The organism is Thalassotalea psychrophila, from assembly GCF_031583595.1.
Lineage (GTDB): Bacteria > Pseudomonadota > Gammaproteobacteria > Enterobacterales > Alteromonadaceae > Thalassotalea_A > Thalassotalea_A psychrophila.
Window position 1 is genome coordinate 2,421,802 of the sequence record NZ_CP134145.1, and the last position, 461,373, is coordinate 2,883,174.

The following is a 461,373-nucleotide window of genomic DNA, read 5'->3' on the forward strand; positions in this document are numbered from 1 at the left end:
TTGAAGATACCGGCCCATTAACTAAAAAGCGTATGGAAACTGTTGATGACGAGTTTTTAGCCGCGACTACTAAATTCATCGATAAAGCCCATAAAGCAGACAAGCCATTTTTTGTGTGGTTTAACTCTTCTCGTATGCACGTATGGACTCATTTAAGACCAGAGTCTGAAGGAATCTCAAAGCGCGGTGGCCTTTACGGCGATGGCATGATGGAGCATGATTATCAAGTAGGTGTTTTATTAGACAAACTTGATGAGCTTAATATTGCCGATAACACTATTGTTCTTTATTCAACTGATAATGGTGCAGAAACATTCTCATGGCCTGATGGTGGCTCAATTCCATTTAAAGGTGAGAAAAATACGACATGGGAAGGTGGCTTCCGAGTACCAGCAATGGTTAGATGGCCGAACAAAATTCCAGCAGGTCAATACAAAAACGAGATCGCATCTCATATGGATTGGGCTCCAACGTTCCTTGCAGCTGCTGGCGTAACTGACATTAAAGAAAAGCTGAAAAAAGGTACACAAATTAATGGTAAGCAGTACAAAGTACATTTAGATGGTTATAACATGCTTCCGTACCTTACAGGTGAAACAGATGAAGCACCACGTCCAAATTATATGTACTTTACTGATGGTGGTGACTTATCAGCAATTCGTGTTGGCGATATAAAACTACAATACTCTATGCAAGAGTGTCACGGTTTATCAGTTTGGATGTGTCCATTAACGCCACTACGTGCACCTTTGATTACAAACTTACGTCAAGACCCATATGAACGTGCTCGTGATGAAGCAGGTGGTTATGACAAATGGTATGCTGAGCATATGTTTGAAATTACACGTGGTATTTCTGAAACAGCAAAAGAAATGAGAACCTTTGTTGCTTTCCCTCCACGTCAAGTGCCACCAAGCTGGTCAGTAGATGGTATGGTAAAACAAATATTCAGTATGAATGAACCTCAGTATTAATCACATAATTTGATTCGTATTAAATAAATCCAACTAATATTTAGTTGGATTTTATAACAAAAAAGCACGGTTTGTTTAAGCCGTGCTTTTTTATGTTTAAATGCATTTGTCACTTAGGTACAAACCACAGCGGAAGGGCAGTTAAGTGCCAAATTCCGTCGCCAAAATTACTATACAAATTTTCAACTTCCTGAACTTAAACACTCCTTCCTGAACTTGTTTCAGGCTCTATCTTTTACACGAATTCCTCGGGGGGCATTGCTAATGCAAACAATCAAAGTATTAAATGCCAAGTCTTCTGAGTACTAAATTCACCCATAACGATCATTAACCCAGAATATAATTATTTAAACAACAACCTAAAGCTATTGAGATCATCGACATAGTTATTTTCCTGATAGCCATCAGCACAGTTGGCATGCAAAAAGCCGCCGTAATACATGCCAAGATATTCAAATGTCTCCTTAAAAGCACTGATAAAAGAGTTAGAAGCTTGGGTACTGGCTGAACTGCAAACTACAAAAGCAGTTTTCCCGCGTAGACGTCGACCTGAGTCTAATAAATGAGGAAGGTCTAATAAATCAGATATTCGGTCGAGAAACTTTTTCATTGTAGGTGTGACAGCATACCAATACACCGGTGATGCAAAGATGATTTTTTCATATGACAATATTTTTTCCATCAATGGCAAGAAGTCATCATCTTGGTTGTTATAGTTATAATCATATTCACTAAAACTGTACTTGGACAAATCAATTATATCGACATTGATGTTAGTATTAAGGGTAAAGCTGTTTAATAACTTTTCAGTATTTCCATGCGCTCTGGCACTTGAAAGTATGGCAACGGTATTATTCATATTGTTTATTCCTAGATTAAAATTGTGATTTCATAGCTAGGGTAATACCTCAGGTTAAGTTGAGGTCAAGCGGATGTAACGAATAAATTAAAAAAATATACTTAAGCGAGTAAGCCTATCAACTTAAAGGATAACTCGGCCACTCATAATTCAAATCCATTATTAATTCACAGATTACAAAATCTCACAAAACAACAACAAACAAACACATTATAAAAATATCACTGCTTTACACTAACTCTATTAACTTAATTGCAACAATCTATTAACTAGTGGGGTTAACCTATGTTTACTGAAATCATCTTACCTATTTTTATCATGGTGATTATGTTTGGTATGGGATTGACACTTAATGCAAAAGATTTTTCACGATTATTTTTTATGCCTAAGCCTATAATCATTGGCTTAATTTGCCAATTGATAGGTCTGCCTTTACTCGGGTTTATTATATGCATTGCATTTGATTTACCGCCAGTAATTTGCGTTGGTGTAATGATAATTGCTTCTTGTCCAGGTGGGGCATTTTCTAATGTGGTAAGCCAGTTAATTAAAGCAAACTTATCTTTATCTATTAGTCTTACCGGCTTAAGTACCATTATTGGTGTTATTTCAACGCCATTAATTATTGAGCTTTCCAATCGTTATTTTCTAGCGAGTGAATTGACTGAGTTTTCAATGTTAGGCACGAGTTTAGGTATTTTATTAATATCGGTAGTACCAGTACTATTTGGTATTTTCTTGAACGAAAAGAACACCGACCTAGCACAAAAAATTTCGCCTTACTTCGAAAAGCTATCAACTGTATTAGTAGTTATTATGATCGTAGGTGTATTGAATCAACAAAGTGGGGTCACTATTGTTGAAATAGAACGTCTAGTAGCATCGCTACTTAGTTTAAACATCTCTGCTATTTTATTAGGTAGTGGATTGGCCCTTTATTGGGGGTTATCAAAACAAGATGCCTTAACATTAGGCATCGAATCAGGTATTCAAAATGCATCTCTAGCCATTGTTATATCGTTGACTATGCTTGGTAATAGCGAATTTGCAGCAACCGCAATAGTTTATGGTTTATGCACGATTTCATTAACATTGATGATGTTTGCATGTAAAAAAATCGCAGGACACAAGGTTCTTGTTTTACAATAGGCCTGGCATATTAACTAATCTTCGGGCGCATAAAATCATAAAGTAAAAAAACACCTAAGCATGAATGCACTAGGTGTTTTAATCTGCATGGTAAGCGCAAACTGGATTATTGTAGATACAAGTTAATTGATGTTGCGTTCTTGATCTTGCCAGTAAACTTCACGTAATTCATTTTTCTGTATTTTACCGGCGCCAGTAATTGGGAACGGTTCATTTCTAAATTCAATCGATCTTGGTACTTTATATCCGGCGATATATTCGCGACAAAAATCGATAATATGCTTTTCTGTTACGATCGTATCTGGTTTTACACGAACAATAGCATGAACAGATTCTCCCCATTGCTCACTTGGAATACCAATTACTGCAACTTCGTGTACGTGAGGGTGCTTTGAAACGGCACTTTCGACTTCAGCCGAAAATACATTTTCACCACCTGAAACAATCATATCTTTTACTCTATCAACTAAGAAAATAAAGCCGTCTTCATCGATATAACCAGCATCACCAGTATGCAACCAGCCATTGGCTAATGCTTTACTCGTTTGCTCTGGGTTGTTCCAGTAACCCATCATTACATTTTCACCTTTTGCACAAATTTCTCCAACTTTGTGAACAGGAAGTTCGTTATCGTTTTCGTCCCTAATAGTAACATTTACACTTAAACAAGGTCGACCGGCAGAGCGAATTTTACCTGACAATGGACCTTCTAAGGTATGGTATTTAGCCGGAAGAATAGAACAAGCTGGCGATAGCTCTGTTTGACCGTAGGCTTGTACAAACCCAACATTTGGTAATTTTTCCATTGCATCGAGAAGTGTTCCTTCAGGCATTGGCGATGCACCGTAAATAATTTGATTTAGCGTGCTTAAATCTGCAGCAAGTAATGCTTTGTCAGCCAATAACATACTGATCATAGTAGGTACCAATAAACAATCGGTAACTTTATCCCTTTCTATGCACTCAATCACATCTTGTACATTAAATGCCGGTACAATAGTCATCGGCACTGCCGCGATAACACTACTCCAACACATCGCCCCAGCAGCTAAATGAAACATTGGTCCGGCTACCATCATCATTGAATGATTTTCACGGCCATAAAATTTCATTTCAGCCATTATTGCAATAGAGCTTACTGAAATATTCGTGTGAGAAAGCATTACACCTTTTGGAAAACCAGTAGTTCCACCAGTATAAAATATGCCAAGCATATCGCTAGGGTCGCTATCAAAAGCTTCTACAGCGACATTCTTTTCGATCATGTCTTCATAGTTTAGCATTCCCTCAGGAGTTTCTTTGTCGCCAAGGTAAACAAAGTTTTTAATTAATTCGCATTCGTTTTTAAGTTTTTTGCCTGTTTCATAAAATACATCATCAACAAACAACATTACTGAACCTGAATCATTTAACGCGTATTGATTTTCTTTTACCGACCAACGATTATTTAATGGCACAAGAACAGCTCCAGCCCAGGCTACAGCGTAATAATATTCTAGGTAACGATCTGAGTTTAATGCTAAAATTGCTACTCGCTCACCTGGTTTTACTCCCGCATTTTGCATCCCTGATGCAAGAGACGCTACTCTGTTTTTAAATTCTTTCCAGGTATGAGTTCTGTCTCCACATTTTACCGCGATTTGATCGCGAAATATTTGAGCGTTTCTTTGTATGGCTTGGGTAAAAATCATGCTGTTTTCTCTATCCGTTTTTATCTTTATTTTATTGCCCATTTAGGAATAAACTAGGCTTATATTATGATATTAAAGAGTTTAAGTTAGTTCTCAATGACAAAACAAAACCCTTTAATGAACATTTAATGCAATTATGAATGTTGATTGTCTTGCTTTATCATATCGGCTGCTTTTTCACCGATCATTATTGTAGATGCGTTAGTATTACCACTGACCAGAGTTGGCATAATAGAGGCGTCAACAACTCGAATACCTTCTAAACCGTGCACCTTTAACCTCTCATCGACAACGGCCATATCATCATTGCCCATTTTACAAGTACCTACAGGATGATAAGCGTGCGATCCATATTCACGTAAGTATTGTTCAATTTCATTGTCATCGCTGAAACGCTTTTGTGGATGCATTGGGCCTTGGATATGTTTGTTCATTAATGGCTGATCAACCATTTCCTGAGCTTTTTTTACTGCTTTAACTAACTCAGACATATCATCAGGATGATCTAATAGATTTAATTGAATATTAGGAGCTGATAGAGGGTTTGAATCTTTAAGAGTGACTTCACCACGGCTTTTAGGTCTTGATATATTAACTAATAAACTAAAGCCCCAATTGGTCATCAGTTTGTAATCACGAGCATGATCTCGATAAGCCATTGGAACCGAATGAATTTGAAAATTAGGGGTCGTCAAATGTTCATCTGTTTTGAAAAAGCCACCCACCGGAGTTACTGTATTTGCAAACCATCCTGTTTTATTCAGCAAATACTTTACTAAGGCGCTGCAACCTTTTGCGATGCCCTGAGGGTTCAATGCCAGCCCCGATTTAGTTTTACTTTTATATACCAGCATCACATCAGGATGCTCTTGTAGGTTTTTACCTACACCTGACAATTCATGGACTACATCAATAGCGTGTTTATCTAGTTCTGGTTTAGGGCCAACTCCTGACAATAGTAGAAGTTGTGGAGAGTTAAAACTGCCACCGCAAACCAGCACTTCTTTGTTTGCTTTAATGGTATAAGTTTTACCATTTGCAATATACTCAACACCAACTGCACGTTTTCCGTCAAAAATAATACGCTGCACTTGTGAATTTGTTTTGACAGTTAAATTTTCTCGCATCATTGCTGGTTCGATATAACATGCTTTTGTACTTGCTCGCACACCATTTTTAGTTGTAAATTGGTACACTCCGACACCTTCTTGACTAACGCCATTAAAATCAGAGTTATAAGGGTATCCTTGTGCGAGTATACTTTGCTTAAATGAGTCACAAATATCAAATTCAGTAACGCCATCACTTACATTTAATGGTCCATTAACATTATGAAATTCACACTCTCCACGTTCATTGTTTTCTGCTTTTTTAAAGTAAGGTAGAACTTGTTCATAGCCCCAGGTGGTATTGCCCAACTCAGACCATATTTCATAATCGGTTTTATCACCCCTAATATATACCATGCCATTAATGCTACTCGAACCACCTAGAACTTTACCTCTTGGCTGATATTGACTACGGTTGTTCATTGATTTATCTTTTTGAGTGTTAAACTTCCAGTTCCATTTATTAATTTTAAAATCTTGGATCAGTGCCGCCATACCTACTGGTACTGAAATCAGTGGGGATTTACCTTTTGATCCTGCCTCAAGTAAACATACGTCAATAGTGTTGTCTTCACTTAGCCGATTGGCTAGAACACCTCCGGCTGAGCCGCCACCAATAATTATATAGTCATGCATAAATTTTAACCTTTGTTGTAATATTTTTGTTTTTGGTTGTTATTGTTGTTGGATTGCTTTTAATGTTTAGCGCCTAGATCTTTAGTAAAAATTTAAGAACGGGTTTAATCAGGCTATTGTCATATGGTGGACTGGTCCATTTGCCGGGATAAAATTTTCCTCGAGTTAATACTGTTTTTGCTTTCGATAACGCCTTAAAACCTTCAGGTCCGTGATAATGACCAATCCCTGATTCACCAACTCCACCAAACGGTGCATCGTCACACATTGCATGGAATAACACTTCGTTAATGCTAACCCCTCCAGAATGAGTGTTATCGAGAAGATATTGCTGACTCTTTTTATTGAAAGTCATAATGTAAAGGCCAAGAGGGCTGGTTTTATTGTTAATGTATGAGGAAACTTCTTCTAAATTTTTATAAGTTTTAATTGGCAAAATAGGACCAAAAATCTCTTCCTGCATTAATTGCATGTCTTCAGTAACATTGGACACTAAGTGAGTCGCCATTAAGCGAGTCGAAGCATTACCTTCGATATTATTGGCAGAAGTAATTGTTGCGCCTTTTTGTTTCGCATCACTTAATAAATTTTGAAAGCGTTGGAAATGACGATCACTGTGAATACTGGTGTGATCTTTGTTGTTAGCAAAATCAGGAAATAGTTTTTGAAATTTCTTGCAATAGGCCTGTACGAATTCAGTTTCTTTATCCGCTGGACAAAAAATGTAATCCGGCGCTAAACAAATTTGACCAGAATTAAAGGCTTTACCAAATACGATGCGACTAACCGCATCATCAATATCTATGTCTTCACCAATAATAACTGGACATTTACCGCCAAGCTCAAGTGTTACTGGCGTTAAGTTTTTAGCTGCAGCGCTCATAACATGTTTTCCAACAGTGGTAGAGCCGGTAAAAACTAAATGATCAAATGGCAGTTGTGAGAATTCAGCTGAAACACTTGCTTCACCTTCAACCATAGATACTAAGTTTTGATCGAATGCTTGCTCAATAATTTTAGCGACAATCTGATTGGTATTAGGATTAAATTCAGACATTTTAATCATTGCATGATTGCCTGCTGATAGGGCGGTTACCAATGGAGCCAGAGTTACCGTAAGCGGGGCATTCCACGAACCTATGATCCCTACAACGCCTAGTGGTTGGTACATTACTTTTACTTTTGCACCACCTAATAATAACCCCGAATGACGCTTTTCTGCTTTCATCCAACCTTTAAGTTTTCTACATGAATAGTTGATGTAATTGATTGTAGGTAAAATATCCAGCAGTTGTGATTCAGTGGTGCTGCGTTGTCCAAAATCTTTATTCAAAGCAGCACACAAAGCATCCTGATGCTTGAGTAAAGCGTCTTTTAATGACTGTAAACGCTTAATTCTTTCTTGTCTTGATGGCATAGGTGACTTTAAAAAAGAGTCTTTATGTGCTTTTAATTGTGTTAATAACTTCATGATTTATATATTAATCCGTGGCATTGATGTTTTTATAATTGTTTTTTTATGGGATAAACTAGCAACTTGATTTAAATCGTTTTTACTAGGAATTGAGCTGATGTTACAATTTAATACATTTTCAAATGACTCTTGAGACGACATTCGACTACTCTTGACACGTCACCAATGTTATAGTGTTGTTATTACAATCAATATTTTAAGAAACAATGACATTTAATAAACAATTTAATTTTGAGCAATCAGCTGCCGTAGATGATGAAAACCTGATCTATGTATCTGCAACTTATTTGCTAATGATGTTGCCGTTGTTGGATGAATACGAGATTGATCAAATCAGCTACTTTGCTGATGAAGGCGTTGATGTTACTAAGCTAGGGGATATTGGCTATCAAATTCCAAATAAGGTTTCTTGCATCCTTTGGCAAAAGCTTTTCGATTTTACTCAAGATGAAAATATAGGCATTAAAGCCGGCCGCTTTGCCAGCCCTAAAATATTCAATATTCTTGGGCCTTCAATGGGATTAACACAAACTCCGCTGGAAGGGATGGAAACAATGTTTCGATTCTTTCGATTGTTTTCTAATGCTGCGCGCATGTATCTGGTAAGGATAAAAGCAGGTTATCGTTTACAAATTAATGTACTCACCAACCTTGAGGTACCTAAAGCTAATATAGATGCTTTTTTCTCTGCTTTTATTACCATATGTCGACAGCATTATGGCGATGATTTTTCGCCAATGTCGATGAAGGTTCCATACCCTGAAATTAAAGATAAAACCTATTTTCAGCGTTTTTTTCGCTGCCCAGTTGAGGTTTCAGCCAATAAATTGGAAATGGTGTTTGCTAAAGATATGCTTGAAAGGAAAGTCAGTAGTATGACTGGCTTTGGTTCCGGTTTATTACCGACCGTGTCAACCAAAGCATTAAAGGACGGATTGAAAAAAATTGATAAGTATCATTTGATTGATCAAGTTAAAATTTTGGTTAAACAAAATTTAGCTACCGATGAAGCGTCTATTACTAATATTGCTGCTCGATTGCATATGAGCGAAAGAACGCTGCAACGTCGCCTCGCCAGCCATGAATATAATTTTAGGAATTTGACCGAAGATTGCCGGCATGAATTAGCATTGGACTACGTACCTAATTCCGATTTGTCATTAACCGATATTAGCCATTTACTTGGCTTTTCAAACTACAATAATTTTGCCCGAGCATTTAAACGTTGGACTGGCTCGTCTCCCAAATCTTATCAATCATTTAATGGTTAACTCTGCTTTCCTATAAGAGGTAGAGTAAGTTTTGTTCATAGAATGGTGTTATTTTGTCATTGTAGTTAACGTTGTTCTCGCTTAATTTGTCGCCATTAATAAAATTAAGCGGATAGACAAACCCATGCCATTAAAGTCTCTTAAAGTACTCGATTTCTCAACGTTATTACCCGGCCCATTTGCGACTATGATGTTAGCTGACATGGGGGCAGAGGTTCTTAGAATTGAAGCACCTAACAGGCAGGACCTTACAAGAATATTGCCTCCTTTGGATGAACAAGGAGTGTCTTATATCCATCAAACCCTAAATCGCTCGAAACGTTCACTGGGTTTAAACTTGAAAAAACCGGATGCGGTTGAATTAGTTAAAAAGCTGGTTGCTGAATACGATATCGTAATAGAGCAGTTCCGTCCTGGGGTTATGCAACGTTTCGGCTTAGATTATCAAACCTTAAAACCAATAAACCCTAAATTAATTTATTGTTCTATTACTGGTTATGGCCAAACTGGTCCATATAAACATCGTGGTGGTCATGATATTAACTACTTAGCAATCGCTGGTGTGGCTAGTTATACCGGTACTAAAGAAACCGGTCCGATCCCAGTCGGCTTTCAAATTGCGGATGTAGCAGGTGGTTCAATGCATGCCGTTAACGGTATTCTTGCCGCAGTAATCGAACGTCAAATTAGTGGAGAAGGGCAATACATAGATATCAGTATGACTGACGCTGCGTTTGCTTTAAATGCTATGAGTGGCGCTGGTGCACTTGGTAGTGGTATCGCTCCTGGACTTGAACAAGAAACACTTAATGGTGCTTCTTTTTACAATCATTACGAAACTAACGATGGCCGTCATTTTTCTGTTGGCAGTATAGAGCCTGCGTTTATGCAGCAACTCTGTCAAACCATAGGCAGAGAAGATTTGATCAAAAATGGTTTTGACTACAGTGCTGAATCACAAGCACCGTTAATAGCTGCATTAAAAGTTGCGTTTAAACAACATGATTTTGATTATTGGCAAGACGTATTCGTCAAGCTTGACGCCTGTGTTGAACCTACTCTAACGGTAGTAGAAGCGGCAGAGCATCCACAAATGCAAGCTCGAAATATGGTTGTTGAAGTATCTACTGAAGATAACAACAAAATAAAGCAAATAGCTTCACCAATTAAATTTTCAAGAAACCAACCTAACTACACTTCTGCTGGTTGCAGCGTAGGTCATCATAATCAGGAAGTTTTAGCTGAGATGGGTTTCAGTAGTGAAGAGATTGAAACTATGCAAGTAAATGGCGTATTAGGATAATTAAAACCTGATATTTTATGGTTTCATGTTTATTCAAAGTATCACATTTTAGATATTTAGCTTAAATGGAATTCTCTAAATTGAGAATTCCATTAGTTTTAAGGTTTTTTTAGATGCACCAATTATTGGCCAACAGTTACAGTGGCACATTAAAATTTTTACAGCCTACGATTGAAAAGTATGGTGTTGATGTCGATTCAACATTGGTTGAAGCTGGCATTGATATGAACAAATTTAATTCTATCTACAAACGGATTCCATGCCATTTGAGTAGTAAATATGTGGATCTGATTGTAAAAAAATCATCACCTATTGTTGCCATTAAAGCCTGTGAACACTTGAATCCTGCGATATTTCAATCTTTTGGTACTGGTCTATTGTTTAGTAAGTCTTTAACTGACTTTTGCCATCGTTATGTTAATGGCTTTGCTTTTATTTCAAGCGCAATTAACGTTAACTTTATTCAGGACAGCTTTGAAAGCTATTTAACGTTTGATGAAAACACGTATTTAAATGAGGTCAATTCGAACTTTTATTCGGATATATTTGCGGCATTAACATTAAAGTTCATTAAATTAATGATTGGCGCTGACTTTAAAGCAAAAAAAGTGTGCTTATCTTGGACACCAGACGATTACATGTTGCAAGAGTACATAGATTATTTTGGTGAAAATATAGAATTTTCAGCCGATAAAACCAAGATTGTTTTTGACTACAATTCATTAGATGTTGAACTACCGTTTGCAAATGAAAAGCTTGCAAAACAATCAGATAAAATGGTTGTTGAATTTTTAAAGCGCAGTAGCGCTTTCAATTTCACCTCAAAAGTGAGCAATATAATTTTGAAGTTATTGCTTAACGGTAATTGTAGCAAACTTAATGTGGCAGAAATTTGTGGAATATCAGAGCGCACCCTTAACAACAAATTAAATGCAGAAGGGACTAACTTTAAAAGTATTGTTGAGAAAATAAGAAAGTCATATTCGATCTACTATTTACAAGAAGGCAACTTAACGCCAGAGCAATTAGCATTTAAATTGGGGTATTGTAACTACGGAAACTTTTCCAGAGCTTTTAAAGCTTGGTATGGTGTTTCACCATTACACTACAAAAACGATCATAAGAAAGGAATACTTTTAGCAAGTTAACGACTTGTTCTTAAATTGCAGATACGAAAAGCCCTTGTAGGGCTTTTTTTGATCTTTATTGCGTTTGCTGAGCATTGGTTGCGGGAGCCCTTAATTTGTAAAGTGTGAACTGACGACCTTCGGGTTATGCCTTTTAATTACCGCTGCAATGAATTTACCATACGTCAGAAACGAAAAAAGCCCGTTAGGGCTTCTTTTCGTAGTTTGATTGAGAATTGGTTGCGGGAGCCAGATTTGAACTGACGACCTTCGGGTTATGAGCCCGACGAGCTACCAGGCTGCTCCATCCCGCGTCCGTGGTTCTCTCAAACTAATTGTCATATTACATGCTTCTTTACTGGTAGATAAAGAATTGGTTGCGGGAGCCAGATTTGAACTGACGACCTTCGGGTTATGAGCCCGACGAGCTACCAGGCTGCTCCATCCCGCGCCTGTAATATGTTTGAATTCAGAAATTCTTTTTAGTTCCCTAAAGAAGAATTGGTTGCGGGAGCCAGATTTGAACTGACGACCTTCGGGTTATGAGCCCGACGAGCTACCAGGCTGCTCCATCCCGCGCCTGAATTCGAGGCGTACTATAAGGATTGCCTTATAGGATTGCAAGTAGATTTTACCATATTTATTAATTAAATTGATAATATGAATAATAATCAAACAACCGGTGTATTTTTGTTCTTAAATTGTATGAGAATTAGCTATCTCTGTAGAAGTGAGTGATTCAATATCCGAGATTAATTAGTTATTTAAAGTAATTGGCTAAGACAAATGATGGTAGGTCGTTTATAATCTGCGCCATCAAATGCTTTGGATCAACACATGAAACAATTTTTAGCTTTAACTTCTTTTGGCATAGAGTCACTATTAGCCGATGAAATAACCGCAATAGGCGGAAGTGAAGTAGTACAACGTCCCGAAGGCGTTCATTTTTCTGCATCTATGGAAACCGGTTATCTAGCTTGTTTAAAATCACGCTTAGCCAGTCGTATTCTTATTCGTATTGATGCACCGTCACCAGTAAAAGATAAAGACGCACTATATAAAGCTGCAAAAGATATTGATTGGACCGAGCATTTCACTAGCGAAGATTTTTTTGCAGTAGATTTTGTTGGTAAAAATGAGCACATACGTGATTCACAGTTTGGAGGTTTAATAGTAAAAGATGCTATTGTTGATTGTTTTAGAGACGCCGGTTTAGAAAGACCATCTGTTGAAAAAAACAATCCTGATATTCGAATTCAAGCCCGTCTACTTAGAAATGAAGTGACGCTTTATATTGATTTCTCTGGTCGTTCATTGTCTAAACGTGGTTACCGTGAAAATTCTGGTGCTGCACCTATTAAAGAAAACCTTGCCGCCGCGCTTGTAGTTCGCTCTGGTTGGTTAAATGATCCAAGCAAGCCGCTAGTTGATCCTATGTGTGGCTCTGGCACGTTATTGCTTGAAGCTGTTTCAATGGCTTCAGGCATGTATCCTGGCGTAGATAGAGCGCAGTGGGGCTTTAGTCGTTGGAAATTTCACGATGCAAGTTTATTCAGTCAACTTTTAGATACTGCCAAAGAAGAAACGGAGCAAGCATTAGCGAATAGTAAGGTTAAAGTGTTTGGCTTTGATATGGATGGCAGGGTAATGCAAACAGCGAAAGCGAATGCTCGCAGCGCAGGTCTTGGCCATATGATTGAATTCAAACAAGGGCGAGCTGAAGAACTTAAAAATCAATTCAATGAATCAGGTCATATTCTATTTAATCCACCTTATGGCGAACGTATTGGTTCATTACCAGAGCTTGTTTCGACATTTACCGAGCTTGGCAAAGTGTTCAAACAAGAATTTTTAGGTTGGAAAATAGGCCTTATAACCGCTAATGTTGAAATGCTTTCACTATTAAAGCTCTCAAGCTTTAAGCGTTATAAATTTAAAAATGGTCCGTTAGATTGCCAATTAGCATTATATAACATTGATGAAGGGCAATTAGACCGCACTCCAGTGCAATCTGATTTTTCTGGTCAGAATTCTGACTTTGCCAATCGCTTAAAGAAGAATGTTAAAGGTTTAAAATCTTGGCTTAAACAAAATGATGTTAATTGTTACCGTGTTTATGATGCTGACATTCCTGAGTTTAATGTTTCTATCGATATTTATGGTGATCATATTGTCCTGCACGAATATGCGCCGCCTAAAGACATAGATGAAGCTAAATCAGCACAACGTTTACAAGAAGCTATTTTTTGGGCTCCAAAAGTATTAAATATAGATCCCGATAAGGTTGCTTTAAAAGTAAGAAGTAAACAAAAAGGGAAAAACCAATACCAACAGTTAAGTAAAAGTAAAAAGTCGCTCGTAGTTAAAGAGTATGACGCTTTGCTAAAGGTTAACTTGTGGGATTATCTTGATACTGGTTTATTTTTGGATCACCGTAAAACCCGAAAGATCGTCGCGAAAAAATCTAAGGGTAAATCATTACTTAATCTTTTTGCTTATACCGGCTCTGTTTCATTACAAGCCGCTATTGCCGGTGCGGAGAAAGTAACTACGGTAGATATGTCTAAAACTTATTTAGACTGGGCACAAGATAACTTTGAATTAAATAAATTACGTGGTCATAAGTACGAGTTTATTCAAGCAGATTGTTTGCAGTGGTTAAAAGAAAATGCAAATAAATATGATGTTGTTTTTATTGATCCGCCAACTTTTTCAAATTCTAAACGTATGAACACCACGTTTGATGTACAGCGCGACCACATGGATTTAATTAAAACGGGAATGAAATCAGTGGCTGATAAAGGTGAATTAATTTTCACCAATAACAAGCGCGGCTTTAAAATGGACTTTGATGGTTTAAATCTTGTTGGCCTTAAAGCCGAATGCTTAACAGAAGTTACTCGTGATTTTGATTTTAAGCGTAACAAGCATATTCATAATAGCTGGTGTATTAGCCGTATGTGATACCAAGTTAATTACATATCTGCTCTTTTTTTATAGTTAAAACGAATAACTACTACGTTATAAAATCTATAAGTACGGAAGCATGGATGCTGCAGGTAGAGCGACGCAGGATGCCAAAGCCGAGAATAACTACTAACTAAATTTTATGCCTTGTATTTATCCGTTTATTCCTAATAAAAAAGTAGAACACATACATAATCAAATTGGTATAAAATGAAAACAACACAATATAATTTATATGGCACTGAAGGGTGTCATTTGTGCGAAATAGCTGAAGAAATATGCGTACAGCTTATTAGTAGAGATAATATTGAGTACGTAGATATTATTGAAGAACCTCGATTAGTCGAGTTATACGGCACAAGCATTCCCGTACTAGAACATTTAAACAGTCATATGGCCTTATATTGGCCATTTAATAAAGAACAATTACAAGAGTTTATCAGTGGAACTAATTAGAATTACTAACGCAGAACTAGCGTTCGGCGAAGATAAAATTCTCGCCAATACAGAATTTAGAATTCAAACAGGCGAACGTGTGTGTCTCGTTGGACGCAATGGCGCAGGTAAGTCGTCATTAATGAAAATCATTAATGGTATGCAAAACTTAGATGATGGCCAGATGGTTTTTACCAATAATATTAAAGTGGCCATGCTTGCACAAGATCCACCTAAATCAGAAGATACCACAGTTTTTGATTATGTGGCTCTTGGTTTAGAAATTAATGGCAAGCTTATTCGTCAGTATCACGAAATACTTAATGTTGTTGTTGAAGACCCTTCAGAGCAAAACTTGGAAAAAATGGCTAAAATCCAAGACAAGCTTGAACAAAATAATGCTTGGGAAGACGAGCAGCGTATCGAACAAGTATTAAGTAAGCTGCATTTAACACCTGATCAAAGTATCAAAGAGCTTTCTGGTGGTTGGTTAAGAAAAGTGGCATTAGCAAGAACTTTGGTAACGAACCCAGATGTATTATTGCTAGATGAACCGACTAACCATTTAGATATTACTAGTGTGCTGTGGTTAGAAAACTTCCTTAAGAACTATCACGGTACGATAATATTTATTAGTCATGATAGGGCATTTATTCGCTCGGTATCTTCTCGTATAGTTGATTTAGACCGTGGCATATTAACAAGTTACCCTGGTAACTATGATTTGTACCTTGAGCAAAAAGAAAATGACTTACAAGTTGAAGCTCAACAAAATCACTTGTTTGACAAAAAACTCGCTGAAGAAGAAGTATGGGTCCGCCAAGGCGTTAAAGCCCGTCGTACTCGTAATGAAGGTCGTGTTCGTGCTCTAGATAAGTTAAGAGATGAACGTAAAGCCCGTCGCGATGTTAAAAAACAAGACAATATGGTTCTTACTCAAGGTGACCGCTCTGGTAAATTAGTATTTGAATGTGAAAATTTAAATATGACCTTTACAGATAAAACCGTCATTAATAACCTCGACTTATTAATCACTCGTGGCGATCGTGTTGCCCTGATAGGTGGTAATGGTGTTGGTAAGTCAACATTATTAAAATTAATTACCGGTCAATACCAACAAACCTCTGGAAAAATGCGAAATGGCGTTAATTTAGAAATTGCTTATTTCGATCAGCATCGCGACCAACTAGATGTCAACATGACAGTACAAGATGCGGTATCAGAAGGTAAGCAAGAAGTGATGGTTAATGGTAAGCCGCGTCACGTACTTGGCTACTTACAAGATTTCTTATTTAGTCCTAAACGTGCGCGTACACCAGTTCGAGCCTTATCTGGTGGTGAAAGAAACCGTTTATTACTGGCTAAGCTATTTTTAAAGCCAAGTAATTTACTTATTCTCGATGAGCCAACCAATGATTTGGATATTGAAACCCTTGAATTATTAGAAATGGTAGTAGCAAATTACCCTGGCACCGTATTATTAGTAAGCCATGACCGTGATTTTGTAAATAATTGCGTAAATAGTTGTCTTTACTTTGACGGTAGCGGTGAAATAGGGCAAATTGTTGGTGGTTATAATGACGTTCAAGATTATTTATCTTACAAAGCGGAACAAAACGCAAAATTTACAATCAAAGACAAAACTAAAGAAAAAACACAGGCAAAAACAGTAGAAGCAAAAAAAGTTAAAAATAAGTTATCTTTTAAAGAAAAACATGAGTTAGAATCATTACCAGAATTATTGGAATCCCTTGAACAACAAGTGGATGTATATCAGTTACAAGTAAATGCAGCTGATTTTTACAACCAATCGTCAGATAAAACTCAAAAAGTATTAAAAGAATTACAAGAAGCTGAAGCCAAATATGAACAGGCTTTTGACCGTTGGCAAGAATTAGAAGAAATTCAAGAGAAAAGTAGTTAATGAAAACCTTGATAAAATCCGTTTTAGCGCTAAGCATTACCGGTGCTTTAATAGCACCTACAGCACATGCTGTAACATACACCATAGAAGATTTAGGTATTGTAACTCCGGTTGAGAATACCTACGGTATTGAACAAAATAATAATGGGCAAGTTTTACTGTCTGGTCAAACGACCTATAACTTCCCTGTCCAATTTCAATATTTTGATGAAGATGGCGACGACTTTGATGAAATAATCCGTTTAGCTAATAATACCCACGATCAGTTTTATGATTTATTTAGAATTGATGATGAGGCAGAAGATGCTCTACGTGCCGGTAACCCGGATGCTAATGCATTATCTTGGACTATTAGATGGTTGAGAGGTAAAGGTTCAACTTTCTATCAAAAGTACGGTGATGCACAAGTTTATATTTTTGAACCAAATACCGCCTCCGCAACTGAACTGCCTATTTTTGATGTTGCATTCGAAGACGCTTTTGAAGGTAATGAAAGCCTTACTCGTTCAACTATTGATGTAGCAAAAGGGATTACCGATGAAGGCTTGGTGTTTGGCCATTCATCTGCTCCTTTTTTACCATTACCTCCGTTCGATGATGGTGGTAGTGAGTTAGAAGTTCATTGGGTAAATGAATTTACCAGTCGAGGTTGGATTAAGAGTGTAGATGGCTCTATCAATTTCGAATTAACTCCTTTCACAGAGCTTGACCCTGAAACCAACCATTACGGTGGTTTGTCGGCTGTTAATGATATTGCATCGATCAATGGTAATACTATTGCAATTGGTACTTCAAGTGTTGGATTGAATCCAAATGCAGTAGAAGATCTTGAAGAAGAGGGTGACTATTGTGATGATCGTGAAGATGACCTCCCATTCGAAGCTTGTGTGCAAATAATTAGAGCAAATTTATATTACTCAAATGCCTTTAAATGGGAAGTTGATCCAACAGGTACTATTGTAACTACAACGGATTTAGGTCGCGGTGTTATCAATATCCATGAAGATGATAAACGCCCATTTACCAGTGCCGCGGTTAGTGTTAATGATAGTGGGATTATTGTTGGTTATTCTCACTTTTGGTGGGATGAAGATGAAACTACACCGAGCAGAGGAGAAAGCGTCGGTAGTTTTGCTGCGATCTTTAAAGACGATGAAATAATCGATTTTACTGACAGAGATGATTATTTTGAGTCAAGAGCATTAGATATTAATAACAATGGTATTTTTACCGGATACATGTACACATATGTAAATGGCAAAGCTAGGACGAAGTTTTATTACGCGAACGCTAATGAAGCTGAGATTACTCCAGTTTTTCCAATTGACTTTTTCAAGGGGTCATCTAGTTATCCGCATGGAATTAACAACAATGGCATGATCGTTGGTGAAGGTGAAGTGGAGGATTTCGTTGACAGCCCGAGTACTCCTCGACGCCGTCATGGTTTCTTATACAGTATAAATGATGATGCCTTTTATAATGTTAACCAATTTTTAAGCTGTGAAGATCAAGAAAAGTATGTAATTGTTGAAGCTAGGGATGTTAATGAAGAAAATGTGATACTTGGTACCGCATGGGTAAAAGCGCCTAAGTTAGATTCTAAAGGCGAACCTTTTTCAATTGATGGCGAAGTAATTCCTGATGCTGAGCAAGACGTATTAGTTGCTGTAAAATTAACGCCTACAGGAGAAGAGTTTCAAATAAACGATTGTTCTGAAGAACTTGGTGAGAAAACAGAACGAAGAGGGGCAAGCTTAGGTTTCTTATCAATACTTGCCGGTATGTCTTTATGGTTTAGAAGAAGAAAGTTTAATCATTAAACTTAGAAACACCAAAAAACAAAAAAGGAAGTCATATGACTTCCTTTTTCTTATCTGGTTCTAAATTATTTAGAACTGCGCAGCAGATCTATTAAAACTTAGATGTATCTTCAAATAAACCAACTTTTAAATCAGTTGCTTGATATATTACACGACCATCAACTTCTACAGTACCATCAGCTAAACCCATGAATAATTTACGCTTAATTACTCGTTTAAGGTCAATGCGGTACGTTACTTTTGAGGCTGTCGGTAATACTTGGCCAGTGAACTTAACTTCACCCACACCTAACGCTCTACCTAAACCTGGTCCACCTGACCATGCTAAGAAGAAGCCAACCAATTGCCACATTGCATCTAGACCCAAACAACCAGGCATTACCGGGTCGCCTTTAAAGTGACAATCGAAGAACCAAAGATCACGAGTGATATCTAGTTCGGCAATAATTTCACCTTTACCATATTTACCACCTTCATCAGTTATTTTAACGATGCGATCCATCATTAACATATTGTCGATAGGTAATTTGCTGTTTCCGGGACCAAATAATTCACCAGTACCTGCTTGAATTAGACCGGCTTTATCAAATGAGTTTTGTTTTGTCATGACTCTACTTTCTCAATTAAATGTGTAGATAAAGATAATTATCAGTCAATTACCTTTATCAAAAAAATCTGTTCGCTACTTTAGCGAACACTTGTACACTAAACAATAATTATTTGAAATAAATTGCAATTAGTTTGGTTATCCGTAACCATAGACATTATTTTTACAGAGGTAATGCCTATGACTAATAAGCCTAGCAAAAAAGCAGCATTAACCAATGCTGAGAAGCAAAAAAGATTTCGAGATAAGCAAAAAGACCATGGTAAAAAAGAGGTTAGAGGCTATTTAACCGCGGAAGCCATTGAATGTTATGCAAAAATTAGCGAACAAACTGATTGGAATGATAGTGTAATTTTATCAAATGCTATTAGAATAACTTATGCTGCTTATAAAAATGGTCAAATAGGTTTGCTTAATAACTGGCTTACTCAAAATAAACTTTAAATGAAAATATCACCGCAACACTATTTATGATATTTTTAAACTAATAAAAAAGAGCTATTAGCTCACAGTAGGGGAAATTAAGTGATCAAAGTATTATTAGTAGATGATCATGATTTAGTAAGAATGGGGATCAGACGTTTACTTGAAGATGCTTCAGGTATTGAAGTGGTTAGTGAAGTATCAACCGGTGAAGAAGCCGTACAGTACTGTCGCGCTAATGCTCCTGACGTTGTCCTTATGGATGTGAATATGCCTGGAATAGGGGGCTTAGAAGCAACTAAGAAAATTATTCGTTATAATCCAGATATAAAAGTTTTAATTTTAACTGTTCATGTAGAAGACCCTTTCCCAACTAAAGTCATGCAGATAGGAGCCTCTGGGTTTTTAACAAAAAATACTCCACCTCAAGAAATGATCCAGGCGATTAAAGCTGTTAAAAGTGGCCAACGCTACATTACCCCTGGGATAGCCCAACAAATGGCTCTGAGCCAGTTCAACAAACCGGATGAAAGCCCCTTTGCTTCTTTATCTGAACGTGAATTACAAATCATGATGATGATCACTCGCGGTGAGAAGGTGGTTGATATTTCGGATCAATTAAGTCTAAGCAGTAAAACTATCAACAGCTACCGTTATCGTATGTTTGATAAACTTTCTGTTAGTAATGATGTTGAACTAACACATTTAGCAATACGCTATGGCTTGCTAAATACAGAAATGTTGTAGGTTTTAATCCTAGAGAATTAGATTTAATAGTAAATTTGGTATATTGATGACAGAGCAAAGTAATGATTTTGACCATAAAGCTTTTTTATCAACGGTAACTGAGCAAAGCGGCGTATATCGCATGTATGATGGTGAACAAACTGTCATTTATGTAGGTAAAGCAAAAGATCTTAAAAACCGACTGAGTAGTTATTTTCGCAAAGACGTTGGCAATGTTAAAACCAGAGTTTTAGTCAGTCACATTAAAGCCATTGATGTCACCGTTACTCATACCGAGGGCGAAGCCCTTATTCTTGAAAATAATTATATTAAGAAATACCAGCCTAAATATAATGTTTTATTAAGAGATGACAAATCTTACCCTTATCTACTCATTAGCGCTCATAAGCATCCAAAACTTGGCTCTCACCGTGGCGGAAAGCGCACTAAAGGCGAGTACTTTGGTCCTTTTCCAACAGCGGGTGCTGTATGGGAAAGTCTTAGGTTAATGCAAAAACTGTTTCCAATCAGACAATGTGAGGACAGTTATTATCGTGCTCGTTCGAGACCTTGCTTACAATATCAATTGAAGCGTTGCTCTGCACCATGTGTTGGAAAAATATCCGATGAAGACTATCAGCAGCAAGTTAATTTAGCTCGATTATTCCTAAAAGGTAAAAATGACCAAGTTATAGGATCCCTGGTAAGTAATATGGAAGTAGCCAGTGAGCAATTGGACTTTGAAAGTGCAGCTAGATTTCGAGATCAAATTACGACACTAAGAAAAGTTCAACAGCAACAGTTTGTTAGTGGTACAACGGCAGAGTTGGATGTAATCGGTTTTTATCGATTAAAGAATCAAGCCTGTTTACATTTGTTATTTATACGCGACCAAAAAATTCTTGGCAGTAAAAGTTTCTTCCCAAATATCCCTGCCAATACAAGCGATGAAGAGGTTGTTGAAGCTTTTATAAGTCAGCACTATTTAGGTGAAGGTGTTGACCAAGATAACATTGCTAAAGAAATCATTTTGCCGCTTGCCTTTGAAACTCAAAAAGAAATAGCTGTGTTATTGTCACAGCAGGCTGAACGAGAAATTAAGTTGTCGGTTAATGTACGAACCGAGCGCTCGCGCTATTTAAAATTAGCTACGACAAATGCCGAAAATGCATTGAATGTAAAAAATAGCCATAAAGAGTCAATGCAAGCTCGCTTTAGAGATTTAAATAATGAATTTGAGTTATCTAAACCAATAGAGCGTCTCGAGTGTTTTGATATTAGTCATACTATGGGGCAACAAACGATTGCTTCTTGTGTGGTGTTTAATACAGATGGGCCACTAAAAAGTGACTATCGACGTTACAATGTCCATGGTATTACTCCAGGAGATGATTACGCCGCAATGTCTTTTGCCCTGAACAAACGTTACGGTAAAGTTACTGATGATGATAATTTACCCGATATCGTATTTATAGATGGCGGTAAAGGTCAATTAGCAAGAGCGGAAACGTTTTTTGCAGAACTTGATTTAACTAAAACTCCGATGCTTATTGGCGTAGCTAAAGGTGAGTCAAGAAAACCGGGTTTAGAAACCCTTATAATGGCCGGCTCTCACCAACTAATTTCTTTGCCAGCTATATCTCCAGCGTTACATTTAGTACAGCATATACGCGATGAGTCTCATCGATTTGCAATAGCAGGGCATAGAGCTAAAAGAGGCAAGGCAGCGACAAAGTCTACTTTAGAAGAAATTCCTGGTATTGGTGCTAAAAAGCGCCAAGCTCTGCTAAAGTATTTAGGTGGCTTACAAGAAGTCAAAAAGGCAACGGTAGAACAATTAATGAAAGTGCCCGGTATTAGTAAAGATTTAGCGACAAATATTTTCAATAGCTTGCATGATAATTGACATATACTAACTCTAATAATTAAATTAGCACCAGTTGAGATTAACTTGTTAGACTTGGTCTATACCCGTTACCATTCAAAGTGCGGGATTTCAGTGGGAGTTAAAAGCAATTTAGGCAAGGCATTTAATTGAGAGAATGGTTGTTCTCGGCTTTGGCATCCTGCGTCGCTCTACTTCCTGCATCCATGCAGTCACAGTTCAATTTAATAACGCTGCTTAAATTGCTTTTAAACCCATCAAAGAAGAGCTTGAGCAATTCCACTACTTCGTTGCAGCTATTTGTAAGGGAATAACCATTACTACATAACTGCGCCTTGTATTGGTATCGCTCAAGCTCTCTGAAACCTGCATCTTGATTGGTAACGGGTATATACATCATGTACAATGTATTCATAATAAAAAGCCAGTAGTAGATTTATGTGGACAATACCTAATCAAATAACCCTGTTTCGGATAATTTTAATCCCCGTCTTTGTTGTCGTGTTTTATATGCACGATATGATGCCTGATACATTTTCTAAAAATTGGTCTAATTTTGCATCGTTCGTAGTATTCTGGTTTGCTTCAGTAAGTGATGCTTTAGATGGTTACTTGGCACGTAAGTTAAAACAGTCTAGTAATTTTGGTGCATTTATAGATCCAGTGGCCGATAAACTCATGGTTACTATTGCTTTAGTTTTGATTGTTTCCGAATACCGTAACCTGTGGGTAACTGTTCCTGCATTAATCATGGTTGCTCGTGAAATTATCATTTCTGCACTAAGAGAGTTTATGGCTGATTTAGGTAAGCGTGGTAATGTTGCTGTATCTGAACTAGGTAAGTGGAAAACCGCAGCGCAAATGTTAGCTCTAATGGGATTAATTTGGAATCCTGATTACCCAATTCCACTAGGTTTATTTGATTTACCTGCCATTGTTATTAATTATGCCGCATGGGGCTTTTACTTTTTTGCTACAGTTTTTGCTTTTGTATCAATGTTTCAATATCTTAAAGCGGCATGGCCAGAGTTTTCAAAATAAATAATAAACATTTATTTACAATGCATGGTTAATAAAATTACAAAATTTAGCTAAAAAAACGACAGATTAGTCGTATTTTGAGCAAACAGAAAAAAATAGAAAAAAATTGAAAGTAAAGTGTTGACTCATCAAGAGAACGATGTAAAATGCGTTTCGTTGACAGGGAGTCAGCAATTGAAAGCGGCTGTAGCTCAGCTGGTAGAGCATCACGTTGCCAACGTGAATGTCACGAGTTCGAGTCTCGTTAGCCGCTCCAATTTTTCTAAGGAAGTACATCACCAACTAATTGATGAATATTGGCGGGTTGGCAGAGTGGCTATGCAGCGGATTGCAAATCCGTGGACCTCGATTCGACTTCGGGACCCGCCTCCACTTTTGCCCGGGTGGTGGAATTGGTAGACACACGGGATTTAAAATCCCGCGTCTTAACGGATGTGCCGGTTCAAGTCCGGCTCCGGGTACCATATTCTCCAATTATGTTGAATGTACAAAGAGTGTTTTATTTAAATTAAGCGGCTGTAGCTCAGCTGGTAGAGCATCACGTTGCCAACGTGAATGTCACGAGTTCGAGTCTCGTTAGCCGCTCCAATTTAAATGCAACACAAAATAGATTATATGAAGCGGCTGTAGCTCAGCTGGTAGAGCATCACGTTGCCAACGTGAATGTCACGAGTTCGAGTCTCGTTAGCCGCTCCAATCTAACAATTTGCTACTTAGTCATGTAGAAATGACAGGCATTATCCTTAATAGGAATACAATGCCCGGGTGGTGGAATTGGTAGACACACGGGATTTAAAATCCCGCGTCTTAACGGATGTGCCGGTTCAAGTCCGGCTCCGGGTACCATTTCTACAATGTATTAAGTAACAAGCTCTATATGAAGCGGCTGTAGCTCAGCTGGTAGAGCATCACGTTGCCAACGTGAATGTCACGAGTTCGAGTCTCGTTAGCCGCTCCAATTTCTCATTTATGACTCCATGTTTATACATTAAGTTGTGATTGACAGTAGGGAACCAATCTCTACTATAAAAAAGTCTTACCCAAATATAGTGCCCGGGTGGTGGAATTGGTAGACACACGGGATTTAAAATCCCGCGTCTTAACGGATGTGCCGGTTCAAGTCCGGCTCCGGGTACCATTTATTTAATTTCTTTAGATCTATATTTCAATTATATGTATTTGCTGAACTTGTTTCAGTATCTTAATTCTACATCGTTATTTAAATCCCGCGTGTTCTTAATACGTGCGATGCACCGGTTCAAGTCCGGCTCCGAGTACCATATACTTCTTCCTGAAGTGAATTTTTAAACAAAAAAATATAAAATCCAAACTATTAAACAAACGCCGTCATCCCATCACGAGCTCTAGCAAGATGTGAGACCTCCTGACGTATGCTGATATTTTTTAAAATCCATCATCACTCTCAAAAAGCGACGAACAAATAACCATTCTCGTATTCATTTAATTAAAAACTAAATAAATATACAATTTTGTATTATTCTTAGTACTATTAGACACATAGACTTTTATTGAGATGTATTTATGAAATTATCATATTTTAAATTAGCTGCTTTATTACTATTATTATCTGGTTGTGCCACAACTTATAACCCGGATATAGATTACAACCCGGAATATAACTTTAACCAGTTACAAACATTTGTTGTTTTAGATGATTTTGAAGCAAACCAGCAAGCGTCAAAAACTCTTAACCGTAATTTAAGCAGTTTAGACAATGATCGTTTAATTAAGGCGATAAGCAATACGCTAAAACAAAAAGGTATGATTGAAGCTGATAAAACTGACGCTGATATGCAAGTACGTTTCCAGTTAGTTACTAAGGATAAAACTCAACTTAGAACCTACAACACTGGCTTTTATCAATGTTGGCGCTGTAGAGGCCATTATGGATACGGTGGTATAGCTCCTGTACAACAGGTTGAAATTAAAGATTATGTTGAAGGTACCATTATTATTGATTTTGTCGATCCTGCAGAAGGAAAGTCAGTTTGGCGCTCTGTCGTGTCTAAAGCGATTAAGAAAACCAAGATACCTGTTGAAGAAAAACAAGCTAAAATACAAGAATTGGTTAATGCCATGCTAGTAAGTTTTAAAGCTCCTGTTTTGCCAGCCCAATAAAGGAATTGTAATGAATGAAGAAACCATATTTTCAAAAATAATTCGTCAAGAAATTCCAACACCTTTGTTGTATCAAGATGATTTGGTGACTGCTTTTCGTGATATTTCTCCAAAAGCTCCTAGTCATATTTTAATTATTCCTAACAAACTTATTCCAACGACTAATGATGTCGAAGAAGAAGATGAATTAACGCTTGGAAGAATGATCACCGTAGCTAAAAAACTAGCGCTTGAAGAGGGCATTAGTGAAGATGGTTATCGATTAATTATGAATTGCAATAATCATGGTGGGCAAGAGGTTTATCATATTCATATGCATTTGCTTGGCGGGAAACGATTAGGACCAATGCTATCGGTTTAAATTAATTTAATAGAACACTCTGTTAATAAGCCAGATATTTATCTGGCTTATGTGTTCTTGTAAGTAGATATCACAATATGTGTAGAGCAAAAGTTCAAATAATTATAGTTACAAGTATTTACAAAGTCTAAAAACTTGGTACTATTCGCACCGAGCCAGGGGGTGTTGTTATTTAATATGAATGACAACTGAGATGCACTTCACAATTAACTATTGTAAAAGCAAACCCTTTGAACCTGAACCGGATAATACCGGCGTAGGGATGGTTAAGAAAACAAGGGGCTTGTTTTTGTGTAGCTTCACAATTTTCTATATTTCCTTCTTTGTGCCGGATCTCCATTATAAAATTAATATGAGATCTGTAATGAATCTTCAAAACGCTTTTAAAGCTACTAAATCATCTTTAGCTACTGCTATTACATTGGCTTTAATTCCAACAACTGTACTTGCCCAAACAACGACTGAAGCTGAATTAGACAAAGACCTTGAAGTTATTCAAGTAGTCGGCGATTTTCGTGAACAAAACTTGCAAAAAACGGCATCGTCTTTATCAGTCGTTAATAATGATGATATAGCCCTGCGTAACGCGCAAAACCTTGAAGAAATTGTCCTAGCTACACCCAATGTGAATTTTTCCAGTGGTTCAAGTCGTGCCCGTTATTATCAAATTCGTGGTATAGGTGAACGTAGTCAGTTTAAAGAGCCAATTAACCCATCGGTTGGTGTCATAATTGATGAAGTAGATTTCACCGGAATTGGTAGTGCAACGTCATTATATGACGTTAAGCAAGTAGAAATTTTTAGGGGCCCTCAGGGAACTAAATTTGGCGCAAGTGCAATGGCTGGTGTCATTAATATTACTACCTTTGATCCGGCTCAAGACTTTGAAGGCTCTGTTAAAGTAATGGCGGGTAATTATAATTCTTCATCATTAGGTCTGATGTTATCAGGCCCTGCAACCGATAAACTTGGGTATCGCTTTGCTATAGAACAATTTCAAAGTGATGGATTTATTGAAAATACTTATTTGGATAAAGAAGATACCAATAATAAAGACGAATTAACTGTCCGAACTAAACTTCAATACAAACCAACAAACGATTTAATAATCGATATGTCATTATTCTATTTAGATTTTGATAATGGCTATGACGCGTTTTCTTTAGATAATAACCGCGAAACCTTATCTGATCAGCCAGGGTTCGATACTCAAGAGACCGTAGCTACGAGTGTAAAAGCTACTTATAGTGGTTTAAACACTTTCGATGTAGTCACAATAGTCAGTTATGCCGATTCAGATCTTGACTATGGTTATGATGAGGATTGGAGTAATGCTGAACTATGTCTAGAAAATGATTGCCCTTGGGGAGATTACTCTTCAACAGATCATTATTTTCGAGAAAAAACGACATCGACACAAGAGCTTAGATTAGTTTCAAAACCCGATCATCAAATACTTGCCAATACAACATCTTGGGTTGCTGGAATTTATCACAAAACTGAAGATGAAGATTTACTGCGTCAATATACCTACAATGATGGTGATTATTTATCAGAATTTGAAGCTACTACTATTGCTGGTTTTGTTCAGCTAGACAGTAAACTTTCAAATAATTTAACTTTAACAACCGGTATTCGTTTTGAAGACAGAGATGCTGATTATAGTAATTCAGAAGGTACGTCGTTTGAGCCTTCCGATTCTATGGTAGGCGGTAAAGTTGTTTTAGCTTATGAAGCAACAGATGATAGCTTAGTGTATGGCTCGGTTAACCGCGGATTTAAAGCCGGCGGGGTTAATTCAACGGGAAGTTTAAGCGATGAAAATCGTGAATTCGAACCTGAATATGTAATGAATTACGAATTAGGCTTAAAACAAAACTATCTAGATGGTGATGCTTACGCTCGTTTTGCAATATTTTATATGGATAGAACTGACATGCAAGTTAGCACCTATGCAGCCAACAAACGTCCAGACGGTAGTGAAGAATTTATTACTTACTTAGATAACGCGGCTGAAGGCACTAACCAAGGTATTGAAATTGATGCTGCTTGGAATATAAGCGACTCTTTTGAAGTGTATGGCGCGTTTGGTTTATTAGATTCTGAATACGTAGATTTTATTAATGGTAATGGTGATGACTTATCCGGTCGAGAACAAGCTCATGCGCCAAAATATCAATACAATGTAGGTGTTAATTACTATGTGAATGATCAATGGTTAGTGAATGTGAATGTAGATGGTAAAGATGAATATTTCTTTTCAGATACTCATGAAGAAAAATCTGATGCCATTGATTTAGTAAATGCATCAATCACCTATTTCCAAGACAGCTGGCAAGTTAAGCTGTGGGGCCGCAACATTACAGATAAAGATTATCAGACCCGTGGTTTTTATTTTGGTAATGATCCTCGCGATAGCTATACTGCAAAGGGATATTATCAGTTAGCTGCACCGGCTGAGTTTGGTGTTACATTAGATTATCAATTTTAATCTTAATAAGTTTAGCAGGGCGGTTATAATCGGTTAATCGTCTTCGTTTAATGAAGTAAGTTGCTTTAGCGCTTACTTCTTCACATTGAGAAAGTTATGCAAATATCCATAGAAATAAGCTTATATCCATTAGCTGAAGATAAATTTAAAGCAGAGATTTGGTCGTTTATACGTACACTACGACACGTTGATGGTTTGAAAGTAGTAACAAATGGTATGAGTACGCAAGTATTTGGTGAGTATGATCTTACTGTAGCTACGGTTATGAAAGAAATAAAACAAGTGCATGAAACAATTGGTAGTGCGGTATTTGTTTGCAAATTTATAAGTGGCGATCGTAGCGTGCCTGAAGCTGAAATATAACGATAAATTTATGGAAAATATTCTTAATTATTTTATCGGCTTACCTTTTTGGGAGTTATTGGCTGTAGGATTGTCAATCGCCTATGTGGTTTTAGTCGCTGTTAATAATAGTTGGTGTTGGCCCGCAGCATTTATCAGTACGTTGATATTTACCATCATATTTTATGATGTGTCGTTATTGATGGAGTCATTACTTAGCGTTTATTACATGGCAATGGCAGTATATGGTTGGTATCGCTGGCAAAATTCTGATGTGCTTACCGCAAACAATACGCTGCCAGTCTGTACGTGGTCATTAATAAAGCATATTAAATTGATCAGCATATTGGTTTTATTAAGCCTTGTATTAGGGTGGGGAATGGATAACTTTACCCATGCAGATTTCGCCTACCTTGATACATTTACCACGGTATTTGCTATCTCAACCACCTATTTAGTTACCATAAAGCTACTTGAAAACTGGTTGTATTGGTTTGTGATCAATAGCGTTTCATTATTTTTGTATTTGCAAAAAGGACTTGAGCCAACAGCAGTACTTGCCGCGTTTAATATTTTGATGTGTGTGGTTGGTTTTATTAATTGGTACAAATTATATAAAACTGAGCAGCTCAGTATCGCTGTTGTTATAGAGGACAACCGTGTTATCTCTAGATGATATTTTATCTACAAGTCTCTATTTGGATAGGCATGTTCAAGTCGTTAAACTTAGTAATGGTTTAAGTCATCAGTGTTTCAAAGTTACAAAACAGGGAGTTAACGTATTTCTTAAAGTTTTTTTGAAAAAAACTGACATCTCAGCAGAGCAATGGCAACTACAAATAGATGTACAAACTCAAGCAGCAAATATTGGCTTAGGTCCAAAAATAATTGAAAGCAGTTACGTAAAAGGCTACTTAATTACTGAATTTATTGATGGTAAGTCACTTAGATTAACTGATTTATCGTTACCACATAAATTGTCCCATGCTGCTAAAGTAATTTATCAATGCCAACAATTAAAAAGCTCGATGTCAGTATTCCAACCACAGAGCATTATTTCCCATCTTTTAACAAATGCTAAGCTTAGTGATGAAAAAGAACGACGTATTAAACATTTATCAGATAAACTTTTATCCACTTTATCGATAGACCATAACCGTCTTGTACTTAGCCATGGAGATGTTAATTTTGATAATATTATGGTTTATCAGCAACTACCCTGGTTAATTGATTGGGAGTACTGCGTACTTGCAGAGCCTGAGTTTGATTTAGGTATGTGCTTGGCAATTAACAATATTGATCACCACTGGCACCAGTCTTTGATTAGTCATTTCAATAGTCATTCTGCAGAAATTCAGCATACGGCTTACTCAGCAACTCCAACAAAAGTAACGCGGTACTATGAAATTAGCATTATAATCAATGCATTATGGTTTTACAGTCAAAAACATCAAGTTAGAAAAACCTCCTTAGGCAATCTACATCAACAGTCAATTTATGCCCTAGATGAGTTATTAAGCAAATAAATTTTGCGGCAAATAGCACTATAGTTACGATTAATTACAGTGTGTTTACACTATTATTCAGTAATAATGAAGTTATAGATTAAATTTGTTTTAACTGTAGAGTAATATTTTGAATTGGAAAGAGTTTATCGAAAATCGAAATCGTTTTTTCTGGTTGCTGCATATCGGCGGCTGGATAGGTTTTGCGTTGGTTCACTTTCTTGGGTCTTTGTTACATGATTTAAGAGATTTATTTACTTGGGTGATTTTTTTAAGTGCCTATGCAGGTGCAATCATTTCCATCCCGCTACGTTACATCTACCAAAAAGCCTGGAATCTCACTCCAATAAAGATAGCTTTAGTAATAATAAGTTCATCATTCATAACTGGTTTATTATGGCAAATAGTCAAGAATATTACCTATTGGGAAATATACAAGCATGGTTGGAAGCCAGATTCTATTTGGTATTATAGCCAAAACACTCTGTGGTCTTTCTATATCATCTTAAGTTGGAGTGGTTTGTATTTCGGTATTAAGTACTATCAAATGCTGCAACAAGAAAGACAAAAGGTATTAAGCGCTAATAATATGGCTAACCAGGCACAGCTTAAAATGTTGCGCTATCAGTTAAATCCACACTTTCTCTTTAATACGTTAAATGCCATTTCTACACTCGTTTTAATTAATGATAATAAAACCGCGAACGGTATGGTAACTAAGCTAAGTGACTTTTTACGCTATTCGTTAGATATGGATCCAATGAAAAAAGTAACCTTGTCGCAAGAAGTAAAAGCGGTAAATCTTTATCTAGAAATAGAAAAAGTACGTTTTGAAGAACGATTGAGAGTTACTTTTGAAGTTCAAAATAACTGTCAAAATGCCTTAGTGCCAAGTATGTTGTTTCAACCAATAGTAGAAAATGCAATCAAATACGCCATCGCTGTTAAAGAAAATGGTGGCACTATAGCGATTAAAGTATCAAGGTTTGCCAATGATCTGCAGTTAGAAATTGCTGATGATGGTCCCGGCACTGAGATTATCAATGGCAACTTGCACAGAGAGAATGGCGTAGGACTAGTTAACACTAAAGATCGTTTGTCAGCACTATATGATAATAATTATTCCATAGTAGTTAGTGACAATATCCCAACAGGCGTTAAAATAAACATACGTATTCCATTTCAACTTGAACATGACGAATGAATAAAACGCTAAAAACAATAATAGTTGATGACGAGCCTCTTGCAAGAAAAGGCTTAGCCGTTAGGCTAGGAGCTTTTGAAAATATCGACGTATGTGCATTATGCAGTAATGGCCGTGAGGCAATTCAGGAAATAACTAAGCAACAACCTGATTTAGTTTTTCTTGATATTCAAATGCCAGAAATAAATGGCTTTCAAGTAGTTCAAGCAATTGAAAGTATGCATGAAAAAATGCCTCTTATTGTTTTTGTCACTGCATTTGATCAATATGCAATTAAAGCCTTTGAAATACATGCTTTAGATTATTTACTTAAACCCGTTGATCATGACAGACTTGCTAGTGCTATTGATAAAGTGGTTAAAACCTTAGAACACGCTAAAGACGGTGAGCATAAAGATAAACTCGTACAATTAGTTAGTGACGTTACTGGTAATGACTGTGAGCAAATATTAGCTGAGCTTGCTGCTAATGCACCGGTAAGTGTAAGTCAGTATTCTGATGTGTTAGCGATTAAAGATGTTGGTGAAACAACGTTAGTACCGACCAAAGATATTCTTTGTATTGATGCCGCTGGTGATTATATGTGCGTCCATACACATAGTGGCACTCATATTTTAAGAAAAACAATGAAAGATCTAGAAGAGGTGCTCGACCCTAAAGTGTTTATTCGGATTCATCGCTCAAGCATTGTAAATAAAACCTATATTGATAAGTTTGGTAACCATGTTAGTGGCGAATACTACTTAATACTAACTAATGATAAAGAAATGAAAGTAAGTCGCAGCTACAAAGACAAAGTAAAGCAAGCAGTGTTAGGTTAAAGTTTATTTATCTTTGCCAACTCGGCAATGTCCAAAATAGAGTTTTGAGCCATTAACAAATCACCATTAACTTGTTTTTTGTGGCGAACAGCATACTTTATCTTAACTTCAACAATAGTCGCAGAAACTTCACCAATCATCACCATTGTTTTACCATTAATAATTGCATCTATGGCTGCGACACCCATTTTTGTCGCCATAATTCTATCTTTAGGTACAGGAGAGCCGCCTCGTTGGATATATCCTAAAATACATGGTGTACAAGTGATATTTGCGTAATTTTGTAGATCATTACACAGTTGATCAATACCTTGTGGCCATAGATTTTCAGCAGCAACAATTAAATAACTACTAGCCCCACGCTTTTCTTTGCAAAGTTTTATATGTTCAGCAATGTTTTGTAATTCAACACCCGGATTTTTAAAGTTTTCAAAGGTAATAACTTGCTCTGCACCGCTTGCAATACCAACATTTAAAGCTAAAAATCCACTATGTCGGCCCATAACCTCAATAACAAAAACACGTTCAAAAGCATCCGCGGTATCCCTGATCTTATCTATGGCATCAATTGCAGTATTTACAGCGGTGGCAAAACCTATGGTGTGATCTGTTCCATCCACATCATTGTCGATAGTTCCAGGCAAGGCGATTAATTGGCCTTTATAATGTTTATTAAGTGCTAACATGCCACAAAATGAGCCATCTCCACCAATAACAATCAACGCATCAATATTTAAATTATCTAAATGATCTGCCGCTAACTGTTGATTATTTTCATCTAAAAATTCTGGGCAGCGAGCACTTTTTAATATGGTGCCGCCACAATGAATTATATCTCTTACTTTCTGTTCTTCTAAAAGGATAAATTCATTGTTTATTAACCCTTTAAAGCCGTGCAAGAACCCAAATACTTTATGGCCATAGTGCAGGGCAGCTAGAGTACAACTACGTATTGCGGCATTCATCCCTGGAGCATCTCCTCCACTGGTCAGTATGGCGATATTTTTGAGTGGTTGGTTAGCGCTCATGGCTTTAGATCTTATTCATAAGTCATTAATAAATAAAGTATAACAGATCAATTTAAAGAGAAGTAAATTCTTCTAGAAACTATAAAGCCAGCTAAATTTAGCTGGCTTTATCAAAATAATGTTGAGGAATATTACTTTTTAACGGTTAATACTTTCATCGTATTAGATGCACCAACTGTTTCCATAGTATCACCATGGGTAAAGATAACTAAATCACCGTCGTTTAATTCAGATATATTAGTTGCCAATACAGCTTTTAACACATCTTTTGATAATTCACTGTCAGAAGAATTTGTTGAGTCAAATTGTACTGGGTAAACACCACGATAAATCGCTGATTTACTTAATGTCTTATCATGGCGAGATAACGAATAAATAGGTAAACCTGAAGTAATTCTCGACATGATTTTTGAAGTCATGCCCGATTCAGTTAACGAAACAATCGCCTTAACACCTTTTAAGTGATTCGCTGCGTACATAGCTGATAATGCAACAGTTTCAGATATACCTTCAAACATCATTTCAAGACGATGCCCTGAAATATTTACTGAACGTTGTTTTTCTGCACCGGTACACACTTGCGACATCGCTTTAACCGTTTCTACCGGGTATTTACCTGCAGCAGTTTCAGCACTTAACATTACCGCATCAGTACCATCAAGAACCGCATTGGCAACATCCATAACTTCTGCACGAGTAGGCATAGGCTGGGTGATCATTGTTTCCATCATTTGTGTCGCAGTAATAACTACGCGGTTCAACTGACGAGATCGAGCTATAATGTGTTTTTGTTTGCCAACAAGTTCAGCATCACCAATTTCCACACCCAAGTCACCACGGGCAACCATCACCACATCTGAGGCTAAAATAATTCCATCAAGTATATCATTGTCATTAACCGCTTCGGCACGTTCTATTTTTGATACTAAACGAGCGTTACACTTAGCCTCTTGCGCTAATAGACGAGCTTCACGCATATCTGCAGCATCACGTGGGAAAGAAACAGCTAAGAAATCTACATCTATCTTAGCGGCAAGTTTAATATCTTCTTTGTCTTTTGCTGTTAATGCCGCAGCTGTTAAACCGCCACCTTGACGGTTTATTCCTTTGTTATTTGAAAGAGGACCGCCTACAGTTGTGACAGTAAATACTTTATTACCTTCAATGCTTTCAACTTTTAGTTGTACACGACCATCATCTAACAACAGCACATCACCAGTAGAAACATCTTTAGGCAGTGCTTTATAATCGATACCTACGCTGTCTTTAGTGCCTTCTCCTTTACCTAAGTCAGCATCTAAAATAAATTTATCTCCAATGCTTAAGTTAATAGGACCATCTTTAAATGTAGAAACTCGTATTTTAGGGCCTTGTAAATCACCTAAAATACCTACATAAGTATTTAACTCTTTGGCAATAGCACGTACATTTTTAGCGCGAAGCATGTGATCTTCTGCAACACCATGTGAAAAGTTAAGGCGTACAACGTTAACTCCGGCTTTAATTACTTCTCTTAATACATTGATATCATCTGTAGCTGGCCCTAAGGTAGCAACAATTTTCGTTCTTCTAGGCATGGAAGGGAAACCTTATATTGTAAAATTTAATTATTCTTTACGCTCAAATCGTGAGCTACGTAAACTATCTTTAACTTTTTTCAAGTTATCTCGAAATTTTGATCCGCGGCGTAATGTAAAACCGGTGGCTAATATATCTATTAATGTAAGTTGTGCTATACGAGATGCCATTGGCATATATAAATCAGTATCTTCTGAAACTGTGGGAGATAAAACAATATTACATTCTTTAGCAAGTGGCGTATTTGCATCGGTTATTCCGATCACAATTGCATCGTTTTCACGAGCGATAGCAGCTACTTCAACTAGTGGTTTCGTTCGCCCGGTATGAGATATGACGACAACTACGTCACCTTGTGAGCTATTAATACTACTCATGCGTTGCATTAATACGTCATCAAAGTAAATAACCGGTACATTAAATCGGAAGAATTTGTTTTGAGCATCATGGGCTACAACTGCTGAAGCGCCAAGACCGAAAAATGATATTTTATTTGCTTGCGTTAAAACATCAACAGCACGATTGATCAAACTAGTGTCTAAACTTTTGCGTGCCATTTCAAGGTTTGCTAGGGTCGAATCGAAGATTTTTGTCGTATACTCTTCTGCAGAATCGTTTTCATCTACATGTCGATTAACGTAAGGAGTACCATTTGCTAAAGACTGGGCTAAATGTAGTTTGAAATCAGGATAACCTTTAGTGTCTAAACGGCGACAGAACCTATTAACTGTAGGTTCACTTATACTCGCTTGCTTAGCAAGTGCAGCTATACTTGCATGTATAACTGTTGCTGGCGAAGCTAATATTACTTCCGCGACTTTACGTTCTGATTTACTAAAAGAATCAAACTCGTTGGTGATTTTTTCTAATATATTCATTAACAGACCTCGATTGAATTGCTGTTACTGTAAATTATTTTTATGAAATAAAACAGCTTTTATGTAAATTTATTTCATATTTGTTGGTAAATACTACCTGAATTTCATACGTTATGAAACAAATTGACGGATTTATTTATCTAAAAGGCGCAAACGCTCGTTATATAAAGGATTGTTATGTGTAATTTAATTACAAAAAGTTCTTTACCTTAGCGTGATATAAGTTTAAATTAGTGTGAAATGTAATTTATTTTCATTATTTTGAGAGATTAATATTCATGTCTGAATCTTCATTATTATCAGCTAAACAAATCGTATTATTCGGTGCTGCAGGTGATTTATCTAAGCGTAAATTGTTTGCTGCTCTATATCAGCTATTTGTAGCAGACCTACTCGTAGATGAGGTTAAAATCATTGGCGTTGCTCGTATAGAGCTAGATGACGTCAGCTTCCAAGCTTTTGTAAAAGATAACCTGAACAATTTTGTAGCCGATCAAATTGAGGCCGATAAAGTTGAAGAATTTATTCAATTATTTTCTTATGTGCAATTGGATTTCTCTGATCAAGCTGGCTTTAAAACACTAGCTAAAGCACTTGATGCAAACGCTTATACATTACACTACTTGGCAACACCGCCTTCAATATACGGATTAATTGCCGATGGGTTAAAAGCTCACAAGTTAAATAATGACTTTGCTAGAGTTGTGATGGAAAAACCAATTGGTCATGATCTAGAAAGCTCGAAAGTAATAAACGATTTAGTCAGCCGACATTTTAAAGAATCACAAATCTACCGGATTGATCACTATCTTGGTAAAGAAACAGTATTAAACTTAATATCATTACGGTTCGCTAATTCACTATTCAGTACCAACTGGGATCATACCTGTATTGATCATGTGCAAATAACAGTAGCTGAAAGTGTGGGCATTGAAGGTCGTTGGGGCTTTTACGATGATACCGGTCAAATACGTGACATGGTACAAAACCATCTATTACAAATATTGTCTTTGCTCGCTATGGAGCCACCTACGGATTTATCCTCAGAAAACATTCGTGATGAAAAACTTAAAGTAATTAAAGCCTTAAGAAAAATTGACCGTACAAATGTTCATGAAAAAACGGTCCGAGGCCAATATACAAAAGGGCATATGAATGGCCAGCCTGTACCTGGTTATACAGAAGAGGAAGGGGCTGTTACTGACAGTACAACAGAAAGTTTTGTTGCAATTAAAGCTGAAATTGATAACTGGCGTTGGGCCGGTGTTCCGTTTTATATGAGAACAGGCAAACGCATGCCATGTAAGCATTCTGAAGTTGTGATCCATTTTAAACATCAACCACATAATATTTTTGATAATAGCTACTCACAACTTCCAGCAAATAAATTAACGATTCGTCTACAACCTGACGAAGGTGTTGAATTAACTGTGATGAATAAAGTTCCAGGTATTACTAAAGAACTACAAATTAAAGAGACAAAACTCGATTTAAGTTTTTCAGATATAAATGATGATTCACGAGTTGTAGATGCCTATGAGAGATTAATTTTAAGCGCTATAAACGGCAATGCCGGTTTATTTATACGCCGCGATGAAGTAGAAGCATCATGGGAGTGGATAGATAGTATTAAAGCTGCATGGGATGCATCAAATGAATTACCTAAAGGCTATGCTGCAGGCTCTTGGGGGCCTGTTTCTTCAATTGCTCTTATTGCAAGAGATGATAGAGATTGGGACGAATAATGATTATTAATAACACGTTTAAATCACGATCTCAGCTCGATCGTAAATTCGCTCAGCGTATTGCCAAACAGTTAACTACGGCTATTTCTGATAAAGGCTACGCTAGCATTGCTTTTTCAGGTGGTAGTACTCCTAAAGGTCTGTTTAACGAGCTTTCAAATAAAAATATAGATTGGTCTAACGTGACCATTACTTTAGTGGATGATCGTTGGGTAGATACTGCAAGCAAAGACTCTAATGATCGATTACTAAGAGAAAATTTATTACAAAACTATGCTGCCAAAGCAACATTCTTTTCTTTAAAACAAGCTGAAAACTTGTCTGAGCAATATTTAGCTAATATAACCGAGCAAGCTAGTAGGTTTACGCCTTTAGATGTGGTTATTTTAGGAATGGGCGAAGACGGTCATACGGCATCAATATTTCCTTGTAGTGCACAAGTTCATCAAGGACTCGATGAACTTGCAGATCCTGCGTTAATAAAGGTTGTACCAACTACGGCTCCCTATGAGCGGGTTACCTTTAACTATGCGGCGATAATTCAAGCTTCACATCTTTATTTACACGTTGTCGGTCAATCAAAACAAGATGTTATCTCGCAAGCACTTGCAGATGATGACGCGACAGCCATGCCAATTAGAGCATTTTTACAAAATAAAGATAAAACCTGCAATATTTTCTGGGCGGAATAACCAATGTCAAATATCAAAATGAATGCAAATATTACTGCGATCACTAATCGCATAATTGATAGAAGTAAAACTCAAAGAGCCGATTATCTAGCAAAAATAGACAATGCTAAGTCTTCAAAAGTTCATCGCTCTGCCTTATCTTGTGGCAACTTAGCCCATGGTTTTGCCGCTTGTGGTAAAGAAGATAAGTCTATTTTAAAACAGTTGAATCATAGTGACGTAGCTATTGTATCGGCTTATAACGATATGTTGTCAGCGCATCAGCCCTATGAAACTTATCCTGAAATTATTAAACAGGCTGTTCGAGATACTGGTGGTGTAGCACAATTTGCTGGTGGCGTACCGGCAATGTGTGATGGTGTGACTCAAGGCCAACCAGGTATGGATCTTAGCTTGATGAGCCGAGATGTTATTGCCATGTCTTCTGCTGTAGCGCTTTCTCATAATATGTTTGATGGCACGTTAATGCTTGGTATCTGTGACAAAATAGTTCCCGGTTTATTAATTGCTGCAATGACTTTTGGTCATTTACCAACCGTGTTTGTACCTGCAGGGCCAATGCCTTCTGGTATTCCAAATAAAGAAAAAGCCCGTGTTAGACAACAATTTGCTAAGGGTGAAGTCGGGGAAGATGAGTTATTAGAAGCTGAATCTTCGTCTTATCATGCCCCGGGTACTTGTACGTTCTTTGGTACAGCAAACTCAAATCAATTAGTGGTAGAAGTCATGGGCTTGCATTTACCTGGTGCTTCGTTTGTTGCTCCTAATACGGAGCTTAGAGAAGAGCTTACTAAAGCTGCAGCACGACAAGTGACACGTTTAACTCAACAATCGGGTAATTATGTGCCTGTTGGTAAAATGGTAGATGAAAAATCTATTGTTAACGCCATTGTTGCTTTACTAGCAACGGGCGGTTCAACAAATTTAACCATGCATATTATTGCGTTTGCTCGCGCAGCAGGGATTATTATTAATTGGGATGATTTTGCTGATTTATCTGATGCTGTACCGTTAATGACTCGTATTTATCCTAATGGTTTTGCTGACATCAACCAATTCCAAGAAGCAGGTGGTATGGCATTACTCTTTAGAGAGCTGATTGATGCTGGTTTACTTCATGAAGATGTAGATACTATTTGTGGTCAAGGTTTAGAGCGTTATACACAAGTTCCTACAATGCAAGATGGCAAACTTGTTTGGATTGATGGTCCAACTGAATCAGGCGACTTAGAGATTATTGCTAATCCTGGTTCTCCTTTCAAAGCTGATGGTGGTTTAAAATTACTTAAAGGTAATTTAGGTCGCTCTGTATTAAAAACCTCTTCATTGCGTCCTGGTCAAGAAGTGATTAAAGCACCGGCAGTTGTGTTTGAAGATCAGCATGAACTTGATGCAGCCTTCCAATCAGGTGCATTAGATAAAGATTTTGTTGCAGTAGTAAGGTTCCAGGGCCCTAAAGCCCGTGGTATGCCTGAATGTCATAAGTTAACGCCTCCACTTGGTGTACTGCAAGATAAAGGCTTTAACGTCGCCTTAGTTACCGACGGTCGAATGTCTGGTGCGTCAGGTAAAGTACCTGCTGCAATACATTTAGTACCAGAAGCACTTGATGGCGGTTTGATCGCTAAAGTTCAAACTGATGATATGATTTTGGTGGACGGCATAACGGGGGAATTAACATTATTAGTTGATGAAGCAGAGTTAGCAAAGCGTCCATTAGCTAAATTTGCTGCACACCATGAACATCAAGGTATGGGCCGAGAAATGTTTGGCTTTATGCGAAGTAATTTGAGTGGTGCTGAGCTTGGCGCATGTTCTTTGTTTTCTGAGGAATAAGTCTGATGACAGTAAATACTATTAACATTGTTGCTGACATTGGAGGGACCAACCTTCGTATCGCAATGATAGATGAATTAGGAAATACTCAGAATTTAAAGACTTATCAATGTTCTGAGTACCCAAGTTTGCGTAGTGTAATTGATGATTATTTTGAACTGTTTTCAATCAATGGCAGTAAACAAAACGTTAACGCATGTTTGGCTATTGCTTGTCCTGTTGATCAAGACTTAATTGATATGACCAACTTGCCATGGAGCTTTTCTAAGGCAAAGTTAAAAGCAGATTTAAGCTTCAATAAACTTTACATGATCAACGACTATACAGCTATTGCTTGGTCTATTAATAGTTTAGATGAATGGCAAAAATATAAAGTAGGTGGTGGTGAGGTTGTCAATCACAAACCTATCGCAATATGTGGTCCAGGTACTGGTTTAGGCGTTGCCAACGTAATTTGGGGTAATGACCAATGGATCAGTGTTGGCGGTGAAGGAGGTCACTCAGACTACGCTCCAATCAATGATGTTGAAGTTGCAATTTTAAACTACTTAAAAGAAAAGTATTCGCGCGTATCTTATGAACAGTTACTTTCCGGATTAGGTATTGAGCAAATATATCAAGCACTTTGTCACTATAGAGATGTTGATACTAACAACTTTGATGCAGCAGAAATATCAAACCGCGCAATCGAAAAAACTTGCGATATATGTTTAGAAACGATGGAACAGTTTTGTAAAACGTTAGGCAGTTTTGCGGGCAATTTAGCATTAACAACAGCCAGTTTTGGTGGAGTTTATATTGCTGGTGGTATTGTACCGAGATTTTTAGAATTTTTTGAAGAAAGCGGTTTCAGACGCCGTTTCGAAGCAAAAGGCAGATTTACGCATTTTAATGCGAAAATACCGACTTTTGTAATTACTGAATCACAACCTGGTTTAATAGGTGCTAGCGCCTTTTTAATTCAACAAAACAAAAATGAGGCCCTATGTCTTTAACAAATAAATGGCAAACTCAGCCAGAAGAAATCTTTGCATTGGGATCTATTGTTCCTGTATTAGTAATTGAAAATGTTGAGGATGCAGTACCCATTGCAAAAGCATTAATTGCTGGCGGTATCAATGTTCTTGAAGTGACTTTAAGAACAGCTAATGCATTAGCTGTGATCAAAGAAATTGCTACTAATGTTCCTGAAGCTATGATTGGCTCAGGTACAGTAATAAATCCAGAAACCTTACAGCAATCAATTGATGCGGGGGCAAAATTTGCTATAAGCCCGGGTTTAACCAAAGAGTTATTAGCGGCTTCGAAAGAGTCAGAAATACCACTGATCCCAGGAATTGCTTCAATATCAGAACTAATGACCGGTATTGATGCGGGTTTTGATCACTTTAAGTTTTTCCCTGCAGAAGCGGTTGGTGGCTCAAAATCAATTAAATCAATTTCAGGTCCATTTCCTAATATCCGTTTTTGTCCAACCGGTGGCATTAACCAAGATAACATGGGTAACTATTTAAGCTTAAACAATGTAAGTTGTATTGGTGGTTCATGGCTAGTGCCAAATGACGCGGTTGCTAATAAAGATTGGGCTAAAATTACTGAAATCACTAAAAACGCAGTAGCTGCAGCTAAGCAGTTTGCATAGTCTGTAACGTTTGATTTATAAGAATGAAGGCCGCATTAGCGGCCTTTTTTGTTTCTGTCAGCACCATGTAAACTTGCCCTTTTATTTCTTGCTTTATATAACCACAATTTAACTGGAGGAGGTCCCCGATGTCGCTTGAGCTCCTCGAGGATGACGTGGTTAAAGTTAACAAATACCGCTGACACTCAAAGATTCTAAATACCGAAAAAGTACCAAATTAAGCGCATTGTGAGTACTTTTTCTCTTCACAATGCGCCAAATGATTATGAAGGTGTTTTCTTTTTACTTAAACCTAGTTATACAAAAAAAGAACCTATAAAGGTTCTTTTTGTTAACTAACTAAATTCAAATAGCTAAATAAATTAGCTAGCTAAACGCTTTGGGATAACAGCTTCCTCATATGCAAACATATGTGCAGCTAAATCTAGGACTTTATTTGAGTAACCCATTTCATTGTCATACCATGATACAAGTTTTACGAATTTATCGGTCATAGCGATACCCGCTTTAGCATCAAATACACTTGTACATGATTCGCCAATAAAGTCATTTGAAACAACAGCGTCTTCGGTATAACCTAAAATGCCATTCATAGAACCTTCTGAAGCTTCTTTTACTACGGCACAAATGTCTTCATAACTTGCTGGAGTTTTAAGGTTAATAGTTAAATCGACTACTGAAACATCTGGAGTTGGTACTCTAAATGCCATTCCGGTAAGCTTTCCATTTAACTCTGGGATAACTCGGCCAACAGCTTTAGCTGCTCCGGTAGAAGAAGGAATAATGTTTTGACCAGCGCCACGGCCACCGCGCCAGTCTTTAGCACTCGGTGCATCAACTGTTTTTTGAGTAGCTGTTGCGGCATGAACGGTAGTCATTAATCCATTCTCAATACCAAAGTTATCATTGATAACTTTCGCTAGCGGCGCTAAACAGTTTGTAGTACAAGATGCGTTAGAAACAATATCTTCGCCTTGATACTCATCAAAGTTAACACCCGCAACAAACATTGGCGTTGCATCTTTAGAAGGGGCTGACATGATTACTTTTCTTGCACCAGCTGCAATGTGTTTACGAGCTGTTTCATCAGTTAAAAACAAACCTGTTGATTCTACAACAATCTCAGCGCCAACTTCATTCCACTTTAAATCTTCAGGATTACGTTCAGCAGTGATACGAACAGATTTTCCATTTACTATTAAAGCATTATCTACAACTTCAACGGTGCCTTTAAAACGGCCATGAGTTGAGTCATATTTAAGCATGTAAGCCATATAATCTATGTCAATCAAATCATTGATCGCAACTACTTCGACATCGTTTCGCTCAGCGGCAGCTCTAAATACTAATCGACCGATACGGCCAAAACCATTAATTGCAATTTTCTTCATGCTTAAAATCCTTATGGAAAATATTATGTTGTAAAATTACAACATTTGAGCGAAATATCAAGCTTTATTTGTGTTTACGTGTAGTTTTATTAGATTTTTGCTTAATTAGTTTGTAAACATTACAAAATGAAGCTATTTATGGCAAAATATATCAGTTAATAAAAAATCATTGAAAAAATGGATAATATTTTAAATGTCAAACAACACAAGTAAATGTGATATCGGCTTTGTCGGTCTTGGTGTTATGGGGAAAAACCTTGTACTAAATTTAGCCGACAATGGCTATAAAATTGCTGCTTTTGATTTAGATTCAGAAAAAGTTGCAGCAGCAATTCAGCAGGATGTATTAGAAACCAATAATCAAGCACCTAGAGTTATTGGCTGTTCATCATATACAGAATTACTTTCAAAATTAAAAGCACCACACTTAATCGTACTATCAGTACCTGCAGGCGAGATAGTTGACCAAGTTTGTCAAAACTTAATTGGAGCGGGTATACAACCTGATGACATTGTTATTGATACGGGCAACAGTTTATGGACTGATACAGTTAAAAGAGAATCAGTTTATAAAGATAACTTCATCTTTTTCTCATCAGCAGTGTCTGGTGGTGAAGTAGGTGCTAGATTTGGACCTGCTTTAATGCCAAGTGGGTCTGAATATGCATGGACTCGAGTGAAGCCTATTTGGAGTGCTATCGCTGCTAAAGTAGATGCTGTTACCGGTAAACCAATTGAGCGTACCGAACCAGGCCAAATTATCGAAGAAGGTGAGCCGTGTGCAGACTATATAGGTCCAGCAGGATCGGGCCATTATGTAAAGATGGTACATAATGGTATTGAATATGCAGATATGCAAATGATTTGTGAAGCCTATCATGTACTTCGTGAAGGCCTACAATATTCATGTGATGAAATAGCTGATATTTTCTCTCAGTGGAACGAAGGTGTTCTGGACAGCTACTTAATGGGTATATCTGTTGAAGTATTACGTCATAAAGACCCTGAAACAGGTTCGCACCTTGTTGATCTTATTCTTGATAAAGCCGGTCAAAAGGGCACTGGTTTATGGACGGCGGTAAGTTCATTAGAAGTTGGTTGTCCAGCACCGACAATTTCTCAAGCTGTTTACGCTCGTTCAATTTCTTCGTTTAAGGAATTACGCCAGCAAACTTCAAAAACGCTTTCAGCCCCACAAGTTGAGCGTTTTACTGAAGAGAAAAAGCTAGAAATGGTTACGCAATTACATGATGCTTTATATTGTGCAAAAATTTGTGCTTATGCTCAGGGTTTCCAATTAATGAAGCTTGCTAGTGTTGAACAAAATTGGAATTTAAATTTCGCTTCTATCGCTAAAATTTGGCGCTCAGGATGTATTATTCGTGCCGCATTTTTACAATCAATAACTGATGCATTTGAACGTGATTATAAACTTGAAAATTTATTACTTGATTCATTCTTTAGTGAACAGTTAAGTCAATATCAACAAAATTGGCGTTTTGCAGTAGCTAAAGCAACGATGATGGGAATTCCAATTGGCGCAATTTCTTCGTCTTTAAGTTACTATGATTCTATGCGCTGTGATGTTTTACCTGCTAACCTTTTACAAGGTCAGCGTGATTATTTTGGTGCACATACATTTAAACGTATTGATAAGCCCGTAACGCAAAAGTTTCACGTGCACTGGACAGAACCGGGTCGTCCGATAAAACAAGTTTAAAGGTGAGAATCAATGAGTTCAGATGATGATAAATTCAAAAAAACATTATCTGCTGACGCTTATCAAGTTTGTCGGTTAGGAGCCACTGAGTCACCTTTTTCAGGAAAGTACAACGAGCATTGGCAGCAGGGCAGTTACAATTGTGCTTGTTGCCAATGCTCTTTATTTTTAAGTACTAAAAAATTCCAATCTGGATGTGGATGGCCAAGTTTCTTTGAATCTATTACGAGCGCTATTTCTTATGTCGATGATAGTAGTCATGGCATGCAGCGCACTGAGATCAAGTGTAAGGGTTGTGAATCTCACCTTGGTCACGTTTTTAATGATGGACCCGCACCTACTTATAAACGATATTGTGTTAACTCACTAAGCCTCGATTTTGTGCCTGCAGATGGTACTAGTAAATAAGTTTTGTAAGTGGTGGAGAAAAGTTACAACATCAATTACAATACCCCCGAATTTTAATATTGCACCGGTTTTTTAATAAATTTACCGATGCAATTCCATTTTAGTTTTAACAGTTAAGGTTTATGTAATGACTTCTCAACATGAGGAAATGTACCAAAAGAGTTGGCAGGAACGCCAAGATTTCGCTGAAAGAATGCAACCGATTATTGGCCAATTATACCGTAACTTTGGTGTTGAGGTTTCAGTATATGGACGTCCATTAGTGAATGCCTCTGCTATTGATATTATCAAAGCACATAAATATGTTGGTACTCATGAAGAAACCAAATTACGTTTACGCGAAAGTTTCCCATTTGTAGAAGCGTTAAGCAAAATGGACTTACGTCCAGCAAGTATAGATGTTGGTAAATTAGCATATCGTTACTTGTTTCAAGGCGAAGCGAATGATTTAACTATTGAACAATACCTACAGAAAGAATTAGCACCATTAAAAGAGCAAGACGCTCCAGAGCCTAAAGATGTTGTACTATATGGCTTTGGTCGTATTGGTCGTATCTTAGCCCGATTACTTATCGAACGTACCGGACCAATGGCTAACTTACGTTTGCGTGCGATTGTTATTCGCCCAGGTAAAGGTGGTGATCTTGAAAAACGTGCTTCATTATTACGTCGTGATTCAATTCATGGTGCATTTAATGGCAGTATTTCAGTTGATGAAGACCAAGGTGCAATACGCGCAAATGGTGCTTACATTAAAGTTATCTACGCTAATTCACCTAGCGAGATAGATTACACCCAATACGGTATCAACGATGCCTTAGTTGTAGACAATACTGGTATTTGGTCTGATGAAGACGGTTTAGGTCAACATCTTCAATCTAAAGGTGTTGGTAAAGTGTTACTAACAGCACCAGGTAAAGGTGATATCAAAAACATCGTTTACGGTGTTAACCAAGATATGATCTTAGATGAAGATAAAATTGTATCAGCTGCAAGTTGTACTACTAACGCTATTACTCCTGTACTTAAAGCGCTGAACGATAAGTACGGTATTAAAAATGGCCACGTTGAAACAGTTCACTCATACACGAATGATCAAAACCTAATTGATAATTTCCATAAGTCAGAGCGTCGTGGCCGAAGTGCTCCTCTTAACATGGTTATTACTTCTACTGGTGCAGCAAAGGCTGTTGCTAAAGCATTACCAGAATTGAAAGGTTTATTAACGGGTAACGCAATTCGTGTTCCTACGCCAAACGTTTCAATGGCAATCATGAACTTAAATCTTAAAACGGGTACAAGTCGTGACGAATTAAACGATTATTTGCGTGGTATTTCGTTAGACTCGCCATTGCGTGAGCAAGTTGACTACACAGCATCTACTGAAATTGTTTCTACTGATTTAGTTGGCTCTCGTTTTGCTGGTGTTGTTGATTCACAAGCAACTATCGTTGAAGACGATCGCGCTGTATTATACGTATGGTACGATAACGAGTTTGGTTATAGCTGCCAGGTAGTTAAAGTTATGCATAAAATGGCTGGTGTTACGTTCCAGAATTTACCAAAAGCATAATTACTCATTTTTTTAGAATGAATACTAAGCCAGTGATGAGAGTCACTGGCTTATTTGTTTCTAAATATAGAAATAGATCTTATTCAATGATGGTCTACTAAATATGAAGGTTATTTTTAGGATTTTAAATTGAAAGGTTTTATTGCTCAGTTATTAATTATCGTACTTGTAGTCAACTTAGTATCAATGGTTAGAGAAACCAGTATGTTGTCTAGTTGGCATGAAGATACAGCGCCAAACTTTGAATTAACCACTCTTAGCGGCGAAAATGCATATATTTATCTTAGTAAACAAGGTCTCGAACATAACACCATAGTCTATTTTTTTGCCCCATGGTGCGCAATTTGTCGAGTAAGTATTCATAACTTACAAAATATTTATGAAAGAGATAATAATGTCAGTATTGTTGCTGTCGCATTAGATTTTGTAGATAAAGAAGAAGTCGCGGCTTTCTCAGAAGATTTAAACCTGTCTTTTCCAATTCTATTCGGAAATGAAGAGGTTAAACAGAGCTATCAGGTTTCTGCGTACCCAAGTTATTATGTACTAGATCAACTTGGTAAAATAGAGCATAGATCAATGGGTTACTCTACAGAGCTAGGTCTATTCCTTCGTAGTCGATAGTAAACAGATTCTATATTTCTCGTCAGTATTAATCTCTTTACAGTTATATGATTATAATATTGTAATATTTTTTCTCGTCTTGCTTTTTATCAAGCAAACACTTGTGTACACTTATTCAAATTTTTAAATAAGTAAAAGGTTTACTATGCAAATCTCTTCAAATTTTGATAGTGGTAATATTCGTGTCATTAAAGCTGATTCAGCTAACGATATACAACTTGAAATAAAACACGATAATCAATCTGATTATTATCAATGGTTTCATTTTAAATTACACAATAACGACCGTTGTGAACATACTTTAACTATCACCAATGCGGGTCAGTCGGCTTATGTTGAAGGTTGGAAGGATTATCAAGCAGTTGCTTCTTATGATCGTATTTCCTGGTTTAGAGTACCAACAGAATTTGATGGTCAAAATTTAACTATTACAGTAACACCTGAATTCGATTCAATGTATTTTGCTTATTTTGTGCCTTATAGTTATGAACGTCATCAAGATTTGATTCATCAGGCGCAGCTTGACGCAGACTGTAAACTTGAAGTGTTAGGGCAAACATTTGATGGCCGGGATATCAGCTTATTAAGAGTTGGTGAACCTGAAGAAGGAAAAATGAACATTTGGCTAACAGCTCGTCAACACCCCGGTGAAACGATGGCTGAGTGGTTTATGGAAGGTTTCATTGACCGTTTACTTGATGAAGACGACGGTACTGCCCGTGCTTTATTTAGTAAGGCCGTTTTTTACATGGTACCTAACATGAACCCTGATGGAGGGTATCGTGGTCACTTAAGAACTAATGCACTTGGGGTTAATTTAAACCGCGAGTGGCAAACACCGTCAATGGAAAAAAGCCCTGAAGTTTATCTTGTAACAGAAAAGATGAAGCAAGTTGGTGTTGATATGCATCTAGATATTCATGGTGATGAAGCGTTACCGGTTAATTTTGTTGCCGGTTGTGAAGGTATTCCTTCTTACAATGAACATATTAAAATGCTAGAAGAAAGATTTAAAAATGTTCTTTTAGCAATCACTCCTGAGTTTCAAGATAGTCGCGGCTATGACAAAGACGAACCTGGCAAGGCAAACTTAACTGTTGGCTCAAACTGGGTTGGTGAGCAGTTTAAGTGTTTGGCTTATACCGTAGAAATGCCATTTAAAGACAATGACTTATTACCTGATCCTGTTGTTGGTTGGAATGACAATCGTAGCAGCATCCTTGGTAGAGATACTTTGACTGCTATCTATCATGTTGTAGATGATCTAAGATAAGTCATATTAAGCTGAGTTCATAATTATGAACTCAGCATATACAAAAAATAACACCCACATACATATATGACAGTGGTGCGGGTTACATAACAATAAATAGAAATAATTTTTAGGGGTTTACTTTGCTAGAGTTTGTTAATTTTATAAATGGCATTATATGGAGTCCATTTTTAATATACCTTTGTTTAGGTACTGGTCTGTTTTTCTCATACAAAACTCGTTTTGTACAAGTTCGTTTCTTTCGAGAAATGTACCGTTTACTGTTATCAGGTAAAAGTTCAGATAAGGGTATTTCATCTTTTCAAGCTTTAGCCGTTTCATTATCTGGCCGTGTTGGTACAGGTAATATTGCTGGTGTTGCTGCTGCTATTGGTTTTGGTGGACCAGGTGCCGTATTTTGGATGTGGGTTGTTGCCTTTTTGGGTGCGTCGACAGCGTATGTTGAATCAACATTAGCGCAAATTTATAAAGAAGAAGATGATGGCGCTTATCGCGGTGGTCCAGCGTACTACATTGAAAAAGCGATGGGACAAAAATGGTATGCCTGGATATTTGCCATAGCAACAATTTTAGCCTGTGGCGTTATGCTGCCTATGGTGCAATCCAATGGTATTGGTGAAGCTGTAGAGCAAGCCTTTGGTACTGCAGGTACTCTTGATACTGCATTGGGCGTTATTAGTTATGCTAAAATTTATACTGCTACCGCAATTGTGTTATTACTCGGTTTTATCATTTTTGGTGGTGTTAAGCGTATTGCTCATTTCACTCAAATAGTAGTACCTTTTATGGCGCTTGCTTATATTTTAATTTCAATCGTTATCATTGGTTTAAACATCGACCAATTACCACATGTATTCATGTTAATTATTAACGATGCCTTTACACCTATGGCAGGTGTTGGCGCAGCAATTGGCTGGGGTGTTAAGCGCGGTGTTTATTCAAATGAAGCAGGTCAAGGAACTGGTCCACATGCAGCAGCTGCTGCTGAAGTAGATCATCCGGCTCAACAAGGTTTAGTACAAGCTTTTTCAGTTTATATTGATACGTTATTTGTTTGTTCTGCAACTGCATTTATGATCCTTATTACTGGCGCATACAATGTACATGGTGTTGGTGATGCGTTTATTATTCAAAATGTAGCTGCAGAAGTAGCCGCTAACAGTCCTGCATTTACTCAGATGGCAGTAGATAGCGTGTTTGTTGGTGTAGGAAAACCATTTATAGCCGTTGCATTATTCTTTTTCGCCTTTACTACAATATTGGCCTATTACTTTATTGCTGAAAATAATATCTATTGGATTAGACGCACATTTAAAGTACCAGCGTTAACTTTCATGTTAAAAGCAACAATAATGACTGCAACCTTTTACGGTACGGTAAAAGCTGCCGACGTAGCTTGGGGGATGGGCGACATTGGTGTAGGTCTTATGGCATGGTTAAATATAGTTGGCATCCTAATTATTTTCTTTATGTCAAAACCTGCGCTTAAAGCATTAAAAGATTATGAAGAGCAGCGTAAAGCAGGTGTTGAAAAATACACATTTGATCCTAAAAAACTTGGTATTAAGAATGCTGATATATGGGAAAAGAAGCTTTAACTTATTTTTTAGAAAAAAATTGAGTTAATTTGTAAAAAAACGTCCGCAAGGACGTTTTTTTTAGGTAAAATTAATCATACAAAATTGAGAGGTCTCTATGGCATTAATTAATTGTCCTAAATGTTCAAAACGAATATCATCTAAAGCTGCTGTATGTAATCATTGCCAGTGTATTTTAGGTGATTTAAATGAGGAACAACGAGTTAATATGCAACAGTTAACTCGTCTTGAAGTTTCGCAAAAATTAATGAATCAGTCTATGGTCGCCATGTTGTTATTTTGTGGTGGCTTTGGCTTTATGTTTTGGGGAGAGCCTTCTCCTGAGTCATGGCAATATAATATCGCTGCAGGAAGTGCCGTTTTAGGTTTTTCTTGGTATATCATAAATCGTGTTAGAATTTTAATGTTAAAGAAGAAGTAGAGTAGTCATGGATCTTTTTGAAGTTGTCGATAATATGTCGATTGAAATGTATGAACGTCTTAAACATGCGGCTGAAACTGGTAAATGGCCAGAAGGCACTCCTGTTGATAAAGCGCAAAGAGATTCGGCTCTTCAGCTTGCTATGGCTTATCAGTCAAGACATTTAAATAGTGATGATATTCTTACTATCGGCAGTGATGGTGGCATCGTTCATAAAACCAAAGCCCAGTTAAAAAAACAATTTAAACAAGCTGCAACAGCTGAAGCTTCAGATAGCAATGATGATATAGCCAGGTTCACAAACTTATGATATTTGACAAATTTTTCAAAGCAAAGTGGCAGCATAAAGATGCCAACGTTCGTATACAAGCAATTCAAGAATTCGATTTACTTGAGCAACGTAATGTAGAAATTATTAAGCAGTTGATAGAACATGACACTAGTGAATTAGTTTGCAGAGCTGCTCTGCTTAAACTAAATAATGTAGATCAATTTCTTAGCTGTGCTAATACACACAATAAATTAAATATTCGCCAGTTCGCTCATCAACGTCTGCAATTACAAATTTTAGAACCTGGAAATGTAATAACTGCATCTCAAAAAGTTAGTTATTTAAAACAGTGTGACAAAGCATCGTTTTTAGAAAGCTGGCTGATGATTGAACATGATCATGTACTATTACAGGCACTAATTACTAAAGTAAACAAACCTCATTCTCTAGCTCAATTCATGGTCAAAACCGACAATATTGATTTACAGCGTGAAATTTTATCAGATATTAATGAAATCAGCTTACTTGAGAAACTTGATAAAAAATTAAGTGATGGCGAATTTAAAACAGAGCTGGTTAATAAACTAACAAATTTACAAGAGCTTGCTGCTAAACCAGAAAAAATTAAAAAGCAATTACAGTTACTTTTATCAAAGTTACTTGCCTTAAAAGACCTGCAAGACTTTGCTGATATGCAAGAGCGTAAAGGTTCTTTAGAGGAAGAATGGCATACTGTTGTTGCAGATTTCGAAAATTTAAGTATCGAAGAAAAACAACAACACCTTGATAAATATGAACATATACAACAGCAATTGAAAAAACATTTTGCTCAACGAGAAGAAGTTTACTTACACGAGCAATTTATAAAAGATCAAAAAACTAAGCAGCAAGCCGAAAAACAAGCAATTAATACTGAAATAACGATAATTTCTCAGCAGATTAGTGAAGCAGTATTTGAAAATACTGAACTAGATGAATTTAAAGTCAGTCAACATTTAGACAACATAAATGTTCAAATTGAGTCATCTACAGTAGTCGATTCAGAGAAAGATAATTTATATAAACAAGTTAAAAGCTTACATAAGAAGCTGAACCAATTACCTGAAGTTGCAGAATGCGTAAGCAGTGCGACATCACTTATTTCTAAATTATCTACCTTAGCTATTCCTGCAACAATAGAGGAGCTAAATCTTCGCAAACCTGTTTTTGAACAGTGGCAACAACAATGGCAGCAAATAAATGATTTGGCTAATGATGTGTTACCACAATCTATTATTAGTGCCAGAGATGAATTGCAAAGTAGTTGGTCTAAAGCACTCAAACCGCTTGTGAAAGAACAACATTTAGCATTTGAGCATTTCCGCAAAAAAGTGTCTGAATTAAAACGTTTAATGGCAAATGGAAAATATAAATCAGCTTTTGGTCTGCATAAAAAACTAACTTATTTATTTAATGATTTGTCAGTAAGTCAGCAAGAACGATTAACTTCAGATTTTGAAACGGTTACCGGCAAAATTAATGAATTACATGAACTAGAAGCATTCGTTGTAACACCACGTAAACAAGAAATGTTAGCTGAAATCAAAGCTCTTGTAGAACAACCATTAGATAACCCTACAGCTCAAGCTGAGCAGGTAAAAACGTTCAGAAAACATTGGAATTCGTTAGGCCATGCAGATGAACTTTTAGATAAAGAGCTGAATGACCACTTTAACGAAGCTTGTGAACTTGCTTTTGCTCCATGTCGTGCTTTTTATGCAGAACAAGCAAATATTAGAGCAAATCATTTGCAACAAAAGTTGGAAATAATCGGCAAACTTGATGTTCTTTTGACAGAATCAAAAGCTGAACAAGTAAATTGGCGTGACATTGATAATCAACTACATAAACTATTAAAAGAATGGCGTGATTCTGGTGAAGTAGACCGTTCAGAATATGTAAAAATACAGCCTAAATTTAATAAATTAGTAGAACCACTTAAAAAGTCTATTAATGCATTCCACCATGATAACGCTGAAGCAAAACAGGCATTAATTGAGAAGGCAAAGCTGCAACTTGACAGTGAAGATGTATTTTCAGCGATTAATGAACTTAAATCTTTACAACATAAATGGCAAGATATAGGCCATGCAGGTCCGAATAAAGAAAATAGCCTATGGATGTCGTTTAGAAAAATTAATGATAAAGCTTTTGCCAAACGCAATGAAATTAAACAACAAGAGCAAGTACAATTAACTGCTCAAGCCGATGAATTTACATCACAATTAACTACATTAAATGACGCAGTAACTTCGGCTGTTGAATTAAAAGAACAACAAAAGCTACTTGCCGACATTGAAATGTTGATCAGTAACTTAAAAAGCACGAAACCTTTACTTAAAGCGTTATTGAATCAAGCGATAACTGCTGAAAATAATGTCAAGGCTAAGATTAAAGCATCTCAATCTGCAGCAAAACAGCAAGTATTCGTTAATTTATTTAGCGTTATGGCAGACATTACTAGTGAGTCTAATCTTGATCAAAACAGCTGTTACCTAGCTTTGCCAGCGAGTTGGCAAAAAACCGTTCAATTGGCTCTAGGTAAAGAAAGTAATAAAGAGCAGCGCGAACAGATCACTTTAGAACTTGAAATTCTTGCTAACATCGAATCACCAGCACAGTTTTCTGAACAAAGGTTGGCCGTTCAGGTTCAATTATTATCAGATAAGATGGTGCAGGGTGAAGAAATCAATGTTACAACGAAACTAAAGCAATGGTTAAATTGTGGAGCATTGTTAGAAGATGAGAAAGATTTACTTGCACGAGTAAAAGCGGTATTTGTTAAGTCGTAACGTGAAACTCTTTTAATCTACTAAAATTGTCACAAAATAAAAGCCTCAAATATGAGGCTTTTTTATTAGTTTATAAAACTGTAGTTTAGTTCACTTCACAAGCTAAGCAGAACGAGTACACACCTTTAGGATCATTTAATTGATTGATACTTTCAAACTCATTAATCATTGCCATAATGCGTTGTTTGAGGGTAGGGTTAGATAAGTTCATCATAGTAGATTCACTTTCAGGTAAAAATACTTGTGCTGATTCAAACATATTTCTTAAAAACATATCTTTTGCACTAAGCTCTTTTTCAACAACCCAAGTGTCATAAGTCTTTAAACCAGCTCTGTCTGCAGCAGCAATAACTGCATCATCAAGATTTCCTAGTTTATCAACTAATCCTAACTCTTGAGCTTTAGCTCCAGTCCAAACACGACCTTGAGCGATAGCATCAACTTGTTCGAGCGTCATACCACGATTTTCAGAAACTAGAGTTATAAACTCTTTGTATCCACGGTTAATGCTTGCTTGAATGATATTACCAATATCTTTATCTAATGGACGACTAACACCAAGGCCAGCCAATTCAGAAGTACCTATACCGTCAGTATGAATACCTAATTTATCAAGGGCACGGTCAAATGTAGGAAACATACCAAAAATACCAATTGAACCAGTGATGGTATTTGGTGATGCCCAAATTTCATTTGCTGATGCTGAAATCCAGTAACCTCCTGATGCAGCATAATTGGCCATTGAAGCAATAACTGGTTTGCCTTCTGCTTTTAATAATTCAACTTCTTGACGAATGATTTCTGAAGCATAAGCACTGCCTCCACCGCTATCTACTCTTAAAACAACCGCTTTTACTTTATCGTTTAAACGAGCTTTTCGTAAAAGTTTGGCAGTTGAATCTCCACCTATAGTACCTGGTTCTTGATCTCCATTTAAAATAGTTCCTTTGGCAACAATGATTGCAACTTTATCAGTCATAGGATTAACAACTGGGAAAGGGGCTTTATTTGCTTTTAAGTAATCTTTGTAAGAAATTTGACTAAAATGATCGCCACTTGTTGCTTTACCAACTTTTTCTATCATAGCAAGCCGAATTTGTTCACGAGTTCTAAGTTCATCAACTAAGCCACTTTGTAATGCATATAAAGCAAAGCTGCCTTCTGCTTTTTCAAGCTTTGCTAATAAGCCAACAGCGGTTTCATCAAAGTTAGCCATATCCAAATTACGGTTTTCAGCTATATCATACTTGTAACTTGTCCAAAGCTGATCAAGCCACTGTTTGTTTGCTTCTTTGGCTTTTTCTGACATATCGTCTCGTAGATATGGTTCAACAGCGGACTTATAAGTTCCAACTTTAAATACATGTGCAGTAACATTAAGTTTGTCTAACGCTGCTTTAAAGTAAGTTCTGTAACGGCCATAACCTTCTAGAACTATCGCACCTTCAGGGTTTATCCATACTTTATCTGCGTATGACGCTATATGATATTGGTCTTGGCTAAAATAATCTCCAAAAGCGACAACTTCTTTTCCTGACTGTTTAAAATCATTAATGGCTGCACCAATTTCTTGTAAATGATGTAAGCCTGCACGTTGCAAATTTTGAGGGTAAAGAACTAATGATTTGATTCGAACATCATTTTTAGCCGTTTTGATCACATCTTTAATCTCTGTGATCAACATTTCAGGATTCTCTTCTTTTTGATCAAATGCTTCTTGCATTATGGCATCAGCCGGATCAACAGTATGCTTTTGTTCAACAATGGTGCCATAAAAGTTAAGAACTAAAGCCGTTTTATCAGGAATTTTAACTTCATGGGAGTCGTCAGTTAATACACTGTATAAAAATATGATGAAGCCAAAAAAGACTAAATTTAAAAACACCTTTCTAGAGGTATTTAATATTACCCATAATTTATTGAATACTTTTTTAATAAAACTTGGTTTTTCAGACATATATCCTCACGTCTTGTTGAAAATTACTTCTTATATTCAATATACATCGCAATGAGTAAAAGATCTTTGTTAACTTCTCTATATTAAAAAATATTTACAATTAATCGTTAAATTACACATATTGTTTAAACAAAAAATGTATGAAATATAATTTGAACTACAATGTTCTTATTAGTTATTGAAATATAGAAATAAAATAAATACTAATTTAAGGACAAAAATGAATATCATAAATTTATATAACACGGTAGTTGATAAGTTGTTGAAGCTAGATGCTATACCTGCTTTATTAATAAGAATTTTTTTAGCGCCAGTATTTATTATCGCGGGCTATAACAAGATGCAATTAAGTAATAGTGAACTTGATCTGTTTGAACAAATTATGGTCAAACCTGAAATTGCTGAGTGGTTTGGGAATGCAGAGTGGGGGCTTGGATTACCATTTCCTGAAATTTTAGCCAATTTAGCCGCGTGGACTGAATTTTTTGGAGGTTGGTTAATTTTAATTGGCTTAGCAACACGTTTACTCAGTATTCCCTTAATGTTTACCATGATTGTGGCGGCAACAACTGTTCATTTAGATAATGGCTGGTTCGCTGTTACTCCTACGAATCCAGATACCAGTTCAGCTCAGGTGTTTTCTTGGGTTGGCTTTGAAAGTGCCGATAGCAGTCTACAAAATAGCGAAGAAGCAGGTACAAGACTAACTAAGATTAGAGAAATTGTAGATAAGAATGGTAATCCTGAATGGCTTTACGAAAAAGGTAATGTGGTATTACTAAATAATGGTATAGAATTCGCCTCCACTTATTTTATTATGTTATTAGCATTATTTTTTATTGGTGCGGGCCGATACGTAAGTTTAGATTACTGGCTTTTTAAACCTGAAGAAGATGATGTAAAACCAATTGAATAAATTTATTTTTGAAAAAATACCAAAAAGATCTGAAAATTATTTTTCAGGTCTGTTTTTATGTTAATTTAAATCATTCTCATTTATTAAAATTCAATTTATGTCCGCGATTAAATTTTTATTATCAAGACAATCAAATGGTTTCTTAGCTGAACCCGGCCCTTCACCTGAACAATTAAAATCCATTTTTGCTACCGCCATGGCAGTTCCTGATCATGCTGGATTAAACCCTTATAAATTTCATCAAATAGAAGGCGATGGTTTAACAAAGTTAACCAACATATATGTTGATGCAATTAAAGCGATAACAAACGACGAGTTTAAAATTGCTAAAGCCGAAAAAATGGCTTACCGGGCGCCATTACTCATTGTGGTATCAACAGATTATAAAAAGCACCCAAAGGTACCGGAACAAGAGCAATTAGTTACTGCTGGTTGTGCTGCCCATGCAGTACAGATGGCTAGCACTGCGTTAGGGTTTGGTTCTATGTGGCGTACAGGTGATGTAGCTTATAGCAATATAGTAAAAAAGGGGCTTGGTATATCAGCCAACAATGACATTGTTGGCTTCATATATATTGGCTCTAAGAGTAAAGAATTACCTAACAAAACAAGAAAAACTGCTGATGATTTTATTGAAATTTGGCAGTAATATACTTATTGGTACGCTATGACTCCTGCAATAAATCTCGCTATAAAATATCAAATTGATTTTGAGGTTCATCAATACATCCATGATGTAAATGCTGCTTCGTATGGTATAGAGGCCGCAGAGAAACTTAACATTGAAGCAAGTAGGGTATTTAAAACGTTAGTTGTCGTTAATGAGCAAAATAAACTTCTAGTGGCAATTGTACCTGTAGAGCAGCAATTAAATTTAAAGCTGTTTGCCAAAGCTAGTAAATCTAAAAGGGTGTCAATGGCAGAACCTAAAACTGTAGAGCGAAGCACTGGTTACGTATTAGGAGGAGTTAGTCCATTAGGGCAAAAACGATTATTAACTACTGTTATTGATCAAAGTGCAGAGCAGCATCAAACCATTTATGTGAGTGCTGGTAAACGTGGTTTAGAAATTGAACTCGCACCTAAAGATTTAAGTCAGGCCTTGAATGCTACATTTGTAACTATCACTTAATCTGTATGTTAAATTTAAATGTTTTAATTTTAAATACAAAAAAGGCGCTATGCGCCTTTTTTATTTTAATTATTATATAAATGCGCAGCAAATATATTAGTAATCAGCATTATTCGGTGTACGTGGGAAAGGGATCACGTCACGAACGTTTTGCATGCCTGTTGCATAAACAACTAAACGTTCAAAGCCTAAGCCAAAACCAGCATGAGGAACAGTGCCGTAACGACGTAAGTCGCGGTACCAACTGTAATCAGCCTTGTCTAAGCCCATTTCACCTAAACGCATATCAAGTACATCTAAACGTTCTTCACGTTGTGCGCCACCAATGATCTCACCGATACCTGGCGCAAGTACATCCATAGCAGCAACTGTTTTACCATCATCATTTAAACGCATGTAAAAAGCTTTAATGTCTTTCGGGTAATTCATTAATACCAGTGGACCTTTAACATGCTCTTCAGCAAGGTAACGTTCGTGTTCTGAATTTAAATCTACACCCCATTCAACTTTGTTTTCAAATTTCTTACCACATTTTTGTAAGATATCGATAGCATCGGTGTAATCCATACGCACAAAGTCTGAATCGACTACTGATTGCAAACGGTCAATAACGGTTTTATCAACTCGTTGTTGGAAGAAAGCCATGTCATCTGGGCGTTCTTTTAAAACAGCTTTAAATACATAACGTAACATTTCTTCAGCAAGTGTAGCTGCATCGCCTAAATCAGCAAAGGCAATTTCAGGCTCCATCATCCAAAACTCTGCTAAATGACGTGAAGTATTTGAATTTTCAGCACGGAATGTAGGACCAAAGGTATAAACCTTAGACATGGCACAGGCTAGCGTTTCAGCGTTAAGCTGACCAGATACCGTTAGGAATGTTTCTTTACCGAAAAAATCTTCGGTGTAATCAACTGCACCTTTATCATCACGAGGTAAGTTTTCTAAATCTAACGTACTTACACGGAACATTTCACCTGCACCTTCGGTATCAGACCCAGTAATTAGAGGCGTGCTGATCCAGAAGTAACCTTTTTCATGCATGAAGCGATGAATAGCTTGCGCTAAACAGTTACGAACGCGAGTTACGGCGCCGCCTATATTAGTGCGATTACGTAAATGAGCTTGTTCACGTAAAAATTCAATTGAATGACGTTTTGCCGCCATTGGGTAAGTATCTGGGTCTTCAACAAAACCAAGTACTTCAACATTCGTCGCTTGAATTTCAAACGATTGACCTTTACCCATAGACTCAACAAGCGTACCGGTTACAGAAACTGATGCCCCAGTAGTTAATTTTAAAACTTCTTCTTCATAATTATTCAAATCACTTGGCACAACTGCTTGAATAGGATCGAAACACGAACCATCGTGAATAGCTAAAAAGGAAATACCGGCTTTAGAGTCACGGCGGGTTCTGATCCAACCCTTTACTGTCACTGTTTCGCCAACAGCTGATTTACCCGCTAGGGCATCAGTAATTGCAGTAAATGTCATTATTGACCTCATTTTATTTGAATAATTAATAGATTAATAAACGCATTTTAAAAATATGCGCTTTTTGAATGGGTGTATTTTACCTAGGCTAAAATTAGACTCAAGCAATACTTACTTTAATACACCAATTAATACCAAATCCATTAAATAATTGCTCATTTAGCGAGAATTAAAAGGTTTATATACAAGGCATTGATTGCAGATAATGGTAATTCCCTTGTCAAAATTAATAACGCAGTAGATAAGCCTTTTAAACTCGCCCTTTGGGAACTTGTATTAGCAATGATAACTGCGCCAAATTTGTTTAATATAGAATAACTAAATCAAATAAATTTGGCTTGTTCTCCCTACTAATACATAGTTCTAAATTGATCAATTATTTAATGGAGTTGGTATAATACCTTAAACAGGCTTATTTTAACGTTTGTTTATTTTATTTATTAAAAAGATCATCACAATCAATGATTTTAGCCATTGCCGTGGTTAATTTATATAATTCGTCTCGGCTAATCACAAACGGTGGCATTATATAAATAAGCTTGCCGAAAGGTCTGATCCAAACACCAAGTTCAACAAATTTCTTTTGAATGTTTGCCATGTTCACCGAATACTTAGCTTCTATTACGCCAATAGCACCAAGCACTCGAACATTCTCAACATTTCTATTAGTAGCTAACGGTAAAAGTTCGGTTTTTAATTGTGCTTCAATATTACTTACTTGGCTTTGCCAGTCATTGTTAACAAGTAAATCTAAACTAGCATTTGCCGCGGCGCAGGCTAGTGGGTTGCCCATAAACGTAGGGCCATGCATAAACACACCAGCTTCTCCTTCACTGATGATTGTAGCCACATGTTCAGTACATAGTGTTGCTGCAAGTGTAAGATAACCTCCAGTTAATGCCTTACCCAAACATAAGATATCAGGGCTAATACCTGCATGCTCACAGGCAAATAATTTTCCGCTGCGACCAAATCCCGTAGCAATTTCATCGGCAATTAGTAAAACATCGTATTGATCGCACAATTCTCGGCAAGCTTTTAAAAATTCAGGGTGGTAAAAACGCATACCACCAGCACCTTGTACTATCGGTTCTAATATAAGTGCAGCAATATGTTGATGATTATCATTAAACTGTTGCTTTATACTATCCAACTCAGATTCGTGCCACGTTTGATTAAAACCAATTTGTGGAGCGTCTGCAAAGTAGTTTTCAGTAATAAATCCACTAAACAATTGATGCATACCATTAACAGGATCGCAAACAGACATAGCAGCAAACGTATCACCATGGTAACCATTTTTAATAGTCAGAAGCCTATTTTTAGCTGGTTTATTTTTACTATGTTGATATTGGATAGCCATTTTTATAGCAACTTCTACCGCTACAGAGCCGCTATCGGCAAGAAATACTTTATTTAAACCTGCAGGCGTTAAGTTGATTAGCTTTTCTGCTAAATCTACAGCCGGTTGATGAGTTAAACCGCCAAACATTACATGTGAGAACTTATCTATTTGTACTTTCATCGCATCATTTAACGCAGGGTGATTGTAACCATGGACAACAGACCACCAAGATGACATACCATCGATGATTTTTTCACCGCTGGATAAATGTAAATATACACCTTCAGCGTGTTCGACAAGGTAAGATGGCAGCGGCGTAGCCATTGAAGTGTATGGGTGCCAAAGATGTTCTTGGTCATACGTTAAGATTTCTGTATACTTTTTAACCATAGGTAAACAATTAGTCTTTTAGTTAGTTGACAGGCTGATTGAGAAAGCTAGACTACCCATTAAATGCAAAACATGCAATAACCCGTTATATAGCAGTTACATCTACAGAGAATCTTATGTCAATAAATGCCATTGTCCGAAACGACTGGACCGTATCTGAAGTACAAGCACTTTTTAATTTACCGTTTAACGATCTAATGTTTCAAGCACAAACTGTGCATCGAGCTAATTTTAATCCAAACGAAGTACAAGTGAGCACATTATTATCAATTAAAACTGGCGCTTGCCCGGAAGATTGTAAATATTGTTCACAAAGTGCCAGATACAGCACTGATGTTGATAAAGAAAAATTAATGGAAGTTGATAATGTGTTAGAAGCCGCTAAAAAGGCTAAAGCACAGGGTTCCACTCGTTTTTGTATGGGCGCAGGTTGGAGAAATCCAAAAGCTCGCGATATGCCCCATATTGTAAAAATGGTTGAGGGTGTAAGAGAGCTAGGCATGGAAACATGTATGACGCTTGGTATGTTATCAAAAGAGCAGGCAGATACACTTAGTGTCGCTGGTTTAGATTACTACAATCACAATTTAGATACGTCTCCTGAACATTATAACCAAATCATTACAACGCGTACCTATCAAGACAGATTAGACACCTTAGACAATGTTCGAGGTTCAGGCATGAAAGTGTGTAGTGGCGGTATTATGGGGCTTGGCGAAACTTCAGTTGATCGGGCATCATTATTAGTACAACTTGCCAACCTCGACAAACAACCTGAAAGTGTTCCTATTAACATGCTAGTTAAAATTGATGGTACGCCATTAGCTGAGGTTGCGGATTTAGATAACTTTGATTTTATTCGTTGTATCGCTGTGGCACGTTTAATGATGCCAAAATCACATGTTCGACTATCTGCAGGTCGTGATGCAATGAATGAACAAATGCAAGCAATGTGTTTCCTTGCCGGCGCTAATTCAATTTTCTATGGTTGTAAATTGCTTACTACAGATAACCCTGAAGCTGATGCCGATATGATGTTATTTAAAAAGTTAGGTATTAATACTGAACGATTAAATGCTCAAACAGAAGGGCAACAAGCAGACGAAGAATATGCACTAAGAACGGCTATTGTGAATAACGAAAATAAAGATTTGTTTTACGACGCCACTGTAGAATAGTACCAGTTAGCCAATGTCATTTTCGTTTATACAAGCACAGCTTGCTAAGCAACAAGCGTTAAATCTTTATCGAACTCGTAAAGTATTAGATAAAGGTACCGGGCGTTTGTTGATACATCAAGGTGTTAAATACATAAACTTTTCAAGTAATGATTACCTTGGGTTAAGTCAGCACCCAGATATAAAGTCGGCTTATATTAAAGGCATAGAACAATATGGTTGTGGCTCTGGCTCATCGAGTTTGGTAACTGGTTACAGTAAAGCCCATCAAGAGTTAGAAGAATTGATCGCTGATTGGCAACAAGCACCTAAGTGCTTGTTGTTTTCAACTGGCTTTAGCGCTAATTCCGGGGTGTTATCTACACTCGGGCAAAATACCAATACCGGTTTCTACCTAGATAAACTTAGTCATGCTTCTCTGATTGATGGTGCTTTTAACTCTAGAGCTAAAAGTAAGCGCTTTAAGCATAACGATATTAATCAGCTCAACGAGATGCTCAGCAATAGTAATTCTATTGACAAGTTAATCATTGCTGAAGGCGTTTACAGTATGGATGGCGATACGGGGAATTTATCTGGCCTTAATGATGCGGCTTTAAAACATCAGGCCAATTTATATATTGATGACGCCCATGGTGTTGGTGTACTTGGCAATAATGGCCAAGGTACATTTTCCCAACAAGGAATTGAAAAAGGCAGTCATCTAATTCAAATGATCACCTTTGGTAAGGCGCTAGCAACGCAAGGTGCTGCGGTTACTGGTAGCGAAGAGTTTATTGATTATTTAGTTAACCGTTGTCGTGATTATATTTATTCAACGGCTATGCCTGCTGCTAATGCGTTGGCAACAATTGCCAGCATTAAGCTTTGTCATTCTGAACGTTGGCGTAGAGAAAAAATAAGCAAACTTACAAATTTATTCAAATCTAAACTCGATGAATGTATCGAAATAACTGATTCAGAGTCATCAATAATTGGTATTTTAACCGGTAGTGAAGAAAGCGCATTGTTTTGCCAGCAGCAATTAAAAAACAATGGTTTTTGGCTAACCGCAATTCGTCCACCTACTGTTGAAAACGGCAAGTCAAGGTTACGCGTTACTATAACCTCTAACCATAACGACAATGATATCAGTGAGTTAGCTAATCGCATTAATGAGGTTATAGGCAAATGCCTTCAGAACAAATAAAACTACAAATTGCCAATACATTTGGTAATGCATCATCATCTTATGATGATTCTGCTAGATTACAGCGCTATTCTGGGGAATTATTGCTGTCGAAACTACCTAAAAACACCGACAGTGTAGTATTAGATTTGGGTAGTGGTACTGGTTACTTTGCTGAAGTTTTAGCAACTAAATTTAATACTGTAATAGGCTTAGATTTATCAAAAGAAATGCTAAACTTTTCAAAATTAAACCGTAACAAAAACATAAATTGGCTAAATGCCGACATGCACAATATACCATTGGCTGATAACAGTGTTGATATAGTATTTTCTAACCTTGCTATACAGTGGTGTAACCCATTAACAGATGCGTTTATTGAAATAAAGCGGATATTAAAACCTGACGGAGTACTGATTTTCTCAAGTTTATTAGATGGTACTTTAACTGAATTAAAGCAATCATGGCTTAGTGTTGACAATGATGACCATGTGATCGATTTTAATGAATTAATTGATATTGAAAACTCTTTACAAATTAGTGGTTTGAGCATAACTAAACTTGAGAAAAAACCGGTTGTACTTGATTATGATAATGTACGACACTTAGCAAAAGAGCTTAAAAATTTAGGTGCCAGTAAAGTTCCAAACAGAGCTCGTAAAGGGCTGTCAGGCAAAAACCGTTGGAAAAAAATGACACAAGCATATGACGGATATTTGACAAAACAGGGTGTTTACCCTGCAACCTATCAACTTTGTACCGGTATGGTGATGAATACTCATGAGTAGTTTTTTTATTACAGCAACAGATACAGATGCAGGAAAAACTTTAATTGCCACAGCATTAACGGCTAGCTTAGTAGCCAGTAATAAAAGTGTTGCTGTTTTTAAGCCTGTTTCTGCTGGATGTGATTTAGTTGACGACACCCTTGTAAATCAAGATGCCAAGCTTTTACAAGGCCAGGCGAATTGTCAGCAGTCAATTACAAATATTAACCCTATTGCTTTTGCTGAGCCGATAGCACCGCATATCGCAGCCTTGAACGATAATACTGAAATAACAACAGAACTGATCTGTGAACATTTTAACGAAGTTATGCAAATAAAATCGGATGTGATCATAACTGAAGGAGCGGGTGGCTGGCGCTTACCTTTAGGTAACGGAGAATTTCTCTCTGATTTTGTCAGACAACAACAACTGGATGTAATTTTAGTTGTAGGTATGAAATTAGGCTGTTTAAATCATGCCATTTTAACGTATGAAAGCATTATTAACGACGGCGTTAACATTGTTGGCTGGGTAGCAAATCATCCCGTTCATATGCCATACCTTGAAGAGAACATTGAATTACTTAAATCAACATTCAAAGCACCATTACTAGGCCGACTTGGATTTGTAAGTGATTTAGAGCAAGCAATTAATTCTATAGATATAAGGCACTTAATTAACTAAAGGCTTTTTATTTCAACTTCAAAAATTAAAAGCGCAGCTAACCTTGGTTAGCTGCGCTTTTTTTACAGTGTTCTAAACATCAATAGCTGCTTTGTCTTTATTCTAGTGACAAATTGATATCCATTTATCCGAATCGATTTAACTATCTTTTAATTCATTTATAGCAGCAGTAGCCAAAAAACCAGAACGAGTAGCATAGTTTGGATTTGATGAAACCCGCTCATCTATTTTCTTAATTAACAGTTCTGGTAGTGTCACATTAATTTTATGGCTTTTACCTAAAAATGGGGTGATGTCGATATCGACTACTGCCCACACACCCCCTCTAAATTCCATTTTACTAACATGAACTTCAAAAGTCGAAGCGCTTGGAATGTCCTCTGAGTATTCTGCTAACAAAGAAAGATGGCCTTCTATAACAGCAATAATTTCATTTAAAGCGATGTCCATTGTTTTAGCTCTACAGCTACAACCAGGCATGTCAGGAACGGTGACTTTGTAATCATTTGATTCTGGGTTAAACAACAAAACGATAGGGAAGCGCATAGCTAAATTCTCTCAATTAAATGCAATTATTTGATAACTCTAACAACCCTGAGAGATGAAATCAATAGGACTCTGATAACTCCGTACCAACTAAAGGCGATAACTCCGCTAACCCTTAATGATAATACATCACTAACCCTGCTAACTCTTAAATAAAGTATGTGAATATTCACCTACCGCGTAGTTATCTACAAGTATGGCTGCATTAGATGAGTCAGTGAATTCAAAGCACGTAAGTAAATTGGTGGTTATTTGATCACCGTGTTATCCACAGGGTATTGGTTAAAGTTTATGTTAGAGTTATTGGAGGCGAAGGTATTTTAAATAAAAGATTAGAATGACTAATGGAATAACGTAATTGTTATTGTATTCATAGTTTAATTTTACGTTTTAAAAAGGGTCTCTAACTGGAATGTTTTATATTTATATAGTCAATTGTTTTGGTTATATCTTCAAATAGCCATGCCTGATTAAATGTTGGCAAGGTATTATCGAGTTCGCTTATTGACGGGTATGGTTTAAAAACTGCAACGAGTTTGCCGGTAGGATTTATTAAAAACAAATGAACACCATGGCTAACATTAACTTGGGGAACATTGTTTATTATATTAGTTTCAACATTTGCTTTAATACCTAAAGTATCGGCAAAAGCATCTTTCATATTTGCTAATTTGTCTTGTGTTAAACCAATAAATTTATCATCAAAAAATCGTAAGTATTGTTTTATATTCTCAGGCCTATCTCTGTTTGAATCGACGCTGTAAAACACGTAATTAATAATATACGGTTTGTTTTGTAACTGCTCCTTAAGCTTCGTCAACAACAATAGGGTCGTTGGACAAACATCAGGACATTGCAAATAGCCATAACTGATTAAATGCCAATTACCGATTAAATTATCATTGTTAAATAGATGATTATTTTGATCGACAAGTGTAAATGGAGCTAATTCATAGGGTGTAATTAAAATTGTACCGCTAATTCGTGGAGGTACTATGTGAGAAGCATTGTTTGATGGGAATGTTAAATATATCAAGATGCTTATAGAGATAAATAAAATAAAACCAATCCCGGCAAAGAATAACTTGGATGGCGCATTCATTATTGTGGCCATTAACGAATAAAAATGAACCAATAATGATCAACTAAAAGAGCCATAAATAGACCTAATAGGTAATATATTGATACATAAAAGCATTTAATAGCACTGCTAGAATTTGGGAAGAATTTAAGTTTGACTGCTGAATACAGGAACCAAGCAGATAGCCCTGCGGTGAACATACTGTAAATATAACCGCTCATACCTGTAATAACCGGGATGTAACTGACTAATATGGTTAAAAGGGTATATACAATTACACAGTTTTTTGTATATGGAATACCTTTTACGACCGGTAGCATAGGCACTTTTGCTTTTTTATAATCTTCAATTCTATCTATCGCCAAAGCCCAAAAGTGCGCAGGAGTCCAAAAGAAGATTATCGCTAAAAGCACAATGCCATTAAGCGTTATTTCGTTTGTCATCGCTGTCCAACCTAATAATGGCGGTAAGGCTCCGGATAAGCCTCCTATAACAATATTTTGCGGCGTCGTGTGTTTTAAATAAAGGCTGTAGATGAATGCATAACCAATTAAACCAGCAAATGTTAATAGCGCCGTTAGTGCGTTTACATAAACAATGAGTAAGGTCATAGAAGTAAATGCTAAAACAGTCGCTAACAGTTTAGCAACATTGCTATTTACACTACCTACAACCATAGGGCGTTTATGGGTACGTACCATTTTACTATCAATATTTACATCAACTAAGTGATTAATAATGGCCGCTGCACTTGCTGCAAATCCTATCCCAATTAAAGCGATGAACATTATTGATAGCCGATTTATCGAGGTGTCTTGTGATAAATTAGGTGTTAATTGCATGCCAACAAAAGCAGTTATTAACAACATAAGTACAACTTTAGGCTTGCACATTTCAAAATATGCCCAAGCATGTAAACTAAATTTTTTTTGTAAACTAACTATTTGTTCAACCATTTTAAATGCCTGTTATTATTAGTTTTAAATTTGAACTATTGCCAAAACGTTAATCGGTTTAAATAAGTATAATCAGCCTCTATAGCCATCAGGATAATAAAAACAAGAATTGCTATAGGGGGCACAAATAGCAATAATTTTACTGAGTATTTCTCCCAACTAACATGCATGAATATACCTATAATCAATCCTGCTTTTAAAAACATGAACACAAGTATTAGGGTCCACCTAACGATTCCTTGCACTTGAAAATAGTCAACAAGATACGAAAGTGTACTTAGAACAAATAACAAGCACCATATTTTCAAATAAAGGCTAATTGGATGTTGTTCATCGCTAGATTGACTCATGATAATTCTCCATTAAACTAATATAGCCAGTAAGCTACCAAAGATAGAAAAAGGCGAAAATAAACACCCAAACTAAATCTACAAAATGCCAATACAAACCGGTGATCTCAACAATATGAAAACCTTTTTTGTCATAATCGCCTTTGCGCACTTTATTAGCGACTATCGCTAAATAAATAACGCCACAACTGACATGTAAACCATGAAAGCCAGTGATCATAAAAAATATAGAACCAAATTGAGCTGCACCTAGTGGATTAGCCCAAGGTCTGATTCCTTCATCAACAATTAACTTAGTCCACTCAAAGGCTTGCATACCAACAAAAGATGCACCTAATACTGCGGTTAAGATCATCAAATAAAATGTTTTAGATTTATCTCCCTTATAAGCAAAGTTAACTGCCATTGCCATGGTGCCACTGCTGGTTATCAAGATAAATGTCATAATCGCGATCAATACTAAAGGTATGTGGTTTCCTGCAATGGTTAGCGCAAAGACTTCACTTGAGCTAGGCCAATCGGCTGTCGTTGTCATCCTAACTTTCATATAACTGGTTAAGAAAATACTGAATATAAAAGTATCACTTAACAAGAATATCCACATCATCAACTTACCCCAAGGCATGTTGAACGTTTCTTTATCAGCAGACCAATCGCTTACAGCACTTTGCCAAGAGCTTGTTTGATCAGTGTGTTTGTTATTTGACATAAATCACCTAAAAGCCGCAAATTTGGGCTATTGTTTTAAATGTTTCAGTTGAGCTTGTTAATAAACCAAATAATGCAATCCATAATATGAGTAGGTAGTGCCAATAGGTTGTGGCTAGTTGTAAAGCTTGATCAAATTTCTTTGAATTATTGTTACGGTAAAATATATAGATAAGCCTAAATACAGCAAACAGCCCTCCCAGTAGATGCAGGGCGTGCATACCGGTAAGTAAATAGAAGAAACTATTAGCAGGGTTAGAGTTAACATAATAGCCGTTGCTGTTTAATAGTTGCCACACTTGCCATTGCCCAAATATAAATAGCAAACTTGTGGTCATTGCTACGGTGATCAAAGTAAATTTAACATTGGCCGAAACTTTTGTTCTAAATTGAACTGAAATTTGCAATAAAATACTCGCTAACAAAATTAAACCAGTATTTATCAGCAATTGATTACTGTTTTCTAACGGTAACCAGGGTTCGCCCGCTAACGCTTGAAAATCAGCAAATTGAGTGCGTGACAAGAAAGTAATTATAAAAAGGAAAAACAACATAGAAACAACAGTTAGAAAAAACTTGAGAGCTGTTTTACCTGGTGTGTAATTGTCTTCTACTATGTGTTCAAAACCAGTTCCTGTTGAACTTCCAATCCAAGGCTTTTCACTTAATGTATTAAAAACCTTCATGAGTCTTCTCCATGTTTTTCAGGGCTATGACCCTCATATATGGAATTGTCGAGCATCTTCACTTCGTTATCAGGAAGGTTTTGCGGTAGAAAATCATCAGTAGCGCCAGGTACACTAAAGTCATAAGCCCAGCGATGCACTACCGGTAATTTTTCTCCCCAATTGCCATGTTTGGGTGGGTGATCAGGTGTTTGCCACTCTAAACTTGTTGCTCCCCATGGATTTGGAGGTGACTTTTTGCCATATTTTAAACTATAGATGACATTGTATAAGAATATTAATTGCACCACGCCAACGATAATTGCAGACACGGTAATACTGGCATTTAATGATTCCGCAGACTCAGGAATAAAATTGGTTTCACCCATGGCAAAATACCGTCGAGGTACGCCTAAGAAGCCTAAATAATGCATCGGCAAGTATATTGCGTAGGTGCCTAAGAAAGTAAACCAAAAATGGATTTTACCTAAACCATTATGAAAATATCGTCCAGTAATTTTTGGATACCAGTGATAAATGGCAGCAAATAATACCATCACCGGTGATACCCCCATTACCATATGAAAATGTGCGACAACAAAATAGGTATCTGATAGTGGTAAATCAACTACAACATTACCTAACCAAAGGCCGGTTAAACCGCCATGAGTAAAGGTGAAAATAAAACCTATTGCAAATAACATTGGTACCGTTAAATGAATATTGCCTTTCCAAAGTGTTAATACCCAATTATAGACTTTGAGCGCAGTTGGCACGGCAATAATCAAGGTAGTCGTTGCAAAAAAGAATCCGAAATATGGGTTCATGCCACTTACATACATATGATGCGCCCAAACGATAAAACTTAAACCACCAATTGCAACAATGGCCCAAACCATCATTCGATAGCCAAATATATTTTTACGTGCATGAGTTGCAATAACATCTGATACCATGCCAAATGCAGGTAGGGCAACGATGTATACTTCAGGATGTCCGAAGAACCAAAACAAATGTTGAAATAGAATAGGGCTGCCATTGGTATATTGTAATGACTCGCCTAATGAAATTATCGCCGGCATAAAGAAGCTAGTACCTAATAATTTATCAAACAACATCATAATAGCGCTAACTAACAAAGCAGGAAATGCGAGTAGACCTAGAATTGTGGCAATAAAAATACCCCATATCGTTAATGGCATCCGCATTAATGTCATGCCTTTAGTTCTTGCTTGCAATACCGTAGTTACGTAGTTCAAACCTCCCATTGTGAAAGCCACAATAAATATTGCCAATGAAATTAACATTAAAATAATGCCTTTATCAGAGCCGGGGGTGCCTTGCAGTATTGCTTGGGGAGGATAAAGCGTCCAACCAGCTCCCGTTGGACCACCAGTGACAAAAAAACTACAAATAAGGACGATAACAGCTAATAAATAAGTCCAATAGCTCAGCATATTTAGATAAGGAAACACCATATCTTTTGCACCGACCATTAATGGAATTAAGTAGTTACCAAAGCCACCTAACAATAGTGCAGTTAATAAATAAATAACCATGATCATGCCATGCATAGTTACAAACTGAAGATATGAACTAGGATCGATAAAAGAAAAACTGTCTGGAAAGCCTAATTGAAGGCGCATCATCCCAGATAGTACCAATGCTATTAATCCTACGAAAATGGCAGTAATGGCGTATTGTATAGCAATTACTTTATGATCTTGGCTCCAAATATACTTACGAATAAAACCACTTGGTTCATGGTCCTCTTCTTCTATTTGATCGGCTATCGCAATGTGTGTCATAAAAAACCTTTAAAATTTGGTTACTTGTTATTCTAGTGATGCGGTTTTGAGTTGCTCGTTGTCAACAGGTTGTAGTTGATTGATATAAGCAATTACTTGATCAATTGCCTCATCGCTTTGCAATAGGCGCGACATAAGCACCATCTGTTTTCCATATAAGTCATTTTTATGTTTGCCGCGTATGTCATTTTTAAAGTTAAGTAATTGACGTTTTAAATACCAGTTATGTTGACCAGCAAGCCTAGGCGCATTTAAAGCGTAATTACCTTGGCCATTACTGCCATGACAGAAACTACAGTTACGATATAAAGCCTTACCTTTTTCAATATTTGCGCTGCTACTTTGTTTTATAATTACGTCAGGCAATGATTCTATATAAGCAGAAACATCATTAATGGCTTTGTCATCAGGCAAGGTAATTGACATTGCTGCCATTTGAGCGCCGAAAGTGTCTTCAGCTGTTGTTCCTCTTACTTTATGCTTAAAATATTGTAATTGTCTCTTAGTGTACCAAGCGGAAAGACCAGCAAGTCTTGGGGCATTCAATGCTTCGTTACCAACACCATCACTACCATGACACGCAACACATGCCTGATAATATTGTTGACCGGCAACAACATCACCTTTCGGGCGTTGTAGCGATTCTGCAAAGGTAGGGTAATTTTTTAGCCATTCCTTAAAGTCGTCTTCTGTTTGGACAACAACTTTGCCGCGCATTAAATAATGGGCGATACCACATAGCTCTTGGCAAAGAACATCAAAGGTACCTATTTTTGTTGGGGTAAACCAAAAGTAGCTTGTTAGACCTGGGACTAGGTCCATTTTTACTCTAAATTGCGGGATAGCAAAATTATGTAATACATCTTTTGATCGTTGTAACACTTTAACTGGTTGGTCTATTGGTAGATGTACTTCGTTTGAGTTAATTAATACATCATCTTGGCCATTAGGATCGTTTGGACTTATTCCAAATGGATTTTCAGCTGAAATTTGTGCGCTATCAATTTTACCCAGCAAGCCATCTTCACCTGGAAATCTATAATTCCAACTCCATTGTTGGCCAACAACTTCAAATTCTTTGGCATCTTCGGGTACATGAACAAATTCAGACCAAACCACAAGACCTGGGGCGAGCATTGCGGCAACGCCGATAGTGGTTAGAATTGTTAACCAAGTTTCAAGTTTTTTATTTTCTGGCTCATAATCAGCTTTTAGGCCTTTCTTATGTCGATACTTATATACAACGAAAGCAAGAAATAAGTTTACTAAGACAAATACAATACCGGTGATCCAAAGAGTAATGTCTATGGTGCCATCAATAGAGCTCCAATTAGAGGCGAGGGGAGTAAACCACCAAGGGCTTAAGAAATGAAAAATTACAGTCGCAAGTACGAGTATAAGAATAACAATCGAAATTGCCATACCAAATGAATCCTTTTAAATTATTATTACTGTTATCAATATTTACATTGGCAAAATCAGTGCTAATTATTTATTTAGGGTTTTCACTACAAACTACGAAAAGACCAAATAATTATGTATGTATTAAACATAGTCTATTTTTGGTATTTGACCACAAGTAATTGAAAGTTAGGTTATTAAAGGGATTGTGATAATTAGCAGAAGTAAAATTAAATAATCGAGATTGAATGAAACGTCCGAATAAATTCGGACGTTATATACTATTAAGGCATTGTTTTCATGAAATCATGATACTTATCCTGGCCTCTAACGATCCAAGATGGAGTAGCTTCGCCAAGTCCTTCAACAACTAAGTTAGGATGATGTTTCATTAATCTTTTTAATAGAGGTTCTTGCTCTGGTTCGGCATCAACGAAAAATATATGATTACCTTCGGCTAACATTTTTTGAAAGCGGACAAATTCAACATTGGGGCGTTGAATACCTATAAACCCACCTTCCCAAGTACAAAAACCTAATACCACCACAGCTAAGAATATAAATGGCATCCAACCCGCTGCGCCATTAGTCCATTCGAGTAAATATGCTGTAGTTAATACCAATACTGCACCTGCCAGCCCGACCAAAGCGCCAATCTCAGTCGAATGAACTACATCTTTTTTTAATACCGACTCCACTTCATGTAAATGATGTTTTTGTACTTCTGCATCGTTTTCACTTAACACGTGCATTTGTGGTGTTGTAAATCCCTCTTTTAAAAGCTCGTTTTCAACGTCTTCTAATTCGTCCAAATCATTGCTTAAATAATAATGGCGTACCATAAGGTTCTCCGCGTTGTTCTGTGTTGAATATTATTCATTAAACAAACAAGTGCGGTTTTGGAAGAGTGCACAACTTAGCATAAACATATTTAATGAATGCTTAAGATAAGTATAGCAGTTAAATAAAATAAGCAATTTAGCATTTAATTTGTTTATTTGGCTTGCTCAAGATAGAGACTATCATTGACATATCGGCAAATAACAGTTCCCAAGAATGTTCAACAACATGTTCAATTAGTTATAAATTCTTTGGAATATTAAATCAACAATCTATCTCTTGTTGGTTTAGTGCTAATCAATTAATAATACAAACGATTGAAAGAGGATTTCATGCTCAAAAGAATAATATTATTAACTGCTAACACTGTTTTATTTGTAGATGATTAGAAATTTAGAATAGGAACCTGAATGCATTCCTTCATCGTTGAAGTAATGAACAACCATTTTTATATGGCTGTTTATTATTTGGATTAGTGATGACTAGTTTAGATTACTTTTTTTCGTAACCCTTAAATTCTTCTCCCGGTTTTATATTTCTATATATAGCCATGCTTGTTTTAAGATCAACAATCTTTTTCATAATTGGTTCCATTACCCAACCGTGTACATACCCCTGATTTCCCCATAACTCATACGCTTCTTTTGGGTCATTTTTAATGTCAAAAAGTTGTGGAAAGGTAAATTTAGTTACCGCTACAGAGTGTGTTGATTCTGTAGCCATAAAATGCATTTTCATGTTTCTCCATTTAATGGCAAACAAATCATCTCCAACAAAAACGATAAAATGATCGCGGTTAGACTTTTCTTGTTTACCTAAGAAAAAATCTGTTTGATTTACACCATCAATAGGGCGATCTGCTGGTACTAATTTATCGCCACCAGCGAAACTTGCAATAGTAGTGTACATATCAATATCACCTACGATTTCATCTGACACTCGACCAGCTTTAATTTTATTTGGATACCTGATCATCGCAGGTGTTCGTAAGCCACCTTCGTATGCAGTACTCAATCCACCGCGCCAAGGGCCATTAGAACCACCACCTCCATCTTCACCAGCGGCAAGACCACCTGTTTGAGGGAAGTTTCCTGCGCCATTGTCACCGGTAAGAATTACAATAGTATTTTCAGAGATTCCGGCATCATCAATAGCTTTTAAAATTTGTCCGAAATTGTGATCAACTTCCATTTGAGTGTCAGCGTAAATTCCGGATTTAGATGCGTTTTTGAAATCAGGGTGTACGGTAAAGGGGGGGTGAAAATGTGTAAACGCAATATAACTATAAAAAGGTTTACCTGTTTTAGCCTGTGTTTTTATATTTTCAATCGCTCTTTGAGTTACTTCATTATCTAATGTTATCTTTGCATCTATATCGAACTTCTTAACTTTTTCAGCATCTTTACCTTTTACCCCTTCATAAATATAGGGGGTGGTTGCGACTGTAGGATCCCACTGTGGTGTAGATGTGTAACCTGCAGCATTCGTTCCTTCTTGTGTCCCCCAAAAATAATCATAACCTTGATAATTTGGTAATTTTTTTATATTTGCACCAACATGCCATTTTCCAAAAAGGGTTGTGTGATATCCCGCATCTGAAAGTAATTCTGGCAGTGTATATTCCCAATATGCCAAGCCATCAGGCTCCCCTGGAGCAGGGACTTTTTGATTACCACTTCTTATTGGTAAACGACCTGTGTGTAAAGCTGAACGAGTGGGAGTACATTGATTTTGCACGTTGAAATTAGTTAAGCGTAACCCTTCATTCGCAAACTTATCGATACTAGGCGTTTGTATTGTACTGCCCTGAATACTCAAGTCTCCCCAGCCCCAGTTATCAACCAAAACATAGACAATGTTTGGTTTGTCTTGTGCTGTCACACTTGATGAAAGTAAAAAGAGCGTGACAAAGAATGTTTGTTTTAAGTAATTCATTAGCAAATTTCCTATGTTTTTCACAATAACTGTAAAAAATATTTTATTTATTAAGTTTTAAGTTGGTTATTTTCAAATTAAATCTGACTTACTTATTTATATTAGGAGAGATTTTGAATATGTAAATATTAATCAACTAGTTACATTTCTCTAATGAATAAAGCGGCATCTCGGTTTTCCATAAATAATTGCATTTCTAGTAAATAAATGAAGTTTGTAAAGATTCTTAAATATCTGGTAATAGTCATATAATTTTAATGTGAGCTGAATTATCAAGCTAACTGAACTGTCAGTCATATAATTAAGTCATTATCAATTAATTTACAATTAATATGACCTCAAAGTATGTACTCATAATTGGTGCAAATAGTTGAATAGGGCTTGCTACATGTCTTCATTTAGCAAACTCGGACTACACTGCACAATTATTGCTGGACTTTATATAAGTTTAAGCACCTCAGATGATTTATTTGCTTAATCAAATACACCTGTTTTACCAATAGCGATAGACGTACAAGACCGTAATTATATTGAAAATGCATTTCAAGTGACTTCTGTTCTAGGAGAATATGGATTAACTGCAGTTATTAATTGTAATGGCATTGCTTTACTGATGCCATGTGAAACCATCACCACAAAAGAAGTTCAAGCGGTAATAAATACAAACTTAATCGGTACATTCTTAACTAGCCAAGAAAGTCTGCCCTTTTTGCGTTTGGCAAAGGGAACGCTAATAAATATTGCCTCCTATGGTGGTTATTTAACGATGCCATTTGGTTATGCTTATTGTGCTGGTAAGTTTGGAGTAGAAGCTCTGTCAAACAGTCTCCGTGTTGAAGTAAAACCTCAAGGCATAAACGTTGTTATAGGAGTATTTTACTTAAAAAATCTTAGTTAGGTGAATCTAGATAGAGCGTTTACAAACCAGAAATAGAATAAACATCTTAACTGTTAATCATCAGGTTTAAATCAGGTTTAAATCATATTTTTGATGCCGTAATAATACAATCATTAACTAATCTTACTTGTTGAGTCAAAATTAACAGGAGGATCTATGAGACTTACTCACTTCTTTACAGCATTAATAGCATTAACCACTACGTTGCAGGTCGCCGCTCAAGGTGATACTAAATTCAATTTTGTTGCACAAAACAACTCCATAAACACACAAATTTGCATAGCATCGGCAAACAATGAATTAATAAAGTTAAGACAGCTCATCATAATGGATAAACTCGGCACAAAAGACATTACTAAGAATCTTTTCTGTAATAATATAGATGTCACCCATTTTGCCGCTTTATATGGTGCAAACAAAACCACGAAATATCTAAACAGATATGCCCCAAAAAAGTTTAAAGCCAGTGTAGATGATATTAAAATAATTGAATTGGCGAACAACGACTCCTCACCAATAAATATTATTGTCGTCTCTAGCAAGTAAAATCTATTGCAACAGCAATCTACTTGCTGTTGCAAACATCAAACCTAAGTTAGGGATTTATGGGCAAATAACCTATTGCAACACGATATTGTTCTACATTATGGAGTTTTGAAATAAAACCTTAAAAGTATTTTCAGCTTTTAAAAATAATGGTAAAAGCCCTTTACGCTAGAGAAGAAGGGCAAGTAAACTGACGGCGTAATTCTTGTGTATTAGTTAAAGTGTTCATTGTTTTAGTCATTTTGGAGTACTTAATTTAATAAAATTTAGGAGTACTGCCAACATTACTACCAAGACTAAAAAATGAATAGAGAAGCAGTTGAATTAGCTAGTTGCCTTAAAAGCTATGTAGAACAAGCTAATTAAGGGTTCTAATTATAATAAAAAGAGCCATAAAGGCTTCTTAGTATAGAGAATTGGTCGGGATGACAAGATTCGAACTTGTGACCTCACGTCCCCCAGACGCACGCGCTACCAGGCTGCGCTACACCCCGACTGTTTCAATTTACAAATTTAAAGCCGTTCATGGCAATTTACATTCCTTATCTCTGAAGTGAGCCAACTTTATAACATTCTTGTTTAGTTGGCATTCCTTCATCCCTGAAGTGAGCCAACTTTATAACATCCATGTTTAGTTGGCATTCCTTCATCCCTGAAGTAAAAAAAGAGCCATATAAATGACTCTTCAATAGTAATTAAGTTTTTAACTAAAGCATAGTTAAAATTTAACTTAAGTGGTTGATTGTTTAATTATTAATCTGTTCTTTAGGTTTGTTTTGTAAACTAAATGAATTAATCAGTTTCACTCCATCTATTAACATTGGAAAATCAGAGTCTTCACTGATTAATGTATCTAATTGGGTAGAATAAGTTTCAAAATTTCCTTGAGAGTCAATAAATAGATTCTTATCTTTCTTAATCACCAACAATCCATCTTCAGTGGTATTAGCGAATAATCTATCATCTTTTACTCGATAAATATTATGGCCATTACTGTAGCTCTTATAATCTAAACGACAATTGAACCAATTTTTCATTAACGTGGTTTGCACATCCATAACACTGGTTAATTCATTAATTGTCTTACTTTGTCTTTCAGGAAAAATAAATAAGGCAGGTTTTGGTGTTAATGATGTTTTATCCGATGCATTACCCAAAGAGCTAAGCCATATAATGTCTTTGAACTCTTTTTGTTGTTGAGCAAGCAGTAGGGCATTTACAAACAGTTCATACTGATAATCTGTTTGACCTGAAAAATAAAAAACGTGTAAACCAGGTTTTAGGCCATTTAATTTATCAGCAAACAGGAAACTTGATATATCTTCGTACTGGCTTTGATTAGTAAATAATTTAGAAATCCACAGTGGCAAATCTGACGGTTGTTCTTTGTTAGCAAATACATTAATTGATGTATCGAGTTTTGTTGATTCAATTTGTTTAAACAGCATAGGTACCGACTGCTGACTCTTCATATCTTCTTGATAAATGGTAGGAAGACCATAAAGTAAATTGAACCAGGCATCATAGTTACTGGCATTATCAATGTAATTAACTAATTTGCTGCCTTTTACACTTGAGCTTAGGTTAAATTGTTTAATTTGATTATCAGTTAAAATCTTATCATTTAACACCAAAAAAGTAGAATGTTGCGGAGTAGTTACATTTTTACATTCTTGGCTAAGCTCTGGGTAATCTGGTGTCTTATTAGTAAATGAAAAAGGATTATTTTTTCGTTGCTCATAGTCTGCTCGATCAAATAGACCATATTTGGTGAGTAACGTTTTAGCCGTCGATGGATATGAGAATGGTAATACAGTGTCTTGCCTTAACACACTATAATCAAGCTTTGCATCAGCCCACACATGGATTAAATGTGACACAAAGAAAGAAAAAACAAAAACAGCAATAAAATATTTTGGTGCTTTCCTTTGCTGAAGTTCTTTAAGATGTTTCCAGCAATAATTACTCATTACCAATTGAAATAATAAAATGGCAATAAATATTATCCAATTAAAGGTGGTTAAAGATACCGTCCCAAATTGAAATTTTTCTTTTAATAATGCAAATATCTGTGAGCTTGAGTCTGTATTTAAATGATAACCAAGCTCAGCATAAGTAAAGCCATCAATAACTAATAAGCAAAGGACAAAGCTAAAGATAAATGATGCGGCGCCTCGAATAAACTGAGTTTTTGGAAATAACAGGGTTAGGGGAAACACTGTCAGTACAAAGGTAATAAACGTTAAAAAGGCCATATGACTAAGCCAATTGGTAAGCATATATACTTTACCTATTGCTTGTTCAGGAAGGCCTTCGGCATCCAAAAATATTATAGCGATTAATAATGCTGCACCAATATTAAAGAAGGTAAACCAATGTCCCCAACTAATAAGGTGCAATAGTTTTTTACTGTATGAACTATTTTCTGTAGTAACCATATAAATATTCTTGAAATTTTGTTATTTTATTGTTTTTGTTGATTGAGCTAGTGCGTTTGCAAAGTTTTTGGCAATAGCCTCTCTTTGTTTTTCGGGAACTTGATTGTTTATTATCGTTGATAATGTGTTACCAAGGCACATTAAGGCAAGATCCGTAGAGGCTTCTTCATTAACGAGTACATCAATTAAGTCTTGAACGATCTTTTCTACACGTTCATTAGAATATTTAGATACAATAGGCATTATTTTTTAAATTACATCCTTTTACAGGGGTTTTAGTTTAATAGCATTTAGTTTATCAAAACCTAACACAAGTTAACACTGACCAATTATTATGAGTTTAATTATAACCAATATCGATCTGCATTATCTAACTAAAGCAGAAAATAGCTCCGAAGTTAAAATAACTTCAAGTAAAGGGCTTATTGAAATCAATGAAAAAATTACAAATTTCATTGAATCTCTTCACAATACGTACAACAGCAAAGGTAGTAAAGCCTATGGTGCATTTAAAGATGAACCTAGCGAGGACGTATCACAACCGTTTAAAAAGTTGATGCAAGACTATTTAGACGATCAAGAGCAATTTATTCCATTTTCAAACCAAGCTTGTATCAGGTTAAAACAAGAGCTTGAAAAATATGACCTCGCAGAAACAGGTTATTTAGTAACTTGCCACTATGAAATGCTTGGTGGTCGTTATTTATTTGTTTGTTTATTACCGGTTACTGAACATTATTATGTCGATGGTGAGTTAAATATAGCTGCTGACCAACATATTGATAGCTCTAAAATGCAACTTGCTGCCCGTATAGACTTATTTGATTATGCTGACTCACCTGAAAAGGCTCGTTACATTTCATTTATTAAAGGGCGTGCAGGCCGTAAAGTATCTGATTTCTTTTTAGACTTTTTAGGCTGTGAAGAGGGCGTTAACCCTAAACAGCAGTCACAAGTATTAGTGCAAGCGGTTGAAGATTTTGTAAATGTGAACCAGTTAAACCCTGAAGAAAAGCAAAAGACTCGTAAAGAGCTACTTTCTTACTGTAAGGAACAACAACAAACTGGTAAAGAAGTAGACTTACAAGAGTTGTCACAAGTTATACCGCATGAAGATAATGGTGAAGAGTTCTTTAATTTCTGTAAAGAAAATGAATATGAAATAGAGAATAGCTTTCCACATGATCAAGCTGTTATTAACAAAGTAACAAAATATTCAGGTGTTGGTGCTGGTATCAGCGTTAGTTTTGAGCGTTCACACTTTGGAACAGACGTTACCTATAACCCATTAAAAGGTTCGTTAACAATACATAAAGTGCCACCGAATTTAAAAGAACAACTAATGAAACTACTTGCCGCTGCTGAAGATGAAAAGCTCAAGCAAGAAGCAAACCAAAATCAGCAAGAAACTTCAAATCAATTTTAGTTAATACATTTAATTAAAGTGTAATAAAGTGTTGATTTTATTGCCTTAAAAAGTAAGGCAAGCTAGGATTAGCAGCAATATTAATATATAAATTTGCTTACTTTTTTGTAAGCTGAATAAGTTGGAACTTATGACTACATTAACAATTACTCGTCCAGATGACTGGCATGTACATTTACGCGATGGTGATGTACTTAAAGATACCGTTAAAGACACTGGCCGATATTTTGGTCGCGCTATAATTATGCCTAACCTGGTTCCACCAGTGATGAATGCAGATCAGGCAAGAGATTACTTTGATAGAATTCAAGCGGTAAACGAATCAGAGCATTTTCAACCGTTAATGGTGTTATATCTAACGGATAATACAACCGCTGAAGACATTAAAGCATGTAAAGAAAGTGGCATTGTATATGCGGCTAAGCTATACCCTGCAGGCGCTACAACGAATTCAGCTTCTGGCGTAACTGATATTAAAAATATCTATCCAGTACTTGAAGCTATGCAAGCTGAAGATATGCCATTATTACTTCACGGTGAAGTGACTGATAACGATATTGATATTTTTGATCGTGAAAAAGCATATATAGACAGAATATTAACGCCTGTTGTTAATGACTTCCCTAAGTTAAGAATTGTGCTTGAGCATATTACTACAAAAGATGCGGTAGATTTTGTTAACAATGCTAGTGACAATGTAGCTGCAACTATAACGGCTCATCATTTATTGTTTAACCGCAACCATATGCTAGTTGGCGGTATTCGCCCTCATTACTTCTGTTTACCAGTACTTAAGCGCAACACTCATCAGCAAGCACTTGTAGAAGCTGCAACCAGTGGTAGCACGAAGTTCTTTTTGGGTACCGATTCCGCACCACACACACAAGCGAATAAAGAAAATGCTTGTGGCTGTGCAGGTTCATATACCGCACATGCCGCAATTGAGCTTTATGCTGAAGTATTTGAGCAAGAAAATGCTCTGGATAAACTTGAAGGTTTCGCTAGCTTCAACGGTCCAGATTTTTACAAGCTGCCACGCCATACAGACTCTATAACGTTAGTTAAAGAAAGCTGGGATGTTCCGGCGACTATGCCGTTTGGAAACGATGTTGTAGTACCAATTCGCGCGAATGAACAAATTTTATGGCAAGTTAAGTAGGTAGTTTCAGATGAAAAACATGCAGCTATTTGTTAATGATTTAACTGTTATCGATTTCTCGTACTTATGTAGTGATAGGGGAGTTGTAGGTGAAAGTTGGATAGTTGATGTACTGTTATCCGGTGATCTTAATGCTGAAAGTATGGTGTTAGATTTTGGCATTGTTAAAAAACAAATTAAAGCCATTATTGATGAAAGTGTTGATCACAAGTTAGTGTTGCCTACACTAAATACTGACATTTCAATTTCTAAATCTAGTCGAAGTGAGCATTTATATGTTGATTTCGATCTAAAAGATAACGGCTTGTTCTTACAATCTCCGAGTGAAGCGTTTGCACAAATAGAAACCGATTACATTAACGAAGTTAACGTAACGCGTTACCTTGAAACTGTTATAAAACAACAGCTTCCAGAAAACGTGCAAGGTATAAAATTAACCCTTCGCGCTGAGAATATCAATGGCGAATATTACCATTACACCCATGGTTTGAAAAAACATGATGGAAATTGCCAGCGAATAGCGCATGGTCATCGTTCTACAATTCATATTTATGAAAATGAAGCGCGCTCAACTGAACTTGAGGAAATGTGGTGTAAACGCTGGAAAGATATTTATCTGGCAACTAATTCTGATCAAATATTGTCAAGCCAAGTTGAATTGTCAGACCATGCAAAAGCTAATTTAAAACCCGATCATCAATACTTTTCTTACTATGCACCGCAAGGAAGGTTTGACATTGCGGTAAGAGCAGGCACACTGGAAATAGTTGATTGTGATTCTACAGTTGAACTATTAGCAGATTACATTGCCAGACAATTAAAAGCAGAAAACGACGCTAATAACTATAGAGTTGTTGCATTTGAAGGCGTAGGTAAAGGAGCAATAGCAAGTGCTTAAGAAATTTCCAATAAATAAAGTAGTTACTGGCTTATTATTTGTATGTTTAAGTCAATCAGTACAGGCAAAGGTATTACTTGAGCTTGATGGCGATATAACTCAAGGCGGTCTAGTCGTAGGTAGTACGAATCCTGGTAATGCGGTCTATTTAGACAAAGATCCATTGAAAGTATCTCGTCACGGTTTATTTACCTTAGGTTTTTCCCGAGATGATGACAAAACTCATGAGCTTAAAATAGTAAAAACTGATGGTGAAAAATTGCTGCAGTATTTAACCCCAACTAAGCGTAAATATAATGTTCAAAGCATTGAAGGCATTGATAAAAAAATTATGGAGCCAAGTGCTGAAGCATTAAAACAAATTGCCAAAGACAGTATACAAATTCGAGCGGCAAGGGCGATTTCATCAGATAATATAGATTTTGCCCATGGTTTTAAAGCTCCAGCTACAGGACGAATTACAGGTGTTTATGGTAGTCAACGGATTTACAATGGTGTACCTAAAAACCCTCATTACGGATTAGATTATGCAGGACCCAAAGGTACTGCGGTAAAATCTCCTGCGGCGGGTATTATCACGCTTTGGTCACCGAATATGTTTTATTCTGGCGGTACATTGATAATTGATCATGGTCACGGCATTACTTCTACATTTTTACATTTAAGCGCAAGCAAAGTTGAAGTTGGTGATAAAGTATTACAAGGCCAACCAATTGCTGAAATTGGTTCGACAGGGCGCTCAACTGGTCCTCATCTTGATTGGCGAGTAAATTGGCACAATGTAAGACTTGATCCAGCATTGGCATTAACATTGCCTAACTCTCATACATTTAAAGCAAAAAAGACTAAAGCGGCAGAGTAGCCGCAACAAAAAAGGGGTCAGTACCTTTTACTAGTTTAAACAGTAAAAGGTACTGACCCCTTTTTTACTATCTACTTTCAATAAGACGTTTCTTACCTGATTTGGCACGCTCTAAGTGATCAGACTGAACATAAACTCTATCTGTAGTTCCCATACTTGCATGACCAAGCTCATCAGCCATATGCTTTAATGGTCTTGAATCTATGTCCATTGAAGCACCAGTATGTCTAAGCCAATGAGTTGTTGCTTCTTTTAATGTTTGAGCTTCATTTTTAAAGCCTTCTCTAACCATTTGTTCGTAAGCAAAGTCGAAAACTTGCTGGACAATTCGGCGTAATTGCCTTGATGTCATTCCGCCAGAGCCTTTAAGTTTATGGATCAACGGATCTGTTTCACTAGATAACGGGTAACCCGATAAACCACGGCATTCTCGATAGCGTTCAAGGTAACCAATATAAGAGTCGGGCACTGATACATCTCGTTGCTTAGAGCCTTTACCAAATACTTTAAACCAGTGGTTTTTGTCTTTATCTTGCCAAAAATGGCCCATAACAGGTGCCCAATTACTGCGTTCAGATAGCTCTGAAATACGTAAATATAAGGTTTTTAAACTCGCAATGATAAATAGGCTGCGTTCATGATCTTCATTTTCATCTGCCATTTTAATCGCGCTTTCAAGGATATAATCCCATTGTAAGCTAGATAATCGCTTAACCTCAGTAAAAGAGCTGTCTTTGATTAAATACGGGCAATCTTTCTTGACTGAGGCAATGGCATTGCCAAACGCATAATCTTCAGTAACTAAGTAATCATAATAAACATTAAGCACTGAAAACGTAGCTTTAAGTGTATCTTGCGAGCATTTGTAATTTAGTTTTTTTTGTTTATGGTCAATATTATCTAGGCGTTGAGCTTTAGGAATTTTAATAGCAAACGGGCGCCAATCTGGATTAATATCACGAATGCCATTTCGATTATCAAAGCGACGATAAACATTATCTGAAATCCAGTAATGTGGTGGCTTGTTAATAAAATCAATGTAGGTTTCTAAATCGCGACGCTTTAATTGCACCACAGATTTTTTAGCGATGAGCCATGACCACAATAAAAACTTTTCAGTTTCGCCACGAAACAAATTATATGTAGCTTCATTACGGCGGCCTTTAGATTGAAGAAACTCTTTGGTGTAACGATAATCTTCTAAAGCATCAGGTACAGAGTTACAGACAAGTTCAACAAAAGATTTTACGTTTGGGTTATCATCACAAAATAATGTGTTTTTATGTATAAGTTGAAAATAGCGATGAGAATCAAATAATGGCTCAGCGTTGAAAACATCTGACATAGAAAAGTACCAAAGTTATTATTATTAAGTAGTAAGGTAAATATTTGCCAATTGTTACTTTTAATTAACCAACAGCAATAGAGCCTATGTTAAATACTTTAAAACCAAATGTCCACTAATTAACATTAACGGACATTTCAATGTAAGAAATAGCCCCTAGCGATTGGTTATCGGCATTTATGTACGTTTAAATAAACTAAATGCTTAATAAGTTAATAAATCAAACGCTACTGAAACTATTGGTTTATGTAATTTAAATGGAACTGTCGAATGCCAAATATATAATGGAAACAAAAATAGCTGCCCAGCTTAAGGTTTTATAAAATGATCGTGTGTAGTTTTTGTTACTATTAGATTTATTCGTTGAGAATTCATTGTAGATTTATTCGTTGAGAATTCATTGTAGATTTATACTGAGTCATGAACTTTACAATTTATGTTCATGACTCTCTTTGACCTTTTATTATTGTTTAAAGCTTGGCTTCCAGTTATGCCAGTTTTCTTCAGCTTCAGAATTTAATTCAAAAATGTGGCCATTATCGATAGCTGTGGCTTGATTATCTTCAGGTGTTGCAAATGCAATGCCTCCAGCTAAAATAGCATCAATCGATGTAGTGTCAACTTTTACCCCTGAAAATAAACCCGCATCTATTTTAATACCACTGGCATTATAAAACTTAGTTTTATTATTCACTAAATGTTTATGCTGTTCTTCTATATTTATATAAACATAAACGCCATCAGAATTATCGTTAAGGTTAACACCAAGAACTCGCCCAACCTTTACTTGACGATAATAAACTGGATTATCTATATTTATAGACCCCTTAACATCACTGGTGAGAACAATATTTACACCATTTGGCTTAGTTGTTGTTACAGGCTCGGTTATTAGCCCAACGAAATCAGTTTTATCTTCACCAACTGCAGGTAAAACACCAATGTAGTTTCCGGTAAAATAAGCCTTAGCATTAGCAACTCTTGCCACACTAACTTCGGGTTTCACTAACCAAAACTTAGAGCCAGAAGAGCTTAATTGTGGATGATCCTTACTTAATGTTAGCAATAACTTGGTTTTGGTTAAATCTTCATTAAGATTAACGGCCATAACATGCCCAACAATGTGGCCTGCATGTCGAACCGTAGCATTAACTTTAATATCTACCACTTCATTAAACACTAAGTTTACTTCTTTTCCTGATTGATTCATTGTGTCAACGTTTGGATGTAACACAAATTCGCTCATTTCAACGGCTAAGTCATCCAAGTTTGCACGTGTATTATCTAGGGCAATTCCACCTCTAATTATACTCTGCAAACTTTCAGTTTGAACGGTCATACCAGTCATATCTGCGTGTGCTCTAATACCGCTACTTTGATAAAATTGAGAACTTGTACTTACTAAGTGTCTATAATCATCTTCAATTGTAGCGGCTACTTCTATAGATTTTCCATCATCACTAAAGTTAACTGAATCGACTAAACCAATAACCATTTTCATGTAGGTTATTGGTGTACCTTTTTCAATTGAGCCTGCATTTTTTAACATTAACCTGACTTGTAAACCATCATCATCAGCTGACGATGGTGGTGCTTTATCTAATAATTCAAAACTATTTTTAAATTTAGTACTGTTACCAGGTTTAACTTGTATGAATGTACCTGTAAGTAACGCACTAAAGCCTGCTAAATTGCCACTGGAAAGTTTAGGCTCCACAATCCATATTTTTGAATTATCTTTAAATAAATTTTTATAATCGCGATGATAGCCAATCGTTAATATAGATGACTTTAAGTCTGAACTAGGTTTTATGTCTTTAACTGTACCTACTTGCTTATCAGCAAACATTAATTTGGTAATACCAGCAGTTAAATCATATTTATTATCTGCAATAATTGTTACTAATTCAGTATTTAACGCGTCTTCAAAATTTCTGTTTAAATCAAAAGACGTGCCATTTTCAACCACATCAGCATTATCAAAATCAATGGTATGAAAAGATACTCCGCCAATTAACATTGATTGTATTGGTGCCGTTTTTACGGTAAACCCCTTTAAAGAGCCTGAAACCTCAACACCACCTTGTTCAAAGAATACAGATGTTGAGTTAACTAAATGTACATATTCTTTTTCAATATGAATATGAACGTTAAAGAAGCGTTGATTATCGGACAACTTATGATCCTGAATGCTACCAACCTTTAAATTTTTATAAAATACTGGTGAGCCAAATGATAATGAATCTACACTGTCCGAGACTATATTTAGGTGTAATCCTTCTTCAGTGAATTTAAGAGCAGGCACTGAAGGTAAAACTTCAAATTCACGGCTAGGCTGACCATCTCCGAGTCTAAATGAAACATACGTACCACTAAGAAGCCTATCAATGTTAGAAACCCCAGCTAAGCTAATGTTCGGCTTAACAAGCCAAAACTCCATATTTTCTAGAAGATACGGTTCTAATCTAGGATCAAATAAAACACTCGCTGTTACGCCACCTTTGGCCTGGTTATAAACAAAATCTTCTATAGTTCCAACCTCAACGCCTTCAAAAATAACTTTAGTGATACCTGCTTTAATACCACTATTACGAGGAAAATTCATTTTAACAATGATTCCAGCTCTTGCTTCGTCAAATCCTTCAAAGAGAGGGTATTCAGTGAAGTTTTCTACTATTGTTTTTGTATCGCCTAATTCAGGAGTGTGAAAAGCTATACCACCGCCAATAATAGAAGAAAGAGACTGAGTTCTTAATTTAAAACCAGATAAGTCCCCTGCCATTTCAATACCGCTGGCATTCCAAAAACGCGAATTCAATTTAACTAAGTTTTTGTATTGCTCTTCGATTAACATATTAATTTTAATATGGCTTTTGTCTTCAGCAAAATCATAGCCATATACTTCACCAACCTTTATTTGCTTGTAAAAAACACTACTACCATGAGAAATAGAGCCAAGCTCTTTTGCATGAAGAGTTACATGTAGACCAGGTGCATCTTCAGATTTAGGTGGTGGTTGTTTTAATGCGGTAAACTCTTTTATAAATTCATTACCTACTTCAGGTAATATTTCAAAATAGTTTCCTGTTATTACAGTATCTAATCCTGACACACCTGATAGACTTATTTCTGGTTTAACCAACCAAAACAATGAGTTTTCAGAAAGGTATTGCTTTACACTATTGTTGACTTCGATAGAAACCAAAACTGTATTTAGATCTTCTAAATCTAAGTCATTTACTAATCCAACAGGAAAGCCCTTGTAGCGAACTTCAGTTTTTCCAATAACTATGCCTTCAGCACTATCTGTTTTTATTATGATATCAACACCAGCATCACTGAAAGATTTGAATAATAGCCATAAACCAATTAACGCTGCCAAAACAGGCAATAGCCATATAGAAGATATTGGTGACTTATTTGAGATTACAGCTTGTTCTTCATTCATCTTTATTTTTCTTCTTTAATTTGATTGGATAAATTAATATCATATTTTTTATCCCACAATAAACGTGGATCAAAACTGTTAGCAGCTAAAATGGTAATGATAACCATAATACCAAAAGCAGTGGCTCCTGGACCGGCTACTATTTCAACTACTGCACCAATTTCAACCAAGGCAACCAGCAAGGCGACTACAAAAACATCAAGCATTGACCATTTACCAAAAAACTCAATATAACGATACATTTTAGTTCTTTGCAGTTTTGTATATTTTGATCTATTTCTTAACGAGAATAACAAAACAAATAAACCAACTATTTTTGCTAAGGGAACAACAAAACTGGCAAAAAATATTATAGCTGCTATTGGGTAGATACCGAGTTTAATTAAAAGGAAAATACCAGAAAGTATAGTATCGGGCTGACCTTTTCCAAAATACAAAATTGTCATTATTGGGTATGCGTTTGCAGGTATAAAAGCGATAAGCGAACAAATAGTTAGTGCCCAGCAGCGTTGTAATGAATCATAAATTCTCAGATGTATTTTACTGTCACAGCGCGGACAATAATTATCTTTAGATTCCTCAATTTCAACTAATAAATTACAAACATGACATTGAGCCAATCCCTGAGACATTGCTGTTTGTATTTCTTCTGTCGACTTTATATTATCGCTCATAGTTGAGGTCATCCCAGATCATTTGTTTATCCAGGGTTATTTTTAACGATAACACACATAGCATTAGTGCTGAGAAACACAACAACCCCAGATTAAAAGACAAATCAGCCATATCTTTTAGCTTAATAATAGACACTAATATGCCAATTAAAAATACTTCTAACATTTCCCAACTATCAACGTGATGGTAAAACAATAATAATTGTTTATATATTGGATGTTGATGACGATTATGCTTAAAGCCAAAACAAACTAAAAATGCGGTTGTGAGTTTAATTAAAGGGGCTAAAGCACAAAAAGCAAATACTAAGGTGGCGACTAAATACAACTCTGTTTGCCAAAGCGCAGATATTCCAGACATTAAACTTGCCGAGCTTTCTACTGAAAGTAATTGCATCGACATTAATGGGAAAAATGTAGCAGGGATAAACAGTAAAAGACCGGTCCCACTAATTGCTAGTGTTCGATTTATTGAATCGTATTTTTTATCTAAAATATGATGATGGCATCTTGGGCAGCTAGCAACTTCCCCTTCATTAATAGAAGTGATTGTTATTAATGTATCGCACTCATAACAAGCAAATTGCTTTTGTTTCACTGTAAGTAACGCCTAAACAAGATATATTTGAAGTTCTATGTATATGATTGTTAGTAATAAATTGAATTAAGGCAAGCTTTATATACATATATTTTAATTAAACAATTTGATTTAGCTCAATAAATAACCGGCTTTGTAATCAGTCGTTTACAACTTTATGATTTTTATTAGAAAATTGTAATTTTTACTTATATTTTCTTGCATAGTTCGCATTTTAAACTAATACTTACTATCAAGAGGAATTAAGCAAATTCCCTTTTAAAAAAATAATTAGCCTTACCCTAGGTTTGTATTTGTCTTTAAGGATAATAAAATGAAAAAATTATTAGTTACGTCGCTATTATTAGCGTCTACTTCAGCTGTGGCTGGTTCAGGTGTTGCAGGTAGTGTTAGTGATGTACCAGACACTCCATCTGAAGCAACGTCAGGTTGGAATGCATCTGTTGGTCTAGGTGTTGTTAATGCTCCTACTTTTGCTGGTGTTGACGAAACTGAGTCGACCGCTGTACCGCTTATCAATGTTAATTATAACGATACCTTTTACTTTGAATACAACAAATTAGGTTGGTGGGCGTGGAAACCACAAGATACTGGTTTCCGTGTTGGTTTAGTTGCACAATCTCGTAAGGGTTACGATAAAGGTGACGGCCCTCTTGACCGTGAAATAGATGATACTGGTTTAGCAGGCTTACGCGTAAAATGGCAATCAGGTATGTTTGGCATTGATGCTTCTATACTCGGCTCTTCTGAAGAAGATAGTGGTGGTGAAATGCATATCACCGCAAAATATACCTTCCTTGCTTCAGCAAAAGGTACATTAACTGCGATGGTTAAAGCAGAGGCTCTTTCTGAAGATGCTGTAGACTACTTCTACTACTCAGGTGCTTTTGATTCAGATGCATTTACCCCAGACAGTGCAACAAATGTTTCAGTAGGTTTGGTAGGTACATACAATATTGCGCCAAAATGGACATTAATTGGTGCAGTTTTAGCAACATCCTATGGTGATTCAATTTCAGATGCACCTGGTGTAACTGAAGATTCAGGTACTACAGCATTACTTGGTGCTACATACAAATTCTAATAAATAATTAGTTATTTGATATAAAGGTCTCTTTTGAGGCCTTTTTTGTTTTTAGCCTGTGTCATCCTGAAATGAAAATACACTCCAAAGGTCATCCCTCTCCTTCGTATATGAGTATATCCCTAAACAAAAAAGAGCACCTAGGTGCCCTTCTCAAACAACAGGAATATTTAAGTTCTATTAATCTTCAAATATAATGTCATGAATGTTGGATAGATCGCTCTTTCCTTCAATAATTTCTTCTTTAGATAAACCTGATAATTCATGTGGGAAAACTAACCATTCATCTGAAGAATGTACAAAGTAATCTGGTACGATATCAACCTTTGAATTTTGCGGTTTATACCAAGGACACGCCACTCTAATATCTTTAGGTGTGTTTAAACGCATTTGTTCTTGAATTTTTTCGATTAAGGCCGCAACACTTCTTCCTGAATCAAAAACATCATCAACAATTAATAGTGAATCATCAGCGTTGGCATTTTCTATAAGATAATGTAAACCATGTACCTTAATTTCTTTTGCTTGCTGGTTTATGCCGTAATACGAAGAGGTACGAACGGCAATATGATCGGTTTCGATTTTTTTGTAATCAAAATATTCCTGCACTGCTATACCAATTGGTGCACCGCCACGCCAAATACCAATAATAAATTGCGGTTTAAAACCATCTTTATATACTTTATGTGCAACACGAAAAGAATCTTCAAGAAGTTCTTGCGCAGTGATAAATTTCTTATCCATACTATTATTTCCCATGGATTGAACAATTTTGACTTCTTAGAGCCGATAAACCGTTACTTAAATAAACAAAACATGATTATAACGTATATGGATCATTTTTGATGTTCAAATTGAAGTTTTTTGCGATAAGTTTTGATCTACTTCGAAGATAAGATTTTTAATACTTTCAAAGGCATTTGTATAAAAACCTAGATTAATGTTTTTAATAGTGTCGTTTGGCGAATGGTAGTTTTTATGATTTTCGCCAGTGATGAATAAATAAGGGATGCCAGCTTTATGGAATTCGTAATGATCACTAGCTTTATGTAGGTTAATAGTCGATCTTACTGATGAAATTTCACGATTATTGAGTCTATTCTTAAAAACAAAATTCACTGGTGATGTTTGATTTACATGTTCGACTAATGTTTTAAGTTCAGCTTTATTTCTGGAAGCAACAACATACAATGACTTATGTTTCTTTCCGTAGGAAATCATGTCTAAATTAATATTAAAAACGATGTCTTGCTTATTAATTTTTGAGTCTGTAAGAAACGCTTTAGCCCCCTTAAAGCCGTGTTCTTCAGCATCTGTAGCTAGTAGAACCAGAGAATAATGAGTATCAATAGATTCTAGCCAGGGTTTCAAACTTAACAATGCCGCCGTACCAGAAGCATTATCATCAGCACCGTAATAAACTTTCCCAGACTTTTTACCTAGATGATCGTAATGTGCTGAAATAATAATAAATTTATTTTTAAATAACTTACCTTGTTTAATAAAAAGGTGATTACGCCCTACTTTACTACTAAAACCATGTTCATACTGAAACTGTTCACTAAAAGATGTGCTGGTAGCGTCTGTTGTAGATAAATGCTGAACTATATACTTAGACGCTAGTGTGTGCCCATGACTGCCTGGGTATCGCCCTGAAAACGACTTTGAAGACAATTGTTTTAGGTGTTCGATTAACTGAAGATTATTACCTTGAAAAGCAAACAGATGAAAACTAATAAACACACAGATGAGCCCAGCAACTTGCACACGCAAACGTTTAAATATTATTGCCATTATAACCGTGATAATAAATTAAGTTTACTTTGATATTTGTCCTCAATATCTTTGAATCTTGCATAACGTTTAGCTTTTAACAAATAGTACTCAGATTGTTTATAGTTGCCTAATTTATAGTAAGATTTAGCTAATCCGAAATAAAATTCATGTTCTTTACCTAACATAGATTTAGCTTTTTTATAGTGGTTGATCGCTAATTTATATTCGCCATTATAAAATGCTTCATCACCTAATAAACCGTGATAATAAGGGTTTTCCATTCTGGCTTTATGAATATAACTATATATCTTCGTTGCTTCTTCATGTCTTTCTTGTTCTGTAACTAAGATCGCTAAATTATTCCAAGCATTATAATTTTTGTAATTATAATTAACAGATGCTAAATAAGATTGCTCAGCATAGTCTTGTAGACCAATTCGCTTATATAACAAGCCTAAATTTCCCCACACAGGACTGAAATCAGGTTCTTGTTTTATTGATGCTCTAAAATACGCATAGGCTAAATCAAATTCATTTCTAACCAAGGCTTGTGCACCCTTATTATTGTAGAACATTGCAGTAACACGATTTTTTGAAATTATATTTTTAGGAAAATGTTTTTTAACACTATAAGGGTCAAAATCAATAACAGTTTCTTTGCCATTCCATACAACTACAAAAGGTGACTTGGAATCACCAACAACTTTTAAATTAACATGCCCGGTTAACATGTTATAACTGCCCTCTCGTATCCAATACTCAGGAATCAATACTTCTTGAAACTTAATTGTTAAATCAGCTTCATTAGCTAAGGAATAGGCTAATATAGTTAAGGAAAGGCAATTAGCTGTATTTTGATGAAAAGCTTGAGTAGCGGTTAAATTGGCCCCATTTTGATACCTTAAGTCTTCAGGGGAGCGGTGAAATAGTTTTTTTAATAACAGACGAGCCCGTTTAGATGGATCTTGTTCATGCATAAGACTGCTATGCACAAAATCGTTCATTTCATTGTCTAAAGCATATATTTGTTTTTTAGTTTCTATGGGGTAATTCGTATAAGAGGGAAAAGCTTCATCATTAAGTAGTTTACTTGTATCAATATCAACAAGACCTGCATGTTTAGATGAGCAGGCGGTTAAAAAAACGCACAAACTAAAAAAATAAAATAATGTTAGCTTTTTAGTACTTATCGCCATAACGCCCTCAGGAATATAAGAGAAAATATTTGCTGATATATTAAGCATAACTAAAAATTGTAGGAATGACAGAAAAACTGCCGTATGGAAATACAAATTTACAATTTATTACCGGCAAAAAAAACTAATCTTTCGATTAGGTTTTTCTTTTAAATATGGCGGTGAGATAGAGATTTGAACTCTTAAATATGAGTTGGCTACAAACCCATGCCTTTTTTATGGATGAAAAAAAACCTAATCTTTCGATTAGGTTTTTCTTTAAAATATGGCGGTGAGATAGAGATTTGAACTCTAGATGGGCTACAAACCCATGCCGGTTTTCAAGACCGGTGCTTTCGACCACTCAGCCATCTCACCAATGACGCGAATATTAAAGATTGCTGACGCACTTGTAAAGGCCTAAATCTAAATTTTTTTAATTAATTTAATAAAATTTGACTGTTTGCAGAAAAAACCAACAAAGACTGTTTAAAAAGTGAAAACGTAAGTCAAAATTGTACTAAAAAATCTAATCGACTAAAATACTTGGTGTTCTTTTTGGCATTCTAGTTAAGGCTTCATAGCCAATGGTATCAGAATACTTCGCAATTTCATTGACAGGAAGTTCTGGTCCCCATAAGAACACATCATCGCCAATATCAACGTCTTTGATATCAGTAACGTCAATAGTGAGCATATCCATAGATACACGCCCCGCTAAAGGAGCTATTTGACCATTAATCAATGTAGGCGTTCCAGATTTTGCCCCCCTTGGATAGCCATCACCATAGCCAATAGCTACAGTGGCAATTTTGGTCGTTCGTGTAGCTGTCCAAGTTTGGTTATAGCCAACTGACTGCCCTGCTGCAATCTCTCGAATTGAAATAATTGCTGACATTAGAGTCATCACAGGCTTTAATCGTTTTGACGCTTCATTGTCTTTAGTCAAAGGTGAATTACCATAAAGCATAAAACCAACTCGGTTCCAATCTAATCGAGCTTCAGGGCAAGCAAGCAACCCGGCTGAATTGGACAAACTACAAGGTATAATTTCGCTATCAGCTAAAGATTTTTGTAGCAGTGTTTTAGTTTCATTAAAGATTTTAATTTGATTTTTCGTTTCCGAACTTTCATGATCATCAGCACTAGAGAAATGAGTTGCTAACACTATTTCTTCGCAAACATTAACACTGGCTTTTAATGCTAAATAAATATCATTTACCAGCTTAGGTTGAACCCCTAAACGGTGCATGCCAGTGTCAACTTTCAACCAAACGTTAACTGGCTGTGAAATATTAGCATTTAACACCCAATCAGCTTGCTGAGAGTTATCAACCATGATCCAAAAATTGTTCGTAACAGCTATTTCAACTTCATCGTTGCTAAATATACCCTCTAATAACAATATCGGCTTGCTTATCCCTCCGGCTCGAAGCTCAAGAGCTTCTTCAATGCAGGCAACACCGAATGCAGGTACTAGAGGCTCTAAAATAGATGCAATTACAACGGCACCATGGCCATAAGCATTTGCTTTTACCACGGCTAAATTATTAGAGTTAGGTGCTAATTCTTGCGCAACTTGATAATTGTGACATAGCGCACTTTGACTTATTAATGCTTTAGTAGGACGAGCCATTAGTAATTATATTTTCCTGAACTAAATAGTGATTGTGCTGCGAGCCAAACATCACCGATTTCACCGTTACCAACAGCTTTACCGTTAAGTTCTACTACAGGTGCGACTTCTTTGCTTGAACTAGTTAGCCAAATTTCATCAGCATTTTCAACTTCTTCCATAGTAACTATACGTTCCTCAACTTTCAATGAGCCATCTTTTGTAAGAATGTCGAGTAAAATCAAACGAGTAATACCAGGTAAAATTTGATTGTCTAAAGGTGGTGTAGCGATAACACCATCTTTAACAACATAAACATTACAAGCACTTGCCTCAGTTAGTTCGTTGTTTTCATTAAATAATAATGTTTCATTACAGCCTTGTTCAAAGCCATGTTGGTAATGCATTACATTACCTAATAGAGCGGTTGACTTTATGTGACAACGTTTCCAGCGTAAGTCTTCTGTTGAATTTACTTTATATGTTTTAGCAATAGCTTTATCTGCTACGTTTGCTGCTGGAATTTCAAAAGCGAAAGCATACACCGTAGGAGCTACATTATTTGGATATGCATGCGCGCGTTTAATATCGGCACCACGACTTACATGTAAGTAAATCCCTAGATTGCCACCACCATTTTTTTCAATGAGTGCATCAACAACTTCACGCCACTTGTCTTCTGTCCAATCGAGCTTTATACCTATTAAGTTCATTCCCTCTTGCATGCGAGCAATATGAGGACCAAAACCGACTAATTTTGTGTCATAGGTCGGGATAACTTCATAAATTCCGTCACCAAACAAAAAACCACGATCCATTGGGGAAATTTTTGCCTGCTGCATAGGCATAAACGAATCGTTTAAAAATACAATACTCATATTACTCTCTAATCTTAAATAAATTTGGTTAACTTGCGCAGGTTCAAAATAATCTCATCACCATACGATGGTGGAAAACTGTCTTCAGTTAAATTATTTTCTCGGGTAACACCATCCACGCTGCCTCTTGCCGATATGTATTTAAGGACAGCAGTTGGGTCTACCTTACCTAGCAAGTCAATATTTGACCACATACCTAATAACGCAAGGATCCCATAGGCCCCCCAATTGGAAACGTCGGCAATTAGCAGCTCATCACATGTTGTTACGGAAGGAGTGATATCTAAACCTGAAATTGCTTGTGTTATATTGCCCATCCCTATTTCATTGCCACCGTCGCCTATGGCAATTGTTGAACATGTTGCTTCATTTAAATAATGATCAAAACAGGCGCAATAAGCGCTTATATCTTCACCGCGCATATTAAAATAGCCACCGTGTTCAGCAAGACCTGGACGTTCAATAGATATAATTGCTTGCGGTTTAAGCTTAGCCAGCGTAGCTATTGCTTCTTCTTTTGCATGGGTGAAATCACCTTCTAACAGTTTATGTACTCGATACTCATCTTCAGTCAAACTTAAAAATGATTCTCCACCAACTAATATGGGATAAGCACCTAGTTCTTCTAGTGCGTTATATAGAGCAATAGCCCCTACTGGTCCATCTGTTTCAAATGTATCAGTTACAGGAAATCCTGTTCCGATTAAAATTGTTCCGGTTAAACCCTGTAGACGTTGGGCTGCTCGAAGATAATACCCAGGCTGTAGTGCGGTTTGTACATCTTTCATACCGCGTGGATTTCGAGCGACAAGTAAATCTTCAATTTGCTTACTTAGTTCAATATCTCTATGGTTTGATTGGTTTTTATTTAAATCAGTCAAAATTTCTCTCTTTAAATACTTAATTTAATAGAAGTTCAATAGGTTCTACTGGATTTAGTTCTATTAATGCCATTTCTATATGTAAAATGTTATGTGCTTGTTCAATTGAAATCTCTTCAAAAGTAACTGTAGCACCTGGTCCACATTGAGCTAATTTAGCTAAATCTATCGATAGAACAGATCCAATTTTGGGATAGCCACCAATAGTCTGCCTATCGTTCATTAACACAATGGGTTGGCCATCAGCAGGCACTTGTATAGCTCCTAAACAAATACCTTCAGATAAAATACCATCTATTGAAGGTTTAGTTTTAGGACCATTTAATCGATATCCCATCCGATCACAGCTTTGTGATACGGAATATTTACCAGAGAAGAAAATCCCTTTTTGAACTTGAGAGAATGCTTCATGTTGGTAGCCTAGTATTACTCTTAAACTAACTGCAGTATCATAAGTCGGAGGCTTATTTAACTTATTGTGATGAGCAGTATTGCTTGTAGTGTATGGTAATACTTGACCTTGTAATATTTTTCCGCCATCAAAGCCACCTACTCCTTCACGAACAACAGTGCTTACACTATTAAATGTTGGTTTGATATTGAACCCACCTGCAACAGCAAGATATGCATGCATTCCTTCGCTCACAAAGCCTAACTTTACGATATCGCCTTTATAGACAGATAAAGATTGCCATTGTGGTTTTGTTTGACCATTAATTGTAAGCGGTAATTTAGCACCTGTGACGCAAAAAGTTGTATCAAGTTGTACTTCTAATTCTAATCCACCAAAAGTAATCTCTAAACAGCTAGTATTGTCAGCATTTGCACACAATTTATTTGCCCATTTAAATGCACTCGAATCTAATGGACCGCCAATGGTTAAGCCAATACTGTGACAACCAAATCGACCTAAGTCTTGAATAAGAGTTAACATTCCAGGGTTAATTACTCTAAATCCTAAAGAAGTTGATTCGTTCATAACTTGCCACCTAAGGCGATAAATTCATCGCGAGTAATCGCCTTGAATTTTACCGTATCTCCAACAACTACCGGCATTGTTGGTGTTGCCATAAGATCAAACATTCGCACAGGACATGATCCTATAATATTCCAACCGCCAGGAGATTCAGCTGGGTAAACTGCTGTTTGTTTATCAGCAATAGCTACCGCTCCTCGAGGTACTTTAAGTCTAGGAGTAGTAAGCCTAGGCGCCGCGATACGCGCGTCTACTTCACCTAAATAGGCAAAACCAGGTGCGAAGCCAATAGCGTAAACCCGATATTCAGTTTTTTGATGGATCTCTATGACTTCATCTACAGATAAGTTTGCTAGCTCGGCTAAACGTTCTAAGTCTGCACCAGATTCTGACGAGTAATAAACGGGTAATGTCACCACTTTTCCTGTTGTCACATCGGCTGTTGAATTATTAGATAATGTACGTTTTATAGTTGCTTGCACATGAAAGTTATCAGTTAAGAACGCATCATATATAACCAGTAAAGATGCATAAGACGGAACGACGTCAATTAATACATCCGCAAGAGCATCTTGAAGTAGCATTGATGCTTGTTGTACTTGTGCTGATACTTCTGGTGATGCACTATCACCAAAATAAATGATTAACGAATTTTCACCCGCTAGCTCAATTTTCATTTAGAAATACGCTCTCTAATTTCTTCAATAGCATTAACGCCATCCATATTATCGCCATGCACACATAATGTGTCTGCATGAATCGCTAAAGTATTACCACTAACTGTTGTTACTGTGCCATGGCTACAAAGTTGTTCGACTTGCGCGATCATTTTTTCTTTATTGTGTACGGCGCCTACTTTACTACGGGCTAGCAGTTTGCCATCATCGTCATAACAACGATCGGCAAAGGCTTCAAACCATAGTTTTATGCCTAACTGCTTCGCTTCTTGTTGATGAATTTTAAAGGCTGGTGTTGCTTGCAGCATTAAGGTAATCGGGTATGGAAATTCAGCAATTGCTTCCATAATTGCCGCTCGCACATCAATATTTGCCATCATGTCATTATATAAAGCGCCATGAGGTTTTACATAGACTAACGTTAAACCTTGAGTTTGGGCCATGCCACTTATAGCAGACATTTGATAATGCATAAAAGCAACAATTTCTTGTTTTGAACATTTCATTGAACGACGTCCAAAACCAACCAAATCTGGATAGCCAGGATGTGCACCAACCATAACATTATGTGTTTTTGCTAATGATAGAGTGTTTTGTATAACTAAAGGGTCTCCAGCATGGAAACCACAAGCAATATTTGCTTGATCAATAAACGGCATTACCGCAGCATCTAGGCCCATAGTCCAAGAGCCATAGCTTTCACCTAAATCACAATTTAATAATAACGACATAATAATTCCCTTATTCGTTTATAAAACAGCTAATTTACTGTTTGGCAAATCGGTTACTAACATACAACCTGGGCTGTGAGTTATACAAAATGGCGGTTTCGCTTGTTCTAGTGCGACTTGAGGGGTCACACCACATGCCCAAAATACGGGTTGTTCACCATCAAAAATGGTTACCGCATCGCCATAGTCGGTAGAGTTTATATCATCGATACCAATCATGCTTGGGTCGCCAAAATGTACAGGTGCACCGTGAACCGATGGAAACCTAGTACATATTTGTATTGCTCGTATTGCATCACTCGGATTAAAAGGACGCATACTTACCACCATATTGCCTTTAAAAGGCCCCGCTGGTTTGCACTCAATGTTAGTTCGATACATAGGAACATTAACTTGCTCGCTAATATTGCGAACATCAAGGCCATCAGCGATTAAACTTTCTTCAAACGAGAATGAACAACCTAAGGCAAAGGTAACTAAATCATCACGCCAGTACTCAGTAATATCAGATACTTCTTCAGTCATTACACCATCTTTAAAAATTCGATAGCTAGGAATATCTGTTCTTAAATCTAAATCAACTGCAACATCATCTAAGTGTACATCACCGGGGTTCTCCGAAACACTAATTAACGGGCAAGGCTTCTGATTTAATTGACAAAACTTTAAAAAATCTGCAGCCCAATCTTTTGGCAACATCACTAAATTACATTGCACAAAACCATGGCAATATCCGGAAGTGTTAGAGTTATGCTCTCCACTTCGTATTTTTTGTCTCAACTGACTAGGGCTAATATTGGTACTCATGTTTATATGGACACTTTATTAATTATGACTATTAGTACTATTACTCTATATTGCTTTACAGAGTATGCATAGTCTAGGCGAAAGGTTTTTTATTATAGTCATTTAGATTAAAAATTGTATATTATTGAATAATTAATCAAATATAAAATAGAAAATGGCGTTTCTGATATATCAAATTAATTATTTTATTTTTGAAATTTATAAATGATATTGAAATTCACTATTTATTAAGGAAATCGCTATTAATAGATGCCATAACCTTTATCTATACCATTCAAAACTCTTGTGAATATTTATTAATGGCAAAGTCTTTTATTCTAAATGTATAAATTATGTTAACCAAAATCAAATGTTAGAGCAATGAAGGTGAAATCATGAACGAAGTTAAAAATGAAGATAACTATTCAATTTTAGACTTATTGAATAAATATTATTCCCCAAAAGTGATTGATGATAAATTTACCAAGCAAAAATTACAGGCAAAATATTACGATCGTTTGGAAGAGCCTGGCGAAGCCTTTGTTCTTGGATATAACTAACCCCCTTCCCTGAGTGGTTAAATGGATTTAGCCACATTTTAATAGCCTATCCCTCTGTATTCTTAGTATTCCTTATATCCTTTTCTATTCCTTACATCCCTGATGTAAAAGAATTTTTGCCATTAATGACAATTCTAAGTTAATTCATCCCTGAATTAAAAAACCGAGGACGCTTTCACATCCTCAATTCAGAAAATTGAATATTTATTTTTAGTTAAGGTTATTCAAAGATAAATTTACCGGCAAGCTTGTTAAGATATTGCTCATTCTCAATAACTACATTGCCATTAATAATAACGGCATCTACACCTTTAGAATATTCATTCCATTTGGCGAAGCTTGCTTGTGGAGCAAACTCATCTGCATCAAAAATAATAACATCGGCTTTAAAATCTAACTTCAATGAACCGCGCTGCTGCAAACCTAGAATTTTTGCTGTTTGACTAGAACTTCTAGAAATAAACTCTCCTATGGTAAGTAATTTTTTGTTGCGTACATATTCACTATATTTTTGTGGAAAGCTGGCAAACTTTCGTGGATGGCCGTTGGTACCATCAGAAGATGTAACTACCCAAGGTTTCAACATAAACGCTTCGACATCTGTTGGCGACATATTGAAAGATGCGACTCTTACATCGCCTTCTTGTACTAACTGCATTGCCGTAGCTACAGCAGTTAAATTACGTTGTTCAGCAATCTGCTTTAAATTTAAGCCGACTAAATTCTGTTCCTTAAAGGCAGTTACAAGTAACGAAGTTGGCCCGCCTCTACGTCTGATATTTTCTTTAATTTCTTGGTTAAGCTTTTCAGACAGTTTTGGATCATTTAAACGTTGATAAAAAGCCTCTTTTGAATCAGCCATAACCCATTTGGGCATTACGGCACTATGCAACTTGGTGCCAGATGCAAGCCATGGATATTGATCTGCAGATATACTAATACCGTTTTTTTGTGCTAATTCAATTTTTTCAATTGCTTGTTGGCTTTGCCCCCAAACGTCGACGCCTAAGGCTTTAATATGAGCCAAGTGTAAATGAATATTTGCTTGTTCAGCAACTTCGATTGCTTCATCAAGAGATGACAAAAAACCAATATTGAAGGTACTTTCATCACGCATATGTGTGTCATAGATGCCGTTATGTTTGCTGGCAATTTTAGCCAGTGCTATCACCTCTGCAGTATTTGCATAACTTCCGGGCACATAATATAAGCCACTTGATAAACCAAGTGCCCCATCTATCATTGCTTGTTCAACTAATGCGGACATCTCTGTAAGTTCAGCTTCTGTTGCAAAGCGCTGTTCTCGGCCCATTACCTGCTCACGGACGCTACCGTGACCTACAAATAATGCGACATTAGTGCCAATACCATTTTCTTCAAGTAGATTGGCGGTAGCGGCTATATCAACAGGACCTTCACCATCATTACCATTAACAACAGTCGTTACACCTTGAGTTAAATAATTTAAGTTATGATTTTTATCTGAGCTGCGTAACTCTGCCAAGCTATGTGTATGCGGATCAATAAAGCCTGGACTTACAACTTTACCTTTAGCATCAATGATTTTTTTAGCATCAACATTGTGCTCACCAGTTTGGTGTAAACCACAAATAACTTGTTCACAAATAGCAATATCCAAGGATTGAGGGGTTAAATTATCACCAGTATAAACAGTCCCGTTTATGATCAATAAATCAACATTATGAGCAACACTTACTAAACTATTATCAGGGGAGCACGAAGCCAACACAGTTAAACTGGTCGCTAGCATTATTAATTTATGTTTAAAATTTTTCATACGATAGTAAAAGTCCTATTCTTTATTGTGGTCTTTGTCTGACAACATATTTGCCATTAATAAATTGGAAGCATTAAAGGCGATATCTTTAATTTCTTGTCTATCAGTATCATCCCCCATTTCATAAGTAATGGCATGTACGCCAAACTTATCTGAAAAATACTGTTTAGCAACCGCCTGATCAGGGTTGTTACCGGGTTTTAATACCACTTCTACATCTGGCATTTTGCGATCTAAGTCGCCTAACCAATGGCGCACGAAATATGGATTTTCAACACCATAATCTACAGGCATGGTATAAAAGATATTTCTTCTTGTTGAATGAAAGTCGACTGCAAACTTAATTTTTTGCCCTTGGGAAACTAATTGATCTAAATAAGCATTTATTTGACGAGTTTCAACTTGATTGAAGTCTATCCAATCACGATTTAAATCGTATCCATTTGCATTATGACGCCAGTTACCTGCTTGGACACCATCGGGGTTGATGTTTGGAATGACTAATACATTGTATTTTTCACGAAACGAAGCGGCTAATTCACTGTTTGAAAGAATGGTTTCTACGAAAGGGAAAAGTGCGAGTGCGCCAGTCACTTCAGGCGGATGCATACGACCTAAAATTACTAACCATTCATTACTACTGCCTTTACTCTCAATTTTGTAGATCGGGCGGCCTTGAGTAGACTCGCCAAGTAAATCATAGCTTATAGACGTTTTTGTTAATAAATCCTTTGCCCAATCTTCATAATACTCATTGTTGATAATTTCTTGACCAGCAATATATACAGGATCAATAGATGCTTCTATATTCATTACTAAACGTTCACCATTGAGCTTATAAGGCTGTAGTTTCCAAGTTGTTCCGTTTTGGCTAATTTTTGGCGGGTATCTATGTTCGTCACCTTGTACCAGCATAGTAACCTTAATTGTTGTTGCTTGTTCTGCTTGTACTTTAAAGGCATACCAAGGACTGGAGTTAATCGGCGCATTTGTTTTATTTAGTTCTGGTATTAACGTAATTAAAAATTCGTTTTCTGCAACTTGTTTACAATTGTCCATACGACCGGTAGCAAAGTCAGTAGAAAACTTAACATTACCGATATTACACGCTTGCGCATTGTCACTTTCACTAGTGGTGCATGAGATAAGTGATAGGGTTGAAAATAATAATGAGCAAGTAAATAATAATTTTTTCATGATTTTATCTTTATAATTGAATGGAAGAAAAATATGGCCCGACTAGATTAACGAGTCGAGCCATATTAAATTAAATACTAATTTTAGTAACTAAAGTTTAGAAGCTATAACTTGCACTAGTGTAGAAGTATCTACCACGGCTTGAATGTAATGAACCGTCATAACCAAAGGTAGTATCTGCTAATGGTGGCTCTTCGTCACTTATATTGTTAATACCAAATGAAAGGTTCAAGTCTTCATATCCCATAAAGTCTTTACGCGTCAAATAAACATTTGCTCGTGTTTGTGACTCCATTTCATAGAATGTTGTAACATCATCAACGGTATTTGAAACGGCAGTATCTACTTCACCAACGTATTTAACAAATAAACCTGCAGCCCATAAGTTATCATTTGACTTCCATTTGATTGACGCCGTAGCTTGCCATTCTGGGATGCTGTTTGTTCCAACAATATCGCCAACGGCAGTACCTAAAACTTCTGGATCTGCTCCGGCATTAAGAATAGTTAAAGCATCACCACCAGCTTCTTGGTCAAACTTTAAAGTTCTAGCGCCATTTAACGATAGACCAAAATCACCAATTGATGTATCCAAGTCATAATTAACTGCAATATCGTAACCCGTAATTGTACGAGTGTTTAGGTTTTCGTAACTGCGATTGATTTGTACAATTTCACCTAACGGATTGTCCTCATCAATTTCTCCACGCACAACGTCTGGGTTTGATGAGCCTTCGCCTCTGGCAATAAGGTCAAGACGTGAAATATTTTCGTCTGAAAGTACACCAACGGTATCAGTAGTCTCAATTTCCCACCAATCATAAGTAAACGTTAAGTTATCCATTGGTTGTAATGTTAAGCCTAAACTAATATTTTCACTTTCCTCAGCTTTTAAGTCTTTGTTACCTGATGTTGATAAATTATAGTTACCATTACCAGAGCCACCATCAGCTAAAGTAGTTGAATTAACCACAACATTGCCATTGGCATCTAAAGAATTTTCAGCATAGTCATCAACACCCGTAGTAAGTGTAGCACCAGGAGAGTTTAGCTGAATTAAGTTAGGCGCTCTAAAACCTTTAGATATTGCCCCCCTAAATTGTAGCATTTCAATTGGGTACCAAGACAAGGCCATTTTCGGACGAGTAATATCACCAATATCGCTAAAGTCTTCATAACGCACAGCTAATTGTACATCTAAGCTGTGAACAGCAGGAAGATCAGCTAATAAAGGTACCGCTAGCTCTACGTAAGCAGAGAAAACTTCACGTTCACCATAAACATCAAGACGAACACTACTACCTTGTAAACTACTTAGGTTGACTGGATCTGCATTACCTTCAACAAATGGTTGTGAACCATCAAATATATCACTGTTGTTTTCATCTAATGTTTCTTCACGATATTCAAGACCCCACGCAATACCAACATCACCTGCAGGTAACTCAAATAAGAATGGGTTAGACGCTTTAAAATCGACCATTGTTAAGGTTGTTTTTGCACTACGTTGAGCTGTAGTTAAAAAGGGGTCAATACTAGATTGCGGATTAGGTGATGAATCTAAAATACTGGTAGGATCATCAGGATTAACACCAGTAAAAGGGTTATAAGCATCAGGAGTATCTAAACTTAATTGAGCTAATAGTAAAGGAGAGCTTATGCGGTTACTCATTTTATCATCAGTTTCTGCTTCACTGTATAATATGCCAGTATCCCAGTCCCAATCATTCCATGTACCGCGTAAACCATTTAAAAAACGATAGCTGGTACTTTCAACTTCAACTTGGCGTGGACCAACATCGGTAGGTCGAATTCGCAAATTATAAGCAAGGCCTTCAACAGGTACGTCTGCAGGATCTAAACCATCAATACGATTAGGGTTTACACGGCCATCGGCAAAGTTTACTGGGCCAAATGGGTTGTAATAACTGTGAGCTGGTACATCAAAAGTACCATTACTTAAAATAGCTGATTGTTCCCACTGACGTTCAGCTGTTGAGCTGTAATAAGTTGACTCATTATAAAACTCAATGCCGTTATCAAATTCATGGCTTAAATTAGTAAAAATATTTAACCTGTCAATATCTGGTACTAAAGTACGTTCTTCATTGCGGTTAGGACGTAATGCTCTGTTGTGACTGCCGGTTTGATCAAGACATACATCACCCATCACTCCACCACCATCAGGTAAAGCACCACCACCACAACTGCTTGCCGTTACTAAATCCCCATCATCATTGGTATAAGTGCTAGGACGAATAATATAATCATCGATACTGCTAGGTAAGCCAATATAGTGTAGATCGGCATGCGGTTCTAAAGTTGAACGGTTATCAAAACTGGTATTTTCGGCCCAGTCACCAGGAGCTCTCGAGCGTAAGTCTTGATTACTTGAAAAACCATTTTCTGATGCCATAACGCCTGATTTCTTAGCATAATTAGCACTGATCATGAAAAACGTTTGGCTATTGTTAAATTCAAATCCTTTGTTACCAGAAATAGTAAAATCATCACGGTCGGTACCTTCTTCAGCGCCATAACGCACTTTAAAGCTACCACCCTCAAAATCTTCTTTAGTAACGTAATTTACTACACCCGCTACAGCATCAGAGCCATACAATGCACCAGCACCATCGCGTAGTACTTCAACACGTGAAAGTCCAGAAACTGGTAAGGTATTTGAGTTAACTGAGGTTACTGGTACGCCAAAGTTTGTTTGCGTAATTGGGTGATTAACCATACGACGACCATTAAGTAAAACTAAGGTGTTACCTTCACCAATGCTACGTAAGTTTACTGAGCCAATATCACCACGTGCAGCATTAGTTCCTGTATTACCACCTCGAGTGCCAGTAAAGCCTACTGCGCCAATTTGTGGTATAGAGCGTAAAAGTTCATCTCCATCTAAAGCACCTGTTGCGGCAATATCTTCAGCATTCAATTCAGTTACAGGTAAAGCACTTGCCATAGTACTGCCTTTAATGTTTGAACCAACTACTATGATTCTTTCAACATCGGCTTCTTTTTCTTCTTGAGTTTGTTCTTGCGCTTGTACAAGTTGTGACGACATTGCTGCCAGTACACACAAACTCAAATGCTTTAGCTTAAAGTTTGACTTAATATTCGTATTCATTTTTCTCACCTTATTTCCCAGTTAATCGTTATTTTTTTAAATTTGTAAGTTAATACTAAATTTTGTGTTTCGATTTTAGATTTCATTTGGTTTACATTTATTTAACACCTAGTAACCATGAATAAAAAGCCGAACAAATACCAATGACTGTTGATTGTAAATCCATAACCTAAGGTTATACACTAAGGTGAAATAGCTAAAACACAAGATGTTAAATTGATGTTATCTTACTGAAAAAGTAGCACAAATAATGAAAATTGCCCAAAACCATAAAAATTAACAAACAATAAGTTTGCACTCTACAGATGATATGATTAACTTAACTATGATGACGTCCAAGCTATATTTTGAGCTTATATCGTCAGTTTTTGACCCATATTTAGAGATTTTTACTGTAGTGATAGTACTTAATTTACTAAAGAGAGAAATGAATGCGACTACGTCATATTGAAATATTTCATGCCATCTACACCACAGGCTCTATAACAAATGCAGCAAATATGTTGCATGTCTCACAACCATCAGTCAGTAAAGTTTTAGCCCATGCAGAACTTCAATTAGGTTTTAATTTATTTAAACGAATTAAGGGAAGATTGATCCCAACCGATGAAGCAGAAATGCTTTATACCGAAGTGGATAAAATATATAAACAAATTTTAGCCCTAAAAAATACAACGGATAATATCAAGAAGCTGGAGTATGGGCGGATAAACCTAGGGATCAGCCCTGCACTAGGTTTTGACGTTACCCCGATAAGTATTGCTAACTATCACAAGAAGTTTTCTAATGTAGAGTTTAATATCACCACCATTCATAACGACTCGGTACAACAAGCTTTGATGGAACACAAGTGCGACTTAGCAGTGTTATTTGCTCCTGAAGATATGCCTGGCGTTAAAGCAATCGATTTGACTACATCAGAATTAGTTATTGTTTATCCGAAAAAATTATTCCCACATTGTCCTGATAAACTTAAACTGAGTGAAGTTGCCGACGCTGAATTTATTGATATTACTAGTAGCGGTCCACTGGGAGATATTGCTTGGAAAAGATTACTAGAAGAAAGTGTTTCACCAAAATCTTTAATTAAAGTACAAACCTATTTTATTGCCGCGAGATTAGTTGCCCAAGGATTGGGAATATGTATTGTAGATAAATTTACCGCTGAAAATAACTTAACCGAAGATATTGCTATTGCTTCTTTTGATCCACCCTTAAATGTTTCGATTAAAGGCTTACATCTAGAAAATAAAGGCTTGCCTAAAGTTGTGCAAGAATTCATTCCTTATTTAACTGAAGTGTTTGCCAGTAAAAAATAAAGCTTGTTAGGTTGGGTAAAGAAAAACATAAAGGCAGTGATTAACTTTCACTGCCTTTATTTTTGTAATCTACTAATGTCTAACTAAGCAACGTGCGCATCTGTCTGTTGGCAAAATATAACTTGTCGATAGTAAGGACCCCTGCAACTTTTAGATCATCAATTACTCTTTCCACCCTACTTAAATCAGCTACCTTTGTATCTGCCCACTTATCTATAGCAACATCACAAGCAAACTTGTTATACCTTGTACTGATTTTTAGCACTAATTGCTCTCTTAACTCAAGTAAGTCGAGTAATAAAGAAAACAATGCCATTCTAGACCAATGATCTGTCGTTTCAACAATTTCCGTTTGTTCAATCAACCATGAAATACCAATTATTTGCGTTATTTTTTGGTAACTCACCAATACTTGTTCAACAGAAACTTTTAATTCTGCCGCCGTTTTAACAATGTCACAAAAAACCACACTTGAAACTTTTAGTTGATGAATTTTATCGACTATACTGCGACTATTTTCTCCCGCTTGTAACTGGTATAAGGATTTGCTTACAGGAGTAAACGGTAATATTACTTCGTCACTATTGAGCTGTTGCAATAAGTTGATTCCCGGACTGAATTTAGCAACAACACTATTTATGCTTGATTGATGGTCATCATGGTTTATAAACCAAATTGCCATTAACCTATAAAAACGTTGCACCTCAACTAACATCTTCACTTGAATTTCAGCAGAAACTATACCGTCTAAAGATTCTATTTCTTTCCATATGCTATCTAACTGGAATATCTCTTTAGTGATAATAAAGGCTTTTACAATCTGCTCGATACTTGCACCAGTTTGCTCTCTAACCGCGTGAATGCCGCCCCGATTAAAAATTTCATTAGCAACGGCAGTAGCTATAATTTGCTTGGCCAGAGGATGCTCTACAATTTCTTGTTGATATTTTTCCTGCAGTACAGGAGGAAATGCCGCCAATAAGTACTTTTCAAAGTACTCATCATCAAGCAAACTTGTTTGCTTTAATAAGGCATTATTTACATCCATTTTTGAGTAAGCCATTAATACCGCTAGTTCAGGACGTGTAAGGCCTTTTTTATTTAAGATACGTGTTTGTAATTCATCATCATCAGGCAGATATTCAAGTTCTCGATTGAGATCGACACTGTCGACAAGGTAATGGGTCAAACGAGTAAAACTGTCAAAGTGGGCATGGTTATTCGCTTCATCCAAACTCAACGCTTGTACTTGGTAAGTGTTGTTCTGCAACACCATTTTACTTACGTCAGTGGTCATTTGTTCAAGTAAAGAGTCTCGTTCACCCTTAATTAAATTCCCGTCAGATAATAAACGATTAAGCAAAATTTTGATGTTTACTTCATTGTCGGAACAATTCACACCTGCAGAATTATCCACGGCATCGGTATTTACTCTACCACCGGCTTTAGCAAACTCGATCCTTGCCAATTGCGTACAACCTAAGTTACCGCCTTCTCCAATGACTTTACATTGTAGTTGGGCAGCGTTAACTCTTAGGGGATCATTACCTTTGTCGCCAACGTCATTATTATTTTCTTCTGTTGCTTTCACGTAGGTGCCAATACCGCCAAACCAAAGTAAATCAGCATTTGCTTTGAGGATATAACTAATTAGTTGGTTGGGGGATAAAGTTTCTACATGGCCAGGAATCTTCAACAATTTCTTAATTTGTTCTGATGGAGTAATTCTTTTAAGGCTACGGCTAAATACCCCGCCACCCGCAGAAATCAGCTCAGCGCTGTAATCTACCCATGATGATCGCGGCAGATTGTACAGCCTTTGTCGCTCTTTAAAACTTGTTGAGGCCACAGGAGCAGGATCAATAAAAATATCACGATGATCAAACGCTGCCACAAGTTTAATAGTGTTTGAAGATAACATGCCATTGCCAAATACATCGCCAGACATATCACCAATACCAATGGCAGTGATCTCATCATGCTGAACATCTACGTCCATTTCTCGAAAGTGCCTTTGTACTGACACCCAAGCCCCCTTTGCGGTAATGCCCATTTTTTTATGGTCGTAACCCACACTACCACCCGAGGCAAACGCATCACCTAACCAAAAGTCATAATCATTAGCAAGTTCATTAGCAATATCTGAAAACGTTGCAGTTCCTTTATCAGCAGCAACCACCAGATAACTGTCATCTCCATCAAAACACACTACTTGCTGTGGTTTTATGATCCCTTGTTGAGTGTTGTTATCGGTAATATCAAGCAAGGATGATATAAATAATTTATAACATTCAATAGCTTCGCTAGTTATTTCGTCTCTACTACCGTCACTTGGGAGCTGCTTAGGCACAAAGCCACCTTTAGCGCCTTGTGGTACAATAACGACGTTTTTAACTTGCTGTGCTTTTACTAATCCTAAAATTTCGGTACGAAAATCTTCTTCTCTATCTGACCAACGTAGCCCCCCCCGAGAAACAGCACTAAAACGTAAGTGAACCCCTTCCACTCTTGGTGAGTAAACAAAGGTTTCTACATAAGGTCTAGGTTGAGGAGCATCTTCAATTTCTCCACTTAAGATCTTAAATGAGCAATATGATTTTTGCTGACCAGTATTTGATAATTGATAAAAATTGGTTCTTACTGTCGCTGAAATAGCAGCGATGAAATTACGCAGAATTCGATCATGATCTATCTTAGAAACTTTATTTAAACGACCAAACAGGCACTTAGCTATATCATTGGCTAATAACATGCGTTTAGAAATAGAACTGTTATTTAATGAAAAGCGCTGTTCAAATAATGCGACTAAATCGCCGACAATTTCTGGGTATGCAATTAATGCCTGCTGAAAATACTCTTCACTGTAACCAAGGCCAAGTTGACGCAAGTATTTACCATAAGCACGAATAATGACAATTTGCCTAATATTGATATTGGCAGTTAGTAATAATTTATTGTAGCCATCATTTTCAATTTCTTGCGCCCAGATGTCAGTTAAAGCTTGCTCTAAATTAGCTTTAACTTGTTTTAAATCGAGAGTTTTATCACTAGGACATTCAAGTGTATAGCTATACAAATCATTGCTTGAGTTATTATCAGCCAGCACTTTAAAACTAAATTCATCTAATGGTCGAAAACCAAGATTTTCCAAAATTGGAATTGAATCACTTAAAGCAATACCTTGTGCTTGAGAATAAATGTTTAAACGTAATAAATTATGTTGGTCTTGCTCATTACGATAAATTTGAAATTGATACTTTTGATCTTGGTTAAGCGTTTCAAAATACTCTATATCTTTAGCTGCGGCTAACGCTGAAAACTTCTCACGATAACTTTTGGAAAAACAATTACTGTATTTATTAATTAACTGTGTTGCTTGTGCATCATCCCAGCGCTCTTGAATAAGCGTACATAGACTTTCCATCCAACTTTTTGTTTTTTCTTCAATACGGTTAATTAAATCGGTAAGATTTACATTGCTTGATGCTTGTTCGCCTTTAACCAGAGTGAAATGCCATTGCGCCAGATAATTATCATTAAGCATTGAGCACCGAGATAATATTTTCCCACCATAAAATTCACACAATTGTGCTTCAATTTCATCGCGTAAATCAGTACAAAAAGCATCTTTAGAAACAAAGACCAGAGCCGATACCTGCTGGTTAAAGTTATTTTCACGAATAAATGTTCCACATTTACTTTGCGCATTAAGGTTATAAATGCCTTTAGCCAAAGAAAACAAGTTAGCAGCGTTGCTTTCAAAAATTTCACGCTTGGGCAAAGCTTTGAGAATATGCCTAAATTTTTTGTAATTATGACTTTCTTCTTTATAGTTAACGCGATCTAGAACCGCATTTAACTTAGCTTGTAAATAAGGTATTTTAATAGGATTTTGACTATTTACAGCCTGAGTAAATAAGCCGATAAATCGATGTATAGCAATCACATCACCCTGCGCAGAGTATTCTTTTATGCTTATCTGATCATAGTAATCGTTACGATGAATCTTTGCCTTTACGGTTGATTTTGAAATCAGCAAGGCTTGCTCTGAATCGATAAAATGTTGCAGCTCTTTGCTGTTAATTCTAAGTACTGATTTATCAAGTGTGAGCGGATCAATACTTTGCTTAAAAATTCCCAAACTTTCTATATGATTTTTTTGTTTATTGCGCTCATCGATAATAAATGGGTAATAACCTAGAAAAGTAAAATTATCCTGGCACAGCCAATGCAGAAAATCTTGCACTTGCTCACTATTATCTCCGTTGTTTGCGTGATTACTTTGAACGTCAGCTACAGCTTTTGCTTGTTTAAGCATTACCGGCCAGTCGTCGGTCACCATCTTAACTTCTATTAACAGAGTAAGAAGTTTTTCCTTTAACGAAGTACAGGCTTTGTCGTTTAATAAGCTACTTAGTTCAATATAAATAACGGATACATCGCTTTCTTGCTGTATATCAGTATCAATTGTTTCTTGCTCGTTATTAATAACCGGATGCAAGCAATTTTTGATTCTATATCCCTCAGCAAGCAATAAATTAGTTATTGAGTCAAAAATAAACGGCTTATCATCACTGATAATATGCAAAGTTGAGACGTTCGCGCCATCTTGCCTTAGTGTTTTTATAACAACTTTATTTTCTTGGCGTTGTCGTGTAGTAAAGCTCTCCCAAAGAGATAGAGCAAGATCAAAACGGCGCTCTAATGGCATCAGTTGAACTTCGTCATTTAAAGAGGATTCAAGTAACACTTGCGAAAACTCGGTAAAGGGCTGCACGTTAGCTTCACTGTAGTTGTTAGCAATATAACTGTTTAAGTTCTGAGTTATTGCTGTAGTCATAATAATCACCTTAATATGAAATTTAAATTCAACCAAAGCGCTGTTAGCATTAACTTTGGGATTCTAAAAATCATATCCAGTGTGCAGATCTGCGACAAATTCATTTCGAGAGTAAAGGTATAACCTTGTGTTGTAGGTAAATTTACATGCCATAACCAAAAGTTATACGTTAGCCAACACTTAGTAATATCGCTACATTTAACAGTCCTTTATCTTAAATGCATCAAATTTTTTACTAAAATTAAAATCTAGAGATGCCCAAATGATAAGAAAACAGCAGATAATACAAAAAGCTATTGCGGCTAATGTTATTGATAGTGACCTAACAGCTATTGGTATAATGGATTTCGACGGTTTACAAAAAACTGTTGCCGCAGCCTATGATGCTTTTCCAACAAACTTTTTTCATACCTTTGCAGTAAAAGCCAATGCACTGGTTGAGGTGTTAAAAGTATTACGCGAATACGGTATGGGCGCTGAAGTAGCAAGCCCAGGAGAATTGTTAATTGCTAAGAATGCTGGATTTAGTAACAAAGATATTATATTTGATTCACCTGCTAAAACGTTAAATGATTTACGCACATGCATTAAAAACGACATCTCATTAAACATAGATAACCTGCAAGAGCTTGCCCGTGTAGACAAATTAATGCTGGAATTCCCAAATACCAAATCAGTAATTGGATTTCGTATTAACCCACAAATTGGCGGTGGAGCGATAAGCTCAACCAGTACTGCTACAGCAACATCAAAATTTGGCTACCCATTAGCCGATGGTAGCAATAGACAAGAGCTAATTAATATATATCAACAACGCCCATGGCTCACTAGCTTACATACCCATAGTGGCTCTCAAGGGTGTGCATTAGAATTAATGGCCAAAGGTATTTTGGTTATCACTGAACTAGCCGAAGAAATTAATAACAACACTGGTACACAACAAATTGCTCGCTTAGATATTGGTGGCGGTTTACCCGTTAACTTTGCCTCAGAAGAAGTAACTCCTAGTTTTGCTGATTATGCACAAATACTAAAACAGACTGTTCCAGTTTTGTTTACTGATAAATATCAGGTTAAAACTGAATTTGGTCGAGCAATTGCAGCAAAAAATGGCGTTATTATTACACGAGTTGAATACACCAAAAATTCTGGTGGACGACATATTGCCACCACTCATGCGGGCGCACAGATAATGACCAGAACAGCATTTTTACCAACATCATGGCCGATACGCGTAACCGGTTATAGTGCGGTTGGCCTTGAAAAAACAGCTGAAGAATTTGAAATTGTTGCAACCGACGTGGCTGGCCCATGTTGTTTTGCTGGTGATCTGATTTGTGCAGATCAACAATTACCAAAACTTGTCCCTAACGATTACGTCATGGCTCATGATACTGGGGGCTATTATTTTAGTAATCACTTTGATTATAATAGCTTACCTCGGGTTGGCGTATTCTCAGTAAGCGGCAATGATGAAAATTTAAATTTCAACTGCATTCGAAAAGCTGACTCTCTTGACGATGTCGCTAATAATATGTAACTAAAGTCACCTTAATCTGACAACCTAAATTACTGAGAGAAAGTTAAATTATTCATAGTAAAATCAAAAAAAGTCATTCTTCTATTTAACAGTTGATGAAAAATAAATATAAAAATTAAGAGGTAAATACTCTCCCATGAATATTGATATTGGTATTATAGAAACATTATTAGTCGCATTATTGATCCTATTTGCAGGCTATTTTTGCAATAGTAAAATAAAATTTCTACGTAATAATAATATTCCAGAGCCAGTCGTTGGCGGTATAGTATTTTCTTTAATTGCAGCTTTTGCGTACAGCTATTTAGATATTCAATTTAACTTTGACATGAGCTTTAAAAAGCCATTTATGACGATATTTTTTACCACAGTAGGTTTAGGTGCCAGTTTTAAACTGTTACTTAAAGGTGGCCCTAAAGTAGTGTTGTTTTTAATCGTTACCTCTACATATTTAATTTTGCAAAATGCTGTAGGTGTAACTCTTGCGATGACAACTGGCATGGATCCTCTAATGGGTTTAATTGGTGGTTCGGTAACACTGTCAGGCGGACATGGTAACGGCGCAACGTATGCCGATTTGTTTATAACAGAATATAATATGGATGGTAGTGTTTTTGAGTTAGCGATGGCCGCGGCTACATTAGGCCTAGTGCTCGGCGGTTTAGTTGGCGGACCGGTCAGCAAACGCCTAATAAAGCGCAATAACTTAAAAGCTAATGAATTTCATGAAGAACTTGATGACACTGTAACATTTAATCCTGAAGATCATGATTTAGTTACTCCGAAAAAAATGATGGAAACGTTATTTGTTATCCTATTATGTATGGTTGTAGGTCACTTTGGACATGTTGCTTTAAAAGAAATGGGCGTTGTTTTACCCTCTTTTCTAATACCACTTTTATTTGGTGTATTAGCTACCAACATATGTGAATTTTCAAAAGCTTATACTATCAGTCGGCCCTGTATCGATTTATGGGGCACTATGTCTTTGTCAATATTTTTAGCGATGGCATTGATGTCGTTAAAAATTTGGGAATTAGCAAATCTTGCTGGCCCGATGATGTTTATAATTTTAATACAAACCGTAATACTAATGATGTTTGCATATTTTGTGACCTTTAGAATTATGGGAAAAAATTATGATGCGGCAATTATGGCTGGTGGACATTGTGGTTTTGGTCTAGGTGCAACACCGACGGCAGTAGCAAATATGGAAGCTTTAGTTGCTCGTCATGGCCCTTCTCCGCAAGCCTTCTTAGTAGTGCCTTTAGTTGGTGCTTTTTTTATCGATATTACAAATGCCTTGGTGATTCAGCTATATTTAAGTTTACCTTTCGTTGGAAACTAACCATAGAGATATTAAATGTTACGTAAGTTTATTTTTTTAATTAGCTTTATGTCGGCAGTATTACTGCCGAATAATGCAGTACTTGCAGAAACTGATAATGGTCAAGTATCCCAGCAACAAATATTACGCATAGGCACGATGCATTCGCCACCGTTTTCAATTAAGAATTCAGACAATAGTTGGTCTGGGATCAGTATTGAATTGTGGCGTGAAATTGCAATTGAATTGAATATTGAATACGTATTTGAAGAGAGTACCCTGCCAGAGTTACTTGATGGTGTTCAGCAAGGCGATTTAGATGCGGTTATTGCAGCAATAACCATTACTGAAGAACGTGAAGCGTTAATGGATTTCACCCATCCACACCATACAACCGGTTTTGCCATTGCTACAAAATCCGATCAAGAAAGTAATATCTGGGAATCTACTTTTTTCCAATTATTTTCTTGGCAATTTATTAAGGTTGTGGGTACTTTATTTTTATTGCTGTTTTTTGTTGGTTGGCTAATGTGGTTAGTTGAACATAAGCATAAATCTAAATGCGAAGACAGTCACACGATTCAACACGTAAACGAAGGGTTTTGGTGGGCAGCAGCAACCATGACAACCGTTGGTTACGGCGATAAAACTCCACTCACTAAGGTAGGTAGAGCTATTGGCGTAGTGTGGATGTTTACTGCATTGATGATAGTAGCAAGTTTTATCGCCGCATTCTCAAGTATCCTCACAGTACAAAAAATTAATACCAATATCCAAAGCTTACATGATCTTAATAAGATGCATATAGCTACACTAGACGGTTCTACCAGCGAAATATTTCTCAAAAATAACGGTTATATGGTCGTCAACTTTGCCAATATAAGTGATGGGCTGGAAGCGGTTGCACAAGGAAAAATGGATGCTATGGTATATGATGCACCATTATTACAGTACTTTATAGAAACCGAATTTAAAGGTGAAATTGAAATATCTCCTGCAACTTTTGAGCGCCAAGATTACGGCTTTGCCTTAACTCAAGGCAGTGAGTTAAGAGAGCCATTAAATCGTGTATTGTTGCGGATTGTACGCAACGAAAGTTGGCGAGAAAAACTGGAAAAATATTTAGGCAAGTAGTTATTTAATTAAGCTTCCAATATTTCGCGTTGTTCTGCCACTTCAATACGAATATCAAAATCACGTGGCCAGCCACCATTACCATAGTCAAACACTGTCGATTCTGATACTTTATTTACTTCTTTAGTCTCGTTTTGCTCTTCCATCATACTTTCCTTTTTTACATTTTATGTAGTATTTTTACACCTAAACAACAAAAATATCAAGTTAAACGTTCTCTAACCCATCATAATGTAATTTAATTACGTAAATATACAAATAAAAGTAACTCTTCATTGTTATAACTTAAATAGATATATGGCTATATTAGCTTTAATTGTTGTTCGACAACTATTGCCACAAAGCGGAAATGATTTTAAGGTCAGGTTTAGGCTCAGTAAGTTGAAGTGCTTACAAATTAAATATCATTTACTTAGTTCGCACTTGTCATTAGAAAAATTCAACATCTCGTTAATTTAATTCATGCAATCCTGACTTTGTTGTAATCTGAACTCAATATCCCCGCCAATAACTGAACTTATTTTTTACGCTGTAAATGCGATTGGAGTAATGTGTACTAACTGGTTTGAACATGAAAAATTAATATATTTATTTTTGATTCACAAAGCACCTAGTTAGATTTAATGCTTGATATAAAGAACATTAAATTTAGCAGAAACTAATGTGTCAATCCGAAAGGCTGGCAGTCGTAGAGTTAGGGAAGTCCTATACAGTTAGAATTGTATACCAATCAAATATTCGTTAGTTTCAAAATTGATGTACACACTTTATGTAGCCAGAGGTGTACTGGGCTATTTCGATTTGCAGATTTAATGCAAAAAGCGAAATTTAGTGGCATGTAGCAACTCCCTTCAAAGGTGAAATATTTTAACTCAGGTATTATAGCCACTTTTGGGATAAACATGCCCATGTCAGATTCTTTTATTAAACTTAGGCCGAGAGACAACTGGTCAACTGTTGCCGCATGACTCACTTCGATGCCGTTCGCTTTTAGTTTTTCTAAAAAATGATAGCGACTGTCATTCCAGCCTGATGTTTTAAGGATGATAGCTGAGTAACTTAATGCCTCGGTTAAGTTTTGTGCAGGATGATCTGCTTTTACCGCTAAGACCATTTCATCTTTTAGGATGGTTTTTTGATAGATGTGCTTTGGTTTTTCTTCGTTTAAGATATGAATTGCGGCAGTGATCTGTGAAGATTCAAGCTGTTGTTGAGTTTCGCCCGTCCATGTGTACAGCTGTATATGTGCGTTGGGAGCTAATGCTGAGAGTTTAGTAAAGATCTCAGAGCCAAAACGTTCCATCAGTCCCATTGAGCACGATAAAATAATCTCTTCTGTGTATCCATTGGCATCAAATTCCTTGCTGTTGATTAAGCTATTTTCAAGCGTTGTCTGTATAGCAATAAGGTCATTAATCATAGCCAACAAGCGTGGCGTAGGTTCAATGCCGCTTACGCTGGTAATGAAGAGAGGATCATCATAAAGCTCTCTTAGTCTTGATAGTATTTTACTGATTGCACTGGGAGTTTTACCTATTATACGTGCACATTGTTTTAAGCTCTTTTCCCTGTAAAGGCAAGTTAGTACTCGAATTTGCTTTAAGCTAATGTCTGTTTCCATTTTGTCACCTGCAAAGTTCCAAATGTTCATTTATTTATTAAGTATAGTGAGTGTATGGAATCATGAAGATGAATTCTTACAAATGAACAGTAAAGTGAATAAGGTCAAATTATGAACAAATTAATCGCAGCACTCTTAGTTACAGCCGTTGTATCTGGTACGGCAGCAGCAAGTGAAGGCCCTTCAGAAGCTCAGTTTCATGCTTACAAAGCCTACCATCACGGACAATACCTTGTGGTTACAGCTGAAAGTGCTGGTGGAACTAATAAACTGGTCCATACAACATCATTACCAACAGAGGGAACGGATCCAGTTGTGAGTCCTGCACTTGATCACCTATATAGTAAAGCTGTGGTTGATTTAACTAAAGGTCCTGTAGTGTTGACTTTGCCTAAGGTAGAAGATCGTTATTTTTCACTACATATTACCGATCAAGAACACTATACCATTTACGATGAAATCCGCCCTAGGGGGACATATGTGTTTGTCCGATACGATTATAAAGGTGAAGTTCCAGCAGGGACAGTTATAAAAAGTCGTGGTGATTACCCGCATGTATTCGTCCGTACACAAGCGTTTAATTCTTCTGAACTAGAAAATGTTAAAAAAATACAAGATAAAATCACACTAAAAGGTGTTGTTGGCTCAATCTCTGTTAAAAATGATGACTACCTTCAGTTCACGATTAATAGTCATGATGTGTATGATGAAAACTCAGGTCTACTAGAGTCTTTGTCACAGACCTATACTCAAGCAGACCATGCTAAAATTAGAGAGTATTTGTACGCTTGGTATGCAAAGAGTGGCTTGTTTAGTAACGAGGGGGCTTTTGGTCCAATTGACAGTAAAGAGAACCACTCTGACAACACAACGCTAAGAGCGGCTGGTATTATTGGTCATCTCGGCTTACCTGTTCATCATGCTTATTATGCCCCCATGTTTATTAACTGTGATAAAAAGCGCTTAAATGGCTCTAAAGATTATTCAATCACCGTTCCGTATAAAAACCCTGGTGTAGGTGAGTTTTGGTCAGTAACTCGTTATTCCCAGCTCACAGGTAATACAATTCCTGGTAAGAACGACTTGTTTAATGCTTACAACACTAAGCCTGATGCAAACGGCAATGTTACCATTACCTTTAGCGCGACTGAGCCAAACGATGGCACATACTGGATGCCTGTTAATAAAGATGAACCGTACTACTATGTAGAACGCTACTATGCTCCAGATGCGGACACGTTAGTAACATCAGCAGATGCATGTCCTCAAGGTTAATTGCTCTAGCGTAGAATAGTGGAGTTCGAAGATTGGACACTTCTTTTTATGTAACGTTGAAAGGATGATATTCAAAAGTAGGTGATATCATTTTTTCTGTATTTGAGATGCAAAATAATCCAATTATGGTTTGCTGTATTACGCTGAAGTCTCAGTAATATGGGTTAGCAAATATATGGGTGAATACAGGCTTAAGCACTTCCGGTTCGCGAACTACAAAATGCTACTGATTTACACGACACGTCAGCTTATCGCACAAAAGCCTGACCTTAAGATGATTTTCGCTTTAGTAGGTTAGTTGGCATTTATTGACGTAAGCCAAAGTTCAACAATTAACGCTAATAGAGCCAAATACATGTGCTTTGAAGATGAATTAACAGAATTTATGCCGTCCCTGGCATTTCTAAGTTAATTCATCCCTGAATTAAAAAAGAGTGACTACAACAATAGTCACTCCTTTAAAACAATCTTATATAATGACGAATAGTATCTAAAAAACTTTACTCAAAATATCTTCACTTGCCAAGGTTGGATGAATGTTCGTTTCTAAACTAGTCGACTGAAATTGTGATTTCATCGCGGTAACCCAGTTTTTGGCTCTGGGTGTTAGTTTGTCATTTTTCGTTTGCAAATGCCCTCTAACCAATAAAACTCCCATATCAGCACCTTTATAAATGTATTCTCCAGGGCCTAATATTCTCAGAAAGAATGCTTCATCCATACCAGAGACATTACTCCAATCGGCAGTGCGGCGAACTAGCTCAACGTCATTGTTTTGCGTTGTACGCCAAATACCAGAGCGTGGTACCTGTTTTAATAATCTAACATCGTCACCGGTATGTTTGAAAACAACTTGCGACCAGGTATCAAAATCACGCCAGCGTTTTTGGATCTCACGTATGTTAATGTCATAGTCAATGCCCATATGTTCCAACAAATGAAACATCAGCAATGGCACACCACCATATTTTTGTGTCAGCAAATTAGTGATTGGTGATGCACCGCTGATGCGTGGATTTAATTCACCCAGATACATACGGCCATCATTTTTATCAATCAAATAATCAATACAGAAAGTACCTTTATAACCTTCTTGATAAAGACGCTCACCAAACTTTTTAACCATACGTTCTAATTTAGTACGAGCATTTTTCTCAAGCACATTAACGAAACCTTCGTTACCACTCCAACCACCTTTGAATGGAGTGAGCTCTTTATGACCAACAAGCTCTGTTAAAATAGGCCCAACAATGGTGCCGTGTTTCGTCGCTACGGCTTCAACAGTGCCACAGCGTGGTTCAATGCGTTTCATTACTTTAATTTGTTGACCAATGATCAGCTTTTCATATTGTTGCCAATCTTTGTTAGAGGCAATAAAAAATGTGGTTTTACCCGAGTCACCATAGGGTGTTTGTACCACTAAGTCTTTACCTAACTTTCCTGATTTTGCTAACTCCATTAACTGCTCAAAAGATTCGGCCTCACCCAACACATTTGGAACACTAGCAACTCCAGCTTCATTTGCCATTTGTGTGGTGACAATTTTAGAGTCTAAATGGTTACGTAACTCGTGTGATGGCATTGCTAAATTAATGCCCATATCTTTAGCAAGCTGCTCTGTTTTTTCATCAAACATCACTGCTAGCATGTGTCCACCACCACCCTGTTTTGCCATATAGTCTTTGGTTTCGTTGTGCTCTAACAGATAATTAACCACATCTTCTAAACAAGTAAATTCTGGTGCACCACGACCTTTAGGGGTAAACACCCGATGATGCACACCATCAAAACAATCAAAATAGTTAACATACGTCAGAGAAGGTACTAATTGACCTAATCCTAAAATATTAAAAGGCGAAGCTGAAACAAAATATATCGGTTTTTTGTAGGTTCGAAAAAATTTGTATATTTCCGTTAAACCATTGAGTTTTTTCATAGCTGTATTCTCTTTTTAGTCTAATTAGTGACGTAACGTATTGTTATATGGGTTTTTATTAAATCCCCTTTAGTTATAAACCAAAGGGGTGAGTTGCATTAAAATAACTACCTGTTACTTTAATGCGGGTACTTTTTGTTTATGCTTAGCTGCTGTTCTGACTGACTTTGTCGTATCTTTAATCGACGTAATTGTTACCAATTCAGCGGTTGTGCTTTGTTCAAGTCGATTTAATGCTTGTTCAGTAAACACACTTAAACCTAACTCAGGGTTATAACCATGAATTTCTGTCACATCGAGTGCTTTCATGTATTCCAATATTTCTTGGCTGATCACTTGTCCAGGTACCAAAATAGGAAAACCAGGTGGATAAGGAATGATGAAAGTACTCGAGACAAGCTCTCTTCCCGACTGCATAGCCCTTTCGAGTTCACCATTATCTAAATTTATGTATTCATAATTTTGGCAATCATAAGATAAGAAATAAGCCTTTCGAATATCCCCTTCATCTGAACCAAGAGTTTTACCAGGACGAAAAGCACCATGAAAGCAACTAAAATCAGGTAAAGGAGGTAATTCTTTAGTTAATGAAGTAACTCGTTTTTGATGGATTGCACGTTCGGCCGGACTCATTTCTTCATCCCGAATTTCTAATTCATTAACAGTTTTGTATAAACAATTAAGTAGATACATAATTGAACTACGTGATGTACCAATATTGACCATAAACAGAATGGTATTTCTTGAGGTTTTATTAATTTGGATACCGTATTTATCCATCAAGTATTTATCTTTGAAAGTATTGCCATCAATCCCAGTCTTGCCTATATGCACAGTGATTCTGGTTGGATCTACGACAAACTCATCATTGGCCCAAGCTTCTTCCATCTGACTAAAACCGGAATCTACGTTAAAGTAAGTTTCAACACCTGATTGACGAAATTCTGTAGGAACTAAATCTTTGTTAACCAACACATCAAAGTATTTTTTTAAGCGTTCGCTCTGATACGCCGATTGACGCATGGTCATCGACAATTCAAGTTGTTTATTTACCATTTCATAGCCTTCAAGCTCAGCTTGTCGGCGACCAATATCAAGTGACGCTAATATTTGATAATTAGGCGAAGTCGAGGTATGCGTCATGTAAGCTTCATTAAATGTGCTTTCTACTTTTTGACGAAAATCCTGATCAAAAATATGGATCATCGAACCTTGGCGTAATGAGGTAAGTGTTTTGTGGGTTGATTGTGTTGTATAAGTACGAATTCTTGCCAAATCAGGATTGGGAACGAGCTTGTTCTCCAACATCCAAGCGGTCTGTTCTTCTGGTGCAACCTGAGCTAGTTGCTGTTGATACGCTTCATACTTTTTACGATACTTGGTACGTTTAAAACGTCTAGTTAACGAGGCTGCTGAAAACATTGCGGTTCGCGTTCGATAAATAGGATTAAAGCTAGCAAAAGCAAACCAAGCTTCATCCCATAAAAATACTAAATCGGGTTTGATCGCCAAACATTCTTCCATTACTTGGCGAACGTTATATACCACACCATCAAAGGTACAATTGGTCAGTAGTAACATTTTCACTCTATCGAGCTGGCCTAATTTTTTGTATTTTAATAAATTGCGTTTTATCTCTTTTAATGGAACGCCGCCATATATAGACAGATCATGAATTGGATATGAATCTAAATACTTTACATGAGCCCCTGAAAGTACCATTCCATAGTGATGTGATTTATGACAATCTCTATCAACCAAAATAATATCGCCTGGTTGCACTAACGCTTGTACGACGATTTTGTTGGCGGTTGATGTGCCATTGGTGACAAAATAAGAACTACGTGAACCATATGCTCTGGATGCATACTCTTGGGCCTTTTTCAGCGGTCCCTTTGGTTGTAGTAAAGAGTCTAAGCCTCCCGAGGTAGTGGAAGTTTCAGCAAGAAATATATTAGCTCCATAAAAGTCGAGCATATCGCCAATCCAGTTAGACTTTTCTATCGATTTTGCACGAGAAATTGGCAGCGCATGAAAGATACCAGTGGGCTTGCGACTATATTTTTTTAATGCTGAAAAAAATGGCGTATCAAAACGTTCAGCAATACCACCAAGGATACTATGGTGCATGTCTAAGTTAGAATTTTCACTATAAAATACTCGTTTAAAGTATCCATCATCATCTTGATTGCCGGTTTCCATGGCCATATCCGAGATCATGTATAAATCCAATTCTGGTCGTAAATAATTAATTAATCGACCCAGTTCACTGCCCTGATTTTTGCTGTTATAAACATATTTACGCAGCTTTTCATCGATTGCCGCAACCACATGAGTTATAAGCCCACTATTACGTTTTGATTTCATCGGGAAACTTGGTCGTAATATACATGCTTGAATATTAGGGTTAATTAGAACTGCAATAATGGCATCTTCAAATGTTGGTACCACAATCGTGTTATAGGTAAACTGATCATCGTGATGACGCATAGTTCGCATTGCGTTAAGTAATTGATTTTCTGCATCTATAAGTAAATCATCGACTATCAACACTTCAAAATAAGGTCTAGAGCGAGAGTTATTCGCCCCTTGAATACTATTGGGGTTTTCATCATCAGTTTCTAAATTAGCTTTTGATTCCGTTGTTGATAACGACAAATCAACGTCTTTACGACGATAGGTACCATTTTCCAAAAAATAATGAATTTGCGCGACTGAATGAGTTAAGCCAACATAGTCTTTCTGCTCAAATTGGATCCATAAATAACGAAAGTCTTCTTTCGATGGAAAAGCAGTATAATCCTCAATACTTTCCAATGACGTTAATGAAAGTTCGACCGCTTTCTTTAAACGATTATGACCTTTACTACTACGACTGCTGGTTGAAAGATGGAAAGTATACTTTTTTAATTTCACCCAGGTATCTTGTCGCTTATTATTAAGCTGATGATAAAACCCGATCATTTCTTGAGTTTTTTTATTTTCAACGTTACTCATATGTGGTTATCCAATGTTTGTTCGTACAATAATCAAGGTTTGCCATTAGCTTTATTTAAATAATTCGACGTTTATATTTCTTTAGTGATAACTAAAGAAATAATCTGAACATTAATAAGCAAGACGATTAAATCTAATGTCTTAATATACCTAGAAAAAATGTAAGCACAGCATTTTCAGCATTCCAATAATTGTGCATTTAATAACCTGAAGTTATAGAGTGTTAGGGACTGGATTTAAGTAATGATTTTTCATAAGCGTTTGAAATATATTGAATTGTTATTAACAACCTGCCGATAACATTATTTACAATTAACTTTGCGTTATGTACTAGCCATAAAACGATATAGCTTGGTGTTTCAAATTATCGATAAAGTTTGATAAATTTTGATGCAGAATAAAAATATAGCTTTTGATAATAATTTAACACTACTCACACAACGTTAGACGGTTAAGGATTAAAGGCTTTCCACATAATCATAGACAATTCAGGACACACTAATTATGACGCCATTTGGTATAGCTGGTATACAAATGAACTTGCAGCATGGTAGCAATGTAGACGCGATTGAAGATAAAATTAATGTACTGATGAGCTTGTACCCTTGGGTAGAGATGGTGATTATCAGTGAACTTGCAGCTCATGGACCTTTGGATAGTTATGCTGAACCCATGCCTGGGATCACTGAAGAGCGCTTTTGCGCTATGGCGCTAAAACATAACATATGGTTAGTGCCAGGATCATTTTTTGAGCTACGTAATGATGCTATTTTTAATACCGCACCAGTGATCAATCCTCAAGGGCAAGTGATTGCCCGCCATAGAAAACTGTTCCCTTTCTGCCCTTTTGAAGAAGGAGTAGAAGCCGGAGATGAATTCGTGGTGTTTGATGTGCCTGGTGCTGGCCGATTTGGCTTGTGCATTTGCTATGACATGTGGTTTCCAGAGGTGCTGAGAACCTTAACGTCTATGGGAGCTGAAGTTATTTTGCATCCGGTGCTAACTGGCACCAATGACCGTGAAATAGAGTTAAACTTGGCCCGTAGCAGTGCAGCTCTTTTTCAAAGCTATATTATTGATATTAATGGTTTAGGTGTGGGCGGTGTTGGCCAGTCTTGTTTTGTTGATCCTTCTGGGCGAGTGCTGCATCAAGCAGGTACAACCGATGAGTTTTTGGTTACCGAGCTTGATTTTGATGTGGTTCGCCGTCAGCGAGAAGTCGGTTTACGTAGCCTTGGACAGCCATTAAAAAGTTTTCGCGACAGCAACATAAACTTTACGGTCTATAACAAAGAACATCGGAAAAATGGTTACCTGGATAGCTTAGGACCTTTGCAAAAACCGACACGTGAAAGTAAACATAGTATGGCAACAGAGCCTGGGGTAAATGCTAAAAATGATATCGACACGACGAATTTTGCAGAGCCATTAATTACTCACATAATTGAAGAAGCAGGCCTTTACGGGGATGCTTCTGATCAGAACAATGTTGTTTTCGAACATGCTTTTGAGATCCCAGCAACCGCAGTTGAACAACAAGAGAAACTTAACTTAACCAATGCTGCCAAACAAACTATTGATTTATCAGCAATGACAAAGGTAGCTGAAAGTGTGAAGATGGAAATTGATAAAAACAGTAACAGCGCAGAAACTGTAAATGACAATCTAAAATGGTTAAAAGAAGCATCTGCACAGTTAAAACAATACATTAAATCATGATCGAACAAATTCCCCTGTTGGGGTTTTCTTCACAAAAAGAACACTTTCTTGGCGAAAAGCTGGCCTTAACTTACGCTCAAACTTGGCCAGCATACCATCGCTGGCTTAGCCGTGCCCCTGAGCGAGTGAGCGCTTTAGAAGGTCGTGAGAAAATACTGCATTTTATGCCAAAGTTACTCGCTACCTACGATGCTTTATGTATTGCCTTTGGCGCCGACGAGCAAACCTGTGCATTTTTATGTTTATATAAACCACCTATTTTTCGCTCTGGTTGTTCACAAGCCTGTAAAACAAGCCATGGTATCGAACTGGTACGAAATTATGATTTTCCATCACAATTGTGTGATCGTTTATTACTGCATACTAATTGGAATGGTACCCGGGTGATCGCAATGACGGACTGCCTATGGGGTGTCATTGATGGTATGAATGAACATGGGCTAGCTGTATCACTGGCCTACGGAGGTCGACAGGCACATGGTGATGGTTTTGCCATCACCATAGTATTGCGTTACATATTGGAGTTTTGTCGAACTACCGATGAAGCAGTTCAAGTATTGAAAGATGTACCTATTCATATGCCTTATAACGTCACAGTTGTAGACCTACAAGGCAACATCAAAACCGTTGTAATTTGTCCAGGTGAAAAAGTTCAAGTTAACTCTCTTGCCTTTGCTACGAACCATCAAGATGGTAGCGCTATTGAGAACATAGATGCCATTGCTGACAGTTACACTCGAGCACAGTTTTTATCAGCTAGGATAGCTGATCCTCGAGAGGCAAAAAGTTCGTTGGTTAATTTATTCTTACAGCCACCGTTATTAAGAAAGTCTAGTGATTGGCAAGGATGGGGAACATTATACACCGCTCGCTATCAGCCATTACTAGGTGTGGTAGAGATACACTGGCCGAATGGCCAAATATTACGTCAAAGTTTTGAGCATTTTATTGAAAGTGACATCAGAGTCAATTCACCTGCATATTTGTAATAATATTCAAGAATAGTTTACAAATCATGGGATATGATTTTATATCAATAAACGTTAACGTTAACGGTGAGTTGAGGGATACCCTCAACTCATAGCAACGTAGTTAATTTTTGATGATGATTGTTTTGTCGGTTGGGTGATTTAAGCCAATAAAGCTTGCCTGTTTTCGACCAATATTCAGAAGTTGTGGCTTCGAGGCAGATGAGAATGCACTTTGCCATTCGATTAAAGCAAAGTCGTCTAAATCAACTTGACCAGTACTACCATCAGCTAATACAAACTCAGCTAATATTCTGTAACTTTTATAGCCGACACGAGGCGAGTTAAAATCAACTTCAACTGCTTGCCATTGCTTATTTGCATTTAAGGTAATTGATTTGATGAGATTCTTTTTACCGTTGGCCAATGCATCGTTAGTGCTTTGCTTAGTCGAACGCCCCTGCCAATAAAAATTAACTTTTACTGACGTAGATGCTTTCAAGTTAGCCTTTATGGTCATTGGGCTACTTGCCTTATACACTCGTCTAAAACTTTGCATGCCAAAAATTGAAGGCTTATCTTTAGCTAAAGTTAACGCCATACTTTTTTGGCCACTTGCACCATAGTTATTAAGTTTAGAGTGTTCTCTATCAAGTACAAATCCACGCTCATTACTTGTAAATGTATTGAAGCTCTCAAAGTCGCTACCATTAATAAGGTTAACCCCTAAACGATAGCTTAATGTCGACTCTGGTAGATCGACTTTGTTTATATTGTTAGCCCAAGGAAGATGCGACAAACTTTGTACTCGAGTATTATTGGCAAAGTTTAGTGTAAATTCTGTGTTTGGACTTTCAACCACTTTATTCTCTGCCGTAATAACGCCATGACCGCCAGAAACACCAATATGGGTGCCTCTCTCATTTGATAAAGTAACTAAGCGTTTCATCGAATTAAAACGATGCATTCCAGTTGCTGGCGTTGGCATATATCCTTTTAAATAAAGAGGTACTATTTCAGCACGGTGAAAACTGTCACCATCCATCCATACATAAAGGATAAAACTGTGTGGCGTTGAGGTGAAATATTGGTCAAAAACAAAGTTCCCCATAGAATAAGCAATAAGTTTACCGTTATAAAGCTCAAGACCTTGAGTAACGTGTGGATGATGAGCTACGGCTAATGATGCACCTGAATCTATAGCTGACTTCAACCTTTGCTCGGTTACGCCTGTTGGACCTGTAGAATACTCTTGGCTGCCGTGGTATTGCACGAACGTAACTTTATCATTAGAAACTTCACGACTTACTGAATTAACAATATTAGTTAGCGATCCAAAAGCCGCTCCACCTTGATCTTCACTAGCGGTTTGTTTAGGCGTAATACGTCCTTCCCAACCGACGTAACCAAGCATTGCAAAGTCGTTATCGTTAATTTTGGTGTGATGAGCAGTTAATGCTTCAGATTCATTTAGGCCTGCACCAGAGAAATCAAGTTTGCTGTTGTTTAGATGTTCAAGAGTAGATTTAAGACCAGAGTCCATATAATCGTACGTATGGTTATTGCCTAGGGTTACATAATCTATGCCGGCCCACGCTAATGCTTCTAATATTTCTGGTTTAGAATAAAAAGTGACCGACTTAGGCGCTCTTTCCCCAGGGAGGGTTTCTGATACTTGAGTCTCTAAATTTACGGCGGCAAAATCGGCAAGGCTCATATATGGCTTAACATGCTCAACAATTGCTTTACTGTCACTTAATCGGTTTTCGTCAGATATCAACACGGCGTCACCAAATTTTGGTTGGTAATATCGGCGGCCCATCATTACATCACCACCAAAAGCAAACATAACCCGCTTTGCCTTTTTATCGACTAATGTAATATCTGCAATTGTCGCCTGATTATTCTCATTTGCACGTAACTCGTAATGACTAAAGCTTTGTACTGACTGGTATAAACCATCTTTAGAAAAAGTCATTTGATAAATATCAGCGTTCGGTAATTTAAGAGAGTATTGACCTTGCTGGTCAGTTAATACGGTTTTATTTGCTGAGTGTACTTCTACCCCATTGATTGGCTGATTATCTTCGGATAAAAGTCTACCCTCGATGGTGATTGATTCAGCTGCGTTAACAGCGAAACCAAATGACAAAAATAACAAAATCATTAAATAAAAGCGCATTCACATTCCTAAAATAATAAAAGAACCAGTGTAACTATTTAGCAGCCCCAAACTCATTCTAATTTACCATCTACCCATAACTTTAGGTTATATAGCTAAACAATAAACACTTGTCATAAAAATTTAATCTAAACTTAATTGTATCTTAAGTCCGGTTTCAATAAGATCAACAACAAGTTTAGTACATTGTTTAAAGTGGAAGATTGCATTGTTTACTATTTTTAAAACTTTTTTCTTACTAGGCTGGGTTAGTTTTGGTGGCCCAGCAGCTCACATTGGCTACTTTAGAAATACCTTTGTTGAAAAATTAAAATGGCTAGATGATCGAGAGTACGGTCAAATTGTCGCGTTAAGTCAATTCATTCCAGGCCCTGGTTCAAGCCAAGTTGGTTTTGCTATCGGCTATAAAAAGCATGGGCTCATGGGTGCATGTCTTGCATTTATTGGTTTTACCCTGCCTTCAGTTATATTAATGCTAATTCTTGCCATTTTAAGTAGCCAACTTAGCGAAGCAAGTATATTTCAACATATCATTCATGGTTTGAAATTATTAGCTGTTGTCGTTGTTGCCGATGCCTGTTGGGGCATGTATAAGAGTTTTTGCCAGCACACTATATCCGTATCTTTATGTTTCTTTACTGCCATCACCTTATGGTTAATTTCTGGCATAGTGCCGCAAATCATAGTATTGCTTATTGCCGCACTCGTTGGCCTAAAATATTTGTCTGGTAATACAGCACATATAACAGAAAAATCGAATATTTCACTATTACCATTTTTACTATTTATTGGTTTATTAATTGGGCTACCATTGTTATCGCAATATTCTAGTTCGATAAAAGTGTTTAGTGATTTTTACCAAGCAGGAAGCCTAGTCTTTGGTGGCGGCCATGTAGTGTTACCATTATTACAAAACATATTAGGTGATCAAATCACTCAAGATGTATTTCTTACCGGTTATGCTGCAGCGCAAGCAGTACCTGGCCCTATGTTTACTTTTGCAACGTATTTAGGCTTTCAATTATTACCTAGCGCACCAATAATTGGTGCTTTAATTGCTACCTTAGGGGTATTTCTCCCAGGCTTTTTATTGTTGTTAACAGTACTTAATAATTGGCACAAATTAGCCAGTCACCCTAAACTTTCTGGTGCTATAGCTGGAGTGAATGCTTCGGTTGTTGGGTTATTGTTTGCGGCTCTTTATAATCCAGTATTTACCAATGCTGTGTTTAATACCGTAGATATAGCTTTAGTAGGTGTTGGTTGGTATTTGTTTAAACATTTAAAAGTGTCAATAATCTGGTTAGTCACTTTTTATGTAATTACGGGGCTATGTTTATTCTTTATTGGCTAGCTCAGTTAATGTTACTTAGCGACATACACTTTAGTTAAATTTGTATACTATAAACCTCTTTGCCATTCTTGGCGCAAATGAGCATGTTCAGGGCTGGTTATTGCCTGTTTTACTTGTTGTAACATTCGCTCTTTATCTTTACCTAACACTCCTTTTAGTACGAGATAATTAGAGGCATGATCTGAACGAAAAATAGTTCTTTTTAATGATAAATTACTCAGTAGCACATCCATTTCTTGAAATAATTCTAACTGATTAAGTTGCCTAAATTTACCATTAAAGTTTTCACTAAATTTCAAATCGCCAAAAGGAAAGGATACTACTAGTGTGGATAAATAATCAGGTTGTGCAGAATTCATTAGCTTAGCAGAATTTAAAGCATGCTGGTGACTGTATTCTGGTCCTCCGAGGCCATTCAAAATCATCACCGAACTTTTCATACCGGCAGACTTAATTTTAGTTAACGCAGTTAAAGATGACTCATAAGACTCACCTTTATCGATAAAAGTTAAGACTTGATCATCGCCACTTTCACAACCAACGTACATTAACGTTAAACCTAACAGTTGTAGTTCAGTCAATTGTTCAATAGTTTTATTGGATAAATTACGTGGTAGACAATAGCTGGATATACGGTTTATTGAAGGAAAATAATGGTTTATCAGTTCTAAAATTTCTTTTAACCGTCTATAGGGCAATGTCATAGCATCACCGTCAGCTAAAAATACTCTATGAACGGGTAAGCCACTTGCTTTAATTTTCTTCAGCTCTTGTTCTATTTCTTCAACTTTTTTAGCTTTAAACTTTTTAGTTGGATCAGTATACATGTCGTAAGTATACCCCCTAGAAGAATACTATTTGCAACAGATAATTGAACACTACTTTATTAAACGTTGTTTCATATAGATTATATAAGCTTTAATTTTAGTATATAAATTATTATACCAACAATTCTAATATACTATTTAAAATAAAAAAGATCCAAATTCGATGCCTAACTGGCAATATGTGCTACATTGCCGACTGAAGCAGAAATTTTGTTACGGACAGGTATATGATCTTAAAGCGGACGCTCGATGGTTACAAGTTTACTTTCACCGCTAGAAGTTAATTATCGCGTCCGTTGCAAGCTCCGACTGTCTCTGAAGTGCCAATCTGAGACAGTCAGCATAGTTCAAATTTTGTTTGTCTTTCAATCGTTCTGACTTTTAAAGCACTTGTGACTTTTTACTTCAACTTCCCAACTAGAGTAGTTAAAGTTGTTTTTTACATTCATAAGCTAATAAGTCAATGTCAAAATCGGCGTTATAGGTAACGACCTTTGCCCCTTCACAAAAATTGATAAGTTGCTGAGCAATGTCTTGAAATTTTGGAGCCTCTGCCAAGTCGGTATCTTGAAGACCGTGACGCTTATAGGCTTCGTTGGTGATTTTTCGACCGCAAGGGTGAATTAACGAGTTGAATCGATGTTGGGTCAGAGTGCCTTTTACGACCTCGACGCAAGCTATTTCAATGACACGGCACCCCGTTTTGGTTGATAATCCGGTGGTCTCGACATTAATAATGACGGTTCGTTTTGATTTGCTCATTTTTATTGTCCTAGTAAAAGACAATACAAAAGCACGACTAGTGTAGGTTTTTGATTAAGTACGAATTCGCGTTTATTTAAAATCAATAACTTAGATAAGATGTTCCATTTAAGCAAAACGTACATTTCCGCTAGAAGCGCGAATTTTGATATGAATTTCCGTGGTAACCACGAACTTTAAATTCGTTATGTGCCGTGTGTAAAATCTAGAGTTTTACATATGGCAAAGAGTGACTAAATTTAAGGTGGGTGTGGATAAAGCATTTAAACTTAAATAGTTAGCTATACTAATTTCAACTAAGCATTTATTTACGAAAGTTTAATATTTAAATTTTACTTCTTAGGATTGAAAGACAAAACGCAGAAGGCTCCCGCCAATAAATCGAACAATACGGAAACTGGAATCTATTCGGCCAAAAGATCACAATAAAAGACTGCCAGAAAACCAACCCAATGCGTCATATGGAACGGTGAATGCTAGTTCTAATTGGGAAAACTTTAATCCAATATAATACTACGGTACACTGTAAAACAAACCGGAGGTCCTCTGTATGAGGAATAGCTTCATTAATCACCCAACACTTCTCCTTCACTATATAATTCGCTAGTTTTTGATTTTCGACCATATTAGACGCCGATGAAATTATTGCACCGCATACTGGGATCAGTCCGAACCGATTAAGGTTTGATTTAAACCACTCAAGCCTTCTACCTACTGTACTTCCATTACAAAATGCAGAGTAATTCCCTAATATTTTGTGATTTATTACAGAGTATTAATGAAAATTTAATTCCCTTTAATTATTGACTAATGGTTGGGAAATATCACGTTGCCTTGAAAATGATATATAATTATCACTTAAAGCTATTTAATATAATGACCTGTTGGGCAAAGGAATTCGCTATGACAAAACACAGAATCAAGGCGGACGATATAAAATGGCCCTGTGAATTGGAAGATGACTTTAAGCAAAAACTATTCTCTTTCTCAACCCCAATCGCGAAACTTACTAGCACTGAGCTGTCAATTAGGAATCCCTATTTTCAAGGGGTTTACTATATACATACCGGTGTATCATACATATGTTTAACGGATCTCGACCTAAAACCTTTGAATTGTGGAGTATTCGGTTCTCCAAGCTGGATAGGGGCAATGTTTATGTTGAATTTTCCTGAGTTACCACTACATGTTGGTGAAATCGAACCGTGTGAAATTTTATATTTCCCGAAGAAAAAAATACAATTACTTTGTAAAGAGACAGACCAAACCTATCGCTGGTTGTTTCATATTGCCAATATCAATGCCCTTAGCTTCTTCCAGGAAAAAAAGATCCCATACTACGAGAGTGAAACAAGGGTAATATATTATTTATTAGATTTGGCTAGGCTAATTAATAAATCAGATGGAACTTTACCTAGAATAAATATTACCCAGCAACTATTAAGTGAACTCTGTGGCGTTTCTCGTCCTAGTGTAAACCAGGTATTAAAAGGCCTTGAAGAGGCTAACTTAATTAAAGTCGGCCGTAGCAATATCAAATTAACTGATTTCCAAGGTTTACGTGATAAACTTGCTGATGTTAATTTAATTTTTAATGACCCTTTTCCGATACCTTTATGAATTTAAATAATCAACATACTTGGTTTCTTTAACTACATTGTTGTTCCATGTTCTGTAAGACTAAGGTTAAGCCAATTCTTAGCCTGAGTATCTAATGTATTGAGTCCATCAAGGAAAGTATCAATAATTTCGACCGCAAGAGTACTGTTTTTTGAAGACGAATGTAATTCGAGCGCAACAGCTTGTTCAGATAAACACTTGGCGGCAAGATATGTAATGCTGCCGTTAATTTTATGTGCTAGCTCCTTTACCTTGGCATTATCATTATTATGATAAGCCTTGAGCAATTTATCTTTATCATTGACAGAGTGGTGAAGGTAAATCTCTAATAGCTCTTGGGCAACTTTCTTATCGCCAGCACAAAACTCCAGAAGATTTTGTGGTAAAAATAGCGAAGGATTTAAAGTGTCTGAAACCTTAAACGCTATTTTATGGTCATTATCAGCACTATGGTTAACTTGTGATGGTAACAGCCATTTGCACAATTTCTCGCTTACGTCATCGCCTTTCACTGGCTTTGACAGATAATCATTCATTCCAGATCTAAGGCATTTATTCTTATCTCCCGACATAGCATTCGCAGTTAATGCGATGATCGGAACCTCCGAATAACGCTCACCCGCGACAGCGGCACGGATTTGACGACTTGTTTGGTAACCATCTAGTTCTGGCATCTGACAGTCCATAAATATTAACGTATAAGGGGCATTGTCAGGAGATTCTTTAAGACTGGCGATGGCTTCTAGGCCGTTACCGGCAATATCGCAACTAAGATTCATCCGTTTCAGCATACCTTTAAGAACCACTTGGTTTACCTGGTTGTCTTCAACTAGCAAGATTCTTGTTGTCGAAGGCCATGTATGCTTGACTGTGAAATCAGCTTTATCAAGCCGGATTTCTTCCCGAGAAAAAACCCCACTATTGATGCGTTTAAGCGGAAGCGCAAACTCAAAACAACTCCCTTTATCCAACTCGCTAGTTACATTTATATCCCCTTGCATCAATTGACAAAGGTTTTTACAAATAGCCAATCCCAAACCAGAACCACCAAATTTACGCGTGGTGGATGCATCCACCTGGATAAATGAGTTAAATAAACCTGAAAGAGATTCTTCTGGGATTCCTATCCCGGTATCTGTTATGGCGCACACAAGTTGTAAACTGTCATAATCTAGTTGCTTGAGTTTGACATCAATAACAACCTTGCCTACTGCGGTAAACTTAATAGCATTGCTAACCAAATTCAAAACAATCTGTCGCAATCTACTTGGATCACCTTTAACCAATTTAAGATCAGCGTTTCTAGCATTAAGCTCCAGCTCAAGCCCTTTATCATTTGTTTGTATTACTAATGTTTGCCTAATATCTTCGAATAGATTGTGCACATCGAACTCAAGTTCCTCAAGCTCTAACTTACCCGCCTCAACCTTGGAAAAGTCCAGAATATCATTGATCAGGTTGAGCAAGTTTTGACCGCTGTTTTGTGCGAGCCTGACGTGATTATGCTGCTCATCCGACATTTCACTGCTAGATAATAAGTCCAATAGACCTATAACGCCGTTCATTGGGGTGCGAATTTCATGGCTCATGCTAGCAACAAATTCGCTTTTGGCTATATTTGCGGCTTCAGCATGCCCAATTGCTCGCTGTAATTTTTCCTCGTAAAGCTTCCTTGCGCTGATGTCTGTTTTAATGGATATGTAGGCTGTAGGTTTGCCGTTTTCTTCTTTAAACCCTGTAATTGTGGTTTCGACCCAATAGATTTCACCACTTTTTTTACGATTGCACACCTCTTTGTGCCAAACGCCACCGGCTTTTATGGTGCGGAACATTTCCTTCCAAAAATCTTCACTGTGCTCGCCCGAATTGTGCATTCTGTGATTTCTACCGATTAACTCATTTATGGTATATCCGCTGAGATCGGCAAATTTCTGATTTGCACTCGTAATGGTTCCTTTCAGGTCGGTTACCGCGATCATGGCGTGTTGATCGAACACATGACGCTGTTCATTAAGTTCGAACAAAACCTGTTGTAGCTTTAACTCTGCTTGTTTGCGCTCGGTGATATCCAGTGCCACACCAATCAGCCCCTCATTACCCATAAAGGATACAGGGACTTTGGTAGTAAAATAGTCGCACATCAGACCATTCGCATCGGGCAATTGCTCTTCAAACCGACGGACCTTACCCCCTGCCATTACTTGGTTATCTTCTTCGAGAAACTTTTTTGCTATCTCAGGCTCAAAAAGTTGACTATCGGTCTTACCCAACACATATTCTCGGCTGAACCCAGTCGCTTGCTCGAACACCGTGTTGATTAGTTGGTAATGGTTCTGACTGTCTTTGAAATACACTGGCCCAGGAACATTATCTATTACCATTTGTAATCGAGTCTCGCTAAGTTTTACCTCAACCGTCCGCTGCTTAACCCTTTCTTCAAGTTGAGATTGAGCCTCAAGTAAGTGCCTATTCCCTCGACTATTTAACATCATAACCAACAGGCTTGAAATAATCGAAATGACAACAATAATAATTAGCGTTACTAACACCACAGTTTGAGCGCTTGAATAAGCTTCCATGGCCTCATCGAAATCTATCTCGACCGCGGTGCCCATGTCAAGAGACTCATCCCAGAACCATGCTCCCATGACTATTACTCCGCGGTAATCTCGATAGCCTTCTACATTAACACTTGAGAAACCAGCGGTAGCGTTTTTCGCCATTGTGGTAAGTGGTAGCCCATTTCTGGCTACGCTAGGTTGATAACCTGCTAGAAGATTCCCTCCGGGATTTCGCAGTTGTAGAGACAGAATACTTTGCTCTGTCGGTTGTAATAAACCGGTAGCCTTCAAATCATCATCAAAACGGCTATCTGAAAGCATTTTTCCGCCCCTGTTAAATGAATAGGTTTCACCGGTTCTACCTATTCTTCCTAACTGATGAAGGGCAGAAAAGGATCCGTGCGGATTATGGCGTTCGGAGAGAACAGCAATCACCTTATTTTGGGAGTCTACGATTGGGGATACAAAAAACATTGTCGCAGGAAATACATTGTCGGCAATAGCTGGAACACCTGACAGTCCAACGTCTGACTGAATGGGTGGTACCATGACTACCTCACCATTTAAGGCTCGGGATAATAAGTCGGGGCGCTGTTTCTTAATAAGGTTAACTTTGCCTAAAGTTGCATTATGCATCGAAAATATCGTAGTGCCATCCGGGGCAATAATGTCAAAATTATGGCGCTCTTCGCCTTGATTTAAGCTCAGAAATCGGTTTTTTAGTTCTTTAAATTCGTCGGTGTTTTTAACCTTACCCTCTAACTGGTATTTTTCTAGTTGCTGCCTTGTCTGGGCAATAATGTCAGCATTAATCGCGAAACCTTTTAGTTGCCTTTTTTGATTGTTACTCCACAGTTTCAACGCCTCCTGACTAGTGTTAAGTACTACGAGTAGAGAGTCCTGCATTTTTTGTTGTACTTTAAGTTTAATGTTATCTAAGGCCCACCAAGTTAATGCTAGGGCTATAACAATAAGCAGGCCATTCACTAACACTACCAGATATCTATTAGCCTCTGGGGAGGCTAACGGATCCTTCGACAGGAAACTATTTGAACTATTTAGCCAACGAAATAATAAAAGAATACAGGCTATTGTAAGAATAAAAACCAGCACTATTGTAAATAGCTTTGAGTCAAATAGACCCTTTGTGACTGGCTTCAACTCTCCATGATGATTCGACAGGTTTTGGAATTGATTTTTAATTGAAGAAATTCCACTCTCATGTTTGTAGATAAAATTCCCCCATTCTCCCTCATCAATGAAACCAGCATTTTGGTAAATGTTTGCCATATCGCTAAATCGGCGAGGGACTACGCTACCCAAGGGAATGTCATTAATCCGGATTAACTGCGCAGTCTTTTCTGCTTCGAAGGCTAACTTTGCGTAGCTAAGTTTAGAGTTATATTTATCTTGAATAAGCTTAATTATTTCTTCTTGATGATCCAACGCATACCGCCAGCCTTTAATGGTGGCGCGTATCATGGCATCAACTCTGGCAGGATGCTCGGCGATTTCACTTTCGGTGGTAAAGAAATTATCACCGTAGAAGTCGAGACCAAAATTGCGTGGTGTGATCTCATTGGTCTGCACGCCTAACTCTTTGAAATCATATGGCTGATTCGTAGAATAACCTACCACCGCGTCTGTTTTACCCGTAGTTAACGAGGCGATTCTATTGATTGGCGCCATCAGCTTTGTTCTATCTATTTCCCCTATGGTATCCGTTAACATGGCGAGTAAGGGAACATGGTTATCCTTATAGTCTAGCATTATCCGTTTGCCTTTCAGATTATAAGGACTGCTGATTTCAGAGTCTTTGAGAGTGATCAGTACTAGCGGAGAATGCTGAAAAATTTGCTTAAGCAAAACCACTGGCTCGCCTCTTAAGCGATGCAATATCAGGCCTGAACCGTCAACCCCATAACTTGCCGCCCCATCTAATACATGCTTCACGGAGCTCTTAGTATAGTCTGACTCTTGAAGCACAACTTCCAAGCCTTCTTCTGCATAGAAACCCATTTCCTTTGCCGCATAATAACCCGCAAACTGGAATTGATGTGACCACTTCAACTGAATCACAACTCGTTCTAACTGAGGGGCAGACTCGGCCGCCAGAGGCTTTATCGACAGGACTAGCATTAAGCCTACGGCTAAAAATAAACGGGCAAAATGAATAGAAATTCTATAAGGGATATTACTTTGAAAAAAAAACATTAAATATACTCGTTGTTCTGATTTTACAGCGGAGGATTTTTTAACCCATTTGCTGATTACATTCTCAATTGTCGAAGCTATCTATTTCAGCAATATACGAAATAATTTGTCCACAACTGCAAGTTAAGCGTCTAAATTGCAGCAGTTAAAAGGTTATTTAATTCGGCATGTTTATTTAGAAAATTATCAATTTCGTCACTAGCCAAAGGCTTTGAAAACAAATAACCTTGCAAAATATCACACCCAAGGGCACTTAAAAAACTTGCGTGTCTATGCTGCTCAACTCCTTCAGCAACTACTTTTAACTCAAGCTGTTTTGCCAGTGAAATAGTGGCCTTTACCGCTATCATATATTTTTTGTCTTCAAACATTTTTTTTACAAAGCTCATATCAATTTTTAACTCAGAAAAAGGGCTAGTGATCAATTGAATTAATGATGCGCTACCGGTACCAAAATCATCTATAGAAGTATTAATGCCTTTTAGACGTAACCGGCTTAAGGTATCTAAATATTTAGCCAAATCTTGGGTTATTTCTGATTCAACGACTTCAAGGCTTAAATATTTCGGTTCAAGATTGTAGGTTCCCAATAGTGAAAGTATATAATCAGGAAATGCCAAATTCATTAAATCTGACGGCGTGACATTAATCGAGATCGAAATAAAATGCCCATTATCATGCCATTTCTTACACTCTTTAATGGCGAGCCTGGTGATTAAATGGGTGAGATTTTCACATAATTCACGATCCACTATCTTATCTATAAAAATGTTTGGCGTTAAAATACCGTACTCAGGGTGATGCCATCGGAGCAGTGCCTCGGCGCCCGACACTACTCTTGATTTAGAATCGATTTGGGGTTGATAATAGGCGATTAATTGCCCACTAGACAATGCGAGTTTAATGTCATTCTCGGTAAAAACCAGATGCGGTTCGGTGGTTTTATTGCAAGTTGTAAAATCATTTTTAATATCGTTTAAAATACCATTGATCGCTTTTATACCCATAGGCTTTTGCAACATATGAACATTTTTCAATCCATAAACTTCAGACATAGTTTTAACCGAGGAAATAATATCACTTGCTTCAGCACTCATCAGCACTATGCTTGAATTGATATCTTTTTGTGCTATAGCACGGACCAATTCAACGCCGTCGATATTCGGCAAGTTAAGATCACAAAATATAATGTCAGGTTCATAACCGTTTAGTAAACTTAATGCTTCTTCACCATCGCCACTAAGCTGAACTTTACAATCTATTAAACTCATTAATTGCTTCTGCAATAAACTGCGTTGAAAAATATCATCTTCAATTAGTAGCACATTATATTGATTCATTTTACTTACCTTTTCATAACACTATTTTGAAACCTAGCCTTACATTATTTAAATTACTTACCATTCCCTATCTTATTTCCTACCTACAACATTCATTGGTGCCGGTTCCTTCACTGCTCTAATGATGTTAAATCCTTTTAATTATCGCAAACTCATAATTTGGTATCTGTTAGCTACTTAACAGACAATAAATTAAATAAAAATAGTTGAAAATATTCACCACACAAAAGGTTATGAAAACATCCTGCTTTATTTAAGAAGTTTGGTGACAAACCCAAGTCCCTTATCCGCACATATATAATTTGAGTTTCAACCTTCAGGATTAAATTTCAAATGAAACTGGAATCCACACATCACAACTTAAATCCCCTCAATATTTCATTGAAGTAATTGCTGCCTGTAAATACCGACAGTATGTCACATGCGTACTTATCTACAGTAGGCAGTGAAAACAAGCCTTCTGGTGTTGGGCAATTAACTCATATATTCCCCTTATATTACCTACAGACCTTGAGTTAAAAGAGTTCGTGGCCCGTGGAAAGAATTCGGCAAGAACTAGAACCTACACTATGGCTTTTGTCAAAATTAACCGCGAATGAGGTGGTTACTGACTTCGTGTAATTTTTATCGAAATTTGGACATGAAAAATGCGGCGCTAGGCCGCATTTTTGTGTTTGACACTTAGGAAAGCGTCATTCACTTGTGGGAATAAGATTCCAGTTGAGTGAACCAGCTTAACCTTGCAAGTAATTTATTAACTTGGATGTTCATTTATTTCCTGCCTTTCAATTTTTCCCATACGCTATTTCGAATCAATATCTTTCTTATGCCGTATGAGGTAAATATCATTCCCCAACTAGGGTGCGGCCACAAGTCAGTAGAGCCCTGAGTGAGTAGTTGGTATGTAGGATAAGCTATAAACAGAAGCCCTAATACTGCCATAATCATTTATATAAGATACCTATCCAATTGGTATTGTCAGCGGCTGGTACTCGCTCTTAGGAGACCTTAACCTTTTCAGATAGTTAACGTCAAATTTGTGCCATTCAGAGACGTTTGCTAGCAACCTTGTTCCTTGAGCCTGGGTTGCCACCTGTATAAAATATATAAAGTTATTAATAGCCCTATGGGTAAGGGGATAGAATGAATATCAAAATTATTACTAGCAAATTGAAAATACATAAAATCACCTAGCACCGATAAAGTGGCACCATAAATGAAATAGGTTTTCCCTTCAATAAAGCTCTTATCCAACTTAAGTAATATAAACAAACATATAGCAATAACAACAAACGATGTGAGTATAGATATACTGTGCATTGTGCCAAACACAGCTATTCTTTTAGGTACGAAAAGGTAGTTCTCTAGAAATGTGTATACAGGCATATCTACATACAGCCCTGTGTACGCAAGTGCTGCTGTTAAGGGATATAGAATAGCTAACCCAATTATCAAATATATCAACTTTCTCATAAATATCCTTATTAAAAATAGTTATTTTTGATGTCTCTTAATCGCTCTAAGCAGCCTGTGACGACCACTAAAAACTTGTGTAATTACAATAACATCATGTATGGTTAGTTTACAAACTTAGAAGGACTAAATACATAGTTTATAAATACTGTTTTAGTCTAAAGGCAAGCTTAAAATAAACCTGATCTTCGATCAGGTATTCAAATATATTTAGAGAGTGACTAGTGAAGCTAATTGATGACATTGTTGAAATTCTTAGTGCTGAAAATAGTAAATTAAGTGATGCTTTATTTAAAACAAAAGTGTTACTTCATAAAATTGGTCAAAAAGAGTTAGTACCTTGGGTTAACAGTGAGTTAAACGGTTACTCCTATAGGGACTCTGTTCCAGACTATCGCGTTTTACATGCACAGGTGTTAGTTAACGCATCCAATGGTGCATACCAAGCGACATCTCAGCATATTCCAATGGGTCACCTTAAAGATGATTACAGAAACACTCTTGAAACAGCTAAAATGGAACAGTCACTGGCTGTCTTAGAGAAGTTTGCTGAAAAAAATTCTGGCCACCTTCAAGCTCATATCCCAATGGAAGCTTATAGCCTTCTTGGCAAAGGGTTGGGCAATGGTTATCAAATAGAAAAAGCTTGGTCAGAAATTAGTCCAGATAGCGTACTACAAATACTGATTCAAGTTAGATCTCGCCTTCTTGATTTTGTATTAGAGCTAAAAGATCAATTCCCTAACGAACTTGATGACAGCCAAGTAAAAGATCGAATAGAAAATATCGATGCGGAAAATCTCTTTAAAAGTGCAATGTTTGGTGATAACACTACGATTATGGTTGGGAGCGGCAACACTCAAACGGTTACAAACAAAAAATTAGTGGGTGACTGTGCAGCCCTAGAAAACAACTTGAAACTAGTGGCATATCAAGTGCATCTGCTAGGGAACTAGCTCAAATTGTAGAATCAGAAAAGCCTACATCACCTATTGAACCGTTTGGAACTAGAGCAAAACAATGGCTTCTAGAAAACCTTAAAAAGGCAGAAGATGGAACTTGGAAGGTAGGTATTTCCGTAGCAACAGATGTTATTAAAGATGCTGTTAAGGCGTATTATGATTTGTAAACATTTAACAAGCAGCTAATCAATTGCGGCAAATAACAAAGTAGAGTAGATTGCTAATTATAAATCTCAGCAGTTAAGGACTGCTTCGAGCGAATCTATAGTCATTCAAGCCTTATCTAATTATTCTTTCATTTTACCGCATAGCTGCCGTTCTAGCTTTCTTCACTAACAGCAAATTTTCCGAATTAAAATTAAGAGTATTGTTGGTTGGTTGTAGTGCAGAATACATAGGTAAGCCTTTATCCTGACAGACAACTATGCCACCAAAGCGGTCATAGATACTTTAAATTTCACCACATTGTTGACAACATTTATTAGTCCATATCAAACTGAATAAGGCACTGATTCTTTTCTAAATCAGTGCCTGAAATAAACAGAGCTGTCGTATTAGTTGTTTACCATTCGAAGACTAATAAGCATTAATCTAACAACTTTAGCGTTTTACCCGTAAAATCAATCCATGAGTTAGTACCTAGTAGCTCAGCACCTTCAACGCTTGGATCTTCATATCGCATTACGAAGTTTTTAGGGCCATGTGCGTAAGCTACTACAAGTCCGTATTCAGAATCCAAGTAACCGCCATGTGGTACTAAGCCAGGATAACTAATGCGCCATGCTTGTCCACCAATGCTTACGTGACCTAATGTTAATTTACCAATAACATTGTCTGGTAGTAAGAAAAACCAAGTCCAAGGGCCACCAGAAACAATGGTCATAACCTCATCAATGCCAACGCCACTTTCCGAGCTATTTACATGAAGTTTGCCAAATTTATCTTGTAGAAATGCCATTACTTCTGGCGTCATTGCTTTCATGTCATAAACTTTTGGATACGGTGCTACGCCAACTTCAGAGGTTGATAAAAATCCACCGCGATGCATTTCTGGTTTACGGCCTGCTTTCTCTATTTGCTCAAGCAATTGTCCTCGGTGTAATGAGAAAAGAGAGATTAGCTTTTTACTTTCAGCTTCAGTAATTGCTCGTGTTTTTGACGCTTCAAGTATTGGAGTTGCTTTTTTTGGCAACGGTAAGGTGCTGACACGTACACCAGCAGATTTTAATACCGCATTTACTTTGTCTACGCCCGTTGTTGCTTTTCTGCCATCGCTATAGGAAAGCGTTAACTGACCTTCAGTTGAAATTGTATTTGCAACACTTTGGGTTGCCGCTACAGTGGATAACACTGTTATAAATGCTAGGTTAAGTAATTTTTTCATGACTCATTCTCCTCAGGTAGATTTCAATATCTTCATTTGTCTAAACTTGATTAACGAAGCTAAGTCTACGATACAAAGAATAGTTGAAAAACATCAACTCAGTGAACTTACTGTCTACTTTCAGTAAACAAAAAGACTAAAATCAAACCAAAAAACACTAAATAAGAAACATTTATATTAAGAGTGCTATCGCACTTGAACCAAGATCTTGGTCATCTACAGGTAATAGGCTAGTTAGATAGCTAGCCTAATACAAAAACAGTTCACTGTCAGTAGATTATAAAACCACTGAAGTGATGTTTATCCACCACATGAATGCAGATACATTTATCCCTCAAGAATATACCAAGCTCCTTTGTGAGCAATTCGATTACCAAAATATAAAGAAGGTTGCTTATGAAAAATTTAAGATACCATTTTCTATCATTACTGGTGACTCTCTTAGTTGCAGGTTCATTTTTATCATCGGCAAAATTGTCAGGTGTTATTAACCCATTTTCGTTGACACTATTAAGGTTTGCTATTGCAGCCTTGGTGTTGTTGCCCTTTGTTTTATTGAAGAATAAAAATAGAAAAGCGATTAGTAAAGCTTTGCCAAGAAGCCTGGTAATGAGCCTGTTCTTTTCCATCTTTTTTATCTGCATGTTTGAAGCGCTAAAAACAACAACTGCTCTAAACATTGGCACCTTATATACACTAGTGCCTTTTATGACAGCCGTATTTAGCCTTTTTGTTTTTAAAGAGAAGATCACAAAAAATATGTTTTTTATATACCTATTAGGTATCGCGGGAACATGCTTGGTAATATTTAGAGGAGATTTAAATGCGTTGTTCGCTTTTTCTCTAAATAGTGGCGACGCACTGTTTCTACTTGGCTGTGTTTCAATGGTTTGTTTCTCTATTTCAATGAAATTACTTTATCGCGGAGATAAAATGATTGTTGTTGTGTTTTGTACCTTGCTAGGCGGTGCATTTTGGATGTTGTTGGCACTCTTTGTTTTTGAACAACCACTTCAATGGCATTTACTGAACAAGAACTTATTATCTCACATGGCATATTTAGCTTTATTTGCGACTCTTGCTTCTACCTTTATCATTCAAAAAACCACGGTAATATTAGGGCCTGCTAGAGTTATGGCCTATATCTATTTAAGCCCTGTGTTTGTCGCTTTGTTAACAATGTTAATTGAGGAGAAAACTCTCCCCAACGCTACCTATGCTGGTATGTTTTTATCCATTGCAGCGACGATAATTTTACAGTTACATAATAGAGAAGTTAAAAGTTCACCTAAACCAATTTCAATAATAGCGCTAAAAAGCAAGAAAACTTTATAACTGCAATAGTGAGCTACAATTTAGTGCTAACTATTTTTTATTTTTTATCTTTTAATTTTAAATGCGTTTTAGGTACATGCTATGAAAGTTATTGCCTTTGCTGCAACGAATCATTCTAAATCTATTAATAAACAATTAGTTGATTATGCCGCTAGTTTATTAACTAAAGTAGACGTTGAAATAATAGACTTAAATGATTTTGAATTACCCTTATACGGGCAAGACAAAGAAGAAGAATTGGGCCATCCCAAACTAGCCAAAGCCTTCATTGAAGAAATAGCCAATAGTGATGGCATCATTATTTCTTTTGCTGAGCACAATGGCTCTTACACGGTAGTTTATAAAAATATTTTTTATTGGTGCTCGCGCATTGAACCAAAAGTTTACCAAAAAAAACCAATGGTATTATTAGCTACCTCTCCTGGCTCTATGGGCGCTTCAAGCGTTTTGGCTACTGCGGTTCAATCTGCTCCTTACTTCGATGGTGTGGTTAAAGCCAGTTTATCGATCCCCAGTTTTTTTGACAAATTTGATAGTGAAAAACAAAAACTCAAACACGAAGAACTAGATGAAAAATTAAGAGATGCGGTTAGCCACCTCGATCATTTGAAGTAATAAGGCTATCAAGATACCTAGCTAGTAATCTCTAGCTCACTTAGTAAAGTAATCGATTAGGAAATCAATAAACGTGCGCACCTTTTGAGATTGCTCTTTGTGAGAAGGATAAATGGCATAAAATGCATGCGTTTCTGCTTGCCACTCAGGTAATAAATTGACCAACTCTCCTGATTTTAATTCTTCATCAACGAAAATCTCAGGGGTGAGAGTGATGCCAAGTCCTGCAATAACGGCTTGTTTTAGTGCTAAGCCATTATTAACAACATAAGAGCCTGGTGCTAAGTCGATTGCTTTCTTTTCATCATATTGTCGAAATACCCAATGTCTAGGGGATGATGACAAGCTATAGATCAAGCAATTATGTTGGTTAAGATCATCTGGTGATGATAACTCAGAGGCTTGTTCAATATACTTCGGAGAAGCGCATAGAACACGTTTCATATCGAGTAGTTTTCGCGATTTAAGACTAGAGTTTTGTAACGCTCCTCCGCCACGAATGGCAACATCCAAACCTTGTTCAACGAGGTCTACGTAGTGATCATTCAATATCACTTCAATAGAAATTTCTGGATGTAATTGCATAAACTCGCATATTGCTGGGTTTAATTTCAAGATCCCCATAGACATAGGAACACTGACTTTTATTAAGCCGCTGAGTTGGTGTGAAGATTCAATAATAGATAAATCTGCATGTGATAACTCATCCAAGATGGTACGCACATGATCGTAATAGCGTTGCCCATTTTCAGTGATGTGCATCCTTCTGGTGGTACGATTGATTAAGGGGCTTTTAAGGTAGTCCTCTAATTCATTGATGTTTTTACTGATAGCTGCCTTTGATAATCCCATATCTTCAGCAGCCGCTTTAAAGCTACCCAATTCAATAACACGACGAAAAACAGTGATAGCTCTTAATTTGTCCATGCTTGCCTCATAACCACACAATAGTTTACTTATAGTAAATTATAATATCACTGAAGCAATGTTTATCCACTAAATAAAGTCAACTATAGTTAGTTCAAGTTAAAACAATTTGTAAATATTTCAAATGACAATAAATAAATTAGTGAGGTTGTTCCTATGGCTGTTTTAGATAAAGGGATATGGTATCCAAATAAAGACGTACATGAACTAACTGAAGAAGATAGCTTCCATCTTCCAGAGATTGCAGAAGCTGATAGATATCACTTATACATGTCATATGCATGCCCGTTTGCACACCGCCCTTATTTAGTGATTAATTTACTTGGCTTAGACCATGTGATTGCCACGTCATCTGTTGCAGCAAAGCGCTATGAAGATGGTTGGTTATTTGATGAAGAAAACGCAGATGAAATCAATGATACTCATAGCTTGGTGGAATTATATCAAAAAGCCAATTCGAACTACTCTGGCAGAGTCACTGTACCTGTGCTGTGGGACAAGAAGGAAAATACCATTGTTGGTGATGACTCATCTTCTATGGCGATGGATTTAGCTACAAATTGGCTACCTTTAGCGAAGAATCCAATTGAACTTGTGCCTGATAATCTAAAAGGTGAAATCACATCCCTAAGTGATTGGCTGCACCAACATGTTAATAGAAAAGTCTATCATGTGGGATTTGCAACTAACCAGTCTTCATATGATGCAGCCAGTGAAGTGCTATTTGAGGCACTGGAGCAATTGAACACGAGACTAGGAAAATCTCGATACCTACATGGTGAAAAGATCACCTTATCTGATTTATTTTTGTTACCAACATTAGTTCGTTTCGAAGCTATCTACGAAGTGCACTTTAAGGCAAACAAGAAGCAGCTAAAGTCTTTTGAACACCTATATAGATATATGTTGGATCAAGTCGCCATTCCCAAAATCAGAGAAACCATTGATTTGGAATACATGAAAGTGCATTACTATTTTTCGCATAAGCATATCAATCCCTATGGCATCGTTCCTTCAGGGCCAGAAATGTCTTGGTAAGTCCAAATATATCATTAATATTTAAACTAATTTGTTAGGAAAACCCTATGAAACATAAACTTAAAATTGACTTTTTTCACGATGTTATTTGCGGTTGGTGTTATGTATTGTCACCACGATTGCGCCAACTCGCTAAAGAAATGGATTTGGATATACATCATCATGCTTTTGCATTGTCAGCAAACAAAAACGAGATGATAGGAAAATTTGGGTCAATGAAAAAAGCGAAAAATATCATTCTAGGACATTGGCAACAATGTGCTCTGGCCGATGACCAAAAGCGTGTTAATGTCGAAGGTATGCGCGAAAAATCTTTCGAATACCCTACATCTACACCTGGTTTAATTGCTTGCAAAGCGGCACAGAAACAGGGGGGGCAGCAAGAGTATTGGGATTACTTTGATGCGGTGACACATGCACATATGAGTGAAAACCGTAATATAGCTGATTTGGGTGTCCTCGCAAATATTGCCGATGAAGTTGGACTAGATAAACAGCGATTTTTACAAGACTATTCATCCTCAGATAGAGTGCAAGAGATTAATCGAGACCGAAAGCTAGCGCGTAAATTTGACATTCAATCGACACCTTCATTGGTGGTAAATGATCAATGGTTGATATCAGGTGCACTACCATTAAGTGAATTACGCAGCCAACTAAGGCAAATACAGCAACAAGAAAATGCAGCCTAATCCGCTATAAATAAACGTAAGTTTGGCAATCAAGAAAAGAGATAATTATGAAATGTTATGTCATTACAAACTATAGTATCGACCCAACTAAACTAGAAGGTTATGCTGACTATCCTCAAAAAGCATCAGCAGTAACAACTAAATTTGGAGGCCGTTTACTTGTCGCTTCACTGGATAGCCAAATAGTTGAAGGTAACCCTGAAGAAGTAACTGTAATCATTGAATTTGAATCAAAAGAACAAGCACAAAAATGGTATGCTTCGAAAGAATATACCGCCATTAAAGGTTTACGTATAAACGCAACTAAGGCAGGCTGGCTAATATTTGCTGATCAATTTGAAGTTTCCTAGTTATTTTTGTACCAAGCAGTCCGATGGTGGCTGCTTTTTAGCACCTAGTAAAAGTATCCAAAGTTGCAAAATACTATACTAGGCTCGAAGTTAACGCCTAGTTATGGAAGCTCAACGACAGCTTTGAGCTGTGACCTCACTCACAAGCGATCATAAAATCTCGGTGAAATATTATCATGGCTTCACAAAAGTTTGGTGTACCCTTATGCTCAAAATTACTGTTATGGTCGCGAAGGTCAACGTCTGCTTAGCAGAACAAGTTTAAAATAAAGACGACTAACCGAATAGCTGAGATTGGCACAAATGCGACGGTCGCAATGAAAGAATTAAGTTCCCACGAAGACTAATTCTCGAAAAACAGCAACGGAGGTAGTGGCATTTCAAATTATAAATGTGCCTGTCTTTTCTGCCTTTTGCTGTCCGTAAAAATTATTGAGTGCTATTTAAATAATAATTTATACAGATAATATTTTTTCGATCGCTGTTATAAAACCAGCCTTAAATATTAAATTGCCATCTTCATCTTTAACCTTACCGCGCTTGTCTGTCGTCCATCCTTTTTTAATAAGCACTTTGGGATCAATTGCATGTAAAAGTGCTGTTCGCTCTTGTGTATATAAATAATGATGAGGTACAGATTGTTGTGAATTATCAGCCATTCCCCTATTTGCCACTACTGGTCTTAGATCAATATTTATACCTGCGTGTTCCTTCGCTAATTGAAGTTGTCCTTTTAATCGACTTTTTTCTGCAATTAAATCCCGTACCAGCCACATGATACGACGATCTGTTATTTCGTCAACCCAAGAGTCTTTCTCTTGAACTTTATTTGAAATGACCTTTAGCGGCTTTTTGAACACAGCCCAAGATTCAATTAATACACGGTATTTTTCACCAGTCTTATTTCTAATGGCCTGAGCTTTAGGTCCGTAAGCTGCTGCACTTAGACGGCCAATTGTGGCTATTGAAAAATCACTCCCCCCCCGTTCTGCCTGATCAGTGCAGACTTTATGAATTATGTCTAAAGACCTTGCTGTTCTGGAAGTTACGTCTTGTTTGAGCTTTTCACAAAGCTCATTAGGTTCATGGATCATACTTCCTCCAGTATGGGTTTGTTAAAGCCTAAATTATTCTGATTACCGAGTAAGATGTTCTTCACTTCATCCCGAAGTGGTGTGAGTTGATTTTCATCCTTTAAATCATCCAAAAATAAGTCTGCGTTCATCAGTTTTTCAACATTTCCCCATGACTTAAAACGGCTTAGTAGGAGTTCGCTCATTTGGTTGCCAACTGCTAATTGTTGTTCTGGCGAAAGCAGATACATTTTTGGTTCCATACCATTTTGTTTAGCCATTTTATCGATAAGCTGGGAACGTCTTGGGTTGGCGGTTGATGCGTCCGCAAGCGCATAAATAGTTGCGTTTTGACATACTGTACTTAGCTGATGGAACTCGCTATTTGTTTCTTCAAGGCTCCACCCCATACTGGAAGAGGCTGTATTGGTAACTAACATATTCTCGGTTGTTGAGTCATTCTTGATGGATTCATTTAAAAGGGCAATACATTGACTAACGAGTCTCGCAAGATATACCGTGTCAGTCGCGTACATACTGGTTTCTTTAGCGACCATTTCAAGGTTTGACTCAGCCTTTTCTAATTCAATTGATTTAGTGAATAGATTGTCACTTGTCTCGCAGTCATACCGCTCATCTTCTAGCTTTTCAATATGAATAAGAAGGTCGCTCTCTTTTTGTTTAACGCCATACTGCTTTAATGAAATTTCGTTGAAGACTGCGGTCAAACCGCCTAAAAATGCCGGGCTTGTAATAAAGAACCTACAACGGATACAGTTCTTTTCACCCAAATGTCCAGCAACTACCGGCAAGTATTTTTTATATTTAACATTGACTTTTTCAACGTCACCACCTTGTTCACATTTACCACCACCCATAGGACATATTCCAATATCAGTAAAAGAAAAGGCTGATGTAGGATGGTTACCGTGTAATTTGTTAAAGACTAACGAGTCGTTAGGAACTAATGACTCCCTTATTTCTTCAAATTTTTTATTGCGTATTTGTTGTTGGATTCGTGCAGGGGCAGTTGCCATAGCTCGTTTTTCTGCTTTATTGAGTTCATCGCGCATTTCAGCAATACCAATCTTGGTATAGTATATAGTCATCACTATTCTAGCATGGCCTACCAACTTTTGAACGATATGGATTGGCACTTTGGCATCAACGACAAATGCTGTAATCAAACTCACGCGCATCGCATGGGGTGTATATTCTGATTTGTAGGAGTTTAGGCTATTGTATTTATTTACCTTGGTTGTAAGTGGGTTATCACTCCGTTCAATTTGATGCAGCACATAAGATAGCGCTTTGCCAAAGATAGGTTGCTGGTGCGGATTGAAATCATTATGTTGTCTAAACAAAAAACAATTACGACCTCGTTGCTCCAACTTATTTGAGCCTATGGGGTTTGTAAGTTTTAGGTCAGTCCATTTTGTCGGCTCTGTAATGGGGTTATATTTTGATTGCCATTTACGAAGCTTTATCATCCAATACGGTAAGTTTTCAGGCGTCCAAGGAATATCGTAACCACCTTCACCAAAAGCAGTCTTATTTGTAGTGAAATGTAAGCCTAGTTCATTTTCTGAATACTCTTTCAAAAAGCCTTGTTTTTTTGTGAGTCCAGCCAAAGAACCTGTATTACTACACCACTTAATTTTACCGCCGACAAATTCAGGTACTTTTTTATCTGCTTCACCACTGTCACACCAGAGTATTTGTTGACCTCGCGCAGGCACACACAACAAAGTAAACAGAGCAAAAAATCTAGCTGGCGACCACATTTGGTAGACTCTCTCGTTATACGCTCCGATTAATTTCCCTGTGTGCTTACCCTCACGTCTATCTTTCTTTACATACCGATAGACGCAATCGGGGTCGTTTCTATCAATTAATGACAAGTCAACATCAAACCAATCGTTTTCTACAAGACCTTGTATGTTAGTTAAGTCGCTAAAGTTTTTGGCTGTCAAGGGAATAATCCATTCTCTTGCGGCAACCACATACGTATAAGCTAGAACAGGTTTGCAGGATTCGTCTAGTTTGTTTTGTTTTATTTCCAATAAAGTACTTTGAAAATTATTTAACGGATTACGGTAGCCAGGGTGAATATTTCTTTCGTGATCGTCATCAAGTGTACATAGTTCAACAAGGCAAGAATCAATAAACTCCAGGACAATGGTATGGAATGTCATCTTGGCTTTTTCACCAAAATAATTTAGAAAAGACTCATATTGTTGAATATTGATTCTTGTCGTTTTAAGCAGAAATTGTTCGGGTGATTCAGGAAGATTATTACCCATGATAAACTGGGCTATAAATACAATTAAAGTTCGTCTTTTGTGAACTAGTCCAGCCTGAATATTAGCAATATACGAATCATATATTTTTCCCCACTTTTCATACCTCAGTCCTATATCTTTACGAGTAAAAGGTTTCTTTATATCTAAAAATCCGTACCATGTGCCAAAATTCACCCAATTGTTTTGATAAACCCCATATGGAGAAGCAGGTAAGCGCGGGTCTTCTTTATAGCGCTTATTGTACTCAAAATGAGACTGGATGCCGAGGTTAATAGCGGCTTTCGAGGCCTCTTGGATGGTTTTGTACAAGTCAGGTTTTAAGTTGCCTAGATAGCCGTACCATTTGCCAAAGGCCTCCCAATCGTTTTGATAAGTACCGCTTGGAGTAGAAGTTAAGCGCGGGTCTTCATTATATCGATTTTTGTACTCAGGTGTTGACCGAATGCCGAGCTTAATAGCAGCTTGTGAGGCTTCTTGGATGGTTTTATAAAAGTCAGGTTTTTCCTTGCCTAGAAAGCCGTACCATGAGTCAAAGTTCTCCCAGTCATTTTGATAAAAATCGTCTGGAGAAGCAGTTAAACGCGGGTCTTCTTTATATCGATTTTGGTACTCAAGTATTGACTGAATGCCGAGCTTAATAGCAGATTGTGAGGCTTCTTGGATAGTTTTATAAAAGTCAGGTCTTTCCTTGCCTAGATAGCCGTACCATGTGCCAAAGGGCTCCCAATTTTTTTGATAAGTCTCACTTGGAGCAGAAGGTAAACGCGGGTCTTCTTTATAGCGCTTTTTGTACTTAAGTTGAGACTGAATACCGAGATTAATAGTAGCTTGCGAGGCTTCTTGGATGGTTTTGTATAAGTCAGATTTTTCCGTACCTAGATAGCCGTACCATGAGCCAAAGGCCTCCCAATCGTTTTGATAAAAACCATTGGGAGAAGCAGGTAAGCGGGGATCTTCTTTATAGCGCTTATTGTATTCAGATTGAGACTGAATGCCGAGCGTAATAGCAGATTGCGATGCTTCTTGGATGGTTTTGAATAAGTCAGGTTTTTCCTTGCCTAGATAGCAGTACCATTTGCCAAAGGCCTCCCAATCGTTTTCATAAATTTTGTTTGGACAAGCAGGTAAGCGCTTGTCTTCTTTATAGCGCTTTTTGTACTCAAGTATTGACTGAATATAGAGTTTAATAGCAGCTTGCGAGGCTTCTTGGATGGTACTGTATTTATTCATCGGTTTCATCCTTATGCTCAAAAGTTAAGGAGGTTCTTACATTCTTTTCTAAACGGCACAGTTCGGCTCGTATTTCTTTTGGCGATTTAGATTTATAGTCATCCTGAGACTTTGCCGACTTGTGGTGGGCGGCATTTGCTATGTAGAGTTGGCTAACGTTAGCTTCTTCTAAGCGATTTATGTAAGCGTATCTATGTCCATGTGGGGTTGTCCCTAAATCTTTATCAGCGACAAGGCCAATGCGTTTCACTGCGTTTCTGTGCTTTCTTTCAAAGGCGTCGATTGAGTATGGGTCGCCATTTTTGTTTGTAAAAGCAAAAGGGTGAGGTCTTTTTTTATTAGGTTTAACATATTGTTTTGCCAGATATAGCCTCCAATAAAACAAGAACTCTTTACCCGCTGATGGTTCAAACCAATGCACAACCATGAAATTGCCTTTCATCGAACTTAATTTATTATTTTTCCAGCCCGCATGTATCTTCTTGGAACTTTCATATTTAGTTCGGGGCTTCATGTTGAAATTCTTTGCAAGTGTTTCTTCGCGTATTTCAAGCCTCCCCTTTGTGTAAAAACAAGGAGAGTGGCCGATTTCTGGATGGAAGACTGTAACCAAGGCATCTTCAGGATCTTCTGGATGAGGAGTAACATCGTCAATCCAGAGATGAAAAGGCTCTGATCGTCTTAATCCGCCAAAGTGAATGAGAATTGTTATTAAAATATCTCTAAGTTCTAATCTGGTATAAGCTGGTCCGCATGGTAAGCTGCAAGGCTTAACGAAGCCCTTGAAAAGCAAATCATTGATGTGTTCATCAGGAAATCTTTTTGCTGCATAATCAATATCAGTCGCTCTGTCATCCTGTTTATAGCGAACATTTCTTGAGAGCTTGTTCATTTCTATAGCTGACTTGTGTGACCATGTATGACCTAGGAATGCATTTGAATGTTTATGTGAATAAGCAGCCCAATTCAACCGTTCTTCATGGTTCGTTGCTGCTCGCCACGGGTTAAGGTTCACATTATTATCCATGCCTTTATTCTTACAAAGCCAGTCAGAATATTGAGTAATATATGAAATAGTCTTATTAGCAGATTGAATACTCTTTTTTGACCAGCGCAGGCCCGTAGAGTCGACGCCATCTCTGTTAACGGTTCCTGTAAAAAGCTTATCCGCAAAAGCTTTGAAAAGATCAGAGGGATTTTTGTAATAAGCTTCATTGAATTCAACAAACTCAACAAGCAAGCAAACGGAACGCACACTCGCATCAAGCCAAGATTGACTCATGTGCATATTATAAATTGAGTAGTCTAGGTATGACTTTAAGATCCCTTGTTTAGTAAAGATAACAGGCAATCGAATTTGGGTATTTCCATCAATATGTACAGTAGTTCTAATGACCACTGGGTGGCTCATACTTCATCCTCCCATATAATATATAGTATATATTAGGGGGGAGCACGCTAATTATCAAGCGATGTTCATGATAAATTTAAAGAGATAAACTACTATTAGGGGAAAAATGGTATATTAAATATGGGGGTTATACTCGCAGAAAGTGCATTTATTCCAAGAGCAGCCATTGGTCACTTGTAGGATCAGACTTTTCCATTCACTTGGTGGACGAAATACAGGTTCAATATAATTTAGTGGATACATATATAATTATTTTCATTAAAATGGTTTAACAACATAGAAAATTTTAGACAAAGCTAAATCCATATAAACTAGCAAATGAATTACTTGCTATTGTACTCGTAATTTTTAAATAAAGCTGTCACTTGCGACATTTTTCTTAAGCCTTGCATACGCATGGTTGTCATAACTCCTCCCATTAGCGCACCGCCAACACCTGCAGTCATAATGTCAGCTCCGGTAAGAAAAAGATTGTTAATTGGAGTTTGCGGATGTAGGAAAGACTTGTTGAACCGCTCCACCTTATGATCCAAACCATAAATTTCACCCTCAACATTTCGTTGATAGAACTGAGTTGATAGAGGTGTTGATAATTCATAATAATCGAGCTTATCTCGTAATTGAGGCTCTCTTTCAAATAACTTATGTAATAGCTTTTGTGATAACACTTCTTTATAGGCAAGGTATTCATCACCACGTTTATTCCACTGCGTTTCTTTCCACTGTTCAAACCAATGACTATGTGTGATAGAAACAATTTCTACAGTAGATTTATTGGGAAAATGCGTTGACCATTGTGGATCTTTAGTTGATGGGAATGATATATATACTAAAGGTAGCTCTGCGTTGATGTCATCTTTGTTAGTATTTTGAAAACGCTCTACGTTACCCTCATGATCACTATTAGGGTATAACCATAAGTTAGTACTGTGTAAATTTAGCTCTTTGCTATCCCCTTTAAAACCTGCATACAAACAAATAGAACTACTAGAAACGCTAACGTCTTTCATCCAATTAGTAGTTCTATGCTGGTCTTGACTTGATTGTGGTAATAATTGCTGCATTGTTTGTACAAAACCAATATTACTTACAACTTTATCAGCTGTTATTTCAGTACCATCCGCGACACGAACACCATATGCAGTGTTATCTTTAACCAATATTTCATCTACTTGTGCATCAGTAAAAACACCCCCACCTGATTTAAGTATTGTTGGAATAATTTCACGGGCAATTGACGATGCACCGCCAACGGGATAAGCCGCACCGGCGAGGTAATGCTTAGCAAGCAAGGCATGCATTAAAAATGCAGACTCTTTTGGTACATGGCCATAGTCACCCCATTGCCCAGTTAGTACAGATATAAGTTGCTGGTTTGCGGTCAACCCTTCAAGTACTTCTCTGGTCGTTAAGAAAAACTCTTTTGAAACTAACCTAGGTCTAAAATAGTTATATATTTTTGCCATCCATAAAGGTAATGCCTGTCCTGCAAAGTATTTAGCACTTTCTTTGCTTATCTTTCTAATTAACTTAACGTATTGCTTAATTGCATTTTCGTCTTCAGGAAAGCGTTTGACGAGGTTTTCAATAAAATTATCTTTACCTGCAACAAAATCATACTCTTCGTCGCCTAATACAATTTTATCGTAAATAGGATCCATTTCGGCCCATTTTAGACGACTATCACTGATGACATCAAAAATACGTCGTAATGAAGAGTATTTTTTATGTACCTCTCCAATATAATGCACACCGACATCCCATTCATAACCTTTACGACGATATGCATGGGTAAAACCACCGGCAGTGTAATGCTGTTCAAGTACACAAACTTTTTTACCTAACAAGGACAATAAGGCGGCATTGGCTAAACCACCAATACCAGAGCCAACGACAATAACATCGTAATGTTCATCAACCAGAGATTTTCGAAAACGACGTCCATTTCGGACGGTTCCTTTTTTTTCGCTTTGCTTACTGTTAGTTTCTTGAGATGTTTCAGCTGTAGCTGCAGTCATAAATTCTCTTTTATATTATTATTTTTTGGCATTATTAGATGGCACAGTGTTGCATTTACAAGATACTTATATCAATAGTTTGAATAAAATAAACAGTAATACCTGAGTTTATATTTATAGTTGTATTGAAGGAGAATGGAAGAAAATTATACTGGCAACAGCCTAATCAGCATAACCACTTCCAATTGCACTTAACGGCAAGTCTAATTCAAGTTCAGGAACTTGCAGACCTATCCATGCCAAAAATGTATTACTATTAGGCCCAGGGAACACACTATACTCATTTGCCCAAGGGTAACGTTCTACTGCAGTTTTAATTTTAGGAATTAATTGCTCGGCTTGCTCTCCTTGAATGGAGAGTAATTTTTCTGGTTTAGATCCATACCAATAACGATCAGGAGTTTCGGTAAGATAGCTTCTTAATGCTGGTAACCCTCTTTTTACTCGCCACCCTATCACTTCATAAACGGTATATTCTGTCGCATTCGGTTCTTTAATTGCGATCCAAGGATGCACAGCAAACCAACCACGCCAACTAAAGGCATCTGCAGCATAGACTTCAATCACTGCTGTTTTATTCTCACTAGGTATAGGAGCAATTCCAGCAGATTCTCGACTTGCTGTACGCCAATTATTAGCACAACCACTAACAAAAATAGCAAGTATTAAGACCATAACACCATTTTTCATTCTTTATGTCCTTGGTTTAAGCTGCTCAGTTTAGAATTTTTATATAACAGATTTAATCCTTTCCAATACGTTAAGCCTAGCACCTGAATTTTTTAATAAAAAGGACGTTTAATGATAGATTTGTAAGTAGGTTTGTCTGAATGTAGGTACTACCATTAAGGTTTTCTTAATATGGGGAGGTTCTAGGAGGTTGAACTCTAAGTTGAATTAGCGCTACAAACCCATGCTCTATATTTGGGCAAAAAAAGCCCAACAGTTAGTTGGGCTTTTTCTTTTAATATGGCGGTGAGATAGAGATTTGAACTCTTAAATATGAGTTGGCTACAAACCCATGCCTTTTTTATGGATGAAAAAAAACCTAATCTTTCGATTAGGTTTTTCTTTAAAATATGGCGGAGTTATAGAAGACTGAACTCTAAGTTGGATTAACGCTACAAACCCTGCCCTAATTTTTTTGTAAAAAAAAGCCCAACAGTTAGCTGGGCTTTTTCTTTTAATATGGCGGTGAGATAGAGATTTGAACTCTTAAATATGAGTTGGCTACAAACCCATGCCTTTTTTATGGATGAAAAAAAACCTAATCTTTCGATTAGGTTTTTCTTTAAAATATGGCGGTGAGATAGAGATTTGAACTCTAGATGGGCTACAAACCCATGCCGGTTTTCAAGACCGGTGCTTTCGACCACTCAGCCATCTCACCTGAAGTCTTAAAACAATGTTTGCTTCAAGATGGGGCGCATATTAAAGACTCTCTTAATTGTTGTAAAGCATTAATTTAAAAAAAAGTTTGTTTGCAATTTTTTTCGCCAGTTCGTTGAATTTTTCTGCTAAATTAACAATATATGAACAATTTTTTGCACGCCATTAGGAAATTAAATGTCTAGCTCTGATGAAAAACCAATTTGCCGCTGTCCTTGGTTAGATAACTCTAAACCAGATTACGTTGAATATCATGATAACGAATGGGGAGTGCCAGTTAAAGATGATCAAACTATGTTTGAGTTTTTAACCTTAGAATCTGCACAAGCAGGGTTAAGTTGGTACACGGTTTTAAAAAAACGAGAAAATTATCGCCGACTGTTTGCCAATTTTGATGTTGAGCAAGTAGCTAAATTTGATGACAACAAAATTGAAGAGCTGTTATTAGATGCAGGAATTATCCGTAACCGTTTAAAAGTAAAGTCGGCAGTAAACAATGCAAAATTGTTTATTCAAATACAAAAAGAATTTGGTAGTTTTTGTAATTATATTTGGGCCTATGTAAATAATAAGCCCATTGTGAATGATTTAAATAGCCTTGATGACTACCCTGCTACCTCTGAAGTTTCAGACCTGTTAAGTAAAGACTTAAAGAAGCGAGGCTTCAAATTTGTTGGCTCTACAATTATCTACGCCCATATGCAGGCCTGCGGTATGGTAAATGATCACAGTAATGACTGTTACAGAAAGCAACAAATAATTAAGGCTTATTAGCCTCTTTATATAGCATTTTCTTAGCAATTAAATGTATCATATGCCATAATATGTCACGATTTATGTTTACCTATGTTGATGTTTACGATATAAAAGTAGGTAAAGGGATTGATTTAAAATCATTTGATCTAAAAATATTGAATTTTTTTAATTTAACCCCATCTAATAAATAGTGATTTAATAAGTAATTAAGTTTTCAAAGGAAATTTTATGCAATCTCAAATGGGTTTTAATACTGCTAGCCAAAGCTCAGCTATCGAAATCAATAAAGTTTTACGCAACACCTACATGTTATTAGGTATGACGTTAGCTTTTAGTGCGGTAACAGCGGGTATCTCAATGGCCATGGGCCTTTCTCACATAGCTGCATTAGTAATGACCTTAGCTGCTTTCGGTTTGTTATTTGTGGTTCACAAGAAAGCTGACCAAGCCAGCGGTATCTACTGGATTTTCGGCTTTACCGGTTTAATGGGCGCTTCTTTAGGGCCAATGTTAAACATGTATGCATCAATGCCTGGCGGCGGTGCATTAATCATGCAGGCCTTAGGTGGTACAGCATTAATTTTCTTCGGTTTATCAGCTTACGCATTAACCAGTAAAAAAGACTTCTCATTTATGGGTGGTTTCTTAATGGTAGGTTTGCTAGTTGCTGTTGTTGCTATAATTGCCAACATATTCCTTGCAATCCCTGCTCTTTCTCTTGCGATCAGTGCTGGCATCATCTTAATTATGTCAGGTTTAATCTTATTTGATACAAGTCGTATTATTCACGGCGGCGAAACTAACTACATTCGCGCTACAGTGTCGTTATACTTAAATATTTATAATATTTTTGTACATTTACTACACTTATTAGCGGTATTATCAGGTAATGATGATTAATAAATTATAAAAAATCATTTATAATCAAAGGCTCCGCTCTTAAAAAAGCGGAGCCTTTGCGCTTTTATGGTTTCAATATATTTAGGTTATTAACTTTTTACGTAAAAAATACATTTAACGTTAGGACAGACATTGAGTAGCTTTGCACTAGTAGTGACAACATCTCCTATTGATAATAAAACCAACACAGCGTTGGCTTTTGCTGAACAGTTGTTGGCTGATGGTCACATCTTAAAAGGGATATTTTTCTATCAAGATGGTGTGTTAAATGCTAACAAATATGTGCAAACACCTAGTGATGAGTTAAATTTGTTAACTGCTTGGGCTGAGTTTAATAAAAAAACCTCAACTCCATTGCATCTTTGTTACACGGCTGGAGAACGTCGAGGCCTTACCGATAGTGATGATGATCAGTTTAATCATAATATTCATCCTGCGTTTACTATATCCGGTTTAGGCGAGCTAGTAGTATTAACATGTGCTGCAAGTAAGGTTGTTCAACTATGATGCCCGATCAAATTAAAAGGTATGCTATTGTAAATACTAGCTCAACCTTTGATAAATTTAATGCTAAAGAAGCGCTCGATGCAGCATTAATATTGGCCAGCTATGAAATGGCTGTGTCTTTATTTTTTATTGGTGATGGCGTATACCAAACACAAGCCAGTCAAAATCCTGAACTTATTGATGGTAAAGATTTCATCTCATCTTTTAAAGCGCTCAGTTTTTACGATATAGAAGATATATATATTAGTGAGGCTTGTTTAGCTGAACGCCAATTAACAACTAACTTAGCTTTTAAAGATGCTAAATTAGTAAACAAAGATGAATTTTCAATTTTTCTTAATCAAGCAGACGTGATCTTAACTTTTTAATTTATGGCAATTTTACATATCGTGCGCAACAGCGCATTCGTTGATAATAAACTCAATCTTTGCTTAAGCGTAATAAGTAGTAAAGATACTCTCTTTTTAATGGATGACGGTGTTTATAATATCGCTCACCCTAAACTCATGACTAGAAACGATTCGTTAACTGTATATGCTTTAAATAATCATCTTCAAGCTCGAGGTATAGACATTGGTGATAGCACTATCACCCTTGCCACTCTAAAAGACCTTGTTTCATTATCTGACACAGCGACGAAAGTGATCACATGGCAATAATTTTTAATGATCAACAAATAGAAACCGATAAAGAAGGTTACCTATTAAATATCACCGACTGGAGTGAAGATCTCGCGGTGGTGATTGCGATAGGAGATAACATTGAATTATCTCAAGATCATTGGCAAGTGGTTATTTTTGTTCGTAATTTTTATTTGGAATATAAAACCTCTCCCGCTATTCGCGCCTTAATTAAAGCTCTAAAACAAGAGTTTGGTGAAGAAAAAGCTAATAGTCGTTATCTTTATCGACTATTTCCGAAAGGCCCAGCCAAACAAGCGACAAAAATAGCCGGTTTACCTAAACCGGCCCGCTGCATATAATACTAAGCAGTAAAAACCCAAAGCCTATTTTATGAGGCTTTTTCATTCCAGTTTAATGATTTATTAATCCCCTCATATTTTCTTACAATTTAAGAGCCATTATTGCATAGTGTTTATTTTCAAATTTAATGTATATTAATAAGTTATTAACTTATTTAGTACAAGAGAGCGACTATGAGTAAAACAATTAAAATTAATGGCGTAGACCAGCCAATAGACGTTGATGAAAACATGCCACTGCTGTGGTTTTTACGAGACAGATTAGAGTTTACGGGCACTAAATTTGGTTGTGGTAGTGGTTTATGTGGGGCTTGTACTGTACATGTAGACGGTGTTGCAACACGTTCGTGCATAATGCCAGTAAATGCCTTGGTTGGTAAATCAATTACCACCATAGAAGGTCTATCAAAAGATGGAAATCATCCTCTGCAGAAAGCTTGGTTAGAAAACAATGTACCACAATGTGGATATTGCCAAGCAGGCCAAATTATGAATGCGGCTAGCTTTTTAGCAACCAATGCTAAGCCAACAGATGATGAAATAGACAATGCCATGCAAGGCAATATATGCCGATGCGGAACCTATCAGCGGATCAAAAAAGCAATTAAGTCGGTTGCCTTTGATTTAGCCAAGGAGGTTTAAGATGAATAAACATGTTACAGATGCCCTTGCTGCATATTATCAAAGCAATGCTCAAGAAATTAGTGTTATCACTAAAATGAGCCGTCGAGGTTTTTTAAAAGCTACAGGAGTTACCGCTGGTGGTTTAGTCATTGGCATTTCAATTCCAAATATTACTGTCGCTAAATCGGCAACGAGCGAGTTTAACCCAAGTGCATTCATTCATTTAAGTGAAAATGGTGACTTATTACTGTTTTGTGGTCGTTGTGAAATGGGACAAGGTATTTCAACCGCCCTACCAGCCGCTGTAGCCGATGAAATGGAAGCTGACTGGTCAAGAGTCACCGTAGAGCAAGGTGAAGGCAATGAAAGCAAATATGGTAATCAGGCAACTGGTGGCTCTGCAAGTATTCGTAAAATGTTTGAGCCAATGCGTAAAGCTGGAGCTGCAGCAAAAGAAATGTTAATTATTGCTGCTGCAAAAGTATGGAATGTTAAAGCGAGTGATTGCTACGCTGAAAATCATTTTGTAATTAATAAATTAAATAATCAAAAACTAAGCTATGGAGAGCTTGCAAGCTTAGCAGCTAATGTAGAAGCTCCTAAAGATCCTACCTTAAAAACTAAAGAGCAATACAAATATATAGGTAAAGCGTTAGACCGACATGATCAAGGCAAAGTCGTTATTGGTAAACGTACCTATGGAGTAGATAGTAAATTACCTGGGATGAAATACGCAGCAGTAACTCATTGTCCAGTCCTTGGTGGTAAATTAAAGTCATTAGATAAAACTGCGGCACTTAAAGTGCCAGGTGTAGTTGATGTTGTTGAAATAACACCTATCAAACATCCATTTAGTTCTGTTGGTGCAGTTGCAGTTGTTGCCGACAACTCTTGGACTGCACAGCAAGCTGTTAAAAAATTAGTTGTTGAATGGGATCTTGGTCCTAATAAAGTTTATAACACCAAAGAATATAAAGCTGAGTTAGTTAAAAATGTTGAAAAGCCGGCTGAATTGGCTAATGAGCGTGGCGATTTAGATAATGCTTTTAAATCGGCTAGCAAAACAGTGAAAGCAACTTATACTGGTGGGCATTTATCTCATGCGCCTATGGAGCCAAATGCCAGCGTCGTGTCAGTAACAGACACAAGTTGTGAAGTTTGGGCATCTACTCAAAGTCCTGCAGACATTCAAAAAGTGTTAGCACAGTTGCTTAACCGTGAAGAAAAAGACATCTATGTAAATGTAATGATGGCAGGTGGAGCATTTGGTCGTAAATTTAAATGTGATTACGTACATGAAGCTGCGGTAATTTCAAAGCAAATTAAAGCACCAGTACAACTTATCTGGTCACGTGAAGAAGATATGCGTACAGGTTTCTATCACTCGATCAGCGCTCAACACATTGAAGCGTCTTTAGATAACAATGGTCAAGTTACCGGTTGGCTACACCGCGCCGCTTTTCCTTCAATAACTTCGTTGTTTCAAGCAGGTTTAGACAGAGCTCCTGCGAATACACTAGGCGAAGTTGATAAGCACCCTTTTGGCATTAAAAACTTTAGAAGTGAAACAGGCCTTGCGCCAGCTCATACCCGTATAGGTTGGTATCGCGCCGTTTATGCAATTTTTTATGGTTTTGCATTTGGTACCTTTGCTGATGAATTAGCCGTTGAAACAGGTAAAGACACGTTAACAATGCTTAACAGTATTTATGATGCCAATGATGATCCTAAACAAGCAGAACAAGTTGAACGCTCTAAAGCAACTCTTGCAATTGCTGCTAAGCATTCTGGTTTTGGTAAAAAATTACCAAAAGGTGAAGGCATTGGTATCGCTGTACATCACAGTTTTCATAGCTATGTAGCAATGGCTATACATGTGAAAGTTGATGGCGATAATATAAAGGTGTTAAATGTTGATTGTGCTATCGATTGTGGTCAAGTGTTAAATACTGACGGTGCAACAGCTCAAATGGAAGGAGCCGTTGTTATGGGGATGTCATTAGCACTTGCAACTGAAATTTCATTTAAAGACGGTGCTGTTGTTAACTCAAACTTTCACAATTACCCTGTTATGCGTATTTCAGATATGCCAAATGTTCGTGTGCATATTACCGATTCGGATGAAAAGCCAACAGGACTTGGTGAGCCGGGTGTGGCCCCTTTTGCTCCAGCATTAAGTAATGCAATATTTGCAGCATCGGGGAAACGTTATCGCGACTTGCCAATGAAACCCATGAATGTTTAATACGACGCTTCTGTAGAAGACCCTCCCTTGTTGCCATGATTTACATGGAAGTAAAGAATGCCGCGGTCACATTTTAACATGGACGTTTTATATTAGAGCAATGCAGGGAGCAATTGCCGGGGATGTGAATGAGCGGTCCATGGCCCGGGAGGATAAGCACATCTATGTACAAAAAAGGCTATATTTCTATAGCCTTTCTTTTTCATCTCTTTATTTACTATTGAAGCAAAATAATGCTTTTATCATTTAATTTGATTACTCTTCATTAAAATGATAAGCAAGGTGCTGATGGAAACGAACTGCTATTTCTTCATGCTCTGGCGACATTTCCAGGTCGGTAGCTAACAGTTTTAAAGCACTGTCTACTCGTTTAAGAAATTCACTATAGCCTTTATTTTCGATATCTTGTTCAGTTGCAGCAAAAACAATTTGCACATAATCAACTAAAGTATCGGTTTTCCAACTACTGTAAAATTCGTCATTAGGATTCTGCGGGTCAAAACCTAATAACTGTAATTCACCGACTTTTTGCTCGGGTACATTCGAACTATTACGAACGATCGGTGTTAAACCATTAGCTATAAATGCGCCTGTGGTTAAATTCTTTCTTTTACCTGCAGCACTACATGAATCGCTGATCATTTTATAGAATTGATCATAAGAGTCTTGTCCAACTAGCTTAACATTTGAATTTTTTAATAATTTTCTAGTGATAGGCAGGCTAGCAACAACGTAGCTAATCGTATCGTGTTTGGCAGGTAACGTTACATCAGATGCTTGATAACGATTTTTTATTAATCGTAAATTATGGCTGTTACCGCCCTCTACACCTTTATCTTTAGCAAATAAATCATAAGTTAAATGTTGATGGTCACGTAAGCGTACTTGCGATGCATCAACGCCTAGTTGGTTAATTAATTTATTAACTACCTTTCTAACTTTTGTATGATAACCAGCAGCACTTGTTCTAACTGAGCTTCCAGAAGCAAGAAATAATATTGATATTTTCTTTGCTCGTATCGCAGGATCAAAATGTGATTTGTAAAACTGATGATATTCAGGATTATAAAATATCAACATTTGTTGGTCTGTTTCCCAATGCCTAATTTCTTGGTTAAATCGTACTCTTGGTAACTTGTCATTAGCAATAAAATGAACATTATCAATCTCTTCATCTTCACATATAGTGAATAACTGCTCAGAAACGTTTTGATAAAATCCTTGCCAAGGTGTTAATTTATCGGCATTTTGCTCTGCATTTAAACGATCTAATAATTCATCAGTAATTTTAAACTCGGCAAGTAAATATTGATTGTAACGAGAGTTAGATGGCAAAAAAATTGTGTTTCCTTTACTTCTACTACGACGAACTGACATGGCTCTACCTTATTTAAAGTTGTATTTATTGATTTGAAATGATTATAACTTAAGACTTTTCTCTTAATGTTATTTTAGAACAAATTCTAGTACATTTCCGTAAACATTTCTTAATTTTTTTAGTTATGACAAAGGTTTACTAGCAAGTTAGGAAATTAAGAGAATTTAAGCCACCCTTGGCAATTCTAAGTTAATTCTTCCCTGAAGTTTACAAACTTATTGCCATGATTTACAGGATGTAATGAATGCCGTGAACGCATTATGACATGGAAGTAATATATTAGAGCAATGCATGGAGCAATTGCCGAGGGATGCGTAAGAAAGGTCCATGGCAGTTTTGGACATGGATGTCCTATATAACGTGAATACAGGAGTATAGAACGTATTGCATTCCCTCATCCCTGAAGTAAAAAAAAGCGCCGAAGCGCTTTTTATTAATATGTTTTTGCGTGTTTTTAACCTAACTTGGTTAACCCACCCATATATGGTTGTAATACTTCAGGTACTAATACAGAACCATCTGCTTGTTGGTAGTTTTCAAGAATTGCTACCAATGTACGGCCTACAGCTAAACCTGAACCGTTTAAAGTATGCAGTAATTCAGTCTTTTTAGTTTCTTTGTTTCTAAAACGTGCTTGCATACGACGAGCCTGGAAATCGCCCATATTTGAACATGAAGAAATTTCTCGGTAAGTATTTTGCGCAGGTAACCAAACCTCTATATCAAAGGTTTTCATTGCACTGAAACCTATATCACCAGTACACAGTGTAACGGTGCGATATGGTAACTCAAGAAGTTGCAAAACTTTTTCAGCATGGCCGGTTAATTCATCTAAAGCATCAAATGACGTTCCTGGCTTAACCAATTGAACTAATTCAACTTTATCAAACTGATGCTGACGAATTAAACCACGTATATCACGACCTGATGAACCTGCTTCACTACGGAAACAAGATGATAACGCCGTTAACTTGATAGGTAATTCATCTTCATCAATAATTTCATCGCGCACTAAGTTGGTTAGTGGCACTTCAGCGGTTGGAATTAATGAGAATTTTTTATTACCTAAATCAGTATGAAATAAATCTTCACCGAACTTTGGTAATTGACCAGTTCCATATAGCGAGTCATGGTTAACTAATAATGGCACGTTAGCTTCTGTATACCCATGAGTATCTGTGTGAAGATCAAGCATGAATTGACCTAAGGCACGGTTTAAACGAGCAACTTGGCCTTTTAATACTACAAAGCGAGTGCCACTTAATTTAGCACCAGCTTCAAAATCTAATCCTTTATTAAGGCCTGCACCTAAATCAACGTGGTCTTTAACGTCAAAATCAAATTCTTTTGGCGTGCCCCAACGACGAATTTCAACATTATCGTCTTCATCAGCACCTTGTGGTACTGATTCATCTGGAATATTTGGTACTGCTGAAACGATAGTATCTATCTTAGCTAACAATACGTTTAACTCTTCTTTAGCTAAATCTAATTTAGCACCTAATTGGCCTACTTCGGCTAATAAAGGTTGAATGTCTTCGCCACGAGCTTTCGCTTGGCCAATAGACTTTGAACGAGTATTACGTTGATTTTGTAGTTCTTGAGTACGAACTTGTAATTCTTTACGCTCATCTTCTAAAGCGTTAAAGGTTGCAGTATCAAAAACATAACCACGACCGGCTAATTTTGCTGCAATTGTTTCTAAGTCTGCTCTAAGCAGTTTTGAGTCAAGCATGATCTGTCACTGTATTATAAATTTATTTTGTAAAAAACATTCCTAAACCTGCTGCTAATACACATAGCACCACGTTTAAAAGAACGTTTAACATGGCTTTCATTATCTCACCTTGCTGCAATAACAACAACGTATCTAATGAAAACGTAGAAAAGGTCGTAAAAGCACCTAAAAATCCTATACCTACCAATGTTCGGTATAAGACGACTTCGATAGTACCTTGCTCAATTAATCCGTATAAAACACCCATTATGAGCGAGCCCGTTATATTAACGATCAAGGTCGCAAAAGGGAATCCTTTTCCGAGTAAATTTAACACTAATTGTGCAATAAAAAATCGTAAACAGGCACCGCCTGCGCCGCCAATGGCAACAAACAAATAAATCATCGCATTATTCATAACGTTTATTCCCTTCCATTTGGTCACGTTCACGTAAATATTTGATTTTTTCTTGTAGTTTTTTTTCTAAACCACGATCAGTTGGCTGATAAAAACTTGCATGGCTGATTAACTCAGGTAAGTATGTCTCTCCAGCAGCATACGCTCCTGGCTCATCATGAGCATAGCGATAGTTGGCGCCATGGCCTAATTCTTTGGTTAGTTTCGACGTGGCATTACGAAGATGCATTGGCACTTCTAAATGGCCAGTATCTTTGGCTAGCTCCCGAGCTTTATTAAATGCACTATAAACTGCATTACTTTTTGGCGCTAGTGCCATATAAACTGTTGCTTGCGCTATCGCCCTTTCACCTTCACTTGGTCCAACTCGATGATAAGTATCCCATGCATTTATGGCTAATTGCATTGCTCTAGGGTCAGCGTTGCCAATATCTTCACTAGCAATTGCCAATAAACGGCGGCCAACATATAAAGGGTCACCGCCACCTTCTAAAATTCGACAGTACCAATAAAGAGCAGCATCAGGATCTGAGCCGCGTACGGATTTATGAAAAGCACTGATTAAATCGTAAAAATGATCGCCACCTTTGTCGTACAAGGCTTGCTTTTCTCCAGCCACCATATTCACTACATCTAAGGTAATGATTACTTTAGTATCGACTTGTTCACTAATATCAAAACAGTTTTCTAGTAAGTTAAGTAACCGTCTTGCGTCACCATTAGCAAGAGCAAGTAATGACTCTTGCGCTTTTGGCTCCATTGTCACTTCATAATTACCATAGCCTTTTACTTTATCTCCAATGGCTCTGGCTAATACTGTATTTAAATCGTCATCTGAGAGTTTTTGTAATAAGTAAACTCGAGCTCTAGACAATAAAGCCTGATTCAATTCAAATGAAGGGTTTTCAGTGGTGGCACCGATAAAGGTAATGGTTCCGTCTTCAATAAACGGTAAAAACGCGTCTTGTTGTGATTTATTAAAGCGATGTACTTCATCGACAAATAAAATTGTGCGGCGATTTCTTGCTTGCGCGGTTAATTTCGCTTTTTCTATTGCTGCGCGAATCTCTTTAACACCTGATGTTACCGCAGAAATACGTTCAATTTCAGCATTGGCGTACGTGGCAATAAGTTCAGCTAATGTAGTTTTACCTGTTCCAGGCGGGCCCCAAAAAATTAAGGAATGACATAACCCTTGTTCTATGGCAATTTTTAATGGCTTACCATCTGATAATAAATGTTTTTGACCGATGTAATCGTCAAGCACTTCAGGCCGCATTCTTGCTGCTAGAGGTGCAAATGAAGCTTGATGATCGAACTCTAACGACAGACTACCATTATCGCTGGTCATCAAAATCTACACCATCCGGTAAGGTAAAGATAAACATCGAATCTTTTGGTAATGGCTCTGATACTACATTACTCAAGTTAAAATGGCTTAACTGCCCTGTCGCATCGGTAACCGTAAATTTAATTAAATCATTACCTGAAAATACTAAATGCAGAGTTTTAACTTGCGCGTCTTCATTTAATGAGGTGATGCGAAATTCGTTTTCAGTTGTCTTTGATACACCATAGTCTTGCCAAGCTTCATCATTTAACCCTGACAATAATAATATTGGCGTATTAGTTACTGCATTTGAAATATTAAATGCAGAAACTTGCTCAACAAATGGGTTATAAAACCATAAAGTTTTGCCATCACTAACCACTAATGTTTCGTCTGGCGCTTTGGTTTCCCAATAAATTAAATTCGGTCGTTTTACCGCGAGAGTACCTTTAGAGTTCTGTAATACATTGCCATCAGCATCTACTACATCTTGAGTAAACGATGAGCTAAAACCTTGCACTGTGTTGAGTTTATCTTTTAATACTTCTTTATAGTCAATTACTGCTGCATCACTGTTTGCGGCATTAGCAAAACTAAAAGATAAAGCCAGCAATGTTGCTGGCAATAATTTTGTAACGAATGTTAGTTTAGACATATCACTTCTTAATTTTTTACCGGTGGAGGTGCTATTACCTCTCTATTACCATTATGGCCAGGACTACTTACGACGCCATTGGCTTCCATTTGTTCAATAATTCTTGCAGCTCTATTGTAACCAATTCTGAATTTTCTTTGTACACCTGATATAGACGCACGACGAGATTCTGTTACATGCATTAATGCTTCATCATATAATGCATCACTTTCTTGGTCTTCACCTTCTGCAGCTTCACCTGGGAGCAAAGTATCTTCAGTGGTGTCCCCTGATAGTATTTCTTCAATATAGCGAGGCTTGCCACGAGCTTTCCAATCATTAACAACCGCATGTACTTCATGATCATCAACAAAAGCACCTTGGGCACGTGATGGGACACTGGTTCCTTGTGGTAAAAACAACATATCACCATTACCTAAAAGTTGTTCTGCCCCTTGCTGATCAAGGATAGTTCTAGAATCAATTCTAGATTGTACAGTAAGAGCCATACGCGTAGGAATATTGGCTTTAATCAAACCAGTGATAACATCTACAGATGGACGTTGAGTCGCCAGAATAAGATGAATGCCTGCGGCACGAGCTTTTTGTGCAATTCGAGCAATTAACTCTTCAACTTTTTTACCAACAATCATGATCATGTCAGCAAATTCATCCACTACTACAACGATGCTAGGTAATTTATCAAGCTCTGGAGCAGTTTCTTCCATACTATCGCCTGGCTTCCAAAGTGGATCGACAATAGCTTCACCTTTTTCTTTAGCGGCCATTATTTTTTGGTTGTAGCCCGTTAGATTACGCACACCAAGAGCCGACATTAATTTATAACGACGTTCCATTTCGCCAACACACCAACGCAATGCGTTCGCAGCATCTTTCATATCGGTGACTACTTCAGACAATAAATGCGGAATACCTTCATAGACAGAAAGCTCCAGCATTTTAGGGTCGATCATAATGAAGCGTACATCATCCGGTGTAGATTTATACAACATACTAACAATCATGACATTCACGACCACAGACTTACCAGAGCCTGTAGTACCAGCGACTAACAAGTGCGGCATTTTAGCTAAGTCAGCAATGATTGGGTCGCCAGCTATGTCTTTACCAAGTACCATAGTGAGTGAGGATTTTGAATTGACAAACACCTCGCTTTCTATAACTTCACTTAGGCGTACCATTTCACGATGCTTGTTCGGAATTTCAATACCGATAACAGATTTACCAGGTATAACTTCAACAACTCGAACACTAGCGGCAGATAATGCCCTCGCTAAATCTTTTGATAAGCCAGTAATTTTGCTGACTTTTACACCTGGCGCTAAATCAAGTTCAAAACGTGTTATTACTGGCCCTGGAAATACGTCTACAACTTGACAGATTACACCATAATCTAATAATTTAGCTTCAACTAGGCGGCTAACTTGATCAAGTTCTTCTTGTGAAATAGGGTTTTTTGTTCGATTAGGTTTATCAAGCAAATCAATTGTTGGCATGCCTTTATAACGTTCAAGCGGATTTTCATCAGCTTTTGCTGTTTTCTCTGCTGTAGATACTGATTTATTTTCGATAATATCGTCATCTTCAACATCAATTTTATCTACGGTTTTAAATGCAGCATCTAATTCATTTTCACCTATATTTTCATCTAGGTTGATGATCATAGGTTCATCAATTAAATCATCAATTTCAACAAAACCATCATCAGCAATCACAGGATCGGCTCTGTTGTCTTCATCAATTGAAATAGTTGGTGAGCTCTTCGCACTACCAAATAATTGCGCGGCTAAATCAGCTTGCGCACCAATGGTTTCATCAACATCAGCTTTTTGAACGTCTTTAGTCTTAGCTAGATCTGCATCTTCTTTAGCAACTGTCTTATTCTTTTGTTTGTCAGCGGTTACAGGAGTGGAATTAAAATGCTGTTTAAAACCAATAAGCAGAGATTTAATTAGTAAAGCTAACTTGATCACATGCTCGCCAATGAAATCAACTATGGTAAATAAAGATAAACCGGTTAATAACACAAACCCTGAACATGTTAATACAAGAAACAGTAGACTTGAGCCAATGAAGTTAAAATATGGCAATAATGAATAAGAGATATAATCTCCTACAATGCCACCCGCAGAAAAATCAAATACATCATCAAAATTCATACTGGCTATAGAGGTTAAACCTATATAAAACATCATAAAACCAATAAATTTTAACCCTAAGGTAAAAAAATCAATGTCTAGTAGATAATGAATGCGCTGGAATAATAACCAACCGATGATAGCAAAAACAAAAGGCAAGCTATAAGCAATGCTGCCAAAGGCGAATAAGAATATGTCTGATAGGTATGCACCAAAAGCACCACCAGCATTATTAACCGTGGCATGGTATGCCGTTTGCGACCAACCTGGATCAGCAGGGTCAAAACTTATAAGGGCAATGATTAAGTAAAGGGAGAATATACTGGTAAAGATCAGGCCCGCTTCTAATAAGCGTTGCGTACCAGTGAGTTTTAATGATTCTTTAGCTGCCAAAGTCGCATCCATGAATTTGTAATTATAATTGTTGTTATTTATACCTACCAAAATAGCAGATTATTACGCTAGATAAAATATCTAAACTAGGTAATTATGACTATCTATAGTTAATTGGTAGTTTATTACCCGATTTTACTTCTTCCATAACAACGTAAGTCTTGCTATCACTTACTGAAGGCAATGTTAGCAAGGTATCACCAAGTAAGTTTCGATATGCTTGCATATCTGACACTCGGGTTTTCAATAAAAAGTCGAAACTGCCTGAAACCAAATGACATTCTTGAATTACTTCAAGATCCATTACCGCTTTTGAAAACTCTTCAAACACATCTGGCCCTGTCCTGCTTAATGATATTTCTACGAACACTAGCAGTGCAGCATTAAGGACATTAGGGTTTAAATTTGCACTATAGCCCGTGATAACACCCTCTTGTTCAAGTTTTTTAACACGCTCTAGACATGGAGTTGGACTCAACCCTACTCGTTTAGATAATTCAACGTTAGATAAACGCCCATTATTTTGAAGTTCGACTAGAATGTTTTTATCTATTCGATCAAGTTTTTTATTTTCAGATAGCATCATATAGTTTTTAACTCTGTCAGATTTACATTAATCAACATTTAATCCTTCATACTAGCAAATAACGATATGTAATTCTTTAAATGCCTATATATACTAGCTTTAAATAAAACAAATAACAATTCGTAGCATATTCAACTATGAATTTAACATTACAACAAAGATAGCGAGACATTAATTATGATTATCGGTGTACCTAAAGAAATTAAAAACCATGAATACCGTGTAGGTATGGTCCCTGCAAGTGTTCGTGAACTAATTGCTCACGGCCATGAAGTATTTGTTGAAACTAATGCGGGTAATGGCATTGGCTTTTCTGACGCTGATTATGTTACTGCTGGTGCAACAATATTAACTACCGCAAGTGATGTTTTCGCTAAAGCTGAAATGATTGTTAAAGTAAAAGAACCGCAAGCTGTTGAACGTGCAATGTTACGTGAAGGCCAAATTTTATTCACTTACTTACATTTAGCCCCAGATCTTGCTCAAACAGAAGACTTGATCAAATCAAAAGCAGTTTGTATCGCTTATGAAACGGTTACTGATATTCACGGTGGTTTACCTCTTCTTGCTCCTATGTCTGAAGTTGCTGGCCGTATGTCTATTCAAGCCGGTGCACAAGCATTAGAAAAATCTAACGCTGGTCGCGGTATGCTACTTGGTGGCGTTCCTGGTGTTGAACCAGCTAAAGTTGTTGTTATTGGTGGCGGTATGGTTGGTAACAATGCTGCACAAATGGCTGTAGGTATGGGTGCTGAAGTTGTAATCCTTGACCGCAACATAAACGTATTACGTAAATTAGATGCGCAATTTGGAAACAAAATAAAAGCAATCTACTCTACTGCTGATGCTCTTGAAAAACATGTATTAGAAGCTGATTTAGTCATTGGTGGTGTTCTTATCCCAGGCGCTGCAGCTCCTAAACTTGTTACAAAAGAACATATCAAGAACATGAAGCCAGGTTCTGCCATTGTTGATGTTGCAATTGACCAAGGTGGTTGTATTGAAACTTCTTACGCTACAACTCACGCAGAACCGACATTCATCGTAGACGATGTTGTTCATTACTGTGTTGCTAACATGCCAGGTGCTGTACCACGTACATCTACTTTCGCATTAAATAATGCAACATTACCGTTTATTATTAATTTAGCAAACAAAGGCTATAAAGAAGCGTTATTATCAGATAACCATTTCTTAAATGGTCTTAACGTTATTAACGGTAAAGTAACTGTACGTGAAGTTGCGGAAAACCTAGGTTTTGAATTTGTTGAGCCTAAAGTTGCATTAAGCTAATTTCAGACGATAAATTTTGTGGCTTAGTACGGCTAAGTTTACAAATTAAAATAAAACGAAAAGCGTAGTTTTTAAAACTACGCTTTTTTTTATTGTTCCTATTGCATTTTTTGCCTATCATCCCAATCAATTAATAATATCGAATCAATAGCGTTATCGCTAATATCAAATACACTTGGAGTTTTTCATGAGTGATGTAAGACATTGCCCTCTTCTAATTTTAGGCTCAGGCCCTGCAGGTTATACTGCCGCGGTTTATGCAGCGCGTGCTAATTTAAATCCAGTAATGATCACTGGTATGCAACAAGGTGGTCAATTAACCACGACCACCGAAGTTGAAAACTGGCCAGGTGATGCCGATGACTTAACTGGTCCTGCATTAATGGAGCGTATGCAAAAACACGCTGAAAAATTTGATACAGAAATTATTTTTGATCACATTGATGATGTAGATTTTTCTGAAAAACCTTACAAATTAAAAGGCAGCTCAGGTGAATATACTTGTGATGCATTAATTATTTGTACTGGTGCTTCTGCTCAATACCTTGGTTTAGAGTCTGAAACAGCATTTATGGGTAAAGGTATCTCAGCTTGTGCAACTTGTGATGGTTTCTTTTATCGTAACCAAAAAGTTGCGGTTGTTGGTGGTGGCAATACGGCTGTTGAAGAAGCGCTGTACTTATCAAACATTGCCTCTGAAGTTCATTTGATTCACCGTCGTGATACGTTCCGTAGTGAGAAGATTTTAACCGCTCGTCTAATGGATAAAGTTGCTAACGGTAACATCGTACTACACACCGATCGTACTTTAGATGAGGTGTTAGGCGACAACATGGGTGTAACAGGTTTACGCTTAAAAGAGACTAATAGCGAAGTAACTGAAGAAATTGATGTAACTGGTTGTTTTATTGCTATTGGCCATAAACCTAATACAGATATTTTTGCGGGTCAGCTAGACATGAAAGATGGTTATTTAACTATTCAAAGTGGTACAGCAGGTAACGCTACTTTAACCAGTAAAGAAGGTGTTTTTGCCGCTGGTGACGTAGCCGATCATATTTATCGTCAAGCAATCACTTCAGCCGGCGCCGGTTGTATGGCGGCATTAGATGCTGAACGCTACTTAGATGCGTTACACTCAAACGTATAACGGATAAAACATTATGAGCCAGTATCTTTACACCTTAGATGATAAAGAGCTGGCTTTTCCTCCGCACCAATTTGCACTTAATGAACCCAATGGATTAATTGCCATGGGCGGTGATTTATCTCCACAACGATTAATTCAAGCTTACACTAACGGCATATTTCCCTGGTTTAATGATGGCGACCCTATTTTGTGGTGGTCCCCAGATCCTAGAGCAATAATTAAAGTTGCTGATTTAAAGGTAAATCGTACATTAAAAAAATTTATCAACAAGTCTTCCTATAAAGTCACACTAAATACATGTTTTAACCAAGTAATTGATATATGTGCAGACGCACCTTTTCGAAGCGATGACACTTGGATTTTGCCAGACATGCTCAACAGCTATAAACAACTTCACCATCAAGGCATTGCCCATTCAATAGAAGTTTGGCACGAAGATAAATTGGTTGGGGGCTTATATGGAGTAGCCATAAATGGCTTTTTTAGTGGTGAATCTATGTTTTATACTAAAACAAATGCCTCTAAAATTGCGCTTGTTGCCCTAATAAATTTGCTAAACTCTATAGGAGTAGAGTTTATTGATTGTCAAATTCAAAATCCATTCTTAGAAAGCATGGGCGCTATTGAAATAACTAGGGATGAGTTTTTACATTTAAAAAGCAATGAACTTAAAAAGGCTATCACAAATGGATTTTGGCTCAAAAGAGAACTAACGATTTGAATGAACCTAAAAAATATTTTCAGTTTGGCTTAACCAAAACATTTCCCTGCAATTATTTAATGACCGAAAAAGAAAGGTTAATTGTGGTTACAAATGTAGAAGAGTTAACTAGTGAAAACTATGAGCGACTTCTCATGTCTGGCTTTCGTCGTAGTGGCGAGCAAGTATATCGGCCCCATTGTGAAAATTGTAACAGTTGTGAGTCTATTCGCTTACCCGTTAATGAATTCTCCCCTTCTAAAAGCCAAAAACGCATTAGTGCAATTAATAAAGACTTAACCGCACGAGTGGTTAAGACACCTCGTCCAGAATACTTTAGCTTATATCAACGTTACATTGATAACGTTCATAAAGATGGTGCTATGTACCCTGCTAACTTTGAGCAATACGAAAACTTTATTTTTAGCTCACGTGTTGACCAGTTGTTTTTGGAGTTATATTTAGAAGAAGAACTTATATCAGTTGCTGTTTGTGATAATTTACCCTCAGCTTTGTCAGCCTTGTACACATTTTTTGATCCTAACTTGTCGAAAAGATCATTAGGTAAATTTTCTATATTGAAACAAATTGAATTAAGCAAAAAAATGCATAAAAAGTTTTTGTATTTAGGCTATCAAATTGATGAGTGCGCTAAAATGAACTACAAAAATCAATACTTCCCACATGAACGTCTCAAAGATGATAATTGGCAACGTACCACAAACAAACAAAATCTACCTTCTGATTTACAAAAACATCCAAATAAATAGTGGTTTATCTTTACAATCAGCTCACTTTTCGGCATTATCTCGGCAGCAAAATTTTATAGTACAATTTATAGAGGTTTAACGCCCAATGGCGAAAGAAGAAAATATTGAAATGCAAGGTACAGTGTTAGATACACTGCCTAATACTATGTTCCGTGTTGAATTAGAAAACGGTCACGTTGTTACAGCACACATCTCTGGAAAAATGCGTAAAAACTACATTCGTATTTTAACTGGTGATAAGGTTACTGTTGAATTAACGCCTTACGACTTATCAAAAGGTCGCATTATTTTCCGCGCCAGATAATAGTTACTTAAAAGGTGAACGGTTGTAAAAACTAATCGTCTTTTAAAAATCAAAAATTTTAAAGCCCAGCTAAATTAGCTGGGCTTTTTTGTTGCAGGTGCAGATGAATGGGGTCAGACCAAAACCTATTTATTTTAATAGGGTTTTGCTCTGACCCCAGTTCGATGTAACCGAAACTAGTTAAAGCTTGACTACGTCACTACGCACTAATAAATTCACGCTAACCAAACTCCTAAACCCGGTTGGTCCGAATTTATTCGGACGTCATCCCCGAAGGGCTATTTATTCGGACGTTAAACAAGAACTGCCCGCCTGCCCTTTGCAGAAAACCAAATGATCATCATTGGCGCAAACAACAGCATAAGTAATGCGATTTGTTCGCTAATTGTGATTGGCAGCATTTGCACCAAACCAACCAAGATAGCCGCACCACTCATTTGCATAAATCCGAGTAACGCAGAAGCTGTTCCTGCTTTGTCTCCAAACGATGCTAACGCTTGACCCGCACAAGTGCCCATAACAAGTGAAAAACCAATCGAACTTAACATTACAGGCAACATAAATGCCACAGGTGTATGTAAAGGTTGTAAAACTAACATTAATAAACCGCCACCAAATAAAGTTAACAAGCCAAGACTGATAGTTCTTGCCGCACCTTTTCTAATTAATATTTTAGGCGCGGTTACACACGCAATGATATTTATAACCGCATTTAGGCTAAACCAAAACACAAATTCATTTTGGCTCAATTTTAGCTCAACCATTAACCAAGCAGGAGAACTACTCACATAAGCGAGTATTACTCCCATAGCGATCATAACTACAAAGGCATGAAATAAAAAAACTTTGTGGCATATTATGCTTTTATAGCGAGACATTTTGAATGGGTTAATTAAACGCCTTTGATTAACGGGAGTTTGATTAGTTTCAATTAGATAATAAGCAATGAGTAAACCAGCAACCACAGCATATAAGATTAAAAATACGAAGTTACTTTGCCAATTAAAGGTTTGAGTTAACCAACTACCTAAAATTGGCGCTAACGCAGGTATACAGCAAATTAAACCATTTAAATAGCTATACATGATACCACTTTGAATGGCATCGAATTTATCCCTAACCACTGAGAATGCTGCAACAGCAACAGCGCATGTACCAAACCCCTGCAATAATCGTGATATAAGATGTAATTCAATCGTCGCAGCATAAACCGTTAATAATGAAGATAATGCATATATAACTATCCCTATAAGAGCTACTGGCTTACGGCCATATTTATCTGTTAAAGGGCCAGTAAACAGTTGTCCTAATCCCATACTTAGCATGAATATAGAAATACTCCACTGCATGGTTGGTAATGAAACAGAAAAATTATCCGCCATTAGTGGCAATGCAGGTAAAAAGATATCAATGGCTAAAGGGCTAAATATCACCATGAGCATTAATACCGGTAGCATTTTAAGTTTGTGCATTTGGGAACCAGGAAATTAAAAGGGGTCTATTATATAGTAAGAAAAAACAAATTGTCGACGAATGACCAACGTCTGACTCATGGTTAAATGTAATAGGCAGATTAATATGAAAGCATTACAAGACAGTTTACTGACTACAATAAAATCATGCTTATGCCCGCCTGGTGATGGTGTTTATACAGTAAATACCGCGAAAGAACGCAAACAACAATTACAACAATCTATTTATCAACAAACTGAACGAATAGATTTAGCTTGGCTAAAATCCCTCGAAACATTACCCCAAAGCAATAATGCTGTGATGTTAGGTATAGCCTCTGATTGTGGTGGCGGCATTTTAAGAGGAGCAAATTGGGGACCGTTATTTTTACGAGCTACATTACACGAACAGTCTCCAGAACTTAGCTATTTTGATATCGGCGACGTTAGAGTTAATCCGCATTTATTGCATGATAAGTACTTGAATGAATTAACCATCAGTAAATGTCGTGATGCATTTTATCAAGATAATAACGCCAAATACCCCGTTAGCCCTTTATCTATTACAGAATTAGTGGCCGATGAATTTTATGCTACCTACCCTGACAAAGGTTTGTTTGGTATTGGCGGCGATCACTCCATTAGCTACCCATTAACTAAAGCTTATCTTAAAGCTAAGTTGCAGCAAGACAAAAGAGTAGCAATTATTCATTTTGATGCACACACCGATTTGTTAGTTGATCGTCTTGGTATTGATTTATGTTTTGGCTCCTGGTGCACCCATATTTTAAAATACTTGCATAGCCCTACACACTTAATTCAAATTGGTATTCGCTCGAGCGGAAAACCGAAGGCTCACTGGGAAAGTAAGTTTGGTGTTACCCAACATTGGGCTAAAGAAGTACAAGAACTTGGCGTTGAGTATGTTATTGGAACAATTTTAAAACAACTGCAAGACGAAAAAATCGATGAGCTTTATGTGAGCTTTGACATAGATGCCATCGATTCTAGTTTTGTTTCAGCTACAGGAACACCTGAGCCTGACGGACTCACTCCCACTGAAGCGATGGATATTTTAAAAGCCTTGGCAGAGAAGTATCCGATAACAGGTGCAGATATGATGGAAATAGCGCCGTTTACCGATACTAGTGGAGAAGGCATTAAAAGTTCTCAGCAAACTTTAGCTGTTGCTGCAGAATTGTCGGCATTCCTTCTAACTAAAATGTCGGAAAATTAGCACTATCACTGAAGAAAATCATATCTCGTTGAATAAAGGGATATGATAAATTTTGCTGCACGAAAAGTTCATTTCCTGAACTTGTTTCAGGATCTTCAATTGATCTGGAAAGTGCCACTAACTGCCATACGACACTAGAAAAAACATACCGTCATCCCACTGTGCTTTTGAGTGGGATCTCGTCCAGTTTTAAGGTGACTTAATTCGGCAGCTTTGTGCCATTAAGAGACAGTCGAATTGATTAGGCCGAATAGAGTGATATTAATGAACAGCCCCATTCCCAGCAAAAACCATTGCCGTTAAAACAGTAACTGTGCCTAACACTATATCTACAGGCATTGAGACAAGTAACAAAGTTTGTGTTGGATAACTGTACCAGTTTCGATATCTATGTTCTAAAAAGAGTTGATCACCTTTTTTTGTAACATCGAATGTTATGAATTCATCATCTATAAGTACAGTTAAAATTCCTTGACTGGAATTAAGCCATTTAATTTGATTAGTATCAAATTCAATATTTTGTATTACCGAGCCATTCTCAGCCGACTGAAGGTTCGTAAAAGGTAAGTAGTCGCCACGAAACAACTTGTCCGATACGATAAGGTCTGAATCAGTTAGTGAAACTTTCTTACTACTTTCATGATCTACTGTAACTGTTCCATGTGTAGCTCTAGCGCCAATACTGGCTATGTGAGATGAAGAGACACAGCCAGATAGCCATAGAAAACAAATTATAAAAAATAAGAATCTCTTACCCATATTATATTCTTCTCTTACATTAAGCTTTCCAATCAATTAGTTCAATCTCCAGTTCAGGTATGTTTTTATTGATAAGTTCATAGAGCAAAATACGTCTTGGAGGGGCATCTTTATTGGAGGGCATTCTTGTTCTAATGGATTCCATTTCAGAACCGTTAATTTGAACAGTCCCGCTACATACTTCTACTGCATCTGACCAATAGTTATCTGATGTAATCAGTTCACACGAATAGTTATCTATTACACTAGCGGCTTCTTCTTGAGATGCACTCTCATTTTCAGCTTCTAATAAAAACCTTTCGCTTGTGCCTTCAACTAACCATTTGCTGTATACATCCAAATTATCTGTACCTGAATAATGTGAGCAACCACCAGAGCTTGTTAATTTGAGATTAGTTGCAATAACAACATTATCTGTATAATCATGATGAATGACTTCAATGCTCTTGCCATCAAGGCTGCTTAGTGAAATCGATGCAATTTTCTCATCCAATTTTTCAATTTCCCAAACTGCTAATTCCCCAATTCCTATTTCTAAAGGTGCTACACAAGAACCTCCACCACCATCTGAACCACCTCCATAGCAAGAAAAGAGGTTGGTAAAAAAAATTAGTATGAATATAAATTTTATTTTTTGCACAGCGTTAGATTCCATTCTACAAAGTAAAAGTATATGTTTGGTAAGCGTTCGAATAAGCCTGTGAGTCTTTGATTACATTACAAAACTAAATAACAGCCCTGCAAAAAGTAATTCCGTAAAGCTAATGAAAAGGTAAAGTAATAAATGACATCAAAACAATGAATATAATTAAAGCATAATGATGTGAATATGAATTGTTAATAAATGTTAAATGAAATGTAAGAACCATTATCTGGCTTATGTTAATTATTGTGGCGTTACTCAAGCTCAGCATCGAATTACTAATGGCCGCTTATCGCTCATTGCAGCCCGTGAGCTTTTGATTACATTACGTTAATTCATTGAACGGTTCAACTGTGCCACAAGCGAACATCTAACAATTATGTAAGTATCAATTGGGTGTATTGATATTGCTTTATTTAGACCGTTTTAGTAAATAAATTAATTTTTCTTTAAAGAGAAAGGCAATAATTGCCAATAAGATTAAGAGTCCAAGGAATATCTTTATACCGTACTCAGGCCAAATATATTGAGCAAGACCATATAAGGCTCCCATTGCAATAATGTATGCTATTTGTACAACTGCCATTTTCCAGCCTGATCCCCAAACTATCAAAGCGGCACAAATTATAAATCCAATGATTATTTCAAAGTCACCCATAGAATCTTCCTAATATTAAGAGAACTTTAAACACTTTTGATTTTGTTGAACCATTCTATGTCTGCTGATCGCTCTTAACAGACTATTTTAAAACGATTATTGAAGCAATTAAATAAAACAATAATGTTAATGATGTCATTCTGAGTAACAATCTTATCGGCTTGTTTAGCTTAAACGAACCAGCCACATGCCCTAAAAGTAGAACAAGTCCCAAAATAATATTAGGTAGATAATCGTGTTGCATTGAACCAATTAGCAATAATAAAATAGCTAGTAACATACCATATCCATAGTATGAGTTAGTTGCCATCCCCTTTGGCTCAGCACAAATAAAATCTAAAAATTTAAAATTCAATATCTTCACCATATAAACAAACTACTTATGTGAGTTCGCCAACTTCAGCTCATCGCTCAAAGTAGCCTTCCACAACCGCAACAACTTGTTGATTTACAATAACATCAAGTAAAGAGATGATACAAATAGAATCGTTGTTCAGTAGAATAATTGAGTGGAATAAATATTAACATTTTGTAGAACTGTAAAATATAAAAAGGGACCGATAAGGTCCCTTAATGAAATGCTAGAGCTTTGTAGTATTAAAATGACATTACTGAGAAACAAGTTCTTTTTTAGGTTCAACAATAACGTCTAAACTATCAGATTTTTTGTTTACACAAACTTTCGCAACACCACCTTGCATTAAATTACCAAATAGAAGTTCATTAGCAAGAGGCTTTTTCAATTTCTCTTGGATAAGTCTAGCCATAGGTCTCGCACCCATAGATTTGTCATAACCATGATTAGCCAGCCAAGTTCTAGCATCTTTAGACATTTCCAAAGAAACTCCCTTACCATCAAGTTGCACTTGCAATTCAACAATAAATTTATCTACAACCTGTTCTACTACTTCATTTTCTAAATGGTTAAACCAAATGATAGAGTCTAAGCGATTACGAAACTCAGGCGAAAATACGCGGTTAATTTCGCTCATTGCATCATGACTATGATCTTGTTGTCTAAAGCCAATAGATTTGCGCTGAGTTTCTTGTACACCTGCATTAGTTGTTAATACTAAGACTACATTTCTAAAATCGGCTTTACGACCATTATTATCAGTTAGGGTACCGTGATCCATAACTTGTAATAATATATTGTAAATATCGGAATGAGCTTTCTCAATTTCATCTAGCAACACAACAGAATGTGGATGTTTAATGACAGAATCAGTTAATAAACCACCTTGCTCAAAACCAACGTAACCAGGAGGCGCACCAATTAAGCGACTAACCGCATGTTTTTCCATGTACTCTGACATGTCAAAACGCAATAATTCAACACCTAATTGCTTGGCTAATTGTTGAGTCACTTCTGTTTTACCAACCCCAGTTGGACCTGAGAATAAAAATGAACCGATTGGCTTTTCTTCAGCACCAAGCCCTGCTCTGCTTAATCTGATCACCGATGTTAAGCCATCGATTGCTTCATCTTGACCAAACACTACCATTTTTAAGTTACGGTCAATATTCATCAAGTTATCTTTTTCAGTGGATGAAACAGACTTTTCAGGGATACGGGCGATACTGGCAACAATCGATTCGATATCACCGATATTGATCACTTTTTTACGTTTTGCTGCCGTAACAAGTTGCTGTTTAGCTCCAGCTTCATCAATAACATCTATAGCCTTGTCAGGTAAGAATCTGTCATTGATGTACTTTGCAGAAAGCTCTGCTGCAGCTCTTAAGGCTTTGTTTGAATATTTAACACTATGATGCTCTTCATATCTTTCCTTTAAGCCCATCAATATTTTTGTTGTTTCATCAATACTGGGTTCATGAATATCAATTTTTTGGAATCGACGAGCAAGTGCTCTGTCTTTTTCAAAAATTGTTTTAAATTCTTGGAATGTAGTTGAGCCCATACAACGCAATTTGCCTGAAGACAATAATGGTTTAATCAGATTAGAAGCATCCATCATGCCGCCAGAGGCAGCACCTGCGCCAATTATGGTATGAATTTCATCAATAAATAAAATAGCGTGTTTATCTTTTTGTAACTCTTTTAATAACGCTTTAAAGCGTTTTTCAAAATCACCACGATACTTAGTACCAGCAAGCAATGCGCCCATATCTAAAGAATAAATGGTTGCATCAGCTAATACTTCTGGGGCTTTATTTTCAACAATTAATTTGGCTAACCCTTCAGCAATTGCGGTTTTACCGACACCGGCCTCACCAACAAATAAGGGGTTATTTTTACGGCGACGACTTAAAACTTGTACAGCCCTGTTTAATTCATTCGCTCGACCAATCATAGGATCGATTTCGCCTCGAGCAGCTAATACATTTAAGTTATCAGCATACGCATCCAAATTTTTAGATTCATCTTCAGGCGTTACTGGTTGCTCTAAACTTGGACTAACTTCTTCTGGTTGCAGATTTTTCGCAATGCCATGCGAAATATAATTAACGATATCAAGTCGAGTAATATCAGATTTTTTAAGGAAATAGGCAGCTTGAGATTCTTGTTCACTAAAAATAGCGACTAAAACATTGGCACCATTAACCTCGGTTTTACCAGAAGATTGCACATGAAAAACTGCACGTTGCAAAACTCGTTGAAATCCTAATGTAGGCTGAGTTTCTCTATCATCATCACCTTGTGGAATAACTGGCGTTGTTTCTCCGATAAAGTTCAGAATTTCCATTTTTAACTTGTTGATGTCACCACCACAAGCATTTATAGCATCTACCGCTTCCGGGTTTTCTAATAGCGCTAACAACAAATGCTCTACCGTCATAAATTCATGGCGAGAATCCTTCGCCTGACGAAAAGCTAAATTTAACGAAATTTCCAAATCTTTATTCAACATAGGCACACTCCTGAGACTCTATACTTCTAAACTAGTACTAACACGGGGAAAAACCAATATATTTCTGAAACTTTTTTGTCCTTACTACACCTTTTCCATGGTGCACATCAATGGATGCTGATTTTCACGTGCATAACGGCACACTAAATCAACCTTAGTTTCTGCAACCTCGGCACTGAAAATGCCGCAACTTGCTTTACCTTTATAATGTATTGTCAGCATGATGTCAGTAGCTTGATCACTGTTCATGCCGAAAAACTTACTTAATATTTCCACAACAAAATCCATGGGCGTGTAATCATCATTTAATAAAATTACCCGATACATCGATGGACGCTTAAATTTTTCTTTTTCAATTTCCAGCGTCTGAAGATCACCCTCAAGCTCTTCTTTTCTCTTACCCATACTCAAATAATAGCCTTAACTTTGTGTTCTGTAGAATTCTTTTTGTAAAATAAATGTAAAAAAAACCAATGATTTAACTTGACTATTCTACAGAATTATCTAAATTTTTATAAGTGACTAATTTTTAGACACAAATTGTTCGTATTTATTGCAAAAAATTAATAACGAAGTATGAATTAAATTTAATCATGCTTAGGCCAGTAAATATAACAAATTACCGATTCATAAAGAAGGAAGTTAGTAATATGGCAAACGGTACAGTGAAATGGTTTAACAACGCAAAAGGTTTTGGTTTTATTTGTCCTGAAGAAGGTGGTGAAGATATATTTGCTCACTACTCTACAATTGTAATGGACGGTTACCGAACATTGAAGGCTGGTCAACACGTTGATTATGAACTCAACCAAGGTCCCAAGGGACATCATGCGGCAAGTATAAAACCAACAGACTGCGAATAACACATCAAAATGTGTTAAACAAAATAAACACCTAAGGGTGTTTTTTTGTTTCAGGGAAGGAATAAATTAGAATTTCCTGTGACTAACAGGTGCAGATATGTGGGGTCAGACTGGCCTCTAACTAGTTCCGGTTACATCGAATTGGGGTCAGAGCAAAACACTATTTAAAAAATAGGTTTGGTCTGACCCCCATATAGCTGCAACTGCAGTTATAGTTTGATTAAAATGCGCTTAAAGCTGCATTTAATGTTGCACTTGGACGCATTGCTTTTGAAGCTAGTTCAACATTTGCTTGGTAGTAACCATCAATGTTGTTCTCAACACCTTGAGCTGAGTTTAATTCTTCAACTATTTTAGCTTCGTTTTCAGTTAACGTTGCAGCAAGAGCAGTAAATTTAGCTTTAAGAGCAGCATCAGTATCTTGAGCAGCTAATTCTTGTGCCCAGTACATTGCAAGGTAGAAATGAGAACCACGGTTATCAATTTGCCCTACACGGCGTGCTGGCGATTTGTTCTCAGCTAAGAATGTTGCTGTAGCAGCATCTAATGTATCAGCAAGCACTTGTGCTTGAGGGTTATTAGCAAAACCACTAACGTGCTCTAGCGACGCAGCTAATGCCAAGAACTCACCAAGAGAATCCCAACGTAAATAGTTTTGTTGTTCAAACTGTTGAACATGCTTAGGAGCAGAGCCACCAGCACCAGTTTCAAATAAACCACCACCGTTCATTAATGGCACGATTGAAAGCATTTTAGCTGACGTACCTAATTCTAAAATTGGGAATAAGTCAGTTAAGTAATCACGTAACACATTACCTGTAACAGATATGGTATCTAAACCATCTTTAGCACGTTGAAGTGTTACTTTAGTTGCGTCAATTGGTGCTAAAATTTGAATATCTAAGCCAGTTGTATCGTGCTGTGGTAAATAAGCATTAACTTTTTTAATCATTTCAGCGTCGTGTGCACGGTTTTCATCTAACCAGAAAATTGCTGGTGTATTTGATAAACGAGAACGGTTTACTGCAAGCTTAACCCAATCTTGAATTGGTAAGTCTTTCGCTTGACACATACGGAAGATATCGCCAGATTCAACATTTTGCTCCATAAGAACAGTACCAGCTGCATCGATAACTTTAACCACACCATCAGATGCCATTTGGAATGTTTTATCGTGAGAACCATACTCTTCAGCTTTTTGCGCCATTAAACCAACGTTAGGTACAGTACCCATAGTTGTAACGTCAAATGCGCCATTTTCTTTACAGAAAGCAATTGTTTCAGAATATAACGTTGCATAACAACGATCAGGAATTACAGCTTTAGTATCTTGCTCTTCACCAGCAGTATTCCACATTTTACCACCGCCACGGATCATTGCAGGCATAGAAGCATCAATGATCACATCTGAAGGTACGTGTAAGTTAGTAATGCCTTTATCTGAATCAACCATAGCCATAGCTGGAGCATCAACATAAACAGCATCTAAATCAGCTTTGATTTCTGCTTGTAATGATTCATCTAAAGAACCAATTTTTGCGTAAACATCACCAATACCATTATTAACATCAACACCAAGGTCAGCAAATACTGTAGCGTGCTTATCGAAAACAGCTTTGTAAAATACTGATACACATTGGCCAAAAATGATTGGGTCAGAAACTTTCATCATCGTTGCTTTCATGTGTAAAGAGAATAAAACACCCTGTGCTTTAGCATCAGCAATTTGCTCAGCTAAGAACGCTTGTAATGCTTTTGAGTTCATTACCGATGAATCAATTATCTCACCAGCTAATAAAGGCGTAGAAGCTTTTAATACATTAACTGAACCGTCAGTAGCTGTGAATTCAATTTTAACATCAGTTGCTTCAGCAATAGTTACTGATTGCTCGCTACCATAAAAGTCACCGCCACTCATGTGTGAAACGTGAGACTTTGAATCTTTTGCCCAAGCTCCCATGCGGTGAGGGTTGTTTTTAGCAAATTGCTTAACAGAACCTGGTGCACGACGGTCAGAATTACCTTCACGTAATACAGGGTTAACCGCTGAACCTAATACTTTAGCGTATGCCGCTTTTATTGCTTTTTCTTTATCCGTTTTAGGATCTTCAGGAAACTCAGGTAATGCATAACCTTTGGCTTGAAGTTCTTTAATCGCAGCTTGTAATTGTGGAATTGAAGCACTGATGTTAGGTAACTTAATAATATTAGCTTCTGGTGTTTTAGCTAAAGCACCTAGCTCCGCAAGTGCATCGCCAATACGTTGCTCTTCAGGTAAATACTCAGCTAAGTTAGCTATAATACGACCGGCTAAAGAGATATCTTTAGTGATCATTTCAATACCAGCAGGAGCAGTAAATGCTTCAACAATTGGTAAAAATGAATGAGTTGCTAATGCAGGCGCTTCATCGGTAATGGTATAAATGATTTTTGAATTATCAGTTGTCATTTCAATTCCTATAGTATGCTTACCACTTAACTGTGGTGTAAGGCTTATTGTTACCTGTTAAGTTTTACTTTATTAAGTAGATTTAACAGTGTAATCGGGGTATTTATCTAATCGCGCAGTAGTATATCAGCATGTAATTGATTAAAATAGCCGTCACAAGGGGATATACCATTCATATTATTTATACTTGGTATTTATTATATGACTACCCAGTTATCAAAACACTAATGCATTGTTAATGAGAGTTTGTAAGTGTCTATTATAGAAAATAAAAACAGCCGAAACCAACAAAAAACCAAAAGCAAATTTGCCTCAAAAAAACATGATGGCTTGGGCGCCAACGTATATAAAAAATCAAACTCATTTAAACAAAAACCTAGCCAAGTTAAACCCGATACAGGCCCTACTAAAGTTGTTATTTTTAATAAGCCCTTCGATGTTCTTACCCAATTTACAGACGACCAAAAACGCAAAACATTAAAAGATTTCATTGATGTTCCTCATGTATATGCAGCGGGTAGATTGGATAAGGACTCTGAAGGATTATTAGTATTAACGAATGATGGTAAATTACAGCATCAACTAGCAAACCCTAAAAACAATAAAAGTAAAGTTTATTGGGTGCAAGTAGAAGGCGCTCCAAGTCAGGAGGCAGTTAACTCTTTAATAAATGGTGTTGAACTTAAAGATGGGTTAACTAAACCCGCTAAGGTTAAAATTATCAATGAACCGAACGTTTGGTTGCGAGTTCCACCGATAAGAGAACGTAAAAACATACCGACAACTTGGCTAGAAATAAGTATAAGTGAGGGTAAAAACCGTCAGGTACGTCGAATGACTGCCCATATTGGTCACCCCACCTTAAGATTAATACGCTATTCTGTAGGTAAATATACATTGGGTGATTTACAACCTGGTGAATATCTAATTTTATAATACAAGTTTAAAAGAAAGAGCAAACATGTCTGAGCAATTTAAACCCAACACTACCGTTGCGGGTATCATTTTCCACCAAGATAAATTCTTGATTGTAGAAGAAGTCGATGAAGGAAACATTGTTTACAATCAACCAGCCGGTCATGTTGAAGCGGGGGAAAATTTAATATCGGCTTTTAAGCGAGAAGTATTAGAAGAAACCGGTTTAGATGTGGCACCAGATTATATTAGTGGTATTTATTACCATTATCGGGACGATATCAAACTACATTTTCTTCGATTTTGTTTTGTCGTTGAACTTGATAATTTTGTTGAAACACAACCACAAGATGATGATATTTTACGAGCTATCTGGTTAACTAAAGAAGAGTTACTTACTAAAGGTGTTCAAATAAGAAGCCCATTAGTAATGGAATGTTTGAACGATTTCTTAAGTGGAAATAACTACCCTCTTTCTATTTTGAAAACAAATATAACATGAGTTTAAAAGTGGTTAATTCAAATAACAATAATTGCATATATTAGACACAATATTTACTGTTAGATTTAATAAATCATGCTACAATTTGCGCCATTTTTACACCTACTTGGAATTTAAAGTCTTTGAGTACTGAGCACCCTATTGCACAAAACACTGCAAATAAAGATATTAAAGTTATCGTCGGCATGTCTGGCGGTGTTGATTCATCTGTTTCGGCCTACTTGTTATTAGAACAAGGTTATCAGGTTGAAGGCCTGTTTATGAAAAACTGGGAAGAAGACGATGATGATGAATATTGTGCTGCCGCTGATGATCTTAAAGATGCCCAACAAGTATGTGAAAAGCTTGGAATTGAATTACACACGATAAACTTTGCTGCTGAATATTGGGATAATGTCTTTGAATACTTCCTAGAAGAGTACAAAGCTGGTCGAACACCTAACCCTGATATTATGTGTAATAAAGAAATCAAATTTAAAGCGTTTCTTGAATTTGCCTGTGAAGATTTAGGTGCCGACTATATTGCTACAGGACATTACGTGCAACGTCGCAAAGATTCTGATGGTAAATTTGAAATGTTACGAGGCTTAGACAGCAATAAAGACCAAAGTTATTTCCTTTACACCTTAAGCCATAAACAAGTCGGCCAAACGCTATTTCCTGTAGGTCATATTGAGAAACCAGAAGTTAGAGCCATTGCTGAACGTGAAGGCTTGGTAACAGCCAACAAGAAAGACTCGACCGGTATTTGTTTTATCGGCGAGCGAAAGTTTAAAGACTTTCTAGGGAAATTTTTACCGGCGCAACCTGGTATAATTGAAACTGCCGAAGGCGTTGAAGTTGGTAAACACGAAGGCTTGATGTATCACACCCTTGGCCAACGTAAAGGTTTACACATTGGTGGCTTAAAAAACGCTGGTGAAGAGCCTTGGTATGTAGTAGATAAAGATATGCAGCGCAATGTTTTAATCGTGGGTCAAGGAAATAAGCACCCTCGCCTGTTTTCCAAAGGTTTAATAGCATCACAATTACATTGGGTATCACGAATAGACTTATCGATTAACCAATCTATGCAATGCACGGTAAAAACTCGTTATAGACAAGACGATGTTGTTTGTACAATTACTCGCTTAGACGATGATAATCATCAAGTAGTTTTTGATGAAGCGCAAAGCTCAGTGACTCCGGGACAATCGGTAGTCTTTTATCAGAATGAAATTTGTTTAGGTGGCGGTATTATCGACACCCTGATCAGATAATAATACTAGATAGAAAAGAATAAAAGCCATTATGAGCATTAAAGATCAAACATTAACCTTTGCAGGTATTTGCCAAACAGCAATGATGGTGCAAGGTATTGCTCGCAAAAATCATTGTGATGATGAATTATTCAACGTGATGATGAGCAGCATTGTAAACACCAACCCAGTAAATTGTTTAAACGTTTATGATGATAAGCTAGCTAACATCAGAGATGGATTAACGATGATAGTTGCACAATTGGGTGACAAAAACCCGAAAAAAGATCCAGAAATTACTCGATACATTGTTAGCCTGTTAAATCTAGAAAGACGTTTACAAAGTAAGCCAAAAGTTATGGCTGAACTTGGTTCCCGTATTGATCAATGTACTCGTCAACTTGATCACTTTGATTTGAACAGTGAACATATGCGCAATTCATTTGCCAGTATATATACCGATGTTATTAGCCCTTTAGGTGCAAAAATTCAAATAGCCGGTGATCCAAATATTTTAAAACAAGTTGGCAATCAGCATAGAATCCGAGCGTTATTACTTGCAGGTATTCGAGCGACTGTTTTATGGCGACAAATGGGCGGTAAGCGCAGAACGATATTATTTAAACGTGGTACTTTTGTTAGCACGGCACAACAACTACTTAAACAAATTTAAATTATAAAACTTAGGAAAACTTATGGAACTTTCAAGCATTAGTGCAATTTCACCAGTAGATGGTCGTTATGGCAGCAAAGTAAAAGCCTTACGTCCAATCTTTAGTGAGTTTGGTCTGATCAAATACCGTGTAACTGTAGAAGTTCGTTGGTTACAAAAATTAGCTGCTACAGCAGAAATTGCTGAAGTACCTGCGTTTTCAAGCGATGCTAATGCCGTATTAGATGCTATTGTAACTGAATTTTCAGAAGCCGATGCTGCTCGTGTTAAAGCAATCGAAGCAACAACCAACCACGATGTAAAAGCGGTAGAATACTTATTAAAAGAAAAAGTGGCAGCTTACCCAGAGCTTCAAGCTGTTTCAGAGTTCATTCACTTTGCTTGTACTTCAGAAGATATCAATAATTTATCACACGCGTTAATGTTAACTGATTGTCGTGAAGCTGTTTTATTACCAGTTATGGATGAAATTTTAGCTGAAATTAAAAACTTAGCGCTTGAATATCAATCAATGCCAATGATGTGTCGTACTCACGGCCAACCTGCTAGCCCAAGTACAATGGGTAAAGAAATGGCTAACGTATATATGCGTTTAAAGCGTCAACGTGATCAAATTGCTAACGTTGAAATGTTAGGTAAAATTAACGGTGCTGTTGGTAATTACAACGCTCACATCTCTGCTTACCCAGAAGTTAACTGGCATGAGTTCGCTGAAACGTTCGTAACCTCTTTAGGTGTTACATGGAATGCGTTCACTACTCAAATTGAGCCACATGATTACATTGCTGAATTATTTGACGCTGTAGCTCGATTCAACACGATACTAATCGATTTTGATCGTGATGTATGGGGTTATATTGCTTTAGGTCACTTTAAGCAAAAAACCATCGCTGGTGAAATTGGCTCTTCAACGATGCCACACAAAGTTAACCCAATTGATTTCGAAAATTCTGAAGGTAACCTAGGCATTGCTAACGCAATTTTAAACCACCTAGCGCAAAAACTTCCAGTATCTCGCTGGCAGCGTGACTTAACTGACTCAACAGTTCTTCGTAACTTAGGTGTTGGTTTTGCACACTCACTAATTTCATACCAGTCAACGTTAAAAGGTATTAGTAAATTAGAAGTAAACGAGCAAGCGTTATTAGATGAATTAGACAAAAACTGGGAAGTTTTAGCTGAACCAATTCAAACGGTTATGCGTCGTTACGGTATTGAAAAGCCTTACGAAAAACTTAAAGAATTAACTCGTGGTAAACGTGTTAATGCTGATTCGATGCGTGCTTTCATTGATACTCTTGAAATGCCAGAAAGTGCAAAAGATGAATTAAAAGCAATGACTCCTGCTAGTTACATTGGTCGTGCTATAGAGTTTGTTAACGAGATCTAAACTCATAGTTTAGTTTTCTATAATAAAAGGCGCATAGGCGCCTTTTATTTTGCATGAAGAAACGTTTTTCCACTAAAATGATTGTAACTATCTAATGATTTATAAGAGCCAAAAATGAAAATAGATTTTAAAGATTTAACTCCAGAAACTTTTTTAGCCGAATATTGGCAGAAAAAACCGCTGATTATCAAAGGAGCATTCGCTAATTTTGAAGATGCAATAGATGCTAATGAACTAGCAGGATTAGCTATGGAAGATTTTATTGAATCTAGGATCATTAGTAATAAAAATACTAATTGGGATGTTAAACATGGGCCCTTTGGTGACTTTAGTGAATTTGGTGAAGATAATTGGACTTTGTTAGTACAAGCGGTAAACCACTGGTCTGCTGATGTTGATTCATTAATTACACCATTTAAATTCATTCCAAATTGGCGTATAGATGATGTAATGGTTAGCTTTTCAACGCCTGGAGGAGGAGTTGGACCGCACCTAGACCAATACGATGTATTTATCATTCAAGGTGAAGGTAAAAGACGTTGGCAAGTAGGTAAACCAGATCCTTCTTTAGCTGAACTTATTCCGCACGAAGATTTAAAACAAGTATCGATGTTTAATGCTGTTATAGATGAAATTACCGAACCTGGTGATTTACTTTATATTCCACCAAACCATCCACACAATGGCGTTTCTATTGATAACTCAATTAATTACTCAGTAGGGTTTCAGGCACCGAGTGCGCAGGAATTAATTTCAGCATTTGCCGATTACCAGGTAGACAATCATTTATTTGAGCAAAGGTTTGATGACAGTAAACGAGAGGTCTCAGAAAATCCAGAAGAAATGGATGAAACAGATTTTGAACTTTTAAACACTGTAATGACAACTGCGTTTAAAAACGAAGCTTTAGTACAAGATTTTTTGGGTAAATACTTAACAACGGTTCATCACACACTGAATTTGTTAGTACCTGTCGAAACTTTATCAATAGAATTGATAAAAGAAATTTTAGCCGAAGGTGAAGTGCTTTATCCGGTTTTAGGTTTGAAGTGTATATTAATTAATCAACATGAAATCAAAAGCTTATTCATAAATGGTGAAAGCTTTGCTGTAGATACTGATACCATTGAGCTAGCTAAATTATTAGCTACTAAAAAACCTTTGACGAAAGTTTTACTAGAAAGTTCAACAAATTGTTTGAAAAACCAACATCTGTTAACTACTGTTATTAATAAGGGGCTCTGGTGTTTTGAGTGTGACTAAAATTTATTCTTTTTAGGTTAAGTGCTTAATGTAAGTAATTAACACTTAATTTTTAAGAACAGCTTAGGTGTAATTGTTGTGGTATATCAAGTAAATGTTGTCGATTGGAAACAAGCAAAACAACAATTAAAGTCAGTTCGAGAAAAGGTTTTTGTTTGTGAAAGACGTATACCTTATAACGTAGAGTTTGACAGACATGATAGAAAAGCTTATCACGTTTTAGTTATTGAACAAGGAACGCAAGAGCCTATTGCAACAGGAAGGATCACCAACCAAGGTGAAATCTCTAGAATTTGTGTACTTATATCAAAACGCAAATCACCAGTAGGTAAAGAAGTTATTGATGCCCTGCTTAATATTGCCAGAAATAATCACCTTTCCGAAGTTTACATTAATAGCTCATTAGATGCTGTGGGATATTTTGCACGTCATGGGTTTGAAGCAGTAGGATCAGTGTTTATGGAAGCTGGCTTGCCAAGACAGCGCATGGTATGTTCGTTAGGACAAATAAACTTCAAACGTTTCTATTTGTCCCATTAATGATTATTGAATCAATAATTTATTTTTCAGGCCATAAATCATCATTTTCAAATAACTGATACAACCCTTCGGCTTTACTAATTAATAACTTTGCAAAATCTAATTGAGTTTTATCTGAACCGTTGTTTTCAATATTTTGTGCCTGTAACTGCCACTTCATCGAAAAATTACGTAATGTTTCTCTTACTGAATCTGCAACAGTTGTTGGTATATGATCACAAGGTAAATCACCACTAATCACCCAAACGGCACCATCTGACAATGTATTAAGTTTCCAAACGGCTACTACAGGTGCTAAATATCGACTTTCTTTAGGTGCTACATTTTCTGTGACTAAACCTTTTTCAGCAAGGTACTTAGTTGCTTTTTGGTATTGTTCGCGTACCCAAGCAGATTGTTGCTCTTGGGTTAAATTAACTTGTTCTGTCATTTTATTTCTCATCCAAATAGGTTGAATCAATACTCGCTGAAAAAAGCATTAATAACAAGTGTAAATTACGAATACAATTATCTATTTACTGTAACTAATTCTTAACAAATTTGTGAATCTATTTATTCATAAAATACTAGCGTTAAACCTGCTTATAATGCTATGTTGCGTCCATAAAAAACACATCAAAACTAGTTGTTATAATTACATTAACAACGGGTTACATTTTGGAGAAAACTGTGTCTTATTTTGATTTAGTCGATTTTGATCACCACGAACAAGTTGTCTATTGTTCAGACGAACAATCAGGGTTAAAAGCAATTATTGCAATACATAATACAAACCTAGGCCCCGCAGCGGGTGGTTGTCGTTTTTGGGATTATTCAAACGATGCAGATGCACTGAAAGACGTTTTACGTTTATCTAAAGGTATGACTTATAAAAATGCTATGGCAGGTTTAAAACTTGGTGGTGGTAAAGCCGTTATTATCGGTAACCCTAAGAAACTTAAATCTGAAGAGCTATTAAAAGCATTTGGCCGAGCGGTAAATAATTTGAACGGTCGATACTACACCGCTGAAGATGTGAACATTACAACTGCGGATATGGCAATAGCACATCAAGAAACTCCATTTGTTTCTGGTCTTGAGGGTAAAAGTGGCAATCCAGGTCCATTTACCGCTTATGGCACTCTATTAGGCATCAAAGCGGCTGTAAAATTCAAGCTTGGCAAAGACACGTTGTCAGGTGTTAGAGTTGCTGTTCAAGGCTTAGGTAGCGTAGGTTACTCTTTATGTGAGCAACTTAAAGCTGAAGGTGCAGAATTAATTGTAACTGATATTAATCAGGAAACACTTGATAAAGCAGCTAAAGAGTTAAATGCAACGGTAGTTGGTTTAGATGACATCTATAGTCAAGATGTTGATGTTTATGCACCATGTGCTTTAGGCTCTAGTATTAATGATGAATCAATCAAACAATTAAAAGCCATTATTATTGCCGGTTGTGCCAATAATCAACTTGCTGAAGCGCGTCATGATCAAGTGCTAAAAGATCTTGGTATTTTATACACACCAGACTATGTAATTAATGCTGGTGGTATTATTAACGTTGCCTTAGAAATATATGAAACTGAATATTGCGCAAAAACAGCAACGAGCTTGGTTGAAAATATTTATAATACGTTAATGCAAGTATTTGAAAAAGCAGCGCAGGAAGATTTACCTACTGGAGTTGTAGCCGATCAAATGGCTAGAGATATTATCGCTAACGGTCATAAATAACCGGTTAGCAAATAAACGAGGAGTCAAAAACTAGGGTCAGAGTCAGGTTATTTAAAAATAACCTGACTCTGACCCTAGTTTTTTATAGGTGCATTAATAACGCTTGGATAGGATGCTTCAACTGTTTTTGCCCTAACCTTTTCACCTGACTTCGACATGAAAACCCCGTAGCTAATTGATACGATGTATCGCCAGTATCAATCGGTTGTTGCCAACTTAGCTCGTATAAACCCTTAGAATTTTCTTGATTTTGTTTTTCATGGCCGTAAGTACCCGCCATACCACAACAACCAACGCTAACCGCGTCTAGTTTCAAACCAAAATATTCAAATATCTGCTGCCAATCGCCTTCAGCGCTAGGTAATGCTGTTTTTTCAGTACAATGACTAAACAGTTGGTATATTGGTAAATACTTAGGTTCTTTAGGCACTTCGTTGGCAATAACTTGTTTCAACCATTCATGACTCAGCATCACTTCAAAATCGCCGCGTTTATCTGCCAATATTTGTTTATATTCATCTCTATAACATAGTACTAACGATGCATCTAACCCCAACATAGGAATGTTTAATTGATGTATTTCATTTAGCAGTTCACTTGCAGTTGTTGCAGTTTTAGCAAATTGAGATAAAAAACCTTTTACATGTTGTGGCTTACCATTTGGTAAAAATGGCAATAACACTGGCTTAAAGCCTAGCTTGGCAATAAGTTTCATCATATCGCTTATAAGCGATGCTTCATAAAATGAAGTAAATGGGTCTTGCACCACGATCACATATTTCGATCTTTGCTCTAGCGATAAACCTTGTAAGCTTGCTAAATTAAACGATTCAAAATTTTCATCTTTAATTTCTGTTTTTAACGTTGGCACTGACAACAAGGGCGTATCAACATACCCTAAAACATGCTTACTAAAAGACTTGAATAAACCATTATTTATAGAGAAATTAACCACTGATGGCAGTTTTGCCATTAATGGCGCTAGGTTTTCTATTTGACCAACAAAATGATCTTTAACAGGTCTTAAATATCTTGAGTAATAAACTTGGGCAAATTGCGCTTTAAAATCTGGTACATCAACTTTCACTGGGCATTGACTGGCACACGCTTTACAAGCTAAACAACCACTCATCGCTTCCATGACTTCATGCGAATAGTCGTAGCTGCCCACTTTACTTTTAATGGTATTAAAGGTTTTTAATGCCATAGACTTTACTGACACTTGCGTAGATTCTCTTTGTAGCTGTTTAAAATCAACACCTTTATCTGCAAGCAAACGCAACCATTCACGCATTAAGCCGGCTCGACCTTTTGGTGAATGCCTTCTATCACCAGTAATTTTGCTCGATGGACACATAGGACTTTTGCTATCAAAATTAAAGCATAAACCATTGCCGTTGCAGTTCATCACTGACGGTAATGCTTCTCTAATTTTGATTGGAATTTCGCGATCGAATGCGCCACGCTTTTTAGCATCAACACTGACAAGTTGTTCTGTATTATCTAGGGGAGTACAGATTTTACCAGGGTTCATTTTATTAAGTGGATCGAAAGCCGTCTTAATGCGTCTTAATTCAGTAAATAATTCATCACCGAAAAATTGCGGAGCATATTCACTACGATAGCCTTTGCCATGTTCTCCCCACATCAAACCACCATATTTCGCGGTTAACGCTACAACTTGATCTGATATTTTACGAAGAATAATTTCTTGCTCCGGGTCGCACATATCAAGCGCAGGTCTAACATGAAGTACACCGGCATCAATATGGCCAAACATACCATAATCAAGGTTGTAGCTATCTAAAAGAGCTCTAAACTCTAAAATAAAATCGGCTAAGTTTTCAGGAGGAACAGCAGTATCTTCAGCAAATGCTAAAGGCTTTGCATGGCTTTTTGCATTACCGAGTAAACCTACTGCTTTTTTACGCATACCGTACAATTTATTAATACTGGCTAAATCATAAGTCGTTTGAAAGCCAATGACACCAAGTTGCTGTAGTTCAATATTTTGATTTAAGTTGGCAGATAATGATTCAATCTTTTGTTCAACTTCACTTTGCTCTAAGCCTGTAAATTCAACGATATTTAAACCGTCCATTACTTTGTTGTCTACGTCGGTGATTAAATCTTTTACCGTATGCCAAACTACATCTTGTTTGGCTAAATTTAAAACTTTGCTGTCAATAGTCTCAACTGATAAAGCTTTTGCGGCGAGTAAAGCCGGGGCATGTCTTAATGCTGATTCGAAGTTGTTGTATTTGATATTTACCAATGCTCTGGCTTTCGGTATTGGTGTAATATTTAATGTTGCCTCAGCAACAATAGCTAAAGAGCCCTCAGAGCCTGTTATTAACCGACCTAAATCAAATTCAGATAAATCCTCATTAAAAACATTTTCAAGGTCATAGCCGGTTAAGAAACGATTTAAACGGGGAAACTTAGCAATGATCTTGTCACGGTTTTCAGAACAACTAGAAAAAGCTGTCTCATATAGCTTTGCAATTGGGTTTTCTTGTGCAATAAGTGTTTCTGTTTCTGCAATGGTTTGAGCTTTAGTGCTGAACTCTTCACCACTGGCCAATATGCACCTTAAACCTAAGACATGATCAGACGTTTTACCGTATACCAACGAGCCTTGCCCAGAAGCATCAGTATTGATCATACCGCCAATAGTGGCTCTGTTACTGGTTGATAAATCTGGAGAGAAGAAATAGCCAAGTGGTTTTAAATATTCATTGAGTTGGTCTTTTACCACCCCTGCTTGTACTTTTACCCAGCGCTGCTCGACATTAACGTTAATTATCTTGCGCATGTGTTTAGATAAATCAACAACAATACCAGGAGTTAACGATTGTCCGTTGGTACCGGTACCACCGCCTCTTGCACTAAATTTTATCTCATTAAATTTCTCTAAATTGGAAATTTGAGTAATAAGTTTAATATCTTCAACTGTTTTAGGGTGCAAAACAGCTTGTGGGAGTTGCTGATAAATACTGTTGTCTGTAGCAACGGCAAGACGTGAACTATAGTGGCAAGATATATCACCTGAAAAATTGGATTTTTTCAGGGCTTTAATATATTGCTGATATATGGGTGCAATAACATCTGTAAAGTCTAAACGAGGTAACATAGTGCTCTATTGAACTAGGAATGTAGAGAGCCCTATGATGCTAAATATTTGTTACTAAAACAAATGCTTTCTGCTTACATCCTATAGAAAAACGCTATATACCGATAACTTTCACTGAATTTTTGTCATAACCTATTTCAAATGTATAATTGGCCTGACCATTCTCGGTCGAAACAAAGGTACCGCCACCATTGATACTTTTTAAATCACCTGTAGAATTTTTACTAATGATTTTAAATTTGCTGCTGGCTACGCCTTGTTCAAATAGGCCATCATGCTTTAATATTATGCGGCCTTTTTTACCGTCAATGTCTACATTCATAACTTCATAACCAACAAAGCAAGCTGATGTTTCAGTTTTATAATTCATCAAATATTTGATCGATGAATCACCTGTAATGTGGCCACTATATGTTTGTTTTATTTGCGCATAAGATTGTTTACCGCCTTCATCAAAAACGATATGAGGCTCTTCATCCCATTGGGTTATTTGAAAAGTTCCGGTTAAAGTTTTACTCATCATTTACTCACTTATCATCCTAAATAATACAAAATAAAGGCATTGAACTTGATTAAACCTCAATGAAACCGTTTAAATACTGAACGGCCTTACCACTTACTAATACTCGATCAGGTAAAACATCACATTTTATCAAACCACCTCTACTTGAGGCCTGTAGCGCCATTAGCGAGGTAACGCGTAACCTAGATGACCAATAAGGGGCAAGACCTGCATGGATAGAACCTGTTACTGGGTCTTCATCTCCGCCATTGGCTGGCCAAAAGTACCTTGAAACAAAATCATAGTCATTTGCAGGGCTGGTAACTACAACATCATAAGGTGCTAATTGTTTTATTTTGACAGCGTTTTGTACAACACAGATCACATCTTCTTCGTTATCGTACACTGCAAAATAAGCCTGATTATTTTTAAGGACCTGTTGAGGGGTTATCGATAAACCATCTAATAATTCAGAAGGAATATGAGAAACTGGTTCTGGCATCATTGAAGGGAAATTCATCGTAATGAATTCATCTTTCATTTCAATATTAAAATCTCCAATCGCACCCGCATAAAATGTCAATTGGCTAATATTTTCATCTTTAGCGAACAATACAAATGCACTTGCTAATGATGCATGTCCACAAAAGTCTATTTCAGTTAAAGGCGAAAACCAACGTATATGAAAGCGACCGTCTGGTAACTTGATTAAAAATGCAGTTTCAGAAAGCATATTTTCAGTAGCAATAGATTGCATTAAATCATCTGTAAGCCATTGTTCTAACAATATTACGGCTGCAGAGTTACCTTTAAATAAAGTATCGGTGAAGGCGTTAATAAATTGAATATTTAGTTTCATGAATATTGGCGTACCCAACGGTTTATATTAAGGATTTTGAGTCCAGCTAAATTCCATTTGTTTGGCTGTTTTCTCTGCCAATTCAACTGAATGTAATTTACTGACTAAATGGATGCTCATATCTATACCGGCAGATATACCGCCCGAAGTAACTATTTCACCGCAATCTACCCAGCGCACATCTTCTACAACATCTAAACAAGGGAATTGTGCCCGTAAATCATTCATGTCTTGCCAATGAGTAGTAACTTGCATCTTACTTAAAACCCCTGCTTTGGCGAGTAAAAATGCTCCTGTACACACCGAGGCGGTTAAACATGATGTAGCTGATTGTTGCTTTATCCATTGAATAACATTTGGTTTATCCATTTCAGCATCATGCATACCGCCGACAATAATAAGTACATCAATATTGGGGTGGTCATCGAATGTGTAATTAGCCTGCACGGTATAACCTGCTCTGGCTTTCACTTGTTTGTTACGTTCAGATACTAAGAAGGTATTAAATGGCACGACATCACCAGCAATTCTTGCCGCAGTGGTAAATACTTCAAACGGCCCAGAAAAGTCTAATACTTCAGCATTATCGTAAATATAGATGGCAACATTGATCATAAAAAAATTCTTATAATTTTAGATAGTTATAAATTAACTTGTATGATTGGCTTAAGTAAAGAGGAATTTAAACAATTAACACGAGAATAAGTTCACACCACCAAATTGTTTAATATTGGCCATGCCCTCCCTTTGCGCCATCCATGGCCCGGGAGGATAAGCACTTCCGTGTGCAAAAAAAAGCCGGCTATTAAGCCGGCTTTATTTTCAAACATTTATAATGCTTATTTGTTTTGTTCTGCAAGGTATAACCAAGTATCTAATACTGAGTCAGGGTTAAGTGACACACTATCAATACCTTGTTCTACTAACCATGCAGCAAAGTCTTTATGATCTGAAGGACCTTGACCACAAATACCTACGTATTTACCGCGCGCTTTACAGGCTTTAATCGCCATAGAAAGTAATGCTTTAATGGCTGGATTACGCTCATCAAATAAATGCGCGATTAAACCAGAGTCACGGTCTAAACCAAGAGTTAATTGGGTTAAATCATTTGAACCAATAGAGAAACCATCAAAATGATCTAGGAATTGGTCAGCTAATAATGCATTTGATGGTAATTCACACATCATAATTATTCTTAAACCGTTTTCACCTCGAACTAAATCATTCTCAGCTAAAATTTCGATTACTTGTTCAGCTTCTTCAAGAGTACGAACAAATGGGATCATGATTTCAACGTTAGTCATACCCATGTCATTACGAACACGTTTAATAGCATCACATTCCATTGCGAAACATTCACGGAAGTTTTCAGAAATATAACGAGAGGCACCACGGTAACCTATCATTGGGTTTTCTTCTTCTGGCTCGTAAATATCACCACCAACTAGATTGGCGTATTCGTTTGATTTAAAATCAGACATACGAACAATTACTTTTTCAGGCGAAAATGCACAAGCAAGAGTTGAAATACCTTCTGTAAGCTTAGCGATGTAGAACTCTTTAGGTGATTCATAACCGGCAATAATGTCATCAATTTCTGCGCGTAAATCAGCAGATTCGTTAGCATAGTTTAATAATGCTTTTGGATGTACACCGATCATTTTGTTAATAACAAACTCAACTCGGGCTAGACCAATACCAGCATGAGGTAAGCGAGCAAATGAGAACGCTCGGTCTGGGTTACCAACATTCATCATCACTTTTAATGGAATATCTGGCATGTTATCAATTTCAGAGGTGGTAACAGAATACTCTAATTGTCCATCATAGATGAAACCTGTATCGCCTTCTGCACAAGAGACCGTTACTTCACTACCATTAGCAATTTTACTTGTTGCGTCGCCACAACCAACAACAGCTGGAATACCCATCTCGCGAGCAATGATTGCGGCATGACAAGTTCGGCCACCACGGTTAGTAACAATCGCAGATGCACGTTTCATGATAGGTTCCCAATCAGGGTCAGTCATATCAGTAACTAAAACGTCGCCAACTTGAACTTTATCCATCTCGTCAATCGAATCAAGAACTACAACTTTACCTTTACCGATTTTTTGGCCTATAGCACGTCCTTCACAAACAACTTTAGATTTGTCTTGTAACTGGAATTGCTCTAAAACGTTAGCGCTTTCACGGCTACGTACAGTTTCTGGGCGTGCTTGTACTATGTAAAGTTTACCGTCTAAACCATCTTTGGCCCATTCGATATCCATTGCACGACCGTAATGTTTTTCAATGATTACTGCTTGTTTTGCTAATTCTTCAACTTCTGCATCATTAATTGAGAACGTGTTTGATTGCGCTTCTTCAATATCTACGATATCAACTTGCTTGCCATGTTCTTGGTTATCGGCATAAATCATTTTTATAGCTTTTGAGCCGATATTACGACGAACAACAGCAGGTTTGTTATTAGCTAATGTTGGTTTATGAACGTAAAATTCATCAGGATTCACAGCTCCTTGAACAACCATTTCACCTAAACCGAAGCTTGAAGTGATAAATACTACATCTTCAAAACCAGATTCAGTATCAATGGTAAACATAACACCAGATGATGCTATATCAGAGCGAACCATGCGTTGAATACCAGCAGATAAAGCAACACCACGGTGGTCATAACCAGAATGTACACGGTAAGAAATAGCACGGTCATTAAATAATGAAGCAAATACGTGTTTAATAGCTACCATTACAGCGTCTAAGCCACGAACATTTAAGAACGTTTCTTGTTGTCCTGCAAACGATGCATCAGGCATATCTTCGGCCGTTGCAGAAGAGCGAACAGCAAATGATGCTTCCGCAGAGAACTCACCTGCTAATTGTGCATAGGCTTGCTCAATGTCTTTTTGCATAGCAGGAAGGAAAGGTGTATCGATAATCCATTGACGGATTTTCGCGCCAGAATCAGTTAAAGCTTGAATGTCATCAACATCAAGAACATCTAATTCAGCATAAATTTTGTCGTTAACGCCAGATTGCTCTAGAAATTCGTTAAATGCAAAGGCAGTTGTTGCAAAACCACCCGGTACTTGAACCCCTACGTTTGAAAGGTTACTTATCATTTCACCAAGGGATGCATTTTTACCGCCAACGCGTTCTACATCACCCATACCTAGATCTTGATACCAAAGTACATTCTCTTGCACGTGTTTCTCCTAACAAGAATAATCAAATTGTAATAAACGGTCATTATACAAATTTATTAATATAATAACCTGCAAAAATCGTCGACATTCTACACTGCATAAGGCTAAACTAAAACCACTTTGTAAGTTTTTATATTAGGTTACATAATGCGCGCAGCTTTTTACATTTCCGACGGTACAGCAATAACTTCCGAGGTTTTTGGACATGCTTTACTGTCACTTTTCCCGCTTGAATTCGAGCACATCACTATCCCTTTTGTTGAAACTATAGAAAAGGCTGAAGAAGTAAAGAAACAAATCAATCTAACTTATAAAAGAACAGGCGAAAAACCGTTTGTTTTTCATACGTTTGTAATACCAGAAACGAGAGAAGTGATTGACAGTTGTGATGGGATTATTTACAACTTTTTAGAGCACTTTATTGCCCCAGTAGAAGCACAGCTTGGAGTTCAAGCTAAACCAAAAGCACATCGCACTCACTCAATACATGAGAACAGTTATGATTTTAGAATTGACGCCGTTAATTTTGCCTTAGCTAATGATGATGGCAGTAAAGTTACAGACTACGAACACGCCGATGTAATTCTAGTAGGCGTATCACGCTCAGGTAAAACCCCTACCTCGTTATATTTAGCATTACAATATGGCGTTAAAGCAGCTAATTATCCATTTACTGACGATGACATGGATGAATTGAACCTTCCTCCATTTTTGAAGAAACATAAAAACAAAATATTTGGTTTAACGATTAAACCCGATCGATTACATGAAATTCGTGATGAACGTATGGCTAATTCAAAGTACTCTTCGGCCAGACAATGTCGTATGGAAATAAGAGAAGTTGAAAAGCTTTATAAAAAAGAAAGAATCCCGTTTTTAAACACTACAACTTTGTCAGTAGAAGAAATATCTGCGAAAATTTTGTCAGAAACGGGTTTACAACGATATAAATACTAAAATATCTTGTTAAAGATCATAAAATAAACAAAATTTATACCTGCCATGGAAAATTTTGCTTATAATTCATCCATGAATAAAACAAAAATTTTAACCATCCATGGTATTTTTGAATATAATTCGTCCATGAATAAAACAAAAATTTAGCCATCCATGGCATTTTTGCATATAATTCGTCCATGAATAAAACAAAAATTTTAACCATCCATGGTATTTTTGAATATAATTCGTCCATGAATAAAAAAACGGTTCCCTTAGGAGCCGTTTTTACCTATATTAGCGCCAGTTTAAGCATTATAAAAAAGACTTTACATGACTATTAGAACTGATGAGTTTCGTACCTCACTAATCGACCATTTAGTATCACCTGCACAACTTGCTCGTGATATACCCTTGTCTGATAAAAACGCCCAACACATAATCGATTCAAGAAACACCATTGAAAACATTATCAGCGGTAAAGATAAGCGTTTATTAGTTATAATTGGTCCATGTTCAATACACGATACTAGCGCAGCTTTAGACTATGCTGAAAAACTTAAAGTTTTACATGAACAATATATAGATGATTTATACATTGTTATGCGTGTCTATTTTGAAAAACCTCGTACTACGGTTGGCTGGAAAGGTTTGATAAGTGATCCTGACTTAGATAAATCGTTCAATGTAGAGAAAGGCTTGCACCTAGCACGTAATTTATTAATGCAAATTAATGATATTGGCTTACCTACTGCCACTGAATTTTTAGATATGGTTACGGGTCAATATATCTCGGATCTAATTAGCTGGGGTGCTATAGGAGCTCGTACTACCGAATCACAAGTTCATCGCGAATTAGCGTCAGCACTTTCTTGTCCAGTTGGTTTTAAAAATGGTACTGATGGTAACGTAAAAATTGCTATTGATGCTATTCAGGCATCTAGTGTGCCACACGTTTTATATTCTCCGGATAAAACTGGACAAATGTGTATTTATCGCACTACAGGTAATCCATTTGCCCATATAATATTACGTGGTGGCAAAGTTCCAAATTACTCTTTAGATGATGTAAACAGTGCTTGTGGAAAGCTTAATGACGCAAACCTAACACCTAGTATTATGATTGATTGTAGTCACGGTAATAGTGATAAAGATCACCGTAAACAAGTAAATGTTGCCCTAGATTTAGCTGAACAAATTAAAGCTGGTTCTACTGGGGTATTTGGTGTGATGATTGAAAGCTTCTTAGTAGAAGGCAACCAAAAAGTCATTGCTGAGCAGGAACTTGTGTATGGCCAAAGTATTACCGATGCTTGCGTTAACTTAGAGCAAAGCGAACAAATACTTAATATATTGCAACAAGCCATTCAAACTCGGTAACTAACATAAGTCAAACTGCATTTGTTGATAACACTCAGGGGATCAACAAATGTACGCTCTTAAAATGCCTACATTCATTTGATATATAAATCATTTATAACAACGTTAATAAATATTATAACAAAATACCAGCTGCCCCTTTATTTTTTAGAACGAATCGTTATAATCAAACTTCTTGTCGGAGTGCCAAAGTAACCACTGGTTATTTAGCTGAGATCGCATTTGCGGGATCCGTAGAACCTGTTCAGGTTAACACCTGCGAAGGAAACAAGGGGAGCGAAATATAGAATTCACCCTAAAATGTCTATTCTATCTCTACATTCTTACCTTTCTACACTCCGTCTTTTGTAATACCAATTCCAATAATTATCGTGACTTGGTAATAACTAATATTTATACAAAAGGCTTTTTAAATGAACAAACCTACTCGTCGTGAACGCCGTCAATCGGCTGAGCTGTTTTTATCTGATTTAAATAAACTTTCATTTCCCAACAGCAAAAAGATATACATCAACGGTGATATTCATCCAATTAAAGTTGGCATGCGCGAGATAGCCGTGGCAGACACCTTTGTTGGAGGCAGTGAAGAAAATCCAATTCTGGAGCCTAATGAAAGTATCCCTGTTTATGATACGTCAGGACCTTTTACAGACCCAGATATCAGTATTGATGTGCATAAAGGTTTGCCAAAATTACGAGCAGCTTGGATAAATCAACGTAATGATACCGAAGAGCTATCCAATGCTTCATCTGGTTATAGTCAGCAGCGCCTGTCTGACGAAGGCCTAGACCACATCAGGTTTGAGAGTTTACCTAAAGTAAAACGAGCTAAAACAGGCAAAAACGTTACCCAGATGCATTATGCACGCAAAGGTATTATAACCCCGGAAATGGAATACATTGCTATACGAGAAAACTTAAAACTAGCTTCACTTTCCGATGAAGTATTGCTACAGCAACATAAAGGTCAGGGGTTTGGCGCACAAATACCCGAACAAATCACTGCTGAGTTTGTTCGCGAAGAAGTTGCCAGGGGTCGTGCTATTATTCCAGCCAACATTAATCACCCTGAAGCAGAGCCAATGATCATTGGCCGTAATTTTTTAATTAAAGTTAATGCTAATATTGGTAATTCAGCGGTTTCTTCATCTATTGAAGAAGAAGTAGAAAAACTTGTTTGGTCAACCAAATGGGGGGCAGACACAGTAATGGACTTATCTACGGGGCGTTACATCCATGAAACCCGCGAATGGATCATTCGTAACTCCCCTGTCCCTATTGGTACCGTGCCTATTTACCAAGCGTTAGAAAAAGTAAACGGTATTGCCGAAGACTTAACTTGGGAAGTATTTCGCGACACCCTTATTGAACAAGCAGAGCAAGGTGTTGATTATTTCACGATACACGCTGGGGTTTTATTACGATATGTGCCAATGACGGCTAAGCGCTTAACTGGCATTGTGTCTCGTGGCGGCTCGATTATGGCTAAATGGTGTTTGGCTCATCATCAAGAGAATTTTTTGTATACCCATTTTGAAGAAATTTGTGAGATATGTAAGCGTTATGATGTGTCTTTCTCTTTAGGTGACGGTTTACGTCCTGGCTCAATTCAAGATGCCAATGATGAAGCTCAGTTTAGTGAATTACGCACGTTAGGCGAGTTGACTAAAATTGCTTGGCAACATGATGTACAAGTGATCATCGAAGGCCCTGGTCATGTACCTCTGCATATGATCAAAACCAATATGGAAGAACAAATTGAGCATTGCGGCGAAGCGCCATTTTATACGCTAGGCCCTCTAACGACTGATATTGCTCCGGGATATGATCACATAACCTCTGGCATAGGTGCAGCCAATATTGGTTGGTATGGCTGTGCAATGCTTTGTTATGTTACGCCAAAAGAGCATTTAGGTTTACCTAATAAAGAAGATGTTAAAGAAGGCTTAATTACTTATAAAATTGCCGCCCATGCTGGTGATTTAGCTAAAGGTCACCCCGGCGCCCAAATTCGTGACAATGCATTGTCAAAAGCTCGGTTTGAATTTAGATGGGTAGACCAGTTTAATTTGGGTTTAGATCCAGACAGAGCTCGAGAATATCACGATGAAACCTTGCCGCAAGAATCTGGTAAAGTCGCCCATTTTTGCTCTATGTGCGGGCCAAAATTCTGCTCGATGAAAATTAGCCAAGATGTTCGTGACTATGCAGCAAAGCTTGAACGGAATGAGCTAATCACCATTAAAATGCTTGATGAAACAGTCACCTTTAATAAAGCTGAACTTGAACAAGGCATGGCTGAAAAATCGGTTGAATTTAAAAGCACCGGTAGTGAAATTTATCACCAAGTTAAATAAGGCCAAATGTCGTGAGTAGCAAACATATCGCAATTATTGGTGCTGGTTTACTTGGTCGTTTAACGGCTTTAACGCTTACTGAACAAGGCTATCAAGTAACATTATTAGATAAAGATAATAAATTGGGCCAACAAAGTGCAGCTTACGCTGCTGCGGGTTTGCTAACACCATTAGGCGAAGCAATGCACAGTGATGCCAGTATTGTTGAAATGGGCTTTGAATCATTGCAACTTTGGCCGAAGTTATTAGCCAAGTTAGATGGTTATACCTACTTTCAACAAACCGGTAGTATCATCGTAAGTCACGAGCAAGACATTGGTGATTACCAACGTTTTGCTCGTTTCTTACAAACACACTATCCTCAGCATCCGTTGCAAACGTTAAACCGACAGCAGTTATTGCAGTTAGAGCCGGAGCTGGGCCGCAGTTTCAAGCAAGGTATTTATTTACCAGAAGAAGGACAAATTGGAAATCGAAAGTTACTTGTTGCCTTGCAGCAACAACTAGAAAAATTGAATGTTTCATGGATTGAACATGCCGATGTCACTTCAATATCTGATGAAAGTACCATTTGTACACTCGGTTATAAATCCGCTGACAAACATCAAACGCTTGATTGCAATCTTATTATAGATTGTCGTGGTAGTGGTGCACGGCTAAATACCAGCCACAACGATGCATTTCCTCTGCAAGATTTACGCGGTGTTCGTGGTGAATTGTTCCAGTTGTTTGCTCCAGAAGTAAAGTTACAACGCCCTATTCGCTTAATGCACCCTCGTTACCAACTCTATATTGCCCCTAAAACCAAAGGCTTTTATGTTGTTGGCGCAACTGAAATTGAAAGCGATGACTGTTCAGCGATGACCGTACGTTCGTCACTTGAATTGTTGAGCGCAGCATACAGTGTACATCCTGGTTTTGCTGAAGCTAATATCCGTCAGCATGTTACTCAGTTGCGACCGGCATTTAGTGATAACAAACCACAAATAAGCGTATCTAAACGATTAATACAGGTTAATGGCCTATATCGTCATGGTTTTTTAATTGCGCCAGTCGTGTTGGAGCAAGTAATGCAGGCTGTAGCTCAAAGGTACGATACTAAACATAACACGGCACAGAGCTGTAAATTTCAACAGCTATTACCAATAAGAAGTGATAATGAAATTATACATTAATGGTCAATCATTCCCTCTGACCAAAAATGGGAATACCCTTGAGCAAGCCATAAACCAATATATGGATAGTCAAAACAAATCGTTGGATTTAAGCTTTGCCGTTGCTTTAAACGGAAATTTTATTAGCAAAGATGATTATGCTCAAACCAAGTTAAATGACGGCGATAGCATCGATGTGTTATTTCCGATCCAAGGAGGGTGACAAATGTCGTTAACGATATACGGTCAACAACTTAACAGTAGATTATTAATTGGCAGCGCTCTTTATCCCTCTCCTGAAATAATGAAGCAAGCTATATTAGCCAGTGGCTCACAAGTGGTGACTTTGTCACTTAAAAGGCAAAACCCAAGCGAACTCAGTGGCGCAAAAAATTGGCAATACATCCAAGATATTGTTAAGCAAACAAACGGTTTTTTATTGCCAAATACTGCAGGTTGTAAAACCACTAAAGAAGCCGTTACCTTAGCAAAAATGAGCCGTGAATTATTTAATACTGATTGGATAAAGCTTGAAGTTATTGGTGATGACTATAATTTGCAGCCCGATCCATTGGAATTATTAAGCGCAACCGAACAACTACTTGCCGACGGTTTTAAGGTATTGCCCTATTGCACCGATGATTTAGTGTTGTGCCAAAGGTTATACGATTTAGGGTGTCAGGTTATCATGCCATGGGCTTCACCAATTGGTACCGGAAAAGGCTTAATGAACCCGTATAATTTAGAAACTATTCGACTTCGTTTACCCGATGCAACGCTCATTTTAGATGCGGGAATTGGTAAGCCTTCAGATGCATGCATAGCTATGGAAATGGGCTATGATGGTGTATTATTAAATAGTGCCGTTGCCCTTGCTGATAACCCGGTATTAATGGCAAAAGCCTTTGCTAACGCTCTGATCTCAGGCGAACAAGGCTACCTTGCTGGTGTTATGGCTGAGCGACAAACAGCCCACCCTAGTACGCCAACATTAGATCAACCATTTTGGCATCAACCAGGAAGTAATTAAGATGACTTATCCAACTATTTGGAGCATTGCCGGCTCTGACTGCACTGCCGGCGCAGGTATTCAAGCTGATGTTAAAACTATGCATAATTTAGGCGCTAACCCATGTACCATTGTTACGGCAACTACAGCTCAAAACAGTAATGGTGTTATCGCCATTAACCCGGTAAGTGAAGACATTTTAACCTCGCAATTTAATGCACTGATTAAATCATCTACACCAAAAGCGATAAAAATTGGCATGTTGGCCAATATTGGCCAAGTCAAATTAGTAGTAACCTGGTTAAAAGTCCTAAAAAACGGGTCCGAACAAACTCCATTCGTCGTTTATGACCCTGTGGCCATTGCCTCTAATGGTGACGCATTGACCGACGAAGATATTTTACCAACCGTTAAGGCTGAATTATTTCCTTTAGTTGATTTAATTACCCCAAATGCAGGTGAAGCCCAGCATATAAGCAAAGAATATATTATTGGCTGGGATAGCGTTCATAGTATTGCCAAACAGTTTATCAACTCAGGTATTAACAACGTGATTATTAAAGGCGGTCATGTTGATGTCGATTTAGAGCATTGTGTTGATCACTGCCTGAGTGCTGATAACTTAGAACAGCATAGCTATTGGCTGGCAAGCCCTCGAGTTGAAACACAAAACAGCCATGGTAGTGGATGTACGTTTGCATCTGCAATGGCGACCTTTATCGCGCACGGCTATCACATCAGAGATGCATTTATACTTAGCAAAGCGTACATTAACCAGGGTTTAGCTGTTTCAAAAGATCAGCCCGGTTGTCATGGTGCTATTCATCAAGGCAACTTTCCTACAACTTTGTCTGATTTTCCGCAAGTACTTGTAAATGATTCTCCTCTAGCCCAGGCAATAGATTGGCAACAAGACAGCGCAAATAGTTACATCTCTGGTTTCAACAATTGTGAGCACACTCCACTTGGTTTATATCCAGTAGTAGACTCAACTGTTTGGATTGAACGTTTGTTAAAATCAGGTGTAAAAACCATACAACTCAGGGTTAAACACTTAACCGACAATGAATTGAAAGCAGAAATAAAAACAGCTATCAGCATAGGCAAGAAATATAATGCACAAGTATTTATAAATGATCATTGGCAACTTGCAATTGAATTAGGCGCTTATGGTGTACACCTTGGCCAAGAAGATATTGGACACGCAAACCTTACGGCAATTAAAAACGCTAATATTCGACTAGGTATAAGTACACACGGCCATTACGAATTATTAAAGGTTAAGCAAATGGCACCATCATACCTTGCTGTTGGCGCAATATTTACTACCAAAACCAAAGATATGACCGGCCAAATCCAAGGGCTTACGGCACTACAACAAATCAATCAACTGGTCGGCGAAATACCTCTTACCGCCATTGGCGGTATAACCTTAGACAACGTAGAGTCTGTTCTTGCTACCGGAGTCAAAAGTATCGCCGTTGTTACTGCCATCACCGAAGCAGATGCTCCTGAACACGTCGTTAAAAGCTTTAATCTTGCGTTAAAGGCGAACTAAAATGGCGTTAAACAACAAAGAAAACCAGCGTTACAGTCGCCATTTATTAACACAAAACATAGGCGAGCAAGGGCAATTAAAGTTAAAGCAGGCAAGCATTTTAATTGTCGGTGTCGGCGGCCTTGGTTGTGCGGCTAGTCAATATCTTGCAGCAAGTGGTGTAGGTAAAATAACTCTGGTCGATCATGACAAAATTGAATTAAGTAATTTACAGCGGCAAATATTGTTCAAAACAAATCACCTTAATAAAAACAAAGTTGAAGTGGCGCAAAATCAATTATCTGGGTCAAATCCTATGATTGAAGTTATTGCTATTAATCGCTCGATACTCACTTTTAGTGAAGAGCAGTTTAACCCTTACGAGCTAGTACTGGATTGCACTGATAATTTTACCGCGCGCCAATTTATTAATGAGTGCTGTTTAAAAGCGAAAGTACCAGTACTTTCTGCAAGCGCCATTGACGGCGAAGGCCAGTTAATTTTCTTTGACTTTTCAACCCCTGATTCACCTTGTTATAAATGTGTATTTCCCGGTAAATTGCAAAGTTCTGTAAACTGTTCAACCTCCGGTGTACTTAGCCCTCTTCTAGGAGTGATCGGCAGCATGCAAGCCAGTCAAGCAATAAAAATATTGATTGGTATGAATGTTACTGCGGGGCAATTAACCAGTGTTAATTTATGGGATTTCAGCTTTCGACAATTTACTGTCCACAAGCAGGTAGAGTGTAAAACGTGTAGCGTAATTAATTAACAGCAAACATTATTACAATATCAGGGTTATTTACATATTGGCGGCAGTTCAAAGGTATAGCTAAGCACTTCATTTATGGTGATTTGACTGGAATAGTCAGCAGCAAATCCCTGTTGGCTTTTTGGCTGCTCTTCACCTTTAAATTCTATATATAGCCCTTGATAAGGCTGTTGTTGGTTAGCATGATAAAACTCCTTCAACTTTAATACTTCAGGATTAACAAGTATCCAATAGTCAGCATTATCAACACACGTCTTAAAACTATGTACCTCAGGGCCCCAAGTGAAGATACCTTGATACAATTCATCACTCTCTGTACTGTTGCCAACCGAAGATAGCAGTAACAAAGCCGAAATCAATATGTGCTTGTGCATTTTATACTCTTTCATCTTGGATACATTGAAGCAGTCCATCACTGGCATCTTCAATTAAATCCAGCACTAGCTCAAAGCCACCACTACCACCATAATAAGGATCAGGCACTTCTGTTTCGCTAAATTTTTCACCATAGTCTAAAAATAATTTAATTTTATGATGGTGTTCCTCTGGTGCTAGATCCACCAAATTACCAAAGTTTTCATTATCCATGGCAAGCACTAGTGAGTATTTATCAAAATCTTCAACTACAACTTTACGAGCGAATAGTCCACTAAAGTCATAACCGCGTACCTCTCCGGTTTTTTGTGATCGGGAATCAGGTTTATGGCCAACGTGGTAACCAATAGTACCGGCAGAATCAATTTCTACATCAACACCCTGCTCTTTTGCTTTATGGCGAAACACTGCTTCTGCAGAAGGCGAACGACATATATTGCCCATACAGACAAACAATACGCTTTCTATCTTAATATTTTGCATAGTTTCCTCTATGTATCATATAAAAATGGTATTAAAATTAAGTATAACCGCCTTTTGTGCCCACCATAAACTGTTACTGCAAAATAACTCTCACCTATCTTAATCAATGACGTTGTTACTCAGCCAACATTTATTTTAATAACAGCTCGTCCTAAGATGTCTCTATCTGACTATTAAACTGGAAAAATGTAACCAAAACACCTCGCAACGTAACCCAAATGTAACTAGGCCAGTTTTATTGGTGCAAACAGGATCGGTAAATGGTAAAAAAACGACAAAGGGTTAATGTTTGGCTGATAAAAAATGAAAAATGTGTCAATAAAATACATAGCAAATTGGGTTTGCTGTTTAGTGCTGTTTTTTATTAACCCAGTTTTCGCGTCTAATTTTTCACACTTACAGCGGTTCAATGGTGTAGATGGTCTTAGTCAGCAAAACATTACATCTTTAGTAAAAGGTAATCAGGGAAACATCTGGATAGGCACAGACGATGGCTTAAACATATATGATGGTTATAACTTTTATCAATTGTCAGGACCGAACGCTAAATTTACTGACTATCGTATTGCTAAAATGTTCCAACAAAACAACAACGATATGTGGATCAGCTTGTTCGATGGAGGCTTATACAAATATACCCCAGACGAACAGCGCTACCAACTGATTTACGAACCTTCCGAACTGAATAAATCTAACGGTACTATTATTGATATTCATCAAGACCACACTGGCAACATGTGGTTTGCTAGTTCTAATTCGTTATTTAAATATTCTATAGATAAACAGCAACTAATCGAACAAATCAACATCAGTCATTTATCTGATGCTGAACATCGTATTTTCGATATCAACATTCATCACGAGCAAATTTACATAGCCACTAAGATTGGTCTTTTTGTTTACCAACCCAAAATACAAAAACTTAACAAACTACCCTTTCCTGTAGCAAACAAAAGCCATTCGGTAAGTAATTTTTTTACAACCGAAATATTAAATCATATCCTTTATCTTGGTACCGATGACGGTGTGCTTTCAGTGCCATTATCTGCAATCGAGAACTATTTGGACCAGACGACTGATCAATTACATTATCAATTAGAGATTTCCGACCTTAATGTTTGGCACTTGTTAACACAAGACAATCAGCTCTACGTTAGTAGCCATAATGGTTTATACCAATATGATATTTACAAACAGAAACTCAATAAATTAACAGCCTTTAGTGATGTTTATCCACAAATAAAAAATAACCGTATAAGCTCTTTGATTATTGATGAAGAAAACATTTGGCTAGGTTCAAAATATTCAGGCTTATTCAAATGGCCATTAAAGCAGCTAAACTTTTCTAATATAATTGTAGATAAAAGCAAAACAAACAGCCTTTCAAGTAACAATATATGGGCTTTAGAACAAGATCCTAATAATGATAAAATTTTATGGGCTGCTACCGAAAATGGCCTAAATGCTATTAATGTAGATACATTGGCAGTAACACCTTATTTGGTGAATAACAACAAACAAGAGACCATTAGTAAAAGCTATATCTATGATATGGACTTCGATTCTCATGGGCAACTTTGGTTACACACTACCGATGGTTTAACCTTATTCGACACAATAAACAAAACACAAAAGTCGTTAAATTCAAAACAGCAAAAACTTGGGCTGCTGATGAAACGCAACCTATATAAAAACTTTTTTCATCAAGACACATTTTGGTTTATTAAAGAGAGCACTCTTTACAGTGCTAACACAAATAATGGTGAAATTACTGAATATCCCGAAATTACAGGCCAACTTCCCTTAGAAAGCATCAACAGGTTAATTGGTTTTTTGCCTAAAACCAATACGTTAATGCTTGGTAGTAATGATACCTTATGGACATTTGATACCGTCAGCAAACGTGTAACTAAACTATTCACTAATCCATATATAGAAGATAATCGCCAAGCGCTTATAGATAGCTTTGCAATTAAAAACAATACCTTATGGCTCAGTTATTATAGCGCGGGTTTAGTGGCTATTTCACTGGAAAATATGGCGATTACATACAATAGTTTTGATGAAAGTAGTTCTATAAAACATAGCTATGGCGTTATGTTTGATAAAAATATTAATCCTTGGTTTGCCAGTCACCAAGGCATACATAATTTAAATTTAGCCAACCAAACTTTACACAGTTACAGCAAAAATGACGGCCTTGTTAGCGATGAGTTTAATGCAAATGCTCATGCCCGTTTAAAGAATGGAAATTTTGCCTATGGTTCAGTTAACGGAATTTCTATCATAAATACATCTATGTTGTTAAAACAAACAACACTAGATAAAGGCTTGACGATAAACCTGTCAAATGTAGAAATCATGTCAGCTCCAAAGCCATTTGTTTTACTAAACAAACCAACTGATTTAGCATTTAACTACGATGATATTGGCATTAAATTAAACTTTTCTCATTCTCAAGCCCTTACGTCTCCTTTTTTGACATTTGAATATAAATTTGTGAATAGCAAGAAAGATTTCATCTCGATGGAAGGTAATAGCATTTCTTTCTCTAGCCTGCCAAGCGGAAACAACCAATTAGTAGTGCGTTTAGTTAATACCTTTCAACATAAAACGTTAGCAACATTTACTTTACCGATCAAAGTGTCATATTCCCCTTGGCTATCACCTATAAGTATTAGTTTATATACATTGATACTAATTTTTATTTCCTTAGTCTATTACAGGCACAGACGAGTTCTACATGAACAATTACTAGCAGCTCATCAACAAGTAAAACAACGCGAGAACCGTTTACAAATAGCGTTAAAAAACACTAAAAGTGGAGTTTGGGAGTGGCAACTTGCTAATAACAGCATGATCGCTAATAGATACCATGATGAACTTGGCTTACAACACTTGTATAAAGGCATGAGCTTTGACGAACATTTGTTATTGATACATGAACAAGACAAACAGAAATATAAAAATCACTGGAAAAATTATTTGCATATTCATCAGCATGAAGAGTTCAGCTTTATTTATCGACTAAAAAACGCTAGGGGTCAATATGAATGGTATCGCGATACAGGTAAAGTCGTAGAATTTAACAGTGCAGGCTTTGCAACTAAAGTAGTCGGTACTTATAGTAATATCACCAGCTCTCGCTATGGTGAAGAGTTAAACGAAATTTATATAGAGGCTATAGAAAACACTAATGACTGGGTGACAATAATTAATGCAAAAAAACAGACTGCTGTTGCAAATGAATCATTGCGTAAAGCCTATGGTTTAGCCGACGAAGAATTTTATTTTACTCCCGAAAAATTTGGTTTAAATGCAGAAAAGTCTAATTATTACAGAAAACTGTTTGCGGAATTAGCACCAGGTTCCAATCTTCGAGTTGAAGATAGGCTGTTTTTAAAAGATGGCACCCCTATTGATGTCTCGTTTAAAATATCAACACATACGAACAAATACAGTAAAGATCTTTATTTTGTCTGTATTGCTTCAGATATTACTGAGCAAAAACGCAATGCTAAACAATTAGAAAAACTAGCAAATTATGACAATTTAACAGGGCTGGTAAACCGAAAGTTTTACTTAGAAAAAATTACTTCTACTATCGACGAAGCTAAGAACAACAATTTAAGCTTTGCAATATTGTTCATCGATCTAGATAAGTTCAAGTTAGTAAATGACTCATTTGGTCATGATGTAGGTGATCAACTGTTAATTACTGTGAGCCAACGAATTCAATCAGTGATCAGCTCCGAAGACACGCTGGCAAGAATAGGAGGCGACGAATTTGTTTTGTTGCTTAAACATGCATCAGATATTTCGACAATTGAACATGTCGTCTCTGATGTTATTGACGCTATCGAAGAGCCAATGGATATCAATACTTACAAATTAAGAGTTAGTGCCAGCATAGGCGTTGCCATGTATCCAACCTTACAATGTAATGCCAAAGAGTTATTAGCAAATGCTGATGCTGCAATGTATTTTGCGAAAAAAGATAACAAATTTAAGTTTAAAATTTACAACGAAGATATGAACCTAATGGCCAGAAAGCAGGTTGTGCTAGAGGCTGATATCAAAAATGCGCTTGCTAACAATAAATTTTTTAACCTATACCAGCCTATAGTACATGGTGCAAATCGTGAAATCTGTGGTTGTGAGTTGTTACTCAGATGGAGTGACGATCAAGGAAAGATTATTGTTCCTAACGAATTTATCCCTGATGCTGAAAAACTTGGACTGATTAAACCTATGACAGTCGCTGCGATGGAACGGGGAGCTAAAGATCTGGCACAATGGAGACAAATAAATCATGATCTGTATTTAACCATTAATATTTCAGCAAATCATTTCACTGATGATTCCTTTATCCCGCTTTTATTGCGAATTTTAGCCGAGCATGACTTACCGCCCTCCGCAATAAAGTTAGAGGTTACTGAAACAGCATTAATCAACGAACCAGAAAAGGCAATTGCCGCAATGAAACAAATTAATGAACTGGGGATCGATATCGCGTTAGATGACTTTGGAACAGGCTTTTCTTCATTAAACTATTTAAGAAATTTACCTATAAAAATCATTAAGATAGACCGTGCATTTATCAACGGCATGCATAAGAATGATACCGATGAAATTATCGTTGATACAACACTGTTTTTAGCGGAAAAATTCGGTTTACACTGTATAGCCGAAGGGGTCGAAACATACGAGCAAGAGCAAGCATTATTGAATAAAGGATGCTCTCAAATGCAAGGTTTTTTATTTAGTAAACCTATCAGCAAGGATGAAATCTCATCCTTGTTAATAAATACAACTAGCGTTCATACATCAGCTTGCGCATATTAGTAATACAAGTTGGCAGTTGAATCAGTTTAGCACTTTACTGCTTGGACTCATTCACTGTGAACACAGTATTTTATTTCATTAAAAGCTCTTCAATTGGTAGCTTGTTACCTTCTAAGGTTCCCCTTACCATTTTATTTTTTTCGATCAACAGTATTTCACCATACTTACCGTTTTTAATACTACTGTCTATGGCAATTACTTTACCGTTATAACGGCTTTTTATATGGGTTTGTGATGTATGTCCTACAACAATATGATTTATTTTGTAGAAGCTTAGTAAGTTGTCTATTTCCTGATCCGTTGCTAACGGGCTTCTAAAATAACCTCTATACCATATTGGTCCATTGGTCTTATGCAGATAATGACCTAAGTCAGATCTTTTAATTGGTAACTTTGGCTTAATAAGGTTTGCACTAAATACTTGGTTTAACTCATTTAGACTGAGCTGCTTTTTTATCAAGTCTGGATGAAATCCGCCATGAGCAAATAAGAAACCATTGATTTTTACCAATACATTTTTTGAGCGAAGCCACTGACCTAATACCGTGCTGTCGCCATATAATTTGCTATAAGACTGCGCTAATATCTTTTCTACTGCCAAGTACTTTGGGTGTAAATAACGCAAATCATTATTGAGCACCATAGTTTCATGATTTCCTAACAGTAAATGTACTCTGCCACCCTGCTGTTGTGCCTGTTTTTCCAAGTTAAAAAGAAACCACAATATTTCGGTTACTTTGTTACCTCGGTCAAACACATCACCAGTGATCACTAAATGGCCTTTCTCGAATCCCCAATTACCAGATTTATCAATCACACCATTGTTGGTTAAAATCTTAACCATGAGGTCATATTGGCCATGAAAGTCACTTATAGCAGCTATAGGATACTTAGTATTAAACTCAATATCAGTACTAAAGCTTTGATAATCACTCTTTAAATCTGTAACTATTTTTCCTGAACAATCTTCTGATTCAACCGAGGCATCACGTCTACTAAGTTTTTGACTGACTTTACGGTTATCACAAACGTTGATAATTTCAGATATTCTGTTGTTATTGTCTAGAAAGATGTAAGGGCCATCACTAATTACATAGACAGTATCAGAATTTGCCTGTGCCTTATTTATATATTGCATTGCTAAAAAAACAACCGTAGATAGCAGTACATAACGGGGAATTATTTTCATTAAGATCTCTGATAAATAAAAAATAGAAAAAAGCTCTATATCCTTATAGAGCTAAAGTTTAATAGCCAAGTCCATTTGGCAATCTAGGGAGAGCACAATCCCTGCGCGTATAATTATTAATCCATTACAGTTGAACTCTAAAACTTAACTTCAGTTCCTAAGTAAACAAAGCGACCTACACCACCTTCATATTTACTGTCAAAGTTACCTACACCGCGTTCGTAGTTGTCACCAGTTCGCGGAATAAATGGTCCCTTGTTGTCAAACACGTTGTTTGCACCACCAAATAATCTGATTTGTGTTTGGCTATAATCAAAGGCATAAGAGATGCTAACGTTATGTTTGATGAAAGAACCGTAGTATAAGTACTTCGGTGTTTCAGGGTTAGCAATACAATCGTCGTTAGCCGCGGCACAATTTGCATCGTTTTCAGAAAATAGCTCTTTGTAATCGTCAACACGGTCATGAGCATCTACTACAGGACCTTTGTACTTAGTGCTCCAGCGCACACGCCAACCATCTTTATACCAAGCTAAAGATGCTGAAGCACTGTCTTCAAAAATACCGGTATCTAATTGGCCATTATTGTTAAGCTCAACTAAACCATCGTTACCTTCAAATGACTCAGTGTGTTCAATTACATGAGTCATATCACCAGTAAGTTTTAAACGACCAAAATCATTCAGGTCAAGTGAGTATTGAATTGCTAAATCATAACCACTGGTTTTCAGCTCACCAACGTTAATTTGACGTTGCAACATTTCAATGATCTGACCTTCATCATCACGCGTGATATCGGCACAGAATGGGTTTGAATCACCAAATGCAACAGATGAGTTATAACATTCAGCCAATAATTCTTCATTACCTATTTCTGAAATAGCATCTTCAACGGTGATGTTGTAATAATCAATTGCGATGTCAAAATTATCGATAAAACCTGGACTCATAGTAATACCAACAGTATAGGTATCAGCTGTTTCTTCTTTCAGGTTTTCATTTCCGGCACCAGGACCATAGCCATTATTGTCATCTTCAAAAACAAAATCAGGATCAGCAGCAAGCTCTGCTGCAATGCCAGGTTCTAAACGACAATTGTCATGACCAGCCTCTGTAGATGTTGCAGATGTACCATCACAAATATCAGTATAAGTATCGTAGTCACCACGTGGTGGTGATAATAACTCGGTGATATTTGGCGCACGTTGTGCACGAGCAAAATTACCACGTATCATGTAACCTTCAACGGGCTGCCAGGTTAAGCCAACTTTGTAACTCGACATCAAGTCAATTCCTTCATGTGAGTAATCGGCAACACGTACTGATGTTTCTGCATCTAGAGATTTAGCAAAAGCTTTATTTTTCAATAATGGAAAAGCAAACTCTGCAAACGCTTCATACACATCAACATCACCTTCAAAACTTGGTACCAAGTTGAAAGTAATACCACCATATTGATGGCCTTCATCGGTGCTTACTGTTTGCTTGTCTTTACGGTATTCTGCACCAAACACAGCAGCAACAGGACCCGCTGGCATTTCAAATAAATCACCGGCGATAAACCCTAAAATATTAACTTGTTCAATTTCAGTATTAATTTTAGGTGTAGCACGGATCCAATCCGCCATTTCAGTAGTTATTGAACCTTCTCCAAAAATGTTTAATGGCACACAACCTGCAGCGCGTGCGTCTTCATCAGCACATTGAATTGTTACACCATCGTCGGCATACTCAGAATCTAATGCTTGTGAAACTCGAACGGTATTTAATTCATTCAAACGCTTTTGATTTTGCTCAAACTTACCGTAACCAACAGATACATCCCAATCCCAGTCACCGTCAAACATAGTACCTTGCAAGCCTGCCCATGTTCTCACTGTTTCACGTTCGTTATCAGTTGTTACATTACCTACTTCATAAAAGCGACGATCCCAGCTAATACTACTACCGGCATTATCAGCAATAATTGCCGGTGCAAATGGGTTATCAATAGATATTTTACCTGGACGTACTCGGTCTAACTCACCTGTTTCAGGGTCAATAATTGGAACATAAGCGCTTTCATACTCATCTTCAGGTGATTTAACATTTACCGATTCATTGTTAGAGTACTGAACTTGAAATGATCCCATAATATCATCAGTAATATCGTAGTTAACTTTTAAAGCGGTAGCTAAACGATCATTAGGAGTTTTAATTTTATCCCATTGATATGGGTTAATACCATCTCGCTCTTCTACCCAACCAGTTTGTAAGCCGTCAGCGGTATAATAAAAGCCGCCATCAGAGAAATCATTGCCTTCTTCAAAAACACCACCTTGTGTACCATCGCTACGTTCACGCCATTCAGCTTGGGTGATATCACGCATACATTGATCGCCATCAACAGTGTTCATCTCGTTACAAAGTTCGCTAGTGTTATAGTCGTAGCTTGATTCGATAGCTGAACGATCTCTGTCATCAACATCAATACCAAATTGACGATCCCAAGTTGAACTGATGAACATATAACCACGTCCATCAGCGAAGTCACTGCCGAAATTAGCATCTAAAGTGAATTCTTTACCGCCGCCTTCTGGTGTTTCACCACCGCGAGCTTGAAATTCAAATCCTTCTTTGTGTTGTTGAGTAATTATATTTACTACGCCAGCAATCGCATCTGAACCATAAGCCGCCGATGCACCACCAGTGATCACTTCAACTTTTTCTACCATCCCGGTTGGAATGGTACCTAAACTTACATAATTGCCACTGTAACTATTCGATACAACACGACGACCATCGATAAGAGTTAAAGTTCTATCTGTTCCTAAATTACGTAAGTTGACTGTTGATAGTCCGGTAGCACTTACCGATGATTGTGTGTTCATGTTACTAGAGCTTTCAGTGATAGCAGGTACTTCATCCACTAATACTTCAGACAGTGAGCCAAGACCGGTATCTTGAATATCTTCTTTACTCACCGTTACCAGAGGTGTAGCCACACTAAAACTGTCACGACGCAAACGAGAGCCAGTAACGGTAATTTTTTCAACTTCTTCATCTTGAGCTAAGGCATCTTTATTTTCTGATACTTTATTCTCTTGTATGACACGATTTACGCTTTGCTCTTCTTCAGCTAATACCTGTGGCGTAACTAAAGCTGCTCCACCAATAATTGCCGATTGAATTGCCAGAGTGATTAAACTTTTATTCATCACTGCTCCCTTATGCATTAAATTAATTATATTTTTATATTGAGTTTCAGTTTTTGCCTGAAACTTGTTACAACAAAGAAAACAAAATGTTGCAGGGAAGTTTTTAAGGAATGGCGAAGAGTTACTCAACCTATTGTGCATCGTTTCTACATCTATTTAATATCTATCACTTTAAAAACAACGTGTTATGTCAGGTGCAGCTATAATTTAAAAAATTATAAATATTAAATAAGTGTTAAAAATGGTTGAGTTATAGAACAAAGAAAATTACTATTTAATCGCAAGTCTTCTTCTTGCCGCAATTTAATTCAATTAACTAGTAAGTTGGCGATGTTTCAAAATAATTCATATTCATTATCTTCAATCAAGGTACAACCAAGCGACTACAGCATTCTCTTTGCCAACGGCGAAAAGCTTCAATTACAACCAAAACTAATTGAAGTACTAGGGTATTTAGCTAGTCAATATCCCAGAGTTGTGCCCCGCGAAGAAATAATTGAAAACGTTTGGGCTGGCAACAGTTATGTGGGTGAAAAAGCATTAACCAACGCAATTTGGAATTTAAGACAAAAACTTAAACAACATGAACAAACTGAAATAATAGAAACCATCCGAAAAAGTGGTTATCGTTTATTAGTTAAACCTGAACTTGATGCTCCAATTGATGAGATAACTACAGGTGTTCTCCCACGCTCACAAACAGTAGCTAAAGATAAACGTACAACCAATAAGTGGCGTTTCACAACTTCAATATATGCTTTTGCTTCATTTGCCTTGCTATATTTTATCTGGCATCAAATAGCGATACACAATTCGATAAAAGAGCCTATTTTTGAACAAATAACTACAGAGCCTGGGAGTGAACTTTTTACTTCGCCATCACCTGATGGACGCTTTATTGTCTACCAGTGGAATGATCATCAAGGCATTTCTAATTTGTTTATGAGAGACAGAACACAGCCGCAATTAAAAGCGCAGCAACTAACCTTTGACGATGCAAAGCAAGGTTTTTCTGTATGGAGTTCTGATGGGGATTATCTATATTTCGCCCGAAAAGATAAAACAAATAATAGCTGCGAACTTGTACAAATGCAGGTAAAAACCCATGAAGATAAGGTCATTGCACAATGTCCGAAAAAAGGTGGCTATTACTACATTGATATCTCTGCTGATGGTAAAACCCTCGCCTTTCATGGAAGAAAGCAAAGTGATGATTCTGCGGGGATCTATTTTCTTGATTTAACTTCAAAAGGTCTTTCTCAGAAAAGATTTTCCTGTACTGTAAATTGTTCTCATCGTGATAGAGATATGTCATTTTCACCCGATGGAAAATTTATTGCCGTATCAAGAAGATTTAGTAGCTTTGAAGAGAATATATTTTTAATCAACTTAGCGTCAAAACAAGAAACACAATTAACCTTTAATGAAGAAGACATTGTTGGTATGACTTGGCATCCAAGCGGCAAGCACATAGTCTTTGCTACGCAGCGTGCCGACGTCCGTAAGGGTTATATGGTAAAGCCTGATACAGGTGAGATCACTAATTTAAACATCGAAGGATTTAGCTATCCAAAATACTCAAGCCAATCGGCAGAGCTATTTTTTCAGCATCGATTAGAACATTATCAAGTTTCAAGTTTATCCGTTAACTCAGATTTTCCATCGAGCCCTTTTCCGGTGCTCCAGTCTAAATTTAATCATTTATCACCTGACTACTCTAGCGTTCACAACAAAATAATTTATGTTTCAAATGAATCAGGGTTTTACGAAGTTTGGGCTTCTAACCACGACGGTTCAAAACGAGAACAACTGACTTTCCTTGAAGATACGGTTAGACATCCTAAATGGTCTAATGATGGAACTAAAGTTGCATTTTTATCCGCAAGTAGAACAGATAAAGGCGATAAGATTTATATTTTAGATTTTAAATCTAAAAAACTAAAACAATTAAACTCGCAATTCAACCAGCATAATCGTCCAACATGGTCATATGATGATAAGTCAATCATAACCGCGGTTTATACTGATGAATATACTGATTTACATAAATTTGAATTACTCTCAGGTGAAAGTAAAAGGTTAACTTTTGATGGCGCAAGAAGTGGCGTACTCAGCCAAAATGATACTCTATATTACACTCGGGTTTCGGGTGGTTTGTATAAAAGAAACCTAAGTTCAGTAAAGAGCGATAGTATAAATATAATCAATAGAAATAAACTTAACAGTACTTACAGCTGGGTTTATACTAAACATGGCGTTTATTTTAATCATCATGAAGGCAATTCTACTCAGTTATTTTTCTATAACTTTAATGACATGTCGTACACAGCATTTATAAAACAACCAAGAAATTCAGTGGCTGATTCTACTAACTTAACTCATATTGAAGATAAACAACTATTGCTTTTTACCGGAGAAAGCTTTCCGCAAGCAGATATCAGTAAACTGCAACATCCAAAACTGTTGTAAGCCTACTTCAGGACAGGACAACGCAAATAAAAAAGCCTACGTTTCACAATGTAGGCTTTTATCTATTTGATATTGTTGCTATTTAACCCATGATCAGGTTATTTACCGTACTGACCTTGCAAATAATTAAATAAAGTACGAATACCAAACGCTTCCCCACCTATTGGACGCCCTGATAACTTACGAACATTCCAGGCCATAACATCGAAATGCAGCCAGTTAATTTCAGGGTTAACGAACTCTTGTAAATACAAAGCTGCAGTTATTGCGCCGCCAAACGGGCCTGCTGCACCATTAGCAATGTCTGCAACGTTACTGTCGAGCAAGCTTTTATAGTCGTTATATAATGGCATTCTCCAAACAGGATCATTTATTGATGTACCAGCACTCATCAATTCATTGGCTATTTCATCATTATTACTGAAAAACCCAGGAAGTTCAGTACCAAGGGCAACGCGCATAGCACCGGTTAAAGTAGCGATATCAATCAATAAATCAGGTTTGTCGTTGTTTGCTTCATCTAATGCATCACACAACACTAAACGCCCCTCAGCATCTGTATTATCAATCTCTACTGTTAAGCCTTTACGCGTTGTAACAACATCGCCAGGACGTAGTGCATTACTTGAAACTGCATTTTCTACAGCTGGTATAAGTACTCTTAATTGGATTGGTAATTTATGCGACATAATTAGTTGTGCCAATCCTAATACATGAGCTGAACCGCCCATGTCTTTTTTCATATTACGCATGCCAGCGGCAGGTTTTAGATCAAGACCACCACTATCAAAACATACGCCTTTACCCACCAAGGTAACTTTAGGTGCACCTTGCTCACCCCAAGTTAAATCAATCAAACGTGGTTTATGGACACTTGCTCGGCCGACGGCATGAATAGTTGGGTAATTTTGCTCTAGTAATTCGTCTCCAATGATTTGCTTAACTTGCCCGCCGTATTGCTCAACCAATGACAGAGCCGTTTGTCCCAAATCCTCAGGCATCATATCGGCTGCAGGAGTATTGACTAAATCACGAACTAAACAACTAGCATTGGAAAATTTTAATACCTTTTCAACTAAAGCTTTATCATCAACAACCAAGGTGGCAAGTTCTTGCTTTGGCTTATAAAGGTCAAATTGATAACTCCCCATAGCCCAACCAAATGCAATTGCTTCTTGCAATTCTTCTTCAGCATGCAATTGATAATGACCTAGTGGCAACAACTTAACTAAATCACCACTAGCAAAAAAGTGTTCCGGATTTGCCAGCTTAACCACTACCTTTGACAACTTACCAGTCGCATCTGGAATTAATGATATACCGTTACTTGCTGTTGTTTGTTGTATCCAGCTTTGGACTTGCTCGCTTTCATTAAGCAACCAAGTATCAAAGTTATTTTGGTTAATAATAATTAACGGGACGGTGTTTTTATCAGTAATATTGACTAAACTCATTTTTTTCCTTAATAACGCTTTTTAAACTATTAAAATCATTATCTCATCATCTGCTTATGAGATAAAACCTAAGCGGGTCTTTTTCTAACTATTTTTAAATAATGGACTGATTTACTTGCCTCTCGGTGATTTTATTGACGTTCAACCACTGCCCGCAGGTGCAACATATTTAAAATAATCCTTTTAAATGAATAACCTAAATAAAATTATTGGCATTATCGCAATCTACATAATATATTGATTAGTACTATGTCAATTTTGCCATTACCAATGAGAGCTAAATGAATATACCTGACATCCCTAATAATCATGCTTTAGCGATGTTGCTAATTACCATAATCGCCTTATATTTCTTTCGGCGTGATGATATTCCTCTACAAACCTCGTCATTAGCTGTAATTGCAATTTTGGCATTAGTATTTACAGTATTTCCATTTGAAGCTAACGGTGTTCATTTAGAGCCTTCATCATTATTTTTTGGTTTTGGCCACGAAGCATTAGTAACTGTATGTGGATTAATGATCATTGGTCATGCATTGGTTAGAACAGGCGCACTTGAGCCTATCGGACGAAATTTAGCCAAGCTTTGGAAGATAAGCCCCACTCTGTCGTTATTGATAACTTTACTGGTAGCAGGAACATTAAGCGCCTTCGTGAACAATACACCAATTGTGGTTTTGTTTTTACCTATTTTGATTAGCGTTGCAATAAGAACCAAAACAGACTCATCTCCTATGTTACTCCCTATGGGGTTAGCAACACTTGTAGGAGGTATGACTACAACTATAGGGACTTCAACTAACCTTTTAGTTGTTAGTGTTGCCAATGATATGGGGATTCGTCGTTTTGGTATGTTTGACTTCGCCTATCCTGCATTATTTGCAGCGACTATCGCTATTTTATACTTATGGTTAATTGCGCCTAGAATAATCCCTAAACGTAAACCTTCCCTGCCAGATACATCACCAAGAATATTTGGAGGTTATTTAAATATAAATGAAGAAGGTTTATGTGTTGGTAAAACTGTAGCTGAATTAAGAAAGCTTACTGATAATCAAATGTTAATTGAGTTTATTCAACGCAAACCAGATTATAGAAATGTTATTCCCTTACCCGATACCATAATAAAAGCGGGAGATCGTTTAAAAGTAAAAGATTATCCTGACCGTTTAAAAGAGTACGAAACTGTTTTGAATGCAACCTTATATACTGATAAGCATAAAGTAGATTCTGAACATCCATTGATTGCAGAAAAACAAACCTTAGCTGAAATCGTCGTTATTCAATCATCAGGCCTAAATGGGCAAACATTAAAGCAAGCTAATTTTAAAGAACGTTTTGGTGTATCAGTATTAGCTCTTCATCGTGGTGGTAAAGCAATGGACCTTGGCCGTAGAAGCATCAACAAAGTACCAATTCAAACTGGTGATGTATTGTTAGTGCAAGGTGATGATGAGCAGGTTCAGGTATTAAAAGCTGCACGTGGACTGCTTATAATAGATGGCGCGGCAAATTTACCTCATTCAAAAAAAGCTCCACTTGCATTGGGAATACTTGTAGCTGTTATTTTAGTGGCAGCTCTAGGGTTATTACCCATTGCCGTAAGTTCACTTTGTGGTGTATTAGTGTTGTTAGCAACTAAATGTATTAATTGGGATGACGCATCCTCAGCGCTTAGTAGCCAGGTGATCCTCATTGTTGCAGCATCTCTTGCATTAGGTGCAGCCATGATGAAAACTGGTGGTGCTGAATACATGGCGCAAATGTTTGTTGCCCTAGCCTTTGATTTACCGCCAGCGGGGATCCTGTCAGCATTAATGCTATTACTTGCGGTACTTACAAATATCGTATCAAACAATGCTGCTGCGGTTATAGGAACACCAATTGCTATATCGGTTGCTAACCAATTAAATGTTCCAGTAGAGCCTTTCATACTAGCGGTTTTATTCGGTGCAAATTTAAGTTTTGCTACACCAATGGCATATAAAACCAATGTGTTGGTAATGAATGCCGGTGGTTATAAATTTTCTGATTTCATGCGTGTTGGTATCCCACTAATTATATTAATGTGGGTGACATTATCTTTTGTACTTAGTTGGATATATTTGTAAGGGTAAAACAGCATTAATTGTATTGTTTTAATGCTGTTTGATTTGTGCAGAATTAGTTTTTTCGAGCTAATTTGGTGAGTTTTTTATCTAATACTTGGTTAAATTCCCAAGGGTAAAACACCTGTCCGGTTAATCCTGTGGTTGGAAAAATAATTAAACATAAATCATCTTCTTCCATGCCAGGTAACCATTTGTCTTTTAACTCATCAAAACTAATTAGTTTTGGCTGACAATGGTCCCACTCATCTGTGGCCCATAAAGAAGCTGTTTCTTCAGTGGGCCAAAATGGTACGTAATCGTCTTCATCTTCGGTAAGCATTACCGCGCCATGTTCGTCAGTTAAGATCCAAGTCTCGCGTTCGCTCATCAAATTTTGCATGAACAACTCATAACGTTGTTCATCTGAAAGCTTTACACTGTTTTTATCTATAAGAACCATAGTTAGCCCTGCATACGTTTTGTAGATGCTTTTGAAAGCTTTTCTAATAACACTTCAGTATCTTGCCATCCAATACAAGCATCAGTAATACTTTGCCCATAAGTTTCAACTTTACAATCAACAATATCTTGACGACCTTCTACCAAGTGACTTTCAACCATTACACCGAAAATAGATTCATTACCGCTAGTCATTTGTGAACATACGTCATCACAAACAAGCATTTGGTTTTCAAACTTTTTACTAGAGTTTGCATGACTGAAATCTACCATAATTTTAGCAGGTAAATTAACAGATTCTAGTTGCTCTGTTATAGCGTTTACGTCTTCTGCATGGTAATTAGGGGTTTTACCGCCACGTAAAATTATATGACAATCAGGGTTGCCCTTAGTTTCGACAATCGCTGAATGGCCAAGTTTTGTTACAGATAAAAAGTGATGTGGCGCGCTAGCGGCTCCAATAGCATCAATAGCTACTTTAATGGTACCGTCAGTACCATTTTTAAAACCAACAGGGCATGATAAGCCAGATGCTAATTCACGGTGAACTTGTGACTCAGTGGTACGAGCGCCTATGGCACCCCAACACATCAAATCAGCCATATACTGCGGGGTGATCATATCAAGATACTCACCTGCTGTTGGTAGGCCCATATCATTCAAATCTAACAACAATTTACGACCAATACGTAAACCTTCATTAATTTGGAAACTACCGTCTAAATGAGGATCATTTATCAAGCCTTTCCAACCAACTGTTGTACGTGGCTTTTCAAAATATACTCGCATAACAATTTCTAAGCTGTCTTTATACTTAGTGCGTAGTTTATTTAAACGACTGCCATATTCAAGCGCGGCAATAGGATCATGAATTGAACATGGACCAATTACTACTAGCAAACGTTCATCTTTATTATTAAGAATGTCACTTATTGCTTGGCGCCCACCAACAACACTTTTCGCCACTTTTTCGTTAGTGCGATAGCGCTCTAATAATGCAACCGGTGGTAGCAGATCTTTTATTTGATTAATACGTACATCATCGGTTTCAAACAACATGGCTAACTCTTTATATTTTTGTGGATAGTATCTAGGGCTAAATTTAGCAGTGTTTTGTATACAAGCCAATGACAAATTTCAGTAAATGCTCTAATTGTTAATAAAATGACCAATCAATAAGGTAATTACGTCAATTTTATGATCTTTTAATTAAAATAATTTAAACTTCGCCATAATAAACAAGTAAATCAAAAAATCACCCTGTTTTATTCGATAACAGGGTATATATTTATATTTACCTTTTAGTTCAATTTTAAATGGCTTCTTTAAATGATTTGTGAAACCTTACCGCTGATAGATTTACACCGCCACCTTGATGGCAATATACGTCCAGATACTATTTGGGATCTTGCGCAACAAAATGGCATTGATTTACCGGTACAACATTTTAAAGATTTTATCCCCCATGTACGTATTGAAGACAAAGCCAGTGATTTAATGGAGTTTTTAGTAAAACTTGATTGGGGCGTGAATGTATTATCCTGCTTAGAAGACTGTCAACGTGTCGCCTTTGAAAACGTAGAAGACTTATCACTAGCAGGTATTGATTATGCTGAGCTTAGATTTTCTCCCTATTACATGGCAATGAAACACAACTTACCAACAGCAGATGTTGTTGCGGCAGTTATTGAAGGTGTTACACAAGGCTGTAAAGAGTTTAATGTAAAAGCAAATTTGATTGGCATATTAAGCCGTACTTTTGGCTTAGAAAAATGTCAGCATGAGTTGGATTCGCTTCTTGCTCATAAGGAACACTTAGTTGCGGTTGACTTAGCGGGTGATGAATTAGGTCAACCTGCCGAATTATTTGAAGATCAATTCAAACAGGTATCTAACGCGGGATTGAACATAACAATTCATGCAGGAGAAGCAGCGGGTCCTGAAAGTGTATGGCAAGCTATTAAGCTGTTAAATGCCCAACGTATCGGTCATGGTGTTAAAAGCTATGAAGATAAGAATTTATTGGATTATTTAGCTCAAAATAACATAACCCTAGAAACCTGCTTAACCTCTAATTACCAAACAGGCACAATTAATAGTATCAGCGAGCACCCTATTCATACGTTCTTAGAGCATGGCGTTAAAGTATGTCTGAATACTGACGACCCTGCAGTTGAAGGCATTGAACTTAAGCACGAATATACGTTGGCTAAACAACAGTTAGGTTTAACTAACCAACAATTACAAGATATCCAGTTAAATGCATTAAATGCTGCATTTATAAGTGATTCAGAAAAACAATCATTGCTAGCTGAAAAGTCAGCTAAAATTTAATTACTATCTAATTCAAATTTATTGGATTAGATAGTCTTAATACACACTTTATAAGTAGGAAATCTCAATATGGCAACTCCACACATAGAAGCCAGCGCTGGCGATATAGCAGAAACAGTTTTAATGCCAGGCGATCCACTAAGAGCCAAATTAATTGCAGATACTTTTTTTGAAGACGCAGTTTGCTTCAATACCGTGCGTAATATTTTAGGTTATACCGGCACATACAAAGGTAAGCGTATATCGGTTATGGGCTCAGGTATGGGTGTACCTTCTATTTCTATTTATGCCACTGAACTTTATAAAGACTACGGCGTAGAAAACATCATTCGTATCGGCAGCTGTGGCGCAGTATTAGATGACGTTAACATGATGGATGTAATTGTTGGTATGGGGGCAAGTACCGACTCGAAAGTTAATCGCATGCGATTTAATAACCATGATTTTGCCGCTATTGCTGACTTTGGGTTATTAAAAAATGCGGTAGATGCTGCAGCTAACTTAAATAAACCAATTAAAGTAGGTAATATTTTTACTGCTGATTTGTTCTATACACCAGAATTTGAATTTTTCGATACTATGGCCAAACACGGCATTTTAGGAGTTGAAATGGAAGCGGCTGGTCTTTATGGCGTTGCCGCAGAATATGGTAAAAAAGCGTTATGTATTTTAACGGTGAGCGATCATATTAAACGTGGTGAAAGCTTATCTGCGCAAGATAGACAAACATCGTTTAGAGATATGATGGAAATCGCCTTAGAATCAGTGTTATTACAATAAACCATTTAAATTAAATAACATGAATTAAAAATGGCGACTGTTTAGTCGCCATTTTAGTTTATGTTTAAAGATAAAGTTTAGAAGAAACTTACTTTAAACTCAGCACCAACAAAGCGCTCTTCGTTAACAATAGCGGTATTATTGGTAAAATCAACTGCACCAATTGCTTGTTGCTCATCAGTCATGTTACGAACAAATAATGATACGTCGTATTCTTGAGCATCGGTTTCCCAAGCGTAACCTGTACGTGCACCACCTTCTAATAATGCATCACCGGTAAACTGGGTAGATTCATACAACATGAAGCTAATTTCATCACGATACGCCCAATCGGTATAAATATAAAACTCACCTTCACCAATTTCACGAGAATAACGTGCAGTGAATGTATAAATCCACTCAGGTGCATGCGGTAAACTATTACCATCAATGATTGCTCTGTCAGGAGTGAATGTCGCTGGATCGCCAGGAATAATCGGATCAGTAACTGTACATTGAGCACAAACAGGGATCGATAATCCACTATCATTGATTTCAGTATTGTTGTAACTAGCACCAAACGTTACTGCTAAATTTTCAGTAAGCATAAACTCAGAGTCTATTTCAAAACCATAGCCTACTGTCTCATCGGCATTTAATAAACGAGCAGTGTTGCTGTCGCCACCAACAGAAGTTAACTGTTGATCTTCCATTGTATAATAAAATACTGAAGCATTAACACGACCGCTGCCATCTAAGATGTCTGATTTAGCACCAGTTTCAAATGATAAAATAGTTTCTGAGTCTGCAACAGAAATCCCCTCATCCCATGCAAACAATGAACGACCTTGAATACTCGGTGCTCTAAAGGTATCGGCAACACGAGCATAAAGATTAATATCGTCAGTGTATTTATGATTAACACTGATATCCCAACTTACGTGATCATCAGAAGTTTTAACTGAACCTGCTGCATCATGCGGAAAGTCACAGCATGTTGACAGTGGAGATTGTGTTCTTAAGTTATTGTAATCTTTTTCATCATCTGAATAACGAATACCAAATGTTGCCGATGTTTTCTCAGAAAAATCATAATCAAATGAACCAAACACCGCCCAGGCAGTAGTTTCTTGTTCTTGAATTACGTAACCTGTTTGCGCTCCTGAGCCAAATACAGTCTCATAGGCAAAACTTTCAATAGTTAAATCTTCACTAAAGTAAAACACACCAACTTGGTAATTAAAATCACCCGATAGGTTACTGGTTAGGCGTAACTCTTGAGTGATTTGTTCATGATCTGGGATCGCATCCGCTGTTTCAGAATCAAGCATGATAATTCCCGGCCCCATAGGCATACCACAACAATCTGCAGCCCATGCAGCACCATAACCGCCATCAACATCAGCACGAGAAAACAACTCAGCACTTTCATAACCAGTGATTGACGTAACGGTATAATCGCCTAAATCAAAATCAAGTTTTAAGCTAGCACCTTCTGTTTCAACTTGCTGAGTTGCTCGTGATGCTGAATCATGCCATACAGTGTCTCGTCCATCCCAACCTTCGCCGCCTAGTTCATTTGAATTAGGTTTAAATGCATTAGCATAAAAGGTAACAGGTTCACCATCCAAATCACGCATGTGATAGTTGAACAATGCGTTGAAATCATTCCCTTCGTATAAAAACTGCAGACGCATAGCTTGGTCAGTATAACCACCTAACACATCATCTTCTTCAAAGCCTGGCGCTTTGTTATCAATATAGTTACCACGGTCTTGATTTAACACTGAAATACGAGCAGAAAGGTTATCTGTTAACCCACCACCGATCGCAGCCCTCACATCAGACGTTTCTTTGCTGCCATATGAAACAGAAACAAATGCATCAAAATCTTGTGATGGTTTAACAGAATCAAATTTAACTAGGCCAGCAGGAGTATTACGTCCAAATAGCGTACCTTGTGGTCCGCCTAACGCTTCAACGCGAGCGACATCAAATACGGGAAAGCCTTTTAATATAGGGTTTTCTTGAACAACATCATCAACAACAAGAGAAACAGGTTGTGATGCATTTAAATCGAAATCTGAGTTACCTAAACCGCGCATATAAAAGCGAGGGAAAGTACGACCAAAAGATGATTCAACTGAAAGACTAGGAATACGGCCATTTAAAAAACGAATGTCCATAGCGCCAGAGCTTATAGCTTGAAGTTTTTCGCCTTGTAATGCAGTAACTGAAATAGGTACTTCTTGTGCGTTCTCTACACGTTTACGTGCAGTAACTTCGATAACTTCCAGTTTAGTTGAATCAAGAGCTTGTGCTTCTTCAGCAGCAAGTAGAGTTGGTGACATTGTTGCCATAACAGACAATAACGCGCCTTGAATGCCCATGGTTAGAGCATGCTTTTTAAAGGTTTTCATGTTTTCTCCCTGTGCTTACGCAGCGATTTAGATCACTTTCGGTAAACAGCAAAACGATTTAAGTTTTATTTATTTTTTTAATGTAAGTAAATACAACAAAATTTTACAGGGAGAATTATAAAGGAATTGAAGGTGTAATGATATGTTAAACACCTGTTTATTTTTGTAACCAGGTGTTTAAAAAATTTTAACTTACTGTACTTTTAGCTGCTGTTTGAATGATTTTCCATACTCTAACGGTGAAAGTTTGAATATATCAGCTAGAGTGGCTCCTATATCAGCAAAGGTATCACGCTCACCTAAATCGATGGTAGGCATGCCTTTTTGATAAAAAATCACCGGTACATATTCGCGGGTATGATCACTGCCATGCCAAGTTGGATCACAGCCATGATCCGCAGTTAACACCAGCATATCGTCATCTTGTAATGCATTCAAAACATCCTCTAGACGATCATCTAAATATTCTAGTGCTTTACCATAACCAATTGGATCACGACGATGGCCAAAGTCTTGATCAAAATTAACTAAGTTAGTAAAAATTAAACTGTTGTCGGTTTGGCTATTTAACTGCTCAATACTGGTGTCAATTAACTCTTCAAGGCCTGTAGCTTTAAACCCTTGTGAAATACCTTGGTGGGCATAAATATCGGCTATTTTACCAATACTTATCACCTTGCCACCACTTTCGACTAGTTTATCAAGCATGGTTGGTGCAGGTGGTAAAATAGAATAATCTCGGCGATTCCCGGTACGTTCAAAATCGCTAGCACAAGTACCAATAAATGGACGAGCAATAACTCTGCCTATATTTAAATCAAGTTCGGTTAATAACTCACGCACTTGTTCACAGTATTTATTTAAATTATCTAAACCGAACGATTCTTCATGGGCAGCAATTTGAAACACACTGTCCGCGGAGGTATAACAAATAGGCATACCAGTTTGCATGTGCTGCTCACCAAGTTCAGCTATTATTGTGGTACCTGATGCATGACAATTTCCTAAGCACCCTTCTATACCCGTTTTTTGATAAATTTTAGCGAGTAAATCACGTGGAAAAGCTTCATCCTTATTATCAAAGTAACCCCAGTCAAATAGCACTGGTACTCCCATCATTTCCCAATGTCCACTTGGCGTGTCTTTACCTGAGCTTATTTCAGCGGCATAGCCATAGGCACCGCTCTGTGGTGCTACTCCATTTACAGCCGGCGATTTTTTACCCGCATTAGTTGCCGCATGAATTAACCCCAGTGCTGATAGCCTAGGTAAGTTAAGTTTTCGACCTGTTTCATGATGAAAAGCTTCAGCTAAATTAGCAAAGGTATTGGCGCCAACATCACCGAACTTATCAGCATCGGGTGCTGCACCTAATCCAAAACTATCAATTACTAAGACTAAAGCTCTTGCCATTTATTTTCTACCTTTTGAATAACTTACAATAATCTTTATACAATAGATTAAATTCCTGTAATTATATTATACATTCATTTGATTAATTGTACTTAATTCAATAATTCCTTAACAATCACTAGTTTTTAATGGAAAATAGTCAATACTATTTACAAGTGTAGATCTATTAGGAAGCTTCTTGTCCATTAATAACCTAACAATCATTGCTGTAGTCGGTGCATCTGCATCGGGCAAATCATTATTTGCCCAAACAATATATGATGAGCTAGTCGATGAACTAGGCTCTGACAGCATGACGATCATCAAAGAGGATTCCTATTATCGTTGCCAGGATCATATGCCTTTTGAGGAACGTATAAAGACCAATTACGATCACCCAAAAGCATTTGAGCATGAACTTCTTGCTCAGCACTTATTAGAATTGAGCCAAGGCCAACCCATTAATGTCCCAGTTTACAGCTATACTGAACATACTCGCAGTGATGATGTTGAAGTAATTAAACCGGCAAAAGTAGTACTTGTTGAAGGTATTTTATTATTAACAGATAAGGCCCTGCGTAAGCGTTTTAATATTAATATTTTTATGGATACGCCATTAGATATTTGTTTAATTCGTCGTATAAAACGCGATCTTGAAGAACGAGGTAGAGATTTAGAATCAGTGACTAACCAATACCAAGACACTGTTCGCCCAATGTATTATCGCTATATTGAACCATCGCGAGAGCATGCCGATATTGTTATAACTAAAGGGGGCCGCAATAGAATGGCCCTCGAATTAATAAAAGCAAAAGTTCGCGAGCTAGCGAATTCATAATCAAATTTTAAATTTTACTAACCCATAGGTGAATTGATGGACTTTAATACTTTACGTGGTGTGATTGGGATTTTCTTAATCCTAGGTATTGCTTATTTAGCAAGCTCACATAAAAAAAGCATAAACTGGCGAACTGTTGGTGGTGCATTTGCTATACAAGTATTTTTGGCTGCCCTAGTACTATATAGCGATGGTGGCCGAGCAATATTAGAAGGTGTATCAAATGCTGTTGCGAGCATAATAGATTTCTCAGCAGCGGGTATAGGTTTCTTATTCGGAGGTTTAGGCACTGATGCAATGTTTGCTAATGGTGTTGGTTTTGTATTCGCTATTCGGGTTCTTCCAGTTATCGTCTTTTTCTCTTCGTTAATCGCTGTACTCTATTATTTAGGTATTATGGATAAAGTAATAAAGTTTTTAGGTGGTGGATTAGCGAAACTATTAAAAACTTCACATCCAGAATCTTTATCTGCTACAGCAAATATCTTTGTAGGCCAAACTGAAGCGCCATTAGTTGTTCGCCCTTTCTTGCCAACAATGACCCGTTCTGAATTGTTTGCGGTAATGGTTGGCGGATTAGCATCTGTTGCTGGTGCGGTATTAGTTGGTTATGCTGGTATGGGAGTTGAATTAAAGTATCTTATAGCGGCTAGCTTTATGGCTGCACCTGGCGGTTTATTAATGGCCAAATTCATCATGCCAGAAACAGAAGAGCCAACGAATGACTTTGAAGATGTACCTGACGAAGGTAAAGAAAAAGATGCAGTAAATGTTATCGATGCAGCGGCAGAAGGTGCAAGTAAAGGGATGATGCTAGCCCTTAATGTTGGTGCAATGCTAATGGCCTTTGTTGCTTTAATTGCCTTATTAAACGGGCTTATTGGTTGGCTTGGTAGCCTAGTTGGTATTGATGGTTTAACCTTAGAAATGATATTAGGTTATGTTCTACAACCAGTTGCCTATATGTTAGGTGTGCCGTGGGGCGAGGCCTTTCATGCGGGTAGCTTACTTGGTCAAAAAGTTGTAGTAAATGAATTTGTAGCCTATATCAACTTTATGGACATTAAAGATCAATTAAGCTCTGGTACACAGGCGATTATTACTTTTGCTCTTTGTGGTTTTGCTAACCTTGCTTCTATCGCAATATTACTTGGCGGTGTTGGTACTTTAGCGCCATCACGTCGTCATGATATTGCTCAGCTTGGTATGAAAGCAGTATTTGCTGCCACTCTTGCAAACCTAATGAGTGCAGCAATTGCCGGTGTATTCATCTCTTTAGCGTAAATTTGTTAAGCCCGCATAGATGTGGGCTTTTTTTACATCAGGGATGATGGAATGCCGATTCGCCAAGGATGACAGTGGAATCGGCTCACTTCATGGATGATGGAATGCAAATCGCTATGGATGGCGATAGATTTGTAACTTCGAGGTAAACATGACAACAAACAACATGAACGCAATTGCTAAACTAGCAATAAGCTACATGGATTTAACCACTTTAAATGACACTGATACAGATGGCATTGTTGCTACACTCTGTAACCAAGCAAAATCAGTAGCTGGAAGTACAGCAGCCATTTGTATCTACCCTAGATTTATTCCTCCTGCTAAAAAATTATTAAAAGGCAGCGGTATTTTGATCGCTACGGTAACAAACTTCCCGCATGGCAACGATGATATTGATATTGCTGTTTCAGAAACAAAAGCTGCGGTTGCTTATGGCGCAGATGAAGTCGATGTTGTATTCCCTTATAGAGCATTAATGAGTGGTAATGAAAGTGTGGGCTTTGAACTAGTTAAAGCGTGTAAAGCAGTTTGCCCTGATAATGTTTTATTAAAAGTAATTATAGAAACTGGTGTATTAGCTACTGATGAGTTAATCATTAAAGCGAGTGAAATTTCGATTAACGCAGGTGCTGATTTTATCAAAACATCTACCGGTAAAGTTCCGGTTAACGCAACCCCTCATTCGGCAAAACTAATGCTGCAAGTAATTAAAGAACTTAACCCAAGCGTTGGTTTTAAAGCAGCAGGTGGTGTACGCACCGTTGAAGATGCAACAATTTATATCAATTTAGCAAATGACATTTTAGGCGATGATTGGATTTCAGCTAAAAATTTCAGATTTGGTGCCAGCGGTTTATTGGGTAATTTATTAGCAACGCTTGGGCACGGTGAGAAAAAGGCTGGTACTGGTTATTAATCAATTAACTTAATCAGTTACTAGTAAAGCCTATTTATCAGCTCAGAAAGGGGTATAAATAGGCTTTTTAGTATTTAGAGACTTAACGTAATGGCACAACTCTACTTTTATTACTCGGCAATGAATGCAGGAAAATCAACATCCTTGCTGCAGTCGTCTTATAACTACATAGAACGTGGGATGAATACGAAGGTATTTACCGCACAATTAGACAACCGTTTTGGTGTAGGTAAGGTTACATCTCGTATAGGGATAGAGTCTGACGCAATAATGTTTAATAAAGCTTCAGATCTGTTTCAACAAACTAATGAAATGCTAACCAGCGAACAAATACATTGCATTTTAATTGACGAAGCTCAATTTTTAACTAAACAACAAGTATTACAACTTACTGAAATTGTGGATAAATTATCAATTCCTGTACTTGCCTATGGTATAAGAACTGACTTTTTAGGTGAAACATTTACTGGTAGTGCAAGTTTATTGGCCTGGGCAGATAAGTTAGTAGAACTTAAGACTGTATGCCATTGCGGTCGCAAAGCAAACTTTATTATTCGATTTGATAGTAATGGCAAAGCCGTCACTCAAGGAGAGCAAGTACAAATTGGAGGTAACGATGTTTATGAATCTGTTTGCCGACAACATTTTAAAGCACTGGTTTGGGATAAACAGTAAATTAACCAATTTAACTTAAAAGTGAAGCGTGCTAGTATCATTCGTCTTAAAAAATGAATTTTTTCAGGACGTTGTAGTGAATTTCAAATCTATTTCTAGCCTACTGTTCTTAGGCCTTTCAACACTAACTCTAAGCGCTTGTGATTTTAACAATAATGTTGAGTCCAACACTCAAGTTCAACCTAAAAACATAATAATGGTTGTAGCCGATGGTATGGGGCCGGCATACCCTACTGCATTTCGTTATTATCATGATGACCCCGGTACACCATTAGTTGAACGTACCATATTTGATCAAATATTAGTTGGTTCTGCAAGTACTTATCCAGCTTCAGAATCAGGTTATATATCAACATCGGATGCAAGTGGTGCAGCCCTTGCCAGTGGAGTTAAAAAAAATAATTTTTTTGTAACGGATTCAGCGGCAAGTGCAACGGCTCTTGCTGCTGGAATCAAAACCTATAATGGTGCCATAGGTATCGATCAGCAAAAACAAGCGCATTTAACAGTGCTTGAGTGGGCCAAATCAATTGGTAAAACAACCGGTATTGCTGTTACATCGCAAATTGTGCATGCAACCCCTGCTTCTTACATTGCTAAAAATGAAAAACGCGGTAATTACAATGCTATAGCAGATAACTATTTTGATCTAAAAATAGATGGTAAATTTAAAGCCGATGTAATGCTTGGCGGCGGCACAAAGTATTTTATTAGAGAAGATAGAAATCTAAAAGATGAGTTTGTTGCTGCCGGCTATCAATACATTGATAAGTTCAGCCAATTAAGTACTTTAGATAGTAATAAACAAGTATTAGGTTTATTTGCCGATGTTGCCCTCCCATCTGCTCTTGATAGTGATAATAAAAATAGGCTTAGGACATTAACTCAAACTGCAATAAAACAGTTAGAAAACGACAATGGTTTCTTTTTGTTAGTTGAAGCAAGCCAAGTTGACTGGGGTGGACACAGTAACGACATAGCTTATGCTATGGGTGAAATGAATGATTTGTCCACAACCATGGAATATCTAAAGGACTATGTGAAACATAACCCTAACACTTTAGTTGTATTAACCGCTGATCATAATACTGGTGGCTTTAGTATTGGCTCAAATGGTGTTTACGAGTGGCAACCTCACTTTATTCAATTATTAAAAAAATCTCCGAACAAAATTGCCAATCTATTAGCGACTAACGAAATAACGGATCAACACCTTACTGAACTTTTAGGTTTTACTATAAGTGAAGAAGAGATTTTACAGTTTAATGTGATTAAGTTAGAACAAACATTAGCGGCAAGGCAGCAAAAGTTAAACGCCAATGAAGCGAAAATAGCATTAACTAAAAGATATTACGATGCGATAAAAAACATTATTGATATACGAACACATAGCGGCTGGACCAGTGGTGGACATACAGGAATTGATGTACCTGTTTATGCTATAGGGCAAGGCAAAGAGCAGTTCTATGGATTTCAAGACAACATTGAAATTGCTGAGAAGTTGTTTAAGTTAATGGGTAAAGAGTAGCATTAAAGTTCGAATACGCTAACGCTTCGATAGCTGCTTCGTAATTCGAAATGAAATGGATTCGTAATTCGTAACCAAAGAGGCCAGCAATTTGCTGGCCTCTTTGTTCAGGTTATATAATTTTCTAACTAGACTTTGCAGCTTTAGGTAAAGAATACTTCAATACGATAAAACCTAAAATACCAGATATCAATGAACCAATTATAATCCCTAATCGTTCATCAAATAATTTAACCATGGCGCCCGCCTCAAATGTTAACGAACCAATAAATAAACTCATAGTGAAACCAATACCACATAACGCTGCAGTACCGTAGAGCGTTTTCCAGTTCATGCCACTTGGTAGTTTGGTAAAGTTAAGCTTAATTGCCAGCCAACAAAAACCAAACACCCCTATTTGCTTACCAATTAATAAACCTAAAGCGATGCCAACCGGGACACTGTGCATTACATCTTCAAGACCAACGCCTTTTAAGCTGATCCCAGCATTGGCAAAAGCAAATACCGGCAACACAATAAATGCTACTACTGAATGCAAATCATGTTCTAAACTTTTCAATGGCGAATATTCAGGGTTAGTTTTAGAGCGCATAGGAATAAATAACGCCACTAATACTCCAGATAATGTGGCATGAACGCCTGACTTAAGCATGGCCACCCACATAATTGCGCCAATGACCATATACAAACTTCTGGCTTCTACCTTATTACGGTTTAATAAGTACAAAATAGGCAGACAACAAGCAACGATGATCAAACCAGTAGTAGAAATATCATCAGTGTAGAAACACGCAATAATAATAATTGCGCCAATATCATCAAAAATAGCGAGTGAGGTTAGAAATATTTTTACTGACGTTGGTACGCGAGAGCCAAGTAAGGTTAATACACCTAACGCAAAAGCAATATCGGTAGCGGCAGGTATTGCCCAACCATTAATTGCTTCAGGATCATCGTAATTAAAGTACACATAAACTAAAGCTGGAATTAACATGCCACCAATAGCACCAACTCCAGGTAAGATGATATTGCGTTTATCAGCGAGTTCACCTTCTTTTAATTCTCGCTTTAATTCCAAGCCAACTAAAAAGAAAAATATCGCCATTAATCCGTCATTTACCCATAACAATAGAGGTTTAGCGACCTCTAAAGGACCAACTCTAACTTCTACGGGAGTATCTAAAAATAAATTGTAATAATGATCTAATGAAGTATTTGCACAAATCATGGCAAGAACCGCCGCTATCATTAGAATGATGCCACCAGCAGATTCAAGTTTAAAAAAGTTTGTGATGAAATTATCTTGGTTATTCATAAAGCTCCATTGGGATAGGTAAATTGGAAAATAACTATGTCATAATAGCAAGAATACTATTAATAATAGTGTGTTTTAACATATAGATACAAAGTTGTATAAAAATTAGATTAATTATGTCGATAAACCAATCAAATTGAATTGGCTAGTTATGAGATTGAGTTATTAGGGATAAGTGCGGAAATTGTAAGTTTAATAAATTACAAACGGTGGGAAGCTAAATCAGCATAATTTCATTCGATGAATTTCTTATACTAATAATAAAGTAGAGCCGAACAATCAGCTCTACTAAATGTTTGCTTATAAGAAGCTATTTAAACGTTCAAAACCACGCTCTAAATCTTCAATCAAATCATCAACATCTTCCAAGCCAATATGCAAACGAATAACAGGATTATCAAGGGCAACAGTCGCATTAGGTCTAACTTTTTTAAGTGAGTTATATGCTAATACTAGGCTTTCAAAACCGCCCCACGAAAAACCCATTTTAAAGTGAGTCATGCCATCTAGAAATTCTGTTAATGCTTGTTTGTTGCTTTGCTTTAACGAAAACGAAAACAAACCATTACCGCCAACGAAATCTCGCTTAAAAAACTCATGTCCAGGGCATGATTCAAAAGCAGGATGAAATAAAGTATCTACTTCACTACGCCCTTGTAGCCATTGCGCTACTTTCAACGCATTTTCTTCATGTTGTTTAAGTCTAATTCCTAAGGTTCTTATTCCTCTTAGTGCCAATGATATATCATCTGGTGATGCGCATTGTCCGAGCAAATAAGATTTCTCTCGAAGAACTGGCCAACTTTTTTCATTAGCTGTTGCTGTACCTAGCATAACGTCAGAATGACCGCCAACGTACTTTGTTGCTGCTTGTACAGAAACGTCAACACCATGGTCAAATGGCTGAAAATGGATTGGTGAAGCCCATGTATTGTCTAAAATAACGGTAATGTCAGGGTTGGCCGCGTGAGCAACGTCACAAATACCCGGTACATCTTGAACTTCCATGGTAATAGAGCCGGGAGATTCAAGAAAAATCACTTTAGTGTTGTCTTGAATTAAATTCTTAATATCTTTACCAATAAGCGGATCATAAAAAGTAACTTCAACACCAAAACCTTTCAACGTTTGTTCACAAAAATCACGAGTTGGTTCATACACTGAATCAACCATTAACAAATGTTCACCTGTTTTTACAAACGCTAAAATAGCAGCAGTAATTGCTGCAGTTCCACAAGGATAAACATAACAACCTACACCACCTTCCAAAGCATTCATTGCATCAGCAAATGCAAATGTTGTAGGTGTGCCCCTACGCCCATAAAACATGCCTTGTTGGGCTCTCGTTTTAGCTGCTTCATTCATTTGTGCAACAGAATCAAATACAACCGTTGAAGCACGATAAACGGGAGGGTTTACTATCCCCTGTGTCCATTTTTTCGAGCGCCCGGCATTCACGATTTTTGTTTTATCTTTCATCTTGTTACTCAATTAAAGTTTATTTGATTAAATTTTGCCCTAGCAAGTATGGCTATCTAGCCATCTAAACCATTTTATACCTGTTATTTAAAATAGTTGCAACTGCTCATCTGTTATATCACCAAACGATTTTCCAATAAACGGTAAGATGCCATCCGCTACAGCCCCCAATTGTCGCTCTATGTACAAAGGATAATCTATTGCTGATGTTAGGTGTTCTTTAACTTGCGGGCCATTTACCGTCATCACATACTCTATCCAGCCTTTGTTTTGATAGCGCAAAGGTTTGCCAAGCTTTTCGTTTAAATGGTCAGCGTGGCGTGCAGCTTTAACATGAGGGGGGATATTTTTTTGGTATTCACTTAATTTACGACGCAAGCGTTTACGATAAATTAACTGCGTATCAAACTTACCAGCTAATGTATCGGCCACCATAGATAAAATGTAATCATCTACAGGTTCACCTCTAAACACTTTTAAATAAAGCGTCTGTTGAAAGCCTTTAGCAAGTTCGGTCCAATCTGTACGAACGCTTTCTAAACCTTTAAAAATAAGCTTTTCTGCGTCATCTCGCCCAACTAAACCTGCATAGCGTTTCTTAGTGCCTATATCTTGGCCACGTACTGTTGGCATCAAAAACTGATGAAAGTGTGTTTCAAACTCAATCTCTAATGAAGACTCAATTTGATATTTATCACTTAACTCTTGATCCATACGCTTATTAATAAGCATCATCATATCTTTACCAATGACTTGGCTTTGTTCGTCAGTTTTATCCTCACCAATACTTACAAAAATGGAATCTGTATCACCATATATTACCGTATAGCCCAACTCTTCTATCCAATCTTTGCTTTGGTTCAATAGCTGATGCGAACGTTTAGTTATTGAGCCAGATAGTCTTGGGTCGAAAAAACGACAACCTGTTGAGCCTAAAATTCCATAGAATGAATTCATGATAATTTTAATTGCCTGCGATAATGGCGTATTTTTATGTTGCTTGGCTTTATCTCGCTCTGCCCACAAGTTTTCAATTATTTTTGGTAAAAAATGTTTTTCACGAGAAAAGTGAGCACCATCAAAGCCAGGAATGGTTTTGAATTGATCTGGCTTAAGTTGTTCAATTTCGACTTTTTGTTCTATCAAGCCTTCAATTAAGCCCATAGGATCAATGTTAAACGTACGAATTATACTTGGATACAAACTTTTAAAATCAAGTACTAAAACGTTTTTATATAACCCAGGAATAGAATCCATTACATAACCGCCTGGCGACACCAAGCCACTGTCACCATCGCCCATATTTGGAGCAACATAACCACTACGATGCAGTTTAGGTAGATACAAATTGGTGAACGCAGCGACACTACCGCCTACTCTATCAAGTTCTAACCCGGTTAAAGCGGAACGTAAAACAGCAAAATCTAATAACAACGTTTTCTCAAAAATAAGCCAAACTAAACGGCAATCTTCGAGGTTATAACTAGCCAACTGTTGCTTGTGGTACAAAAATTTTCGTTTTATTTCTTCTACCCGGTTATCTACGTCTTCTATATCTTTACCAATTCCAAGTAAGTGCTGTGATACGTACTCAAGTGAAAAACTTGGAAATGAATAAGTTGCTGATTTTAATAAATCGATACCATCAAGTACCACTCTCCCGGCAATTAAGATAAAATTTTGTTCGGGACTTAAGCGGTTTTGTCGCCAAAAGGGGGCACTGCCATCACGACCTATAGCGAATTTAATGTTATTGATATCACAACGTTTTTGCAGCAGTTTAAAGTCAAAGTTGATAACGTTCCAACCAATAATGATGTCAGGATCAACCTCATTTAGCCAAGTAATAAACTTAAGTAACAAATCATACTCATCTTCTACCCATTCAATATAATCAGCAGAGTCTGCTTGTATATCGCCGATCATAAATACTTTTTTTATGGTGTTACTATAAGCACCAATAGAAAATAAATCACCATCATAGGAGCACTCTAAATCAATAGAAAGCATTGATAAGTCTGGAGTAAAATCAGTTTGTCTAGCCTTTACTTGCTGATATTGACTAAAGCCGACAGCGTTTTGTTGTACTCCGGTAAACTCCATTGCGCCGGTAATAAAGCGTTCCATTAAAAATCGGTCTTCTGGCCTTATATCATCTTCAAAACATTTAATGCCTTGAGCCTTTAATAGTTCCCTAGCTTTATAAAAAAGCTTTAAGTTAGCAAAATAAAAACCATGTACTTTATTTTGACTAAAGTTTTTCAAATTCAGAGCTTTATATTCATGCTTTATATTACTTTGATCTAAATAATTATGAGCTTGCAAAGCATTATCATGTTCAATGAAAAATACTGCTAATTCGTTATTTACAGTAATTTTAATCGGGCCATCAGCGCCCTTTAACCAATAAGTTAAAAGCATGCCTTGACGAGTGTCTTGCACTTGCCTGGTGAGGAGAAAACCTTTTTGAAGTTCTATAGACATTAAAAGTCGAATTAATACAAAAACCTGTTAATATATACAGCAGTATATTAAAGCAACACGCTAATGGAAACAAAAAAATAATGTTAGGTGATAAAACCAAGGAAATTATTCGTAAAGCTTATAAAAATATAGGCGATAAACTTGAAAATTTTACGCCAAGAAAAGAGCAAGCTTACCTAATAGCAGAAATTGCTAAAACTATTGCCGGTGAGTATTCAAAAGACAGAAAACATATTGTTATTGAAGCTGGAACAGGTACCGGTAAGTCATTAGCATATTGTTTAGGTGCTATTCCATTAGCTATATCTCGTAAAAAAAAGGTTGTTATATCCACCGCAACTGTTGCCCTACAAGAGCAACTTGTTTTAAAAGACTTACCGTTTTTATTAGAAACATCAGGTTTAAAGTTTGAATATTGCTTAGTTAAAGGTCGTCAGCGTTATGTGTGTAAACAGAGGTTAGCATTAGCGTGTAGTACCGATAGCGACACTGCACAAGTTGCCATGTTTACAGAAAAGCCTAAAGCCAGTGACATAAAACTGTTAAAGCGGTTAAATGACATGCTAAATTCAGGAAAATGGCAAGGTGATAGAGATTCATGGCCTACCCCTATTCCTAATCACATTTGGCAGCATATACAAAGTGACAAACACAGTTGTTTAAGACATTTAAGCGAGCACACTCATTGCCCTTTCCATAAAGCGCGCGAGCTAATGGATGTAGCTGATGTATTAGTGGTTAATCATAGTTTATTGCTTGCTGATTTAGATCTTGGCGGCGGTAAAATATTATCCGAGCCAGAAGACAGCATTTACATTATCGACGAAGCTCATCACTTACCTGACATTACTCGTGATCACTCTTCGGCAATGGCAACTGTAAAAGGTGCTATTGAATGGCTCGCAAAGGTAGCTGTAACAAGTGATAAAATAGGAAAACTTTGTAAAAGCCAACGCGCTATATCACCAGCATTAAAACTTGCCGATTTTACCCAAGAGGTAATTGCAGATTTACAAAAAGTAAATTCGTTTTTAGATGCCAACCAACAAGTATATTTTGCAAAAGAAAAACAATATCGATTTGAAAATGGTTTGATTCCACAAAATTTGAAGAACTTAGCTGAAGATATCTCATCAACCGCTAAAAAAGCCTTAAGCGAAGTAAATAAACTTTATAACTTGTTGATGGAAGAAGTTAAAGATGGTGAAGTACAAATGTATCTGGCAGAGCCATTACTAGCTGAGTCCGGTTTTGAAATTCAGCGTTTAGAAAACTTAGAAAAAATTTGGTATATGTATGCCAAAACCGATTCCGACAAAGGCGCCCCGCTTGCCCGTTGGCTAGAAAAAACATCAGGAAAAAGGGACGATTACTTAATTTCAGCGTCACCAATTGAAGTCGGCTTTTTTCTTGAAGATAACTTATGGAGTAAATGTGAAGCTGCAGTGTTATGTTCTGCGACCCTATGTGCGTTAAACTCTTTCGAGCACTTTCGCCGGCAAGCAGGCCTTGGTAATAATGATGGCACTCAGTATAAGAAGCTCGATTCACCATTTAACTTTCAAGAAAACGCCGTACTTAGCATTCCGAAAATGAAATATGAACCAAATGTTAGTGATGAATTTACCGAGGAACTAATTAAAAAAATTCCAAAAATATTAAGGGATCAACAAGCTAATTTAGTATTGTTCTCATCTTATTGGCAGATGGAAAAGGTAGCTGAAGCGCTGCGCAAAAAACCAAAATTTAAAGTACAAATTCAGGGCGAAAATTCACGACAAGAAATAATCAAAACCCACAAAGAACTCTGCAACGAAGGGAAAACCAGCATTATTTTTGGCAGCCAAAGCTTCTCTGAAGGCCTTGATTTACCAGGTAAGTACTTAACAAATTTAATTATTACTAAACTGCCCTTTTCGGTACCAACATCACCAGTAGATCAAGCCCAAGCGGAGTATGTAAAACTTAAAGGTGGAAATCCGTTTATGCTCTTATCTGTGCCAGATGCATCTAAAAAGCTTATACAGTCTTGTGGACGATTATTAAGAAATGAAAAAGACACCGGCATGATCACTATATTGGACAGACGCCTAGTATCTAAACGTTATGGCAAAGACCTATTAGATTCTTTACCACCCTTTAATCGTAATATTGAATATTAGCAATTTCTACAACATCAATAAGTGGCTTTGATTATTGCTTCAATATGGCGGTGATCTGTACCACAACACCCTCCCAATACATTTAAATTGGCTAGTTTATTTCGTAATACTTTATATTGAGCACCTAATTCGTCAGGGTTTCCAGCATCTAACTCTTGTGCTTCATCAAGCTCAGCATGACTTAAACAAGAAGCGTTTGCCCTAAGCCCGCGCACTCTTTTAATCCAAGGCTCGTTAAATTCAAAAATGTTTTCAAAATGACTAGGATGCGCGCAGTTAATCATGTAATAAGCGGGGTATTCTTGGCTAGCTTGATCAACCTTTTCAATCGCAGCTTTTAAGCTTTCACCAGTTGGTAAACATCCATTAGTTTCAAGCGTAAAAGAGATAACCACGGGCATACATAGTGCCTTGGCCGCTAAAGTGATTCCAATTGCTTCTTCGCAATAGGTCATAGTTAACGCGGTAACCATGTCACAACTTGTTTCACTAAAAGTTTCGATTTGATCATGATGATAGGCTTGAGCTTGTTCAACACTCATAAAAGACTGTGGGTTATAACCATCATCACCTGGTCCAATACATCCGCTAATGACCATTTCTGTCTCGCTGCTGTCATATTCGGCTTGAATATTTTCAAGTAATTGAATGGCTTTAATATTCACCTCTTTAACAGAAGCTTTGTCGTATCCGAGCTTTTTTGCCCAATCTTTATTTGCTCGCCAAGTAACACTTTCTAATATAAATCCTACTTGATATTGCTTGGCAATATCAATATAGGGTTTAAAGTATTGCTTAATTATATTTCTACCATGTTCATTTTTGAGTAAATCAAAAGATGCAAACTCAGGGAGTTCAATGCCATTATGGAAAATTAGTGTCGTTTCCATTCCGCCATCAGTAAGAAATAATGAGCCAGCTAGTTGAGGTAGGTTCTCTCTGTATTTATGCATAACTATGCCCTAGCGATTAAATTAATAGCTAGAGTATAGTTTACACAGGAATAATTGGATGGCCTGCTGTTTACGTGCCTTGTTTGTCTATTCGATACCTATGTATTTATGAACTTGAACCGACAAGCGCCAGTTATTTTCAATACAGGTATCTATTGCAAGTTTAGTTGCTCGCTCTTTTTGACTAATAGGCTGTAAATAAATAGGTGTAGATTTTATATCATGCTCTTTTAGTAATGCTTTTAAATCATCAACATGTTGCTCGGTTGCTATTGGATGTTTTATTTCATTAGCTCGTTGCATAGCAGATGATAAAATATCATAGCCTCCACGCATATTTACTTTTGGTGAGACTGTGACCCAGCAATCATCGGAGACTAATATTTCAAAGGTACCTGATGTTTCGATCTGACAAGAAAAGCCATGTTGTTCAAACAGTTCACAAAGTGGCTTTAGATCAACCATACAAGGCTCACCACCAGTAATAACAATGTGTTTGGCTCTAAACCCTTTGCTTTGAAATATTCTAAGCATGTCTTCAGGGCTTAAATCTACCCACTCATCAGTTTCGGCTTTTTTATTAAGCACCACATCGCTTGCAACTTCACTGTCTAAATTTATTTCCCAAGTGTGTTTAGTGTCGCACCAGCTACACCCTACAGGGCACCCTTGCAGGCGTAAAAAAATTGATGGTTGGCCTGTAAATGAACCTTCACCCTGGAGAGTTTCAAATAATTCGTTAATTTTATAGTGACTCATAATAAATAATCTTTGGTATCGCCGAATTTTCGAGTAAAATTAGTTAATTGAAATTAATCATACCAATTTCATTAATTTAGTGGTCTACTTTTTCGTGAGAAAAAATGGATAAATTCAAGGCATAAAATTTAGTAAGTAGTTATTCTACTTATAAATTTTATAACGCAGTAGTTTATTCTTTTTAGCCACTAAAAATGAGCAGTTAATTGGTGAACTTGGTATTATACATGAAGAGTGCAAACAAATGACTGAAAAAGTGTCAGAAAATAAAGTAGTAGTGATCTATTCCGGAGGAATGGATTCATTCACAGTATTAAACCGTGCAATTAAAGATGGTAAACAAGTTTATGCACTTTCCTTTGATTATGGGCAAAAACACATAAAAGAACTAGAGTTTGCTGCTAACGTGTGTAAAGAACTCAACATATCGCATAAAATTATTGATATCAGTGCAATTAATCAGTTACTTGGTGGTTCATCTTTAACTGACGATATTGATATTCCAGAAGGTCATTACGAAGAAGAAAGTATGAAGTCTACGGTTGTACCAAATCGTAATATGATCTTACTGTCTATGGCTGTAGGTTATGCAGTGTCAGTAGAAGCTGCTCAGGTATACTATGGAGCTCATTCGGGCGACCATGCAATTTACCCTGATTGTCGTCCAGAGTTCGTGATGAAAATGAACGATGTTTGCCAAATAGCCAACTATCAACCTGTTGAAATATTTAGTCCTTATTTGACTCAAACTAAAATTGATATCTTAGCTGACGGATTAACAATGGGATTAGATTATGGTAAGTCTTGGACGTGTTATAACGGCAGAGAAAAAGCTTGTGGTAAATGTGGGGCGTGCCAAGAACGACTTGAAGCATTTGACCTTAACCAGGTTGTTGATCCATTAGATTACGAATAAACAATTATTCAATACAAATTTATACCTGAATTATAGTAAGCATTAAAATGCTAAAGAAGGATTTTAATAGCTTCATTTAAATCATTGCTGATTACCAAAATTCAATTTTTCCTTTTGTAATGTGTCAAGAAACTTTACAAGTTACCCATATCATATTTTTGTAAAATAAATATCGTAATAATTATCATTAACTTAACCTGATGGTACGTAATTTGCTTCATGTACTTACTTGTATGCGCATAAAGGAAGTATATTTATGAAGTATTTAATTAAATTTTCAGTGGTATTATTTGCTGCAATAGTTATTAGCACAAATGCGTTCGCAACTCTGATAACTACAGAATCAGGTTATGATGGTCCTACTCTTGATTTATCAGCATACCAAAATGGCTCCTACAATTTCACTTTTGGTCCAGAAGCTTTACCCGGTGGAATAACTTTTACAGCAGCACCTGGTGGTGGTGGTAACACTGGAGGAGGGTCAGTAATTGGTCAAGGTTCATATGGGTTAGCTGCTAATGGTGCTTTCGGTGGAGATGCTGTATATATAGGTCTTAATTCAAGTACGGGCTACGCAGATCTCACATTTGATGCTGAAATATCTTTCTTTGGTGCTTTTTTTAACTACGCTCCGGGTTATGGCGCCCCAGTCATTTCAGCACTAGATGACGGTGGTGGTATAATTGAAAGTTGGGATTTATCAATTTTTGCACCAATATCAACACCGGGAGGATTTAACGAATTTGAATTCAGAGGCATTGATTTAGGTGACAATACTTTTAAAACCTTCAGGTTAGGTGGTAGTTATATTTTAATGGCGGCAACAGGCGATGGTAACCCTGATGGTGGTGACGGTGGTAATGACGATACTTCTAGTATTCCAGAACCCTCTACTCTTGTAATATTTAGTCTTGGATTGATTGGAGTAATACTTAGAAGACGAAATAAACATTAAAAGAAGCATCCTAAAATATTGAATATAAATCCTCGCTTTAAAATGGGGATTTTTTTATACGAAAAGATTTATCGTTTAGCTTTATTACCTACGGCATTATAAGTATTCTTCTTATTTTGATTAACCGCTTTTTATTATTAATATGCGCTTTAATAAGCTAGTGATTATCAATCATATTTCGTCTTGATATTAGAATAGCCCAAGAAAATAAAACTAAAGCAGCCAAATACCCAAATATTTCTTATAAATGATTTTTATATCGCTTAGAAAAAAATCATTTAAATAAATAACTTAGCTAAACGGTATTTATACATAAAGTTTAAATGCCTACAAGGCCCATAATTATTAGGCTAAATGCGAATTTCTAGCCTAAACTTATCTTATGTCTTAGTTAATTATAGGAGGACGTATGGGCTCTATTTGGGAACATCATGCTATTCATTTAGCCGATCTCATTAGTGCAAAGGACGAGTTACAAGCACATTTGTATTTAGAACAGTTAATGTTATTCCCTGTTGATATACAGGATAAAATCATTAATGAGATTTCCAGTTTACGTAAGTGCAATACCAATGATATTGCAGAAATAATTACGTTTTATAGTTCAAGAGTTTAACTGTAAAAATCTGGTTATGTTTTTAGTTGTAAATTTCGTAGTTTAGATATTTCATCTCTACATGCAGCCGCTTTTTCAAACTCTAAATTGCGTGCATGATCAAACATTTCATTTTCAAGGCTAGCAACTTTTTTATCTATTTCTGTAGTAGTTAAAATATGTTGCTCTGCCTTAGGTGAAGCAACCTTTAAATTTCCTTCTTTTAATCCACTGCCAACACCCATAACATCTTGTATTTTCTTAACTAGCCCTTTTGGTGTAATGCCATTATCAATGTTATAGTTGTGTTGTTTTTCACGTCGTCGTTCCGTTTCATCAATCGCTTTTTTCATCGATTTAGTAATTCTGGCAGCATATAAAATCGCCTTGCCTTCTAAATGACGGGCAGCGCGACCAATGGTTTGAATTAACGACCGCTCTGAACGTAAGAAACCTTCTTTATCAGCATCTAAAATAGCTACTAAAGACACTTCAGGTAAATCTAAACCTTCGCGCAATAAGTTAATACCGATCAATACATCGAATACACCTAACCTTAAGTCACGAATAATTTCCATGCGTTCAACAGTATCTACATCTGAATGCAAATAACGCGTAGCGACGCCATGTTCGATTAGATACTCACTTAAATCTTCTGCCATTCTTTTTGTTAATGTAGTCGCTAAAACTCTCTCATTTTTAGCCACCCTTATTTTAATTTCAGACAGTAAGTCATCTACTTGGGTTTCTACAGGGCGAACTTCAATTTCGGGATCTAATAAGCCTGTTGGCCTTACAACTTGCTCGGCAATTTCACCCGAAGATTTATCAATTTCATAATCACTTGGCGTTGCTGACACGTAAATTGTTTGTGGTGAAATAGAGGTGAACTCATCAAACTTCATTGGTCTATTATCAAGTGCAGAAGGTAATCGAAAGCCGTATTCAACCAAATTTTGTTTACGTGATCGGTCGCCTTTATACATTGCGCCTATTTGCGGCACAGTAACATGTGACTCATCTAAAATAAGCAAACCATCATCCGGTAAATAATCGAATAAAGTTGGTGGCGCATCACCAGGTTCACGACCAGACAAATAACGAGAATAATTTTCAATCCCCGAGCAATACCCTAGTTCAGTCATCATCTCAATATCAAACTGAGTGCGCTGTACAATACGTTGCTCTTCAACAAGACGATTGTTGTCTTTTAGTTGCGTTGCTCGCTCTTTCAATTCAACTTTAATTTTATCCACGGCCGCAAGTATTTTTTCTCGTGGTGTCGCATAGTGAGTTTTTGGATAAATAGTAATACGTGGTAAAACACTCTCGACTTGTCCAGTAAGCGGATCAAATTGACTAATACGCTCTACTTCTTCATCAAATAACTCTATACGAATAGCAAGTCTATCCGATTCAGCTGGAAATATATCAATTACATCGCCTCTAACGCGATATGTCGCACGTTGAAACGCAACATCATTACGTTTGTATTGTAATTCAGCCAAACGTCTTAAAATGTCGCGTTGATTAATTATATCGCCCTGTCTAAGGTGCAACATCATTTTCAAATAAGAATCCGGATCTCCTAAACCATATATTGCCGATACAGATGCAATAATCACGACATCTCGACGTTCCAATAGTGCTTTAGTTGCCGATAAACGCATTTGTTCAATATGCTCATTGATAGATGCATCTTTTTCAATAAATGTATCGGTCGTCGGCACATAGGCTTCAGGTTGGTAATAATCATAATATGAAACAAAGTACTCAACCGCATTATGAGGGAAGAATTCCTTCATTTCCCCATAAAGCTGAGCTGCGAGCGTTTTATTCGGTGCTAATATCATCGTTGGGCGCTGTTGTTTGGCAATAACATTTGCAACGGTAAAGGTCTTACCTGAGCCAGTAACACCCAAGAGTGTTTGATGCGCTAAACCAGAGTCCAAACCATCCATTAACTTAGCTATAGCAGTAGGTTGATCGCCACTTGGGGTATAATCAGAGACGATTTGAAATTCTTTACTCATGATTATACTTCCGCAGGTTTTAAGGTTTCTGGATTTTTAAACTGTTTGTTAAATAAGTAATAAGACACTATAGCCATAAACATATTTCCCAATAACGCGCCAACAAACAAACCGGTTAAACCAAAGAATAAACTCCCCACATATGCCAATGGAACATAAAACACGAATAAACGAACAATACTCAACATCAACGCAACCATAGGTTTATGCAGAGCATTAAAAGAAGAATTAGTTAAAATAACAATTCCTTGTAAACCGTAGCCTAGCGGTAAAATCCACATAAATAAGGTGATAATATCAGCCACGCTTTGCTCTTTTGCAAAGGCAGAAGTGATAAGAGGAGAAATGACAATAAGCACTGCATAAATTGCAATTTGCCACATTATGACAAATTTAGCTGAAACATTATAAGCTTGCTCAACCCGCTCTATATTACCAGCACCAAAGTTCTGGCTAATAAATGGTGGTAAAGTCATCGACATAGCAAGTACTACTAAACACGCAATCGATTCAATTCGAGATCCCACACCAAATGCTGCCACGGCCGATTCGCCATAGCCAGCTACAATAGCAGTCATTATAGCTGCAGCTATAGGTGTTAACATATTAGCCCCAGCAGCTGGCAAACCAATTTGCAGTATCTGCCTTGCAGATTTCTTTATAACAGACCATTCTGGTAATGTTAAATGAATGAGCTTACGCTGAAATGCTAGTACATAAGTAATAAACGCTAAACCAAAACCCCAAGAAATAACCGTAGCTAATGCAGCTCCTTGAATACCCATTGCAGGTATTGGTCCAAAACCAAAAATGAATACAGGATCTAATACCGCATTGATTAAACCTGCACTACCCATCACTATACTAGGCGTATGAGTATCACCAGAAGCTCTTAATACCGCATTACCAATCATTGGGCCAATTAAACCAACACTTCCTAAAAACCATAAATCCATATAATCATGAATAAGTGGTAATAAATGAGGTTTAGCGCCCAATAAAGTAAATATTTGGTCGGAAAATACGTACCCCAGCAAAGATAAAATTATCACGATGATTGATGTTATCAATAGCGCAACCGTCGCAGCATTACGTGCATCTTCGGTATTTCCTTTACCTAAGGTTTTTGCTATCACCGCAGACGTACCAATTCCTAAACCTATTGCTAAGCTGATCACGGTAAAAGTTATGGGGAAAGTAAAGCTTATTGCTGCTAAAGGTTGAGTACCTAGCAAACTGACAAAAAAGGTATCGACTAAGTTAAATGTCATTAATAATACCATGCCAAAGATCATTGGAATGGTCATATTTTTTAATGTGCTATTAACAGGACCATTCAATAAATCTTGATTTGTCCGTTTATTTTTCTTTGTCATCGATAAAATAATACTTTGGGAAAGGAAAGTTTATTATTGTAAAAGATACTAACGGTACTAGCTATTATTTATTAGATTATTAAGTAATTAATCAGCATTTTGTCTAAAACAATTAATTTATACACATTTTGAGTATAAAATATTCGATTGTTTAGAAAATAGGCCATTAGCTCCAAATATAAACAATCATCTCATAAGTCATTGTAAATACGCACGTTTAGGTATTAACAAATACAATATCTAAATAATAAAATACAATAGAAACAGCCTTGTACAAATTGTTTACACTTCAATACACACACTTATCCACAGAAACAGTGGATAACTTTTTAGGAAAATTAGAAACTTTGTTAAAAATTTATTAACAACCGACTTGCCGCTAGGCGGCTAATTCAGCGGCAATTTGTACGCAAAACAAGCAAACAATACAACAATTGAAATTAATCTTATTTTTAGTGTTGACAGGCTCGATATAGAAATATAATATTCGGCCCCGTTAAGCAAGTTGCTTAACGACAATTCCTCAATAGCTCAGTTGGTAGAGCAACGGACTGTTAATCCGTTTGTCCCTGGTTCAAGTCCAGGTTGAGGAGCCAAATTAAATGTAATGGCTTAAAATCTTTTTAAGCGGTTATGTAAAGAACAATTCCTCAATAGCTCAGTTGGTAGAGCAACGGACTGTTAATCCGTTTGTCCCTGGTTCAAGTCCAGGTTGAGGAGCCATATTTGGTGATGATATACACGAAGTTGCTATAGCAACGGACTGACTAATATAAAATCGCCGTTCCTCCCCGGATCAAGTCCAGGTTGAGGAGCCACACAAAAAGTAGATAATTACCTACTATAAAAAATAATTCCTCAATAGCTCAGTTGGTAGAGCAACGGACTGTTAATCCGTTTGTCCCTGGTTCAAGTCCAGGTTGAGGAGCCACATTTAAGAAGGCCTGCTATCTAGCAGGCCTTTTTGTTCATGGAAGAATTATATGCAGAAATGCCATGGATGGTGTATTTTCTGTTTTGCTTTCTAGACGAAAGTAATTCCTCAATAGCTCAGTTGATAGAGCAACGGACTGTACTCTCTATAAAATCGGCGTTTATCCCTGATTCAAGTCCAGGTTGAGGAGCCACATTTAAGAAGGCCTGCTATCTAGCAGGCCTTTTTGTTCATGGAAGAACTATATGCAGAAATGCCATGGATGGTGTATTTTCTGTTTTGCTTTCTAGACGAAAGTAATTCCTCAATAGCTCAGTTGATAGAGCAACGGACTGTACTTAGATTGTTGAAAGTCAAATACGTTTAGAAAAAATACACCGTCATTCCGCAGTGCTTTTGTGCGGAACCTCCCTCAGGTTATAACGAGCATCAAATAATTTATCTGTTATTCCGCAGTAGTAGGGTCAATTATCCTACGCACCTGTTGAATACTATTAGCTGGAAAGCCACCTTTATTAGCGTGTTCCATAACTACGTCTTCATTTGGTGCTATATATACACAATATATTTTGTTGTCGGTAACATAACTCTCTAGCCATTGAATACTAGTACCTATTTCACCTATCACCGAACAGGATTTTTGTGAAATAGCGGTAAATTCATCACAAGATAATTGACCAACATCAGGAATTTCTCTTTCAATGATATATTTGGGCATGACAAGCTCCTTATAAAGTTATTTCAGTATAGGCTACCCTGCAATTATTGCTGCTCGTTCATTTCCTTATAATGTAGATAAACACCAAACATAATAACAATCACGCCGATTGCTGGGTTTAGTCCTAATCCATTTATTAATGCACCTGCAGCCATAACCAGATGACCATATACTGAATAACCAACTTGCCTACAAGGCTTGGCTTTGCCTGTTTTTAATAACATGGCCGCTATAACACTATACAAAAAAATTAACGCCCATAAAAAACTAAAAGCACTTTCCATAAAATCCTCACATAAAATCCTAACGTTATAATAATAGAAGATATTTGAAGTTTTTCACGTTGTCGTTTTAAAGAAACTATTTCTAAATCAGCAATAAAAGTAAGCTGTATGTATTGGAAATGATCACGATTAAGGTAAACTTAACTAATTAATAAAAAACATAAGTATTTTATGAGTATACCCACAGGAAAATATCAACATTTTAAAGGCAATTTCTATCAAGTTTTGCATGTTGCTAAGCATAGTGAAACTGAAGAAGAATTTGTTGTTTACCAACCACTTTATGGCGACAGAAATATTTGGATAAGACCCCTTTCAATGTTTAATGAAACCATAGAAAGGGATGGTAAAACGTTATTAAGGTTTGCAAAAGTAGCTGATTAGCATTGAGCTAAACGTAGAGCATCCCTAAAGAGAGTCAATTTCTAACCGTTTTAAACAAGGAAGTTGTATATGCCATGTTCACATTATGACATGGATGTCATGTATTAGAGCAATGCATTAGTACATGGATGTATGTAAGTAGAATAACGCAGGAGCAGTTATCGAGGGAGCAATTGCCGAGGGATGTGAAGGAATGGTCCATGGCAAATGGACAAGTATTACTTGTCCTTTGTTTCAATAGTTTGTCAATGAACTGCTTAGTGGTTAATTGTTAGGATATATTTGCCAATATTTTTATTTTGACTCATTAAATTGTGAGCTTGGTCGGCTTCACTCCAGTCAAATTCTTGTTCAATTACAGGCTTAATAAGACCTTTAGATAGAGCTAGAGAAAACTTATCACTAAAGTCTTCGACAAGCTTACTTTTGTAGCTATCAGATCGACTTCTTAACGTAGATGCATGAATATTTACTCGTTTAAGTAGCATTTTTGCGACATCAACTTTCTCACAAAAGCGTCCTCCAAGCATTGCTAACATCACAATTTTAGAATCTAAAGCTGCAACATCAATATTTCTTGATAAATAATCACCGCCAACTACATCTAAAATGACATCAAACCCTGATTTCAAATTTTGTTTTTTCCAGGCAACAAAATCCTCTTCGGTATAGTTAATAATGTTATCTGCGCCTAAAGCTTTACAAGCATTGGCTTTCTTTTCAGAGCTAACCGTAACAGTAACTTGAGCGTTTATTGCTTTACATAGTTGGATTGCAGCTGTTCCAACGCCACTTGCGCCAGCATGAATAAGAACTTGCTGTTTAGGTTGTAAATTCGCAATTGAGAATAAACTTTGAAATGCAGTTAAATAAACCTCAGCAATAGCCGCGCCCTGGGCAAAGCTAAGATGTTCTGGCAGAGGTATCATATGTGATGCTTTAATTTTCACAAACTCGCTATAACCACCTCCTCCTACAAGCCCTAAAACTTTATCGCCAATGTTAAAACTACCTACCCCACTGCCTAGTTTGGTAATTTCACCACAAACTTCTAGCCCCAATATTGGCGATTCACCGGGCGGAGGTGGATACTTCCCCGCTCGTTGTAATAAATCAGCACGATTAACACCACACCCATGTACCTTTAACAGACATTCATCATCAGCAATAATTGGTGTTAGTGTTTGGTTAAATACTAGCTCTTGTTGTTCATTTACATCTATAAACTTCACGCGCCATCCTAATAACAACAGGTTAAATTGCTAAAAGGCAACTTAACCAATAGAAAAATGATTAATATCTCGAGGATGTGTTTGATCAACGCTAACGTCTTCAACCTGTGCTTCTTCAGGCCCTTGATGCAACCAGTCGAGCATATGTTGAACATTATCTTCATCACCACACACCATAACCTCTACACTACCATCTTCAAGATTATGTGCATAGCCACTTAATGAATAGTCTATGGCAATATTTTGGGCACTGGCTCTAAAATACACACCCTGTACGACACCAGTTACTTTCGCTATATAACAAACCTTCATAGTTTATCCTTTTGTTATTGTCGCCTGATTGTATGCATTGTTAACTGCGCCAGCTTTGTTTACAATCAGTGCTCTTTTTACCTTACATAAAGAATATAGTATGTCTGCACGAATAATGTTAAATCCTGCGCGAGAAAAATCACTTTTACGTCGCCATCCTTGGATTTTTTCCAAAGCGGTCAATAAAATCATCGGAAAACCTCTACCGGGAGAAACTGTAGATATTTTTGACAGTAAAGGAAATTGGCTTGCCAAAGGCGCATATTCGCCAGAATCTCAAATTAGAGTTCGAGTGTGGACGTTTAATCAAGATGAAAACATCGATGATGAGTTTTTTAGGACTCGTTTTATCAATGCTGCTACATTACGAGAAAAACCTATCACCGATGGCGGTTTAAATGGTTTCCGTTTAATTGCTGGCGAATCAGACAATCTCCCTGGCCTAACAATTGATGTCTATGACAACATATTAAGTTGTCAGCTGTTAAGTGCAGGAGCAGATTTTCATCGTCATAGTATCTTTAGAGTATTAGAAGAACTATACCCAGAACATGCGATCTATGAACGATCAGATGTTGATGTACGTAAGAAGGAAGGTCTAGAATTAACTAAGGGTTGGATCACAAAACCATTAGAATCTACTGAATGCATTATTGAAGAGCACGGCATTAAAATCAAAGTCGATGTCGACAAAGGCCACAAAACAGGCTTTTATCTTGACCAACGAGACTCTCGTTTAGCTGCTGGAAGGTATGCTAAAGATAAAACAATTTTAAACTGCTTTTCATACACAGGTACATTTTCATTGCATTGTGCTCAAGCAGGCGCAAAAGAAGTCATCAATGTTGACGTATCACAAACAGCATTAGATCTTGGCAAGGAAAATCTTGAATTAAACAATTTACAAGAAAAAAACGTAAAGTTTGTCAAGCAAGACGTATTTAAATTACTGCGCCAATATCGTGAGCAAGGTAAAAAGTTTGATATGATCATTCTTGATCCTCCAAAGTTCGCAGATTCAAAAGCTCAGCTTAAAGGTGCATGTCGAGGTTATAAAGACATCAATATGTTAGCGATGCAACTATTGAATAAGAATGGCTTATTATTAACATTCTCTTGTTCTGGCTTAATGGATTCAGGCTTATTTCAAAAAATTGTTGCAGATGCGGCATTAGATGCAAAACGCGAAGGGAGAATTATTGAACGATTACATCAGGCAGCAGACCACCCTATTTCGCTAAATTACCCAGAAGGTTACTACCTTAAAGGCTTAGTCTGCCAAATGGATTAATATACCTGCACTATCTATGAATGAAATATACTTCTGAAGTTAGCGCGGAAATAAATTAGGGGCAGATCTAAATAATTTTAAACCTGCCCCTAATTATTTATTCGTTATCTACAATTTCAATAGCTAATAAAAACAAATCGTTACTTTCTTGTTCACAGCGTAACACTCTGCCTTTGCAATCAGTCAAAGGCGCAGATAGTTGTTCATCACATTCATGATGAAACTTAATTATCGTGCCGACCTCTACAGGGTGCTCTATTTCTAGGGCTATTCCTGTTGTACTGATGTCACGACAATTAACCATAACATCAATATTGGTCTCTTCATCAAGCAAAGTAATGGTGATTTGCTGATTAACCATAGTTCTAAACATTGAGCGACTTTCATCAAAATCTTGATCAAACTTGTGCATAGATACCTCTATTACTACTGCGACAACTTATCTTATACCAATTAGGTAATTATCTGATTATTAGATAGATTTCAAAATTAGTAACATGTTATTTAAGATTTGAATTTGTACAAAGATCTTAAAAAACATAAAAATAAACACCCTACTTTTATAAGGACTTGTTCAGCTTTTGTCAATTTTATGAAGAATATTTATTATTTAATCAGGCCTAGTAACCTTTGCTGTGCATTTTTGCAGCGTTTAAGTCAACAGCCCCTAGTATTCAGCAATTTTATTTTTTATTCGTTTTAACGATATCGGTAGTGATGTCCCTAAGTTTTGGGCGAAAACAGAAATTCTGAATTCTTCAATCATCCATTTAATTGCAATAATCTCGCTATCTACAGGCTTATTTTTCGGTTGTTGTAACAACAGAGCATTGTAAAGCTCTTCCGCTTTGTGAACTTCAATCATTTTCAATCTATCTTGATTAGGATCGATCGGAAGTTTTTCCATTCTACGAATGATGCCCTTTAAATACCGAACAATATTATCAAGTTTATCTACACCACTATGGCTAACAAAGCCTTTAAAGACTAACGTTTCCAATTGTTGCTTAATGTCACCATGAGCTTGAATAATATTTAGTCCGATACTACCTTTCATTTTTTTAGCAATGTCATGCCTTAACGATAAAATTTGCTCTAATTTAATCGCACTAGCCAGAACCTTATCGGCGATCTCCGCCCTGATCAAATCACGAGCTTGATTAAAACCAGCTTGCTCATATGGTAGATCGCCACTGTCTTTGATTAATTGCTGCGCGCAAGCCTCTATACAATCATTTAACAATTCTGTAATTTTACCAAAAGGGTTAAAGTACAACCCCAATTTCGCTTTATTAGGCAGTTTTGCTTCAAGATATTTTATCGGGGATGGTATATTTAGCAACACTAACCGTGTTAGTCCTTTCAACATCGCTTGCTCGGCTAAACTTTTATGTTCAAATAATTCTATTGCAACATCTTTGTTTTTATCAACCAAAGCGGGAAACGCTTGAATCACAAGATTAGCAATTTCTTTCTCATAAGCCTTGGGTATATCATCAAAGTCCCACTCTTTGATATTTTCACGCTCTATGCCCTTTTCAGCTACTGCTTTAATCGACTCTTTAACTTTACCTTGCAACTGATCTTTTAGTAGGGTTAAATTACGCCCTTGTTTTAATAACTTACCTTTGTTGGTCAGTACCTTAAAGTTCATTTTAAGGTGCTCAGTTAAACTAGAAAAGTCCCAACTATCTTCCGGTATGCGTACCCCAGTCATTCTTAATAGTTGCTTCTCAATAGCCTCTACAAGGCTCCCCATGTTTGGTGCTATTGTTTCATAACATGCATTGGCATAATTTGGCGCAGGCACAAAATTTTTGCGCTGCAGTTTAGGCAAGGAGCGAATTAATGCGGTGATTAACTCTAATCTTAGAGCTGGTATCAGCCATTCAAAACCAACCTCTTCAATTTGGTTTAAAACACCTACTGGGATATTTATACTGATGCCGTCATCATCAGCGCCGGGGTCAAAATTGTATGTTAACGGCAAACTAATATTCCCCTGTTGCCAGAATACAGGATAATCTTTAGCGCTAATTGTTTGATTTTGCTGTTTTAATAACTGCTGTTTTGAGAAGTTTAATAATTCAGGTTGTTTAACTTTAGTTTTTTTCCACCAACTAAGGAAACTGATTTGACCAACAATATGCTCTGGAATTCGCTGCAAATAAAAATCGACTAATTCTTCTTCTTCTACTAAAAAGTCTTTACGACGAGCCTTATCTTCAAGATCTTCTATTGATGCAACGAGTTTATTGTTCTGTTGAAGAAACTTTTCATTAATATTGCAATCACCATTAACTAAAGCTTCTCTGATAAAAATTTTACGACATGTATCTGCTTCAATGTTACTAAATGCTATTTTACGTTTGGGAACAATGACCAAACCATACAAACTAACCTGTTCGAAAGCCTGAACCTCACCACGTTTTTTCTCCCAATGCGGCTCAGAGTAACTCCGTTTAAGTAAATGTTCTGCTAATGACTCTAGCCAGGCAGGATCAACTTTTGCACACATACGAGCAAATAAGCGACTTGTTTCTACAAGTTCTGTAGCCATTATCCATTTTGGTGTTTTCTTCGCTAAACCTGAACCAGGGAAAATATAAAATTTGCTACCACGAGCGCCTTTATATTCTCTGTTCTCATCTAAATTACCAACATGGCTCAACAAGCCCGATAAAATAGCTTGATGCAAAACATCATGATTAGATTCATCTTCAACATCAAAATTTGGCCATGGCCATTTGTTTTCTGAAAAGGTTTGTTTTAGTTGCGAAATAATATCTTGCCATTCACGAATACGTAAATATGACAAAAACTCTCTTTTACAAAGCTGCCTAAACTGGTTGTTTGAAAGCTCTTGCTGTTTTTGCTTAATGTAATTAAATAAATTAAGTAAACTAATATAATCAGACTCTTTATCTTTGAAGCGGCTATGGGATTGGTCTGCAGCCTGCTGTTTTTCCATCGGCCGTTCACGTGGATCTTGAATACTTAATGCCGCAACTATGATACCGACTTGTTGTGAACAGCCTAACTCTTTCGCACTGAGTAACATTTTAGCGAGGCGAGGATCAATCGGAAATTTAGATAAACTTTTACCAGTATCAGTAAGCAATGGTCTTATTGATTTTGCCGACTTTATCGCTGCTAACTCTTCTAACAAACGCATACCATCATTAATATTACGGCTATCAGGTGCTTGTAAAAATGGGAATTGACCAATATCGCCTAGACCTAAGGCTAGCATTTGCAGTATTACCGTCGCTAAATTGGTTCGTATAATTTCTGGATCTGTAAATTCAGGTCGAGATAAAAAATCTTCTTCTGAGTATAAGCGTATACAAACACCCGCTGCAACACGACCACAACGACCAGAGCGTTGATTGGCACTGGCTTGTGATATAGGTTCAATTGGTAAGCGTTGTACCTTTGTACGATAGCTGTAACGGGAAATTCGAGCAGTCCCTGGATCAATAACATACCGAATACCGGGAACTGTTAACGACGTTTCAGCCACGTTGGTAGCTAACACTATATTGCGCCCCCGATGTGGAGCAAATATTTTATTTTGCTCAGCAACAGTTAATCGTGAAAATAATGGCAGTATTTGCGTATCTCTTAATTTCTCTTTTTCTAATGCGCTAGCCACGTCTCTAATTTCACGTTCACCATTTAAGAAGACTAAGATGTCCCCCATAGGCAAATTATCTAATTGATCAACCGCAGCAATTATTCCATTAACATAATCGCCCTCTTGTTCATCTAATGGGCTGTAATGAATATCTACAGGGTATGTTCTTCCAGACACTTCAATAATGGGGGCATTATTGAAATGCTTAGAAAACTTCATCGGATCAATTGTTGCGGAGGTGATGATTACTTTTAAATCTGGGCGTTTAGGTAAGATTTGCTTTAAATATCCCAAAATAAAGTCAATATTTAAGCTGCGCTCATGTGCCTCATCAATAATGATGGTGTCATATTGTCTTAGTAATCTATCGCGTTGCATTTCCGCTAGTAAAATACCGTCGGTCATTAGTTTTACATAAGTATTAGATGACACTTGATCGGTAAATCTAACTTTATAACCCACCTGCTCACCTAATTTGCAGTTCATTTCTTCTGCAATTCGATTCGCTACTGTTCTTGCTGCAATTCGTCTTGGTTGTGTATGTCCAATAAAACCTTCTACTCCGCGACCAAGTTCTAAACAAATTTTCGGAATTTGTGTGGTTTTACCAGAGCCAGTTTCACCGGCTATTATCACCACTTGATTAGCTTCTATCGCTTTGCTTATTTTATCAACATTTTGCGATACTGGCAGTTGCTCTGGATAAGAAATTTTTGGAATTGCTGATAGTAATTTAACTTTATTCGTTATCGAATAGTTTATGGCCTGCTCTATGTTTGTTAAAGCATTGAGCTTTTTTTGTTCATTTTTAATATGTTTAAGGTTATGTAAGCGCTTTTTAAGTATGCCTCTATCGCAATTGCGTGTATTACTCAATTGTTGAAATAAAGTGTCTAATAAAGGTTTGAAATCTAATGGTTGTTCGGACAAAATTTACTCATAAAATGCTAAGTACAAAACTGTGGCAATATTAACAGAATTTCAAAATGAAAAAAGCAACGTAAACGCTGCTTTATACAAATTATAGAGTTAAGGGGTTTACAAGCTAAATTTTAACCCGTTTTTGTGGTTACATGAAATGATGCTCTAATATGTGAATCTAATGCAGCTAATACATCATTTCGGCAGATGGTTCCTAACAAATTGCCATCGTCGTCAGTTACAGGGTAAACCTTGGGTTTAGCTTGCATCATAGTTTGTGCCAACTCAACAATACTATCGTATGGCTTCATTACTAACACATCTTTTCTCATTAGTTGATCTACCGAGCTAACATGCTCATTGTAATAACCAGTTTCTAGCATTTTACCCAAAATATCTGATTCAGATAAAAAGCCAATTAAATTACCGTTAGTATCAACAACTGGTCCACCAAGCTCATGAGTTTTGGTGATCAACTCGCTTGCCTCTTCTATCGCCATATTTGGTGTAAAAGTAACAGGATGAGTATTTAAATAATCTTTTACTTGTAATGATTGCATTCGCGTTCCCCATTCTCTTTATTTTATAATTCGCATTCAAATCGATAACACTTTTTTTATTAAGCATTTAGATCGTCTAATACTTATCTTTAGATTAGCCTATATTTTCTAAATGCCTAATTTTATGAAACAAAACCTGTATTTTTTTTCATTTAGAATGACAAAATCTAATGACCAAGTAAATGATTATTACTTACCCTACAGCTTTGACAAATAACTTCTCACAAAAACAACATATTTATTCACGCCCACAATTAACACTTTGTAACATTTAAGTTAATAATACCTTTTTATATAAAAACTTAATGTTTCTTAAGCTTTTTACACACACTCCACACAACTAAGCATATAAACCCTTGATTAATAATGTTTATCATAGATATAAAACAGATATTCATCAGGTTTTCATCAGGTTTTTAATGTCAAATAATCCTTTAATTAATAGGTCAACGCAAACAAATATTAATTAAAACAGTTTTATCAATAGGATTAGTAAAAACGAATAATCTACATATAAATATAAAACTAAAAATTTATTATTTGAAAACGGTTATTACAACCACTTTTATGAAAAATACAAAACACACAGAAAAGGAAAGCACATCATGAACACTACTAAACTAACATTAACTACTACCACAGGTGCATTAATCATTGCTTCTTCATTATTACTATCAAGTGGGGTCCAAGCAGCTGGCATGTCAAATTATATGGAAACTGCATTAATTGATGTATGTAAAGCGGCAAAATCTAACAATACCATCCGTTTCCACAATACTGTTGATGGCTATCGTTTAAAAACGAAAACAGTCGCTCTTAAAGTTGTATGTAATGGCGAAAACATTTCTGAGTTTGCAGCGAATAATGGCGCAAACAAAACAGCAGAGCGTTTGAATGATTCTTTAGGTGACGTAAGTATTGAAGATATCGCCTTAAACGATTCAGACAAGCTTTATGTAAACTTTTAAAAAATCCCCGGCTATCTTTTAATGAGTGGGATTATTAATAGAAATTAAAAGCCAACAAAGCTATGAATGAAACTCCCTTACTAATTTGTTGTTAGTTTGGGAGTTTCTTTATTTTTAATGCTTAATAACTTGGCTCGTTGATAAATTGCAAAAGAAAAATCTGGCTCTATTGCTAATGCATTTGAAAAGAGCGTCATAGCTTTACTGTCTTGGCCGTTAATATGATATAGCCTAGCCAAAATAGCTAATAACTCAACATTATCTGGCTCTATCAATCTGTTCTTTTCAATTAAAACGATAGCTTGCTTAATACTTATTTCTTTATTCGCTTTTTGATATAACGCTTTAACCAGCCAATAGATGCCTTTTTTGTATTTGGCTTGCTCAGCCTGATCTAAAAGTTGTTTTACTAAAAGAAGGTGCTTAGATGAAGAATAACTGCCTTTTTCTTTAAGGTAAGCCAGTGCAAGTTCCATTATAACTTGTTTTTCATTAGGGTAAGAAATGTGAGCGTTTTGTAAAATATTGATCGATAAATCAAAGTTACTCTGTTCGTCAATAAAACGCAATTCACGGGCTTGGTGAATGAGAATAGCAGCTTGTAAATTTTTAAGTGATAACTGCTTCAAATCTAAATTATCTTTGTAAGCAACACTTATGAAGTAATCTATAGTTTTACTGATGTTATTAACGAGTTGGTGCCACATTTTTTTGTCACCGGCAAACGACTGGCTCCACAATACATCACCAGAATTACCATCGATAAAATGTAAGTTGACATGATATTCGCTTTCTAACTCTTTAACCCCACCGTTAATGATAAAATCGACATCATTTACTATGTCTACAATTGAATCTGTTTGAATGCTAATTTTAGCGTAGTCAGAATTACTAAGAGTGGTGATTAATTGCTCTGATAATACTCTGGCAACCATTTCGCTTGATGGCAGGCTATCTAAAGCAACAAACTCATCTACCTTTAAGTAGATCTGGTCACTTTTTTGATGCTCTCTATTATTAAATAAATTTGCAGCTAACACCGCTACTAACGTTACGATTGCAACTGCTGCTATCGTTAGTGCCCACATTGGCCTAATCAATTTATTTATTGTTGGTTCAACGTCGCTTACATCACTTTCTATTTCAAAAGCAGGTAAAACATGGGCTTCGATTTGATCTGAATATTCCAGAACGTAGCCATGTTTAGGTATAGTTTTAACAAAGCGGTGCACTTTACCTGTATCATCTAACTTCTTACGAAGAACTGATATTGCTCGGGTGATCACTTCATCGGAAGCAAAATTAGATTGCCAGACTTTTTCGGTAAGTTCTTCTCGGGAGATAACACGATTAGCATTTTTAATCAGATAAACTAAAACCTCCATTATTTTAGGTTCTAAATGGATTAGTTCATCATTACGTTTAATCATTGATTTTTCAGGATAAATTAACCATTCATCCAAAACAAATTCTTTCTCAGACTCCTGCACATACTATCCTTAGTATTTATTGCAATTTATAAACAACTCAAACAACTACATAAGAAATTAAACATCAAAGCTACAGAGCCATCAATTCTTGCGAAAAGAAAATAAAACCCTGCAATAATTCTAGTGTTAACCCTAGGTTTTACCAAGTTTTAATATAAAATATGTCCAATTAAAAGTGTAAAACTAACCCTACTCCATTTATTTCCTACTCGGATCTAACTTAATAGGCTTGGCATAATAGAATCTTATAAAAACTGAATATAAATTCAAATTATTGTTATTAAACATCTTTTATGAATTGCTGTTGATAGTCCTCACTATTTATTGATAAATTATTAGCTCGAATAAACTCTAACAGAGTATCTTCTTCTCTCGCCAAAGAAGATAACGTAATGGTGTTATCATCTAAATTATATAATTGTCTACAAGCTTTATAATAAAAACTAAGGATAATTAGAGCATCAATATCCACATCTGAAAAAGCTTTGCTTTTAACCGTTTTTAATTTTCTATAAATAAAATTAATTTGTTGTTTCAACTGCCATACATAAAATACTTCACTCATAAAATGGTGAGTTTTGTATTTATTGATAATACCTAATGATAAAACTAGCGCTAAGGCAACGCCTGAAAAATTAAGCCAAAAGTTATCACCACTACCATCTTGAGCAGCAAATAGCATGATAAAAAATTGACCTAAAATTAACGAGATGATCAGGAAACAGGCAATGAAACCTACGATAATTTGATTAAGATGCTGACGATAGCGTTTTTTATCTATTTCTATTAATTTCATGGTATTAGATTACTTCTTTAAAAAGGACATTAAACGATTTGTTAAACCCGAAGCTCGACTTACTTTTTGGTTAACAGCTGTCTGCCAAACTGATTTACTGCAAAATATTTGCAAGTGTTTTTTAGCTCGAGTTATTCCGGTATAAATTAATTCTCGAGATAATAAACGATTTGCCCCTAATTCAGGAAGGATTAATGCAACATTTTCAAACTCAGAGCCTTGTGTCTTATGAATAGTCATTGCATATACTGTTTCAAAGCTAGGTAAGCGGGCAATTGAGATAGCTCGATAGCCTTCACCTTCAGCAAAATATGCCATAAGTCGCCCCGAACAGTCCTTAAATTGCAAACCTATATCACCATTAAATAAATTCACACCATAATGATTTTGGCTGATCATAATTGGCCTGCCGTGATAATTCTCATGCTTGCTTACAATACAGTGCTGGTTGTGAAGGTGTTGCTCAACTAATGAATTTATATTTTCTAATCCTGATTCGCCAACTCTTGTCGGCACCAGTATTCTAAATTTATCTAATAGTGTAAAAGCTTGCTCAATAGATTTAGCCTTAAAGATTGGAGCATAAAACTGTTCAGTCAAACGTTTAACAGTTTCGGCTAATAGCTTATCGCCAATAAAATCAAGCTCCTTGTCTGTCTTTTCGGTTAACAAAGCCCATGACTCTTCAGCTTTAGATGCGATAACCAATTTAGCAACTTTACCAATTCCACCATCACCACTAAAACGACGGCTTAAGGTTAGATAAGTTAGATAATCTATACTTGGAGATTTAGCAAAATAAGGTAAAGACTGATGCGTTACTTGTTCGATGAAATCTTTATTGGTTACACTATATTGAGTATCAGACCAAGGTGCTAAGTCGGCGAGTACACTACCGGTAGCGACAGAAGGAAGTTGATCTCCATCGCCAAGCAAAATCACCTTGCAACCGTCAGGTAATGCTCTAAAAATACGAGTCATCATAGGTAAATCAACCATAGACACTTCATCGATTAGAACAACATCTACATTTAATTGATTTTGTTGATGATGTCTAAAATTAGGACTATTTTTAATCACACCTAATAAACGATGTATTGTAGAAGCTGTAGTTGGTATTTTAGCTAATATATTCTCATCTATTACCTGTTGCTGTTTAAACGAATTAACTGCATTTACAATTGATTCAGACAAACGCTGCGCGGCTTTCCCTGTCGGAGCAACCATTTCAATGCGAATATTATCATTTTGCATCAATAAACCGGCTAACAATTTGGTCACTGTATAGGTTTTACCAGTTCCTGGGCCACCAGCTATAATAGAAAATGTTTTATTTAATGCATTAGCAACCCCGGTAAGTTGCCAATCAACATCAGCGCTAGACTCTGAAAATAACGCTTGAATTATGCTTGCCGTCTGATTTATATCTACACTTTTAGTTTGTAATAACCTGTGCTTAATATAGTTAGCTAGCTCTAATTCAAATTGCCAATAACGGCGTAGATATAATTGTTGATGCTCTAAAACTACAAGCTGCTCAGAGCAGGCAACATCGGTCACTTCAAATTCTGTCAAGCTGGACTGTAGAGTATTTAAATCATCAAAGGTGAAACCGGCTTTTTCTTCGGTTGGCACATTAAAATAGTAACTATTTTCAGTTGGTTCTATTGTGTACTGCCACAAGGTTTGCTCGCTCAAAGAGTTTAAATCTAAGCAACTATGACCATCACGCTGGCTAGCACTTAGTGCTAGAAACAAATGAAATAACAGAGCTGATTTACTCTGACTGTTCTCTAACAAGCTACACGCTAGGTAATAATCAATCGCTTGAATACCTTCAAGCTCTTGTTCTGCTTGGTAAAAAGATTGATAAGGAAGCCAGGACACTGAACTATTCATTGCTGTACTCCTCGGTATCTAGATCTACTGATACTTTATAGCCAGAAAACAGCTGGTCGAGTTGTTGTAACAACTCAGTTGATAAACTATTAAAGAAAACACCAGAAAAATCTTCATTACCAGCACTCATACCGCGTAAATAAAAATAATAAACACCACCAAAATGTGTATCAATAGAGTAGTTATGTACTCGACGCTTTAAATACCGATGCAAAGCCAAAGAATAAATTAAAAACTGTAAGTCATAAAAATTTTCTATCACATTCATGCTTAGTTTTTCAGGCAAATAATTACTAAATTTATCGCCCAGGTGGCTAGATTTATAATCGCAAATGTAATACTTATTATCCTTGCTAAAAATCAAATCAATAAAGCCATGCATCATGCCCTTTAATTGCCCAAATGCAGGTAACTCTGTGTCAACTTGCCCAAGACTTTCAGCTGATAGGCCTAAAGATTCTCGAAATTGTGTTAATAAATTCTTTAAACAGCCTAAATCAACGTTTTCCATCGGGAAATAGAACTCAGCCTCTCTAAGTGTTTCTTCAATAGATAAGTGTGCTAGAGAGTCATTGTGCTCATTAAAAGGCGTATCTAGACAGTCTTGTAGCCAGTCATACACATCTTTTTGCTCAAAACCGTTAGGTAACTCTCCAAATTTAGTTAAATTAAAACAGGCATCTTTTTGCCAATTAGGTTGAACAAAATCTATACGTTCAAATACATCGTGCAATAAATTACCGGTTTTGGCGCCTTTTTGAAAGGCAAAACGAATCACGTCTTTCTTCAACACAGGCTTATTTATATCAGCTTCTTCCATATCCCTATCAGGCTCGTTCCTACCGGTATGGCGGGTATTTCGAGTTAAGGCAGAAAATGAGCTTAACCACCAGTCGCGTTCAATTCGACCGGTAAAGTTTTCTTCTTTGAATTCTTCTAGTCGATTTATCTCATCGATAATATTGCCGGTAAAGTTTGATCCTATTGCTTCTGTCACACCAATGGCATGCGGAGCAAATGCAATGAGAGGCTTTATACCGTCTGCAAATGATTGACCATTAGTTAATTGCAAAGCTTTACCTAGTGGTGACTTGTCATAGTCTTGAAAGGGAGTACAAGCTAAGTAACAACGATGTTTAGCTCTGGTAACTGCTACGTAAAGCAAACGTACGTCCTCAGCATAGCCTTCTTCGGCCATACACTGTCTGGCGTAAGCATCATCACCTAAATGAACCGATAAACGACCTTCTTGCTGATGAGATCTTAAAACTTCTTTAAATGAATTACCAAATTTGACAGGGTTTTTATGCCGACTGGTAAACGGCACAAATACAATAGGATACTCAAGGCCTTTAGAGCCATGTTGAGTAACAATTTGGATAAGGTCGGCATCACTTTCTAATCGTAGTTCGGCTTCACTTTGATTTGGGGTCTGGCATTGTTCAGACAAATAAGCCATTAGCTCTTGTGGTTGTTTTAATCTTTGGCTAACCGTTTGTAATAACTCAAATAAATGAATGATATTAGTGAGTTGGCGTTCATTATCTTGCTTGCTACCAAGGTAGTTATCATGCAATATTTTTAGTGCCATTGCCATAAAGCCACGTTTAAACCAAATCGCTTTTAAGCGGTTAAATTCGCCGCGCACTTTTTCCCACACGACTTCATCATTTTGAATTTCATAAAGTTTACTTGGCGAGTAAGAAAAATATGGTCCCGATAAGGCTTTAATAAATGCTCTGTCATCTTCATGATTGATAATGGCATTTAAAACCGCCACAAATTGTTGGGCAATATCACTTAAAAATAAATTTGAGCGTTGCGATTTATAAACGCTGTCGATATTTAATGCATTGAGTGCCTGTTTGATATCTTCAGCTTCACCACCATCTCTTACTAAAATTGCTATATCAGCCGCTTTTACTGACTCAGAACTAGTTGCTGTGGTTAAATTTGCGTTATGTAATAAACGGCCAACCTCAGCAGCAACCCAATGTGCCATATGTTCACGGAAGTCGGTTTTAATATACCCCCTATATTCAAACTCATCACTCGCTTGAAAATCTACAAACTGTAGTGCTTTATATTCAGTATCATCAATTAACTGCTGTTTATCTGCATTAACTGAAGGCTGAACCGGTTGATACTGTATATTAAAGCCAAATACATCTTTTGCAGTGTTACTAAGTTCATTACCATAAAACAAGTGATTGTAACCGGCAATCATAGCTGAAGATGAGCGCCAATTTGTGTCCATAACCCATTGGTGATCAACCAATTCACTCGCGCTTAAATAAGTAAAAATATCACCACCACGAAACCCGTAAATAGCTTGTTTAGGATCGCCAATGAGATACAACGCCGAACACTCATCTTGTGCATTATCAGGTTTTGCATTATTAAAATACAGTTGTTTTAAAATAGAAAATTGCTTCGGATCAGTATCTTGAAACTCATCGATAAGTGCTACTGGATATTGCTCAATTAAGGCTTTTGTTAATGGCTGAATCTCACAATCCCGCTCATTTTCAAGCGCGAACTCAAGCTGAGAGATCAAATCATCGAAGTTCAGCAAGTTTCTCTGACGCTTTCCTTCTAACACCTTGTTCTTAACCTCTTTTACTGCATCAATAGCTAGAGCATAAGCTGCAGACTTAAGTAACGCGGCACCAAAATTTTTGATTGTTTTACTTAATTCACCTGTAGTTTTAAAGGCAAGTTTTAATTGAGGTTTAAGTGGCGATTTTGCAAATCGATTAGCTGCAATAAATTTAAAATCAGGCGCACTACTGAGAAGACTTTCTATATCTGCATTTAACAATTGCAGCTGTTTTAAAAATTGTAAGAGCTGCTCAAACTCTTCTATTCGGGTGTCACGAGCTTTCGCTTTTTTACTATCAATAAGCGCTTCGTAAATGGTTTGTTCGTAGTCAAATAATTCTTGCTCGGAAGTTTTTGCGAGCATTTGCATTGAACTAACTAAACTTTGTTTATCACTAATGCTTGGTAAGTTTTCGTCATAAAGCAAACCTTTAAAGCTTGCTAAAAATGCTTCTGGTGTTGCCCAGTTTTCGACAAAAAGTTTGTAATCAGCTAATGGTTCAGCTTGAGCTAATACGCGGTAATGATCTTGACAAGCTTGTAGCACTATTTCGCTGTCATCAGCTTCCATTTGAGCATTAAAATTCATTCCTGATGCAAACGCTTGTTGCGATAAAACTCGTTTACAAAAGCCATGTATGGTGAATATAGACGCTTCATCAAGGTTAATTAATGCATTTTTAATAATTACCTGCGCATCTTTAAAAGAAATATTTTTAGCAAGTGCGACAAAATACGGTTGTGGCTTAATTTCTGTATATTCTTGCCAGTTAGCTAGTACATCTCGTAAAAATTCATCTATTCTACCGCGGATTTCTTCTGTTGCAGCTTTGGTAAACGTCATCACTAAAATGTTTTCAACACTTAGCTTACGTTCCAACAACATGCGCAAATAGATACGGGTAATGTTAAAGGTTTTACCTGTGCCGGCACTTGCTTCTATAAGGTGACAACCATTTAATGGTAAAGCTTCGGCCTGTAGTGCTTGAGGAATAGGCTTGGCTTTAGTTGTTATATTATTCATTGGTAACCTCTGGTGTTGAGACTACTTGAGCAGCTAAGTCTTGTTCTGTGATACTTAAATTTAGATAAAGGTTCTTATATATGTCGCTAAAACCTTGGCTAAACTCTTGTAAATTAGGGCATTGTTGCCAAAAATAATTTAGGTAAGGATCGCTCTCTAACCCGCTAGTGTTAAAGCCATCATGCCAAAGTTTATGTAAATCAGCCTGATTAAATTCTGTATCAACAAATTTGCCCCCACCTTTGCCCGACTTCCAAAAAAGTTTATCGGCGATAATACTATTCAGTAATAATGGTTTAGTTAGTGCTAGTTGATAATAAGCTAATATATGAGAGAGTTGGCCTCTGGCATCTTCAATCGGGTTAAAACTAACCTTTTGTAATTTATTATCTTTTTCATTGAGGTAATAGCCCAAGCTGCAAACCTGTTTATCGCTTGGGCTTAACGCACTTAACAATAAGTGATTAAGGTATAATTGACTCAAGTCTTTTGCTTTTACCTTAGCTGGTCGATAACTAAAATGCACTAGCATATTAGTTGTTTGATAAAGTGTTATATCACCGCTGATTTGCCATGACTGAGTGGCACCAATGTCACCTATAATATCTCTGCTAGGGTTTATTTGAATACTTTGATCAAGTTTTGATATCAGCTGTTCAAATGAGTTCGACGTTTCTAAAGTACTTTGTATCTGACTAGATACCGCTTTAGAAAAATTATGCATTGTCATTTGCCAATCTGATAATTTTTCTGCGAACAATGGATTATCAGGAAAGTCTCCTGATAATAACGCTTGTTGATAAAGAGCTGATGGATTAGCACTGCTATTTTGAGCGATATCTTCAAATAAAACATCTTGTTGAAATAGATATTTATCTAAATGACTAAAGGTAAATGGTTCAGCATCGTCAATATTTTGTTCGTTTTTATTAAAAAACAATTTAAGTCGCTGCTCAGCAAATACTTGTGCAGGGTTAGTTAAAAATCGGTTTACTTGCGCTAAGCTCGTTTCAAAAACTTGTTCTTCAGGTAAAGCAAGTATTTGCTCGTTAAACTCAATATCTAACGATTGTTCACTGACTTTAGCAAGCTTCAGCCATTTATTATCAAAGCTTTTATATGGGTTAAGCGCACTAAAATTATCTAGACTAAACACTTGTAATGGTAATTGTCTGAGTTGGCTTTTTATTGTTTGATTTTCGACTTTAAAATCCCAACCATATCCTGCTCTCAAATAATCCATCAGCTCACGTAATACAATTGAAGGCTGGCGTTCATTATTATTTCTTATATCGTTACCTTGAAAGCTTAAATAAAGGTTATCTCTAGCGGATATGAGTGCTTCAAGAAACAAGTATCGATCGTCACCTCGACAAGAGCGATCACCAGGCATAACACTAGTCATAGACATTAAGTCAAAGCCTAGAGGTTGTCGTTGCCGAGGAAATTCCCCATCATTAAGCCCTAGCACTGCAAGAACTTTAAAAGGTATCGAACGCATAGGTAACATTGAACAAAATGTTATTTGGCCGATCATAAACTGTCGGCCAGGATCCGGTTGGCTAAAGTGTTGGTTTAAATATTCACGTACCACAGTTAATTCAATGGCATCAGTATAACCTGCTTCATTACAATACAAAGCAAACGACGAAATTGCCTGATTAATGATAACCAAACCATTATCGCTCTCTTCACCTAAAAATAAGCGTTCTATAAAACCTTCTAAGCATTGTTGCCACTGCTCTGCAGTTTTAGCTTTATTTAAACTGATACTCATTTGTTTAAGCTGTTCACACAACAACAATAGCTTGCCCAATATTATGGCGTTATTGCCTTCAACCCAAGGTAGAACCATATCATCTGCATATAAACTAGTGCTATCACCATAAGCAAAGCCCTTTAACAATCGATCTAAGCCTTGTTGCCAAGTAAATTGTGCTGTTGCTTGCTCTGTTTCCAGTAATCTATTTTTGTGTTCAGCATCTAGGCCCCAATGCACATTTGCTTTATCTAACCAATCGGTTATCAACTCAATATCATGCTCACTTAAACCAAAGCGCATTTGTAAAGGTAGTAAGCGTAAATATGATAATATTTGATTCACCCCAAATCGGCTATCTGGCATAGAAAGTAATTCACTAAACGCCGCGACTAAAGGCTCAGAGTCTTTTGAAACTCTATCAGCAATTGAACATGGTAGCGGTGGTACAGATTCGCCAATGTCATCCCAACCACGTACAAAAACCGAATCAATATAAGGCGCATATTGTTCAATTTGAGGGCACATTACTAGAATATCTTTTGGTGTTAAGCTGCTATCGTTGTTAAATAGATGCAGTAAATAATCGTGTAATCCTTGCACTTCCCGTAATGCACTGTGGGCTGAAGTAATGGTGATACTGTCATCAACTACGGTAACGGGTTCTTCTCGCTTATCAGTTAACGTTAATATATCTTTTTGTAATTGCAGTAAAACCGATGGTTTATTTATAGCGGCGGTTTCATCACTTAAATTAGAATGATCAAATAACTGATCAAATAGCGGTATTTCAATAGTATCGCCACTATGCAGTAGAGAAAGAAACTCTCTGCCTTGTTGGCCTAAGTTTGCCAATAATGGATTAGCACTATCGTTATGCAGTGCATCTTCAGGCCATTTAGCTACCTGAGCTAAGTAGGCCTGTTTTGCTTTAGCTTTATCGGTTTTAATATCAGCCCAATATTCATAACAAGGATTCAAATGATAAAAATGCACTTCAATAATTGTTGATAATGAATTGAGAAAGTCTATCCACATTGGTGCCAATGCATTTATGCCAAAAATTGAAATCCTTTTTGGCAACATATCCTTATATATTGTTAAATTATTTTTGGCTGTTGATATTAGTGTTTTAGGATTATATGGGCTCTGCTTATGTAGTAAGTACCACAAGTAACTTTGCCATTTTTCTTGCTCACGAGCGCTACTATCGAAACTTGAAACTAAATCACCTTTTGCCCAAGTATCAATCCAATCTGGTCGATAAATTAAATATTGTTCAAATAAATCAGCTGTTTGCACCGCTAGCTGAAATCGCTTTAATGGATCGGCAGTATTATGTTTTTGCCAATATTGGTTAGCTTGCTGACAATTTTTGTTATTTAAAACATCAGCGCTTTGCAAAAGTGCATCAATACGCCAGGCAAGTACTTCTCTTGAATAGGGAGATTGGTCAGGAACATCATCTCCAGATAAAATGCGCAGTTGCTGCCAAAGAAATTGCGCCGGTAACACAAAGCTAGCATTCATGCTTATGCCTGATATTTCCGCTTGTTTCATATTTAGCCAATGCTGCATACCAGGGTTTTGTACTAGTACAACTTCTTTGGACAAAACGGGTAACGTCGACACTTTCTGTACTTCATCAAATAAAGTAAGCAAGTCTTCCATACGGTTTGCAGGGTAAATATTGATCAATTAATAATCCGGATAGATATCGTGTTGTTCTTGTTACGATTTAAGCACAAAGGTAGGGATTAAACTAGGTGAATTTTATCAATTAATCGATGTTGGCTACTATTCGATCAAGGTGTTAAAACTTTTCTCAAAAAAATCTCCAATTACCGGCACCGGCTTACGCTGATGATCAAAAGCATAATATAGTCCAATAGCCCATAGAACCAATACGGGTAACGCTAAAACCCAACCAACAATAGGAATAAAACTTAAAATGACCCAAGTGAGCAGTAAACCAAGAGTTTGTCTTAAATGAAATGCGGCAAAGCTAGTAGGATTATTGCCATGCAGTAGCAGTGCAACAACCCAACCTATAATTGAGAGATAGCTAATAATAGCAATGGTTTTACCACCAACTTTAAAAGTTTTATCATCAAGATGATATTGCGCCATTCTTATCCTTAAGCTTTACTTAACACTATACTAACTATGATAAAAAATACTAAAAATTCAAGTTTTGTTTGCACAATTATCCATTTACGGTCTTACTATGCACAATAAAAACACTTTAATAATCAAACCAAAATCTAAACGTAATGGCTTGTTTATATTGATATTAGGTTTAATTTTTATGTGTATATGCTTTATGTTGAATTTAGCATACTGGCATTTTTTCAAATTACAATTAACAGCCCTTATGCTAGCGAGCTTTATTGTTGTTTTAATAGGATATTTTAAACATAACGAACCGAATATAAGTTATGAGTTAACCCCTAAAACAATAAAATATCATCACCGTAGAGGACAATGGCAAATAAACTGGGCAGATGTAACACGAATTGGCGAAGTAAAGGCAGATATTCAAGGTGAAAATGTTCTCCTACCTTATATCGGTATTAAGCTTTCTTCATTAGAGGCATTAGCAAAGTCTGTTGCTCCTAGGCTAGCGAATAAACTTATTCATGAACAACAGGAATTGATTAAATTAGCTGTAAAAAATTCACAGTTAACAATGGCACAAGGGACAATTCACTTCGATGGGTTCAACATAAAAGATAAGTTATTAACCGGACCTGTAGGTGCTTGGTTACAGCAAAGCACAAATCTCGATATTGCCTATGGCTACCACGTATATCTCCCCGAAGACAGTTTGGATCGAGATAAAGAGCAGTTTTTAAGCCTGCTCAAGCAATGTCATGTCTATTCATCTCAATACACAACAACTTAATTAATTTGTTATACCTATTCCATTAATTTAACTTGCTACTAATCGTCTTAATGTTGGTGGCGAAACATCTAATAGACTACTCGTTAATTTTACACTGAGTCGTAACTCTTTACAGGCTTGTGCAAGTAGAGATTGTGAAAAAGCTACCTTCGATTCAACCATTTTCAATTGTTGAATATGCGCAACTAACGCTTTTTGTTCAAATGAACTGACATAATTATTCAATTCAACATCTGCTTGCAGTTTTTTCCAACGGCGACGAAATGTGCTTTCAGCAAGATTTAAGCTATTAGCTGCTTGCAGCGCAATTTGTTGATGTTGTTCGAGACTAACTCGGTAAAGTTGGTACTCAATCCAAGGTCCAATTTTAAAAGTATTTTCACTAGCATGGCTTGGTAAACAATGGTTTATTAAATCTTTCGCAATACAGATTGAATTTCCTGACTGTTTAGCCTCTAAATCATTGTCTTGTTTAGTAAAATCACTATTTACAGCAATAGCTTCATTTGTATTAACAGCTTGCTCAGGCAATTCGCATGTATCACTGTTGGAATTTGGATTTGCAGGAAATAAACCAAGGTGATGACAAGTAACAATGTTATCACTACAAACAATTACAGAGCGATGTACTAAGTTTTTAAGCTCTCTAATATTACCTGGCCAGAGGTATTCCAATAGAGCTTGTTTTGCCGGTTCACTGAAGTCAATAATGCTTTTATTGTATTCGTTAGAAAAAATATCTAAATACGACTTAGCAATAAGAACAATATCATCAGTTCTTTGTCTTAGAGGTACATTTTCAATCTTGAATACGTTTAAGCGGAAATATAGATCTTCACGAAATTTACCTTTGCTAATTTGTTCTTTTAAATTTACGTTAGTTGCAGCAATTAGGCGCACGTCAACTTTTTTAACATTACCACTTCCCACTTTAGAGTATTGTTTTTCTTGTACAAAACGCAATAGTTTTACTTGTACCTCAAGTGGTAATTCGCCTATTTCATCTAAAAATAGAGTACCGCCATCGGCTTCCTGAATCCGCCCTGTTACGTCTCTATTTGCTCCTGTAAATGAGCCCTTTTGATGACCAAACAATTCACTCTCAACCAAACTTTCAACTACAGCACCACAATCAAAAATGATAAAAGGTTTATTTTTCCGATCACTTAGTTGATGTATACTTTGCGCTAACATTTCTTTACCGGTTCCTGACTCTCCGGTAATTAATACAGTGGCATTGGTAGGAGCTACCATTTCAACTTCTTTCATTAAATTGGTCATTGCGCTTGATTTGTACCAAAAATTCAATGAATTGTTCGATTCAATCACTTTCGTATCATTTGTGCCGGCACAAAGACGCTCTACTTTTAACGCTACAAAATCGGCAATATTATACAAAACATGATGATCTTTAGACGTAACATCCTGATCTTGCTCACTAGATAGCCAGAGGAAATATCCTGGTTTATTAGGAATATAGATTGGAATTATTTTTTGTATGCCCTGTTCAGCTAATACAGAGGTAAAAACTTTTCCATGCTCATTTTGTATCGATTTAATATGAGATATTTGATTTTCAGATAAACAAATATCAATTTTAGTTAATTCTTTGCCTGACTGATTTATTGCTTGGTGTAATTTAACTGTATTGTTTTCTAAACTATAGAAACCTGCAGCTTTCAAACCAAAACCATTAATTAATTGAGTCAATAACTCCTTGATAAAGATTGGTAATTGTTCAATTTCATTGAGAAAATTAAGAATACTCCATTGCATCAGCATTTTCTGGTAATCATGATTAGCAGATTTAGATACATTCCCACTTAATCTGTCTAAATTACCAATTTGCAACAAGGCACTTTGTTGCTGCCACTCTCTAATTTGAGAGCCACCTAGATCTCTTGCCTGAGAAAGTGAATAATTGGCCTGATAAAATAATTCAACCGGTGAGTAGTTTAGAAGCTGAGAGTTAAGCGCAATACCAAGGCTAAATTTTAACGACGATTGTTCTTCTAGAAATGTGTGCTGCATCAGCCTTTTTTCTAGCTGATTGACAATATTTTTAATTTGCGCAGCACTACTTTGCGAAAACATCACCATAAACATTGTCCCGCCATAATGGGATGACATATCCGTAGGGCGTACAAACTCTCTTAATAGTTCACCAATACAATACAGCACCCTGTCGCCATAATCACGACCTTGCTGCAAATTTAGTTCGTTAAAATTGTCTGGGCTTAGTAATAAAATCCCTGAGACTAATGGTGTTGTTGAAGGTAAATTACTTTTACTCTTACCGGTAAAGTTTAGCTCTTTAGGTATGCTGTCTAAGCTACTGAGCTGTCTTAGAATTAACACTACCCCTGTTTTACCATTGGCGTACGTAATGGGACCTACAACTCCGTCGACCAACTGACTTGAACCGTGAGAAGTTTGTATTGCTAACGGTTGAAGTTTGGTCACGGTTTGTATTTTTATTGCCGTAGCAATAAATTGCTGTGATTGTTTAGCGGTTAAATCTTGTCTCGTTTGAACTAAGTTATACCAAGGTTTCCCTTTGACATCTTCAAGGGCTTTCCCAAATAACAGTTCCGCAGTGTTACTAATATCAAACACGTCGCCTTGTTGATCAAGATAAATAAGAATATCACCAATACAAGATATGGTATTTTTTAATAAATGGCTTTGTTTATATTCTTGTTCGCGGATATTAAATTTATACAACGAAAGGTGGAGTAATTGCTGAAGTTCTATTTTATTTATAGGGCAAGAAAATTCACTGAAAGAAAACTTTGCTTGATGGTAGTTATCAGTTAAAGAAATCGCTTGTTTTTCATTAAAAAAGAGCACCGGACAATTCATCAAAACAGTTAAACGTTCTTTGTCTGTCGATGATTCAATGCCGTTACTATCGATAATAATAAAATCGAATCCGACAAACTCTCTTGCACAAACGATTTGTTTAATGATTTTTGAATTTACTGCAACGGTTAAGTCTTGTTGCTCTAACATATCAACGATTTTGGCTGCACTTTTGCTATTGCTTATTAGCAATGCTGTTTTATTATTTGTATTAATCATAAGTAAACTATCGCTTAAGCTTAGTTAGCAACTAAGTGAAGATCATTAATAAGTAACGATTCAAAATCACCTGCATTTATAGGAGGGCTAAATAAATACCCTTGGATCATTGAACAATTGAAACTCTGTAAAGTTTTTAACTGCCCTTTCGTTTCCACGCCCTCTGCGATAACAGCTAAGTTTAATGTTTCTGCTAATACTATAATCGCTTTTACAATAGCTGCGGCATCAGAGCACGTATCAATATCCGTAATAAAAGAACGATCTATTTTAAGAGTACTTATTGGAAATTTTTTCAAGTAACTTAGTGATGAATAGCCAGTACCAAAATCATCAATTGCAATGCCAACACCTAACGCCTTAATTTGTTGTAATCGAACAATATTCTCTTCGACGTCGGTCATTATAGCGCTTTCTGTAAGCTCTAATTCAAGCAAGTTTGCTGGTAATTGGGTATCTTCAAGTACAGTCTTAATGTAGCCAACTAATGAGCCTCGCTTGAATTGAACAGAAGACAAATTAACCGATACACGGCATTCATTATCACCTTCATCTAACCATATTTTAGCTTGTTGACATGCTGTTTTAAGTACCCATTCACCTATCTCTATGATCAAGCCAGTCTCTTCAGCAATAGGAATGAACTCAGCAGGAGAAACTAAACCATGCTTAGGGTTGTGCCATCTAATTAATGCTTCCACACTGACAATTTGGTCTTTTTCTACATCAATTTGCGGTTGGTAATATAATTCAAATTCATCATTCTCTAAAGCTTTACGTAATTCTTGTTCAAGCTCTAACCGTTCAATAGCTCTACAATTTAAAGAGTCAGAATAAAATTTGAAGCAGCAACGTCCTTGTTCTTTGGCATGATACATAGCTATATCAGCATTTTTCATTAAGTTAGTTACATTCAAACCATCATCTGGATAAACCGATATTCCAATACTAGGCGTAACTGTAACTTCAAATTGGTCTATTTTTATCGGCTGTGACAGTGACTGAATGATCCTTTGCGCAACTTGTGCAATATCATCAATATGATCAACCTGACTTAAAAATATAGTAAATTCATCACCACCAAGACGAGCAACCTCTGAAGTTAAACCCTCATCCGCCCCTCTTGCTAATAAATCAGAATCTCTTAGGTTATTCTCTAAAACTTTAGCAACCTTTTGTAATACTCGATCACCAAAACCATGACCAAGGGTGTCGTTAATTCGTTTAAACCGATCTAAATCAATAAACAGCACACCAACATGATGATTACTGCGTTCCGCCAATAATAAAAACTTCTCTAAATGATGGTTAAAATTTTCTCGATTAGCTAACCCAGTTAAACTGTCGTAATAAGCTAAATATTTAAGTTTTTCTTGAGAGTTTTTTAACTCTCTAAGCGCGTCTCTACTGCGTAGCATGTAACGCACTCGGTGAGCTATCATTGGCCAGCGTATCGGTTTTGGTAAGAAATCGGTCGCACCTATTTCATAGGATTTCAAAATAGATTTATAATCATCTGCACCCGTTACCATTAAAATTGGTACATCTTTACCTGACTTGTGTGCCCTAATCTGTTGACACACTTCATAACCACTGAGCCCTGGCATTTCCACATCAAGTAAGATTGCATCGGGTTGCATTGTAAAAAACTTAATTAATGCGGTATCACCATCAGCGGCTTCAATTACTTCAAATCCTTGAGCTTCTAATGTATCTCGCATTAAGATTAAATATGTTGGGTCATCATCACATATAAGCACTTTGGCTTTATTGTATAGGTTCAACTCGGCATTATTCATACAACTTCCTTCACTAACTCTTCGAGTAAAACTATAGTATTTTGATAAGTTTCATTTATATTATTGGCGCTAAATTGGCACTCTGAAATATTGCCTCTTGCCGATTCGTGTTCAATAAAAATACAAATATTGGTTAACTCTTTCGCACCAACATTTGCACATAGAGATTTCATTGCATGTGCTGTTATACGGATATTCTCGTTATCAGCTTGGTCCAAATAAGTCATTAGATCGTCAATTTTTACCACTATTTCTTTCTTAAACGATTGTAAAACTCGTGGATAAATGTCTCGATTAGTAATTTTTTCAATATCGCGTATAGCTTCAATAGCAGAAAAATCTAATAATGATTCTGAGTTTTCACTAATGTCTGATTTTCTTGTGTCATCATTATCAACAATCACTTCATTTGGCACAATAAGGTTATTAAGGTATTTTTTTAATACATTTAACAATATCTCAGTGGTGAAAGGTTTACATATATGCTCATTCATTCCTGCATTAATACATTCTTTTTCATAACCTAATCCAACACCCGCGGTTAAGGCAACAATTGGTGTTGTTGGAAGGTCTTGTCGGTTTTGCCATTCACGGATTAACCTCGTTGCTTTAAATCCATCCATGACTGGCATTTGGCAATCCATAAAAATAAGATCATATTGCATAGTTTTGATCTTTTCTACAGCAATAGCACCATTGTCTGCTATGTCAATTTCACAACCGTATAAATGCAACATGGCTTTTGCCACTTCTTGATTGGTGATGGCATCTTCAACTAACAAAATATGAGCTTTAAACTCATCAACTTCATCAACAATATGATTATTATGGATTTGTTCATCAACAGGTTTTCCATCGATACAATCTTTTAAAACGTCTAATGTTGAACCTTTTCGCAATGGCTTATCAAGATATCTTGCTTGCGCTAATAAACTAGGGTTTGATGTTGTCCTATTTAGCACCACAACGTTGTCCACGACAGTTTCTAGGTGTTTATATATTTCAGTTTGCGACAGTAACTGTTCATCTACTAAATAAATTATATGCTTGTTTTTTGCTATAACGGTTTGTTGAAGTTTTTCAATACTCAGAGTTTGATGATTTAATTTAAGCCTTTGCAAAAGGTTCAAAGTCATTTTATTTACAATGTCATTCTCTGTTAACACCATAATTTCGGTATTTAATTGTTCCTCATGATGCTCAACGCTTTGATTACATTCAATTAAAGGTATCTTTACAGTAAAAGTAGAGCCTTTTCCAGGTATTGAATCAACATAAATAGAACCTGACATTAATTGCACCAGCTTTTTAGTAATCGCTAAACCTAATCCGGTACCACCAAATTTACGTGTTGTTGAGTTATCTTCTTGTTGAAAAGATTGAAATATTTTACTTTGGTTAATTTTACTAATACCAACACCGGTATCTTTAACTGAAATATATAAAGATTTCTGATCTGAATGGGTATTCAATTCAATAAAACCTGTTTCAGTAAACTTAATAGCATTACCTAACAAGTTGGCAATTACTTGTCTAATTCGTAGCGAATCAGCCTTAATTATTGGGGCGCAACTAGGCTCAATATAAATAGCAAGTTCAACTCCTTTTTCATGGGCTTTATTTGCAAACAGAAAACAAGTTTCTTCAATAAGCTTGTGGTAGTCAAAGGTTTGCAGGTCTAATTGAACTTTTTCGGCTTCCATTTTAGAAAAGTCTAGAATGTCGTTAATTAACTCTAATAACATTGATCCGGCTTTTTGCACTGACTCGGCATAATGATTTTGTGTTCTATTCAAACCCGTTTTAAGCAACAGATCGCTCATGCCTATAATACTATTCATTGGCGTTCGAATTTCATGGCTCATAGTAGCTAAGAAATTTGCTTTAGCATTTGCAGCTTTCTCAGCAAGTTCTTTCGCTAAATTAGTTTCAACTATGGCGTGTTCAAGTGCACTGTTAGCATTTTGTAATTCTTGAGTACGTAAATGAACTTCAGCTTGCAATTGCTCTTTAGAATCAAGCAATTGCTGACGTTTGTATTGCTGACGTTTATACATAAGCACAATAACAATAAACAATCCTAAGAAGTAGCCGAAATAAGCAGGCCAGCTTAGCCAAATAGGCGGATTAACATGGATTGCTATAGTTAATTCATCTTCGCTCCAAATGCCGTCATTATTTGAGCCTTTTACCCTTAATAGATAATTTCCATGCTGTAAACTGGTGAAAGGTATGTTGTTACTTGTAGTTTCTATCCACTCTGAATTCAAACCTTCCATCATATATTTATATTTATTATTTTCTGGCTTGGTGTAATCTAATGCAGCAAATTTAAAATCTAAAAAAGAGTCTGAATACTCAAGTTCAAGTACTCCATCATTTCGAAACATATGGTGAATAGGAACTGTTTTGTTATTTTTGGAGAATTTAGTAAACCTTAGAGGTGGTTGATTAGTATTTATAGGTACATTATCTGGCATAAACGAGTTAAAGCCATTAGGTCCACCAAAATAAATTCGCCCTGATTTTGATTTAAAATGGGCGCCGGCATTAAAGTCATCGGCCTGTAAGCCATGAGTTTTATCAAAGTTATTAATTGATAAATCAGCTGGCGATAAGCGAGTTAACCCTCTTGTATGACTTACCCAAATATAACCGTTGTTATCTTCAACTAAGCCATAAGCTACATTGCTTGGCATACCTTCTTTAATACCGATATGATCAAAATTAATATTCCCTTGGTAATATTCTCTCTTATCTAATCGGGCAATACCAAAATCTTCAGTAGCAATCCAAATGTATTCTTCGGTGTTTAACAAACCTACAATATAATTTGTTCTGATACTGTTTTCTTGTTGATCATTAACTTGATAACGTGTGTTGTTTCCTGTTGCCAAATTATAATGATTAATACCAGCACCTCGTGTGGCTATCCAAAGGCTTTGTTTATTTTCAACAATTACGTCAATAACTTTATTACTCGATATTGAATTGTCATCATTTTCGTCATGCAAAATACGTGAGATATTGCCATTTTTATGAAGGATGTTTACCCCACCACCAAATGTTGCAATTACTAAAGAGCCGTTATCTAGTTCTACTATTTTACTGATAGCATTACTACTAAGTGAATTTTGATCTTCAGGATCATGTTGGAAAGTTTTAAACTCTTCACTATTATTGGGTTTATAGTGTAAACCGGAACCAAATGTTCCAAGCCATAGATTGTCTGATTTATCGATCAATAAATTCATTACTCGATCATCCTGTAAAGCAACAGGATCAGTTTTATCAGCATGGAATTGTTTTATTTTTCCCGTTGCCGATTCAATAATATTAAGGCCACCACCCAATGTTCCTACAAATATATTGCCTTTTGAATCTTCTGAGAGTGCTACGATAAAATTGGATGAAAGCTCTTTGCCCTTACCAAAGTTTTTACTCACATGATTAAAGGGAGTTAATACCGCGTTCCAACGACTCACGCCGGCAATAGTGCCTACCCACATAACCCCGCCGGCATCTTGAAATACCGAAATCACCAGATCATTAATTAAACTATTTTCTCTAGTGTTCTCGTGATTGTGCCGTATGAATGAATCATTTCTCTCGTCATATAGACAAAGTCCATTACCAGTAGCGAACCAAAGCTTTCCCTTGCTGTCTTGATAGATATCACGGACATCATTAGAACAGATACTGTTAGGGTTACTTTCTTTAAAAGGATATGATTTAGTCACACCTTCATATAAATCAAACTGAAAGACCCCCATATCTTTGGTAGCAATCCAAATATTATTTTGGTGATCTTCAAATACTTTTTTAATTTTATCACTTGGGATATTAATATCGGTTTTTGTGTCGAATGTTAAAAAGTTTGGTTTTCCAGCTAATTTTACTCTTATTCCACTTTTTTCTGTTGCTACCCATAGGTTTTGGCCTTTATCAAAACTAAGGTCTGAAATAGAGTTTGTTTGTAGCTGTGGATGAGACTTAAATGACGAGGTTTTAAAATCAAAAACAGTGATGCCTTTATCAGCGCTGCCAAACCAGAGCATTCCATTTTCATCTTCTACAACGGTTTCATAATTTTGTCCTAAAACGTCCTTATTAAGTTTATTGCTGTTGTAGTTTTTAAAACCTTCAATTTCCGGTAAATATAGGCTGATACCACCATTACCAAGCACCCATAACCGCCCTTCTGAATCGACAAAAACTTTATTTACCCAATTACTTGCAAGGCTGGTTGGTACTCCCGGTATGTGGGTATAAATTGTCGAAGAAATTCCATCAAAACGATTTAAGCCGTTTTGATTACCAAGCCATATAAAGCCCATTTCATCTTGAGTAATGCTATTAACAGCAGGGTGAGATAAGATTTCTACATCATTTAAATTGGTAAACTGAATTTGATTTTGATTAATAATATTTGATGCGTTTACCTTAGTACTGAAGAGTATAAAAATAGCGAAATGTATAAGAAAAACTATCAGCAATAAATTATGCTGATTCTTATTAATGGTCATTACTGCAACCTAAAGTTTATTATATTAATTCTTAGTATTAATAGCATTTAGACCCTTAAATGTCATTACAAATTGAGTCTAAAAGCCATAAATAGAAGTTAACTAACGTTTAAAATATTATTTACAGGATGTAATGAATCGAAAGGTAACAAGCATGTAAATAAATGGTTAATTTTGCGTTAACATTCCATTCATCCCAAAAGTGAGACAACTTTATAACATCCATGTTAAGTTGGCATTCCTTCGTCCCTGAAGTAAAAGGCGCCAATTGGCGCCTTTATATTTTTTATTCTTGTTCAATCCATTTGTTAATAAATGACACCGAACTAATATCACTTCCCATATCTAAGAAAGAATTTGATTGCGGCCATACATGAGCATCTTCCCACACCGCTGTATCACCCCATAAGTTAGATTGCGGCCATACGTGAGCTTGCGGCCATACGTGGGCTTGTGGCCATACGTGGGCTTGTGGCCATACGTGAGCCTGCGGCCATACGTGAGCCTGTGGCCATACGTGAGCCTGTGGCCATACGTGAGCCTGTGGCCATACGTGAGCCTGTGGCCATACGTGAGCCTGCGGCCATACGTGAGCTTGCGGCCATAAATGGGCTTTATTGTATAAACCATCCCACTCGAAACCTTCAGCCCCTAATATGTAAAAATCACCACTTTCTTCGTAACGACGAGCCGGACCAACATAATGCTGTGAGTCATTTAGTTCATTCGCAATATCCATTCCTTGATTGGCGCAACCAACTTTATCACTTGCTACAGCCCACGGAGCGTTAATCATACCCGCTCCTTGTTGAAAAATACTGTATGACAATTCACTTTCATTTTCTGTGCCAGCAAGTGCTGAAGACATCAATCGACATTTAATATCGTTAGGTGTTAAGTACGGGTCATTTTGCAACATAAGAGCTGCAACACCACTAGCTACAGCGGTAGATTGCGATGTACCTGATAATAAGAAATAATCATCACCGTCAGCATACTCTGGGTAGTCTTTATAAAGTTTTGATTTATGGCTCATTAAACCTTGCATGTGACCGCCGGGTGCAACAAGTTCAGGTTTAACGAAGCCTTCAACCGTAGGGCCAGCACTTGAAAATGAAGTAACAAAATCATCAGAAAGATCAAACGGAGTATAGTTATCTGAAGTGGCACCAATGGTTATTACATAAGGGTTATTCCCTGGAACACCAATAGACATTGCCTCTGAACCACTATTACCTGCAGAAGCAAAAACAGTAATTCCTTCTTGCCATGCAACCATTAGCGCTTGATTGATTGGATCTTGCCAATAAAACGACTGCGGTTTGGCACTAAAAGATAGGTTCAACACTTTAATATTATGTTTTTCACGATTTACAACAACATACTCTATAGCTTTTAAAACATCGCTGTAAGTTGAGCTACCATTTGCATCAAATGCTTTAACTACCGTTAATTCAACATCAGGCGCAATACCATTATACGTGCCACTTTCTTCACCATTACTATTATAAGTTGCCGAGCTATTGCTGATTAAACTGGTGACATGTGTACCATGACCATACTCATCTTTTAATGCTTTACTGCCTTTAAGCACGCTGTGGTGATGAATTTTACGCTTTTTTCCATAACTGTTTTTGGTAATGCCATCAAACTTTGCAGCGCCACTATCTATAATAGCAACCCCAACCCCTTCACCAGTTATGCCCTGATCGTGTAATTGGCTTGCACCTACTTGAGTGGGAAAATAAGTATTGCGCTCATCAGTTTGCCCTTTTGACTTAGAATGTGACTTATGCGCACTAAGCTTAACTTTCTCATCAGAAAACAATCGTATCATAGGGTGTTCACTACGAACCTGCTCTGCTTGCTGATTTGTTAACAAAGCGGATATCGCTTGAATAACTGTATAGTTATGTACTACTTCCCCACCAACTGATTCTATGGCGGAAATCAAGGTTGGCTTGCTAGCTCCTTGAACTATATAAGAGCCTTTATATAAATTGGGGCTGTTAGAAATAAAAAGAAACGCTGCTACAGAAAGTAGCAGCAAGGTACTTAGCGCAGACCTTATTATTGTTATTTTTTTTAATGAATTCAGATTCATAAATTACACCAGTTAAATTAATATAATTTATCTAATGCGAGAACTGTGCCAGAAAATAAAAACCAGTTTAACAACCGCATTTTCATTAGCCTGCAGGTTACAAACAGTTACAGGGCTCTAAAGAATCGCCTAATAAACAGAAAAATATGACGAGTACAAATGCAAAAATAATGACGAAAGGATAATTTGGCGAAAACAAATGGCGACAACATTAAACAATATGGCGAATGTTTATAGTGCTAGAATTAAATGCTGAAACCATTCGATGAGAAGATCAATATTGTAGATACTTAAAATTAACAGCCCACTACCTACTTTATAACTACTTTGCTAGTTTACTTTTAGCTTCTTCAACTTTAGAAAAATCTAAACCAAGCTCATCTACTGCTTCTTTGATTAAGTCAGGATTAGTCATAATGGTCATCATTAACTCTTGTAACTTTTCAGCAGGAATACCAAGACCTTGAATAATCGCCATTGCCATCATAGGGTTTTCTGTTAACGCTTGGAATAATTCATTAATTTTTTCATCACTAATATTTAATTCTTTTAATGTTTTAATAATTGGGTTCATTTGTTTTTTCCATTGAAGGTTGTTAATTAACTACTAGGTGTTGGTAGTACAATCATTTGTTCGAAATATTCTTTACCATGCTCTGCTATTATTTGTAGGTTAGCACTACTAGATGAAATAGCTAAAGCATCAAAACGTTCAAAACTAGATAAATATTCAAACAGTGTTTCAGGTTCTATATCCTCCCCTAATACTGCGATGAGTGTAGCGATGACATTGTAAGAAAAATTGATCTTATCTTTCTCAGTTGTTACCTGTTTTTTACTGCCCATTGCTAAGAGTGCTCATTGATATTGATTCTTTATCTATATATGGACTATGGAAAATTTATCAATAGTAGCCATGCATAAATATTGGCAACAATTTTGCACGGTACTAATACGTTAGCTGTAAGTAGCTTCATAGCCTCTACGACGATCTGTCGAATGACTTCTAATAGGTATGTTTAATACTAATGGATGAGCTACAACTATATTGGTTACATTACCTAAATTGAACTATTCTTAATAGTGAGCAATGTAACGTCTAATAGGTATTAACTATGTCAGTAGATGTAAATAAAATTAATGATTTTGCATTAGCTATGCTTGAGCAAGCAGGTTTAGATGATCTACTATGGTCTATCGCTCAAGGCGTTGGTGATATCATGGAGTTTGAAGATTGTGTTATTTACTTACGAGCAGAGCAAATATTAATTCAAGTTTCAGCATTTGGTATTAAAAACCCTAAAGATAGGCAAATCTATGAAAGAATAGAAATTCCTATGGGACAAGGCATTGTAGGTACCGTAGCTGAAACTAAGGTTGCAGAGATAGTACCTGACACCCTGCTCGATCATCGCTATATATTTGACCAATACTCAGGTCTCTCAGAGCTTACGGTGCCCGTAATCTATGAAGGTGAAACAATTGCGGTTATCGACTCAGAATCTCAATATACAAATAATTATACGAAATCCGATCAAAAGCTACTGCAAATAATTGCCAATATTATTGCTCCTCGGATCGCTAGTGCTATTTATCAAAGAAATCTGCAAACCACACAAATCAGATTAAAACGTGCCAATAGCGAATTGCAAGCAAGCATTGCCGATTTAAAACTAAATCAACAAACCTTGATCCAATCTGAAAAAATGGCATCGGTTGGCATGTTATCAGCTGGTATTGCCCACGAAATAAACAATCCCTTGGCATATTCATTAAGTAACTTGGCAATTTTAGAAGACTATATTTCCGATATTAAGTCTGCCCATCAGGCCATTATTGAAAACCCAGATATAGCAGAGCAACACAAACTGCCATTAAGGGATAAAAGCTATTGCCATGTAGTAAATGATCTTTCAGATCTTACTCAATCAACAATAAAAGGCTTAACCATCGCAAAAGGTATAGTTAGTGATCTTAACAGATTTGCTCGTTCCAAAGATGAGGAGTTGTGTAATGTTGACATCAATGAAGGGATTAAAACCACCTTAAATATTGTTAACAGTCAAATTAAGTCACATTGTCATGTAAATCTTAATTTAACCGACTTACCTTTAGTGCAAGGTAATATAGGCAAGTTGAATCAAGTGTTTATGAATATTATTCTAAATGCAAGCCAGGCTTGTAAAAAAGATGGCAATATTGAAATAGAAACTTCCACCGATAATCACGGTGTTTATATTAAAATTAGTGATAACGGTATAGGTATTCCTTCAGAAAATTTATCTCATATATTCCTGCCATTTTTCACCACTAAGCCTGCTGGCCAAGGAACTGGTCTTGGACTTTCGATTAGTTACAAAATCATTGAGGAAGAGCACCTAGGTAGATTAACAGTTGCCTCCGATGAAACAGGTACAACTTTCACCATTTTCCTACCAAACATCAGTAAACAGTTGGCCTGTTACTAGTACAAAAAAACAATACAAGTCTAAACTCAAGCTGACATTAATATTGTATAGTTATTTTACCTCAGCCTTAACTTACGAATTTGGTCCATGATATATTTCTCAAGAGATCTATAAACTTTATCGGGCAATAGATTTAACAACACTGTGCATAATAATGTATTCAATGTTCTTAACGGCTCTTGATATATAATTCTCAAATTAGTCTTTAGCGCTTTACTCATATAAAACCTAGCAGTATCACTTTTACCTGATTGAATTGCGCGTCGTGCAAAGTAACGGTACTGATACGCTTTCGCTAACGAATAATAGCGGTTAAAAAAGCTAGGCTGAGACGCTTTATTTAACGCTAATGCGGCTTTCCAACAGGCAAATTGAGCCTCTAAATTACTCGATAAACCGTGTGGGTTTATTCTATAAAATGTTAACGCTTGCCCTATTCCTTCAAACTTCCAACTTGTGTTTAAACTGAGTCGAAGCCAAAATTCAATATCTTCTGACTGTTTCAATTTTTCATAAAAGTATTCAGTACGAACTTGATGACATTTCTCTCTACCTTTATTACGGAAAGTCTTACTGCATACGTCTTTTTCCAGGCTATTTACATAATCAATAAGCATTGCTTTGCGAATCACTGGGGCAGAACCATTGCCGATTGGATTACGACATAAAACATCGCGTCGGCTGATATTTTTCAATTTTGGAAACTGGCCAATACCTAAAGGTTTATCATCATCATTAACAAATAAAGATGGGCAATAGCTGATGCCAACATTTGCTCGGCTATTAAGGTGAATTACATGTTTAGCTAGTTTGTCCTCATGCCAAAAGTCATCGGCATCTAATAACGCTATGTACTGCCCTCTCGCATGGCTAATACCAGTGTTTCTGGCCCCTGCCAACCCACGATTTAATTGTTGTATTAGTCGAATTCTTGGATCGTTAAATTGTCTAAGTCTTACTAATGTATTGTCTTTACATCCATCATCAACACAAATAACTTCAAAATCCTTAAACGTCTGTTCTAAAACAGAACTCATACATTTATTGATGTATTTTTCGACATTAAACATTGGAATAATGACAGATACTTGTGGACTTTTTAATATTTTTTGAATAATAGCATTTGACATAATAAAACCTCATTTGGATTATTTAATAAAATAAATGGTTCACTGTTGAATACGTTTTATCCCAATTTTGGGTAAGTTATATAGTCTCTTAAATGGGATAAACACGAATAAATTAATCATTGAAAGTATTAACATACTCAGCGCTAATCCAATTGCTGTATTTGGCTGTATAAATACAAGTGCAAGCACATAGCATAGTAAGATAGCCACACGCGAACAGCTCTCTGTTTTATAACAATACAGGGCGCGAAACATACAACACTTAACATCTAAAAAAATGGTGGTACAAGCTGAACAACAAAGAACACTGGTGATAGGAATAGCGAGCAACCATTGTTCTGAAAAAAATAACGGCATGTATAGAAATGCCGCGGCAGCTTGAAATACAAACAGGCTTGCCAAAAATAACGTTAACCAATATATGCTTCGGCTTCGTTGTTGTAAGTCATCTTGTCTATTGAAACTGCATAGTTGCGGGTATAAGGCATTAGTAAAGGCACAATTTATCGACTGAGTGATACCTATGCCAGCACTCTTAGCAAAACTGTATAAACCAAACGATTCAGGTGATAGTAATTTAGCAGCAAACAAAATATCGATATGTTGCTGTATTCCTTTCGCCGATTCTGCAAACATCATTTTTGTTGACGCAAAAACTAATGATTTAATTACTGAAAAATTAAAACCAATTCCAAACTTTTTAGTTTCAACAAAACTAAAGATAACTATCCAAGCAACTGAGTAAATAAGCTTGCCATAAGCGATTGCCATAACATCACCAGTTTGATAAACAAGCGCAGCGATGCTTAAATTTTCGATAAGTAAACAAATACCACTACAAATACCCACGTGTGCCATTTGATTATTACGTTGTAAGATAAATACTCGAATACTTACTACAGGAAATAAAAGGTAACTTACGGCCATGACCATGAGCATTTTCGCTATCACACTCTGCTCAAAGAAACTTGCCATCATTTGCGCAAAAATCAACTGCATAATGAATAACGTTATACATATAATCCATTGCAAAGACAGGGCATTTTTTGCAATGACTGGTAGTTGCTCATCGCTGCAGTTAATTACTTGATTTCCTGAGCCGGAGCGCAGTAGTAAGCGCAAAATATCATGACATACAAGCGCTAGCATCGCGGTACCGTATAAGCTCGGTGATAATGTCGCCGCTAAAACGATAATGGTGATTAATCTAGAGCCTTTTCCAAGTATATCTGAGCTCAGTAGCCATAAAGAGTTACTGACCAATTTGGTTAAATGTTTTGTATAATCGCGAAGTAAGGTTATAAGTGTTGTAGTATTCGCTTTTACCTTTTGCATAGTATTTTCAACAATTACTAGGGGATATGTTGAATAAAGTGCAAGAAAGGTTCCAGTTATTATTAAATGAAAAATAAACCGATTAAAAACTATTCAGATCTCTACAACCGCCAATAATTAGGCGTTAGCGTATATTTTATGGAGGAAGAGGTTTTATCAAAATGAATTGTTATGACACTAACAAGCAAGTACTTTTATCAAAACGCAAAGATAATTTGCAAAATGAAAACAGCCATTTTCAACTTACATTGTCATGCCATTGTTGCATTTTTCTGTATAAAGTTGATGGGCTAACACCCAGTGCTTTTGCGGCTTGTACTACATTATCATTACATTGACTTATTGCATGTTCTATGGTGCTACGCTCTACGCTTGCTAAGGTATGAATTAGACTATTTTCTTGAAAGCGTTCACCATCAGTCTGTACACATTCACTTCTAGGAACATTGCTGTTCTGAGCTTTTTCAGTTTTTTCATCTAGCACGACTACATCTTCACTTTCGAGTAAGAGTGATAATTGATCATCGGTAAGGTTTAATATACCGGCGAACATATTTTCATCGATTAATGGCTCCTTCGCGAGAACTACCGCGCTATAGATCAAATTTTGTAATTGCCTTACATTTCCGGGCCATTGATATTGGCGAAGTAACTTTTTAGCCAATGGAGTAAAGCCTTGGTAATTTCTTTCTTCAATTTGATTATATTTTTGCAAAAAGACTTCAGCAATTTGCACTACGTCACTGCCGCGTTCATTTAGCGGTGGTAAAGCAATTGGTAATACATTAAGCCGGTAAAATAAATCTTCTCGTAATTTGTTTTCTGCGATTGCCTTGTCAGGTTCTCTATTTGTCGCAGAAATAAAACGCACTTCAACTTTTTCAACTTTACCACTGCCTACACGACAAAACGTACCTGTTTGAATAAACCGCAATAATTTAGCTTGCAATATAATATCCATTTCAGCTATTTCATCTAAAAACAGGGTACCATTATCTGCTAACGTAGCAGCGCCATCACGATTTGAACTAGCGCCCGAAAAAGCACCTTTAACATGGCCAAATATTTCTGACTCCATCAATTCAGCCGGTATCGCCGCACAATTTAACGCTATAAAACTGCCCCCTTCACGTCTACTCAATTCATGTAGAGCTTGCGCTGCCACCTCTTTACCACTACCACTTGGTCCGGTAATAAATACAGAAGCTTTACATGGCGCACACTGTTTGATCTTTTGATATATATTCTGCATCTTGGCGCAGCTGCCAACAAAACCAGAAAAATTATCGATAAACGGGTAACTATCACTTGGCTTAAACTCTTTTAATAAAGTGCGTTCAACCATGGTTCTACGGAATTCTATCACTTGATTCAGGGTATTAATTAAATGAGTATTGTCCCAAGGTTTATTAAGGTAGCCCCAAACTTTTCCCTCATTAATGGCCGCTAAAGTATTATCTATATCGGTATACGCAGTTAAAATAATACGAATACTTTCAGGCGCGATTTTAGATACTTTTGAAAGAAATGTTATGCCATCCATATTGGGCATATTAATGTCTGATATTATGATATCAATTTGATTTTTCTTGATAATTTCAAGTGCTTCTTGCCCGCCTTGGGCAGTATACACTTTTGCATCGAGTTTACGGCTAACCCGCTTTAACGCGTCTAATATCATAGACTCATCATCTACAAACAAAACACTACTCTTTGGCAAGCCCATATTCCTCTCTTAACGTTTATTACATCAATAAACGTAATTTTTTATTAGACAACTGCCTAAGTCTTTATATAGATAAGAAATGATGTACGCACAGTGCTCAATTAAAATAAGGTTTAAATGACTTTAAATCATATGAGAGATGCTCACTGCTGTTAGTTTAAGTAAAGCACATAATAATCTTGCTGGCTAATATCTACTATGTGCTTATTATTCACTCCAAGTGAGTTTATCTCTATAAGTAAGTTATTTACGATTTGCGGCGTCTCTAATTTTATCAATGTTTGACCGTTATTATCGGTTTTAGACACTGTAATTAATGATTTTGTATTGAGACGAGAGTCATCCAATTCAGTGATATCAGTATCAATTGATGAAACATAAAGTAATGAATTACCGATATTGTCTCCGGCATAGGATTGCACATGAATATCAAGCGTTATGGTACGGAAGCTTTGAAAGTTAAAATCGGCATCAACGTATAAATCATTTGATGTTTCAGCAGTAGAAGTAAGCTTTTCAGGACTGGGACTGTGATCAATAAAAACTTCGGTTTCAGGCTTTGGTGTATCTTCATTTACCTCTGTTGCTGTACTGCTGCTTTCGCCCCCGCCGCAACCAACCAAACCATAAGCTAAAATAAAGAAAATTAAAATCCACTTTGAAAAATTGATCTGCATATCTAACATAATATTATTCCTATCTTAGGGATTAAAGGTGTGTTGTGGCCTACCAGGGTTTATGTACCAATCTGGCGCTTCAATGCCACTGCTTTCAACCCATGTTTCAAAAACGGGATATGCCCATATTATGTCGATGTACTCTTTGGGGTAACTCCAGGCGGTATCAATTTTAATGGCCCATGGTAGATTATTGTCAGTTTTAAAATAGCGCTCTTGCTCAACAACAGAGCTGTCATCACCTTTACCAAACTGGGTGATATCAAATAGATCTGTAGGTGGGTATCCGGCAAAATGGATTTCTCTAGACCTATTGTTAGTACGGTAAATAAAAAAATCCAATGATGAATGTAGTAAGCTATCAACAACGGTAGAAAAATTAACATCTAACTCGAATGGCACTGATGGAAATGTATTACACTCTGCAACGGTATTAAAATGTTTGCACTTTCCTGATCCACTCGTTTCGGTGAAGACATGGGTATCGCTCCATAAACTTATTACCAAATCCTGTTGATATTGCTCAGCAGTCTTTTCATACGATTGTCCGCCAATAATCAAAGTGCTGTCTAAAAGTGCTGAGGCTGGAATATCTAATAAACGTAAAGCAAAGCCATTATGGAAGGCAGCACCTCGAGCATCAATAAAGCCGCTAATTTTAAAGCCTGTGATCTGTGTATCACTGTTATAAATCACTTGCAGACGCTCTCTTATGATCAAATCGTTCAAATCGTAATCACCTATATGAGGCCAATTATCCTCAAAAGCTAAGGTTACCCATGATTGTACGTTAGGATAAAATGAGCTAAATGCACGATTATAGTCATCAGGAAACTCATCAGCATCATCAAGAATACCATCGGCATCTGAGTCATTAATATCAGGAATTTCTATTAAATCATTTAATTGTAAAGCAGAGGCAGGGGTAACCTTGACACTAAATACAGCATCATTAAAATCATTATCCCCCCATGACCTTGGTAAATCTTCAAAACCCAAAATAACTTCCTCAACGCCTTGTTCGTATAAAGCGACCATATGTTGTTGTAAAGTCGAATTTGGTTCATCATTTAAATTAGTAAGAGAATAGTAATAAGGAACTTTTGTTGGTTTTACCCCAGAGTCATACCAAAAGGCATTGGCTGCTAAGAAAAAACCAATACTCGTGCCACCGGAGAAGGTTCCTAAGCTTACTCTATGTCCGTTAGTTAAATGTGGAAAAGACAAATTAGGAAATATAATAATTTCGTTGACTTGCTCTGGGCTCGTTGGTGGGTTTTCAGGATCAAAGACAAAGAAACCAAATGAGTTTTTATAACCCGCTCCCTCGTGGATAAAAGTAATAAATATTTCAGCTTCTTCCACGCCTGGTTTTATAGTGATCGTCGAGCCAGCATCACCAGTTAAAAACGCCTCATTTACTTCACTTTCTGGTAATGCATTATTAATCAGGGTGAAAAAATCAGCTGGATACTCATCTTTAGCCCAAATCAAATCATCAGGTTTACCTGTATTTTGATCATAACCTAGTGGCCAAGGAGAGCCGGAAAGAAAGGACCAGACATAATTGCCGTTTTCATCTTGGGTTACGGCTTGGACATAAGCAGAAACGAATACAGAAAAACATAACAGCAATAGTATTATGGTTGATAGAGTGTTTGCTATTTGCATATTTAGCAGGTTGTGCTTGCATGGTTTCATAATGCTTTCCTTCCCCATCATAACGTTCTACTTACTTTAAGCGAGTTTTATACCAATATTTTTTAACTCAATAAAATCAGCACCTTACAACACCAATAAAAATCTAGCCTGCATGTAATTAAACAAAGATTAAAAGCATTTGTATTTTGAGAAAGAACCAAATACACACATATTTACCTTGGCAAATTATATCGTTTACTTTTACGGAACATTTATTGCTTATATTTAATAAATAAGAAGGACAGCTATTTTCATAAAGGTAAAACATGACGAGTCAAATTCAAAACTCACCACCTCCTCATAAAACACTGGTATTTAGTATCGCTTTAAACGGCTACCAATGGCTTTATCAACAGCACTTATTAAGCCATCAGGCTTACGCAAAGAAGAATAATTATGAATATGTGGTTATTTCCAAGCCATCGATATCAAACTTAGGCATGGAGTGCTGCTGGTTAAAGCTGGTTTTGTTAAAAGCAGCACTGGTTAATGGTTATCAGAGTGTTATGTTTGTCGATGCTGATGCTCTCATTAATAAGAATTGCCCGCCTATAGATGAAATTTTCGTTGATGGTAAATACCTTTACATGGCCAATGGTTATACCGGCCGCTTTAACAGTGGAGTTATGATAGCTAAAAAATCTGAAGCATTAATAAACTGGTTAAATAAACTGATACTGTCTCGTTGTCAGCATTTACCAAGTATAGATTCTACAGGCTGGGGGGAAAATGGTCATATCATCCACTTTAGTAAACAAGTTAACTTTATCAAAGTTCTACATCATCGCTGGAATAATACATTCGATGAAAAGCTAAATGATCATATTAGACACTTTAGCTATGGACCTATGCGTACCTCAAAATTGAAAACATTGGCACATCATGTCTTACGACGAAGCCTTGGGCTATTGGTCAAGTATGTGTTTGCAAAACAAGGTGTAAACCATGTTCTAGCCTCTGATGTTCTGCAACTAGAGACACAAAGAGTAATAGTTAATTACCCACAATTTCAATCAACTCATAAATACAGAGCAATCGCTCGATAATAACTTAGAAATTGTAAATTGATTTTCAAATTGAGAAAACTGTATTTTCAATTTGCAAAGAAGACATCCCACAAACACGTTAAACCATTGTTTATATTATAAAAATAAAAATTGGAATAATTATTGCTCCAATCAATTATCACTTAATTACATATCTAAAATAAACGTGAGGCTAGCCATGAATAATTCAACTAACTGTAGTGATAATAATATTTGCCGATTATTTGATTTACCCATAAACAATGTTTCTATGAGCAAAGCCATAAATTGGGTTATTTCTCACCGCTTTAACTTAAGTAGTAATAAATTTCATACGAAAGCATCAGAAAAACCAAACCTAGGATTTTTCATTAATGCTCATTCCATAAATTTAAGCTTCAAATATAACGACTTTTATCAAACTCTAAAACAAGCTGACTGCTTATTTGCAGATGGTATTGGCATGCGTTTAGCAGCAAACCATATAGACGAACCTATACAGGAAAATGTTAATGGCTCAGACATGTTGCCAAAGCTGTGCGAACAAGCGGCTAATGAAGGAAAATCAATTTTCTTTTTAGGATCTAGCCCTGGTGTTGCTAAAAAAGCAGCTAAACGCTTACACAACACCTACCCAAAACTAAAGGTTGCGGGCTATCAACATGGCTATTTTAAGGAGCATGATAATAAACGTATCATTGCAAAAATAAACCAATCAAAAGCCGATATTTTATTAGTAGCACTAGGCTCGCCTTTACAAGAGATTTGGTTAACCAATAATGCCGCATACTTACACTGTAATACTGCTCTGGCGGTAGGAGGATTATTTGATTTTTATTCCGGCAATATTCCCCGTGCCCCCCTATGGCTTCGAAATGTAAACCTAGAATGGTTATTTAGATTACTGCAAGAGCCTAAAAACAAGTTTTACCGATACGTAATTGGTAACCCATTGTTTTTGTTTAGAACTTATCTATTTAGACAAGCAGCTAAGGCAATATCTAATCCCCCCTCACACGTAATTAAACCACAATAATGAGCAAACGCTCGTCAATGAATAGCTAGAAATAAATGAGGCTTAACATGAATAATCAAATCAATATTCAGCAGCATTATCCATTTTTAAATGAAAAATTAGTTATGCAATACTGGCGAAACTCTTCGGTTTCTTCAAGGCAATATGTTTATCACAAAAAAGTAAAAAGTATCAGGCAAAATGTTGGTATCCCTATACTACTACAGCAATTGATAGCGTTAGGTTTATTATTATTAAGCTTACCTTTATTACTCATTGTCGCTTTGTTTATATATATAGAAAATCCGGGCAAGGTGCTTTTTTGTCAAACTCGCATAGGTGAAAATGGACGTCACTTTAAGTTTTATAAATTCCGTTCAATGCGAGTAAATGGCTCCAATCAATCCCATAAAATTGATGCGAAATTAAGCCATCGTGATGGAATTTGTAAAAAATATATTAATGATCCTCGTGTAACAGTTGTCGGTAAGTTCATCCGTAAATACTCCATTGATGAACTACCGCAACTGTTAAATGTAATTATTGGTGATATGACGTTGGTAGGACCTCGGCCAGCATTAGCTAGTGAAAGTTATCAATACAGTCAACATCAATTTAAACGTTTAAATTGTAAGCCAGGTATGACGGGTCTATGGCAAATATCTGGTCGTGCCGACACCAGCTTCACTCAGCAAATATCATTAGATCTACAGTACATTCGTCAACAATCATTTTTATTTGATATCAAAATTTTACTTGGAACCATTCCTGCTGTTATCAGCGCAAAAGGTGCCTACTAAAACACCTCTCTATTTGCTTTTTGCAACGCCTTTTTACTTTTAAGGTTTTGCAAATTGCAAATATTTAATGTTCTAATTCTCAATAAAGCTGTATAGGCCTTTATATTTAATCCCTAAGCATGTACCCATGCTAGAGCTGAACTCAATGAAATAATGTTGGCCTCTATATTGCAGCATATGTATTAAACATTTTAATGCAATGCCCATGTATATGGGCACCCAGGATTTTAATATGTTCAATGTCTTTTCTAATATAAGTTCAAACCGCCCTTTTCTTTGCGAAAACAAATTTATGTATTTAGCAATTGCGAGCATATTTATTACCTCAGTGTTTTCTTGTACACAAACAGACTCAATAGAGAGTCCTCAGCATTCGCAACCAGACTTTTATGGCAATGACAAAGCTACTGGTACTCATATTAGTCAGCAAACCTCGGCCAAATATGTGTTTGCAACGGCCAAAACATGTGAAAAATTCCAAAACTTTGCAGCCCCGGAACATTACATAGTCGATAAACCGCTGCTATTAAAACATGCCGCCCCAGCCAGCTTTCCTAATGCCAACGATCCCGCATTGTTAAACGGCTTAAGCCCAGGAGACATGGTGTCCATAAGCATAGAAAATGGTGAAGGTTTTAATGGTAATTACATCATTAACAGTAATGGCCTAATTAATATTCCATTATTACCTCCCATTGATGTTCTTGGCTTACCCACCAATGTTGTTGCCGAAAGAATTTCAATTGAATTTATCAAAAAAGAAATATTTAAGGCCGCTACAGCCAATGTAACGGTACAAGTTCTTCACTGGTCTGAAATTGAAGTATCGGTATCTGGCGCTGTATTTAACCCTGGTAGAGTTTTGATCAATGAAACCTTACCGCAAAAGCTTGAACAAAACATTTTGTCTTACGGTGATCACTCAAACAAAAGGTTACTATCTGAAGCTTTGCGGGCTGCGGCAGGGATTAGACCCGATGCAAAACTTGACCAAATAATTTTACTTCGTAAAGGTTGGCGCCTAGAGGCCGACATGACTGGAATACTAACGGGCGAACCTGTTACAGATTATCCATTAATCACTGGTGATCGAATTATTGTCCCTACTACCGGTTGCTTTCAATCAAACTTAGTAAGACCGAGTCAAATAACTCCAAAAGGTTTTCGTATTTTTATGTCTAACTTAATTGCCCCAGCTATGAGTAACTCAAATGCCGCGGTTGGACGCTACTCGGCAAATGTGCCCTATGGTACACGTTTATTGCAATCGGCTATTTCTGCTAACTGCGTAGGCGGTAAACAATGGACCAATGCTCCTAGAAAAGTGGTACTTGTAAGTGTCAATCCTCTCACTAAACAAACCCAAGTAATAGAGCGTTCCATTGAAGAGCTCATTAGAAAGTCCAATAGAGAATCCATTAATCCTTATTTAATGCCCAATGATGCTGTTGCTTGTTATGACTCTGATGTAACTAATCTTCGCGATATTGCAAACACCATTGCGGACATTATCATCCCCTTTAAACTATTGTAAATATTGGCATTCATTATGATTAAAAAGACTTACCAAATGATGATTATAAGCCCGAGGGATAAAATTCGCGGCTATATTTATCGTTTATTTAAAAAACCTTATTTAATTGCCGGTTTACTCGGTTACTTATCTGTATTGGCCATGGTCTTTATCTATCTTAATATGCCGGAAAAATATAGTAGTGAAGTGGATCTGGTTCTTCCTGGAACAGGGACTAGCAGCAACGTAAAATTAAATGAAGTTGGTGAAGTTATCTCGCAAACATCTACTCCCTATGGCTCTTCAAGCTTTAACCCTAGGGTTAATTATAAAGAAATGCTAACCAGTCGTTCAGTATTAGAGCGCGCAGCTTTGATTATGGGTATTAGTATCCGCGAATTTGCCATACCGGTTATCAAATTAACCGAACAGACATCTATAATTTCGATAAAAGTGAACGGCCGTACAGCCAAAGAGGCTAATGGCAAAGCGAATGCTTTATATACATCTCTACAACAAGAGCTAGATAGATTACGCGCCGATGAAGTGTTAAGACGAGATGCAAGTATTAAAGTTGTTTTAACTCAATATCAAAACAAGTTAAATCACGCTCGAGGAAATATCGTTGATTTTCAACAAAATTCAATGGTCGTTGCCAGCATTCAGCTTGAGCAAATGGTAACTGCTTTGTCTGATCTAAATGAAAAACACATGCTAGTGTCATCAGAGCTGAAACAACTCGAGAGTTATATTAGAAAGTTGAGTCAAAATTTAGGTGTATCCCCTTCGTTAGCTGGGCAAGTATTCAAATTACAAACTGATGCACAATTTAGTAGCTATTTAACCGAACTCGACACATCTATAGGTGAGTTAACAACCTACTCCTCTCGTTGGGGAAATAACCACCCTAAGGTCATTTCTGCACAACAGCGGGTAAATCAAGTAAATTCTCATTTAAAGCAACGCAGCATGCAAATGATAGGTATTCATGTCAGCGAAAGCTTTAATTCATTAGATTTAAAAAAACAAAATAATCGCGCCCAATTATTTGCTGATTTAATTGATTCAAGTGCAATTAAAGAGGGTAAACAGGCAATGCTCGCCAACATCGAGCAATCAATAATCTTTGTTCGTGACAAGTTAAAAATTTATAGCCGAGAGGTTTCCGAGCTTGAGCGTCTAGAGCATGACTTTCACATGGCTGAAGCAATTTACACCTCTGCTGCAGCACGTATAGAAGCCAGTAAAGCTGATATTTTTGCTTCCTACCCAGTAATTCAACAACTCACCGTGGCATCGTTTCCACAAGAAATAAGCAGCCCTAAAATGACCATTGCTTTGGCCGCTGGTTTCATTGGATTCATATTTATAACTCTATTTTTGGTAGCAATATGGCAACGACGAAACTTAACAAATCTACTGTTGAACAAAAGCTAGTTTGGTACAACATCACTTGTACCTATTTATTCTTTTTATCCGGTAGCTTGTACGTTACCGGCTGTATGCTTGGCTGGCTGTTAATATCAAATTTAATATTAAGATGGAATGTTCGGCCAAATACTATTAAAGAGCCGAAAGTTGTGCCGGCTATCATTTGGCTGTGGATAGCGATGATGCTAATCATGTTATTTACTCTATTTATAGCCCACGCTAACTGGGACTTAGGATTATTAAAAACAATCAAATCCACAATAGGTTGGATGAAAGGTTGGGCTTTGTTCCCTATTTTTATTTTCATAGGCTATTTTGCCAATATAAACGAAAAAATGTTAGTAAGAGCTGTTTGCAAAGTTAGCTTTTACACTCTGATATTTGCTCTTGTTACTATACTTATTTATCTATTTGGGGCGTCTGGAGAAGTATATATTTCTCCTTTACAAGTGATTGGCGGACCTGGTGTTGAATTTTTTTCGGTTAGTTTATTTGGTATTAACCCTGAAACGGGGTTACCAAGGTGGCGTTTTTTTGGCCCCTGGGCGCCTGCAGCAGGCTTTATGGCTTGTATTTACCTAGTACTTTGCCTTCAAGAACATAACAATCGATGGCGCGTTCTTGGTATCGCAGGTTGTGTGGTAATGATTTTATTATCGCAATCTCGAGCCGGTCTATTTATTTTTATTTTCTTGATCCCCTTCACGTTGTTCTTAGATAAAGCATTGAAACTGCAAAGCCTACTTTTACTAGGCTTATTGCTGCCAATATTCATCATATTTAGTGATCCAATAACGCAATTACTGTTTGATCATTTTGACCAAATCAAACAATCAAGACCTGGCTCAACTAGGGTAAGAGCAGCATTAGCAGATATCGCCATTCAACGCTGGCAAAGTGAAGCCCCTATATGGGGACATGGTATCGTTGAGCGCGGACCAAAACTAGTCGAAAGTATGCAAATAGGCTCTCATCATACGTGGTATGGACTTTTATACGTTAAGGGTTTAGTTGGCCTATTATGTCTTGCCATTCCAATGACCGCTACTAGCTGTTACTTATTTTATCTTAGCGTCTGGCGAACAAATGCACGTATTGCTCTTGCGTTAATGGTGGTCTTTTGGCTTTACAGCTTCTATGAAAACCTAGAGATTTTAGCTTTTATCTTTTGGCCAGCATTAATTTACATTGGCCTTAGTTTAAAGCCCTGCCCGGCAGACAAAGTACACCTTTCTTACTAACCACTTTATTGAAGTTTCAAAGTGGCATTTTAATTGCTTCTTTGAATATAAGGTAACCACATTCATGGTTATCAGCATCAATATTAAAGGGGCTCATTATGACAAATACGGCTAAGGCACTACTTGTTGGTTTCTATGGTAAACAAAATTTAGGTGATGACGCCCTATTGCTTGCTACTGCTTGGGCTAACAAACACATATTAAAGAATGAACAAGCCCAATGTACTGCTAGTGCTCCTATAAATTTAAACGATTTTAAACAGACACAAGCAACGCTTAAAGCGAAACAGAAATTTCCCGGACAAAACCGTTTATTGCAATACCAATTAGCATGGAAAAGCCAGCAAATTGTGTTAGGCGGGGGCTCTGTACTTCATAGTGCACATGATCTAAATATTAAACGGTTAATGCTAAAATTGAGTTCCAAATTTAAACTAACCTCACAGCAAGAACGCCAACATATGGCGGTAGGCGTTGGTATTGAAGCCTTTGCTGATGACAAAGCAGAAGCTGCTTGCAAAAAGTTTTTATCAGAATGCCCATTTATTGGCTTACGTGATAAAGATAGCTATCAAAGGGCAAAGCAACTTTCACCCGATGCAAATATTTCATTAACTTTCGATTTGGCTCCACTACTACTTTGTCATAGCCACATAGTAGATTATAAAAAACAATTGCTCAGTAAACCTAAATTTCAAAGAAAACGTTATGGCATAGCGATTAACTTGTGCTCTATTCCTTCTGATAATTTAGGGAATGCTAATAAGGACACTGAGCAACGAATTATTTCTCAATATGCAAAACTCATTTGCAAACTGCTAAAAACCACAGAGCAGCATATAACGTTAATAAGTCTTAATGCCGAACCGATGATAAATCACAATCGTTTAAATGATGATTGTCTGTTGCAAAAGGTAAAAGACACTGTTGCGGAAAATACAGAAGATAAGTTTTCGTTATATCGTTTACATATAATAAAGTACCACGGCGATCCATTAAATATGGTCAAGATCTTAAGTACATTTAAACTCGTTATTGCCATGCGTTTACATGCACTTATCTTAAGTTATATCAATAAAACCCCTGTAATCGCCATAAATTACCATCAAAAATGTCAAGCTTGGTGCCAACAAATTGGTATTGCTAATCAGAATCAAACATTACCAGAAAACACTGATCTAACGGCTCTGTTAACAACAATACATAATGGTTTAAAGCATGGTTTTACACCTCCTAAATTACCTGTACGAACTGCTTTACAGCAATCTTTAAAGAATTGGAGACTAAGTGATGAACAAATTGAATATTACTGTCGTAATTCCGCTTTATAATAAAGCGCAACATATCTGTAAAACATTAAACAGTGTTTATCAGCAGCAAAACCCTGCACATGAAGTGATTGTGGTTAACGATGGATCTACAGATAATAGCTTAGAAGTTGTTAAGACTTATAAAACGGAAAATAACCTGGAAAACTTAATCATTTTTGATCAAGGTAACGCTGGTGTATCTGCAGCAAGAAATAAAGGTGCTTTGTCAGCTAACAGTCCTTTTATTGCCTTTTTAGATGCCGATGATTTGTGGCTGCCATTATATCTGACGAAAATTACAAGCATGATCCATCAATCGCCTTTTGCCGATGTATTTACTTGTAAATACCAGTATAAATTGGGTGAAAACAATTACAAAGATGCAAAAATAAAACTAACCAACCGTCAACACATTGACGGCATATTAGTTAACTATTTCGAATGTGCAAGTAAAGGTGATTTACCTTTTGTGGTTTCTTCTTTTGTTATCAAGCGCAGTTCTTTTAAAAAGTTTGGTATGTTTCCCCTCAATGAACCTATGGGTGAAGACCAAGCCCTGTTTAGCCACATTGCAATTCACGGTTTAATCTCCTACTCAACTGACATTCATGTTATTTATAATTTAGCTGCCGAAAACCGAGCCTGCATTAATAACATCCCAAAAAGTGAATTACCCTTTAGTAAAAGGTTAACTGAAACAACTGAATTGATCCCAGCGATAAAATATAATGATAAGCATAAAAAAGCCATCCTAACCTTTTGCGCTGCGCACTTATGTCATCTAGCCAAACTTAACATTAAAGCAATGCAGTTTAGTAATGCGAGAGCATTATTAGCTGACCAGCGCTGTTGGTTAAAGCCCAAACACAAAATTGGCTTATATTTATGGTCTATGGTGGCGCAATGTAAGAACTCGATTCAATTAATATTTAGCCGATAAAATCACTAAATTTTAAAAAACAATAATTGTTAAAACCTTTATCGATGTTTCAAACGAAATTTGTCATTATTTAACAAATAGGTACAATCGATGAAAAACTACACTTTACTAAAACTGATTTATGTAGATCGATTTGTTAGTATTAATTAATAAAGATAAAACGTAGAAAAAATAATAAAGTGGAACAACATTGAACTCAAACACACCAACTATCTTCTGGCACGATTATGAAACTTGGGGCATATCTCCAAAGCTTGATAAACCTTCACAATTTGCAGGAATTCGCACCGACTATGATTTAAACATTATCGGCGAACCAGAAATGTTTTATTGTCAGCCACCTGCCGATTACTTGCCTAATCCTGGTGCTTGTATGGTTACAGGGATAACTCCGCAAAAAGCACAACGTGAAGGTGTTACAGAAGCTGAATTTGCCGCTCGAATACAAAAGATTTTTACCGTACCTAATACCTGTGTGGCTGGTTATAATTCAGTACGTTTTGATGATGAAGTGTCACGTTATTTGTTTTATCGCAACTTTTACGATGCCTATGCGCGTGAGTGGCAAAACGGTAATAGCCGTTGGGATATTATTGATATGGCGCGCTTATGCCATGCTGTAGCACCTGAAGGTATTAATTGGCCAGTAAATGATGAAGGCAGAGTTAGTTTTAGACTAGAACTGTTAACTGCTGAAAATGGCATTAGCCATGAGGCTGCGCATGATGCTATGAGCGATGTGTACGCAACCATTGCTTTAGCTAAGTTAATAAAAGAAAAGCAACCAAAGCTTTACAGTTTTGTATTTGGTATACGCACCAAACAAGAAGTTAATAAACACATTAACTTATTTGAAATGACGCCGTTTTTACATACCTCATCAAAGATATCACCCGACCAACGTAATACCAGTTGGTATATGCCGATTGACTCTGATCCCGTGAACAAGAATGCAATCACTTGTATTGATTTATCAAAAGACATTTCACCGTTGTTTGATTTAACTGCAGATGAAATTAAAGAGCGTTTATATACACGTCATGATGAGTTAAAAGCTGAAGGTAAACTCCCTATTCCAGTTAAGCAAGTACACATTAATAAGTGCCCTATTGTAGCCCCGGCAAAAGTATTAACGCCAGAGCGAGCTGCTTTAATCAGTATTGATAGAGAATTATGCTTAGCAAACTGGAAGCAGTTAAAAGATCAAGCTGAAACGTTAAAAGACAAATTAGCTGAAGTTTTCTCAAAAGACTTTGGCGACGAAACAGTTGATCCCGAACACGCTCTTTATGGAGGTAGTTTTTTCAGTGCTGCTGATAAAGAAAAAATGGCAATGATCCATGAAATGCCAGCGGAGAAATTAGGCACTTACCCATTTAACTTTATTGATCCACGTTTGGACACATTATTGTTTCGCTTTAGAGCGAGAAACTACCCGTTAACATTAACTGTCGATGAACAGCAAAAATGGCAGCAATATACTCAAAATAAATTGCAAAGTGGTGAAAACGGCTTAAGTTACGATGAATACATGCTTGAAATAGAAAATTATGCTCATAAGTTTGAGGAAAACAAACCTAAAATGGCGGTATTAAAAGCTTTATATGACTACGTGCAAGGTTAAAGAAAAGCACAGCTCCAACACAAAAGGTTAAGCGCTTTAATATATAGGCGCTTTAGAATAACAATCCATAACAATCCATAACAATAAACCATAAAATCATTTGGTATAATTGTAACTAATTATAAATTCCATTGATAAAAACCAGGAAACTTCATTTTGATTAAATTTAGTAAATCAGCGTTAGCTCTAGTAATTTCATCTTCTTTTTTTCTAATAGCATGTGATGATGATTCAACAGATAGCGATCCAGTAGCGTTTAGTTTAAGTGTTTCTGATGCACCAGTAGATAATGCTTCAAAGGTTGTTGTTTGTTTCAGTGAGATAACGTTAAAAAATGAAGGTAAAGAATTTATCTTACCTATTTTACCAAGCGACGCTGGTGTTGATGAATGTTTAGACCAAGACGACCTGCCGATTACTGAAAACCTTGCTATTAACCTATTAGATGCTCAAGGTTCAGATTCAATTGAAATATCTGAAACAATTGATGTTGAGCCTGGTGAATACCAAATGCGTGTTGCCGTACCAGACTTTAGTGGTTCATATGTTATGACTGATGAAGATGGTGATGGTACTGACGAAAAAGTGCTTGTTGAAGTTCCTTCGCAAGAGTTGAAGTTTAGCAAATTCACGGTTACACAAGGCGGTGACGCTAACTTTACCCTAGAATTTGATTTACGAAAAAGCATGAACATTCCTAATAAAGAAGGCGCGGCCTGGCATTTAAAACCTAATGGCGTACGTTTAATTGATAATAATCAAGCAGGTCACATTGCCGGTATAGTACCTGAGGCGTCATTATGTGAAGGTGAAGACGCTGCAACATTTGTATATTTATATGAAGGTATTGAGTTAGACCCTAAAAATTTAGGTGACATGTATTACCATGCTGAAAGTGGTGATTACTTAGGTGAAGGCGAAGAGCCAGTAGCTTCAACAGAAGTTATTGCAGAAGTGCAATCTGACGGTAGTTATGAGATTGGTTTTGTTGCAATTGGTGAGTATTCTTTAGCATTAACTTGTTCAACAGATTTACCAGAAAGCTCGGAAGTATTAGTATTTGAGCAAGTAATTGAAACAACTGTTGTTGAAAAACAAACAGCTCAAGCTGATTTTTTATAAACCAACTGCAATAATAGAAACATAATGATAAAGCCGTCTAATAGACGGCTTTTTTGTAGGTAGTGTTTAAGTAAAATAGAGAGTTCCTGAAACAAGTTCAGGTAATAGGAGAAATCACTTATCTTTTAGCAAAGAAATCAAGCTAGAGGTGTCATAGCGGCTACCGCCCTGTTGTTGTACTTGTTCATAAAAGCCATCAACCATTTTGGTTACCGGTAATTCTGCGCCGTACTTTTCAGCTTCAGAAAACGCTATTGATAAATCTTTACGCATCCAGTCAACGGCAAAACCAAATTCATATTCACCAGCAAACATAGTTTTGTAACGATTCTCCATTTGCCACGAACCTGCAGCGCCTTTAGAAATTGTTTCTACAAGTTTATCGGCATCAAGTCCTGCACGTTCAGCAAAGTTAAATGCTTCACTTAAGCCTTGTACAAGCCCCGCAATACAAATTTGGTTAGCCATTTTTGCAATTTGACCATTTCCTACTTCACCCATTAGTTGGCTAAATTTAGAGTATGCAGCCATTACCGGTTGAACTTGTGCAAACACAGTTTCATCACCGCCACACATCACCGTTAACAGTCCGTTTTCAGCGCCTGCTTGACCACCTGAAACTGGCGCATCAATAAAGAAATTACCTTGTTTAATTGCGGCTTCGTTCAGCTCTCGAGCTAATTCAGCAGAAGCGGTAGTGTGATCAACATATATTGCTTCAGTTTTAAGGCCGGCAAAGATACCATCATCACCATAAGATACTTCTCGAACATCATCATCATTACCTACACAGGCAAACACTATGTCGGCATTTTCAACCGCTTCTTTTGGGGTGCTGGCAAATGAGTTTTCAAAATCATGCGCCCATTGTACCGCTTTTGTCGTAGTACGGTTATAAACAGTAACTTGGTAACCCGCTTTAGCTAAGTGGCCAGCCATTGGATAACCCATAACTCCTAACCCTATAAATGCGACATTTTTCATATTGTTTCTCAATTATTAGTGATTTGTTAGATATTGGTGTTAGTGTAATGTTATGACCAAAAAATAAAAAGACTTAAACAGGCTAATTCATGACAAATTTGTATGATTTTTCAGTGATTAATAATACAGGCGAGACCATCCCGTTACTAAACTATCAAAATAAAGTGCTGCTAATTGTTAATACTGCAAGCGCCTGTGGTTTTACGCCACAATATGCTGGTATCGAAGAGCTTTATAAAAAATACAAAGACCAAGGTTTTGAAGTATTGGCCTTCCCATGTAATCAATTTGGCAAGCAAGAAAAAGGTGATGATGCTGAAATCAAAGGATTTTGTGATTTAAATTTTAATATCAGTTTTGATTTATTTTCAAAAGTTGATGTTAATGGAGAAAATGCAGATCCTTTGTACGACTACCTTACCGAGCAAGCAAAAGGCTTATTAGGCAGTAAAAGTATTAAATGGAATTTCACTAAATTTTTAGTAAACCGAGAAGGTAAAGTGATTAAACGTTTTGGTAGTATTGATAAGCCAGAAAAAATTGAAAACGATATTAAAGCATTACTCTAATTCTTCCATGAACAAAGCAGAAGTACGCCATCCATGGCATTTCTGCATATAGTTCTTCCATGAAACGCGTCGAATTTTCGCCATACATGGCAATTCGACATACCTTCTTCCCTGAAGCGCGTCGAATTTTTGCCATCCATGGCAATTCGACATACCTTCTTCCCTGAAGGTAAAAAACCTGTCATGCTTGCGCATAACAGGCTTTAATTCACAAGTGAAACTTGCTTAAGACATGTGCATTAACATTGTAGAAGGCTCTTCTAAGAACGACTTCCATAAGTTACTAAAGCGAGCGATAGTGCCGCCATCAATTACACGATGATCGCCAGACCAACTTACTTGCATAATTGAACGAGCTTCAACTTCGCCTTTGTCATTAAAACGAGGTAACGTTTGTAGTTTACCTAAAGCAACAATAGCAACTTCTGGTTTATTAATGATAGGTGTTGCAACCGTACCGCCTAATGCACCAATATTAGAAATACTGATAGTACCGCCTTTTAAATCAGCGCTAGCAACTCTGCCCTCTCGAGCATCATTTGTTAAGCGAGTAATTTCCTTGGCAACATCGACAATTGACAAGCTTTGCACGTTCTTAACATTTGGCACTAATAAACCAACTTTTGAGTCTACGGCCATACCAATATTGTGATCATCAAAGTAAGTAAGCTCAGAACAATCTTCATTGACCTTAGTATTCATCAATGGAAATTGCTTAATCGCTAACGACATAGACTTCATGAAAAATGGCATCATGGTTAATTTAATATCTTGCTTGGCATACACTTCTTTTAAACCAGAGCGTAGAGCAATTAATTTAGTCATGTCGATTTCTTCACAATAAGTAAAGTGAGGAATAGTTGATACTGAAGCAACCATAGCTTTAGCCATAACGGCTTTAATGCCTCTTATCGGCTCAACCCTAGTACCACCAACAATTTGCGTATTTGTCAATGTAGGGGCTTGAATAGCTGGTGCTTGAGTGAAGTTAACAACATCGTCTTTATACACACGACCTTTAGGACCAGTGCCAGGTACTTCGTGAATATTGACACTTAGCTCTCTTGCAACTCGACGAACAGCAGGGCTAGCTATAGCCTTAGCATTTGTAGGTTTTTGCGTATTTTGAACAGCTACTGTTGTAGGTGCTTTTGTTTTAATTGGTTCAGCAGTAGGTTTAACAACTTCTGATTTACTTGCTACAGGTGCATGTGCAGTTGGCGCCGGTGCAGAAACTACACCGTCAACTTCAATTGCGAACAAAGGTTTATGTACTATAGCAATCTCACCTTTAGCGTAATGCAACTTAACAACTTTACCAGCATATTTAGACGGTATTTGCACAAGTGCTTTGTCAGTCATTACATCAACGACCGCTTGGTCTTCTTCAATAATGTCACCTTCTGCCACTAACCAGTCAACAACTTCACACTCAACAATACCTTCGCCAATGTCCGGTAAAATAAAATCTTCAATAGAGCTACCACTAGCAACAGTTTCTGATGGGCTGGTAACTTCAGGAGCTGTAGCAACTTCTACAGGGGCTACTACTTCAGCTTCACTGCCAACAGGTGTCATAGCAAATAAAGGGGAATGTACCTTCGCTATGTCGCCCTTTGCATAATACAACTTATCAACAACACCTGAATACATTGCTGGAATTTGTACTAAGGCTTTATCTGTCATTACATCAGCTACAGGTTGATCTTCTTCAATATGATCACCTTCATTTACTAGCCACTCAACCAGTTCACATTCAACGATACCTTCGCCAATGTCAGGTAAAATAAAATCAATACTCATTTCATAAATCCTAGTAATTTACCGAGGCCATAATGGCTTCAAAGGTTTTTAATTCATCTGGCATGTATTCTTTTTCATGCGCCAATGGGAACGGTGTATCTAAACCACAAACTCGTGAGATTGGTGATTCTAAGTTTAAGAAACACTTATCTTGAATAGTTGCAGCTATTTCACCAGCAAAACCACCGGTTAAAGGCGCCTCATGGTTAATAAGTAATCTACCAGTCTTTTTAACTGATTCAGCAACAGTATCTACATCCCAAGGCAAAATTGATCGTAAATCAATAATCTCACAAGAAACACCTTGTTTTTCAGCCATTTCAGCTGATTTCTCAATAGTTTCCATCTGCGCGCCCCAGCCTAATAACGTAATATCAGTACCACTCTTTACGACTTCGGCTTTACCAAGCGGTAATTGATAATCTTCTTCAGGAACTTCACCAACTGATGCGCGGTAAAGCTTTTTAGGTTCAAAGAATATAATTGGGTTTTTATCACGAATTGCAGCAAGTAATAAACCCTTAGCCTGATATGGGTTACGCGGTACCACAATTTTTAAACCCGGAGTATGAGCAAAGTAGGCTTCAGGTGATTGCGAGTGATATAGACCACCAGCAATACCACCACCGTATGGTGTACGTATAGTAAGGTTACCAACATTAAACTCATTACCTGAACGGTATCTGAATTTAGCCGACTCGTTCACAATTTGGTCGAACGCAGGAAAGATATAATCTGCAAATTGAATTTCAGCAATAGGAACACTGCCCTGCGCTGCTAAGCCGTTAGCAAATCCCATAATACCCTGTTCAGTTAAAGGCGTATTAAAACAACGGTCCTTACCAAATTTTTCTTGTAGGTTACTAGTCGCGCGAAATACACCGCCAAAATGGCCAACATCTTCACCAAAACACACTGCAGACTCATTTTCAGTCATTGCAATTTCCAAGGCATTATTAATAGCTTGTAATAAATTCATTTGTGCCATAATTATAATCTCCCTGCAGTAACCGGGTAAGCATCCGGATACTTTTTAATGTGTTCTTTTAAATCAGCTAATTGCTGTTCTAAATGCTCTGGTGCAACGTCATAGACATCAGTAATTAACTCTTCAATGGCTGGTTTGTCTATTACTTCAGCGACTTTTACAGCAGCTAATACATCTTTTCTATATAGTTCATATAGTGCTTCTTCTTGCGCTTCATCCCACCACTTGTTGGCAATCATCCAGTTTTTCATTCGTAAAATTGGATCATGATCAGCATATTTTGCTTCTTCTTCGCGAGTACGGTAGCCACTAGGATCATCTGACGTTGAATGCGCACCTAAACGATACGACATAGCTTCTATAATCACTGGTTTGTTATTTTCAATCGCGTAATGACGAGCATCTTGCGTAGCTTTTAACACGGCTAATAAATCGTTACCATCTACTCTGATTGTGCGAATGCCGTAACCGACACCACGTGAAGCGATGCCATTACCGGCAAATTGCTCTGAAGAAGGTGTAGAAATAGCGTAACCATTATTACGACAAAAGAAAATAACCGGTGCTCTTTGGACCGCAGCCATATTCAAGCCGGCATGAAAATCACCTTCAGATGCCGCACCTTCACCAAAATAACAAATGGTACATTGCTTGTTGCCTTTAAGCTTTTGGCCATAAGCGTAACCTGCTGCTTGTGGTATTTGCGTCCCTAATGGCGATGAAACAGTCATATAGTTCAGCTCTTGCGAACCATAATGAATTGGCATTTGACGACCTTTACCGAGGTCTTTTTCGTTCGAGAACATTTGATTCATGAAGTTCTCAAGGCTAAAACCTCTGAATATTAACGCCCCTTGCTCGCGATATTGCGCCATCATCATGTCACCATCATCAAGTCCGGCAGCACTACCTACACTAGCTGCTTCTTCGCCTAATGCTGACATATAAAAGCTTAAGCGACCTTGACGCTGAGATGCAGTCATTCGCTCATCTAATACGCGATGAAATGCTAAGGTTTTATAAACTTTAGTGGCAAGTTCTTTATCAATAGCTGGCATGTCTGCATTTTCATACACACTACCGTCTTGCTTTAATATTTTAAGAATTGGAATTTCTACGGAATGACCGTCAATGGCTTCAACTTGGTGAACCACTCGACCTTCTTGATACTTTTCAGTGTTCATAAGATTCTCTGATAACAGCACTAAACATGCTTTGTTGTATTTATACCAAGTCAAATAATTATTTAAACTTGTATAACCTAACTAATTGTAAAGCCACTTTTATTAAGTAAAGTTTAATTTAAGGCTTTAACATATGAATTATTTGTTTTTATTTAGGTGTAATGCCCTAGTTAAAACAGCTTAGGGCACTTATCGCGAGAACTTTACATTTTGAGTAATATACATGCAATTTTTTAACAAAATTACCCACTTAAAAGTTAATTTTAGTGGAAATTATGCTTTACACTTTTATGTCCACGTTGTTAATTTTTAAGTTAAATTAATCAATGGTGCATGGTATTACAGTCAATAAAGCTCGTTGACCAATAGCAACTTGGGCATTTGGAAATATTATCGCTTCACCAGGTATTGTTACTTTATGCTCAGTGTTACCGTCTACAGCTAATACATGATCTAATGGGTAGTCAGTAAAGTTTTCAGCATTTTCAGCAAACGTTAAATAAAAGTCTTCAGTTTCTCTGTTTATGGTTTTATATATTTCATAAATATTAAAATCACTTTCATTAAATTCTTTTAATTGTAGATCATTCGCAGCGAGTAGGTTTGTTAATGCATTCTTGCAAGCTTTAAACTTATCCATATCATTCTCACCAAATGGCATAACTTTGCCAAGCTCTACAGTAAACGCATGTGCATTAAACTCATTTGCCGAAAAATAACTAAAGGTAGTTGTTGGGCTATGAGACAATAATATAGTGTTGATCCCACAACTTAATAAAAATTGAAGTTGCTGTTTATTTCTAGCCTTACCATGTAAATAAGGGTAAACAGCAAACTTGTCATTTTTTGACCCTCGAATAGCTGTGTGTAAATCATAATGATAGCGAGTTCGTTCTCCAGCTATTGCCGCGCCTTGATCGAAAAAGTCACGAACATAATTTTCTAACGCTAACGCTCGGTGACGTTCTTTATTACAAAGCCCCTCTCCATCACTATGAGCGCCAGAAAATAGACGATTTAAATTTTCTTCAACAAAACGCTCACCAATATTAATAGATGCAGGGTTACCAAATAAAAATAGCACCCGTTGTTTCAAGGCTAATTCACCGTTGATAATTTGCGAGATTAGTTGCTGGCAAATTTCAATTGGAGCGGTCTCATTACCATGCACAGCGCTTGATAAAACAATATCGCTATCGGTGTATTGGTCTACCGGTTCAAAACTAATAACACCGGTATCTAAAACACTCATCAATGTTTGTAAACCAGATTTAGGATGAGTCAAATGTACAGTGAAGGTTTCGGGTAAAGCATCAGGAAATTGACGAGTGATCGACAAAAAGTCGCCATTGGTTAGTAATTGTTGTTGTATATCAGGCACGCAAGATAATTCATTTAAGGGAAGATGTTAATATTTTAGGTTATTTAAAATTAAATAGAAAATTTGATAGGTAAATAAATGAAAATAATACACATACATATAGTAAATCTAGGCGGCTAATTAACATTTCATCTTTATTTCAATTAAAAGCCCACATTTACAATAGAGCTCTATCCCTAAAACTCTGTAGTTTGTTATTGTAAGCCATAGTCTCACTATTCAAACCAATTTTTATATATTCTATAGCTTGAATAAGCTTCTTCAGCTAAGTTCATTGAGCTGAAGAAGCATTAGGGGGGTAATTAAATACAAACACCAAATTAGGATTGACTTGAGTCACCAAACAAGCTTTTCAAAGTATCTGCGAATCCCATTAATTTTTCTTTGGTCGTTCGTTTAACTTTTATTTTCATACAACCCATAATCACACTCCCCGTAATGGTGATAGTAGGTGCCTGACGATTTGCTAATGAAGGCGATTTGTTTTCAATGGTACTCAACACGCTATAACTTTTGGAAACAACATTTACATTTTCAGGAACGAATATGTCATCAGATCCCATTACGCATAAGATATTTACTGTCACATTTTGATGCTGAAATTATTAACAGAGCTGGTCAATTTAAATAGGGATTAGGGATTAGGGATTTTAGAATACCTGCAAATTGAATATAGATTTTAATATTTTAATATTTTAATATTTTAATATTTTAATATTTTAAAGTACTAGGTGTTTTTTGCTAAAACTTACCTTTCTAGCGATGTCTTCCACCTTTGATATTAACCTACTAAATAGTCACAAACGATATTTGACTAATAGGAGTAAACTAAGCTTTGATAGGTTTACATTAATAGATAAATCCTATAATTGCGCAAAGCAAACTTATGTACAATAATTAATCACGAAAATAACACTCCAAAAAAGAAAAGAAGTCTAGGGTAGTAATACTGTATTAATGAAGTAGGTATCGTTTTTCCTCGTTTTTCTCATGGAATTTGATCAAAGGAAATCTTATGAAAAACGTATTAATTGCAACTACTCTTTTAATCTTATCATTTAACCTATTTGCCGCAGATAAACCCTATACATTAGGCACCGTTTGGGAAGTGTCTTATATAAAAGTTAACGATGGCAAGCTTGAGGACTATTTAACAAATTTGAATAGTGGCTATTATGCTATTTATGAAGAGTATAAAGCTAAAGGCTGGATCACTTCGTATAAAGCGATTGGCTTCCCACGCAATAACCCTGATGATTGGAATTTGATGCTGCTCACTGAATACCCAAATTGGGCAACATTTGATAGAAAAGAAGAAGAATGGGAAGCAGTAGTTGAACAAGTATTTAAAAACAAACAGTCCGAAGATGCCAGCAATGGTGAACGAGAAAGCATTCGAACTCTTTGGGGTTCTAAAGTAGGTAGAGAACTAATCCCTGTCATTAGTGATTAAAACAAAGCACAAAAAAGCCGCCTACATTTAAATTTAGGCGGCTTTTTTCATTTCACTTTAATTGTAACTACAAGCCTGCATTTTTAAATGCAGCACTTACCAGCACTTGTGCTTCACTAATAATACTCTGTAAATGTTCTTCACTTATAAAGCTTTCAGCATAAATTTTATAAATTTCTTCAGTGCCTGATGGACGGGCTGCAAACCAGCCGTTATCAGTAACAACTTTTACACCGCCTATCGCAGCGTTGTTACCCGGAGCATGACTCAGGATAGAAGTAATTTTTTCACCAGCAAGAGTATCTTGGCTAACATCATCTTTAGACAATGAAGTTAATACCTTTTTCTGCTCAGTAGTGGCAACGGCTTCAACACGTCCATAACATGGTTCACCTAATTCTTTCGCTAAAAATTGGTACCACTGATATGGGTCTTTGCCGGTAACAGCTAGAATTTCTGCGGCAAGTAAGCACATAATAAATCCATCTTTATCCGTAGTCCAACAACTACCATCTAAAGATAAAAATGACGCACCGGCACTTTCTTCACCACCAAAGGCATAGCTTGAATCTTTTAAGCCATCAACAAACCATTTAAAGCCCACAGGTGTTTCTGACAAAGGTCTATCAAGTTTCTTTGCTAAACGATCAATTAACGAACTTGAAACCAATGTTTTACCAATTTTGGCTGTTTCAGGCCAGTTACGATGAGTAAGTAAATAATTTATCGCTACCGCTAAATAATGATTTGGATTCATCAAACCACCAGACTTTGTCACTATGCCGTGACGGTCAAAGTCCGGATCATTACCAACACTTACGTCATAATCATCTTTCATTGCAATAAGACCGGCCATTGCATACGGTGAAGAACAATCCATGCGGATTTTTCCGTCTTTATCTAGCGACATAAAACCAAAGCTAGCGTCTACAACAGGGTTAACAACGTCAATGTTTAAACCGTATTTTTGTGCAATCACAGGCCAGTAATCAATACCTGATCCGCCTAATGGGTCAACACCAATTTTAACCCCAGCGTCTTTGATCGCTTTCATGTCGATAACTTTGGCAAGTTCATCGACATAAAAATTAATAAAATCTGATTTAGTTAATAATTCAGAGTTCATTGCATCTAAAAAGCTTACTTGTTTAACATCACTTAAATTATTGGCTAATATTTCATTAGCACGCTGCTCTATAAGTTTTGTGATCTCACCTTCTGCAGGGCCACCATGTGGAGGATTATATTTTATACCACCATCACTTGGAGGGTTATGTGAAGGCGTGATAATTAAGCCATCAGCTTGTGCGTCATTAATTGCATTATGAGCAATGATTAATCGAGAAATAACAGGTGTAGGGGTAAACCCTTCGTCGTTTTGAATAACAACAGGCACACCATTAGCAATTAAAACACATATTGCATTAATAAACGCAGGCTCTGATAAAGCATGAGTGTCTTTACCTAAATACAAAGGCCCTTGAAATTTATGCTGAGATCTATATTCAGCTACCGCTTGAGTTATCGCTAATATATGATTCTCATTGAAACTCGTTTTAGCTGCAGATCCTCGATGACCAGAGGTACCAAAGCTTACTTGTTGTGCTGCAATACTTACATCAGGTTTAAGAAAAAAATAATTACTGGTTAATCGACCAATATTAATTCTGTCTATCGGTCTTGCCGGTTTACCGGCATGAGGATGAATGCTCATCAATAATCCTTCGAAATCTGGCTTGGTATTAATTTACCTATTTAGTAACTCTGTTAAGTTTAAAAATTAAAGAAAATCTCTAATTTTTTCAGCGTCACTTGTGCTGTAACCTAATACATTAGCTACTTCAGTAAGCATACGCTTTTTTCTTGTAGTATTTGAGTTAGTAATAACCCAAAATTCAGAATTAGGTATTTGTTTCGGCTTAGTACTGCTGCCTGCTTCTAATAAATCTAGTTCGGCATTAGCAAAATACAAGCGATCTCGGCCTTGTATATCAAGTACAGAATCAAACTGTTGGGAGTGTACACGGTGCATATTACTTAAAATTAATAAAAAACGCCCTACCGCACCTTTTTGGGTGGCAAGCTCTTCTTTATTAATTACGTCAAATATGTTTTGTTCACCTTCTACTAATGATGTTAGAACAGGTTCAGGCTTTATTGCTTTTTTGGCATTTAAATCGACTAAATCAACCACATCAGCTGTCACTTTAGCTTTTTTAGACTTAGCTTTTACAACTGGCTTAATTTCTTCTGGAGATGCTGTATTATTGTTATCAACTAGCTCATCAAAGCTTAACAGACGTCTTAGAATGTCGGAGGCACTTTCACCAATAAACTTAGTGTTACTGGCAATGTATTGATAAAGTTCGTCATCAATATCGATGGTTTTCATTTGCTTTCCAATGATCTTATTTTTAGAAAGCTAAAGTATACTGATGTTATCGATAACTCTCTACCCTGTTTAGGGCTGTTTTATATTTTTTTTAGCTTATATGTTGAAGATAACCCTATAAGCCAATTAAAATGATGTAAATGAGTTTACTTAAGCGAACAACCTTTAGTTATGAGTACAAATAAATCTACCACTACACCACAAATTTTACCGCTACTAAATCATGTAATTAGAGGCGAAGGTGAACCATTAATTTTAATACACGGACTTTTTGGTAGCCTGGAAAATCTCAATATGGTTGCCAAAGCTTTGGCCAATAATTTTAAAGTGATCAGTGTTGATGTGCGTAATCATGGGGGATCACTTCACCATAAGTCGATGAATTATGGGGAAATGAGTAATGACATATTCGCATTATTAGATCATTTAAATATAAATACATGCGATATTTTAGGTCACTCTATGGGCGGTAAAATAGCAATGCAATGCGCTTTATCAAAGCCAGAAAGAATAAATAAACTTATTGTTGCTGATATTGCACCAGTAGAATATCCCCCTCATCATAATGAAATTATTGCAGGCCTATTGAGCATCAATATTAGCGATATTAGCAATAGACAGGATGCCGACAAGCAGTTAGCTGGTTATGTTGCTGAGCCTGGGGTGAGACAATTTTTATTGAAAAACCTAGTAAAGGCTGAATCAGGTTTTACTTGGCGTGCTAACATTAAAGATATTGCCAATGACTATAAATCGATAGCCCAAGGGTTTAGTTTGAACCAACAATTTAATGGCCCAACGTTATTTATAAAAGGCGGTAATTCAAATTACATTACCAGTAAACACCAAACAGTTATTTCAACATTATTTCCGCACGCAAAAGCAAAAATCATCCAAGGTGCTGGTCACTGGTTACATGCAGAAAAAACAATTGCATTTAATAAAATAGTTAATGATTTCCTAAGCAGTTAATATATTAATATAAATTCAATTAAAGCAAGTGTAAAAACCATGTTTTTTGGTGCATATTCTTTAGGGTTTGTGCTATAGTGCGGCCTTAAATTTTAGGGTCTATACTCGTCACGATGCAAAGTGCGGGAACCTGCATCATTAACGGTATTGGGTATAGTATGCTTTCCGAACATTTAGAACTTATAGAAACAATTGGTTTAAATTTATTTTTTGTCGCAATATTTTTTTTCATCGGTATGTCAATTCATGATGTGATGAACAAAAACGACGTGCCTAAAAAAGGCAAATTTGTTGTATATTTGGTTTTATTTTTAGGGTGTGCCGGATTTATCGCCAAAGGTGTGATCCAGATCATTTGGGAAAGTAATGGAATAGGCTAAAATTATGGCAAAAGAAGTAACAGATTTAACAACGATAGATTTATTTGTTGATGAAAAGCGCCCAGGTCGTCCAAAGACCAACCCATATTCCAGGGAAGTGCAGGTAAAAATCAACAAGCGTAATCAAGTTAAACGAGACAAAAGTAAAGGCTTGAAACGAGTAGAATTTAAACTACATCATGAAGTTTTTGCACAGTTAGACACATTAGCTAAAGATAAAGGTGTTAGTCGCAGTGAATTAATTGAATCACTGATCATTGACGCATTAGCAACAGATTAAATTAATTGAATCAATAAGTTCAATTAGTCAAAGTAATTTAGAAAATTTAAGGGTTTACAAACATGGCAACTGTCGGACTTTTTTTTGGTAGTGACACTGGTAACACTGAAGCTGTAGCCAAAATGATCCAGAAAAAACTGGGTAAAAAGAACGTTGATGTTAAAGATATCGCAAAAAGCACGAAAGAAGATATCGCTGAATTTGATCTTCTTATTTTAGGTATCCCTACTTGGTACTACGGTGAAAACCAATGTGACTGGGATGACTTTTTACCTGAATTAGAAGAAATTGATTTTAACGATAAACTTGTTGCTATCTTTGGTCTTGGTGATCAAGAAGATTATGCAGAATACTTTGTTGATGCAATGTGCCCTCTCCGTGATATTTGTGAAGCAAAAGGCGCGATTATGGTAGGCCAATGGTCTACTGCAGGTTATGAATTTGAAGCGTCTAAAGCACTCGTTGATGAAAATAACTTTATTGGTTTAGCATTAGATGATGACCGCCAACCTGAATTAACCGAGCAACGTATTGATGCATGGCTTGAACAGTTAAACGATGAAATGTGTTTAGCTGAGTTATTAGATTAATTCCACCTCACCGCTTATCTAAAAAGCTCTGCACTGCAGAGCTTTTCTTTTTTTAGTCCTTTCTCATGCATCACTTCTAAACTTGTTACTCACTAATGATCTTTACTTTAACTATTCTTATTGAGTAATTTTATTAGCTAATTGCAAATAATTATCAATTAGCTCTTTTAACCTTTTAAGTTAATCCCTATAATTTGTCTAACTTATTTATAAAGAAGCACGTATCAATGCCTGAGCAAAATGAAGAATTAAAAAGAGCTGGCCTTAAGGTAACCTTACCCCGAGTTAAAATTTTAGATATTTTACAACATCCTGAAAATCAACATATCAGTGCTGAAGATGTGTTTAAAATTTTATTAGACCATAACGAAGAAATTGGTTTAGCAACTGTATATCGTGTCTTAAATCAGTTTGATGACGCTGGCATTGTAACTCGCCATCACTTTGAAGGTGGTAAGTCAGTTTTTGAATTGACTCAAAAAGCTCACCATGATCATCTTGTTTGTTTAAATTGCGGTAAAGTTGTTGAGTTTGAAGATGATGTAATTGAGCAGCGCCAATTAGACATTGCAAATGATCACAAAATTAAACTTACCAACCATAGCTTATATTTATATGGTGAATGTGAAGATGAAGTGGCTTGTGAAAAATACCGTTTAGATCACTTATAGCCTCGTTTCGATAAAACAAAAACAAAAAGCCTGCTAAATGCAGGCTTTTCTTATTTCAGGGAAGAAAGCAGTAATACTACTTTCTTAATTATTCACTTATGCGTTACTGACCTGACTTAGCCCAAGTATCACGTAATCCAACAGTGCGGTTAAATACTAACTTATCAGCCATTGCATCTTTGTTATCTAAACAGAAGTAACCTTGACGCTCAAATTGATACGCCTGCTCTGGTTTAGCATGTACAAGTGATGGCTCTACTTTTGCATTATTAATAGTAACCAATGATTCTGGATTCATTACTGAATGAAAATCTTCTTCTGCACCTGGATTTGGCACTGTAAATAATCGTTCGTATAAACGTACTTCAGCATCTACAGCTTCGTTAGCTGAAACCCAATGTATAACGCCTTTCGGTTTTGTACCATCAGTAGGGTTTTTACCTAATGTTTCGCTGTTATAAGTACAGTAAACAGTTGTTACATTACCATCTTCGTCTTTATCACAACGAACAGCAGTTATGACATAAGCTCCACGTAAACGAACGGCTTTATCTATTACCAGGCGTTTGTATTTCTTATTCGCCTCTTCACGGAAATCTTCAGCTTCAATGTAGAGCTCTTTGCTAAATGGAACAATACGAGTACCTTGTTCTTCATCACTAGGGTGATTTTTAACATTTAGTTCTTCCACTTGCCCTTCAGGGTAGTTTTCAATAACCAGTTTAATTGGGTCTAAAACGGCCATAGCACGTGGTGCATTATCATTTAAATCTTCGCGAATACAGGCTTCTAAAACACTTATTTCTACTGTATTTTCCATTTTAGTAACGCCAATGCGTTTAGCGAATTCACGCATAGATGCGGGAGTATAACCTCGACGGCGATAAGCTGCGATGGTTGGCATACGAGGATCATCCCAACCGTTGACTAAATTCTCAGTCACTAATTGGTTTAATTTACGCTTACTCATTACTGTGTATTCTAGGTTTAAACGTGAAAACTCATACTGATGCGGTTGTGTTTCTATTGTAATGTTTTCAATAACCCAGTCGTATAAACGACGGTTATCTTGAAACTCTAGTGTACAAAGAGAATGAGTAATGCCTTCAATAGCATCAGAGATACAATGGGTAAAATCATACATTGGGTAAATACACCATTTATCACCGGTTTGGTGATGATGAGCGAATTTAACACGATATATTACTGGGTCTCGCATACAAATAAAGCTCGAGGCCATATCTATTTTAGCTCTTAATGAACATTCACCTTCTTTAAACTCACCGTTTTTCATTTTTTCAAATAACGCTAAGTTTTCTTCAACAGAAGTATCTCGGTAAGGGCTGTGCTTACCTGGTGCGTTTAGTGGCCCGCGATATTCACGCACTTCATCTGGTGTTAAGAAACACACAAACGCTAAACCTTTTTCAATAAGCTCTTTCGCATAAGCGTAAAGTTGATCAAAGTAGTTTGAAGAATAACGAACATCTCCTGCCCACTCAAAGCCTAACCATTGCACATCTTTTTGAATTGAATGAACGTAATCAATATCTTCTTTTTCAGGGTTAGTATCATCAAAGCGTAAGTTACATAAGCCTTGATAATCTTTTGCAATACCAAAGTTTAAGCAAATAGATTTTGCATGGCCAATATGCAGGTAACCATTTGGCTCTGGCGGGAAACGAGTTTGCACAGCAGTATGCTTACCACTGTCTATATCTGCATCAATGATATTACGTATAAAATTGCTAGGACGGTTTTCAACTTCCGACATCTAGTGAACCTCAAAAAAAAGTGAATAGGAAACATTATAACAACTGTTTTATTTATCTTATAGAGTTAACCTCACTATTCAGGAATAATTTTATAAAATAACCATCAGTTTTCTCTTTGCTTTATTATTTAATGACCTAAGTAACACTAAGGTGATAAAATCACCTCAATATAATGCATTCATTAAATAACAGTTTTATCATGACTCAAACCATATCGGATCAGTGTTTAACCTCATTCTCAAAAGATACTACCCTGATCCCTCTTCCTGAGCGATTCACCTACCCGTTTTACTATCAAGCTCATCCTTTAGCTAAATTAGCCGTAGAACAATTACAGCAACATTTAATTAGTCAAACCGATTGGCAACATGATTTTGGTGTAGATAAAAAAGGTGAACTTATGCCTTTGAACAATGCTATAGGAAAGATGTTTGGCGTATTAATTGTAAAAACGAAGACTGGCGAGCTTGGCTTTTTGTCAACCTTCTCTGGTTATTTAGCTAATAGTAATAACCTAGCTAACTTTGTTCCGCCTATATTTGATTTATTAACAAGAGACACATTCTTTCAAACTGAAATAGCTCTTATCGAAAAGGTATACAGTGAATATGAAACATTAAGAAACAATCCTATAATAATGCAATTACAGGCAGTTAAGCACAAAGAAGTTAGCAATTTCAACACACATTTAAGTGAATATAAACAGCAGGTTAATATAGCCAAAGAGCAGCGTAAACAACAACGAATACAAGCTGAAGAGAACTTGTCTGAACAGCAGAGGAGTGAACTTTTTAAAAACCTTGGCCAACAGAGTATTAACGAAAGTTTTGAGTTACGAGACTTAAAACGTTATTGGCAAAACCGCATTGATAATGCTAGCAATGAACTGGAAACTGCAGAGCAACAATTAGCTGACTTATTAAAAACTCACAAAAAACTGAATAACAAATTGCAAAAACAACAGTTTTCACAATATCAGCTTTTAAACGCACAAGGCATACGCAAAGATCTTAATGATATATTCTTAGATACACCATTTAAAGTTCCACCATCGGGGGCTGGAGAGTGTGCTATTCCTAAACTGTTGCAATATGCATTTAGCAAAAATTTAACACCTATTGCTATGGCTGAATTTTGGTGGGGACAATCACCTAAAACACAAGTGAGACAGCATAAGAAGTTTTATCCACCTTGTTACAGTAAGTGCCAAGCGATTATTAAGCATATGTTGGAGGGGTTAGAAGTTGACGAAAATCCTCTTTTGATTAACCCCGCTGAACACTTAGACTTATCAATTATTTATCAAGACCAAGATATCGTGGTAGTAAATAAACCTTCAGGGCTACTCTCTGTTCCAGGTAAATCAATAAATGACTCGGTATACACACGAATTAAAGCGCAATTCCCACAAGCAACAGGTCCATTAATCGTTCACCGCTTAGATATGTCGACATCTGGAGTTATGGTGTTAGCACTAAATAGCCGAGCGAATAAAGCATTACAACAACAATTTATCGAACGTAGTACAAAGAAATCTTATGTTGCAGTGGTAGACGGAACTGTAGAACAAGACTCAGGCGAAATAACCCTTCCCCTTACTTTAGACATTCATGATAGGCCAAGGCAAAAAGTATGCTTTGATACAGGAAAGTCTGCATATACAACCTATAGAGTATTAGAGCGCTTTGATAACAAAACCCGCTTACAACTATTCCCAAAGACAGGAAGAACCCATCAATTACGTGTACATTGCGCTCACATTCTTGGCTTGAATATGGCGATTACTGGCGATGACCATTATGGAGATAAAGCAGATAGACTGCACTTACATGCACAATTTTTAGCGTTTGAGCACCCTATCACTCGCCAACCATTAAGCTTTAATGTGGACAGTGAATTTTAACTTTAGATATTAGACTTATTAATGAGTGACAGAATAGTCCCAGTGTCAGCTGAAGTCATAGCTTATATTCACCCACAAACTAATTTTTCTTCACCTAAGTGGTAGGTATTATTTGTTAAAACATAGGCTCCTGATACAACTCCTGATGCCAACATTGTAATAGGAGATACAAGAATGCCACTTATAGAGTAGTAATTTCCGGAGCCTTCACCATTTAAGTTTACCACTTTCAAAGTCTTCTTATCGCTTGATATATAGCATCTTTGAGTATGCCCTTCATCCTTCACGGGGAGAACAACACACCCATATACAGCTACCGTAATTAATAAAACAATAAAATTTCTCATAAAGCCCCTTTTCATATTAATTCCATTTATATAGTTTTTTATACCCTAAGATACCCTACAGAATAAAGTTAGATTTTATTTTATACACGCAGTAATTTTTTGACAAAGCTGAGCATACTCGTCTTTTGCTGAGGCAATGCCTTGCTGCTTTGCTAATTCAAACCAATATAAAGCCCGCTCCAAGTTAACTTCTACTGCTTCTCCATCTCGATACATTTGGGCCAAACTGATTTGAGAATAAGGATTACCTTTTTCAGCTGCTTGTTCAAACAAGCGAAAAGCTTCCTTCCAATCCTTTTCATATCCCATACTTCCTTGATAATAAGAAATTGCTAGTTGATTCTCCTGAGTGCCTATTCGATATTTTTGTTTTTTAATTAAATTATGTTTAGGCCTCGCAATAATTATTCCTCCATATAAGTGCATGCCATCATTAGAACGACCTACTTCAGGTACTCCGCCATTAAAATAAAGGTTTTCAAGCTGCGATTTAGAGATTTTGAATATTTTATTTGAGAAAAAGTTGTGAGTTAGAAGTTTATCAGTACGAATCCCTTTAATTGCTTCATTTATTCGCAAATATATAAAGTTACTCTCTTTTAAATAAACATGTTTTTCGTCAACAGATGCGACTTGAGTGATTATATACTTTTCGCGTAGGCGGCTCTGGTTATCTAATACTTCTTTATCGATGATATAAACATCATTAAGCAGCGGATTTTTTATTTGATTATACTCAAACTTTTGCTGTGCTTTGAAGTATTTCATTGCAGCAAATGATATCGAAGCTACCAGTGCGGGTAATAATAAAAGCATTAATAGAATTGTTTTTTTATGTTTAAAATAAATCTTATTAAACTCAATCATTTTTATCCCTATTGATTGTCTTTTTAATGTTTTTATGAATTTTTAAGCTCTTCCAACAAATCATGGATCTCAGCTTTTAATTCTTTATCAATAATTTTATTACAACTGATTTTAGCTTTTTCTAAATGCTCAATAGCACCTGTTTTATCACCTAACTCTACTTTTAATGTAGCAATTGAGTATCCAATAGATGAACGGAAATCTTTAGAGTTAATTGCTTCAGCTTTAACTAAAGCATGCTCGTAAATAGTAACAGCCAATGCTAAGTCATTAGTAAGATCGGCAAGAGTTTCCCACTGCACAGGATGGTCTTTACCGGTATTTTCATTATCTTCACATAGTTGTTTTAATTCTAAATAATAACCATCAAATTTGCTTTGATTATTTTCTTGATCAGCCGCCATTAAGCTATCAGTAAGGGAAAGTACTCTCTTATATATTTTGGTATTCATGTTGTGGCCTTAGCAATTATGGTTAACAAAGAATCAAGGGCTGATTATAGAGCTTTTACAACAACTAAACAGAAATAGATGAAAAATATTCGACCCAATACAAAAAAGGCTGCTTTCGCGACCTTTATCATATATTTTTAAAGCTAAAGTTGTGGAAGATTGATTACCCTCGACAGTCTCCTGACAAAAATACTTTATCGATATTGGTTTTATTTTCACCTTGAGCAATTAAACCTTTAACGGGTTCATCGTAACCACAAAGCCAAGATATTGGACTAATAGGACTACCTTCTACCACTGCTGGCCGAAAAGAGAGATATTTGCCTTGAAGAGGCTCAGGTGCATCATTTCCAATTAATATATGAAAGGCACCATTTTCGACGGTCACGCTCTGTATTTTATTAGTCATAAGCTGAATAGGCTCAGGTAAGCCACTTTGTTCATTATCAGCTGGAAACGATAATTTATGAATGTAATACTCATTGATAGGACGTTTTAAGTTTCCTGCATATGTCATTGGTTCAGTCATATGCGCTTTCATTATGTAATCAGTGTAAGCAGGTAAAGATACAGACGCTAAAATACCTATGATTGCAACAACAATCATTAATTCAATTAAAGTAAACCCTTTGTGATTCATGAAATTACAGCTCCTAATGAAAATATTGGTGTGTACATAGCCGTGATTAAATAGCCTATAGCTAGATATAAAGCCATTTGCAAAATGCTAAAATAACGATTAAAGAGTTTGTTAAAGTCAGGCTCGATACTCATTTTTATGTCAACGACAAAGCCCTTGAATTCATCTGATAATTCTATATTTTGATATTTTAAGTCAGTAAGCGTACTAAGTGTTTTTGATGAGTTTTTACCAAGAGCTATATCGATAGGGGCTAGCACTAATTCACTTAATCGGCATAAATTACTATTCATTTTATTTGAAAACAATTTACTCCCCATTTGTTTACGAGAAACTAATTGTTCATCTAAGTTTTTAGATTTTCGAATTAAAATAAAAACTAGGATGAAGAACAAACTAAAAAATAATGTGGAGAAAACATAAATTGTATCAAACGCTAAAACTTTAGCTGCTACCTCGCCGTCAAACAATCGATAAACTTCAAAATAATTTGGTAGCACATATACTTTAAAAATTGAGCCAACGATAAAATAAATTATCGCTAACGCGATCATATAATTTGTTTTCTGATGTTGTTTAACTAGCATCGATTCGTTAAAGCTGACTTCACTCATATCAACTGCGTTATAACTTTTCAAACACTCTAATAATTTATCGCTGCGGTTAATGAGTAATATCTCATCAAATAATCGAGCAGGAGCACCTGATAATTTAACTTTTTGAAAAAGTGAGGATACATCAAAGGCATCTAATGCCTTAATTGCTTGCTCAGGTGAAAGCCCAAGTTCAAGTTTTTTGGTTAAAAATCTACATTTGAAGTGGAAGTGGGACCAACTCATAATTCCATTTATCTTATTGTTATAATTAATAAATACATTAATTCATCATGTAAATTTTATCAACTTTTGCGTTACTTAAGATTAAACTCCAAAGGATAAAAACAAAAAAGGCCGCTAATAGCGACCTTTTGTACAGTGTTAACAAGTGGTGATTACCAACCTGTTTTCTCTTTAAGAGCAACACCGATATCAGCTAGAGAGCGTACAGTTTTAACACCAGCAGCTTCTAATGCAGCAAATTTCTCATCAGCAGTACCTTTACCACCAGCGATAATTGCGCCAGCATGACCCATACGCTTACCTTCTGGAGCAGTAACACCAGCAATGTAAGAAACAACAGGCTTAGAAACGTTAGCTTTGATGTATTCAGCAGCTTCTTCTTCAGCAGTACCACCAATTTCACCAATCATAACGATTGCTTCAGTTTGGTCGTCTTTTTCGAACATTTCTAAAACGTCGATGAAGTTAGTACCAGGGATAGGGTCACCACCAATACCTACACAAGTAGATTGGCCGAAACCTGCATCAGTAGTTTGTTTAACGGCTTCGTACGTTAATGTACCAGAGCGAGAAACGATACCTACTTTACCTGGTAAGTGGATGTGACCTGGCATGATACCAATTTTGGTTTCGCCTGGAGTGATAACACCTGGACAGTTAGGGCCGATCATACGAGCGCCTGATTGTTCAAGTTTAACTTTCACATCTACCATGTCTAATGTAGGAATACCTTCAGTGATAGTAACGATTAACTCGATACCAGCATCGATAGCTTCTAAGATAGCATCTTTACAAAATGGTGCTGGAACGTAGATAACTGATGCAGTTGCGCCAGTTGCTTCTACAGCATCACGTACTGTGTTGAATACAGGAAGTCCTAAGTGTTCTTGACCGCCCTTGCCTGGTGATACACCACCAACCATTTGCGTACCGTAAGCAATTGCTTGCTCAGAGTGGAACGTACCTTGACCGCCAGTGAAACCTTGACAGATTACTTTAGTGTCTTTGTTAATTAATACAGACATTATTTAGCCTCCGCAGCAGCTACAACTTTTTGTGCAGCATCAGTTAATGACGCAGCAGCAATGATGTTAACATCAGAGCTTGCTAATACTTCACGACCAGCTTCAGCGTTAGTACCTTCTAAACGTACAACAACTGGAACTTTAACGCCTACTTCTTTAACTGCGTCGATAATACCTTCAGCAATCATGTCACAACGAACGATACCACCAAAGATGTTAACTAAAACAGCTTTAACGTTGTCGTCAGATAGAATGATTTTGAATGCTTCAGCAACACGTTCTTTAGTAGCTCCGCCGCCAACATCTAAGAAGTTAGCTGGCTTGCCGCCGTGCAAGTTAACGATATCCATAGTACCCATTGCAAGGCCTGCACCGTTAACCATACAACCAACGTTACCGTCTAGGGCTACGTAGTTTAATTCCCACTGTGCAGCGTGCGCTTCGCGCTCATCTTCTTGAGATGGATCGTGCATTTCACGGATTTTTGGTTGACGGTATAAAGCATTACCATCGATACCAATTTTACCGTCTAAACAGTGAAGGTTACCTTCGTCAGTAATAACTAACGGGTTGATTTCTAATAATGCGAAATCGAAATCGTTGAACATTTTACCAAGACCCATAAAGATCTTAACAAACTGCTTCATTTGAGTAGGGTTTAAACCTAATTTGAAACCTAATTCACGTGCTTGGTAAGCTTGTGGGCCAACTAATGGATCAACTTCTGCTTGGTGAATTAACTCTGGAGTTTCTTCAGCAATCTTCTCAATATCAACACCGCCTTCAGTAGAGGCCATGAATACAACTTTTTGAGAAGCGCGATCTACAACCGCACCTAAATATAATTCGTTAGCAATGTCTGTACAGCTTTCAACCAAGATTTTAGCAACCGGTTGGCCGTTAGCATCTGTTTGGTAAGTAACTAAGTTTTTACCTAACCAGTGTTGCGCGAATTCTTTGATTTCTTCTTTAGTTTTAACCAGCTTTACGCCACCAGCTTTACCGCGACCACCAGCGTGAACCTGAGTTTTAACAACCCACATGTCTCCGCCAATTTTATCCGCAGCTTCTGCAGCTTCTTGAGGTGTATCGCAAGCGAAACCTTCAGAAACCGGTAAACCATATTCAGCGAATAATTGTTTCGCTTGATACTCATGTAAATTCATGATGTTTCCCAATTGCTTTTTCGAAATGGAGCTAATGTACTTAACCAGTTAAATTACCGAGTAATTACACTAACCTGTTATAAATTTGCCGTGATTATATAGTGAAAAGGAACCTGATTAAAGCCCTCTGTTACACATTCATGACTAATAATTACAAATGACATGAAAAAGCCGCTATTATGCGGCTTTTAGAGGATAGAACTTTAGTCTAAGACCAAAGATATTTGTACTATAAGAAGAGAACCTTAAGAGAGGTATTCACAACAGTTTTTAAATTATCCTTAAAAATTCATCAAGCTTCGGGGTCTGCGCCTTTAACGTCTAATCCCTTTCCTGTAGTACCTGTACCATTATTTAAGGAAGTTGTGGGTTGCTCATTTTGTGTTAGCTCAGTTTTCCAAGTTAAATCAGGTAACTCCTTAAACGCCTTATCAACAGGGCCTATATCAATAGATGTGCCGCTCTTTCGATTTGCCCAGATAACTTTACCCGTGGCAATTTCAACTAATGCAACATCAAGAAAGGTTGTCCCATCAGATGTATCATCTTCAACGGACAAGTCAGAAAAGTCAGATAATCTTAATTTATCTTTTCCTATATCTTTAGGGTCAAATGTGAGGATGCTAATTAAGACATCTGCGGTTTTAGCTGCTACCCTGGCCGCGATCACACCAGCTGAATCTTCATATGCTCGGTAGTGTAATAAAAGGGCCGCATCCGCATCCGTTTTGTCACCAATAAATTTCAGCACACTTCCAAGGTTTGTTCGAAATTTAGCTTTATCTTTTTCATCAATCTGTTGAGTTTGATACATATCCCGTTTTGCAGAGTTCCATGCTTTTTTCGCCTGAGTTAACGCAATAGAAAAGTCTAAGTCTCTGTCCTTTTCTTTAGTAAAGTTGAAATCTATCAATTCTAGATTTTCTTCTGTTATTCTTTTAGCAGCAAGTGAGTTTATTTGCTCTCGAATTGTTTTTTGTTCTTCTTCCATTACCTCGTTTGGACCAACTAAAGTAAGCAATGTAATTTCGATATCTGCAGGTATGATCACCACCGAATCAATAGTTTTTGCAATTTCTTCAAAATCCTGATGATGCCTTACTGTTGTTTGTGCACAACCACTAAGCCAGCCGAAGGTAATAATTAGCGTTAAGTTTTTTATAGTTTTTATCATTTATGCGACCATCCCTATGCATTTGTTTGTTGAAGCCAACACGACGTAGCGCTTCAACGCATTTGATATACTGTTGATTTTATAAGCAACTTTAACTTTATTTATATAATAAAATTAATCAGTTAGTCAAATTAAGGGAAAACATTCCAGATAACAGGTCAAAAACCAAAAACAATTAACCACGTCATCCCCCACGACTAGAGCATGGATGCACGTAGGTACGACGATATGGATATCGGAGGTAGAGCACTGTCGGGAACAGGTGCCGAGAAGAATGCAGGAGAAATTGTCGAGCGGAGGGACCTCCCTTCGGTTATAAAGAGCCTATATACAAAGTTTTTTACTTTTTAAAGCCTAAGCTCGCTTCAGGAGATCCCTGATGTCGCTAGTGCTCTTCAGGAATGACGGTGTATTTTTTCATCTATGTTTGGGTTTGCAATTCAGATACAAAAAAGCCGCTAATAAATAGCGGCTTTCATATTTTAAAGATTATCTAAAACGATTAGATATCAAGTAATAAGCGAGCTGGATCTTCTAGTAATTCTTTAATTGTTACTAAGAAGCCTACTGACTCTTTACCGTCGATTAAGCGGTGATCGTAAGATAACGCTAAGTACATCATAGGTAATATTTCAACTTTTCCGTTAACTGCCATAGGACGGTCTTGGATTTTGTGCATACCTAAAATTGCCGCTTGCGGTAAGTTTAAGATAGGCGTTGAAATTAATGAACCGAATACACCACCGTTAGTGATAGTGAAGTTGCCGCCCATCATTTCATCCATAGTTAGCTTGCCGTCACGGCCTTTAATTGCTAAATCACGGATACCGTTTTCAATACCAGCCATGCCTAATTGATCAGCATCACGTAATACAGGAGTAACTAGTCCACGTGGTGTTGATACAGCAATGCTGATATCAAAGAAGTTGTGATATACAATATCGTCACCATCAATTGAAGCATTTACTGCAGGGAAGCGTTTAAGCGCTTCAGTTACTGCTTTCACGTAAAAAGACATGAAACCTAAACGAGTGTCGTGAGTCTTTTCAAATAAGTCTTTATATTGCTTACGAAGATCCATAATTGGCTTCATGTTTACTTCGTTAAACGTAGTAAGCATTGCCGTTGAATTTTTCGCTTCTAATAAACGGTTAGCAATAGTTTTACGTAAACGTGTCATCGGAACACGTTTTTGGCTACGTTCGCCTTGAGCAACAACTGGAGCAGATGCTGCAGGAGCGGCTTTAGCAGCAGCCTTAGGAGCTTTAGCAGCAGCTAAGTGCGCTTCAACGTCTTCTTTAGAGATGCGACCGCCTTTACCTGAACCAGTAACCTGGCTAGCAGATAAACCGTTTTCAGTTAATAAACGACGTACAGATGGGCTGGCAATATCGTCGCCAGCAGTTTCTTCAACAGTAGCAGCAACTGGTGCAGAAACCGCGCCTGCATTTAAATGACCGATAGTTTGGTCGCCTAATACAGTGTCTCCTTCTGCGTGGATAATCTTACCAATTACACCGTCTTCTTGAGCAACAACTTCAAGTACAACTTTGTCTGTTTCAATATCCACAAGGTTTTGATCACGAGTTACTGTTTCACCTTCACTAACATGCCAAGTAGAAACCGTTGCATCAGCAACTGATTCTGGAAGTACTGGTACGTTAATATCAATTACTTTAGCGGCAGCTGTAGGTGCAGAACTCTCAGCATTAGCTTTTTTAGCTGCAGGAGCTGCTTTAGCACCTGCGGCAGCAATAACACCAATTACTTGGTCGCCTAATACAGTTGCGCCTTCTACTTCATTAATAGCAGTAATAACGCCCTCTTCAAGTGCTACTACTTCTAACACTACTTTATCAGTTTCAATATCCACTAATATTTGATCACGAGTTACTGCATCACCAACTTGTACGTGCCATGTAGCTACTGTTGCGTCAGCAACTGATTCTGGCAAAACTGGAACCTTAATTTCAGTTGTCATTTTTATTCCTTAGAAATCTTAAATTCAAATAGCTTAACTTTTATAAGTTAAGCTTTATTAATAGTTAACGCATCATTCACTAATGCTTGCTGTTCTTTCACATGCAAAGACATATAGCCACATGCAGGTGCTGCTGACGCTGTGCGACCGGCATAGGTCAAAGTTGAACCTTCAGGGATAGTGCTGCGGAAATGGTGTTGACTACAGTACCATGCGCCCTGGTTTTGAGGCTCTTCTTGACACCAAACGAAATCTTTCGCGTTTGGATATTGTGCGATAACGTCTTTCAATTCTGCTTCAGGGAACGGATATAATTGTTCAATACGAACAATTGCTACGTCCTTCTGTTCATTTTTACGGCGTTGTTCGAGTAGTTCGTAGTAGACCTTACCAGAACACATAACAACACGAGTAACATCTTTAGCATTAAGTTCATCAATTTCACCAATCACATTGTGATATGTACCATCGGCTAATTCTTCTAATGAAGAAACAGCTAAAGGATGACGAAGTAAAGATTTAGGCGACATTACAATCAATGGACGACGCATTGGGCGTACCACTTGGCGACGTAACATGTTAAATACTTGTGCCGGAGTAGAAGGCACACATACTTGCATGTTGTGATCTGCACATAATTGTAAGAAACGTTCTAAACGAGCTGATGAATGCTCTGGACCTTGGCCTTCATAACCATGTGGTAATAAAATAGTTAAGCCACATAAACGGCCCCACTTTTGTTCACCAGATGATATAAATTGGTCAAATACCACTTGTGCACCATTGGCAAAATCACCAAACTGCGCTTCCCAAATAGTTAAGCCACTTGGTTCAGCCGTTGTATAACCATATTCAAAGGCTAGTACAGCAACTTCAGATAAAACTGAGTCGTATACTTCAAATGGGCCTTGGTCTTTACTAAGATGTTGTAAAGGCAAATAAGTTGATGCATCTTCTTGATTATGAAGTACTGAATGGCGATGGAAAAATGTTCCTCTACCTGCATCTTGACCGGTAATTCGAACACGCTCACCTAAATCAACAATAGAAGCATAAGCTAAGTTTTCAGCCATGCCCCAATCAAGTAATTTCTCACCTGCGGCCATTTTCTTACGATCATCGTATATTTTCTTAACACGTGATTGTAATTTGTGCTCTTCAGGGTATGAGCTGATACTAGTCGCTAACGATTTTAATTTAGTAAGATCAATTTGATGATCGTAGTCATCATCCCAGTCATGACCAATAAACGGAGTCCAATCAACAGAGTGTTCTGTCATTGGGCGCCATTGTTCTACAGTACATTGACCTTCATCAAGCAGCTTACGGTAATATTCAACCAACTCTTTTGATTCAGCAGAGCTAAGTGTGCGCTCTGCATCTAATTGATCAGCGTACATTTGACGCGGAGTCGGATGAGTTTTAATTTTTTGATACATTAAAGGCTGAGTTGCATTTGGCTCATCAGCTTCGTTATGACCATGACGGCGATAACACACTAAATCAATTACAACATCACGTTTAAACGTGTTGCGGTAATCAAGTGCAACTTGAGTAGCTAACACAACCGCTTCAGGATCATCACCATTAACATGTAAAATTGGTGCCTGTACCATCTTGGCGATATCGGTACAGTATTCTGTTGAGCGAGTATCTTCAGGTTTAGACGTGGTAAAACCAACTTGGTTGTTCACAACAACTCGAATGGTACCACCTACTTTATATGCACGGGCTTGTGACATATTAAAGGTTTCTTGTACAACACCCTGACCAGCAATTGCTGAGTCACCATGAATAGTAATAGGTAAAACTAGGTCACCCTTATCACAATCACGACGGTCTAAACGGGCACGTACACTGCCAATAACTACCGGGTTAACAATCTCTAAATGAGATGGGTTAAATGCCAAGGCTAAGTGAACGTTACCGCCAGGGGTTACGAAATCAGAAGAGTAACCTTGATGGTACTTAACATCACCTGAGCCAATTTGATCAACTTTACCAGCGAATTCATCAAATAGTTTGCTTGGGTTTTTACCCATAACGTTTACTAACACGTTTAAGCGGCCACGGTGAGCCATACCAAGAACGACTTCTTTAGTGCCATGTTCACCAGCGCGTGTGATTAACTGTTTTAACATTGGAACTAAGCTGTCGCCGCCTTCTAATGAGAAACGTTTTGCACCGGGGAATTTTGCGCCTAAGTATTTTTCTAATCCATCAGCAGCAATCAAGTCTTTTAAAATTTCAGTTTTTTCTGCTTTACTGAATTTAGCTTGTGATTGCACCGATTCAAGACGTTGTTGTAACCAACGCTTTTCAGTAGTAGAAGTGATGTGCATGTACTCTGCACCGATAGAGCCACAATACGTTTTCTCTAGCGTTTTATAAATATCACCTAGCTTCATTGATTCAACGCCTACGGCTAATGAACCAACGTTAAATTCTTTATCAAATTCAGACTTGGATAAATCGTGGTGGTTTAACTCAAGGTCGCGAACACGTTCACGTTTCCAAATACCTAATGGGTCAAGATTTGCGTTCTGATGACCGCGAAATCTATAGGCATTTATCAATTGTAAAACCCGTACTTGTTTGGCATCTGATTCTGCACCAACCGTTACGTGTTTTATACCTTCTTTAGCAAGTTGGCGAAATTCATTACGAACCACAGAATGGTTTGTTTCAATTTCTACACCGTCAACTTTCTCAAGTTCATCAAATACCTTGCGCCACTCATCTGATACAGAATGAGCATTTTCAAGATATAATTCGTATAACTCTTCAATATATTCAGCGTTATTACCGCTGAAATGGGAAGACTCTAACCAAGCCTTCATTGCACCTTCGGGCATTGCCTGTTCCTATGGATAGAAGCAACAAAAACCAATAACGTATTACCACTGTCTATGTATGGCTAAAAAAATGTTATTGATCAACCTAGTAAAACTAAAATGCCAGACCCATAAAATGAGTCTGGCGATATACCTTATAATAATTAGCTATGAAAACTAAGTATCAGTGTATTTAGTTATACCGCTCTTTGTAGCAACATTGATTTGATTGAACCAATGGCCTTAGTAGGGTTTAAACCCTTAGGACATACGTCAACACAGTTCATGATGCCATGACAACGGAAAACGCTGTAAGCGTCTTGCAAGTTGTCTAAACGCTCATCAGTTGCAGTATCACGGCTATCGATAAGGAAACGATAAGCATGTAATAAACCTGCAGGTCCGATAAATTTATCTGGATTCCACCAGAAAGATGGACAAGATGTTGAACAACAAGCACATAAAATACACTCGTATAAACCATCAAGCTTGTCACGCTCTTCAATAGATTGAAGATGTTCACGCGCTGGTGGATTTTGACCATCGTTAATTAAGTATGGTTTGATTTTTTCATATTGATTATAGAACTGAGTCATATCAATAATTAAATCACGTACCACTGGTAAACCTGGTAATGGACGTAAAACAATAACGTTCTTTTTAACATCTGATAAAGGCGTAATACACGCTAAGCCATTTTTACCATTCATGTTTAAGCCATCACTACCACATACACCTTCACGACACGAACGTCTAAAAGATAATGTAGAGTCTTGCTCTTTTAATAAAATAAGAGCGTCTAATACCATCATGTCTGAGCCTTCTGGAATTTCCAGTGAGTACTCTTTCATATAAGGTTTCGCGTCAACGTCAGGGTTGTAGCGATAAATTGAAAACTTCTGAATCATGTCAACGGCTCCTAGTATGTTCTTGCTTTCGGTGGGAAAGCTTCACGATGTACTGGTTCCATGTTCACATCACGTTTAGTCATCTCTTCAGTTTGAGGTGAGTAAATTGAGTGACATAACCAGTTTGCATCATCACGTTCAGTGAAATCTTGACGGGCGTGAGCACCACGAGATTCAGTTCTGAAGTTTGCAGCTTTAGCTGAACAGAAAGCCGTTTCCATTAAGTTATCTAATTCTAAACATTCAATACGCTGAGTGTTAAATTCAGAAGACTTATCATCTAAGCGAGCATGTTGTAGACGTTCACGGATTTCCGTTAACTCTTTCATGCCCTGTGCCATAGCTTCACCTTCACGGAATACCGAGAAGTTCATTTGCATACAGTTTTGTAAGTCTTTACGGATTTGAGTAGGATCTTCACCCTTCTCACTGCCTTCCCAACGATTGTAACGAGCAAGAGCTGCGTCTAAGTCAGATTGAGATGCGTCTTTACCGCTTTGCGTATCATTTAGGTAAGTGCCTAAGAAGTTACCAGCCGCACGACCGAATACAACTAAATCAAGTAATGAGTTACCACCTAAGCGGTTCGCACCATGTACAGATACACAAGCGATTTCACCAACGGCGAATAAACCTTCAACAATAGTTTCTTTGCCATCGCTACCAATACTAAGTGCTTGACCATTAACGTTACAAGGTACACCACCCATCTGGTAATGACATGTAGGTATAACAGGAATTGGCGATTCAGCAGGATCAATGTGAGCAAATGTTTTCGATAAATCACACACACCAGGTAGACGTTTGTAAAGAGTCTCACGACCTAAGTGATCAAGTTTAAGTAGAATATGCTTACCAAATTGAGGATGCTCAAGACCACGACCTTCACGAATCTCGGTCATCATTGAACGAGCAACAACGTCACGACCAGCTAAATCTTTAGCATTAGGAGCATAACGTTCCATAAAACGTTCGCCGTCTTTGTTTAGAAGGTAACCACCTTCACCACGACAACCTTCAGTAACAAGTACACCAGCACCAGCTATACCGGTTGGGTGGAACTGCCACATTTCCATATCTTGCATTTGTACGCCAGCACGAAGTGACATACCAACACCGTCACCAGTGTTAATGTGAGCATTAGTTGTTGATGCAAAAATTCGTCCTGCACCACCTGTTGCTAATACTGTTGCACGAGACTTAAAGTAAACTACTTCACCAGTTTCGATACAAACTGCTGTACAACCAACAACGCTACCGTCATCGTTTTTAACTAAATCTAATGCATACCATTCAGAATAAACGTTAGTTTTATTTTTAACGTTCTGTTGGTATAAACAGTGAAGTAGCGCATGACCGGTACGGTCAGCTGCAGCTGCTGTACGAGCCGCCTGTTCGCCACCAAAGTTTTTAGATTGACCACCGAATGGACGTTGGTAAATTTTACCTTCTTCTGTACGAGAAAAAGGTAAACCCATTTTCTCTAATTCGATGATTGCTTCAGGACCTGTTTTACACATGTATTCGATTGCGTCTTGGTCACCGATAAAATCAGAGCCCTTAACGGTATCGTACATGTGTTGTTCCCAATGATCTTCATGAGCGTTACCAAGAGCTACGGTGATACCACCTTGCGCTGATACCGTATGAGAACGAGTTGGGAAAACTTTTGAAATCAAGGCACAAGATTTGCCTGATTCAGTAATTGCTAGAGCGGCACGCATACCTGCACCACCAGCGCCGATTACTACGGCATCAAATTCACGAACTGGAACGTTGTTCACTTACACACCCCACACTGTTAACAATACAGCTAAAACGTATACGAATAGCGTAATGGTAAAGATAAATTGTAAAAAGCCACGTACTTTAATATTTTTTACGTAGTCTGTTAATACCTGCCAAATACCAATCCAAGCATGGAAAAGTACTGCAACAACTGCAAGTATTGTAAAAATTTTCATGCCAAGGTTTGAAAACAAACCTGACCAAGCTTCATAAGTTACTGTCGGTGTACAAATAAAGAAACACATCATAAAGATGCTATATAAAGCTAAAACAATTGCGCTAGCGCGGATCAAGATAAAATCATGAACGCCATTGCGACCTAAAGTTGCGATATTGCCTACCATAACCAAACTCCTGCTACTACAGATAATATGATCCAAAGAGCGATAACGAACTTGGCACTAGTTTGCCCCGAACCTTTCTCCTCTAAATGACCTAGATCCATGATTAAGTGACGGATTCCGCCAACAAAGTGATAAGTTAGAGCAGAAATGATGCCCCACATGATGAACTTAAAGAAGCCACCGTCTAAACATTCTTTCACCGAGTTAAAGCCGGCTTCAGAAGAAAGAGATAAGGAAAGGGTCCAAATTAAAATACCTACAGCGAAAAACATCATTACACCACTGACGCGATGTAGGATTGAGGCTTTACCAGCTGCCGGTAAATTGATTGTAGATAAATCAAGATTTACAGGTCTTTGTTTTTTCACAGTTCTTTGCCTAAAAAGTTATGTATCAAACTATTGTTATTTATTGTAGCTTTTTATTTTCCATAATAAGAAAACAAAAAGATACGCTACTTTAGTAAAAGTTTTATATTATTGTAATTATCTATTATGGCAAACTTTGACAAAAAAACCTCAGATGCCTACCCTGCCTAAATAGATCGGGGGGAATTATATAGTCCTACATATTTAATTACAATTTTAACGAGGGTTTTATTGCACTTTGTTCTGACTTTGTTGCCATTTCGCACAAATATCATCCAAAAGTATTATTTTATTCTAACTTGTTACGTTTTAAATTGACTTTCGCCCCCCTAGTTAGAGTAGAATACGGGCAATTTTATATTCATGAATAGTGACTAAGTTTTCATAACATTTGATTTACATTAATGTTTTTCATCTGTAATTGAATACAATTGCAAAGAATTAAGTTTGCTTTGTTTAATTATAAGAAACTCACATACGCATGAAATTTATAACTATAAAGACAGATAAGAGGATGAACTATGGCTGAGAATAAAGCCACTTTGAGCATTAATGGCAAAGAGATCACAGAATTACCGATTTTATCAGGTACTGCTGGCAACGACGTTATCGATATTCGTACTTTAGGTAGCAAAGGCTACTTTACTTATGACCCGGGCTTCTTAGCTACAGCGTCTTGTGAGTCAGAAATTACCTTCATTGATGGCGGTAAAGGTATTTTACAACACCGCGGTTATGCTATTGACGATTTAGCCAATAATGCTGACTACCTTGAAGTTTGTTATGTTCTTCTAAATGGTCACGCACCAAGCCAAGAACAGTACGACGATTTTGTAAGCATCATTACTAATCACACAATGGTACATGAGAAGTTAGCTAACTTCTTCCGTGGTTTCATGCACGATGCTCACCCAATGGCCATGGTTTGTGGTGTTGTTGGTGCCTTATCATCGTTCTATCATTCAGACTTGGATATTACTGATGCTGACCAACGTAAGCGTTGTGCACACCGTTTAGTTGCTAAAATGCCAACTATCGCAGCAATGGCATACAAATATAGCATTGGCCAACCATTTGTTTACCCACGTAATGATTTATCATACGCTGAAAACTTTTTACACATGATGTTCTCTGTACCAGCAGAAGAATACAAAGTAAGTCCTACCCTTGCAAAAGCGATGGACAAAATATTTATCCTTCATGCTGATCATGAGCAAAATGCTTCAACATCGACAGTTCGCTTAGCAGGTTCATCTGGCGCTAACCCATATGCATGTATTGCTGCTGGTGTTGCTTCACTTTGGGGTCCTGCTCACGGCGGTGCAAATGAAGCATGTTTAACTATGCTTGAAGAAATTGGCAACGTTGACCGTGTAGATGAGTTTGTTGCTAAAGCAAAAGATAAAGCTGACCCGTTCCGCTTAATGGGCTTCGGTCATCGTGTTTATAAAAACTTTGACCCACGTGCAACTGTAATGCGTGAAACATGTCACCAAGTATTGTCTGAGTTGGGTGTTGAAGATCCATTATTAGATGTTGCTATGGCTCTTGAAAAAGTAGCGTTAGAAGACCCTTACTTTGTAGAGAAAAAATTATACCCGAACGTAGATTTCTACTCAGGTATCATTTTAAAAGCTATTGGTATTCCAACAAGCATGTTCACAGTAATATTTGCTATGTCACGTACTGTTGGTTGGTGTGCTCACTGGGATGAGATGTTAACTCAACCAGGCCAAAAAATTGGTCGCCCACGTCAAAACTATACTGGTGAATTAAATAAAGAGTTCAAACCTCTTGATTCACATAAGTAAACAATAATAATTGTTTATCGAAAGGCTGCATTTGCAGCCTTTTTTATACGTCCGAATAAATTCGGACCAACCATATTAGAAAGAATGGTTGGCGTGAACTTGTTCGCGCGTTATGGTTATTTCGCTTCGAATCCATTACTTCGTAACTTCTAATACTTAGCTTCGCTACTTCGGATACGCTACGCTTCGATATTGCTTTAATTCAAAAGTACGAAGTAAAGTATTCGCAGTAGAACGTATTCGTGATTCGTTACTAACATCTAACCCCGTATATCTGCAACTGGTAGAATAAATATTGCTTTATCATCAATTTAGCCATAGATTTAACATATATACTTTAGTGCACTCAGAGTGAATTCAATTTAATAATGACTACAGAACCTTCTAAAAAGAATACCATACTCGTTGTCGATGACGAACCAGGCAATATAGATCTAGCCTCAGCGTTATTAAAAGATAAGTACAAGGTTAAAGCTGCTACCAATGGTAAATTAGCGTTAAAAATTGCCCAAGCAGATCCTAATATCGATTTGATATTACTAGATATTATGATGCCAGAAATGGATGGCTATGAAGTATGTAAAGAAATTAAAGCTAATGAAGCCACTAAAAACATCCCTGTGATCTTTTTAACAGCAAAAGCAGAAATTGCCGATATAACCAGTGGTTTTACATTAGGCGCTGTCGATTATATAACTAAGCCGCTACAGCCAGAAATTCTTAAAGCAAGAGTAAAAACCCATGTAACCTTACATGAAAGTCAAATAGCATTAGAGAATCAAGTTGAAACTCTAATAGAAAATGCTAAGTTACGGGAAGATATAGAAAAACTTACCCATCATGATTTAAAAGGTCCACTTGGCGTTATTCTGTTTGAATTACCTAAAATAGCGGATAAAAATGTCGCTCGTTCTATAGAAGAGTCAACCAATAATGTATTGAGTATGATAAACAATACTTTGGACATTTTTAAAATTGAAAATGACACCTACCCACTGTCTCCAGACATGGTTGATTTAAATAAATTAGTCGATAAAGCAATAAAAGCAATTAGCAGTTTAGCGGAAAAGAAAAATATACGTTTTAATGTAGAGTCTAAACAACCATCGACTTACATGGATGCTGAAGAGTTATTGTGTTTATCAATATTCAATAACTTAGTTAAAAACGCTGTAGAAGCATCCCCTGACAATGAAGAAATAAACATTACCATTTCTGAATCAAATGACGAAATAGAGTTTAAACTTCATAATACCGGAGCAATACCAGCCGATCTTCGTGAAACGTTATTTGAAAAATATTCAACCTCAAACCATATTCGCGGTTCAGGGCTTGGGGCATATTCAGCCAAACTTATGACCGAAGCGCAAAAAGGCAGAATTAGTTTTAATATTATTGATGAAATATATACTGAGTTTACGGTAATAATGCCGGCATACTAACTAAATACATAAATAATCATGAACAATTAAAATCAGTTATTCACTTTGATTAAATAACTGATTTTCTAGCGTTTTACCATTAATTAACTGACGATATAGCCAACCATTTTGATGACATAACTGTAAAATTTGTATATCTAATGCTACGTCACCTTCACTAACTTCAAATGAAATCAAATATTCTTTATCCTGACTGTTAATTACTTGAGTAACTTGCGCTAATCCTTTTAAAGCAGGTATCAAGTCATCGTGCTGTTTTGACATGCGCAAAGTGATAAAGTGTGTGTCTACTGAATTGGTTAATGTGTGATGTTGCTGTAAACAGCCATTATCTAAATATAGCACCCGGTTACATAAACGTTCTAATTCACTTAAATCATGAGAACTTAGGATGAAAGTAGTTTGACTTGAAAGCTCAGCAACAAGTGAGCGGATTTCACGTGCATTATGAGGATCTAAACCGGCTGTTGCTTCATCTAATATCACAATTTCAGCGTCGCCAATCAAGGCTTGAGCAATCGTCACTCGCTTACGCATTCCATGAGATAAAGCACTTGGCTTTTCATTTATAGAATCTTCTAAACCTACTAATTTTAAAGTTCGTTGAGCTTCCAACTTTGCTTGTTGCTTAGTAAACCCTTGCAGTTGCGCATAAAATGTTAATTGTTTGGCAATTGAAAAACGAGGATCTAATTGTGCATCTTGAGGTAAAGCAGCCAAACGAGATAAATTCCCTCGTTTACCTGGTTCATCTCCAAACACCGACACTTTACCACTACTAGGTTTAATATAACCACATAGAATACTTAGCAAGGTAGTTTTTCCTGCTCCATTAGGTCCAACTAATGCTATGGGCTCACCTTTGTTGATCACAAACTCAACATTATTTAACGCATGTTTATCACCAAAAAATTTATGCACTCCTGACACTTCGATTAAAGCACTCATAACGAACACCGTTTCATTTTAAAGTATGCCATGCAAAGAAAAGCCATCATTTGACTCAGTGAAACCAAGTAAATAGTTAAACTCTGCTCCGGTGAATTAATCACATCAGAAATTTGGGTTCCTGGTATTAAATATCCTAAATAAACTAATATGGGTAATTTAGATTCCACTAATGTGATAATCATCGGCCCTAAACCGAAAAATAAGATGCTAAAAAGCACTACTTTTTTAGCTGATGTGGTGAAACTGTTAAACAAAGTCATTAGCGCGATAAAAGGTAAAACTAGTATCACTAACTGAAAGTACAGTTGACTTGCTTTAAGTATTCCTGAAGAGAGTAAATCACTATCACGAAATGCAACCATCAATACTGTTGTCACTAAACTTAACCCGATAAGAACAGTCATGATAACAAGCTGGCCTAAAAACCGGCCAAAGATTATTTCTCCGCGTGTTGCCCGTAAAGAGATAAACCGTAAGGTACCTCTTTCTCTGTCGGCACAAGTTTGATCACTAGTGATAACAATGGTAAATATTGGAAAAATATAAAGTGCGATTAGCCAGTAAATAGCAAGTTCAGCTACTGGCCACTTTAATAATGTAGATAAGCCTAAAGCTCCAAACATACTTTTAGCCACGTCTTTAAATAATGGCGAGGATATAAATTCAAAAGCAGAATTAACTGGATAATATAAAATCAAAAACCAAACCAGTAAAAATGCAAATAAAGCTAATAAACCACTCTTTGTTTGAAACACCCGGGTTATTTCAAAACAGGCCAAATGCCATAATCTTAATAGAGTTGGTTGAAATGAAGAATTCAATGTTTTCACCAATAGTTAAGAACTCACCTTAAAATAAGTTATACCAATTTAAGATAACATTCAAAGGTTTGGTTGTAACAGAATTTATGCTGGCTGGACAGCCCCCAATACACACTCCACGTTTCCCGTTTCTCGTTTCTCGTTTCTCGTTTCTCGTTTCTCAGACATTAAAAAGGCCCTGTAGTAAACTACAGAGCCTTTAAATTTATTAAAGTATCACTTTATCTAAACGATAACGCTGGTTCTAATACTTCAAAGTTTTCTTCTAGTAGCTCTTTTGACAATACCTGTTGATCATCATCTTGAATAACTAATGCGGTTTGTTTGCCTTTAGCAGTTAATTTGAAACGATAAGCACCATCCTTTATATTCACAACGGGGATTTCATCACCCCAGATAGAATCCCATAGGCTTGGTTCAATCAAAGTATATTCTACCTCATAGAAATATTTATCTTCATTAAGGTCTGTCACTGCAAAATTATATTGCTCAAAGAAGCCTGGCAAATAGCGCCATAATTCATCAAGAGGATAATCAATAATTAGTGCTGGTTCACCTTTATCGGATTCCCCTAAGGTTACTATTTCCATATTAGCTCGGGCAATACGATCATCACGATTATTTAAACGATATTGGTAATCAAGCTGTGAAGTAACTGCATTTATCATCGCCATTTCTACACGCTGTTGTTCAATAGGGTCAATTTTTTTAGTCGAGCCTTTATCAGAAGTATGCATGTAATCGATTAATTCAACATTTAAACCTACGCTACGACCGTGCGGCTTAGTAACTAAAGAATATCGAAAACGCCAACTCTCAGTTAAATCGATGCTTGACCAAAATAAGTAACCACTCTCTTCTTCAAGGTGAAACCAATCAGATTCCCAAACATTATTTACAGGATCTTCGCTAGTAAAGGTTACCTCTTCAGTGCCAAGGTAATCTTTGATAGCTTTAATTACTAATTCACGTAAATCACGGTCATCATCAATTTGATCAAACCAAATAGCAGCCTCTTTATCAAATTCATCAATCCTGCTACCTGATGCCAACGGCAATACTAGTGCCGGAGCTCGAACATCAACGTTCTTACCTACAGGTCCTTGATTTTTAACTTCAGGAATTGAATATAAGGTCGTTTCAACAGGTTTATCTAAACCCACAGGTAATTGTAATTCTTTAGCTTGTTTGATATTAACGTAATCGAAGTCGCCTTTGGCTTGTTTACGTGTTTCTACATTACTACACGCAGCAAGAGATAAACTTACTAGAGAAATAGTTAAAATACGGCGATCCATTGAAACTCCTGAGGGATAAAGCCTGCATACATAAGTATGCTTTGCTGTTGTTTAAACGATATTGGTAATATTTAACAACAGTTATTGTTATTTAAGCGCTAATCATAACCATAGATAAATCATCAATAGTTATAAACTGTGGTTACATTAGAGCATTTTGATTATGTTTTATTTATAAAGTTCCGAAAAAATTCAAATAAATTCGAAGCTCTTTTTTAATTGCGGTTTATGGTACTTGTCTGTTGTTATAAACACAAGGTTTACTGACTAAAACACGTTGAAATTTCATTGCTTAACTGTCAATAATTGAATTAGCTAGTTGAAAAACTACGCGGTAAGTTTTTATTAACACTTTATTGTCGTCAAAAGACCAACTACAATAAAATAAAATAATATAAATGTATATTGAGATTATATGAGCCATTACTTGGTATTTACCGCGCTTGGAACAGACAGGACAGGTATTGTTAGTGAAATAACGAAACTAACCAGCGAATTTGGTTGTAACATTGATGACTCGCGTATGGCTATTTTAGGTAATGAATTTACTCTAGTTATGTTGTTAAGTGGTAGTAAATCAGCAATTAATCAAATTGAATCTCGTTTGCCTTTATTAGCACACTCTCTAGCCTTGCTTACCATAATTAAACGAACGACTCAGCCGATAAAAGCCATAGTAAAGGAATGTTTAGAGGTAGAGATTAATGGTAAAGATTCAAAAGGTATTTTAAAACAAGTCACTCAATTTTTTGCGAAAAGACACATTGATCTGACCTCAATTAAAACGGTTGCAGCTCCAGAAAAAAATATCATTACAACATCTTTGCTAATTAATTTATCTGAACTTATTAACAAACAGCAATTGGAAGATGAATTCCAACAGTTATGCCAGACTTTAGCCGTAACAGGCACTTTCAAGACCCCTACTAATTTTATCCTTTAAGGAATTTTATGAACACTTTGCAAGTGGGCGATAAAGCCCCACTTTTCTCTTTATTAAATCAAAATAATGAAACTGTACAATTAGCTGATTATATAGGAACGAAGCGTGTCCTCGTTTACTTTTATCCAAAAGCTATGACACCGGGATGTACCGTACAAGCACAAGGTTTAAGGGACAGTAAAGCAAAGCTCGCTGATTTAAACACCGTTGTTTTTGGTATCAGTCCAGATGAGGTAAAAAGACTCGACAAGTTCTGTGTACGCGATGAATTAAACTTCTCTTTATTATCTGACGTAGACCACAAAGTCGCTGATGATTTTGGCGTTTGGGGCCTAAAGAAATTTATGGGCCGAGAATATGATGGTATTCACCGATTAAGCTTCTTAATTGGTTTAGATGGCAACATTGAACATGTTTTTAATAAGTTTAAAACTAAAAATCATCATGAAGTAGTGATAGATATCATCGATAAATTATAAGTTTAACCAAACGGACTAAATGATTGTTCATTTAGTCCGTTTGGTATTATTAAGCCTCGCTAATAATAGCTTCTTTATCTTCTGGCGTAGGCCAGGCATTAATAATTGCTTTAACTAAAGTAGCAAGCGGAATTGCAAAAAACACCCCCCAAAAGCCCCATAAACCACCAAACAAAATTACTGCAATAATTATCGCTACGGGATGTAAGTTAACAGCTTCTGAAAACAACAATGGCACTAGTATATTGCCATCTATAACTTGAATAATTCCATAAGCTAACATCAAGTAACCAAACTCAGGGCTAATTCCCCATTGGAATAAACCAACTAAACAAACAGGAATAGTGACTACTGTAGCTCCTACATATGGCACGAGTACTGACAATCCAACTAAAGCGCCAAGTAGCACGCCATAGCGTAAATCAAGAAGCACAAACGCTAACGTAGAAGCGATACCTATAATTAAAATTTCAATGACCTTACCACGAATATAATTATGAATTTGTTGATGCATTTCAGTGGCAACTTGCGAGGTTAGACGGCGTTCTTTTGGAAAAAAACGAGCTGCGTTTTGCATCATATCGACTTTATCTTTCAAAAAGAAAAACACCATTAACGGCACTAAGATCAAGTAGATAAGCAATGCGACTAAATCAGATATAGAGTTAAGAGAAGCTTCTAAAACAACTTGACCCCATACTAGAAGTTTGTCCTTTACCGAGCTGATAATGGCATCTATTTGATCTACTTTTACTAAATCAGGATACTTTTCTGGCAGGGTTAATAAATAGGTATTCCCCTGCACCAACATTTGTGGCACTTCAGAAATTAAATTAGATGTTTGCTGCCAAAGTACCGGGAGTAACCCTAAAATAGTTAGCAAACCAATACCGGTAAAAAGTACCATGACAATAATCACGGCTTTATTTCGGCTCAAACCTGTTTTTACAAACCTTTGTACTGGCGATTCCAACAAAAATGCTAAAGCCACTGCCACAATCACTGGCATTAACAAGTTACCAAAGTAGTACAACAAGGCAAATGCAATTAAGATGAACAACGTTAAAGTAACCACATGTGGGTCTGAAAATTTTTCTTTATACCAATCAACAATATATTTAATCATGTAGTGTTTACTCTTTTATTATTGTTATCTTGACTTGTTGTTTTGCAAGTAAGATTTGTTCAAAAGGGATATTTAACTTAAATAATAAGCGAGGAATATCTTGAATAGACCCTGGGTCGGCTAATAATAATGTTAATGTCTGCCCAGTTGATAGCTGTTTGAGTAACAATTTGGTTTTTACCAAAGGCAGAGGACATTTTTCAAGTCTACCATCATATTGTAGTGTTTTAGCCATGTTTTGCGAAATAATCATTATTTTGTAAAATAGTAGCAATTACACAAAGTTAAATAAACCTATTATGTATATATGAACTTGTAAAACGTCATAACATAATTCAATATATAGACTTAGAATACATTAATAAACTTGCAACAATTTATATGCAACTTTATTGATACTTTAGGCTCTAAACTTTGTCACCAGATTTATCAGCACTTTCAGGATCTTAATGAAAAAATCATTTATCACTATCATCAGTTTCTCCATCAGTTTTTTATTTGCAACTAGTGCCCATTCATTAGCCACCGATAAAAATCAATTACCTGAAATAGGTACCTCTGCAGTAAGTACCCTATCTTTAGATAAAGAACGAATGTACGGGCAAGCGATGATGCGCTCAGTTAGAGCATCACAGCCGATAATTCACGACCCGGTATTAATTGAATATATTAATGATTTAGGTAATGAGTTAGTTAAAAATGCTGAGGGGGTAAATTATCAATTTCAATTTTTCCTTCTTAATAATAAAGAACTAAACGCCTTCGCATTTTTTGGTGGCCACATAGGTACTCATTCTGGATTAATTACCATGGCAGATAATGAAAGTGAATTAGCTTCAGTTCTTTCTCATGAGATTGCCCATGTAACACAGCGTCATCTAGCTCGAAAAATGGAAGCTCAGTCACGTACAGCCCCATTAACAATTGCAGGTATGGTTACCGGTGTATTGTTAACGCTTATTAATCCACAAGCTGGATTTGCAGCCTTAACAACGACTATGGCCGCGGGGCAACAAGCTAGTATCAACTATACGCGAAGTAATGAAAGCGAAGCTGACCGCGTTGGAATGGGCATTCTTGTTAATAGCGGGTTTGATCCAAATGGAGCGCCTGATTTTTTTAGAAAAATGTCAGGTAAATACCGTTACACCTCAAAGCCACCTGCAATGTTATTAACTCATCCATTACCCGAGTCACGCATTACTGACTCTCGTAACCGTGCGCAGTTGTATCCTAATAAGTTACTGGCACCAAGTTTGAATTTTGAATTAGCCAAAGCTCGTTTAAGAGCAAGATATGAAGGTAATGGCAAAGATAATATTAGTATGTTTTCTGATGAAATTAGACTTGGAAAATACAACATCAAACAGGCAGCATTATATGGTCAAGGACTGTCATACTTTGAAGATAAACAATATGAGAAAGCAGAAGAAATCATAAACAGTTTATTATCAGCAGATCCAAAGAACCTTTTCTATGTTGATGCAATGACTGACATACTTATCGAACAAAAAAAATTCGAACCTGCACTGTCAATGCTATCCAAACTCAACTTAATTATGCCTCATAATCAGGTAGTCACTTTAAACTATGCAAACACAGCGCAAACGGCTAAACAATATGAACTTGCCAGTACCTTATTACAAGATTACTTAATCGTTAATCGGGAAGACTTTGTTGCCAATGATCTATTAACTAAAGTTTACGGTAAACAGAAAAAGACAGCACAAATGCACGCCCAACAGGCAGAAGTATATGCATTATTAGGTGGATATCAGAAAGCAATAGATGAATTACATACTGCATATAATGCAACCGCCAAAAACACCTTAATGCAAAAAAGAATTAAAGCAAGAATTTTACAATTTCAAGAAAAAGAAGATCAACTGAAACGTTTATAAATTGATCATCAAACAAAATCCAAATAATTTTAATAGAGAATGAAGTAATGCTAACAATTTATCATAATCCACGCTGTTCAAAAAGTCGTCAAACCTTAGCACTTATTGAAGAAACCAATACAGATGTAGAAATTGTAGAATATTTAAAAAACCCACCGAGTATCGAAACTTTAGCAAATATATTAGGGCTTTTAGCAGTTGAGCCTAGAGCTATGATGCGCACTAAAGAAGATGAATATAAGCAACAAAATTTATCAGATAAAAATATCAGTAACGATGAATTACTTGCGGCGATGGCAGCAACGCCTAAATTGATAGAACGTCCTATTGTAGTTTCGGGTAATAAAGCATGTATTGGCCGTCCTCCTGAAAATGTATTGGCTCTTTTGTAGTAACAACATGAAAAATCAATCAATTTCTACTGACAATTTACGCAAAATAGCCTTATTTGGCTACTTTGGCTTATTAATATTTATGCCTTTTTGGTTATTTGTTTTAGCGCCTAGTGAAAGCTTATCTATGCCTTTAACATTCATAATGTTTATTTTACCATTATTATTTCCGCTAAGAGGCATGTTAAAAGGCAACCCTTACACATTTGCTTGGGCAAATTTTATCGTTATGATTTATTTCCTGCATAGTTTAACAACCCTTTGGGTATCTAGTGATGAACGAATTTTGGCTGCCATAGAATTCATCTTTGCAACAACAATGTTCTTTGCCGGGTCCTATTATTCAAAGTACCGTGGCATTGAACTAGGTTTAGGCTTAAAAAAATTAAAAGTTGAACTAAAAGAAGAACGCGAAGCAAACGACCTAAAAAATAAAAAAAACTAATAGGTAGAGGAAAGTTTATGAAGTATCCACTCATATTTTCAGTATTATTTTTACTTACCTCATGTGGAGATAATATTGATGAGTCAGGCATTATTACACCAGGAGAACCAAGTGTTTCTCTAGTAAGTGGTAAAAATGCAGATTTAATTTTATTAAAGCCAAAACAATCAATCTCTGAAATAAATTGGCAGCAAACCAGTGGTGAAACGGTAGAGTTTTTAAGTGAACAATCTAAAGTGATCTCATTTACTATACCATCCGCTGGTGATTATAGTTTTGAAGTCTCTTATGTCAGTGATGGCAATGATGAGATAGAAAAGGTCACTTTTACAGCTGAAACGGGATCACCAAAACTAGTCGCTCGTTTAGGGCATAGTGTCGTTGAAGATGCAGGAGTATCACTACGAGTATTTACTAGCAGTGATATTGATCTAGAAAGTATTTCATGGCAACAATTATCAGGCCCAGAGATTAATTTTGACACAGATAATACTAACAAAGAAATTGCAATTTTTAACTCTCCAAAAGTACTAGAAGATAGTATCATTGAGATTGAAGTAAGCGCCCAAGATACTAGCGGTAGTACATATAAAGATGTGGTTTCTGTTTTAATTGAAGACCGCCCTGGTATTCCATCTAACGCATATTTTGATGACGACGACCCAGGTTCAGCTTTAGCGAATGTCTATGTATACAATCCAAACTCAGCTTATAAAGACGCATTAATTAACTGTGTTTATTCCAATCAACTAAGTAGTTCATGTGATTTGGGCGAACTGCCTATTCTTGCTGATGAAACTAATGGTGATACACCTTCTATCGAACAAATCATGGACAGAGTTGTTGTTTCTCATGATTGGATGGCAGAAAATTTTAAAGCCTATCTAGAAACCTTTGATACTAATAATGACTTTAAGAATTTACTTAGAGCAACAACTGCAATTGTTTTATCCTATGATATTCGTCCATCTTTTTATTGGGCTGCAACAGGTGCTATTTACTTAGATCCTAACAATTTGTGGTTAACCGCACAAGAAAGAGATACCATCAATGAAGCTCCTGATTACCGTGCAAATTTTGGCTCTGAATTACAATTTGTTATGCCTTGGCGTTATGTGAAAAATAACGATTATGTTTCTTTTTCATTTCCAGTATCAGAGCGTTTAGATCGAGATTTGGCGCATATTAAATATGATTTAGCCGATTTGCTTTATCATGAACTGGCCCATGCCAACGATTATTTTCCGCAAACTGAATGGGGAACTTATTCAGGCTCTACTAGGTTTTTGGATGCTGCATTAAACAAAGCAGAGATTTCAGATGATTTAATCGTACTTTTCCCTTTGCAAAGTCAGGAAATGAAAGACTTAGCTGCAGTGAGATTTTTAGGTGAAGATGCTAATGCAGTTCAAAAATCTTATAAACCCGACGATGTAAGCATTTTTTACAAAGACGATGTATCTAACGGTTTTTATAATTACACCAACGAAAAAGAAGATCTAGGGATACTATTCGAATCACTAATGATGTCACTACGCTATGGCGTTCAGCGAGATACTGCTGTTACATCTGATAGAGATGGCGGCTATGTTGTAAGTTGGGGCCAGCGTGGTCGCATTGCCGACTCCGGAGTTAGTGAACGAGCATCTTATGTGACAAGCCGTTTACTGCCAGAGTTTGACTTAACGTTAATAGATACTTTGCCAGCACCAATTCAAATGACCAAAGGTCTAGATTGGTGGGATAACTTACCAATAAGCCCACAAGGCACGGCTCAATTGCAAAGTAAAAGTCAGTTAGGCAATAAAGACAAAGCAATTAGAATTCATCAAGCTCATGGTAAACCGCTACCTAGACACTAAATGCTAAGTGCTAAGTGCTAAGTGCTAAGTATGATATCAAACTAAACCCCAGCAATTGCTGGGGTTTATTGTTTAAGTCTAACTCAACTAAATAGGGGGTACGCCACACTTCACGTTTCTCGTTTCTAAAACTTATAATGAAAACTCATCGAAACCATTGAGAACTCTTCTTCTACATCAGCTAAATTTTGATGATGGTTATCGTCATCAGCTTCTAAGTCGGCTTCCATAGCATCAAAACCTAAACGAAAAGCAATTTGCTCACTAACATCAACTTGCAAACCAGCTCCTAGAGCTAAGCCCGCACTAGCCCAATAGTCGTCACCACTATGACGATAAGTGTCACCATGTTTATGCAAATCTTCACTGTAAAGCAATATCCCTAAACCGGCTTTTACATAAATAGATACCTGCTCGGTTATATTAATATGCAAAACAGGAGTTACAGTTAATGCAGTTAAGTAAACCTCATCGATTGGTATTGAAGAGGGCCGCTCATTTATTCCCCCGACAACAACGATACTGCTTTCTAATGACCATTTATCAGCAAAATTAAATCCAATATAAAAACCAAAGGCTGAATTTTGATCAGATTGAGTATATTCACCCTCTGGTGTACCAAGTTGGCCTTGAAAGGTTTCTTTTGTATCAGCACTGCCAATTAAGCCACCTAAATAAAAATATGAGCGAGCGGGAGTAATATTTGGCTGTTCAGCTAATGCATTGGTAACCAAAAAGCTAAGTAAAAGAACACAGGAAGATAAAGACTTATGCATATAAGTTGCCTAATACTAATGATGTATATTTTCATTAAGTATAGGCAACATACTCGTCCCACTTCAAGATGCAGGTTTCAGAGTACTTGAGCGATGCCAATACAAGGCGCAGTTATGTAGAAATGGTTATTCCCTTTCAAATAGCTGCAACGATGTAGTGGGATTGCTCAAGAACTTCTTCGATGGGTTTAAAAGCAATTTATGCCGCGTTAATAATTTTAACAATGGAACAACCATTCTCGGCTTTGGCATCCTGCGTCGCTCTACCTTCACCATCCATGGTGCCGTCTAAATTTTTAATTCAAGGATGAATTAACTTAGAATTATCATGGATGATATAAATTCTGAATGCCTTGCCTAAATTGCTTTTAACTCCCACTGAAATCCTGCATATTGAGGTGGAACGGGTATATATAAAATTTAAATGGAACCGTTAATCACTCTCTTTGTCAGATAGCTTACTGCCCTTTTCACGCAAACGTTGTCGATAATTAGCTTTAGCAAGCTTCTGCATGTCAGCGTCTTTATCACTTTCGTCAACAATTTCACGACCTAAAATGGTTTCAATCGCATCTTCTAAAGTAACAATACCAGCGGTTTGGCCAAAGTGATCTTCTACTAAAAACATATGCTCTTGGCGCTTAATAAATACATCAAGCAAATTAAGCACTGGAAAGCTTTCTGAAATTCGATATAAAGGGTTGGCAATATCTTTTAATGTTAAGCTCCCCTTACCTTTACGCTCATTTTCATAAAGCTGGCCCTTAATGATCACTCCGCTAATATTATCAATGCTGTCTTTATAAATAGGGATCCGGGTAAAATTAGCAGTTTTTTCTAAATCTAACGCTTCAATAACTGTAGTATTTTCATTTAAAGCATGAACAACGCTGCGCGGGGTCAGAATATCTTCAGTATCTGCATCTCTTAATTTAAGAATATTTTCGACAAGTTGATTTTCTTGGCTAGCAATAGCACCATCTTTAAAGCTTAATGAAGCAACCGCTAATACTTCTTCTCGGCTGGTTTCATTATTGCTTTTACTTGAAAATAATTTGGTTACTCGCGTAGACAACCATACTAATGGAAAGACCAATTTCACCAAAAATGAAATGGTGTACGCTGAAGGTATTGCAAGTTGTCGCCAAAAAGTAGCGCCTATAGTTTTAGGGATAATTTCAGATAGATATAAAATAGCCAAGGTAAGTAAGAACGCAATTAAAGTCTCCCATTTTTCGCCAAATACACGAATGGCCTGAGCACCAACACCCGCAGCGCCCATAGTATGAGCAAAAGTATTTAAAATAAGGATACTAGAGATAGACTGGTCGAGATTGTTTTTAACTTTAGATAAAACCTGCCCGCCTCGAGTTTTAGCTTTATTAGTACGAGCAATAAAACTAGGGGTTATGGAAAGCAATACCGCTTCTAATATTGAACAAATAAAAGAAACGCCTATGGCAATGCATAAATAAACAATTAATAATGTCATTTAAATATTGTAATAAAAAATGAGAAGAATGTAGATCCAGTTTAACCAATATAAAACAAAAATGTTATTACAAATCGTAACTGTATCAATATTTTAATCTTAACTTATTATTGAAAAGTATTGCAAGGTAGCGACAATCCACACCAGTTTTAAAAATACTAAGGCAATGAATACAATGGCAGAGCCTATGTCTTTTGCTCGACCTATTAATTCGTCATGGTCTAAACATACCTTATCGGCCAATGCTTCTAACGCTGAATTAACAAGTTCGGAAAAAAGCAAAAACAATAAACTAAAAATCAGTACCAACCAATGATTTGTTGATTGGGCGAGTACGAATGAAAACGGCAGTAATATCAGCACTAAAAGGAGTTCTTGGCGAAAAGCTGACTCATGAATCCAAGCTGCCTTAAAGCCTTTAATTGAACAATAGGTAGCTTTGAATAAACGCCTAATGCCAGTACCATTCAGTTTGTTGATTGGTGATTTATTATCGTTCATAACACAGACTTATTATTATTTTTATCGTTCGCATGTCATGATTATATTTAACCTCTGATAATAAAGCGAGAACAACACTAAAAATTTGTTTAAAAATCAATACAAAAACAGTTAATTTTAAGTTAACAGCAAACTTTTAAAAGATTGCTTTTAGATATTAATTTGCATAAGGTATAGTTATAAAAATTTATAAAAAAAGTAACTATCAATACATTCCAAGGTATTGAAATTTTAGGGATTAGGGATCTATTTTTACGATGTCGACATTAGCGCGTATTTTTTTCAAGAACATCTTCATTACTGCATTATTTTGTATCTGTTATTTTAGCTTCAGTTTATACAGCCTAAATAACTTTATTAGTGAAGCTCAAAGTGATCATCACATTTCACTTAAAAAAATTACAGAACATTACAAAGGTGATGATCTTAAAGGTTTTTCAAAACAGCTGCGCTTAGCATTTGAATACGATGAATTAGTAATAACTAATTTTAATAATGATGTAATTTACAGCTATACAAACGCTGATCCTACTTTCAGTTTTATAACCTTATTAAATGGTGAAACAAAACTTGAAACTGTTAAAAACAACTCGTTAAACATCTACATCAAGTACCGCTTAAATAATGACAGTTTATTTAATTTATATAACTCAATTACCTTATTTATTTTACTAACCGCGCTGTTGGTGTTGGTAATTGGTTCATTAGTAACGAGTTCACTTACCGGCAGAGCGAGTCGAAAAGCATCAAAAAAAATATCAGAACTTATTGCAACTGAAATTAAAACAGCAATTACCAATAGAGAAACAACGGGTAAATTAACTCTTCCAACAGAGTTTGATGATGTTAATAGCGTACTTACCGAATTAAAAACATTTGTCAGTAATAAGTTGATCAAAACCCAGCAGCTACAACAAACCGCTTATATTGATCATCTAACTGAACTTGAAAACCGTAGTGGCTTTGTTGATTTTTTTACTGAATTCACTGAATCAAACAAATCTTCAGGTTTTGGGGTCTTGATAATTACCCGCTGTTCGGAATTACAAACCATCAACCAAGTTCATGGCTATCAAGAAGGTGACCGTTACATTTGCCAAGTTGCCAATATATTAAAAGCACAAATTAAGAACCTAGATTCAGCTCATGTGTACCGTTTAAATGGCTCTGACTTTGCTACATTTTTACCTAATATCACGTTAAAGGTGGCTGAAAAGTTTGGAGCAGAATTGACCGGCTTATTTAATGAATATCAACAACTTGCTGATTTTGATTCTATAGCCTTCTCCGGCATAGTAAAAGTTGATATGCATCGCCCTCTTGGTGAAATGTTAGCTCTAGCAGATACCGCTATTAGTATGGCGCAAACTCGTAATAAAAACTCTTGGTATGTGCAACGTGATCCTGAACTATTACAAAGTGAAACCGCTGGTTTTGGTAACCAAAACTGGAGTAAAGAAATAAGTTATGTAATTGAAAATCAAAGTGTTTCATTACTTTCTCAACTTATCCAACCGAGTAGCCGAAATAATAGAATATACAATGAGGTTTTATCAAGGTTCACCAGTTCTGAAGGTGATATATTACCTACAGCAACATTTATCGCTATGGCCGAAAAGCTTGATAAGATCATCTTGATAGACCGTTTAGTTATAGAGAAAACCCTCTCTGAAATTAAAGAAAAAAATCTTAGTGAACAAACATTCGGTATTAATTTAAGCACTCGTTCTGTTCATGATGAGCATTTCATTATTTGGTTAGAACGTCGTTTATTAAAAGATCACGATATTGCTACTCGTTTAGTATTTGAAATTAGTGAGTATGGTTTAGAACAAAATATTAAAGGCAGTTCCCACTTTATTGATATGATACATCGGGTTGGTGCTCGAATTTGTGTTGAACATTTTGGTGTTGGTCTCACATCATTTAAGTTCTTTAGGGAATTATCGCCTGATTACATTAAAATGGACGGCAGTTATACCCGCAACATACATATAGATAAGAATAATCAATACTTCTTACGATTGATGATAGACCTAGCCCATCGCTTAGGAATTAGAGTGTTAGCTGAAAGTGTAGAAACTCAAGAGGAGAAACATACATTTGACGAAGTATTTATGGATGGTTGCCAAGGATTTTATTTAGGTAAACCAGAACCACTGTAAATCCAGGTTGGTTGTAAATTAAATTGCACATAACCTTCATATTATGTGCAATAAGTAACCAACTAAAATAACACTACGAATAACCTTACTAACAACGTGTTGTTTATTGACTAATAAACTAGGATAATGAAGGCAACTTCATATAAAAAATATTATAAATGACTGATTATCTATTACTGTTGATTGGCACAGTGTTAGTGAACAACTTTGTTCTAGTTAAGTTTTTAGGTTTATGCCCATTTATGGGGGTTTCTTCTCGTACTGAAACCGCTATTGGTATGTCTTTAGCTACTACGTTTGTGCTTACCCTCGCCTCGTTATTAAGTTATTTATTCAGTACCTATCTACTTCAACCATTAGGCTTAGAATATTTAACTACTATGGGCTTTATTTTGGTGATTGCTGTTGTGGTGCAATTTACTGAAATGGTAGTACATAAAACTAGCGCCAATTTATACCGTTTATTAGGTATTTTCTTACCATTAATTACCACTAACTGCGCAGTACTTGGTGTGGCTTTATTAAATTTATATGAGCAGCACAATTTCTTCGAATCTATTGTTTATGGTTTTGGCGCAGCCGTTGGCTTTTCCATTGTATTAATTATGTTTTCAGCAATGCGTGAACGCCTTGCTAATGCTGATGTACCTAAACCTTTTCAAGGCGCTGCAATTGCGATGATTACCGCAGGTCTTATGTCCCTTGCCTTCATGGGCTTTACTGGTTTGGTTAAATAACTATGGACATTATCTTAGCTATCGTTGTATTTGCACTTATTGCTGCCGCTTTTGGTGCATTATTGGGATTCGCATCTGTGCGTTATAAAGTTGAAGGCGACCCATTAGTGGAACAACTGGATGCCCTACTGCCACAAACTCAATGTGGTCAGTGTGGTTATCCAGGTTGTAAACCCTATGCGCAAGCCGTTGCTGATGGTGAGGCCATTAATAAATGTGCTCCTGGTGGCGATGACACTATTAAAAAAATTGCTGATTTAATGGGCGTTGAAGTCCAACCGCTTGATGAAACACACGAACAAGACAACACACCTAAAGTTGCTTTTATTATTGAAGAAGACTGTATTGGTTGTACCAAATGCATTCAAGCCTGCCCTGTAGATGCCATCATGGGCGCTGCGAAGCAAATGCACACCGTTATAATTGACGAATGCACAGGTTGTGACTTATGCGTTGAGCCTTGTCCAGTAGATTGCATTGAAATGATATCCATAGCGCAAACGCCAGAAACTTGGCAATGGGATTTGCAAGCTATTGATGTAGTTCAGATAGATTAGTGGAGTTGTAATGGAATCTGTCATTGAGCGTATTAAAAAACAAAAATTCTTCAAATTTGCCGGAGGTATTCATCCACCAGAGCAAAAGTTTTTAACTGTTGATAAGCCCATTAAAACCATTACTCTAGCAAAAGAGCTGATATTGCCTGTGAAGCAACATATCGGCAAAGCTGGTGATATATTGGTTCAAGTTGGTCAAAAAGTATTAAAAGGCCAAGCGTTAACTAAAAACGATAACCCGATGTGTGTCCCAGTACATGCGCCTACATCAGGAACAATAACTGCAATTAAACCGTCGACTATGGCGCATCCCTCAGGGATGACTGATTTATGCATATTTATTACCCCAGATGGCTTTGACACTTGGATAAAACGAGATATTGTTGAGGACTTCAAAAGTTTAAGTAAAGCAGATATCGTTGATAAGATCGCAGCAGCAGGTATATCGGGCATGGGTGGAGCTGGCTTTCCAACCAATATCAAAGTAAATACTACACCTGGGATTAAATTTTTAATCATAAACGCCGCTGAATGTGAACCTTATATTACCAGCGATGATTTGTTAATGCGTGAGCGCTCTGCTGCAATTTTTAATGGTTTAAGTATTTTGAATCACTTATTAGAGCCAGAAAATATATTAATTGGTATAGAAGATAATAAACCACAAGCAATAAAAGCATTAAAAGCGGCAACAAATGACAGCAAAAACATTCATGTTTGTGTGTTACCGACTAAATATCCTACCGGCGGTGAAAAACAACTCATTCAAGCCTTAACCGGGCAAGAAGTTCCAAGTGGTGTATTACCGGTTTCCCTAGGCGTTATAGTTCAGAATGTGGCAACTGTATTTGCAATTTCAGAAGCTATTATTGATGACAAACCTTTAATACGTCGAGTAGTAACTGTTACTGGACAAGCGCTTAAAAAACCACAAAACCTTTGGGTTCCTTTAGGTACACCAATTTCACATTTGTTAGAACAATGTGGTTTTAGTCAAAATAGCTCTGAGCATGACATTACACAGCAGCGCATTATTATGGGTGGTCCATTAATGGGCTTTACTCTTCCTAGCCTTGATGTACCAGTAGTAAAAACCACAAACTGTATTTTAGCACCTACCGTTGCTGAAATATCACCTGCAACTAAAGAGCTTGAATGTATTCGATGTGGGCAGTGTGCTGAAGTTTGCCCAAGCTCATTATTACCACAAGAATTACAGTGGCACGCTAAAGCCAAAGAATATGATCAATTAGAAAAATTAAACCTGTTTGACTGTATCGATTGCGGTGCATGTGCATATGTATGCCCAAGTCAAATCCCTTTAGTTCAGTATTACCGCGTGGCTAAAGCCGAGATCAGACAAAACAAAGTACAAGAAGCACAAGCTGAAAAAGCAAAAATACGTTTTGAAGCGCGTAACATACGCTTAGAAAAAGAAAAGCTTGCTCGTGAGGAAAAACACAAAAAAGCTATGGCAGCAAGAAAAGCAGCCACAAGTCCAGAACAAGCTAAATCAAACAATTCAGCCGTTGCAGCAGCACTTGCTAGAGTTAAAGCAAAAAAAGCCGCACAAGCAACTGCAACAGATGTACCTGTAGCCGAAGAAGCCGATGTTAAAACCAGAGCGGCACAGGCAATAGCAAGAGCTAAAGCGAAAAAAACAGCTGCGGCCAACGCTGCATCTGCTGAGCAATCGGTAGATAAAACTGACGAAAATATAGCACCAGAACAAGTATCTAGTGCTGCTGCAGAGAAAAAAGCACGCACAGCTGCTGCCGTAGCAAGAGCTAAAGCGAAAAAAGCAGCTGCGGCCAACGCTGCATCTGCTGAGCAATCGGTAGATAAAACTGACGAAAATATAGCACCAGAACAAGTATCTAGTGCTGCTGCAGAGAAAAAAGCACGCACCGCTGCTGCCGTAGCAAAAGCTAAAGCGAAAAAAGCAGCTGCGGCCAACGCTGCATCAGCTGAACAATCGGTAGATAAAACTGACGAAAATATAGCAGCAGAACAAGTATCTAGTGCTGCTGCAGAGAAAAAAGCACGCACCGCTGCTGCCGTAGCAAAAGCTAAAGCGAAAAAAGCAGCTGCAGTCAAAGCTTCATCTGCAGAGCAATCGGTAGATAAAACGGAAGAAAGCATAGCATCAGAACAAGTATCTAGTGCTGCTGCACAGAAAAAAGCACGCACCGCTGCTGCAGTAGCTAAAGCAAAAGCTAAAAAGAAAATTGAAAGAGAAGAGTCGAAATCAGCACAAGAAGAGCTAGACCTAGTTATTGATACTAAAAGTGTTGCTAAAACATCGAAGCAAGTTGAGATTTCACCTGCAGAATTAAAGAAACAAAAAGTTGCTGCCGCAGTTGCTAAAGCAAAAGCGAAGAAAGCAGCAACGGCTGCAAACCAAGAAACAGAAGCAAAAAAAGTTTCGTTAAGCGATACTGATAAAAAAGCTAAAATAGCAGCCGCTATTTCTAAAGCTAAAACTGCTCGCGCAGAAAAAAATAAAGAGTCTGAATAACCATGGCATTTTGGATAGCAAGTTCCCCACACAATCATATCAAAGCTGAAACACCAGCTTTGATGCGTTTGGTCATTTTAGCCGCCCTGCCAGGAGTTTTTGCTCAATGGTATTTTTTTGGTTGGGGTTCTATTATTCAAATTATCTTGGCAATCACATTTGCAGTATTGGCAGAAGTTACATTTTTGGCTATTCGTGATAAAAACATTACAGCGCAAATCACTGATTTTTCCGCGGTATTAACTGGATTGTTAATCGGTATTTCAATACCTTCGCTAGCACCTTGGTGGATAACGGCTATTGGTAGTATCTTTGCTATTTGTGTGGTTAAACAATTGTATGGCGGTTTAGGGTTTAATTTGTTTAACCCTGCAATGGCCGCTTATGTAATGCTCTTAGTCTCCTTTCCTGTACAAATGACATCATGGCAACCCGCTAATGAATTAATGGTATACGACTTAAGCTTTTTTAATCATTTATGGCTAATTCTTAGCGGTTACACTTGGGAAGGCTTTTCAGTTGAGCAAATAAGAATGAATATTGACGGTATCACGATGGCAACGCCGTTAGATACCTTGAAAACCGACCTGACCCTAGGGTTAACGTCTGCTGAAAGTATGGTTAATCCAGTATTTGGTGAAAATTTCAGTGTTGGTTGGGAATGGGTAAATGCAGGTTTTTTGCTAGGTGGGTTAATATTAATCGCCAAAAAAGGCATCGACTGGGTTATCCCGGCAAGCTTCCTTGGTGCTATGTTTATTTTCTCTTTTATTGGCTTTAGTCTTAGTCCAGATAGCAGTGCATCTACTATGTTTCATTGGTTAGCTGGTGGTACTATGCTTGGTGCATTTTTCATCTTAACAGACCCTGTATCTGCAGCTACAACCCGTAAAGGTCGAATCATCTATGCGGCATTGGTAGCCTTTTTAGTTTATATCATTCGAAAATTTGGTGGCTACCCTGATGCTATTGCTTTTGCAGTATTATTGGCCAACATGGCCGTACCATTAATAGATCAATATGCAAGACCTAGAACTTATGGTCATAAGGCGGCAAAATAATTATGAAAATAGCTATTCAACAAAATGCCAAAGTACTAGCCATGTTTGCGGTTGCCTGTACAGCAATGGTTGGTGTTGTAAATTATTTAACTAAAGACACCATTGCACGCCAAGAAGAGCAGCAATTACTTGATACGTTACATCAAGTTATTGCATCAAGCAGATTAAATAATGACTTATACCAAGATTGCCAGTTTATCACTGATAATGATTTGCTAGGCAGCAGTAATCCACAAACGGCCTATATAGCACGCATGGATAACATCCCTGTTGCCGTTGCTATTACAGCCATTGCTCCAGATGGTTACAATGGTAATATCAATTTACTCGTAGCCATTAATGTTGACGGTACCATAAGCGGTGTACGTGTATTAAAACATAAAGAAACCCCTGGTCTTGGAGATAAAATTGAAATTAGGAAAGCTAATTGGATTTACAGTTTCGATGGAAAATTTATTGATGGCGAAAAAGATTTACGCTGGGCTGTAAAAAAGGATGGCGGTATGTTTGATCAATTTACCGGCGCAACTATTACACCTAGAGCGGTAGTGAAAGCGGTGCACAATGCCCTACTTTATTTCAACACTCATAAAAATGAGATTGTCACTAACACCACCTCGTGTCGAGTAATAAGCAATGACTGAACGTAGTGAATATAAAGAACTTAGTTGGCAAGGGTTATGGAAAAATAATCCTGGATTAGTACAGCTTCTGGGCCTTTGTCCGTTACTAGCGGTTACCAACACTTTAACAAATGCAATTGGTTTGGGTTTAGCAACATTGTTGGTTTTAGTTTGTTCTAACGCAACCGTATCGGCAATTAGAAAGTGGGTACCAAAAGAAGTTCGCATTCCAATTTTCGTGTTAATCATTGCTGCTTTTGTTACTTGTGTTCAATTACTTATGAATGCCTTCACCTTTGGTTTATATCAGTCGCTAGGTATTTTCTTACCACTTATTGTAACTAACTGTGCCATTATCGGCAGAGCAGAAGCTTATGCATCAAAGAACCCGGTTAAACAAGCCAGTTTTGATGGTTTGATGATGGGGCTTGGCTTTGCTTTTGTATTAATGACACTCGGGGCTATTCGAGAAATACTGGGCCAAGGTACCTTGTTTGATGGCGCTGAACTGCTTTTGGGAGATTGGGCTACAGTGCTACGCATAGAAATATTTAGTTTTGATAGCAAATTTCTATTAGCTATATTGCCGCCAGGGGCATTTATTGCCATGGGATTTTTAATTGCCGCCAAAAATAGCATAGATACTCGTATCGCTGACAAACAACCTAAGCCAGAGAAAAGTAAAACGATCGAGCGTGTTAGGGTTAATTTTGAAGGGTAAGTTCATAGGAACTAGGAACTAACAGCATATTAGTCTATTTAGACTTTATAATAAGAATAATAATATATGAATAAAGAAAAACGCCTCGAGATGTTAACTCGACTTCGAGATGACAATCCTCATCCTACTACAGAATTAAACTTTAGCTCACCGTTTGAATTATTAATTGCGGTACTGCTTTCTGCGCAGGCGACCGATGTTAGTGTAAATAAAGCTACCGATAAACTATATCCTGTGGCTAACTCACCACAAGCAATTTTAGATTTAGGCTTAGACAAACTTAAAAGCTACATCAAAACCATAGGTTTGTTTAATACTAAAGCTGAAAACACCATAAAAACTTGTCAAATGCTAGTTACTCTACACAATGGCGAAGTACCAGAAAATCGTGCTGCTTTAGAAGCTTTGCCAGGTGTTGGCCGTAAAACTGCAAATGTAGTGTTAAATACAGCCTTTGGCTGGCCTACTATTGCTGTTGACACCCATATTTATCGAGTATCAAACCGTACTAAACTAGCAATGGGTAAAACCGTTGATAATGTTGAGCAAAAATTACTAAAAGTGGTTCCAGCAGAATTTAAAGTTGATGTTCACCATTGGCTTATTTTACATGGCCGCTATACATGCGTCGCTCGTAAACCTCGTTGCACAGCTTGTATTATAGAAGACTTGTGTGAATTTAAAGAGAAGACATCAGACTAGACTATGCTTAGAAATCACGATACAAAGTTATTAATGTATAGTTTTACATTAGATACCAAGGAATAAGCTGAATGCGAATTTTACATACCATGCTGCGAGTTGGTGATTTAGATCGCTCAATTAGCTTCTATCAAGATGTTTTAGGCATGCGTTTATTACGTCGAAGTGACAATGAACAATATCAATACACCTTAGCCTTTTTAGGATATGACGATATGGCACACTCGACAGTATTAGAGCTTACCTATAACTGGGGCGTTAAAGAATACGACATAGGACAAGCATTTGGTCACATTGCCATTGAAGTGGATAATGTATACACCGCGTGTGACAAAATAGAATCACTTGGTGGCATAATATCTCGTGCTCCAGGTCCAGTTAAAGGCGGTTCAACTGAAATCGCCTTTGTTAAAGACCCCGATGGCTATGCCATTGAACTAATACAGGCAAAAGAAGATTAGTAACCTTCGAAAACACTATGGCCCAAAAAGCAACAATTTATAAAGCCACTATTTCATTATCTGATATGGATAGGCATTACTACGATACGTTAAACATTACCATTGCTCAGCATCCTTCTGAAACAGATCGACGCATGATGGTAAGAATTTTAGCTTACATATTAAACGCTAGAGAAGATATACAGTTTTGCAAAGGCCTAAGTGACGATGATGAACCAGAAATTTGGGTAAAAGATTATTCTGAACAAATTCATTTATGGATAGAGTTAGGGCAAATTGATGAAAAACGGATTAAAAAAGGCTGTACTCGAGCTAAAGAAATGAGTTTATACAGTTATGGCTCTGCTGCTGATGTTTGGTGGAAAAAGATCCAAAATAAATTATCTGGCTTTTCTAACTTAAATATTTATAAAATTGATGACGAAACTTGTGAGCAATTAGCCAGCTTAGTTGATCGAACCATGGAACTACAATGCAGTATCGATTCAGGTCAAATTTGGCTTGGTAATAATGATACAACCGTACAAATAGATCTTGAAACCCTATTAGAACAAAACAGTTAAAAGAATAAACAGAAAATATGAATATTAAAACTTATTGTAGCACCCTATTACTGGGTGCTTTTTCTTGTCTTTGTGTTGCTAGTGACATAAGCGTTGCCAGTATTGAAAAAGATATGCAGTTTTTGGCCTCTGATGATTTGCAAGGTCGCCTTGCCGGTAGCCCCGAAATCATAATTGCAGAAGATTATATCGCCACTCAGTTTAAACAAGCAGGTTTGCAGCCTTTAAATGGCTTAACCAGCTTTAAACAAAAGTTTACATTACATCGCTATATACCCAACAACATAACTGCAACGTTAAACTCTATTAAAATAGCTTCACAAAATATCGCCTTTGCCGGTAGTGCAAGCAGTTTTGAGTTCACAAAAGACAATACTAACATCAGCGTGGTAAACGATACCGACGACTTGCGCTCGATATTAAGCCAAGCAAATACTAACGGCGGCAATATCATATTGCTGGTTAATAGCGCTCATGCAGAGCTTTTTAAGCGCTATAAAAACCACTTCTCTGGTGGTAGCCAAAGCATAGAAGAAAGAACGTCTACTGCATTAGTGATGATTTTGACTGATACGACAAACATCGATGATCTATTGATTAGTGGTTCGATACAACATCAACAGCAAGAATTAACAAATATCATAGCGGTAAAACCAGGTTCAATAAAACCTGAGGAATATGTAGTATTTTCTGCTCATCATGATCACATAGGCACTCATGCTCACACCAGCGAGAGCGCTAATGGCAAAGAAGATAATATATACAACGGTGCTAATGATGATGCCTCTGGCGTAAGTGCGGTATTAAATTTAGCCCGCCATTATCAAAATATAGAGAATAAGCGCAGCATAATGTATGTTACTTTTACTGCTGAAGAATCTGGACTTTTAGGCTCTAGATACTTTATTCAAGACATTGATGCGAGCAGTATCGTTGCCATGTTAAATATCGAAATGATCGGTAAACCATCAGAGTTTGGTCCCGGTACATTTTGGATGACAGGCTTTGAGCGTTCAAATTTGGCGCAAATACTTAACAAAAATTTAAACTCTATAAAACAGCAGGTTTTTGCTGATCCTTACCCAAAGTATAAATTATTTTATCGTTCAGATAATGCTTCATTAGCACAACTAGGCGTGCCAGCTCATAGTCTATCTAGTACCCAGATGAGTAATGATCATGATTATCATCAAGTCAGTGATGAACTTGCAACTCTTGATTTGAAGCAAATGACTCAAATAGTCAATGCAATTGCAGCTGCAAGTGTGTCTTTGATCAGTGGCGTAGATACTCCAACTAGAATTGAAAAAGTACAACCTAGAACTACCGGTCTAATCTTTTAACTTTCTGTAAATTATCTTAAAAAACCGGCACTTCACCGTGTCGGATTAACAAAATACTACGACTTAGTTGCCATTATTTACAAATTAAGGCACCCTTTCGTCATCGATTTTTCCATATCCGTAGGAATTTATATGCAAACTAACAAATCACTAATCGCTTTAGCACTATCTTCAGCTTTGCTATTCGGTTGTAATAATTCAGCTCCGACTCAAACAGAAACGTCTGTACCACAAGCAGAAGTTACAGCAGAAGAGCAAAGTGAATCAGCACGATTAAATACATTTTTTGAAAAAACATTCATGGATGCGGTGATGCGTTCTCCACAATTTCAAACGTATTTAGGCATAAAAAAAGACTATGGAAAATGGGATGACAACTCTGAAGCCAATGCCGAAAAAGAACTGCAGATAACAAAGGATAATTTAGTTGCCCTGCACGCGTTTGATTTTGATGCCTTAGATGCGCAAACAAAAATTAGCTATAAATTATCTGAACGAAGCATGGAAAAAGAAATTGCCAATCACAAATGGCGTTACCATAATTACCCAGTAAACCAAATGCATGGTCAACATTCAAACATCCCATCATTTTTAATTAATCAACATACTGTAAATAATGCCGACGAAGCTGCAGCTTATATCGAGCGTTTGTCAGGTATTGATACTGTAATCGAGCAATTAATCGTCCAGTTAAAAATTCGCGAAGAGAAAGGTATTATTGCCCCTAGTTTTGTTTTTCCACACGTTATTCGTGACTCTCAAAACTTAATCAATGGAGCGCCTTTTTCTGATGGCGAAGATTCAACTCTTTTAGCTGACTTTAAGAAGAAGGTTGCGAAATTAGAACTAAGTGATACCGAATCATCAGCTCTTATTGCTTCAGCTAATGAAGCTCTTTTAACGAGTGTTCAACCTGCCTACCAAAACTTAGTAGATTACCTAATTAACTTAGAGCCAAAATCAACAAATGATGCTGGAGCTTGGAAATTTCCAGAAGGTAATGATTTCTACAATGTTGCATTAGCTAAAACAACCACAACAAACTTAACCTCTGAAGAAATTCATCAAATTGGTTTAAGTGAAGTTGACCGCATTCATAATGAAATGCGTGTTATAAAAGATAGTGTTGGCTTTAAAGGTGACTTAGCTGCATTTATGCAATTCATGCGTGAAGATGAACAGTTTTACTATAATGATGATGAAGCAGGCAAACAACGCTACTTAAGCGAAGCGACCGCATTAATTGACACGATGAAAACACATTTAGATGAGTTATTCTTAGTTAAACCAAAAGCGGATCTAATTGTAAAACGTGTTGAAGCATTCCGTGAAAAATCTGCAGGTAAAGCTTTTTATAATCGCCCTGCTCCAGATGGCTCTCGTCCGGGTATGTACTACGCTAACCTTTATGACATGAAAGCTATGCCAACATATCAAATGGAAGCATTAGCTTACCATGAAGGTATTCCTGGTCATCATATGCAATTAGCTATCTCACAAGAACTTGAAGGAATCCCAACTTTTCGTAAGTTTAGTGGCTACACCGCTTACAGTGAAGGATGGGGTTTATATACAGAGATGCTACCAAAAGAAATTGGCATGTACTCTGACCCATACTCAGACTTTGGTCGTTTAGCGATGGAACTATGGCGCGCTTGTCGTTTAGTGGTAGATACGGGTATGCATGTTAAAAAATGGACTCGTGAAGAGTCAATTAACTATTATGTAACCAATACACCAAACGCTGAATCAGACGCAGTAAAAATGGTAGAACGCCATGCTGTTATGCCTTCACAAGCAACGGCTTATAAAATTGGCATGTTAGAAATTTTACGTATGCGTGAAATGGCTAAAACTGAACTTGGCGATAAATTTGATATCCGTGAGTTCCATGACGTATATCTTAAAAACGGCCCTTTACCATTGGACGTAATGGATACTATGATGAAAAATTACATCGCTGAGAAAAAAGCGTCGTAAGCATAGAACAGGGGTCAGAGCAAAACACTATTTAAAAAATAGGTTTTGGTCTGACCCCACATACCTGCACCCGATAGAATGATAACATCATAAAAACGATAAACTTTTTCGCTAAATCAACACTTCAGTGATACACTTTACTTCAATGTATTCGCCTTTTTATGCAGTTCAAACTTAATGACTATAAATCGTTATTTCTCACGTTTTTTTATGCTGCTGTTAGTGCTTATCACAGCCAATATTAGCGTTTTCTATTATTACCAAGTAACAACTAGCGAACTCAATGCCCTTGAAAATGACCGCATAGCTATTATGGAGCTTAGTGCGCAAGTTAGGGATACCTCGAATAAACTAACTCGAACATCTAGAACTTATATCGTTACTGGTGATAAAACCTATCATGATTACTTTTATGAAATTTTAGAAATTCGTAATGGTGAACGTTTACGACCTGAAAATTATTTCAGTATTTACTGGGATCGTGTACATACCGAACGAGAAACACACAATTATAGAGAAGTTCCATTAACAAAAATTGTTGAAAACCTACTTGCTCGAGAGAGCGAACTAAACAAATTACTTATCGCAGTTAATTTGGCTGATAAATTAGTTGAAAGTGAGCTGAAGGCAATTAACACCTATCAAGAGAACAGTGAAACTGGTAAGCGTATTGCCAAAGATATTCTATATGGCACCGAATACCTTAAAGCTAAAAGTGAAATAATGGCTCAAATTGATTTGTTCCAACACGATTATGATAAATGGCATGTAAATAAAAGTCATAATTTAGAGAAACAAATAAAGTACATTAGACTCACTAAACTACTGTTACAAATCGCTTTTATATTAGCATTATTATCAATTCGCTTTTACTTGATAAAGCACATATCAAACCCACTTTTTACTATCACTAATTTAGCCCAACGAATTTCCAATGGTGACTTTTCAAAGCGACCAAAGCTTGAAAGTAAAACCGCTGATGTTAACTTATTACTTAATTCGATGAATCAAATGCAAGACGATATAGCAAAAACAGTATCAAAGTTTGAGCAACAAACTAATCTTGCTCAACAAGCTAAATTACAAGCAGAAGCGGCAAATAAATCTAGGGGTGAATTTTTAGCTAATATGAGCCACGAGATCCGTACGCCAATGAATGGCATAATCGGGCTTTCACAGCTATTACAAGATCAAAAGCTCGCCCCAGAAGATAAACTTTATGTTGATAAAATATTACTCTCCGCGAGGCAATTACTTGATATCTTAAATGATATTTTAGATTTTTCTAAAATTGATAGCGACAAGCTTAATTTAGACAACATCGAATTTGATTTACTGTCGATTTTTGATCGTATCGCGAATGTCTTAGCCATTAGTGCACAAAATAAAAATCTGCAATTGCAGTTTATTGTTGATCCAGAACTAAACACCAAGTTTTATGGTGATCCTGTTCGTATTGGTCAAGTACTGATGAACTTAACCTCCAACGCAGTTAAATTCACTGAACAAGGTTTTATTAAGGTCTCACTAGACTATAACCAAGACAAAACCAGTATTGTTTTCTCTGTTATAGACACTGGCATCGGTCTAAGCAAAGATAAGCTTGAACATATTTTTGCACCATTCTCGCAAGCCGATAACTCAACATCCCGAATTCACGGGGGCACAGGGTTAGGATTAACGATATGCAAGCGTTTAGCCCGTTTAATGGATGGAGATATTTCGGTTAAGTCACAGCTAGGAGAAGGCAGTCGCTTTAGTTTAAGCATACCGTTAAAGAAACAACTGACTAAACATTCACCTGAAATATTAAAGAAGCCGATACACTTATTCAGCAATAATGAACACCATATCGATGTTTTTAAACTACATGCAAATACACTTAACCTTGCATTTAACAGTGCCAGCTTACAAAGCTTGATAGAAACACAAGTTGTTATTAATGAAGAATCACTGATAGTGCTTGACTTAACCTGCAGCGAAAACAGTGAAGTAAATAATATAATAGCGCAACATAAAGACTGGCTAAATAACGATAAAATTCAATTATTACTGATCTCAAACTTTAATCAGAATGATAGTAAGGAATTGTTTGCCTTTAAAGCAAACCTGCAAACTCTGCACTGCCCGGTTTTATTTAATAGTATTTTACAGTTATTATCTCCTCAAGATGTGACGACAGCAATTGAAAAACAACACAGCGTTTTTCAAGGGGTCAAAGCGTTGCTGGCTGAAGATTTTAAATTAAATCAAATTGTTGCTAAAGGTTTACTTGAAAAGCTTGGTCTTGAAGTAGACATTGCAGAGGATGGTCAACAAGCGGTAGATGCCCTTAAAGAAAATAACTACCAACTGATATTTATGGATATACATATGCCGATAATGGATGGTCATATTGCCAGTCAAACGATCCGTGCCAATAAAGATTATGATCACATTCCAATTATTGCTTTAACGGCTGATGCACAAAATGAGCATATTCAACAATGTATAGAATCAGGCATGGATGATTTTCTTTCAAAACCATTTTTATTGGCAGATATTGAGAAAGTGATCCATAAACATATAAAATGAATGTCAAATTTTATGATAAACACAAATAATTTATAAAGATAATGAAATCAATAATGAAAATAATTTCTATAAAACAAATAGTTAGCTTGTTAACCATTAGCACAGTAACACTTCTTTCAGCTTGTGCGAATGGGCCAAGTGTTGAAACTAATTTAGATAAAGAAAATTTCGATGAATATTTTGCCGCAGGCAATGTCACCGTTTATCAAACTGAAGACGAGTTACCAGGTAAAGTTGTTTCTCTAGGATTAATTGAAGGTGAAAGCTGTAAAGCTAAAGAGAACGATATTCCAGCTAACGCTGCTGACGCCCGAACGATGGCAAGAGAAAAAGCAGCAAGCATGGAGGCAAATGCCGTTGTTTTCACCTCATGTACACTTATTGAAGATCAGCAATGCCTAGAAATGATGGTTTGTTATGGCAAAGCATTCCAAGTTAGTGACCATTAAACGTCAATAATAAAAGCATAAACGATGACAGAGCTAAACAGTTATTCATTTTCTCCTATAGGTGTAATTCACTCACCTTATAAACAAAAATTTGCTATCCCAAGACAGCCGGGGCTAGTTAGTGCTGCACATGGTAAACTTGAGTTATTGCTAGATGAAAACCAACAAGAGCTCATTCGAGATATCGAACAACATTCTCATCTTTGGTTGATTTTTGTTTTTCATGGCACTAGTGATCAAGGTTGGAAGCCATTAGTTAAAGCACCGCGTTTGGGTGGCAATAAAAAAACAGGTGTATTTGCCACTCGCTCCACTTTCAGGCCCAACCCTGTTGGAATGTCTGTGGTAAAACTTAATGGCATTTGCAAAATCAATGGTAATTTAGCCCTTGATATTAGTGGTCTGGATTTACTTGACGGTACACCTATTTTAGACATCAAGCCTTATATTCCCTACTCTGACAATGTCACAGAGGCAAGCTCTGCTATGGCGCAAACTCCACAACAAACAGATTTGTTAATTACTTTTAATACTAAAGCTGAACAACAACTTATTCAGGTTAACGCTGACTACTCCGATTTAAAATTATTTATTGAACAGGTATTAAGTCAAGATCCAAGACCCGCATACAAAAAGGCAAATACCGAATTACAAGAGTACGGAATGAGCTTGTATGATTTAAACATCCGCTGGCAAATTCAAAATAATGACTGCACAGTTCTAAGCATTGAAAAGTTAACATAACGTTAGACTTGGTATAATTAAACTTTATCGGTATAATCGCGGCGCTTTCAATAAGCAAACGTTACTTAAGTAAAAGTATCATTAAAAAATAACCTAATTAGCGCCAGATTTACGTTCTGGTCAGCAAGAGGAATCACCATGTCACAATTTGTAGTTTGTGCACTTTATAAGTTTGTTACCTTAGAAAACTTCGAACAACTTAGAAAACCTATCCATAACGCTATGGAAAGCAATGATGTTAAAGGTACGTTATTAATCGCTAATGAGGGCATTAACGGTACTATCGCGGGCTCTCGTGAAGGCATAAATAATGTTTTATCTTTTTTACAAGCAGATGAGCGTTTAGCCAACTTATCCCATAAAGAATCTTTCACCGAAGAAGCCCCTTTTAAGCGCTGTAAAGTTAAGCTGAAAAAAGAAATAGTAACTATGGGTGTTGAAGGTATCGATCCTAAGCAAGTTGTTGGTACTTACGTTAAACCACAAGATTGGAACGCATTAATTTCAGATCCAGAGGTGTTACTTGTTGATACTCGTAATGATTATGAGATAGAGATCGGTACTTTTAAATACGCCGTTAACCCTGAAACTGAAACGTTCAGAGAGTTTCCACAATATGTAAAAGACAATTTAGATCCGGCCAAGCACAAAAAAGTTGCGATGTTCTGTACTGGTGGTATTCGATGTGAAAAGTCTACGGCCTATATGAAAGAGCAAGGCTTTAACGAAGTTTATCATCTTGAAGGCGGTATTTTAAAATACCTTGAAGAAGTCCCTAAAGAAAATACGTTATGGCAAGGCGACTGCTTTGTTTTTGATGATCGTGTTGCTGTTGACCATTCTTTAGAAAAAGGCAAATACGATCAATGTCACGCTTGTCGAATGCCTATAACAGAAGAAGAAAAACAACTTAAAGAATATGAACGTGGCGTTAGCTGTCACCGCTGTATTAACAAAGTAACTAATGAGCAACGTGCACGATATGCTGAGCGTGAAAAACAAATGAACTTAGCCAAAGCCCGTGGTGAAAACCATATTGGTAGTGAAGTAACTAAAACAATTGAACAACGTCGCAAAGATAAAAAAGCAAAAGTGAAGCAACAACAAGAAAACGCTTAAAACTGTGAATACGTAGCTTCGAATACGCTGCGCTTCGATAGTTCTTTTGTTAGAAGGAACGAAGTGCCGTATTCGCAGTGGAACGTATTCGTGATTCGTTCCTAACGCAGTTAAAGTAGATAAATTTGAATTTTTAATCAAATAGATTTATCATTGTACAAAATTTAACCAGTCAAAATGATGGTAGATATGGTCGATATTGACTCTGATAATGAACAGTTACGAGATAACTACCAAGTTACTAGTGTTGAATTTGCCCAACATATATCCCCCTTAGAATTAACGTCCTGTAATTTACCTATGAGCGAACCCCATAGCATGTGGTGGTTAAATACTCGCAGACGCTGCCATAAACATGCCACTATTAAACGCAGTTATATCCGTCGAAAACGATAAACCTTTCTTTAATTGATCAATTGCCACTGAAATCTTGTACTTTGAGGTCGTACAGGTATAAAATACTGAAAAATTTTTTTATCACTTTATATTTCGGAATTGTACAGCAATGCGCACTAGCCAGTATCTACTTTCTACTTTAAAAGAAACACCAGCAAATGCTGAAGTTATCAGTCACCAATACATGTTACGAGCTGGTTTAATTCGACCTGTCGCATCAGGTTTATATACTTGGCTACCTACCGGGTTAAAAGTATTAAAGAAAGTTGAAAACATCGTTCGAGAAGAAATGGACAGAGCCGGTGCTATTGAAATGCTCATGCCTATGGTACAACCTGCCGACTTATGGGAAGAGTCTGGTCGTTGGGATGACTATGGTCCTGAATTAGTACGATTGAAAGACAGACACAATCGCTCATTTGTTTTAGGCCCTACTCATGAGGAAGTGATCACAAAACTAATTAGCTTTGAGTTAAACTCTTATAAGCAATTACCACTTAGCATGTACCAAGTACAAACTAAATTCCGTGATGAAATTCGTCCTCGTTTCGGTGTAATGCGTGGTCGTGAATTCTTAATGAAAGATGCTTACTCTTTCCATTTGTCGCAAGAGTGCCTTGATACAACTTATCAGAATATGCACGCTGCTTATTGTCGAATTTTCGACAGACTAGGTTTAGATTACCGTCCTGTTATCGCAGATACAGGTTCAATTGGTGGTGATGCATCTCATGAATTTCACGTGCTTGCTGAATCAGGTGAAGATGATATCGCCTTTAGCTCTCACAGTGACTATGCGGCTAATATTGAAAAAGCTGAAGCATTAGCACCTAGCGGTGAACGTGCCAATGGTGAAATGGGTATTAATAAAATTGCTACTCCTGATGTGCATACTATTGAAGATGTATGTAAATTCTTTGATGTATCAGCATCTAAGGTTGCTAAAACTTTACTCGTTGTTGGTGAATGTGAAGAAGGTGAAACAGCGCCAATCATAGCTCTTGTATTACGCGGCGATCATGATCTTAACGAAATAAAAGCAGAAAAGATTGCCGGTGTTGCTTCGCCACTAGCGTTTGCTAGCGAAGAGCAAATTACTGCTGCTGCCAATTGTGACGCTGGCTCTATTGGTCCTGTTGATTTAAACACTGCTGTTATTGTTGATCGCAGCGCGGCCCATTTAAGCGATTTTATTTGTGGAGCAAATGAAACTGGCTTCCATTTTAATGGTGCAAACTTTGATCGTGATATTAAAGATTACACCGTAGCTGATATTCGTAACGTTGTTGCAGGGGATCCGAGCCCATGTGGTAACGGTACCATAGAAATTAAACGCGGTATTGAAGTTGGTCATATTTTCCAATTAGGCGAAAAATATGCCAAAGCTATGGGCGCTGCGGTTTTAAACGACCAAGGTAAAAACCAAACCTTAACTATGGGTTGTTACGGTATCGGTGTATCTCGTATTGTTGCTGCAGCAATCGAACAAAACAATGATGAAAACGGTATTATTTGGCCAGAAGCAATTGCGCCATTTAAAGTTGTAATCATTCCTATGAACATGCACAAATCTCATCGAGTTCATGAAACTGCCGAGCAGCTTTACAGTGACTTAAAAGCCGCGGGAATTGAAGTAATGATTGACGACCGTAAAGAGCGCCCAGGAGTTATGTTTAAAGACATGGAGCTTATCGGCATTCCACACAGCATTATTGTTGGTGAACGTAATTTAGATAATGCAGAAGTTGAATACAAAAATCGTATTGCTGGCGACAAATCAACGCTTAAAATTGCTGACGTATTGGATTTTATTACTAAAATCTAATTAAAAAATTAGTACATTTTTATCAAAGGGCCTAACGGCCCTTTTTTATCGCCTGCAATAAACTAAACCTCAATAAACCAATCGAATTGGTATTATCCCCAATACTGTACAATAATTGACCAAGTAGTATTGATAAGAAAGTTGTCTTGGGAGGTAATACCAATTCCAATAGTTTTGTGATCTACTTTTTAGTGAGGAAAAATGGATAAATACAAGGCATAAGATTTTAAAAGTAGTTATTCTCGGCTTTGGCATCCTGCGTCGCTCTACCTGCAGCATCCATGCTTATGTACTTAAAAATTTTATAACGCCGTAGTTATTTATTTTAACCAGTAAAAATGAGCAGATAATTAATGGACTTGGTATAAATACCAATCCCCTCGTTTTCTTTGGATAACGTATTCCAAGTTCATTAATCGAGGAAATAATTTTGAAAAATACAATTAAAGTCATCGCCAGTTTTATCATTCTATTTAGCTCATACAGTTATGCCGAACCAACCATCGTTGATGTTTGGCAATGTAAATTTAATGAAGGTAAAACAATGAAGGACGCTGATGCATTAAATGATAAATGGGTCAAATTCATGAATGCCAATGTTAAAGGTGGTGGCATAGTTAGCTACAACCTAGAGCCTAGAGTCGGCAAACGAAACGTTTTTATGTTTGTCGACGTATACCCTAATATGCAGTCTTGGGCTGCAGGTGAAAATGTGATGGAAAATAGCGAAGAAGGCAAAGCCTTGTCAAAAGAGTTTAATGCTTTAGCTGATTGTTCAAGCAACAGTCTATATTCCTCAACAAAACATTAGTTCATCGAGGATTACGTCCGAATGAATTCGGACCAACCCAAGTTCAGACCAACCTCTTTCACAGGTTGGTCTGAACTTGCTCTTCGTTTCTAGTCTCTCGTTTCTAACTTTCTAGCTTTTAACTGCCTTCTTTTATACGTTCAAAATTTGGCCTAGGCATTTTTTCCAAAATTGCGTACAAATAAATAACGAATAAGCATAGACCTGCACTGATCATAAATAACCAAGGCCCGCCCAAATGGTCGAGAATAATGCCCCCGCCTAAAGGTGCTAAAGCAAAGCCAAAGTCATAAAACGAAGAAGCACCAAAATACGCACCGCGCAGGTGATCAGGCGCCAAACGATCAATATGCACATTCATAGTCGGGAATAAAATTGCTTCCGCTAGTGCCATAACTATAATTGCGCCAATCCAGCCCCAAAAAAGATCGAGTGGATTAACTGATAACCAAATTTGCGATAACATCAATAAAACTAGGCCAATTTGTATACGTACAGTTAACGTCAATCTAGACATTAGCTTAAGTAAAATAAATTGCGTCGAGATAATCACTACCGCATTGGTGAAAATCATCGAAGAAATTAACTCTAATAAATCAGGTACTTGTTGCCGAGTTAAGTATTGAATAAGTGAACTATCCATTTGCGCATAAATAAACATGCATAAGATATTGGCAAAAATTAAACACTGCAAGAGTCTATCTTGCAGTAACACTGAAAATATTTGACTGAGACTTGCATCATCGGACTTTGGTTTTGTTGTTTCTACCGGCTGCTTAACCTGCTCAATTGTAGTGTCAATATTTACCTTGTGCTGATGAAAACCCCAGTAAAGTAATATCAATAAAAAGGCAAAAGCACCTGCAGTGATATAAAAACTCGATTGCTCACCAGTTAAGCCAAACCAAACACCTAACAAGGGCCCTACAGCACAACCAACATTAACGATAAAATAGAGCGACTGCATCGCAAGTTCTCGTGTTTTTCTATCAGAAATAATATCGCCTATCAGCGCTGACGTTAATGGTCGCCACAGAGACGTTGCAATAGAGCACAGCGTAATAACTATTACATAGCCAGTAATGCTATCTGCTTGGGCTAATAACGAAAATGAAATGATGTATAAAATTCCACTGGTATACATCAATTTATGACGGCCAATACGATCAGATAAAATACTACCGGCAAAACTTACTAATACAGCAATAATCGCAGCGTTAGACAAAATCAAACCAACTTGAGTCGCTGACAAAGCAAACTTTTCATACAGGATCACCGCCAGAAATGGCCAAACCATGTAGTAACTACCACGGGTAATGAATGAACCAAATAATAAAATCCACATAAGTATTGGAAATTGTTTAAATCGGTTAAGGGAAATATCGCTATGCATAACTACTCTTTACTATATTATTTTCTATTTTTGTTAATTAACACGTTATATACGTGATATTCCGATTTTGAATTGACAATGAACTCGCTCTTCGTCTCTCGTTTCTAGCTTTTAAGCCTCCCATCTATCCCAATAAATTTTACGATCAAAGCGTTTTGAAAGTCTTTTATTCAATTGATGAAACGTGGTGATATCTTCTTTCATGCCACTTATACACTGCCAGACAAAGCGATTACAGTTATTTTTAATTAAATCATAATCTTGGTAGTCGTATATTTGTTTTATTGCACGATCAGCGATTAAGTCATCACAAATAGCTTCACCCGTTGAGTCACAGGCAACATAAATATCGCTACCTGAACGCTCTTGTAAAAATCGTTTGGGCGAAATTGCCTTTATTAAACCACTGCCATGCAGTTCTACTATGGTATCTTCGTCAACTAAAATACCCGTATGTTCTAATACTCCCCCGAGGCCACAGCAAACTAATGCACCAGGACGAACAATGGCTAACGTATCATTTTTAAAAACTTCTTTAGGATATTTAGCAATACCTGAATCATGCTTTTTAATATTGCCGCGCGTATTTATACCATCACTGTTTTCACGGTGATGATCTTGCTCATCTCGTTTTATGTCGAGCTCTTTAATTGCCGCGGCACCTAATACTGCTGCACCAAGCCACAACAGGGGTAAAGGCATAATTTGAACCCTCTTTTGGAAAAACATACTCTATACCCGTCGCCATTCAATATGCAGATTTCAGAGTGCTTGAGCGATTCCAATACAAGGCGTACCTATACAGTAATGGTTATTCCCTGCAACTGCTCCTGCGTTGCTCTAATATAGTACATCCGTGTACAAACCTTGCAAATAGGTACAACGAAGTAGTGGGATTGCTCAAGCACTTCTTCGATGGGTTTAAAAGTAATTTATGCCGCGTTATTAAATTGAACAATGGAACAACCATTCTCTAAATTCAATGCCTCGCCTAAATTACTTTTAATTCCCACTGAAATCCCGCACTTTGAATGGTGACGGGTATATATATTATTAGTTATATTAAAAAACTCGACAAATTTCACAAAAAATATGTCAGCAAGTGTTTCAAACGACTAGTATTTAAGTTAACTTCATGTTTTAGCATAGTATATATAACAGTAGTAAGTAGGTCGTCATGAGTGAGTATTTAAAATCAAAGAAACTTTCCGGTGTGTGTTATGACATTAGAGGGGCTATTGCCAAGGAAGCCAAGCGCTTAGAAGAAGAAGGCCACAAAATACTTAAACTTAATATTGGTAACCCTGCCCCATTTGGTTTTTTAGCACCAGACGATATTTTACGAGATGTAATTCATAATTTACCAACTGCGCAAGGTTACAGTGAATCACAAGGCATATACTCGGCACGCGTTGCTGTTATGCAGTATTACCAACAATTTGGGATGAAAAATCTAGATGTAGATAATATTTTTATCGGTAATGGCGTAAGTGAGCTTATTGTGATGGCAATGCAAGGCCTACTCAATGAAGGTGACGAGGTTCTTATTCCTGCACCAGACTACCCATTATGGACTGCCGCGGTATCATTATCAGGTGGTACGCCTGTGCATTATAAATGTGATGAAAAAAAATACTGGTATCCGGACATCGAAGATATCAGTAGCAAAATCACCAGTAAAACTAAAGCTATTGTTCTCATCAACCCTAACAACCCAACAGGCTCTGTTTACCCAAAAGAGGTTTTAGAGCAGATTATTGCAGTAGCACAAAAACATAACCTGATTGTTTTTTCTGATGAGATATACGACAAAGTGTTATATGACGGCGCAACTCATACACCAACGGCAAGCCTAAACGAAGATGTGCTTATTGTTACTATGGGTGGTTTATCAAAGAACTACCGCATTGCCGGCTTTAGAGCGGGTTGGATGATGCTAACAGGACCTTTACTTAGAGCAAAAAGTTATTTAGACGGTTTAACTATGTTAGCGTCAATGCGTTTATGTGCCAATGTTCCTTGCCAACACGCAATTCAAACGGCACTTGGTGGTTATCAAAGTATTAATGAGCTTGTCGAAGAAGGCGGACGTTTAAAGGCACAAGTTGATCTTGCTCATAAAATGATTAATGAAATTGACGGATTAAGTTGTCATAAGGCAAAAGGTGCGCTGTATTTATTTGTCAAAGTCGATGGTGAAAAGCTTGGCATAGATGACGATGAACAAATGGTGCTAGATATATTACGCCAAGAAAAGATCCTGTTGGTGCAAGGCAGTGCATTTAATTTGCATGAAGGCATATATTTTAGGTTAGTATTTTTGCCGCATAGTGAAGATTTGATCCAAGCAATTAATCGCTTAAAGCATTTCTTTAGCCACTATAGTCAAAAGTAGGGACAAGGAACTAAGGTCTAAGGACTAAGGAATTAGGTTGGTGGGACTTTTAAATCATGGATGATTAAACTTAGAATTGCCACGGATGGTATAAATTCTGTAGTCTCACTTTAGTTTCGAATATGTAGCTTTGCTACTTCTAATACGCTAGCGCTTCGAATACGTTACCAAACCAGAGGAAAACTGATGGAAAGTACATTTTTAGCATGGATGTTTCGCATGCCACTGATCAAACGTTGGGCATTAATGTACTGCGTAAAAGCAGAAAATATTGCAGAACATTCTCATCAAGTTGCCATCGTTGCTCATTTATTGGCAGTAATCAAAAACAAAAAATTTAATGGTAATTTGAACGCCGACAGAGCCGCGACTATTGCTTTATATCATGAAGCATCAGAAACTCGCTATGGTGATATTGTTAGCCCAACAAAATATGCCAATGAAGAAATAGCCTTTGAGTTTAAAAAAATAGAAGCGCTTGCCGAACAAGAATGTTTAGACGCATTACCAGAAGAGTTGCGAGATGTATTTGAAGACCTAATTATTCAAGATAACGTCGACAGTGAATATAAAGCCATTGTAAAAGCCGCTGACATTATGGTTGCTTATGTTAAGTCACTTGATGAATTAAACCACAACAACCCCGAATTTAAACATGTTGAGAAACGTTTAAAATCAAAACTGGATAGTCTCACTGAAACCATGCCTGAAGTTGAATATTTTATGACAACATTTTTACGGTTTTGTACTGCTACCGTTGATAAACTTTCAAAGCATAGTTAACAATATTTTAGATTATAAGATCCTGCCCTTCCCCCGCAGCTCGTTACCTTATACAATATGCTTCCTTAATTTAGGCTACTGTGTAATTTTTAGTAGCCAGCAAAGCTTTATAAATGATCAAATAATCGATGCCAAAGAATAACCAAAATAAATATGCCGAAGTCTATTCAGTATTAACAAACATTACTGATGAGTCGTTGCAACAGTTAAAGCCAAATGAGCAACCTATTGCTAAGCGCCAGCCTTTAAACATGTACGTTAAAGAAAGTACTGTTGAAAAACGTTGGCAGGCGATTGACTGTGAGCAAGCTAAACAACAGTTACTCGATCAATCAGCTGTTGATAGTATGGCTTTGTATCAAAAAAACATTGAAAATTTTATTGGTACAGTCAAACTTCCTGTTGGTGTCGCGGGTCCTTTAAGAGTGAATGGTTTATTTGCTCAAGACGATTATTTTGTCCCGTTAGCGACTACTGAGGCTGCGCTAGTTGCCTCTTATAACCGCGGCGCTTTATTGATTTCTGAAGCTGGTGGTTGTAGCGCCATGTTACTAAATGAAGGTGTGTGTCGCACTCCTGGCTTTGCTTTTGACACTCTTATTCAAGCAGGACAGTTTGTTGCTTGGGCGACCACGCAAATTGACACATTTACCGAAATCACTGAAAGTACGTCAAACCACTTAACTCTTAAAGATTTAAAAATAAACATTGAAGGAAATCATGTTTATTTAATTTTTGATTATCTGACCGGTGATGCCTCGGGGCAAAACATGGTGACTATTGCCACTAATGCTGTACTTGAATACATTACAGAGCACTCGCCTACCAAAGCAAAATATTCCTTTTTAGATGCTAATTTATCTGGAGATAAAAAAGCCACCATGCAGTCTTTAAATGGCGTACGTGGTAAAAAAGTAACAGCAGAAGTACATATAAGTGCTGAACTAGTTAAAAAGCGTCTACACACAACACCAGAGCGCATGGCTGATTTTTGGCGTATGTCATCAGTTGGTGGTGTATTAAGTGGCTCTGTTGGCGTACAAGGTCATTATGCTAATGGTTTAGCTGCCTTATATATTGCCTGTGGCCAAGATGCCGCATGTGTTGCTGAATCTGCGGTGGGTGTAACTCGTATGGAGCTAAACGACGATGGTAGCCTATATGCCTCAGTAACGTTACCAAACCTTATGGTAGGCACAGTTGGCGGCGGCACAGGCTTACCTAGTCAACAAGCTAATTTACAATTACTTGGTCTAGCCGGTAATGGTCATGCCCGAGCACTAGCAGAAGTTTGTGCTGGCCTTTGTTTAGCTGGAGAGCTATCAATGATTGGCGCCTTTTGTGCTGGCCACTTTGCCAAAGCTCATCGAAAACTGGCCCGTTAACAGAACGAATCATTTATCCTTACTGTATTAGTTCTTTCTTATAATTAATTAGTAAGTAATTTAAGTACTTAACCATTGTAAATGATTGAGTTAAGTTGCTACAATTATCATTCAATAACTTTTGGTGTTCTCGCGAGTAAACGAGAACTTAAAAGGGAATGTGGTGCAATTCCACAGCTGTTCCCGCAACTGTAAATAGAGCTTTTTTAACATACCACTGAAGTAATTTTGGGAAGGGTTAAAATAGGTTATCTCTATAAGTCAGGAGACCTGCCATAAGTTTATAAATTCATTAATCGTGCGGGTAACGCGAAGAAGATTTTGGTTATATGATGCTAACGTCGGCTAAACCCCGTAATTTGCACATAACTGGCCACCCTTCTTTTATTGCTTGCGCTAAAATTATATTAAGACGCATGGCCAATACTGTACTACAAGCAAAACAACTCTCCTGGCAAGTAGACGGGAAAAACATCATTAATCAAATTGATTTCAATCTGACTAAAGGTGAAACTGTGGCTATTGTTGGGCCAAATGGCGCAGGAAAAACCTCGCTGTTAAAATGCTTGTATGGCGAATACCAAGACTTTACTGGCAGCATTTTTCTTAAAGGAAAATGTTTAAAATCAATTTCAACCAAACATATCGCCAAACAACTTGCCGTTGTTAGCCAATACACTAATTCAGTATTTAACTTAACCGTGATCGACGTTGTCCGTATGGGATTAATACCTCATAAAGGCTTATTTGAAAGTGACACAAATAGTGATTTAGACCAAATAAATCATGCCTTAAACAAAGTCGACTTACTTGATAAAAAGCAGCAAAGTTTTAATACATTATCTGGCGGCGAACAACAACGAGCCTTAATAGCCAGAGCTATAGTACAGGCTGCAGACATTCTTATTATGGATGAGCCGACTAACCATTTAGATATCTATTATCAGCATCAAATACTGAAATTAGCCAAAACACTTAACATCACTTTGTTATTGACCATTCATGATTTAAATCTAGCGGCAGAATATTGTGATCGACTGGTTTTGATGGATCACGGCAAAGTTGTCGCCAATGCTAAGCCAATTGACGTTTTAACACCAAACACTCTAAAACAAGTATTCAATTTAGACTGCTTTGTCGATCAAAATCCGTTCACCAATAAACCTAGAATAACCTTTGCCGCAAGTGCTGAACAACATGAGAGGCAAGTTTGATGAAGCCATTAAATCTCAATTACTCAATGTTGTTACTGCTTAGCTTAGTACTTGGTACTTTTATATTATCAATTGGCTATGGCGTCAGTGAAGTTGATCACTTTGCTGTGTGGCAATGTATTAGCAGCAGTTGCGAAAAAGATATCTATCAAACAATTTTATATGACATCCGTTTTCCCCGAGTATTACTTGGTTTTCTAGCCGGGTTTGGTTTAGCCATTGCTGGCGCGTTAATGCAAAATGTTACTCGTAATCCTTTAGCCGATCCTTACCTGTTTGGTATTGTTGCTGGTGCTGGCTTAGGTGCAACACTAGCAAGTTTATTGCCGGCCAGTATCCACTTTATTTCACTGCCTTTAGCCGCATTTGTCGGTGCATTAGCCGCGGTGGCATTAGTGCTGACCGTCATCGCTAATAATAACTGGCGCCGCGTATCGCATTTATTACTCGCCGGTGTTGCCGTTTCATTTTTATTAAGCTCAATCACCAGTTTCATCTTATACATGGGTGAAGCATTTTCATCTAATCGAGTAATATTTTGGTTAATGGGGTCGTTAGCTCGAGCTGATAGCAACGCATTAATGTGGATATTCCCGGTGATCCTTATCTCTACCCTAATTGCATTCAGCTTAGCAAGACAGCTTGATGCGCTACTATTGAGTGATGAAAGCGCTCGCACTTTAGGAGTGAAAGTCGCCAGATTACGAATTTTGGTTCTGGTAATTTGTGCAGCCAGTACCGCAGTTATTGTTTCCTATTGTGGCGGCATCGGTTTTGTAGGCCTAATGATCCCTCATATTGTCCGTTCATTTGTTGGCATCACAACCGCCCGCTTGCTTATTGGCTCTGGTTTACTCGGTGGATGCTTTTTAGTTTGGGTAGACGTTATTGCCCGTACAGCCCTTGATGGCCAAGAAATTCCGATAGGGGTTATCACCTCTGCTTTAGGCAGTGTTTTCTTTTTATTATTAATGCGCAAAATGTAAGGCTTTTGTTTAGATGAATATTTCCAAATTAAACACTAAATATATCGGTGCTATCACCAATAAAATTGATCAAAAAACTAAGCCTCCAGGTGCCTTGGGTCAATTAGAGGCTGTGGCAACTCAATTAGCATTAATTGCTTCTAATCGTCAACTAGGCTTAGCCGAAAGCATTGAAATAACTAAACCTACCGCTTTAGTGTTTGCTGGTGATCATGGTATTAGCGCCGAAGGAGTAAGTATTGCTCCTAGTGATGTAACTCGCCAAATGGTTTTAAACTTTATTCATGGTGGCGCCGCAATCAACTGCTTTTGCAGAGCAAATAATATCGCTTTAAAAGTAATTGATACCGGCATAATTAAACCAATAGACGATGATATTAAAAACCAGCACAGTAATTTTATTGAGCAACGCTTAGGCGCTGGCACAAATAACTTTGCTAAAGTGCCGGCAATGACAACTGCACAAGTCGAGCAAGGTTTAATCTATGGAAAAAACATAGCTTTTGCCCAAATAGAACAAGGCTGTAACTTACTCATTCTTGGTGAAATGGGCATTAGCAACACCAGCTCTGCTGCAGCAATTTTAGCGGCATTGACCGGAGCAAGTCTAGATGAATGTGTTGGTAGCGGCACAGGGATAAACAGTGAGCAATTAACTATTAAGAAACAGTTAATAAAAACTGCCCTAAAGCGCGTAAACACTAAGGATGCAATACATATTCTTGAACAAGTTGGCGGCTTTGAAATAGTACAAATGGTCGGTGCTATTTTAGCCGCTACAGAAGCTGGTATTGCAGTTTTAATCGATGGATTTATTGTCAGCGCCGCTGCGCTATTAGCGAAACAGATAAATGAAAATGTAACTGATTATCTGATTTTTTCTCATCAATCAGATGAGTCTGGGCATCAATTACTATTAAGCCAATTCAACGCCACACCGTTATTAAGTCTTAATTTAAGACTCGGTGAAGGTACGGGCGCAGCATTAGCATTGCCATTGTTAGTTGCCGCTACGCATTTTTACAATGACATGGCTAGTTTTGAGCAGGCAGGAGTCACAGTTTAGTCGTAAAAATTGCGATTGCTTTATATTATGAATACGATAAAACAACAGGTTAATTTATTCTTTTTAGCGCTAAGTTTTTTTAGTCGCTTACCTGTGCCTAAAAACTTAGAATACTCGCCACAATTATTGAATCAATCTGGCCGTTACTTTTCATTAGTTGGCTTACTTATCGGCATAGTACTCATTGCTTTTTACAGTATTGTTTCGTTACTTTTTCCTATCAGCATAGCAATTATATTGTTAATGGTTGCCAGCTTATTACTGACCGGCGCATTTCATGAAGATGGCCTAGCCGATATGGCTGATGGGATCGGCGGCGGCCTCACTATCAGTGAGCGGTTAGCAATTATGAAAGACAGCCGACTAGGTACTTATGGTACGGTAACGTTAGTTTGTGCTTTAGCCTTAAAATACTCTTTACTAGTTGAATTAGCTCAGCAACAATTAATATTAGCCAGTATTTTAGTCGGTTATGCTCTCTCAAGAGCGACAGCCGCTAGCCTTATTTTCGACATGACTTACGTAAGTGATAGCGACACAAGCAAAAGTAAACCGCTTGCCATGCAACAAACCATTGAAGAGCTTTATATATTGTTAATCATTGGCGCTCTACCTTTAATGCTGCTGCCCTTTAATACCATATTAATTATCGCAATATTACTAATCATGTTTAGAGTTACTTTCAAATATTGGCTTAATAAGCGCATTGGTGGTTATACCGGAGATTGTCTAGGCGGTGCTCAACAATTGACTGAATTACTCATTTACTTAGTTATTGTAGCAAGCAGTACTGGAGCATTATTATGATCCATTTGATCTTAGGCGGAGCTCGCTCTGGCAAGTCTTCTTATGCCGAACAATTATGCGCTACTTTGCAACAACAATGCGAACAAACGTGCGCACATTCACCAATATATATAGCAACAGCACAGGCCTTTGATGATGCTGAGATGCAAGTTCGTATCGAAAAGCATCAACAAGATAGAATGGCCAAAAATAACGATATTACTTGGCAGGTTATTGAATGCCCTACCGAGCTTGCACAGCTATTAAATAAACAAAATAAAAACAATGAAAGCAGCAATAAAATTTATTTAGTCGATTGTTTAACATTGTGGCTTAACAACATAATTTTTAACTTAGGTGAAACCGCAGAGCAGCAACAAATCGACGCCCAAACAGAGCATCTGATTTTATCATTATGCAAATATCAACACACTAAAAGTCAACACTTAGTCCTTGTTGCCAATGAAGTTGGCCTAGGCGTAGTCCCCCTTGGCAAGGTAAGCCGTTTATTTGTTGATAATGCCGGTTGGCTCAATCAACGTATTGCTAAAATAGCTGACACGGTAACATTAATAACTGCAGGTATTCCTTTAACCTTAAAGGAAAGTAACAATGACTAATTTATACTTTTTACGTCATGGTAAAGTAGACGGGCCTGCTGCACTTTACGGTCATACTGACATTAAAGTTATTAGCGAGCATGATGATTTATTACTGACTGAACTGCTTAAAGTGCAGCACAATTTTACTCATATTGTCAGTTCTCCATTACAACGCTGCAAAAGTTTAGCAACTAAATTTGCCAAAGCCAGTGGATTACCGCTTGTCATTCAACCGCAGTTAAAAGAAATCGATTTTGGTAAGCTTGACGGTATGCCATTTGAAACGGCAAAACAGCACTGGTCAATACTTGAAAAGTTTTGGCTAAACCCAGCCCAAAATCCATTACCAAATGCTGAAAACTTAACTGATTTTCACCACCGTATTCTCTCAATATTTGACCAACTTATTATTGGATATAAAAATGAATCTATATTAGTCATTTGTCATGGCGGCGTTATTCGTATGCTGCTTAGTGTTGTATTAGAGCTAGACTGGAAAAACCCAAAACTGTTCAGTAATTTGCGTATTGAAAATGGCAGTATTAGTAAAATAGTACACCATGAAAACAGTAACTTTAGCGAAGTCTTTGGTATTGGGTTACCTATATCTACGTGTGCGAGATCTGCCAACAATGACTAAACAAAGCAAAACGTTAATGATACAAGGTACAACTTCCGATGCAGGTAAAAGTACGCTAGTTGCAGCCATTTGTCGCGTACTTGCAAGAAAAAGCATCAAAGTCGCACCTTTCAAACCGCAAAACATGGCGTTAAACAGTGCCGTAACTAAAGATGGTGGCGAAATAGGTAGAGCACAAGCGGTACAAGCTCATGCTGCTAATATCGAGCCTGAAGTTGATTTTAATCCAATTTTATTAAAACCTAACTCCGATACTGGCGCGCAGGTTATTGTGCACGGTAAAGCATTGTCTATGATGGAAGCGCAAAGCTACCATGACTATAAAAAAGTGGCGATGCAGGCAGTACTAGAATCACATCAAAGATTACAGCAGCGTTTTGATTATATTGTTGTTGAAGGTGCGGGCAGCCCCGCTGAGATAAATTTACGCGAGGGCGATATTGCTAATATGGGTTTTGCCGAACGAGTAAACTGTCCGGTAATACTGATTGCCGACATTGATCGTGGTGGCGTATTTGCTCATCTTGTTGGCACACTTGAATTACTTTCTAAAAGCGAGCAACAACGGGTGATTGGTTTTGTTATTAACCGTTTTCGCGGCGATATTAAACTGCTTGAATCTGGTTTGGAGTGGTTAGAACAAAAAACAGGAAAGCCTGTGTTAGGCGTATTACCTTACTTGCATGGTTTATCTATCGCTTCTGAAGATGCGGTCGACCCCAGCCAAGTCACTGACAACGAGCAAATTAAAAAGTTAAAAGTTGTCGTGCCAGTTTATCCTAGAATGAGTAACCATACCGACTTTGATGCTCTGCGTTGGCACCCTGAAATAGATTTACAATTCATTTATCCTAAAGATATATCAAACCTTGATGATTTAAGTACTCAACCAGCACAACCCTTGCCAAGTTGTGATTTGATCATTTTACCGGGCAGTAAAAATGTGCAAGCGGATCTTGCCTTCTTAAAAAGTCTTGGCTGGCATCATTGTATTAAAAAGCACTTACGCTACGGTGGTAAAGTCATCGGTATTTGCGGTGGAATGCAAATGTTAGGCGATGAAATTTTTGATCCTAACAACGTTGAAAGCGAACATTTATCTAGCTCTGGTTTAGGTTTATTGCCGTTTACCACTACCCTTACCGCTGATAAAACATTAACTAATGTGTTAACTAAACTAACACTTTTAGATCAAACATCGAATATAGAAGGTTATGAAATTCATGCCGGTATCTCTACTCAATTAAGTAACGACATGACCGCCATTTTTAGCCATTCAACATCACTTGGTTTTGAAAGTCATGATCAACAGATAATTGCTACCTATCTACATGGATTGTTTGAAAATCCGGATGCATTGTCACTACTAATGAAATGGGCTGGAGCAAGTATTGCAAAATCGCAAAGTTTTAAAGAACAACAAAATTATGCGTTAAACACTTTGGCCGATTCTGTCGAACAACACTTAAATATGCCCCTTATAAATAAACTTACAACACAATGGAACTCACATGAGTAATGACAATAACAAACCGACTAAAGAGCAAAAACACCAAGCACGCCAACAACGTTTAAAAGAAAAAGTGGATGAACGTATTGCTAATGCTACCGAGGAGAAAGGCTTATTAATTGTTATCACCGGTAATGGTAAAGGTAAGTCTACCTCCGGATTTGGTACAGTAGCTCGTGCTGTAGGTCATGGTTTAAAAGCTAGCGTAGTACAGTTTATAAAAGGTACTTGGGAGTGCGGCGAACGCAATTTACTTGAGCAGCACGATGTTGATTTTTATGTGATGGGAACGGGGTTTACCTGGGAAACTCAAAATAAACAGCAAGATACCGCATCTGCACAAACTGCTTGGCTTGATGCAAAAAAGTTACTGCAAGATGAGCAAGTCGATGTTGTCTTACTTGACGAAATTACTTACATGGTTACTTACGGCTATATAGATCTTGAAGAGGTCATTGAAACATTAAATAACCGTCCGGTAAATCAACACGTGATAATTACTGGCAGAGCTTGTCATCGCCAGCTAATTGAACTTGCCGATACAGTATCAGAGGTTCAACCAATTAAGCATGCTTTTGATAACGGCATTAAAGCGCAAGCTGGAATTGACTGGTAAACCTGATGAATAAAAAACATAAAACCCTTGTTGTTTTTATTAGCTTAATCATTGTCGCTTGGTTATTAAAGGTTATATTTATTACATCAACTGTAGTAGTTTCCGAGGTGGCTGAGGTTATTAAAGATGAGCAAAAGGAAGTTCAAGAGCAACAAGATGCTAATAAATATTATAGTCAGCAAAAAATTATCGCCCTTGCCCCTCATGTGGTTGAAGTACTATTTGATCTTGGCGTAGGCAGTAAAATTGTTGCCACTACCGAACATTCTGACTTTCCTGAACAAGCGAATTCAATCCCGCGTGTTGGTAATTACGCGCGGCTAAAAATAGAAAAAATATTGGCTTATCAACCCGACTTAATTATTGCTTGGCGTACTGGAAACCCAAGTGATGATTTAGAGCGGTTAGAACAACTGGGCTTAAACGTTGTTTACTCTGATCCTATTAATTTAACCGATATTGCCAAAGAACTAAGGTTATTTGGTAAGTTGACTGGCAGTAGCGAAATTGCAGAACAAAAAGCGCTAGATTTTGAGCGAAAAATAACCGCGTTAACACAGCAATATCAGAATAAGCAGCCTATTTCTGTGTTTTATGAATTGTGGTCAAAGCCATTAACTACGGTTGCACAAAACGCATGGCCGCAGCAGCATCTAGAAGTTTGTGGTGCTATTAACCCGTTTAAACAGTTAATTAATGATTACCCACAAATAAACATAGAACAAATAATTATCGCCAACCCAGAATTGATCATACAGCCAATGTCAGCCGGAGAGCCAAACCCTGATGCCGTAGATTGGCAAAAATTTCCACAAGTAACAGCGGCGCAACATAAACAATTATTGATGCCAAATTCAGACATATTACATCGCATGAGTTTTCGATTACTCAGTGAGTTAGAACAGCTTTGTATCGACATTGATAGCAGCAGAAACTTTTATCAGAGCTTACAAAACTAACACTATAAAGCCCAAATTTGAGCATAGCTCAGATGTTATTGCCCTGCTAACGTCATTCTCAGGGTGATAATACCAGTTTGGATAAGTTTGTGATCTTGTTGTGCGTAGAAAAAATCAATCTAGGCAAGGCACTCGATTGAACAATAGCTGGCTATTGGGATTGAGAGTAACGCAGATTAGGTTGAATTTAGCCTGCACAAGTGAGCAATAATTTATTCAAATTGGTATAACGACGTCAGTAAAACTGACAACACAATCGTTAAGATATTCGTCCAAAAAACGAATTTTAACGGGAAACAAGTGCCGGCTAACGCCTATTCTTGTACTGCCCCCGCAACGGTGATTTTATTAATAAGGCAATAATTCCTTGTTAATAAATAAGTCCGGAGACCGATCTTAGCGCTATTTTTTTCAGATGCGGAGGGCATCTTTGGTGAGGAAATAATGAAGAAAACTATAATAGCAACAACCCTTATCTCAATAGGGATCTCAGCATCATTCAGTCAACAGGCGATTGCCGCTAATGTGGATACCGATGATCAAATGCTAGTTACCGCAAACCGTAGCCAGCAAGAACAGTTTTTAGCTCTGTCAGCTAATTCAGTTATTACCAGCGAGCAGATAAAAACCATGCAAGTGGGTAATATCAGTGAATTACTCGATACGGTAGCCGGCGTTAGCGTAGTACAACAAGGCGGCTCTGGCCAGAATACATCTATTTTTATGCGCGGCACAAACTCCAATCACACGCTAATTTTAGTTGACGGCGTGCGGATTAACTCGGCCACTTTAGGTACGACCAATTTAACCGCTATTTCACCAAGTCAAATTGAACGAATTGAAATTGTTAAAGGCCCAAGAGCAGCACTTTGGGGCAGCGATGCCATTGGCGGTGTAATTCAAATATTTACCAAACAACTTCATTCTGGTGAAGGCAGTTTAACCGTTGGCGCTGGCAGTAACGGCCTTATTCAAGCCGACGCAGCAATGGGCTTAGGAAACGACAAACATAATATAAGCATTAGCGTGTCAACTGAAAGCAGCGACGGTTTTAACGCCTATACAACCGACCCATATCCATATGATATTAATGAAGATGATGATGACGGTTATGAACGTTTTAGTGTGAGCGCAGTAGGTAATAGTCAATTGACTAATACCATGTCTTTGCATTTAGTTTCTCGTTTTGAAAGTGGTAACAGTGAATTTGATGCATCGTACCCTGACAGCCCATGCTGGTTTGATGAAGCTCTTGCGTGTCCTGCTTATTATGCTAATGAACAAGACCATGAAAACTACTCGGTTAAACTTGCAAGTAGATATCAAGGCGATAATTTATTTAGCGAACTAGCAATTGCTACAAGCCAAGATGAAGCGGAGAACTTTGGTAATGAAACAGTGCCAAGTACAATCAGCACCGAGCGCAACCAAGTTAGTTTTATCAATCAATACCAGTTTTTAACTGGTACATCGTTTAGCCTTGGCCTTGACTATTACGTTGAAGAGATCTCTAACAGTGAAGATCTTGATGGCTGGGTGCCTGGCTTTCAAACTTGGGATGAAGTAGAGCGCGAAGTAAGTGCGGTATTTTTACAAGCTCAACATCAACAGGACAAATTGTTGCTTGAAGGTGCAGTACGTCATGACGATATTGAAAACCTTGATGCCGAAACTACCTACAACGCATCAGTAGGTTATCAAATTAATGATAACTGGCTGGTAAGCGTTACTCGCGGTACTGGTTTTAAAGCGCCAACGTTTAATGATTTATATTGGCCTGGTTCAGGAAACCCGGACTTACAACCAGAAAAAATCACTAATAATGAAGTTCTAATTCGCCATCAATTTAGCTCTGATAGCCTTAATGCTAAAGTTGAATTAAGTGCATTCGATTCTGAAATTGACAACTTAATTGCTTGGGCACCGAACGAGTTTGGTTTATGGCAACCTGCAAATATTAACTCAGCTGAAATCAGCGGTGTAGAAGCATCAATAATGCTTAATGTGGGTAATATAAACAACCAGTTAAATTTAGCATTTGTTGATGCAGAAGATTCTGTTACTGGTGATAAACTACTACGTCGTCCAGAACTAACGGCAACTTATAGCTTAGGATATCACTGGCAAAACTTTAGCTTTAATAGCCTAGTATCTTACCGGGATGAAAGTGTTGATGCTGGTGAAGCTAAGTTAGATAGCTATGTGTTAGTTGATCTTGGCGTAAGTTACCATGCAACCAATAATATTACTTTAAATGCTAGAGTGAATAATATCTTCGATGAAGAATATCAAACATCACTGAACTACTTTGCCGATGGTACAAACTATAAAGCGTCTGTTTCTTATAGTTTCTAGTAACAATAGGCACATTACTTATTTAAAATACCGCACTTAAACTTTTAAGCTGCGGTATTTTTTTATACACTAAACTTGTCTATAAATTATTAACCAAGAGTTGCCATATGATCGATTACCGTTCAGACACAGTTACCAGACCAAGCGCAGATATGCTGCAAGCAATGATACACGCCGAGCTTGGCGATGACGTGTATGGAGACGATCCAACAGTAAACGCCCTTGAAGCGAGAATGGCAAAGCTAAGTGGGTTTGACGCGGCAATGATCGTTAATTCAGGAACCCAATCAAACCTTTGCGCCCTGCTCGCCCATTGTGAGCGTGGTGAAGAATATATTGTTGGTCAAGGCTACCATGCCTATCTTTATGAAGCGGGCGGCGCAGCCGTGCTTGGTAGCGTGGTACCACAGCCCATTAAAGTTTCCGACACTGGCGAACTTAATTTTGCCGATATAAAAGCGGTACTCAAAGAAGATGACTCGCATTTTGCTAAATCAAAATTGCTTAGTCTTGAAAATACGCATTGCGGAAAAGTAATACCGCTTGAGTATTTTGCACGAGCAAGAGAGTTTGCTAACGAGCACGGCCTGGATATTCACCTTGATGGTGCACGTATATTTAACGCATTAACTGCCATAAACATTGAGTTAAAAGATATTTGTAAGTACGTTGATTCTATTTCAATTTGTTTTTCGAAAGGCTTAGGTACACCAATGGGCTCTGTACTTTGCGGCAGTAATGAATTTATTAGTAAAGCCCGTCGCATTAGAAAAATGGTAGGTGGCGGCACACGACAAGCCGGCATCATCGCTAAAGCAATGGACTATGCCTTAGATCATAATATTGAACGCTTACAAATTGATCATGCAAATGCGGTGTTATTGGCCGATTTATTAAAAGAATGTCATAACCTTAGCGTAACAACACCACAAACCAACATGGTTTATATTGATGTAGATGAAAGTGTTGATGGTGAATTACTAAGTAAATTACTACTTGCAGAAGGAATACTAATTTCAGCTGGGCAAAACTTACGCCTGGTTACTCATTTGAACATAAGCACCGCTGATATTATCTATACCGCCGATACAATAAAAGATTGCCTATCCCTAATGTAAACACGATAGTTGAAATATTTTTCAACGTTTCGGAGTCATTGAAACTAAAAAAAGGGCCTATGGCCCTTTCGTTATTTAGTTTAATTGTATTTTTAAACTTGTTGAAAATGATACACAGAGCCAAGATTAAGCATTTGTGTTAACTCATCTAACGCGGTGCGCGATTCCACTAACAAATTAGGATCACGTAAATCATCAAAACTTAATTGGTCACGATAATGCTTATTGATCCAAGCTTCTAAATTACCATAAAGGCCATCACTCATAATACAATTTTGGTTAACCGCTGCAAGTTCGGTTTCGGTCATAGCCACACGTAAACGTAAGCACGCTGGGCCACCGCCATTTTTCATACTTTCATTTACATCAAAATACTTAACCTGTTTAATTGGAGTATTCATAGTAACAAGGCGGTCTAAATACGCTTTCACGTTAGGATTATGGTAACAATGCATAGGCGCTATTATCGCCATGGTGCCATCTGCTAAAGTAATGATTTGAGTGTTGAATAAATACGTTTTAACACAATCTAGCAGCGGTACTTCATCAGTACTTACTTTAATAAAGTGCAAATCGTCTGAGCCGAACTTACTTTGTACTTCATTTAAAAATTTATCGGTATTTAAAAACGCTTGGTCATGGTAGAACAACACGTTTTGGTTACCAACTGAAATCACATCGTTATGAAATACACCTTGATCAATCACGTCAGGGTTTTGTTGAACATAAACTACATTATCATCATGTAAACCGTGTAATCGAGCAACAGCCTGACTTGCTTCTAGTGTTTGTCTTGCCGGGAATTTTTTAGGTGCTGGCATCGCACTATTAAAGGCATATTTACCAAAAGTAAAAATTTCAACGCCCTGCTCGCCATATGCATTACATAAACGTGTGTGGTTTGCCGCGCCTTCATCACCAAAATGATCGTTTTCATTAAGATGTAAATGATGATTAAAGTGCTTTTCATCATTAAACACCGCTTTTAAAATATTACCGGTAATTTCAGGCTCTAGTGAACGATGAAATTTATTGGTTAAATTCGCTGGAGTGAAATGTATTTTTCCATCTTTAGTATCACCTGACGGTGATACAGTTGAAGAATTTGCTGTCCACATACTCGATGCACTAAAACAAGCAGATAGCACATTTGGAGCTTCTTTATGAGCTTGTTCTAAAACATTGGAATCAGAGCCTGAAAACCCTAAGCGACGAAGTGAAAGAATATCTGGACGCTCTTGTGGGGCAAATACACCTTGGGTCATTCCCATATCGTGCAATGCTTTCATTTTGGAAATACCTTGCAATGCAGCGTTTTTAGGATTCGAAATATCATTAGCACTTAATTTAGAGGCAACATTGCCTTCAGATAAGCCGGCATAATTATGAGTAGGACCTACTAAACCATCAAAATTCGCTTCAAAACTCTTCACTTTTAAATATCCAATATTTTATAAATTTTGGCTATTGTAACGAGTTTTCAGCACTAGTAAATGGCAATAAACCTTGTTTTTCGCCTAATTACGCATGTTTGTAAATTTATTGTTGACTTTAGAGCTAAAACTCAGTAAATATAAATCAATGTTTACCAAATATTAATTTTTCGATGTCAAATATTCTAATTATCATTAAACTCATACTGGTCGTGGTTTTATTACCAAGCCAAGGGTTGTGACTGAATATTTATAAATCGCATAATAATTCATAAAACCCTCGCTGTAAAAACCGAGGGTTTTGTTTTTTCTGGACGAAAAAAACTTTTAAATAAGGCAACAAAATGACCACAGAACAATATTCAGGAGCAGAACTACTTATAAAATCTCTTGCAGAGTTAGATGTTGAATACATCTTTGGCTACCCAGGCGGCTCAGTATTAGATATTTATGATGCTATTTTTAGACAAGACAAAGTTAGTCATATTCTGGTCCGTCATGAGCAAGCAGCAACTCATATGGCCGATGGCTACACCCGTGCTTCAGGTAAATGTGGCTATGTATTAGCCACATCAGGACCAGGTAATACAAATTGTGTTACCGGTATTGCTAATGCTTACATGGATTCAATTCCTATGGTTGTGCTCGCAGGCCAAGTTGCATCAACCCTAATTGGTGGCGACGCATTTCAAGAAACCGATATTATTGGTTGTTCTCGCCCTATCGTTAAGCACAGTTTTAACTGTCGTAGTGCTAGCGAGTTACCAAACGTGGTCGCTAAAGCCCAATATATCGCGATGACAGGTCGTCCAGGACCTGTTGTTATTGAATTGCCTAAGGATATTTTAAACCCTGATATTAAAATGCCGTTTGTAATGAATAAAGACGTACAAATTCGCTCTTATAATCCAAACGTTAAAGGCCACCGTAAGCAAATTAAAAAAGCGGTAGAAAAAATTGTTAACGCTGAAAAGTTAGTTATCTATACTGGTGGCGGTATTATTCTTGCCGATGCATCAGAAAAATTAACCACACTTGTTGAGCGCTTAAATGCTCCTTGTACCAATACATTAATGGGCTTAGGCGGCCTAAGCGGCGTACATGACAACTTTATTGGTATGTTAGGTATGCACGGCACGGCTGAAGCAAATAAAGCCATGGCTGGTGCAGATATTATCCTAGCATTAGGCGCTCGCTTTGATGATCGGGTGACCAACAAAGTTGAAAAGTTCTGTCCAAATGCCACTATCATTCATGTTGACATTGACCCTACATCTATTTCAAAAACCGTTAATGCACATATACCAATTGTAGGTAATGTTGACGTTGTTATTGATCAGTTAACAGCAGAGCTAGATGCCGTTGACCACAAGCATAACAAAGACGACTTTAAAGAATGGTGGAGTGAAATTAATGAATGGCGCAAGCTAAACAGCTTCAGCTATGAAAAACACCCAGATAAAATTAAACCACAACAAGTTGTAGAGTCTATTTACAAGCACACTAATGGTGATGCTTATGTATGTTCAGACGTTGGTCAACATCAAATGTTTGCCGCGCAATACTATCCGTTTAAAAAGCCTCGTCAATGGATCAACTCAGGTGGCTTAGGCACCATGGGATTTGGTTTACCTGCAGCAATGGGGGTTAAAGTAGCTTACCCTGACGCACACGTTGTGTGTGTTACTGGTGATGGCTCTATACAAATGAACATTCAAGAGTTATCTACTTGTTTACAATATAACTTACCTGTAGTGGTTGTTACTTTAAATAACCGCTCGCTTGGCATGGTACGTCAATGGCAAGACATGATATACGGTGGTCGCCACTCTTCATCTTATATGGAATCATTACCAGATTTTATTAAATTGGCTGAAGCTTATGGCCATGTTGGCATGCAAGTAAACCACCCTGATGAATTAGACAGTGCAATGAAAGAAGCATTTTCAATTAAAAATCGTTTAGTGTTTATGGATGTTTTAGTCGATGAAAAAGAACACGTTTATCCAATGCAAGTACGCTTTGGAGCAGTAGACGACATGTGGCTTAAAAAAGGAGAGAAAGTATAATGCGCCGTATCCTATCAATTTTATTAGAAAACGAACCTGGTGCCCTTTCACGTATTGTGGGTTTATTTTCTCAACGTGCATTTAACATAGAAAGCCTATGTGTAGCAGAAACAGACGAGCCAACAATTTCTCGTATTACCATATCTACATTTGGTGATGACAAAGTGCTTGAACAAATTACCAAACAAGTTAATAAGCTTATTGATGTTATTCGTGTATCCGACTTAACTGACCGAGCTCACATTGAACGTGAGTTAGTGTTAGTAAAAGTACTGGCCATGAACAACATCACTCGTACCGAAGTTAAGCGTATCGCTGACATCTTCCGTGGTGATATTATTGACGTTGGTAAGCAAATTTATACGGTTCAGTTAACTGGTGATGAAGATAAAATCGCATCATTTATTAGCGTATTAAACAACGAAACTGAGATCATTGAAGTAGTACGCTCAGGTACTGTCGGCATAGCTCGCGGCGAAAAAGCGCTACGCGTATAAATTAAAAAACTAGGGTCAGAGTCAGGTTTTAGATCCCGTTCTTCAACGGGACGACACTAGTGTGTCGACAATGACTCTGACCCTAGTTGAAAGACCCTCATTTATTTATGCAGATACAACTCGCAACGAAAGCAGATAAATCAGTAATAAAACGTTTTTATAAAAATAACCGTTACAGCGCCAGTTTTATGGGCGAGGATCAGTGTTTTTATATTAGCAACAATGATGCAGAAATCATCGCTTGTGTAATTGTTTCATATACTACTACCACGCCATTTCTACATGCCCTTGTAGTTAAGCAGGACCAGCAAAAAATAGGATTAGCTCGCCAATTAGTTATTAAATGCCAGCAGCAATATAATGATATTACTTGTTTCGCAGATAGTGATTTAACTGAGTTTTATCAAAAGCTAGGCTTTGCTTTAATTAACGTAGCTGAGTTACCTGTGAACTTACAGCCTAGATTTCAGGCCTATAATCAAAATAACCTTAACCTTCAATGTTTCCAATACAGGTCAGGAATTAGGAATTAGGAATTAGGAATTAGGGTATTTTACTCTTTAACCTCTGTTGCATATCGTTAATTACATTCGTTTTAAATTTATCTTCATGTTCTGCCTGGTGTAGATATTTATATTGGGTAATATCAACAACTTCTAGATTAAGCTTTATCTTTTTAAATACTTTTGGAAATTTATCTCCAGGTGACTGGATATGATGTAAACCTCCACTGTACACAAATAGAATTTTTCCTTTATTTAAACGAGATATTATGTCCGCAACGCCGCCCCTAACCGTCATTTCATTACCATGTTTATCTAAACCAGTAGGCCGCTTCATTCGCCCTTCCGGTAAAATGGCGGTAATTTTTTTATCGTTTACCTTATTAAGAAAATCTGTCCAAGTGTCATCGTTTTTTCTACTAATAGGAATACAGCCAGGTACTAGTGAGTATAATACTTTGCCAACAATGGGCCTTTGCAATGTATTGTCAGCCCCTGGGACCATTAACTGATTAGACATTCTCCATAAAAATGACAATGGAATATTGCGTAGCAATACCGGCTCAAACAAACTGGTGTGATTTAAAATTACGATCAGGTTAATATCTTGCCAATGCTGCTGTTTTTCATCCGACAGCCAATGCTGTTCAATTTTATAGAACAACGTTGATAAATACTTAACCCAAGTCAGTAAGATAAAACTAATAAAACGCACTAACAGCCCTTCTTTTTAAATGTGCTATCCGCCCTCAATCATTACAGATTAGACCAGTAATAACTAGACCTAGTTTTAAACCACCCTAAAACGAGAAATCTCGCGCTTTCAACAATTTATATTCATATGAATAACATGAATCAATAAATAACCTTATTTATATTGTGGAATAAGGTATTTATAGCCTTTTTAAACTAAACTTGATGCACTGAAAGTAAAACCAAGTTCATTTGAAGGGAGTCTGTCATGCTTAAATTCATTAGTTTTGCATTGGCTATTTGTCTATCTACCATTCTAATTACCTCGTGCGGAGGCTCATCAAGCAGTGACCCCGAGGTTAACCTTACCGACCAACAAGTCAAAGACATAAATACGCTAACCGATGGTGAAATTACCGGTTTTGGCAGTGTGTTTGTCAATGGGGTGAAATACGACACTAGCAATGCAGAAATATCTAATGATGACGGCAGTCCGTTAAATGAGTCAGATTTAGCTCTTGGTATGATCGTAAAAATTGACGGTAGTATCAATGATGATGGTTTAACAGGTGTTGCTCATCACATTTTTTACAGTGCTGAAATTAAAGGCCTAGTTGAAGCTATAAACCTAGATACACGCAGTTTGATAGTGCAAGGACAAACCGTATTAGTTAACGATTTAACCCACTTTGATGATACCAACTTTGCCAATCTCATGGTTGGTGACTTTGTTGAAGTTAATGGCCATTTTAATGATAACGGCGACTTACTTGCTACTCGCATTGAAAAACAAAATGACAGTAATGACATCACCATCAAAGGTTTGATCAAAGAACTTGATACGACGAACAAACAATTCATGTTGGGCAACTTGACCATAGACTACTCTATGGCAAGCTTCGATAACTTTAATGAAACTGATTTAGCAAATAATAAATTCGTTAAAGTTGAAGGAAAGCTGACTAATCTTATCAATTTAACTCTGCAAGCCGATGAAGTGAAACTCATTACTTTCAAACGAGAAGATGATGACGAAGAGCATTCACATCATCATTTACATGGGTTTATCAGTAATTTACAAGATGACAACAGCTTTTCCATAAGAGATATAAATATTATTACCAATGAGCAAACTCGGTTCAGATATGGTGATAAAAGTTCATTAGCAAATGACGTGTTAGTTAAAATAAAAGGCCATTACGACGATAATAATAACTTAGTTGCTTCAAGTATTTATTTTGTACAGCGTATTAAAGTTAAAGTTGCAGGCCCGGTAGATGCTATTGATATGACGAGCCAAACCATAACAGTGTTAGGCATAGAGTTTAACTATAACGAATATACTCGCTTTAATGATGATACTGAGAGCGATCAACATGACTTTAATATTGTTGATATTAGCGCATCTGATTATGTAAAAATTAAAGGATTTAGAAACAGTAGTGGCGATTACTTTGCCACAAAAATCATCAAAAAAGATGAAAATGATAGTGATGATTTTGATGAGCCTAAATTTGAAGGCCGAGTAAGTAATATTGTTCCATACATTAGCTTTGACATATTCTCATTCACCGTAACGATAAACGATACAACAGAATATGAAATTGACGATCAGCATGTCACAAATGAACAATTTTTCAATAAGTTACTTGATGGTATGCGCGTTGAAGTAGAGGGGTATTTCAGCAATGGTGGGGTTGTTGTCACGAAAGTGGAAATTGAAGAGTTTGAACATCAATTTGAGCATCACGATCAAGACCGAGGTATGACGGGTCCTGTTACTAACATTACTGACAACAACACCTTTGATGTATTTGGCCAGACTATTTACACCAAAGAGCATACTCGCTTTGAAAATGATGTTGAAACAGACTTAGCCATAGCTTCTCTCACCAATGACGAAACTCTAACTCAAGCGGAGTTTTTCCAACTTATTATCGATGGCACTATGGTTGAAGTTGAAGGTGGCATGCATATGGGTAAATTTGTCGCTCGAGAAGTTGAAATCGTCGACCAAGACGAAGAACTAGAAGTTAAAGGGCCTTATCATCATTTAACTGAAACGAGTTTCGATATATTCAACATCTCCATCAGTTATGATGAAAATACGGTTTTTGAAAATGATTCAGAAGAGTCAATTACAAGCAGTGCATTTTTTGATTTATTCCCTACCCTAACCAATGTTGAAGTAGAAGGCAGTTATGAAAATGGTAGCTTCACTGCCTCTGAAGTTGAAGTAGATAATGATATGGATGATGACTTTGAAAAAGATTTTTAAGGTTTCTATCTACTAAAAACTCACCTTAAGATAATAGGTCTTAGTGCATATTACTAAGACCTTTTGTTTTAAAAACTAGCTTTATTAATTCGAGTACAGGTTTATCACATCAACAATGGCTTGTTGACACACATTACAAAAATCATCGGTGCGAGTAAACATAATGCAGTTCAACTCACTACGATAAAAGCCTTTGGCAGAATAGTTTGCCCCTTCAAAGGCACCTATAACATCGTTAAATTCTGCTTTAGAAAACATGCCTTCAACAATATCCTGGTTTTGATGGAACAATTTATCCATATCACTTTCAGGCTTGTTGTCTTTACGCAACTGGCCACGAATTTGTTGATACTCATATGAGTGTTTCTCATATTCTTGTTTTGGCCACGGTGTTGGTAAAGGGGTTTGTTTTTTAACTTTTGTTTGCCATTTCAATGTATTACCATTTAATAAAGCAGTAACATTTGGCTCGTACGGCTCTATGATGTTTGTTGGCGCGGCGTAAGCAACAGAACTGGTGTAGTACTCATCAGCGAGTCCGGCAAAATGATGGCCAAATTCGTGAATAAACAAATAATCCGCCCAATCACTGTTTGCTGCAGCCGTTGAAAATAAACCATAAATACCGCCGCCGCCATAAGTGTCGTTATTGACGATGATCTCAACAAAGTCATAAGGGGCTGAGGACGCTATGCGACGAAAATTTCGGTTATCACTGGTAAGTACATAACGCTCAGAGCCAAAAGCATCATAGGTTACGCCTAAAGGGCTGTCATGATAAGTTCCGGTAGACGGACGGGAAACGCCTGACTCATCAGTAATTGGTGCTAACGCCCACACATTAAAGTTTTTTCTATGCTCTTTAAATGGGCTAGTAGCAAACAATGCTTCGGTAAGCTCTTTTGCCGATTGCTTAAATTTAGATAACTCTGCTGCCGTGTAACCATCTCCCAAAATAAGTAAATCGACTTTATCTTTTGGATCACCATTTTGTTCAATGGCAATAACCTGATCTTGATAGGCTGCAGACTCTCTATGGTTTAAGTAATGATTGGGGTTTATTTGTGTAGTCCATACATTTTGAAACTGATGTTCTGCGTCACGCTTTTCAATTTCAATAATCACCTCTTCATCAGGCATAGGAAAGCGCAATGACTCATGAAAAGTACGTTTGATTTTTTTGGCTTCGCCCGTAGTTTCCCACTCACCATAAATAGAGCTGTAACTGCGACTAAATAACACTTTCTTAGACGCTTTATTTTTAACGATGAAACGGTATTTACCACGATTTAAGTCATCTAACACTTGTGTTTTTGACCCAGGCCAGCTCAAAGGCTCAATCACCACATTATCTAACGAAAAAATTTCTTGCTGACTATCGCCAGTATGATAATAATCAACACGTAAAGTCTGCACATTTGCAGCAGCGCCACAAGACAACATTAATACCAATAACGCTATTATAATTTTCATTTTGATCCTATTGAAAGAGTAAAGGGTCTCATAACTAATATCATTAGTTATTTGCCTTTAGTCAACTGTCATTTGAGTATTTAATTTTGGATTTATCTAATGGCTATACTACAGTTAAGTAAGATAACTGCATTAATAGCAGAGTCCAACCACTTCATAATGCATTGATAACTCTATATTTAATTAACAAGTGAAATATGTCACATTTGTATTACCCTAAAGAACTTAGCTGGTTAGCGTTTAATGAACGCGTATTACAAGAAGCTCAAGATATTAATAACCCGGTTATTGAGCGGGTTCGATTTTTAGGCATATTTTCAAATAACCAAGATGAATTTTTTCGAGTTAAGGTTGCCGAAATCAAACGAAAAGCGTTACTAAAAAAAGCAGAAGGAGATTTGAAATCGTTAAATAAATACCAAATATTAATCGATAATATTCAACGACAAGTAATTAAACTAAATGACAAATTCAATCAAACCTACCAACAAATTCAGCAAGAGTTGAAAAAAAATGGTATTGAAATAATTACCCATGAACACCTTTCACAATATCATCAACAATGGTTAAAGCAATACTTTACAAATAAAGTGCTGCGCTACACTCAACCATTGATTATCAGTAATTTAATCGACTTCCCTAGCTGTATAGAAGATCACTTAACCTATCTATTTGTTGAGTTAAATAACCAGAATAAGTATCAGTATGCAGCAATTGAAGTGCCCTGTACCGAAACAAATCGCTTTGTTTTATTGCCTAAAGAAAAAAGCAGCAATATACAAAAAATTATTTTACTCGATGATGTTGTCTGTTTTTCATTAACGGATATTTTCAAAGGGCTATTTGTGTTTGATGATATTACCGCTTATTCATTTAAAATCACCCGAGATGCTGAATATTTACTCAGTGAACAAGACTTAGACGATTCAATATTGATGAAAATGTCTAAAAGCTTAAAGCAACGTCTGCATGCTGATCCGGTACGCATTGTGTGCGATGAACAAATGCCCTCACGCATGGAAAACAAACTTAAGAAACTACTCGGTTTTACAAGCTATGACAGCACATCTCCAGGTAGTCGTTATCGTAATTTCAAAGACTTTATTAAGTTTCCAAACGTTGGCAAGGTAAACCTTAGATATACAAAATGGCCTGCTCTGGACAACCAACAATTTTGTAAATACAACACGACCTTTGAAGCAATTAGCGAGCAAGACATATTGCTGTACTACCCTTACCACAAGTTTCATCATTTTAAAGAGTTTGTTCGCCAAGCATCCTTTGATCCTGCAGTTACATCAATCAAGTTAAACATTTATCGGGTAGCAAAAAAGTCACAAATTATTGGTTCATTATTAGATGCAGTGCGCAATGGTAAAAAGGTAACCGTAAATGTAGAGCTTAGAGCGCGCTTCGATGAAAGCAATAACATCGAATGGTCGAAAAAGATGACCGATGCCGGTATCAAAGTTCTGTTTGGCATAGACTCATTAAAAGTTCACTCTAAATTATGTTTAGTAAACAGAGTCGAGCAAGGGAAAATAGTTAAATACGCGCAAGTAAGTACCGGCAATTTCAATGAAGATAGCGCCAAGATATATACTGACTTCGCCTTTTTTACTAAAAACCAGCTAATAGCAGAAGAAGTAGATAACGTCTTTAAATTTATCGAACACAGCTATAAAGACGTTCATTTTGATCATTTGCTGATTTCGCCAATTAATCAGCGTAAGCGACTTAATCAGTTAATTAAAAGCGAGATCAAAAATGCCAAAGCAAACCTGCCAGCAAAGATCATTTTAAAGCTGAATAATCTGGTAGATAAAAAGCTTATCGACAAACTGTATGATGCCAGTAATGCTGGTGTAGATATTCATTTGATCATTCGCGGCATGTGCAGTTTAAAGCCAGGTTTGCCCGGTATTAGCGAGCGTATAACGGTAACCAGTATCGTTGACCGATATTTAGAGCATGCCAGAGTTATGTTATTTCAAAACAATGGTGCGCCATTAGTATTTATCACTTCTGCGGATTGGATGGCACGAAACATAGAAGATAGAGTAGAAGTAGGTTTACCGATATATTCCCCTCCTTTAAAGCAACAAATTACCGACATTCTCGAGTTACAAATTAACGATAATTGCAAGGCTAGAATAATTGACCAGCAGCAGAAAAATGACTATGTCAGCAGCAAAAACCTTAAGAAATTAAGCTCGCAACGAGAAATTTATCAATATTTAAAGCAATGTGAAAACCATGATTAATTCTTTAGCAAAGGCAAGCCAAGAGCAAATTTTAGGTAGAGCTCAAAAAGTGGCTGTAGTTGATTTAGGCTCAAACAGCTTTCATTTAGTACTTGCCCGAATCGTTGAACGAGATGTACAAATTTTATTAAAAGAAAAACTCAGAGTTCGCTTGGCACAAGGTTTAAACGACGATTTAAACTTAACTGAAGAAAGCATTGAGCGTGGTTTACAAACTTTAGCGATATATGCAGAAACTTTAAAAGGCTTCCACCCCGATCAAGTGAATATCATTGCAACTTACACCTTGCGAGTTGCAAACAATGCGATTGAATTTATAAATAAAGCGAAGAGTATAATTCCCTATCCAATTCAGGTTGTTTCTGGTCAAGAAGAAGCACGCCTTATATATCAAGGGGTAGCACACTCTATGCACTATCAACATAATCGATTAGTCATCGATATTGGTGGTGGCAGCAGCGAGCTTATTATTGGTAATGGTTTTAATACTCTCGCACTTAGCAGCCGAAATATTGGCTGTGTTAGCTTAACTAAACAGTATTTCGGTCAAGGTAATATCGACAATAAATGCTTTAAAAAAGCATTGTTGGCAGCAGAGCAAGAACTAGAGCCGATAGTTAGCCAATATAAAAAAATTTCATGGCAATTAACTATCGGTACATCAGGTACAGCTTCTGCGTTAACTGAAATAGCCCTGGCCAACAACTTTTGCAAAGGTCCGCTAACTGTTCAGGCTTTATATGACATTAAAAATGCCATACTTAAGTTTGAACAGTTTGACGATATAACGCTACTGGGTTTAGCTGCTGAGCGTAAGCATGTAATTGTAGGCGGTTTACTAATTATGTTAGCTATATTTGAGCTATTTGAAATAGACCAACTTGAATATTGCGATAAAGCTCTTAGGGAAGGTGCTATCTATGAAATGGAAGATCATTTACAACATGATGACATTAGAGAACGAAGCATTACCAGCCTAATTAAACGAGTAAGTGTAGATCAACAACATAGCGAGAGAGTCGCACAAATCTGTATGCAACTGTTACATAACTGCCAAGCTGGTTGGAGTTTCGCTGCAATACCAGAAACTCAATTATATTTGCGCTGGGCAAGTGTTTTATATGAAGTAGGCATACATATAAACTCAACTAATTATCACCAACATTCCGCTTACATTGTCGAAAATGCAAGTATGCTAGGTTTTAATCAAGATGAAGTCATCCTGTTAACCACCCTATTACGCTTGCATCGTAAAAAAATAGCTAAACAGTTTATTCCAACGCTTGCACTGTTTGAGCATGATTATGTAATTCGTCTTATTTTTATTTTTAGGTTAGCTGTAGTGTTTACCCAAAAGCGCCAGGAGAACTTTCTACCCGCGTGGACAGTGAGCGTAAATAAAAACAACGTTAAGCTAGAGTTTCCACAGGCGTGGTTGATTGATAAGGCATTATTTAAAGCCAACCTCGATACCGAGATTAAACAAATGCAGAAATTAGGAATTAAATTAAGCTACAAAGGCGTTTAACAGTTAAAAGCTAGTTAACCTGAACTCGGGATAAGAAGTTAGTTAACGTACTGTAATTTATAAAATTCTATATTTTTATGTTTCTAGCCAGATGTTTTTTCTTAACACAAGGCAAATTTGTGCGTCAATAGCTGGTCTATTGCAAATAAATTTAACGTAGTGGTAAGGAAAAACAGCAGCTAGAAAGCAAGTTGTTATCCCGAGTTCAGGTTAGTTAGACTTCGTCAACCTTTATTATCTGAATGAGTATCGTGAGGCAGTTTAATTGGTTTACACAAATAGCCTTTGGTATGTGATGCGCGAGCGCAGTCTTTACAAATATGACGTGGTTTATCAACAATATGCCACAGTTCATGTAAATGATTTTCTACTTCTTTTTTTTTCCATTTACATAAAGACTTAACCATTGAGAGCACCTTAAAAGATTATCAGAATTTGTTAACTCTCATAAGTTTATGCAATAAACGCTTTTCTTGCCAAACCAATTCTTATATTTAGTAAATTAATGATCCAATAAAATTACTCACCGGTGGTACAAAAAACCAAGCAAAGGTAGATATATTGAGCACGATCATTAGCCAAAGCTGTATTCTAAAGGAACGTTTTTTAGATTTATGCCTAAACTTTTGTTGTGCCCAAATAGCACCTGGCCAACCACCAATTAAAGCCAGAAGCTGTAAACTTTGCTCAGAGGTTCTCCAGCGATTTAATTGCGCAGCTCTTTTATCCCAACCATAAACAATAATTGTGACAATGCTTAGCAACACATACCCGGTTAAAAAGTGCAGTGAAACGTACTCAATAAGGACTAACCCTCCAATAGCCAATATATACAAATACGCCAGATACAACGTCCATAGAGACGATTTTCTTTTATTAACTGAAGTATGCTGCTTAGAAGCTGATTGAGTCATTTTGATAATTCAATAAGTATTTATATAAGGTTGTAGCCAAGTTAACCAACACAGCGTAAAATTGCCAGCCTAAAATACCCCTGAACTATTATGAAAGGATCCTTTGTGAATAAATATTGCGGCTTAGACTTTGGCACTTCTAACTCTACCTTTGGCACCATACAAAATGGCAGCCCGATATTATTACCATTAGAAGGTGGTAAATTTACCATTCCCAGCGCAATATTTTTTCATTTTGAACTCAACCAAACATTTTTAGGCCGAGCCGCAATTAATGAATACATCGATGGCGAATTTGGCCGTATTATGCGCTCATTAAAAAGTGTATTGGGTACACCGTTAATGGAAGAAAAAACCCAAATCAAGTCGCAACAAGTGCCTTTCGCAGACATCGTCACCAGCTTTTTAAGTCATTTAAAAGCAAGAGCTGAAAGCAGTGCTAACCATCGATTTGAGCAAGTGGTATTAGGCAGGCCAGTACACTTTGTTGATAACGACAAACAGGCCGATTTGTTAGCGCAAGATACGCTTGAAACAGCAGCATTAAGAGCAGGTTTTAGTGATGTATTGTTTCAATACGAGCCAATAGCAGCAGCTCTTGATTTTGAACAAAGCATTAATAAAGAAGAAATCGCCTTAATTGTTGATATTGGTGGTGGTACGTCTGACTTTTCAGTTGTGCGTTTATCACCTGAGCGTGCGCTTAGAAGTGAGCGTGAAGAAGATATTCTAGCCAATGGCGGCATTCATATTGGTGGTACCGACTTTGACCGAAAATTAAGCCTTGAAACGGTTATGCCGCACCTGGGTTATAAAAGTAAATTTAAAGAAACTAAACAAATTAGAAACACCGATAGCCAATTTAGCATCCGTAGCTCAATTGCTAATGTTTCTCATAGCGAAAGCAAGCAAATGTTTATGCCATCAAGCTATTACCATGAGTTAGCCACCTGGCACAAAATTCATCATTTATATGAAAATAACACAAAAATTTCGTTAAAAGATTTAGCATTTAGGGTTGAGAACAAACAATTGATAGACCGCTTATTAAACGTGATTAACAAACGTGAAGGTCATCTATTAGCCATAGATGTTGAACAAGCAAAAATTGATTTAACCACACATGCTAGCGCTAATATAGATTTAGATTATGTTGAGTCAAAGTTAAACGTAGATTTAAGCATTGATCAATTACATGACGCCATACAAACAGAAGTAAACAATATTAAAAAGCAGGCCTTACTTACTATTGCTGATGCAGGCATTAAATACACCGATATTACTAAAGTGTTTATGACCGGTGGTACCACAGCAATACCTATGGTGAGACAAACTATTGTCGATTTATTCCCAAACACTGAAATAGTAGATGGCGACAAATTTGGCAGCGTAGGCATGGGCTTGGCTATAGATGCGGGCCGTAAGTTTGGATAGAAAGCGATCAGCTAGAAGGCTACAAGCTTTCTAGCTTCGGCCTTTCCCCGCACTAACAATTTCCTGAACTTGTTTCAGGATCTAAACTACAAGCGAGATCCTGACATTCGTCAGGAAATAGTATGAGTTAGCCCGCCAGGAAGTAGAGTGGGAACCCACATCCTAGCTTTTCGTTTCTCGTTTCTAGTTTCTCGTTTGTCGTTTCTAGATTAATGAAAAACCTGTCGACTAAACCTCATATGTTTAGAGTTTTCGGTTAGTTTTTTAAAGCCTTCATGATCAATACATACTAAGTTTTCATGATCGCCAGCTTCAAGATACACCTCATCTAAATCATCAAGCAATGAATCACAAATCATCGTCATGTTGTACGCATCACCTGAAGGTGGAACCGCACCGTGTTCACAATCTTTGAATAATTCATAAACTTTATTTTCTTTAATTAAACGATAACTACCAAGTAATTCATCATTGATAAACGACATACTTACCTTGTTATTAGCCGGTAATACGGCCATTAATTTACGTCCTTCATGATCTTCTAGCATCACCGCTTTTGCAATTTTATACAGAGGCACATTAGCAGATATGGCACTGCTAACAGAATTAAGGCTATGAAAATGAGGGATCACCTGATAATTGATTTGATGTTGATTCAAGTACGAATCTAGTCGGCTTGCAACAGACATAAATACCTCCAAAACAATGTAAATGAATACTAATTAGGTTCTTTAAGTATAGTTGCATGTGCTCAAATAGGCATAATTAAAAGCAATAAAATTATTTTAACAAACTTATAAATATTCACACTAACAATCAAAATAAACTGCTGATATATAACAATAAAGTTAATACAAAGATATAAAGTAGATATTTAACTGTAAACCATTATTCACTAGTAGATAATTTTTATAACAATTATTGAATTATTCAATTTGACTATGCCTAAATGTTTTTGCAAACTCACGCTCAAATCTATAAAAAGAATTTATCATGGAGAATATTAGGTGAGTAAATTATCATCATTACTGCTGTGCGCAATTAGTGCAGTAAGTACCCTTTCTGTCGCCGACGAAGGCATGTGGCAACCACATCAATTACCTAGCATTAGTAAAGAACTAACTGCTGCCGGTTTAGAATTAAACCCAACTGACTTAACCAATCTTACCGAATTTCCAATGGGCGCGATTGTAAGCTTAGGCGGTTGTACCGCTTCGTTTGTTTCAGACCAAGCTCTAGTAGTAAGTAACCATCACTGCGTATATGGCTCAGTGCAATATAATTCTACAGAAGAGAACAACCTACTTAAAAATGGATTTTTAGCAAAATCGTTCGCTGAAGAATTACCAGCAGCTCCTGGTCAACGTATTTATGTAACCGAAGAAATTACCGAAGTAACACCGCTTATTAAAGGTGGTATTACAACAGCAATGAAGGGTGACGAACGTTACAAATTTATCGACACTAATAGCAAGAAGCTAGTTAGCCAATGTGAACAAGATAAGAATTATCGTTGTAGCGTTGTTAACTTTCACGGCGGTCTTGAGTACTACCTATTTAAACAATTAATGATCCGCGATGTACGTTTAGTGCATGCACCTGCATCAAGTGTAGGTAAATATGGCGGTGATATTGATAACTGGATGTGGCCGCGTCATACCGGTGATTACGGATTTTACCGTGCATACGTTGGTAAAGATGGGCAACCTGCTGATTACTCTGTAGATAACGTACCATATCAACCTAAGCATCACTTAAAAGTGAATAAAGCTTCTGTTAATGAAGACGACTACATTATGGTATTGGGTTACCCAGGTAGAACTAACCGCTACCGCGTAGCGAGTGAAGTTGAGCATCAATTCACTTGGGCTTACCCTGTAGCCAAGTCTTACCGTGAAGAAATCATTAATTTGATCCATGAAAACTCAGAAGTGGGTAGCGATAAACGTATTAAGTATCAAAATGAATTGGCAAGCTTGGCAAATTACGCCAAGAACTACGGTTCATTAATAGAAAGCTACAACAAAGGCACAACGCTTGAGCGTAAACAGCAGCTTGAAGCACAATTAAGTACTTGGATTAACAGTAATCCAAAACGTAAAGCTAAATACGGTAGTGCTTTGTCAGGTATAAACAAACTAGTTAATGACAGCCAAGAGTTTGCGCCACGCAGTTATGTTTTAAGCTACATGGCAAGAAGCAAATTACTGACCACCGCAAATAAACTACACCGCTTAGCCATTGAAAAAGCGAAACCAGATCTTGAGCGCCAGCGCGGCTATCAAGAGCGTGACATGGACCGTTTTGCGCAAGGCATGAAAACCATTAACCGTCGTTTAGACTTAGACATTGATCAAAAAATATTAACGCACATGTTAACGCATTACGCAGCTTTACCTGAAAAGCAACGTATTAAAGAGCTTGATCAATTCTTCGCTCTAGAAAATGGCTTAAACGAAACTGCATTAAAAAGTAAACTTGATGCTATTTACAAAACTACTGAATTGGCCGATGAAGAAACTCGTTTAGCTTGGATGAATAAAAGCGTAGAAGAGTTTAACAACTCAAACGACCCATTCATTCAATTAGCTGTTAATACCTTTAAATCGCGTAAAGCCATTGAAGACAGCAGCAAAGAATTAGCTGGCAATTTACAAGCGTATCGCCCTAAATTTATGGAAGCATTAATTGCTTACAATAAATCAAAAGACATCCCTGTATATGCCGATGCAAACAGTACGTTACGTGTAACATACGGCAACGTAAAAGGCTATTCACCTAAAGATGGTATCACTGCTGCGCCGTTCACTACAGTAGAAGGTATTGTTGCAAAAGATACAGGTGCATTCCCATTTGATGCCCCTAAAAAGCAGCTCGATTTAATCAACAAAAGACAATACGGCTCGTATACCAAAGATGACTTAAACACTGTTCCAGTTAACTTTTTAGGTACATTAGATATTACCGGTGGTAACTCTGGCTCACCAACGTTAAACAGCAAAGCTGAATTTGTTGGCTTAGTATTTGATGGTGTATACGAGAGTATTATTGGCGGTTGGGATTACGACGCTAAATTGAACCGTTCAATACATGTCGACGTACGTTACATGCTTTGGGTTATGGAGCACATTGATGGCGCTACCAACCTAATTGATGAAATGGATATTGTTGAAATGTCCGCAAACGGTGAAGTAACAACTACTGTAGCTGAATAATAAGCAGGAAAGCTTCAATAAAAAAGGCTACAAGGTTTAATCTTGTAGCCTTTTTGCTTTCTAGATTTAAGATCCCGTATCAAGTACGGGAAGACAAAAGAAAAGGTACGGGAAGACAAAATAAAGTGTAGAGAAGATGGCAGAGGAAGTACCGGGGCCGCTTTTCGTTTGTAGTTTCTAGTTTCTCGTTTCTCGTTTCTAGTTTCTCGTTTCTCGTTTCTCGTTTCTCGTTTCTCGTTTCTAGTTTGTAGCTTTCTCGCTTTCTATTTTAAAACTTTGAAAGCGTTGCAGTTTAATGTCTTCATGCCAATAATCCTCAGCCAAACCAGCCTTTAACTTAAGCTTGCCAACAAAATCGTAAGGTTTGGGCAATGACTCCCATACCGACGGTAAAAATAATGCATTATGCTGATTATATTCGAGTACTAAGCCATCAACATTTGGCTTTAACTCTGCAAGCAAGTGCGCCTCGCCTTTGTTTTCCATAGGCTCAAGCGTTGATAATATTGATATTTGAAAGCTTAAGTTTTCAAGTTCATCAGCCGTTAGGTGCTCAAAGCGATAATCTTCAAACGCACTGCTGTAACTGTATTTGCAAATGTTTTCCCATAATGGCCGCTCACTTTGCATAGTACCAATACATCCTCGTAACTCACCTTGAACATACAAGGTAACAAAGCAGGCACAAGGTGTTAGTAGTGCTTTAGAATTGGGTGCAAGAGGCTTGATATAGCAGTTTTCTTTTACCGCTTGCGTTAATACTTGCCTAACAAGGTTTATGGCAAGGTCTTGCTCGGCGTTGGTTAATTCAATACACGATAAAGCTGGCATAGCCTACTACCTTCTCTTTATCACCTGCTGTATCGCCTGAGTTTTCATATTTAACCATACGTATTTTCCACTTGGCATGATCACAAAATTTAAAAAAACCATTTAATACATTACTGCCACATGCATCTTCGCCAGTTAGGTCAGTATCAAAATTAAGCATACGTACTATGTTAAAGTTATCTATAGCATTGGCCTGTTGGTAAGTATGAAAATGGCTCATGTCGGTGCTTATCAAAAACAAAGTACCTTCAACATTAAGCGCATTAATGACTGTATATACATCATCAATTGAACAAGCACCAACCACAATAGGCAAAATAGTGAACTTAGCTAAGCATCCTTGTAAAAATGGCAATTGCACTTCTAATGAGTGCTCAAACTGATGGGCTTCATTTGAGTATTGCACTAACCCTTTATCCACTAAGTTTTGACAAGCAGGTATGTCAACGCTTATATCACCTAGAGGAGTAGAGAACGCTTCATAACTGGCAACCGCTAACCCCTGAAGAGCAATGCGGTGGCAAGGACCTAATATAACTACCCGATCAATGTCGTTGCAGCTATTAGCCAATAACCGGTAAGCCGCACCGGCAACAGGCCCTGAATAGATATAGCCAGCATGGGGAACAATCAATGCTTTGGCATGCACGCCAGCATCAACAAACTCACCAATACACTGCATAACACTGTCGGCCAGATCTATTGGATCATCACAATAAAAACTGCCTGCTACCGCAGGCTCTCGAATGCTCACCTTTACTCCTTGGAAGTCGACTAAATTAACATCACTATTAAGTATAGATAAAATTATTTAGCTATAGTTAATATAGGTGGTAATAAATATGACAGACACCCTTATTGAACATTTTCCTACCAAGTTTTGGCATCAAATGGATGATGGCAGGGTTTGTTGTGATGTATGCCCACAGCATTGCACATTAAGAGAAGGCAAACGTGGCAGCTGCTTTGTGCGTATGCATCATAAGGGCGAAATAGTATTAACCAGTTATGGCCGCTCATCTGGTTTTTGTATTGACCCTATAGAAAAAAAACCACTGAATCATTTCTACCCGGGTAGTAGCGTACTCTCCTTTGGCACTGCCGGCTGTAATTTAAGTTGCCAGTTTTGCCAGAACTGGGACATGAGTAAATCAAGGCAGTTAGATACCCTGTGCGCTACAGCGTTGCCAGAGCAACTGGCAAATACAGCCAAGCAACAACACTGCAAAAGCTTGGCGTTTACCTATAACGACCCAGTTATATTTATGGAGTATGCGATAGACACCGCAATTGCAGCAAAAGAACAAGGTATAAAAAGCGTTGCGGTAAGTGCCGGCTATATTTGTGATGAGCCTAGAGTTGAATTCTTTAAACACATGGATGCCGCTAATATTGATTTAAAAGCCTTCACTGAAAGCTTTTATCACAAGGTATGCCATGGTCATTTGCAACCAGTGTTAGACACTCTGATCTATTTAAAAAATGAAACTAATGTTTGGTTTGAAATAACTACCCTACTCATTCCAGATGAAAACGACTCTGATGCAGAGCTAAACAATATGTGTCAATGGGTAGCTGAAAACCTTGGTCTAAACGTACCCCTACATTTCAGCGCCTTCCATCCTGACTTTAAAATGCTCGATAAAGGCAATACACCTATTACAACCCTATTAAAAGCCAGAAGTATTGCGAAAAATTACGGCCTTAACTTTGTATACTGCGGTAATGTATTTGATGTAGATTCCGATACAACCTATTGCCCGAACTGCCAGCATCCTGTAATAAAACGAAACTGGTATGAAATAAGTCAATATCATTTAACTTCAAGCGGTAATTGCCAACACTGCGGCAAGAAAATAAATGGCATGTTTGGTGAATACAAAAATGGTTTTGGTAGGCAGCGTATTCCTGTATCGATAACGTAAATGGTGCAATGATGAATGGCTCAAAAATAACACCACAAGTAATATTAAATGAAGCTCTGACACTAGCGCAGCAAAGTTCTTGGGAGAACTTTAGTATGTTGTTATTGGCCGAAAAGTTACACTGCGACCTTAGCGTTATCCGCACTTATTATCGCTCGAAAGACGATATGGCCGAAGCGTTGTTTGATCAGGCAGATGCCGCCATGCTACAGCTTGCAGGTAAACTAGACCGAAAAAGTTTAACCAGTACCGAGTGCCTTATTGATTGTATTATGGCTTGGTTTAATTTTCTTGCTCCTCACAAAGACCTGGTTAAAGAAATCTTTGCCTATAAATTTGAACCAGGCCACTTTCACTTGCAAGCCCATGGCATTACACGCGTTAGCCGAACAGTACAGTGGTTTCTCCAAGCTGCAGGTAGAGATCACACTGGCATAAAGCGTGTAGGTGATGAACTATCGGTAACGTCGGTCTATTTATTGAGTTTAGCCTTCTATTTTGTTGATAAGAGTGAGCAACATGTCAAAACCAGGGCATTATTGCAGCGCATGTTAAAGCGAAACAGCAAGTTATACCATGCATTAAGAGTAATTAGCCGGCCAATTAGGCTCGGTAAGTAATATAAATGGATGCCTTAACCCATGCAATTGTTGGCGCTGCAATTGCACAGTTGCCCCGCTCTAGTGGACTCAACAAACAAAGCTCAATATCTTGGCGTAAACGGGCAATCATCGGCGCCAGCGCTGCGCTGTTTCCAGATATTGACTATCTGTTATTTCTAATTAACCCGTTGGATTTTATTGCTTACTGGCACAGGGCTGAAACTCACTCTTTATTGCTGGCACCTCTGTGGGCTTGGCTAATAATGCAATGTTGGCAGCGTTTTACTTCCTGGCAACTGCCAACAAAACAATTATATTGGTTATGTTTTCTGGCCATAACGTCTCACCCACTACTTGATAGTTTGACGACGTTCGGCACCCAATGGTTTGCGCCAATAAGTCGTTATCGGTTCGCTTTCAATGTACTGTTTGTGATTGATGTCTACTTCAGCGTAATAGCATTGTGTAGTTTGCTATTACTCATTATCGTCAATCATCAAATCGTTAAAATACTCGCGTTATTATTACCCGCTTGCTACCTACTGGTGGTATTTAACATCAAGCATAATATTGAACAGTCTCTTAGTGGAAACCAGCAAACCATTACCCTGCTACCCCAACCATTTTCCTTGCTTTACTGGCAAGCCATAAGTCAAACAGAGCATGGCTTTGTTCAGACATACATTAAGCTGGGCAGTGATCCCATTGCTCAATGGGTTAGTAGTAAATTTGGTTTACCGCAACAAGCAAGCTATCAACTTAGCGAGCAATTAACTTGGCAACACTATAACACCTTGCCCTCAGGGCCAATAATGAACAACCATGCATTGCAAGTATGGCAACACCCTAAGTTCAAGGCGTTTCATCAGTTCAGCGCATACCCTATTTTTTATGACTACCAGCACACACCGCAACACACCTGTGTTTGGTTTAGTGATTTACGCTATCACTGGCCCAATGTTATTCCATCGTTTCGTTATGGTATGTGCAGAAAAAACCAAACTAACCACTCTAATGAATGGCACTTATATCGAATGAAATATTTTAGTGAGCAGGCTGTGACCGCTAATTAATCGCTAATGTAATATAGACATTGAAACTTAGCTAAAACTTAACTGCTCAGTCATTATTCAAAACCGAACACAACATATTTAAAAGCGAACATATAGCCCCTAACCTCACCTACCTAAAAACTATAAGACACTGTAAATAAACAAGTTTTAATATTGGCACGAATATTCCATATAAAAGTTAATACAATGTAAATATTAATGAGTAATGATGAAAATTGAACTAGCCCAGCAAAAGCCTTGGAAAAAAATTGCCGCAATAAGCCTATTTATAGCCTTAATTGGCTACGCCACTTTTGCAGTAAGCAGTAAGGCTAGCAAAACTGTTGATATCGCCAACTTATCTTTTCAAACGGTTAGCAATGGACCTTTAGATATATACAGCGGCGCCTACGGTGAGTTTGCTTCAGCAAGAGAGCGTTTATTAACGGCTCCGGCGTTAGGAAAAGTTGCTGAAATTTTAGTACGCCCAGGTACTAAGGTAACGCCAGGCACCATTATTTTGCACTTAACAAACCCTAAGCTTGAACAAGAAGTTAGCCAAGCACAAGGACAGCTTGCGCAACAACAAGCCCAGTTAGAAGCGTTTAAATACGAACAACAAAGCGAACGCTTAAATTACCAGGGCCGCATTGCCGACATTGAAGCTGAAATTGAAAAGGCACAACTTGAATTATCGGTTAATGAAAATTTAATGAATTTGGGCGTATCGTCAAAAATTGAATTACAACGAGCCAAGTTAGCGGTAAAACAAGAAACTAAACGATTGAAGTTTGAAAAACAAAAATATCAGCAGTTTATTGAAATGCAAGGTTACCAGCTAACTCAACGTGACATCACCATTGTTCAACAAGCATCGCAAGTTGCGCTTTTAGAAAAGCAATTAGCAGATATGCAAGTAAAAGCCGGCATCACGGGTTCATTGCAAACTCTAGAAGTTGAGTTGGGCCAGAGTGTGCAATTGGGTGAATCATTAGCAAAAGTTGGCAGCGATAAAGAGCTTATTGCCCGTTTGCGTTTACCGCAACATCAAGCAGATCAAATTGACATAAATGCCCCCGTAATTATAGATACTCAAAAAGGCAAAATTGCCGCTCACATAACCCGCATCGAAAGCGTTGTTTCTAATGGTTCAGTGCTTGCGGAAGCCGTTATTGATGGTGAGTTAACCTCAAATGCTCGCCCTTCTTTGGCTATATCGGCGCAAGTATTTGTAATGCATAACGACAAAGCAACGTTTATTAATCAAGCACCAGGATTACGTCCCCGTTCTAAACAAGCGTTATTTGTACGTACATCAAGCAATTTATTAGAACAACGCAGCGTAACCTTTGGTGAGCTATCACAAAACAAACTAGTGGTTACAGAAGGCCTAACTGAAGGCGAAGAAATTGTCAGCAGTGACACCAGCAAATACAACCAATTCAGCCAGTTATCATTAAATAACTAACAACCAAATAAAATACAGAAATTAATAATTAAAATTAACAGGACGGAATTTACCATGAAAAAAGTAGTTGAAATGAACAATGTTCACAAACGTTATGATGGCCAACAAATTGAAACTCATGCCCTGCAAGGCATCTCTCTTGAGATTAACCAAGGTGAGTTTGTTGCTATTACCGGCCCATCAGGTTGCGGTAAGTCAACGTTGTTATCAATTATGGGACTAATGGACAGTGCCAGTGAAGGCGATTATCACATTGCTGATATCAATACTGCTGGCCTTAAAGTTGATCAACGTACACAAATTAGAAATCAGCATATTGGCTACGTGTTTCAATCATTCAATTTAATTGACAGCTTAACTGTATTTGAAAACGTTGCCCTGCCGCTTGAACACCGAAACGTTGGCAAGGCAGAAATAAAACAGCGTGTTGAAGAAGTGCTAACCCAAGTAGATATGTGGCACAGACAGAACTACCGTCCTAACCAATTATCTGGTGGTCAACAGCAACGTATCGCCATTGCTCGTGCGTTGGTAGGCAAGCCCGATCTTATTTTGGTGGATGAGCCAACCGGTAATCTTGACAGTAAAAATGGCGATCAGGTTATGGCATTGCTAGAGCAATTAAACAAAGACGGTTCTACCATAGTTATGGTTACTCATGACACTCGTTATTCTCGTTGTGCAAATCGTCAAATACAGCTGCTTGATGGTCAAATTGTTACAGAGCAAAAATTACGAGGTGTTGCATGAGTTTATACAAAAAGGCTTTTTTGCATGGCATCGCGCGAGTATTCGCATTGCCACGCCTAAGCATCCCATTGATCTTAACGTTGGGCCTAACCTTAGGTGCAGTATTAAGCGTAACGGCAATTTCATCGACTTTGTTATATCAACCACTGCAAGGAGTTAAAAACGAAGCATCACTACAAACTTTTGAATACCGATTTAAAATGTCAGATACCTTAAGTGTGTCTTACTGGAATATGAATCGTTTACAGTCATTTGGTGAACAGTTTGCTGATTTAGGCGAATGGGCAGGCATTAACCCGACTGAACAAAATGTTGAAATTAACAATGGAATTTATCCAACGACTCGATTTGAAGCTTCAGATAATATTTTACAAGTTTTGGGCACGCGTTTATTACTTGGTGATGATGTAACCATGCCAGCTCCAGAAAAGTATGTTTGGATCTCAGAAAGTTTATGGAAATATGCCTACGCAGGTGCAGAATCTGTAATTGGCAAACAGTTAAACGTAAATAATCAGCCATTTATTATTGCCGGCGTTATTGAAGATTTAATGGCCATAAAAAGTGCTCAAGAAGTTTTACCACAACAAGTTTGGTTTATTCAAAATCTTGCCACTGTTGCAGCACAACAAGATAATGTTGGAAATATCAGTAACGAAATTGATTTCTTATTGTTTAAAAGTGCCAATAGTAATGCAGTGTTACCTACCCTAGAGCAAACTAATGAATGGCTAAACATCCACACCACTAAAAATGTTGAAGGCGATAACCTGCAATTATTTTTGGACTTTCTCAATAGTGCTAATAAAGAAGTAACAATCGCTCCGTATCGCAGCAATATGCTAGGCGAAACAGAAGGCTTAATAATTGCTCTATTTGCTGCTTCTATCGGCTTATTATTAATGGCCACACTTAATTTATTGAACTTGTTTATTGCTCATTATCAAGGACGAACTAAAGAGTTTGCTATTCAATTAAGCCTAGGTTCAAGCTTGTTGAAAATTAGATTACTGGTGTTACTTGAAAATTTACCAAGTTTTTTACTGGCGGCAACTGCTGGATTATTAATGACCGGTTGGGCACTTAAAAGTTTACCGTTAATTGCTGGTGATAGCTTACCGATGATAGATAGTATCGGCCTCAATGGTATTACTATCGGCGCATCATTTGCGATCATAATTTTATTAAGTATTTTGTTTAGTGCGCTGGCCTTAGTTGATATTGATAAAAAGGCCCTGTCTAATAACCTTAATAGCAGTGGTAAAGGCATTCAGGCACAAAGCAACCAATGGCTAAGTCGCATGCTAATGGTGTTGCAGCTTTCGATTGCATCAATGTTGTTAACGGCGTCTGTGATGATCACTACGCAAAGCTATCAATCTGTTTACCAAGATTTAGGCTACGACATAGGTAACTCTTATAATGTTTCACTAACGATTGCCGATGAAGAATATGTAGCCCAGTTAAGAGATTTTGAAGAATATAAAGGTAGTGAAGTTAATACCTTGCTTAACGATGTAGGCACTATGATTGAATCTAGTGTGGCCGACAGTAAGTTAATAGTTGCCGACTATGGTCCGCTTTCTGATTCTCTGCAAGTAAATGCGTTTCTTAATGAAGACAATAATAATGAGCAAGTGATCTATCAGGTGAGAAGCTTGAGTGCTAACTTTTTCAGTACGTTCAATATAAAAATGCTTGCAGGTGCTAATTTAACCCAAGAGCAAATTAGCAATGACGAAGACCGAATTGTCATTGATCAAAACATGGCAAAAGCTATGTACCCAACATTAACCAATGATGAAATTATTGGCAAAGCGATCAAGCTAAGCCAGAGCGGTGATCACGGTATGATAGTAACCGGCATTGTTAGTAATACCATTAGCCAAACAGGCATTGCCAACCCACTTGGTATACCTGCGGTGTACTCACATCGTATTGATACCGGTGGCAGCTTACAATTTACAGTGATGATGCCAGAAGGCAAAAACTTGTCTATCGATATGCTTAATGACGAATTTGCCCGCCAATTTCCACGCTTGAGTAATTTACAAGTAACATCAGTTGATGATATCTGGAAACAACAAACGCTAAATCAACGGGTGAGCTTATGGGTGGTAATAACCATGACCGCGTTAACCTTGATTTTAGCCGCTATTGGTGTTGCTGGTTTAACTCAAATGACCACCAATCACCGTAAGTACGAATTGGCAGTACGCATGGCAACTGGCGCTAAACAATCACGCCTGGTACGCTTTATTTTAAAAGATGCCTTTTGGATGTTGGTGATAGGTTTAGGTTTAGGCTTTGTCGTTTCGGTAATCGGCTATCAACAAATTCAGCAACAATTAGAAATGTTACCTGAATTTAACTGGCTAGCAATGACGGCACTAGACAGTGGTTTAATTGCCATAGTATTGCTTTCAGTAATGATGCCGGCTTGGCGAGTAATTAGCTCTGATCCAATGCAAGCACTACGCGAAGAGTAGATTTTTGATGCAATTTTACCAATGAGGTTAATCGCATTGGTATAACCTCAAACAATAAAGTAAACTCAGGGTTAATATCTATTTAGGTGTTAGCCCTTTCATTTTATAGGATTTTTTTTGAATACAGCCAATACCGACTCTCGAATCAATACCAACAACGCCACTATATTAATTGCTGATGACGATGAAGATATTCGTTTGGCCCTAGACTTATTACTTAGCGCCAATGGTTATAAAATAATTGAAGCCAGCGATGCTAAGCAAGTGGTGTTGCAAACTCAACGACAAAAGCCCGACTTGGTGTTGCTTGATATGAACTTTAGCCGTGACACTACCAGTGGCCAAGAAGGCCTGGACATTCTCAAACAGCTGCAACAAAGTAATATCCCAACAATATTAATGACTGCCTGGGGCAGCATAGAGTTAGCAGTTAAAGGCCTACAACAAGGGGCTTGCGACTTTATTGAGAAACCGTGGAACAAAGCTAAGTTATTAAACAGCATTAGCCAACAATTAAGCCATAACCGACTTAAACAAGAGCACCAAGGTTATCGTCAACTCCTTAGCAGCAAACAAAGCGAGAATTCAAACAGTAAAAATTGGATAGCTGGCTCAGCGGCAATGCAAGCTATTGAGCAATTAGTAATGCAAATAGCACCTACCGATGCCAACGTGCTTATTTTAGGTGAAAATGGCAGCGGAAAATCGCTATTAGCCGAGCGCATTCATCAATTATCAAACCGACAAGATAATCCATTTATCGCAGTAAACATGGCAGCTATTCCTGAAAGTTTATTTGAGAGTGAGTTATTTGGTCATCAAAAAGGCGCATTTACCGATGCTAAACAACATAGAGTTGGCCGATTTCAATTAGCCGAGCAAGGCACTTTATTTCTTGATGAAATTGGATCAATGCCGCTTAATTTGCAACCCAAACTGTTAAGAGTGCTTGAAACTGGTCAATATGAAATTTTAGGCTCTAGTCAAACAGAGCAAGCCAACATTCGACTAATTAGCGCCACTAATGCCAACTTAAACCAATTACTTAAAGACGGTGAATTTCGCCAAGACTTACTGTATCGATTGAACACTTTAGTGATCACTATGCCAGCACTTCGTGAGCGCTTAGATGACATGCAGCCGTTAAGTGAAAATTTTATCCAACACTTTAGCCAAAAATATCAAAAAGCTAACTTAACGCTTAGCGGTGTAGCATTAGAAAAGCTAAAACAACATAGCTGGCCAGGCAATATTAGAGAGCTAAGCCATGTAATTGAACGCGCTGTACTGTTAGCTACAACCACAGAAATAGGCGTACAACAATTACTGCTTGATGCTACCGATACCGCAAGCAATGAAGTAACACTGCAACCCCTTGACCAAGCTGAACAGCAGCTTATCAAGAAGGCAATGCAAGTAACCAATGGTCAAGTAATCGAAGCGGCCAAAATACTCGACATATCTCGAAATGCGCTATACCGGCGCTTAGATAAGTATCATATTTGCTATGAGTGATGGTTATGAGAAACAGTTATGAGTCATGAAAAATGGCTAAAAATAGGCCTGAGCGTAACTGTGATCGTTATTATGTCGCTTATTGCGGCATTAACCATTAGTTTAAACTGGAGTGTATTGGCAACTTGCTCCATTTTATTTGTACTAATGCACCCGCTTGTTTGGTTAGCATGGCGCTGTTATTGGCTGTGGTGTCAAAACATCATGCAACTTACTACCTATTCGCAAATGCTAAAAGAAGGTGAACAAAACTTACATTTAAAAAGCTCTCACCATGATAATTTGCTTACCGAATTACAAAATGAAATTGAAGGTCTTGCCGCAGTAAAATCATCGCAAAATACACAATCGTCAAGCTTGTCACATTTACTCGGTGGCATGCTGGATTCTTGGCCGGTGCCAGTTTGTTTGTTTGATCAGCAGCTTAAATTAACCTATCGCAATAATGCCATGAACGAACAACTGCAACAGCCTATGTTAATAGGTAGTGTGGCAACCGAATTGGGCTTTACCCTAGAAGATGGACAGCTAGGCCACCCCAAATTTTCCGATAACTGGCAATGTCAAAGCATCAATTACTCACACCACAATGAAAAACATTGGTTATTTTCAGCGCTAGATATTTCGCAACAATTGCACAAAAACCAAACTACAACACAACAAAACCTTATTAGAGTACTAGGTCATGAGTTACGTAACTCACTAACGCCGATGACATCAATGACTGACACGTTGCTAAGCAGTGATGACTTCGATGAGCAACGCATCCGTTTAGTACTTACAAGAATACATCAACGCAGCGAACGATTACTCTCCTTTGTGGGGCAATACAGCAAACTGGCCCAATTGCCGCCACCGAAATTAAAATGGTTTAATTTATCTGATGTCCTCGCAGAAGCCAGCGCGATGATAGACGAGAGTATTTGCGAAATAGACTTTAAAGGCAATGAGCAATGCTTTGGTGATGTTGAACAAATAGCCCAGGTAATGATTAATTTATTAAAAAACTCGCAAGAAGCGTGCGAACAAGCTATTACTAAAGTTAACTTCAAAGCATATTATAACCAGCAAGAACAAGTACTTGAATTAACAGACAATGGACCAGGATTTGCTAATTTAAGTAATGTATTAACGCCATTTTATACCACCAAAAAACATGGCTCAGGCATTGGTTTATCGTTATGTGCCGAAATTATTCGTAACCATGGTGGCAAATTAAGTGTCGATAACCAAGACAACGGAGGCGCAAAAATCACAATGTGCTGGCCACTAATTGAGTCTAATACAGACATTCGACACGCATAACGGATTACGAATAACGGATTACGAATTGCGAATTGCGAATTTCGAATTTCGAATTCATGAATTGTGAATGGCATTCCCTGAATAACGAATAACGAATAACGAATACCATTCCCTGAATTTATTTCAGGGTCCACTTTACCATTCCCTGAATTTATTTCAGGGTCTATAGGGCTAAAAACAAGGACAAAAACACAATGTCTAATAATAACGATACAGATGATTTTAAAAAGTACATTTGGATAGATAAAACCAAAGGCGTTATTGATATTTCAGTAGAAATTGTAGAGTGGTTGGGGCCGCATGAGCCTAAGTTAGAATATAGCGTTGTAAAAAAATTGCCATTAAACACCAGCGATGAACAACTTGAACAAGAGCTTATAAACCTGATCAACGACAACCGATACTTTGCCCGTTGCGCAGAGTGCAACAAAGCAGAGTTACGTGGCCATATGCACGATCAATACATATGTCATACTTGTGCTGAAACTAATCATGGTGTTGTTCATTAATCAATTCCAACACAAGCACTATGCACTAATTACGGAGCCATACTTAATCGACTTCATGACTGGTTAAGAAAGTAGATTTATTTAACGCCGCATAAAAGTCTTGATAAGGTGTGGGATCTTCAATCGATTGTAGATTGTAATGAGCATTAGCTCGCACTAATAACTGGTGCTCGCCCCGCTCTCTGATAGTAATAGTCATTCGAATTGAATAACGATTAAGTTTAGTTGCCGACACCACGCCAAATTCAACATCTGCTTTGTCGATAATAAACTCCAAATCTTGCAATGTTGCAATAACCGAGCGCAGTAATAGTACCTTGTCAGTAGTATCATAAGCTCTAGTTTGATAACTGCGCACTTCAACCTGAGTAGAGTTCATCGCAAACGCGTCTTTAGGTGTTCTACTTCCGCTACAGCTGGTTACTAAAAACAAAATAGAAATTAATAAAGCTGCTTTATTTATGTTTGTTAAAATATTCATATGTTGTTTGCCTCCAAAAATACCGCTTTAGACAGTTTTGTAAAAAATGCATCATAAAGCTCAGGATCTTTTACTGACTGCACACGAGATAATTTGCCTCGATCATTCCAAATTAGCCTCTGAATGGTTATTCTGGCTAGTGATGACTTATCGTCAGATAAATCGCTGTTTATCACCAAGCAAACTCTAATTTTTTGCTTATCATCAACAGGTGATGTCGCGCCGGTAAATATTGCCAATAAAATGGCCCCTGCAATCTGGCCACTATCTTTAGCATCTATTACCTTTGATGCCGACAATACCCCTAACACCGAATTTGATTCATCCAACGAATATCCCAAATCTTGTAATACACTGGCACTGGCAACTAATAAATCGGTACGTTGCACTGTGGTAAATTGTCGGGTTTGCATTTGCTTATCTTCTAATGATGTAAGCGATAACTTGAAGGCATCTGTAGGTGGGGTGCTATTACTTGTACAACCACTTATTGTAACCACCATTATCATTATTAATACGTTTTTAGTTAACATGATATTTCCTTAACGCCTAAAAGCGTGACGTGTGGTAAGCAAAATCTCTAATAAGACCTTCGTCATCAAATTTAAGTATTATTGTTAAGGTTTTTTGTGACTTAGAAGAAGCTCCCGCTTGTTTATTGTAACTACCGCCCACGCCGCCAAGTACGTCACTACCAAATCCTAGAATAAGTGATGAAACGCCGCCGCTACTACTCGAATGAACAAACTCTGTAGAAATTTTGTCGTAAATCCATACTTCATTTCTGTTTTCATCGGTAGATACAATATTGGGAGAGCCTAAAATTGCCGCAACTTCGCCACCTGACATACCTATATTGATTTCTTTCTGCACAACACCAACGGTAAGCTTGTCAGCAGAGTCATCAGCAATTTCTTGACGGTGTTCTTGCGCGGTCATACAGCCAGAAAGTGCGATAAGCAGCAATGCTGGTAAAGTTAATTTGGAAAAAGTGTTCATTACAACCTCCATACATTTATCTAATTAACATCATTAATGTATGGTGCAGGTAGTATGCCAATCCACGCTTACCTGTAAGTTATTGTTTTGTTGATTAAAATAATAAGATAAGAATTTCACCTGCAGATTTTAAAGTACATAAATCCTTTAAGTACATACAAAAATGCCCGTTAGGGCAGAGGAAGTAATTCACAATGAGATACTGAAACAAGTTCAGCAAGTAATCAGACTGGCTCAGCAAGTGGTGGTGATAATTTAATTATCACCATAAATACCCAGAGATACTTTGCGCTCAGCTTTGGTTAACTCATCTATATATGCCTGAAACTCAGGTAAAAATATCGCACGCCTCTCTTTCCAATATAAACGCCAACCTGGTTGATCTTTTATCACCACTACAGCTTCTGCAATTGAGTCTTTCATCTTGGCGTCAAGAGTTCCCTCACTAGCTAAATAGAAGTTATTTTGAAATATAAGAAGAATGGCATGTAAGTTCATAACAGCTTGAAAGCGCTGCTCTTTGGTTAACGCTTCTGGCTGCATAACAAAGTTGCGAAATAACGTACTGTTTTCAGCACTACCGCCCAAAGCAATATACCATTGTGCCGTTGCTGTACTGGCAGAAATAGCAGAGTCAGCGCGCGTTGCTTTGGTATTTTCTTGCAGTTGTACGCCAACAAAAATAAGTGACAATACAATAGCCACAGCACTTATAATTTCAGCAATACTAGAATAATCAGATAACTTTTCATTCATTGGTAAAACGCCGTTAGGAGCAATAACGTTTCAGTATAGACTAAGAGCAATAGTTACTTTTGAGAGAGGCGATCGAGTTTAGTTTTTTGGAACCAACAACAAGCGGATATTTGTTCATAACCCGCATAAAACGAGCAATATACTGGCATTGGTTTTTAGGGGGTAACCATTCATCTAACCCTTTAGCGCCTTTGCTTCGGTTTAAACCTGCTTCAACACTAAGTAAATTGGCAGGATCGTTAGCAAATGTCACACGTTGTTCATAACTCCAAGTACTTGCACCATGATCCCAAGCCCATTTAAGCGGTACAACATGGTCTATATCGATAGATGAGGCTTTATAGATAGTTTCGCCTGTGAACGGCGATATCCACTTACCAGAGCGCACAGAGCACTCCCGTGAATCTTTAAAGTGAACCGGGGCAACAGATTGCGCCACAAGCACTTCCATACGTGAGTTTTGACAATCTCTGTCAACATCACTCCAACCACTACCAAACTGACTGCGATTATAATGTTGAAGATGTAACTCTGGAGAATTTACTGCATCACCTTTAGCAATGCTTTTATCAACAAAGCCTTTAGGTAAGCGCCCGCCTGAATTTATGCAAGACTCTAACGAATCAAAAGCAGTGAAATCCTTGGTGCGGTTATAATAAGAACTTTCTTGTGAGTGACAAATACCCGATTTAGATTTTTTAACCAAACCTGAAGCAGCATGCACATCAAAAAAAATACTTACTGCAATTAAGCAGACAACAAAGTAGTTTTTCAGCATATCGGTAAAACAATTTCTCTTTAAAGTAATGCATTCATTTCTATGCATTAACTACAACTTCAAACCAGCCTAGCCATTCCTGCGCCAGCCGTCACTCCTGCGAACGACTCCAAGGATGGAAGAGGTAGAGCGAAGCACTAGTGCTTGGATGCTTGTAGTTAGAATAACGCAGGAGCAGTGATCGAGGATGCCCGAGCCGAGGCTGGAATCCACACGTAAGCCGTCATTCCTGCGAAGGCAGGAATCCACACGTAAACCGTCATTCCTGCGAAGGCAGGAATCCATTCTTTTTGGGTACTTATAGATATATTAAACGAATTTAACTAACGAAGTTGAATTAGTTTGTTAACCAATACTTCTCAGGATGAATAACAAAGAGATGCTAAAACAAGTTCAGCAGTTAATTGGATTGATTAAATAAGTGTTGGATAGAGTCACCATTCTTACTTTACCTCCCTGAATTTATTTCAGAGTCCATCGGCTACATCGAGATAGTTAAACTAAAGGGCCTATTGATTTTTGATCAACAAACCCAAGTATTTAAACGTTAAGAGAATAGTTTTAAGCGACTGATTTACCTCCTTTCGGGGTAAATAAATCGGCAGTATTAAAGTTTTCATCTATCTCTATATCTGCCACTTTACTCACTAAATTAGTAAAGGTTTTTAAGGATATCCCCATCGTTAAATCAATAAATTGTGAACGACTATAACCTTGTTCAAAAAAATCGCTAAGCAATGCTGACGGAACATCGCCACGTGTGGCAACCATGCTTTGGCATAACAAATACAGCGCTGATAGTTTTTTATTCTCAATGCCCGTACCAGATAAAATGCCCACTACAACGCTATGATTAATACCTTGCAGCTTGGCAAAGTAACTATGTCCGGCAAGACAGTAATTGCATTCATTTACCTTTGACGTAGTCAGCTGAATAATTTCACGCTCAGTTGGCGTAAAACTTGAATTTTCAAACGCTTTAGATAGAGTAAAAAACACATAAAGCATACTTGTTGAATGGGCAATATACGAAAATAAATTAGGCACAAAACCAAGGTGCCCACGCACAAGGTTAAATTCATGTTTAACGTCATCGCTAAGCTGTTCAAAGCGTACGGCATTAATGATACTTGTATCGGTTTTGTTCGTGCTGTTACTTACACTTGTGTTTGTGTTGATGATGTTCATAGTATTCTCCAGATGAGTTAGTTTAATCATTAACTTAGCAACCATGCTGAAACCAAAAGCTTTATCACTAAGCGTTATTTCACTATAAAACTTAAGTACCAATAATAAGACTGAACAATGTGTAGTAAGCCACTACAGATGTTGTAGTAAACAACTATACTTTTAGGCAAACACACAGCAAAGAAGAGTAATTGAAGGTTTTATGGAATATGGACAATTTTGCCCCATAGCTAAAGCAACCGAAATTATTGGTGAAAAATGGACAATTTTAATCATTAGAGAGCTGTTAATGGGTGGAAATCGTTTTAGTGAATTACAGCGTGGTTTAAGTTTAATATCGCCAACCTTACTCACCAAACGACTTAATAGCTTAGAGCTACAAGGGCTATTGATTAAAAAGCGAGTTAGTGGCCAAAAGGGTTATCAATACTTCCCGACCAATGCTTGTAAGCAACTTTTACCAATTATTAAGTCATTAGGCGATTGGGGCATGTGCTGGGCTAGAAATAACCTCAGCGAAAAAGACTACGACGTAGAATTACTCATGGTGTACCTAAAACGCTCTATTGTATTAGATAAACTGTGTGGTGATGAAACCGTGCTCAAATTTCACTTTCAAGATATTGAACAGACCCCAAACTGGTGGCTTGTTGCGCAACAGGACAACGTTGATTTATGTGTTAAAGACCCAGGCAAAGAAGTTGATGTATACTTTACCACTAAAGTAAAAACCATGGCTGATATTTGGATGGGTGACACCACCTACAAAAAAGCGATCAAAACAAAGCAATTAACCCTAATTGGCCATAAAGCATTAACTCAAAACGTAAGCCAGTGGATGAGCAATAGCATGTTTACTGATATACCACCCGCTAAAGAAATTTAGAAAAAAATCCTGTAAATTTAACTTTATATTTTAATCATCAATTAGCGAGACTAATACAATGTCATACGATAAGTCAGTATCTGATCATTACATGCACGGTAACTTACTTAACGCCATTAAAGCAGCTCTTCCGGCATTGGGTAAAACCACAAAAACAATAACCGTTGAAGATTTGGCACCGGTAGATGAGTTTCATATTGGCGGCCGCATAGCAACCGATCACTTGCTTGAACAACTGCACTTTAATACACAACAGCATATCCTTGATGTGGGTTGTGGCCTGGGCGGCGCTGCAAGGTATGTCGCAAACCAATATAAAACTAAAGTAAGCGGAATTGATTTAACTGCCGAATACATTGAAACCGGCGAAGAGCTATGTAATTGGTTAAACCTTTCAAGCGTTAACTTGATACAAGGCAGTGCCCTAGATTTACCTTTTACCGAGAATACCTTTGATGGCGCCTACATGTTGCATGTGGGCATGAACATAGAAGACAAAGCATTATTGTTTAATCAAATTTATAAGGTATTAAAACCAGGTACAAGCTTTGGTGTTTACGACATTATGCGCCAAAAAGATGGCGAGCTAACCTACCCGGTGCCATGGGCAACAACAAACAGCACCAGTAAATTGGCAACACCAGAGCAATACCAAAAAGCCTTAACCAATGCCGGCTTTACTATTAAAACCATAAACAACCGACATGAATTTGCCATACAATTTTTTCAACAATTAAAAGCAAAAATAGAAGCAGATGGCGGCCCACCACCATTAGGCCTGCATACCTTGATGCAACAAAGCGCAGCAGGTAAAGTAAAAAACATGATTGAAAATATTGGTAATAATTTAATAGCCCCGGTAGAAATTATTGCTGAAAAACCTTAAACATTAACCACAGCAAAACAAGCTCAGCTTGTAATGTAGGCATAGCTTACGTTAATAAAGCTCTGCAATATATGAAAGTGTTTCAGGGTGGGCCTTAATAAGTTTAAGTAAGGTTATGGCTTGCTCATTGGGTTTGCATCTGCCTTGCTCCCAATTTTCTAAAGTACGAGTAGACGTACGTAAATATCTAGAGAATACTCCACGAGACATATTGAATTGTTCGCGTATATTTAAAATTTCTACTGGAGAGAGGTCAATTGCAGCAGACTCTTTAATCGAGTGAGTCTTTAATGTTACCTTGCCCTTGTCATAATTATGAGCTTCGGTTACTGCTTCATTAAGCTCAGAAAACAAATTACGTTTGCTCATTTAGCCATAACTCCATTAATTGTTTAAGTTGCTGCTTCTCTTTATTGGTTAAATCTGTCACTTCATTTTTTGCATATAAGGTTAGTAGGTAAAATTGGTTATTTTTATCAAAGTAATAATAAATAACACGTATCCCACTTCTTTTTCCCTTACCTTTAGCTGCAAAACGGATTTTTCTTAAACCGCCAGTCCCTTTTATTAAATCACCTTTATATGGATTATTAAGTAACTCAACTTGTAATACACGATATTGATCATCTAACAGATAATCCATTCTGTATTTTTCAAATATACTTGATCAACAAATAAATCGTCCATACATTAAGTGTACGCGCATAACGTACATTAGACAAAGTTTTATTCAAGGGACTACCTTTACCACTCCCTGAAAATAAACAACACTCCCTGAATTTATTTCAGGGTCCAAGTGAAGAATTAATAAAGAAATATCAACCCTTGCTCAATATGTTCATACAGGTAGAAACAACCACTAAGATTAGCAATAATCACTAACAATAATTCAATTCGAAATGATAATTTTTTAGATTTATGGCGAAGCTTTTGCTGAGCAATAACCGCCCCAGGCCAGCCGCCCATCAACGCAAACAAATGCAGCAGCCCTTCTGATGTACGCCAAGCCCCTACCTTTGCCTTACGCTTGTCATAATCGTAGGCAAAATACGTAACTAGGCTCATCAGCATATAAACCAGTACCAATTGCCAAATAATGTTTCCTACCAACCATAAACCAAGCAGCGCAATTAAAAACAGATAAGCACATAGCAGTGCCAAGTTGTTTTGTTTTTTTACAGCAGTTTTTCTGCTTACATCGCCAGCACGAGTGGCGCGCAGCGCACAAGGTCGGCCTTTGTTATTTTTGTTAAGTTCGAACGTGATCACTTGCCCAACGCTAGGGCGAACGCTACGGTTAGTAAAGTCTTTAATATGAATAAAAACGTCTTTGCCACCTTGCATTGGTGAGATAAAACCAAAGCCTTTATCATCGTTCCACGTTGTGAGTTTTCCTTTGCCGCGCATCACTATTCCTTTTAATTTTTTCTTATAGCAAGCAGATAGTTAATCTACTTGCTATTAAACTTAAATATAAGCTGTTTTTACATTAAAATTAATCACCAATAGTTAACTTCACTGTTATGATTAATATAATTCTGTTCACCAATTTTTAAGTGTCATTATTAATGAATAACACACCACTGAATATTTTAAACAACGTGTTCGGCTATAGCCAATTTCGCCATCAGCAAGCGCAAATTATTGATGACGTATTAGCCGGTAATGACGTATTTAACTTAATGCCAACCGGTGGTGGTAAATCACTGTGTTATCAAATCCCGTCATTGGTATTAAACGGCGTTGGTATTGTGGTGTCACCACTTATCGCCCTGATGCAAGACCAAGTTAATGCGTTAACGTTACTCGGCATTAAGGCTGCATTTTTAAATTCTACACAAGACTATGCCACGCAACAAACCATTGAACAGCAACTTATTAATAACGACATTGATATTTTATATGTCGCGCCCGAACGCTTGCTAATGGAGAAAACCTTATCGCTGCTGGAGCGTATTAATATTGCGCTTTTCGCCATTGATGAAGCGCACTGTGTATCGCAATGGGGCCATGATTTCAGACCTGAATACCAACAACTGAGCCTATTGCGCCAGCGTTTCCCCAATGTTGCCACTATTGCTTTAACCGCCACCGCCGATGAACGCACCAGAGAAGAAATCATTAACGTACTGGGCTTAACCAATGCCCAAAAATTTGTGCACAGTTTCGATCGGCCAAACATTCAATATCGCATTCATCAAAATAGTGTTGGCAAAGAAGGCTTATTAAGGTTTATTAATGACGAACACCCTAATGATTGCGGCATTGTTTATTGTTTATCTAGAAAATCGGTTGAATCAACCGCCGCGTGGTTAGCCAGTAAAGGCAAAAATGCACTGCCCTATCATGCAAAATTACCCACTACGGTAAAAGAAGATCACCTAAACCGTTTTTTACGTGAAGACAACGTAATTATTGTCGCCACCATTGCCTTTGGCATGGGCATAGATAAACCAAACGTGCGCTTTGTTGCCCATTTAAACCTGCCCAAAAACATTGAAGCTTATTATCAAGAAACTGGCCGAGCCGGCAGAGATGGCTTACCGAGCACTGCCTGGATGTCGTATCGCATGCAAGATGTAATTCAACTTAGGCAAATGACAGAAAGCAGCCAAGGCAGTGAACTATTTAAACAAGTTACCCAACGTAAATTAAACGCCTTACTTGGTTACTGTGAAGTGAGTGATTGTCGAAGAAAAGCGATACTAAATTATTTCTCAGAAGACTATAGCGCCCCCTGCGGAAACTGTGACAACTGCTTAAACCCGCCAAAAACCTTTGATGGTACCTTAGCCGCTAAAAAAGCGTTATCAACGGTGTACCGCAGTGAGCAAAGTTTTGGCGCACTGCACCAAGTAGATATATTACTTGGTAAAACAAACGAGAAAATAACACGTTTTAATCATCAAAATTTATCAGTTTTTGGCATTGGCAAAGAACACACCGACAAAGAATGGCAAGGCGTATTCAGACAACTGGTTGCTATGGGCTACTTAGGTGTAGATCTGCAATACGGCGCATTAAAGCTCACCGAAAAATCGCGCGATATATTACAAGATAAAACCCAGATTCAATTTAGAGAAATTCCTAAAACCGTAAAACAACCAAAAACTAAAAAAGCGCCAAAACAACACATAGACCTTTCAACATCAGACAACCTGGTATTTGAACAATTACGCGATTTAAGAACAACCTGGGCCAAAGAAAAAGGCGTGCCCGCCTACGTTATTTTCCACGACGCAACCCTAAAAGCACTGGCCCAGAAAAAACCAACAACCATGGACGAGCTTAAAGACATTAGCGGAATAGGCTGCGCCAAAGCAGAGCGATATGGCGCTGAGGTGGTTAAAGTTATTAAAGGACTCTAGTGAGTCTACAATCAATATTACTTATAATGATGTAAATGATGAATACTATGAGTACGACATCAGTGACAAAAGAAAAGCACTAACCACCATGATAGAGCAAACAGTAACCATACTCATCGGCCCGCCTGGTTGTGGTAAAAGCAGCTATGTAAAAAAGCACAAACACAAATTCGACTTCATTATGAACTCAGATAATATCGTGATGAAGCTTTGCCGTGAAAATAACATGCAATATCATGAATTCTTCGAACTACCCACTGCTCACAAATTAAGAAAATCTCATCAACAAAAGTTCAATTACGCCATAAAGCTATCAAAGCAATACAACAACATTGTCTGGGATTTAACCAACCTCACAATAAAAGCTAGACAACGTATCAGAAACCACTACCCGAGTGCATCATTTGAATATGTAGAATTTTACTGGCAAGACGATGTAGATGCGTTGTTTGAAATTAACAAACAACGCTATCAACAAATTGGTAAGTTTATTGAAGAAAGAGCTTTAACTGAGATGATAGATAATTATCAGCCCTTTAATGTTGCTGAATTAAGTTAACTTTACCAATACATCTTCTTACAGTCTCTAATAACATAAATTGATGCACTGGCGAAATAATCACCACAAAAGTTTAAATATAAACTTCAAAATTCGAAATGGGACTATAACCATCATAGCCATAACAAGAATTGGAAAAGTGAATGGTAAAAAGACTAAAAACCAAAACATAGCAGAAGAGTTGCCCTCTGCATGGTTTTGGTTTGAATTGAATGCACCAAGTAGTGCGGCAATACCAGCAAACTCTAAGAAGCCTAAGCCTTCTTCAACACCAGTTTCATGATAATCGAACTCGTCAAAACTATCTTCATAGTAATAGTCTTCATTTTGGAATTCGTCACCCTGAAACTGTTCAAAGTCGTGTTCGTTATTGTTGCTGTGGTAGCTCAAACTAACAGGCTTTTAATTTAGCTTTAACTAATAAAGATACACAACCTTTAGCAATAAAGAATATTGCTAAAGGCAATGAAAGAATAACCATTGCAGGTAGAAATTTTGCTGACCAAGGGTTTGTTTGATTCATGTATTGTTTTGGAAAAATCATAATGTTGCTTTTAAAAAAGTTGTTGTTTGTTAATTGCTATCTATTTTATCTAAAGTACACAAACTGTTCTGTTTACATTTGTTACCGGTGTATTTTAAATAATTGAGCTAAATCCTTTATTTACATGGGTTGTTAAAGGTTCTGAATAGTAAATGAATAGAATTAACAAGTTTATAACAACAAACTATTGCAGTGTTTTACATTTGGTTAACGGAATATTTTCTGGTCGGATGTATAATTAAACACAGTTAACTTTTCATAGTTTTCCTCCCTGAAATGCTTTGCCACCTCATTATTGCAGGTGGCTTTTTTTTTGCCTGAAATTTAAGAGCTGGATTCCCGAACAAGCCGGGAATGACGAATAGTATGGTTTTTTTATCTGAAATTTAAGAGCTGGATTCCGTAACAAGTACGGAAAGACGGTCGATAAGATAAATGCTTTTTCCTCCTCATTATTGCAGGTGGCTTTTATATTCTGCTAATTATGCATTCCTAAACACGCAGGGAAATGCGATGTACTCGCTTAAAAGCATTTCTAATTTTTTCTACTATATTTAATTGGTTTGAACATAAAAAAGGCAGTTTTCTTTTTTGAAGAAGAAGCGCTTTTTGTTCCAATTTAATAACGATAAGGACATTTTATGAAAAAGTTTTTACTTTTAATTCTTCCGCTTATGGGAATGATTCTGTTAAGTGGTTGTAATGTTAGTGGCGATAAAGTAGCAAGTACTTCTGCTGCAGTGCAAGCACCACCATTAATTGAACGTGATGTATTGTTTGGTAACCCCAGTCGTACTCAGGGGCGTGTTAGTCCTGATGGCATGCAAATGAGTTTTCGTGCTCCATTAAATGGGGTAATGAATTTATGGATAGGTAATAAAGGCGAATTTGACAGCGTTCGTGCTATTACCAAAGATAACGGTCGCGGCATTCCCAGCCACTTTTGGACACTCGACAGTAAACATGTTTTATATATCCAAGATCAAAATGGTGATGAAAACTGGCACTTGTACGCAGTAGAGTTAGCAACGGGCAAAATAAAAGATTTATCCCCTTATGATGGCACAATGGCACAAATGATCAGACAAAGTGAATCAAGGCCTGGAGTGGTTATTGTTGGAATGAATGACAGAGATCCCAAATGGCACGATGTATACAGCGTAGACTTATCTACAGGTAGCAGAACCTTGTTGGTCGAAAATACCGGCTTTGCAGAAATTTTGGTAGACAATGATCTACAGGTAAGGCTAGCAAGTAAAACCTTGGCCAATGGTGACTTGCAAGTATTCACCAGAGTTGAAAATGACTGGCAAGAGCTTTTTATCACCCCATTTGAAGATATGCTTACCAGTGCTATTTTAGGTTTTGATAAAAGTAATACTGGTATTTATCTCCTTGACAGTAAAAATAGAAATACCGCAGCTTTAACACACCTTTCACTGACAGATAATAAATTAACGACTTTGGTAACATCAGATGATGTTGATGTCTCTAGCGTATTATTTGCTCCCGTCTCTCATAAGCCTTTCGCTTATGCACTGGATTTGATTAAACCTGAATGGCATGCAATCGATGACGCCTACAAAGGCGATATTGATAAACTTAACCAGCAATTAAATGGTGGTTCACAAGTTTTGGCACAATCTTTAGATAATAACTACTGGACTGTATATACCGATGAAAGCGACAGCTCACCAGTATATAAAGTGTATGACAGAGCAACAGGACAACTAGACGATTTATTCGTTACTAACCCGAAATTAAAAGGTGTTACGTTGGCAAAAATGCATGGCGTAATAATTAAATCTCGCGATAACAAACAACTTATCTCTTATTTAACCTTGCCAGTTGAAAGCGATCCTGATGGCGATGGCAAACCAAGTACGGCCGTGCCTATGGTATTACTTGTACATGGAGGCCCTTGGGCAAGAGATGTATACGGTTACTCACCCACAGTGCAATGGTTGGCAAACAGGGGCTATGCGGTATTGCAAGTTAATTTCCGCTCTTCTACTGGCTTTGGTAAAGCATTTTTAAATGCAGGTAACAAGCAATGGGGTAAAGCCATGCATACCGACTTACTTGATGCTAAAGCATGGGCAGTAGCAGAAGGTATAACGAACGCAGATCAAGTTGCTATCATGGGAGGCAGTTATGGTGGTTATGCTACGTTAGCTGGTCTTACTTTCACCCCTGATGAATTTACTTGCGGGGTTGATATAGTTGGACCATCTAACCTTCAAACCTTGCTTTCATCTATCCCACCCTACTGGGAAAGCTTCAGGCAAGTATTTACCAATGCTATTGGCGATCCAACAACTGAAGAGGGAGAAAAACTTTTAAAAGAGAGTTCTCCCCTTACCTATGTTGACAACATAAAAAAACCCCTGCTAATTGCCCAGGGAGCAAATGATCCCAGAGTGAAACAGGCGGAGTCGGATCAAATCGTTGAAGCAATGAAGTTACGTGATATTCCGGTTACCTATGTACTGTTTCCTGATGAAGGGCATGGTTTTCAAAAGCCGGAAAATAATCTGGCATTTTTTGCCGTAGCCGAGGCGTTTTTAGCTGAGTGCCAGCACGGCAGAGCGCAACCAGTTGATAATGATTTTGCCAATTCCAGCATACAAATAACTCATGGTTTGGAGTATGTACCTGGTGTGCCAGGCACGGCAAGCAGTAATTAAGCAATTTAAATTGCTATAACTTTTTTATAGCAGTTAATAAACAAAACAGCCAAGCATTGCTTGGCTGTTTTTTAATAATAGCTGGCCCTTAAGACCTGTCTCAAAATATCATTTACTACTTTTCTTGCTGAAAAATATTAGAAGACAAAGTCACTTAATAAAATCTTCCTGTTTTAATATTTTCCCTTGCTACAACAAGCTCCCCAGCAATCGGTGGATAATTTGCTTTAATTAAAGAATATCTATTATTTAAACTTGGCTTATATGATGCTGTTACTTGTTGCTGTTATTTTAGTTTGCTTTATTGGTTACCTAGCTCAAACCACTGGCTTATGCATGGTGCGTGGTGTAAGTGAAAGCATGAAGGGTAATTATGAGTTTTTAATAGCAATACTGCTTAGTGGCGTACTTTCCTGGGTGGCTATTGTTGTATCTAATGTTTATGGCACTCCAATTGACATACCGGCTTATTCTGCAAACTGGTGGTTTGCGTTAGGTGGTATTGTTTTTGGCTTAGGTACGGCGTTAAACCAAGGTTGTGGGGTATCGACGCTAAGTAAGCTTTCTAGAGGCGATTTAACCATGTTAATAACCATATTGGGTTGGTTGTTAGGCTGGTCAATTTTGTCTTACTGGCAACCTACTATAGAGCTTATTGAAATATTTCATAATGAGAGAATAGTTACTGGCAGCTTAATTGTATTGTCTGTTGTTATCGTTATTTGGGCAATGCTGGGTGATAGTAAAAGAAAGCGGTTGTGGTTTTCAATGCTAGGTATTGGTTTGCTTGCCGGATTTTTATTTTTATATGAAAGGCACTGGACTCCTAGCGGTTTATTACATCATGTAAGCGATGCCCTACTTCATAACAATAAACAATCTTGGCCAAGTTTAGAGCGCTACTTTTTATTTTTCGCCTTAATTGCGGGAATGTTAATAGCGGCTTGGCACACCAAAAAATTTGAGCTGAAACCGATCAGCATGAAGGCGTTTATAACTCACCTAATTGCAGGCACGTTAATGGGATTAGGCGCTGCATTAGCTATGGGCGGGAATGATTCACAGCTGTTAATATCACTACCAATTTTTTCGCCTGCCGGTTTTGTTGCTGTGTTAGGAATGTTAGTTGGTATACGAACAGGCTTGTTTATTCACAAACTAATGAAAGCTTAATAACGTTTAGTTAACAACAAACTGTTGCAGTGTTTTACATTTGGTTAACAGTTTTATTACTTGCCGAAGGCTATTATAAACCCAGTTAAACTTTTCATAGTTTTCCATCCTGAAATGCTATTTTCGGCCTCTGTTTTTACAGAGGCTTTTTTTTATCTGAAATTTAAGGAGTGGATTCCCGCCTACGCGGGAAAGACGATGGAAGAGTGAAATGCTATTTTTGGCCTCTGTCTTTACAGGGGCTTTTTTCCTGTAGCTTATTGATTCCCGCCCTTTCTTCCTTCCTGAATTTATTTCAGGATCTCGTAAAAATGCAGATTCTGAAACGAGTTCAGTAAGTGGTGTGTGGATACTGAACGAGTTCAGGACGATACTAACGTATCGAGTAAAAAAAACGCTACAGTTTACTTTATTAACAATTAAAATTTACTTAGCATTGTAGTGAGATGTTATTTCTCGTTTAATGTGTTAAAAATTATAACGTTAATCACGCATTAAGGCCTTAGTTGATGAGTCATGAGATAAGTTTAAGTCGGCGTTTAGTAATCATTTTTAGTATTGTATTTGCTGGTGAAATAATTTTTAGCTTACCGTTTCATGTAGCGCGATTTTTTCGCCCAACATTACTCGATGTATTTTCCTTAACGAATACTCAACTTGGCGATATATTTGGCTTGTATGGCATTATGGCAATGTTGGCGTATTTCCCCGGTGGCGCAATTGCCGACAGGTTTTCAGGTCGGCGTTTAATGAGTTTTTCTTTGTTGACTACCGCATTGGGTGGTATCTATTTTGTGCAAATCCCCAGCCCTACAGGGCTTGCTCTGTTGTTTGCCTATTGGGGCGTAACTACCATACTTTTATTTTGGGCATCGATGATAAAGGTTACTCGGCAATGGGGCGGCAAAGCTACCCAAGGTAAAGCGTTTGGTATTCTTGATGGTGGTAGAGGTTTAGTTGCCGCAGGAGTCGCATCTATTGCCGTACTCATGATAACTATGGCGTTCCCAACGAGCAGTGTGGTGATGAATATTAATGAGCAAACAAGTGCGATAAAAACAGTGATCAGCTTTTATTCCTTACTCACGGTATTGGCTGCGGTGCTGATTTGGTTCACTATCCCCAAAGTTAAAACAGAAAACTTAGCTATAAATACCAATTCGATTACAGCGCATAAGCAACGCAATGCTATTGCAGGTATTATCGAGGTGCTCAAACAACCCAAGGTTTGGCTGCAAGCGTTCATTGTTTTAGCTGCTTATTGTGCCTACAAAAGCCTGGATTATTTTGGCCTTTATGCCACTACTGTGCTTGGAATTAATGAACTAGACTCTGCTCGTATGGTGTCTAATGCTTCTTATCTTCGACCTATTGCAGCAATAACTGCCGGCATTATTGCCGATAAGCTACGAGTAGGTAGAGTTATATCTTGGTTCTTTGTATTGCTGTCGGTAAGTTATTTGCTGTTTTCATTGCTGCTACCAAATACTGCAAGTAGCAATTTGATTATTGAGGCGAATTTTTTACTCACGTTTTTATTAGTGTTTGCCATTCGTGGCATTTATTTCGCATTGCTAGAAGAAACCAAACTTTCAGGACAGCTGACCGGAACAGCTGTTGGTATTATCTCTGTGGTTGGTTTTACTCCAGATATTTTCTTTGCACCAATCGCTGGGCGCATTATTGACTCGGCCCCTGGCATTGATGGTTTTAATCAATTATTTATGCTGTTGTTTGGTATATCAGCATCAGGCTTTACGGCAGCATATCTGTTAGCTAAGCGAGTGAAAGAGCAAGTTTAACAAATTTATTACAACAAACTATTGCAGTGTTTTACATTTGGTTAACAGCATTATTACTTAGCGAAGGCTATTATAAACACAGTTAACTTTTCATAGTTTTCCTCCCTGAAATGCAAATTTCTTTGCCATCCTTCTTTGGGTGGCTTTTTTTTACCTGCTGTTTATGGGTCCCGCAACAAGTACGGCAAGACGATGAGCATGTGTAAGAAGACAGTCCAGGGTTGAAAAACGAACGCTTAGGTATTTTGAGTCAGAAGCGTAATGCTGCTGTTGTTATATTATAAAAACAACATGAAGTTAAAGCTGTTTACGCATATAAACAACGACTGGATCAATAAGCCTCACCTCGTCAAAGGGTAAAGTAGCGTTAATAATCAATTGATATTTATCTAAAAGGTAATTTATGTTCGAGTTGTGTTTAAGTGAGTTTAGTCGCGAAACGTTTATGCGTGAGTACTGGCAAAAAAAGCCAGTGGTGATCCGTCAAGGATTTAAAAACTTTGTCGATCCAATTGATGCAAATGAAATAGCTGGCTTAGCAGGTTTGAACGATGTTGAATCACGCATGGTGTATCGCGATGGTGAAACTTGGCAGGCCGAGTTTGGCCCCTTTGATGACTTTCAACGTTTTGGCGATAACGGTTGGTCGTTAATCGTACAAGCGCTTGATCACTGGAGCGAAGAAGCTGCTGAAATGATTGAGCCGTTTCGCTTTATTCCTAATTGGCGCCTTGATGATTTAATGGTGAGCTTTGCTACCCCTGGTGGTGGCGTTGGCCCACATATCGATTTATACGATGTGTTTATTTGCCAAGGCTCTGGTAAACGTAATTGGCGTGTTGGTGATATTGGTAACCATGTAGAATTTGCCGCCCATGATGCGCTATTACATGTAGAGCCTTTTGAACCAATAATTGATACCGAACTATTACCTGGCGATATTTTATATATTCCACCAGGCTTTCCCCACGATGGTGTAACTATTGAAGCATCATTGAGTTTTTCAGTCGGTTTTAGAGCGAACTCTACCGCAAGTATGATTAACGGTTTAGCCGATCATTTAACTGATAAAGAACTAGCGCCAGAGTTACTCAGCGACCCACAGCGTATACTTAGTAGCAATAGTGGTGAAGTTAGCAGTGATGATTTTCAACTCATTAAAAGCCAACTACAACAGCTTATCGATAACGAGTCATTAATGCGTCAATTTGCCGGCAGTTTTTTAAGTCAGGCAAAACATGAACTTGATATTCATTTGAGTGAAGATACATACAGCAATGATGATATTACTGAGTTATTACATTCAAACAAACTTATGCGCCTTGGTGGCTTAAAGGCTTTTTATTTTAGTGATTCAGTTGAGCAAGGACTATTTTACATTAACGGTGAAGAGCAGATCGTAACAGCTGATATTGTCTCGGCAATAAAACTTCTTTGTGACAATGTTTCGGTAACGCCTGAATTAATGACTGGTTTTGCGAATAATGAAAATTTCATTAGCTTTTTAGGTGAACAGCTTGATCTTGGTTATTGGTATTTTGCCGAGTAGGGATGATATTTGTTGATTTAGATCCTGAAACAAGTTCAGGATGACAGTGGTATTGAGGATGACAGTGAGTATTTAGAATGGCAGTAACTACCCATATTGACAATAGGTAGTTGGGTGGTGTTGAATACTCAGCTTATACTGAGTACTCATTTTTGCAGTGGGTGTACAGGTTTACGGCTGCCATTTTCTGGTTTACGTCTTACTTACAAATTAACCGTGTTAAGTACATGTATCAGCAGCATTACCCTCAATGGGTTTAGTACCCTATTACAAACCACTCTTTAAAGTTAGATAGCTGATACTCGATATAATAATATGAGGCTGGCACGCTATTTAACACAGGGCCATCAAACCTTTGCTGTTCAATTTGATTGCCATTGTCATCATAAATATACGAATACCCATAGTTAATGGTGCCGTCACCATTATTATCTGTCTCATCCGTTAGCTCGTTGCCATGTTCATCATAAGTTTTGGTCCAGCTAGAGCTGGGGGTTACAAAATTACCGTTTTGATAATTGGTTTGGCTGATCATATTATTCATCGCGTCATATTGATATACATAGCCATACTCATTGTCACCATCACCATTACTATCTGAATATTGGCTTAATTTGTTACCCTTGTCATCATAGGTAAAAGATACAATTTGATCGTACCCTTCTACCTCTGGAGTATCATCAATATAAGTAAAAATATGATTACCATCTTCATCAAAAATAAAGTCATAAACCCTCTGGGTATTACGTGAATAGTTTGTTTCTACCCGTTGGCTCACTGCACCAAATTGGTTGTATATATAAACTCTTTCAAAATCAATAACATTGATCGCGTTTTCGTCATAATCGGCGTCCCAAACATCTTGGCTTTTAGTCAGTAAACCATTAGTGAATGTGTAAATATATATAGTATCTGCATCGTCATCACCATCATTATCTTGTGATTTTCTGGTCATGTTCCCGTCAGCATCGTACTCATAACTAACTACGTATTCATAAAAGTCATCACCTTCGCTATCTCGTTTATGCTCGACTACAAGACCTTGTTCATTGTAGATATTCTGAGTTTGATAGGTAACATCTTCAGCTGATAAGTTTTGATATGAGAGTTGTTTACCGTGAATATTTCGTTGATAAACACCTTTAGAGTTTAATATTCCATCTTCATAGCTTTCCCAACCTATATGCCGCAAATTGTGATCATAATATTCTATATCACTGCCGCGAGTGCCATCGATTTCTTTATTGTCGGCATCAACTGTAAAGTAGTCCCAAAAAACTTGGCGAGATTCTTGAACATAACTTACCTCATAAATATCGGTTGTTTCATCGCCTGGCTGAAAAGACCAATCTTTAGTTGCGGTGTAAACTTGAGGAGTAATATTCAAAGTGTCATAAAAATTATCAACGGCGACAAAAGCCTCGGGCACAGATGCGTTAACTATAAGCTCTTGATTAAAAGCATCTTGTAAAATTATGCTTAACTTGTTTCCTGAGAATTGATATATATTTTGATAAATATTTAAATCAGTTAATGCCAGTGAATCGTGGATCGCTTCATCTATAACAATACCATTGCTAGCATCCTTATCTTTATCAATGCTATATAATAAAGTAAGCACATTTAGCAGGGCTTTAGTTGCCATAGTCATTTTATTATTATCATAAGCCTTTAAAAACTTACGTGTTTCTAACGCGGTCAGCGGAATAATCGCATCAGCAATTAAATCAAGCGGAGACAGATTCACACCAGCAACTATTTCCTCACCTAATTGAGTTGCACCAATATAAAAACTTATATTATCGCCTTGGCTATAGATGTAACCACCATTTTCATCGGTAACCCCCGCAGCAGAACCAGATTCATACTTAACACCTTGCACACCATTCATAAAAACGCCTTTATTAACGTTCAGGGTAGCCATAGCTTGGGCACAGTTTTCAGGGTTTAAGTTTTCACACACTTGATATGTTAAAGAGTAATTGTCAGCAGGGGTATTCTCGGCAACACTAATTTGAGTACCAACAAGTTGCAACGGTTCATCATTTGATAAAACACTTAAGGTAATGTCATCAATATTTATGGCTGAATTGTTAAGCGTATCATTTGCTAATACGTCAATAATGTTTACATTGGCATAGCCACCATTAATGTTGTCAACAAAATCACTGGTTAATGCTAAAGCTGCACCAACGACTTCAACAATTACCGTACCAGTTTCGCAATTGTCCGGATTGAGATTTTCACACACTTGATAACTTAACTGGTACTCTCCTGCCTTAGTGTTACTGGCAACACTAATTTGACTACCGTCAAGTTGCAACGGTTCATCTTTTGATAAAACACTTAGGGTCACGTCATCAATATTTATGGCTGCATTGTTAATCGTATCATTTGCTAAAACTTCAACAATATTTTCGTTTACATAGCTTCCATTTATATTAGCAATGGAGTCTTGTGTTAATACAATAGAGGCGGCATCTACCTCAACACTTACTATACCTGACGCACAAGTGTCTGGTTCTACAGCTAAACACACTTTATATCCTAAAACATAAGTACCTGCTTTGGTCATTGGTGCAACACTAATAGTACCGTCGCCATTTAATGTTAATGGCTTTTCACTGGCAGTTAAGGTAATGGTAATGTCTTCTAATGAAAGTGCGGCATCATCTAAGGTATCGTTATCAATAACAGGAATATTTGCACGGCCATCTCTGCCTGAAATACCTTTAATATCATCATCGATTACTGCTAATTCATACACTGGTGTTGGAGTAGGAGTTACGTCAACTTCGTCAACTTTACTTGAACCTGAGCCACCACAAGCAGCTAGGCTAAGAATAGACACTGTTAAAAGTAATCTTTTAGCAATTTGTCTTTGAAAATAAGACATATAGATCCCTATTATTATTTTTTTAGGCTAGAATTTGCACATTAACAGTGTGTTAACCAATAAACAACCTACTAAATTTGTGGTTATAACAACAACGTTTCAGGAGATTGAATGGTTTCCCGCCTGCGCGGGAATGACGACTGAGAGTTAGGGATAACGACTGAGAATTGGGAATGACGACTTAGAGTTGGCAGTTAAATTATTATTTTGTATTAACTATATACGATTTTGCTGTTTATTCACCTTTTGCTCATAAGTTCAAAATTGTTCTGATTTTGCTACTTACCCATTAAACGCTTTTATCAGTAAAGCGATACCCGTTACTACCGTCATGATCTCAAAGGCTCTTTTTACCAACGTGTTGCCTTTTTCAATGGCTAAATGAGCCCCAACGTAACCACCAATTAATGATCCTAAAACAAGAGCCGGTAGCCAAGACCATTGAACGTTTTCTAATAGTGCTAAAGTAAAAGCCCCTGTTCCATTCCATAAAATGCCAACCATCACTAAGGTATAAGAAACTGCACGTGCGTAGTTCATACCAAACCAGTGAATAAGCCACATAGTTACAAACAAACCTGTACCCGAGGTTAAAGAGCCGTTAAGGATACCTAAAAGAAATAAACCAAATGCACCAATTAAATAGCCTTTTAATGTTAAGTTTTTTAGGCTGTCATGCATGCCAAGATTGGTTTTAAAGTATGAATAAATACCTAAAGATATGGTTAAGCAACCAAGCGAGAACATCGCAATATGCTCGGGTATATTTAAAATAACGTTCGCGCCAATAATAACGCCTGGAAGTGCACCAACAATCATGATGGTAACAAGCTGCCATTTAAATCCGCCGTGCTTAAGGTGCTTTAATGATGCGCCAACGCCCAATGCCACAGCGGCTATTTTATGGGTGACTAATGCTACACCAAAAGGTAAACCAAGAAAAATTAATACCGGTAACTGTAACAGCCCTGCTCCGCCGCCCGCTAGTGAAGATAAGGTGTTGGCGAGTAAACTAATAATAAAAAGGAACAGATGTTCTAGCATGATTATTGATCATTTAAATGTAGTTAAGCCAGTTAACTTGGCATATCGAATACGGGGGAAATAAGTGCCACCTAATTCACCAGGTGGTACTTATTTAATCTGACGTGAATAATTTAGAAAATAGCCACTGGCACTAGATTATCGCCCATTTCATTTTCTTCAGCGATATCACCTATCGATTTACCATAAAAATCAGGATTGCCGGATTCACCATAATCGCTGTAGCCCCAACACTTAACTGTGTTTTCATTAGTAATTGCACAATGTGCATAGCTACGTCCGCCGATACCTTTGGCAGAAATGTTGGTGCCTAAATTAATTGGATTACTTGCTAATGGCGTTTCGCCTGCGTCATCGCCATAGTCCATATCGTTTTCAAGCCCTGTTTCGTCTTCATCACCCCAGCACTTTACGTCGCCATCAATATATAAAACACAGGTAGACGCCCAGCCCAAAGATACGTCTATAACATCTTTGTTATCTAGCTTAACGTAAGATAAGTTGTCGCCCATTTCAGTGTCATATAAACCATTAGCGTCGAGACTATACGTTAATTGCACGCCACCTTGATCTGGGCATTGCTCAGAGCCTTCTGCAAGTTGATCAATGATAAATAAAGGGCTTACATCGCCTTCGGTACATACAGTGTCCATAACGGTAACTATTTCATCGCCTTCGTCCAACGCACTAGTACCGTTAGTGTCTAAACGCAATATAAAATCAATACCGCCTTCTCTACATCTTGGACTAGTTGAGCTTATTTGATACGGCTCTATAAAATGTAGATTGTCGTTATAATTACATTGATAGGTAGTAGCTCCTAAGCCTCTGTCACCTACTTTCTTATCTTGAGTTTCAATGCCAACTTGGCCTGAGTAATTCCCCCCCCAACATGCCAAAGAATTGTCCTCAAATAACGCACATGTATGTCCGTAGGTTATAAATACTCGAGACGCTAACTTGTCGTCCTTAAAGTTTATTGCGAGAAGGTTATTGCCCATTTCATCCGCTTCATCGCCAATATTCTCTTGACTCTCTTGAAACTCAATACTATCTAGTCCTAATTGACTGCTGTCATTATAACCCCAACACTTTATTTGACCGTTTTCTAAAACAGCACAACTACTAAGAGAGCCAAGGGATATGTCAATTGCTTTAAAGTGTACACCTGCTTCATCACTACCAAGGTCTACAAAGGCTAAATTATCTCCCATATCTCCATCAACATTGCCAATATCGTCACTATTGCCATAACCTAAACGACCACGTGAGCCATCACCCCAACATTTTATACGGCCGTTATCTAATATTGCACAACTATGGTCTTCTCCAACGGCTAATTTTTCTACTAATAAGTCTTTACCAAAATCTATATATTGTAAGTTGTTGCCTAGCTCAGATGGACTATCGCCGATGTTTTCGTTATCACCTTCTGAAGTCAGTTCAAGACCAAGATAGCCATTGTAGTTATCACCCCAACATTTAACTTGTTTGCTGGCGGTTAATGCACAGCTAAAATATTCGCCTAGTTGAATATCGGTTATTTTTTCATCGCCAATATCAGAGGCGATAAGGTTTTCACCCATTTCATCATAATCAAAGCTGTCGTTACTGTTGTAATCGTAAAAAACGCGGTAAGAAAGCCCTGCTAATTCACATTCTTGTGATGCAGGTATTGGTTCTACAAATATTTGTGGTGGGGTACTGTCATCTGCATCGCAAAAGTAACGAGTCCAGTTTACTTCTTCTGGATCAATAGATTTATCGCCATTGTCATCATTACCAAACTCTAACGCGATACCATTACCACCATCACAACGATCGCGGCCATCTTGGTTCTGTGTGTATGTGCGCAGATTATGAAGTAAATCTCCGGCTTCGTATGGACAATACTCTCTGTCTGTTTCTAACTCGAAGTAATTATCGCCAACATCGCGATTATGGCCATTAGCAAAATTATACCCCCCATTGTAACCCCAACATTTAACTAGGTTGTCTTCAGTTAAAATACAATTTCCATAATGGCCACCGTGCAAGCTGGCAATAACGGGAATAATTGTTAAGTTTATTGGTGTGTGTGGTGCAATAGTGATATCGCCGCTATTTTGAAGGGTTAAACTTATTGTTTCTTTACCTTCTTTAATTTCATCGTTTAATACTTTAAGCGCTAATGTGGCATTGGTTTCGCCCGCTGCAATAATCCCTACTGAGGCATTTACATCTTCGCCTAATGTAGCACTACCAGAGCCGGCAACAGTTATTGCAGTGTCTTCACAAACTGCGGTATCGAGCTCAACATCAAATGTTAACTCACCGTGATTTTCTGCAATTTGCCAATCTAACTCGGTGTTTTTTATAATAAGGTTTGGACCTGGGTCGGTGTCTTTATTAATGATAATTTCGACATTCACACTATCGTCGCTATTAGCAATGGCGAGACTAAAATTTTCTTGACACTCGTACTCGCTATCATCAACAAGTTCGATATTCAGTGTATGTTCAGTTTGCCCCGCTGCAACACTAACCATTTGATCAATAGGGATAAAGTCACTACCCGCAAGTGCAGTGCCATTAACAGTGGTTACCGTATATTCAACATCAGTATCTAAAGCAACAGATTGTTTAATGGTAATAGACATGATGCCAGCGGTTTCATCGGTGACAAGTTCTCCAATCAAACTGATCTCAATTGTGGGTTCTGGATCTGGTGTTGGAATTGGGGCAGGATCAATTATTTCATCCACTTTTTTATTTGAACTAGAACCACCACAGGCAGTTAATAGAACTAACATTATTGATGTTATTAAGAGTTTAGTCGCATTACCGCAGGGAGGATTCAGCATATTGTTACCTAGTATTATTATTTTTATTTTAAAACTATAAGCTTAAAAATATAACAATATTAACTTCCTTAAACAACCTACAATAAATGTGGATTAACGATTAAGTAACCCTTGCATTACTCGTTATTAACAACAATTTATTGCAGTGTTTTACATTTGGTTAACGGCTTTATTCTTAGGTTGAAGTTATTATAAACACAGTTAATTTTTACATAGTTTTCCTCCCTGAAATACTATTTTTACCACCTCACCTTGAGGTGGTTTTTTTTTGCTCTTGAAAAAGGATATGCAGAATTTCCATGGATGGTAAAAATTATTTTGCCTGAAATATATGGATTCCGTAACGAGTAGATAAAGACGGAGACTTGGATTTTTTGCTGCGCAATTACGCGCGAATATATTCACGCCAACCAGATTAGGTTTTTTGGTTGGTTTGATTTTAATCGGACGTTATCCTCGAAGAGGAAGAAAGAGCAAAGAACGTGGCTGCGCCATAACGCGCGAATGAATTCACGCCAACCAGGTTAGGATTCATTTTACTGATTCAAAGGAAAATCAGAAAATTATACATCCATGTATTTCCTGCATATAGCTCTTCCTTGAGCAAAAAAATACCGAGCAAGCTCGGTATTGAATGGCAAGTAAACTTGCCTATAATTTTTTATTGTTGTTTTTATTAGCGTTAACTCGGGTTTCCCCTCGTTATTTCTTCCCCAAGAATTCTGGTGATAGTTATCTATGTTCTTGTACAACTGCAGATCTTTTAATAACTAATGATTAAAACCATTTAATTTCATTACAAACTACAATGCCAAGTACACCTAACATGCACACAATAAATATGGCCATAAAACCTTCTTAATTGCCTTAGTGGCAATAATTAAAAACAACTTGGTTACAATAAGTAACAATTGGAGTTATGGGAAGGGGCTGTTACAAAGCTGAAAGGTGTGTGAATTATCTGTTTAATTTATGTTAGCAACATGCTGCACTGATTATTTATTAGTTATTGATAATTATATGTTTTTTATTTTTTACACAAATTAAACACAATCCCACCATTAAACCAACCTTTAAGTAATACACATATTGTTGTTAATGCTCATTTGGCCAGTTAAACATTAAGTCTTTAGACACCATATTGCTTTGATCTACATATTTGCATTAGTAAATGTACAATTTTGTCAATAAAGCTTACAACCACCCTACTATCAATCACAATAAAAACACTCAAAAAACAACAGATTAGCTCTTATATATGTGTTGGCATAGTAACTGCTTTTTGTATTAGTGGGCATAAAATATTTTGAGGAGCAGTTATGAAAACTCCAATATCGTTATTATTGATGAACACTTTATTGATACTCACTCTTACCTCTTGTGTGGCTGAAGATGAAGAGGAAGAAGAGTGTTATCAAAAAACTGAGCTTGACTGTCATGGTGTCGGTGGTTTTGGAATGCTGTTTGCTTGGCTTGGAGGGCAATGTGATGAATATGAATATACTTATTGTCCAGATAGCCAAGCAGAGTACCAACCTGTTGTTGAAGTTTTTCAATCAACTAAACCTACTCAGCCCCCTCAAAGCGATAATCCTAGTAACGATACTAGCTCTTGGCAGAGCCACAGTATCGTTGAAACAGAGCCAAACAACAAGATAGAACAAGCCTATAAGTTTGTGTTAGGAAAAAGTACTTCATTACTAATAAGTGGTACCGTTAATAAAAATACAGATCCTACTGATTTTGTTGTATTCAGCTCCAATTCTACTGACTTAATATCTATATATTTATGTAAAGCTTTAAATGATTGTACACATCCATTTAATCAAAATAACAATATAGCAATTGAACTTATTGACCAATATGGTAATTCTTTAGAAATGACACACTTTATGCAAACTCAAAACGGTCATGAGATCACATTTACTGCAAACTTAAATGAATACTACTTTGTAGCAGTTAGAGCAATGGATGTAGAAAGTGATAATGATAGTAACATAAGCTACAAACTTGTAATTACTGATTAATATTCTTGTAGTGAAACTAGCGACACTAAGCCTTTATCATCAATCCAAACATAAGCGGCTTGTTGAAAGTCTTTAGCTAATTGGCTGGCTTGTTGTTTAGTGATATTGGTAATTAACAAACTGTGTTCTTTCGGCCAATCGTTATGTTGGCTAAGCCCATAACCTTTACAACAAGCTAAACCAAGTTTACTTACCGCTTGTTGTAATTGTTTTTGGCGTTGTTGGTTCTGCCCTTCTTTGAGCTTTTTACTCATTGGATTACAGGCTGTAATAAACGCTGCAGTTGGATTTTCGAAGGTATTTAAATAGCGGCTAAGTGGACGGTCGGTATCGCCGATGTTAATTTGCCAAAAACCTAATTCATCATCAATAATGTAGTCAGTATTTAAATAGGCTTGTTGCAAGTTATGATCCATTGAAGGGTCTCTATTGATGATTTGAAGTTCAGTGTACAGATATTTAAAAACAATGTTCTCACTTTTTAAACTTTATTTATTTTTTTTCACTAAGTCTGGAACTTTATTGGTTTAGTTGCGTCATATATTACGTAAACAAAATTTAGTTTCTCCCTGGGACTTATATTTTTATTTTTAAACCTCCATTTGGAGGTTTTTTTTTGCCTTTTGTATGGATTACCGCATGCGCGGCAATGACGACGAGAGGGAACCATTCTGCCAAGACAGTCAGCGTCATTTCAGGCCCTTACCGTCATGCAGGCCCCCTAAACGTCATACCCGGCTCGTTCGGGTACCCATAAAGAAAATGGATTACCGCCTTCGCGGTAAAGACGGAGAGAAGGAACCGTCATGCCGGCCCCCTAAACGTCATACCCAGCTCTTAAACGTCATACCCGGCTCGTTCGGGTATCCATTCTGTTAACTCAAGCATAGATTTCCGCATGTGAGACATTACGGTAACAGGATACGTGTAATAACGCCTTAAAACTAAGGAGTTGTACCTTTACAATAATTTTACAAAACCCTTACTTATCCCTGACTGTAAAATATTTTAATATGCTTATAGTTAAATTAAGCCCATTATTGAGTTGTAATTCTATGTATAAATTGTTGCCACTGTTTTCAGTTCTATTATTGATAGGTTGTGGTGGAAGTGGTTCATCTGATGATTCAGAAGTTATTACTCCTGTGGTTGACACTCCAGTTGTTGACACCCCAGTTGTTGATGACACTGGTAATGATGAAACGCCCTCAACGTCACCTAATATTTTATTCATATTAAGTGACGACCAAGGGTTAGATGCTTCTGCACAGTACTCGTATTCAACTGATTTACCTAATACAGAAAATCTTAACAACCTGGCAGAACAAGGTATCACCTATACAAATGCTTGGGCAACACCCGCTTGTACTACAACAAGAGCGTCAATTTTAACCGGTAAGCATGGTATTAATAGTGGTGTAACCTATGTACCCGCACAATTAGATCCTTCGTTACAAACTCTGCCTGAATATTTAAAGGCAGATATTGCAACCTCTCACTATCAATCAGCAGTATTTGGTAAATGGCATTTGGGTGGCGCACAAAGCGCTGCCAGCCACCCTAATGACAGTGGTGTTGAACATTATGCAGGTAATTTAGGCAACCTAAATGATTATTACAATTGGGAACTAACCGTTAACGGACAGACCAGCACGGTTAATGAATACCACACGACTAAATTGACAGACTTGGCGATCGATTGGATTGCAGAGCAATCAACTCCATGGTTTGTTTGGCTTGCCTATTCTGCGCCGCATTCACCATTTCATTTACCGCCAGCATCTTTGCACAACAGAAGTGATTTAACTGGAAATGAAGCCGATATAAATGCCAATAAACGTGACTACTATCTTGCTGCCATAGAGGCCATGGATAGTGAAATTGGTCGTTTAATTGCATCACTACCAGCAGACGAACAAGACAATACCATAATTATTTTTATGGGTGATAATGGCACACCTAAACTTGTTATAGATACAAGTGTATTTGATAAAGAACACGCCAAAGGCAGCTTATATGAAGGCGGGATTAGAGTGCCACTACTAATTTCTGGTAAAGGCGTACATCGCTATAATGAATTTGAAGGCGCATTGGTGAACAGTGTTGATTTATTTGCCACCATAGTAGAACTTGCCGGTAGCAATACCAGTAACGTGTTTGACAGCCAAAGCTTTGTTAAAACCTTAACTAGTAATGAACAGGTTAGAAATTATAATTATTCGGAGTTTGAAAGTGACACAACTACCGGATGGGTCGTACGTGACGGTGATTATAAATTAATTGAATTTGCCAATGGTGACCAGCAGTTGTTTGATGTTGAAAACGATCTGGCTGAAACAAATGACTTACTGCTTACCGCATTTGAAAGTCATGACATTGTGCACGCACTTGAAGACATCGCCAGCTCGGTTCGTAATACAACAACTGGCCCGGCTTTAGACATTACCAATCAAATTTTTGAAAATAGAAGCGCCAATTGCTCAGCTTATGTTGAGCGTTACAGCTCTAATGTATTAGATGTAAATAACTCCACCGTATTCGCTGGTGATTTAGTTATTAGCACCACTGCAGAGAAATGTATTTTTAACACCAATGCTATCCCAAACCATGACTTTAATGATGGTGACAGAAGTTTTCCAAATAATGTAACTGCGCAAAACGATACGTTTGAAATAACCAACAATCCAAGCTTTGCCAGCACTGCTACAGACATAAGTTTGCAAGTGGACAATGCCATATTGCTCAACGGGGTAAAGGTTGATTTATTAGCCGCAGGTTGCTTTGGCGTTGGTAATGGCAAAGTTGGTTGTAATGATATGAGCCAACCTTGGCGTTATGATCCTATGTCACCACTGAGCGGCTTTTCGGTAGATAGTCATAACGCCCACGCACAACCCGATGGCACTTATCATTATCACGGTACCCCTAATGCTTTTTATCAAGCAGAAAATAACGGTAACACTTCTCCTGTAGTAGGCTTTGCCGCTGATGGTTTCCCTATATTAGGTCCTTTTTTTGATGATAACGGCACGGTAAGAAAAGCTTTGCCGAGTTATCAAGTAAAAAGTGGTGTACGCCCTACTACAAGTGGTAGCCCTGGAGGCAATTATGATGGCACTTACCGAGATGACAATGAGTATGTAGAAGGCCTAGGAGACTTAGACGAATGTAATGGTATGACTGTAGATGGTGTTTACGGCTATTACATTACCGATGGTTTTCCTTATGTATTAGGTTGTTTTAAAGGGTCACCAGACGCTTCTTTTTACAAATAGCATCAAGTGTATCGGTATTACCTTATTGAGCGGAAAGGGTTCCATAATCGGCTTCATCGTTCATACTTTGATAAATAGCAACAAAATCTTTAGTAAAGGATTTTGCATCTTCTGCCGCTAAATGGGAGTCTTC

General features: G+C 37.1%; 376 protein-coding genes, 18 tRNA genes, 2 pseudogenes and 4 riboswitches (2 of these 400 cut by a window edge). Of the genes and pseudogenes, 213 read left to right on the plus strand and 183 right to left on the minus strand.

All coding sequences use genetic code 11. The features are described from left to right. A protein-coding gene (locus tag RGQ13_RS09795) for an arylsulfatase (protein ID WP_348389580.1) crosses the window boundary here: on the plus strand, window positions 1–974 show its 3' portion. The gene continues 583 nt to the left of window position 1, outside the view; the window shows 974 of its 1,557 coding nt (coding positions 584–1,557); the start codon falls outside the window, past its left edge; it ends in the stop codon at window positions 972–974. A 343-nt stretch (window positions 975–1,317) separates the two neighbouring features. Here the strand turns inward: RGQ13_RS09795 and RGQ13_RS09800 are convergent, their stop codons facing one another. Then, complete coding sequence (locus RGQ13_RS09800; RefSeq protein WP_348389581.1) at window positions 1,318–1,833, minus strand: flavodoxin family protein; 516 nt, start codon at window positions 1,831–1,833, stop codon at window positions 1,318–1,320. A gap of 285 nt (window positions 1,834–2,118) precedes the next feature. Between RGQ13_RS09800 and RGQ13_RS09805 the strand changes: the two genes are divergently transcribed. Next, window positions 2,119–2,982, plus strand: coding sequence for a bile acid:sodium symporter family protein (locus tag RGQ13_RS09805; RefSeq protein ID WP_348389582.1), 864 nt, complete (start codon window positions 2,119–2,121; stop codon window positions 2,980–2,982). A 122-nt stretch (window positions 2,983–3,104) separates the two neighbouring features. On the opposite strand, the gene RGQ13_RS09810 is transcribed toward RGQ13_RS09805, so the two are convergent. The 3 genes from RGQ13_RS09810 to RGQ13_RS09820 form a co-directional block, all read right to left on the minus strand. Then, window positions 3,105–4,673: a long-chain-fatty-acid--CoA ligase gene (locus RGQ13_RS09810; protein ID WP_348389583.1), complete on the minus strand. Its 1,569-nt coding sequence runs from the start codon at window positions 4,671–4,673 to the stop codon at window positions 3,105–3,107. A gap of 134 nt (window positions 4,674–4,807) precedes the next feature. Then, window positions 4,808–6,418 carry a GMC family oxidoreductase gene (locus RGQ13_RS09815; protein ID WP_348389584.1) on the minus strand — a complete coding sequence of 537 codons (1,611 nt, stop codon included), beginning with the start codon at window positions 6,416–6,418 and terminating at the stop codon, window positions 4,808–4,810. A 73-nt stretch (window positions 6,419–6,491) separates the two neighbouring features. After that, window positions 6,492–7,889, minus strand: coding sequence for a coniferyl aldehyde dehydrogenase (locus RGQ13_RS09820; RefSeq protein ID WP_348389585.1), 1,398 nt, complete (start codon window positions 7,887–7,889; stop codon window positions 6,492–6,494). Window positions 7,890–8,098: 209 nt separating this feature from the next. Here RGQ13_RS09820 and RGQ13_RS09825 point away from each other — a divergent pair, with 209 nt between their 5' ends. The 3 genes from RGQ13_RS09825 (at window position 8,099) to RGQ13_RS09835 (ending at window position 11,614) form a co-directional block, all read left to right on the plus strand. Further along, on the plus strand, window positions 8,099–9,163 hold the full coding sequence (locus RGQ13_RS09825; protein WP_348389586.1) for an AraC family transcriptional regulator: 1,065 nt from the start codon (window positions 8,099–8,101) through the stop codon (window positions 9,161–9,163). Window positions 9,164–9,287: 124 nt separating this feature from the next. After that, window positions 9,288–10,466: a CaiB/BaiF CoA transferase family protein gene (locus RGQ13_RS09830; protein ID WP_348389587.1), complete on the plus strand. Its 1,179-nt coding sequence runs from the start codon at window positions 9,288–9,290 to the stop codon at window positions 10,464–10,466. 113 nt (window positions 10,467–10,579) lie between these two features. Continuing rightward, a complete protein-coding gene (locus RGQ13_RS09835; protein ID WP_348389588.1) occupies window positions 10,580–11,614 on the plus strand; it encodes a helix-turn-helix domain-containing protein in 1,035 nt (344 codons plus the stop codon). Between the two features lie 216 nt (window positions 11,615–11,830). Here RGQ13_RS09835 and RGQ13_RS09840 read toward each other — a convergent pair. The 3 genes from RGQ13_RS09840 to RGQ13_RS09850 all read right to left on the minus strand — a co-directional run bounded on the left by RGQ13_RS09840 (window position 11,831) and on the right by RGQ13_RS09850 (window position 12,172). Continuing rightward, window positions 11,831–11,907 (minus strand) — tRNA-Met (locus RGQ13_RS09840). 60 nt (window positions 11,908–11,967) lie between these two features. Continuing rightward, window positions 11,968–12,044 (minus strand) — tRNA-Met (locus RGQ13_RS09845). 51 nt (window positions 12,045–12,095) lie between these two features. Beyond that, window positions 12,096–12,172, minus strand: a tRNA-Met gene (locus RGQ13_RS09850). Window positions 12,173–12,430: 258 nt separating this feature from the next. Between RGQ13_RS09850 and rlmKL the strand changes: the two genes are divergently transcribed. The 4 genes from rlmKL to RGQ13_RS09870 all read left to right on the plus strand — a co-directional run bounded on the left by rlmKL (window position 12,431) and on the right by RGQ13_RS09870 (window position 18,739). Beyond that, entirely contained in the window at window positions 12,431–14,557 is a 2,127-nt protein-coding gene (gene rlmKL / locus RGQ13_RS09855; RefSeq protein WP_348389589.1) for a bifunctional 23S rRNA (guanine(2069)-N(7))-methyltransferase RlmK/23S rRNA (guanine(2445)-N(2))-methyltransferase RlmL, read from the plus strand. A 213-nt stretch (window positions 14,558–14,770) separates the two neighbouring features. Next, the gene (locus tag RGQ13_RS09860) at window positions 14,771–15,016 is read left to right on the plus strand and encodes a glutaredoxin family protein (RefSeq protein ID WP_348389590.1); all 246 of its coding nucleotides are present in this window, start codon (window positions 14,771–14,773) and stop codon (window positions 15,014–15,016) included. Further along, window positions 15,003–16,919: an ATP-binding cassette ATPase Uup gene (gene uup / locus RGQ13_RS09865; RefSeq protein WP_348389591.1), complete on the plus strand. Its 1,917-nt coding sequence runs from the start codon at window positions 15,003–15,005 to the stop codon at window positions 16,917–16,919. Before RGQ13_RS09860 ends, uup begins: the two co-directional genes overlap by 14 nt. After that, on the plus strand, window positions 16,919–18,739 hold the full coding sequence (locus RGQ13_RS09870) for a DUF3466 family protein (protein WP_348389592.1): 1,821 nt from the start codon (window positions 16,919–16,921) through the stop codon (window positions 18,737–18,739). The genes uup and RGQ13_RS09870 overlap by 1 nt, the downstream gene beginning before the upstream one ends. Before the next feature lie 91 nt (window positions 18,740–18,830). Here RGQ13_RS09870 and fabA read toward each other — a convergent pair whose 3' ends face one another. Then, complete coding sequence (gene fabA, locus RGQ13_RS09875; RefSeq protein WP_348389593.1) at window positions 18,831–19,346, minus strand: bifunctional 3-hydroxydecanoyl-ACP dehydratase/trans-2-decenoyl-ACP isomerase; 516 nt, start codon at window positions 19,344–19,346, stop codon at window positions 18,831–18,833. A 180-nt stretch (window positions 19,347–19,526) separates the two neighbouring features. On the opposite strand from fabA, the gene RGQ13_RS09880 reads away from it, so the two are divergent. The 20 genes from RGQ13_RS09880 to RGQ13_RS09975 all read left to right on the plus strand — a co-directional run bounded on the left by RGQ13_RS09880 (window position 19,527) and on the right by RGQ13_RS09975 (window position 32,284). Then, window positions 19,527–19,790 carry a hypothetical protein gene (locus RGQ13_RS09880; protein WP_348389594.1) on the plus strand — a complete coding sequence of 88 codons (264 nt, stop codon included), beginning with the start codon at window positions 19,527–19,529 and terminating at the stop codon, window positions 19,788–19,790. An 81-nt stretch (window positions 19,791–19,871) separates the two neighbouring features. Next, complete coding sequence (gene uvrY, locus RGQ13_RS09885; RefSeq protein ID WP_348389595.1) at window positions 19,872–20,516, plus strand: UvrY/SirA/GacA family response regulator transcription factor; 645 nt, start codon at window positions 19,872–19,874, stop codon at window positions 20,514–20,516. A 46-nt stretch (window positions 20,517–20,562) separates the two neighbouring features. Continuing rightward, window positions 20,563–22,401 (plus strand): excinuclease ABC subunit UvrC, encoded by a 1,839-nt coding sequence (gene uvrC / locus RGQ13_RS09890; protein WP_348389596.1) that lies wholly within the window; start codon window positions 20,563–20,565, stop codon window positions 22,399–22,401. A 417-nt stretch (window positions 22,402–22,818) separates the two neighbouring features. Further along, entirely contained in the window at window positions 22,819–23,421 is a 603-nt protein-coding gene (pgsA, locus tag RGQ13_RS09895; RefSeq protein WP_348389597.1) for a CDP-diacylglycerol--glycerol-3-phosphate 3-phosphatidyltransferase, read from the plus strand. 180 nt (window positions 23,422–23,601) lie between these two features. Then, window positions 23,602–23,677 (plus strand) — tRNA-Gly (locus RGQ13_RS09900). Window positions 23,678–23,719: 42 nt separating this feature from the next. Next, window positions 23,720–23,793, plus strand: a tRNA-Cys gene (locus RGQ13_RS09905). A 5-nt stretch (window positions 23,794–23,798) separates the two neighbouring features. After that, window positions 23,799–23,885: transfer RNA gene (locus RGQ13_RS09910), tRNA-Leu, on the plus strand. A 48-nt stretch (window positions 23,886–23,933) separates the two neighbouring features. Further along, window positions 23,934–24,009: transfer RNA gene (locus tag RGQ13_RS09915), tRNA-Gly, on the plus strand. A gap of 32 nt (window positions 24,010–24,041) precedes the next feature. After that, window positions 24,042–24,117 (plus strand) — tRNA-Gly (locus RGQ13_RS09920). A 63-nt stretch (window positions 24,118–24,180) separates the two neighbouring features. Continuing rightward, window positions 24,181–24,267 (plus strand) — tRNA-Leu (locus RGQ13_RS09925). Between the two features lie 36 nt (window positions 24,268–24,303). Then, window positions 24,304–24,379: transfer RNA gene (locus RGQ13_RS09930), tRNA-Gly, on the plus strand. 93 nt (window positions 24,380–24,472) lie between these two features. After that, window positions 24,473–24,559: transfer RNA gene (locus tag RGQ13_RS09935), tRNA-Leu, on the plus strand. A gap of 404 nt (window positions 24,560–24,963) precedes the next feature. Beyond that, on the plus strand, window positions 24,964–25,560 hold the full coding sequence (locus RGQ13_RS09940; protein WP_348389598.1) for a DUF4136 domain-containing protein: 597 nt from the start codon (window positions 24,964–24,966) through the stop codon (window positions 25,558–25,560). 10 nt (window positions 25,561–25,570) lie between these two features. Then, window positions 25,571–25,921, plus strand: coding sequence for a purine nucleoside phosphoramidase (gene hinT / locus RGQ13_RS09945; RefSeq protein ID WP_348389599.1), 351 nt, complete (start codon window positions 25,571–25,573; stop codon window positions 25,919–25,921). Between the two features lie 148 nt (window positions 25,922–26,069). Next, window positions 26,070–26,201, plus strand: a riboswitch (TPP riboswitch). Between the two features lie 84 nt (window positions 26,202–26,285). Beyond that, window positions 26,286–28,412 (plus strand): TonB-dependent receptor, encoded by a 2,127-nt coding sequence (locus tag RGQ13_RS09950; protein ID WP_348389600.1) that lies wholly within the window; start codon window positions 26,286–26,288, stop codon window positions 28,410–28,412. 96 nt (window positions 28,413–28,508) lie between these two features. Continuing rightward, a complete protein-coding gene (locus RGQ13_RS09955; protein ID WP_348389601.1) occupies window positions 28,509–28,775 on the plus strand; it encodes a hypothetical protein in 267 nt (88 codons plus the stop codon). Between the two features lie 10 nt (window positions 28,776–28,785). Next, a complete protein-coding gene (gene pnuC, locus RGQ13_RS09960; protein WP_348389602.1) occupies window positions 28,786–29,430 on the plus strand; it encodes a nicotinamide riboside transporter PnuC in 645 nt (214 codons plus the stop codon). After that, window positions 29,414–30,280 carry a phosphotransferase gene (locus RGQ13_RS09965; protein WP_348389603.1) on the plus strand — a complete coding sequence of 289 codons (867 nt, stop codon included), beginning with the start codon at window positions 29,414–29,416 and terminating at the stop codon, window positions 30,278–30,280. The genes pnuC and RGQ13_RS09965 overlap by 17 nt, the downstream gene beginning before the upstream one ends. Window positions 30,281–30,389: 109 nt before the next feature. Continuing rightward, on the plus strand, window positions 30,390–31,463 hold the full coding sequence (locus tag RGQ13_RS09970; protein WP_348389604.1) for a sensor histidine kinase: 1,074 nt from the start codon (window positions 30,390–30,392) through the stop codon (window positions 31,461–31,463). Then, window positions 31,460–32,284: a LytR/AlgR family response regulator transcription factor gene (locus RGQ13_RS09975; protein WP_348389605.1), complete on the plus strand. Its 825-nt coding sequence runs from the start codon at window positions 31,460–31,462 to the stop codon at window positions 32,282–32,284. The genes RGQ13_RS09970 and RGQ13_RS09975 overlap by 4 nt, the downstream gene beginning before the upstream one ends. On the opposite strand, the gene RGQ13_RS09980 is transcribed toward RGQ13_RS09975, so the two are convergent. The 3 genes from RGQ13_RS09980 to RGQ13_RS09990 all read right to left on the minus strand — a co-directional run bounded on the left by RGQ13_RS09980 (window position 32,281) and on the right by RGQ13_RS09990 (window position 35,768). Then, complete coding sequence (locus RGQ13_RS09980) at window positions 32,281–33,312, minus strand: ATP-dependent 6-phosphofructokinase (RefSeq protein WP_348389606.1); 1,032 nt, start codon at window positions 33,310–33,312, stop codon at window positions 32,281–32,283. The two genes, RGQ13_RS09975 and RGQ13_RS09980, sit on opposite strands and share 4 nt — an antisense overlap. Before the next feature lie 131 nt (window positions 33,313–33,443). Beyond that, window positions 33,444–34,889 (minus strand): pyruvate kinase, encoded by a 1,446-nt coding sequence (gene pyk, locus RGQ13_RS09985; RefSeq protein ID WP_348389607.1) that lies wholly within the window; start codon window positions 34,887–34,889, stop codon window positions 33,444–33,446. Between the two features lie 30 nt (window positions 34,890–34,919). Further along, complete coding sequence (locus tag RGQ13_RS09990; protein ID WP_348389608.1) at window positions 34,920–35,768, minus strand: MurR/RpiR family transcriptional regulator; 849 nt, start codon at window positions 35,766–35,768, stop codon at window positions 34,920–34,922. A gap of 278 nt (window positions 35,769–36,046) precedes the next feature. Here RGQ13_RS09990 and zwf point away from each other — a divergent pair, with 278 nt between their 5' ends. From zwf to RGQ13_RS10015, 5 genes are read left to right on the plus strand one after another with little or no spacing between them, the layout of a single operon-like run. Continuing rightward, window positions 36,047–37,513, plus strand: coding sequence for a glucose-6-phosphate dehydrogenase (gene zwf, locus RGQ13_RS09995; RefSeq protein ID WP_348389609.1), 1,467 nt, complete (start codon window positions 36,047–36,049; stop codon window positions 37,511–37,513). Beyond that, a complete protein-coding gene (gene pgl / locus RGQ13_RS10000; RefSeq protein WP_348389610.1) occupies window positions 37,513–38,205 on the plus strand; it encodes a 6-phosphogluconolactonase in 693 nt (230 codons plus the stop codon). Before zwf ends, pgl begins: the two co-directional genes overlap by 1 nt. An 18-nt stretch (window positions 38,206–38,223) precedes the next feature. After that, complete coding sequence (edd, locus tag RGQ13_RS10005) at window positions 38,224–40,041, plus strand: phosphogluconate dehydratase (RefSeq protein WP_348393396.1); 1,818 nt, start codon at window positions 38,224–38,226, stop codon at window positions 40,039–40,041. 5 nt (window positions 40,042–40,046) lie between these two features. Beyond that, window positions 40,047–41,036 (plus strand): glucokinase, encoded by a 990-nt coding sequence (locus RGQ13_RS10010; protein ID WP_348389611.1) that lies wholly within the window; start codon window positions 40,047–40,049, stop codon window positions 41,034–41,036. After that, window positions 41,027–41,683 (plus strand): bifunctional 4-hydroxy-2-oxoglutarate aldolase/2-dehydro-3-deoxy-phosphogluconate aldolase, encoded by a 657-nt coding sequence (locus tag RGQ13_RS10015; RefSeq protein ID WP_348389612.1) that lies wholly within the window; start codon window positions 41,027–41,029, stop codon window positions 41,681–41,683. Before RGQ13_RS10010 ends, RGQ13_RS10015 begins: the two co-directional genes overlap by 10 nt. A gap of 362 nt (window positions 41,684–42,045) precedes the next feature. Here RGQ13_RS10015 and gap read toward each other — a convergent pair whose 3' ends face one another. Continuing rightward, window positions 42,046–43,074 carry a type I glyceraldehyde-3-phosphate dehydrogenase gene (gene gap / locus RGQ13_RS10020; RefSeq protein WP_348389613.1) on the minus strand — a complete coding sequence of 343 codons (1,029 nt, stop codon included), beginning with the start codon at window positions 43,072–43,074 and terminating at the stop codon, window positions 42,046–42,048. A 193-nt stretch (window positions 43,075–43,267) separates the two neighbouring features. Here gap and gndA point away from each other — a divergent pair, with 193 nt between their 5' ends. From gndA to RGQ13_RS10065, 9 genes are all read left to right on the plus strand, one after another. After that, window positions 43,268–44,794, plus strand: a complete 1,527-nt coding sequence (gene gndA, locus RGQ13_RS10025) for an NADP-dependent phosphogluconate dehydrogenase (RefSeq protein ID WP_348389614.1) — start codon at window positions 43,268–43,270, stop codon at window positions 44,792–44,794. A gap of 12 nt (window positions 44,795–44,806) precedes the next feature. After that, window positions 44,807–45,202 (plus strand): peptide-methionine (R)-S-oxide reductase MsrB, encoded by a 396-nt coding sequence (msrB, locus tag RGQ13_RS10030; RefSeq protein WP_348389615.1) that lies wholly within the window; start codon window positions 44,807–44,809, stop codon window positions 45,200–45,202. 127 nt (window positions 45,203–45,329) lie between these two features. Then, entirely contained in the window at window positions 45,330–46,775 is a 1,446-nt protein-coding gene (locus RGQ13_RS10035) for a glyceraldehyde-3-phosphate dehydrogenase (RefSeq protein WP_348389616.1), read from the plus strand. Window positions 46,776–46,904: 129 nt separating this feature from the next. Next, the gene (locus tag RGQ13_RS10040) at window positions 46,905–47,399 is read left to right on the plus strand and encodes a peroxiredoxin family protein (RefSeq protein ID WP_348389617.1); all 495 of its coding nucleotides are present in this window, start codon (window positions 46,905–46,907) and stop codon (window positions 47,397–47,399) included. Window positions 47,400–47,544: 145 nt separating this feature from the next. Beyond that, a complete protein-coding gene (locus RGQ13_RS10045) occupies window positions 47,545–48,672 on the plus strand; it encodes a M14 family metallopeptidase (protein ID WP_348389618.1) in 1,128 nt (375 codons plus the stop codon). Between the two features lie 122 nt (window positions 48,673–48,794). Next, entirely contained in the window at window positions 48,795–50,270 is a 1,476-nt protein-coding gene (locus tag RGQ13_RS10050) for an alanine/glycine:cation symporter family protein (RefSeq protein ID WP_348389619.1), read from the plus strand. 97 nt (window positions 50,271–50,367) lie between these two features. After that, on the plus strand, window positions 50,368–50,691 hold the full coding sequence (locus RGQ13_RS10055) for a hypothetical protein (protein WP_348389620.1): 324 nt from the start codon (window positions 50,368–50,370) through the stop codon (window positions 50,689–50,691). A gap of 7 nt (window positions 50,692–50,698) precedes the next feature. Continuing rightward, window positions 50,699–51,001, plus strand: coding sequence for a YeaC family protein (locus tag RGQ13_RS10060; RefSeq protein ID WP_348389621.1), 303 nt, complete (start codon window positions 50,699–50,701; stop codon window positions 50,999–51,001). After that, window positions 50,998–53,793, plus strand: a complete 2,796-nt coding sequence (locus tag RGQ13_RS10065; protein WP_348389622.1) for a DUF349 domain-containing protein — start codon at window positions 50,998–51,000, stop codon at window positions 53,791–53,793. Before RGQ13_RS10060 ends, RGQ13_RS10065 begins: the two co-directional genes overlap by 4 nt. Before the next feature lie 85 nt (window positions 53,794–53,878). Here RGQ13_RS10065 and sppA read toward each other — a convergent pair whose 3' ends face one another. Beyond that, on the minus strand, window positions 53,879–55,750 hold the full coding sequence (sppA, locus tag RGQ13_RS10070) for a signal peptide peptidase SppA (protein WP_348389623.1): 1,872 nt from the start codon (window positions 55,748–55,750) through the stop codon (window positions 53,879–53,881). A gap of 220 nt (window positions 55,751–55,970) precedes the next feature. Here sppA and RGQ13_RS10075 point away from each other — a divergent pair, with 220 nt between their 5' ends. The 3 genes from RGQ13_RS10075 (at window position 55,971) to ybaK (ending at window position 57,798) form a co-directional block, all read left to right on the plus strand. Then, a complete protein-coding gene (locus RGQ13_RS10075; RefSeq protein WP_348389624.1) occupies window positions 55,971–56,666 on the plus strand; it encodes an HvfX family Cu-binding RiPP maturation protein in 696 nt (231 codons plus the stop codon). Window positions 56,667–56,763: 97 nt separating this feature from the next. Next, window positions 56,764–57,315, plus strand: a complete 552-nt coding sequence (locus tag RGQ13_RS10080; protein WP_348389625.1) for a nitroreductase family protein — start codon at window positions 56,764–56,766, stop codon at window positions 57,313–57,315. Between the two features lie 18 nt (window positions 57,316–57,333). Further along, window positions 57,334–57,798 (plus strand): Cys-tRNA(Pro) deacylase, encoded by a 465-nt coding sequence (ybaK, locus tag RGQ13_RS10085; RefSeq protein ID WP_348389626.1) that lies wholly within the window; start codon window positions 57,334–57,336, stop codon window positions 57,796–57,798. 96 nt (window positions 57,799–57,894) lie between these two features. Here the strand turns inward: ybaK and asnS are convergent, their stop codons facing one another. Next, window positions 57,895–59,295 (minus strand): asparagine--tRNA ligase, encoded by a 1,401-nt coding sequence (gene asnS / locus RGQ13_RS10090; RefSeq protein WP_348389627.1) that lies wholly within the window; start codon window positions 59,293–59,295, stop codon window positions 57,895–57,897. Between the two features lie 433 nt (window positions 59,296–59,728). Continuing rightward, complete coding sequence (gene bioA / locus RGQ13_RS10095) at window positions 59,729–61,030, minus strand: adenosylmethionine--8-amino-7-oxononanoate transaminase (protein ID WP_348389628.1); 1,302 nt, start codon at window positions 61,028–61,030, stop codon at window positions 59,729–59,731. Window positions 61,031–61,146: 116 nt separating this feature from the next. Here bioA and bioB point away from each other — a divergent pair, with 116 nt between their 5' ends. From bioB to bioD, 4 genes are read left to right on the plus strand one after another with little or no spacing between them, the layout of a single operon-like run. Further along, the gene (gene bioB / locus RGQ13_RS10100; protein WP_348389629.1) at window positions 61,147–62,208 is read left to right on the plus strand and encodes a biotin synthase BioB; all 1,062 of its coding nucleotides are present in this window, start codon (window positions 61,147–61,149) and stop codon (window positions 62,206–62,208) included. Window positions 62,209–62,221: 13 nt separating this feature from the next. Continuing rightward, window positions 62,222–63,397 (plus strand): aminotransferase class I/II-fold pyridoxal phosphate-dependent enzyme, encoded by a 1,176-nt coding sequence (locus RGQ13_RS10105; RefSeq protein ID WP_348389630.1) that lies wholly within the window; start codon window positions 62,222–62,224, stop codon window positions 63,395–63,397. Continuing rightward, window positions 63,379–64,164, plus strand: coding sequence for a malonyl-ACP O-methyltransferase BioC (gene bioC, locus RGQ13_RS10110; RefSeq protein WP_348389631.1), 786 nt, complete (start codon window positions 63,379–63,381; stop codon window positions 64,162–64,164). The genes RGQ13_RS10105 and bioC overlap by 19 nt, the downstream gene beginning before the upstream one ends. Next, window positions 64,157–64,828 carry a dethiobiotin synthase gene (bioD, locus tag RGQ13_RS10115; RefSeq protein WP_348389632.1) on the plus strand — a complete coding sequence of 224 codons (672 nt, stop codon included), beginning with the start codon at window positions 64,157–64,159 and terminating at the stop codon, window positions 64,826–64,828. The genes bioC and bioD overlap by 8 nt, the downstream gene beginning before the upstream one ends. A 138-nt stretch (window positions 64,829–64,966) precedes the next feature. Here bioD and RGQ13_RS10120 read toward each other — a convergent pair whose 3' ends face one another. The 10 genes from RGQ13_RS10120 to RGQ13_RS10165 all read right to left on the minus strand — a co-directional run bounded on the left by RGQ13_RS10120 (window position 64,967) and on the right by RGQ13_RS10165 (window position 75,118). Next, window positions 64,967–65,374, minus strand: coding sequence for a type II toxin-antitoxin system HicB family antitoxin (locus RGQ13_RS10120; protein WP_348389633.1), 408 nt, complete (start codon window positions 65,372–65,374; stop codon window positions 64,967–64,969). A 403-nt stretch (window positions 65,375–65,777) separates the two neighbouring features. Then, complete coding sequence (locus RGQ13_RS10125; RefSeq protein WP_348389634.1) at window positions 65,778–66,476, minus strand: SCO family protein; 699 nt, start codon at window positions 66,474–66,476, stop codon at window positions 65,778–65,780. Window positions 66,477–66,487: 11 nt separating this feature from the next. After that, window positions 66,488–67,411, minus strand: coding sequence for a heme o synthase (locus tag RGQ13_RS10130; protein ID WP_348389635.1), 924 nt, complete (start codon window positions 67,409–67,411; stop codon window positions 66,488–66,490). A gap of 35 nt (window positions 67,412–67,446) precedes the next feature. Next, on the minus strand, window positions 67,447–67,761 hold the full coding sequence (locus tag RGQ13_RS10135; protein WP_348389636.1) for a cytochrome C oxidase subunit IV family protein: 315 nt from the start codon (window positions 67,759–67,761) through the stop codon (window positions 67,447–67,449). A gap of 34 nt (window positions 67,762–67,795) precedes the next feature. Then, window positions 67,796–68,470: a heme-copper oxidase subunit III family protein gene (locus RGQ13_RS10140; protein WP_348389637.1), complete on the minus strand. Its 675-nt coding sequence runs from the start codon at window positions 68,468–68,470 to the stop codon at window positions 67,796–67,798. 7 nt (window positions 68,471–68,477) lie between these two features. Next, window positions 68,478–69,155: a cytochrome c oxidase subunit 3 gene (locus RGQ13_RS10145; RefSeq protein ID WP_348389638.1), complete on the minus strand. Its 678-nt coding sequence runs from the start codon at window positions 69,153–69,155 to the stop codon at window positions 68,478–68,480. Then, on the minus strand, window positions 69,152–70,942 hold the full coding sequence (locus RGQ13_RS10150; protein ID WP_348389639.1) for a cytochrome c oxidase subunit I: 1,791 nt from the start codon (window positions 70,940–70,942) through the stop codon (window positions 69,152–69,154). The genes RGQ13_RS10145 and RGQ13_RS10150 overlap by 4 nt, the downstream gene beginning before the upstream one ends. 27 nt (window positions 70,943–70,969) lie before the next feature. Continuing rightward, window positions 70,970–72,364 (minus strand): c-type cytochrome, encoded by a 1,395-nt coding sequence (locus RGQ13_RS10155; protein ID WP_348389640.1) that lies wholly within the window; start codon window positions 72,362–72,364, stop codon window positions 70,970–70,972. A gap of 263 nt (window positions 72,365–72,627) precedes the next feature. Next, window positions 72,628–73,185, minus strand: coding sequence for an NAD/FAD-utilizing enzyme (locus RGQ13_RS10160; RefSeq protein ID WP_348389641.1), 558 nt, complete (start codon window positions 73,183–73,185; stop codon window positions 72,628–72,630). A 490-nt stretch (window positions 73,186–73,675) separates the two neighbouring features. Then, on the minus strand, window positions 73,676–75,118 hold the full coding sequence (locus RGQ13_RS10165) for a sulfatase-like hydrolase/transferase (protein ID WP_348389642.1): 1,443 nt from the start codon (window positions 75,116–75,118) through the stop codon (window positions 73,676–73,678). 499 nt (window positions 75,119–75,617) lie between these two features. On the opposite strand from RGQ13_RS10165, the gene RGQ13_RS10170 reads away from it, so the two are divergent. Together RGQ13_RS10170 and RGQ13_RS10175 are read left to right on the plus strand one after the other, a co-directional pair. Continuing rightward, window positions 75,618–76,016: an SDR family NAD(P)-dependent oxidoreductase gene (locus tag RGQ13_RS10170; protein ID WP_348393397.1), complete on the plus strand. Its 399-nt coding sequence runs from the start codon at window positions 75,618–75,620 to the stop codon at window positions 76,014–76,016. 156 nt (window positions 76,017–76,172) lie between these two features. Further along, window positions 76,173–76,562 (plus strand): DUF3718 domain-containing protein, encoded by a 390-nt coding sequence (locus tag RGQ13_RS10175; protein ID WP_348389643.1) that lies wholly within the window; start codon window positions 76,173–76,175, stop codon window positions 76,560–76,562. 417 nt (window positions 76,563–76,979) lie between these two features. Here the strand turns inward: RGQ13_RS10175 and RGQ13_RS10180 are convergent. From RGQ13_RS10180 to RGQ13_RS10190, 3 genes are all read right to left on the minus strand, one after another. After that, window positions 76,980–77,056: transfer RNA gene (locus RGQ13_RS10180), tRNA-Pro, on the minus strand. Between the two features lie 252 nt (window positions 77,057–77,308). Next, complete coding sequence (locus RGQ13_RS10185) at window positions 77,309–79,000, minus strand: DUF3413 domain-containing protein (protein WP_348389644.1); 1,692 nt, start codon at window positions 78,998–79,000, stop codon at window positions 77,309–77,311. A gap of 21 nt (window positions 79,001–79,021) precedes the next feature. Further along, window positions 79,022–79,243 carry a YejL family protein gene (locus tag RGQ13_RS10190; RefSeq protein ID WP_348389645.1) on the minus strand — a complete coding sequence of 74 codons (222 nt, stop codon included), beginning with the start codon at window positions 79,241–79,243 and terminating at the stop codon, window positions 79,022–79,024. Between the two features lie 91 nt (window positions 79,244–79,334). On the opposite strand from RGQ13_RS10190, the gene yejK reads away from it, so the two are divergent. The 4 genes from yejK to RGQ13_RS10210 all read left to right on the plus strand — a co-directional run bounded on the left by yejK (window position 79,335) and on the right by RGQ13_RS10210 (window position 83,345). Continuing rightward, window positions 79,335–80,426 carry a nucleoid-associated protein YejK gene (yejK, locus tag RGQ13_RS10195; RefSeq protein ID WP_348389646.1) on the plus strand — a complete coding sequence of 364 codons (1,092 nt, stop codon included), beginning with the start codon at window positions 79,335–79,337 and terminating at the stop codon, window positions 80,424–80,426. A 130-nt stretch (window positions 80,427–80,556) separates the two neighbouring features. Next, the gene (gene pyrC, locus RGQ13_RS10200) at window positions 80,557–81,585 is read left to right on the plus strand and encodes a dihydroorotase (protein ID WP_348389647.1); all 1,029 of its coding nucleotides are present in this window, start codon (window positions 80,557–80,559) and stop codon (window positions 81,583–81,585) included. Between the two features lie 19 nt (window positions 81,586–81,604). Then, window positions 81,605–82,483 carry a 6-carboxytetrahydropterin synthase gene (locus RGQ13_RS10205; RefSeq protein WP_348393398.1) on the plus strand — a complete coding sequence of 293 codons (879 nt, stop codon included), beginning with the start codon at window positions 81,605–81,607 and terminating at the stop codon, window positions 82,481–82,483. Continuing rightward, window positions 82,476–83,345, plus strand: a complete 870-nt coding sequence (locus tag RGQ13_RS10210) for a M23 family metallopeptidase (protein ID WP_348389648.1) — start codon at window positions 82,476–82,478, stop codon at window positions 83,343–83,345. The genes RGQ13_RS10205 and RGQ13_RS10210 overlap by 8 nt, the downstream gene beginning before the upstream one ends. Before the next feature lie 67 nt (window positions 83,346–83,412). Here RGQ13_RS10210 and RGQ13_RS10215 read toward each other — a convergent pair whose 3' ends face one another. From RGQ13_RS10215 to RGQ13_RS10230, 4 genes are all read right to left on the minus strand, one after another. Then, window positions 83,413–84,690 carry a tyrosine-type recombinase/integrase gene (locus RGQ13_RS10215; protein WP_348389649.1) on the minus strand — a complete coding sequence of 426 codons (1,278 nt, stop codon included), beginning with the start codon at window positions 84,688–84,690 and terminating at the stop codon, window positions 83,413–83,415. A 463-nt stretch (window positions 84,691–85,153) separates the two neighbouring features. Further along, on the minus strand, window positions 85,154–88,138 hold the full coding sequence (locus tag RGQ13_RS10220) for a PqiB family protein (protein ID WP_348389650.1): 2,985 nt from the start codon (window positions 88,136–88,138) through the stop codon (window positions 85,154–85,156). A gap of 2 nt (window positions 88,139–88,140) precedes the next feature. Continuing rightward, window positions 88,141–88,812, minus strand: coding sequence for a paraquat-inducible protein A (locus tag RGQ13_RS10225; protein WP_348389651.1), 672 nt, complete (start codon window positions 88,810–88,812; stop codon window positions 88,141–88,143). Then, on the minus strand, window positions 88,802–89,410 hold the full coding sequence (locus tag RGQ13_RS10230) for a paraquat-inducible protein A (RefSeq protein WP_348389652.1): 609 nt from the start codon (window positions 89,408–89,410) through the stop codon (window positions 88,802–88,804). The genes RGQ13_RS10225 and RGQ13_RS10230 overlap by 11 nt, the downstream gene beginning before the upstream one ends. Before the next feature lie 313 nt (window positions 89,411–89,723). On the opposite strand from RGQ13_RS10230, the gene RGQ13_RS10235 reads away from it, so the two are divergent. Then, complete coding sequence (locus RGQ13_RS10235) at window positions 89,724–90,494, plus strand: MipA/OmpV family protein (protein WP_348389653.1); 771 nt, start codon at window positions 89,724–89,726, stop codon at window positions 90,492–90,494. Between the two features lie 180 nt (window positions 90,495–90,674). On the opposite strand, the gene RGQ13_RS10240 is transcribed toward RGQ13_RS10235, so the two are convergent. From RGQ13_RS10240 to RGQ13_RS10290, 11 genes are all read right to left on the minus strand, one after another. Beyond that, a complete protein-coding gene (locus tag RGQ13_RS10240; RefSeq protein ID WP_348389654.1) occupies window positions 90,675–91,238 on the minus strand; it encodes a phosphoribosyltransferase in 564 nt (187 codons plus the stop codon). 105 nt (window positions 91,239–91,343) lie between these two features. Beyond that, window positions 91,344–92,288 (minus strand): M28 family peptidase, encoded by a 945-nt coding sequence (locus RGQ13_RS10245; RefSeq protein ID WP_348389655.1) that lies wholly within the window; start codon window positions 92,286–92,288, stop codon window positions 91,344–91,346. Next, complete coding sequence (locus RGQ13_RS10250; protein WP_348389656.1) at window positions 92,288–93,466, minus strand: tetratricopeptide repeat protein; 1,179 nt, start codon at window positions 93,464–93,466, stop codon at window positions 92,288–92,290. The genes RGQ13_RS10245 and RGQ13_RS10250 overlap by 1 nt, the downstream gene beginning before the upstream one ends. A 266-nt stretch (window positions 93,467–93,732) precedes the next feature. Next, window positions 93,733–93,823, minus strand: a tRNA-Ser gene (locus RGQ13_RS10255). Between the two features lie 151 nt (window positions 93,824–93,974). Beyond that, complete coding sequence (gene alr / locus RGQ13_RS10260; protein WP_348389657.1) at window positions 93,975–95,081, minus strand: alanine racemase; 1,107 nt, start codon at window positions 95,079–95,081, stop codon at window positions 93,975–93,977. Next, window positions 95,081–95,938 carry an aminotransferase class IV gene (locus tag RGQ13_RS10265; protein WP_348389658.1) on the minus strand — a complete coding sequence of 286 codons (858 nt, stop codon included), beginning with the start codon at window positions 95,936–95,938 and terminating at the stop codon, window positions 95,081–95,083. Before RGQ13_RS10265 ends, alr begins: the two co-directional genes overlap by 1 nt. A 14-nt stretch (window positions 95,939–95,952) precedes the next feature. Further along, entirely contained in the window at window positions 95,953–96,819 is an 867-nt protein-coding gene (locus RGQ13_RS10270; RefSeq protein WP_348389659.1) for a glutamate cyclase domain-containing protein, read from the minus strand. Window positions 96,820–96,838: 19 nt separating this feature from the next. Beyond that, on the minus strand, window positions 96,839–97,798 hold the full coding sequence (locus tag RGQ13_RS10275; protein ID WP_348389660.1) for a 5-oxoprolinase subunit C family protein: 960 nt from the start codon (window positions 97,796–97,798) through the stop codon (window positions 96,839–96,841). Then, window positions 97,795–98,472, minus strand: coding sequence for a 5-oxoprolinase subunit PxpB (gene pxpB / locus RGQ13_RS10280; protein WP_348389661.1), 678 nt, complete (start codon window positions 98,470–98,472; stop codon window positions 97,795–97,797). Before pxpB ends, RGQ13_RS10275 begins: the two co-directional genes overlap by 4 nt. After that, a complete protein-coding gene (locus RGQ13_RS10285; protein ID WP_348389662.1) occupies window positions 98,469–99,203 on the minus strand; it encodes a 5-oxoprolinase subunit PxpA in 735 nt (244 codons plus the stop codon). The genes pxpB and RGQ13_RS10285 overlap by 4 nt, the downstream gene beginning before the upstream one ends. 18 nt (window positions 99,204–99,221) lie before the next feature. After that, entirely contained in the window at window positions 99,222–100,010 is a 789-nt protein-coding gene (locus RGQ13_RS10290) for a putative hydro-lyase (protein WP_348389663.1), read from the minus strand. A gap of 374 nt (window positions 100,011–100,384) precedes the next feature. Here RGQ13_RS10290 and RGQ13_RS10295 point away from each other — a divergent pair, with 374 nt between their 5' ends. Next, window positions 100,385–100,549: a hypothetical protein gene (locus tag RGQ13_RS10295; RefSeq protein WP_348389664.1), complete on the plus strand. Its 165-nt coding sequence runs from the start codon at window positions 100,385–100,387 to the stop codon at window positions 100,547–100,549. A gap of 220 nt (window positions 100,550–100,769) precedes the next feature. On the opposite strand, the gene RGQ13_RS10300 is transcribed toward RGQ13_RS10295, so the two are convergent. The 3 genes from RGQ13_RS10300 to RGQ13_RS10310 form a co-directional block, all read right to left on the minus strand. After that, window positions 100,770–102,347 carry an N-acyl-D-amino-acid deacylase family protein gene (locus RGQ13_RS10300; protein WP_348389665.1) on the minus strand — a complete coding sequence of 526 codons (1,578 nt, stop codon included), beginning with the start codon at window positions 102,345–102,347 and terminating at the stop codon, window positions 100,770–100,772. 15 nt (window positions 102,348–102,362) lie between these two features. Beyond that, the gene (locus RGQ13_RS10305; protein ID WP_348389666.1) at window positions 102,363–103,544 is read right to left on the minus strand and encodes a M14 family metallopeptidase; all 1,182 of its coding nucleotides are present in this window, start codon (window positions 103,542–103,544) and stop codon (window positions 102,363–102,365) included. Window positions 103,545–103,641: 97 nt separating this feature from the next. Beyond that, window positions 103,642–106,677, minus strand: a complete 3,036-nt coding sequence (locus RGQ13_RS10310) for a TonB-dependent receptor domain-containing protein (protein ID WP_348389667.1) — start codon at window positions 106,675–106,677, stop codon at window positions 103,642–103,644. Window positions 106,678–107,108: 431 nt separating this feature from the next. Here RGQ13_RS10310 and RGQ13_RS10315 point away from each other — a divergent pair, with 431 nt between their 5' ends. Further along, window positions 107,109–107,996 (plus strand): LysR family transcriptional regulator, encoded by an 888-nt coding sequence (locus RGQ13_RS10315; RefSeq protein WP_348389668.1) that lies wholly within the window; start codon window positions 107,109–107,111, stop codon window positions 107,994–107,996. Between the two features lie 79 nt (window positions 107,997–108,075). On the opposite strand, the gene RGQ13_RS10320 is transcribed toward RGQ13_RS10315, so the two are convergent. Beyond that, a complete protein-coding gene (locus RGQ13_RS10320) occupies window positions 108,076–112,836 on the minus strand; it encodes an NAD-glutamate dehydrogenase (protein WP_348389669.1) in 4,761 nt (1,586 codons plus the stop codon). Between the two features lie 262 nt (window positions 112,837–113,098). Here RGQ13_RS10320 and RGQ13_RS10325 point away from each other — a divergent pair, with 262 nt between their 5' ends. The 3 genes from RGQ13_RS10325 to RGQ13_RS10335 all read left to right on the plus strand — a co-directional run bounded on the left by RGQ13_RS10325 (window position 113,099) and on the right by RGQ13_RS10335 (window position 116,837). Beyond that, a complete protein-coding gene (locus RGQ13_RS10325) occupies window positions 113,099–114,376 on the plus strand; it encodes a type III PLP-dependent enzyme domain-containing protein (protein ID WP_348389670.1) in 1,278 nt (425 codons plus the stop codon). A 136-nt stretch (window positions 114,377–114,512) separates the two neighbouring features. Then, a complete protein-coding gene (gene gltS / locus RGQ13_RS10330) occupies window positions 114,513–115,724 on the plus strand; it encodes a sodium/glutamate symporter (RefSeq protein WP_348389671.1) in 1,212 nt (403 codons plus the stop codon). 15 nt (window positions 115,725–115,739) lie between these two features. Then, the gene (locus RGQ13_RS10335; protein WP_348389672.1) at window positions 115,740–116,837 is read left to right on the plus strand and encodes a transporter substrate-binding domain-containing protein; all 1,098 of its coding nucleotides are present in this window, start codon (window positions 115,740–115,742) and stop codon (window positions 116,835–116,837) included. A gap of 8 nt (window positions 116,838–116,845) precedes the next feature. On the opposite strand, the gene RGQ13_RS10340 is transcribed toward RGQ13_RS10335, so the two are convergent. After that, a complete protein-coding gene (locus RGQ13_RS10340; protein ID WP_348389673.1) occupies window positions 116,846–116,983 on the minus strand; it encodes a hypothetical protein in 138 nt (45 codons plus the stop codon). A 584-nt stretch (window positions 116,984–117,567) separates the two neighbouring features. Beyond that, entirely contained in the window at window positions 117,568–118,458 is an 891-nt protein-coding gene (locus RGQ13_RS10345) for a LysR family transcriptional regulator (protein ID WP_348389674.1), read from the minus strand. Between the two features lie 111 nt (window positions 118,459–118,569). Between RGQ13_RS10345 and RGQ13_RS10350 the strand changes: the two genes are divergently transcribed. Continuing rightward, complete coding sequence (locus RGQ13_RS10350; protein ID WP_348389675.1) at window positions 118,570–119,733, plus strand: DUF1254 domain-containing protein; 1,164 nt, start codon at window positions 118,570–118,572, stop codon at window positions 119,731–119,733. Between the two features lie 490 nt (window positions 119,734–120,223). Here RGQ13_RS10350 and RGQ13_RS10355 read toward each other — a convergent pair whose 3' ends face one another. Then, complete coding sequence (locus RGQ13_RS10355) at window positions 120,224–121,669, minus strand: hypothetical protein (RefSeq protein WP_348389676.1); 1,446 nt, start codon at window positions 121,667–121,669, stop codon at window positions 120,224–120,226. 114 nt (window positions 121,670–121,783) lie between these two features. Next, the gene (locus RGQ13_RS10360; RefSeq protein WP_348389677.1) at window positions 121,784–124,666 is read right to left on the minus strand and encodes an aminotransferase class I/II-fold pyridoxal phosphate-dependent enzyme; all 2,883 of its coding nucleotides are present in this window, start codon (window positions 124,664–124,666) and stop codon (window positions 121,784–121,786) included. 504 nt (window positions 124,667–125,170) lie between these two features. Here RGQ13_RS10360 and RGQ13_RS10365 point away from each other — a divergent pair. Continuing rightward, window positions 125,171–126,385: a carbon-nitrogen hydrolase family protein gene (locus RGQ13_RS10365; protein ID WP_348389678.1), complete on the plus strand. Its 1,215-nt coding sequence runs from the start codon at window positions 125,171–125,173 to the stop codon at window positions 126,383–126,385. Beyond that, the gene (locus tag RGQ13_RS10370) at window positions 126,382–127,374 is read left to right on the plus strand and encodes a C45 family peptidase (RefSeq protein ID WP_348389679.1); all 993 of its coding nucleotides are present in this window, start codon (window positions 126,382–126,384) and stop codon (window positions 127,372–127,374) included. Before RGQ13_RS10365 ends, RGQ13_RS10370 begins: the two co-directional genes overlap by 4 nt. Window positions 127,375–127,477: 103 nt before the next feature. Here RGQ13_RS10370 and RGQ13_RS10375 read toward each other — a convergent pair whose 3' ends face one another. Continuing rightward, window positions 127,478–129,535 (minus strand): CapA family protein, encoded by a 2,058-nt coding sequence (locus RGQ13_RS10375; RefSeq protein ID WP_348389680.1) that lies wholly within the window; start codon window positions 129,533–129,535, stop codon window positions 127,478–127,480. Window positions 129,536–129,743: 208 nt separating this feature from the next. Between RGQ13_RS10375 and chrA the strand changes: the two genes are divergently transcribed. Beyond that, the gene (chrA, locus tag RGQ13_RS10380; RefSeq protein ID WP_348389681.1) at window positions 129,744–130,889 is read left to right on the plus strand and encodes a chromate efflux transporter; all 1,146 of its coding nucleotides are present in this window, start codon (window positions 129,744–129,746) and stop codon (window positions 130,887–130,889) included. Window positions 130,890–130,936: 47 nt separating this feature from the next. Here the strand turns inward: chrA and RGQ13_RS10385 are convergent. Continuing rightward, window positions 130,937–131,719 (minus strand): annotated as a pseudogene (locus RGQ13_RS10385) (radical SAM protein); the annotation flags it as partial. Between the two features lie 423 nt (window positions 131,720–132,142). Next, window positions 132,143–132,478, minus strand: coding sequence for an exonuclease domain-containing protein (locus RGQ13_RS10390; RefSeq protein ID WP_348389683.1), 336 nt, complete (start codon window positions 132,476–132,478; stop codon window positions 132,143–132,145). 1,158 nt (window positions 132,479–133,636) lie between these two features. Here RGQ13_RS10390 and RGQ13_RS10395 point away from each other — a divergent pair. After that, entirely contained in the window at window positions 133,637–134,098 is a 462-nt protein-coding gene (locus RGQ13_RS10395; protein WP_348389684.1) for a Crp/Fnr family transcriptional regulator, read from the plus strand. A gap of 32 nt (window positions 134,099–134,130) precedes the next feature. Here RGQ13_RS10395 and RGQ13_RS10400 read toward each other — a convergent pair whose 3' ends face one another. Together RGQ13_RS10400 and RGQ13_RS10405 are read right to left on the minus strand one after the other, a co-directional pair. Further along, window positions 134,131–138,873, minus strand: coding sequence for an ABC transporter substrate-binding protein (locus RGQ13_RS10400; protein ID WP_348389685.1), 4,743 nt, complete (start codon window positions 138,871–138,873; stop codon window positions 134,131–134,133). Window positions 138,874–139,004: 131 nt separating this feature from the next. Further along, entirely contained in the window at window positions 139,005–140,213 is a 1,209-nt protein-coding gene (locus RGQ13_RS10405; protein ID WP_348389686.1) for an EAL domain-containing response regulator, read from the minus strand. A 1,697-nt stretch (window positions 140,214–141,910) separates the two neighbouring features. On the opposite strand from RGQ13_RS10405, the gene RGQ13_RS10410 reads away from it, so the two are divergent. Further along, window positions 141,911–142,642 carry an AbiTii domain-containing protein gene (locus tag RGQ13_RS10410; protein WP_348389687.1) on the plus strand — a complete coding sequence of 244 codons (732 nt, stop codon included), beginning with the start codon at window positions 141,911–141,913 and terminating at the stop codon, window positions 142,640–142,642. A 592-nt stretch (window positions 142,643–143,234) separates the two neighbouring features. Here RGQ13_RS10410 and RGQ13_RS10415 read toward each other — a convergent pair. Continuing rightward, window positions 143,235–144,032, minus strand: coding sequence for a hypothetical protein (locus RGQ13_RS10415; RefSeq protein WP_348389688.1), 798 nt, complete (start codon window positions 144,030–144,032; stop codon window positions 143,235–143,237). 396 nt (window positions 144,033–144,428) lie between these two features. Here RGQ13_RS10415 and RGQ13_RS10420 point away from each other — a divergent pair, with 396 nt between their 5' ends. Next, window positions 144,429–145,367, plus strand: a complete 939-nt coding sequence (locus tag RGQ13_RS10420; RefSeq protein WP_348389689.1) for a DMT family transporter — start codon at window positions 144,429–144,431, stop codon at window positions 145,365–145,367. Window positions 145,368–145,448: 81 nt separating this feature from the next. Beyond that, window positions 145,449–145,982 (plus strand): NADPH-dependent FMN reductase, encoded by a 534-nt coding sequence (locus RGQ13_RS10425; RefSeq protein WP_348389690.1) that lies wholly within the window; start codon window positions 145,449–145,451, stop codon window positions 145,980–145,982. Window positions 145,983–146,018: 36 nt separating this feature from the next. On the opposite strand, the gene RGQ13_RS10430 is transcribed toward RGQ13_RS10425, so the two are convergent. After that, on the minus strand, window positions 146,019–146,909 hold the full coding sequence (locus RGQ13_RS10430; RefSeq protein ID WP_348389691.1) for a LysR family transcriptional regulator: 891 nt from the start codon (window positions 146,907–146,909) through the stop codon (window positions 146,019–146,021). Between the two features lie 156 nt (window positions 146,910–147,065). Between RGQ13_RS10430 and RGQ13_RS10435 the strand changes: the two genes are divergently transcribed. Genes RGQ13_RS10435 through RGQ13_RS10445 form a run of 3 tightly spaced genes read left to right on the plus strand, consistent with a single transcriptional unit; the run spans window position 147,066 to window position 148,989 of the window. Beyond that, window positions 147,066–147,947 carry a glutathione S-transferase C-terminal domain-containing protein gene (locus RGQ13_RS10435; protein ID WP_348389692.1) on the plus strand — a complete coding sequence of 294 codons (882 nt, stop codon included), beginning with the start codon at window positions 147,066–147,068 and terminating at the stop codon, window positions 147,945–147,947. A 47-nt stretch (window positions 147,948–147,994) separates the two neighbouring features. Then, window positions 147,995–148,639 carry a DsbA family oxidoreductase gene (locus RGQ13_RS10440; protein WP_348389693.1) on the plus strand — a complete coding sequence of 215 codons (645 nt, stop codon included), beginning with the start codon at window positions 147,995–147,997 and terminating at the stop codon, window positions 148,637–148,639. A gap of 47 nt (window positions 148,640–148,686) precedes the next feature. After that, the gene (locus RGQ13_RS10445; RefSeq protein WP_348389694.1) at window positions 148,687–148,989 is read left to right on the plus strand and encodes a DUF1330 domain-containing protein; all 303 of its coding nucleotides are present in this window, start codon (window positions 148,687–148,689) and stop codon (window positions 148,987–148,989) included. 455 nt (window positions 148,990–149,444) lie between these two features. On the opposite strand, the gene gmtX is transcribed toward RGQ13_RS10445, so the two are convergent. The 7 genes and pseudogenes from gmtX to RGQ13_RS10480 form a co-directional block, all read right to left on the minus strand. Then, on the minus strand, window positions 149,445–150,083 hold the full coding sequence (gmtX, locus tag RGQ13_RS10450; RefSeq protein WP_348389695.1) for a gamma-mobile-trio protein GmtX: 639 nt from the start codon (window positions 150,081–150,083) through the stop codon (window positions 149,445–149,447). Then, the gene (gene gmtZ, locus RGQ13_RS10455) at window positions 150,080–153,595 is read right to left on the minus strand and encodes a gamma-mobile-trio integrase GmtZ (RefSeq protein ID WP_348389696.1); all 3,516 of its coding nucleotides are present in this window, start codon (window positions 153,593–153,595) and stop codon (window positions 150,080–150,082) included. Before gmtZ ends, gmtX begins: the two co-directional genes overlap by 4 nt. Further along, window positions 153,588–155,006 (minus strand): gamma-mobile-trio recombinase GmtY, encoded by a 1,419-nt coding sequence (gmtY, locus tag RGQ13_RS10460; protein WP_348389697.1) that lies wholly within the window; start codon window positions 155,004–155,006, stop codon window positions 153,588–153,590. Before gmtY ends, gmtZ begins: the two co-directional genes overlap by 8 nt. 132 nt (window positions 155,007–155,138) lie before the next feature. Further along, a pseudogene (locus RGQ13_RS10465) lies at window positions 155,139–155,249 on the minus strand (radical SAM protein); the annotation flags it as partial. An 80-nt stretch (window positions 155,250–155,329) separates the two neighbouring features. Continuing rightward, on the minus strand, window positions 155,330–157,024 hold the full coding sequence (locus RGQ13_RS10470) for a phytoene desaturase family protein (RefSeq protein WP_348389698.1): 1,695 nt from the start codon (window positions 157,022–157,024) through the stop codon (window positions 155,330–155,332). Window positions 157,025–157,186: 162 nt separating this feature from the next. Further along, window positions 157,187–157,714 (minus strand): DUF3750 domain-containing protein, encoded by a 528-nt coding sequence (locus RGQ13_RS10475; RefSeq protein WP_348389699.1) that lies wholly within the window; start codon window positions 157,712–157,714, stop codon window positions 157,187–157,189. 609 nt (window positions 157,715–158,323) lie between these two features. After that, window positions 158,324–158,414 (minus strand) — tRNA-Ser (locus tag RGQ13_RS10480). A 176-nt stretch (window positions 158,415–158,590) separates the two neighbouring features. On the opposite strand from RGQ13_RS10480, the gene RGQ13_RS10485 reads away from it, so the two are divergent. The 8 genes from RGQ13_RS10485 (at window position 158,591) to RGQ13_RS10520 (ending at window position 164,427) form a co-directional block, all read left to right on the plus strand. Then, on the plus strand, window positions 158,591–159,187 hold the full coding sequence (locus RGQ13_RS10485; RefSeq protein ID WP_348389700.1) for a DNA-3-methyladenine glycosylase I: 597 nt from the start codon (window positions 158,591–158,593) through the stop codon (window positions 159,185–159,187). A gap of 210 nt (window positions 159,188–159,397) precedes the next feature. Continuing rightward, window positions 159,398–160,069 carry a Bax inhibitor-1/YccA family protein gene (locus RGQ13_RS10490; RefSeq protein ID WP_348389701.1) on the plus strand — a complete coding sequence of 224 codons (672 nt, stop codon included), beginning with the start codon at window positions 159,398–159,400 and terminating at the stop codon, window positions 160,067–160,069. Window positions 160,070–160,201: 132 nt separating this feature from the next. Continuing rightward, window positions 160,202–160,576 (plus strand): sulfurtransferase complex subunit TusD, encoded by a 375-nt coding sequence (gene tusD / locus RGQ13_RS10495; RefSeq protein WP_348389702.1) that lies wholly within the window; start codon window positions 160,202–160,204, stop codon window positions 160,574–160,576. Further along, window positions 160,573–160,944 carry a sulfurtransferase complex subunit TusC gene (gene tusC, locus RGQ13_RS10500; protein ID WP_348389703.1) on the plus strand — a complete coding sequence of 124 codons (372 nt, stop codon included), beginning with the start codon at window positions 160,573–160,575 and terminating at the stop codon, window positions 160,942–160,944. The genes tusD and tusC overlap by 4 nt, the downstream gene beginning before the upstream one ends. A gap of 3 nt (window positions 160,945–160,947) precedes the next feature. Further along, window positions 160,948–161,235, plus strand: coding sequence for a sulfurtransferase complex subunit TusB (gene tusB, locus RGQ13_RS10505; RefSeq protein WP_348389704.1), 288 nt, complete (start codon window positions 160,948–160,950; stop codon window positions 161,233–161,235). Next, the gene (locus tag RGQ13_RS10510) at window positions 161,226–161,558 is read left to right on the plus strand and encodes a TusE/DsrC/DsvC family sulfur relay protein (RefSeq protein WP_348389705.1); all 333 of its coding nucleotides are present in this window, start codon (window positions 161,226–161,228) and stop codon (window positions 161,556–161,558) included. Before tusB ends, RGQ13_RS10510 begins: the two co-directional genes overlap by 10 nt. 174 nt (window positions 161,559–161,732) lie before the next feature. Beyond that, window positions 161,733–162,200: a (2Fe-2S)-binding protein gene (locus RGQ13_RS10515; protein WP_348389706.1), complete on the plus strand. Its 468-nt coding sequence runs from the start codon at window positions 161,733–161,735 to the stop codon at window positions 162,198–162,200. A 1-nt stretch (window position 162,201) separates the two neighbouring features. Continuing rightward, window positions 162,202–164,427, plus strand: coding sequence for a xanthine dehydrogenase family protein molybdopterin-binding subunit (locus tag RGQ13_RS10520; protein WP_348389707.1), 2,226 nt, complete (start codon window positions 162,202–162,204; stop codon window positions 164,425–164,427). A gap of 255 nt (window positions 164,428–164,682) precedes the next feature. Here RGQ13_RS10520 and RGQ13_RS10525 read toward each other — a convergent pair whose 3' ends face one another. The 7 genes from RGQ13_RS10525 to lrp form a co-directional block, all read right to left on the minus strand. Then, window positions 164,683–165,804: a DUF3083 family protein gene (locus RGQ13_RS10525; RefSeq protein WP_348389708.1), complete on the minus strand. Its 1,122-nt coding sequence runs from the start codon at window positions 165,802–165,804 to the stop codon at window positions 164,683–164,685. Between the two features lie 455 nt (window positions 165,805–166,259). After that, window positions 166,260–167,540 carry a serine--tRNA ligase gene (gene serS, locus RGQ13_RS10530; protein ID WP_348389709.1) on the minus strand — a complete coding sequence of 427 codons (1,281 nt, stop codon included), beginning with the start codon at window positions 167,538–167,540 and terminating at the stop codon, window positions 166,260–166,262. A 22-nt stretch (window positions 167,541–167,562) separates the two neighbouring features. After that, the gene (gene crcB, locus RGQ13_RS10535) at window positions 167,563–167,940 is read right to left on the minus strand and encodes a fluoride efflux transporter CrcB (RefSeq protein WP_348389710.1); all 378 of its coding nucleotides are present in this window, start codon (window positions 167,938–167,940) and stop codon (window positions 167,563–167,565) included. Then, on the minus strand, window positions 167,933–169,291 hold the full coding sequence (locus RGQ13_RS10540) for a replication-associated recombination protein A (RefSeq protein WP_348389711.1): 1,359 nt from the start codon (window positions 169,289–169,291) through the stop codon (window positions 167,933–167,935). The genes crcB and RGQ13_RS10540 overlap by 8 nt, the downstream gene beginning before the upstream one ends. Next, on the minus strand, window positions 169,278–169,925 hold the full coding sequence (gene lolA, locus RGQ13_RS10545; RefSeq protein WP_348389712.1) for an outer membrane lipoprotein chaperone LolA: 648 nt from the start codon (window positions 169,923–169,925) through the stop codon (window positions 169,278–169,280). The genes RGQ13_RS10540 and lolA overlap by 14 nt, the downstream gene beginning before the upstream one ends. Before the next feature lie 8 nt (window positions 169,926–169,933). Continuing rightward, complete coding sequence (locus RGQ13_RS10550; protein WP_348389713.1) at window positions 169,934–172,468, minus strand: DNA translocase FtsK 4TM domain-containing protein; 2,535 nt, start codon at window positions 172,466–172,468, stop codon at window positions 169,934–169,936. Between the two features lie 88 nt (window positions 172,469–172,556). Continuing rightward, a complete protein-coding gene (lrp, locus tag RGQ13_RS10555; RefSeq protein WP_348389714.1) occupies window positions 172,557–173,042 on the minus strand; it encodes a leucine-responsive transcriptional regulator Lrp in 486 nt (161 codons plus the stop codon). Between the two features lie 177 nt (window positions 173,043–173,219). On the opposite strand from lrp, the gene ald reads away from it, so the two are divergent. The 5 genes from ald (at window position 173,220) to infA (ending at window position 177,259) form a co-directional block, all read left to right on the plus strand. Then, window positions 173,220–174,335 (plus strand): alanine dehydrogenase, encoded by a 1,116-nt coding sequence (gene ald, locus RGQ13_RS10560; protein WP_348389715.1) that lies wholly within the window; start codon window positions 173,220–173,222, stop codon window positions 174,333–174,335. A gap of 187 nt (window positions 174,336–174,522) precedes the next feature. Beyond that, window positions 174,523–175,485 (plus strand): thioredoxin-disulfide reductase, encoded by a 963-nt coding sequence (gene trxB / locus RGQ13_RS10565; protein WP_348389716.1) that lies wholly within the window; start codon window positions 174,523–174,525, stop codon window positions 175,483–175,485. A gap of 13 nt (window positions 175,486–175,498) precedes the next feature. Then, window positions 175,499–176,206 (plus strand): leucyl/phenylalanyl-tRNA--protein transferase, encoded by a 708-nt coding sequence (gene aat / locus RGQ13_RS10570; protein WP_348389717.1) that lies wholly within the window; start codon window positions 175,499–175,501, stop codon window positions 176,204–176,206. Then, window positions 176,203–176,955, plus strand: coding sequence for an arginyltransferase (locus tag RGQ13_RS10575; protein WP_348389718.1), 753 nt, complete (start codon window positions 176,203–176,205; stop codon window positions 176,953–176,955). The genes aat and RGQ13_RS10575 overlap by 4 nt, the downstream gene beginning before the upstream one ends. Window positions 176,956–177,040: 85 nt before the next feature. Next, entirely contained in the window at window positions 177,041–177,259 is a 219-nt protein-coding gene (gene infA, locus RGQ13_RS10580; RefSeq protein ID WP_011043571.1) for a translation initiation factor IF-1, read from the plus strand. A 293-nt stretch (window positions 177,260–177,552) separates the two neighbouring features. On the opposite strand, the gene RGQ13_RS10585 is transcribed toward infA, so the two are convergent. Then, complete coding sequence (locus RGQ13_RS10585) at window positions 177,553–178,731, minus strand: multidrug effflux MFS transporter (RefSeq protein ID WP_348389719.1); 1,179 nt, start codon at window positions 178,729–178,731, stop codon at window positions 177,553–177,555. Window positions 178,732–178,837: 106 nt separating this feature from the next. Between RGQ13_RS10585 and RGQ13_RS10590 the strand changes: the two genes are divergently transcribed. Continuing rightward, entirely contained in the window at window positions 178,838–179,947 is a 1,110-nt protein-coding gene (locus RGQ13_RS10590) for an arginase family protein (RefSeq protein ID WP_348389720.1), read from the plus strand. Between the two features lie 261 nt (window positions 179,948–180,208). Here RGQ13_RS10590 and RGQ13_RS10595 read toward each other — a convergent pair whose 3' ends face one another. The 6 genes from RGQ13_RS10595 to clpS all read right to left on the minus strand — a co-directional run bounded on the left by RGQ13_RS10595 (window position 180,209) and on the right by clpS (window position 185,285). Continuing rightward, window positions 180,209–180,706, minus strand: a complete 498-nt coding sequence (locus RGQ13_RS10595) for a hypothetical protein (RefSeq protein ID WP_348389721.1) — start codon at window positions 180,704–180,706, stop codon at window positions 180,209–180,211. A 19-nt stretch (window positions 180,707–180,725) separates the two neighbouring features. Continuing rightward, window positions 180,726–181,346: a hypothetical protein gene (locus tag RGQ13_RS10600; protein ID WP_348389722.1), complete on the minus strand. Its 621-nt coding sequence runs from the start codon at window positions 181,344–181,346 to the stop codon at window positions 180,726–180,728. A 415-nt stretch (window positions 181,347–181,761) separates the two neighbouring features. Further along, complete coding sequence (locus RGQ13_RS10605; protein ID WP_348389723.1) at window positions 181,762–182,007, minus strand: hypothetical protein; 246 nt, start codon at window positions 182,005–182,007, stop codon at window positions 181,762–181,764. A gap of 82 nt (window positions 182,008–182,089) precedes the next feature. Then, the gene (locus RGQ13_RS10610) at window positions 182,090–182,362 is read right to left on the minus strand and encodes a hypothetical protein (RefSeq protein ID WP_348389724.1); all 273 of its coding nucleotides are present in this window, start codon (window positions 182,360–182,362) and stop codon (window positions 182,090–182,092) included. 253 nt (window positions 182,363–182,615) lie between these two features. After that, entirely contained in the window at window positions 182,616–184,880 is a 2,265-nt protein-coding gene (clpA, locus tag RGQ13_RS10615) for an ATP-dependent Clp protease ATP-binding subunit ClpA (RefSeq protein ID WP_348389725.1), read from the minus strand. Window positions 184,881–184,964: 84 nt separating this feature from the next. Next, on the minus strand, window positions 184,965–185,285 hold the full coding sequence (gene clpS, locus RGQ13_RS10620; protein WP_348389726.1) for an ATP-dependent Clp protease adapter ClpS: 321 nt from the start codon (window positions 185,283–185,285) through the stop codon (window positions 184,965–184,967). Window positions 185,286–185,530: 245 nt separating this feature from the next. On the opposite strand from clpS, the gene cspD reads away from it, so the two are divergent. Beyond that, the gene (gene cspD / locus RGQ13_RS10625) at window positions 185,531–185,743 is read left to right on the plus strand and encodes a cold shock domain-containing protein CspD (RefSeq protein WP_348389433.1); all 213 of its coding nucleotides are present in this window, start codon (window positions 185,531–185,533) and stop codon (window positions 185,741–185,743) included. Between the two features lie 220 nt (window positions 185,744–185,963). On the opposite strand, the gene RGQ13_RS10630 is transcribed toward cspD, so the two are convergent. Continuing rightward, complete coding sequence (locus RGQ13_RS10630) at window positions 185,964–188,192, minus strand: NADP-dependent isocitrate dehydrogenase (protein WP_348389727.1); 2,229 nt, start codon at window positions 188,190–188,192, stop codon at window positions 185,964–185,966. A gap of 252 nt (window positions 188,193–188,444) precedes the next feature. On the opposite strand from RGQ13_RS10630, the gene RGQ13_RS10635 reads away from it, so the two are divergent. The 7 genes from RGQ13_RS10635 to RGQ13_RS10665 all read left to right on the plus strand — a co-directional run bounded on the left by RGQ13_RS10635 (window position 188,445) and on the right by RGQ13_RS10665 (window position 194,713). Beyond that, window positions 188,445–189,128 (plus strand): pseudouridine synthase, encoded by a 684-nt coding sequence (locus RGQ13_RS10635; protein ID WP_405054137.1) that lies wholly within the window; start codon window positions 188,445–188,447, stop codon window positions 189,126–189,128. Window positions 189,129–189,153: 25 nt separating this feature from the next. Continuing rightward, window positions 189,154–189,609 carry an NUDIX hydrolase gene (locus RGQ13_RS10640; RefSeq protein WP_348389728.1) on the plus strand — a complete coding sequence of 152 codons (456 nt, stop codon included), beginning with the start codon at window positions 189,154–189,156 and terminating at the stop codon, window positions 189,607–189,609. Between the two features lie 122 nt (window positions 189,610–189,731). Then, the gene (gene mnmA / locus RGQ13_RS10645) at window positions 189,732–190,868 is read left to right on the plus strand and encodes a tRNA 2-thiouridine(34) synthase MnmA (protein WP_348389729.1); all 1,137 of its coding nucleotides are present in this window, start codon (window positions 189,732–189,734) and stop codon (window positions 190,866–190,868) included. A 31-nt stretch (window positions 190,869–190,899) separates the two neighbouring features. Then, the gene (gene hflD / locus RGQ13_RS10650) at window positions 190,900–191,520 is read left to right on the plus strand and encodes a high frequency lysogenization protein HflD (RefSeq protein WP_348389730.1); all 621 of its coding nucleotides are present in this window, start codon (window positions 190,900–190,902) and stop codon (window positions 191,518–191,520) included. A 22-nt stretch (window positions 191,521–191,542) separates the two neighbouring features. Further along, complete coding sequence (gene purB, locus RGQ13_RS10655) at window positions 191,543–192,910, plus strand: adenylosuccinate lyase (protein WP_348389731.1); 1,368 nt, start codon at window positions 191,543–191,545, stop codon at window positions 192,908–192,910. A 114-nt stretch (window positions 192,911–193,024) separates the two neighbouring features. Further along, window positions 193,025–194,173 carry a cupin domain-containing protein gene (locus tag RGQ13_RS10660; protein WP_348389732.1) on the plus strand — a complete coding sequence of 383 codons (1,149 nt, stop codon included), beginning with the start codon at window positions 193,025–193,027 and terminating at the stop codon, window positions 194,171–194,173. A 78-nt stretch (window positions 194,174–194,251) separates the two neighbouring features. Then, on the plus strand, window positions 194,252–194,713 hold the full coding sequence (locus tag RGQ13_RS10665) for a GNAT family N-acetyltransferase (protein ID WP_348389733.1): 462 nt from the start codon (window positions 194,252–194,254) through the stop codon (window positions 194,711–194,713). 19 nt (window positions 194,714–194,732) lie between these two features. Here the strand turns inward: RGQ13_RS10665 and RGQ13_RS10670 are convergent, their stop codons facing one another. Then, window positions 194,733–195,143: a DUF4826 family protein gene (locus RGQ13_RS10670; protein WP_348389734.1), complete on the minus strand. Its 411-nt coding sequence runs from the start codon at window positions 195,141–195,143 to the stop codon at window positions 194,733–194,735. A 239-nt stretch (window positions 195,144–195,382) separates the two neighbouring features. Between RGQ13_RS10670 and RGQ13_RS10675 the strand changes: the two genes are divergently transcribed. Then, window positions 195,383–196,426: a Leu/Phe/Val dehydrogenase gene (locus RGQ13_RS10675; protein WP_348389735.1), complete on the plus strand. Its 1,044-nt coding sequence runs from the start codon at window positions 195,383–195,385 to the stop codon at window positions 196,424–196,426. An 82-nt stretch (window positions 196,427–196,508) separates the two neighbouring features. Here the strand turns inward: RGQ13_RS10675 and ydiJ are convergent, their stop codons facing one another. The 5 genes from ydiJ to ppsA all read right to left on the minus strand — a co-directional run bounded on the left by ydiJ (window position 196,509) and on the right by ppsA (window position 204,132). After that, window positions 196,509–199,559 (minus strand): D-2-hydroxyglutarate dehydrogenase YdiJ, encoded by a 3,051-nt coding sequence (gene ydiJ / locus RGQ13_RS10680; protein ID WP_348389736.1) that lies wholly within the window; start codon window positions 199,557–199,559, stop codon window positions 196,509–196,511. Between the two features lie 94 nt (window positions 199,560–199,653). Beyond that, a complete protein-coding gene (locus RGQ13_RS10685) occupies window positions 199,654–200,082 on the minus strand; it encodes a DUF3224 domain-containing protein (RefSeq protein WP_348389737.1) in 429 nt (142 codons plus the stop codon). A 49-nt stretch (window positions 200,083–200,131) separates the two neighbouring features. After that, entirely contained in the window at window positions 200,132–200,920 is a 789-nt protein-coding gene (locus RGQ13_RS10690) for a PhzF family phenazine biosynthesis protein (RefSeq protein WP_348389738.1), read from the minus strand. A gap of 27 nt (window positions 200,921–200,947) precedes the next feature. After that, complete coding sequence (locus RGQ13_RS10695; protein WP_348389739.1) at window positions 200,948–201,535, minus strand: DJ-1/PfpI family protein; 588 nt, start codon at window positions 201,533–201,535, stop codon at window positions 200,948–200,950. 224 nt (window positions 201,536–201,759) lie between these two features. Beyond that, window positions 201,760–204,132 carry a phosphoenolpyruvate synthase gene (gene ppsA, locus RGQ13_RS10700; protein WP_348389740.1) on the minus strand — a complete coding sequence of 791 codons (2,373 nt, stop codon included), beginning with the start codon at window positions 204,130–204,132 and terminating at the stop codon, window positions 201,760–201,762. 147 nt (window positions 204,133–204,279) lie between these two features. On the opposite strand from ppsA, the gene ppsR reads away from it, so the two are divergent. The 8 genes from ppsR (at window position 204,280) to RGQ13_RS10740 (ending at window position 213,277) form a co-directional block, all read left to right on the plus strand. Continuing rightward, on the plus strand, window positions 204,280–205,089 hold the full coding sequence (ppsR, locus tag RGQ13_RS10705; protein WP_348389741.1) for a posphoenolpyruvate synthetase regulatory kinase/phosphorylase PpsR: 810 nt from the start codon (window positions 204,280–204,282) through the stop codon (window positions 205,087–205,089). A 312-nt stretch (window positions 205,090–205,401) separates the two neighbouring features. Next, window positions 205,402–206,448, plus strand: a complete 1,047-nt coding sequence (locus RGQ13_RS10710) for a 3-deoxy-7-phosphoheptulonate synthase (protein ID WP_348389742.1) — start codon at window positions 205,402–205,404, stop codon at window positions 206,446–206,448. A 169-nt stretch (window positions 206,449–206,617) separates the two neighbouring features. Continuing rightward, window positions 206,618–206,732: riboswitch (TPP riboswitch) on the plus strand. Window positions 206,733–206,861: 129 nt separating this feature from the next. After that, entirely contained in the window at window positions 206,862–208,805 is a 1,944-nt protein-coding gene (gene thiC / locus RGQ13_RS10715; RefSeq protein ID WP_348389743.1) for a phosphomethylpyrimidine synthase ThiC, read from the plus strand. 11 nt (window positions 208,806–208,816) lie between these two features. Further along, window positions 208,817–209,980 (plus strand): glycine oxidase ThiO, encoded by a 1,164-nt coding sequence (gene thiO, locus RGQ13_RS10720; protein WP_348389744.1) that lies wholly within the window; start codon window positions 208,817–208,819, stop codon window positions 209,978–209,980. Beyond that, complete coding sequence (thiS, locus tag RGQ13_RS10725) at window positions 209,964–210,182, plus strand: sulfur carrier protein ThiS (protein WP_348389745.1); 219 nt, start codon at window positions 209,964–209,966, stop codon at window positions 210,180–210,182. The genes thiO and thiS overlap by 17 nt, the downstream gene beginning before the upstream one ends. Window positions 210,183–210,185: 3 nt before the next feature. Next, window positions 210,186–210,989, plus strand: coding sequence for a thiazole synthase (locus RGQ13_RS10730; RefSeq protein ID WP_348389746.1), 804 nt, complete (start codon window positions 210,186–210,188; stop codon window positions 210,987–210,989). Between the two features lies 1 nt (window position 210,990). Beyond that, window positions 210,991–212,526: a thiamine phosphate synthase gene (thiE, locus tag RGQ13_RS10735; protein WP_348389747.1), complete on the plus strand. Its 1,536-nt coding sequence runs from the start codon at window positions 210,991–210,993 to the stop codon at window positions 212,524–212,526. Between the two features lies 1 nt (window position 212,527). Further along, the gene (locus RGQ13_RS10740) at window positions 212,528–213,277 is read left to right on the plus strand and encodes a HesA/MoeB/ThiF family protein (RefSeq protein WP_348389748.1); all 750 of its coding nucleotides are present in this window, start codon (window positions 212,528–212,530) and stop codon (window positions 213,275–213,277) included. Window positions 213,278–213,303: 26 nt separating this feature from the next. On the opposite strand, the gene RGQ13_RS10745 is transcribed toward RGQ13_RS10740, so the two are convergent. Together RGQ13_RS10745 and RGQ13_RS10750 are read right to left on the minus strand one after the other, a co-directional pair. Then, entirely contained in the window at window positions 213,304–213,651 is a 348-nt protein-coding gene (locus RGQ13_RS10745) for a hypothetical protein (RefSeq protein ID WP_348389749.1), read from the minus strand. Window position 213,652: 1 nt separating this feature from the next. Further along, complete coding sequence (locus tag RGQ13_RS10750; protein ID WP_348389750.1) at window positions 213,653–214,135, minus strand: low molecular weight protein-tyrosine-phosphatase; 483 nt, start codon at window positions 214,133–214,135, stop codon at window positions 213,653–213,655. Between the two features lie 303 nt (window positions 214,136–214,438). On the opposite strand from RGQ13_RS10750, the gene RGQ13_RS10755 reads away from it, so the two are divergent. Next, window positions 214,439–218,980, plus strand: coding sequence for an EAL domain-containing protein (locus RGQ13_RS10755; protein ID WP_348389751.1), 4,542 nt, complete (start codon window positions 214,439–214,441; stop codon window positions 218,978–218,980). A 70-nt stretch (window positions 218,981–219,050) separates the two neighbouring features. Here RGQ13_RS10755 and RGQ13_RS10760 read toward each other — a convergent pair whose 3' ends face one another. After that, on the minus strand, window positions 219,051–220,169 hold the full coding sequence (locus tag RGQ13_RS10760) for a metallophosphoesterase (RefSeq protein WP_348389752.1): 1,119 nt from the start codon (window positions 220,167–220,169) through the stop codon (window positions 219,051–219,053). Between the two features lie 137 nt (window positions 220,170–220,306). Beyond that, on the minus strand, window positions 220,307–223,366 hold the full coding sequence (locus RGQ13_RS10765) for a TonB-dependent receptor plug domain-containing protein (RefSeq protein ID WP_348389753.1): 3,060 nt from the start codon (window positions 223,364–223,366) through the stop codon (window positions 220,307–220,309). 330 nt (window positions 223,367–223,696) lie between these two features. Here RGQ13_RS10765 and RGQ13_RS10770 point away from each other — a divergent pair, with 330 nt between their 5' ends. Next, the gene (locus RGQ13_RS10770; protein WP_348389754.1) at window positions 223,697–225,835 is read left to right on the plus strand and encodes a winged helix-turn-helix domain-containing protein; all 2,139 of its coding nucleotides are present in this window, start codon (window positions 223,697–223,699) and stop codon (window positions 225,833–225,835) included. A 98-nt stretch (window positions 225,836–225,933) separates the two neighbouring features. On the opposite strand, the gene RGQ13_RS10775 is transcribed toward RGQ13_RS10770, so the two are convergent. Then, complete coding sequence (locus tag RGQ13_RS10775) at window positions 225,934–227,289, minus strand: leucyl aminopeptidase family protein (RefSeq protein WP_348389755.1); 1,356 nt, start codon at window positions 227,287–227,289, stop codon at window positions 225,934–225,936. 281 nt (window positions 227,290–227,570) lie between these two features. Between RGQ13_RS10775 and RGQ13_RS10780 the strand changes: the two genes are divergently transcribed. Beyond that, window positions 227,571–229,400 (plus strand): SLC13 family permease, encoded by a 1,830-nt coding sequence (locus RGQ13_RS10780; RefSeq protein ID WP_348389756.1) that lies wholly within the window; start codon window positions 227,571–227,573, stop codon window positions 229,398–229,400. A 52-nt stretch (window positions 229,401–229,452) separates the two neighbouring features. Here the strand turns inward: RGQ13_RS10780 and RGQ13_RS10785 are convergent, their stop codons facing one another. Both RGQ13_RS10785 and aroG read right to left on the minus strand, forming a co-directional pair. Next, complete coding sequence (locus tag RGQ13_RS10785) at window positions 229,453–229,839, minus strand: DUF2750 domain-containing protein (protein ID WP_348389757.1); 387 nt, start codon at window positions 229,837–229,839, stop codon at window positions 229,453–229,455. A gap of 2 nt (window positions 229,840–229,841) precedes the next feature. Beyond that, entirely contained in the window at window positions 229,842–230,897 is a 1,056-nt protein-coding gene (gene aroG, locus RGQ13_RS10790; protein ID WP_348389758.1) for a 3-deoxy-7-phosphoheptulonate synthase AroG, read from the minus strand. A gap of 270 nt (window positions 230,898–231,167) precedes the next feature. Between aroG and add the strand changes: the two genes are divergently transcribed. Then, complete coding sequence (gene add, locus RGQ13_RS10795; RefSeq protein WP_348389759.1) at window positions 231,168–232,172, plus strand: adenosine deaminase; 1,005 nt, start codon at window positions 231,168–231,170, stop codon at window positions 232,170–232,172. Between the two features lie 69 nt (window positions 232,173–232,241). After that, window positions 232,242–232,952: a purine-nucleoside phosphorylase gene (deoD, locus tag RGQ13_RS10800; protein WP_348389760.1), complete on the plus strand. Its 711-nt coding sequence runs from the start codon at window positions 232,242–232,244 to the stop codon at window positions 232,950–232,952. Window positions 232,953–233,029: 77 nt separating this feature from the next. On the opposite strand, the gene RGQ13_RS10805 is transcribed toward deoD, so the two are convergent. Both RGQ13_RS10805 and RGQ13_RS10810 read right to left on the minus strand, forming a co-directional pair. Then, window positions 233,030–235,351, minus strand: coding sequence for a TonB-dependent receptor (locus tag RGQ13_RS10805; protein ID WP_348389761.1), 2,322 nt, complete (start codon window positions 235,349–235,351; stop codon window positions 233,030–233,032). Window positions 235,352–235,543: 192 nt separating this feature from the next. Then, window positions 235,544–236,764, minus strand: a complete 1,221-nt coding sequence (locus tag RGQ13_RS10810; protein WP_348389762.1) for a phosphopentomutase — start codon at window positions 236,762–236,764, stop codon at window positions 235,544–235,546. Between the two features lie 184 nt (window positions 236,765–236,948). Between RGQ13_RS10810 and udk the strand changes: the two genes are divergently transcribed. From udk to RGQ13_RS10835, 5 genes are all read left to right on the plus strand, one after another. Continuing rightward, window positions 236,949–237,581 carry a uridine kinase gene (gene udk / locus RGQ13_RS10815; RefSeq protein ID WP_348393400.1) on the plus strand — a complete coding sequence of 211 codons (633 nt, stop codon included), beginning with the start codon at window positions 236,949–236,951 and terminating at the stop codon, window positions 237,579–237,581. Window positions 237,582–237,617: 36 nt separating this feature from the next. Next, the gene (locus tag RGQ13_RS10820; RefSeq protein WP_348389763.1) at window positions 237,618–238,865 is read left to right on the plus strand and encodes a NupC/NupG family nucleoside CNT transporter; all 1,248 of its coding nucleotides are present in this window, start codon (window positions 237,618–237,620) and stop codon (window positions 238,863–238,865) included. A 151-nt stretch (window positions 238,866–239,016) separates the two neighbouring features. After that, a complete protein-coding gene (gene deoC / locus RGQ13_RS10825; protein ID WP_348389764.1) occupies window positions 239,017–239,784 on the plus strand; it encodes a deoxyribose-phosphate aldolase in 768 nt (255 codons plus the stop codon). A gap of 90 nt (window positions 239,785–239,874) precedes the next feature. After that, entirely contained in the window at window positions 239,875–240,459 is a 585-nt protein-coding gene (locus tag RGQ13_RS10830; protein ID WP_348389765.1) for a thymidine kinase, read from the plus strand. Window positions 240,460–240,535: 76 nt separating this feature from the next. Then, window positions 240,536–241,987, plus strand: a complete 1,452-nt coding sequence (locus RGQ13_RS10835) for an alkaline phosphatase (RefSeq protein ID WP_348389766.1) — start codon at window positions 240,536–240,538, stop codon at window positions 241,985–241,987. A 124-nt stretch (window positions 241,988–242,111) separates the two neighbouring features. Here RGQ13_RS10835 and nhaA read toward each other — a convergent pair whose 3' ends face one another. From nhaA to RGQ13_RS10850, 3 genes are all read right to left on the minus strand, one after another. Further along, window positions 242,112–243,302 carry a Na+/H+ antiporter NhaA gene (nhaA, locus tag RGQ13_RS10840; RefSeq protein WP_348389767.1) on the minus strand — a complete coding sequence of 397 codons (1,191 nt, stop codon included), beginning with the start codon at window positions 243,300–243,302 and terminating at the stop codon, window positions 242,112–242,114. Between the two features lie 300 nt (window positions 243,303–243,602). Further along, window positions 243,603–244,793, minus strand: coding sequence for a cystathionine beta-lyase (locus tag RGQ13_RS10845; RefSeq protein ID WP_348389768.1), 1,191 nt, complete (start codon window positions 244,791–244,793; stop codon window positions 243,603–243,605). A 75-nt stretch (window positions 244,794–244,868) separates the two neighbouring features. Then, a complete protein-coding gene (locus RGQ13_RS10850; protein WP_348389769.1) occupies window positions 244,869–247,265 on the minus strand; it encodes a DNA polymerase II in 2,397 nt (798 codons plus the stop codon). A gap of 80 nt (window positions 247,266–247,345) precedes the next feature. On the opposite strand from RGQ13_RS10850, the gene dinG reads away from it, so the two are divergent. Further along, window positions 247,346–249,427, plus strand: coding sequence for an ATP-dependent DNA helicase DinG (gene dinG, locus RGQ13_RS10855; RefSeq protein ID WP_348389770.1), 2,082 nt, complete (start codon window positions 247,346–247,348; stop codon window positions 249,425–249,427). A gap of 14 nt (window positions 249,428–249,441) precedes the next feature. Here the strand turns inward: dinG and RGQ13_RS10860 are convergent, their stop codons facing one another. Both RGQ13_RS10860 and queE read right to left on the minus strand, forming a co-directional pair. Next, complete coding sequence (locus RGQ13_RS10860; RefSeq protein WP_348389771.1) at window positions 249,442–250,380, minus strand: homocysteine S-methyltransferase family protein; 939 nt, start codon at window positions 250,378–250,380, stop codon at window positions 249,442–249,444. Window positions 250,381–250,467: 87 nt separating this feature from the next. After that, window positions 250,468–251,139 (minus strand): 7-carboxy-7-deazaguanine synthase QueE, encoded by a 672-nt coding sequence (gene queE, locus RGQ13_RS10865; RefSeq protein ID WP_348389772.1) that lies wholly within the window; start codon window positions 251,137–251,139, stop codon window positions 250,468–250,470. A 244-nt stretch (window positions 251,140–251,383) separates the two neighbouring features. Between queE and queC the strand changes: the two genes are divergently transcribed. The 3 genes from queC to RGQ13_RS10880 all read left to right on the plus strand — a co-directional run bounded on the left by queC (window position 251,384) and on the right by RGQ13_RS10880 (window position 253,626). Then, window positions 251,384–252,055 carry a 7-cyano-7-deazaguanine synthase QueC gene (gene queC / locus RGQ13_RS10870; protein ID WP_348389773.1) on the plus strand — a complete coding sequence of 224 codons (672 nt, stop codon included), beginning with the start codon at window positions 251,384–251,386 and terminating at the stop codon, window positions 252,053–252,055. A gap of 256 nt (window positions 252,056–252,311) precedes the next feature. Continuing rightward, window positions 252,312–253,010: a PEP-CTERM sorting domain-containing protein gene (locus tag RGQ13_RS10875; RefSeq protein ID WP_348389774.1), complete on the plus strand. Its 699-nt coding sequence runs from the start codon at window positions 252,312–252,314 to the stop codon at window positions 253,008–253,010. 409 nt (window positions 253,011–253,419) lie between these two features. After that, complete coding sequence (locus tag RGQ13_RS10880; RefSeq protein WP_348389775.1) at window positions 253,420–253,626, plus strand: hypothetical protein; 207 nt, start codon at window positions 253,420–253,422, stop codon at window positions 253,624–253,626. A gap of 14 nt (window positions 253,627–253,640) precedes the next feature. On the opposite strand, the gene uvrB is transcribed toward RGQ13_RS10880, so the two are convergent. Next, window positions 253,641–255,638 (minus strand): excinuclease ABC subunit UvrB, encoded by a 1,998-nt coding sequence (uvrB, locus tag RGQ13_RS10885; RefSeq protein WP_348389776.1) that lies wholly within the window; start codon window positions 255,636–255,638, stop codon window positions 253,641–253,643. A 2-nt stretch (window positions 255,639–255,640) separates the two neighbouring features. Further along, a complete protein-coding gene (locus RGQ13_RS10890; RefSeq protein ID WP_348389777.1) occupies window positions 255,641–257,014 on the minus strand; it encodes an MATE family efflux transporter in 1,374 nt (457 codons plus the stop codon). Window positions 257,015–257,534: 520 nt separating this feature from the next. On the opposite strand from RGQ13_RS10890, the gene RGQ13_RS10895 reads away from it, so the two are divergent. From RGQ13_RS10895 to RGQ13_RS10910, 4 genes are all read left to right on the plus strand, one after another. Continuing rightward, window positions 257,535–257,610 (plus strand) — tRNA-Asn (locus RGQ13_RS10895). A 51-nt stretch (window positions 257,611–257,661) separates the two neighbouring features. Next, window positions 257,662–257,737 (plus strand) — tRNA-Asn (locus RGQ13_RS10900). A 132-nt stretch (window positions 257,738–257,869) separates the two neighbouring features. Further along, window positions 257,870–257,945 (plus strand) — tRNA-Asn (locus tag RGQ13_RS10905). Between the two features lie 108 nt (window positions 257,946–258,053). Further along, a tRNA-OTHER gene (locus tag RGQ13_RS10910) sits at window positions 258,054–258,141 on the plus strand. Window positions 258,142–258,393: 252 nt separating this feature from the next. Here the strand turns inward: RGQ13_RS10910 and RGQ13_RS10915 are convergent. Together RGQ13_RS10915 and RGQ13_RS10920 are read right to left on the minus strand one after the other, a co-directional pair. Further along, window positions 258,394–258,666 carry a DUF4242 domain-containing protein gene (locus tag RGQ13_RS10915; RefSeq protein WP_348389778.1) on the minus strand — a complete coding sequence of 91 codons (273 nt, stop codon included), beginning with the start codon at window positions 258,664–258,666 and terminating at the stop codon, window positions 258,394–258,396. A gap of 44 nt (window positions 258,667–258,710) precedes the next feature. After that, window positions 258,711–258,950 carry a hypothetical protein gene (locus tag RGQ13_RS10920; protein ID WP_348389779.1) on the minus strand — a complete coding sequence of 80 codons (240 nt, stop codon included), beginning with the start codon at window positions 258,948–258,950 and terminating at the stop codon, window positions 258,711–258,713. Window positions 258,951–259,121: 171 nt separating this feature from the next. On the opposite strand from RGQ13_RS10920, the gene RGQ13_RS10925 reads away from it, so the two are divergent. Beyond that, window positions 259,122–259,334 (plus strand): DUF1653 domain-containing protein, encoded by a 213-nt coding sequence (locus RGQ13_RS10925; RefSeq protein ID WP_348389780.1) that lies wholly within the window; start codon window positions 259,122–259,124, stop codon window positions 259,332–259,334. A gap of 257 nt (window positions 259,335–259,591) precedes the next feature. Here the strand turns inward: RGQ13_RS10925 and RGQ13_RS10930 are convergent, their stop codons facing one another. Beyond that, window positions 259,592–260,566: an NAD(P)H-quinone oxidoreductase gene (locus RGQ13_RS10930; RefSeq protein ID WP_348389781.1), complete on the minus strand. Its 975-nt coding sequence runs from the start codon at window positions 260,564–260,566 to the stop codon at window positions 259,592–259,594. Window positions 260,567–260,608: 42 nt separating this feature from the next. Further along, a complete protein-coding gene (locus RGQ13_RS10935; protein ID WP_348389782.1) occupies window positions 260,609–260,878 on the minus strand; it encodes an acylphosphatase in 270 nt (89 codons plus the stop codon). 100 nt (window positions 260,879–260,978) lie between these two features. Here RGQ13_RS10935 and RGQ13_RS10940 point away from each other — a divergent pair, with 100 nt between their 5' ends. Continuing rightward, window positions 260,979–262,169 (plus strand): class I SAM-dependent methyltransferase, encoded by a 1,191-nt coding sequence (locus tag RGQ13_RS10940; RefSeq protein ID WP_348389783.1) that lies wholly within the window; start codon window positions 260,979–260,981, stop codon window positions 262,167–262,169. A 97-nt stretch (window positions 262,170–262,266) separates the two neighbouring features. On the opposite strand, the gene RGQ13_RS10945 is transcribed toward RGQ13_RS10940, so the two are convergent. From RGQ13_RS10945 to RGQ13_RS10955, 3 genes are all read right to left on the minus strand, one after another. Next, window positions 262,267–262,581 carry a PilZ domain-containing protein gene (locus RGQ13_RS10945; RefSeq protein WP_348389784.1) on the minus strand — a complete coding sequence of 105 codons (315 nt, stop codon included), beginning with the start codon at window positions 262,579–262,581 and terminating at the stop codon, window positions 262,267–262,269. A 255-nt stretch (window positions 262,582–262,836) separates the two neighbouring features. After that, complete coding sequence (gene hrpA / locus RGQ13_RS10950) at window positions 262,837–266,736, minus strand: ATP-dependent RNA helicase HrpA (RefSeq protein ID WP_405054138.1); 3,900 nt, start codon at window positions 266,734–266,736, stop codon at window positions 262,837–262,839. A 122-nt stretch (window positions 266,737–266,858) separates the two neighbouring features. Then, window positions 266,859–267,287, minus strand: a complete 429-nt coding sequence (locus RGQ13_RS10955) for a CBS domain-containing protein (protein ID WP_348389785.1) — start codon at window positions 267,285–267,287, stop codon at window positions 266,859–266,861. Between the two features lie 605 nt (window positions 267,288–267,892). On the opposite strand from RGQ13_RS10955, the gene RGQ13_RS10960 reads away from it, so the two are divergent. Further along, window positions 267,893–268,255 carry a DUF3718 domain-containing protein gene (locus tag RGQ13_RS10960; RefSeq protein ID WP_348389786.1) on the plus strand — a complete coding sequence of 121 codons (363 nt, stop codon included), beginning with the start codon at window positions 267,893–267,895 and terminating at the stop codon, window positions 268,253–268,255. Between the two features lie 80 nt (window positions 268,256–268,335). Here RGQ13_RS10960 and RGQ13_RS10965 read toward each other — a convergent pair whose 3' ends face one another. From RGQ13_RS10965 to RGQ13_RS10990, 6 genes are all read right to left on the minus strand, one after another. After that, complete coding sequence (locus RGQ13_RS10965) at window positions 268,336–269,745, minus strand: FlgO family outer membrane protein (RefSeq protein ID WP_348389787.1); 1,410 nt, start codon at window positions 269,743–269,745, stop codon at window positions 268,336–268,338. A gap of 280 nt (window positions 269,746–270,025) precedes the next feature. Continuing rightward, window positions 270,026–270,541 carry a DUF3087 family protein gene (locus RGQ13_RS10970; protein WP_348389788.1) on the minus strand — a complete coding sequence of 172 codons (516 nt, stop codon included), beginning with the start codon at window positions 270,539–270,541 and terminating at the stop codon, window positions 270,026–270,028. Window positions 270,542–270,550: 9 nt separating this feature from the next. Then, a complete protein-coding gene (gene recD / locus RGQ13_RS10975) occupies window positions 270,551–272,440 on the minus strand; it encodes an exodeoxyribonuclease V subunit alpha (protein WP_348389789.1) in 1,890 nt (629 codons plus the stop codon). Further along, window positions 272,433–276,065: an exodeoxyribonuclease V subunit beta gene (gene recB / locus RGQ13_RS10980; RefSeq protein WP_348389790.1), complete on the minus strand. Its 3,633-nt coding sequence runs from the start codon at window positions 276,063–276,065 to the stop codon at window positions 272,433–272,435. The genes recD and recB overlap by 8 nt, the downstream gene beginning before the upstream one ends. Further along, the gene (recC, locus tag RGQ13_RS10985; RefSeq protein WP_348389791.1) at window positions 276,058–279,522 is read right to left on the minus strand and encodes an exodeoxyribonuclease V subunit gamma; all 3,465 of its coding nucleotides are present in this window, start codon (window positions 279,520–279,522) and stop codon (window positions 276,058–276,060) included. Before recC ends, recB begins: the two co-directional genes overlap by 8 nt. Window positions 279,523–279,621: 99 nt before the next feature. Further along, entirely contained in the window at window positions 279,622–279,954 is a 333-nt protein-coding gene (locus tag RGQ13_RS10990; RefSeq protein ID WP_348389792.1) for a DUF4870 domain-containing protein, read from the minus strand. A 193-nt stretch (window positions 279,955–280,147) separates the two neighbouring features. On the opposite strand from RGQ13_RS10990, the gene RGQ13_RS10995 reads away from it, so the two are divergent. Beyond that, a complete protein-coding gene (locus RGQ13_RS10995) occupies window positions 280,148–280,729 on the plus strand; it encodes a DUF2982 domain-containing protein (protein ID WP_348389793.1) in 582 nt (193 codons plus the stop codon). Between the two features lie 27 nt (window positions 280,730–280,756). Here RGQ13_RS10995 and RGQ13_RS11000 read toward each other — a convergent pair whose 3' ends face one another. From RGQ13_RS11000 to RGQ13_RS11025, 6 genes are all read right to left on the minus strand, one after another. Next, the gene (locus RGQ13_RS11000) at window positions 280,757–283,810 is read right to left on the minus strand and encodes a sigma 54-interacting transcriptional regulator (RefSeq protein WP_348389794.1); all 3,054 of its coding nucleotides are present in this window, start codon (window positions 283,808–283,810) and stop codon (window positions 280,757–280,759) included. Between the two features lie 20 nt (window positions 283,811–283,830). Then, entirely contained in the window at window positions 283,831–285,609 is a 1,779-nt protein-coding gene (locus RGQ13_RS11005; RefSeq protein ID WP_348389795.1) for a two-component system response regulator, read from the minus strand. Continuing rightward, a complete protein-coding gene (locus RGQ13_RS11010; RefSeq protein WP_348389796.1) occupies window positions 285,606–290,135 on the minus strand; it encodes a hybrid sensor histidine kinase/response regulator in 4,530 nt (1,509 codons plus the stop codon). Before RGQ13_RS11010 ends, RGQ13_RS11005 begins: the two co-directional genes overlap by 4 nt. Before the next feature lie 286 nt (window positions 290,136–290,421). Beyond that, window positions 290,422–292,239 (minus strand): S8 family peptidase, encoded by a 1,818-nt coding sequence (locus RGQ13_RS11015; protein WP_348389797.1) that lies wholly within the window; start codon window positions 292,237–292,239, stop codon window positions 290,422–290,424. 322 nt (window positions 292,240–292,561) lie between these two features. Then, window positions 292,562–292,813: a DUF2999 family protein gene (locus tag RGQ13_RS11020; RefSeq protein WP_348389798.1), complete on the minus strand. Its 252-nt coding sequence runs from the start codon at window positions 292,811–292,813 to the stop codon at window positions 292,562–292,564. 26 nt (window positions 292,814–292,839) lie between these two features. Beyond that, window positions 292,840–293,085, minus strand: a complete 246-nt coding sequence (locus RGQ13_RS11025) for a hypothetical protein (protein ID WP_348389799.1) — start codon at window positions 293,083–293,085, stop codon at window positions 292,840–292,842. A gap of 269 nt (window positions 293,086–293,354) precedes the next feature. Between RGQ13_RS11025 and RGQ13_RS11030 the strand changes: the two genes are divergently transcribed. Further along, window positions 293,355–294,707, plus strand: a complete 1,353-nt coding sequence (locus RGQ13_RS11030) for an ATP-binding protein (RefSeq protein ID WP_348389800.1) — start codon at window positions 293,355–293,357, stop codon at window positions 294,705–294,707. Between the two features lie 56 nt (window positions 294,708–294,763). On the opposite strand, the gene RGQ13_RS11035 is transcribed toward RGQ13_RS11030, so the two are convergent. The 5 genes from RGQ13_RS11035 to RGQ13_RS11055 form a co-directional block, all read right to left on the minus strand. After that, a complete protein-coding gene (locus RGQ13_RS11035; protein WP_348389801.1) occupies window positions 294,764–295,837 on the minus strand; it encodes a glycosyltransferase family A protein in 1,074 nt (357 codons plus the stop codon). A 39-nt stretch (window positions 295,838–295,876) separates the two neighbouring features. After that, window positions 295,877–297,172: an oligosaccharide flippase family protein gene (locus tag RGQ13_RS11040; RefSeq protein ID WP_348389802.1), complete on the minus strand. Its 1,296-nt coding sequence runs from the start codon at window positions 297,170–297,172 to the stop codon at window positions 295,877–295,879. A gap of 238 nt (window positions 297,173–297,410) precedes the next feature. Then, window positions 297,411–298,898: a sigma-54-dependent transcriptional regulator gene (locus tag RGQ13_RS11045; protein WP_348389803.1), complete on the minus strand. Its 1,488-nt coding sequence runs from the start codon at window positions 298,896–298,898 to the stop codon at window positions 297,411–297,413. 152 nt (window positions 298,899–299,050) lie between these two features. Beyond that, a complete protein-coding gene (locus RGQ13_RS11050; RefSeq protein ID WP_348389804.1) occupies window positions 299,051–299,584 on the minus strand; it encodes a hypothetical protein in 534 nt (177 codons plus the stop codon). A gap of 15 nt (window positions 299,585–299,599) precedes the next feature. Beyond that, on the minus strand, window positions 299,600–301,276 hold the full coding sequence (locus RGQ13_RS11055) for an LruC domain-containing protein (RefSeq protein WP_348389805.1): 1,677 nt from the start codon (window positions 301,274–301,276) through the stop codon (window positions 299,600–299,602). Window positions 301,277–301,542: 266 nt separating this feature from the next. Between RGQ13_RS11055 and RGQ13_RS11060 the strand changes: the two genes are divergently transcribed. The 10 genes from RGQ13_RS11060 to RGQ13_RS11105 all read left to right on the plus strand — a co-directional run bounded on the left by RGQ13_RS11060 (window position 301,543) and on the right by RGQ13_RS11105 (window position 313,297). Beyond that, complete coding sequence (locus RGQ13_RS11060; protein ID WP_348389806.1) at window positions 301,543–302,322, plus strand: glycosyltransferase family protein; 780 nt, start codon at window positions 301,543–301,545, stop codon at window positions 302,320–302,322. Window positions 302,323–302,500: 178 nt separating this feature from the next. Next, a complete protein-coding gene (locus RGQ13_RS11065; protein ID WP_348389807.1) occupies window positions 302,501–303,337 on the plus strand; it encodes a WecB/TagA/CpsF family glycosyltransferase in 837 nt (278 codons plus the stop codon). A gap of 47 nt (window positions 303,338–303,384) precedes the next feature. Next, complete coding sequence (locus RGQ13_RS11070; protein WP_348389808.1) at window positions 303,385–304,116, plus strand: sugar transferase; 732 nt, start codon at window positions 303,385–303,387, stop codon at window positions 304,114–304,116. A 232-nt stretch (window positions 304,117–304,348) separates the two neighbouring features. After that, complete coding sequence (locus RGQ13_RS11075) at window positions 304,349–305,650, plus strand: polysaccharide biosynthesis/export family protein (protein ID WP_348389809.1); 1,302 nt, start codon at window positions 304,349–304,351, stop codon at window positions 305,648–305,650. A 36-nt stretch (window positions 305,651–305,686) separates the two neighbouring features. After that, complete coding sequence (locus RGQ13_RS11080) at window positions 305,687–307,066, plus strand: GumC family protein (protein ID WP_348389810.1); 1,380 nt, start codon at window positions 305,687–305,689, stop codon at window positions 307,064–307,066. Then, complete coding sequence (locus tag RGQ13_RS11085; RefSeq protein ID WP_348389811.1) at window positions 307,021–308,301, plus strand: O-antigen ligase family protein; 1,281 nt, start codon at window positions 307,021–307,023, stop codon at window positions 308,299–308,301. Before RGQ13_RS11080 ends, RGQ13_RS11085 begins: the two co-directional genes overlap by 46 nt. A gap of 98 nt (window positions 308,302–308,399) precedes the next feature. Then, entirely contained in the window at window positions 308,400–309,632 is a 1,233-nt protein-coding gene (locus tag RGQ13_RS11090) for a polysaccharide pyruvyl transferase family protein (RefSeq protein WP_348389812.1), read from the plus strand. Next, on the plus strand, window positions 309,592–310,551 hold the full coding sequence (locus RGQ13_RS11095; protein ID WP_348389813.1) for a glycosyltransferase family 2 protein: 960 nt from the start codon (window positions 309,592–309,594) through the stop codon (window positions 310,549–310,551). The genes RGQ13_RS11090 and RGQ13_RS11095 overlap by 41 nt, the downstream gene beginning before the upstream one ends. Window positions 310,552–310,741: 190 nt before the next feature. Beyond that, the gene (gene sbcB / locus RGQ13_RS11100; RefSeq protein WP_348389814.1) at window positions 310,742–312,175 is read left to right on the plus strand and encodes an exodeoxyribonuclease I; all 1,434 of its coding nucleotides are present in this window, start codon (window positions 310,742–310,744) and stop codon (window positions 312,173–312,175) included. A 156-nt stretch (window positions 312,176–312,331) separates the two neighbouring features. Further along, the gene (locus RGQ13_RS11105; RefSeq protein WP_348389815.1) at window positions 312,332–313,297 is read left to right on the plus strand and encodes a DUF4382 domain-containing protein; all 966 of its coding nucleotides are present in this window, start codon (window positions 312,332–312,334) and stop codon (window positions 313,295–313,297) included. Window positions 313,298–313,411: 114 nt separating this feature from the next. Here the strand turns inward: RGQ13_RS11105 and RGQ13_RS11110 are convergent, their stop codons facing one another. Beyond that, window positions 313,412–314,281 (minus strand): NAD(P)-dependent oxidoreductase, encoded by an 870-nt coding sequence (locus tag RGQ13_RS11110; RefSeq protein ID WP_348389816.1) that lies wholly within the window; start codon window positions 314,279–314,281, stop codon window positions 313,412–313,414. A gap of 89 nt (window positions 314,282–314,370) precedes the next feature. Here RGQ13_RS11110 and RGQ13_RS11115 point away from each other — a divergent pair, with 89 nt between their 5' ends. Further along, entirely contained in the window at window positions 314,371–314,850 is a 480-nt protein-coding gene (locus RGQ13_RS11115) for a glutathione peroxidase (RefSeq protein WP_348389817.1), read from the plus strand. Window positions 314,851–315,075: 225 nt separating this feature from the next. Here RGQ13_RS11115 and RGQ13_RS11120 read toward each other — a convergent pair whose 3' ends face one another. The 5 genes from RGQ13_RS11120 to RGQ13_RS11140 all read right to left on the minus strand — a co-directional run bounded on the left by RGQ13_RS11120 (window position 315,076) and on the right by RGQ13_RS11140 (window position 320,793). Then, complete coding sequence (locus RGQ13_RS11120; RefSeq protein WP_348389818.1) at window positions 315,076–316,653, minus strand: dihydrolipoyllysine-residue acetyltransferase; 1,578 nt, start codon at window positions 316,651–316,653, stop codon at window positions 315,076–315,078. 10 nt (window positions 316,654–316,663) lie between these two features. Further along, complete coding sequence (locus RGQ13_RS11125; protein ID WP_348389819.1) at window positions 316,664–317,641, minus strand: alpha-ketoacid dehydrogenase subunit beta; 978 nt, start codon at window positions 317,639–317,641, stop codon at window positions 316,664–316,666. A gap of 2 nt (window positions 317,642–317,643) precedes the next feature. Continuing rightward, a complete protein-coding gene (locus RGQ13_RS11130; protein WP_348389820.1) occupies window positions 317,644–318,825 on the minus strand; it encodes a thiamine pyrophosphate-dependent dehydrogenase E1 component subunit alpha in 1,182 nt (393 codons plus the stop codon). Window positions 318,826–319,144: 319 nt separating this feature from the next. Then, window positions 319,145–320,206: a succinylglutamate desuccinylase gene (gene astE / locus RGQ13_RS11135; protein ID WP_348389821.1), complete on the minus strand. Its 1,062-nt coding sequence runs from the start codon at window positions 320,204–320,206 to the stop codon at window positions 319,145–319,147. Window positions 320,207–320,526: 320 nt separating this feature from the next. Continuing rightward, the gene (locus RGQ13_RS11140; protein WP_348389822.1) at window positions 320,527–320,793 is read right to left on the minus strand and encodes a hypothetical protein; all 267 of its coding nucleotides are present in this window, start codon (window positions 320,791–320,793) and stop codon (window positions 320,527–320,529) included. 428 nt (window positions 320,794–321,221) lie between these two features. Here RGQ13_RS11140 and RGQ13_RS11145 point away from each other — a divergent pair, with 428 nt between their 5' ends. Next, window positions 321,222–321,659 carry a hypothetical protein gene (locus RGQ13_RS11145; RefSeq protein ID WP_348389823.1) on the plus strand — a complete coding sequence of 146 codons (438 nt, stop codon included), beginning with the start codon at window positions 321,222–321,224 and terminating at the stop codon, window positions 321,657–321,659. A gap of 67 nt (window positions 321,660–321,726) precedes the next feature. Here RGQ13_RS11145 and pgm read toward each other — a convergent pair whose 3' ends face one another. After that, the gene (pgm, locus tag RGQ13_RS11150) at window positions 321,727–323,373 is read right to left on the minus strand and encodes a phosphoglucomutase (alpha-D-glucose-1,6-bisphosphate-dependent) (RefSeq protein ID WP_348389824.1); all 1,647 of its coding nucleotides are present in this window, start codon (window positions 323,371–323,373) and stop codon (window positions 321,727–321,729) included. A gap of 66 nt (window positions 323,374–323,439) precedes the next feature. Beyond that, the gene (gene seqA, locus RGQ13_RS11155; RefSeq protein WP_348389825.1) at window positions 323,440–324,051 is read right to left on the minus strand and encodes a replication initiation negative regulator SeqA; all 612 of its coding nucleotides are present in this window, start codon (window positions 324,049–324,051) and stop codon (window positions 323,440–323,442) included. 171 nt (window positions 324,052–324,222) lie between these two features. Between seqA and RGQ13_RS11160 the strand changes: the two genes are divergently transcribed. The 5 genes from RGQ13_RS11160 to fur all read left to right on the plus strand — a co-directional run bounded on the left by RGQ13_RS11160 (window position 324,223) and on the right by fur (window position 326,944). Next, entirely contained in the window at window positions 324,223–325,023 is an 801-nt protein-coding gene (locus RGQ13_RS11160; protein WP_348389826.1) for an alpha/beta fold hydrolase, read from the plus strand. A 158-nt stretch (window positions 325,024–325,181) separates the two neighbouring features. Continuing rightward, window positions 325,182–325,403, plus strand: coding sequence for a DUF2788 domain-containing protein (locus tag RGQ13_RS11165; protein WP_348389827.1), 222 nt, complete (start codon window positions 325,182–325,184; stop codon window positions 325,401–325,403). Window positions 325,404–325,407: 4 nt separating this feature from the next. Next, window positions 325,408–325,683: a LexA regulated protein gene (ybfE, locus tag RGQ13_RS11170; protein WP_348389828.1), complete on the plus strand. Its 276-nt coding sequence runs from the start codon at window positions 325,408–325,410 to the stop codon at window positions 325,681–325,683. A gap of 62 nt (window positions 325,684–325,745) precedes the next feature. Further along, on the plus strand, window positions 325,746–326,273 hold the full coding sequence (fldA, locus tag RGQ13_RS11175; RefSeq protein ID WP_348389829.1) for a flavodoxin FldA: 528 nt from the start codon (window positions 325,746–325,748) through the stop codon (window positions 326,271–326,273). 227 nt (window positions 326,274–326,500) lie between these two features. Then, complete coding sequence (fur, locus tag RGQ13_RS11180) at window positions 326,501–326,944, plus strand: ferric iron uptake transcriptional regulator (RefSeq protein ID WP_348389830.1); 444 nt, start codon at window positions 326,501–326,503, stop codon at window positions 326,942–326,944. Window positions 326,945–327,047: 103 nt separating this feature from the next. Here the strand turns inward: fur and glnS are convergent, their stop codons facing one another. After that, complete coding sequence (glnS, locus tag RGQ13_RS11185; protein ID WP_348389831.1) at window positions 327,048–328,718, minus strand: glutamine--tRNA ligase; 1,671 nt, start codon at window positions 328,716–328,718, stop codon at window positions 327,048–327,050. Between the two features lie 200 nt (window positions 328,719–328,918). Between glnS and RGQ13_RS11190 the strand changes: the two genes are divergently transcribed. Further along, window positions 328,919–330,622, plus strand: a complete 1,704-nt coding sequence (locus tag RGQ13_RS11190; protein ID WP_348389832.1) for an RluA family pseudouridine synthase — start codon at window positions 328,919–328,921, stop codon at window positions 330,620–330,622. A gap of 68 nt (window positions 330,623–330,690) precedes the next feature. Here the strand turns inward: RGQ13_RS11190 and RGQ13_RS11195 are convergent, their stop codons facing one another. The 14 genes from RGQ13_RS11195 to sdhC all read right to left on the minus strand — a co-directional run bounded on the left by RGQ13_RS11195 (window position 330,691) and on the right by sdhC (window position 345,355). Continuing rightward, window positions 330,691–330,969 carry a hypothetical protein gene (locus RGQ13_RS11195; RefSeq protein WP_348389833.1) on the minus strand — a complete coding sequence of 93 codons (279 nt, stop codon included), beginning with the start codon at window positions 330,967–330,969 and terminating at the stop codon, window positions 330,691–330,693. A 75-nt stretch (window positions 330,970–331,044) separates the two neighbouring features. After that, a complete protein-coding gene (locus RGQ13_RS11200) occupies window positions 331,045–331,836 on the minus strand; it encodes a tetratricopeptide repeat protein (protein WP_348389834.1) in 792 nt (263 codons plus the stop codon). A gap of 32 nt (window positions 331,837–331,868) precedes the next feature. Continuing rightward, the gene (locus tag RGQ13_RS11205) at window positions 331,869–332,288 is read right to left on the minus strand and encodes a tetratricopeptide repeat protein (protein WP_348389835.1); all 420 of its coding nucleotides are present in this window, start codon (window positions 332,286–332,288) and stop codon (window positions 331,869–331,871) included. Window positions 332,289–332,451: 163 nt separating this feature from the next. Continuing rightward, on the minus strand, window positions 332,452–332,928 hold the full coding sequence (locus RGQ13_RS11210) for a pilin (protein ID WP_348389836.1): 477 nt from the start codon (window positions 332,926–332,928) through the stop codon (window positions 332,452–332,454). Continuing rightward, window positions 332,925–333,767, minus strand: coding sequence for a hypothetical protein (locus RGQ13_RS11215; protein ID WP_348389837.1), 843 nt, complete (start codon window positions 333,765–333,767; stop codon window positions 332,925–332,927). The genes RGQ13_RS11210 and RGQ13_RS11215 overlap by 4 nt, the downstream gene beginning before the upstream one ends. A 152-nt stretch (window positions 333,768–333,919) precedes the next feature. After that, window positions 333,920–334,792: a succinate--CoA ligase subunit alpha gene (sucD, locus tag RGQ13_RS11220; RefSeq protein WP_348389838.1), complete on the minus strand. Its 873-nt coding sequence runs from the start codon at window positions 334,790–334,792 to the stop codon at window positions 333,920–333,922. Then, window positions 334,792–335,958 carry an ADP-forming succinate--CoA ligase subunit beta gene (gene sucC / locus RGQ13_RS11225; protein WP_348389839.1) on the minus strand — a complete coding sequence of 389 codons (1,167 nt, stop codon included), beginning with the start codon at window positions 335,956–335,958 and terminating at the stop codon, window positions 334,792–334,794. Before sucC ends, sucD begins: the two co-directional genes overlap by 1 nt. A 292-nt stretch (window positions 335,959–336,250) precedes the next feature. Next, window positions 336,251–337,132 carry a hypothetical protein gene (locus RGQ13_RS11230; RefSeq protein ID WP_348389840.1) on the minus strand — a complete coding sequence of 294 codons (882 nt, stop codon included), beginning with the start codon at window positions 337,130–337,132 and terminating at the stop codon, window positions 336,251–336,253. 502 nt (window positions 337,133–337,634) lie between these two features. Then, window positions 337,635–339,113: a 2-oxoglutarate dehydrogenase complex dihydrolipoyllysine-residue succinyltransferase gene (gene odhB, locus RGQ13_RS11235; protein WP_348389841.1), complete on the minus strand. Its 1,479-nt coding sequence runs from the start codon at window positions 339,111–339,113 to the stop codon at window positions 337,635–337,637. Window positions 339,114–339,160: 47 nt separating this feature from the next. Then, window positions 339,161–341,968, minus strand: coding sequence for a 2-oxoglutarate dehydrogenase E1 component (locus RGQ13_RS11240; protein ID WP_348389842.1), 2,808 nt, complete (start codon window positions 341,966–341,968; stop codon window positions 339,161–339,163). Window positions 341,969–342,144: 176 nt separating this feature from the next. Next, complete coding sequence (locus RGQ13_RS11245) at window positions 342,145–342,855, minus strand: succinate dehydrogenase iron-sulfur subunit (RefSeq protein ID WP_348389843.1); 711 nt, start codon at window positions 342,853–342,855, stop codon at window positions 342,145–342,147. An 11-nt stretch (window positions 342,856–342,866) separates the two neighbouring features. Beyond that, window positions 342,867–344,639, minus strand: a complete 1,773-nt coding sequence (gene sdhA / locus RGQ13_RS11250; protein ID WP_348389844.1) for a succinate dehydrogenase flavoprotein subunit — start codon at window positions 344,637–344,639, stop codon at window positions 342,867–342,869. Next, window positions 344,640–344,987 (minus strand): succinate dehydrogenase, hydrophobic membrane anchor protein, encoded by a 348-nt coding sequence (gene sdhD, locus RGQ13_RS11255; protein WP_348389845.1) that lies wholly within the window; start codon window positions 344,985–344,987, stop codon window positions 344,640–344,642. It abuts the gene before it with no gap. Next, entirely contained in the window at window positions 344,981–345,355 is a 375-nt protein-coding gene (gene sdhC / locus RGQ13_RS11260; RefSeq protein ID WP_348389846.1) for a succinate dehydrogenase, cytochrome b556 subunit, read from the minus strand. Before sdhC ends, sdhD begins: the two co-directional genes overlap by 7 nt. Window positions 345,356–345,876: 521 nt before the next feature. Between sdhC and RGQ13_RS11265 the strand changes: the two genes are divergently transcribed. Both RGQ13_RS11265 and RGQ13_RS11270 read left to right on the plus strand, forming a co-directional pair. Continuing rightward, on the plus strand, window positions 345,877–347,166 hold the full coding sequence (locus RGQ13_RS11265) for a citrate synthase (protein WP_348389847.1): 1,290 nt from the start codon (window positions 345,877–345,879) through the stop codon (window positions 347,164–347,166). Between the two features lie 368 nt (window positions 347,167–347,534). Beyond that, window positions 347,535–348,608: a hybrid sensor histidine kinase/response regulator gene (locus tag RGQ13_RS11270; RefSeq protein WP_348389848.1), complete on the plus strand. Its 1,074-nt coding sequence runs from the start codon at window positions 347,535–347,537 to the stop codon at window positions 348,606–348,608. A gap of 36 nt (window positions 348,609–348,644) precedes the next feature. On the opposite strand, the gene RGQ13_RS11275 is transcribed toward RGQ13_RS11270, so the two are convergent. The 3 genes from RGQ13_RS11275 to bamC all read right to left on the minus strand — a co-directional run bounded on the left by RGQ13_RS11275 (window position 348,645) and on the right by bamC (window position 351,678). Next, complete coding sequence (locus RGQ13_RS11275; protein ID WP_348389849.1) at window positions 348,645–349,556, minus strand: ABC transporter ATP-binding protein; 912 nt, start codon at window positions 349,554–349,556, stop codon at window positions 348,645–348,647. Continuing rightward, window positions 349,553–350,380, minus strand: coding sequence for an ABC transporter permease (locus tag RGQ13_RS11280; protein WP_348389850.1), 828 nt, complete (start codon window positions 350,378–350,380; stop codon window positions 349,553–349,555). The genes RGQ13_RS11275 and RGQ13_RS11280 overlap by 4 nt, the downstream gene beginning before the upstream one ends. A 221-nt stretch (window positions 350,381–350,601) precedes the next feature. After that, window positions 350,602–351,678: an outer membrane protein assembly factor BamC gene (bamC, locus tag RGQ13_RS11285; RefSeq protein WP_348389851.1), complete on the minus strand. Its 1,077-nt coding sequence runs from the start codon at window positions 351,676–351,678 to the stop codon at window positions 350,602–350,604. Between the two features lie 415 nt (window positions 351,679–352,093). Between bamC and RGQ13_RS11290 the strand changes: the two genes are divergently transcribed. Further along, window positions 352,094–352,621: a glycine cleavage system protein R gene (locus RGQ13_RS11290; protein WP_348389852.1), complete on the plus strand. Its 528-nt coding sequence runs from the start codon at window positions 352,094–352,096 to the stop codon at window positions 352,619–352,621. A gap of 8 nt (window positions 352,622–352,629) precedes the next feature. After that, window positions 352,630–353,100 (plus strand): thioredoxin-dependent thiol peroxidase, encoded by a 471-nt coding sequence (bcp, locus tag RGQ13_RS11295; protein WP_348389853.1) that lies wholly within the window; start codon window positions 352,630–352,632, stop codon window positions 353,098–353,100. Window positions 353,101–353,149: 49 nt separating this feature from the next. Here bcp and RGQ13_RS11300 read toward each other — a convergent pair whose 3' ends face one another. Then, entirely contained in the window at window positions 353,150–354,226 is a 1,077-nt protein-coding gene (locus tag RGQ13_RS11300; protein WP_348389854.1) for an AI-2E family transporter, read from the minus strand. A gap of 7 nt (window positions 354,227–354,233) precedes the next feature. Next, window positions 354,234–354,461, minus strand: coding sequence for a sulfurtransferase TusA family protein (locus tag RGQ13_RS11305; protein ID WP_348389855.1), 228 nt, complete (start codon window positions 354,459–354,461; stop codon window positions 354,234–354,236). Between the two features lie 214 nt (window positions 354,462–354,675). Between RGQ13_RS11305 and bepA the strand changes: the two genes are divergently transcribed. Genes bepA through RGQ13_RS11325 form a run of 4 tightly spaced genes read left to right on the plus strand, consistent with a single transcriptional unit; the run spans window position 354,676 to window position 358,826 of the window. Next, window positions 354,676–356,127 carry a beta-barrel assembly-enhancing protease gene (bepA, locus tag RGQ13_RS11310; RefSeq protein ID WP_348389856.1) on the plus strand — a complete coding sequence of 484 codons (1,452 nt, stop codon included), beginning with the start codon at window positions 354,676–354,678 and terminating at the stop codon, window positions 356,125–356,127. A 47-nt stretch (window positions 356,128–356,174) separates the two neighbouring features. Then, window positions 356,175–356,519 (plus strand): arsenate reductase (glutaredoxin), encoded by a 345-nt coding sequence (gene arsC, locus RGQ13_RS11315; RefSeq protein WP_348389857.1) that lies wholly within the window; start codon window positions 356,175–356,177, stop codon window positions 356,517–356,519. A gap of 7 nt (window positions 356,520–356,526) precedes the next feature. Then, window positions 356,527–356,964 carry a DUF2069 domain-containing protein gene (locus RGQ13_RS11320; protein WP_348389858.1) on the plus strand — a complete coding sequence of 146 codons (438 nt, stop codon included), beginning with the start codon at window positions 356,527–356,529 and terminating at the stop codon, window positions 356,962–356,964. Between the two features lie 17 nt (window positions 356,965–356,981). Beyond that, window positions 356,982–358,826 (plus strand): hypothetical protein, encoded by a 1,845-nt coding sequence (locus RGQ13_RS11325; protein ID WP_348389859.1) that lies wholly within the window; start codon window positions 356,982–356,984, stop codon window positions 358,824–358,826. A gap of 125 nt (window positions 358,827–358,951) precedes the next feature. Here the strand turns inward: RGQ13_RS11325 and RGQ13_RS11330 are convergent, their stop codons facing one another. From RGQ13_RS11330 to RGQ13_RS11340, 3 genes are all read right to left on the minus strand, one after another. Further along, on the minus strand, window positions 358,952–359,602 hold the full coding sequence (locus RGQ13_RS11330; protein WP_348389860.1) for an outer membrane beta-barrel protein: 651 nt from the start codon (window positions 359,600–359,602) through the stop codon (window positions 358,952–358,954). 433 nt (window positions 359,603–360,035) lie between these two features. Continuing rightward, a complete protein-coding gene (locus RGQ13_RS11335; protein WP_348389861.1) occupies window positions 360,036–361,094 on the minus strand; it encodes a CNNM domain-containing protein in 1,059 nt (352 codons plus the stop codon). A 99-nt stretch (window positions 361,095–361,193) separates the two neighbouring features. Next, complete coding sequence (locus tag RGQ13_RS11340) at window positions 361,194–361,595, minus strand: diacylglycerol kinase (protein ID WP_348389862.1); 402 nt, start codon at window positions 361,593–361,595, stop codon at window positions 361,194–361,196. Between the two features lie 257 nt (window positions 361,596–361,852). Between RGQ13_RS11340 and RGQ13_RS11345 the strand changes: the two genes are divergently transcribed. The 19 genes from RGQ13_RS11345 to RGQ13_RS11435 all read left to right on the plus strand — a co-directional run bounded on the left by RGQ13_RS11345 (window position 361,853) and on the right by RGQ13_RS11435 (window position 382,944). Continuing rightward, window positions 361,853–363,760 (plus strand): EAL domain-containing protein, encoded by a 1,908-nt coding sequence (locus RGQ13_RS11345; RefSeq protein WP_348389863.1) that lies wholly within the window; start codon window positions 361,853–361,855, stop codon window positions 363,758–363,760. Between the two features lie 158 nt (window positions 363,761–363,918). Then, window positions 363,919–364,497 carry an electron transport complex subunit RsxA gene (rsxA, locus tag RGQ13_RS11350; RefSeq protein ID WP_348389277.1) on the plus strand — a complete coding sequence of 193 codons (579 nt, stop codon included), beginning with the start codon at window positions 363,919–363,921 and terminating at the stop codon, window positions 364,495–364,497. Window positions 364,498–364,499: 2 nt separating this feature from the next. Next, window positions 364,500–365,054 (plus strand): electron transport complex subunit RsxB, encoded by a 555-nt coding sequence (gene rsxB / locus RGQ13_RS11355; RefSeq protein ID WP_348389864.1) that lies wholly within the window; start codon window positions 364,500–364,502, stop codon window positions 365,052–365,054. A gap of 10 nt (window positions 365,055–365,064) precedes the next feature. Further along, window positions 365,065–367,572, plus strand: coding sequence for an electron transport complex subunit RsxC (gene rsxC / locus RGQ13_RS11360; RefSeq protein ID WP_348389865.1), 2,508 nt, complete (start codon window positions 365,065–365,067; stop codon window positions 367,570–367,572). Window positions 367,573–367,574: 2 nt separating this feature from the next. Then, window positions 367,575–368,633, plus strand: coding sequence for an electron transport complex subunit RsxD (rsxD, locus tag RGQ13_RS11365; protein ID WP_348389866.1), 1,059 nt, complete (start codon window positions 367,575–367,577; stop codon window positions 368,631–368,633). A 2-nt stretch (window positions 368,634–368,635) separates the two neighbouring features. Then, on the plus strand, window positions 368,636–369,277 hold the full coding sequence (gene rsxG / locus RGQ13_RS11370) for an electron transport complex subunit RsxG (RefSeq protein ID WP_348389867.1): 642 nt from the start codon (window positions 368,636–368,638) through the stop codon (window positions 369,275–369,277). Continuing rightward, complete coding sequence (locus RGQ13_RS11375; protein ID WP_348389868.1) at window positions 369,270–369,977, plus strand: electron transport complex subunit E; 708 nt, start codon at window positions 369,270–369,272, stop codon at window positions 369,975–369,977. The genes rsxG and RGQ13_RS11375 overlap by 8 nt, the downstream gene beginning before the upstream one ends. A gap of 66 nt (window positions 369,978–370,043) precedes the next feature. Further along, window positions 370,044–370,679: an endonuclease III gene (gene nth / locus RGQ13_RS11380; RefSeq protein ID WP_348389869.1), complete on the plus strand. Its 636-nt coding sequence runs from the start codon at window positions 370,044–370,046 to the stop codon at window positions 370,677–370,679. Between the two features lie 71 nt (window positions 370,680–370,750). Continuing rightward, window positions 370,751–371,140 carry a lactoylglutathione lyase gene (gene gloA / locus RGQ13_RS11385; RefSeq protein ID WP_348389870.1) on the plus strand — a complete coding sequence of 130 codons (390 nt, stop codon included), beginning with the start codon at window positions 370,751–370,753 and terminating at the stop codon, window positions 371,138–371,140. 17 nt (window positions 371,141–371,157) lie between these two features. Continuing rightward, the gene (locus RGQ13_RS11390) at window positions 371,158–371,703 is read left to right on the plus strand and encodes a YaeQ family protein (protein ID WP_348389871.1); all 546 of its coding nucleotides are present in this window, start codon (window positions 371,158–371,160) and stop codon (window positions 371,701–371,703) included. Window positions 371,704–371,720: 17 nt separating this feature from the next. After that, window positions 371,721–373,046 carry a M28 family metallopeptidase gene (locus RGQ13_RS11395; RefSeq protein WP_348389872.1) on the plus strand — a complete coding sequence of 442 codons (1,326 nt, stop codon included), beginning with the start codon at window positions 371,721–371,723 and terminating at the stop codon, window positions 373,044–373,046. 132 nt (window positions 373,047–373,178) lie between these two features. Next, window positions 373,179–375,026 carry a DUF885 domain-containing protein gene (locus tag RGQ13_RS11400; protein ID WP_348389873.1) on the plus strand — a complete coding sequence of 616 codons (1,848 nt, stop codon included), beginning with the start codon at window positions 373,179–373,181 and terminating at the stop codon, window positions 375,024–375,026. Window positions 375,027–375,203: 177 nt separating this feature from the next. Next, window positions 375,204–377,600 (plus strand): ATP-binding protein, encoded by a 2,397-nt coding sequence (locus RGQ13_RS11405; protein ID WP_348389874.1) that lies wholly within the window; start codon window positions 375,204–375,206, stop codon window positions 377,598–377,600. 53 nt (window positions 377,601–377,653) lie between these two features. After that, on the plus strand, window positions 377,654–378,049 hold the full coding sequence (gene rcsF, locus RGQ13_RS11410; RefSeq protein ID WP_348389875.1) for an Rcs stress response system protein RcsF: 396 nt from the start codon (window positions 377,654–377,656) through the stop codon (window positions 378,047–378,049). 24 nt (window positions 378,050–378,073) lie between these two features. Next, window positions 378,074–378,793, plus strand: a complete 720-nt coding sequence (gene tsaA / locus RGQ13_RS11415; RefSeq protein WP_348389876.1) for a tRNA (N6-threonylcarbamoyladenosine(37)-N6)-methyltransferase TrmO — start codon at window positions 378,074–378,076, stop codon at window positions 378,791–378,793. Between the two features lie 138 nt (window positions 378,794–378,931). After that, window positions 378,932–379,912, plus strand: coding sequence for an oxygen-dependent tRNA uridine(34) hydroxylase TrhO (gene trhO / locus RGQ13_RS11420; RefSeq protein ID WP_348389877.1), 981 nt, complete (start codon window positions 378,932–378,934; stop codon window positions 379,910–379,912). Window positions 379,913–380,089: 177 nt separating this feature from the next. After that, window positions 380,090–380,308, plus strand: a complete 219-nt coding sequence (locus tag RGQ13_RS11425) for a hypothetical protein (RefSeq protein ID WP_348389878.1) — start codon at window positions 380,090–380,092, stop codon at window positions 380,306–380,308. 109 nt (window positions 380,309–380,417) lie between these two features. Further along, window positions 380,418–382,133: a proline--tRNA ligase gene (locus RGQ13_RS11430; RefSeq protein WP_348389879.1), complete on the plus strand. Its 1,716-nt coding sequence runs from the start codon at window positions 380,418–380,420 to the stop codon at window positions 382,131–382,133. A 430-nt stretch (window positions 382,134–382,563) separates the two neighbouring features. After that, on the plus strand, window positions 382,564–382,944 hold the full coding sequence (locus tag RGQ13_RS11435; protein WP_348389880.1) for a hypothetical protein: 381 nt from the start codon (window positions 382,564–382,566) through the stop codon (window positions 382,942–382,944). Between the two features lie 118 nt (window positions 382,945–383,062). On the opposite strand, the gene RGQ13_RS11440 is transcribed toward RGQ13_RS11435, so the two are convergent. Both RGQ13_RS11440 and RGQ13_RS11445 read right to left on the minus strand, forming a co-directional pair. Then, the gene (locus tag RGQ13_RS11440) at window positions 383,063–384,337 is read right to left on the minus strand and encodes an MDR family MFS transporter (protein WP_348389881.1); all 1,275 of its coding nucleotides are present in this window, start codon (window positions 384,335–384,337) and stop codon (window positions 383,063–383,065) included. A 111-nt stretch (window positions 384,338–384,448) separates the two neighbouring features. Next, complete coding sequence (locus tag RGQ13_RS11445) at window positions 384,449–385,039, minus strand: hypothetical protein (protein WP_348389882.1); 591 nt, start codon at window positions 385,037–385,039, stop codon at window positions 384,449–384,451. A 475-nt stretch (window positions 385,040–385,514) separates the two neighbouring features. On the opposite strand from RGQ13_RS11445, the gene RGQ13_RS11450 reads away from it, so the two are divergent. From RGQ13_RS11450 to ltaE, 14 genes are all read left to right on the plus strand, one after another. After that, window positions 385,515–386,732: a pyridoxal phosphate-dependent aminotransferase gene (locus RGQ13_RS11450; RefSeq protein WP_348389883.1), complete on the plus strand. Its 1,218-nt coding sequence runs from the start codon at window positions 385,515–385,517 to the stop codon at window positions 386,730–386,732. Window positions 386,733–386,918: 186 nt separating this feature from the next. Then, on the plus strand, window positions 386,919–387,515 hold the full coding sequence (yfbR, locus tag RGQ13_RS11455; RefSeq protein ID WP_348389884.1) for a 5'-deoxynucleotidase: 597 nt from the start codon (window positions 386,919–386,921) through the stop codon (window positions 387,513–387,515). A 128-nt stretch (window positions 387,516–387,643) separates the two neighbouring features. Next, on the plus strand, window positions 387,644–388,900 hold the full coding sequence (locus RGQ13_RS11460; RefSeq protein WP_348389885.1) for a hydroxymethylglutaryl-CoA reductase: 1,257 nt from the start codon (window positions 387,644–387,646) through the stop codon (window positions 388,898–388,900). Window positions 388,901–389,005: 105 nt separating this feature from the next. Further along, a riboswitch (cobalamin riboswitch) is annotated at window positions 389,006–389,192 on the plus strand. A gap of 37 nt (window positions 389,193–389,229) precedes the next feature. After that, on the plus strand, window positions 389,230–390,114 hold the full coding sequence (locus RGQ13_RS11465) for an ABC transporter ATP-binding protein (RefSeq protein WP_348389886.1): 885 nt from the start codon (window positions 389,230–389,232) through the stop codon (window positions 390,112–390,114). Next, window positions 390,114–391,100, plus strand: a complete 987-nt coding sequence (locus RGQ13_RS11470) for a FecCD family ABC transporter permease (protein ID WP_348389887.1) — start codon at window positions 390,114–390,116, stop codon at window positions 391,098–391,100. Before RGQ13_RS11465 ends, RGQ13_RS11470 begins: the two co-directional genes overlap by 1 nt. 13 nt (window positions 391,101–391,113) lie before the next feature. Further along, complete coding sequence (gene cobT / locus RGQ13_RS11475; RefSeq protein ID WP_348389888.1) at window positions 391,114–392,166, plus strand: nicotinate-nucleotide--dimethylbenzimidazole phosphoribosyltransferase; 1,053 nt, start codon at window positions 391,114–391,116, stop codon at window positions 392,164–392,166. Window positions 392,167–392,193: 27 nt separating this feature from the next. After that, the gene (locus RGQ13_RS11480; RefSeq protein WP_348389889.1) at window positions 392,194–392,973 is read left to right on the plus strand and encodes an adenosylcobinamide-GDP ribazoletransferase; all 780 of its coding nucleotides are present in this window, start codon (window positions 392,194–392,196) and stop codon (window positions 392,971–392,973) included. Continuing rightward, window positions 392,970–393,572 carry a bifunctional adenosylcobinamide kinase/adenosylcobinamide-phosphate guanylyltransferase gene (gene cobU / locus RGQ13_RS11485; RefSeq protein ID WP_348389890.1) on the plus strand — a complete coding sequence of 201 codons (603 nt, stop codon included), beginning with the start codon at window positions 392,970–392,972 and terminating at the stop codon, window positions 393,570–393,572. Before RGQ13_RS11480 ends, cobU begins: the two co-directional genes overlap by 4 nt. After that, a complete protein-coding gene (locus tag RGQ13_RS11490) occupies window positions 393,565–394,194 on the plus strand; it encodes a histidine phosphatase family protein (RefSeq protein ID WP_348389891.1) in 630 nt (209 codons plus the stop codon). The genes cobU and RGQ13_RS11490 overlap by 8 nt, the downstream gene beginning before the upstream one ends. Continuing rightward, on the plus strand, window positions 394,187–395,713 hold the full coding sequence (locus RGQ13_RS11495; RefSeq protein ID WP_348393402.1) for a cobyric acid synthase: 1,527 nt from the start codon (window positions 394,187–394,189) through the stop codon (window positions 395,711–395,713). Before RGQ13_RS11490 ends, RGQ13_RS11495 begins: the two co-directional genes overlap by 8 nt. Next, the gene (gene cobO, locus RGQ13_RS11500; RefSeq protein WP_348389892.1) at window positions 395,706–396,320 is read left to right on the plus strand and encodes a cob(I)yrinic acid a,c-diamide adenosyltransferase; all 615 of its coding nucleotides are present in this window, start codon (window positions 395,706–395,708) and stop codon (window positions 396,318–396,320) included. Before RGQ13_RS11495 ends, cobO begins: the two co-directional genes overlap by 8 nt. 5 nt (window positions 396,321–396,325) lie before the next feature. Beyond that, the gene (locus RGQ13_RS11505; RefSeq protein ID WP_348389893.1) at window positions 396,326–397,279 is read left to right on the plus strand and encodes a cobalamin-binding protein; all 954 of its coding nucleotides are present in this window, start codon (window positions 396,326–396,328) and stop codon (window positions 397,277–397,279) included. Window positions 397,280–397,524: 245 nt separating this feature from the next. Further along, a riboswitch (cobalamin riboswitch) is annotated at window positions 397,525–397,692 on the plus strand. Between the two features lie 31 nt (window positions 397,693–397,723). After that, complete coding sequence (locus RGQ13_RS11510; RefSeq protein ID WP_348389894.1) at window positions 397,724–399,634, plus strand: TonB-dependent receptor domain-containing protein; 1,911 nt, start codon at window positions 397,724–397,726, stop codon at window positions 399,632–399,634. Window positions 399,635–399,741: 107 nt separating this feature from the next. Then, the gene (ltaE, locus tag RGQ13_RS11515) at window positions 399,742–400,752 is read left to right on the plus strand and encodes a low-specificity L-threonine aldolase (RefSeq protein ID WP_348389895.1); all 1,011 of its coding nucleotides are present in this window, start codon (window positions 399,742–399,744) and stop codon (window positions 400,750–400,752) included. A gap of 92 nt (window positions 400,753–400,844) precedes the next feature. Here ltaE and astB read toward each other — a convergent pair whose 3' ends face one another. Next, a complete protein-coding gene (gene astB, locus RGQ13_RS11520) occupies window positions 400,845–402,185 on the minus strand; it encodes an N-succinylarginine dihydrolase (RefSeq protein ID WP_348389896.1) in 1,341 nt (446 codons plus the stop codon). Between the two features lie 344 nt (window positions 402,186–402,529). On the opposite strand from astB, the gene RGQ13_RS11525 reads away from it, so the two are divergent. From RGQ13_RS11525 to RGQ13_RS11535, 3 genes are all read left to right on the plus strand, one after another. After that, complete coding sequence (locus tag RGQ13_RS11525) at window positions 402,530–404,254, plus strand: acetolactate synthase 3 large subunit (protein ID WP_348389897.1); 1,725 nt, start codon at window positions 402,530–402,532, stop codon at window positions 404,252–404,254. Continuing rightward, the gene (ilvN, locus tag RGQ13_RS11530) at window positions 404,254–404,751 is read left to right on the plus strand and encodes an acetolactate synthase small subunit (RefSeq protein ID WP_348389241.1); all 498 of its coding nucleotides are present in this window, start codon (window positions 404,254–404,256) and stop codon (window positions 404,749–404,751) included. Before RGQ13_RS11525 ends, ilvN begins: the two co-directional genes overlap by 1 nt. 107 nt (window positions 404,752–404,858) lie before the next feature. Beyond that, a complete protein-coding gene (locus RGQ13_RS11535) occupies window positions 404,859–405,284 on the plus strand; it encodes a GNAT family N-acetyltransferase (RefSeq protein ID WP_348389898.1) in 426 nt (141 codons plus the stop codon). A 10-nt stretch (window positions 405,285–405,294) separates the two neighbouring features. On the opposite strand, the gene RGQ13_RS11540 is transcribed toward RGQ13_RS11535, so the two are convergent. Continuing rightward, window positions 405,295–405,969: a 1-acyl-sn-glycerol-3-phosphate acyltransferase gene (locus tag RGQ13_RS11540; protein WP_348389899.1), complete on the minus strand. Its 675-nt coding sequence runs from the start codon at window positions 405,967–405,969 to the stop codon at window positions 405,295–405,297. 246 nt (window positions 405,970–406,215) lie between these two features. On the opposite strand from RGQ13_RS11540, the gene RGQ13_RS11545 reads away from it, so the two are divergent. Continuing rightward, on the plus strand, window positions 406,216–408,225 hold the full coding sequence (locus RGQ13_RS11545) for a DUF5666 domain-containing protein (protein WP_348389900.1): 2,010 nt from the start codon (window positions 406,216–406,218) through the stop codon (window positions 408,223–408,225). An 84-nt stretch (window positions 408,226–408,309) separates the two neighbouring features. Here the strand turns inward: RGQ13_RS11545 and RGQ13_RS11550 are convergent, their stop codons facing one another. Beyond that, the gene (locus RGQ13_RS11550; RefSeq protein WP_348389901.1) at window positions 408,310–409,698 is read right to left on the minus strand and encodes an IgA Peptidase M64; all 1,389 of its coding nucleotides are present in this window, start codon (window positions 409,696–409,698) and stop codon (window positions 408,310–408,312) included. A gap of 197 nt (window positions 409,699–409,895) precedes the next feature. Between RGQ13_RS11550 and ppk1 the strand changes: the two genes are divergently transcribed. Next, window positions 409,896–411,962 (plus strand): polyphosphate kinase 1, encoded by a 2,067-nt coding sequence (ppk1, locus tag RGQ13_RS11555; RefSeq protein WP_348389902.1) that lies wholly within the window; start codon window positions 409,896–409,898, stop codon window positions 411,960–411,962. Continuing rightward, window positions 411,955–413,490, plus strand: a complete 1,536-nt coding sequence (locus RGQ13_RS11560) for a Ppx/GppA phosphatase family protein (protein ID WP_348389903.1) — start codon at window positions 411,955–411,957, stop codon at window positions 413,488–413,490. The genes ppk1 and RGQ13_RS11560 overlap by 8 nt, the downstream gene beginning before the upstream one ends. 224 nt (window positions 413,491–413,714) lie before the next feature. On the opposite strand, the gene RGQ13_RS11565 is transcribed toward RGQ13_RS11560, so the two are convergent. Next, the gene (locus RGQ13_RS11565) at window positions 413,715–413,897 is read right to left on the minus strand and encodes a hypothetical protein (RefSeq protein WP_348389904.1); all 183 of its coding nucleotides are present in this window, start codon (window positions 413,895–413,897) and stop codon (window positions 413,715–413,717) included. 87 nt (window positions 413,898–413,984) lie between these two features. Then, the gene (locus RGQ13_RS11570; protein WP_348389905.1) at window positions 413,985–414,404 is read right to left on the minus strand and encodes a DUF1294 domain-containing protein; all 420 of its coding nucleotides are present in this window, start codon (window positions 414,402–414,404) and stop codon (window positions 413,985–413,987) included. Window positions 414,405–414,509: 105 nt separating this feature from the next. Here RGQ13_RS11570 and RGQ13_RS11575 point away from each other — a divergent pair, with 105 nt between their 5' ends. After that, window positions 414,510–415,838: an Hsp70 family protein gene (locus tag RGQ13_RS11575; RefSeq protein ID WP_348389906.1), complete on the plus strand. Its 1,329-nt coding sequence runs from the start codon at window positions 414,510–414,512 to the stop codon at window positions 415,836–415,838. Window positions 415,839–416,047: 209 nt separating this feature from the next. Here the strand turns inward: RGQ13_RS11575 and RGQ13_RS11580 are convergent, their stop codons facing one another. Further along, a complete protein-coding gene (locus RGQ13_RS11580) occupies window positions 416,048–416,527 on the minus strand; it encodes an aminoacyl-tRNA deacylase (RefSeq protein WP_348389907.1) in 480 nt (159 codons plus the stop codon). Window positions 416,528–416,845: 318 nt separating this feature from the next. On the opposite strand from RGQ13_RS11580, the gene RGQ13_RS11585 reads away from it, so the two are divergent. Then, on the plus strand, window positions 416,846–419,053 hold the full coding sequence (locus RGQ13_RS11585; RefSeq protein ID WP_348389908.1) for a S46 family peptidase: 2,208 nt from the start codon (window positions 416,846–416,848) through the stop codon (window positions 419,051–419,053). A gap of 240 nt (window positions 419,054–419,293) precedes the next feature. Here RGQ13_RS11585 and amrA read toward each other — a convergent pair whose 3' ends face one another. Further along, window positions 419,294–419,884 (minus strand): AmmeMemoRadiSam system protein A, encoded by a 591-nt coding sequence (gene amrA, locus RGQ13_RS11590; RefSeq protein WP_348389909.1) that lies wholly within the window; start codon window positions 419,882–419,884, stop codon window positions 419,294–419,296. After that, window positions 419,862–420,638 carry an AmmeMemoRadiSam system protein B gene (gene amrB / locus RGQ13_RS11595; RefSeq protein ID WP_348389910.1) on the minus strand — a complete coding sequence of 259 codons (777 nt, stop codon included), beginning with the start codon at window positions 420,636–420,638 and terminating at the stop codon, window positions 419,862–419,864. Before amrB ends, amrA begins: the two co-directional genes overlap by 23 nt. An 88-nt stretch (window positions 420,639–420,726) precedes the next feature. On the opposite strand from amrB, the gene amrS reads away from it, so the two are divergent. The 9 genes from amrS (at window position 420,727) to RGQ13_RS11640 (ending at window position 431,499) form a co-directional block, all read left to right on the plus strand. Continuing rightward, window positions 420,727–421,809, plus strand: coding sequence for an AmmeMemoRadiSam system radical SAM enzyme (gene amrS, locus RGQ13_RS11600; RefSeq protein WP_348389911.1), 1,083 nt, complete (start codon window positions 420,727–420,729; stop codon window positions 421,807–421,809). Between the two features lie 11 nt (window positions 421,810–421,820). Further along, a complete protein-coding gene (locus tag RGQ13_RS11605) occupies window positions 421,821–422,429 on the plus strand; it encodes a hypothetical protein (RefSeq protein WP_348389912.1) in 609 nt (202 codons plus the stop codon). Between the two features lie 5 nt (window positions 422,430–422,434). Next, the gene (locus RGQ13_RS11610) at window positions 422,435–423,484 is read left to right on the plus strand and encodes a metal-dependent hydrolase (protein WP_348389913.1); all 1,050 of its coding nucleotides are present in this window, start codon (window positions 422,435–422,437) and stop codon (window positions 423,482–423,484) included. Between the two features lie 208 nt (window positions 423,485–423,692). Continuing rightward, a complete protein-coding gene (locus RGQ13_RS11615; protein ID WP_348389914.1) occupies window positions 423,693–424,931 on the plus strand; it encodes an efflux RND transporter periplasmic adaptor subunit in 1,239 nt (412 codons plus the stop codon). 54 nt (window positions 424,932–424,985) lie between these two features. Then, entirely contained in the window at window positions 424,986–425,681 is a 696-nt protein-coding gene (locus tag RGQ13_RS11620; protein ID WP_348389915.1) for an ABC transporter ATP-binding protein, read from the plus strand. Next, window positions 425,678–428,170: an FtsX-like permease family protein gene (locus tag RGQ13_RS11625; RefSeq protein WP_348389916.1), complete on the plus strand. Its 2,493-nt coding sequence runs from the start codon at window positions 425,678–425,680 to the stop codon at window positions 428,168–428,170. Before RGQ13_RS11620 ends, RGQ13_RS11625 begins: the two co-directional genes overlap by 4 nt. A 117-nt stretch (window positions 428,171–428,287) precedes the next feature. Continuing rightward, entirely contained in the window at window positions 428,288–429,685 is a 1,398-nt protein-coding gene (locus RGQ13_RS11630; protein WP_348389917.1) for a sigma-54-dependent transcriptional regulator, read from the plus strand. An 18-nt stretch (window positions 429,686–429,703) separates the two neighbouring features. Further along, window positions 429,704–430,990, plus strand: coding sequence for a sensor histidine kinase (locus tag RGQ13_RS11635; RefSeq protein WP_348389918.1), 1,287 nt, complete (start codon window positions 429,704–429,706; stop codon window positions 430,988–430,990). Between the two features lie 194 nt (window positions 430,991–431,184). Continuing rightward, window positions 431,185–431,499, plus strand: coding sequence for a hypothetical protein (locus RGQ13_RS11640; protein WP_348389919.1), 315 nt, complete (start codon window positions 431,185–431,187; stop codon window positions 431,497–431,499). A gap of 43 nt (window positions 431,500–431,542) precedes the next feature. Here RGQ13_RS11640 and RGQ13_RS11645 read toward each other — a convergent pair whose 3' ends face one another. The 6 genes from RGQ13_RS11645 to RGQ13_RS11670 all read right to left on the minus strand — a co-directional run bounded on the left by RGQ13_RS11645 (window position 431,543) and on the right by RGQ13_RS11670 (window position 435,701). Next, window positions 431,543–431,980: a hypothetical protein gene (locus RGQ13_RS11645; RefSeq protein WP_348389920.1), complete on the minus strand. Its 438-nt coding sequence runs from the start codon at window positions 431,978–431,980 to the stop codon at window positions 431,543–431,545. Next, entirely contained in the window at window positions 431,977–432,513 is a 537-nt protein-coding gene (locus RGQ13_RS11650; RefSeq protein WP_348389921.1) for a hypothetical protein, read from the minus strand. The genes RGQ13_RS11645 and RGQ13_RS11650 overlap by 4 nt, the downstream gene beginning before the upstream one ends. Window positions 432,514–432,529: 16 nt before the next feature. Beyond that, window positions 432,530–432,979, minus strand: coding sequence for a hypothetical protein (locus tag RGQ13_RS11655; RefSeq protein WP_348389922.1), 450 nt, complete (start codon window positions 432,977–432,979; stop codon window positions 432,530–432,532). A gap of 255 nt (window positions 432,980–433,234) precedes the next feature. Further along, window positions 433,235–433,735, minus strand: coding sequence for a hypothetical protein (locus RGQ13_RS11660; RefSeq protein WP_348389923.1), 501 nt, complete (start codon window positions 433,733–433,735; stop codon window positions 433,235–433,237). A 40-nt stretch (window positions 433,736–433,775) separates the two neighbouring features. Further along, complete coding sequence (locus RGQ13_RS11665) at window positions 433,776–434,561, minus strand: HNH endonuclease family protein (RefSeq protein ID WP_348389924.1); 786 nt, start codon at window positions 434,559–434,561, stop codon at window positions 433,776–433,778. A 513-nt stretch (window positions 434,562–435,074) separates the two neighbouring features. Then, window positions 435,075–435,701, minus strand: coding sequence for a carboxymuconolactone decarboxylase family protein (locus RGQ13_RS11670; protein ID WP_348389925.1), 627 nt, complete (start codon window positions 435,699–435,701; stop codon window positions 435,075–435,077). 202 nt (window positions 435,702–435,903) lie between these two features. Between RGQ13_RS11670 and RGQ13_RS11675 the strand changes: the two genes are divergently transcribed. Beyond that, entirely contained in the window at window positions 435,904–436,587 is a 684-nt protein-coding gene (locus tag RGQ13_RS11675) for a winged helix-turn-helix transcriptional regulator (protein ID WP_348389926.1), read from the plus strand. A gap of 58 nt (window positions 436,588–436,645) precedes the next feature. Further along, window positions 436,646–437,473 (plus strand): class I SAM-dependent methyltransferase, encoded by an 828-nt coding sequence (locus tag RGQ13_RS11680; protein ID WP_348389927.1) that lies wholly within the window; start codon window positions 436,646–436,648, stop codon window positions 437,471–437,473. A 51-nt stretch (window positions 437,474–437,524) separates the two neighbouring features. Here the strand turns inward: RGQ13_RS11680 and RGQ13_RS11685 are convergent, their stop codons facing one another. From RGQ13_RS11685 to RGQ13_RS11695, 3 genes are all read right to left on the minus strand, one after another. Further along, window positions 437,525–437,842 carry a helix-turn-helix domain-containing protein gene (locus RGQ13_RS11685; RefSeq protein WP_348389928.1) on the minus strand — a complete coding sequence of 106 codons (318 nt, stop codon included), beginning with the start codon at window positions 437,840–437,842 and terminating at the stop codon, window positions 437,525–437,527. Next, complete coding sequence (locus RGQ13_RS11690) at window positions 437,829–438,116, minus strand: type II toxin-antitoxin system RelE/ParE family toxin (RefSeq protein ID WP_348389929.1); 288 nt, start codon at window positions 438,114–438,116, stop codon at window positions 437,829–437,831. Before RGQ13_RS11690 ends, RGQ13_RS11685 begins: the two co-directional genes overlap by 14 nt. A 161-nt stretch (window positions 438,117–438,277) precedes the next feature. After that, entirely contained in the window at window positions 438,278–438,880 is a 603-nt protein-coding gene (locus RGQ13_RS11695) for a cold shock and DUF1294 domain-containing protein (protein ID WP_348389930.1), read from the minus strand. A gap of 161 nt (window positions 438,881–439,041) precedes the next feature. On the opposite strand from RGQ13_RS11695, the gene recQ reads away from it, so the two are divergent. Together recQ and RGQ13_RS11705 are read left to right on the plus strand one after the other, a co-directional pair. Then, window positions 439,042–440,841 (plus strand): DNA helicase RecQ, encoded by a 1,800-nt coding sequence (gene recQ / locus RGQ13_RS11700; protein ID WP_348389931.1) that lies wholly within the window; start codon window positions 439,042–439,044, stop codon window positions 440,839–440,841. Next, window positions 440,804–441,400 carry an AAA family ATPase gene (locus RGQ13_RS11705; RefSeq protein ID WP_348389932.1) on the plus strand — a complete coding sequence of 199 codons (597 nt, stop codon included), beginning with the start codon at window positions 440,804–440,806 and terminating at the stop codon, window positions 441,398–441,400. Before recQ ends, RGQ13_RS11705 begins: the two co-directional genes overlap by 38 nt. A 60-nt stretch (window positions 441,401–441,460) precedes the next feature. On the opposite strand, the gene RGQ13_RS11710 is transcribed toward RGQ13_RS11705, so the two are convergent. Together RGQ13_RS11710 and RGQ13_RS11715 are read right to left on the minus strand one after the other, a co-directional pair. Further along, the gene (locus RGQ13_RS11710; RefSeq protein WP_348389933.1) at window positions 441,461–441,790 is read right to left on the minus strand and encodes a hypothetical protein; all 330 of its coding nucleotides are present in this window, start codon (window positions 441,788–441,790) and stop codon (window positions 441,461–441,463) included. Between the two features lies 1 nt (window position 441,791). Then, window positions 441,792–441,944, minus strand: coding sequence for a hypothetical protein (locus tag RGQ13_RS11715; protein ID WP_348389934.1), 153 nt, complete (start codon window positions 441,942–441,944; stop codon window positions 441,792–441,794). A gap of 641 nt (window positions 441,945–442,585) precedes the next feature. On the opposite strand from RGQ13_RS11715, the gene RGQ13_RS11720 reads away from it, so the two are divergent. From RGQ13_RS11720 to RGQ13_RS11735, 4 genes are all read left to right on the plus strand, one after another. Next, complete coding sequence (locus RGQ13_RS11720; protein ID WP_348389935.1) at window positions 442,586–444,631, plus strand: S9 family peptidase; 2,046 nt, start codon at window positions 442,586–442,588, stop codon at window positions 444,629–444,631. Window positions 444,632–444,895: 264 nt separating this feature from the next. Next, window positions 444,896–445,804 (plus strand): YeeE/YedE thiosulfate transporter family protein, encoded by a 909-nt coding sequence (locus RGQ13_RS11725; RefSeq protein ID WP_348389936.1) that lies wholly within the window; start codon window positions 444,896–444,898, stop codon window positions 445,802–445,804. 509 nt (window positions 445,805–446,313) lie between these two features. Continuing rightward, window positions 446,314–447,606 (plus strand): MFS transporter, encoded by a 1,293-nt coding sequence (locus RGQ13_RS11730; RefSeq protein WP_348389937.1) that lies wholly within the window; start codon window positions 446,314–446,316, stop codon window positions 447,604–447,606. A 403-nt stretch (window positions 447,607–448,009) separates the two neighbouring features. Then, window positions 448,010–449,155 (plus strand): cupin domain-containing protein, encoded by a 1,146-nt coding sequence (locus RGQ13_RS11735; RefSeq protein WP_348389938.1) that lies wholly within the window; start codon window positions 448,010–448,012, stop codon window positions 449,153–449,155. Window positions 449,156–449,411: 256 nt separating this feature from the next. On the opposite strand, the gene RGQ13_RS11740 is transcribed toward RGQ13_RS11735, so the two are convergent. From RGQ13_RS11740 to RGQ13_RS11750, 3 genes are all read right to left on the minus strand, one after another. Beyond that, window positions 449,412–452,051, minus strand: a complete 2,640-nt coding sequence (locus RGQ13_RS11740) for an RHS repeat domain-containing protein (protein ID WP_348389939.1) — start codon at window positions 452,049–452,051, stop codon at window positions 449,412–449,414. 282 nt (window positions 452,052–452,333) lie between these two features. After that, a complete protein-coding gene (locus tag RGQ13_RS11745; RefSeq protein WP_348389940.1) occupies window positions 452,334–453,095 on the minus strand; it encodes a sulfite exporter TauE/SafE family protein in 762 nt (253 codons plus the stop codon). A gap of 113 nt (window positions 453,096–453,208) precedes the next feature. Further along, complete coding sequence (locus RGQ13_RS11750; protein ID WP_348389941.1) at window positions 453,209–455,938, minus strand: Calx-beta domain-containing protein; 2,730 nt, start codon at window positions 455,936–455,938, stop codon at window positions 453,209–453,211. A gap of 1,319 nt (window positions 455,939–457,257) precedes the next feature. Here RGQ13_RS11750 and RGQ13_RS11755 point away from each other — a divergent pair. Further along, window positions 457,258–457,965 carry a hypothetical protein gene (locus tag RGQ13_RS11755; protein ID WP_348389942.1) on the plus strand — a complete coding sequence of 236 codons (708 nt, stop codon included), beginning with the start codon at window positions 457,258–457,260 and terminating at the stop codon, window positions 457,963–457,965. Here the strand turns inward: RGQ13_RS11755 and RGQ13_RS11760 are convergent. Next, window positions 457,962–458,381 carry a DUF3293 domain-containing protein gene (locus RGQ13_RS11760; protein WP_348389943.1) on the minus strand — a complete coding sequence of 140 codons (420 nt, stop codon included), beginning with the start codon at window positions 458,379–458,381 and terminating at the stop codon, window positions 457,962–457,964. The genes RGQ13_RS11755 and RGQ13_RS11760 overlap by 4 nt on opposite strands. Window positions 458,382–458,978: 597 nt before the next feature. On the opposite strand from RGQ13_RS11760, the gene RGQ13_RS11765 reads away from it, so the two are divergent. Next, window positions 458,979–461,240, plus strand: coding sequence for a YHYH protein (locus RGQ13_RS11765; RefSeq protein ID WP_348389944.1), 2,262 nt, complete (start codon window positions 458,979–458,981; stop codon window positions 461,238–461,240). Between the two features lie 22 nt (window positions 461,241–461,262). On the opposite strand, the gene RGQ13_RS11770 is transcribed toward RGQ13_RS11765, so the two are convergent. Next, window positions 461,263–461,373: the end of a hypothetical protein gene (locus tag RGQ13_RS11770; RefSeq protein ID WP_348389945.1), read on the minus strand. 966 nt of this gene lie beyond the right edge of the window; the window shows 111 of its 1,077 coding nt (coding positions 967–1,077); its start codon lies beyond the right edge, outside the window — the gene reads right to left on this strand; it ends in the stop codon at window positions 461,263–461,265.

Bases quoted from the DNA above. Each gene is read 5' to 3' on its own strand.
- RGQ13_RS11430 (WP_348389879.1), top strand. From the start codon at position 380,418: ATGCGCACTAGCCAGTATCTACTTTCTACTTTAAAAGAAACACCAGCA.
- RGQ13_RS09990 (WP_348389608.1), bottom strand. From the start codon at position 35,768: ATGAATATATTAGAAAAAATCACCAACGAGTTTGATTCTTTTAGTAAA.
- RGQ13_RS11685 (WP_348389928.1), bottom strand. From the start codon at position 437,842: ATGAGCAAACGTAATTTGTTTTCTGAGCTTAATGAAGCAGTAACCGAA.
- RGQ13_RS11730 (WP_348389937.1), top strand. From the start codon at position 446,314: ATGAGTCATGAGATAAGTTTAAGTCGGCGTTTAGTAATCATTTTTAGT.
- RGQ13_RS11325 (WP_348389859.1), top strand. From the start codon at position 356,982: ATGAAGTATCCACTCATATTTTCAGTATTATTTTTACTTACCTCATGT.
- RGQ13_RS09805 (WP_348389582.1), top strand. From the start codon at position 2,119: ATGTTTACTGAAATCATCTTACCTATTTTTATCATGGTGATTATGTTT.
- gap (WP_348389613.1), bottom strand. From the start codon at position 43,074: ATGAAGAAAATTGCAATTAATGGTTTTGGCCGTATCGGTCGATTAGTA.
- lrp (WP_348389714.1), bottom strand. From the start codon at position 173,042: ATGATGCTATCTGAAAATAAAAAACTTGATCGAATAGATAAAAACATT.
- RGQ13_RS11660 (WP_348389923.1), bottom strand. From the start codon at position 433,735: ATGAATGAAAAGTTATCTGATTATTCTAGTATTGCTGAAATTATAAGT.
- fur (WP_348389830.1), top strand. From the start codon at position 326,501: ATGCCTGAGCAAAATGAAGAATTAAAAAGAGCTGGCCTTAAGGTAACC.
- RGQ13_RS10155 (WP_348389640.1), bottom strand. From the start codon at position 72,364: ATGGCAATTTCGATTGTTATTCTTATACTCGTACTTGCGACTGTAATT.
- infA (WP_011043571.1), top strand. From the start codon at position 177,041: ATGGCGAAAGAAGAAAATATTGAAATGCAAGGTACAGTGTTAGATACA.
- ydiJ (WP_348389736.1), bottom strand. From the start codon at position 199,559: ATGTTACCTCGTTTAGACTTTACAGATGTTATTGCACCCATATATCAG.
- RGQ13_RS09820 (WP_348389585.1), bottom strand. From the start codon at position 7,889: ATGAAGTTATTAACACAATTAAAAGCACATAAAGACTCTTTTTTAAAG.
- amrA (WP_348389909.1), bottom strand. From the start codon at position 419,884: ATGCCAGCTTTATCGTGTATTGAATTAACCAACGCCGAGCAAGACCTT.
- RGQ13_RS11725 (WP_348389936.1), top strand. From the start codon at position 444,896: ATGATGCTGTTACTTGTTGCTGTTATTTTAGTTTGCTTTATTGGTTAC.
- RGQ13_RS11720 (WP_348389935.1), top strand. From the start codon at position 442,586: ATGAAAAAGTTTTTACTTTTAATTCTTCCGCTTATGGGAATGATTCTG.
- RGQ13_RS10295 (WP_348389664.1), top strand. From the start codon at position 100,385: ATGAACGAAGTTAAAAATGAAGATAACTATTCAATTTTAGACTTATTG.
- RGQ13_RS10435 (WP_348389692.1), top strand. From the start codon at position 147,066: ATGGCTGTTTTAGATAAAGGGATATGGTATCCAAATAAAGACGTACAT.
- bepA (WP_348389856.1), top strand. From the start codon at position 354,676: ATGAAAAAATCATTTATCACTATCATCAGTTTCTCCATCAGTTTTTTA.
- RGQ13_RS10205 (WP_348393398.1), top strand. From the start codon at position 81,605: ATGCAGCTATTTGTTAATGATTTAACTGTTATCGATTTCTCGTACTTA.
- RGQ13_RS11465 (WP_348389886.1), top strand. From the start codon at position 389,230: ATGATGCTAACGTCGGCTAAACCCCGTAATTTGCACATAACTGGCCAC.
- RGQ13_RS11610 (WP_348389913.1), top strand. From the start codon at position 422,435: ATGGATGCCTTAACCCATGCAATTGTTGGCGCTGCAATTGCACAGTTG.
- RGQ13_RS11580 (WP_348389907.1), bottom strand. From the start codon at position 416,527: ATGTCTGTTGCAAGCCGACTAGATTCGTACTTGAATCAACATCAAATC.
- RGQ13_RS10595 (WP_348389721.1), bottom strand. From the start codon at position 180,706: ATGGGTAAGAGATTCTTATTTTTTATAATTTGTTTTCTATGGCTATCT.
- RGQ13_RS11230 (WP_348389840.1), bottom strand. From the start codon at position 337,132: ATGATAAAAACTATAAAAAACTTAACGCTAATTATTACCTTCGGCTGG.
- fabA (WP_348389593.1), bottom strand. From the start codon at position 19,346: ATGACAAAACAAAACTCATTTGATAAAGCCGGTCTAATTCAAGCAGGT.
- RGQ13_RS11655 (WP_348389922.1), bottom strand. From the start codon at position 432,979: ATGAACACTTTTTCCAAATTAACTTTACCAGCATTGCTGCTTATCGCA.
- aroG (WP_348389758.1), bottom strand. From the start codon at position 230,897: ATGTTGTTTGAAACCGATGATGTACGTATTAATCAAATAAAAGATCTG.
- add (WP_348389759.1), top strand. From the start codon at position 231,168: ATGATTTGTGAAACCTTACCGCTGATAGATTTACACCGCCACCTTGAT.
- RGQ13_RS11525 (WP_348389897.1), top strand. From the start codon at position 402,530: ATGACCACAGAACAATATTCAGGAGCAGAACTACTTATAAAATCTCTT.
- RGQ13_RS11620 (WP_348389915.1), top strand. From the start codon at position 424,986: ATGAAAAAAGTAGTTGAAATGAACAATGTTCACAAACGTTATGATGGC.
- RGQ13_RS10785 (WP_348389757.1), bottom strand. From the start codon at position 229,839: ATGGTTCTTATAGATAAAAACAGTGTAAAGCTTTCAGATGAACAACGT.
- RGQ13_RS11735 (WP_348389938.1), top strand. From the start codon at position 448,010: ATGTTCGAGTTGTGTTTAAGTGAGTTTAGTCGCGAAACGTTTATGCGT.
- RGQ13_RS11670 (WP_348389925.1), bottom strand. From the start codon at position 435,701: ATGAACATCATCAACACAAACACAAGTGTAAGTAACAGCACGAACAAA.
- RGQ13_RS11425 (WP_348389878.1), top strand. From the start codon at position 380,090: ATGATGGTAGATATGGTCGATATTGACTCTGATAATGAACAGTTACGA.
- RGQ13_RS10160 (WP_348389641.1), bottom strand. From the start codon at position 73,185: ATGGTACGCCATTATTATTTAAGCAATGATTTGGACGAATTAGAAGAC.
- ltaE (WP_348389895.1), top strand. From the start codon at position 399,742: ATGATCGATTACCGTTCAGACACAGTTACCAGACCAAGCGCAGATATG.
- RGQ13_RS10045 (WP_348389618.1), top strand. From the start codon at position 47,545: ATGCAAATCTCTTCAAATTTTGATAGTGGTAATATTCGTGTCATTAAA.
- RGQ13_RS11650 (WP_348389921.1), bottom strand. From the start codon at position 432,513: ATGTTAACTAAAAACGTATTAATAATGATAATGGTGGTTACAATAAGT.
- RGQ13_RS10080 (WP_348389625.1), top strand. From the start codon at position 56,764: ATGTCCGCGATTAAATTTTTATTATCAAGACAATCAAATGGTTTCTTA.
- RGQ13_RS11665 (WP_348389924.1), bottom strand. From the start codon at position 434,561: ATGCATAGAAATGAATGCATTACTTTAAAGAGAAATTGTTTTACCGAT.
- nhaA (WP_348389767.1), bottom strand. From the start codon at position 243,302: ATGAATAACCAAGATAATTTCATCACAAACTTTTTTAAACTTGAATCT.
- RGQ13_RS09825 (WP_348389586.1), top strand. From the start codon at position 8,099: ATGACATTTAATAAACAATTTAATTTTGAGCAATCAGCTGCCGTAGAT.
- RGQ13_RS11015 (WP_348389797.1), bottom strand. From the start codon at position 292,239: ATGAATCTGAATTCATTAAAAAAAATAACAATAATAAGGTCTGCGCTA.
- rsxG (WP_348389867.1), top strand. From the start codon at position 368,636: ATGAAAATAGCTATTCAACAAAATGCCAAAGTACTAGCCATGTTTGCG.
- RGQ13_RS10145 (WP_348389638.1), bottom strand. From the start codon at position 69,155: ATGAAGGTTTTTAATACATTAAGTGAAAAGCCTTGGATTGGAAGTTCA.
- RGQ13_RS10520 (WP_348389707.1), top strand. From the start codon at position 162,202: ATGAATAAACATGTTACAGATGCCCTTGCTGCATATTATCAAAGCAAT.
- tsaA (WP_348389876.1), top strand. From the start codon at position 378,074: ATGACAGAGCTAAACAGTTATTCATTTTCTCCTATAGGTGTAATTCAC.
- RGQ13_RS11505 (WP_348389893.1), top strand. From the start codon at position 396,326: ATGAATAAAAAACATAAAACCCTTGTTGTTTTTATTAGCTTAATCATT.
- RGQ13_RS10860 (WP_348389771.1), bottom strand. From the start codon at position 250,380: ATGCATAAATACAGAGAGAACCTACCTCAACTAGCTGGCTCATTATTT.
- RGQ13_RS10915 (WP_348389778.1), bottom strand. From the start codon at position 258,666: ATGCCCAAATATATCATTGAAAGAGAAATTCCTGATGTTGGTCAATTA.
- rsxC (WP_348389865.1), top strand. From the start codon at position 365,065: ATGGAATCTGTCATTGAGCGTATTAAAAAACAAAAATTCTTCAAATTT.
- RGQ13_RS10850 (WP_348389769.1), bottom strand. From the start codon at position 247,265: ATGTCTATAGAACTTCAAAAAGGTTTTCTCCTCACCAGGCAAGTGCAA.
- RGQ13_RS10130 (WP_348389635.1), bottom strand. From the start codon at position 67,411: ATGGTTGAACAAATAGTTAGTTTACAAAAAAAATTTAGTTTACATGCT.
- RGQ13_RS11035 (WP_348389801.1), bottom strand. From the start codon at position 295,837: ATGTCAAATGCTATTATTCAAAAAATATTAAAAAGTCCACAAGTATCT.
- RGQ13_RS10310 (WP_348389667.1), bottom strand. From the start codon at position 106,677: ATGAATACGAATATTAAGTCAAACTTTAAGCTAAAGCATTTGAGTTTG.
- RGQ13_RS10320 (WP_348389669.1), bottom strand. From the start codon at position 112,836: ATGACTACAGCAATAACTCAGAACTTAAACAGTTATATTGCTAACAAC.
- RGQ13_RS11300 (WP_348389854.1), bottom strand. From the start codon at position 354,226: ATGATTAAATATATTGTTGATTGGTATAAAGAAAAATTTTCAGACCCA.
- RGQ13_RS11040 (WP_348389802.1), bottom strand. From the start codon at position 297,172: ATGCAAAAGGTAAAAGCGAATACTACAACACTTATAACCTTACTTCGC.
- RGQ13_RS11470 (WP_348389887.1), top strand. From the start codon at position 390,114: ATGAAGCCATTAAATCTCAATTACTCAATGTTGTTACTGCTTAGCTTA.
- ppsR (WP_348389741.1), top strand. From the start codon at position 204,280: ATGCGCGCAGCTTTTTACATTTCCGACGGTACAGCAATAACTTCCGAG.
- tusB (WP_348389704.1), top strand. From the start codon at position 160,948: ATGGCAATTTTACATATCGTGCGCAACAGCGCATTCGTTGATAATAAA.
- RGQ13_RS10945 (WP_348389784.1), bottom strand. From the start codon at position 262,581: ATGCACAAGTTTGATCAAGATTTTGATGAAAGTCGCTCAATGTTTAGA.
- RGQ13_RS09830 (WP_348389587.1), top strand. From the start codon at position 9,288: ATGCCATTAAAGTCTCTTAAAGTACTCGATTTCTCAACGTTATTACCC.
- RGQ13_RS10265 (WP_348389658.1), bottom strand. From the start codon at position 95,938: ATGAGTATTGTATTTTTAAACGATTCGTTTATGCCTATGCAGCAGGCA.
- gltS (WP_348389671.1), top strand. From the start codon at position 114,513: ATGAATATTGATATTGGTATTATAGAAACATTATTAGTCGCATTATTG.
- RGQ13_RS11110 (WP_348389816.1), bottom strand. From the start codon at position 314,281: ATGAAAAATGTCGCATTTATAGGGTTAGGAGTTATGGGTTATCCAATG.
- cobU (WP_348389890.1), top strand. From the start codon at position 392,970: ATGATCCATTTGATCTTAGGCGGAGCTCGCTCTGGCAAGTCTTCTTAT.
- RGQ13_RS10305 (WP_348389666.1), bottom strand. From the start codon at position 103,544: ATGAAAAAATTATTATTTACTTGCTCATTATTATTTTCAACCCTATCA.
- gmtZ (WP_348389696.1), bottom strand. From the start codon at position 153,595: ATGAATAAATACAGTACCATCCAAGAAGCCTCGCAAGCTGCTATTAAA.
- pyrC (WP_348389647.1), top strand. From the start codon at position 80,557: ATGACTACATTAACAATTACTCGTCCAGATGACTGGCATGTACATTTA.
- bioB (WP_348389629.1), top strand. From the start codon at position 61,147: ATGTCAATAAATGCCATTGTCCGAAACGACTGGACCGTATCTGAAGTA.
- RGQ13_RS10120 (WP_348389633.1), bottom strand. From the start codon at position 65,374: ATGCGCTTCCCTATCGTTTTGTTGTTTAACCCAGAATCAAATGATTAC.
- sppA (WP_348389623.1), bottom strand. From the start codon at position 55,750: ATGTCTGAAAAACCAAGTTTTATTAAAAAAGTATTCAATAAATTATGG.
- RGQ13_RS11760 (WP_348389943.1), bottom strand. From the start codon at position 458,381: ATGGATCATAACTTGCAACAAGCCTATTTAAATACTGACTACATTATT.
- msrB (WP_348389615.1), top strand. From the start codon at position 44,807: ATGAGTTCAGATGATGATAAATTCAAAAAAACATTATCTGCTGACGCT.
- RGQ13_RS11245 (WP_348389843.1), bottom strand. From the start codon at position 342,855: ATGATTCAGAAGTTTTCAATTTATCGCTACAACCCTGACGTTGACGCG.
- RGQ13_RS09810 (WP_348389583.1), bottom strand. From the start codon at position 4,673: ATGATTTTTACCCAAGCCATACAAAGAAACGCTCAAATATTTCGCGAT.
- arsC (WP_348389857.1), top strand. From the start codon at position 356,175: ATGCTAACAATTTATCATAATCCACGCTGTTCAAAAAGTCGTCAAACC.
- rlmKL (WP_348389589.1), top strand. From the start codon at position 12,431: ATGAAACAATTTTTAGCTTTAACTTCTTTTGGCATAGAGTCACTATTA.
- RGQ13_RS11755 (WP_348389942.1), top strand. From the start codon at position 457,258: ATGAAAACTCCAATATCGTTATTATTGATGAACACTTTATTGATACTC.
- RGQ13_RS10890 (WP_348389777.1), bottom strand. From the start codon at position 257,014: ATGACAAAGAAAAATAAACGGACAAATCAAGATTTATTGAATGGTCCT.
- queE (WP_348389772.1), bottom strand. From the start codon at position 251,139: ATGAGTCACTATAAAATTAACGAATTATTTGAAACTCTCCAGGGTGAA.
- RGQ13_RS10995 (WP_348389793.1), top strand. From the start codon at position 280,148: ATGTTGAATTTAGCATACTGGCATTTTTTCAAATTACAATTAACAGCC.
- RGQ13_RS10105 (WP_348389630.1), top strand. From the start codon at position 62,222: ATGTCATTTTCGTTTATACAAGCACAGCTTGCTAAGCAACAAGCGTTA.
- RGQ13_RS11145 (WP_348389823.1), top strand. From the start codon at position 321,222: ATGAAAAACGTATTAATTGCAACTACTCTTTTAATCTTATCATTTAAC.
- RGQ13_RS09860 (WP_348389590.1), top strand. From the start codon at position 14,771: ATGAAAACAACACAATATAATTTATATGGCACTGAAGGGTGTCATTTG.
- bioC (WP_348389631.1), top strand. From the start codon at position 63,379: ATGCCTTCAGAACAAATAAAACTACAAATTGCCAATACATTTGGTAAT.
- RGQ13_RS11075 (WP_348389809.1), top strand. From the start codon at position 304,349: ATGTTCAATGTCTTTTCTAATATAAGTTCAAACCGCCCTTTTCTTTGC.
- RGQ13_RS11070 (WP_348389808.1), top strand. From the start codon at position 303,385: ATGAATAATCAAATCAATATTCAGCAGCATTATCCATTTTTAAATGAA.
- RGQ13_RS10955 (WP_348389785.1), bottom strand. From the start codon at position 267,287: ATGCAATCATTACAAGTAAAAGATTATTTAAATACTCATCCTGTTACT.
- RGQ13_RS10935 (WP_348389782.1), bottom strand. From the start codon at position 260,878: ATGAAGGTTTGTTATATAGCGAAAGTAACTGGTGTCGTACAGGGTGTG.
- RGQ13_RS11095 (WP_348389813.1), top strand. From the start codon at position 309,592: ATGAACAAATTGAATATTACTGTCGTAATTCCGCTTTATAATAAAGCG.
- RGQ13_RS10485 (WP_348389700.1), top strand. From the start codon at position 158,591: ATGTCTAGCTCTGATGAAAAACCAATTTGCCGCTGTCCTTGGTTAGAT.
- RGQ13_RS10015 (WP_348389612.1), top strand. From the start codon at position 41,027: ATGTCTTTAACAAATAAATGGCAAACTCAGCCAGAAGAAATCTTTGCA.
- RGQ13_RS11625 (WP_348389916.1), top strand. From the start codon at position 425,678: ATGAGTTTATACAAAAAGGCTTTTTTGCATGGCATCGCGCGAGTATTC.
- RGQ13_RS10275 (WP_348389660.1), bottom strand. From the start codon at position 97,798: ATGAACGAATCAACTTCTTTAGGATTTAGAGTAATTAACCCTGGAATG.
- RGQ13_RS11450 (WP_348389883.1), top strand. From the start codon at position 385,515: ATGAGTGAGTATTTAAAATCAAAGAAACTTTCCGGTGTGTGTTATGAC.
- RGQ13_RS11690 (WP_348389929.1), bottom strand. From the start codon at position 438,116: ATGGATTATCTGTTAGATGATCAATATCGTGTATTACAAGTTGAGTTA.
- RGQ13_RS10475 (WP_348389699.1), bottom strand. From the start codon at position 157,714: ATGAAAAATGGTGTTATGGTCTTAATACTTGCTATTTTTGTTAGTGGT.
- pyk (WP_348389607.1), bottom strand. From the start codon at position 34,889: ATGCCTAGAAGAACGAAAATTGTTGCTACCTTAGGGCCAGCTACAGAT.
- RGQ13_RS10695 (WP_348389739.1), bottom strand. From the start codon at position 201,535: ATGATCAATGTTGCCATCTATATTTACGATAATGCTGAAGTATTAGAC.
- rsxA (WP_348389277.1), top strand. From the start codon at position 363,919: ATGACTGATTATCTATTACTGTTGATTGGCACAGTGTTAGTGAACAAC.
- RGQ13_RS10810 (WP_348389762.1), bottom strand. From the start codon at position 236,764: ATGGCAAGAGCTTTAGTCTTAGTAATTGATAGTTTTGGATTAGGTGCA.
- RGQ13_RS11275 (WP_348389849.1), bottom strand. From the start codon at position 349,556: ATGAGTGCTTTAATCGAAGTGTCAGGAGTGCATAAATTTTTTGGTGAT.
- RGQ13_RS11210 (WP_348389836.1), bottom strand. From the start codon at position 332,928: ATGAATCACAAAGGGTTTACTTTAATTGAATTAATGATTGTTGTTGCA.
- RGQ13_RS10880 (WP_348389775.1), top strand. From the start codon at position 253,420: ATGGGCTCTATTTGGGAACATCATGCTATTCATTTAGCCGATCTCATT.
- RGQ13_RS10315 (WP_348389668.1), top strand. From the start codon at position 107,109: ATGCGACTACGTCATATTGAAATATTTCATGCCATCTACACCACAGGC.
- deoD (WP_348389760.1), top strand. From the start codon at position 232,242: ATGGCAACTCCACACATAGAAGCCAGCGCTGGCGATATAGCAGAAACA.
- RGQ13_RS11695 (WP_348389930.1), bottom strand. From the start codon at position 438,880: ATGCGCGGCAAAGGAAAACTCACAACGTGGAACGATGATAAAGGCTTT.
- RGQ13_RS11190 (WP_348389832.1), top strand. From the start codon at position 328,919: ATGACTCAAACCATATCGGATCAGTGTTTAACCTCATTCTCAAAAGAT.
- RGQ13_RS11495 (WP_348393402.1), top strand. From the start codon at position 394,187: ATGACTAAACAAAGCAAAACGTTAATGATACAAGGTACAACTTCCGAT.
- RGQ13_RS10745 (WP_348389749.1), bottom strand. From the start codon at position 213,651: ATGCACAAGCACATATTGATTTCGGCTTTGTTACTGCTATCTTCGGTT.
- pxpB (WP_348389661.1), bottom strand. From the start codon at position 98,472: ATGAAAATTGAGCTAGCGGGTGAAAATTCGTTAATCATTTATTTTGGT.
- RGQ13_RS11160 (WP_348389826.1), top strand. From the start codon at position 324,223: ATGAGTACAAATAAATCTACCACTACACCACAAATTTTACCGCTACTA.
- RGQ13_RS11020 (WP_348389798.1), bottom strand. From the start codon at position 292,813: ATGAACCCAATTATTAAAACATTAAAAGAATTAAATATTAGTGATGAA.
- tusC (WP_348389703.1), top strand. From the start codon at position 160,573: ATGATGCCCGATCAAATTAAAAGGTATGCTATTGTAAATACTAGCTCA.
- asnS (WP_348389627.1), bottom strand. From the start codon at position 59,295: ATGACATTTACTGCAATTACTGATGCCCTAGCGGGTAAATCAGCTGTT.
- RGQ13_RS10360 (WP_348389677.1), bottom strand. From the start codon at position 124,666: ATGAGTAACGTTGAAAATAAAAAAACTCAAGAAATGATCGGGTTTTAT.
- RGQ13_RS10335 (WP_348389672.1), top strand. From the start codon at position 115,740: ATGTTACGTAAGTTTATTTTTTTAATTAGCTTTATGTCGGCAGTATTA.
- RGQ13_RS11000 (WP_348389794.1), bottom strand. From the start codon at position 283,810: ATGATTAATACAAATAATAAAACAGCATTGCTAATAAGCAATAGCAAA.
- RGQ13_RS11195 (WP_348389833.1), bottom strand. From the start codon at position 330,969: ATGAGAAATTTTATTGTTTTATTAATTACGGTAGCTGTATATGGGTGT.
- yejK (WP_348389646.1), top strand. From the start codon at position 79,335: ATGAGTTTAATTATAACCAATATCGATCTGCATTATCTAACTAAAGCA.
- RGQ13_RS11200 (WP_348389834.1), bottom strand. From the start codon at position 331,836: ATGATTGAGTTTAATAAGATTTATTTTAAACATAAAAAAACAATTCTA.
- rcsF (WP_348389875.1), top strand. From the start codon at position 377,654: ATGAAAATAATTTCTATAAAACAAATAGTTAGCTTGTTAACCATTAGC.
- RGQ13_RS11115 (WP_348389817.1), top strand. From the start codon at position 314,371: ATGACAAATTTGTATGATTTTTCAGTGATTAATAATACAGGCGAGACC.
- RGQ13_RS11395 (WP_348389872.1), top strand. From the start codon at position 371,721: ATGAATATTAAAACTTATTGTAGCACCCTATTACTGGGTGCTTTTTCT.
- hinT (WP_348389599.1), top strand. From the start codon at position 25,571: ATGAATGAAGAAACCATATTTTCAAAAATAATTCGTCAAGAAATTCCA.
- bioA (WP_348389628.1), bottom strand. From the start codon at position 61,030: ATGGTTAAAAAGTATACAGAAATCTTAACGTATGACCAAGAACATCTT.
- RGQ13_RS10445 (WP_348389694.1), top strand. From the start codon at position 148,687: ATGAAATGTTATGTCATTACAAACTATAGTATCGACCCAACTAAACTA.
- RGQ13_RS10730 (WP_348389746.1), top strand. From the start codon at position 210,186: ATGTCGTTAACGATATACGGTCAACAACTTAACAGTAGATTATTAATT.
- RGQ13_RS10685 (WP_348389737.1), bottom strand. From the start codon at position 200,082: ATGATGAGTAAAACTTTAACCGGAACTTTTCAAATAACCCAATGGGAT.
- rsxD (WP_348389866.1), top strand. From the start codon at position 367,575: ATGGCATTTTGGATAGCAAGTTCCCCACACAATCATATCAAAGCTGAA.
- RGQ13_RS09835 (WP_348389588.1), top strand. From the start codon at position 10,580: ATGCACCAATTATTGGCCAACAGTTACAGTGGCACATTAAAATTTTTA.
- serS (WP_348389709.1), bottom strand. From the start codon at position 167,540: ATGCTTGACTCAAAACTGCTTAGAGCAGACTTAGAAACAATTGCAGCA.
- clpS (WP_348389726.1), bottom strand. From the start codon at position 185,285: ATGGGTAAGAGAAAAGAAGAGCTTGAGGGTGATCTTCAGACGCTGGAA.
- RGQ13_RS11535 (WP_348389898.1), top strand. From the start codon at position 404,859: ATGCAGATACAACTCGCAACGAAAGCAGATAAATCAGTAATAAAACGT.
- RGQ13_RS10940 (WP_348389783.1), top strand. From the start codon at position 260,979: ATGTCTGCACGAATAATGTTAAATCCTGCGCGAGAAAAATCACTTTTA.
- RGQ13_RS11565 (WP_348389904.1), bottom strand. From the start codon at position 413,897: ATGGTTAAGTCTTTATGTAAATGGAAAAAAAAAGAAGTAGAAAATCAT.
- RGQ13_RS10235 (WP_348389653.1), top strand. From the start codon at position 89,724: ATGAAAAAATTATTAGTTACGTCGCTATTATTAGCGTCTACTTCAGCT.
- RGQ13_RS11345 (WP_348389863.1), top strand. From the start codon at position 361,853: ATGTCGACATTAGCGCGTATTTTTTTCAAGAACATCTTCATTACTGCA.
- RGQ13_RS10425 (WP_348389690.1), top strand. From the start codon at position 145,449: ATGAAAGTTATTGCCTTTGCTGCAACGAATCATTCTAAATCTATTAAT.
- RGQ13_RS10140 (WP_348389637.1), bottom strand. From the start codon at position 68,470: ATGTCAAATAACAAACACACTGATCAAACAAGCTCTTGGCAAAGTGCT.
- RGQ13_RS10395 (WP_348389684.1), top strand. From the start codon at position 133,637: ATGTTGAATTTTCCTGAGTTACCACTACATGTTGGTGAAATCGAACCG.
- RGQ13_RS10190 (WP_348389645.1), bottom strand. From the start codon at position 79,243: ATGCCTATTGTATCTAAATATTCTAATGAACGTGTAGAAAAGATCGTT.
- RGQ13_RS10755 (WP_348389751.1), top strand. From the start codon at position 214,439: ATGAAAAATGTGTCAATAAAATACATAGCAAATTGGGTTTGCTGTTTA.
- RGQ13_RS10345 (WP_348389674.1), bottom strand. From the start codon at position 118,458: ATGGAAACAGACATTAGCTTAAAGCAAATTCGAGTACTAACTTGCCTT.
- RGQ13_RS11750 (WP_348389941.1), bottom strand. From the start codon at position 455,938: ATGCTGAATCCTCCCTGCGGTAATGCGACTAAACTCTTAATAACATCA.
- gmtX (WP_348389695.1), bottom strand. From the start codon at position 150,083: ATGATCCATGAACCTAATGAGCTTTGTGAAAAGCTCAAACAAGACGTA.
- RGQ13_RS10960 (WP_348389786.1), top strand. From the start codon at position 267,893: ATGAACACTACTAAACTAACATTAACTACTACCACAGGTGCATTAATC.
- RGQ13_RS10740 (WP_348389748.1), top strand. From the start codon at position 212,528: ATGGCGTTAAACAACAAAGAAAACCAGCGTTACAGTCGCCATTTATTA.
- RGQ13_RS11560 (WP_348389903.1), top strand. From the start codon at position 411,955: ATGATTAATTCTTTAGCAAAGGCAAGCCAAGAGCAAATTTTAGGTAGA.
- recQ (WP_348389931.1), top strand. From the start codon at position 439,042: ATGAATAACACACCACTGAATATTTTAAACAACGTGTTCGGCTATAGC.
- RGQ13_RS11065 (WP_348389807.1), top strand. From the start codon at position 302,501: ATGAATAATTCAACTAACTGTAGTGATAATAATATTTGCCGATTATTT.
- RGQ13_RS10340 (WP_348389673.1), bottom strand. From the start codon at position 116,983: ATGGAAGAGCAAAACGAGACTAAAGAAGTAAATAAAGTATCAGAATCG.
- RGQ13_RS11745 (WP_348389940.1), bottom strand. From the start codon at position 453,095: ATGCTAGAACATCTGTTCCTTTTTATTATTAGTTTACTCGCCAACACC.
- RGQ13_RS10805 (WP_348389761.1), bottom strand. From the start codon at position 235,351: ATGAAAACCTTTAAAAAGCATGCTCTAACCATGGGCATTCAAGGCGCG.
- RGQ13_RS09980 (WP_348389606.1), bottom strand. From the start codon at position 33,312: ATGAGCGCTAACCAACCACTCAAAAATATCGCCATACTGACCAGTGGA.
- RGQ13_RS10065 (WP_348389622.1), top strand. From the start codon at position 50,998: ATGATATTTGACAAATTTTTCAAAGCAAAGTGGCAGCATAAAGATGCC.
- RGQ13_RS11570 (WP_348389905.1), bottom strand. From the start codon at position 414,404: ATGACTCAATCAGCTTCTAAGCAGCATACTTCAGTTAATAAAAGAAAA.
- RGQ13_RS11640 (WP_348389919.1), top strand. From the start codon at position 431,185: ATGTCTAATAATAACGATACAGATGATTTTAAAAAGTACATTTGGATA.
- RGQ13_RS10525 (WP_348389708.1), bottom strand. From the start codon at position 165,804: ATGTCAGTTCGTCGTAGTAGAAGTAAAGGAAACACAATTTTTTTGCCA.
- RGQ13_RS10660 (WP_348389732.1), top strand. From the start codon at position 193,025: ATGAAAATAGATTTTAAAGATTTAACTCCAGAAACTTTTTTAGCCGAA.
- pgl (WP_348389610.1), top strand. From the start codon at position 37,513: ATGATTATTAATAACACGTTTAAATCACGATCTCAGCTCGATCGTAAA.
- clpA (WP_348389725.1), bottom strand. From the start codon at position 184,880: ATGTTGAATAAAGATTTGGAAATTTCGTTAAATTTAGCTTTTCGTCAG.
- edd (WP_348393396.1), top strand. From the start codon at position 38,224: ATGAATGCAAATATTACTGCGATCACTAATCGCATAATTGATAGAAGT.
- RGQ13_RS11270 (WP_348389848.1), top strand. From the start codon at position 347,535: ATGACTACAGAACCTTCTAAAAAGAATACCATACTCGTTGTCGATGAC.
- RGQ13_RS10055 (WP_348389620.1), top strand. From the start codon at position 50,368: ATGGCATTAATTAATTGTCCTAAATGTTCAAAACGAATATCATCTAAA.
- trhO (WP_348389877.1), top strand. From the start codon at position 378,932: ATGTCACAATTTGTAGTTTGTGCACTTTATAAGTTTGTTACCTTAGAA.
- RGQ13_RS10400 (WP_348389685.1), bottom strand. From the start codon at position 138,873: ATGTTTTTTTTTCAAAGTAATATCCCTTATAGAATTTCTATTCATTTT.
- pnuC (WP_348389602.1), top strand. From the start codon at position 28,786: ATGGAAAATATTCTTAATTATTTTATCGGCTTACCTTTTTGGGAGTTA.
- bcp (WP_348389853.1), top strand. From the start codon at position 352,630: ATGAACACTTTGCAAGTGGGCGATAAAGCCCCACTTTTCTCTTTATTA.
- RGQ13_RS11265 (WP_348389847.1), top strand. From the start codon at position 345,877: ATGGCTGAGAATAAAGCCACTTTGAGCATTAATGGCAAAGAGATCACA.
- RGQ13_RS10875 (WP_348389774.1), top strand. From the start codon at position 252,312: ATGAAGTATTTAATTAAATTTTCAGTGGTATTATTTGCTGCAATAGTT.
- RGQ13_RS11340 (WP_348389862.1), bottom strand. From the start codon at position 361,595: ATGAACGATAATAAATCACCAATCAACAAACTGAATGGTACTGGCATT.
- RGQ13_RS10430 (WP_348389691.1), bottom strand. From the start codon at position 146,909: ATGGACAAATTAAGAGCTATCACTGTTTTTCGTCGTGTTATTGAATTG.
- RGQ13_RS11205 (WP_348389835.1), bottom strand. From the start codon at position 332,288: ATGAATACCAAAATATATAAGAGAGTACTTTCCCTTACTGATAGCTTA.
- RGQ13_RS11050 (WP_348389804.1), bottom strand. From the start codon at position 299,584: ATGTTAGATATGCAGATCAATTTTTCAAAGTGGATTTTAATTTTCTTT.
- ald (WP_348389715.1), top strand. From the start codon at position 173,220: ATGATTATCGGTGTACCTAAAGAAATTAAAAACCATGAATACCGTGTA.
- RGQ13_RS10550 (WP_348389713.1), bottom strand. From the start codon at position 172,468: ATGGATGCGACTTTGGCAGCTAAAGAATCATTAAAACTCACTGGTACG.
- RGQ13_RS10300 (WP_348389665.1), bottom strand. From the start codon at position 102,347: ATGAAAAATTTTAAACATAAATTAATAATGCTAGCGACCAGTTTAACT.
- ybaK (WP_348389626.1), top strand. From the start codon at position 57,334: ATGACTCCTGCAATAAATCTCGCTATAAAATATCAAATTGATTTTGAG.
- RGQ13_RS11305 (WP_348389855.1), bottom strand. From the start codon at position 354,461: ATGGCTAAAACACTACAATATGATGGTAGACTTGAAAAATGTCCTCTG.
- ilvN (WP_348389241.1), top strand. From the start codon at position 404,254: ATGCGCCGTATCCTATCAATTTTATTAGAAAACGAACCTGGTGCCCTT.
- sucC (WP_348389839.1), bottom strand. From the start codon at position 335,958: ATGAATTTACATGAGTATCAAGCGAAACAATTATTCGCTGAATATGGT.
- RGQ13_RS11320 (WP_348389858.1), top strand. From the start codon at position 356,527: ATGAAAAATCAATCAATTTCTACTGACAATTTACGCAAAATAGCCTTA.
- rsxB (WP_348389864.1), top strand. From the start codon at position 364,500: ATGGACATTATCTTAGCTATCGTTGTATTTGCACTTATTGCTGCCGCT.
- RGQ13_RS11055 (WP_348389805.1), bottom strand. From the start codon at position 301,276: ATGAAACCATGCAAGCACAACCTGCTAAATATGCAAATAGCAAACACT.
- RGQ13_RS11165 (WP_348389827.1), top strand. From the start codon at position 325,182: ATGCTTTCCGAACATTTAGAACTTATAGAAACAATTGGTTTAAATTTA.
- RGQ13_RS11130 (WP_348389820.1), bottom strand. From the start codon at position 318,825: ATGAACACTGAAAAGTATCAAGAAGGTCGAGTGGTTCACCAAGTTGAA.
- thiS (WP_348389745.1), top strand. From the start codon at position 209,964: ATGAAATTATACATTAATGGTCAATCATTCCCTCTGACCAAAAATGGG.
- RGQ13_RS10690 (WP_348389738.1), bottom strand. From the start codon at position 200,920: ATGAAACTAAATATTCAATTTATTAACGCCTTCACCGATACTTTATTT.
- RGQ13_RS10370 (WP_348389679.1), top strand. From the start codon at position 126,382: ATGATCGAACAAATTCCCCTGTTGGGGTTTTCTTCACAAAAAGAACAC.
- RGQ13_RS11605 (WP_348389912.1), top strand. From the start codon at position 421,821: ATGAATGGCTCAAAAATAACACCACAAGTAATATTAAATGAAGCTCTG.
- RGQ13_RS11400 (WP_348389873.1), top strand. From the start codon at position 373,179: ATGCAAACTAACAAATCACTAATCGCTTTAGCACTATCTTCAGCTTTG.
- ppk1 (WP_348389902.1), top strand. From the start codon at position 409,896: ATGTCACATTTGTATTACCCTAAAGAACTTAGCTGGTTAGCGTTTAAT.
- RGQ13_RS10125 (WP_348389634.1), bottom strand. From the start codon at position 66,476: ATGAATGCGCCATCCAAGTTATTCTTTGCCGGGATTGGTTTTATTTTA.
- queC (WP_348389773.1), top strand. From the start codon at position 251,384: ATGACTGAAAAAGTGTCAGAAAATAAAGTAGTAGTGATCTATTCCGGA.
- RGQ13_RS10215 (WP_348389649.1), bottom strand. From the start codon at position 84,690: ATGTCAGATGTTTTCAACGCTGAGCCATTATTTGATTCTCATCGCTAT.
- RGQ13_RS10075 (WP_348389624.1), top strand. From the start codon at position 55,971: ATGAATATCATAAATTTATATAACACGGTAGTTGATAAGTTGTTGAAG.
- RGQ13_RS11740 (WP_348389939.1), bottom strand. From the start codon at position 452,051: ATGTCTTATTTTCAAAGACAAATTGCTAAAAGATTACTTTTAACAGTG.
- RGQ13_RS11005 (WP_348389795.1), bottom strand. From the start codon at position 285,609: ATGAATAATGCCGAGTTGAACCTATACAATAAAGCCAAAGTGCTTATA.
- RGQ13_RS10350 (WP_348389675.1), top strand. From the start codon at position 118,570: ATGAACAAATTAATCGCAGCACTCTTAGTTACAGCCGTTGTATCTGGT.
- RGQ13_RS11645 (WP_348389920.1), bottom strand. From the start codon at position 431,980: ATGAATATTTTAACAAACATAAATAAAGCAGCTTTATTAATTTCTATT.
- RGQ13_RS10365 (WP_348389678.1), top strand. From the start codon at position 125,171: ATGACGCCATTTGGTATAGCTGGTATACAAATGAACTTGCAGCATGGT.
- RGQ13_RS10035 (WP_348389616.1), top strand. From the start codon at position 45,330: ATGACTTCTCAACATGAGGAAATGTACCAAAAGAGTTGGCAGGAACGC.
- crcB (WP_348389710.1), bottom strand. From the start codon at position 167,940: ATGAATAATGCGATGATTTATTTGTTTGTTGCCATTGGCGGCGCAGGC.
- RGQ13_RS10440 (WP_348389693.1), top strand. From the start codon at position 147,995: ATGAAACATAAACTTAAAATTGACTTTTTTCACGATGTTATTTGCGGT.
- RGQ13_RS10415 (WP_348389688.1), bottom strand. From the start codon at position 144,032: ATGAAAAAATTACTTAACCTAGCATTTATAACAGTGTTATCCACTGTA.
- RGQ13_RS09880 (WP_348389594.1), top strand. From the start codon at position 19,527: ATGACTAATAAGCCTAGCAAAAAAGCAGCATTAACCAATGCTGAGAAG.
- RGQ13_RS09815 (WP_348389584.1), bottom strand. From the start codon at position 6,418: ATGCATGACTATATAATTATTGGTGGCGGCTCAGCCGGAGGTGTTCTA.
- RGQ13_RS10540 (WP_348389711.1), bottom strand. From the start codon at position 169,291: ATGACCAGCGATAATGGTAGTCTGTCGTTAGAGTTCGATCATCAAGCT.
- RGQ13_RS11330 (WP_348389860.1), bottom strand. From the start codon at position 359,602: ATGCATAAGTCTTTATCTTCCTGTGTTCTTTTACTTAGCTTTTTGGTT.
- RGQ13_RS11125 (WP_348389819.1), bottom strand. From the start codon at position 317,641: ATGGCACAAATGAATTTATTACAAGCTATTAATAATGCCTTGGAAATT.
- RGQ13_RS10585 (WP_348389719.1), bottom strand. From the start codon at position 178,731: ATGCACAAACTTAAAATGCTACCGGTATTAATGCTCATGGTGATATTT.
- cobO (WP_348389892.1), top strand. From the start codon at position 395,706: ATGAGTAATGACAATAACAAACCGACTAAAGAGCAAAAACACCAAGCA.
- pgm (WP_348389824.1), bottom strand. From the start codon at position 323,373: ATGAGCATTCATCCTCATGCCGGTAAACCGGCAAGACCGATAGACAGA.
- RGQ13_RS10285 (WP_348389662.1), bottom strand. From the start codon at position 99,203: ATGTCGTTATTATTAAATTGTGATTTAGGTGAAAGCTATGGCTCTTGG.
- dinG (WP_348389770.1), top strand. From the start codon at position 247,346: ATGTTAGGTGATAAAACCAAGGAAATTATTCGTAAAGCTTATAAAAAT.
- purB (WP_348389731.1), top strand. From the start codon at position 191,543: ATGGAACTTTCAAGCATTAGTGCAATTTCACCAGTAGATGGTCGTTAT.
- zwf (WP_348389609.1), top strand. From the start codon at position 36,047: ATGTCTGAATCTTCATTATTATCAGCTAAACAAATCGTATTATTCGGT.
- RGQ13_RS10670 (WP_348389734.1), bottom strand. From the start codon at position 195,143: ATGACAGAACAAGTTAATTTAACCCAAGAGCAACAATCTGCTTGGGTA.
- uvrB (WP_348389776.1), bottom strand. From the start codon at position 255,638: ATGAGTAAAGAATTTCAAATCGTCTCTGATTATACCCCAAGTGGCGAT.
- gmtY (WP_348389697.1), bottom strand. From the start codon at position 155,006: ATGAGCCACCCAGTGGTCATTAGAACTACTGTACATATTGATGGAAAT.
- RGQ13_RS10990 (WP_348389792.1), bottom strand. From the start codon at position 279,954: ATGGCGCAATATCATCTTGATGATAAAACTTTTAAAGTTGGTGGTAAA.
- bamC (WP_348389851.1), bottom strand. From the start codon at position 351,678: ATGGATCGCCGTATTTTAACTATTTCTCTAGTAAGTTTATCTCTTGCT.
- RGQ13_RS10060 (WP_348389621.1), top strand. From the start codon at position 50,699: ATGGATCTTTTTGAAGTTGTCGATAATATGTCGATTGAAATGTATGAA.
- RGQ13_RS11335 (WP_348389861.1), bottom strand. From the start codon at position 361,094: ATGACATTATTAATTGTTTATTTATGCATTGCCATAGGCGTTTCTTTT.
- RGQ13_RS11445 (WP_348389882.1), bottom strand. From the start codon at position 385,039: ATGCCTTTACCCCTGTTGTGGCTTGGTGCAGCAGTATTAGGTGCCGCG.
- ybfE (WP_348389828.1), top strand. From the start codon at position 325,408: ATGGCAAAAGAAGTAACAGATTTAACAACGATAGATTTATTTGTTGAT.
- recB (WP_348389790.1), bottom strand. From the start codon at position 276,065: ATGAATAATATAACAACTAAAGCCAAGCCTATTCCTCAAGCACTACAG.
- bioD (WP_348389632.1), top strand. From the start codon at position 64,157: ATGAGTAGTTTTTTTATTACAGCAACAGATACAGATGCAGGAAAAACT.
- RGQ13_RS11290 (WP_348389852.1), top strand. From the start codon at position 352,094: ATGAGCCATTACTTGGTATTTACCGCGCTTGGAACAGACAGGACAGGT.
- gndA (WP_348389614.1), top strand. From the start codon at position 43,268: ATGTCAAACAACACAAGTAAATGTGATATCGGCTTTGTCGGTCTTGGT.
- RGQ13_RS09955 (WP_348389601.1), top strand. From the start codon at position 28,509: ATGCAAATATCCATAGAAATAAGCTTATATCCATTAGCTGAAGATAAA.
- RGQ13_RS09940 (WP_348389598.1), top strand. From the start codon at position 24,964: ATGAAATTATCATATTTTAAATTAGCTGCTTTATTACTATTATTATCT.
- cspD (WP_348389433.1), top strand. From the start codon at position 185,531: ATGGCAAACGGTACAGTGAAATGGTTTAACAACGCAAAAGGTTTTGGT.
- RGQ13_RS10225 (WP_348389651.1), bottom strand. From the start codon at position 88,812: ATGAGCGATAATATAAAGTCGACAGAAGAAATACAAACAGCAATGTCT.
- RGQ13_RS11390 (WP_348389871.1), top strand. From the start codon at position 371,158: ATGGCCCAAAAAGCAACAATTTATAAAGCCACTATTTCATTATCTGAT.
- RGQ13_RS10750 (WP_348389750.1), bottom strand. From the start codon at position 214,135: ATGCAAAATATTAAGATAGAAAGCGTATTGTTTGTCTGTATGGGCAAT.
- seqA (WP_348389825.1), bottom strand. From the start codon at position 324,051: ATGAAAACCATCGATATTGATGACGAACTTTATCAATACATTGCCAGT.
- RGQ13_RS10830 (WP_348389765.1), top strand. From the start codon at position 239,875: ATGGCACAACTCTACTTTTATTACTCGGCAATGAATGCAGGAAAATCA.
- thiC (WP_348389743.1), top strand. From the start codon at position 206,862: ATGAACAAACCTACTCGTCGTGAACGCCGTCAATCGGCTGAGCTGTTT.
- RGQ13_RS09870 (WP_348389592.1), top strand. From the start codon at position 16,919: ATGAAAACCTTGATAAAATCCGTTTTAGCGCTAAGCATTACCGGTGCT.
- RGQ13_RS10165 (WP_348389642.1), bottom strand. From the start codon at position 75,118: ATGAATTACTTAAAACAAACATTCTTTGTCACGCTCTTTTTACTTTCA.
- RGQ13_RS11675 (WP_348389926.1), top strand. From the start codon at position 435,904: ATGGAATATGGACAATTTTGCCCCATAGCTAAAGCAACCGAAATTATT.
- RGQ13_RS10420 (WP_348389689.1), top strand. From the start codon at position 144,429: ATGAAAAATTTAAGATACCATTTTCTATCATTACTGGTGACTCTCTTA.
- RGQ13_RS10770 (WP_348389754.1), top strand. From the start codon at position 223,697: ATGTTTCAAAATAATTCATATTCATTATCTTCAATCAAGGTACAACCA.
- RGQ13_RS10175 (WP_348389643.1), top strand. From the start codon at position 76,173: ATGAGACTTACTCACTTCTTTACAGCATTAATAGCATTAACCACTACG.
- RGQ13_RS11635 (WP_348389918.1), top strand. From the start codon at position 429,704: ATGAGTCATGAAAAATGGCTAAAAATAGGCCTGAGCGTAACTGTGATC.
- RGQ13_RS11010 (WP_348389796.1), bottom strand. From the start codon at position 290,135: ATGACCATTAATAAGAATCAGCATAATTTATTGCTGATAGTTTTTCTT.
- RGQ13_RS10510 (WP_348389705.1), top strand. From the start codon at position 161,226: ATGGCAATAATTTTTAATGATCAACAAATAGAAACCGATAAAGAAGGT.
- RGQ13_RS10760 (WP_348389752.1), bottom strand. From the start codon at position 220,169: ATGAAAATAATTCCCCGTTATGTACTGCTATCTACGGTTGTTTTTTTA.
- RGQ13_RS10325 (WP_348389670.1), top strand. From the start codon at position 113,099: ATGATAAGAAAACAGCAGATAATACAAAAAGCTATTGCGGCTAATGTT.
- RGQ13_RS11090 (WP_348389812.1), top strand. From the start codon at position 308,400: ATGACAAATACGGCTAAGGCACTACTTGTTGGTTTCTATGGTAAACAA.
- RGQ13_RS10405 (WP_348389686.1), bottom strand. From the start codon at position 140,213: ATGAATCAATATAATGTGCTACTAATTGAAGATGATATTTTTCAACGC.
- RGQ13_RS11550 (WP_348389901.1), bottom strand. From the start codon at position 409,698: ATGAAAATTATAATAGCGTTATTGGTATTAATGTTGTCTTGTGGCGCT.
- RGQ13_RS10470 (WP_348389698.1), bottom strand. From the start codon at position 157,024: ATGACTGCAGCTACAGCTGAAACATCTCAAGAAACTAACAGTAAGCAA.
- RGQ13_RS11060 (WP_348389806.1), top strand. From the start codon at position 301,543: ATGACGAGTCAAATTCAAAACTCACCACCTCCTCATAAAACACTGGTA.
- RGQ13_RS10970 (WP_348389788.1), bottom strand. From the start codon at position 270,541: ATGAAATTAATAGAAATAGATAAAAAACGCTATCGTCAGCATCTTAAT.
- RGQ13_RS11440 (WP_348389881.1), bottom strand. From the start codon at position 384,337: ATGCATAGCGATATTTCCCTTAACCGATTTAAACAATTTCCAATACTT.
- RGQ13_RS11375 (WP_348389868.1), top strand. From the start codon at position 369,270: ATGACTGAACGTAGTGAATATAAAGAACTTAGTTGGCAAGGGTTATGG.
- nth (WP_348389869.1), top strand. From the start codon at position 370,044: ATGAATAAAGAAAAACGCCTCGAGATGTTAACTCGACTTCGAGATGAC.
- RGQ13_RS11080 (WP_348389810.1), top strand. From the start codon at position 305,687: ATGATGATTATAAGCCCGAGGGATAAAATTCGCGGCTATATTTATCGT.
- amrS (WP_348389911.1), top strand. From the start codon at position 420,727: ATGACAGACACCCTTATTGAACATTTTCCTACCAAGTTTTGGCATCAA.
- alr (WP_348389657.1), bottom strand. From the start codon at position 95,081: ATGGCTCGTCCTACTAAAGCATTAATAAGTCAAAGTGCGCTATGTCAC.
- RGQ13_RS10630 (WP_348389727.1), bottom strand. From the start codon at position 188,192: ATGACAACTGATAATTCAAAAATCATTTATACCATTACCGATGAAGCG.
- RGQ13_RS10185 (WP_348389644.1), bottom strand. From the start codon at position 79,000: ATGGTTACTACAGAAAATAGTTCATACAGTAAAAAACTATTGCACCTT.
- RGQ13_RS11510 (WP_348389894.1), top strand. From the start codon at position 397,724: ATGAAGAAAACTATAATAGCAACAACCCTTATCTCAATAGGGATCTCA.
- cobT (WP_348389888.1), top strand. From the start codon at position 391,114: ATGAATATTTCCAAATTAAACACTAAATATATCGGTGCTATCACCAAT.
- RGQ13_RS11240 (WP_348389842.1), bottom strand. From the start codon at position 341,968: ATGCCCGAAGGTGCAATGAAGGCTTGGTTAGAGTCTTCCCATTTCAGC.
- gloA (WP_348389870.1), top strand. From the start codon at position 370,751: ATGCGAATTTTACATACCATGCTGCGAGTTGGTGATTTAGATCGCTCA.
- RGQ13_RS10250 (WP_348389656.1), bottom strand. From the start codon at position 93,466: ATGGCGATAAGTACTAAAAAGCTAACATTATTTTATTTTTTTAGTTTG.
- odhB (WP_348389841.1), bottom strand. From the start codon at position 339,113: ATGACAACTGAAATTAAGGTTCCAGTTTTGCCAGAATCAGTTGCTGAC.
- RGQ13_RS09800 (WP_348389581.1), bottom strand. From the start codon at position 1,833: ATGAATAATACCGTTGCCATACTTTCAAGTGCCAGAGCGCATGGAAAT.
- RGQ13_RS11460 (WP_348389885.1), top strand. From the start codon at position 387,644: ATGCCAAAGAATAACCAAAATAAATATGCCGAAGTCTATTCAGTATTA.
- RGQ13_RS10220 (WP_348389650.1), bottom strand. From the start codon at position 88,138: ATGAATGAAGAACAAGCTGTAATCTCAAATAAGTCACCAATATCTTCT.
- yfbR (WP_348389884.1), top strand. From the start codon at position 386,919: ATGGAAAGTACATTTTTAGCATGGATGTTTCGCATGCCACTGATCAAA.
- RGQ13_RS10490 (WP_348389701.1), top strand. From the start codon at position 159,398: ATGCAATCTCAAATGGGTTTTAATACTGCTAGCCAAAGCTCAGCTATC.
- RGQ13_RS10240 (WP_348389654.1), bottom strand. From the start codon at position 91,238: ATGGATAAGAAATTTATCACTGCGCAAGAACTTCTTGAAGATTCTTTT.
- RGQ13_RS10290 (WP_348389663.1), bottom strand. From the start codon at position 100,010: ATGAGTACCAATATTAGCCCTAGTCAGTTGAGACAAAAAATACGAAGT.
- RGQ13_RS10820 (WP_348389763.1), top strand. From the start codon at position 237,618: ATGGACTTTAATACTTTACGTGGTGTGATTGGGATTTTCTTAATCCTA.
- pgsA (WP_348389597.1), top strand. From the start codon at position 22,819: ATGTGGACAATACCTAATCAAATAACCCTGTTTCGGATAATTTTAATC.
- RGQ13_RS10925 (WP_348389780.1), top strand. From the start codon at position 259,122: ATGAGTATACCCACAGGAAAATATCAACATTTTAAAGGCAATTTCTAT.
- RGQ13_RS10515 (WP_348389706.1), top strand. From the start codon at position 161,733: ATGAGTAAAACAATTAAAATTAATGGCGTAGACCAGCCAATAGACGTT.
- RGQ13_RS11085 (WP_348389811.1), top strand. From the start codon at position 307,021: ATGGCAACGACGAAACTTAACAAATCTACTGTTGAACAAAAGCTAGTT.
- sucD (WP_348389838.1), bottom strand. From the start codon at position 334,792: ATGTCTGTATTAATTAACAAAGACACTAAAGTAATCTGTCAAGGTTTC.
- aat (WP_348389717.1), top strand. From the start codon at position 175,499: ATGAGCCAGTATCTTTACACCTTAGATGATAAAGAGCTGGCTTTTCCT.
- RGQ13_RS11030 (WP_348389800.1), top strand. From the start codon at position 293,355: ATGTCAGTAGATGTAAATAAAATTAATGATTTTGCATTAGCTATGCTT.
- RGQ13_RS10775 (WP_348389755.1), bottom strand. From the start codon at position 227,289: ATGAGTTTAGTCAATATTACTGATAAAAACACCGTCCCGTTAATTATT.
- RGQ13_RS10640 (WP_348389728.1), top strand. From the start codon at position 189,154: ATGTCTGAGCAATTTAAACCCAACACTACCGTTGCGGGTATCATTTTC.
- RGQ13_RS11715 (WP_348389934.1), bottom strand. From the start codon at position 441,944: ATGATTTTTCCAAAACAATACATGAATCAAACAAACCCTTGGTCAGCA.
- uvrC (WP_348389596.1), top strand. From the start codon at position 20,563: ATGACAGAGCAAAGTAATGATTTTGACCATAAAGCTTTTTTATCAACG.
- fldA (WP_348389829.1), top strand. From the start codon at position 325,746: ATGGCAACTGTCGGACTTTTTTTTGGTAGTGACACTGGTAACACTGAA.
- RGQ13_RS11045 (WP_348389803.1), bottom strand. From the start codon at position 298,898: ATGGGCTTGCCAAAGAGTAGTGTTTTGTTTGTAGATGATGAGTCTATG.
- RGQ13_RS11680 (WP_348389927.1), top strand. From the start codon at position 436,646: ATGTCATACGATAAGTCAGTATCTGATCATTACATGCACGGTAACTTA.
- RGQ13_RS11405 (WP_348389874.1), top strand. From the start codon at position 375,204: ATGACTATAAATCGTTATTTCTCACGTTTTTTTATGCTGCTGTTAGTG.
- RGQ13_RS11215 (WP_348389837.1), bottom strand. From the start codon at position 333,767: ATGAGTTGGTCCCACTTCCACTTCAAATGTAGATTTTTAACCAAAAAA.
- deoC (WP_348389764.1), top strand. From the start codon at position 239,017: ATGACAACAAACAACATGAACGCAATTGCTAAACTAGCAATAAGCTAC.
- RGQ13_RS10710 (WP_348389742.1), top strand. From the start codon at position 205,402: ATGACTATTAGAACTGATGAGTTTCGTACCTCACTAATCGACCATTTA.
- RGQ13_RS11120 (WP_348389818.1), bottom strand. From the start codon at position 316,653: ATGAGTATTGATTTTATTTTACCTGACATTGGCGAAGGTATCGTTGAA.
- RGQ13_RS10605 (WP_348389723.1), bottom strand. From the start codon at position 182,007: ATGGGTGACTTTGAAATAATCATTGGATTTATAATTTGTGCCGCTTTG.
- glnS (WP_348389831.1), bottom strand. From the start codon at position 328,718: ATGTCGGAAGTTGAAAACCGTCCTAGCAATTTTATACGTAATATCATT.
- RGQ13_RS10010 (WP_348389611.1), top strand. From the start codon at position 40,047: ATGACAGTAAATACTATTAACATTGTTGCTGACATTGGAGGGACCAAC.
- sdhD (WP_348389845.1), bottom strand. From the start codon at position 344,987: ATGGTAGGCAATATCGCAACTTTAGGTCGCAATGGCGTTCATGATTTT.
- lolA (WP_348389712.1), bottom strand. From the start codon at position 169,925: ATGTCTAAACTAACATTCGTTACAAAATTATTGCCAGCAACATTGCTG.
- trxB (WP_348389716.1), top strand. From the start codon at position 174,523: ATGAGTGATGTAAGACATTGCCCTCTTCTAATTTTAGGCTCAGGCCCT.
- RGQ13_RS11765 (WP_348389944.1), top strand. From the start codon at position 458,979: ATGCTTATAGTTAAATTAAGCCCATTATTGAGTTGTAATTCTATGTAT.
- RGQ13_RS10920 (WP_348389779.1), bottom strand. From the start codon at position 258,950: ATGGAAAGTGCTTTTAGTTTTTTATGGGCGTTAATTTTTTTGTATAGT.
- RGQ13_RS11025 (WP_348389799.1), bottom strand. From the start codon at position 293,085: ATGGGCAGTAAAAAACAGGTAACAACTGAGAAAGATAAGATCAATTTT.
- RGQ13_RS09950 (WP_348389600.1), top strand. From the start codon at position 26,286: ATGAATCTTCAAAACGCTTTTAAAGCTACTAAATCATCTTTAGCTACT.
- RGQ13_RS10245 (WP_348389655.1), bottom strand. From the start codon at position 92,288: ATGGCAATAATATTTAAACGTTTGCGTGTGCAAGTTGCTGGGCTCATC.
- recD (WP_348389789.1), bottom strand. From the start codon at position 272,440: ATGAATAGTTCAGTGTCCTGGCTTCCTTATCAATCTTTTTACCAAGCA.
- RGQ13_RS11705 (WP_348389932.1), top strand. From the start codon at position 440,804: ATGGCGCTGAGGTGGTTAAAGTTATTAAAGGACTCTAGTGAGTCTACA.
- RGQ13_RS09975 (WP_348389605.1), top strand. From the start codon at position 31,460: ATGAATAAAACGCTAAAAACAATAATAGTTGATGACGAGCCTCTTGCA.
- RGQ13_RS10780 (WP_348389756.1), top strand. From the start codon at position 227,571: ATGAATATACCTGACATCCCTAATAATCATGCTTTAGCGATGTTGCTA.
- RGQ13_RS10135 (WP_348389636.1), bottom strand. From the start codon at position 67,761: ATGAGTCAATCTAGCGATGAACAACATCCAATTAGCCTTTATTTGAAA.
- thiE (WP_348389747.1), top strand. From the start codon at position 210,991: ATGACTTATCCAACTATTTGGAGCATTGCCGGCTCTGACTGCACTGCC.
- RGQ13_RS11480 (WP_348389889.1), top strand. From the start codon at position 392,194: ATGAATACGATAAAACAACAGGTTAATTTATTCTTTTTAGCGCTAAGT.
- RGQ13_RS11615 (WP_348389914.1), top strand. From the start codon at position 423,693: ATGAAAATTGAACTAGCCCAGCAAAAGCCTTGGAAAAAAATTGCCGCA.
- RGQ13_RS10150 (WP_348389639.1), bottom strand. From the start codon at position 70,942: ATGACACACATTGCGATAGCCGATCAAATAGAAGAAGAGGACCATGAA.
- RGQ13_RS10355 (WP_348389676.1), bottom strand. From the start codon at position 121,669: ATGAAAAAACTCAATGGTTTAACGGAAATATACAAATTTTTTCGAACC.
- RGQ13_RS10390 (WP_348389683.1), bottom strand. From the start codon at position 132,478: ATGAGCAAATCAAAACGAACCGTCATTATTAATGTCGAGACCACCGGA.
- hflD (WP_348389730.1), top strand. From the start codon at position 190,900: ATGAGCATTAAAGATCAAACATTAACCTTTGCAGGTATTTGCCAAACA.
- RGQ13_RS10765 (WP_348389753.1), bottom strand. From the start codon at position 223,366: ATGAATAAAAGTTTAATCACTCTGGCAATTCAATCGGCAATTATTGGT.
- RGQ13_RS11545 (WP_348389900.1), top strand. From the start codon at position 406,216: ATGCTTAAATTCATTAGTTTTGCATTGGCTATTTGTCTATCTACCATT.
- RGQ13_RS10375 (WP_348389680.1), bottom strand. From the start codon at position 129,535: ATGCGCTTTTATTTAATGATTTTGTTATTTTTGTCATTTGGTTTCGCT.
- RGQ13_RS11490 (WP_348389891.1), top strand. From the start codon at position 393,565: ATGACTAATTTATACTTTTTACGTCATGGTAAAGTAGACGGGCCTGCT.
- RGQ13_RS10590 (WP_348389720.1), top strand. From the start codon at position 178,838: ATGAAAGCATTACAAGACAGTTTACTGACTACAATAAAATCATGCTTA.